441 protein-coding genes, 2 tRNA genes and 2 riboswitches (1 of these 445 cut by a window edge) are annotated in these 445,900 nt (G+C 63.9%); of the genes, 207 read left to right on the forward strand and 236 right to left on the reverse strand.

Annotated features, from left to right (window positions below; genetic code table 11):
• From ACE3OA_RS06680 to ACE3OA_RS06735, 12 genes are all read right to left on the reverse strand, one after another.
• Window positions 1-127: polysaccharide biosynthesis protein (locus tag ACE3OA_RS06680; protein ID WP_374310889.1), on the reverse strand; the 127-nt coding region annotated here is incomplete at its 3' end.
• Window positions 128-300: 173 nt separating this feature from the next.
• Complete coding sequence (locus tag ACE3OA_RS06685) at window positions 301-1,194, reverse strand: SMP-30/gluconolactonase/LRE family protein (protein ID WP_374309250.1); 894 nt, start codon at window positions 1,192-1,194, stop codon at window positions 301-303.
• Window positions 1,195-1,313: 119 nt separating this feature from the next.
• Window positions 1,314-1,904, reverse strand: coding sequence for a sigma-70 family RNA polymerase sigma factor (locus ACE3OA_RS06690; protein WP_374309252.1), 591 nt, complete (start codon window positions 1,902-1,904; stop codon window positions 1,314-1,316).
• Between the two features lie 628 nt (window positions 1,905-2,532).
• Complete coding sequence (locus tag ACE3OA_RS06695) at window positions 2,533-2,961, reverse strand: hypothetical protein (RefSeq protein WP_374309254.1); 429 nt, start codon at window positions 2,959-2,961, stop codon at window positions 2,533-2,535.
• A 28-nt stretch (window positions 2,962-2,989) separates the two neighbouring features.
• A complete protein-coding gene (locus ACE3OA_RS06700; protein WP_374309256.1) occupies window positions 2,990-3,247 on the reverse strand; it encodes a hypothetical protein in 258 nt (85 codons plus the stop codon).
• Window positions 3,248-3,307: 60 nt separating this feature from the next.
• Window positions 3,308-3,463 (reverse strand): DUF1328 domain-containing protein, encoded by a 156-nt coding sequence (locus ACE3OA_RS06705; protein ID WP_374309258.1) that lies wholly within the window; start codon window positions 3,461-3,463, stop codon window positions 3,308-3,310.
• A gap of 435 nt (window positions 3,464-3,898) precedes the next feature.
• Window positions 3,899-4,216, reverse strand: a complete 318-nt coding sequence (locus ACE3OA_RS06710; protein ID WP_374309260.1) for a hypothetical protein — start codon at window positions 4,214-4,216, stop codon at window positions 3,899-3,901.
• A gap of 120 nt (window positions 4,217-4,336) precedes the next feature.
• Complete coding sequence (locus ACE3OA_RS06715) at window positions 4,337-4,582, reverse strand: MoaD/ThiS family protein (protein ID WP_374309262.1); 246 nt, start codon at window positions 4,580-4,582, stop codon at window positions 4,337-4,339.
• Window positions 4,583-4,591: 9 nt separating this feature from the next.
• Window positions 4,592-6,880 carry a xanthine dehydrogenase family protein molybdopterin-binding subunit gene (locus tag ACE3OA_RS06720; protein WP_374309264.1) on the reverse strand — a complete coding sequence of 763 codons (2,289 nt, stop codon included), beginning with the start codon at window positions 6,878-6,880 and terminating at the stop codon, window positions 4,592-4,594.
• A 3-nt stretch (window positions 6,881-6,883) separates the two neighbouring features.
• Window positions 6,884-7,375: a (2Fe-2S)-binding protein gene (locus tag ACE3OA_RS06725; RefSeq protein WP_374309266.1), complete on the reverse strand. Its 492-nt coding sequence runs from the start codon at window positions 7,373-7,375 to the stop codon at window positions 6,884-6,886.
• Window positions 7,376-7,392: 17 nt separating this feature from the next.
• Entirely contained in the window at window positions 7,393-8,253 is an 861-nt protein-coding gene (locus ACE3OA_RS06730; RefSeq protein ID WP_374309268.1) for a xanthine dehydrogenase family protein subunit M, read from the reverse strand.
• Between the two features lie 126 nt (window positions 8,254-8,379).
• The gene (locus tag ACE3OA_RS06735) at window positions 8,380-8,850 is read right to left on the reverse strand and encodes a hypothetical protein (protein WP_374309270.1); all 471 of its coding nucleotides are present in this window, start codon (window positions 8,848-8,850) and stop codon (window positions 8,380-8,382) included.
• A 116-nt stretch (window positions 8,851-8,966) separates the two neighbouring features.
• Here ACE3OA_RS06735 and ACE3OA_RS06740 point away from each other — a divergent pair, with 116 nt between their 5' ends.
• Entirely contained in the window at window positions 8,967-9,455 is a 489-nt protein-coding gene (locus tag ACE3OA_RS06740) for a gluconokinase (RefSeq protein ID WP_374309272.1), read from the forward strand.
• 130 nt (window positions 9,456-9,585) lie between these two features.
• Here ACE3OA_RS06740 and ACE3OA_RS06745 read toward each other — a convergent pair whose 3' ends face one another.
• The 4 genes from ACE3OA_RS06745 to ACE3OA_RS06760 form a co-directional block, all read right to left on the reverse strand.
• Entirely contained in the window at window positions 9,586-10,548 is a 963-nt protein-coding gene (locus ACE3OA_RS06745) for an ABC transporter permease (RefSeq protein ID WP_374309274.1), read from the reverse strand.
• A 2-nt stretch (window positions 10,549-10,550) separates the two neighbouring features.
• Window positions 10,551-11,552, reverse strand: coding sequence for an ABC transporter permease (locus ACE3OA_RS06750; protein ID WP_374309276.1), 1,002 nt, complete (start codon window positions 11,550-11,552; stop codon window positions 10,551-10,553).
• Window positions 11,524-13,086, reverse strand: a complete 1,563-nt coding sequence (locus tag ACE3OA_RS06755) for a sugar ABC transporter ATP-binding protein (RefSeq protein WP_374309278.1) — start codon at window positions 13,084-13,086, stop codon at window positions 11,524-11,526. The genes ACE3OA_RS06750 and ACE3OA_RS06755 overlap by 29 nt, the downstream gene beginning before the upstream one ends.
• A gap of 77 nt (window positions 13,087-13,163) precedes the next feature.
• Window positions 13,164-14,312, reverse strand: coding sequence for a sugar ABC transporter substrate-binding protein (locus tag ACE3OA_RS06760; protein WP_374309280.1), 1,149 nt, complete (start codon window positions 14,310-14,312; stop codon window positions 13,164-13,166).
• Window positions 14,313-14,570: 258 nt separating this feature from the next.
• Here ACE3OA_RS06760 and ACE3OA_RS06765 point away from each other — a divergent pair, with 258 nt between their 5' ends.
• A complete protein-coding gene (locus ACE3OA_RS06765) occupies window positions 14,571-15,566 on the forward strand; it encodes a LacI family DNA-binding transcriptional regulator (RefSeq protein WP_374310890.1) in 996 nt (331 codons plus the stop codon).
• 6 nt (window positions 15,567-15,572) lie between these two features.
• On the opposite strand, the gene ACE3OA_RS06770 is transcribed toward ACE3OA_RS06765, so the two are convergent.
• The 5 genes from ACE3OA_RS06770 to ACE3OA_RS06790 form a co-directional block, all read right to left on the reverse strand.
• On the reverse strand, window positions 15,573-16,595 hold the full coding sequence (locus ACE3OA_RS06770; protein WP_374309282.1) for a lipid A deacylase LpxR family protein: 1,023 nt from the start codon (window positions 16,593-16,595) through the stop codon (window positions 15,573-15,575).
• 218 nt (window positions 16,596-16,813) lie between these two features.
• Window positions 16,814-19,990 (reverse strand): efflux RND transporter permease subunit, encoded by a 3,177-nt coding sequence (locus ACE3OA_RS06775; RefSeq protein WP_374309285.1) that lies wholly within the window; start codon window positions 19,988-19,990, stop codon window positions 16,814-16,816.
• Between the two features lie 15 nt (window positions 19,991-20,005).
• Window positions 20,006-21,265, reverse strand: coding sequence for an efflux RND transporter periplasmic adaptor subunit (locus ACE3OA_RS06780; protein ID WP_374309287.1), 1,260 nt, complete (start codon window positions 21,263-21,265; stop codon window positions 20,006-20,008).
• 127 nt (window positions 21,266-21,392) lie between these two features.
• The gene (locus tag ACE3OA_RS06785) at window positions 21,393-21,899 is read right to left on the reverse strand and encodes a DUF1993 family protein (protein ID WP_374309289.1); all 507 of its coding nucleotides are present in this window, start codon (window positions 21,897-21,899) and stop codon (window positions 21,393-21,395) included.
• 109 nt (window positions 21,900-22,008) lie between these two features.
• Window positions 22,009-23,028, reverse strand: a complete 1,020-nt coding sequence (locus ACE3OA_RS06790; protein WP_374309291.1) for a zinc-dependent alcohol dehydrogenase family protein — start codon at window positions 23,026-23,028, stop codon at window positions 22,009-22,011.
• A 194-nt stretch (window positions 23,029-23,222) separates the two neighbouring features.
• Between ACE3OA_RS06790 and ACE3OA_RS06795 the strand changes: the two genes are divergently transcribed.
• The 3 genes from ACE3OA_RS06795 (at window position 23,223) to ACE3OA_RS06805 (ending at window position 28,676) form a co-directional block, all read left to right on the forward strand.
• Window positions 23,223-24,140 carry a LysR substrate-binding domain-containing protein gene (locus tag ACE3OA_RS06795; RefSeq protein WP_374309293.1) on the forward strand — a complete coding sequence of 306 codons (918 nt, stop codon included), beginning with the start codon at window positions 23,223-23,225 and terminating at the stop codon, window positions 24,138-24,140.
• A 133-nt stretch (window positions 24,141-24,273) separates the two neighbouring features.
• A complete protein-coding gene (locus ACE3OA_RS06800; RefSeq protein WP_374309295.1) occupies window positions 24,274-25,494 on the forward strand; it encodes an efflux RND transporter periplasmic adaptor subunit in 1,221 nt (406 codons plus the stop codon).
• Window positions 25,495-25,505: 11 nt separating this feature from the next.
• Window positions 25,506-28,676, forward strand: coding sequence for an efflux RND transporter permease subunit (locus ACE3OA_RS06805; protein ID WP_374309297.1), 3,171 nt, complete (start codon window positions 25,506-25,508; stop codon window positions 28,674-28,676).
• Window positions 28,677-29,342: 666 nt separating this feature from the next.
• On the opposite strand, the gene iolB is transcribed toward ACE3OA_RS06805, so the two are convergent.
• The 6 genes from iolB to ACE3OA_RS06835 are packed head-to-tail and all read right to left on the reverse strand — an operon-like array spanning window position 29,343 to window position 36,876.
• Window positions 29,343-30,161 carry a 5-deoxy-glucuronate isomerase gene (gene iolB / locus ACE3OA_RS06810; RefSeq protein ID WP_374309299.1) on the reverse strand — a complete coding sequence of 273 codons (819 nt, stop codon included), beginning with the start codon at window positions 30,159-30,161 and terminating at the stop codon, window positions 29,343-29,345.
• 15 nt (window positions 30,162-30,176) lie between these two features.
• Entirely contained in the window at window positions 30,177-31,079 is a 903-nt protein-coding gene (iolE, locus tag ACE3OA_RS06815) for a myo-inosose-2 dehydratase (RefSeq protein WP_374309301.1), read from the reverse strand.
• A gap of 35 nt (window positions 31,080-31,114) precedes the next feature.
• Window positions 31,115-32,953, reverse strand: a complete 1,839-nt coding sequence (iolD, locus tag ACE3OA_RS06820) for a 3D-(3,5/4)-trihydroxycyclohexane-1,2-dione acylhydrolase (decyclizing) (protein WP_374309303.1) — start codon at window positions 32,951-32,953, stop codon at window positions 31,115-31,117.
• 21 nt (window positions 32,954-32,974) lie between these two features.
• Window positions 32,975-34,909: a 5-dehydro-2-deoxygluconokinase gene (gene iolC / locus ACE3OA_RS06825; protein WP_374309305.1), complete on the reverse strand. Its 1,935-nt coding sequence runs from the start codon at window positions 34,907-34,909 to the stop codon at window positions 32,975-32,977.
• Window positions 34,906-35,697: an ATP-binding cassette domain-containing protein gene (locus ACE3OA_RS06830; RefSeq protein WP_374309307.1), complete on the reverse strand. Its 792-nt coding sequence runs from the start codon at window positions 35,695-35,697 to the stop codon at window positions 34,906-34,908. The genes iolC and ACE3OA_RS06830 overlap by 4 nt, the downstream gene beginning before the upstream one ends.
• Before the next feature lie 9 nt (window positions 35,698-35,706).
• Complete coding sequence (locus tag ACE3OA_RS06835; RefSeq protein WP_374309309.1) at window positions 35,707-36,876, reverse strand: ABC transporter permease; 1,170 nt, start codon at window positions 36,874-36,876, stop codon at window positions 35,707-35,709.
• Between the two features lie 180 nt (window positions 36,877-37,056).
• Here ACE3OA_RS06835 and ACE3OA_RS06840 point away from each other — a divergent pair, with 180 nt between their 5' ends.
• Entirely contained in the window at window positions 37,057-38,148 is a 1,092-nt protein-coding gene (locus ACE3OA_RS06840; RefSeq protein ID WP_374309311.1) for a Gfo/Idh/MocA family protein, read from the forward strand.
• Here the strand turns inward: ACE3OA_RS06840 and ACE3OA_RS06845 are convergent.
• Window positions 38,114-38,965 carry a MurR/RpiR family transcriptional regulator gene (locus tag ACE3OA_RS06845; RefSeq protein ID WP_374309313.1) on the reverse strand — a complete coding sequence of 284 codons (852 nt, stop codon included), beginning with the start codon at window positions 38,963-38,965 and terminating at the stop codon, window positions 38,114-38,116. The genes ACE3OA_RS06840 and ACE3OA_RS06845 overlap by 35 nt on opposite strands.
• Window positions 38,966-39,193: 228 nt before the next feature.
• Here ACE3OA_RS06845 and ACE3OA_RS06850 point away from each other — a divergent pair, with 228 nt between their 5' ends.
• The 9 genes from ACE3OA_RS06850 to ACE3OA_RS06890 all read left to right on the forward strand — a co-directional run bounded on the left by ACE3OA_RS06850 (window position 39,194) and on the right by ACE3OA_RS06890 (window position 52,281).
• On the forward strand, window positions 39,194-40,090 hold the full coding sequence (locus ACE3OA_RS06850) for a polysaccharide deacetylase family protein (protein ID WP_374309315.1): 897 nt from the start codon (window positions 39,194-39,196) through the stop codon (window positions 40,088-40,090).
• Window positions 40,091-40,180: 90 nt separating this feature from the next.
• The gene (locus ACE3OA_RS06855) at window positions 40,181-41,152 is read left to right on the forward strand and encodes a sugar ABC transporter substrate-binding protein (protein WP_374309317.1); all 972 of its coding nucleotides are present in this window, start codon (window positions 40,181-40,183) and stop codon (window positions 41,150-41,152) included.
• Window positions 41,153-41,243: 91 nt separating this feature from the next.
• Window positions 41,244-42,416, forward strand: a complete 1,173-nt coding sequence (locus ACE3OA_RS06860) for a Gfo/Idh/MocA family protein (RefSeq protein WP_374309319.1) — start codon at window positions 41,244-41,246, stop codon at window positions 42,414-42,416.
• A 185-nt stretch (window positions 42,417-42,601) separates the two neighbouring features.
• On the forward strand, window positions 42,602-44,119 hold the full coding sequence (locus tag ACE3OA_RS06865; RefSeq protein WP_374309321.1) for an acetyl-CoA hydrolase/transferase family protein: 1,518 nt from the start codon (window positions 42,602-42,604) through the stop codon (window positions 44,117-44,119).
• A 377-nt stretch (window positions 44,120-44,496) separates the two neighbouring features.
• Window positions 44,497-46,224, forward strand: coding sequence for a potassium-transporting ATPase subunit KdpA (kdpA, locus tag ACE3OA_RS06870; RefSeq protein ID WP_374309323.1), 1,728 nt, complete (start codon window positions 44,497-44,499; stop codon window positions 46,222-46,224).
• Window positions 46,225-46,234: 10 nt separating this feature from the next.
• Window positions 46,235-48,298 carry a potassium-transporting ATPase subunit KdpB gene (gene kdpB, locus ACE3OA_RS06875; protein WP_374309325.1) on the forward strand — a complete coding sequence of 688 codons (2,064 nt, stop codon included), beginning with the start codon at window positions 46,235-46,237 and terminating at the stop codon, window positions 48,296-48,298.
• 11 nt (window positions 48,299-48,309) lie between these two features.
• Window positions 48,310-48,876, forward strand: a complete 567-nt coding sequence (gene kdpC, locus ACE3OA_RS06880; protein WP_374309327.1) for a potassium-transporting ATPase subunit KdpC — start codon at window positions 48,310-48,312, stop codon at window positions 48,874-48,876.
• Window positions 48,877-48,892: 16 nt separating this feature from the next.
• Window positions 48,893-51,580: a DUF4118 domain-containing protein gene (locus ACE3OA_RS06885; RefSeq protein WP_374309329.1), complete on the forward strand. Its 2,688-nt coding sequence runs from the start codon at window positions 48,893-48,895 to the stop codon at window positions 51,578-51,580.
• Window positions 51,577-52,281, forward strand: coding sequence for a response regulator (locus ACE3OA_RS06890; protein ID WP_374309331.1), 705 nt, complete (start codon window positions 51,577-51,579; stop codon window positions 52,279-52,281). The genes ACE3OA_RS06885 and ACE3OA_RS06890 overlap by 4 nt, the downstream gene beginning before the upstream one ends.
• Window positions 52,282-52,331: 50 nt before the next feature.
• Here the strand turns inward: ACE3OA_RS06890 and ACE3OA_RS06895 are convergent.
• A tRNA-Glu gene (locus tag ACE3OA_RS06895) sits at window positions 52,332-52,407 on the reverse strand.
• Between the two features lie 208 nt (window positions 52,408-52,615).
• Between ACE3OA_RS06895 and ACE3OA_RS06900 the strand changes: the two genes are divergently transcribed.
• On the forward strand, window positions 52,616-52,966 hold the full coding sequence (locus tag ACE3OA_RS06900; protein ID WP_374309333.1) for a RidA family protein: 351 nt from the start codon (window positions 52,616-52,618) through the stop codon (window positions 52,964-52,966).
• Window positions 52,967-53,000: 34 nt separating this feature from the next.
• Here ACE3OA_RS06900 and ACE3OA_RS06905 read toward each other — a convergent pair whose 3' ends face one another.
• Complete coding sequence (locus tag ACE3OA_RS06905) at window positions 53,001-54,308, reverse strand: anaerobic sulfatase maturase (RefSeq protein ID WP_374309335.1); 1,308 nt, start codon at window positions 54,306-54,308, stop codon at window positions 53,001-53,003.
• Between the two features lie 900 nt (window positions 54,309-55,208).
• Here ACE3OA_RS06905 and ACE3OA_RS06910 point away from each other — a divergent pair.
• On the forward strand, window positions 55,209-57,461 hold the full coding sequence (locus ACE3OA_RS06910; RefSeq protein ID WP_374309336.1) for a hypothetical protein: 2,253 nt from the start codon (window positions 55,209-55,211) through the stop codon (window positions 57,459-57,461).
• 40 nt (window positions 57,462-57,501) lie between these two features.
• Here the strand turns inward: ACE3OA_RS06910 and ACE3OA_RS06915 are convergent, their stop codons facing one another.
• The 5 genes from ACE3OA_RS06915 to ACE3OA_RS06935 all read right to left on the reverse strand — a co-directional run bounded on the left by ACE3OA_RS06915 (window position 57,502) and on the right by ACE3OA_RS06935 (window position 64,065).
• Window positions 57,502-58,791 carry an NAD(P)/FAD-dependent oxidoreductase gene (locus ACE3OA_RS06915; RefSeq protein ID WP_374309337.1) on the reverse strand — a complete coding sequence of 430 codons (1,290 nt, stop codon included), beginning with the start codon at window positions 58,789-58,791 and terminating at the stop codon, window positions 57,502-57,504.
• Window positions 58,792-58,793: 2 nt separating this feature from the next.
• Window positions 58,794-60,608, reverse strand: a complete 1,815-nt coding sequence (locus tag ACE3OA_RS06920) for an ABC-F family ATP-binding cassette domain-containing protein (protein ID WP_374309338.1) — start codon at window positions 60,606-60,608, stop codon at window positions 58,794-58,796.
• Between the two features lie 41 nt (window positions 60,609-60,649).
• On the reverse strand, window positions 60,650-61,396 hold the full coding sequence (locus tag ACE3OA_RS06925) for a TerB family tellurite resistance protein (RefSeq protein ID WP_374309340.1): 747 nt from the start codon (window positions 61,394-61,396) through the stop codon (window positions 60,650-60,652).
• 100 nt (window positions 61,397-61,496) lie between these two features.
• Window positions 61,497-63,131, reverse strand: coding sequence for a GMC family oxidoreductase (locus ACE3OA_RS06930; RefSeq protein ID WP_374309342.1), 1,635 nt, complete (start codon window positions 63,129-63,131; stop codon window positions 61,497-61,499).
• On the reverse strand, window positions 63,121-64,065 hold the full coding sequence (locus ACE3OA_RS06935; RefSeq protein ID WP_374309344.1) for a LysR substrate-binding domain-containing protein: 945 nt from the start codon (window positions 64,063-64,065) through the stop codon (window positions 63,121-63,123). Before ACE3OA_RS06935 ends, ACE3OA_RS06930 begins: the two co-directional genes overlap by 11 nt.
• Before the next feature lie 175 nt (window positions 64,066-64,240).
• On the opposite strand from ACE3OA_RS06935, the gene ACE3OA_RS06940 reads away from it, so the two are divergent.
• From ACE3OA_RS06940 to ACE3OA_RS06950, 3 genes are all read left to right on the forward strand, one after another.
• Window positions 64,241-65,824 carry an ABC transporter substrate-binding protein gene (locus ACE3OA_RS06940; RefSeq protein ID WP_374309346.1) on the forward strand — a complete coding sequence of 528 codons (1,584 nt, stop codon included), beginning with the start codon at window positions 64,241-64,243 and terminating at the stop codon, window positions 65,822-65,824.
• An 80-nt stretch (window positions 65,825-65,904) separates the two neighbouring features.
• A complete protein-coding gene (locus tag ACE3OA_RS06945) occupies window positions 65,905-67,098 on the forward strand; it encodes a mandelate racemase/muconate lactonizing enzyme family protein (protein WP_374309348.1) in 1,194 nt (397 codons plus the stop codon).
• A 20-nt stretch (window positions 67,099-67,118) separates the two neighbouring features.
• Window positions 67,119-68,027, forward strand: a complete 909-nt coding sequence (locus ACE3OA_RS06950; RefSeq protein ID WP_374309350.1) for an NAD(P)-dependent oxidoreductase — start codon at window positions 67,119-67,121, stop codon at window positions 68,025-68,027.
• A gap of 47 nt (window positions 68,028-68,074) precedes the next feature.
• Here the strand turns inward: ACE3OA_RS06950 and ACE3OA_RS06955 are convergent, their stop codons facing one another.
• Window positions 68,075-68,833: an IclR family transcriptional regulator gene (locus tag ACE3OA_RS06955; protein WP_374309352.1), complete on the reverse strand. Its 759-nt coding sequence runs from the start codon at window positions 68,831-68,833 to the stop codon at window positions 68,075-68,077.
• A gap of 106 nt (window positions 68,834-68,939) precedes the next feature.
• Here ACE3OA_RS06955 and ACE3OA_RS06960 point away from each other — a divergent pair, with 106 nt between their 5' ends.
• The 3 genes from ACE3OA_RS06960 to ACE3OA_RS06970 all read left to right on the forward strand — a co-directional run bounded on the left by ACE3OA_RS06960 (window position 68,940) and on the right by ACE3OA_RS06970 (window position 75,412).
• Window positions 68,940-70,091 (forward strand): M24 family metallopeptidase, encoded by a 1,152-nt coding sequence (locus tag ACE3OA_RS06960; protein WP_374309354.1) that lies wholly within the window; start codon window positions 68,940-68,942, stop codon window positions 70,089-70,091.
• Window positions 70,092-70,211: 120 nt separating this feature from the next.
• Window positions 70,212-73,823, forward strand: coding sequence for a hydantoinase B/oxoprolinase family protein (locus ACE3OA_RS06965; RefSeq protein ID WP_374309356.1), 3,612 nt, complete (start codon window positions 70,212-70,214; stop codon window positions 73,821-73,823).
• A 182-nt stretch (window positions 73,824-74,005) separates the two neighbouring features.
• Window positions 74,006-75,412, forward strand: a complete 1,407-nt coding sequence (locus tag ACE3OA_RS06970) for an FAD-binding oxidoreductase (RefSeq protein ID WP_374309358.1) — start codon at window positions 74,006-74,008, stop codon at window positions 75,410-75,412.
• 216 nt (window positions 75,413-75,628) lie between these two features.
• Here ACE3OA_RS06970 and ACE3OA_RS06975 read toward each other — a convergent pair whose 3' ends face one another.
• On the reverse strand, window positions 75,629-77,659 hold the full coding sequence (locus tag ACE3OA_RS06975) for an aminopeptidase P family protein (RefSeq protein ID WP_374309360.1): 2,031 nt from the start codon (window positions 77,657-77,659) through the stop codon (window positions 75,629-75,631).
• A 239-nt stretch (window positions 77,660-77,898) separates the two neighbouring features.
• On the opposite strand from ACE3OA_RS06975, the gene ACE3OA_RS06980 reads away from it, so the two are divergent.
• Window positions 77,899-78,564, forward strand: a complete 666-nt coding sequence (locus tag ACE3OA_RS06980; RefSeq protein WP_374309362.1) for a DUF1127 domain-containing protein — start codon at window positions 77,899-77,901, stop codon at window positions 78,562-78,564.
• 74 nt (window positions 78,565-78,638) lie between these two features.
• Here ACE3OA_RS06980 and ACE3OA_RS06985 read toward each other — a convergent pair whose 3' ends face one another.
• Entirely contained in the window at window positions 78,639-79,523 is an 885-nt protein-coding gene (locus ACE3OA_RS06985) for a 50S ribosomal protein L11 methyltransferase (protein ID WP_374309364.1), read from the reverse strand.
• A gap of 11 nt (window positions 79,524-79,534) precedes the next feature.
• Window positions 79,535-81,784, reverse strand: a complete 2,250-nt coding sequence (locus tag ACE3OA_RS06990) for an ATP-dependent helicase (RefSeq protein WP_374309366.1) — start codon at window positions 81,782-81,784, stop codon at window positions 79,535-79,537.
• 116 nt (window positions 81,785-81,900) lie between these two features.
• Here ACE3OA_RS06990 and ACE3OA_RS06995 point away from each other — a divergent pair, with 116 nt between their 5' ends.
• On the forward strand, window positions 81,901-83,046 hold the full coding sequence (locus tag ACE3OA_RS06995) for a succinylglutamate desuccinylase/aspartoacylase family protein (protein WP_374309368.1): 1,146 nt from the start codon (window positions 81,901-81,903) through the stop codon (window positions 83,044-83,046).
• Window positions 83,047-83,119: 73 nt separating this feature from the next.
• Here ACE3OA_RS06995 and ACE3OA_RS07000 read toward each other — a convergent pair whose 3' ends face one another.
• The 5 genes from ACE3OA_RS07000 to ACE3OA_RS07020 form a co-directional block, all read right to left on the reverse strand.
• Complete coding sequence (locus tag ACE3OA_RS07000; protein ID WP_374309370.1) at window positions 83,120-83,488, reverse strand: response regulator; 369 nt, start codon at window positions 83,486-83,488, stop codon at window positions 83,120-83,122.
• Window positions 83,485-86,715: a PAS domain S-box protein gene (locus ACE3OA_RS07005; RefSeq protein ID WP_374309372.1), complete on the reverse strand. Its 3,231-nt coding sequence runs from the start codon at window positions 86,713-86,715 to the stop codon at window positions 83,485-83,487. The genes ACE3OA_RS07000 and ACE3OA_RS07005 overlap by 4 nt, the downstream gene beginning before the upstream one ends.
• A 193-nt stretch (window positions 86,716-86,908) precedes the next feature.
• A complete protein-coding gene (locus ACE3OA_RS07010) occupies window positions 86,909-87,754 on the reverse strand; it encodes a 4-(cytidine 5'-diphospho)-2-C-methyl-D-erythritol kinase (protein ID WP_374309374.1) in 846 nt (281 codons plus the stop codon).
• A gap of 25 nt (window positions 87,755-87,779) precedes the next feature.
• Window positions 87,780-89,564 (reverse strand): tetratricopeptide repeat protein, encoded by a 1,785-nt coding sequence (locus tag ACE3OA_RS07015; RefSeq protein ID WP_374309376.1) that lies wholly within the window; start codon window positions 89,562-89,564, stop codon window positions 87,780-87,782.
• A 176-nt stretch (window positions 89,565-89,740) separates the two neighbouring features.
• On the reverse strand, window positions 89,741-91,393 hold the full coding sequence (locus tag ACE3OA_RS07020; protein WP_374309378.1) for an electron transfer flavoprotein-ubiquinone oxidoreductase: 1,653 nt from the start codon (window positions 91,391-91,393) through the stop codon (window positions 89,741-89,743).
• A gap of 210 nt (window positions 91,394-91,603) precedes the next feature.
• On the opposite strand from ACE3OA_RS07020, the gene ACE3OA_RS07025 reads away from it, so the two are divergent.
• The 6 genes from ACE3OA_RS07025 (at window position 91,604) to ACE3OA_RS07050 (ending at window position 98,667) form a co-directional block, all read left to right on the forward strand.
• Window positions 91,604-92,446 (forward strand): uracil-DNA glycosylase, encoded by an 843-nt coding sequence (locus tag ACE3OA_RS07025; protein WP_374309380.1) that lies wholly within the window; start codon window positions 91,604-91,606, stop codon window positions 92,444-92,446.
• A 286-nt stretch (window positions 92,447-92,732) separates the two neighbouring features.
• Entirely contained in the window at window positions 92,733-94,316 is a 1,584-nt protein-coding gene (locus ACE3OA_RS07030; RefSeq protein ID WP_374309382.1) for a lytic transglycosylase domain-containing protein, read from the forward strand.
• A gap of 19 nt (window positions 94,317-94,335) precedes the next feature.
• The gene (moaB, locus tag ACE3OA_RS07035) at window positions 94,336-94,881 is read left to right on the forward strand and encodes a molybdenum cofactor biosynthesis protein B (RefSeq protein WP_374309384.1); all 546 of its coding nucleotides are present in this window, start codon (window positions 94,336-94,338) and stop codon (window positions 94,879-94,881) included.
• Between the two features lie 366 nt (window positions 94,882-95,247).
• Window positions 95,248-96,927: a sulfatase-like hydrolase/transferase gene (locus ACE3OA_RS07040; protein ID WP_374309386.1), complete on the forward strand. Its 1,680-nt coding sequence runs from the start codon at window positions 95,248-95,250 to the stop codon at window positions 96,925-96,927.
• A 48-nt stretch (window positions 96,928-96,975) separates the two neighbouring features.
• On the forward strand, window positions 96,976-98,208 hold the full coding sequence (locus tag ACE3OA_RS07045; RefSeq protein WP_374309388.1) for a PA0069 family radical SAM protein: 1,233 nt from the start codon (window positions 96,976-96,978) through the stop codon (window positions 98,206-98,208).
• A gap of 111 nt (window positions 98,209-98,319) precedes the next feature.
• On the forward strand, window positions 98,320-98,667 hold the full coding sequence (locus ACE3OA_RS07050) for a hypothetical protein (protein ID WP_374309390.1): 348 nt from the start codon (window positions 98,320-98,322) through the stop codon (window positions 98,665-98,667).
• Window positions 98,668-98,676: 9 nt separating this feature from the next.
• Here the strand turns inward: ACE3OA_RS07050 and ACE3OA_RS07055 are convergent, their stop codons facing one another.
• Window positions 98,677-99,186: a hypothetical protein gene (locus ACE3OA_RS07055; RefSeq protein ID WP_374309392.1), complete on the reverse strand. Its 510-nt coding sequence runs from the start codon at window positions 99,184-99,186 to the stop codon at window positions 98,677-98,679.
• Window positions 99,187-99,342: 156 nt separating this feature from the next.
• Here ACE3OA_RS07055 and ACE3OA_RS07060 point away from each other — a divergent pair, with 156 nt between their 5' ends.
• Both ACE3OA_RS07060 and ACE3OA_RS07065 read left to right on the forward strand, forming a co-directional pair.
• Window positions 99,343-99,966, forward strand: coding sequence for a ribonuclease HII (locus tag ACE3OA_RS07060; protein WP_374309394.1), 624 nt, complete (start codon window positions 99,343-99,345; stop codon window positions 99,964-99,966).
• Between the two features lie 53 nt (window positions 99,967-100,019).
• Entirely contained in the window at window positions 100,020-101,123 is a 1,104-nt protein-coding gene (locus tag ACE3OA_RS07065) for a site-specific DNA-methyltransferase (protein WP_374309396.1), read from the forward strand.
• A 145-nt stretch (window positions 101,124-101,268) separates the two neighbouring features.
• Here ACE3OA_RS07065 and mutY read toward each other — a convergent pair whose 3' ends face one another.
• Window positions 101,269-102,327 (reverse strand): A/G-specific adenine glycosylase, encoded by a 1,059-nt coding sequence (mutY, locus tag ACE3OA_RS07070; RefSeq protein WP_374309398.1) that lies wholly within the window; start codon window positions 102,325-102,327, stop codon window positions 101,269-101,271.
• 25 nt (window positions 102,328-102,352) lie between these two features.
• Between mutY and ACE3OA_RS07075 the strand changes: the two genes are divergently transcribed.
• From ACE3OA_RS07075 to smc, 3 genes are all read left to right on the forward strand, one after another.
• Window positions 102,353-102,880 (forward strand): DUF721 domain-containing protein, encoded by a 528-nt coding sequence (locus ACE3OA_RS07075; RefSeq protein ID WP_374309400.1) that lies wholly within the window; start codon window positions 102,353-102,355, stop codon window positions 102,878-102,880.
• Window positions 102,881-103,081: 201 nt separating this feature from the next.
• Window positions 103,082-103,771, forward strand: coding sequence for a DsbA family protein (locus tag ACE3OA_RS07080; RefSeq protein ID WP_374309402.1), 690 nt, complete (start codon window positions 103,082-103,084; stop codon window positions 103,769-103,771).
• Between the two features lie 30 nt (window positions 103,772-103,801).
• Window positions 103,802-107,266, forward strand: a complete 3,465-nt coding sequence (gene smc / locus ACE3OA_RS07085) for a chromosome segregation protein SMC (RefSeq protein WP_374309404.1) — start codon at window positions 103,802-103,804, stop codon at window positions 107,264-107,266.
• Between the two features lie 88 nt (window positions 107,267-107,354).
• Here the strand turns inward: smc and ACE3OA_RS07090 are convergent, their stop codons facing one another.
• Window positions 107,355-107,669, reverse strand: coding sequence for a hypothetical protein (locus ACE3OA_RS07090; RefSeq protein WP_374309406.1), 315 nt, complete (start codon window positions 107,667-107,669; stop codon window positions 107,355-107,357).
• A gap of 421 nt (window positions 107,670-108,090) precedes the next feature.
• Between ACE3OA_RS07090 and ACE3OA_RS07095 the strand changes: the two genes are divergently transcribed.
• The 6 genes from ACE3OA_RS07095 to ACE3OA_RS07120 all read left to right on the forward strand — a co-directional run bounded on the left by ACE3OA_RS07095 (window position 108,091) and on the right by ACE3OA_RS07120 (window position 111,362).
• Window positions 108,091-108,411: an AtpZ/AtpI family protein gene (locus tag ACE3OA_RS07095; RefSeq protein ID WP_374309408.1), complete on the forward strand. Its 321-nt coding sequence runs from the start codon at window positions 108,091-108,093 to the stop codon at window positions 108,409-108,411.
• 75 nt (window positions 108,412-108,486) lie between these two features.
• Window positions 108,487-109,230, forward strand: coding sequence for a F0F1 ATP synthase subunit A (locus ACE3OA_RS07100; protein WP_374309410.1), 744 nt, complete (start codon window positions 108,487-108,489; stop codon window positions 109,228-109,230).
• 68 nt (window positions 109,231-109,298) lie between these two features.
• Window positions 109,299-109,523 carry an ATP synthase F0 subunit C gene (gene atpE, locus ACE3OA_RS07105; RefSeq protein WP_374309412.1) on the forward strand — a complete coding sequence of 75 codons (225 nt, stop codon included), beginning with the start codon at window positions 109,299-109,301 and terminating at the stop codon, window positions 109,521-109,523.
• 106 nt (window positions 109,524-109,629) lie between these two features.
• Window positions 109,630-110,121, forward strand: coding sequence for a F0F1 ATP synthase subunit B' (locus ACE3OA_RS07110; protein WP_374309414.1), 492 nt, complete (start codon window positions 109,630-109,632; stop codon window positions 110,119-110,121).
• Window positions 110,121-110,621 carry a F0F1 ATP synthase subunit B gene (locus ACE3OA_RS07115; protein WP_374309416.1) on the forward strand — a complete coding sequence of 167 codons (501 nt, stop codon included), beginning with the start codon at window positions 110,121-110,123 and terminating at the stop codon, window positions 110,619-110,621. The genes ACE3OA_RS07110 and ACE3OA_RS07115 overlap by 1 nt, the downstream gene beginning before the upstream one ends.
• Window positions 110,622-110,918: 297 nt before the next feature.
• Window positions 110,919-111,362: a hypothetical protein gene (locus ACE3OA_RS07120; RefSeq protein WP_374309418.1), complete on the forward strand. Its 444-nt coding sequence runs from the start codon at window positions 110,919-110,921 to the stop codon at window positions 111,360-111,362.
• Window positions 111,363-111,488: 126 nt separating this feature from the next.
• Here ACE3OA_RS07120 and ACE3OA_RS07125 read toward each other — a convergent pair whose 3' ends face one another.
• The 10 genes from ACE3OA_RS07125 to ACE3OA_RS07170 form a co-directional block, all read right to left on the reverse strand.
• The gene (locus ACE3OA_RS07125; RefSeq protein WP_374309420.1) at window positions 111,489-111,998 is read right to left on the reverse strand and encodes a phasin family protein; all 510 of its coding nucleotides are present in this window, start codon (window positions 111,996-111,998) and stop codon (window positions 111,489-111,491) included.
• A 246-nt stretch (window positions 111,999-112,244) separates the two neighbouring features.
• On the reverse strand, window positions 112,245-113,336 hold the full coding sequence (locus ACE3OA_RS07130) for an ABC transporter ATP-binding protein (RefSeq protein ID WP_374309422.1): 1,092 nt from the start codon (window positions 113,334-113,336) through the stop codon (window positions 112,245-112,247).
• 89 nt (window positions 113,337-113,425) lie between these two features.
• Window positions 113,426-114,877: an ABC transporter substrate-binding protein gene (locus ACE3OA_RS07135; protein WP_374309424.1), complete on the reverse strand. Its 1,452-nt coding sequence runs from the start codon at window positions 114,875-114,877 to the stop codon at window positions 113,426-113,428.
• An 81-nt stretch (window positions 114,878-114,958) separates the two neighbouring features.
• Entirely contained in the window at window positions 114,959-115,987 is a 1,029-nt protein-coding gene (locus ACE3OA_RS07140) for a carbohydrate ABC transporter permease (protein ID WP_374309426.1), read from the reverse strand.
• Window positions 115,984-116,856: a carbohydrate ABC transporter permease gene (locus tag ACE3OA_RS07145; RefSeq protein WP_374309428.1), complete on the reverse strand. Its 873-nt coding sequence runs from the start codon at window positions 116,854-116,856 to the stop codon at window positions 115,984-115,986. Before ACE3OA_RS07145 ends, ACE3OA_RS07140 begins: the two co-directional genes overlap by 4 nt.
• On the reverse strand, window positions 116,856-117,791 hold the full coding sequence (rbsK, locus tag ACE3OA_RS07150; RefSeq protein ID WP_374309430.1) for a ribokinase: 936 nt from the start codon (window positions 117,789-117,791) through the stop codon (window positions 116,856-116,858). Before rbsK ends, ACE3OA_RS07145 begins: the two co-directional genes overlap by 1 nt.
• Before the next feature lie 16 nt (window positions 117,792-117,807).
• Window positions 117,808-118,263, reverse strand: coding sequence for an RbsD/FucU family protein (locus ACE3OA_RS07155; protein ID WP_374309432.1), 456 nt, complete (start codon window positions 118,261-118,263; stop codon window positions 117,808-117,810).
• A gap of 62 nt (window positions 118,264-118,325) precedes the next feature.
• A complete protein-coding gene (locus tag ACE3OA_RS07160) occupies window positions 118,326-120,710 on the reverse strand; it encodes an aldehyde dehydrogenase family protein (RefSeq protein ID WP_374309434.1) in 2,385 nt (794 codons plus the stop codon).
• A gap of 4 nt (window positions 120,711-120,714) precedes the next feature.
• Window positions 120,715-121,716 (reverse strand): deoxyribose-phosphate aldolase, encoded by a 1,002-nt coding sequence (deoC, locus tag ACE3OA_RS07165; protein WP_374309436.1) that lies wholly within the window; start codon window positions 121,714-121,716, stop codon window positions 120,715-120,717.
• A 158-nt stretch (window positions 121,717-121,874) separates the two neighbouring features.
• Entirely contained in the window at window positions 121,875-122,591 is a 717-nt protein-coding gene (locus ACE3OA_RS07170) for a DeoR family transcriptional regulator (protein WP_374309438.1), read from the reverse strand.
• Between the two features lie 200 nt (window positions 122,592-122,791).
• Between ACE3OA_RS07170 and ACE3OA_RS07175 the strand changes: the two genes are divergently transcribed.
• From ACE3OA_RS07175 to ACE3OA_RS07185, 3 genes are all read left to right on the forward strand, one after another.
• Window positions 122,792-123,085, forward strand: a complete 294-nt coding sequence (locus tag ACE3OA_RS07175) for a hypothetical protein (RefSeq protein ID WP_374309440.1) — start codon at window positions 122,792-122,794, stop codon at window positions 123,083-123,085.
• A 3-nt stretch (window positions 123,086-123,088) separates the two neighbouring features.
• Window positions 123,089-123,391, forward strand: coding sequence for a plasmid stabilization protein (locus tag ACE3OA_RS07180; protein WP_374309442.1), 303 nt, complete (start codon window positions 123,089-123,091; stop codon window positions 123,389-123,391).
• 66 nt (window positions 123,392-123,457) lie between these two features.
• On the forward strand, window positions 123,458-124,693 hold the full coding sequence (locus ACE3OA_RS07185; protein WP_374309444.1) for an MFS transporter: 1,236 nt from the start codon (window positions 123,458-123,460) through the stop codon (window positions 124,691-124,693).
• A 6-nt stretch (window positions 124,694-124,699) separates the two neighbouring features.
• On the opposite strand, the gene ACE3OA_RS07190 is transcribed toward ACE3OA_RS07185, so the two are convergent.
• From ACE3OA_RS07190 to ACE3OA_RS07200, 3 genes are read right to left on the reverse strand one after another with little or no spacing between them, the layout of a single operon-like run.
• Complete coding sequence (locus ACE3OA_RS07190) at window positions 124,700-125,170, reverse strand: DUF3237 domain-containing protein (protein WP_374309446.1); 471 nt, start codon at window positions 125,168-125,170, stop codon at window positions 124,700-124,702.
• 14 nt (window positions 125,171-125,184) lie between these two features.
• Window positions 125,185-126,459 (reverse strand): serine hydrolase domain-containing protein, encoded by a 1,275-nt coding sequence (locus ACE3OA_RS07195; RefSeq protein WP_374309448.1) that lies wholly within the window; start codon window positions 126,457-126,459, stop codon window positions 125,185-125,187.
• Between the two features lie 32 nt (window positions 126,460-126,491).
• A complete protein-coding gene (locus ACE3OA_RS07200; RefSeq protein WP_374309450.1) occupies window positions 126,492-126,938 on the reverse strand; it encodes a MarR family winged helix-turn-helix transcriptional regulator in 447 nt (148 codons plus the stop codon).
• Between the two features lie 79 nt (window positions 126,939-127,017).
• Here ACE3OA_RS07200 and ACE3OA_RS07205 point away from each other — a divergent pair, with 79 nt between their 5' ends.
• Window positions 127,018-128,247 carry a flavin-dependent oxidoreductase gene (locus ACE3OA_RS07205; protein ID WP_374309452.1) on the forward strand — a complete coding sequence of 410 codons (1,230 nt, stop codon included), beginning with the start codon at window positions 127,018-127,020 and terminating at the stop codon, window positions 128,245-128,247.
• A gap of 11 nt (window positions 128,248-128,258) precedes the next feature.
• On the opposite strand, the gene ACE3OA_RS07210 is transcribed toward ACE3OA_RS07205, so the two are convergent.
• The 3 genes from ACE3OA_RS07210 to ACE3OA_RS07220 form a co-directional block, all read right to left on the reverse strand.
• A complete protein-coding gene (locus ACE3OA_RS07210) occupies window positions 128,259-128,936 on the reverse strand; it encodes a TetR family transcriptional regulator (protein ID WP_374309454.1) in 678 nt (225 codons plus the stop codon).
• A gap of 104 nt (window positions 128,937-129,040) precedes the next feature.
• Window positions 129,041-130,717: a flavin monoamine oxidase family protein gene (locus tag ACE3OA_RS07215; RefSeq protein WP_374309456.1), complete on the reverse strand. Its 1,677-nt coding sequence runs from the start codon at window positions 130,715-130,717 to the stop codon at window positions 129,041-129,043.
• A gap of 45 nt (window positions 130,718-130,762) precedes the next feature.
• Window positions 130,763-131,128 (reverse strand): DUF427 domain-containing protein, encoded by a 366-nt coding sequence (locus ACE3OA_RS07220; protein WP_374309458.1) that lies wholly within the window; start codon window positions 131,126-131,128, stop codon window positions 130,763-130,765.
• Between the two features lie 97 nt (window positions 131,129-131,225).
• On the opposite strand from ACE3OA_RS07220, the gene ACE3OA_RS07225 reads away from it, so the two are divergent.
• The 3 genes from ACE3OA_RS07225 (at window position 131,226) to ACE3OA_RS07235 (ending at window position 135,734) form a co-directional block, all read left to right on the forward strand.
• Window positions 131,226-131,843, forward strand: coding sequence for a glutathione S-transferase family protein (locus ACE3OA_RS07225; protein ID WP_374309461.1), 618 nt, complete (start codon window positions 131,226-131,228; stop codon window positions 131,841-131,843).
• Window positions 131,844-131,995: 152 nt separating this feature from the next.
• On the forward strand, window positions 131,996-133,411 hold the full coding sequence (locus ACE3OA_RS07230; RefSeq protein WP_374309464.1) for a PAS domain S-box protein: 1,416 nt from the start codon (window positions 131,996-131,998) through the stop codon (window positions 133,409-133,411).
• Window positions 133,412-133,424: 13 nt separating this feature from the next.
• Window positions 133,425-135,734 carry a PAS domain S-box protein gene (locus ACE3OA_RS07235; RefSeq protein WP_374309466.1) on the forward strand — a complete coding sequence of 770 codons (2,310 nt, stop codon included), beginning with the start codon at window positions 133,425-133,427 and terminating at the stop codon, window positions 135,732-135,734.
• Between the two features lie 45 nt (window positions 135,735-135,779).
• Here ACE3OA_RS07235 and ACE3OA_RS07240 read toward each other — a convergent pair whose 3' ends face one another.
• The 5 genes from ACE3OA_RS07240 to ACE3OA_RS07260 all read right to left on the reverse strand — a co-directional run bounded on the left by ACE3OA_RS07240 (window position 135,780) and on the right by ACE3OA_RS07260 (window position 139,449).
• Window positions 135,780-137,096 (reverse strand): NAD(P)/FAD-dependent oxidoreductase, encoded by a 1,317-nt coding sequence (locus ACE3OA_RS07240; protein ID WP_374309468.1) that lies wholly within the window; start codon window positions 137,094-137,096, stop codon window positions 135,780-135,782.
• Window positions 137,093-137,575, reverse strand: coding sequence for a YbaK/EbsC family protein (locus ACE3OA_RS07245; protein WP_374309470.1), 483 nt, complete (start codon window positions 137,573-137,575; stop codon window positions 137,093-137,095). The genes ACE3OA_RS07240 and ACE3OA_RS07245 overlap by 4 nt, the downstream gene beginning before the upstream one ends.
• Window positions 137,572-138,399, reverse strand: coding sequence for a pyrroline-5-carboxylate reductase (gene proC / locus ACE3OA_RS07250; protein ID WP_374309472.1), 828 nt, complete (start codon window positions 138,397-138,399; stop codon window positions 137,572-137,574). Before proC ends, ACE3OA_RS07245 begins: the two co-directional genes overlap by 4 nt.
• Before the next feature lie 39 nt (window positions 138,400-138,438).
• A complete protein-coding gene (locus ACE3OA_RS07255) occupies window positions 138,439-138,942 on the reverse strand; it encodes a YbjN domain-containing protein (protein WP_374309474.1) in 504 nt (167 codons plus the stop codon).
• 243 nt (window positions 138,943-139,185) lie between these two features.
• Window positions 139,186-139,449, reverse strand: coding sequence for an accessory factor UbiK family protein (locus ACE3OA_RS07260; RefSeq protein WP_374309476.1), 264 nt, complete (start codon window positions 139,447-139,449; stop codon window positions 139,186-139,188).
• A 74-nt stretch (window positions 139,450-139,523) separates the two neighbouring features.
• Between ACE3OA_RS07260 and lgt the strand changes: the two genes are divergently transcribed.
• From lgt to ACE3OA_RS07290, 6 genes are all read left to right on the forward strand, one after another.
• The gene (lgt, locus tag ACE3OA_RS07265) at window positions 139,524-140,330 is read left to right on the forward strand and encodes a prolipoprotein diacylglyceryl transferase (RefSeq protein WP_374309478.1); all 807 of its coding nucleotides are present in this window, start codon (window positions 139,524-139,526) and stop codon (window positions 140,328-140,330) included.
• A gap of 8 nt (window positions 140,331-140,338) precedes the next feature.
• Window positions 140,339-141,436 carry a class I SAM-dependent methyltransferase gene (locus ACE3OA_RS07270; RefSeq protein ID WP_374309480.1) on the forward strand — a complete coding sequence of 366 codons (1,098 nt, stop codon included), beginning with the start codon at window positions 140,339-140,341 and terminating at the stop codon, window positions 141,434-141,436.
• A complete protein-coding gene (gene pgeF, locus ACE3OA_RS07275) occupies window positions 141,433-142,197 on the forward strand; it encodes a peptidoglycan editing factor PgeF (protein ID WP_374309482.1) in 765 nt (254 codons plus the stop codon). The genes ACE3OA_RS07270 and pgeF overlap by 4 nt, the downstream gene beginning before the upstream one ends.
• 13 nt (window positions 142,198-142,210) lie before the next feature.
• Window positions 142,211-142,573 (forward strand): cupin domain-containing protein, encoded by a 363-nt coding sequence (locus ACE3OA_RS07280; RefSeq protein WP_374309484.1) that lies wholly within the window; start codon window positions 142,211-142,213, stop codon window positions 142,571-142,573.
• A gap of 267 nt (window positions 142,574-142,840) precedes the next feature.
• Window positions 142,841-143,278: a very short patch repair endonuclease gene (locus ACE3OA_RS07285; RefSeq protein WP_374309486.1), complete on the forward strand. Its 438-nt coding sequence runs from the start codon at window positions 142,841-142,843 to the stop codon at window positions 143,276-143,278.
• The gene (locus tag ACE3OA_RS07290) at window positions 143,275-144,771 is read left to right on the forward strand and encodes a DNA cytosine methyltransferase (protein WP_374309488.1); all 1,497 of its coding nucleotides are present in this window, start codon (window positions 143,275-143,277) and stop codon (window positions 144,769-144,771) included. The genes ACE3OA_RS07285 and ACE3OA_RS07290 overlap by 4 nt, the downstream gene beginning before the upstream one ends.
• Window position 144,772: 1 nt before the next feature.
• On the opposite strand, the gene ACE3OA_RS07295 is transcribed toward ACE3OA_RS07290, so the two are convergent.
• Both ACE3OA_RS07295 and ACE3OA_RS07300 read right to left on the reverse strand, forming a co-directional pair.
• Window positions 144,773-146,116, reverse strand: coding sequence for a protein NO VEIN domain-containing protein (locus tag ACE3OA_RS07295; protein WP_374309490.1), 1,344 nt, complete (start codon window positions 146,114-146,116; stop codon window positions 144,773-144,775).
• A gap of 82 nt (window positions 146,117-146,198) precedes the next feature.
• Window positions 146,199-146,813, reverse strand: coding sequence for a LysE family translocator (locus ACE3OA_RS07300; RefSeq protein ID WP_374309492.1), 615 nt, complete (start codon window positions 146,811-146,813; stop codon window positions 146,199-146,201).
• A 202-nt stretch (window positions 146,814-147,015) separates the two neighbouring features.
• On the opposite strand from ACE3OA_RS07300, the gene ACE3OA_RS07305 reads away from it, so the two are divergent.
• On the forward strand, window positions 147,016-147,708 hold the full coding sequence (locus ACE3OA_RS07305) for a MarC family NAAT transporter (RefSeq protein ID WP_374309494.1): 693 nt from the start codon (window positions 147,016-147,018) through the stop codon (window positions 147,706-147,708).
• A gap of 53 nt (window positions 147,709-147,761) precedes the next feature.
• On the opposite strand, the gene ACE3OA_RS07310 is transcribed toward ACE3OA_RS07305, so the two are convergent.
• Together ACE3OA_RS07310 and ACE3OA_RS07315 are read right to left on the reverse strand one after the other, a co-directional pair.
• Window positions 147,762-149,465 (reverse strand): methyl-accepting chemotaxis protein, encoded by a 1,704-nt coding sequence (locus ACE3OA_RS07310; protein WP_374309496.1) that lies wholly within the window; start codon window positions 149,463-149,465, stop codon window positions 147,762-147,764.
• 100 nt (window positions 149,466-149,565) lie between these two features.
• Entirely contained in the window at window positions 149,566-149,910 is a 345-nt protein-coding gene (locus tag ACE3OA_RS07315; protein ID WP_374309498.1) for a hypothetical protein, read from the reverse strand.
• Window positions 149,911-150,169: 259 nt separating this feature from the next.
• Between ACE3OA_RS07315 and ACE3OA_RS07320 the strand changes: the two genes are divergently transcribed.
• A complete protein-coding gene (locus ACE3OA_RS07320) occupies window positions 150,170-151,309 on the forward strand; it encodes a helix-turn-helix domain-containing protein (RefSeq protein ID WP_374309500.1) in 1,140 nt (379 codons plus the stop codon).
• 5 nt (window positions 151,310-151,314) lie between these two features.
• Here the strand turns inward: ACE3OA_RS07320 and ACE3OA_RS07325 are convergent, their stop codons facing one another.
• Complete coding sequence (locus ACE3OA_RS07325; protein WP_374309502.1) at window positions 151,315-152,079, reverse strand: SDR family oxidoreductase; 765 nt, start codon at window positions 152,077-152,079, stop codon at window positions 151,315-151,317.
• Window positions 152,080-152,215: 136 nt separating this feature from the next.
• On the opposite strand from ACE3OA_RS07325, the gene ACE3OA_RS07330 reads away from it, so the two are divergent.
• A complete protein-coding gene (locus tag ACE3OA_RS07330; protein WP_374309504.1) occupies window positions 152,216-153,124 on the forward strand; it encodes a LysR family transcriptional regulator in 909 nt (302 codons plus the stop codon).
• On the opposite strand, the gene ACE3OA_RS07335 is transcribed toward ACE3OA_RS07330, so the two are convergent.
• The 3 genes from ACE3OA_RS07335 to hrcA form a co-directional block, all read right to left on the reverse strand.
• Window positions 153,121-154,017, reverse strand: a complete 897-nt coding sequence (locus ACE3OA_RS07335) for a DMT family transporter (RefSeq protein ID WP_374309506.1) — start codon at window positions 154,015-154,017, stop codon at window positions 153,121-153,123. The two genes, ACE3OA_RS07330 and ACE3OA_RS07335, sit on opposite strands and share 4 nt — an antisense overlap.
• 166 nt (window positions 154,018-154,183) lie before the next feature.
• Complete coding sequence (gene grpE / locus ACE3OA_RS07340) at window positions 154,184-154,792, reverse strand: nucleotide exchange factor GrpE (RefSeq protein ID WP_374310891.1); 609 nt, start codon at window positions 154,790-154,792, stop codon at window positions 154,184-154,186.
• Window positions 154,793-154,834: 42 nt separating this feature from the next.
• The gene (gene hrcA, locus ACE3OA_RS07345; RefSeq protein ID WP_374309508.1) at window positions 154,835-155,929 is read right to left on the reverse strand and encodes a heat-inducible transcriptional repressor HrcA; all 1,095 of its coding nucleotides are present in this window, start codon (window positions 155,927-155,929) and stop codon (window positions 154,835-154,837) included.
• A 456-nt stretch (window positions 155,930-156,385) separates the two neighbouring features.
• On the opposite strand from hrcA, the gene coxB reads away from it, so the two are divergent.
• From coxB to ACE3OA_RS07410, 13 genes are all read left to right on the forward strand, one after another.
• A complete protein-coding gene (gene coxB / locus ACE3OA_RS07350) occupies window positions 156,386-157,303 on the forward strand; it encodes a cytochrome c oxidase subunit II (RefSeq protein ID WP_374309510.1) in 918 nt (305 codons plus the stop codon).
• 35 nt (window positions 157,304-157,338) lie between these two features.
• Entirely contained in the window at window positions 157,339-158,961 is a 1,623-nt protein-coding gene (ctaD, locus tag ACE3OA_RS07355) for a cytochrome c oxidase subunit I (protein ID WP_374309512.1), read from the forward strand.
• An 82-nt stretch (window positions 158,962-159,043) separates the two neighbouring features.
• Window positions 159,044-160,000 carry a heme o synthase gene (gene cyoE, locus ACE3OA_RS07360; protein WP_374309514.1) on the forward strand — a complete coding sequence of 319 codons (957 nt, stop codon included), beginning with the start codon at window positions 159,044-159,046 and terminating at the stop codon, window positions 159,998-160,000.
• A 2-nt stretch (window positions 160,001-160,002) separates the two neighbouring features.
• Window positions 160,003-160,137 (forward strand): hypothetical protein, encoded by a 135-nt coding sequence (locus tag ACE3OA_RS07365; RefSeq protein WP_374309516.1) that lies wholly within the window; start codon window positions 160,003-160,005, stop codon window positions 160,135-160,137.
• A complete protein-coding gene (locus tag ACE3OA_RS07370; protein ID WP_374309518.1) occupies window positions 160,137-160,787 on the forward strand; it encodes a cytochrome c oxidase assembly protein in 651 nt (216 codons plus the stop codon). Before ACE3OA_RS07365 ends, ACE3OA_RS07370 begins: the two co-directional genes overlap by 1 nt.
• Window positions 160,788-160,865: 78 nt before the next feature.
• Window positions 160,866-161,690 carry a cytochrome c oxidase subunit 3 gene (locus ACE3OA_RS07375; protein WP_374309520.1) on the forward strand — a complete coding sequence of 275 codons (825 nt, stop codon included), beginning with the start codon at window positions 160,866-160,868 and terminating at the stop codon, window positions 161,688-161,690.
• 29 nt (window positions 161,691-161,719) lie between these two features.
• Window positions 161,720-162,076 (forward strand): DUF983 domain-containing protein, encoded by a 357-nt coding sequence (locus ACE3OA_RS07380; RefSeq protein ID WP_374309522.1) that lies wholly within the window; start codon window positions 161,720-161,722, stop codon window positions 162,074-162,076.
• 18 nt (window positions 162,077-162,094) lie between these two features.
• Entirely contained in the window at window positions 162,095-162,844 is a 750-nt protein-coding gene (locus tag ACE3OA_RS07385; RefSeq protein ID WP_374309524.1) for an SURF1 family protein, read from the forward strand.
• Complete coding sequence (locus ACE3OA_RS07390; RefSeq protein ID WP_374309526.1) at window positions 162,841-164,337, forward strand: carboxypeptidase M32; 1,497 nt, start codon at window positions 162,841-162,843, stop codon at window positions 164,335-164,337. Before ACE3OA_RS07385 ends, ACE3OA_RS07390 begins: the two co-directional genes overlap by 4 nt.
• Before the next feature lie 136 nt (window positions 164,338-164,473).
• Entirely contained in the window at window positions 164,474-166,564 is a 2,091-nt protein-coding gene (locus ACE3OA_RS07395) for an ATP-binding protein (protein WP_374309528.1), read from the forward strand.
• A gap of 164 nt (window positions 166,565-166,728) precedes the next feature.
• The gene (thrC, locus tag ACE3OA_RS07400; RefSeq protein WP_374309530.1) at window positions 166,729-168,144 is read left to right on the forward strand and encodes a threonine synthase; all 1,416 of its coding nucleotides are present in this window, start codon (window positions 166,729-166,731) and stop codon (window positions 168,142-168,144) included.
• 20 nt (window positions 168,145-168,164) lie between these two features.
• Window positions 168,165-169,445, forward strand: coding sequence for a M16 family metallopeptidase (locus tag ACE3OA_RS07405; RefSeq protein ID WP_374309532.1), 1,281 nt, complete (start codon window positions 168,165-168,167; stop codon window positions 169,443-169,445).
• Between the two features lie 43 nt (window positions 169,446-169,488).
• Complete coding sequence (locus tag ACE3OA_RS07410) at window positions 169,489-170,133, forward strand: GNAT family N-acetyltransferase (protein WP_374309534.1); 645 nt, start codon at window positions 169,489-169,491, stop codon at window positions 170,131-170,133.
• Here ACE3OA_RS07410 and ACE3OA_RS07415 read toward each other — a convergent pair.
• Complete coding sequence (locus tag ACE3OA_RS07415; RefSeq protein ID WP_374309536.1) at window positions 170,110-170,655, reverse strand: YqgE/AlgH family protein; 546 nt, start codon at window positions 170,653-170,655, stop codon at window positions 170,110-170,112. The two genes, ACE3OA_RS07410 and ACE3OA_RS07415, sit on opposite strands and share 24 nt — an antisense overlap.
• Before the next feature lie 138 nt (window positions 170,656-170,793).
• On the opposite strand from ACE3OA_RS07415, the gene ACE3OA_RS07420 reads away from it, so the two are divergent.
• The 3 genes from ACE3OA_RS07420 (at window position 170,794) to recQ (ending at window position 175,346) form a co-directional block, all read left to right on the forward strand.
• A complete protein-coding gene (locus ACE3OA_RS07420) occupies window positions 170,794-172,755 on the forward strand; it encodes a protein-disulfide reductase DsbD family protein (RefSeq protein WP_374309538.1) in 1,962 nt (653 codons plus the stop codon).
• 160 nt (window positions 172,756-172,915) lie between these two features.
• On the forward strand, window positions 172,916-173,398 hold the full coding sequence (locus tag ACE3OA_RS07425) for a peroxiredoxin (RefSeq protein WP_374309540.1): 483 nt from the start codon (window positions 172,916-172,918) through the stop codon (window positions 173,396-173,398).
• 82 nt (window positions 173,399-173,480) lie between these two features.
• A complete protein-coding gene (gene recQ, locus ACE3OA_RS07430) occupies window positions 173,481-175,346 on the forward strand; it encodes a DNA helicase RecQ (protein WP_374309542.1) in 1,866 nt (621 codons plus the stop codon).
• A gap of 4 nt (window positions 175,347-175,350) precedes the next feature.
• On the opposite strand, the gene ACE3OA_RS07435 is transcribed toward recQ, so the two are convergent.
• From ACE3OA_RS07435 to ispH, 4 genes are read right to left on the reverse strand one after another with little or no spacing between them, the layout of a single operon-like run.
• Window positions 175,351-175,908 carry a cysteine hydrolase family protein gene (locus ACE3OA_RS07435; RefSeq protein ID WP_374309544.1) on the reverse strand — a complete coding sequence of 186 codons (558 nt, stop codon included), beginning with the start codon at window positions 175,906-175,908 and terminating at the stop codon, window positions 175,351-175,353.
• Between the two features lie 36 nt (window positions 175,909-175,944).
• Window positions 175,945-176,394 (reverse strand): ribonuclease HI, encoded by a 450-nt coding sequence (rnhA, locus tag ACE3OA_RS07440; RefSeq protein WP_374309546.1) that lies wholly within the window; start codon window positions 176,392-176,394, stop codon window positions 175,945-175,947.
• Window positions 176,391-177,350 (reverse strand): homoserine kinase, encoded by a 960-nt coding sequence (locus ACE3OA_RS07445; protein WP_374309548.1) that lies wholly within the window; start codon window positions 177,348-177,350, stop codon window positions 176,391-176,393. The genes rnhA and ACE3OA_RS07445 overlap by 4 nt, the downstream gene beginning before the upstream one ends.
• A gap of 33 nt (window positions 177,351-177,383) precedes the next feature.
• The gene (gene ispH / locus ACE3OA_RS07450) at window positions 177,384-178,328 is read right to left on the reverse strand and encodes a 4-hydroxy-3-methylbut-2-enyl diphosphate reductase (RefSeq protein ID WP_374309550.1); all 945 of its coding nucleotides are present in this window, start codon (window positions 178,326-178,328) and stop codon (window positions 177,384-177,386) included.
• Window positions 178,329-178,592: 264 nt separating this feature from the next.
• Between ispH and ACE3OA_RS07455 the strand changes: the two genes are divergently transcribed.
• The 10 genes from ACE3OA_RS07455 to ACE3OA_RS07500 all read left to right on the forward strand — a co-directional run bounded on the left by ACE3OA_RS07455 (window position 178,593) and on the right by ACE3OA_RS07500 (window position 188,418).
• Window positions 178,593-178,832, forward strand: a complete 240-nt coding sequence (locus tag ACE3OA_RS07455; RefSeq protein WP_374309552.1) for a CDGSH iron-sulfur domain-containing protein — start codon at window positions 178,593-178,595, stop codon at window positions 178,830-178,832.
• A 43-nt stretch (window positions 178,833-178,875) separates the two neighbouring features.
• The gene (locus ACE3OA_RS07460) at window positions 178,876-179,430 is read left to right on the forward strand and encodes a hypothetical protein (protein WP_374309554.1); all 555 of its coding nucleotides are present in this window, start codon (window positions 178,876-178,878) and stop codon (window positions 179,428-179,430) included.
• Window positions 179,431-179,531: 101 nt separating this feature from the next.
• Window positions 179,532-179,638: riboswitch (glycine riboswitch) on the forward strand.
• Between the two features lie 3 nt (window positions 179,639-179,641).
• Window positions 179,642-179,766, forward strand: a riboswitch (glycine riboswitch).
• Between the two features lie 68 nt (window positions 179,767-179,834).
• On the forward strand, window positions 179,835-180,977 hold the full coding sequence (gene gcvT / locus ACE3OA_RS07465) for a glycine cleavage system aminomethyltransferase GcvT (protein WP_374309556.1): 1,143 nt from the start codon (window positions 179,835-179,837) through the stop codon (window positions 180,975-180,977).
• A 78-nt stretch (window positions 180,978-181,055) separates the two neighbouring features.
• The gene (gene gcvH, locus ACE3OA_RS07470; RefSeq protein WP_374309558.1) at window positions 181,056-181,433 is read left to right on the forward strand and encodes a glycine cleavage system protein GcvH; all 378 of its coding nucleotides are present in this window, start codon (window positions 181,056-181,058) and stop codon (window positions 181,431-181,433) included.
• Between the two features lies 1 nt (window position 181,434).
• The gene (gcvPA, locus tag ACE3OA_RS07475; protein WP_374309560.1) at window positions 181,435-182,781 is read left to right on the forward strand and encodes an aminomethyl-transferring glycine dehydrogenase subunit GcvPA; all 1,347 of its coding nucleotides are present in this window, start codon (window positions 181,435-181,437) and stop codon (window positions 182,779-182,781) included.
• Window positions 182,778-184,307 carry an aminomethyl-transferring glycine dehydrogenase subunit GcvPB gene (gene gcvPB / locus ACE3OA_RS07480; RefSeq protein WP_374309561.1) on the forward strand — a complete coding sequence of 510 codons (1,530 nt, stop codon included), beginning with the start codon at window positions 182,778-182,780 and terminating at the stop codon, window positions 184,305-184,307. The genes gcvPA and gcvPB overlap by 4 nt, the downstream gene beginning before the upstream one ends.
• 108 nt (window positions 184,308-184,415) lie before the next feature.
• Window positions 184,416-184,778 carry a tRNA-binding protein gene (locus tag ACE3OA_RS07485; protein ID WP_374309563.1) on the forward strand — a complete coding sequence of 121 codons (363 nt, stop codon included), beginning with the start codon at window positions 184,416-184,418 and terminating at the stop codon, window positions 184,776-184,778.
• 64 nt (window positions 184,779-184,842) lie between these two features.
• Window positions 184,843-186,420 carry a Rieske (2Fe-2S) protein gene (locus ACE3OA_RS07490; RefSeq protein WP_374309565.1) on the forward strand — a complete coding sequence of 526 codons (1,578 nt, stop codon included), beginning with the start codon at window positions 184,843-184,845 and terminating at the stop codon, window positions 186,418-186,420.
• A gap of 124 nt (window positions 186,421-186,544) precedes the next feature.
• A complete protein-coding gene (locus tag ACE3OA_RS07495) occupies window positions 186,545-187,081 on the forward strand; it encodes a hypothetical protein (RefSeq protein ID WP_374309567.1) in 537 nt (178 codons plus the stop codon).
• On the forward strand, window positions 187,078-188,418 hold the full coding sequence (locus tag ACE3OA_RS07500; RefSeq protein WP_374309569.1) for a GAF domain-containing protein: 1,341 nt from the start codon (window positions 187,078-187,080) through the stop codon (window positions 188,416-188,418). Before ACE3OA_RS07495 ends, ACE3OA_RS07500 begins: the two co-directional genes overlap by 4 nt.
• Window positions 188,419-188,443: 25 nt before the next feature.
• On the opposite strand, the gene ACE3OA_RS07505 is transcribed toward ACE3OA_RS07500, so the two are convergent.
• From ACE3OA_RS07505 to ACE3OA_RS07520, 4 genes are all read right to left on the reverse strand, one after another.
• On the reverse strand, window positions 188,444-189,235 hold the full coding sequence (locus ACE3OA_RS07505) for a hypothetical protein (RefSeq protein ID WP_374309571.1): 792 nt from the start codon (window positions 189,233-189,235) through the stop codon (window positions 188,444-188,446).
• A gap of 136 nt (window positions 189,236-189,371) precedes the next feature.
• Entirely contained in the window at window positions 189,372-190,727 is a 1,356-nt protein-coding gene (locus ACE3OA_RS07510; RefSeq protein WP_374309573.1) for an ATP-binding protein, read from the reverse strand.
• A 6-nt stretch (window positions 190,728-190,733) separates the two neighbouring features.
• Window positions 190,734-191,480, reverse strand: coding sequence for a response regulator (locus ACE3OA_RS07515; protein ID WP_374309575.1), 747 nt, complete (start codon window positions 191,478-191,480; stop codon window positions 190,734-190,736).
• A gap of 3 nt (window positions 191,481-191,483) precedes the next feature.
• On the reverse strand, window positions 191,484-192,038 hold the full coding sequence (locus tag ACE3OA_RS07520) for a MarR family winged helix-turn-helix transcriptional regulator (protein ID WP_374309577.1): 555 nt from the start codon (window positions 192,036-192,038) through the stop codon (window positions 191,484-191,486).
• 99 nt (window positions 192,039-192,137) lie between these two features.
• Here ACE3OA_RS07520 and ACE3OA_RS07525 point away from each other — a divergent pair, with 99 nt between their 5' ends.
• A complete protein-coding gene (locus ACE3OA_RS07525; RefSeq protein WP_374309579.1) occupies window positions 192,138-193,010 on the forward strand; it encodes a branched-chain amino acid aminotransferase in 873 nt (290 codons plus the stop codon).
• Between the two features lie 348 nt (window positions 193,011-193,358).
• Here the strand turns inward: ACE3OA_RS07525 and ACE3OA_RS07530 are convergent, their stop codons facing one another.
• Window positions 193,359-194,903, reverse strand: a complete 1,545-nt coding sequence (locus ACE3OA_RS07530) for a DegQ family serine endoprotease (RefSeq protein ID WP_374309581.1) — start codon at window positions 194,901-194,903, stop codon at window positions 193,359-193,361.
• 208 nt (window positions 194,904-195,111) lie between these two features.
• Here ACE3OA_RS07530 and ACE3OA_RS07535 point away from each other — a divergent pair, with 208 nt between their 5' ends.
• The 3 genes from ACE3OA_RS07535 (at window position 195,112) to ACE3OA_RS07545 (ending at window position 198,791) form a co-directional block, all read left to right on the forward strand.
• On the forward strand, window positions 195,112-195,876 hold the full coding sequence (locus tag ACE3OA_RS07535; RefSeq protein ID WP_374309583.1) for a response regulator: 765 nt from the start codon (window positions 195,112-195,114) through the stop codon (window positions 195,874-195,876).
• Window positions 195,873-197,228, forward strand: a complete 1,356-nt coding sequence (locus ACE3OA_RS07540) for an ATP-binding protein (protein ID WP_374309585.1) — start codon at window positions 195,873-195,875, stop codon at window positions 197,226-197,228. The genes ACE3OA_RS07535 and ACE3OA_RS07540 overlap by 4 nt, the downstream gene beginning before the upstream one ends.
• Window positions 197,229-197,489: 261 nt before the next feature.
• The gene (locus ACE3OA_RS07545; RefSeq protein WP_374309587.1) at window positions 197,490-198,791 is read left to right on the forward strand and encodes an ATP-binding protein; all 1,302 of its coding nucleotides are present in this window, start codon (window positions 197,490-197,492) and stop codon (window positions 198,789-198,791) included.
• Window positions 198,792-198,797: 6 nt separating this feature from the next.
• Here ACE3OA_RS07545 and ACE3OA_RS07550 read toward each other — a convergent pair whose 3' ends face one another.
• From ACE3OA_RS07550 to queA, 6 genes are all read right to left on the reverse strand, one after another.
• Window positions 198,798-200,045, reverse strand: a complete 1,248-nt coding sequence (locus ACE3OA_RS07550) for a class I SAM-dependent methyltransferase (protein ID WP_374309589.1) — start codon at window positions 200,043-200,045, stop codon at window positions 198,798-198,800.
• A 198-nt stretch (window positions 200,046-200,243) separates the two neighbouring features.
• Window positions 200,244-201,380: a tRNA epoxyqueuosine(34) reductase QueG gene (gene queG / locus ACE3OA_RS07555; protein ID WP_374309591.1), complete on the reverse strand. Its 1,137-nt coding sequence runs from the start codon at window positions 201,378-201,380 to the stop codon at window positions 200,244-200,246.
• Window positions 201,381-201,527: 147 nt separating this feature from the next.
• Complete coding sequence (locus ACE3OA_RS07560; protein WP_374309593.1) at window positions 201,528-201,818, reverse strand: GIY-YIG nuclease family protein; 291 nt, start codon at window positions 201,816-201,818, stop codon at window positions 201,528-201,530.
• Between the two features lie 176 nt (window positions 201,819-201,994).
• Complete coding sequence (gene queF / locus ACE3OA_RS07565; protein WP_374309595.1) at window positions 201,995-202,462, reverse strand: preQ(1) synthase; 468 nt, start codon at window positions 202,460-202,462, stop codon at window positions 201,995-201,997.
• 11 nt (window positions 202,463-202,473) lie between these two features.
• Window positions 202,474-203,595, reverse strand: a complete 1,122-nt coding sequence (gene tgt, locus ACE3OA_RS07570) for a tRNA guanosine(34) transglycosylase Tgt (protein WP_374309597.1) — start codon at window positions 203,593-203,595, stop codon at window positions 202,474-202,476.
• Window positions 203,592-204,632 carry a tRNA preQ1(34) S-adenosylmethionine ribosyltransferase-isomerase QueA gene (queA, locus tag ACE3OA_RS07575; RefSeq protein WP_374309599.1) on the reverse strand — a complete coding sequence of 347 codons (1,041 nt, stop codon included), beginning with the start codon at window positions 204,630-204,632 and terminating at the stop codon, window positions 203,592-203,594. Before queA ends, tgt begins: the two co-directional genes overlap by 4 nt.
• 172 nt (window positions 204,633-204,804) lie before the next feature.
• On the opposite strand from queA, the gene ACE3OA_RS07580 reads away from it, so the two are divergent.
• Complete coding sequence (locus ACE3OA_RS07580) at window positions 204,805-205,506, forward strand: queuosine precursor transporter (protein WP_374309601.1); 702 nt, start codon at window positions 204,805-204,807, stop codon at window positions 205,504-205,506.
• On the opposite strand, the gene ACE3OA_RS07585 is transcribed toward ACE3OA_RS07580, so the two are convergent.
• The 17 genes from ACE3OA_RS07585 to ACE3OA_RS07665 all read right to left on the reverse strand — a co-directional run bounded on the left by ACE3OA_RS07585 (window position 205,496) and on the right by ACE3OA_RS07665 (window position 223,865).
• The gene (locus ACE3OA_RS07585; protein WP_374309603.1) at window positions 205,496-206,440 is read right to left on the reverse strand and encodes a tetratricopeptide repeat protein; all 945 of its coding nucleotides are present in this window, start codon (window positions 206,438-206,440) and stop codon (window positions 205,496-205,498) included. The two genes, ACE3OA_RS07580 and ACE3OA_RS07585, sit on opposite strands and share 11 nt — an antisense overlap.
• Window positions 206,437-207,423 (reverse strand): tetratricopeptide repeat protein, encoded by a 987-nt coding sequence (locus ACE3OA_RS07590; RefSeq protein WP_374309605.1) that lies wholly within the window; start codon window positions 207,421-207,423, stop codon window positions 206,437-206,439. The genes ACE3OA_RS07585 and ACE3OA_RS07590 overlap by 4 nt, the downstream gene beginning before the upstream one ends.
• Window positions 207,424-207,527: 104 nt before the next feature.
• Window positions 207,528-208,106 carry a hypothetical protein gene (locus tag ACE3OA_RS07595; protein ID WP_374309607.1) on the reverse strand — a complete coding sequence of 193 codons (579 nt, stop codon included), beginning with the start codon at window positions 208,104-208,106 and terminating at the stop codon, window positions 207,528-207,530.
• Between the two features lie 46 nt (window positions 208,107-208,152).
• A complete protein-coding gene (locus ACE3OA_RS07600) occupies window positions 208,153-209,082 on the reverse strand; it encodes a DMT family transporter (protein ID WP_374309609.1) in 930 nt (309 codons plus the stop codon).
• Window positions 209,083-209,229: 147 nt separating this feature from the next.
• Window positions 209,230-210,630, reverse strand: a complete 1,401-nt coding sequence (locus ACE3OA_RS07605; RefSeq protein WP_374309611.1) for an NAD(P)H-dependent flavin oxidoreductase — start codon at window positions 210,628-210,630, stop codon at window positions 209,230-209,232.
• 54 nt (window positions 210,631-210,684) lie between these two features.
• Window positions 210,685-211,434, reverse strand: a complete 750-nt coding sequence (ugpQ, locus tag ACE3OA_RS07610) for a glycerophosphodiester phosphodiesterase (protein WP_374309613.1) — start codon at window positions 211,432-211,434, stop codon at window positions 210,685-210,687.
• 61 nt (window positions 211,435-211,495) lie between these two features.
• On the reverse strand, window positions 211,496-213,661 hold the full coding sequence (gene pnp / locus ACE3OA_RS07615) for a polyribonucleotide nucleotidyltransferase (protein ID WP_374309615.1): 2,166 nt from the start codon (window positions 213,659-213,661) through the stop codon (window positions 211,496-211,498).
• Between the two features lie 258 nt (window positions 213,662-213,919).
• Window positions 213,920-214,189 carry a 30S ribosomal protein S15 gene (rpsO, locus tag ACE3OA_RS07620; RefSeq protein ID WP_374309617.1) on the reverse strand — a complete coding sequence of 90 codons (270 nt, stop codon included), beginning with the start codon at window positions 214,187-214,189 and terminating at the stop codon, window positions 213,920-213,922.
• A 20-nt stretch (window positions 214,190-214,209) separates the two neighbouring features.
• Window positions 214,210-215,187 carry a tRNA pseudouridine(55) synthase TruB gene (gene truB / locus ACE3OA_RS07625; protein WP_374309619.1) on the reverse strand — a complete coding sequence of 326 codons (978 nt, stop codon included), beginning with the start codon at window positions 215,185-215,187 and terminating at the stop codon, window positions 214,210-214,212.
• A gap of 10 nt (window positions 215,188-215,197) precedes the next feature.
• Window positions 215,198-215,626 (reverse strand): 30S ribosome-binding factor RbfA, encoded by a 429-nt coding sequence (rbfA, locus tag ACE3OA_RS07630; protein WP_374309621.1) that lies wholly within the window; start codon window positions 215,624-215,626, stop codon window positions 215,198-215,200.
• A gap of 122 nt (window positions 215,627-215,748) precedes the next feature.
• Window positions 215,749-218,355, reverse strand: a complete 2,607-nt coding sequence (infB, locus tag ACE3OA_RS07635; RefSeq protein WP_374309623.1) for a translation initiation factor IF-2 — start codon at window positions 218,353-218,355, stop codon at window positions 215,749-215,751.
• Between the two features lie 39 nt (window positions 218,356-218,394).
• The gene (locus ACE3OA_RS07640) at window positions 218,395-219,081 is read right to left on the reverse strand and encodes an RNA-binding protein (RefSeq protein ID WP_374309625.1); all 687 of its coding nucleotides are present in this window, start codon (window positions 219,079-219,081) and stop codon (window positions 218,395-218,397) included.
• A 52-nt stretch (window positions 219,082-219,133) separates the two neighbouring features.
• The gene (gene nusA, locus ACE3OA_RS07645; RefSeq protein ID WP_374310892.1) at window positions 219,134-220,657 is read right to left on the reverse strand and encodes a transcription termination factor NusA; all 1,524 of its coding nucleotides are present in this window, start codon (window positions 220,655-220,657) and stop codon (window positions 219,134-219,136) included.
• A gap of 17 nt (window positions 220,658-220,674) precedes the next feature.
• Entirely contained in the window at window positions 220,675-221,175 is a 501-nt protein-coding gene (gene rimP / locus ACE3OA_RS07650; RefSeq protein ID WP_374309627.1) for a ribosome maturation factor RimP, read from the reverse strand.
• Window positions 221,176-221,477: 302 nt separating this feature from the next.
• Window positions 221,478-222,845: a sensor histidine kinase gene (locus tag ACE3OA_RS07655; RefSeq protein ID WP_374309629.1), complete on the reverse strand. Its 1,368-nt coding sequence runs from the start codon at window positions 222,843-222,845 to the stop codon at window positions 221,478-221,480.
• 13 nt (window positions 222,846-222,858) lie between these two features.
• Entirely contained in the window at window positions 222,859-223,524 is a 666-nt protein-coding gene (locus tag ACE3OA_RS07660; RefSeq protein WP_374309631.1) for a response regulator transcription factor, read from the reverse strand.
• Window positions 223,521-223,865, reverse strand: coding sequence for a PepSY domain-containing protein (locus ACE3OA_RS07665; protein ID WP_374309633.1), 345 nt, complete (start codon window positions 223,863-223,865; stop codon window positions 223,521-223,523). The genes ACE3OA_RS07660 and ACE3OA_RS07665 overlap by 4 nt, the downstream gene beginning before the upstream one ends.
• A 169-nt stretch (window positions 223,866-224,034) precedes the next feature.
• Here ACE3OA_RS07665 and ACE3OA_RS07670 point away from each other — a divergent pair, with 169 nt between their 5' ends.
• Both ACE3OA_RS07670 and ACE3OA_RS07675 read left to right on the forward strand, forming a co-directional pair.
• Window positions 224,035-224,331, forward strand: a complete 297-nt coding sequence (locus tag ACE3OA_RS07670; RefSeq protein WP_374309635.1) for a PepSY domain-containing protein — start codon at window positions 224,035-224,037, stop codon at window positions 224,329-224,331.
• A complete protein-coding gene (locus ACE3OA_RS07675) occupies window positions 224,328-225,686 on the forward strand; it encodes a sugar-transfer associated ATP-grasp domain-containing protein (RefSeq protein ID WP_374309637.1) in 1,359 nt (452 codons plus the stop codon). The genes ACE3OA_RS07670 and ACE3OA_RS07675 overlap by 4 nt, the downstream gene beginning before the upstream one ends.
• On the opposite strand, the gene ACE3OA_RS07680 is transcribed toward ACE3OA_RS07675, so the two are convergent.
• Entirely contained in the window at window positions 225,649-226,653 is a 1,005-nt protein-coding gene (locus ACE3OA_RS07680) for a Gfo/Idh/MocA family protein (protein ID WP_374309639.1), read from the reverse strand. The two genes, ACE3OA_RS07675 and ACE3OA_RS07680, sit on opposite strands and share 38 nt — an antisense overlap.
• Window positions 226,650-227,357: an aspartate/glutamate racemase family protein gene (locus ACE3OA_RS07685; protein ID WP_374309641.1), complete on the reverse strand. Its 708-nt coding sequence runs from the start codon at window positions 227,355-227,357 to the stop codon at window positions 226,650-226,652. Before ACE3OA_RS07685 ends, ACE3OA_RS07680 begins: the two co-directional genes overlap by 4 nt.
• A 161-nt stretch (window positions 227,358-227,518) precedes the next feature.
• Between ACE3OA_RS07685 and ACE3OA_RS07690 the strand changes: the two genes are divergently transcribed.
• The gene (locus ACE3OA_RS07690) at window positions 227,519-228,610 is read left to right on the forward strand and encodes an aromatic ring-hydroxylating dioxygenase subunit alpha (protein ID WP_374309643.1); all 1,092 of its coding nucleotides are present in this window, start codon (window positions 227,519-227,521) and stop codon (window positions 228,608-228,610) included.
• Window positions 228,611-228,817: 207 nt separating this feature from the next.
• Complete coding sequence (locus tag ACE3OA_RS07695; protein WP_374309645.1) at window positions 228,818-229,318, forward strand: hypothetical protein; 501 nt, start codon at window positions 228,818-228,820, stop codon at window positions 229,316-229,318.
• 4 nt (window positions 229,319-229,322) lie between these two features.
• Here the strand turns inward: ACE3OA_RS07695 and ACE3OA_RS07700 are convergent, their stop codons facing one another.
• The 10 genes from ACE3OA_RS07700 to ACE3OA_RS07745 form a co-directional block, all read right to left on the reverse strand.
• Window positions 229,323-230,813: a tripartite tricarboxylate transporter permease gene (locus tag ACE3OA_RS07700; protein WP_374309647.1), complete on the reverse strand. Its 1,491-nt coding sequence runs from the start codon at window positions 230,811-230,813 to the stop codon at window positions 229,323-229,325.
• A 4-nt stretch (window positions 230,814-230,817) separates the two neighbouring features.
• Entirely contained in the window at window positions 230,818-231,402 is a 585-nt protein-coding gene (locus tag ACE3OA_RS07705; RefSeq protein WP_374309649.1) for a tripartite tricarboxylate transporter TctB family protein, read from the reverse strand.
• Complete coding sequence (locus tag ACE3OA_RS07710) at window positions 231,399-232,400, reverse strand: Bug family tripartite tricarboxylate transporter substrate binding protein (protein ID WP_374309651.1); 1,002 nt, start codon at window positions 232,398-232,400, stop codon at window positions 231,399-231,401. The genes ACE3OA_RS07705 and ACE3OA_RS07710 overlap by 4 nt, the downstream gene beginning before the upstream one ends.
• Before the next feature lie 219 nt (window positions 232,401-232,619).
• A complete protein-coding gene (locus tag ACE3OA_RS07715) occupies window positions 232,620-232,754 on the reverse strand; it encodes a hypothetical protein (protein ID WP_374309653.1) in 135 nt (44 codons plus the stop codon).
• A 657-nt stretch (window positions 232,755-233,411) separates the two neighbouring features.
• Complete coding sequence (mutS, locus tag ACE3OA_RS07720; protein ID WP_374309655.1) at window positions 233,412-236,084, reverse strand: DNA mismatch repair protein MutS; 2,673 nt, start codon at window positions 236,082-236,084, stop codon at window positions 233,412-233,414.
• A 164-nt stretch (window positions 236,085-236,248) separates the two neighbouring features.
• Window positions 236,249-237,079: an ABC transporter permease gene (locus tag ACE3OA_RS07725; protein WP_374309657.1), complete on the reverse strand. Its 831-nt coding sequence runs from the start codon at window positions 237,077-237,079 to the stop codon at window positions 236,249-236,251.
• Between the two features lie 3 nt (window positions 237,080-237,082).
• Entirely contained in the window at window positions 237,083-237,955 is an 873-nt protein-coding gene (locus ACE3OA_RS07730; RefSeq protein ID WP_374309659.1) for an ABC transporter permease, read from the reverse strand.
• Window positions 237,952-239,058, reverse strand: coding sequence for an ABC transporter ATP-binding protein (locus ACE3OA_RS07735; RefSeq protein ID WP_374309661.1), 1,107 nt, complete (start codon window positions 239,056-239,058; stop codon window positions 237,952-237,954). Before ACE3OA_RS07735 ends, ACE3OA_RS07730 begins: the two co-directional genes overlap by 4 nt.
• A gap of 201 nt (window positions 239,059-239,259) precedes the next feature.
• Window positions 239,260-240,441, reverse strand: coding sequence for a PotD/PotF family extracellular solute-binding protein (locus tag ACE3OA_RS07740; RefSeq protein WP_374309663.1), 1,182 nt, complete (start codon window positions 240,439-240,441; stop codon window positions 239,260-239,262).
• A gap of 224 nt (window positions 240,442-240,665) precedes the next feature.
• Complete coding sequence (locus ACE3OA_RS07745; RefSeq protein ID WP_374309665.1) at window positions 240,666-241,475, reverse strand: LuxR C-terminal-related transcriptional regulator; 810 nt, start codon at window positions 241,473-241,475, stop codon at window positions 240,666-240,668.
• 184 nt (window positions 241,476-241,659) lie between these two features.
• Here ACE3OA_RS07745 and ACE3OA_RS07750 point away from each other — a divergent pair, with 184 nt between their 5' ends.
• The 4 genes from ACE3OA_RS07750 (at window position 241,660) to ACE3OA_RS07765 (ending at window position 246,792) form a co-directional block, all read left to right on the forward strand.
• Window positions 241,660-242,694: a zinc-dependent alcohol dehydrogenase gene (locus ACE3OA_RS07750; protein WP_374309667.1), complete on the forward strand. Its 1,035-nt coding sequence runs from the start codon at window positions 241,660-241,662 to the stop codon at window positions 242,692-242,694.
• A 265-nt stretch (window positions 242,695-242,959) separates the two neighbouring features.
• Window positions 242,960-245,242 (forward strand): NADP-dependent malic enzyme, encoded by a 2,283-nt coding sequence (locus ACE3OA_RS07755; protein ID WP_374309669.1) that lies wholly within the window; start codon window positions 242,960-242,962, stop codon window positions 245,240-245,242.
• A gap of 2 nt (window positions 245,243-245,244) precedes the next feature.
• Entirely contained in the window at window positions 245,245-246,159 is a 915-nt protein-coding gene (locus ACE3OA_RS07760) for a hypothetical protein (RefSeq protein WP_374309671.1), read from the forward strand.
• Window positions 246,160-246,261: 102 nt separating this feature from the next.
• On the forward strand, window positions 246,262-246,792 hold the full coding sequence (locus tag ACE3OA_RS07765; RefSeq protein ID WP_374309673.1) for an N-acetyltransferase family protein: 531 nt from the start codon (window positions 246,262-246,264) through the stop codon (window positions 246,790-246,792).
• 4 nt (window positions 246,793-246,796) lie between these two features.
• Here ACE3OA_RS07765 and ACE3OA_RS07770 read toward each other — a convergent pair whose 3' ends face one another.
• The 3 genes from ACE3OA_RS07770 to ACE3OA_RS07780 all read right to left on the reverse strand — a co-directional run bounded on the left by ACE3OA_RS07770 (window position 246,797) and on the right by ACE3OA_RS07780 (window position 249,685).
• Window positions 246,797-247,417 carry a YitT family protein gene (locus ACE3OA_RS07770; RefSeq protein WP_374309675.1) on the reverse strand — a complete coding sequence of 207 codons (621 nt, stop codon included), beginning with the start codon at window positions 247,415-247,417 and terminating at the stop codon, window positions 246,797-246,799.
• Window positions 247,418-247,608: 191 nt separating this feature from the next.
• Window positions 247,609-247,977, reverse strand: a complete 369-nt coding sequence (locus tag ACE3OA_RS07775) for a hypothetical protein (RefSeq protein WP_374309677.1) — start codon at window positions 247,975-247,977, stop codon at window positions 247,609-247,611.
• Between the two features lie 4 nt (window positions 247,978-247,981).
• A complete protein-coding gene (locus tag ACE3OA_RS07780; protein ID WP_374309679.1) occupies window positions 247,982-249,685 on the reverse strand; it encodes a methyl-accepting chemotaxis protein in 1,704 nt (567 codons plus the stop codon).
• A gap of 560 nt (window positions 249,686-250,245) precedes the next feature.
• Here ACE3OA_RS07780 and ACE3OA_RS07785 point away from each other — a divergent pair.
• Window positions 250,246-250,749 carry a hypothetical protein gene (locus tag ACE3OA_RS07785; protein WP_374309681.1) on the forward strand — a complete coding sequence of 168 codons (504 nt, stop codon included), beginning with the start codon at window positions 250,246-250,248 and terminating at the stop codon, window positions 250,747-250,749.
• Window positions 250,750-250,771: 22 nt separating this feature from the next.
• Here the strand turns inward: ACE3OA_RS07785 and ACE3OA_RS07790 are convergent, their stop codons facing one another.
• The 5 genes from ACE3OA_RS07790 to ACE3OA_RS07810 all read right to left on the reverse strand — a co-directional run bounded on the left by ACE3OA_RS07790 (window position 250,772) and on the right by ACE3OA_RS07810 (window position 254,780).
• Window positions 250,772-251,335, reverse strand: a complete 564-nt coding sequence (locus ACE3OA_RS07790) for an HNH endonuclease (protein WP_320501006.1) — start codon at window positions 251,333-251,335, stop codon at window positions 250,772-250,774.
• Between the two features lie 289 nt (window positions 251,336-251,624).
• Complete coding sequence (locus ACE3OA_RS07795; RefSeq protein WP_374309683.1) at window positions 251,625-252,305, reverse strand: alpha/beta hydrolase; 681 nt, start codon at window positions 252,303-252,305, stop codon at window positions 251,625-251,627.
• 113 nt (window positions 252,306-252,418) lie between these two features.
• Window positions 252,419-252,952 carry a PAS domain-containing protein gene (locus ACE3OA_RS07800; protein WP_374309685.1) on the reverse strand — a complete coding sequence of 178 codons (534 nt, stop codon included), beginning with the start codon at window positions 252,950-252,952 and terminating at the stop codon, window positions 252,419-252,421.
• A 29-nt stretch (window positions 252,953-252,981) separates the two neighbouring features.
• Window positions 252,982-253,857 carry a pirin family protein gene (locus ACE3OA_RS07805; protein WP_374309687.1) on the reverse strand — a complete coding sequence of 292 codons (876 nt, stop codon included), beginning with the start codon at window positions 253,855-253,857 and terminating at the stop codon, window positions 252,982-252,984.
• A gap of 17 nt (window positions 253,858-253,874) precedes the next feature.
• A complete protein-coding gene (locus ACE3OA_RS07810) occupies window positions 253,875-254,780 on the reverse strand; it encodes a LysR substrate-binding domain-containing protein (RefSeq protein ID WP_374309689.1) in 906 nt (301 codons plus the stop codon).
• A gap of 145 nt (window positions 254,781-254,925) precedes the next feature.
• Between ACE3OA_RS07810 and ACE3OA_RS07815 the strand changes: the two genes are divergently transcribed.
• The gene (locus tag ACE3OA_RS07815) at window positions 254,926-255,228 is read left to right on the forward strand and encodes a hypothetical protein (RefSeq protein WP_374309691.1); all 303 of its coding nucleotides are present in this window, start codon (window positions 254,926-254,928) and stop codon (window positions 255,226-255,228) included.
• Here ACE3OA_RS07815 and ACE3OA_RS07820 read toward each other — a convergent pair.
• Window positions 255,194-255,574 carry a cupin domain-containing protein gene (locus ACE3OA_RS07820; protein WP_374309693.1) on the reverse strand — a complete coding sequence of 127 codons (381 nt, stop codon included), beginning with the start codon at window positions 255,572-255,574 and terminating at the stop codon, window positions 255,194-255,196. The two genes, ACE3OA_RS07815 and ACE3OA_RS07820, sit on opposite strands and share 35 nt — an antisense overlap.
• Complete coding sequence (locus ACE3OA_RS07825) at window positions 255,571-256,170, reverse strand: LysE family translocator (protein ID WP_374309698.1); 600 nt, start codon at window positions 256,168-256,170, stop codon at window positions 255,571-255,573. Before ACE3OA_RS07825 ends, ACE3OA_RS07820 begins: the two co-directional genes overlap by 4 nt.
• 99 nt (window positions 256,171-256,269) lie before the next feature.
• Between ACE3OA_RS07825 and ACE3OA_RS07830 the strand changes: the two genes are divergently transcribed.
• Entirely contained in the window at window positions 256,270-257,154 is an 885-nt protein-coding gene (locus tag ACE3OA_RS07830) for a LysR family transcriptional regulator (RefSeq protein ID WP_374309700.1), read from the forward strand.
• On the opposite strand, the gene ACE3OA_RS07835 is transcribed toward ACE3OA_RS07830, so the two are convergent.
• Window positions 257,151-258,119, reverse strand: a complete 969-nt coding sequence (locus tag ACE3OA_RS07835; RefSeq protein WP_374309702.1) for an ABC transporter transmembrane domain-containing protein — start codon at window positions 258,117-258,119, stop codon at window positions 257,151-257,153. The genes ACE3OA_RS07830 and ACE3OA_RS07835 overlap by 4 nt on opposite strands.
• Before the next feature lie 193 nt (window positions 258,120-258,312).
• Here ACE3OA_RS07835 and ACE3OA_RS07840 point away from each other — a divergent pair, with 193 nt between their 5' ends.
• Together ACE3OA_RS07840 and ACE3OA_RS07845 are read left to right on the forward strand one after the other, a co-directional pair.
• Entirely contained in the window at window positions 258,313-260,091 is a 1,779-nt protein-coding gene (locus ACE3OA_RS07840; protein WP_374309704.1) for an SLC13 family permease, read from the forward strand.
• Window positions 260,092-260,307: 216 nt separating this feature from the next.
• Entirely contained in the window at window positions 260,308-261,756 is a 1,449-nt protein-coding gene (locus tag ACE3OA_RS07845; RefSeq protein ID WP_374309706.1) for an aldehyde dehydrogenase family protein, read from the forward strand.
• Here ACE3OA_RS07845 and ACE3OA_RS07850 read toward each other — a convergent pair.
• Window positions 261,753-262,217 carry a response regulator transcription factor gene (locus ACE3OA_RS07850; RefSeq protein ID WP_374309708.1) on the reverse strand — a complete coding sequence of 155 codons (465 nt, stop codon included), beginning with the start codon at window positions 262,215-262,217 and terminating at the stop codon, window positions 261,753-261,755. The two genes, ACE3OA_RS07845 and ACE3OA_RS07850, sit on opposite strands and share 4 nt — an antisense overlap.
• A 317-nt stretch (window positions 262,218-262,534) precedes the next feature.
• On the opposite strand from ACE3OA_RS07850, the gene ACE3OA_RS07855 reads away from it, so the two are divergent.
• A complete protein-coding gene (locus tag ACE3OA_RS07855) occupies window positions 262,535-263,029 on the forward strand; it encodes a molybdopterin-dependent oxidoreductase (RefSeq protein WP_374309710.1) in 495 nt (164 codons plus the stop codon).
• A 13-nt stretch (window positions 263,030-263,042) separates the two neighbouring features.
• A complete protein-coding gene (locus ACE3OA_RS07860) occupies window positions 263,043-265,358 on the forward strand; it encodes a response regulator (RefSeq protein ID WP_374309712.1) in 2,316 nt (771 codons plus the stop codon).
• On the opposite strand, the gene ACE3OA_RS07865 is transcribed toward ACE3OA_RS07860, so the two are convergent.
• The 3 genes from ACE3OA_RS07865 to ACE3OA_RS07875 form a co-directional block, all read right to left on the reverse strand.
• Window positions 265,355-266,065, reverse strand: a complete 711-nt coding sequence (locus ACE3OA_RS07865; protein WP_374309714.1) for a response regulator transcription factor — start codon at window positions 266,063-266,065, stop codon at window positions 265,355-265,357. The genes ACE3OA_RS07860 and ACE3OA_RS07865 overlap by 4 nt on opposite strands.
• Before the next feature lie 217 nt (window positions 266,066-266,282).
• Window positions 266,283-267,284 (reverse strand): dipeptidase, encoded by a 1,002-nt coding sequence (locus tag ACE3OA_RS07870; protein WP_374309716.1) that lies wholly within the window; start codon window positions 267,282-267,284, stop codon window positions 266,283-266,285.
• A 58-nt stretch (window positions 267,285-267,342) separates the two neighbouring features.
• Window positions 267,343-268,254, reverse strand: coding sequence for a LysR family transcriptional regulator (locus ACE3OA_RS07875; protein WP_374309718.1), 912 nt, complete (start codon window positions 268,252-268,254; stop codon window positions 267,343-267,345).
• 133 nt (window positions 268,255-268,387) lie between these two features.
• On the opposite strand from ACE3OA_RS07875, the gene ACE3OA_RS07880 reads away from it, so the two are divergent.
• From ACE3OA_RS07880 to ACE3OA_RS07895, 4 genes are all read left to right on the forward strand, one after another.
• A complete protein-coding gene (locus ACE3OA_RS07880; protein WP_374309720.1) occupies window positions 268,388-269,071 on the forward strand; it encodes a hydrolase in 684 nt (227 codons plus the stop codon).
• Window positions 269,072-269,204: 133 nt separating this feature from the next.
• Window positions 269,205-269,411: a DUF1427 family protein gene (locus tag ACE3OA_RS07885; protein WP_374309722.1), complete on the forward strand. Its 207-nt coding sequence runs from the start codon at window positions 269,205-269,207 to the stop codon at window positions 269,409-269,411.
• Window positions 269,412-269,419: 8 nt separating this feature from the next.
• Complete coding sequence (locus ACE3OA_RS07890; RefSeq protein WP_374309724.1) at window positions 269,420-271,270, forward strand: amidohydrolase; 1,851 nt, start codon at window positions 269,420-269,422, stop codon at window positions 271,268-271,270.
• 173 nt (window positions 271,271-271,443) lie between these two features.
• Window positions 271,444-272,118, forward strand: coding sequence for a YoaK family protein (locus ACE3OA_RS07895; protein WP_374309726.1), 675 nt, complete (start codon window positions 271,444-271,446; stop codon window positions 272,116-272,118).
• Here the strand turns inward: ACE3OA_RS07895 and thrS are convergent.
• From thrS to ACE3OA_RS07915, 4 genes are all read right to left on the reverse strand, one after another.
• The gene (thrS, locus tag ACE3OA_RS07900; protein WP_374309728.1) at window positions 272,069-273,286 is read right to left on the reverse strand and encodes a threonine--tRNA ligase; all 1,218 of its coding nucleotides are present in this window, start codon (window positions 273,284-273,286) and stop codon (window positions 272,069-272,071) included. The two genes, ACE3OA_RS07895 and thrS, sit on opposite strands and share 50 nt — an antisense overlap.
• A gap of 224 nt (window positions 273,287-273,510) precedes the next feature.
• Window positions 273,511-273,987, reverse strand: a complete 477-nt coding sequence (locus tag ACE3OA_RS07905) for a VOC family protein (RefSeq protein ID WP_374309730.1) — start codon at window positions 273,985-273,987, stop codon at window positions 273,511-273,513.
• 12 nt (window positions 273,988-273,999) lie between these two features.
• Window positions 274,000-274,482, reverse strand: a complete 483-nt coding sequence (locus ACE3OA_RS07910) for an SRPBCC family protein (protein WP_374309732.1) — start codon at window positions 274,480-274,482, stop codon at window positions 274,000-274,002.
• Window positions 274,479-275,132, reverse strand: a complete 654-nt coding sequence (locus tag ACE3OA_RS07915) for a TetR/AcrR family transcriptional regulator (protein ID WP_374309734.1) — start codon at window positions 275,130-275,132, stop codon at window positions 274,479-274,481. Before ACE3OA_RS07915 ends, ACE3OA_RS07910 begins: the two co-directional genes overlap by 4 nt.
• Before the next feature lie 154 nt (window positions 275,133-275,286).
• On the opposite strand from ACE3OA_RS07915, the gene ACE3OA_RS07920 reads away from it, so the two are divergent.
• Window positions 275,287-275,898, forward strand: coding sequence for a LysE family translocator (locus ACE3OA_RS07920; protein WP_374309736.1), 612 nt, complete (start codon window positions 275,287-275,289; stop codon window positions 275,896-275,898).
• 25 nt (window positions 275,899-275,923) lie between these two features.
• Here ACE3OA_RS07920 and ACE3OA_RS07925 read toward each other — a convergent pair whose 3' ends face one another.
• From ACE3OA_RS07925 to pdxH, 7 genes are all read right to left on the reverse strand, one after another.
• On the reverse strand, window positions 275,924-276,574 hold the full coding sequence (locus tag ACE3OA_RS07925; RefSeq protein ID WP_374309738.1) for a glutathione S-transferase family protein: 651 nt from the start codon (window positions 276,572-276,574) through the stop codon (window positions 275,924-275,926).
• A gap of 10 nt (window positions 276,575-276,584) precedes the next feature.
• On the reverse strand, window positions 276,585-277,841 hold the full coding sequence (locus tag ACE3OA_RS07930; protein WP_374309740.1) for a three-Cys-motif partner protein TcmP: 1,257 nt from the start codon (window positions 277,839-277,841) through the stop codon (window positions 276,585-276,587).
• Window positions 277,842-277,886: 45 nt separating this feature from the next.
• The gene (locus ACE3OA_RS07935) at window positions 277,887-278,669 is read right to left on the reverse strand and encodes a DUF5131 family protein (protein ID WP_374309742.1); all 783 of its coding nucleotides are present in this window, start codon (window positions 278,667-278,669) and stop codon (window positions 277,887-277,889) included.
• A gap of 288 nt (window positions 278,670-278,957) precedes the next feature.
• Window positions 278,958-279,287, reverse strand: a complete 330-nt coding sequence (locus ACE3OA_RS07940; RefSeq protein WP_374309744.1) for a DHCW motif cupin fold protein — start codon at window positions 279,285-279,287, stop codon at window positions 278,958-278,960.
• A gap of 109 nt (window positions 279,288-279,396) precedes the next feature.
• Window positions 279,397-280,140: an SDR family NAD(P)-dependent oxidoreductase gene (locus ACE3OA_RS07945; RefSeq protein ID WP_374309746.1), complete on the reverse strand. Its 744-nt coding sequence runs from the start codon at window positions 280,138-280,140 to the stop codon at window positions 279,397-279,399.
• 163 nt (window positions 280,141-280,303) lie between these two features.
• Entirely contained in the window at window positions 280,304-281,281 is a 978-nt protein-coding gene (locus tag ACE3OA_RS07950; RefSeq protein WP_374309748.1) for a cation diffusion facilitator family transporter, read from the reverse strand.
• Window positions 281,282-281,438: 157 nt separating this feature from the next.
• Window positions 281,439-282,095, reverse strand: coding sequence for a pyridoxamine 5'-phosphate oxidase (pdxH, locus tag ACE3OA_RS07955; RefSeq protein ID WP_374309750.1), 657 nt, complete (start codon window positions 282,093-282,095; stop codon window positions 281,439-281,441).
• Window positions 282,096-282,217: 122 nt separating this feature from the next.
• Between pdxH and ACE3OA_RS07960 the strand changes: the two genes are divergently transcribed.
• Both ACE3OA_RS07960 and ACE3OA_RS07965 read left to right on the forward strand, forming a co-directional pair.
• Window positions 282,218-282,742, forward strand: a complete 525-nt coding sequence (locus ACE3OA_RS07960) for an RT0821/Lpp0805 family surface protein (protein ID WP_374309752.1) — start codon at window positions 282,218-282,220, stop codon at window positions 282,740-282,742.
• A gap of 47 nt (window positions 282,743-282,789) precedes the next feature.
• Entirely contained in the window at window positions 282,790-283,725 is a 936-nt protein-coding gene (locus tag ACE3OA_RS07965) for a DnaJ C-terminal domain-containing protein (RefSeq protein WP_374309754.1), read from the forward strand.
• Here ACE3OA_RS07965 and ACE3OA_RS07970 read toward each other — a convergent pair.
• Window positions 283,712-284,614 (reverse strand): DMT family transporter, encoded by a 903-nt coding sequence (locus tag ACE3OA_RS07970; RefSeq protein WP_374309756.1) that lies wholly within the window; start codon window positions 284,612-284,614, stop codon window positions 283,712-283,714. The two genes, ACE3OA_RS07965 and ACE3OA_RS07970, sit on opposite strands and share 14 nt — an antisense overlap.
• 88 nt (window positions 284,615-284,702) lie before the next feature.
• On the opposite strand from ACE3OA_RS07970, the gene ACE3OA_RS07975 reads away from it, so the two are divergent.
• Together ACE3OA_RS07975 and ACE3OA_RS07980 are read left to right on the forward strand one after the other, a co-directional pair.
• Window positions 284,703-285,626 (forward strand): LysR substrate-binding domain-containing protein, encoded by a 924-nt coding sequence (locus ACE3OA_RS07975; protein WP_374310893.1) that lies wholly within the window; start codon window positions 284,703-284,705, stop codon window positions 285,624-285,626.
• Window positions 285,627-286,124: 498 nt separating this feature from the next.
• Complete coding sequence (locus ACE3OA_RS07980; RefSeq protein ID WP_374309758.1) at window positions 286,125-286,778, forward strand: SOS response-associated peptidase; 654 nt, start codon at window positions 286,125-286,127, stop codon at window positions 286,776-286,778.
• 9 nt (window positions 286,779-286,787) lie between these two features.
• Here ACE3OA_RS07980 and ACE3OA_RS07985 read toward each other — a convergent pair whose 3' ends face one another.
• Window positions 286,788-287,660 carry a LysR family transcriptional regulator gene (locus ACE3OA_RS07985; protein ID WP_374309760.1) on the reverse strand — a complete coding sequence of 291 codons (873 nt, stop codon included), beginning with the start codon at window positions 287,658-287,660 and terminating at the stop codon, window positions 286,788-286,790.
• Window positions 287,661-287,800: 140 nt separating this feature from the next.
• Between ACE3OA_RS07985 and ACE3OA_RS07990 the strand changes: the two genes are divergently transcribed.
• The 6 genes from ACE3OA_RS07990 to ACE3OA_RS08015 all read left to right on the forward strand — a co-directional run bounded on the left by ACE3OA_RS07990 (window position 287,801) and on the right by ACE3OA_RS08015 (window position 290,340).
• Window positions 287,801-288,115 carry a putative quinol monooxygenase gene (locus ACE3OA_RS07990; protein ID WP_374309762.1) on the forward strand — a complete coding sequence of 105 codons (315 nt, stop codon included), beginning with the start codon at window positions 287,801-287,803 and terminating at the stop codon, window positions 288,113-288,115.
• Entirely contained in the window at window positions 288,112-288,393 is a 282-nt protein-coding gene (locus ACE3OA_RS07995; protein ID WP_374309764.1) for a DUF2798 domain-containing protein, read from the forward strand. The genes ACE3OA_RS07990 and ACE3OA_RS07995 overlap by 4 nt, the downstream gene beginning before the upstream one ends.
• 130 nt (window positions 288,394-288,523) lie before the next feature.
• Window positions 288,524-289,111 (forward strand): PAS domain-containing protein, encoded by a 588-nt coding sequence (locus tag ACE3OA_RS08000; protein ID WP_374309766.1) that lies wholly within the window; start codon window positions 288,524-288,526, stop codon window positions 289,109-289,111.
• Between the two features lie 115 nt (window positions 289,112-289,226).
• Window positions 289,227-289,583: a hypothetical protein gene (locus ACE3OA_RS08005; protein ID WP_374309768.1), complete on the forward strand. Its 357-nt coding sequence runs from the start codon at window positions 289,227-289,229 to the stop codon at window positions 289,581-289,583.
• Between the two features lie 102 nt (window positions 289,584-289,685).
• Window positions 289,686-290,006, forward strand: coding sequence for a hypothetical protein (locus ACE3OA_RS08010; RefSeq protein ID WP_374309770.1), 321 nt, complete (start codon window positions 289,686-289,688; stop codon window positions 290,004-290,006).
• A gap of 37 nt (window positions 290,007-290,043) precedes the next feature.
• Complete coding sequence (locus ACE3OA_RS08015) at window positions 290,044-290,340, forward strand: hypothetical protein (protein ID WP_374309772.1); 297 nt, start codon at window positions 290,044-290,046, stop codon at window positions 290,338-290,340.
• A gap of 88 nt (window positions 290,341-290,428) precedes the next feature.
• On the opposite strand, the gene ACE3OA_RS08020 is transcribed toward ACE3OA_RS08015, so the two are convergent.
• Entirely contained in the window at window positions 290,429-290,995 is a 567-nt protein-coding gene (locus ACE3OA_RS08020; RefSeq protein WP_374309773.1) for a fasciclin domain-containing protein, read from the reverse strand.
• A 211-nt stretch (window positions 290,996-291,206) separates the two neighbouring features.
• Here ACE3OA_RS08020 and ACE3OA_RS08025 point away from each other — a divergent pair, with 211 nt between their 5' ends.
• The 4 genes from ACE3OA_RS08025 to ACE3OA_RS08040 all read left to right on the forward strand — a co-directional run bounded on the left by ACE3OA_RS08025 (window position 291,207) and on the right by ACE3OA_RS08040 (window position 295,048).
• The gene (locus ACE3OA_RS08025) at window positions 291,207-292,373 is read left to right on the forward strand and encodes an FAD-dependent oxidoreductase (protein ID WP_374309775.1); all 1,167 of its coding nucleotides are present in this window, start codon (window positions 291,207-291,209) and stop codon (window positions 292,371-292,373) included.
• Window positions 292,374-292,499: 126 nt separating this feature from the next.
• Complete coding sequence (gene fabI, locus ACE3OA_RS08030) at window positions 292,500-293,342, forward strand: enoyl-ACP reductase FabI (protein WP_374309777.1); 843 nt, start codon at window positions 292,500-292,502, stop codon at window positions 293,340-293,342.
• 14 nt (window positions 293,343-293,356) lie between these two features.
• Window positions 293,357-294,445 carry a chorismate synthase gene (gene aroC, locus ACE3OA_RS08035; protein WP_374309779.1) on the forward strand — a complete coding sequence of 363 codons (1,089 nt, stop codon included), beginning with the start codon at window positions 293,357-293,359 and terminating at the stop codon, window positions 294,443-294,445.
• Between the two features lie 111 nt (window positions 294,446-294,556).
• Window positions 294,557-295,048: a PAS domain-containing protein gene (locus ACE3OA_RS08040; RefSeq protein ID WP_374309781.1), complete on the forward strand. Its 492-nt coding sequence runs from the start codon at window positions 294,557-294,559 to the stop codon at window positions 295,046-295,048.
• Here ACE3OA_RS08040 and ACE3OA_RS08045 read toward each other — a convergent pair.
• The 5 genes from ACE3OA_RS08045 to ACE3OA_RS08065 are packed head-to-tail and all read right to left on the reverse strand — an operon-like array spanning window position 295,045 to window position 299,719.
• Window positions 295,045-296,337 (reverse strand): class I SAM-dependent RNA methyltransferase, encoded by a 1,293-nt coding sequence (locus ACE3OA_RS08045; RefSeq protein WP_374309783.1) that lies wholly within the window; start codon window positions 296,335-296,337, stop codon window positions 295,045-295,047. The genes ACE3OA_RS08040 and ACE3OA_RS08045 overlap by 4 nt on opposite strands.
• The gene (locus ACE3OA_RS08050; RefSeq protein ID WP_374309785.1) at window positions 296,330-297,079 is read right to left on the reverse strand and encodes a TlyA family RNA methyltransferase; all 750 of its coding nucleotides are present in this window, start codon (window positions 297,077-297,079) and stop codon (window positions 296,330-296,332) included. The genes ACE3OA_RS08045 and ACE3OA_RS08050 overlap by 8 nt, the downstream gene beginning before the upstream one ends.
• 4 nt (window positions 297,080-297,083) lie before the next feature.
• Window positions 297,084-298,496, reverse strand: coding sequence for an MATE family efflux transporter (locus ACE3OA_RS08055; RefSeq protein ID WP_374309787.1), 1,413 nt, complete (start codon window positions 298,494-298,496; stop codon window positions 297,084-297,086).
• 18 nt (window positions 298,497-298,514) lie between these two features.
• A complete protein-coding gene (locus ACE3OA_RS08060) occupies window positions 298,515-299,420 on the reverse strand; it encodes a polyprenyl synthetase family protein (protein ID WP_374309789.1) in 906 nt (301 codons plus the stop codon).
• A gap of 35 nt (window positions 299,421-299,455) precedes the next feature.
• Complete coding sequence (locus ACE3OA_RS08065) at window positions 299,456-299,719, reverse strand: exodeoxyribonuclease VII small subunit (RefSeq protein WP_374309791.1); 264 nt, start codon at window positions 299,717-299,719, stop codon at window positions 299,456-299,458.
• A 348-nt stretch (window positions 299,720-300,067) separates the two neighbouring features.
• Here ACE3OA_RS08065 and ACE3OA_RS08070 point away from each other — a divergent pair, with 348 nt between their 5' ends.
• Window positions 300,068-300,697 (forward strand): DUF2062 domain-containing protein, encoded by a 630-nt coding sequence (locus tag ACE3OA_RS08070; protein ID WP_374309793.1) that lies wholly within the window; start codon window positions 300,068-300,070, stop codon window positions 300,695-300,697.
• A 51-nt stretch (window positions 300,698-300,748) separates the two neighbouring features.
• Here the strand turns inward: ACE3OA_RS08070 and ACE3OA_RS08075 are convergent, their stop codons facing one another.
• Genes ACE3OA_RS08075 through ACE3OA_RS08085 form a run of 3 tightly spaced genes read right to left on the reverse strand, consistent with a single transcriptional unit; the run spans window position 300,749 to window position 302,918 of the window.
• Window positions 300,749-301,675, reverse strand: coding sequence for a histone deacetylase family protein (locus tag ACE3OA_RS08075; protein WP_374309795.1), 927 nt, complete (start codon window positions 301,673-301,675; stop codon window positions 300,749-300,751).
• 44 nt (window positions 301,676-301,719) lie between these two features.
• The gene (locus ACE3OA_RS08080) at window positions 301,720-302,496 is read right to left on the reverse strand and encodes a lysozyme inhibitor LprI family protein (RefSeq protein WP_374309797.1); all 777 of its coding nucleotides are present in this window, start codon (window positions 302,494-302,496) and stop codon (window positions 301,720-301,722) included.
• Window positions 302,496-302,918 carry a DUF423 domain-containing protein gene (locus tag ACE3OA_RS08085; RefSeq protein ID WP_374309799.1) on the reverse strand — a complete coding sequence of 141 codons (423 nt, stop codon included), beginning with the start codon at window positions 302,916-302,918 and terminating at the stop codon, window positions 302,496-302,498. Before ACE3OA_RS08085 ends, ACE3OA_RS08080 begins: the two co-directional genes overlap by 1 nt.
• A gap of 110 nt (window positions 302,919-303,028) precedes the next feature.
• On the opposite strand from ACE3OA_RS08085, the gene ACE3OA_RS08090 reads away from it, so the two are divergent.
• Window positions 303,029-303,814, forward strand: a complete 786-nt coding sequence (locus ACE3OA_RS08090; RefSeq protein ID WP_374309801.1) for an enoyl-CoA hydratase-related protein — start codon at window positions 303,029-303,031, stop codon at window positions 303,812-303,814.
• A gap of 3 nt (window positions 303,815-303,817) precedes the next feature.
• Window positions 303,818-304,585, forward strand: coding sequence for an MBL fold metallo-hydrolase (locus tag ACE3OA_RS08095; protein WP_374309803.1), 768 nt, complete (start codon window positions 303,818-303,820; stop codon window positions 304,583-304,585).
• Here the strand turns inward: ACE3OA_RS08095 and ACE3OA_RS08100 are convergent.
• A complete protein-coding gene (locus tag ACE3OA_RS08100) occupies window positions 304,582-305,385 on the reverse strand; it encodes a DUF4344 domain-containing metallopeptidase (RefSeq protein ID WP_374309805.1) in 804 nt (267 codons plus the stop codon). The two genes, ACE3OA_RS08095 and ACE3OA_RS08100, sit on opposite strands and share 4 nt — an antisense overlap.
• 194 nt (window positions 305,386-305,579) lie before the next feature.
• Here ACE3OA_RS08100 and ACE3OA_RS08105 point away from each other — a divergent pair, with 194 nt between their 5' ends.
• Both ACE3OA_RS08105 and ACE3OA_RS08110 read left to right on the forward strand, forming a co-directional pair.
• Complete coding sequence (locus ACE3OA_RS08105; protein WP_374309807.1) at window positions 305,580-306,614, forward strand: endonuclease/exonuclease/phosphatase family protein; 1,035 nt, start codon at window positions 305,580-305,582, stop codon at window positions 306,612-306,614.
• Window positions 306,615-306,706: 92 nt separating this feature from the next.
• The gene (locus ACE3OA_RS08110) at window positions 306,707-308,299 is read left to right on the forward strand and encodes a lysine--tRNA ligase (protein WP_374309809.1); all 1,593 of its coding nucleotides are present in this window, start codon (window positions 306,707-306,709) and stop codon (window positions 308,297-308,299) included.
• Window positions 308,300-308,314: 15 nt separating this feature from the next.
• Here ACE3OA_RS08110 and ACE3OA_RS08115 read toward each other — a convergent pair whose 3' ends face one another.
• The 3 genes from ACE3OA_RS08115 to ACE3OA_RS08125 all read right to left on the reverse strand — a co-directional run bounded on the left by ACE3OA_RS08115 (window position 308,315) and on the right by ACE3OA_RS08125 (window position 312,591).
• Window positions 308,315-310,039: a monovalent cation:proton antiporter-2 (CPA2) family protein gene (locus tag ACE3OA_RS08115; protein ID WP_374309812.1), complete on the reverse strand. Its 1,725-nt coding sequence runs from the start codon at window positions 310,037-310,039 to the stop codon at window positions 308,315-308,317.
• Between the two features lie 147 nt (window positions 310,040-310,186).
• Window positions 310,187-311,107, reverse strand: coding sequence for a FecR domain-containing protein (locus tag ACE3OA_RS08120; protein WP_374309814.1), 921 nt, complete (start codon window positions 311,105-311,107; stop codon window positions 310,187-310,189).
• Between the two features lie 38 nt (window positions 311,108-311,145).
• Window positions 311,146-312,591: a diguanylate cyclase domain-containing protein gene (locus ACE3OA_RS08125; RefSeq protein WP_374309816.1), complete on the reverse strand. Its 1,446-nt coding sequence runs from the start codon at window positions 312,589-312,591 to the stop codon at window positions 311,146-311,148.
• 204 nt (window positions 312,592-312,795) lie between these two features.
• Here ACE3OA_RS08125 and ACE3OA_RS08130 point away from each other — a divergent pair, with 204 nt between their 5' ends.
• The 14 genes from ACE3OA_RS08130 to ACE3OA_RS08195 all read left to right on the forward strand — a co-directional run bounded on the left by ACE3OA_RS08130 (window position 312,796) and on the right by ACE3OA_RS08195 (window position 327,462).
• Window positions 312,796-314,136 carry a TldD/PmbA family protein gene (locus tag ACE3OA_RS08130; protein ID WP_374309818.1) on the forward strand — a complete coding sequence of 447 codons (1,341 nt, stop codon included), beginning with the start codon at window positions 312,796-312,798 and terminating at the stop codon, window positions 314,134-314,136.
• Window positions 314,137-314,184: 48 nt separating this feature from the next.
• The gene (gene ccmA, locus ACE3OA_RS08135; RefSeq protein ID WP_374309820.1) at window positions 314,185-314,829 is read left to right on the forward strand and encodes a heme ABC exporter ATP-binding protein CcmA; all 645 of its coding nucleotides are present in this window, start codon (window positions 314,185-314,187) and stop codon (window positions 314,827-314,829) included.
• Entirely contained in the window at window positions 314,826-315,491 is a 666-nt protein-coding gene (ccmB, locus tag ACE3OA_RS08140; protein WP_374309822.1) for a heme exporter protein CcmB, read from the forward strand. The genes ccmA and ccmB overlap by 4 nt, the downstream gene beginning before the upstream one ends.
• 275 nt (window positions 315,492-315,766) lie before the next feature.
• A complete protein-coding gene (locus tag ACE3OA_RS08145; RefSeq protein WP_374309824.1) occupies window positions 315,767-316,495 on the forward strand; it encodes an OmpA family protein in 729 nt (242 codons plus the stop codon).
• Window positions 316,496-316,696: 201 nt separating this feature from the next.
• A complete protein-coding gene (locus ACE3OA_RS08150) occupies window positions 316,697-317,452 on the forward strand; it encodes a heme ABC transporter permease (RefSeq protein ID WP_374309826.1) in 756 nt (251 codons plus the stop codon).
• The gene (gene ccmD / locus ACE3OA_RS08155) at window positions 317,452-317,619 is read left to right on the forward strand and encodes a heme exporter protein CcmD (RefSeq protein ID WP_374309828.1); all 168 of its coding nucleotides are present in this window, start codon (window positions 317,452-317,454) and stop codon (window positions 317,617-317,619) included. Before ACE3OA_RS08150 ends, ccmD begins: the two co-directional genes overlap by 1 nt.
• Window positions 317,620-317,622: 3 nt before the next feature.
• Window positions 317,623-318,102, forward strand: coding sequence for a cytochrome c maturation protein CcmE (gene ccmE / locus ACE3OA_RS08160; protein WP_374309831.1), 480 nt, complete (start codon window positions 317,623-317,625; stop codon window positions 318,100-318,102).
• Entirely contained in the window at window positions 318,099-320,078 is a 1,980-nt protein-coding gene (locus tag ACE3OA_RS08165; RefSeq protein ID WP_374309833.1) for a heme lyase CcmF/NrfE family subunit, read from the forward strand. The genes ccmE and ACE3OA_RS08165 overlap by 4 nt, the downstream gene beginning before the upstream one ends.
• A gap of 15 nt (window positions 320,079-320,093) precedes the next feature.
• Window positions 320,094-320,627: a DsbE family thiol:disulfide interchange protein gene (locus ACE3OA_RS08170; RefSeq protein WP_374309835.1), complete on the forward strand. Its 534-nt coding sequence runs from the start codon at window positions 320,094-320,096 to the stop codon at window positions 320,625-320,627.
• Entirely contained in the window at window positions 320,624-321,169 is a 546-nt protein-coding gene (locus ACE3OA_RS08175; protein ID WP_374309837.1) for a cytochrome c-type biogenesis protein, read from the forward strand. The genes ACE3OA_RS08170 and ACE3OA_RS08175 overlap by 4 nt, the downstream gene beginning before the upstream one ends.
• Complete coding sequence (ccmI, locus tag ACE3OA_RS08180) at window positions 321,166-322,527, forward strand: c-type cytochrome biogenesis protein CcmI (RefSeq protein ID WP_374309839.1); 1,362 nt, start codon at window positions 321,166-321,168, stop codon at window positions 322,525-322,527. Before ACE3OA_RS08175 ends, ccmI begins: the two co-directional genes overlap by 4 nt.
• 171 nt (window positions 322,528-322,698) lie before the next feature.
• The gene (locus ACE3OA_RS08185) at window positions 322,699-325,632 is read left to right on the forward strand and encodes a response regulator (protein WP_374309842.1); all 2,934 of its coding nucleotides are present in this window, start codon (window positions 322,699-322,701) and stop codon (window positions 325,630-325,632) included.
• A 91-nt stretch (window positions 325,633-325,723) separates the two neighbouring features.
• Window positions 325,724-326,494: a 3'(2'),5'-bisphosphate nucleotidase CysQ gene (gene cysQ / locus ACE3OA_RS08190; RefSeq protein ID WP_374309844.1), complete on the forward strand. Its 771-nt coding sequence runs from the start codon at window positions 325,724-325,726 to the stop codon at window positions 326,492-326,494.
• Complete coding sequence (locus tag ACE3OA_RS08195; protein WP_374309846.1) at window positions 326,491-327,462, forward strand: L-threonylcarbamoyladenylate synthase; 972 nt, start codon at window positions 326,491-326,493, stop codon at window positions 327,460-327,462. Before cysQ ends, ACE3OA_RS08195 begins: the two co-directional genes overlap by 4 nt.
• Here ACE3OA_RS08195 and ACE3OA_RS08200 read toward each other — a convergent pair.
• Entirely contained in the window at window positions 327,459-328,145 is a 687-nt protein-coding gene (locus tag ACE3OA_RS08200) for a M48 family metallopeptidase (protein ID WP_374309849.1), read from the reverse strand. The genes ACE3OA_RS08195 and ACE3OA_RS08200 overlap by 4 nt on opposite strands.
• 192 nt (window positions 328,146-328,337) lie before the next feature.
• The gene (locus tag ACE3OA_RS08205) at window positions 328,338-329,276 is read right to left on the reverse strand and encodes a methylated-DNA--[protein]-cysteine S-methyltransferase (protein ID WP_374309851.1); all 939 of its coding nucleotides are present in this window, start codon (window positions 329,274-329,276) and stop codon (window positions 328,338-328,340) included.
• An 88-nt stretch (window positions 329,277-329,364) separates the two neighbouring features.
• Here ACE3OA_RS08205 and ACE3OA_RS08210 point away from each other — a divergent pair, with 88 nt between their 5' ends.
• Together ACE3OA_RS08210 and ACE3OA_RS08215 are read left to right on the forward strand one after the other, a co-directional pair.
• Window positions 329,365-329,568 carry a DUF1810 family protein gene (locus tag ACE3OA_RS08210; protein ID WP_374309853.1) on the forward strand — a complete coding sequence of 68 codons (204 nt, stop codon included), beginning with the start codon at window positions 329,365-329,367 and terminating at the stop codon, window positions 329,566-329,568.
• Between the two features lie 69 nt (window positions 329,569-329,637).
• On the forward strand, window positions 329,638-330,060 hold the full coding sequence (locus ACE3OA_RS08215; protein ID WP_374309855.1) for a VOC family protein: 423 nt from the start codon (window positions 329,638-329,640) through the stop codon (window positions 330,058-330,060).
• On the opposite strand, the gene ACE3OA_RS08220 is transcribed toward ACE3OA_RS08215, so the two are convergent.
• Together ACE3OA_RS08220 and cobS are read right to left on the reverse strand one after the other, a co-directional pair.
• Window positions 330,057-330,680 (reverse strand): histidine phosphatase family protein, encoded by a 624-nt coding sequence (locus ACE3OA_RS08220; protein ID WP_374309858.1) that lies wholly within the window; start codon window positions 330,678-330,680, stop codon window positions 330,057-330,059. The two genes, ACE3OA_RS08215 and ACE3OA_RS08220, sit on opposite strands and share 4 nt — an antisense overlap.
• Window positions 330,681-330,692: 12 nt before the next feature.
• The gene (cobS, locus tag ACE3OA_RS08225) at window positions 330,693-331,538 is read right to left on the reverse strand and encodes an adenosylcobinamide-GDP ribazoletransferase (RefSeq protein WP_374309860.1); all 846 of its coding nucleotides are present in this window, start codon (window positions 331,536-331,538) and stop codon (window positions 330,693-330,695) included.
• Window positions 331,539-331,687: 149 nt separating this feature from the next.
• On the opposite strand from cobS, the gene cobT reads away from it, so the two are divergent.
• From cobT to ACE3OA_RS08245, 4 genes are all read left to right on the forward strand, one after another.
• Window positions 331,688-332,713: a nicotinate-nucleotide--dimethylbenzimidazole phosphoribosyltransferase gene (gene cobT, locus ACE3OA_RS08230; RefSeq protein ID WP_374309862.1), complete on the forward strand. Its 1,026-nt coding sequence runs from the start codon at window positions 331,688-331,690 to the stop codon at window positions 332,711-332,713.
• Window positions 332,714-332,830: 117 nt separating this feature from the next.
• Window positions 332,831-334,009, forward strand: a complete 1,179-nt coding sequence (locus ACE3OA_RS08235; RefSeq protein WP_374309865.1) for a DNA glycosylase AlkZ-like family protein — start codon at window positions 332,831-332,833, stop codon at window positions 334,007-334,009.
• On the forward strand, window positions 334,006-334,299 hold the full coding sequence (locus ACE3OA_RS08240; RefSeq protein ID WP_374309867.1) for a hypothetical protein: 294 nt from the start codon (window positions 334,006-334,008) through the stop codon (window positions 334,297-334,299). Before ACE3OA_RS08235 ends, ACE3OA_RS08240 begins: the two co-directional genes overlap by 4 nt.
• 87 nt (window positions 334,300-334,386) lie before the next feature.
• Complete coding sequence (locus ACE3OA_RS08245) at window positions 334,387-335,706, forward strand: sensor histidine kinase (protein ID WP_374309869.1); 1,320 nt, start codon at window positions 334,387-334,389, stop codon at window positions 335,704-335,706.
• On the opposite strand, the gene ACE3OA_RS08250 is transcribed toward ACE3OA_RS08245, so the two are convergent.
• Together ACE3OA_RS08250 and ACE3OA_RS08255 are read right to left on the reverse strand one after the other, a co-directional pair.
• A complete protein-coding gene (locus ACE3OA_RS08250; protein ID WP_374309871.1) occupies window positions 335,654-336,454 on the reverse strand; it encodes an ABC transporter permease in 801 nt (266 codons plus the stop codon). The two genes, ACE3OA_RS08245 and ACE3OA_RS08250, sit on opposite strands and share 53 nt — an antisense overlap.
• 136 nt (window positions 336,455-336,590) lie before the next feature.
• The gene (locus tag ACE3OA_RS08255; protein ID WP_374309873.1) at window positions 336,591-337,352 is read right to left on the reverse strand and encodes an ABC transporter ATP-binding protein; all 762 of its coding nucleotides are present in this window, start codon (window positions 337,350-337,352) and stop codon (window positions 336,591-336,593) included.
• A 135-nt stretch (window positions 337,353-337,487) separates the two neighbouring features.
• Here ACE3OA_RS08255 and ACE3OA_RS08260 point away from each other — a divergent pair, with 135 nt between their 5' ends.
• The 3 genes from ACE3OA_RS08260 to ACE3OA_RS08270 are packed head-to-tail and all read left to right on the forward strand — an operon-like array spanning window position 337,488 to window position 340,012.
• Window positions 337,488-338,906 (forward strand): ActS/PrrB/RegB family redox-sensitive histidine kinase, encoded by a 1,419-nt coding sequence (locus tag ACE3OA_RS08260; RefSeq protein WP_374309875.1) that lies wholly within the window; start codon window positions 337,488-337,490, stop codon window positions 338,904-338,906.
• A gap of 13 nt (window positions 338,907-338,919) precedes the next feature.
• Window positions 338,920-339,489, forward strand: a complete 570-nt coding sequence (locus ACE3OA_RS08265; RefSeq protein ID WP_374309878.1) for an ActR/PrrA/RegA family redox response regulator transcription factor — start codon at window positions 338,920-338,922, stop codon at window positions 339,487-339,489.
• A gap of 34 nt (window positions 339,490-339,523) precedes the next feature.
• A complete protein-coding gene (locus ACE3OA_RS08270) occupies window positions 339,524-340,012 on the forward strand; it encodes an NUDIX domain-containing protein (protein WP_374309880.1) in 489 nt (162 codons plus the stop codon).
• Here the strand turns inward: ACE3OA_RS08270 and ACE3OA_RS08275 are convergent, their stop codons facing one another.
• The 3 genes from ACE3OA_RS08275 to ACE3OA_RS08285 form a co-directional block, all read right to left on the reverse strand.
• Complete coding sequence (locus ACE3OA_RS08275; protein ID WP_374309882.1) at window positions 340,013-340,411, reverse strand: DoxX family protein; 399 nt, start codon at window positions 340,409-340,411, stop codon at window positions 340,013-340,015.
• A gap of 113 nt (window positions 340,412-340,524) precedes the next feature.
• Complete coding sequence (locus ACE3OA_RS08280) at window positions 340,525-341,184, reverse strand: HAD family hydrolase (protein WP_374309884.1); 660 nt, start codon at window positions 341,182-341,184, stop codon at window positions 340,525-340,527.
• A gap of 11 nt (window positions 341,185-341,195) precedes the next feature.
• Window positions 341,196-342,464, reverse strand: coding sequence for a UbiH/UbiF/VisC/COQ6 family ubiquinone biosynthesis hydroxylase (locus ACE3OA_RS08285; RefSeq protein ID WP_374309886.1), 1,269 nt, complete (start codon window positions 342,462-342,464; stop codon window positions 341,196-341,198).
• A 169-nt stretch (window positions 342,465-342,633) separates the two neighbouring features.
• On the opposite strand from ACE3OA_RS08285, the gene ACE3OA_RS08290 reads away from it, so the two are divergent.
• From ACE3OA_RS08290 to ACE3OA_RS08310, 5 genes are all read left to right on the forward strand, one after another.
• The gene (locus ACE3OA_RS08290; RefSeq protein ID WP_374309888.1) at window positions 342,634-343,404 is read left to right on the forward strand and encodes a class I SAM-dependent methyltransferase; all 771 of its coding nucleotides are present in this window, start codon (window positions 342,634-342,636) and stop codon (window positions 343,402-343,404) included.
• Window positions 343,401-343,991 (forward strand): N-acetyltransferase family protein, encoded by a 591-nt coding sequence (locus ACE3OA_RS08295; protein ID WP_374309890.1) that lies wholly within the window; start codon window positions 343,401-343,403, stop codon window positions 343,989-343,991. Before ACE3OA_RS08290 ends, ACE3OA_RS08295 begins: the two co-directional genes overlap by 4 nt.
• Window positions 343,992-344,077: 86 nt before the next feature.
• Window positions 344,078-345,625, forward strand: a complete 1,548-nt coding sequence (gene guaA / locus ACE3OA_RS08300) for a glutamine-hydrolyzing GMP synthase (protein WP_374309892.1) — start codon at window positions 344,078-344,080, stop codon at window positions 345,623-345,625.
• 70 nt (window positions 345,626-345,695) lie between these two features.
• Window positions 345,696-347,144: a permease gene (locus ACE3OA_RS08305; RefSeq protein ID WP_374309894.1), complete on the forward strand. Its 1,449-nt coding sequence runs from the start codon at window positions 345,696-345,698 to the stop codon at window positions 347,142-347,144.
• 22 nt (window positions 347,145-347,166) lie between these two features.
• The gene (locus ACE3OA_RS08310; RefSeq protein ID WP_374309896.1) at window positions 347,167-347,403 is read left to right on the forward strand and encodes a thioredoxin family protein; all 237 of its coding nucleotides are present in this window, start codon (window positions 347,167-347,169) and stop codon (window positions 347,401-347,403) included.
• 74 nt (window positions 347,404-347,477) lie between these two features.
• Here the strand turns inward: ACE3OA_RS08310 and ACE3OA_RS08315 are convergent, their stop codons facing one another.
• The 3 genes from ACE3OA_RS08315 to ACE3OA_RS08325 all read right to left on the reverse strand — a co-directional run bounded on the left by ACE3OA_RS08315 (window position 347,478) and on the right by ACE3OA_RS08325 (window position 349,969).
• The gene (locus tag ACE3OA_RS08315) at window positions 347,478-348,032 is read right to left on the reverse strand and encodes a hypothetical protein (protein WP_374309898.1); all 555 of its coding nucleotides are present in this window, start codon (window positions 348,030-348,032) and stop codon (window positions 347,478-347,480) included.
• 14 nt (window positions 348,033-348,046) lie between these two features.
• Window positions 348,047-349,048, reverse strand: a complete 1,002-nt coding sequence (locus ACE3OA_RS08320; RefSeq protein WP_374309900.1) for an NADP-dependent oxidoreductase — start codon at window positions 349,046-349,048, stop codon at window positions 348,047-348,049.
• Between the two features lie 132 nt (window positions 349,049-349,180).
• Complete coding sequence (locus ACE3OA_RS08325) at window positions 349,181-349,969, reverse strand: SDR family NAD(P)-dependent oxidoreductase (RefSeq protein WP_374309903.1); 789 nt, start codon at window positions 349,967-349,969, stop codon at window positions 349,181-349,183.
• Between the two features lie 60 nt (window positions 349,970-350,029).
• Here ACE3OA_RS08325 and ACE3OA_RS08330 point away from each other — a divergent pair, with 60 nt between their 5' ends.
• Window positions 350,030-350,641 carry a TetR/AcrR family transcriptional regulator gene (locus tag ACE3OA_RS08330; RefSeq protein WP_374309905.1) on the forward strand — a complete coding sequence of 204 codons (612 nt, stop codon included), beginning with the start codon at window positions 350,030-350,032 and terminating at the stop codon, window positions 350,639-350,641.
• 202 nt (window positions 350,642-350,843) lie between these two features.
• Here ACE3OA_RS08330 and ACE3OA_RS08335 read toward each other — a convergent pair whose 3' ends face one another.
• Window positions 350,844-352,295, reverse strand: coding sequence for an MFS transporter (locus ACE3OA_RS08335; protein WP_374309907.1), 1,452 nt, complete (start codon window positions 352,293-352,295; stop codon window positions 350,844-350,846).
• 144 nt (window positions 352,296-352,439) lie between these two features.
• Here ACE3OA_RS08335 and ACE3OA_RS08340 point away from each other — a divergent pair, with 144 nt between their 5' ends.
• A complete protein-coding gene (locus ACE3OA_RS08340) occupies window positions 352,440-353,330 on the forward strand; it encodes a LysR family transcriptional regulator (protein WP_374309909.1) in 891 nt (296 codons plus the stop codon).
• 13 nt (window positions 353,331-353,343) lie between these two features.
• Here ACE3OA_RS08340 and ACE3OA_RS08345 read toward each other — a convergent pair whose 3' ends face one another.
• Window positions 353,344-353,844, reverse strand: a complete 501-nt coding sequence (locus ACE3OA_RS08345) for a cupin domain-containing protein (protein WP_374309911.1) — start codon at window positions 353,842-353,844, stop codon at window positions 353,344-353,346.
• Window positions 353,845-353,980: 136 nt separating this feature from the next.
• Between ACE3OA_RS08345 and ACE3OA_RS08350 the strand changes: the two genes are divergently transcribed.
• Together ACE3OA_RS08350 and ACE3OA_RS08355 are read left to right on the forward strand one after the other, a co-directional pair.
• A complete protein-coding gene (locus tag ACE3OA_RS08350) occupies window positions 353,981-354,904 on the forward strand; it encodes a LysR family transcriptional regulator (RefSeq protein ID WP_374309913.1) in 924 nt (307 codons plus the stop codon).
• A gap of 87 nt (window positions 354,905-354,991) precedes the next feature.
• Window positions 354,992-356,227, forward strand: a complete 1,236-nt coding sequence (locus tag ACE3OA_RS08355; protein WP_374309915.1) for an MFS transporter — start codon at window positions 354,992-354,994, stop codon at window positions 356,225-356,227.
• 647 nt (window positions 356,228-356,874) lie between these two features.
• Here ACE3OA_RS08355 and ACE3OA_RS08360 read toward each other — a convergent pair.
• The 6 genes from ACE3OA_RS08360 to ACE3OA_RS08385 form a co-directional block, all read right to left on the reverse strand.
• Window positions 356,875-357,618: a toll/interleukin-1 receptor domain-containing protein gene (locus ACE3OA_RS08360; protein ID WP_374309917.1), complete on the reverse strand. Its 744-nt coding sequence runs from the start codon at window positions 357,616-357,618 to the stop codon at window positions 356,875-356,877.
• 88 nt (window positions 357,619-357,706) lie between these two features.
• Window positions 357,707-358,129 (reverse strand): type II toxin-antitoxin system VapC family toxin, encoded by a 423-nt coding sequence (locus ACE3OA_RS08365; RefSeq protein ID WP_374310894.1) that lies wholly within the window; start codon window positions 358,127-358,129, stop codon window positions 357,707-357,709.
• Window positions 358,129-358,428, reverse strand: a complete 300-nt coding sequence (locus ACE3OA_RS08370; RefSeq protein WP_374309919.1) for a hypothetical protein — start codon at window positions 358,426-358,428, stop codon at window positions 358,129-358,131. The genes ACE3OA_RS08365 and ACE3OA_RS08370 overlap by 1 nt, the downstream gene beginning before the upstream one ends.
• 279 nt (window positions 358,429-358,707) lie before the next feature.
• Window positions 358,708-359,622, reverse strand: coding sequence for a PLP-dependent cysteine synthase family protein (locus ACE3OA_RS08375; RefSeq protein ID WP_374309921.1), 915 nt, complete (start codon window positions 359,620-359,622; stop codon window positions 358,708-358,710).
• A gap of 76 nt (window positions 359,623-359,698) precedes the next feature.
• The gene (locus ACE3OA_RS08380) at window positions 359,699-360,085 is read right to left on the reverse strand and encodes a DUF488 domain-containing protein (protein ID WP_374309923.1); all 387 of its coding nucleotides are present in this window, start codon (window positions 360,083-360,085) and stop codon (window positions 359,699-359,701) included.
• A 7-nt stretch (window positions 360,086-360,092) separates the two neighbouring features.
• Window positions 360,093-360,764, reverse strand: a complete 672-nt coding sequence (locus ACE3OA_RS08385) for a winged helix-turn-helix transcriptional regulator (protein ID WP_374309925.1) — start codon at window positions 360,762-360,764, stop codon at window positions 360,093-360,095.
• Window positions 360,765-360,882: 118 nt separating this feature from the next.
• Here ACE3OA_RS08385 and ACE3OA_RS08390 point away from each other — a divergent pair, with 118 nt between their 5' ends.
• Window positions 360,883-361,230, forward strand: a complete 348-nt coding sequence (locus ACE3OA_RS08390) for an ArsC family reductase (RefSeq protein WP_374309927.1) — start codon at window positions 360,883-360,885, stop codon at window positions 361,228-361,230.
• 3 nt (window positions 361,231-361,233) lie between these two features.
• On the opposite strand, the gene ACE3OA_RS08395 is transcribed toward ACE3OA_RS08390, so the two are convergent.
• Both ACE3OA_RS08395 and ACE3OA_RS08400 read right to left on the reverse strand, forming a co-directional pair.
• Window positions 361,234-361,893, reverse strand: coding sequence for a glutathione S-transferase family protein (locus tag ACE3OA_RS08395; protein ID WP_374309929.1), 660 nt, complete (start codon window positions 361,891-361,893; stop codon window positions 361,234-361,236).
• Between the two features lie 90 nt (window positions 361,894-361,983).
• Window positions 361,984-362,871, reverse strand: coding sequence for a LysR substrate-binding domain-containing protein (locus ACE3OA_RS08400; RefSeq protein WP_374309931.1), 888 nt, complete (start codon window positions 362,869-362,871; stop codon window positions 361,984-361,986).
• Between the two features lie 106 nt (window positions 362,872-362,977).
• On the opposite strand from ACE3OA_RS08400, the gene ACE3OA_RS08405 reads away from it, so the two are divergent.
• Entirely contained in the window at window positions 362,978-363,661 is a 684-nt protein-coding gene (locus tag ACE3OA_RS08405) for a peroxiredoxin-like family protein (protein ID WP_374309933.1), read from the forward strand.
• Between the two features lie 149 nt (window positions 363,662-363,810).
• Window positions 363,811-365,259, forward strand: coding sequence for an aspartate aminotransferase family protein (locus tag ACE3OA_RS08410; RefSeq protein WP_374309935.1), 1,449 nt, complete (start codon window positions 363,811-363,813; stop codon window positions 365,257-365,259).
• A 142-nt stretch (window positions 365,260-365,401) separates the two neighbouring features.
• Here ACE3OA_RS08410 and ACE3OA_RS08415 read toward each other — a convergent pair whose 3' ends face one another.
• Window positions 365,402-366,277 (reverse strand): NAD(P)H-binding protein, encoded by an 876-nt coding sequence (locus ACE3OA_RS08415; RefSeq protein WP_374309937.1) that lies wholly within the window; start codon window positions 366,275-366,277, stop codon window positions 365,402-365,404.
• 121 nt (window positions 366,278-366,398) lie between these two features.
• Here ACE3OA_RS08415 and ACE3OA_RS08420 point away from each other — a divergent pair, with 121 nt between their 5' ends.
• From ACE3OA_RS08420 to ACE3OA_RS08430, 3 genes are all read left to right on the forward strand, one after another.
• Complete coding sequence (locus ACE3OA_RS08420; protein WP_374309939.1) at window positions 366,399-367,019, forward strand: TetR/AcrR family transcriptional regulator; 621 nt, start codon at window positions 366,399-366,401, stop codon at window positions 367,017-367,019.
• Window positions 367,020-367,081: 62 nt separating this feature from the next.
• A complete protein-coding gene (locus ACE3OA_RS08425; protein WP_374309941.1) occupies window positions 367,082-367,615 on the forward strand; it encodes an NADPH-dependent FMN reductase in 534 nt (177 codons plus the stop codon).
• A 94-nt stretch (window positions 367,616-367,709) separates the two neighbouring features.
• Window positions 367,710-368,783, forward strand: a complete 1,074-nt coding sequence (locus tag ACE3OA_RS08430) for a hypothetical protein (protein ID WP_374309943.1) — start codon at window positions 367,710-367,712, stop codon at window positions 368,781-368,783.
• A 59-nt stretch (window positions 368,784-368,842) separates the two neighbouring features.
• Here the strand turns inward: ACE3OA_RS08430 and ACE3OA_RS08435 are convergent, their stop codons facing one another.
• The 4 genes from ACE3OA_RS08435 to ACE3OA_RS08450 form a co-directional block, all read right to left on the reverse strand.
• On the reverse strand, window positions 368,843-370,660 hold the full coding sequence (locus ACE3OA_RS08435) for a hypothetical protein (RefSeq protein ID WP_374309945.1): 1,818 nt from the start codon (window positions 370,658-370,660) through the stop codon (window positions 368,843-368,845).
• A 422-nt stretch (window positions 370,661-371,082) separates the two neighbouring features.
• The gene (locus tag ACE3OA_RS08440; protein WP_374309947.1) at window positions 371,083-371,619 is read right to left on the reverse strand and encodes a GcrA family cell cycle regulator; all 537 of its coding nucleotides are present in this window, start codon (window positions 371,617-371,619) and stop codon (window positions 371,083-371,085) included.
• Between the two features lie 210 nt (window positions 371,620-371,829).
• Window positions 371,830-372,165, reverse strand: coding sequence for a DUF2794 domain-containing protein (locus tag ACE3OA_RS08445; RefSeq protein ID WP_374309949.1), 336 nt, complete (start codon window positions 372,163-372,165; stop codon window positions 371,830-371,832).
• Window positions 372,166-372,260: 95 nt separating this feature from the next.
• Window positions 372,261-372,674, reverse strand: coding sequence for a hypothetical protein (locus tag ACE3OA_RS08450; RefSeq protein WP_374309951.1), 414 nt, complete (start codon window positions 372,672-372,674; stop codon window positions 372,261-372,263).
• A 171-nt stretch (window positions 372,675-372,845) separates the two neighbouring features.
• On the opposite strand from ACE3OA_RS08450, the gene ACE3OA_RS08455 reads away from it, so the two are divergent.
• From ACE3OA_RS08455 to der, 3 genes are all read left to right on the forward strand, one after another.
• The gene (locus tag ACE3OA_RS08455; RefSeq protein ID WP_374309953.1) at window positions 372,846-373,511 is read left to right on the forward strand and encodes a tetratricopeptide repeat protein; all 666 of its coding nucleotides are present in this window, start codon (window positions 372,846-372,848) and stop codon (window positions 373,509-373,511) included.
• A gap of 89 nt (window positions 373,512-373,600) precedes the next feature.
• The gene (locus ACE3OA_RS08460; protein WP_374309955.1) at window positions 373,601-374,953 is read left to right on the forward strand and encodes a PQQ-binding-like beta-propeller repeat protein; all 1,353 of its coding nucleotides are present in this window, start codon (window positions 373,601-373,603) and stop codon (window positions 374,951-374,953) included.
• 53 nt (window positions 374,954-375,006) lie between these two features.
• On the forward strand, window positions 375,007-376,431 hold the full coding sequence (der, locus tag ACE3OA_RS08465; RefSeq protein WP_374309957.1) for a ribosome biogenesis GTPase Der: 1,425 nt from the start codon (window positions 375,007-375,009) through the stop codon (window positions 376,429-376,431).
• Here the strand turns inward: der and ACE3OA_RS08470 are convergent.
• The 3 genes from ACE3OA_RS08470 to ACE3OA_RS08480 form a co-directional block, all read right to left on the reverse strand.
• Complete coding sequence (locus ACE3OA_RS08470; protein ID WP_374309959.1) at window positions 376,428-376,784, reverse strand: hypothetical protein; 357 nt, start codon at window positions 376,782-376,784, stop codon at window positions 376,428-376,430. The two genes, der and ACE3OA_RS08470, sit on opposite strands and share 4 nt — an antisense overlap.
• A 10-nt stretch (window positions 376,785-376,794) precedes the next feature.
• Entirely contained in the window at window positions 376,795-377,559 is a 765-nt protein-coding gene (locus tag ACE3OA_RS08475) for an SDR family NAD(P)-dependent oxidoreductase (protein ID WP_374309961.1), read from the reverse strand.
• A gap of 63 nt (window positions 377,560-377,622) precedes the next feature.
• Window positions 377,623-377,994: a cytochrome-c oxidase gene (locus tag ACE3OA_RS08480; protein WP_374309963.1), complete on the reverse strand. Its 372-nt coding sequence runs from the start codon at window positions 377,992-377,994 to the stop codon at window positions 377,623-377,625.
• Window positions 377,995-378,159: 165 nt separating this feature from the next.
• On the opposite strand from ACE3OA_RS08480, the gene ACE3OA_RS08485 reads away from it, so the two are divergent.
• The 4 genes from ACE3OA_RS08485 (at window position 378,160) to ACE3OA_RS08500 (ending at window position 380,508) form a co-directional block, all read left to right on the forward strand.
• A complete protein-coding gene (locus ACE3OA_RS08485; protein ID WP_374309965.1) occupies window positions 378,160-378,501 on the forward strand; it encodes an NIPSNAP family protein in 342 nt (113 codons plus the stop codon).
• Window positions 378,498-378,842, forward strand: a complete 345-nt coding sequence (locus ACE3OA_RS08490) for an antibiotic biosynthesis monooxygenase (protein WP_374309967.1) — start codon at window positions 378,498-378,500, stop codon at window positions 378,840-378,842. The genes ACE3OA_RS08485 and ACE3OA_RS08490 overlap by 4 nt, the downstream gene beginning before the upstream one ends.
• A gap of 86 nt (window positions 378,843-378,928) precedes the next feature.
• A complete protein-coding gene (locus ACE3OA_RS08495; protein ID WP_374309969.1) occupies window positions 378,929-379,795 on the forward strand; it encodes an AraC family transcriptional regulator in 867 nt (288 codons plus the stop codon).
• A 161-nt stretch (window positions 379,796-379,956) separates the two neighbouring features.
• Complete coding sequence (locus tag ACE3OA_RS08500) at window positions 379,957-380,508, forward strand: YbhB/YbcL family Raf kinase inhibitor-like protein (protein ID WP_374309971.1); 552 nt, start codon at window positions 379,957-379,959, stop codon at window positions 380,506-380,508.
• 9 nt (window positions 380,509-380,517) lie between these two features.
• Here ACE3OA_RS08500 and ACE3OA_RS08505 read toward each other — a convergent pair whose 3' ends face one another.
• The 5 genes from ACE3OA_RS08505 to ACE3OA_RS08525 form a co-directional block, all read right to left on the reverse strand.
• Entirely contained in the window at window positions 380,518-380,973 is a 456-nt protein-coding gene (locus tag ACE3OA_RS08505) for a gamma-butyrobetaine hydroxylase-like domain-containing protein (protein WP_374309973.1), read from the reverse strand.
• Complete coding sequence (locus ACE3OA_RS08510) at window positions 380,970-381,164, reverse strand: Trm112 family protein (protein WP_374309975.1); 195 nt, start codon at window positions 381,162-381,164, stop codon at window positions 380,970-380,972. The genes ACE3OA_RS08505 and ACE3OA_RS08510 overlap by 4 nt, the downstream gene beginning before the upstream one ends.
• A 15-nt stretch (window positions 381,165-381,179) precedes the next feature.
• Window positions 381,180-381,878, reverse strand: a complete 699-nt coding sequence (locus ACE3OA_RS08515; RefSeq protein WP_374309977.1) for an LON peptidase substrate-binding domain-containing protein — start codon at window positions 381,876-381,878, stop codon at window positions 381,180-381,182.
• A gap of 22 nt (window positions 381,879-381,900) precedes the next feature.
• On the reverse strand, window positions 381,901-382,830 hold the full coding sequence (gene trxA, locus ACE3OA_RS08520) for a thioredoxin (RefSeq protein WP_374309979.1): 930 nt from the start codon (window positions 382,828-382,830) through the stop codon (window positions 381,901-381,903).
• 143 nt (window positions 382,831-382,973) lie between these two features.
• Window positions 382,974-383,534, reverse strand: coding sequence for a prolyl-tRNA synthetase associated domain-containing protein (locus tag ACE3OA_RS08525; RefSeq protein ID WP_374309981.1), 561 nt, complete (start codon window positions 383,532-383,534; stop codon window positions 382,974-382,976).
• A gap of 251 nt (window positions 383,535-383,785) precedes the next feature.
• On the opposite strand from ACE3OA_RS08525, the gene ACE3OA_RS08530 reads away from it, so the two are divergent.
• Window positions 383,786-383,860, forward strand: a tRNA-Gly gene (locus tag ACE3OA_RS08530).
• Window positions 383,861-383,929: 69 nt separating this feature from the next.
• Here the strand turns inward: ACE3OA_RS08530 and ACE3OA_RS08535 are convergent.
• Window positions 383,930-384,352 (reverse strand): cupin domain-containing protein, encoded by a 423-nt coding sequence (locus ACE3OA_RS08535; protein ID WP_374309983.1) that lies wholly within the window; start codon window positions 384,350-384,352, stop codon window positions 383,930-383,932.
• Between the two features lie 20 nt (window positions 384,353-384,372).
• Window positions 384,373-384,942, reverse strand: coding sequence for a hypothetical protein (locus tag ACE3OA_RS08540; RefSeq protein WP_374309985.1), 570 nt, complete (start codon window positions 384,940-384,942; stop codon window positions 384,373-384,375).
• A 201-nt stretch (window positions 384,943-385,143) separates the two neighbouring features.
• Between ACE3OA_RS08540 and ACE3OA_RS08545 the strand changes: the two genes are divergently transcribed.
• The 3 genes from ACE3OA_RS08545 to ACE3OA_RS08555 all read left to right on the forward strand — a co-directional run bounded on the left by ACE3OA_RS08545 (window position 385,144) and on the right by ACE3OA_RS08555 (window position 386,388).
• Window positions 385,144-385,674, forward strand: coding sequence for a macro domain-containing protein (locus ACE3OA_RS08545; RefSeq protein ID WP_374309987.1), 531 nt, complete (start codon window positions 385,144-385,146; stop codon window positions 385,672-385,674).
• Window positions 385,675-385,690: 16 nt separating this feature from the next.
• Window positions 385,691-386,053 (forward strand): hypothetical protein, encoded by a 363-nt coding sequence (locus tag ACE3OA_RS08550; RefSeq protein WP_374309989.1) that lies wholly within the window; start codon window positions 385,691-385,693, stop codon window positions 386,051-386,053.
• A gap of 62 nt (window positions 386,054-386,115) precedes the next feature.
• Window positions 386,116-386,388 carry a hypothetical protein gene (locus tag ACE3OA_RS08555; protein WP_374309991.1) on the forward strand — a complete coding sequence of 91 codons (273 nt, stop codon included), beginning with the start codon at window positions 386,116-386,118 and terminating at the stop codon, window positions 386,386-386,388.
• A gap of 15 nt (window positions 386,389-386,403) precedes the next feature.
• On the opposite strand, the gene ACE3OA_RS08560 is transcribed toward ACE3OA_RS08555, so the two are convergent.
• Window positions 386,404-386,703 carry an Atu4866 domain-containing protein gene (locus ACE3OA_RS08560; protein WP_374309993.1) on the reverse strand — a complete coding sequence of 100 codons (300 nt, stop codon included), beginning with the start codon at window positions 386,701-386,703 and terminating at the stop codon, window positions 386,404-386,406.
• 241 nt (window positions 386,704-386,944) lie between these two features.
• Between ACE3OA_RS08560 and ACE3OA_RS08565 the strand changes: the two genes are divergently transcribed.
• Window positions 386,945-387,850: an AraC family transcriptional regulator N-terminal domain-containing protein gene (locus ACE3OA_RS08565; RefSeq protein WP_374309995.1), complete on the forward strand. Its 906-nt coding sequence runs from the start codon at window positions 386,945-386,947 to the stop codon at window positions 387,848-387,850.
• Here ACE3OA_RS08565 and ACE3OA_RS08570 read toward each other — a convergent pair.
• Window positions 387,847-389,199: a methyl-accepting chemotaxis protein gene (locus tag ACE3OA_RS08570; RefSeq protein WP_374309997.1), complete on the reverse strand. Its 1,353-nt coding sequence runs from the start codon at window positions 389,197-389,199 to the stop codon at window positions 387,847-387,849. The two genes, ACE3OA_RS08565 and ACE3OA_RS08570, sit on opposite strands and share 4 nt — an antisense overlap.
• 165 nt (window positions 389,200-389,364) lie before the next feature.
• On the opposite strand from ACE3OA_RS08570, the gene ACE3OA_RS08575 reads away from it, so the two are divergent.
• Window positions 389,365-390,543 (forward strand): aminotransferase class V-fold PLP-dependent enzyme, encoded by a 1,179-nt coding sequence (locus tag ACE3OA_RS08575; RefSeq protein ID WP_374309999.1) that lies wholly within the window; start codon window positions 389,365-389,367, stop codon window positions 390,541-390,543.
• Here the strand turns inward: ACE3OA_RS08575 and ACE3OA_RS08580 are convergent.
• The 3 genes from ACE3OA_RS08580 to ACE3OA_RS08590 all read right to left on the reverse strand — a co-directional run bounded on the left by ACE3OA_RS08580 (window position 390,540) and on the right by ACE3OA_RS08590 (window position 392,131).
• On the reverse strand, window positions 390,540-391,064 hold the full coding sequence (locus ACE3OA_RS08580) for a hypothetical protein (RefSeq protein WP_374310001.1): 525 nt from the start codon (window positions 391,062-391,064) through the stop codon (window positions 390,540-390,542). The genes ACE3OA_RS08575 and ACE3OA_RS08580 overlap by 4 nt on opposite strands.
• A gap of 84 nt (window positions 391,065-391,148) precedes the next feature.
• Window positions 391,149-391,763 carry a transglutaminase-like cysteine peptidase gene (locus tag ACE3OA_RS08585; RefSeq protein WP_374310003.1) on the reverse strand — a complete coding sequence of 205 codons (615 nt, stop codon included), beginning with the start codon at window positions 391,761-391,763 and terminating at the stop codon, window positions 391,149-391,151.
• The gene (locus tag ACE3OA_RS08590; RefSeq protein ID WP_374310005.1) at window positions 391,760-392,131 is read right to left on the reverse strand and encodes a winged helix-turn-helix transcriptional regulator; all 372 of its coding nucleotides are present in this window, start codon (window positions 392,129-392,131) and stop codon (window positions 391,760-391,762) included. Before ACE3OA_RS08590 ends, ACE3OA_RS08585 begins: the two co-directional genes overlap by 4 nt.
• Before the next feature lie 124 nt (window positions 392,132-392,255).
• On the opposite strand from ACE3OA_RS08590, the gene ACE3OA_RS08595 reads away from it, so the two are divergent.
• From ACE3OA_RS08595 to ACE3OA_RS08615, 5 genes are read left to right on the forward strand one after another with little or no spacing between them, the layout of a single operon-like run.
• The gene (locus ACE3OA_RS08595; protein WP_374310007.1) at window positions 392,256-392,639 is read left to right on the forward strand and encodes a nuclear transport factor 2 family protein; all 384 of its coding nucleotides are present in this window, start codon (window positions 392,256-392,258) and stop codon (window positions 392,637-392,639) included.
• 13 nt (window positions 392,640-392,652) lie between these two features.
• Complete coding sequence (locus ACE3OA_RS08600) at window positions 392,653-393,747, forward strand: NAD(P)H-dependent flavin oxidoreductase (protein WP_374310009.1); 1,095 nt, start codon at window positions 392,653-392,655, stop codon at window positions 393,745-393,747.
• 8 nt (window positions 393,748-393,755) lie between these two features.
• Complete coding sequence (locus ACE3OA_RS08605) at window positions 393,756-394,253, forward strand: DUF3828 domain-containing protein (protein ID WP_374310011.1); 498 nt, start codon at window positions 393,756-393,758, stop codon at window positions 394,251-394,253.
• 5 nt (window positions 394,254-394,258) lie between these two features.
• Entirely contained in the window at window positions 394,259-394,588 is a 330-nt protein-coding gene (locus tag ACE3OA_RS08610) for a putative quinol monooxygenase (protein ID WP_374310013.1), read from the forward strand.
• Between the two features lie 47 nt (window positions 394,589-394,635).
• Window positions 394,636-395,148: a PAS domain-containing protein gene (locus tag ACE3OA_RS08615; RefSeq protein WP_374310015.1), complete on the forward strand. Its 513-nt coding sequence runs from the start codon at window positions 394,636-394,638 to the stop codon at window positions 395,146-395,148.
• Here the strand turns inward: ACE3OA_RS08615 and ACE3OA_RS08620 are convergent.
• The 5 genes from ACE3OA_RS08620 to ACE3OA_RS08640 all read right to left on the reverse strand — a co-directional run bounded on the left by ACE3OA_RS08620 (window position 395,134) and on the right by ACE3OA_RS08640 (window position 399,478).
• Window positions 395,134-395,634 carry a PAS domain-containing protein gene (locus tag ACE3OA_RS08620; protein ID WP_374310017.1) on the reverse strand — a complete coding sequence of 167 codons (501 nt, stop codon included), beginning with the start codon at window positions 395,632-395,634 and terminating at the stop codon, window positions 395,134-395,136. The two genes, ACE3OA_RS08615 and ACE3OA_RS08620, sit on opposite strands and share 15 nt — an antisense overlap.
• 169 nt (window positions 395,635-395,803) lie before the next feature.
• Complete coding sequence (locus ACE3OA_RS08625; RefSeq protein WP_374310019.1) at window positions 395,804-396,682, reverse strand: alpha/beta hydrolase; 879 nt, start codon at window positions 396,680-396,682, stop codon at window positions 395,804-395,806.
• A 74-nt stretch (window positions 396,683-396,756) separates the two neighbouring features.
• Window positions 396,757-397,527 (reverse strand): SDR family NAD(P)-dependent oxidoreductase, encoded by a 771-nt coding sequence (locus tag ACE3OA_RS08630; RefSeq protein WP_374310021.1) that lies wholly within the window; start codon window positions 397,525-397,527, stop codon window positions 396,757-396,759.
• Between the two features lie 61 nt (window positions 397,528-397,588).
• Window positions 397,589-398,593, reverse strand: a complete 1,005-nt coding sequence (locus ACE3OA_RS08635) for a LacI family DNA-binding transcriptional regulator (RefSeq protein ID WP_374310023.1) — start codon at window positions 398,591-398,593, stop codon at window positions 397,589-397,591.
• Between the two features lie 6 nt (window positions 398,594-398,599).
• Entirely contained in the window at window positions 398,600-399,478 is an 879-nt protein-coding gene (locus ACE3OA_RS08640; protein ID WP_374310025.1) for a phytanoyl-CoA dioxygenase family protein, read from the reverse strand.
• Window positions 399,479-399,708: 230 nt separating this feature from the next.
• Between ACE3OA_RS08640 and ACE3OA_RS08645 the strand changes: the two genes are divergently transcribed.
• The gene (locus ACE3OA_RS08645) at window positions 399,709-400,914 is read left to right on the forward strand and encodes an MFS transporter (RefSeq protein ID WP_374310027.1); all 1,206 of its coding nucleotides are present in this window, start codon (window positions 399,709-399,711) and stop codon (window positions 400,912-400,914) included.
• A 13-nt stretch (window positions 400,915-400,927) separates the two neighbouring features.
• Here the strand turns inward: ACE3OA_RS08645 and ACE3OA_RS08650 are convergent, their stop codons facing one another.
• The 4 genes from ACE3OA_RS08650 to ACE3OA_RS08665 all read right to left on the reverse strand — a co-directional run bounded on the left by ACE3OA_RS08650 (window position 400,928) and on the right by ACE3OA_RS08665 (window position 406,096).
• Window positions 400,928-401,941 carry a diguanylate cyclase domain-containing protein gene (locus tag ACE3OA_RS08650; RefSeq protein ID WP_374310029.1) on the reverse strand — a complete coding sequence of 338 codons (1,014 nt, stop codon included), beginning with the start codon at window positions 401,939-401,941 and terminating at the stop codon, window positions 400,928-400,930.
• Between the two features lie 246 nt (window positions 401,942-402,187).
• A complete protein-coding gene (locus tag ACE3OA_RS08655) occupies window positions 402,188-403,129 on the reverse strand; it encodes a DMT family transporter (RefSeq protein WP_374310031.1) in 942 nt (313 codons plus the stop codon).
• Window positions 403,130-403,266: 137 nt separating this feature from the next.
• Window positions 403,267-403,701: a hypothetical protein gene (locus tag ACE3OA_RS08660; protein ID WP_374310033.1), complete on the reverse strand. Its 435-nt coding sequence runs from the start codon at window positions 403,699-403,701 to the stop codon at window positions 403,267-403,269.
• 307 nt (window positions 403,702-404,008) lie between these two features.
• Entirely contained in the window at window positions 404,009-406,096 is a 2,088-nt protein-coding gene (locus ACE3OA_RS08665; protein ID WP_374310035.1) for a methyl-accepting chemotaxis protein, read from the reverse strand.
• Window positions 406,097-406,511: 415 nt separating this feature from the next.
• On the opposite strand from ACE3OA_RS08665, the gene ACE3OA_RS08670 reads away from it, so the two are divergent.
• A complete protein-coding gene (locus ACE3OA_RS08670; protein ID WP_374310037.1) occupies window positions 406,512-407,156 on the forward strand; it encodes an HD-GYP domain-containing protein in 645 nt (214 codons plus the stop codon).
• 21 nt (window positions 407,157-407,177) lie between these two features.
• Here ACE3OA_RS08670 and ACE3OA_RS08675 read toward each other — a convergent pair whose 3' ends face one another.
• Window positions 407,178-408,353, reverse strand: a complete 1,176-nt coding sequence (locus ACE3OA_RS08675; RefSeq protein ID WP_374310039.1) for an MFS transporter — start codon at window positions 408,351-408,353, stop codon at window positions 407,178-407,180.
• A gap of 154 nt (window positions 408,354-408,507) precedes the next feature.
• On the opposite strand from ACE3OA_RS08675, the gene ACE3OA_RS08680 reads away from it, so the two are divergent.
• From ACE3OA_RS08680 to ACE3OA_RS08690, 3 genes are all read left to right on the forward strand, one after another.
• Complete coding sequence (locus ACE3OA_RS08680; protein ID WP_374310041.1) at window positions 408,508-409,212, forward strand: DUF1223 domain-containing protein; 705 nt, start codon at window positions 408,508-408,510, stop codon at window positions 409,210-409,212.
• A 103-nt stretch (window positions 409,213-409,315) separates the two neighbouring features.
• Window positions 409,316-410,572 carry a sugar-transfer associated ATP-grasp domain-containing protein gene (locus ACE3OA_RS08685; RefSeq protein WP_374310043.1) on the forward strand — a complete coding sequence of 419 codons (1,257 nt, stop codon included), beginning with the start codon at window positions 409,316-409,318 and terminating at the stop codon, window positions 410,570-410,572.
• 106 nt (window positions 410,573-410,678) lie between these two features.
• On the forward strand, window positions 410,679-411,938 hold the full coding sequence (locus tag ACE3OA_RS08690) for a sugar-transfer associated ATP-grasp domain-containing protein (protein ID WP_374310045.1): 1,260 nt from the start codon (window positions 410,679-410,681) through the stop codon (window positions 411,936-411,938).
• 42 nt (window positions 411,939-411,980) lie between these two features.
• On the opposite strand, the gene ACE3OA_RS08695 is transcribed toward ACE3OA_RS08690, so the two are convergent.
• Window positions 411,981-412,394, reverse strand: coding sequence for a VOC family protein (locus tag ACE3OA_RS08695; protein ID WP_374310047.1), 414 nt, complete (start codon window positions 412,392-412,394; stop codon window positions 411,981-411,983).
• Between the two features lie 313 nt (window positions 412,395-412,707).
• Between ACE3OA_RS08695 and ACE3OA_RS08700 the strand changes: the two genes are divergently transcribed.
• Window positions 412,708-413,190 (forward strand): DUF1772 domain-containing protein, encoded by a 483-nt coding sequence (locus tag ACE3OA_RS08700; protein WP_374310049.1) that lies wholly within the window; start codon window positions 412,708-412,710, stop codon window positions 413,188-413,190.
• Between the two features lie 5 nt (window positions 413,191-413,195).
• Here the strand turns inward: ACE3OA_RS08700 and ACE3OA_RS08705 are convergent, their stop codons facing one another.
• From ACE3OA_RS08705 to ACE3OA_RS08735, 7 genes are all read right to left on the reverse strand, one after another.
• A complete protein-coding gene (locus ACE3OA_RS08705) occupies window positions 413,196-414,056 on the reverse strand; it encodes a sigma-70 family RNA polymerase sigma factor (protein WP_374310051.1) in 861 nt (286 codons plus the stop codon).
• A gap of 2 nt (window positions 414,057-414,058) precedes the next feature.
• Entirely contained in the window at window positions 414,059-414,505 is a 447-nt protein-coding gene (locus tag ACE3OA_RS08710) for a carboxymuconolactone decarboxylase family protein (protein ID WP_374310053.1), read from the reverse strand.
• 78 nt (window positions 414,506-414,583) lie between these two features.
• Complete coding sequence (gene alkB / locus ACE3OA_RS08715; RefSeq protein ID WP_374310895.1) at window positions 414,584-415,228, reverse strand: DNA oxidative demethylase AlkB; 645 nt, start codon at window positions 415,226-415,228, stop codon at window positions 414,584-414,586.
• A complete protein-coding gene (locus ACE3OA_RS08720) occupies window positions 415,228-415,917 on the reverse strand; it encodes a 2OG-Fe(II) oxygenase (RefSeq protein WP_374310055.1) in 690 nt (229 codons plus the stop codon). Before ACE3OA_RS08720 ends, alkB begins: the two co-directional genes overlap by 1 nt.
• A complete protein-coding gene (locus ACE3OA_RS08725) occupies window positions 415,914-416,624 on the reverse strand; it encodes a methylated-DNA--[protein]-cysteine S-methyltransferase (RefSeq protein WP_374310057.1) in 711 nt (236 codons plus the stop codon). Before ACE3OA_RS08725 ends, ACE3OA_RS08720 begins: the two co-directional genes overlap by 4 nt.
• Before the next feature lie 82 nt (window positions 416,625-416,706).
• Window positions 416,707-417,117 (reverse strand): DOPA 4,5-dioxygenase family protein, encoded by a 411-nt coding sequence (locus ACE3OA_RS08730; RefSeq protein ID WP_374310059.1) that lies wholly within the window; start codon window positions 417,115-417,117, stop codon window positions 416,707-416,709.
• 2 nt (window positions 417,118-417,119) lie between these two features.
• Entirely contained in the window at window positions 417,120-417,731 is a 612-nt protein-coding gene (locus ACE3OA_RS08735; RefSeq protein WP_374310061.1) for a LysE family translocator, read from the reverse strand.
• Window positions 417,732-417,886: 155 nt separating this feature from the next.
• On the opposite strand from ACE3OA_RS08735, the gene ACE3OA_RS08740 reads away from it, so the two are divergent.
• On the forward strand, window positions 417,887-418,489 hold the full coding sequence (locus tag ACE3OA_RS08740; protein WP_374310063.1) for an endonuclease/exonuclease/phosphatase family protein: 603 nt from the start codon (window positions 417,887-417,889) through the stop codon (window positions 418,487-418,489).
• Window positions 418,490-418,510: 21 nt separating this feature from the next.
• Here ACE3OA_RS08740 and cls read toward each other — a convergent pair whose 3' ends face one another.
• Window positions 418,511-419,929 (reverse strand): cardiolipin synthase, encoded by a 1,419-nt coding sequence (cls, locus tag ACE3OA_RS08745; protein WP_374310066.1) that lies wholly within the window; start codon window positions 419,927-419,929, stop codon window positions 418,511-418,513.
• Window positions 419,926-420,264, reverse strand: coding sequence for a hypothetical protein (locus ACE3OA_RS08750; RefSeq protein ID WP_374310068.1), 339 nt, complete (start codon window positions 420,262-420,264; stop codon window positions 419,926-419,928). Before ACE3OA_RS08750 ends, cls begins: the two co-directional genes overlap by 4 nt.
• A 126-nt stretch (window positions 420,265-420,390) precedes the next feature.
• Between ACE3OA_RS08750 and ACE3OA_RS08755 the strand changes: the two genes are divergently transcribed.
• From ACE3OA_RS08755 to ACE3OA_RS08765, 3 genes are read left to right on the forward strand one after another with little or no spacing between them, the layout of a single operon-like run.
• Window positions 420,391-420,678 carry a GIY-YIG nuclease family protein gene (locus ACE3OA_RS08755; protein ID WP_374310070.1) on the forward strand — a complete coding sequence of 96 codons (288 nt, stop codon included), beginning with the start codon at window positions 420,391-420,393 and terminating at the stop codon, window positions 420,676-420,678.
• A gap of 43 nt (window positions 420,679-420,721) precedes the next feature.
• Entirely contained in the window at window positions 420,722-420,910 is a 189-nt protein-coding gene (locus ACE3OA_RS08760) for a hypothetical protein (protein WP_374310072.1), read from the forward strand.
• 3 nt (window positions 420,911-420,913) lie between these two features.
• Window positions 420,914-421,471, forward strand: coding sequence for a GNAT family N-acetyltransferase (locus tag ACE3OA_RS08765; protein ID WP_374310074.1), 558 nt, complete (start codon window positions 420,914-420,916; stop codon window positions 421,469-421,471).
• Window positions 421,472-421,473: 2 nt separating this feature from the next.
• On the opposite strand, the gene ACE3OA_RS08770 is transcribed toward ACE3OA_RS08765, so the two are convergent.
• The 3 genes from ACE3OA_RS08770 to ACE3OA_RS08780 are packed head-to-tail and all read right to left on the reverse strand — an operon-like array spanning window position 421,474 to window position 424,519.
• Entirely contained in the window at window positions 421,474-422,076 is a 603-nt protein-coding gene (locus tag ACE3OA_RS08770) for a DUF938 domain-containing protein (protein WP_374310076.1), read from the reverse strand.
• On the reverse strand, window positions 422,076-423,272 hold the full coding sequence (locus tag ACE3OA_RS08775; protein ID WP_374310078.1) for an alpha/beta fold hydrolase: 1,197 nt from the start codon (window positions 423,270-423,272) through the stop codon (window positions 422,076-422,078). Before ACE3OA_RS08775 ends, ACE3OA_RS08770 begins: the two co-directional genes overlap by 1 nt.
• Window positions 423,273-423,283: 11 nt before the next feature.
• Complete coding sequence (locus tag ACE3OA_RS08780) at window positions 423,284-424,519, reverse strand: MFS transporter (protein WP_374310080.1); 1,236 nt, start codon at window positions 424,517-424,519, stop codon at window positions 423,284-423,286.
• A 189-nt stretch (window positions 424,520-424,708) separates the two neighbouring features.
• On the opposite strand from ACE3OA_RS08780, the gene ACE3OA_RS08785 reads away from it, so the two are divergent.
• Both ACE3OA_RS08785 and ACE3OA_RS08790 read left to right on the forward strand, forming a co-directional pair.
• A complete protein-coding gene (locus ACE3OA_RS08785; RefSeq protein WP_374310082.1) occupies window positions 424,709-425,968 on the forward strand; it encodes a D-amino acid dehydrogenase in 1,260 nt (419 codons plus the stop codon).
• Window positions 425,969-426,024: 56 nt separating this feature from the next.
• Window positions 426,025-426,759, forward strand: coding sequence for a hypothetical protein (locus ACE3OA_RS08790; protein ID WP_374310084.1), 735 nt, complete (start codon window positions 426,025-426,027; stop codon window positions 426,757-426,759).
• An 84-nt stretch (window positions 426,760-426,843) separates the two neighbouring features.
• Here ACE3OA_RS08790 and ACE3OA_RS08795 read toward each other — a convergent pair whose 3' ends face one another.
• Complete coding sequence (locus tag ACE3OA_RS08795) at window positions 426,844-428,718, reverse strand: putative bifunctional diguanylate cyclase/phosphodiesterase (protein WP_374310086.1); 1,875 nt, start codon at window positions 428,716-428,718, stop codon at window positions 426,844-426,846.
• Between the two features lie 294 nt (window positions 428,719-429,012).
• Between ACE3OA_RS08795 and ACE3OA_RS08800 the strand changes: the two genes are divergently transcribed.
• Window positions 429,013-429,210 carry a hypothetical protein gene (locus tag ACE3OA_RS08800; protein WP_374310088.1) on the forward strand — a complete coding sequence of 66 codons (198 nt, stop codon included), beginning with the start codon at window positions 429,013-429,015 and terminating at the stop codon, window positions 429,208-429,210.
• Window positions 429,211-429,213: 3 nt separating this feature from the next.
• Here ACE3OA_RS08800 and ACE3OA_RS08805 read toward each other — a convergent pair whose 3' ends face one another.
• Both ACE3OA_RS08805 and ACE3OA_RS08810 read right to left on the reverse strand, forming a co-directional pair.
• Complete coding sequence (locus tag ACE3OA_RS08805) at window positions 429,214-430,413, reverse strand: DUF2336 domain-containing protein (RefSeq protein ID WP_374310090.1); 1,200 nt, start codon at window positions 430,411-430,413, stop codon at window positions 429,214-429,216.
• A gap of 2 nt (window positions 430,414-430,415) precedes the next feature.
• A complete protein-coding gene (locus ACE3OA_RS08810) occupies window positions 430,416-432,083 on the reverse strand; it encodes a diguanylate cyclase (protein ID WP_374310092.1) in 1,668 nt (555 codons plus the stop codon).
• 154 nt (window positions 432,084-432,237) lie between these two features.
• Here ACE3OA_RS08810 and ACE3OA_RS08815 point away from each other — a divergent pair, with 154 nt between their 5' ends.
• Genes ACE3OA_RS08815 through ACE3OA_RS08830 form a run of 4 tightly spaced genes read left to right on the forward strand, consistent with a single transcriptional unit; the run spans window position 432,238 to window position 435,495 of the window.
• On the forward strand, window positions 432,238-432,927 hold the full coding sequence (locus ACE3OA_RS08815; protein ID WP_374310094.1) for a pyrimidine 5'-nucleotidase: 690 nt from the start codon (window positions 432,238-432,240) through the stop codon (window positions 432,925-432,927).
• Entirely contained in the window at window positions 432,924-433,772 is an 849-nt protein-coding gene (dapD, locus tag ACE3OA_RS08820; RefSeq protein WP_374310096.1) for a 2,3,4,5-tetrahydropyridine-2,6-dicarboxylate N-succinyltransferase, read from the forward strand. The genes ACE3OA_RS08815 and dapD overlap by 4 nt, the downstream gene beginning before the upstream one ends.
• A gap of 3 nt (window positions 433,773-433,775) precedes the next feature.
• The gene (gene dapE / locus ACE3OA_RS08825) at window positions 433,776-434,924 is read left to right on the forward strand and encodes a succinyl-diaminopimelate desuccinylase (protein ID WP_374310896.1); all 1,149 of its coding nucleotides are present in this window, start codon (window positions 433,776-433,778) and stop codon (window positions 434,922-434,924) included.
• Complete coding sequence (locus tag ACE3OA_RS08830; protein ID WP_374310098.1) at window positions 434,917-435,495, forward strand: hypothetical protein; 579 nt, start codon at window positions 434,917-434,919, stop codon at window positions 435,493-435,495. Before dapE ends, ACE3OA_RS08830 begins: the two co-directional genes overlap by 8 nt.
• Before the next feature lie 4 nt (window positions 435,496-435,499).
• Here ACE3OA_RS08830 and ACE3OA_RS08835 read toward each other — a convergent pair whose 3' ends face one another.
• From ACE3OA_RS08835 to fabD, 6 genes are all read right to left on the reverse strand, one after another.
• The gene (locus ACE3OA_RS08835) at window positions 435,500-435,961 is read right to left on the reverse strand and encodes a hypothetical protein (protein WP_374310100.1); all 462 of its coding nucleotides are present in this window, start codon (window positions 435,959-435,961) and stop codon (window positions 435,500-435,502) included.
• Complete coding sequence (gene mltG, locus ACE3OA_RS08840; RefSeq protein WP_374310102.1) at window positions 435,961-436,962, reverse strand: endolytic transglycosylase MltG; 1,002 nt, start codon at window positions 436,960-436,962, stop codon at window positions 435,961-435,963. Before mltG ends, ACE3OA_RS08835 begins: the two co-directional genes overlap by 1 nt.
• A gap of 96 nt (window positions 436,963-437,058) precedes the next feature.
• Window positions 437,059-438,321, reverse strand: a complete 1,263-nt coding sequence (gene fabF / locus ACE3OA_RS08845) for a beta-ketoacyl-ACP synthase II (protein ID WP_374310104.1) — start codon at window positions 438,319-438,321, stop codon at window positions 437,059-437,061.
• A gap of 201 nt (window positions 438,322-438,522) precedes the next feature.
• Window positions 438,523-438,759, reverse strand: coding sequence for an acyl carrier protein (locus ACE3OA_RS08850; RefSeq protein WP_133613758.1), 237 nt, complete (start codon window positions 438,757-438,759; stop codon window positions 438,523-438,525).
• Between the two features lie 201 nt (window positions 438,760-438,960).
• Window positions 438,961-439,698 carry a 3-oxoacyl-[acyl-carrier-protein] reductase gene (fabG, locus tag ACE3OA_RS08855; protein ID WP_374310897.1) on the reverse strand — a complete coding sequence of 246 codons (738 nt, stop codon included), beginning with the start codon at window positions 439,696-439,698 and terminating at the stop codon, window positions 438,961-438,963.
• 14 nt (window positions 439,699-439,712) lie between these two features.
• Window positions 439,713-440,660, reverse strand: a complete 948-nt coding sequence (gene fabD / locus ACE3OA_RS08860; protein WP_374310106.1) for an ACP S-malonyltransferase — start codon at window positions 440,658-440,660, stop codon at window positions 439,713-439,715.
• A gap of 141 nt (window positions 440,661-440,801) precedes the next feature.
• Between fabD and ACE3OA_RS08865 the strand changes: the two genes are divergently transcribed.
• The 6 genes from ACE3OA_RS08865 to rplI form a co-directional block, all read left to right on the forward strand.
• Entirely contained in the window at window positions 440,802-441,146 is a 345-nt protein-coding gene (locus ACE3OA_RS08865; RefSeq protein WP_374310108.1) for a GFA family protein, read from the forward strand.
• A 60-nt stretch (window positions 441,147-441,206) separates the two neighbouring features.
• A complete protein-coding gene (locus ACE3OA_RS08870; protein WP_374310110.1) occupies window positions 441,207-442,262 on the forward strand; it encodes a lysylphosphatidylglycerol synthase transmembrane domain-containing protein in 1,056 nt (351 codons plus the stop codon).
• Window positions 442,259-444,790: a magnesium-translocating P-type ATPase gene (gene mgtA, locus ACE3OA_RS08875; RefSeq protein ID WP_374310112.1), complete on the forward strand. Its 2,532-nt coding sequence runs from the start codon at window positions 442,259-442,261 to the stop codon at window positions 444,788-444,790. The genes ACE3OA_RS08870 and mgtA overlap by 4 nt, the downstream gene beginning before the upstream one ends.
• Before the next feature lie 212 nt (window positions 444,791-445,002).
• Window positions 445,003-445,494 (forward strand): 30S ribosomal protein S6, encoded by a 492-nt coding sequence (gene rpsF / locus ACE3OA_RS08880; protein WP_374310114.1) that lies wholly within the window; start codon window positions 445,003-445,005, stop codon window positions 445,492-445,494.
• Entirely contained in the window at window positions 445,491-445,817 is a 327-nt protein-coding gene (gene rpsR, locus ACE3OA_RS08885) for a 30S ribosomal protein S18 (protein WP_374310116.1), read from the forward strand. The genes rpsF and rpsR overlap by 4 nt, the downstream gene beginning before the upstream one ends.
• Before the next feature lie 12 nt (window positions 445,818-445,829).
• Window positions 445,830-445,900: the beginning of a 50S ribosomal protein L9 gene (rplI, locus tag ACE3OA_RS08890; protein WP_374310118.1), read on the forward strand. Its footprint extends 499 nt past the window's final position; 71 of the gene's 570 nt are visible here — the first part of the coding sequence; the start codon lies at window positions 445,830-445,832; its stop codon lies off the right edge, out of view.

A 445,900-nucleotide genomic window follows, 5' to 3' on the forward strand; every position in this document is an offset into this window, starting at 1 on the left:
AGATGATCAGCCGCTTCGGCTGCCAGTCCTTCAGCACCCGGCGGATGAACGCCTTGCCGAACGAACCCGTCCCGCCCGTCACCAGGATCGATTTCCCGTTCAGGTCGGGAAGTGCCGTTTCAAACATCTGCAATGCCCCAGGCAATTATGGCCGACGCCTGTGTCGACCAGAATAAGTTCACTAAATCAGCACGTTACCTTGGGACAAATCCTTCCCATGGCAAAATGGCCAGCGCAGGGGGTATCAGCAGCCCCGCCGGGCTGTCAACCGGCCCTTGTCTGGACAACCGCGTGGAATTCTCAGGCGGCCCCGAACACCGGCTCCAACAATCCCCGGTGGCCGGTCTTGACGGCAAAGAGACTGCCGGCGAGCGGCGCCTGGGCCAGCATCGCGGCGTCGAGCCCGACCGTCGCCGTGGTGATGTAGAGCGTATCGAGATCGTCCCCGGCGAAGGCGCAGGAAGTCACCAGCGGCACGGGCAAGCGGACCTCCAGGTCGATCTTGCCGTTGGGCAGGAAGCGCGTCACCCGCCAGCCTTCCCAATGGCAGATCCAGATGCCGCCGGCAGCGTCCACGGTCATGCCGTCCGGCATGCCCTGCTCTTCCGTGAACTCGGTGAAGAGCCGCTGGTTGGTCAGGGCGCCGGTCTGGGGGTCGAGGTCATAGGCGTAAACCTTGCGCACCATCGTATCCGAAAAATAGAAGACGCGCCCATTGGGGCTGAAACCGGGACCATTGCCGCAGGCAAAGCCGCGGTCGTGGATCTCGCTCTTGCCGTCCGCGGTCAGGCTGTAGATGCCGCCGATCGGCTCGGTCTCCTTGTTGTCCGAAGTGCACAGCCACAGCCGCCCCTGGCGGTCGACCTTGCCGTCGTTGAACATGGTGAGTTCTGGCCGGTCGTTGGGATTGACCCAGGGCGTGAGCTTGCGCGCCGCGACATCGACCTTGAAGGTGCCTTCGCGCCCGGTGAGGATGAAGCCTTCCTTTGCCCGGACCATCGTCCCCATCGGCACGTCGAGCTTCAAATGCCAGGCATCGGCCGCCTTGGTCGCCGGGTCATAGATGTGAATCGTCGGCCCCTTGAGGTCGAGCCAGTAGACCTTCTTGTCGACCGGATGCCACAGCACCGATTCGCCTAGGATGGCGGGGGTTTTCACGACACAAATGGGGTCGGCGGCGGGGACGGCAGGCATCGCGGCTCCTGATCGGATGGGGATGATCCGCCGATTGTGGCCATCCCGCGCGCAATAGCAATGCCGTTGGCGAAAAACAGCGGCGCCCCCGATCGCTCGGGGGCGCCGTCATCATCATTTCAGCTGGCGGCCCGCAGGCCCTCCGTCAGCGCCGGGCGGCAAGCCGGCCGGGCGCCGCGCTTCAGCGTGCGCGCGGCACCGTCATCGGGCACCGGCATCGCCACTTCGCCGGACAGCATGCGTTCAAGTTCGCGCCGCGCCCGTGCCAGGCGCGATCGCACCGTGCCGATGGGGCAGCCGCAGATCCGCGCTGTCTCCTCATAGGAAAGATCCTGGCCGACGACGAGCAGCAATACCTCGCGCTGGTCGGCATTGAGGCCATCAATGGCACGGAACAGCTCCTTCAGCACCAGCACATGCTCCTGCCCCGGAGCCACGCTGGCGAGATTGGGCAGCAGGTCGTCATCGACCTCGACCAGGCGGCTACGCTGCCCGGCCCGCAGATTGTTGACATGGATGTTGCGCATGATCGTGAACAGCCAGGCCTTGAGGTTCGTGCCCATGGCATAGAGGTCCTGCTTGCGCAACGCGCGCAGCACCGTGTCGTTCACCAGATCGTCTGCCGATTGGCGGTTGCGGGTCAGCATGACCGCAAAAGCCTTCATGGCCGGCAGCAATGCGACGAGTTGGTTTTGGAAAGTATCGGCCATCGGTTGTCCTTTCGGTCGATTCAGTCTTCGGTCCAAGCGTCGGAAAATCGTGACGTCAGGTCCCCGCCTTGTGCGGGAGGCCCCCGCCGGAATGGGCGGTGGGCATGGCCGAAAGATGGGCGGATCGGCGTGACAAGCCGAGCGACAAGACGGAGGAGAAGCTGTGACCTCCGACTTTTGGAATAGGAATAAAAGAATAGACTGGGATTATTTCGTGACTTTGCCCGGATCGCTTGGACCTGAATCGTTGGGGAAAGCCTCGCGAATGAGCTTGATGAGCTTCTCGTCGGCCGGTTCTTCGCAGGCAGCGAACAACGTTTTCATCTGCCGCTCCAGCCAGCGGTCAAAGGCTGGGGATGTCATGGGCAGGGAGGAAGCGGGGGCGCCGGGCATTGGCGCCGGGGCGGCAGGGCCGGCAGCAGCATCCAGGGACGTGTCATTGGCCGGCGAATCGCTGCCGTCCTCCCACCCCTTCCCGTTCCGACCGGCATTCATTGCGGCTGAAAACTCCCAGAAACAGCGTCAGGAAACCGCGCTTGTTAACGATCTCACTGCAGCGCTAACGGCGCCCGCCCGGCCAAGTTCCCGGAGGGTGGCCGAAAACCCCCATAATCGGAACTGATTACCGTCAGCGGGTGAATTGGCGCAACACCTGTTGCACCAGGGCGTGGTCGAGGTCCGGCCGGCTTTCCAAGATGAAGCCCATCGCACCGGCCCCCAGCATCGCCCCCAGGGGGTCCGCCTTGACCGCCTCGCCGGCCATGTCGCCTGCTGCCGCAACAAGGGCCGGCATGCTGTCCATGGTGGCACCCTGCACGGCCGCGACGCGCTTGGGGCTGGACTGGGCCTGGGCGATACGCGCGAGGACCAGGGCGATGATCGCCAGCGACAGCGCGACGATCCCCAGTGCCGCGGCCGGCCGCATCCAGTCGAGCAGGTAATGGTAGAGGGAAGCCGCGGCAACGCCGATGGCACCGAGGCCGAGACAGGCCGCCAGCCCCGCCAGCACCAGGCGGCGCAGGACCCGGTCGGTCAGGCGGTCGATCGATGCCAGCATGCCGCGGCTCCCTTTATCCGGATGAAAATCAACGATGCGTCAGCTTGCCGAGCAGGATGCCGACGCCGAACGCTACCAGCAGGCTGGTGAGCGGCCGCTCGGTGATCTGCTCTTCCAGCACGCCGACGCCGGCCTGCACCCGGGCCTTGCCGTTATCGACCGCCTCGTTGAACTGGGCCGAGCCCTTGCGCGCCAGCAACTTGGCGATGGTCGCCACATCTTCCTTGAGCGTGCCGAGATCGTTCTTCAACACGTCGAATTCCTTGTCCAGGCTGCGATCTGCCATAGCGACATTTCCTTCCTTCATGACGGTCTTTTCCTTCCTTGCTTCAGACATAGTTGGGCTTCAGACATAGTTGGCAACGAGCGACACCAGGAACAGCACGATGAAGATCAGGAACAGGATCTTCGCAATGCCGGTCGCCGCCTGCGAAATGCCGCCAAAGCCGAAAACGCCGGCAATGATGGCGACAACAAGAAAGACCACGGCCCAATAGAGCATGCTGTTTTTCCTTCTGCCGATGGATGAAAGCCAGCTTCGGTGCTGGATTCAAAAGACTGAGTTCTCGCCGGTTCCGAACCACGCCCCACACGAGAGTCGCCGGACCCTAATTACGCCTGGCCCTAAATTCGCCTGGCGCGAGGGGTGGCCCCGCGGATCGCACCGCCGATGCCATGCAACAGGGAGCAGCATGGCACCGGGGGCGACCGCGCGGGGCCGCGTGTCGCCATTTGGCCGGAAAGTCGATTGCCAGGGTCGTGCGTGCCCGGCCATCGGATCTCATGGCTGGGCAGACAGTGACCGTTTGGGGGAAGGGTCACTGCGGCAATCGTGGGGTCGCTCCGGTCACATGGCGGCCACGCAGAATGAAACGCGGCGCTTTGTGATTGGTTCCGCGGCCAGTTCAGCGCCCGGCCGGTTCAGCGCCTGGCCGGTTCATCGTCTGGCCGGTTTCTTGCCGGCCTCTTCCGCCCGCGCCAATTCCGTGCCTTCCGGTCCATCGACGGCGCGCTTGGCGGCTTCCGCCTGGCGTTCCGTCCGGCCCGGATGCTGGGCGGATTGCTGGGCGCCGGTATTGTAGTGACGGGCGGCTGTCCGGTTGCCTTCGCCTTCATTGGGCTGGCCGCCTTGCTGGCGCTGGCGATCCTTCGCACCGCCCTGCTGCTGCTGATCGCTGGTCAGGGAATGGCCCTGCTCATGCTTCTCGCCGGGCACTTCCATCGGCACCGTCTCGTTCGGAGTCTTCGTCGGCATCTCCGCTCTCCTTCTCGCTATGCGTCAACGAGACAAACGAAAGCGCGCGCCGAAGGTTCCGGCGCGCGCTTGTTCGTTCCGACTATGTCGTTGTTTATCGGTACCTATCCACCCGACGGCTTATCCACCGGTCATGCGCGGCAGCAGGAAGACCTCGCTGTCCGGCTTCAAGGGTTCCAGCCAGCCTTCGCGATAGATGAGCCCGTCGATGGAGACGGAGACACCTCGCTTGATCTGGCCTTGCAGGCCCGGATAGGTCTCGCCCAGCCGGGCCAGCAATTCAGCCACGTTCTTGGCCTCGATCTCGACCGTGGTCTTGCCGCCGGTATGCGGCTTCAGCGATCCCCAGACGACGACCTTGACCATGCTCTTGCCTCAGGCAGCCTTCTTGCCCTTGGCTGCCTTGGCGTCCTCGATACCCTTGAGGACGCGCGGCGGCGACATCGGCAGCTGGGTGAAGCGGACGCCCGTCGCCGCGGCAACCGCATTGGCGATGGCGGCAAGCGGCGGCACGATCGAGGTTTCGCCGACGCCACGGACACCGTAGGGGTGCCCCGGGTTCGGGATCTCGAGGATCTGCGTGTCGATCATGGGCAAATCCGAGCAGACCGGGATGCGGTAGTCGAGGAAGCCCGCATTCTGCAGGCGGCCATCCTTGCCATAGATGTATTCCTCGTTGAGCGCCCAGCCGATGCCCTGCACGGCGCCGCCCTGGAACTGCCCTTCGACATAGGACGGGTGCACCGCCTTGCCGGCATCCTGGATGACCGTGTAGCGCACGATCTTGGTCCCACCGGTTTCCGGATCGACTTCAACATCGCAGATATGCGTGGCGAAGCTGACGCCGGCACCGTCGGCCGAGAACTCGTGATGGCCGGCGATCGGGCCACCTGTTCCCGGCGAGGCCGCGGCGATTTCCTTCAGGGAGAGCGGCGCGAAATTGCCGGCATTGGCGCCGGCGGGCTTGGCATAGCCCTTCTCCCAGGTCACCGCGTCCTCGGGGATGCCCCAGGTCGCGGCGGCACGGGCGCACAGCTTCTTGATGGCATCGCGTGCAGCGAGGATGCAGGCCATGCCGGTCGCGAACGTCGTGCGGCTGCCGTCGGTCACGTCGTTATGGCCGAGCGAGCTGGTGTCGGCGATGATTGCCCGCACATGCTCGTAGCCGATGCCCATTTCCTCTGCGACCATCATGCACATCGAGGCGCGCGAGCCGCCGATATCGGGCGAGCCCACCGACACCGTGATGGTGCCGTCGATGGGAATGTTGAGGCTGACGCAGGACTGGCCGCCGAAATTGAACCAGAAGCCCGCCGCCATGCCACGGCCCTGGTTGGGGCCGAGCGGTGCCTTGAAATGCGGATGGTTCTTGGCGGCATCCAGTGTCGGCCCGAGGCCGATCGGACCATAGACGGGACCATAAGACGATTTGGTGCCTTCGCGCGCCGCATTCTTGATGCGGAAGTCGATGGGCGCCATGCCGAGCTTGTGGGCCAGTTCCTCGATCACGCTCTCGACCGCGAAGTTCGCCATCGGGGCACCCGGCGCACGATAGGAGATCGTCTTCGGGCGGTTGCAGACGACGTCGTAGCCGACGGCGCGGACGTTATCGAGATGGAACTGCGCGAAGGCGCTCATGGCGCCGAATTCCGCCGGCGAGCAGCCGGCGAACGGGCCACCCGTATAGCGGAAGGCGCCGTCGGCCGCCGTGATGAGGCCGTCCTTGGTCACGCCGATCTTGATGTCCATGGAGGTGGCCGAGGTGGGGCCGGTCGCCTTGAACACTTCGTCGCGGGTCATCACCACTTTCACCGGGCGGTTGGCCTTGCGCGAGAGCGCCAGGGCCACCGGCTCGATGAAGACGGTCGTCTTGCCGCCGAACCCGCCGCCGATTTCCGACTGCGTCACCCGGAGGCGGGAGATATCGATGCCGAGGATGCGGGCGCAGACGTCACGCACCATGTAATGGCCCTGGGTGCAGCACCACAGTTCGGCGCTGCCGTCGGGCGACATGCTGGCCAAGGCCGCATGCGGCTCGATATAGCCCTGGTGGGTGGATTCGGTCTTGAAGCTGCGCTCGACGATGATGTCGGCCTTGGCAAAGCCTGCTTCGACATCGCCATGGCCGAATTCGAAGCGGCGGGCGACGTTGGAGCTCTTCTTCGGCTTCGGATCGACGCCGTCGGTGAACATCTTGGCATGCAGCACCGGCGCCTTGGGGCTCATTGCCTCGTCGACATCGGTCACATGCGGCAGCACGTCGTAATCGACCTTGATCAGCTTCAGCGCAGCCCGCGCGATCGCGGCCGTGGTCGCAGCGACCGCCGCCACGGCATGGCCTTCATAGAAGGCCTTCTCGCGCGCCATGATGTTGCACATCGTGTCGTAAAGGCCGGAATCGCCGTCGGTCTTGTCGGGGAAATCGTCCCGCGTGATCACGGCTTTGACGCCGGCGAGCTTCTCGGCCTTCGAGGTGTCGATGCTCTTGATCTTCGCATGCGCATGCGGCGAACGCAGGATGCGGCCCACCAGCTGGCCCGGTGCCGAGGCGTCGGCGCCGAACTTGGCGCGCCCCGTCACCTTGTCGATGCCGTCCGGACGCAGCGGACGCGAACCGACGACATTGAATTTGCGCTTTGAATCGGGTGCGTTATCGAGCGGCATTTTTCAGGCCCTCTTAGCTTTGGTGTTGCGCATGTCTTTGGCGGCGTCCTGCACGGCACGGACGATCTTGTCGTAGCCGGTGCAGCGGCAGAGGTTGCCGGCGAGGCCAAAGCGGATCTCGGTTTCGGTGGGATCCGGGTTCTTGTCGAGGAGCGACTTCGCCGCCACCAGGAAGCCCGGCGTGCAGATGCCGCATTGCAGCGCTGCATGCTCGATGAACTTCTTCTGCAGCGGATGCAGCTCGTCACCCTTGGCCATGCCCTCGATGGTGCCGATGTCATGCCCTTCGACTTCAGCGCCGAGCACCAGGCAGGAGCAGGTCAGGCGGCCGTCGACGGTGACGGAGCAGGCGCCGCAATCGCCGGTGCTGCAGCCTTCCTTGGCGCCGGTGAGGCCAAGGCGGTTGCGGAGCACGTCGAGCAGCGTTTCGTCGGGTTCGCACATGAACTCGACCGGATCGCCGTTGATCTTGGTGTTGACTTTAATGCCGGACATCTAGATTTCCCCTGTCCTTAACGGCCGCCAGCGCGCTTGCGCGCGATGAGGGCGGCGCGGCGCGCGAGCACGCCAGCGACTTTGATGCGGAATTCGCGCGTACCGCGCTTGTCGTCGATCGGGCTGCAGGCGGCAGAGCAGGCTGCGGCCATGGCATCGAGGGCGGCCTTGTCCATCTTGGTGCCGATGAGAGCCTTGGCGGCAGCCGGCACCAGACGCACGGTCGGCGCCACGGCACCCAGCGCCACGCGCGCCTTGGTCACCACACCTTTGCCATCGAGCGTCACATTGACGCCGCAACCGACCACGGCGATGTCCATTTCCGTGCGCGGGATGAAGCGCAGATAGGCGTCGCCCGATTTCGGCTTCCTGGCCGGCAGGACGATGCTTTCGATGATCTCGCCCTTCTTGAGCGAGGTCTTGCCGGGGCCGACCGGAATTTCTTCGACGGCCACGGTGCGCTTGCCCTTGGGGCCGACGATCACGGCCTTGGCGCCGGCGGCGACCAGGGCCGGCACGCTGTCGGCGGCGGGCGAGGCATTGCACAGATTGCCGGAAATGGTGCAGCGGCCCTGCACCTGCTTCGAGCCGATGAGGTTGGCGGCTTCCACCACCCCGGGCCAGGCCTTCTTCAGCGCGGCATGTTCGCCGAGCTCGGCGCCGGAAACGGCCGCGCCGATCTTGAATCCGCTGGCCGATTTCTGGATCGTCTTGGCGCCCGCGACGCCTTTGATGTCGACGACCAGATCAGGCTCGATGAACCCGGTGCGGAGACGGACCAGCAGATCGGTACCGCCGGCGAGGACAAAGGCCTGGCCTTTTTCCTTGGCGAGCATCTGCGCCGCCGCCTTGAGGGTTGTAGGACGCTCGTATCTCATTCCTGGCTTCCTTTGGCTTGGAGGGCACACCCGATCTACTCCGGCAGGCCACCCTTGCACAATACCCCTGCCGGTGGTTTTTGGGGGAAACTAGCCATTTTGGTGCAATCTTTGACTAGTTACAGCCTATTGCCACGGCCATTTTACAGGCTGTTGCAGCTTCAAAAATGGTTTGAACTCGTCTACGAGGGCTGTGAGTTGATTGCCAAACCACTCCAAGTCGCTTGCCATATCATGACTAAGCTTCGTGCGATCGGCCCCCTGTGCTTGGCTCGATAGGTTTCGCATCGTAGCTCTTAGGTCTATAGATCGCTTCCATATCACATCAAAATGCTCGCAAAGCTGATCATCAAGAAGAAAAGGAGCATCAGCGATTCCAGCTCGATACTCCCAAAGAGCCTTATCCGGCACATCGCCTTCACGCATAATTTCACTCAAGAATTTTCTGACTGAGTCGAACACAGCGAATCTACGATCAAAAAGATCGCCCTTTAGCTTCACTCGGGAGATCAGCAACTGCTGCCAACCAATGTAAGCGCCTACGACTGCAATTACAGGCACGGACAGCGCCTGTAGCACTTGGATTACTCCCGTCATTTCAACTATCCTTTCACAGGCTCAATAGAGTACGCCTCACTATTATGGCGATGCAGTTCTCTTTTTTGCTATGTTAATGGTTGCACCGCCTTTCGGGCTCCACGGTTGGGTAGGCTATGATCGTCTTGGTGATGGGGGTGAGCGGCGCCGGCAAGAGCACCATCGGCCGGGCGCTGGCCGATGCGCTTCAGGCGGATTTCCTCGAAGCCGACACGTTTCATTCCCCGGCCAACGTCGCCAAGATGACAAAGGGCGTGCCGCTGGACGATTCGGACCGCTGGCCCTGGCTCGACGCCATCGGCCAAGCCCTTGATCAAGCGGTCAGAGATGGGAAACGCGTGGTCCTGGCCTGCTCGGCCCTCAAACAGGCCTATCGCGACCGGCTGCTGAAAGAGGGCGGCCGGACCGGCTTCACCGTCTTCCTGAAAGGCGAACCCGACCTCATCGCCGCCCGCATGTCGGGCCGCAGCGGCCATTACATGCCGCCCACCCTCCTCCCCAGCCAATTGGCCACCCTGGAACCGCCCAAGGACGCCATCGTCATCGACATCGCAAAGGCACGGGATGAGATTCTGCGGGAGATATTGTCGAGGTTGCCGAAGTAGCGCGCCAAGCGGCGACACCCCTCACCCCGACCCTCTCCCCGCAAGTGCGGGGCGAGGGAGTTTCGACCGAACTCGTTCTAAAGCCCCTCGCCCCACGGCGTGGGGAGAGGGGTTGGGGTGAGGGGCCTTTTCAAGACGCCTTCTTCTGCCGCCCATAGACCAGCAGCATGCCGATGATGACGCTGCCATAGATCAGCTGGCGCCCGGCTTCGTCGATCTGCATGACAGAGAGAATCGATTGCAGCAGGGTGATGAGGATGACGCCGGCGATGGTGCCGATATAGGAACCGCGCCCGCCCAGGATATTGGTGCCGCCCAGCACCACCGCCGCCACCGCCGGCAGCAGATAGGGATCGCCCATGCTTTGATAGGCCTTGGTCGAATAGCCGGCGAGCAGCACGCCGGCAAAGGCCGAGAGGCCGCCCGAGGCCATGAAGGCCAGCATCATCACGCGCTGGGTAGGCAGGCCCGACAGATAGGCGGCGCGTTCCCGGTTGCCGATGGCATAGACCGCGCGGCCATAGGTGGTCCGCGTCAGGATGAAGACCGCGCCTGCCGCCACTGCCGCCCAGACGAAGAGCGCGTTGGGAATCTGCAGGATGCTGGCCCCGGTGGCGAGGAAATGCATCATGTCGGTGGTGTGGTCCTGCGGCGCAAAACCGCCGGTCCGGATCACCATCAAGCCCTGCGCCACGGCATTCATGCCCAGCGTGAAGATCATCGAGGGCACGCGCAGGTAAGCGACGCCGAAGCCGCTGATCAATCCCATCGCCATGCCGCACAGGATTCCGAAGGGAATGGCGAGCGCCTCGCCCAGCGGCCCCCAGCCGGCGGCGGCGGTCGACATCATGCCGCCCACCGTCACCACCCAGGGAACCGACAGGTCGATCTGGCCAAGGAGGATGACCAGCATCATGCCGGTGGCGATCAGCCCCAGGAACGAGGCCACCTGCAGCTGCTTCAGCAGATATTCCGGCGACAGGAAGCTCGACGAATAGAGGCTGCCCACCAGCAGCAGCAGGACGATGCAGCCGAAGGCCGCGAGAACCGGCTTGTCGAGGCGGGCGATGAAGGGGGGCAAGGTGCGGGTCATGGTCAGCCGAACAGATCCAGGCGGTTCTTGATGCGCAGCAGCCGCAGCGACCCCAAGGTCACGGCGCCCAGCAGGATGACGCCCTGGAACAAGGGCTGCCACAAGGGATCGAGATCGAAGACGAAGAGCAGGTCGCCGATCGTCCGCAGGACGAAGGCGCCGAAGATGGCGCCGATGGCACTCCCCGACCCGCCGAACAGCGAGACGCCGCCGATGACCACGGCGGCGATCGCGTTCAAGGTGTAGGAGCCGCCGATGGTGGCCGAGGCTTCGCCCGAATAGGTGATGAAGGTCAGCATCAGCCCGCCGCAGGCCGAAAGAAGCCCCGCCACGACATAGGCGGCGAGGCGCGCGCGGTCGATGCTGACGCCGGACATGTAGGCCGCCGGTTCGGACGAGCCGATGGCATAGATGGCGCGGCCGACTTCCGAGCGCCGGAGCGGGACCCAGATCACCAGCACGATGCCCAGCAGCACGACAAGCGAGGTGGGAATGCCGCCCGGCAGCTGTTCGGTGAGCGCATCGGCAAGGTCCGAATTGACGTCGCCGCCGGGAATGGGCCGCAGCCACAAGGCGATGCCATAGAAGATGGCGCCGGTGGCGAGCGTGGTGACGATCGGCTGCAGGCGCCCATAGATGACGATGAGCCCGTTGAGCGCGCCGCAGAGAACACCCGCCAGCAGCACGGCAATGACGCCGAGGCCGGTTTCGAAGGCCGAGCCCACGACCAGCTGCGACGCGAGGCAATTGGCCAGCACGAAGATCATGCCGACGGACAGGTCGATGCCGGCGGTGAGCACGACCAGGGTCTGCGCCATGGCGACCAGCGCCAGCAGCACACCCTTATTGGCGGCCGTCGTCACCACCATGCCGCTGAAGCCGGCGCTGTGATTGCCGGTATAGATGCCGAACATGATGACGAAGACCAGGACAGCCAGCAGCGTGCCCCTGTTCTCGGCCAGCCAATAGCGGAAATCACCCAACGTGCCGCTCCTGTCCTGCATCCATGCTGCCGGAATTCATACTGCTGGAATCCATGCTGAAGGCGCTGCTGACCAGCGCATGTTCGGTAATGTCGGCGCCCGCCAGTTCGCGCACGATGGCACCATCATACATCACCAACACCCGGTCGCAGCAGCCGATCAGTTCGTCATAATCGGTCGAATAGAACAGGATCGTGGCCCCGTCATCGGCCAGTTTCCTGAGCAGCTGATAGATTTCCTGCTTGGTGCCGACGTCGATGCCGCGCGTTGGATCGTTGAGCAGGATGATGCGCGGTGCGATCATCAGCCATTTGGCGATCACCACCTTCTGCTGGTTGCCGCCCGACAGCGCCCCCACCGGGATATCGAGATTGGCGGCCTTGATGGCCAGCAGCTTCACCATCGTCTCGACCGCCTCCTGTTCGCGCGCACGGTCGATGATGCCGGCCCGCGCCAGCGAGTCGAGCGCCGGCAGGGTGAGGTTGTCCTTGACCGACATGGGCAGCATCAGCCCCTCGGTCTTGCGGTCCTCGGGGATGAGCGCCATGGCGCAATCCTTGGCCTTGGCGCCGCGCGGCCCATGCAGATGGCGCGCGCTCCCGTTGACGGTGACCTCGCCGCCCACACCGCGCAACACGCCGAACAGCGCCAGCAGCAATTCACGCTGGCCTTGCCCGTCGAGGCCACCGAGCCCCACGATTTCTCCCGGCCTTGCGACGAAGGAAATGCCGTGCAGCCGCTGGTTCCAGGTGAGCTTGGCCACCTCCAGCGCCGGCGCTGCGGTCTTGGGGGTGGTGGGTTTCGGCGGGAAGACATGGCTGTATTCGCGCCCGATCATCATCTCGACGACCTCGCCCCGCGACTTCGAGCCTTGGGCGTAGCTCGCCACATGGCGCCCGTTGCGAAAGACCGTGCAATCGTCGGCAAGCTCGTCGATCTCCTGCATGCGGTGCGAGATATAGAGCAGCGCCAGGCCTTCGCCGCGCAGGCGCTTCAGAACCGTGAACACCTTGGCGACGTCGCTGGCGGTCAGGGCCGAGGTCGCCTCGTCGAGAATGAGGATGCGCGGCTGCCGCCCCAGCGCCTTGGCGATTTCCACCATCTGCCGGCGCGACAGCGGCAGGTCCTTCACCAGCGCCAGCGGGTGGATGTCCTCGGCCCCGGCCCGGGCCAGCGCCTCCTCGGCGAAGCGGCGCTGCGCCTTCCTGTCAATGAGGCCGAAACGCTTGGGCGGGCTGGCGATGGCGATGTTGTCCGCGACCGACAAATCGGGGATCAGCGACAATTCCTGGAAGATGCAGACGATGCCGGCGGCGTTGGCGGATTTGGGTGTGGGGAACAGCACTTCCTGCCCGTCAAGGCGCATGATGCCGTGATCCGCCTGCACCACGCCGGACATGATCTTGATGAGGGTCGATTTGCCGGCCCCGTTCTCGCCCAGGACCGCATGGATACGGCCGGTTTCGACCCGCAACTGGGCATCCTCGAGCGCCCGCACACCGCCATAGCTCTTGGCGATGTTGCGCATCTCGAAGAGCGGGATCTGCTGATCCATCGACGCACTTCCCTTTAAATCAAATGGCCGCCCGCCAGCGCCCCTGCCGGGCGGCCACATGCATAGCCGTCAGAAGCCTATTGATCCGTTTCCGACTGGCCCATGATTTCCTGCGCCGTGAAATTGATGCCGCAGGTCGGGAAGGAGTTGCCGACGAAGAAATTGTCGGACTGGTCCTTGTAATAGTTCTCGCCGTCCTTGAAATCCGGGTCATTGACCTTGGCCAAGGGCAGGCGGATCGATTGCGGAACCACCTGGCCTTCAAGGGCTGCGATCGCGGTCTTGATCGCCACCGCCACCTGGGCCGGGCCGGTACCGCCCGAGGCGCATTTCAGCCCCTCGGCGGAATGCTCGCCGCACAATTTGCGGAAGCCGTTCTCGGTTTCGCCGCCCACCGGTACGAAGGGATGCCCCGCATCCATCAAGGCCCGCACGGTGCCGGTCGAACCGCCCTGCACGGTGACGCCGACGAAGCTCTTATGGACGGCCACCGCATCGGCCGTCACTTTCTGCGCGGTGCCGTCATCCCATTTGCCGACGACCTCGACGGTTTCCCAGTTCTTGCCGGAAGCCTTCAGCACTTCCTGGATGCCGTCATGGCGGTCGCGGTCGACCGAGGTGCCTTCGACACCGCGGACTTCCAGCACCTTGCCGCCGCCGGGAATGTTGTCGACCAGCCATTGCGCCCAATATTCGCCCAGGCCCTTCTGGTCGACATTGACGTTGATGGCTTCGTCGGTATCGAGCGTGTTGTCGAAGGCCACCAGCACGATGCCGGCCTTCTTGGCGCGCTTGATGACAGGGGTGAAGGCTGCCGGGTTCTGGGCATTGACGACGATGGCGTCATAGCCGGAGGCGATGAAGTTATCGACGGCGGCGAGCTGGGCCGCCAGGTCCTCGCCGGTCGAGACGACCTTGAATTCCTTCAGCTTCGCCTTGACGTCAGGCTGTTCCGCATAGGCCTTGGCGGTCTTGATCATCTGGATGCGCCAGGTATTGCCGATGAAGCCGTTGGCCAGCGCGATCCGATAGGGACCTTCCTTCTTGGGGAACTGGAAATATTTGGTGTCGGCCGTCCAGGGGGCGAAGCATTCCGGTTCGGCCCCGGGGCCGGACACCACTTCCTGCGCGATGGCAGCGGTGACGAAGGAAGTCGACAGAGCAGTTGCGGCCAGCAGCTTCAGCAAAGGCCGAAGGCCGGGCCGCCGAGATTTCAGCGCGAGCATTTTATCCTCCCAAAAGGTCATTCGTGATTGAATTCCCAATCCCGGTCGGATGGTGGCGATCGCGTCGCCCGATTTTCCTGGTCCGCGCCGGCGCATCATGGATAAGATGAAATGACAGCGCTGTCAATTGGCGCGATTGCCTGCTAAACAGGCAAAGAGGTAGCTTGCCGGCACAGAGGACGGGCTTGAGTCGGCGAAAATCCGGCTCCCAACCGTCCCATCGATGGGGAGGTTGCTATTCGCAGAAAGCGCAGCACGCTGGCCGATGTCGCCAGCCTGGCGGGTGTCAGCGCCGTGACGGTCTCGCGGGCGCTGCGGCGTCCCGACATGGTCTCGGCCAAGCTCCATGACCGCATCCAGGCGGCCGTGCGGGAACTGGCCTATGTGCCGGACGTGGCGGCAAGCCGGCTTGCTTCCAACCGCACGCATACGATCGGCGTCATCGTCTCCTCGCTCACCAACGGCGTCTTTGCCGACTACATCAATGCGCTCCACGACAATCTGCTGCCGGCGGGCTACCAGGTCCTCATTCTTTCGACGCGCTATTCGGAGGGCGAGGAGGAAAAGGCCATTGCCACCCTGCTCGGCCAGCATCCGGAAGCGATCATCATCGTCGGTGTCGACCAATCCGAACATGCGCGCCGGCTGCTGGAGCATTCCGGCGTGCCGGTCATCCAGACCTTCCAATTGGCCGACGATCCGATCGACATCAATCTCGGCCTCGACCAGCAGCAGGCGGCGTTCGAGGCGACGAAGACCCTGCTCGATCTCGGCCATCGCAAGGTCGGCGTCATCGCCTCGCGCCTCGATGCGCGCGCCCGGGCGCGTCTCGACGGCTACAGCCGCGCCATGCGCGAAGCCGGGCTCTATGACGAAAAATGGCTGGCGACGACGCCGCAGCAGACCTGCGTCAAGGCCGGTGGCGACTTGCTGGCCCGGCTGATCGACAGCGGCAACCGGCCGGAAGCGGTCTTCTGCTGCGACGATCTGCTGGCGCTGGGTGTGCTCTTTGAATGCCAGCGCCGGCATATCAAGGTGCCGGACGAGATGTCGATCATCGGCTTCAACAATCTGGAATTCGCCGCCTGCGCCGAACCGCCCCTCGCCACCGTGACGACGCCGCGTTACGAAATGGGCAAGATGGCGGCCGAGATCGTACGCAAGATCATCGAGTCCGGCGAGCGCCCGGCCGACAACCGCATCGACGTCGGCTACAAGCTGGAACTGCGCGGCAGCGTGAAGCGGCCGCAATAGGCCGCGTCAGAACCCCACCGTCAGATTGACGTTGGCGAATTTCGTGTCGCCGTCCTGGCCCTCGAATTCTTCCGTTCGATAGGTGAAGCCGGCATCGAGCTTGATCGCATTCGACCAGAACAAGGCCACGCCGCCGGTGAGATCGCCGACGAAATGCTCCTTGTCGACGCTGCGGCTCTCGCGCCAGCTGTTGCCGTCGAGAAAAATGTTCCGTGCCACGGCGCGGCCCTGCGCACCCACATAGACATAGAAGCCGAACGGGTCCTCGAGATAATCGGCATTGAAATAGCTGGTGCCGCTGAGTGAGGGGCGGATGCGGTTGGGGCCGTAGTCGGCTTCGAGATTGCGCCCGAAGCGCAGCATGCTGCCAAGCTCGCCATAGGTCATGACATTGCCCAGCGTCACCCCCGCTTCCGGAATGGCATCGACGGCGAAGCCGCCGACCAGCGGCTGGAAGAAGCGGTATTTGCGTTCATAGGTCAGCAGGATGCCGGGCTCGTTGTGCAGCTGCCGGTCCCAGCCATTGGCCGTGTCGACGCCGATGAACTGATGCCAGTCGTTCTGCGTCGGGCGCCCCTGCGCCGCGGGACCCACGATGCCGACCAGCAATTCGAGATTGTCGAGCCGGCGCTTGTCGGTGTCCTGCACGAAACTGAGGCCGCCATAGGTCCAGCCGGCATAGGGCCGGTCGTCCGGGTCCGGGTCCTCGGCGCCGGTATCGTCCGGCGTGAAGATGCTCTGCCCGAAGATGATTTGATAGCGCCGCGACACCTGCGCGCCCGACCCGAACAGCCCGATCGCGGCAAGGCCGTCGAACGGCCCCACCCAAATGCTCTCGGATTCCACGTCCGGTCCCAGATAGGCGAACTCGAAGCCTTGCGTGTAATAGCGGTCGGTCGGGAAGACGATCGAATCGTTTTCTTCCGTCAGGGTGATGCGGCCGGCATCGTCCGCCAGAACGGGGCAAGCGGCGACGATGGGGGCGAGCATGGCCAAGGAACGCAGCGAACGGCGAAGGATCTGGGGCATTGCTTCCGGGACTGATCGTGTGTGGATGGGTCGTGTGTGGATGGGTCGTGTGTGGATCGGGTCGTGTGTGGATCGGGTCGTGTGTGGATCGGGTCGTGTGTGGATCGGGTCGTGTGTGGATCGGGTCGAGGCCTTAACCGCAACGGCACCCGAAAGTTCCGCTGCGGCCGTCAGCGTCTTGTCAGCTCACCGCGAATGACCGGCAAAGGCAATTCACATCAATGTGTTGTCGCTGCCTCATGAGGCGATTGCACCAGGGGCGCCGCATGGCCCTTCCGTGCAAAACGCCGCACCACCACATAGAAGGCCGGCGTGAAGATAAGGCCGAAGAAGGTGACGCCGATCATGCCATAGAAGACGGCCGTGCCCAGCGATTGCCGCATTTCGGCGCCGGCCCCCTTGGCCAGCACCAGCGGCAGCACGCCCAGGATGAAGGCGAAGGAGGTCATGAGAATCGGGCGCAGGCGCGACTGCGCCGCATCGGTGGCGGCGGCGAAGCGATCCGATCCCTCCTCTTCCGCCTGCTTGGCGAATTCGACGATCAGGATGGCGTTCTTGGCGGCAAGGCCGATGAGCACGACGAAGCCGACCTGCGCCAGGATATTGACCTCGATATGCCGGAACAGGAGTCCGCTCACCGCCGCCAGCAGGCACATCGGCACGATGAGCACGACCGAGAGCGGCAGCGACCAGCTTTCATATTGCGCGGCCAGCACCAGGAAGACGAACACCACCGCCGCCCCGAACACCAGCAGGCCGGTATTGCCGGCCAGTTTCTGCTGATAGGCAAGCTCGGTCCACTCAAAGCCGAAACCGTCGGGCAGAGTCTCGGCGGCAATCTTCTCCATCATGTCGAGGCCGAAGCTGGCCGAATAGCCGGGCTGGGTGTTGCCCTGGACTTCCACCGCCGGATAGAGGTTGTAGCGCGGCACGCGATAGGGGCCGGTCACGTCGCTGAAGGATGCGACCGATCCCAACGGCACCATGTCGCCGGCCATGTTGCGCGTCTTCAGATTGGCGATGTCGTGAAGGCTCTGCCGGAACGCGCCGTCGGCCTGGGCGGTGACGCGGTAGGTGCGGCCCAGATAATTGAACTCGTTGACGAAGCTGGACCCGACATAGACTTCGAGCGTCTTGAACACCTGGTCGGCCGAAACACCCAGCATCTCGGCCTTCGCCCGGTCGATATCGGCATAGACCTTCGGCGTCTTGGTGTTGAACAGCGAGAACACACCCATCAGGCCCGGCGTCTGGTTGGCGGCGCCGATGATGCTGTGCATGGCTTCTTCCAGCGCATGCAGGCCGCGTCCGCGCCGGTCCTGCAGCATCATCTTGAAGCCGCCGGCATTGCCGATGCCGCGCACCGGCGGCGGGGCGATGACGATGATGAAGGCTCCCTGCACCGCGCCCAGATTCTTCTGCAGCTTCTGCGTCATCACATCTGCGCTGAGACCCAGCTTCGCCCGCTCCGGAAACGGCTTCATCGGCACGAAGATGGCGGCGGCATTGGGCGCGTTGGTGAAGGTGGCGCCGTCGAAGCCGGCAAACTGCACGGCATGGGCCACACCTTCCGTCCCTTGGATGATCTTGGCCGCCTGCCGCACCACCGCATCGGTCCGCTCCAGCGACGAGCCCGGCGGCAATTGCAGCACGGTGATGAGATAACCCTGGTCCTGCTGCGGAATGAAGCCGGTGGGTGCGCGGTTGAACTGCCAGCCGGTCAAGGCGATGAGGCCGGCATAGACCACCAGCATCAGGATGGAGAGCCGCACCAGCCGGCGCGTGACATTGCCATAGCCGCCCGACAACGCGTCGAAGACCTTGTTGAAGCCCGCGAAGAACCCGCGCACCCCGCGCGTGAGGATGTTGCCGCGCGGCGGATTATGGTCATGCGCCTTGAAGAGGACGGCGCACAAGGCCGGGCTCAAGGTCAGCGAGACGAAGCAGGAAATGACGGTGGCCGCCGTGATGGTGACCGCGAACTGGCGGAAGAACTGGCCGGAAATGCCGGTGATGAAGGCCGCCGGCACGAAGACGGCGGTCAGCACCAGCGCGATGGCGATGAGCGCGCCGCCGACCTCGTCCATCGTGCGCTTGGTGGCGTCCCGGGGGGACAGCCCGGCGCGCAGGTTGCGCTCGACATTCTCCACCACCACGATGGCATCGTCGACCACGATACCCACCGCCAGCACCAGCCCGAACAGCGACAGATTGTTGAGCGAATAGCCGAGGGCTGCCAGCACGCTGAAGGTGCCGATCAGCGAGACAGGAATGGCGAGGATGGGAATGAGCGAGGCGCGCCAGCTCTGCAGGAACAGGATCACCACGAAGACCACGAGAATGACGGCTTCGTAGATGGTCTTGATCACCTCATGAACCGATTCGGCGATGAATTCAGTGGGGTTGTAGACGATGCTGTGCTTCAGGCCCGTGGGGAAGCTCCTGGCGAGGTCTTCCATCGTCTTCAGCACGGTTTCCGCCGTCGCCAGCGCGTTCGAGCCGGGCCGCTGGAAGATGAGCAGCGCCACCGCCTGACGATCATCGAGATAGGAGTTGGTGCTGTAATCCTGAGCGCCGATCTCGACGCGGCCCAGGTCCCGCACGCGGGTGATGGCACCGTTGGGTTCCGACTTCACCACGATATTGCCGAACTGCCGCGCATCGACGAGGCGGCCCAGCGTTTCGATATTGAGTTGGAAGGCACCGGGTGTCGGCACCGGCGGCTGATTCAAGGCGCCGGCCGCCACCTGCACGTTCTGCGCCTGCAGCGCCGCCACCACTTCGCTGGCCGTGAGGTTGCGTGCCGCGATCTTTTCCGGGTCGAGCCAGACGCGCATCGAATAGTCGCGGGCGCCGAAGATGCGCACATCGCCCACACCGTCGAGGCGCGCCAGCACGTCCTTGATCTGCAGGGTGGCATAGTTCGACATATAGAGCTGGTCGCGCGACTCATCCGGCGAGGTGAGATGGATCACCATCATCAGGTCCGGCGAGTTCTTGCGCACGGTGACGCCGATGCGCCGCACTTCCTCGGGGAGACGCGGTTCCGCCGCCGAGACGCGGTTCTGCACCAGCACCTGCGCGATATCGAGATTGGTGCCGAGCTTGAAGGTCGCCGTCACCACCAGATTGCCGTCGCCGGTCGCCTGTGAGGTGAGATAGAGCATGTTCTCGACGCCGTTCACCTCCTGCTCCAGCGGCGTCGCCACCGTGTTGCTGACCACTTCGGCCGAGGCGCCGGGGTAACTCGCGCGGATCTCGATGGTGGGCGGCGCGATCTCTGGGTATTGCGCGACCGGCAGCGTGAAATAGGCTGCAGCCCCCACCAGGGTCACGAAAACCGAGAGCACCGTCGCGAAGATCGGCCGGTCGATGAAGAAATGCGAGAAGCGCATGGGTTCCGCGCTCCTCTAGTTTTCTGGCTTTGCTTCGATCTTGCCGGGACTCGGCGCCACCTTGGCCCCGGGGCGCGCCCGCAACAGCCCGTCGATGATGATCTGGTCATCGCCGGTGAGTCCTTCGCGGATGACGCGCAAGCCCTCGATCAGCGGACCGGGGCGCACCACGCGCGGCTCCACCACACCGTCATCCTTCACCACCATGACGATCTTCTGCGATTGGTCGGAAAGGATGGCGCTGTCGGGAATGAGCACCGCGTCATAAGGATCCGACCCCGGGATGCGCACGCGGCCGAACTGGCCCGGCGTGATCAGCAGCTTCGGGTTGGGGAAGACGGCGCGGGCGCGGATGGTGCCCGTGGTGCGGTCCACCTGGTTGTTGACGAAATCCATCCGCCCTTCCAGCGACCATTCCTTTTCATCCGAGAGATGGCCGAAGACCTTGAGCTTTTCGTCGCGGGCCGAGGTCAGCTTGCCCGACGCCGCCGCGCGCTGATAGGCGAGGAAGTCGGCCTCGCTCACATCGAAGCTGAAATGGATGGGATCGAGCGAGACGATCGAGGCAAGCGGCATCGCCCCGCCGCCATCGCCGCCGGTGATGAGGTTGCCGACACTCACCTGGTGGTTGCCGATGCGCCCGGACATCGGCGCCGTGACGCGCGTGAAGCTCAGATTGAGTTTCGCCGACGCGATCGCCGCCTGGGCAACCTCGGCATCGGCCGAGGCGGACAGCATCTCCTGCTGGCGCTCGTCGAAAGTGCTCTGCGAGACGAAATCGCTCTTCTTCAGCTTGTCGGCACGTGCCAATTGCTGCTTGGCAAGATCGACCCGCGCCTTGGCCGAATTGAGCGCCGCCTGCGCCGAGGTGAGCGTGATCTCGAAAGGACGCGGGTCGATGACGAACAGCAGATCGCCTTCCTTCACCATCTGCCCGTCGGTGAAATGGATCGATTCAAGATAGCCGCTGACGCGGGCGCGGATCTCGACCTCGTCCACCGCCTCGAACTGCCCGGTGAATTCGTCCCACTCGATGATTTCCTTGACCAGGGGCTTAGCCGTGGTCACCGGCGGTGGCGCGGCCGACGCCGCTGCGGCCGTCTGCACCGCAGCACCCTGATAGTGCTGGAAATACCAATAGCCACCGCCGAAGACGATGGCGCCGATGATCAATGTGCTGACGACCCAGCGCGGATTGCGCGGCTGATGATGCGGCAGCGGCGGTAATGTCTGCGGCGCCGCGTTCGGGCTTGGCGCGTTCGCTGGTTCCGACATGAGTCCCCCATATCGCCATCTATGAGGAACATCATCTCAGCCAAGCGGCGACACAGTCAATGCAATGCGGCGAACAGACCGTTATGGTCCGACCATCACCACAAATTAAATACGGCTTCTCTGATGCTCAGATGCCGCCGATGAAGTCCGGCTTGGTCAGGGCGACACCCTTGTGGCGCAGGATGTCATAGGCGGTGGTGAGGTGAAAATAGAAGTTCGGCAGCGCGAAGTTCAGCAGATAGTCATCACCCTTGAAGCTCACCTCGCGGCCGCGCAGCTTCAGCGTCACCTTGCGTGACTCAGCGCCCGCCAGCTGCGCCTCCGTGAGACCTTTGAGGAACGCCACCGTCTTGTCGATACGGGTGCAGAGTTCGGCGAAAGTCGTTTCCGTGTCGGGAAAGCTCGGCGGCTCGAGGCCGGCAAGGCGCGCGCCGCAGCCTTTGGCGCTATCGGAAGCGACCTGCACCTGGCGCGCCAGAGCGTACATGTCGGGTGCCAGCGACGCCTGAATGAGCTCGGCCGGATCGATGTTCTTCTCAGTGGCGAAGGCCTCGCCCTTGGCAAGGATCCCTGAGAGATTGGCAAGGCCCCGCAGCAGCACGGGGATGGAGGCGCGATGGATCGAGAACGTCATGATGAAACCTCGTCAGCAGCAAAATGGGAGAGGCAGGATTGGAGGATCGGGCCAGAATTTTGCAGGATCGTGAATGGGCAAACTGGCCCGGAACATTATACTTCGCGGACTACACTTCCAAGACCACGCGCCCGAGATGGGGGAAAGCCTCCATATGCCGGTGCGCCTCGATGAAATCGGCAAAGGCGAATTTGCGGTCGATGATCGGCCACAGCTGGCCCCGCGCCGTCATCTGATTGATCTCTGAAAGGGCCGCCGTCACGGCGGGCCAGTTCGGCTTGATGCCGAGTTCGGCATGGCCGGTGAAATCCAGCAGCGAGAAGCGATGGAACTGCAGATGCTTGCGAAACGCCGCCCAGGCGGGAAAGGCGGCCTCGTTGCCGCCGTCGAGTCCATAGAGAATGAGCTTGCCGCAAGGGGCGGCGACATCACCCAGCAGCGCCATCTTGTTGCCGCCGCAACCGTCGACCACGACCTCGACGCCCTTGGTATGGGTGTAAGCGCCAACCGCGAGGCTGAGGTCCTGCTCCTCGGTCAGCACCACCTTGTCGGCGCCGAGCTTCAGCAGCATGTCATGCGGCTCGGCGCTGCGCGTGGCGGCGACGACATGGGCGCCCAGCGCCTTGGCCATCTGCACCATCGCGCCACCGATGCAGCGCCCGGCTTCGGTCACCAGCACCGTCTGCCCGGATTTCAGGCCGGCAAGGTTGGCCAGCGCGAAATAGGCGCTGAGCTGGGGCGTGTAATGGACCGCGGCCTCGGCGGCCGTGAAATTGTTGCTGGCGGGATAGATCGTCACCGCCTCGCGCGGCATCAGCACATGATCGCCATAGGCCGGATAACGGTTGGGCGTGTGTGCCTTGAAGCTCGCGACCCTGGCACCTATCTCGAGATCCTGGACCCCCTCGCCCACCGCCTCGACCACGCCCGCCACTTCCGAACCGATGCCCGCCGGCAGCTTGGCCTGCTCGGCCGCCAGATTCTGACGCCACAGGACGTCTTCCCAGCTGACCCCGATCGCCTCAGACCGGATAAGGATTTCTCCCGCCGCCGGCCTGGGCGTCGGCACCTCTTCCAGTTTCAGCACATCGGCTTCCCCGAAACGGTGGAAGCGGATCATTCGGGACATGGTCGACCTCGGTAAGGGGCGCTTTCGGCGCCCAAGCTTTTCAGAACCAGACTATGACGCAGTTCATATCTAATGATGAGAGAGAGCCACAACTATTCACCCCGGTCGATAGTGCTCATGCCCGATTCTGATAAGAATATTGGCATATGCCTCCACACCGGTCATTATTTCGCATTGCAAACACTGGCTATTTCATGAACCGGAACGATCTCAGGCGCATCGATTTCAACCTGCTGGTGGTCTTTGAGACCCTGATGCATGAGCGCAGCGTCACCAAGACCGCGGAAAAGCTGTTCCTGGGTCAGCCCGCGATCAGCGCCGCGCTGGTGCGCCTGCGCACCCTGTTCAATGACGAGCTTTTCGTGCGCACCGGCCGCTCCATGGAGCCGACCGCCCGCGCCATCGAGATCTTCGCCATGCTGACCCCGGCGCTCGATTCCATTTCGACGGCGCTCAGCGCCTCGCAGGAGTTCGATCCGGCCACCGCCACCAACACCTTCCGCATCGGTCTTTCGGACGATGTGGAATTCAGCCTGCTGCCGCTGCTTCTGCGCCGCATCCGGACCGAGGCGCCGGGCATCGTGCTGGTGGTGCGGCGGGTCAATTACCTGCTGGCGCCCGGCATGCTCTCCTCCGGCGAGATTTCGGTGGCGGTCAGCTTCCTCGACGAATTGCCGGCCAATGCCAAGAAAAAGACCGTGCGCCGCATCCGCGCCAAAATGCTGCGCGCCGACGCCACGCCCGGCAAGCTCACCCTGGATGAATATTGCGCGCGGCCCCATGCCATCGTCTCTTTCGCCGGTGACCTCAATGGCTATGTGGACAATGAGCTCGCCAAGATCGGCCGCTCGCGCAAGGTCGTTCTCGCCGTCCCGCAATTCAACGGCTTGGGCAGCCTGCTCGCCGGCACCGATATCCTTACGACGGTTCCGGATTACACCGCCGATTATCTTGCCGCGACCGGCGGCCTGCGCATCGAGGAGCATCCGCTGAGCCTGCCGCCGGGCTCGCTCTCGATGGCCTGGCGCGGTGCCCAAGACAATGATCCGGCGGAGAAATGGCTGCGCTCGCGCATCAGCATGTTCGTGGGCGATGAGGAATCATCAAACTGACATGATGGTTTTCTTATCCCATCCCCGATCACATCACTCCCGTCGATAATCATCTTCACCCCGTTCTATTCGTACCGCGCGCCCGACCTGCGCACATTGCCCCGATATTGGAATCAATTCGTCGGAGCCGGGTATGAATTTCCCATCGAAGCTTGTGTACATTGCTGCTGGCCTCACCGTGCTTGTGATGCTGAACGCCTGCGAAAAGCCGCAGGCGGCCGTGCAGGAACGCCCGCTCACCAAGGTCAGCGTCGCCGAGGTCATCCAGCACCCGGTGAATGAATGGGACGAAGTGACCGGCCGCCTTGAGGCGCCGGAATCCGTCGTCATCCGCGCCCGCGTCTCCGGCTATATCGACAGGATCGCCTTTGAAGAAGGCGCCTTGGTGAAGAAGGGCGACCTCCTGGTGCAGATCGACCCGCGCCCCTTCGCGGCCGAGGTGAAGCGGCTTGAAGCGCAGGTGGTGCGCGCCCGCGCCAGCTATGAACGCGCGCAGAATGAAGCCAAGCGCGGCGAGGCCTTGCGTGCCGGCAAGGTGATCGGCAGCGAAGAAGCCGACGCCCGCAACAGCACCGCCGCCGAAGCCAAGGCCGCCGTCGCCGCCACGCAGGCGCAGCTCGACATCGCCAAGCTCAATCTGAGCTTCACCGAAGTGCGCTCGCCCATCGACGGCCGCGTCAGCCGCGCCGAACTGACCGTGGGCAACCTCGTGCAGGCCGATGAAAGCCGCCTCACCAGCGTCGTCTCGACCGACAAGGTCTATGCCTATTTCGACATCGACGAGAGCGTCTATCTCAAATACGAAGCGCTCACCCGCCAGGGCGATATCGCCGCGGCCGCACCGGTCTTCCTTGGCCTCTCCAACGAGGAAGGCCTGCCGCATGAAGGCCGCATGGACTTCCTCGACAATCAGGTCAATCCGAAGACGGGCACCATGCGCGGCCGCGCCGTGTTCGACAATGCGGACGGCACCTATACGCCGGGCCTCTATGTGCGCCTGAAGCTGGTGGGCAGCGCCAATTACATGGCGAGCCTCATCGACGATGCGGCCATCGGCACCGATCTCGGCAAGAAATTCGTGCTGGTGCTGGATAAGGACAACAAGGTCGCCTATCGCAGCATCGAATTGGGCCCGAAGCTCGAAGGCCTGCGCATCGTCCGCAGCGGTCTTGAGGCCGGCGAGAAGATCGTCGTCAACGGGCTGCAGCGCGTCCGTCCCGGCATGCCGGTCGACCCGCAACCGGTACCGATGGCTGACGACAAGACCCTGTCCAGCTTCGGCACCGCCGCAGGAACCGGCGCCGGCACCGAACAGCTTGCCGCCAAGCCCGCCGAAGCGCCTGCCGCGAACTGAGGATCGCTCCCATGAACTTCTCGCAATTCTTCATCCAGCGGCCGATCTTCGCGGCAGTGCTGTCGCTGATCATCCTCATCGGCGGCTTCATCTCGCTCTTTCAGCTGCCGATCAGCGAATATCCGGAAGTGGTGCCGCCCACGGTCGTGGTGCGCGCCAACTTCCCAGGCGCCAACCCGAAGGTGATCGGCGAAACCGTCGCCGCACCGCTCGAACAGGCGATCAACGGCGTCGAGAACATGCTCTATATGTCTTCGCAATCGACCGCCGATGGCAAGATGACGCTCACGGTCACGCTGGCACTCGGAACCGATCTCGACGTGGCCCAGGTCCAGGTGCAGAACCGCGTCACCCGCACGCTCCCCAAGCTGCCTGAGGAAGTGCAGCGCATCGGCATCACCGTCGACAAGGCTTCGCCCGACCTCACCATGGTCGTGCACCTGACCTCGCCGGACAAACGCTACGACATGCTCTATCTCTCCAACTACGCCCTTCTCAATGTGAAGGACGAGCTGGCGCGCCTCGACGGCGTCGGCGACGTGCAGCTGTTCGGCCTTGGTGACTATTCGCTCCGCGTCTGGCTCGACCCCAACAAGGTGGCAACGCGCGGCCTCACCGCCAGCGACGTGGTGCGCGCCATCCGCGAACAGAACCGCCAGGTGGCGGCCGGCGCTCTGGGTGCCCCGCCCTCGCCCGGCGAAAACGCCTTCCAGCTGTCCATCAACACCCAAGGCCGCCTCGTCACCGAGGAGGAGTTCGAGAACGTCATCATCCATGTCGGCGACAATGGCGAGATCACAAGGCTGCGCGACATCGCGCGCATCGAGCTGGGCTCCAGCCAATATGCGCTCCGCTCGCTGCTCAACAACCAGCCCGCCGTCGCCATTCCGATCTTCCAGCGACCGGGCTCCAACGCCATCGCCATTTCGGATCTGGTGCGCGAGAAGATGGCCGAGCTGAAGACGAAATTCCCCGAAGGCGTCGATTATTCGATCGTCTACGACCCCACCGTCTTCGTGCGCGGCTCGATCGAAGCCGTCGTCCACACGCTCCTCGAAGCCATCGCCCTCGTGGTGCTGGTGGTGGTCCTCTTCCTGCAGACCTGGCGCGCCTCGATCATTCCGCTGGTGGCCGTGCCGGTCTCGTTGATCGGCACCTTCGCGGTGATGCATTTCTTCGGCTTCTCATTGAACGCCCTGTCGCTTTTCGGCCTGGTGCTGGCGATCGGCATCGTGGTCGATGACGCCATCGTCGTCGTGGAGAATGTCGAGCGCAACATCGAGCTCGGCCTCAAGCCCGTCGACGCCACCAAGCGCGCCATGCGCGAGGTGACGGGGCCGATCGTCGCCACCGCCCTGGTGCTTTGTGCTGTCTTCGTGCCGACGGCCTTCATCTCCGGCTTGACCGGCCAGTTCTACCGGCAGTTCGCGCTCACCATCGCCATCTCGACGGTGATCTCGGCCTTCAATTCACTCACTCTTTCACCCGCCTTGGCTGCCTATCTCCTGAAGGGCCATGGCGAGAAGAAGGACGGCTTCTCGCGCCTCCTCGATTTCATCTTCGGGCGCTGGCTGTTCAAGCCCTTCAACCGCTTCTTCGAGAAGGCAAGCCACGGCTATGTCGGCACCGTGCGGCGCGTGCTGCGGGGGTCGGCCGTCGCCCTCTTCGTCTATGTGGGCCTGGTGGCCCTGGGCTGGACCGGCTTTGCCAACACCCCGACCGGCTTCGTGCCGCAGCAGGACAAGCAATATCTGGTGGCGTTTGCCCAGTTGCCCGATGCGGCAACACTCGACCGCACCGAAGCGGTGATCAAGAAGATGTCCGACATCGCCATGCAGAACCCGGCGGTGGAAAACACAGTCTCGTTCCCCGGCCTTTCCATCAACGGCTTCACCAACAGCCCCAACAGCGGCATCGTCTTCGTGCCCTTGAAGCCTTTCGAGGAGCGCCGGGATCCCAGCCAATCGGCGGGCGCGGTGGCCGGTGCCTTGAACGCACAATATGCCGGCATTCAAGACGCCTTCATCGCCATCTTCCCGCCGCCCCCGGTTCAGGGCCTGGGCACGATCGGCGGCTTCCGCCTGCAGATCGAGGACCGCGCGCAGCTGGGTTACGAGGAGCTTTACAAGGAAACGCAGAACATCCTCGCCAAGGCGCAACAGGTGCCGGAATTGGCCGGCGTCTTCTCCAGCTATCAGATCAACGTGCCGCAGGTCGATGCCGATATCGACCGCGAGAAGGCAAAGACGCATGGTGTCGCGATCAACGACATTTTCGATTCGCTGCAGGTCTATCTCGGCTCGCTCTATGTCAACGACTTCAACCGCTTCGGCCGTACCTTCCAGGTCAATGTCCAGGCCGACCAGCAATACCGGCTGGAATCCGGCCAGATCGGCCAGTTGAAGGTGCGCAACGATCAGGGTGAAATGGTGCCGCTCTCGACCTTCGTGAAGGTCAAGGACAGCGCCGGTCCCGACCGCGTCATGCATTATAACGGCTTCGCCACCGCCGAGATCAACGGCGCACCCGCCCCCGGCTATTCATCCGGCCAGGCGCAGGCAGCGATCGAGAAGCTGCTGGCACAGGAACTGCCCAACGGCATGACCTATGAATGGACGGAACTGACCTATCAGCAGATCCTCGCCGGCAATACCGCCCTCTTCGTCTTCCCGCTCTGCGTGCTCCTCGCCTTCCTGGTGCTGGCCGCGCAGTATGAAAGCTGGGGCCTGCCGCTGGCGGTCATCCTGATCGTGCCGATGACGCTGCTCTCGGCGATCACCGGCGTCATCCTGTCGGGCGGCGACAACAACATCTTCACCCAGATCGGCCTCATCGTGCTGGTGGGCCTGGCGTGCAAGAACGCCATCCTCATCGTCGAGTTCGCCAAGGACAAGCAGCAGGAAGGCATGGACCGGATCGCTGCCGTGCTCGAAGCCTGCCGCCTGCGCCTCCGGCCCATCCTGATGACGTCGATCGCGTTCATCATGGGTGTGGTACCGCTGGTGCTCTCGACCGGTGCCGGCGCCGAGATGCGCCATGCCATGGGTGTGGCGGTCTTCTCCGGCATGCTCGGCGTCACCTTCTTCGGCCTGCTGCTGACCCCGGTCTTCTATTCGCTGATCAAGAAGATCGGCGAGGGGCGGCATCGGCCGGCGGCCGTGACGCACCAGCCGGCGGAGTAAATAAGGCCCCTCACCTCAACCCCTCTCCCGCCCGAAGGCGAATGCCGACATCGTCGCCGGGCGGGGCGAGGGGGTAAGCGATGATTGCTTCCGTCTTCTCTCGTCTCTGAACTCTCTCCCATCCCCATCAGGAATCGCTCGGGCAGCAAGCGGCCGTTTCGTCTCGGCCGCGACGTGGGCGGCTGCCTGCCGTCCCAGGAGGGGAACCCGGTCACCGCATCGGGTCCAGCGGGGGCCGGCATATCCATCTGCGGCCCGAGGGGAGCGTCCTGTGACCCGGGACTCGCGGGGGATCGCTCATCCAGCCGATCCGGGAGGCCGGTTGCAGCCACCGGCCCAGGCTGCCCCCGGTGGAAGGGGGGCTAAATGGTCGGCCTGCGCCCCGACCGGGGCTTGCGCCGAAGACAACCGAGCGATTCCGGATGGGCACCGGAGGGAGTGTGCGCACCAGTGTATTAGTATCAAATTCCTAGACACTTGTCAAGAACAAAAAGGAAACGATGCCGTCGAGGCAGAAGCCCGACTAGCCCAGAAGTTGTTGAGTGGTCGCTTCGTCGGTGATGAGACCGAATTGAGAGATCAAGTGAGGGCCTATTCCTGGCAGCTCGCGCTGCGCACGGTAGCCTTGCCGATGGAAGGTTCAAACCAGCGGAAGGAACGCCCGGCCTAGCGCTTCAGCATCCATTCATGCTGGGGGTCGTTCTTGAAGCACCAGCGGCGCTCGGGCCCCGCCATGACATTGAGGTAATAGAGGTCGTAGCCGTGCGGGGCACCCACGGGGTGATAGCCTTCGGGCACCATCACCAGATCGCCATCCTCCACCGCCATGGTCTGGTCGATGCTGCGGTCATCGGTATAGACGCGCTGGAAGGCGAAGCCTTGGGCCGGATTGAGGCGGTGATAATAGGTCTCCTCCAGCTTGGTCTCATGCGGCGCCGCGGAGGTGTCGTGCTTGTGCGGCGGATAGGACGACCAATTGCCGCCGGGCGTCACCACTTCGACCACCAGCAGGCTGTCGGCCGGCGCGGTCTCGGGCAGGATGTTATAGACGTGGCGGACATTGCTGCCTTTGCCGCGTTCCTCATAGCCCACATCCTTGGGCGTGATGAGCCTGACCGGCGTGTCGCGATGCGTGCCGGGAGCCGAGCAGATGGCAAGCTCCACATCGCCGATCGCGGTGACGCGGCAAGCCGTGCCGGCCGGGGCATAGACCGCGTAGGGCGCCTTGCCCTCGAAGGGCGAGGCGCGGTCGCCGATATTGGGAAAGCTCTCCGCGCCAGCCGTCACATCGGCGCGGCCGGCGACGAGGACGAGGCAATGCTCGCGCCCGTCGGCCGGCACGTCGAGGACCTGCTTGTTCTTGAGGCGGTAGAGATCGAAGCCGACATGGCCCCAATGCGCGCTCTCCGGGGTCACGTGATGGACCCGGCCGTTTGCGTCCGGCGCCTTCGCCTTCACCAGCAGATCGCGCGCTTGGCTTGCCATGACTTTCCCTTTCGCCTATTCGCTGACGCGCAGCTTGGCAGCCTTGGCGGTGGCACGCAAATAGGCGTTGCCGAGCTCGGCATAGATCTTCGGATTGGCAACGCGCGGGTCCTGCTCCGCCTCCTGCACCAGCCAGCCCTTGTAGCCGGCCTTGGAGAGGATGCCGAACACCTTGGCGTAGTCGACAATACCGTCCCCGGGCGCGGTGAAGAGGCCGCACAGCACCGCTTCGGAGAAGCTGGTATCGCGCCTGCGGCAGGCTTCCAGCGCATAGCGACGCACATCCTTGCAATGGACGTGCTTGATGCGGGCGGCATGTTTCCTGGCAACCGCGACCGGATCGCCGCCGGCCACAGTCATGTGGCCGGTATCGAGCAGAAGGCCCACAGCGGAGCCGGTGTTTTCCATCAGCCGGTCGACATCCTGCTGGCTTTCGATCGGTGTGCCCATGTGATGATGCACGGCCATCTGCACGCCCTGGCCCAGCATATAATCAGCCACCTCGGTCATGCGTTGGCCGAGCAGCTTCCACTGTGCGGCACTGCTGACCTTGGGACGCTGGGAGAAACCGGCGCCGACATTGAGCACGATGTCGCCGGTCGTTTCGGCAAAGACCATGACCTTGGCGCCGCAGCCTTTCATCAGCGCCAGGTGATCGGCCATGGCGGCGATCTCGGCCCTTGCGTCGCGCTCCAGCAGGCGCGCCGAATACCAGCCGGACACCAAGGTGAGATCGTGGCGATCAAGCAGGCTTTTCAGTTTCTTGGGCTGCTTGGGATATTTGCGCCCCAGTTCCACGCCGCTGAAGCCAGCCGCGCGCGCTTCCGAAAGAAGCGTGTTCAAGGGGATGAGATCGCCCAGCCAAGCCATGCAATCGTTGGTCCAGCCGATGGGGTTGATGCCGAGTTTGACGCTCATGATCCGTTTTCCGTTTTGTGTTGATTGAGTAGATTCTAGTCGCGGCCGGCGAGGGCCTTGTCGTAGCCCGCGCGCGCCTTCGTTACCTCGGCGCGGGTGGAGACCTGCGGCACCGGCACATCCCACCACGCACCGCCATCGGCAGTGGAGTTCAGGGGATCGGTGTCGATGACGATGACGCTGGTGCGGTCCTGGGTCTTGGCGCGCGCAAGGGCCGCTTCGAGCTCGGCGATGCTGGTGACCTTTTCGGCGAGCGCGCCCATCGCGCGGGCATGGGCGGCGAAGTCGATCTTGACGTCGCGGACGCGCTTCACGTCCTCGAAGAGGTTGTTGAAGGGCTTGCCGCCGCAGGCCTGCTGCAGGCGATTGATGCAGCCGAAGCCGCTGTTGTCGGTAACGATGATGTCGAGCTTGGCGCCCATCATGACGGAGGAGACGATCTCCGAATTCATCATGAGATAGGAGCCGTCGCCGACAAACACGATCACGCGGCGGTCGGGATGCGCCAGCTTGATGCCGAGGCCGCCGGCGATCTCGTAGCCCATGCAGGAATAGCCGTATTCAAGATGGTAGCCTTCGGGCCGGTGCGCCCGCCACAGCTTGTGCAGCTCGCCCGGCATGCCGCCGGCGGCATTGATCATGATGTCTTGCGCGTCGGCGGAGCGGTTGACGGCGCCCAGCACCTGCGCATCCGAGGGGAGCGCGTTGCCGGGATTCGCCGCAGCAGACGTGCGCGCCTCGACGATCTTGTTCCAGGCGGCTGCCCCCGCCAGCGCGCGCTGGCCCCAGGCGGCGGGGCTGCGCCAGCCCTTGAGGGCGGCACCCAAGGCTTCGATACCGACCTTGGCATCGGCCACCAGCGGCTGCGCGTTCTGCTTTACCGCATCAAAAGCTGCCGTATTGAGCTGGATGAGCCTGGCGCCCCACAGCGCATGGGAGCCGGTCGTGAAATCCTGCAGCCTGGTGCCCACGGCGAGGATGCAATCGGCTTCGCGCGCCAGATCGTTGGCGGCCGTGGTGCCGGTGACGCCGATGCCGCCCATCTGCAGCTGGTGGTCCCAAGGGAGAACGCCCTTTCCCGCCTGCGTTTCGGCAATGGGAAGATCATGCGCTTCGGCAAAGGCGCGAAGGGCAGCGCCGGCCTCGCTGTATTTGACGCCGCCACCCGCAATGATGAGCGGCGCCTTGGCCGCGCGCAGCAGGTCGACGGCGCGCGCGAGCTCGGTGGCATCGGGTGCCGGCCGGCGCCAGTGATGGAGCTTCGGTGCGAAGAAATCGACCGGATAATCGGTGGCCTCGGTCTGCACGTCCTGGGGCAGGCACAGCACCACAGGGCCACAATCGACCGGGTCTGTCAGCACGCGCATCGCCTGGGGGAGCGAGCTCAGCAATTGTTCGGGGCGCGTGATGCGGTCCCAATAGCGCGAAACCGGCTTGAAGCAATCATTGGCCGAGAGGGTCGCATCGCCGAAGCTTTCGATCTGCTGCAGCACCGGGTCCGGCCGGCGGTTGGCGAAGATGTCGCCGGGCAGGAGGAGGAGCGGCAGGCGGTTGACATGGGCGACGGCGGCGGCCGTCAGCATGTTGGTAGCACCCGGTCCCACCGACGTCGTACAGCCTAGGATGCGGCGGCGGTTCTGCGCCTTGGCAAAGGCGATGGCGGCATGGGCCATGGATTGTTCGTTCTGGGCGCGGTAGGTCGGGAAATCGTCGGCTGCCGCCGCCAATGCCTCGCCGAGCCCCGCCACATTGCCATGGCCGAAGATGGCGAACATGCCGGCAAGGATGGGTTGACGCTTCCCATCGATCTCAACCTCCTGCGCGCGCAGGTAACGCAGCAGGGCCTGGGCCATGGTCAAACGGATGGTCTTCATGATCGCTTGCTTCCTGTTTCTTCACGCCACGGCGCTGTGGCGACCGCGCGCCTGGCGCCAGACATCGATGAGCCGACGATAGCGCGCCGCCACTTCCGCGACGAAGGCCGCATCGTCCGTCCGATTCTGCAGCCAGCTTTCCGCCGGCTGCGAGAAGACCGAGCGACCGATGGCAAAGCCCCGGCAGATCGGCTGCGCCGCTGCGGCCGTCAGCGTCCTCACCAGATCCGGTTCCGGCGCATCCAATCCCAGCAGCAGCACGCCGCGGCAATCCGGATCGCGCGACCGCACGACCTCGGTGATGGCCGTCCAGCCGGCCTGATCGTCGGGGGAGCTGAGCTTCCACCAATCGGGCTTCAACCCCAGATCATAATATCGCCGGATCATGGCGGCGACCATGGCGCCGTCGCCGGGCCGCGTCTTGTCGGGGATGATTTCCAGCAGCAGTTCATGGCCGGTCTGCCGGCAGGCCTCGAAGAGGGCCAGCAGCCGGTCTTCCTGCGGCGCGGCGATATCGGGACCATCGGCGGGCTTCTGGTAGACGAGGCATTTCACCGTGTGTTCGACCGGCCATTCGCGCAGCACATTGCCGATGTCGCGCCCACCTTCGAAGACCAGGGGGATCTGTTCAGGCAACTCTACCGGCCGCGCGATCCAATGGCCGCGTCCCGTGGCGGCGGCCAGTACGTCGCTGCCGAAGCGGTCGTCGAGAATGATGCCGAAGGCTGGATCGTCGCCGAAGGCCTTGGCCGCGGCTTCATAGATCAGGCGCTTCAGGACCGGGATGCGGGCCGGCGCGGCACCTGTCTGCGCGGCGAGGCGTTCCAGCTGCACGCGGTGATCGAAGGCCAAGGCGCAGATCTCCGGCCAGGCCCGGCGGCGCGTCGTCGACCAGTGCAGGTCATTGAGGACCACATCCTTGCGCAAGGCGTGCTGCGCGCTGCCATGGTCGAGGAAGTGCTTCAGTTCGCGCCAGGTGGGGCTCGCCGGCGCGCAGCCATGGCGCGAGACGACCAGGGCGCCGCAGGCATTGGCCATGCGCATCGATGCCGGCAGCGTTTCGCCACCCAGCAACCCGCGCAACAGGCCGCTCATGAAGCCGTCGCCCGCCCCCAGCACGTTATAGACTTCAACGGGAAAGCCGGTATCCACAAGCGCAGCGTCGATCGTTGTCGGGATCGCGTCCGGATAGGCGACGCAGCCCAGGGGCCCGCGCTTCATGACGATGAGAGCTTTGGTTCTGGCGCGGATATTGCGCAGGGCGGTCAGCGTATCGGTCGAGGCGCCGGCGATATGCACCTCTTCCTCGGTACCCACCACGATTTCGCAAGCCGGCAGGATCGCCAGCAGATGCTGGCTGACCGCCGCGTTGTCGACGAAGCGGATGTCGCCCGTGCCGTGGCCGCCGATGCCCCAGAGCACAGGGCGGTAATCGATGTCGAGGATGGTGACGGCGCCGTTCCGGCGCGCAAGATCCATGGCGCGCTTACTGGCGGCGGCGAGGTTGGGTTTGGAGAGATGCGTGCCGGTGACCAGGACGGCCCGCGCCTCATTGATGAAGGCAGGGTCGATATCGGCCGCCTCCAGCGCCATGTCGGCGCAGTTTTCACGGTAGAAGATGAGCGGGAAATGTTCCTTGTCGCGGATACCGAGGATGACGAGTGCCGTCAGGCGCGCCGGATCGGTCGCGACACCGCGCGTATCGACCCCTTCCGCCGCCAGCTGTTCGCGGATGAAGCGGCCCATATGTTCGTCGCCGACGCGCGTGATGACGGCGGCACGCAGCCCCAAACGCGAGGCGCCCACGGCGATGTTGGTGGGGCAGCCGCCGATATATTTGGCAAAGGACGCCATGTCCTCGAGCCGCCCGCCGGCCTGCTGGCCGTAGAGGTCGACCGAGGAGCGGCCGATGCTGATGACATCGAGCTTGCGGGCGTCTTTGGGGGGGAAATTCATGCGGCGCTCGCCGCCTTCAACTCGGCTTCGAGATCGACCAGTTCCTTGCCGCCCGCCATCATCTCAAGCACCGCGTCGCGCGTGACATCCGCCTTCCTGAACGTGCCGATGGAACGGCCGCGATTGAGAATGGTGAATTCGTCCGCCACCGGATAGGCGTGATGGACATTGTGAGTGATGAAGATGACGGCAAGCCCCCGCGCCCGGGCGCGCACGATGATGCGCAGCACGACCGAGGCCTGATGGACACCCAAGGCCGAGGTGGGCTCGTCGAGGATGAGGACACGGGCACCGAAATGGACAGCGCGGGCGATGGCGAGGCATTGCCGCTCGCCGCCCGAAAGGGTGCCCACCGCCTGCGTCGGATCACGCACATCGATGCCGAGATTTGCCATCTCGTCGCGCGTGGTGCGGCACATGAGGTCCCAATCCATGCGCCGGAAGGGGCCCCGCCCCAGGACCGGCTCGCGGCCCATGAAGAAATTGCGGGCGATGCTCATCAGCGGCACGGTCGCCAGATCCTGGAACACGGTGGCGATGCCGAGATCAAGGGCGGCGCGGGGCGAATCGAATTCGATCGGCTGCCCGTCGACGAGGATCTGGCCTTCGCTGGGCCTGTGGACACCGGACAAGGTCTTGATGAGGGTCGACTTGCCGGCGCCGTTGTCACCCAGCAGGCACAGCACCTCCCCCGCCTTGGCGGCGATGGAGACATCGCGGAGGGCAATCACGGTGCCGAAATATTTGCTGACATTTTGCAGGGCAAGAACGGGTGTTGCTTCACTCATGACGGCACCTCAGCGCGAGCCCGTCGCGCGTTTGCGGACGTAATTGTTGAAGAGGACGGCCACCAGCACCATGATGCCGAGGAAGACCTTGAACCAGTCGGTATCGACGCCGGTATAGAAGATGCCCATCTGCACGGTGCCGAAGATGAGGCCGCCGAAGGAGGCGCCAACCGCCGAACCATAGCCACCGGTGAGCAAGGTGCCGCCGATCACGACCGCGATGATCGCCTCGAATTCCTTCTGCGTGCCGCGGAGCGTATCGGCGGAACCTGAATCCAGCACCTGGATCGCGGCGAAAAGCGTCGCCGTCATCGCCATGGCCATGAAAAGCAGGATTTTGACGCGCGCCACCGGCACACCGACGTTGCGCGCCGCCACCGGATCGCCGCCGGTCGCGAAGATCCAATTGCCGAAACGCGTGCGCAGGAGAATCCAGGTCGCGAGCGCTGTCAGCAGCACCCACCAGACGACCGAGATCGGCAGGCCGGTCGCCAGTGGCTGCCCATCGGGCCGCGCGGCGATCCAGCCCATGCGCGCCATCCATTGGAAGAAACCTTGCAGCACGTCGCCCGAAAAGAACGGCCCCAGGGGATCGTGCGCCACCAGGTCGTTGAGGCCGGAAACCTGGGTGCGGTTGGTGATGGCGCGGGTGAGCGCCAAGGTGAGGCCGCGCAGGACGAAGAAACCGGCCAGGGTCACGATGAAGGATGGCAGCCCGGTGCGCACCACGATGTAGCCGTTGATGAAGCCGATGCCGGCGGCGACGACGAAGGCCAGGATGATGCAGGCCCAGAGTGGCCAGCCCCAGACCATCGAGGGGATGGCGATGGTCATGCTGGCAAAGGCGATCATGGAGCCGACGGAAAGGTCGAACTCGCCGCCGATCATCAGCAGCGCCGCCACGGCGGCGAGGATGCCGAGCTGGGCCGACACTTCGAGGAAGTTGACCATGCCCTTGGCGCTGAACATGCCGGAATCGCCGGCCACCGCGAGAAAGAACAGGAAGACCAGCACCGTGCCGGCGATGGAGCCGAGTTCCGGCCGCATCATGATCTGGCGCCAGAGCGGCACCTTGCGCAGCCGCTCATCCTTGGAAACGGGCTTGGCCGGCGGGGCCGAATCGGCTGTTCCCGAAGAAATCGGTATCGCCGGCGCGGCCGAGGCGTCCTGTTGATCCATCGTCACTTGCTCCCCTGCACGTCGCTTGGTTTCATCAAGCGCGTTACGTTCGGCACCACTTGATTTGCGGCGGCCATTTCTATTTACTGGCCATGATGGAACAAAATTTCTAAATTTCAACAAAAATCGTGCTTCGTGTTTTGCGGGGCATTGCGGGGCATTGCGGGAGGATCCATTTCCATGACTCGTTTGCGTATCGGTGTTTTCGGGGCCGGCATGGTGGCCCAGGTCGAGCATGTGCCGAATCTGCTGCATCTGCGCGAGCGCTTTGAACTGGTGGCGGTGGCCGATCCGTCGGCCAAGGCACGCGGCTTCATGGAGAGCCGATTCGGCTTGGCAAGCGACCCGTCGCTGGACGCATTGCTCGGCCGCGAGCTCGACGCGCTGCTCATCGCGGCACCCGATTTCTGCCATGTGGCCGCGGTCGAGAAAGCGCTCGGTGCCGGGCTCCATGTGCTGGCGGAAAAGCCGCTTTGCTACAACCCGGCCGATGCCGATCGCCTCGCCCAGGCCCAGATGAAGGCCGGCAAGATCGTGCAGGTCGCCTATATGAAGCGCTTCGATGCAAGCTATGTGGCAGCACTCGGCCTCATCGAGGGATTAGGACAGCGCCTGCGCTATATCGCGGTCGAAAAGACCGAGCCGGATGCCATCTACCAGATGGGACATCATCACTATCGCCCCAGCGACGACGTGACGCCGGAGATGATCGCGCAAGGCCGCGCCGAAACGCAGGCCCAGGTCAAGGCCGCCTTGGGCCGCGAGATCGGCGGCGCCGTCTTCCGCGGCTATACCGGCGCCTTCTGTTCAAGCCTGGTGCATGACGTCAATCTGGTGCATGGCTTCCTGGAGCATCTGGGCCTTGATGACGTCAAGGCGGTGGCAGCACAGGTTTTTGCCGAAGCGGAAGGCGCCAGCGCCACGATGCGCATTGGTGGTGACCAGGCGCTGTGGCAGATGACGCATCTCAACGTGCCGCATCTGGCCGAATACCGCGAGCGCGTGGCGCTGCATTTCGACGACCGCATCGTCGAACTCATCTTCCCGGCGCCCTATCTCAATCACCAGCCGACGCGCCTCATCGTGCAGCGCTCGAACGGGCAGCGTTATGAAAGCGCCGAGATCCGCGATGGCTTTGCCGAGCCATATCTTGCGGAACTGGAAGGGTTTCACGCCGCGATCGTCGACGGGGCGCCGGTCCGCACGGGCATCAACCATGCCCGCAAGGATATGGCGCTTATCGCTTCGATCGGGCGGCTGGCTGCCGCTTGAGGGCGGCCGCTTCGAGGCGGTGGCCCAGCGCCAGCACCAGCGCCACGGCCAGGCAGGTGGTGGCGGTGAGAGAGCGGATGCCCTTGATCTGCGCCTCCTCCACCTCGAAGCGGATGTCGGCCAGTGACACCAGCGGGCTCAATCCCTTGTCGGTGATGGCGATGATCTTGGCACCTTGCGCCTTGGCCTGCGCCACGACCGATAGCGTCTCCGGCGCGTAAGGGGTAAAGCTCACGGCAATCAGCGCATCGTCGCCCGAGAGCAGGCGCGCCTGTTCGCCGCTCATGCCGCCGATGCTGTCGAGCAGCACGGCGCGCTGGCCGAGATGGGAGAGCGCGTAGGAAAGATAGGCCGCCACCGGGAAGGACCGGCGCTGCGCCGTGACGCCGATGATGCGGGCACCGGCCAGCATCTCGGCCACGCGCTCGAGATCGGCTGCGGGCACGTCGCGGCTCATGCGATCGAGCGAGGCGGAATCGGCCGCGATCAGTTGTTCCAGGACGCCGTTGGGCGAGTTCGCCGTGGCGCCGTCGGATTCGGCAGCACGGATGCGCTCGCCATAGCTCACCACCCGGTCGATGAGGCGCGAGCGGAACACCTGCTGCATGTCGGAAAAGCCGTCGAAGCCGAAGAGCTTGGCAAAGCGGATGAGGCTGGAGGGCTGCACCTTCGCCTTGTCGGCGATGTTGGCGACCGTTTCCAGGGCGACGAAATCCGGCTGCTCCATGGTGAATTCGGCAATCTGCAGCAGGCGCTTTGGCAATTGGTCATGCCGCTCGGCGATTTCCTGCTTCAGCGATTCGTAAGAGCGTTCCACGCATGTCTCCTGGCATTGGCGCCCGCTAAGTGCCGCGTGTGGGTGTCGAAATCAAGTGGCTGGAACCCGCAACCGCCAACCACCGGAATGAATACTCAAAAGCCCTGTTGATAATGGAACAAAATTTCTGTATCGTCCAGCCAACAGAATAAGTTTTCGCAATGCGGCAGAAAGACCGGCGCGGAACTTAAGGCGGATTTGGCATTCTGGGAGGGAGCCGTATCGGTCATGCCAGCACAGCAGGCAGCGGTGAAACAAGTCGTCATCCATGAGGATGACCTTGGCATGTGCCACGGCGCCAATGCGGCGTTCCTGGACCTCGCGCAGCGCGGCGTGTGCACATCGGGTTCCGTCATGGTGCCCTGCCCCTGGTTCCTGGAAATCGCCGCGATGCAGGCCGAGCATCCGAGCCTCGATATCGGCGTGCATCTGACGCTCAACGCGGAAAAGTCCTTCTATCGCTGGCGGCCCCTGACGCGGCCCGGCCGTGCCGCCGGCCTTACCGACCAGGACGGCTATGCCTGGAGGACGGTGGGTGAACTGCGTCGTCATGCGCAGCTTGAGGCGGTCGAGGCGGAATTGCGGGCCCAGATCGACGCTGCCCTCAGCGCCGGCATCGACGTCACCCATGTCGACAGCCATATGGGCGCGCTGCTCTGCCCCGAATTCGTCGAGCTCTATGCCCGCGTGGCCCTCGATTACGCCCTGCCGGTGCTGCTGACGCGCACTTATGCCGATTACGATCCGCGCCACAATCTGGGCGATCTCAGCGATGCGGCACCGCTCGGCCGGGCGGCCGCCAAGGTCGAAGCTGCGGGCGTAACGCTCGCCGACCAAGTGCTGGAAACGCCGTGGACGCGGCAGGGTCCGCCCCAGGCCGCCTATCACGCCTTGATGGCGCGCATGAAACCCGGCCTCAATTTCCTGGCGCTGCATTTCAATGCACCGGGCGAGATCGAGGCGATCGAACCGAAGGCCGCGCATATCCGCACCGAGGAATTCGCCTTGTTCCAGGATACGGGTTTCACCGGCCCGCTGCTGGCGGATTGCCAGATCCTGGGTATGCGCGGCTTTCGCGACGCGCTCCGCGCCGCCCATGCCAAACAGACCGCGACACGACACTAGTTCCAAGAAGAAGAAGCCTACAGAAGCTCGGAATTTCGCAGGAGACCGATCAGCGTAACGACCGACATAACGCGCAATAGGGAGGATAGAATGAGAAAGTTTGGTTTGAAATCCGTGATCACCGCCGCCTCGATGGCGGCGTCGATGCTGTGGGCCGGCGACGCGCTGGCCCAGGCCAAGGAAGCCAAGGATGTCCGCATCGTCTTCGTCACCCACGGCCAGGCCAATGACGTCTATTGGTCGGTGGTGAAGAACGGCGTGCAGGCGGCCGCCAAGGCCATGGGCGCCCAGGTCGAATATCATGCACCCGAAGTCTGGGACGTCGTGCAGATGGCGCAGATGATCGACGCCGCCGTGGCCTCGAAGCCCGACGGTCTCGTCGTTTCGATTCCCGACGCCGCCGCCTTGAAGCAATCGATCACCAGCGCCAAGGATGCCGGCATCCCCGTCGTCGTCGTCGACAGTGGCGAAGAGCAGATCAAGGAATGGGGCCTCGACCTGTGGGTCGGCGGCGGTTCCGAATATGATAACGGCAAGCGGGCCGGCGAGATGATGGGCGCCGAAGGCGTCAAGGCCGGCATCTGCGTCAACCACGAAGTCGGCAATGTCAGCCTCGACAAGCGCTGCCAGGGCTATGCCGACGGTCTCGCGGAAAGCGGCGGCAAGGTCGAAGTCGTCGCCGCAACCATGGACCCGACCGAATCCGCCGGTCGCGTCGAGGCTTATCTGAGCGCGCATCCGGAGACCACGGGTCTCCTCACGCTCGGGCCAACCGTTGCCTCGCCGATCCTCAACCGCCTGCGTGAGCTGGGCGCGCTCGACAAGATGAAGATCGGCACCTTCGATCTGTCGCCGGACGTGCTCACCGCCGTCGACAAGGGCGAGATGATGTTCGGCATCGACAACCAGCAATACATGATGGGCTATCTGCCGGTCGTGTTCCTGACCACCAAGGCGATGTACGGCACCTTCCCGACCGATGCCGTGCGCACCGGCCCGGCCTTCGTCACCAAGGCGGATGCCGCCAAGGTGCTCGACCTCAGCAAGCAGGGTATCCGCTAAAATACCTGTTCGACTTGTCGTGACCGGCGGGTCGTTCAGCCCGCCGGTTTTTTCTTATCCATCATTCGTGAATTCTGAGGAAAGCTTCGCTATGTCTCGCTCGATCGGCATCGGTATCGTCGGCACCGGCTTCATGGGCCAGGCCCATGCCATGGCCTTTCAATCGGCACCGCTCATTTTCGGCACCGAGCTTAGCGTGCGCCTCGTTGCCATCGCCGACATCAACCACGCCGCCGCGCAAGCGACCGCCGCCCGCTTCGGCTTTGCCAAGGCGCTGGGGTCGTGGCAGGAACTGGTCGCCGACCCCGACGTCGATCTCGTCGCCATCACCACGCCAAATGCGCTGCATGCCGACATCGCCATAGCCGCTTTCCAGGCCGGCAAGCATGTCTATTGCGAAAAGCCCCTTTCGGCCGATCTCAAATCCGCTGAAGCCATGGTCGCCGCTGCCAAAGCCTCCAAAGGCAAGAGCCTGGTCGGCTACAACTACCTGCGCTCGCCCGCCATCGCCTATGCCAAGAAGCTGATCGCCGACGGGGCCATCGGCCACGTCACCTATTTCCACGGCATCTGCGACGAGGACTACATGGCGGATGCGACGACGCCCTTCTCCTGGCGCTGCCGCTTGGACACGGCCGGTTTCGGCGCCTTGGGCGATCTCGCCTCGCATCTGGTGAGCGTCGCCCGCGATCTCGTTGGCCCCATCGCCCGCGTGGTGGCCGACCAGAAGACCTTCATCGAGAAGCGACCTGTCCCGGCGGCCGGCGACGGCACCGAGAAACGCGACGGCTCAGCGGCGGCCGTGACCGGCGAGATGCGCAAGGTCGAGAATGAGGATACCGCCCATGCCCTAGTGCAGTTTGCCGGCGGCGCCATGGGCACGCTGATCACCAGCCGCGCGCATTGGGGCCGCAAAGCGCATCTGGCCTTCGAGATCTTCGGCAGCGAAGGTTCGATCCTGCTCGATCATGAGCGCATGAACGAGTTGCAGCTCTATACCAAAGTGAGCGGAGACCCGGCCGCCAACGGCTATCGCCGCATTCCGATCGGACCGGAACATCCGTTCTATGGCAAGTTCACACCTGCCAAGGGGCATGGCATCGGCTTCAACGACCTGAAGATCATCGAAGTGGCGCAGTTGCTGGAAGGTATCGCCGGCAAGCAGCCGCTTTATCCGAGCATTCCGGAAGCGATGGAGATCGAGCGCGTGCTTCATGCGATCGTCACCTCGGCCAAAAGCGGCAGCTGGGTCGCGGCTGGCTAGAGACGGCGGCGCAAGGGCAAGACTTCCTGCCTATTTCCCAGGCCGGATCACGGGATATCGGGCACGATTCCCAGCACGTCCCCGGTCAGTTTCGGCATGGAGTTGCCATCGGCCCCTCGATGGTTGCAAATGAGGACAATCGGTCTTGACGGGCCGCGCGTCCTTCTTTGCCATTTGAGGAAAATATGATCGATCACACCCGCATTGCCAACGCCGCTCTGCGCGAGAAGGTGATGTCAGCCGAAGACGCCGCGACCTTCATCACGCCGGACAGCGTTGTCGGCATGAGCGGCTTCACCGGTTCGGGTTATCCAAAGGCCGTGCCGCAGGCATTGGCCAAACGGATGGAAGCGGCGCACGCGGCCGGTGATCCATTCCGCATCCAGGTCTGGACCGGCGCCTCGACCGGCCCCGAACTCGACGGTGCGCTGGCGCGTGCCAACGGGATCGAATTGCGCTTGCCCTACAATTCCGATCCGCTCTGCCGCGAGAAGATCAATCGCGGCGAGATGGAATATATCGACATGCATTTGAGCCAGGTGGCACCGATGGCCTGGCAAGGCTTCCTCGGCACGCTCGATACGGCGGTGGTCGAGGTCTCCGGCATCCACGCCAACGGCTCGCTCATTCCCTCTTCCTCGGTCGGCAACAACAAAACCTGGCTTGACCGCGCCAGCAAGGTCATTCTGGAAGTGAATTCCTGGCAGAATGCCGCGCTCGACGGCATGCACGACATCTATTACGGCACGGCGCTACCGCCGGCGCGGGTGCCGATCCCCTTGATCCGCGCCGACGACCGCATCGGCAATTCGCATTTCCGCTGCGATCCGGAGAAGATCGTCGCCATCGTCGAGACGGATTCCCCCGACCGCAACGCCCCTTTTGACGCGCCGGACGACTCTGCCCGCGCCATCGCCGGACATCTGCTGCAATTCTTCACCCATGAGGTGAAGAAAGGCCGGTTGCCGGAAACGCTGCTGCCGCTGCAATCGGGTGTCGGCAATGTCGCCAATGCCGTGCTGGGCGGGCTGGTCGACGGCCCTTTCGGCAATATGACCGCCTTCACCGAAGTCCTGCAGGACGGCATGCTCGACTTGTTGGAATGTGGACGGCTGCGCGTCGCCTCGGCCACGGCGCTCTCGCTCAGCCCGGATGCCGCGGCCTCGCTCAATGCCCGCCTGGCGGCCTTCCGCGACAAGGTGATCCTGCGGCCGCAGGAGATCAGCAATCATCCCGAACTCATCCGGCGGCTTGGCTGCCTTGCCATGAACGGGCTGATCGAGGCCGACATCTACGGCAACGTCAATTCGACCCATCTGATGGGATCGCGCATCATGAACGGCATCGGCGGTTCGGGCGATTTCGCTCGCAACGCCTTCATCTCGATCTTCATGATGCCCTCGATCAAGAAGGGCGGTAAAATCTCGGCGATCGTGCCGCATGCCTCGCATGTCGATCACATCATGCAGGATGTGCAGGTGATCGTGACCGAGCAGGGGCTGGCCGACCTTCGCGGCCTGTCGCCCAAGCAGCGGGCCAAGGTCATCATCGAGAATTGCGCCCACCCGCTCTATCGCCCGGCCTTGCAGGATTACTACAAGCGCGCGCTCGCCGGTTCCTACGGCCTGCAGACCCCGACCCTCCTCGCCGAGGCCCTGTCCTGGCACCAGCGCTTCGTCGAGACGGGCTCGATGCTGCCCTGACGTCCCCCTTCCGCTTCAAGGCGCGAAGCGGCCACCGCCCTCATCGACCGGTGGGCAGGCGGGTTTTTCCGCGCATTTTTATGCTCCCTTTATATCTGCATCCATAAAGCCGTCTCGAAATTTTACGCCGAAAGGCCGTATTTCAAGAGCGTGCCAACGAGACGATGGGATGCGTCATGGTTGATGTTCTGTATACGGCGGTTGCGGCCGGCCTCTTCGTGGCCGCCTGCTTCTATGCCAGCGCTTGCGCGCATATCTGAGAGGATCCTCAAGCGATGATTCTCGATCTCCTGCTGGGCGGGGCCGCCGTCCTGCTGCTTCTCGGTTACATGACGTTCGCCGTCATCTGGCCTGAAAAACTCTGATCCGGTGATGAAATGACAGCCAACGGTCTGCTGCAGATCGCGTTCTTCTGCGTCGTTATCATTGCCCTCACCAAGCCCTTGGGCGCCTATATGACGCGCCTTTTTGCCGGTGAGGCAATCTTCCTTTCCCCCATCCTGCGCCCGGTCGAGCGCGCGATCTACCGCCTCTGCGGTATCAACGCGCGCGAAGACCAGCATTGGTCGGTTTATGCCATCGCCATGCTGCTTTTCAACGGCGCCGGCTTCGTCCTGCTCTATGCTCTGATGCGCATTCAGGATCTGCTGCCGCTCAACCCGCAGGGCTTCGGCGCGGTGCCGGCCGATCTCAGCCTCAACACCGCCATCTCCTTCGTCACCAATACGAACTGGCAGAATTACGCCGGCGAAGCGACGATGAGCTATCTCACCCAGATGCTGGGCCTGACCGTGCAGAATTTCCTGTCGGCAGCGACCGGCATCGCGCTGGCCGTGGCGCTTACCCGTGGCTTTGCGCGTCGCTCGGCAAGCGGCATCGGCAATTTCTGGGTCGATCTCACCCGCTGTACGCTCTACATCCTGCTGCCGCTCTCCTTCGTCATCGCCCTCTTCCTGGTAGCCCAGGGCATGCCGCAGACTCTGGGTGCCTATGTGGACGCGACCACTCTGGAAGGCGCGCATCAGACGATCGCGCAGGGTCCGGTGGCAAGCCAGGTCGCCATCAAGATGCTGGGCACCAATGGCGGCGGCTTCTTCAACGCCAATGCGGCGCACCCTTACGAGAACCCGAACGCCCTTTCCAACTTCGTGCAGATGGTGGCGATTTTCGCGCTCGGCGCCGGCCTCACCAATGTCTTCGGGCGCATGGTCGGTGACCAGCGCCAGGGCTGGGCAATCTTCTCGGCCATGGGCGTGCTGTTTCTGCTCGGCGCCGGCATCTGCTATTGGGCCGAATCCCAGGGCAATCCGGCGCTTACCGCCCTCAATATCGACCAATCGGCCGGCCTGCTGCAGAGCGGCGGCAATATGGAAGGCAAGGAGGTCCGCTTCGGCATCGCCAATTCGGCCCTCTTTGCCACCATCACGACGGCGGCCTCCTGCGGTGCGGTCAATGCGATGCATGACAGCTTCACGGCCCTTGGCGGCATGATCCCGATGATCAACATGCTGCTTGGCGAAGTCATCATCGGCGGTGTCGGCGCCGGTCTCTATGGCATGCTGCTCTTCTGCATTATGGCGGTGTTCATCGCCGGCCTAATGGTCGGTCGCACGCCGGAGTATGTCGGCAAGAAGATCGAGGCGCGCGAGGTCAAGATGACTGTGCTCGCCATCCTCTGCATCCCGTTCGTGGTGCTTGGCTTTACGGCGCTGGCCACGGTGCTGCCGGACGCGCTGAAGAGCGTGCAGGATAGCGGTCCGCACGGCTTCTCGGAGATCCTCTATCTCTATACCTCCAGCGCCGCCAATAACGGCAGCGCCTTCGCCGGCTTCACCGGCAACACGCCCTTCTACAACGTGACCGGCGCCATCGCCATGTTCATCGGCCGTTTCTTCGTCATCCTGCCGATGCTGGCCATCGCTGGATCGCTCGCGGCCAAGAAGATCGCGCCGGTCAGTGCGGGCACCTTCCCGACCCACGGCTTTCTGTTCATTGCCCTGCTGGTTGGCGTGGTGCTGATCGTCGGCGGCCTCACTTACTTTCCGGCCCTGGCACTTGGCCCGGTGGTCGAGCATCTAATGATGCAGGCCGGCCAGCTGTTCTAAGGAAAATGATATGACTATGTCACGCAAAGCGACTCTGCTCGACCGCCATATTCTGACCCAGGCGGCCTGGGCGTCCTTCCGCAAACTAGATCCGCGCCAGCTTTACACCAATCCGGTGATGCTGGCGGTGGAACTGGTCGCGGCCATCGCCACCATCCTCTTCGCCCGCGATCTCGCGACCGGCGCGGGTACGCCGTTTGCCGGCCAGATCGTGGTGTGGCTATGGATCACGGTGCTGTTCGCCAATTTCGCCGAGGCGGTGGCGGAGGGCCGCGGCAAGGCCCAGGCCGACGCCTTGCGCAAGTCGCGCATCAACGCCACGGCCAAGAAGCTGGGAGCAGCGGGCCGTCCCTTCGAGATCGTCTCGGCGCTTTCGCTGCTGCCGGGCGACATGGTGCTGGTGGAGACCGGCGACCTCATTCCAGGCGACGGCGAGGTGATCGAGGGCATCGCCTCGGTCGACGAATCCGCCATCACCGGCGAATCGGCGCCCGTCATCCGTGAAAGCGGTGGCGACCGGTCGGCCGTCACCGGTGGCACCCGCGTCCTTTCCGACGAGATCAAGGTGAAGATTACGGCGGCCCAGGGCTCGACCTTCCTCGACCGCATGATCGGCCTGGTCGAAGGCGCCAAGCGGCAGAAGACACCCAACGAGATCGCGCTCAACATCCTCCTGGCCGGCATGACACTGATCTTCATCTTCGCCGTCGCCAGCATTCCGAGCTTTGCCGCCTATGCCGGTGGCACGGTTTCGGTCATCGTCCTCATCGCCCTCTTCGTCACCCTCATCCCGACGACGATCGGCGCGCTGCTCTCGGCCATCGGCATTGCCGGCATGGACCGGCTGGTGAAGTTCAACGTGCTCTCCATGTCCGGCCGCGCGGTCGAAGCGGCCGGCGACGTCGACACGCTGCTGCTCGACAAGACCGGCACGATCACGCTGGGCAATCGCCTTGCCGCCGAATTCGTGCCGGTAAGCGGCGTCAGCGCGGAGGAACTGGCCAATGCGGCGCAGCTTGCCTCCTTCAGCGACGAAACGCCGGAAGGCCGCTCCATCGTCGTTCTCGCCAAGGAGAAATACGGGTTGCGCGGGCGCGACATGGCACCCCAAGGCGTGCTGACGGGGCATGCCACCTTCGTGCCCTTCACGGCACAGACACGGATGAGCGGTGTCGATGTCGACGGACGCAATATCCGCAAGGGTGCCGTCGATGCGGTGCTGGAATTCGTTCGCGCGCGCATGGGCGGCGTCGACAGCGCCTCGCCGGAACTGACCGGGATCACCGAACGCATCGCCAAGAGTGGCGGAACGCCGCTCGCCGTCGCCGACGGTGCGCGCATCCTCGGCGTCATCCACCTCAAGGATGTGGTCAAGGGCGGCATCCGCGAGCGGTTCCAGGAATTGCGGCGCATGGGCATCCGCACGGTGATGATCACGGGTGACAACCCGCTGACCGCCGCCGCCATCGCCGCCGAAGCCGGTGTCGACGATTTCCTTGCCCAGGCGACGCCGGAAACCAAGCTGAAGCTCATTCGCGAGGAGCAGGCCAAGGGCAAGCTGGTGGCCATGTGCGGTGATGGCACCAATGACGCCCCAGCACTGGCGCAGGCCGATGTCGGCGTCGCCATGCAGACCGGGACACAGGCCGCGCGCGAGGCCGGCAATATGGTCGATCTCGACAGCAATCCGACGAAGCTTATCGAGATCGTCATGATCGGCAAGCAGCTGCTGATGACGCGCGGCGCGCTTACCACCTTCTCGATCGCCAACGATGTCGCAAAATATTTCGCCATCATCCCGGCGATGTTCGCAGCCTTTTACCCGCAGCTGGGCCTGCTCAACGTGATGGGGTTGGAAACGCCGGAAAGCGCCATCCTGTCCGCAACGATCTTCAATGCGTTGATCATCGTGGCGCTGATCCCACTCTCGCTGAAGGGCGTGCGCTACCAGGCGAAATCCGCCGGTTCGCTGCTCGCCAGCAACCTGGTGATCTATGGCCTGGGCGGTCTGGTGGTGCCGTTCATCGGTATCAAGCTGATCGACCTCGTCATCAATACCCTCCATATCGTCTGACGGAGAGAAATATGTTAGCCCAATTGCGTCCGGCCCTCCTGCTGCTGGTCGTCCTCACCCTGATCACCGGCCTTGCTTATCCCTTGGCCGTGACAGGTGTCGCCAAGCTTGCCTTCCCCGACGCGGCCAGTGGCAGTTTGATCACGCGCGGCGACCAGGTGATCGGGTCGAGCCTCATCGGCCAGAAATTCACCAGCGCCACCTATTTTCACAGCCGGCCGTCGGCGGCCGGTGCCGATGGCTACGATGCCAGCGCCTCCTCCGGCTCGAACCTCGGCCCGACCTCCAAGGCGCTCATCAATCGTATCGCCCAATCGGCAGCGGCTGAGAGCGGCAGCCCGTCGGACCCGGTGCCGGTCGACCTGGTGACGGCGTCGGGCAGCGGACTCGACCCCGACATCACGCCTGCCGCCGCCTATTTCCAGGTCAAGCGCGTGGCAGCGGCGCGTGGGCTCGACCCCGCGTCGGTCGAGGCGCTGGTCGATGCGCATGTCGTGGGCCGCACTTTCGGCTTTCTTGGCGAACCGCATGTCAATGTGCTAACGCTCAATCTTGCCTTGGACGGCCTCGCCAAATGATGGATGTCAGGACTCGATGGCCACAGCGCCCGACCCCTTAAGCAGACCCTCCGCCGACGCCCTTCTGCAATCGGCGCAACGCGAACAACAGGGCCGCCTCAAGATCTTTCTTGGGGCGGCCCCCGGCGTTGGCAAGACCTATGAAATGCTGCTCTCGGGCAAGAAGCGTCGGCAGGAAGGGGTCGACGTCGTCATCGGCATCGTCGAGACACATGGCCGCGCCGAAACGGAGGCGCTGGTCGAGGGGCTGGAGCTCGTGCCTCGCAAGATGGTGGCCTATCGCGGCCGCGAATTGCCGGAAATGGATATCGACGCCATCCTGGCACGGCGCCCGCAACTGGTGCTAGTCGACGAGCTGGCGCATACGAATGCCGAAGGCAGCCGGCATACCAAGCGCTATCAGGATGTCGAGGAGCTGCTGAGCCGCGGCATCGACGTCTATTCGACCCTCAATATCCAGCATCTTGAAAGCCTCAACGACGTGGTGGCGCAGATCACCCATGTCCGCGTCCGCGAAACCCTGCCAGACCGCGTCGTCGACCGCGCCGACGAGGTTGAGCTCATCGACCTCACGCCCAAGGACCTCATCCAGCGCCTGAAAGAGGGCAAGGTCTATATGCGCGACGCTGCCGACCGCGCGCTGCAGCATTACTTCGCCGAAGGCAATCTGACCGCCTTGCGCGAACTCGCCTTGCGCCGCACCGCGCAACGCGTCGATGACCAGATGCTCAATTACATGCAGGCCCATGCCATCGCCGGCCCCTGGGCGGCGGGCGAGCGTGTGTTGGTCTGCGTCAACGAGCATCCGGCGTCGTTCGGTCTGGTACGCTATGCCAAGCGCGCCGCCGATCGCATGCAGGCGCGCTGGAGCGCCATTCATGTCGAGACCACGCGCTATCACCATCTTTCTGAAAAAGAGCGTGACCGGGTCGACGAGGCCCTGCGTCTGGCGGAACGGCTGGGCGGCGATGCGGTCACGCTACCCGGCAACAATATCGCCGCCGATCTCATAGATTATGCGCGGTCCAATAACATCACGCAGATCATCATCGGGAAGTCCAACCGGTCGCGCTGGTTCGAACTGCTGCACGGTTCAGTCGTGCGCGACTTGGTGCGCGCCTCCGGCAATATCGGCGTCCATGTCGTGGCCGGTGCCCAGGTGCAGGACGATGCAACGGAAAGCCATGTGGCCGAAGTGGCACCGGACTTCAGCGTGGCGCCTTTCGTCGGCAGCGCCATCACGGTGGGTCTCGCCTTGCTGGCCAGCCTTGCCATCGACCATTTCATCGACCTGCCCAACATCTCCATGATGTTCCTGGCAGCGGTCCTTTTTTCCGCTGTTCAATATGGGCTGTGGCCATCGCTCGCCGCATCCATCCTCAGCACTCTTGCCTATAACTATTTCTTCCTGGAGCCGATCCACACTTTCACGGTGGCAGATCCCTCGAATGTGATCGCGCTGTTTTTCTTTCTGATGGTGGCGATCCTGACCAGCAACCTCACCGCCAAGGTCAGGGCCGAGGCGCGGGCTTCGCGCCAGCGCGCGGCGTCGACTGCCGCCCTCTACAATTTTAGCCGCAAGGTGGCGGCGATCGGCGAAATGGACGATCTGCTCTGGGCCGTCGCCCACCAGATCGCGCTGATGCTGCGCGTTCATGTGATCCTGCTGCTGCCGGAGGAGAATGGCGAGATCACCGTGCGCATCGGCTATCCGCCGGATGACGAACTCAATGCCGCCGATCTGGCCGCCGCGCGCTGGGCCTGGGACCATGGCAAGCCAGCGGGTCGCGGCGCCGAGACTCTGCCGGGTGCAAGGCGCCTCTTCCTGCCGCTTGCTACCGAGCGCGGCAAGATCGGCGTCATGGGGCTGGACCGCGAAGAAGCCGGACCAATGTTCACCCCTGACCAGAAGCGCCTCCTCGACGCCCTGTGCGACCAGGCGGCGGTCGCCATCGAACGCATCAGCCTGATGCAGGATATCGACAAGGCGCGGGTGGTGAGCGAGACGGAGCAGTTGCGCACCGCCTTGCTTACCTCCATCTCGCATGACTTCCGAACACCCCTCTCCTCCATCATCGGCTCGATTTCCAGCCTGCGCTCGCTGTGGCAGAAGTTTCCGGACGAAACGCGCGAGGATCTGCTGCGGACGGCGCAAGAGGAAGCCGAGCGTCTCAACCGCTTCATCGGCAACATTCTCGACATGACCCGCCTCGAGGCCGGTGCGCTGGCGCCGACCGCGCAGCCGACCGATATTGGCGAGGTGGCGACGGAAGCCCTGATACGTTCTAAAGCCTTGCTTCAGCAGCATCGCGTGCTGGCCGACATTCCGGCGGGCCTGCCGCTGCTTGCCATCGACCCGACGCTGACCGGGCAGATCCTCCTCAATCTGCTCGACAATGCCGCCAAATATGCCGCACCCGGCAGCCAGATCACGCTCGCTATCGAGCCCGGCACCGAGGCAATATTGGTGAGCGTGAAGGATGAAGGACCGGGCATTCCAGCAGCCGAACTGGATAAGGTCTTCGACCGGTTCTTCCGCGTCGGCGGTAGTGACCGGCGGCGCGCCGGTACGGGCCTGGGCCTGGCCATCTGCCGCGGCTTTGCCGAGGCGATGGGGGCCGGCATTCGTGCCGGCAACCGGACCGATCGGCAGGGCGCCGTCTTCACGCTGAGCTTTCCAAATTCCCTGCAGGTGCGTTCGTGACGTCAACTCCCAAGATTCTGATCATCGACGACGAGCCCGCCATCCGCCGCTTCCTGAAAAGCAGCCTCATCGCCCATGGCTTCGAGATCGTCGAGGCCGAGACCGGCAGGGCCGGCCTGGCAGCGCTGGTGCGCGGCGGATTTGACCTGGTCGTGGTCGATCTGGGGCTGCCCGACATCGATGGGCATGAGCTTGTCCGCACGATCCGGCAGCAATCGCCCGTTCCCATCATCGTGCTCTCCGTGCGGGATGACGAGACCGGCAAGGTGGCGGCGCTGGACGGCGGTGCCGACGATTACGTCACGAAACCGTTCGGTATCGACGAATTCATGGCCCGCGTCCGCGCAGCCTTGCGCCATCGACTGCAGCAGCAGGGGCAGACGGCAAACTTGCGCGTCGGTGACCTGGTCATCGATGTGCTGGGTCGCGAGGTCAAGATGCGGGGCGAAAGCATCAAGCTGTCACGGCGCGAATTCGACCTTCTCGTCTATCTCGCCGAACATGCCGGCAAGGTCGTCACCCACCAGCAGGCACTCAATCATGTCTGGGGTCCCGGTCATGCGGAATACATCGAGTATCTGCGCGTCTATGTGCGCCAGCTGCGGCAGAAGATGGAAAGCGACCCGCAGCATCCGAAAGTAATCCTGACGATCCCGGGGGTCGGCTACCGGCTGAATGCGCCAGATGCGGACAACGGCTGAGCCAAACGGCCGGCCAAAACAGCGGCCAGAAATTCAGTAGGCCGGCTGCTTGGCGTCCCCAACGGGAGTCGAACCCGTGTCTTCACCGTGAAAGGGTGGTGTCCTAGGCCTCTAGACGATGGGGACGTCGTAGTAAGCGGTTGCGGGGGCCTTTTAGCCGCATGGGCGGCGGATTGCAACGGGGGAATGGGGCTGGCGGGCCGGATATTCGGATGCCCCTTTGCGCGATCCCCCGGCATCGGCATAATGCGCCGCCCGGCGGTTCCCGCCGACCTCGGCAGAATTCCGCGCCGGGCCAGAATTATTATTTTTTTCCAACACCTTAGAGGTCTACATGTCACTGAAGCGTCTGGGCGATCCGTCGGTCATCTCTGATGCCGTCATCCACAACAATATCGTCTACCTGGCCGGCCAGGTGGCGGAAGACCCGGTTTCCGCCTCGGTCTACGAGCAGACCAAGAACATTCTCGGCCAGATCGATGCCCTCCTGCGCCAAGCCGGCACCGACAAGACCAAGATCATCAAGACCAATATCTGGCTTTCCGACATCTCGACTTTCCAGGACATGAACAAGGCCTGGAAGGAATGGGTCGTGAAGGGCGAGGCTCCGGCCCGCGCCACCGTCGAAGCCAAGCTCGCCGATCCGAAGTGGAAGGTCGAGATCATGATGACGGCCGCGATCTAACGGCAATCCGGCTTGCAACGGGCCCGGGTCGGCATCAGCCGGCCCGGGCCCGTTCGCTTTGCGCCCCTTGGCGCTCCCCCCACTCTGTTCGCTTCGCCGTATTCTGTTTGGCTGCCGCATCCGCCAGGCGGGGAACGGCATAAGAAAAAAACTGCCGATAAGACGGACACAGATAGTTGTCCGGCGGACCAGCCTCGGCAGTGACGAACCGATGCTTCGGGCAGCCGCCATGGCAGGCGCGGCGAAAAGCGCAACTGCGACATGCCTGCGGCAACCCGCTCCATTTCCACCGGCCGAAGGCACGTTGCCGATCCTCGGCCACCATCTCGCCCAGCTTCTGCTGGCCAAGCTGCCCCAGGCGCAGCTGCGGATAGACATAGTGATCGCAGGGATAGAGACTGCCATCGGCCTCAAGCGCCAGGCAATCGCCGCAGCTTTCCGCGTGGACGCAAAGGCCTGACGGGGCTCCCAGCATGGCGCCCAGCAGCAGATCGAAATTCTGCACCGAGATGCGCGACCGGTCGCGCGGCATCCAGGCATCGAATACGTCGCGCAAGAACTGGCCAAAACCGTGCGCGGGCACCGACCAGGGCGTCGGCGCCAGATTCGCTTCACCCGCATCCGCTTCATCCGGGCCCGGCATGGAAGGCGGGCGTGCTGGTCGCGCATTGGCGCCCATCCGCTCAACGATCGGAATGAACTGCATAAAGCGGAAGCCCAGCGCCTTCAGAAACCGATAGATCCGCGCGCCATGCTCGACATTGTGCGCGCCCACGGTGGTCAGGCTGTTGACCTGGACCTTGCCTTCGATCAGCCGCTCGGCAGCGGCCAGCGTGGCGCCGAAGCGCGACCGGCCCATATGGTCGCGCCGGCAGCGGTCATGAAGGAATTTCGGACCGTCGATGGAAAGGCCGACCAGAAAACCATGCCGGCCGAAGAACCGCGTCCAGTCGGCATCTAGACCGATGCCGCTGGTCTGCAGGGCGTTGACGAAGCGCCGCCCCGGCGGACAAAGCTGCGCCTGCACCTCGATCACGCGCTGGTAGAAGGAGAGGCCCGCCAGCAGCGGCTCGCCACCATGCCAGCAGATGTGCATTTCCGGCGCATCGGAGGCGTCGATGAGATCGTGCATGAGCTGCGCCATGGTCGCATCGCTCATGATTCCGCTCTTGCGCCCACCGGTCTCGGCCAGTTTGTCGGCCTGCGCATAGTAGCAATAGCTGCACTCCAGTGCGCACAGCGCCCCAACCGGCTTGACCGTGACATGACAAGGGCGGCCACGATTCCCGCCGCGTGTCGCATCGGGTTCGCTTCCATGGGTGGCGGTTGCATCTTCCCGCATGCTCGATCCGTAATCGCCGCCTTCTTGCTGGACATGATGACGCCCGGCCAAATGACGCCCGGCCCAATAACGACTGCCCCAATAACGTACGGCCCAGCATCGCAATCATGCGTTCCGCACCCAGGTGACGGATTGACGCAGCATCGCGGTCTTTTGTCGCGTATGCCGTCCGGTCCGAAAGCCTTAGCCGATATCGATGGGATGCGCCTATCGCCCCACCTTCCTTCCCCGGCAAAATCTATCCGGCATATTTTGCCTGTTCAGGCATTTTCTGCCTAGTCAATTTCTGCACGCCTTGCGCATTGGGTGGATGCAGCGCGGCGGACTCCTCCTGCAAACACGCGCGCGTCAATCCGTCGCGATCGCCATGCGAAACGCCGCGATACTTCCGCGATTTTTTTGCCAATCACGTTGCTGCAGAAATGCATCTGCGCGACGGTCGTCAGTGACGCGCGCAGCAAGCATGCGGCTGCATCGCGCAGCATGCGTCGATGCGATACGCGCAATGGGCCAATCTCAACTTAGTCTGATTCTGTTCACCGCGGCTAAGTCAGAGACAGGATGGAGATCTCAATCGTCTTCCTGTCCGGCAGGCAGCCTTCCATGCCTCATGCGACACATGTCGCACCAGCAAGCGCGGCGCGCTGTCAAACGCGTCTCGATGCCGATCACCATTGAGAGACGGATTTCGACTTTCGATCTGTTCCAGAGAAGCGCGTAAGCGCATCCGCGCCGCACACCGTGCCAGGTCGCATTGACGCCGCGATATCGGCCACCTTCGCGACTGGTCCAAGGACAACTGGCGCGCCGGCTGCGTCGACCTCATCTCGTCGACGCGATTTCGCATCGACCCGCCGATAGAAGATCGGTCGGATTTTCTCAGTATGGGAGATTTCTCAAATGACGACGAATGAGGTTCAACTCGCTTCGGGCACTCGGTCGAATCTGCTGCTGCTGCAAAAGACGACCACGCAATTGCAGGCGACACAGCTGCGTCTTGCCACTGGCAATAAGGTCAACTCCGCGCTCGACGGCCCGGCGCAATTCTTTGCCGCCAAGGGACTTAGCCAGCGCGCGAGCGATCTTAGCGCACTCAAGGACAATATCGGCCAGGCCATCAGCACCATTACCGCGGCCGACAAGGGCATCACGCAGATCGAGAGCATGGTCGAGCAAGCGCGCGGCCTGACGACCCAGGCGCTCGGCAATCTCGGCAATGACGCCAATGCCGTGAAGTTGCGCAAATCGCTGGCGGATTCCTACAACACCATCCTGCGCCAAGTCGACAAGCTGTCGCAGGACAGCGGCTATCAGGGCAAGAACCTGCTGGTGGGTTCCGGTCTGCGCCTCGATGCGACCGACACCTCGAAGACGGCCGCGAACGCGCTTGAAGGCATTTCGGGCGCCCGCGTCAGCAATGTCGCCACGGCCGACAATTACAAGATCGAAGTCAGCGGCAACGGCGCCATCAGCGGCAACAGCCGCGATATCGCCGATGCCGAACTCCGCAGCGGCCTCAGCAACGTCAACATCTCGGGCTTTATCGACGGCAATGCCGGCAATTTCGACGCCGTGCAGATCAAAGTGAGCGGCGGCAAGGGCAAGGACAAGACCTTCACCATTTCCGAAGGTAGCGAAACCCACACCGTCACGCTGACCCAGAGCCAGTGGAAGGATGCCGATGCCGTCGCCAGTTCGCTTCATGTGGCGGCCTCGTTCAAGAGCGGCACCAATGTCTCGTTCGAAGTCAATTTCGATGACATCGAGGACGTGCCGGATACCGGCGGCGTCAGCACCTCGGTGATCCAGAAGAATGTCGATCTGCGCCTCGCCGTCACCAACGGCAATGGCGAGACGATCACGCGCGATGGCATGAACGATCTTGGCTTGGCCAAGCTTGCCAACGGCGAAAGCGCCTTCGCCTTCGATTCCGGGACGGCGCGCCTGTCGATCGACCAGCGCCAGCTGATTCGCGCATCGACCTTCGCCGACGTTGCCAGCGCGCCCTTCGGCGCGGGGGCTCTTGCCTTGAACAGCATCACGGCAGGAACGATCGCGGCAGACGAGACCTATACGCTGTCCGCGGCCGCCGTCGAGGCCGATTTCGACTACACGACCGGCCGTTTTGATACCTATACGGTGTCGGTGCTGGGCAGCAGCGGCGATCCCGTCACCATCAATGCCGCCGCCACCTATGCCGTGACTGCCGCCAACGCAGCGACGGCGGTTGCCGTCGCCAATGCGGCCAATACCAATACCAACAGCGTCAATTTCAACTACAGCTCGATGAATGTTGTCACCACGGCGGCGGCGGCCACCGCCGCCCAGGTCGCAGCGACGGCCACGGCAAGCGGCGGGTTGACGGCGGCCAATTTCGTGACCGACACGGTTACGGGGTTTGCTGACAACGGCGTCACCCGCGTCGCCATCGAAATCGACGCCACCGACAATGCCAATGTCACGTTGAAACTGTCGGACGGCTTCGGCGGCACGGCCGTGCTCAACAATGTCGATCTCTCGGCCGCGGCCACGGATCTCAAATTCACCATCTCGGGCGGGGCGAATGACGGCGCCGTGCTGCAGATGGACGTCTCGGCGGCGGTGACGGCGGGAACCAAGGGCACCGTGAACTTCGCCGTTCGCGGCGCCTTTACGGGCCAGTCCACGCCGGCGCAATTCGCCGTCCGGCAGGGGCAATCCCAGGCCTCGGCCACTATCTCGACCAAGCAGGTGGTCGATGGCAGCGACGCCAACGATCTCGCGGTCCAGTTCAACGAGACCAATACCAGCCAGGTCCAGGTCGTCAGCCAGAACGTGCAGACCGACGGCCAGGGCCTGCGTCTCGACTTCGCACAGAATAGTTGGAACGACCGGTCCGACATCGAGAACGCAGTCAAGCAGCTGGATGCCGCCAAGCTCAAGCTGCGCTCGGCCTCGACCGCGCTCAGCACCAATCTCAACATCATCCAGTCGCGTGAATCCTTCACCAAGGAATTCACCGATGTGCTGACGGAGGGAGCCAATAAGCTGGTGCAGGCGGATCAGAACGAGGAAGGCGCCAACATCCTCACCCTGCAGACGCGGCAGCAATTGGGCACGATCTCCCTGTCGCTTGCCAACCAGGCGCAGCAGGCAATCCTGCGGCTGTTCTAAGATGCACGCGCAATCGGGCGTGGGGTGCCGGACCGGCGCCTCACGCCTTGTTGTGGCGCTCGCGCCAGGCATCCATCGCCTGGTAGGTCCAATAGGTGAGCTGCACGGCGGCGCGGCCGAACGGCCCGCCATTCCAATCGAGGCCAAAGGGCGCAAAGAGCCGGTAGCGGTCACTTTCCCCGGCGATGGCCTGCGCGATCACCTTGCCGCCGATCGCGGTCGTATTCATGCCATGGCCGCCAAAGGCCGTCGCATACCAGAGGCCATCCCGCATCCGCCCGATCTGCGGCATCAGATGACGGGCATAGGACATGAGCCCCGACCAGGCCAACTCCACCTTCACGTCCTTCAGCTGCGGATAGGTGCCGACCATCTGCTTCCGCAATTGGGCAGCGAGATTGCGTGGATCGTGGGTCCTTGTGGTGATGCGCCCGCCCCACAGCAGCCGGTCACCGTCGACGATGCGATAGTAGTCGCCGGCGCGGCGATCGTCGCCGATCGCCGCCTTGGTGCGGATGGTTTGTTGCAGGAGATCGCCCAATGGCTCCGTCAGCAGCACATAGGTCGCAATCGGCAGATAGCTGCCCTTGAGCCGTTTGGCCACCCCATCAGTATAGCCGCCGCCGGTGAATACTACATGGCGCGCCGAGATCCTGCCGCCCGCGGTGGCAATTTCATGGCCGCCTTGGACGCGCTCGACCGAGAGTGCGGCGCTCTCCTCGAAGATGTCACCGCCCAAACGGATGATTTCCGCAGCCAGAGCGCGCGCGTAGTTCAACGGATGGAAATGAAAGCCATCCGGGTCGAGCAGCCCCTGATGATAGGATTTCGAGACCAGTTGGGCACGCACCTGGTCGCTGTCCAGGAATTCCAACCGCATGCCGAAGCGGGCGTTCTCACTGTCGCGACGGCGCTTGAGCGTGTCGCCACCATCATGGCGCAGCACTTTCAGGATGCCCGGCGTCGGTGCAGCATCCGCGATCCTGAGACCCGCGATGTTATTGCGGACAATCTCGACCCCTTCCATGGAGAGGCGGATCAGCGTTTCGGCATCATGGGCATTGCTGCGCCGCTCGATATTCTCCAGCCCCGTCGAATAGCCGGCACAGACGAAGCCGCCATTGCGGCCCGAAGCCCCCCAGGCGATACGGCGGCTTTCCAGCAAGGCGACCTTGCGGCCGCGCCGCGCCAGTTCCAGGGCCGTCGTGAGGCCGGCAAGCCCACCGCCGACGATGCAGACATCGGCCACAGCAGCTTCACCGAGTGCAGGATAGCGTCGATCGCCGGTGAGCGTCCGGCGATAGAAGGTATCGATATAGTCGTTGCCCACTCTCAGCCCTCCAATACGGTCCGTCGCTCCTCGAGCTCGAGCCATTTCAGCTCAGCTGTTTCCAGCTCACCTTTCTTGGCGACGAGGAGGGCACTTGCTTTCTCGAACTTCGCCGGGTCGCGGGCATAGAGGTTGGGGTCGGCGAGCGCGTTCTCGATCGTCTTCACCTCGGCCTCAAGAGTGGTCATGCGGTCGGCCACCTGGTCGAGGGCCCGCTGGTCCTTCGACGACCAGCGCTCCGTCTCCGTTTTCGGCGCGACCTTCGCGGCCGGTTTCGGTTTAACCTCTACGGCATGGCGTTCGGCGGCCTTGCGCTGGTCGAGATAATCGGAATAGCCGCCGGGATATTCTTCCACCACCCCGTCGCCCTCGACCGCGATGATCGAGGTAGCGAGGCGGTCGAGGAAATCACGGTCATGACTGACCACGATGACGGTGCCGTCGAAATCGCCCAGCACATCCTGCAGCAGATCCAGCGTATCCATGTCGAGATCGTTGGTCGGCTCGTCGAGGATGATGAGATTGGCCGGCTGCGCGAACAGCTTGGCCAGCAGCAGGCGCGCCCGCTCGCCGCCCGAGAGCGCCTTGACCGGCATGGTGGCCTGCTTCTCGTCGAACAGGAAGTCACGCAGATAGGCCACCACATGGCGCGAACGACCCTGGGCGATGATGGAATCGCCACCGCCCGATGCCAGGGTCTGCCACAAGGTCTTGTCGAGATCGAAGCTTTCGCGCCTTTGGTCGAGATAGAGCGGTGTCACATTGGTGCCGAGCTTCAGCTTGCCGGCATCGGCTGCGATTTCGCCGGTCAGGATCTTGATGAGCGTGGTCTTGCCGGCGCCGTTAGGCCCGATGATGCCGATGCGGTCGCCGCGCTGGATGCGGGTGGAGAAATCCTTGGCGATGAGACGTGGCGTGCCATCGGGCCTGGTGAAGGTCTTCGAGATCTTCTCCGCCTCGATCACCATCTGGCCGCCTTGCACCGCCTCGCCCAGTTCCAGCTTGGCGCGGCCGATGGCACGCAGGGCCTCGGCCCGTTCCTTGCGCAGCGCCATGAGTCCGCGGCGGCGTCCTTCGTTGCGAGAGCGCCGTGCCGTGACGCCACGCGCCATCCAATATTCTTCCTGCTCGATCTTCTTTTCCAGGCGCCGCGCCTCGGCCGCTTCCTGCGCCATGATGTTGGCCGACCATTCCTCGAAGCCGGCAAAGCCGCCATCCATCTCGAACATGCGACCACGATCCAGCCACAGCACGCGCCTTGAGAGGGCATTCAGGAAGGTGCGGTCGTGACTGATCATCAGGATGCCGCCGCTGAAGGCGGAAAGCTCCTGTTCCAGCCACTCGATTGTGGGGAGATCGAGATGGTTGGTGGGCTCATCGAGCAGCAGGATTTCAGGTTCCGCCACCAGGGCCCGCGCCATGGCCGCCCGGCGCCCCTCGCCGCCCGACAAGGTCGCCGTGTCGCGCCTGGCATCGAGATCGAGATGATCGAGCACCCGGGCAATGCGATAATCATCCTCGTCGGCGCCCGGCAGCGCCGCGGTCACGAATTTCGCCACCGACCCGCCGCCCGAGAGGTCCGGGCTTTGCGAGAGATAGCCGATGCGCGTGCCGGGCTGCAGGAACCGGGTCCCCCCATCGAGATCGATTGCGCCGGCCAAGGCCTTGAGAATGGTCGATTTTCCGGAACCGTTGGCGCCTACCAGCGCCACCCGCTCGCCCTTGCCCAGGGTCAGTGTGATGCCAGAAAAGAGCGGCTTGCCGCCGAAAGTGATGGCGGCGTCGCGAAGGGCTACGAGCGGTGGTGCGGGCGGCATGCGGTCAATCGATTTCGAGAAATGGGAAGCTGCCGGCTGACCTACTTGATGCCGCGCTCCTTGGCAATCCTGTCATAGGCGGCGTTGAGCGTCGCCACCTTCTCATTGGCTAGGTCCACGAACTCCGCTGGCAACCCTTGCGCCATCAGCTTGTCGGGATGATTTTCCCGCATCAGGCGCCGCCAGGTTGCCCGAATCTCCTCATCCGACTGCTCGCGCCTGACACCCAGCACGGTGTAGGGATCCGCGAGATCGGCACCGACATTGACCTCGCGCAGGCGCGCGAAATCGGCGTCGGAAAAACCAAAGATGCGCGCCACTTCGTGAATGAAGAGGATTTCCGATTCATGCACCTCGCCATCGGCGCGGGCGATGTGGAACAGGCCGTCGATCAGTTCCTCCAGCACCGGGTGGCGCTGGTCGAACATGTTGGCCAGTTGCCGCGCATAGGCATCGAAACCGGCGACGTCGCGCTTGGCCTGGTCGAAGACGCGGGCCACATTGTTGATCTCGTCCGGGGGAATCTTGAAAACCTGCTTGAAGGCCGCAACTTCCGACCGGCTCACCGTCCCGTCGGCCTTGGCCATTTTGGCCCCCAGCGCGATGACGGCGATGGTGAAAGCGATCTCACGCGTCGCCCGCCGGTCGTCGGCCGTCGCCAGCGCGGGCTCTTCCTCCAGCTGCTTATCGATGGCATGCCCGGCCAAGGCGCCAAGAAGCGCGCCCAAAGGCCCGCCCAACGCGAAGAAACCGGCCGCCCCGCCGATGATCTTGCCCCAAATGCTCATATCGCCTGGAAATGCTTGTTTGGCATGATTGGGGAAACCATAGCCAGCAGTGCCCCCGATTGCCAGTGCAGGCGACGCCGCAGGGGTATGCGCGGCAACTTTACCCCCGATTGTCTTCCCCCAGGATGAAAGCCGCCCCCTTCTCCGCCACCATCATGGTGGGCGCGTTGGTATTGGCGGAGGGGATGGCGGGGAAGATCGCGGCGTCAATGACGCGCAGGCCATCGAGACCATGCACCCGGAGGCGTGCGTCGACTACCGAATCCGCGGCATTCGGACCCATGCGGCAGGTGCCGGACGGGTGGAAGATCGAATAGGTCGATTCCTTGATATAGGCGGCGAACTCGGCATCCGATTGCGCGGCGCGGCCGGGTTTCGTTTCCGAGCGGATGATGGCGCCCAGCGCCTTGGTGCGCGCCAGGCGGCGCATCAAATTGGCACCTTCGATCAGTTCGGCCATGTCGTCGGGATGCTGCAGCAGATTGGGCTGGATCTCAGGGGCAACGCCCGCCTCCTTGCTGCGCAGGCGCAAGTAACCACGGCTTTTCGGGCGGCACGGCGAGACGCTCAGAGAGAAGGATGGCGTCGAGCGGACGATCATCAACTCGCGGCTCTCCGGCGTCACTTTTTCGTAAGAGAGCGGACAGAAATAGAGCTGCAGATTCGGCCGGTCATGGGCCGGCGACGAGCGTACGAAGCCGCCCGCCTGGTTGAGGCTCATGGAAAGGGGGCCACGCCGCAGCAGAGCATATTGCATGCCCGCCTTGATGCGCCCGGCCCAATTGCCCAGCACCGAATTGAGAGTCGGCACCGTCGCTTCGAAATAATGGTCATAGCAGACATGATCGAGGAGGTTCCGCCCCACCGCCGGCAAATCCAGCTTCACCTCGATCCCAAGCGCCCGCAATTCCTCGGCAGGACCGATGCCGGAGAGGAGCAGCAGTTGCGGCGAACCGATCGCCCCAGCGGACAGGATCACCTCGCGCTGGGCGCGGACCTCCGTGACGACCCCGTCGCGGCGATAGCTGAGGCCGGCGACGCGTTTTCCCTCGACGATCAGCTTCAGCACATGGGCGCCGGTGACGACCTGCAGATTGGGCCGCTTCAGCGCGGGCCTGAGATAGGCCTTGGCCGAGGAATGGCGCTGCCCCTTCCGCGTGTTGATCTGGTAATGGCCGACACCCTCCATCTCGGCGCCATTGAGATCCTGAAGATGCTTGAAACCCAGTTCCTCGGCGGCGCGAAAGAAGCTGTGGCAGATCGGATGCGCATCGCGGCCGATCTGCGACACATGCATCGGCCCATCGCCGCCATGGAGCTCGCTCTCCCCGAAATCGTGAGTCTCCATCTTTTTGTAGAAGGGCAGCACGTCGCGCCAGCCCCAGCCCTGATTGCCGGCGGCCTCCCAGCCGTCATAATCGGCGGCCTGGCCGCGTGCGAAGACCATGGCGTTGATCGAGCCCGACCCGCCCAGCACCTTGCCGCGCGGATAGTAGACGATCCGATTATCCAGCGACGGCACCGGCGCGCTGTTGAACATCCAATTGACCTTGGGGTCGAGATAGGTGTGCGCATAGCCGACCGGCACGTCGATGTCGAAACGGCGGTCGCTGGGGCCGGCCTCGATCAGCAGCACCTTGTGCCGCCCGTTCTCGGCAAGGCGCGCCGCCATCACGCAGCCGGCCGAGCCGCCGCCGACGATCACGAAATCAGCATTGTTCAAATCACTTGCCATGGGATCTCCGTCGGCGCCTGGCCGGCTTGTCTGAAAGGGGATGATTGTTCCGGGCCGCTTCCTGCGCCAATTCCTGGCGCAGCCAATCGCTGAACAACAGCGCTTCGGCGCGGGGTGCCTCGAAATTCTGCGGGGTCAGGAGATAGTGCGACTGGTCGTGCGGGAGCTCGATGCCAGGCACACGCCGGACGCGGCCGCTGGCCTCGAAGGCCGTCGCAAAGCGCGACAAAACCAGCGCCGCGCCATGGCCTGAGGCCACGATTTCGAGGGCGGCGAGGCTGGTATCAACCGTGATGCCGGCGCCACCTTTGGGCAGCACCATGCCGGCCGATTCAAACAGATGCAGCCAGTCGCTCTCGACCCCCATGATCTGGATCATCTGCGCGCTGTCGATGTCGCGCACCGATTTGATGGGCGAGTCCGGTGCAGTCACCAACACGATCGGATCGTTGACCAGCAATTGCGCGGCCGAGCCCGGCCAGTTGCCATAGCCGAAGCGGATGTCGACATCGGTCTTGTCGGTGGGCAGCGCGTCGGCCCAGATCGCCGAAAAGAGCCGCAGTCGGATGCCGGGATGGGCGCGGGCAAATCCGCTGAGGCGCGGCGTCAGCCACAAGACGGCGAAGGAGACCGGTACGCGGATATTTAGAACAGCCTCTCCTTCCGGGCCGAAGATGCTGAGCGTCGCAATCGAGAGTTCACTGAAGGATTGGCGTACCGGCACCAGATAGGCCTTGCCGAGATCGGTGAGGCGCAGGCCGCGCGGCAGGCGCTCGAACAGCGGATAGCCCAGCATCTGCTCCAACGCGCGCATCTGATAGCTGACCGCGGCCGAGGTGAGGCCCAGTTCGCTGGCGGCAGTCGCAAACGACCCCCGCCGCGCCGCCGCCTCGAAGGCGCGCAACCAGGGCAAGGGCGGCAGGTGGTAGGACATCGACGAATCCCAAGCGACAAATGAATTTAGGCCTTAGGCCAATAATACATCGTTTGATTTTATACGCTGTCAAGCGCGGAATAGCCCCAGCCGCCAGTCCCCGCCGTGCCTTTCATAAGGCCGCCGCGGCTGGTGCGCCAATGCAGAAACGGCAACCTCAGGGGAGAAAAGCTCCATGGATATCAAGTCGATGACCCGCCTCGCGGCGACGGGCAAGATGTCGCGCCGCGATTTCGTGCAACTGGCCATCGCGGCCGGCATCAGTGCCGCCGCCGCCCAGACCATGTTCACCAAGGCCGCCCGCGCCGAGCCCAAAAAAGGCGGACTGTTCCGTGTGGCGCTGGGCAGCGGCTCGACCACCGATACGCTCGACGCGGCGACCTTCCCGGACACGTTCAACGGCGTCTTCGGCTGGGGCTCGCTCCGCTCCAGCCTCACCGAGGTTTCCGCCACGGGCGAAATCGTCGGCGATGCGGCGGAAAGCTTTGAAGCCTCGAAAGATGCCAAGACCTGGGTCTTCACGCTGCGGAAGGGCGTCGAATTCCATTCCGGCAAGTCGCTGACTGCCGATGACGTCGTGGCCTCGATCAATCATCATCGTTCAGAAGACTCGAAATCAGCCGCCAAATCGCTGCTGGCAACAGTCAAGGACATCAAGGCCGACGGCCAGGACAAGATCGTCGTCACCTTGAGCGACGGCAATGCCGACTTCCCCTATGTCGTCTCCGACTATCACTTGCCGATGATGCCGGGCAAGGACGGCAAGGCCGATTGGCAATCGGGCGACGGCACCGGTCCCTATGCCATGACCGCCTTCGAGCCCGGCGTGAAGGCCACGGGCAAGCGCTTTGCCAATTACCATCGCGACACCTATTTCGACGAGATCGAGATCCGTTCGATCGGCGATGTGGCGGCCCGCTCCAACGCACTCACCACCGGCGAAGTCGACTATATCGACCGCGTCGATCTCAAAACCGTCGATCGTATGGCCAGTGGCGGCAATATCGGCATTTCCGAGGTCAGCGGCTTTGCCCATTATGTGGCGCCGATGATCTGCACCATGGCGCCCTTCGACAACAAGGACGTCCGCCTCGCCCTCAAATACGCGATCGACCGCGAGGAGATCGTGAAGAAGGTATTGCGCGGCCATGGTTCGGTCGGCAATGACAACCCGATCGCTGCCGGCGTCCCCTTTTCCCACGACCCCGCAACCAAGCACACCTTCGATCCCGAGAAGGCCAAGTTCCACCTGAAGAAGGCCGGCCTCACCTCGCTCAAGGTCGACCTCTCGGCCTCCGACGCCGCCTTCTCCGGTGCCATCGACGCCGCCCAGCTGATGAAGGAATCGGCGGCCAAATGCGGCATCGACATCAACGTTATCCGCGAGGCCGAAGACGCCTATTGGGATGCGGTCTGGATGAAGAAGGCCTGGTGCCTGTCCTATTGGTCGGGCCGACCGACGGCCGACCTGATGTTCACCACGGCTTATGCAGCCGACGCCGCCTGGAATGACAGCTTCTGGAAAAACGACCGCTTCAACGAGCTGCTGGTGGCGGCCCGGGCCGAGCTCGACCAGACGAAGCGCGCCGCCATGTATGCCGAAATGCAGGATATCGTCGCCGACGATGGCGGCGTGCTGGTCCTGATGTTCTATAATTACATGAACGCATTCGCTAAAACCGTTGCACATGGCGATGTCGTCGCTCCAAACTGGGATGTCGACGGCATGAAGATCACCCAGCGCTGGTGGTTCGCCTAAACGACCCGAATGACCGGTTGCGGGCCGATCGGTTGTGCGGCCCGCAACCGCCCTTTTTCGCGCGAGAAGACAGCCACTCCATGAAAATCGCCGGTCTCAAGACATTCGTTGTCGGCAATCCGCCGCCTTCTTTCGGTGGCCAGTACTTCATCTTCGTCAAGCTCGTGACCGATGACGGGATCGAGGGCGTGGGCGAGGTCTACGGCACCGCCTTCGGCCCGAAGACCATGGTCGCCGCCATCGAGGACATGTATCAGCGCTATGTCGAAGGGATGGACCCCTTCCATATCGAAAAATTGTGGCGCCTCGCCTACGGTTCCGGCTATACGCTGCGCCCCGATGTCACCGCGATGAGCGTGCTGTCGGCAATCGAGATCGCCCTCTGGGACATCAAGGGCAAGGCCACCGGCAAGCCTGTCTATGAATTGCTGGGCGGCCGGGTGCATGAGCGCCTGCGCTCCTACACCTATATCTATCCTGACATCGCCAACGGCCAGGACAGCTCCATCTACTGGAACCCCGAGGCTTCGGCCGAGCGCGCCGCGCATTATGTAAAGATGGGCTTTACCGGCATCAAATTCGACCCGGCGGCCCCCTATTCGCCCTTCGACCCCCGACAGCCCTCGCTGGAATCGATGGATCTATGTGAGAAGTTCTGCCGGCTGATCCGCGAAGCGGTGGGCGCGAAGGCCGATCTCCTCTTCGGGACCCATGGCCAGTTCACCACCTCGGGCGCCATCCGCTTCGCCCAGCGCCTGGAGAAGTATCAGCCGCTCTGGTTCGAGGAACCGACCCCGCCGGAAAAGCCGGAGGAGATGGCCCTGGTCGCCCGCGGCACCTCGATCCCCATCGCCACCGGCGAGCGGCTGGTGACGAAATACGAGTTCGCCCGCGTGCTGGAATGCCGTGCCGCCTCGATCCTGCAGATGCAGGTGGGCCGTGTCGGTGGCTTGCTGGAAGCCAAGAAGATCACCTCGATGGCCGAAGCCTATTACGCCCAGATCGCACCGCATCTTTATGCGGGGCCGGTCATCGGCATGGCCAATGTGCATCTGGCCGCCGCCAGCCCCAACTTCCTCATCCTCGAGAGCATCGAGACCTGGGGCGGCTTCCATGGCAAGATCATCAAGAAGCCGGTGCAATGGGAAGCCGGTTACGTCATCCCGCCCACCGAACCCGGGCTGGGCATCGAACTCGATGAAGACGTCGCCCGCGCCCATCCTTACACGGGCAAGAACCTGCATCTGGAGATGACCAACAAGGTCATCCAATAGAAACCAAACGGGGAGGCATCATGCGTTACGGATTCATCGGGCTCGGCCATATCGGCCGCTATCTGGCAATGAGCCTGCAGCGCAAGGGCTTCCCCCTCATCGTTCACGATCTCAGGAAGGAAGCAGCACAGCCGGTCCTCGATCTTGGCGCCGGATGGGCCGATTGCCCGCGCGCGCTGGCCGAGCAGGTCGATACCGTCATCACCTGCCTGCCCTCGCCCGGCGCCACGCAGGAAGTGCTTGCCGACAAGGACGGCATCCTCGCCGGCCTCGCGGAAGGCGGGCATTGGATCGAGATGGGAACCCTGGGCCGCGACGAAATCCTGCGTTTTGCCGAATTGGCCAGGCAGCATGGCGTGCGCACGATGGAATCGCCCATCACCGGCGGCATCCATCTGGCTGCGAGCGGCGATGTGACGGTGCTGGCCGGCGGCGACAAGGATATGTTCGATACCCATCTGCCGGCGTTGAAGGCCATGGGGTCGCAGATTTTCCATATGGGTCCATTGGGCTCGGCGGCGGTGATCAAGGTGATCACCAACATGCTGGCCTTCATTCATTTGAAGGCCGTGGGTGAGGCCTTGATGCTGGCCAAACGCGGTGGCCTCGATCTCGCCCAGGCCTATCACGCCATCGCCGCCAGTTCCGGCAACAGCTTCGTCCACGAGACGGAGGGCCAGCTCATCCTCAACGGCTCCTATGATATCGGCTTTTCGATGGACCTCGCCCTCAAGGATCTGGGCTTTGCCTTAGGATTCGGCCGGGAGTTCGGCGTGCCGCTGGAACTGGCCTCGATCACCAATCAGACCTATGTCGAAGCCAAGGCGGTCTATGGCGGCAAGGCCGAATCGCCGATGATCGTGAAGCTGCTCGAGGATGCGCTGAAGACCGATCTGCGCGCACCGGGTTTCCCGGCGAAATTGCTCTGAGAAGGCCCCTCACCCCAACCCCTCGCTCCAAAGGGGCGCGGGGCTTTTCACAACAACTCCCTTCCAATCCGCTGCGCCTCCTTCTGCAACAGCGCCAACAAGCGCGGCCGGCGTGCGGTACCGAACCTGGCACTTGGTCCATGCAGGCTCAAGGTCGCGCGAATCTTTCCGCCTTGGTCGATGATCGGCACCGCGAGTGCCACGGTGTCGGCGGTGTATTCGTCCTCTTCTGTCGCATAGCCGGCTTTCCGAATCTTGGCGAATTCCTTTTCTAGGCGCTTGGCGTCGCCAATCGTCTTCTGCGTCGTCTTCGTATAGGTGAGCGCCGCAAGCAACTGGCGCTGCGCCTCATCCGACGAAAAGGCGAGGAAGCACTTCCCCGACGCCGTGCCGTGCATGGGTAGATCGCGGCCTTTGAGCGGCGTCGCCTTCAGGAACACCTCGCCTTCAAGGCTTTCGACCACGACCATGGTGGTGGCAGAGGGGACCAGCAGATTGACCATCTCGCCCGATTGTTGGCAGAGGCGCACCAGCGCCGGCCGGGCGAGCGCGATGATGTCGAGCCGCGCCTCGACCTTGCGGCCCAATTGCAGCAAGCGCGGCCCCAGCCGGTAGCGCCCGCGCTTCCCCACCTGTTCGGCAAGCTTGAGTGCCACCAGACTCTGCAGCAAGGTCAGCGCGGTCACAGATTTCAAGCCCGTGCGGGCGACCACATCCTGCAGGCGCTGACCCTCCGCCGGGTCGCGGGCAAGCGCCTCCAGAATCTGGTCGGCGCGGGCGAGGGATTGGATTCGGACCTGTTTCATGGCTTCATATTCTACAATGTAGAATAATTGTCACTAACGCGTTTGAGCTTGGGCACCGCCCGTGATCTTCTCTGCCCCATCGCCAGCAAAGCCGGAGTTTCACATCATGTCGCTGCACTTCACCCGGGACGAATTCGCCGCCCGCCGCAAGGCCACCATCGCCGCCCTCGAAGCGCGCGGCCTTTCCGGCCTGCTCATGTTCCGGCAGGAGAGCATGTATTATCTTTCCGGCTACGACACGTTCGGCTACGTCTTTTTCCAATGCTATTTCCTCGGCGCCGACGGCCGCCAGTTCCTGCTGACCCGGGCGCCGGACCTCCGGCAGGCCCAACTCACCTCCGACATTGCCGACATCCGAATCTGGGTCGATGGGCCGGAGGCCAATCCGTCCGCCGAACTCAAGAACATGCTGAAGGACTGGGGCCTCTCGGGCAAAAAGCTCGGCGTCGAATGGGATTCCTATGGGCTCACCGCCAGGAACGGCATGCGGCTGCAAGCAGCCTTCGACGGTTTCGCGACCCTGATCGATGCCAGCGACATCGTCTCCCGGCAGCGGCTGGTGAAGTCTGCATCTGAAATCGCCTATGTCGAGAAGGCGGCACATCTTGCGGATCTCGCCCTGGATGAAGCACACAGGCTGACGGCGCCGGGCGTTTCGGAGGCGGAGATCCTGGCCGCCATGCAGAGCATCATCATCCGCAATGACGGCGACGATCCCGCCAATGAATTCATCATCGGCTCGGGGCCGGAAGCTCTTCTGTGCCGCTACCATTCCGGCCGCCGCGTACTTGAAAAAGACGACCAGCTCACCCTCGAATTCGCCGGCGTGTTCCGCCACTACCATTCGGCGCTCATGCGCACAATCCCCATCGGCAAGGTGCCCGCGCGGCAAGTGGAAATGCACAAGGTCGCCGTCGATGCGCTCGAGGCCTGCAAGGCAGCGCTCATTCCCGGCCGCCCGATCGGCGAAGTGTTCGACGCCCACGCCAAGGTGCTGGACGCGGCCGGCTACCAGGCCTACCGGATGAACGCCACCGGCTACAGCCTCGGCACCACCTTCGCGCCGAACTGGATGGACTACCCGATGTTCTATCACGGCAATGCGGAACTGGCGGCGCCGAACCAGGTCTTCTTCATCCATCTCATCATCTTCGACAGCGAGCGCAATCTTGCGATGACGTCGGGGCAGACGGTGGTGGTGACGGAGACCGGCTGCCGCGTACTATCAAAGCGGTCGACCGACCTCGTCACGCGATAGTTTTTTTGCGTCATAGTCCGCGCAGGCGGACCATCCACGAGTTTCAACGAGACTGACGAAAGAAACTCGTGGATCCCCCGCCTATGCGGGGGATGACAAAATGAGGGATGGGCAAAGAACGTGACTGACACCTGGCAGTTCTGGATCGATCGCGGCGGCACCTTTACCGATATCGTGGCGAAGGCGCCGGACGGGCGACTCATCACCCATAAGCTGCTGTCGGAAAACCCGGAGCGGTACCGGGACGCGGCGATGGCGGGCATTCGGGCCATCCTGGGTCTTGCTGCGGACGCGGCGCTGCCAGGCAGCGTGGGCGCCATCAAGATGGGCACCACCGTCGCCACCAATGCCCTGCTCGAGCGCAAGGGAGAGGCCGTGGTGCTGGCCGTGACGAAGGGTTTCAAGGACGCCCTGCGCATCGCCTATCAGAACCGGCCGAAGATTTTCGCGCGCAAGATCGAGCTGCCGGAACTTCTGCACCGGGACGTGATCGAGATCGACGAGCGTATCGACACGAACGGGCAGGTGTTGAAAGGCCTCGACCTGGCCAAGGCGCGGGCCGATTTCAAGGCAGCCTATGACAAAGGCTACCGCGTCATCGCCATCCTGCTGATGCACGGTTTCCGCTATCATGCCCACGAGGCGGCGCTGAAGATCATCGCCGAGGAGACCGGTTTCACGCAGATCTCGGTGAGCCATGAAGTTTCGCCGCTGATGAAGCTGGTGAGCCGCGGCGATACCACGGTGGTCGATGCCTATCTTTCGCCCATCCTGCGGCGCTATGTCGACCAGGTGGCCGGCGAGATCGGCAACAAGACCACGCGCCTCATGTTCATGCAGTCGAATGGCGGCTTGACGGACGCGGCGAAGTTCCAGGGCAAGGACAGCATCCTTTCCGGCCCCGCCGGCGGCATCGTCGGCGCGGTGGAAACGGCCCGCCAGGCTGGCTTCAAGGAGATCATCGGCTTCGATATGGGCGGCACGTCGACCGATGTCTCGCATTTCAACGGCGAATTCGAACGCACTTACGAGGCGCAGGTGGCCGGGGTGCGCATGCGGGCACCGATGATGCTGATCCACACCGTGGCGGCGGGCGGCGGGTCGATCCTGCATTTCGACGGCAGCCGTTTCCGCGTCGGGCCCGATTCCGCCGGCGCCAATCCCGGACCGGCCAGCTATCGCCGTGGCGGGCCGCTGGCGGTGACCGATTGCAATGTCATGATGGGGCGCCTTAATCCCGATTTCTTCCCGCAGGTCTTCGGTCCCCACGGCGACCAGCCGCTCGACCGCGATGTGGTGGTGAAGAAGTTCGCGAGCCTTGCCCAGGAAATTGCCAAGGCGACCGGCAAGGCGGCAAAGCCGGAGGATGTGGCGGAAGGTTTCCTCGATATCGCGGTCGCCAACATGGCCAATGCGATCAAGGAAATCTCCATCCAACGCGGCTATGACGTCAGCAAATATGCGCTGGCCTGTTTCGGCGGGGCCGGTGGCCAGCATGCTTGCCGTGTCGCCGATGCACTCGGCATGACCCGGATATTCCTGCATCCGCTGGCCGGCGTATTGTCGGCCTATGGCATGGGCTTGGCCGATATGCGCGCCATTCGTCACAAGACGGTCGAGGCAGCGCTCGACCAGCATCTGGTGTCAGGCCTTGCCATCGAGTTTGACAGGATGGCGGAAGCGGCGCGCGCCGAGATCGCGACACAGGGCATCGCTGCGGAACAGATCGATATCCGCCGCCAGGTCCATGTCAAATATGCCGGAACGGACGCTTCGCTCATCACCGATTTCGGCAGCGCCCATGAAATCCAGGCGGGCTTCGAGGAAGCGCACCGCCAGCGTTACGGCTTCATCGTCCCGGCAAAGACATTGATTGTCGATTCGATCTCGGTCGAGGCGATCGGCAAGACGGAACAGGTGGCCGACCCGCTGCTGCCGGTGCGCGCGCAGGATGCCGCCCCGCTGGCACAGGTGCCGTTCTGGGCACATGGTGAGCGGCTTTCGGCGCCCGTCTATGACCGCGCGGACCTGCGCCCCGGCCAGCGCATCGATGGGCCGGCCATCATCCTGGAGCCGATTTCGACCAATGTGGTGGAACCCGGCTGGCGCGCGATTCTGAACGATCGCGGCCATCTGGTGATGGACCGCTACATCGTGGCGCAGCGCCGCCATGCAATGGGGACGGATGTCGACCCGGTGATGCTGGAGATTTTCAACAACCTTTTCATGTCCATTGCCGAGCAGATGGGTTCTACATTGGAGAAGACCAGCCATTCGGTGAACATCAAGGAGCGGCTCGATTTTTCCTGCGCGCTTTTTGATGCGCAGGGGCATCTCATCGCCAACGCGCCACATATGCCGGTGCATCTGGGCTCGATGGGCGAAAGCGTGGAGAGCGTCATACGCGCGCATCGCACCAAGGGCGGCGGCACCGACATGCGCCCGGGCGATGTCTATGTGCTGAACGCGCCCTATAACGGCGGCACGCATCTCCCCGACATCACGGTGGTGACGCCGGTCTTCGACGCGGCGGCGAAGAAGATCCTGTTCTACGTGGCGAGCCGCGGGCACCATGCCGATATCGGCGGCCTCACTCCCGGTTCCATGCCGCCCTACAGCAAGACGGTCGAGGAGGAAGGAATCCTCATCGACAATGTAAAGCTGGTCGATCGCGGCATCATGCTGGAGGCGGAGATGCGCAAGCTCCTGGGTAGCGGCAAATTTCCCGCGCGCAACATCGACCAGAACATCGCCGATCTCGGCGCGCAGGTGGCCGCCAATGAAAAGGGCGTCCAGGAGCTGCATCGCATGGTGGGGCAGTTCTCGCTGCCCGTGGTCCAGGCCTATATGAACCATGTGAAGGCCAATGCCGCCGAACAGGTCCGGCGCGTGCTCGACCGCCTGAAGGATGGCAGCTTCGCCTATGAGATGGATGATGGTGCCATGATCAAGGTCAGCGTCACCGTCGATCATCAGGCGCGGCGCGCCCGGATCGATTTCACCGGCACCTCGGCACAGCTTGCCACCAATTTCAACGCGCCGGCGGCGGTTGCCAAAGCCGCCGTGCTCTATGTCTTCAGAACGCTCATCGACGACGACATCCCGATGAACCAGGGCTGCCTCGATCCGCTCGACATCGTCATTCCGGAAGGGTCCATGCTGCGACCCAGATATCCGGCGGCGGTGGTTGCCGGCAATGTCGAAACCTCGCAATGCATCACCGATGCGCTCTATGGCGCTATGGGTGTCATGGCGGCGGCGCAGGGCACGATGAACAATTTCACCTTCGGCAATGCGCGCCATCAATATTACGAGACCATCGCCGGCGGTTCGGGTGCCGGGCCTGATTTCGACGGCACCGATGCCGTGCAGACCCACATGACCAATTCGCGCCTCACCGACCCGGAAGTGCTGGAATTTCGCTTCCCCGTGCTGCTGGAGGATTTCCATATAAGGCGCGGGAGCGGCGGCAAGGGCAAACATAAAGGCGGCGACGGCGTGGTGCGGCGGGTCCGGTTTCTGGAACAGATGACCGCCGGCATCCTCTCCGGCCACCGCCGCGTGGCGCCCTATGGGTTGGAGGGCGGCGGCGAGGGCGCTTTGGGCCGGAACAGCGTCATCCGTCGCGACGGGCGCGTGGAAACCCTCAACGGCACAGATGGGGCGGAATTGCAGCCGGGCGACGTCTTTTTGGTCGAGACGCCGGGCGGCGGCGGGTATGGTAGGGGTTGATAGATAGGGTCAGTGGTCGGACTGAAGGACCCCTCACCCCAACCCCTCTCCCCGCAAGCGGGGCGAGGGGCTTTTTGCGAAGTTCGGCGGGACCTCCCTCGCCCCACGAAGTGGGGAGAGGGTCGGGGTGAGGGGCCGCCTGGACAAGCTTTGAACTGACTGAGCTATTGAGGAACAGATCCATGACCGCTTTACCCGGCCGCCCACAGCGCAATCTGAACGTTTCCGGCCTCATCGAAGCCTTGCAGAAGGTGCTGAAACCCGATCAGGTTTCGACTAATGCCGGCATTCGCGACCGGCACGGGCATGACGAATCCTATCATGAGAGTCATGCACCAGACGTCGTGGTCTTTCCGGAGACGACCGAAGAGGTCTCGGCCATCGCCAAGGTGGCGGCGGAGTTCGGGGCACCCGTCATTCCCTTTGGTGTTGGCACGTCGCTGGAAGGTCATGTGGCGGCACTTGATGGCGGCATCAGCATCGATATGGGCCGCATGAACAAGGTGCTGGAAGTGAACGCCGACGATCTCGACGTGAAGGTCGAGGCCGGCGTCACGCGGAAAGCGCTCAACGCCTATATCAAGGATCAGGGCCTGTTCTTCCCGATCGATCCGGGGGCGGATGCCACGATCGGCGGCATGACGGCGACGCGCGCCAGCGGCACCAATGCCGTGCGCTACGGCACCATGCGCGAGAATGTGCTGGGCCTCACTGTCGTGCTGGCGGACGGACGCATCATCAAGACCGGCGGGCGGTCACGGAAATCGGCGGCGGGCTATGATTTGACGCGGCTCTTCGTCGGCTCGGAAGGCACGCTCGGCATCATCACCGAGATCCGCCTGCGCCTCTACGGTGTGCCCGAAGCGTTGGCGGCGGCGGTCGCGAATTTCCCCGATATCGGATCGGCGGTGAACACGGTCATCCGCACCATCCAGGCGGGTGTCCCCGTGGCGCGCATCGAATTGCTGGATGAAGTGCAGATCGACGCCATCAACAAATATTCCAAGCTCGATTTCGCCGTGCGGCCGACCCTGTTCTTTGAATTCCACGGCACCGAGGCGGGTGTTGCCGAGCAATCGGCGCTGGTGAACGAGATCGGCGCCGAATTCGGCATGAGCGATTTCAAATGGACCTCGAAGCCGGAGGACCGCAGCAAGATGTGGCAGGCGCGGCATGACGCCTTCTATGCCGGCCTAGCACTCAGGCCCGGCGCCAAGGGCTGGCCCACGGATGTCTGCGTGCCGATCTCACGCCTGGCCGATTGTATCCTGGAGACCAAGGCGGATGTCGCAGCCTCGGGCCTGCTCACGCCGCTGGTCGGCCATGTCGGCGACGGCAATTTCCATCTCTGCATCATCCTCAACCCCGACGATGCGGAGGAAGCAGCCCGCGCCCAGGCCTTGACCGACCGCCTCGCCCATCGCGCCATCGCCATGGGCGGCACCTGCACAGGCGAACACGGCATCGGCTTCGGCAAGATCGGGTTCCTGGAAGCCGAACACGGCTCGGCCGTCGCGGTGATGCGCCAGTTGAAGAGCACACTCGATCCGGACAACCGGATGAATCCGGGGAAGATTTTTAGGGCGTGATGGTGTAGCCCGTTCGCTTGCGCGCACCCCCACCCTAACCCTCCCCCTGAAGGGAGAGGGAATCTCATCGCGTTTGCTGCGACGTTAGCGCGAACTCTCTCAAGTCCCCTCTCCCTTCAGGGGGAGGGTTAGGGTGGGGGCTGCAGTAATGGAAGAGTGAGACTGAAACCGCCCCCTCACCCCTCCCCCCTGAAGGGGGGAGGGGTGAGGAAGAGATCAGATCGCCCTAGTCGCCTGTTCCAGCCAGGAAAGATCGCTGCCGCTGAGCTGTGGCGCCAAGGCTTCGCGGACGCGGGCGTGATAGGCGTTGAGCCAGGCGGTCTCTTCCGGCGTCAGCAGCTTCTTTTCGATCGCATTCAAATCGATCGGCGCCAGGGTCAGCGTTTCGAATTCGAGCCAACCCGGATGGTCTTTGCTCTCCTGCACCACGACCAGATTTTCGATGCGGATGCCGAATTCGCCTTCCTTGTAATAGCCGGGCTCGTTCGAGACGATCATGCCGGGTTCGAGCGGGGTCCGGTTCGGCACCTTGGAGATGCGCTGCGGGCCTTCATGCACGGACAAGTACGAGCCGACACCGTGGCCGGTGCCGTGATCGTAATCGAGGCCGGCATCCCAAAGCGGGCGGCGCGCCAGCGCATCGAGCGCCGAGCCGGTGGTGCCGCGCGGGAAGCGCGCGGTGCCCAGCGCGATATGGCCCTTCAAGACCCGGGTGAAGCATTCCTTCATTTCCTGGCTCGGTGTTCCCACCGCCACCGTGCGCGTGATGTCGGTGGTGCCGTCGAGATATTGCCCGCCGGAATCGATGAGATAGAGCGAGTTCACGGGAATCTCGCGCTGGGTTTCCGGCATCGCGTGGTAATGGCAGATGGCGCCGTTGGGGCCAGCCGCGGAGATGCTGTCGAAGGAGAGGTTGCGGAAGTAGTCATTACCGTGGCGGAACGCGGCCAGCTGATCCGAAGCCTCGATCTCCTTCAGGCCGCCTTTGGGCGCGCGACCCGAGAGCCAGGCGAGATAGCGCGCCACCGAGGCACCGTCACGGATATGAGCGTTGCGCGAGCCTTGCACCTCGACCGCGTTCTTGGCGGCCTTGGGCAAAGCGCAGATGCATTCGCCGACATTCACCTTGGCACCCGAAATGGTGAGCTTGTCATAGACCCATTCGCTGGCCGTCGCGGCATCGATGGTGACATGGGCCTTGGCCGCCCCCAGGGTTGCGAGGCCACCTTCAAACGCGTCGGGACTGGCCACGGCAACCTCGTTGCCAAGATGCGTGAGCGCCGCGGGGGTGAGCTTGCGGCGGTCCATATAGAGATCGACCCGGGCATCGTCATGCAGCACGGCAAAGCCCAGCGCGAAGGGCGTCCTCGGCACGTCCGCACCGCGGATGTTGAGGAGCCAGCAGAGCGAATCCGGGCCGGAGATGATTGCCGCGGCCTTCCCTTCCGCCTTCAGCTTGGCGGCCAGGCGACGGCGCTTTTCGGCCGACCCTTCGCCGGCGAATTTGATGTCATGCGGCAGGACGGGCGAGATGGGATCGGCCGGGCGGCCGGCCCAGATCTCATCCACCGGATTGCGGGCAACGGCCACCAGCTCGGCCCCGGCCCGTTTGGCGGCGGCCCGGAAACGGCCGGCCTGGTCAGGGGTGAAGAGCCTGGGATCGAAGCCGATCTTCTGCCCCGGCTTCGCTTCGGTGGCGATATAGGAATCGGCCGGCTCGGTGACGAGGTGTCTATATATATAGAGAGATGGGTCGACCTGATCCTTCACCTGGATCGTGTAGCGTCCGTCGACGAAGATCGCGGCCTTTTCCAGCAGCACCACGGCCATGCCGGCCGAACCGGTGAAGCCGCTGACGTAAGCGAGGCGCTCGGCGTTCTTGGGAACATATTCACCCTGATGATCGTCGGCACGGCCGATGATGAAACCTTGGAGCCCCTGCCGCTTCAGCGCCTCCCGGAGCAGGGTCAAGCGGGCAGCGACGGGCGGTGTGCGGGTTTCGTTTTCGCGTGATTCCTTTTCGCGGCGAAAGGCCTGGAGCTGGGCAACCAAGGCTGGGCTGGGGTTTTCGGCCACCAGATCGACCCAGGCTTCGGGCCGTTCGCCAGCAGGTGCGGCGCCGATCCCCGGCAAAAGTTCAGTAAGTGCGTTAACACTTAAGTGCGCCTGGTGCTTTTTGAGCAGGCCAGCCAGCGCTTCATCCCCTTGATAGGTCTCGCGGCAGGCTGAATCCGGGGAAGTTACCATGTCGATCTCCAAATTAACCATAAACACTGTGACAGCTAAGTCACTCTAACATCTTAATTACTTCTTAGTGATATGCATCACACTGCCATCTTGACCGTTTTGCATGCGCTGGCTGCATTGCTGCGATGCGGCGAAACCACTACTAAATGGGTCGGGTTATAGCTACATTCCGGCTGTCCGCGAAACACAAGTGATGGCAACGGTGCCATCTGAACTTAGAGCCGGATTGGAAGGTTACTATGAATCGGATCGTGATCAATCAGAACGTGACGTCGAACGTGGCGGTTTCGCCTGCCGTCACCCACCGCGAAATTGGCCTCGCCGCGTTTGCGCGCTTTGGCAAGGCCCTCGCCAACACGGCGCGCCGCATCTATGCGCGCACCCAGTTGGAAAATGAACTTTACGCCCTCGACGACCGGTCGCTCAACGACATCGGTGTCGGTCGTGGCTCGATCCCGGCTTTGGCCCGCGAAGCCCTCCCGGCTGGCGAAGATGGCGACCTGTTTGCCGAATTCAGCCGCCTGGTCGTCAACGGCGTGCTGCGCCCGGTGATCGACTGGAACCGCCGCCGCAAGGCGCGCGCCACCCTCCAGGCCCTCGACGACCGGCTGCTCGCCGATATCGGCCTCGCCCGTTATGAGATCGACGCCCATGTGGCTCGCCTCTCCGGCGCCATCAACGGTCCGCTGCCGGCGGCCGTCCAGGCGATGGAAGAGGACGTGACCGCGCCGCTCAAGGCTTGGTCTGCGGCCCGCGCCACGGTGAAGGAATTGTCGCGTCTCACGGATCGTCAGTTGATGGATATCGGCGTCATCCGCGGCGACATCGACGAACTGGCCGGCGATCTCGCCGAGCGTGGTCTGGTTGCCAACAGCAACCATGTTTCGACTCCGAAGGCCGCTTAAGACATATACTACTGAGTTTCCCCTAAGTAGTGCGCCGAAACGGCGGTCCGGGTAACCGGGCCGCCGTTTTGATTCTAGCGCCGCGCTTTACGCTTCAGGACCAGCACCGACCAATCGTTCTGGCGGATGCGGAAGTCGAGTTCCAAACCCACCGCCTGATGCGCCGCCAGCACGTCCTTCTCCTGCGTCTTCAGCAAGCCGGAAAGAATGGCGCGGCCATTGCGGGCGAGGTTCCGCGCGAGATCGGGTGCCAGCGAGATCAGCGGATTGGCAAGGATATTGGCGGTCACGAGATCATAGGGGCCGCCGTCGCGGATCGCCTTGGCGCGGTAGCCGTCCGAGGTCACGATGCGGATCTGCTTCTTTAGGCCGTTGATGGCGGCGTTCTCGCGCGCCACACGGACGGCGTCCTTGTCATTGTCGCCGGCCAGAATGGGCACATGGAACAGATGATGTGCCGCGAAGGCCAGGATGCCGGTGCCGGTGCCGACATCCAACGCCTTCTTCACCTTCATCGTTTTCGAGAGTTTCAGCAGCGCCTTGACGCAGCCGCTGGTGGTTTCGTGGCGCCCGGTCCCGAAGGCCATGCCGGCGTCGATCTCGAGCGGAATGGTCTTGCCCGGCGCCTTGCCCCGGTCATGTTCACCGTGGATGAAGAAGGGGCCCATTTTCAAAGGAGCGAGCCCCTTGCGGCTTTCCGCCAGCCAATCCTTGTCCGGCACCGGACCGATGGTGGCGGCCAGTTTGCCGAAGGGCTTCAGCGCGGCTTTCACGGCTGCGGCATTCGGCTTCGCCTGTCCGATCACTTCCATATGCCAGCCCTTGCCGCCATCGGTCTCGAAGCTCACCAGCGCCTCGCCGAAGGGTTCCAGCGCCTCCTCCAGCGCCAGGCGCCAGGCGGGCTCCGGCTTGAAGTCGAAATCGACATTGACCGAATAGAGTTTGGTTCTGGTCGTCATTGTTTTCCCCTTTAGCCGGCTTTTTCCGCCGGAACCACGAAACCGGCCATGACCTTTTTGACGCCCGCTTTGTCAAAGGCGATTTCGAGCTTGTCGCCCTCGGCGGTCAAGACCTTGCCGTAGCCGAATTTCTGATGAAAGACACGCTTGCCGGCGGGATAGCTGCCAGATGAACTTGGCAGCACTTCCGCCTCGAGATCGATGGTGGGTGGCTTCGGGCGGGCCGCAAAGCTGCGGCCATTGCCGGACCAGCCACCCGAATTGCCGCCGAAAGTCATGGAGCCGAAGCTGCTCTGCTTGGGCGCCTGAAAACCGGCATGGTCCTGCCGGTCGATATGATCCTTCGGCAGTTCGGCGAGGAAGCGCGAGGGTAGCGAGTTCTGCCACTGATTATGGATGCGCCTGGAACCCGCATGGGCGATGACGGCAAGTTTCCGCGCCCGCGTGAGGCCCACATAGGCGAGGCGCCGCTCTTCCTCCAGCCCCTTGATGCCGTTCTCGTCGAGCGCGCGGGGGTGTGGGAACAGCCCCTCCTCCCAGCCCGGCAGAAAAACGACGTCGAATTCCAGGCCCTTGGCGCCGTGAAGAGTCATGATGGAAAGCTGGTCGCGGGGGGCGCCCTCCGTATTCTCCATCACCAGGGAGACGTGGTCGAGGAACCCTTCGAGGCTCTCGAAATCTTCCAGCGCCCGCACCAGTTCCTTCAAGTTTTCGAGGCGCCCCGGCGCTTCGATCGACTTGTCCTGTTGCCACATGGCGGTGTAGCCGCTCTCGTCCAGAACGATCTGCGCCAGTTCGGCATGCGGCGTCACATCGGCCATCTGACGCCAGCGGGCGAGATCGTTCATGAAGGCGGTGAGCGACCGGCGCGCCGCCGGCTTCAGCTCGTCCGTGCCGATGATCTGGCGGGCGACCTCTGGGACCGAGAGTGATTGCACGCGCGAGATCTCGTTGAGCTGCTTCAGCGTCGTGTCGCCCAGGCCCCGGCGCGGCGTGTTGACGATGCGCTCGAAGGCAAGTCCGTCATCCGGCTGGTGGATAAGGCGGAGATAGGCCAGCGCATCGCGGATCTCCTGGCGTTCGTAGAAGCGCGGGCCCCCGATGACGCGGTAGGGAATGCCCAGCGTGATGAAGCGTTCTTCGAATTCGCGGGTCTGGAAGCCAGCGCGCACCAGGATGGCGATGTCCTTGAGTTCCGTGCCGCGCCGCTGCAGCGTCTCTATCTCGTCGCCGATCTGGCGCGCTTCCTCGGTCCCGTCCCAGGCGCCGATGATGCGCACCTTCTCGCCCTCTGCGACATCCGTCCACAGCGTCTTGCCGAGGCGCCCCTCATTGTGCGCGATGAGGCCGGAGGCGGCAGCGAGAATGTGCGGCGTAGAGCGATAATTCTGCTCAAGGCGGATGACCTGGGCGCCGGGAAAGTCCTTTTCGAACTTCAGAATGTTCTCGACCTCGGCCCCGCGCCAGCCATAGACCGATTGATCGTCGTCGCCGACGCAGCAGATATTCTTGTGGCTCTGCGCCAAAGCGCGCAGCCAGAGATATTGCGCGACGTTCGTGTCCTGGTATTCGTCGACCAGAATGTAGCGGAATTGTTGCTGATAGCGTTCCAGCTGATCCGGCGCCGTGCGGAAGATGGTGAGATTATGGAGCAGCAGATCGCCGAAATCGCAGGCGTTGAGCGTCAGCAGGCGCTGCTGATAGGCGTGATAGAGGTCGAGGATACGCCCCGAGGCCACCTCAGCCAGTTCCGCACGGCTGACTTTGTCGGGAGTGAGGCCCCGATCCTTCCAGCGCTCGATCAGCCCGAGGACGACGCGCGAGGGCCAGCGCTGGGAATCGAGCCCTTCGGCCTCAATGAGCTGCTTGACCAGGCGCAATTGGTCGTCGGTCGAGACGATGGTGAAATTGGGCTTCAGTCCCACCAATTCGGCTTGGCTCCGCAAAATGCGTGCGGCCAGCGAATGGAACGTGCCAAGCCACCAGCCTTCGACCGGCCGGCCGATGAGGTGACCGATGCGCTCCTTCATCTCGTTGGCCGCCTTGTTGGTGAATGTGACCGCCAAAATTTGTGACGGCCAGGCAAGGCCTGAGGTGAGGATATGCGCCAGGCGCGTGGTGAGAACGCGGGTCTTGCCCGTGCCGGCGCCAGCCAGCACGAGCACCGGGCCGTCGATGGCCAGCACGGCTTCCCGCTGGCGGTCGTTGAGGCCGGCAAGGTAGGGGGCGTTGAGAGCGGTGATATCGGTCGATTCGGTCATGCGCCCTTATAGCATTCCGGCGGCATTGTAAGACCCCCCGCGATCCGGCCCCGGTCTTGACAGCAAGGGCCTGGATCGGCCCAATGCGCCCACAAAATTTGGGAGAAAAATCCATCATGACCAAGACGATCGACCGGATTTCACTGGGTGCCATGAGCCCGGGTACGGAGCGTTTCCTTGCCGTGCACCGCTATGGCACCAAGGGCGCCCGGCCCAAGGCCTATCTGCAGGCCTCGCTGCATGCCGATGAGATTCCCGGCATGCTGGCCGCACATCATCTCATCCGGATGCTCGACGCCGCCGACGCCAAGGGCGACATCAAGGGCGAGATTGTCGTGGTGCCCGTGGCCAACCCGATCGGCCTCGGCCAGATCATCAATGGCGCTCATAGCGGCCGCTATGAGCTGCGCGGCGGCGGCAATTTCAACCGCCAATGGCCAGATCTCTTTGAGGGGCTTCTCGACACGGTGCGCCCCAAGCTGGGGAGCGACGCCGCCGCCAACGTGGCCGCCGTGCGCGCCGCCATCGGCACCAAGATCAACCAGATGACGCCGGATACGGAATTGTCGCGTCTGAAGGTCGAACTGGCCCGCCTCGCCCATGATGCCGACATGGTGCTGGATCTCCATTGCGACGACGAAGCCTTGATGCATGTCTACATGCAGCCGGTGCATTGGGACGATTTCAGCGATCTGGCCGCCGAGCTTGGCGCCCGCGCCGGATTGTTGTGTATGGATTCAAAGGCGCAGAGCTTCGACGAGACCTTCTCGCTGCCCTGGAGCAAGCTCAAGGAAGCGGTGGGCGACAAGTTCCCCATTCCCAATGCCTGCTTTGCCACCACGGTCGAGTTCCGCGGCCAGGCCGACGTGTTCGACGAAATGGCGACGGAAGATGCCGCCGGTCTCTATCGCTTCCTGCAGCGTCACGGAGCGCTGGCCGGCAATCCCGGCGCCATGCCGGCGCTTAAATGCGACGGCACCGATCTGGAGGCGACCGATATCGTCCGCGCGCCGAAAGCCGGCGTCATCGCCTACAAGGCAGCACTCGGCGCTGAGGTGAAGAAGGGCGACGTCATCGCCGAACTGGTCGACCCGCTGGCCGACGACCAGAGCAAGGCGCGGCAGCCGATCCGCGCCCTCAATGACGGGCTGGTCCTGTCACGCTGCCTCCGCAAGCTGGTCTCGCCTGGCGATGGCATCGCCATGATCGTCGGCAAGACCAAGCTCGCCCACCGCAAGGCCGGAACACTGCTGAGCGATTGAGCCCACACCGCATCCCTCACCTCGTCTTTGCGGGGTGAGGGTCCTGCGCGTCATGCAAGGGAGAGGCCGACGCCTATTGCTCCATGGCGGTGATGAGGGCCGAGAGGCGCACAGGCTTGTTGAGCAAGGTCAGATGGGCCAACCCCTTAGCCTCTCCCAATTGTTCGGCCATCATGGCATAGCTGGGATTGAAGCCCGTGAGGACGATGATCCTGCAATCGGTCCTTTCCTTGGCCATCCAATTCAGAACTTCAAATCCGTCCATCTTGGGCATGACGATGTCGAGCACGACGATATCCGGCTTGAAGCGCAGGAAGGCCTGACATCCTTCGACGCCGTTTGCCGCCGTCTCGACGGTCCATCCCTTGGTCAGCACCGCGTCACGAGCAAAGTCGCGAAAACCCTGATCATCGTCGATGACAAGGACGCGCTTCGTGGTCACGGCACCGCCTCCGCCAGAATATCCGCCACCAGCTGGCCGAGGTCATTGATGCGATAGGGCTTGGCCAGGAAGAGATCGCCTACGGGCAGCTGTGCTTCGAGCGCGCGCTCCGCCTGGCTGAAACCGGATGTGTAGAGTGCCTTGAGGCCGGGGCGGGTGCGGCGCGCTTCCTGGACGAGATCCGGCCCTTTCGCCCCTTCGGTGAGAAGAATATCGCTGAAGACGAGGGCGATATCCGGCTGCTCCGCCAAAGCACGCAGGGCTTCCGGTGCCCCGGCCGCCGCCACGCAGCGATAACCGAGTTGTTGCAGGGCGGCCACGCAGAAGGCCAGTATCTCCCGGTCATTCTCGATCACCAGGATTTTCTCGCCATGGCCTGGACGGTGATTGACGGCAGCGGTACCACCCGCCTCGTCATCATCGGCACTGTCGGCGCAGGGCAGGAACAGGCCGACAGTGGTGCCACGGCCCAGCTGGCTGTCGATATGGACATGGCCACCCGACTGCTTCACGAAACCATGCACCATGCTGAGGCCAAGGCCTGAGCCCTTGCCGACCGGCTTGGTGGTGAAGAACGGCTCGAACACGCGGGCGAGAACGTCCGGTGCCATGCCGGTTCCCTCATCGGCGACGACGATCATGATATAGGGCCCAGGGACCGGGTCCTCGGCGGCGTCCATGGCCATGGTCACATTGGCCGTCTCGATGATGAGTTTGCCGCCGTTCGGCATGGCGTCGCGCGCATTGATGACCAGGTTCAGGAGCGCTGCCTCAAGCTGCCCCGGATCGACGCGGCTAAAGGGATGTTCCGCCGCGGTGCGGATGGTGATGCTCAACGCGCTGCCCAGGCTGTGCTCAAGCAGCGGCCGCATGCCCTGAATTTGCCGGTTGATGTCGATGAGGCGCGGTGACAAGGTCTGACGCCGCGAGAAAGCAAGCAGGCGCTGGATGAGCGAGGCGCCGCTTTCCGCAGCCGCAATCGCGCGCTGCAGCAATTCGGTGGCGCGTGGCCGCCCGTCGACGTCGAGCGCCAAGAGATCGAGATTGCCGATAATGGCGCCGAGGAGATTATTGAAATCATGGGCCAGCCCGCCGGTCAGCTGGCCGACAAGTTCCATCTTCTGCGCCTGATGGAGCGCTGCCTCGGCGGCGCGCTGTTCTGTCATGTCCAGTGAGATGGTGCCGACGGCGGTGAGGACACCGTCGTCCGTGATCGGAAAGTGCGTGAAAACGCAGTCACGCGCCCCGCCGCCCGTCGGTGTGCGGGCTTCATAGGTTACGGGCTGCAGCGAGCGCATGACTTGAGCCTTGCGCTCGCTCAAGACGCGCGCCGCTTCCGACCCGAAAACATCGCGGGCGGTGTGGCCGATGACCTCTGCCTCGCTCTTGCCTACCTTCTCCAGGAAGCGGCGGTTGACCATCGTATAGAAGCCGGCCGGATTGCTGAGCGAGAGGGTGACCGGGACATGGTCGAAGATCGCGCGCAGCCGCGCCTCGCTCTCATGCAACGCCAGTTCGGCTTTCTTCTGTTCGGTGATGTCGACGGCAAATCCGCCGATTGCCGTCACTTCACCCTCGGCGCCACGGATCGGAAATTCGATCTCGAGGCTCCAGTGATAATGCTGATTGCCGGGAATTTCGATTTCGCGTGTAACGGCGGCGCCGGTTGTCATCACTTCACGGCTCATGGCCGTTATGGCCTGCCCACTCGCACCGGGTATAAGCTCCTGGGTCAGGTGGCCGCGCAATTCTTCCGGGGATCGCCGGTAGCTGAGAGCGCCTTCACGATTGATCATCTGCATGCGGCCTTCGGTGTCCTTGATGGACATGATGAAGGGCGCGTTTTCCATGAAGGCCAGCAATCGGGCCTCGCTGGCGCGCAGGGCCATTTCGGCTTCCTTGCGCGTCGTGATGTCCTGGATCATGCCCAGGGCTTCGCTCACATTGCCTTCGTCGCCGACCATACGTTCGATGATCTCGACGACGTAGCGCACCCCGCCATCGGGGCGCATGATGCGATATTCGATCGGCTGCTGGTTCGAGATCCGCTCGCTGAACTGATTGAAATAGGCGTCGTTCACGGCCCTCCGGTCGCCCGGGTGCACGAAGCGCGAAACATATTCCTCGTCGGGAATAATAAGGTCTTCGGGCGTCACGCCGAAGATCGCGGTGATAGCCGGCGCGTAGGTGAGGCCGGTGTGCCAGCCGCCATCCGTGCGCTGTTCCCGGTCCTTGCGCCAGGTGTAGTGAGCGATCCCGGCCAAGGCCTGGGCACGGCTCAACTGCGATTCACGTTCCGCCAGCGTGGCGGTCCGCTCGGCCACCAGATGTTCCAGTTCGTAATTGAGCCGCCGCAGTCGGTCCGCATCCTGGCGTTGCAGCGTGATGTCCTGGATGGTGCCGAACTCGAAGGTGACACCATGCTCGACCGATACGCTTTCGCCAGCCTCCCGCAATGTTGCGGTCGTGCCGTCGGCGCGGATAATACGATACTCGACAACATAGCCATCCGTGCCTTGCTGCTCATAGGCGGCTAGAACCTTCGCCACATCGTCGGGATGAATGAGCCGCTGCATGTCTGCGAACGAATGCGTCGTTCTGCCGGGCGACAGGCCCAGGATGGCAGCGGCAACTTCCGAATATTCGATGTCGCCGTTTTCCCAATCTCCGTCACGATGCGTCAGGCGCCAATGTCCCAGCCTTGCTATCCGCTCTGCGTGGCGGTGCCTGGCTTCGCTCTCGACAACCAGTTCCAGGCTGCGCCGACGTTCGCTGACATCGTCCAGCGACAGCAGGAAATAGCGCCGCCCCAGATCCTCCAACGCCTTCAGCGAAACATCGAACCAGCTATTGGGGTAGGAAAGGCAGCGCACATCCTTGCGCACGAACTCAGGCGAGGCGCCGCTCATAACCTTGCGGATGCCGGCGGCGATTTCGCCAGCCATGGCGTCGCCGCCGGCGGCGGTCTGATCGAGGCTCGCCAGGCAATCGTCGCCCGTCAGAAAGGTGATGCGACCGCTGCCGGCATTGGCAAGAACCTCCCAGGCACGGTTGACGGCACGGACAATCCCCCGCTGGTCGATGACACTGACCGCCATGGGAAGCGCATTGAGGGCGCCCCATGCCAGCCGGCCATCGTCCGGCCCGGACGCCGGGACCGCCAGTGACGGGACCACCGGTGACGGGGCCGTCGGCGCTGGGGCGTCGGTGAGCTGCAGATCATCCATTTATATAAAGGCTCGCCATACCGGCCGCGGATTGCGGCCATCGTCCAAATGCTAGCCTAGGGCTTTTAAGGTTCCGTTTCCAACCCATGCAAAGGCATGGGTCCCTGCGGCACGCGGTCGCCATCCGCAATGGTGCCGGTTAGGACCATTTTCCAGGGCGACTGGCCCAACGCCATATCGACGGGACGCTTTATCAGCGGGCGAGCGGCGCGGAGGTAGCCCACCACTCCGGATATTGCGCAACGACCTGCCGCCGCGCATGTTCGGCTGACGCTGCGGTCTCATACAGGCCAAAGCAGGTGGCGCCGCTGCCGGAAAGGCGCGCCAGCAGGCATTCCTCGGTGCCGGCGATCGCCTTCAGGACGTCGGCCACGACCGGCGCCACGATGATGGCCGGGTCGGTGAGGTCGTTGCGGCGTGATGTCAGGTAGCTTGCCAGATCGCAGACCGTGGCCGGCGCCCGGCTCCAGCGCGCTGCCGCCGAAAAATCGCCACGCCGCGCCTTGAAGACTGCCGGTGTCGGCGTCTCTACCAGCGGATTGACCAGCAGGACATGGGTGTCGGGCAGGATGCCGGCCGGCTTTAGATCCTCGCCGATGCCGCCCACGAAACTGGGGCGGCCGTCGAGGCAGACCGGCACATCAGCGCCGAGCTTTTCGGCCAGCTTATAGAGGGCGATGCGCTCCGGCTTGACCTGCCACAATTCGACGAGCGCCAGCAGGGTTGCCGCCGCATCGGCCGAACCGCCGCCGATTCCGGAGGCCAGCGGCAGATTCTTGGTGAGATGGATGGCGGCACCCTGGCTCGTGCCGGTGAGCTCGCGCAAGGCCAGCGCCGCACGCATCACCAGATTGCCGGTGCCCGTTTCAAGCCCCGCACCGAACGGCCCATCGATGGTGAGCGAAAGATCAGCGGCCTTGGCAACGCGGATGTCGTCGCCCGTCTCGGCAAAGACGATGAGCGAGTCGAGGAGATGAAAGCCGTCGGCGCGCTTGCCGACGACATGGAGATAGAGATTGATTTTCGCGCGCGCGAGCATGGGACGATCCGGCTGAACGACGCGATCAACCGCCCGAGGGCGTCGTCGCTTCCGGCTTGGCATCTCCCAGCCCGGTCTTCAGCTTTTCCTGGATGAGGCCGATCTGGTCCTCCTCCGGCTTGAAGGAGAGCGAACGATGCCATTGGAAGCGCGCCTCGTTCTTACGCCCGACGCGCCAATAGGCGTCGCCCAGATGATCATTGAGGACCGGATCGGTCGGCTGCAATTCGACCGCACGCTCGAGATAGGTCACTGCCTTGTCGAACTCGCCCAGCTGGAAATAGGCCCAGCCCAGGCTGTCGACGATGAAGCCTTCCTCGGGGCGTTGCTCGACCGCATTGTTCAGCATCTTCAGCGCCTCGTCGAGATTCTCGCGCCGCTCGACCCAGGTATAAGCAAGGTAATTGAGCACGTAGGGTTGGTCGGGCGACAATTCGAGCGCCTTCTTGAAATCGGGCTCGGCCTTGTCCCACTGCTTGTTGCGCTCATGGGCGACACCACGTGAATAGAACAGCGCCCAATCCTCGGCCTTGGGCTCCTTGATCGTGGCGATGACCTGGTCATAGGCGTCAACCGCTTCGGCAAAGCGCTTTTCGCGGCGGAAAAGATCGCCCAGTTCCACCACGGCTTCAGTGCGGCCCGGCCGCGCTTTCACCAATCCGCGCAAGGTGGCGATGGCGCCATCGACGTCTTCGAGCTTCTGCTGGCAGTCGGCGATGGAAATTTCGCCCGACCAGCGATAGATCGAATCCGAAGGTATGGTGCGATACATCTCGATCGCATCGGCGCAGCGTTCGCGCTGTTGCATCAGGTTGCCGAGCAACATGCGCGCGATGTCGAGCTTCGGATCAAGCTCAAGCGCCAGGCGCCCGAAAACCTTGGCCTGGTCCTCGACATTCTCCGATTGCAGGATGGAGCCCAGGTCGAAGAAGGCTTCCGCCAGCCCCTGCGTCGGCGTGGTCACGATCGGCCCCTTCTCCGCCGGCTGTTTCAGGCGGTCGGCCAGCGGATCGGCAATGGCGCCGGCGATGCCGGCATTGGAACTGCGGAAGAGATCGAGAAAGGCCGTGGCGTCGCCCTGATCGCCCGTGCGGCGCAGGAATTCGACATAGAGCTCGATGAAGCGGGCACTGTTCGCCCCGGCATCAGCAGCACCCTTCATGCGATCGAGCGCTGCCTGTGTGCGGCCGAGATGATCTTCCATCAAAGCGGTGTGCTGAGTGACGACGGCGCCGAGGCCGTTGAATTCCGAGAGCGGAGCCAACGCATCGACGGCGGGTTCGAGCTTGCCGCCGATCCCGATTTCGATCCAGGCAGCAATGAAGGGTTTCGCAATGCGACCGATGCCGTCATCGCTGATCGAGGCCAGCGCCGTCTTGGCGCCGGCGAAGTCCTTCGCCTGCGCGCGGTCGACCACTTCGACCAGGCCGATCAGCGGTGTCTTGGCGCCCTGGGCCTTGATGTCGGCGGCAAGTTTCACCGCTGCCTTGAAATCACCGGCACTGACGAGGGCGGCGAGGGTGCGGGCTGCCAGCGCCTGGTCACCGGGCGCGGCTTCCCGCGCCAGCCCCAGGAGCTTCGCCGCCATCACATCATCGCCCTCGCTATAGGCGAGGCGGCCGGCCAGCAAGGCCCCCGACAGGGTCCAATGCGGCTCCACCGGCGTGGTGATTACGGCATTGGCAGTACTTGAATCCGCCCGGGCGGTGCCGTTGCCATCTTCCTTACCGGCACAGGCGATCATCGCCGGCAGCAGGGCCAGGGCAAACATGGCCGGACGAAGACGCGGCGCGGGGAATCGGGTTTTCATGGGCGGAAAGAGCCTCAGGGCAATGGATTGTCGAATTCCAACAACACTCTTAGCAGGAAGTGCCCAAAGCAGAAAGGGGCCGCCATCAAAGTGGATGGCGGCCCCTTTTCCTCAACCCCTTGTCCCTCCCCCCAACCCCTATCGCCAAAGGAGCGAGGGTCGGTGAGGGGTGCTTCTTACATATTCGGGTAATTCGGACCGCCGCCGCCTTCCGGGGTCACCCAGTTGATGTTCTGGGTCGGATCCTTGATGTCGCAGGTTTTGCAATGGACGCAATTCTGCGCGTTGATCTGCAGGCGGGGCTTGGAGCCGTCGGCCTCGCGCACGATCTCATAGACACCGGCCGGGCAATAGCGCTGTTCCGGCGCGTCATAGAGCGGGAGGTTGACCTCGATCGGGACCTTGGGGTCTTTGAGCGTGAGGTGGCAGGGCTGGTCTTCCTCGTGATTGGTCGAGGAGAGGAAGACGGAGGAAAGCCGGTCGAAGGACAGCTTGCCATCGGGCTTGGGGTAGGTGATCGGCTTGAAGCGGTCCTTCTTCTTGATCTTGGCATTGTCCGGCGTCTTGTTGTGCAAGGTCCAGGGCGCCTTGCCGCCGAAGAGCTTTTGGTCCATGCCGGCCATGATCGTGCCGAGGATGAGGCCCTTGCTCATCCAGGGCTTGAAATTGCGCGCGCGATAAAGCTCGTCATGGAGCCAGGACTGCTCGAACGCATCCGGATAGGCGGAAAGCTCGTCATGCGAACGATCGGCGCCCAGCGCTTCGAAGGCGGCTTCCGCCGCCAGCATGCCGGTCTTGATCGCTGCATGGCTGCCCTTGATGCGCGGCACGTTGAGGAAGCCGGCATTGTCACCGACCAGTGCGCCGCCGGGGAAGGTGAGCTTCGGCAGGGCCTGAAGGCCGCCGGTGACGATGGCGCGGGCGCCGTAAGCGACACGGCGGCCGCCTTCCAACTGCTCGGCAATGGCCGGATGATGCTTGTAGCGCTGGAATTCCTCGAACGGATAGAGATAGGGATTTTCGTAGCCGAGGCCGACCACGAAGCCCACCATCACCTGGTTGTTGTCACCGTGATAGAGGAACGAACCGCCATAGGTGCTGGTATCCATCGGCCAGCCGGCGGTGTGCATGACCAGGCCCGGCTTGTGCTTGGCGGGATCGATGTCCCACAATTCCTTAATGCCGATCGAATAGCTTTGCGCGTCGCGGCCTGCGTCGAGATTGAAGTGCTTGATGAGGCGCTTGCCGAGCGAGCCGCGGCAGCCTTCGGCAAAGAGCGTGTATTTGCCGGTCAGCGCCATGCCGGGCGTGAACTCCGCCTTCTCGCTGCCGTCCTTGGCGCGGCCCATGTCGCCCGTAATGATACCCAGCACCTTCTTCTTGTCGTCATCGAAGAGGATGTCGGCGGCAGCAAAGCCCGGGAAGATCTCGACGCCCAAGGCTTCGGCCTGTGTCGCCAGCCAGCGGCACACATTGCCAAGGCTGATGATGTAATTGCCGTCGTTGTGCAGCGTGTCCGGCAGCAGGGCATTGGGGAAGCGGATCGAATTCTGGTCGTTGGTGAGGAAGAGGAAGCGGTCCTCGGTCACCGGGCAGGTGAGCGGTGCTTCCTTCTCCTTCCAATCGGGGATGAGTTCGCTGAGGGCCTTGGGGTCCATGATGGCGCCGGAGAGGATGTGGGCGCCGATCTCGGAACCCTTCTCGATGACGACGACCGAGATTTCCTTGCCGGCCTCGTTTGCCATCTGCTTCAGGCGAATGGCGGCGCTCAAGCCGGCGGGGCCACCGCCGACGATCACCACATCATATTCCATTACTTCCCGGTCCATGGGCCCCTCCCCTTTATGCGGCATGCCGGACCGGTCCCGTCCGGCCCAAGCGGCGTGGTTGCTTACAACGGCCGGGTATCCCCGCGCAACCAGCCGCACCTCATATATATAGTGCAGCCGGTCAACTGGACCTGAAGCCAGGGGCGATGCTAGCCTTGGGCTATGACCCCGACCGGCCCCGTTTCCGACACTTCCACGTCATTTTCCGACGTGAACCATGCGATCGCGCTGCTGAAATTCTACCTCGATGCCGGGGTCGATGCGGCAATCGAGGATGCTCCTTTAAGCCGCTTCGGCATGGCCGGCGCGCGCATGGAAGCGCAATCAGCGCCGCCGCCGGCAATAGCACCGCGGGCCAGCGACACATCGGCGGAGCCTCGACCTGTCCCGGCACGCAGTGCGCCGCCTCAGCCAAGCGCCATCCTTGGCGCCAATGACCGGGCGCTGGCCGAATCAGCCCGTACCGCGGCGGCGGGTGCCCAGTCGCTCGACGAGCTCCGCGAAATCCTGCAGCGTTTCGAGGGAATCGAGAGTCTGCGCGGCCGGGCCACCAACATGGTATTCGCCGACGGCAATCCCGAAGCCTCGGTCATGCTGGTCGGCGAAGCGCCGGGGGCCGACGAAGACCGCCTCGGCAAGCCCTTTGTCGGCGTGTCCGGGCAGCTCCTGGACCGCATGCTGGGCTCGATCGGGCTCGATCGCACCCGCTTCTACATCACCAATGTCTGTTTCTGGCGACCACCCGGCAATCGCAAGCCGACCGAGGCGGAATTGGTGGCGCAGGCGCCCTTCGTCCAGCGGCATATCGAACTCGTGCGGCCGAAAATACTCGTGCTGGTGGGTGCGGCCTCGGCCCATGCACTATTAGGCACCAATGACGGCATCACGCGCCTGCGCGGTCGCTGGTTTGACTACAAATCAACTGGACTTGCCGCCCCGGTCCCGGCCCTGCCCATCTTCCATCCGGCTTTCCTGCTGCGCCAGCCGGCGCAGAAGCGCGAGACATGGGCCGACCTCCTCAAACTGAAAACCCGTCTCGCCGAACTTGGTTAAAGGGGCGCCCCAGGTCCCGGCGGATCGCCGGGTTGGGCTCGTTAACCTTTGCGGCGGTTTTGTGATAAAGCCGGGGCGAATGAGCTGTTCACCTAAAATTTTACCGACAAAATCAATATATAGTGGTTAATATTGCCTGCGACACCATATCTGTAGATCCGCTCGGGCGTTTTTGCTGGACGTCACAGCGTCGAATCGGTAACGCTGGGAACCAGAAAAGACGCAACTCGTTAATAACGCGCTCTCAGGAATGTCCTGTGAGGTTCGCTCTAAGGGGGGCGAAAGATTGCAGATTGAGTTTAAACAACACGGCTGGCGCCGGATACTGGCGTCGACCGCGGCGATGGTGTTGCTGTCTCCGGCGATCGTGCTGGGCGCAACGCTGGCCAAGGCCGACGAACTGAGCGCCGCTACGCTCAGCCCAACAGGCTCGAACGGGGGTGGCAGCACGACCGCGTCGCTGCAGACCGGCCCGGACGTTTTCGGGGCGACCTTGCCGCAGCCGCTCGATGCCGTGAACGCCGACCGCTACCGCCAGATCTTCCGCCTGCAGGCGATGGGCGACTTCGTCGGTTCCGACCGACTGATCAGCGACCTGACCGATCCCGTTCTGCTCGGCCATGTCCTCGCCGACCGTTATCTGGCGCCCGGTTACAAGACCAAGACCAAGGAATTGACCGACTGGCTGAAATCCTATTCGGCTTTGCCGGAGGCTGACGCCATCTACAAGCTTGCGTCCAAGAAGGGCGTCAAGAAGGCGGCGCTGGCCAAGCCGAAATTCGACATCACCCGCGTTGGCTCGCCGGATGAGAATTCGAGCGACAACGACCCGAACTGGCAGGCCGGCCTCAACGCCTGGCGCGCCAAACAGTATGGGCAGGCCGCCAAGCTGTTCGAGAAGGCCGCCATTCGCACCAATTCATCCGGCTGGGATCGCGCTGCCGCCGCGTATTGGGCGAGCCGCGCCCATGTCCGCGCCAAGAACCCGGACAAGGTCAGTCATTGGCTGAAGGTCGCCGCTGAATTCCCGCGCACCTTCTATGGCCAGCTCGCCACCCGCGCGCTGGGCCTGGAGCCCACTTTCGATTGGCGCGTGCCCACCTTGACGGGCAGCCATGGCGCCCAGCTCATGACCTCGCGCATCGGCAAGCGGGCCTTGGCCCTGCTGCAGGTCGGCGAGACGGATCTTGCTGAAAAAGAGCTTCTCATCCTGCAGAGCGAATCCGACACGGATGTGAGCGACGCGCTGGTCGCGATCAGCCAGGCCCATCGCCTGCCCTCGCTCGCCCTGAAGATCGGCGCCTGGCGCCAGCTCAAGGGTGGCGCACGCATGGATGCAGCGCTCTATCCGCTGCCGTCATGGAAGCCGGCCAACGGTTTCACCGTCGACCAGGCCCTGCTCTTCTCGGTGATGCGCCAGGAATCGGGCTTCAATCCGAACGCGGTGTCGGGTGCCGGTGCCGTCGGCCTGATGCAGTTGATGCCGGGCACGGCCAAGGCGATCGGTGCGCCGGCCGGCCTGCGCCTCAAGGATCCGCTGACGTCGCTCGCTTACGGCCAGAAATACATCCAACGCCTGCTCGAAGATCCGGCCGTGAAAGGTGATCTCTTCATGATGGCCGCCGCCTACAATGCGGGTCCGGGCAATCTGGCGAAGTGGAAGAAGAGCATTCGTGGCAGCGAGGATCCCTTGCTGTTCATCGAAAGTCTGCCCTCGCGCGAGACCCGGAATTTCGTCGAGCGCGTGATCGGTGGCTATTGGGTCTATCAGGCGCGCCTCGGCCAGCCGCAGCGCTCGCTCGAAGCGGTTGCCAACGGTGCCTGGCCGACCTATCAGCGCAGCGACAGTATCGCGGCTGCTTCCAACTGAGATCTCCTGAGGTCGCGGCATGTCGCGCATCGACGACCAGCGTCCGTTCGTGCCCGTCAGTATTGCGGTCCTGACCGTCTCGGATACGCGCACCACGGCCGATGACCGCTCCGGCGACACGCTGGTCGAATTGCTGACCCGCGATGGGCACAAACTGGCCGCGCGCATCATCGTCAAGGACGACATCCCCGCCATTGCCGCTCAGTTGCGTGCCTGGATGGCCGATCCGAGCGTCGACGTCGTCATCTCGACCGGCGGCACGGGCGTCACCGGCCGCGACGTGACGCCGGAGGCTTTCGAGAGCGTCTTTGAAAAGAAGATCGACGGTTTCGGCGAAATTTTCCGCTGGATCTCCTATCAGAAGATCAAGACCTCGACGATCCAGTCGCGGGCCGTGGGCGGAGTCGCCGGCGGGACCTATCTCTTCGCCCTGCCGGGCTCGCCCAGCGCCGTCCGCGATGGCTGGGAGGAGATCCTCAAATGGCAGCTCGACTACCGCCACCGGCCCTGCAACCTGGTCGAGCTGATGCCCCGCCTGACCGAGCATCTGAAAAGCTCGAACTGAGGCCCAACTTCCTAGCGATCTAGGACTGTTGACCGATTCAGATTATCCTGTCACACATCTTGGGTGCATTTTTCGGTGGCCATACGCGCTGGCGCTGTACAAATGATCAGTTTTGGGCTCTCGGAGCTCAGGCTTTCAGGTCTTTGCACCTAGCCATAGGACTGTTGACGGGATGAGGTGGGCATGCACTAATATTGCGTGCCTTATCCATATAATAATACATCCATACAGAGCTCCAGCGGCCGTGGGGCGATCATTCCAGGGCGCCTCCTTCCGCAAGCCGCCGCCACGCGCACGCGGGTGGCTTCCGCTGTTTCGGTTTCAATCGGTGCGTTGACGGCCGCCGGGACGGCGCTGTGGGTTTGGATGACGATCCGGCAGGTCGCCTGGACCGCCGGGATGATGGATTTCATCCTGGCGGCATATCTCTGCCGCACATTCCTGACCTTCCACAGAAATCTCTTCTGGGGTTCATTGCTGGCCGTGGTGCTTTTCGGCAGCGCCTTCGCGGCAGCCATCCTGCGCCAGGAAATTCTCGCAGCGCCTGTCCAGTTCAGCGACCTCTTCCTGCTCGACGACCTGTTTCTCTATTACGGCCTCGGCGGTGCCTGGTATTGGCAGGCGGCTTTATTGGCCGCGGGCTTGTTCATTCTGGTGTCGGCGCTGAACCTCAGACGGCCAACGCACATTGAAATGATCCTGCTCCTCCCGTTGCTGGGCCTGGGGCTCCTTTGCGGCATGAAGGTCACGGCACCGGCGCTGGCGGCGCGCCTGGTGCCGCCGATCGTGCAAGGCCATTCCTGGTTTCCGGAAGCGGCCTGGTTCGGGCAGTGGAACGCCTTCCTGCGCTCGGCACTGCATTACGCCGACCGCGAAGCGCGCATTGCGGCCCTCGCTGACGAGGTGAAGCCGGATTTCGGATTCATCGGCAGCAAGCTCGAGGCGCCGGCGCCGCGCAATGTTCACATAATCCTGCTGGAAAGCTTCTTCGATCCGCGCGAGATCGAAGGCGTGGAGCTCGGCGGGGAACCATTTTCGCCGATGTTTCAGACTTGGCGTTCCCGCGGCGGCACGCATGCGGTATCGCCTGTCTACGGCGACCGGTCGCCGGACGCGGAATTCGAATTGCTGTGCGGATTGCCGGCAACACTCGATTCCAGCCAGGTCATCTATGCGCAGCTCGCTGTCGACACCGTGGATTGCCTGCCGCGCAAACTGGCCCACCTTGGCTGGTGGAGTGAATCGTGGGTCCCGGTCACGGCATCGCTCTTCAACAGCCAGTCTGCCTATCGCCGCATCGGCATCGCGCGCAGCGTCTACCGCGATGAAATGGATATGAGCGATCTCGACGGTGAGGCGTTGTCGGCCCAGTCCTTGCTGCGGCAGAATCTGGCGCATGTCCGTTCGTTGCTGGCCGGCGGCAAGCCTTTCCTCAACTATCTCTTCACCACCGCAGGTCACTTTCCCTTTTCGCTCGATACAAGCAAGCGGCCGAAGGTGGTCCGGGTCGAGCCGGACAGCGATCTCCTGGCCGGTTTCGTCAACAACATCCATTACACCTCGGCAGCGGTCGAAGCGCATGTCTCGGCGCTGCAGGCACTTGATCCGGACGGCATCATCATCGTCCTGGGCGATCATCCGCCGCCCTTGCCGATCAACGATGCGCGCATCCGCTATCCGGCGCCGCCGCAGCATCAGTTCGAGGTTCCGTTGATTGTAATCGATGGGCGCAAGGGCCCCTTGTCGCTGCCGGCGCGCGTGCCGACCTATCACCTGCCATTCATCGTCGCCGATCTGCTGACCGAGGGGAGATTCTGCCAAACGCAGGATTGCCCGACCGAGCATGACGTGGCGATCCGCCCCGTCCTCGGCGGCGTTCTGCGCCTGCCTGCCGGAGCGGCGCCTGAGCTCTGTCCTGACGAATTGCAGAATGAACCCTGCCGCGCCGCACAGATCGCCGCGGATGCCTATCGGCTGGCGGCCTACAGCCTCACCGAGCGCGGCCCTGATCCGCACGTGGAATTGCCACCCTCACCCTCCAAGTAAAGCCGCTTTGTTCTTGAATTGTTCTTTCGCTCATGGCAGGATTTTGCCATGCGCTACGAACGTGATCCCGTCGACCCTTTTGAGGATTCAAGCCTTCCCGACATGGCCCGCAAAGGGCGCGGGGCGGTCAGCAACCACGCCGGCCGCTATGAGCCGGGTTTGCGACCACAGGAAGATGACGGATGGCTGGAAAGCAAGGTCCGCGACGGCGAGGCCTTCTCCGGCCTCACCTTCAAGGGCAATCCGATCCACCTGACACCCAAACCGGCCGTCTCAGGCGGCGATGCGGACGAATTGCCACCGCTCAAGACCCATGTGGCGCTCGACCATGCGCGTTCGATCATCAGCCACAACCGTTCGCCGGATATTCCCTTCGACCAGTCGATCAACCCCTATCGGGGCTGCGAGCATGGTTGCATCTATTGCTACGCGCGCCCGACCCACGCCTATCTCGGCCATTCGCCGGGGCTCGATTTCGAAACGAAGCTCTACATGAAGGCCGATGCAGCAAAGCTCCTTGAGAAGGAATTGCGCAAGCCCGGCTACAAGCCCAGCGTGATCGCGCTTGGCGCCAATACCGATCCCTATCAGCCGATCGAGAAGCGCTATGGCATCACGCGCGAAGTGCTGCATGTGCTCGCGGCCTACAACCATCCGCTCGGCATCACGACGAAATCAGCCAATGTCTGCCGCGACATCGACATCCTGGCACCGATGGCGGCGAAGAACCTGGCCAAGGTCTATCTCTCGGTGACGACGCTCGACCGCGATCTGGCGCGCGTCATGGAGCCGCGCGCCTCGACCCCGCAAAAGCGCATCGACGCGATCCGCCAACTCGCTGGGGCCGGCATTCCGGTGGGCGTCTCGGTGGCGCCGATCATTCCCGGCCTCACCGATCATGAAATCGAGGCGATCATCGAGACGGCGGCAGCGGCCGGCGCCACGTCGGTCAATTGGACGCTGCTGCGCCTGCCGCTCGAGATCAAGGACCTGTTCCAGGAATGGCTGGAGGCGCATCACCCCTTGAAGGCCAAGCGCGTCCTCGATCTCATACGCGACTGCCGCGACGGCGCCCTCTACAAGGCCGAATTCGGTGAACGCATGAAGGGCAGCGGCCCCTACGCCACCCTCATTCGCCAGCGTGTGCAGGCGATCGTCAAGAAGCTTGGCCTCAACGGCTATCGCTGGGAAGTGGATAGCAGCCAGTTCAAGGCGCCCGCCGGGCGCATGACCGGGCCGGAGACTGCGGGTGAAAAGGCGCAGCTCAGTCTGTTCGGGTGAGCATCGCGACGGCAGAGAGGGGTGGGTGGCACGACCGCGCCCAAATTCCCGGGAACAACCTCGTCTTTAGCCTGTTTATACGGCGGCTCCCATTTTCAGATGAGGCTCGACATGTACGCGACCACCCGCGTGACTTTTCGAACGATCGTCATTGCCGGCGGGCTTGGCATCCTGCTGAACCCGATAGCCATCGTGATGCCCGCGAATGCCGATAGCAGCGGCACAGCTCAGCCGACCGAATCGCAACCCGTCAGCGGCAACAACTGCACCAATGGCGAGAAGATCGACGCGACGACGGCCGAGCAGGCCCTGGTGACGTTTAAGGCCGCGGGCTACAGCGACGTGCAGATCCTGGAAAAGGGCTGCGACAACTTCTGGCACGCGACCGGGACCAAGGGCGGCCAGAGCGGCAATATCGTGCTGTCACCGGACGGCATGGTGAGGCCGGAAGGAAACTGAGGGGGCAGGTCAGCTCGAAAGGTCCTCGCAGCTGCCGCCATCCAGCTTCAGGATCTTAAAGGGATCGCCGCGCAGGCGTTGCGAAATGAAGACGACGAAACCCTCTTCCTCTTCGCCCACCAGGATCAGTTTGTAGCCATTGCCCTGGTCAGCATAGACATCGAAGCAATAGGTTTCGCCAGGGTTGGGCCGGTCGTAGTTGTAGCAGACATGGCCGTCCCGCAACCGCCACAGGCCCTTCATCAACGTGCCGTCGTGAATGTATCGGCTCTGCCCATTCGGGCAGTGATATTCAGTCCAATTGTCCTGCCCGCCATCAGGCGTCTCGAAATATCCGATGATCGTATAGCCGCCGAGGATCGCCTGGAGCGCCGCCGGATCCGATATGGCGGTTTCACCCGCCTGCGGATGACTGCCGGCCGCCGCCTGGCTACAGCTGATCATTGACCAGCCGATCGCCATTGTGAGCGCGGCCACGACACGGCGGAACCGCAGCCGCGATGTGAACAATCCAGACATCGGCAAACGGACCTCCCTGGTCATTGCCTTATTTTTAGTCGCAAGGCTCTGCCGCCGCCAACCAATAGTTAACCAGGGCCACGCCTCCATTGTGTTTGCGGCGACTCTGTCCGATCAGCAAGATGGCGCCGGAACGCTCTGCAGGAGTCTTGGGCCATGCCCGACTGGTCTTATGAAATCGCCGCCGGCATGGAGACCGGCACGCTCGTCTGCGGTGTGGACGAGGTCGGGCGCGGGCCGCTGGCGGGGCCGGTGATGGCCTGCGCCGTGATCCTCGATCCGGCGCGAGTCCCCAAGGCGCTGCAGAAGCGGCTCGATGATTCCAAAAAGTTGTCGGCAGCGTTGCGCGACGAGTTCGCCGCCGCCTTGCGCGAGATCGCGGTCTTTTCGATCGCCGAAGCGAGTGTCGCCGAGATCGACGCGATCAACATTCTGCAGGCAACGCATCTTGCCATGCGCCGCGCCGTGGAGGGCCTCGCCCAAAAACCGGCCCATGCCCTCATCGACGGCAACCGGGCGCCGAAACTTTCCTGCCCCACCACCTGCATCGTCGGGGGCGATGCCAAATCCCTCACGATCGCCGCCGCCTCGATTCTCGCGAAGGTGGAGCGGGACAAGATCATGAGTCTGCTGGCGCTCACCCATACCGTATATGGGTGGGAGCGCAATGCAGGGTATGGGACGGCCGAGCATCTCAAGGCCATCCGGACCCATGGCATCACCCCACATCACCGCCGGTCATTTAGACCGATCTCTGAGAACATTCAGATAACCTGCTGACTCATAACACTTTCTCATTGACAGTCCGAGTCGCGTGACTCAGGATCGGCGCCATGACAAAGAAAGCGCCGAAGCCAAACCTCACCACTCTCCCCCTCGATTCCATCATCGGCGGGGACAGTATCGAAGCCTTGAACTCGCTCCCTGAGCGGTCGATCGACATGATATTTGCCGATCCACCATACAATCTTCAGTTGAATGGCGATCTGCATCGGCCGAATAACAGCCGTGTCGACGGGGTCGACAACGACTGGGACAAGTTCGCCGATTTTGCGACCTATGACCGTTTCACGGTGGATTGGCTGTCGGCCGCCCGCCGGGTCCTCAAGGATGACGGCTCGCTCTGGGTCATCGGCTCCTATCACAACATCTTCCGCGTCGGCGCCAAGCTCCAGGATCTCGGGTTCTGGATGCTCAACGACGTCATCTGGCGCAAGACCAACCCGATGCCGAACTTCCGCGGCCGGCGTTTCACAAATGCCCATGAAACCATGATCTGGTGCGCGAAATCCGCCGAAAGCCGCTACCAGTTCAATTACGAAGCGATGAAGACGCTCAATGACGATCTGCAGATGCGCTCCGATTGGCTGATGCCGATCTGCAGCGGTTCGGAACGCCTCAAAGGCGAAGACGGCGCCAAGGCGCATCCGACCCAGAAGCCGGAAGCTCTGCTCTACCGGATCATGATGGCGGCGACCAAACCGGGCGATGTCGTGCTCGATCCCTTCTTCGGAAGTGGAACGACGGGCGCCGTCGCGAAGAAGCTGGGACGTCGCTGGATCGGCATCGAACGCGACCCCAATTACATCAAGGTGGCCCGCGCCCGCATCGCCAAGGTGCAGCAGGTGCCAGAGAAAGAAATGCTGCAGATCATCTCCAAGCGCGAGGAACCGCGCATTCCCTTCGGCTGGCTCATCGAACGCGGTCTCCTGGAGCCCGGCACGGTGCTGACCAGCACCAACGGCCGCTTCACGGCGAAGGTGCGCGCTGACGGCACGCTCATTTCATCCGATCACAGGGGCTCGATCCACCAGGTCGGTGCCGCCGTGCAGGGTGCGCCCGCCTGCAACGGCTGGCAATTCTGGTGCGTGCCGCGCGAAGGCCAGCTCATCCCGATCGACTATTACCGCCAGCAATTGCGGGCGGAACTGCACTAAGCCGCGGCACCTCGTTTGTCATCCCCCGCCGTCGGCAAATGCCGACATTCGTCGGCTGGGGCGGGGGACCCACGAGTTTCTTTCCTTAGTCGTTGACGAACTCGTGGATGCCCCGGCCAAGCCGGGGCATGGCCGTAGAGATTACTTAGGCGAGCTTCGCCAAGCCGTGCTCGACGACTTTGCGCATGACGGTGGGGAGGGCGACGGTGCCGAGTTCGTCGATGGCGACCCACTGATAACGCGGATCGGATTTCGCGCCGGTCACCGCGAAGACGGTGAGATGCAGGGCGAAATGAGTGAAGACGTGCGTCACGCCGCCGTCGAGCTGGCGCCATTTGCCCTTTAGCGGCGCCAGTTTCGCAGCATCACCGGCATCGAGCGGTGCACCCAGCCAGTCGCTGGTCGGCACCTGCACCATGCCACCCAGAAGGCCCTTTTCCGGGCGTTTTTCGAGCGCGATACGGCCCTGTTTGTCGAGCATGAAGAAGCAGATTCCATAGCGCTGCGGCCGTGCCGCTTTGGGCGACTTCTTCGGGTAGCTTTCCATGTCGCCGGCCGCGTGAGCTGCGCAACCTGCGCGCAAAGGGCATGAAGGACATTTGGGCTTGGTCGGCGTGCACATGGTGGCGCCGAGATCCATGATCGCCTGCGCGTAATCGCCGGGACGAACATCCGGCGTGTAGCGCGCGGCCAAGGCGCGGAGTTCTTCCTTCGCCTTCGGCAAAGGTGTTTCGACGCGGTGCAGGCGGGCCATGACGCGCTCGACATTGCCGTCGAGGATGGTGGCCGGCACATCGAACGCGATCGCCGCCACCGCTGCCGCGGTATAGGGACCGATGCCGGGAAGCTTCAGCAACCCTTCCACGGTGCGGGGGAAATGCCCGCCATGGTCAGCCACCACCGTTTCGGCGCATTTCTTCAAATTGCGCGCGCGGGCGTAATAGCCAAGGCCGGCCCAGGCAGTGAGCACATCATCCAGAGGCGCGGCAGCCAGATCTTCAATGTGCGGCCAACGCGTGAGAAAGTCGCGGTAATAGGGCCCGACCGTCACCACCGTGGTCTGCTGCAGCATGATCTCGGAGAGCCAGACGTGGTAGGGATCGGCGGACTCGCCCGGGCCTGAGCGCCAGGGCAGGTGCCGGCGATGGCGGTCATACCAAGCGAGGAGTTTGGTGGCAGATGAGTCTGGCTGTTTGCGTGACATGGCGCGCGACCTTAGACTGCGGCCCATGAGCGCCCAAGAGGAAAAACCGGGGAAGAAAATCGAGGCCGAGCGGAAGAACCGCCTCTCGGCGCTGGCGAGTTCCGTGCCCAACCTCACCAAGCTCGCCCTGGGGAAGAAGGGCTTCGCCGAAGCAAGCCTCATCGGTGAATGGCCGACCATCGTCGGCGAGGATATCGCCCGCCTCGCCATTCCGGTGAAGATGCGTCTGCCGCGCCCAAAAAAGGATGAAAAGCCGGCGGGCGCCATTGCCCCCAATGTCGCTGGCGGCACCCTCACCTTGCGCGCGAGCCCTGCCGCGAGCCTCGAGATCCAGCATCTCAAACCCCGCATCCTGGAGCGGATCCAGCGCTATTTCGGCTATCCCGCCATCACCGAGATCAAGATCGAGATCGGCGAGCGGAAAAGGGGGGCGCCAAAGACCCGCCAGCCGGCCAAGGGCCAGGTCGCCCAGCCCGACCTCTCTAACGTCGCGGACCCTGACATCCGCGAGGCCCTGCGGCGACTCGGGGCGGCCCGCGCCAAGCGGGTCTGACACCCCTAAAACATTGCGTTTCCGTGAAATTCCGGCTGGACAGCGGACGACTCGCCCGAATCCAAAGACTTATCCGGTGACTCTTCATGTAGCCCAGCCGGGCCACCCGCCCGTCACCGAGGCCTCGCTTGCATGACCTCCTGAATCCTGCCAAATAGCGGCGAAATCGGGTCTCATCTCCAGAGCCCGGAAATGGAGGCAATGTTGAACCCGCGCAATCTGGTAATCGGTGTTGTTGTGCTGGCCCTTCTGGGCGTCGGCGGCTTCTATGCCTGGACCCATTATGGGCCGGGTGCGACCCCCGCGATCAGCGACAATCCGGCCCTGGCCGGCCTGCCGGCTCCGGTGGACAGCCCCATGAACCAGGCCCAGGAAGGCGACATGGTGCTGGGCGATGCCAACGCCCCCATTACCTTCATTGAATATTCCTCGCTCTCCTGCCCGCATTGCGCCCGCCATCACATGACGGTGCTGCCGGAGATCAAGAAGCAGTTCATCGACACCGGCAAAGTGAAGCTGGTGCTGCGCGACTTCCCCCTGAACGGCCCCGCCGTGCAGGCTTCGCTCCTCGCCCATTGCGTCTCGCCGCTCGCCTATTGGGGCATGGTCGACCAGCTCTTTGCGACACAGGCCCAATGGGTCAATGAGAATTCCGGCCCCGTGCTGGCCGGCATCGCCGCCGCCGCCGGCATCAATGGCCAGGATTTCCAGACCTGCCTCAACGACAAGGCGGTGAAGGACAAGATCATCGCCTCGGCCGAACAAGCCGACAAGGCGTACAAGGTCGATTCAACGCCGACCTTTGTCGTCAACGGCATCGTCATCAAAGGCGAAAAGTCGTTCGAGGAATTCAAGAAGATCTTGGACGCCCTCGCCCCTGCTGCAAACTAAATCACGACCTGTTTTAGGGAACGCCCAGCCTTGGTCCAGTTCAACAAGCTTCGCCTGACCGGCTTCAAATCCTTCGTCGAATCCACTGAGCTTTCGATTCAGGCGGGCATGACCGGGATCGTCGGCCCCAATGGCTGCGGCAAGTCGAATCTGGTCGAAGCCCTGCGCTGGGTGATGGGCGAAACCTCGGCCAAGCGCATGCGCGGCGGGGAAATGGACGATGTCATCTTCGGCGGCAGCGGCAATCGCCCGGCCCGCAACGTCGCCGAAGTCATCCTGACGCTCGACAACGCCGACCGCCGTGCCTCGTCGCAGTTCAACGACAGCGACGATCTTGAAATCTCGCGCCGCATCGATCGCGGCGAAGGCTCGACCTACAAGGTCAACGGCAAGGAAGCGCGCGCCCGCGACGTGCAGCTGCTGTTCCAGGACATCTCGGCCGGCGCCCATTCGACCGCCTTGGTGAGCCAGGGCCGCGTCGGCGCGATCGTCAATGCAAAGCCGACCGACCGGCGCTCGCTGCTCGAAGAGGCCGCCGGCATTACCGGCCTCCACACCCGCCGGCATGAGGCGGAGCTGCGTCTGAAGGCGGCGGAAGCCAATCTTGCGCGCCTTGATGACGTCATCATCACGTTGGAAAGCCAGCTCGGCCAGTTGAAGAAGCAGGCGCGCCAGGCGTCGCGCTATCGCAATCTGCAGGACCATATCCGCCGCGCCGAGGCGATCCTCTTTCATCTGCAATGGCAGGATGCGCGTCAGCGTCTGGAGTATTCGGAACAGACCTTGATGGCGGCCGAAACCGCCGTCGTCTCGCTGACCTCGGCCGCCGCCATCGCCGCCACCCGCCAGACGGAAGCAGCGACGGTGCTCCCCAGCCTCCGCCAGGCGGAAGCGGAAGCGGCCGCTGAACTGCAGCGCCTCACCATCGCGCGCGGCGCTCTCGACAAGGAAGAAGAGCGCATCGCCCAGGCCCGTGCAGATGCCGACCGGCAGCTGCGCGAGAACGAAGCCGATCACGGTCGCGAACTGGCGCTCACCAACGATGCCGTGGCCGCTGCCGCGCGCCTGTCCGACGAGCGCGCCGCCATCGAGGAAACATCCGGCGAAGAAGCCGCGATCTCCGAAGAGACGCAGCGCCGCGTCGAGGCAGCACAGGCCGAGGTCGACGAGAGCGAAGCCGAGCTCGGCCGCCTGACCCAAGACCTCGCCGCCGCGGAAGCCCGCGCGCAGGCCCTCATCCGCCGTCTCGACGAATTGCAGCAGCGCCGCCAGCGCCTGGGCAACCGTGCCCAGGAAGTCGATGCCGAGCGCCAGCGCCTGTCGGCCGAAATCGAGAACGATGCCGAGACGAGTGCCGCCCGCGCGGCTGTTGCCGAAGCAGAAGCGGCGCTCGAAGAAGCCCAGGCCGTCCTGGCCGAGATCGAGGCACAACGGGGTCTCGCCGGCGAGGCAGAGACCCGGGCACGTGCCCAGTTGCAGCAGGCGCAGGACCAGCGTCAGCGCCTGAAGGCCGAGGTCGACGCGCTCTCCTCGATCTTCGCCAATTCCGACGCCGACATGTGGCCGCCGCTGATCGACAGCCTGACCGTGGCGCCGGGATATGAAACGGCTCTCGCCGCGGCCTTGGGCGACGATCTGCAGGCCTCGACCGATCTCGGGGCGCCGACGCATTGGCGCGAAGGCCAAGCCGATGCTGCGGCACCTTCCCTCCCTGGCAACGCCGAACCGCTTTCGCGCTTCGTCACCGGCTCGGTGGCGCTTGGCCGTCGTCTTGCCCAGATCGGCGTGATCGAAGATGAAGCGACCTGCCGCGCGCTTGGACCACAGCTCGCCCAAGGCCAGCGCCTCGTTTCCAAAGACGGCGCCATGTGGCGCTGGGACGGCTTCACCATCGCCGCCGGCACGGAAACCGCTGCCGCCACCCGCCTGAAGCAACGCAACCGCCTGCGCGAACTTGAAGGCACGCTGCAGATTGCGGAAGCGGCGCTGGCCGAGGTCGAAGCGCAGTTCGGCTCGGCCCGTGACGAAGCGCAGGGGCTGATCGACCGCGAGCGCAACCAGCGCCAGACTTTGCAGGCGGCCTACAATACCGCGCGTCAGGCGCGTGACGCCGCAGCTCGCGTCGAGCAGCGCGCCACACAGATGCAGTCACGCCTTGCCGCCATCGCCGAACAGGCGGAAGCGGTCGCCGGCGACATCGCGGAACTGGAAGGTCAGTTGGAAGCGGCGGCCGCCGAGCGCGCCGAGCTGCCGGATCTCGACCAGGCCCGCCACCGCATCAACGAACTCCGGCCGGAAGTGGCTGAGCGCCGCACGCGCCTGGTCGAGGCGCGCTCCGCGCTCGATCGCCTGCAGCGCGAGGCGCAGCAGCGCCAGCAGCGCCTGCTGGCGATCGCGGACGAACTCCGTTCCTGGGAAAACCGCAGCCAGCGAGCGAGAGCGCATCTCGATGAACTGGTCGAGCGCCGCGCGCATATCGAGGCGGAAATCGAACGCCTCGCCGCCCTGCCGGAAGAAATCGCCCAGCAGCGCCGCGACCTCATGGATCTTCTCGAAGTCTCCGAGGAAAAGCGCCGCAACGCCGCCGATGCGCTGGCCGCCGCCGAAACCGCCCTCAACGAGGCCGATCGCGGCTTGAAGGGCGAGGAACACAAGCTCATCGAAGCGCGCGAGCAGCGCGTCCGCGCCGAGGCGGCGATCGAGCAGGCCAAGGAAGCCGCCGACACGTTGACCGAGCGCATCCGCGAGAAGCTGGAATGCTCGCCCGAGGAAGTACTGGGCTTGGCCGAGCTCGATCCCGGCGAAGGCTTGCCGGCCCGCGACGAGACCGAGCAGCGCCTCTCCAAGCTGCTGCGCGAGCGGGAGAATATCGGCCCCGTGAACCTGCGTGCCGAAACGGAATCGAACGAGCTCGACCAGCAGCTTGCCGGCATGCAGACCGAGCGTTCCGACCTCATCAATGCCATTTCGCGCCTGCGCCAGGGCATCGCCTCACTGAACCGCGAAGGCCGCGAGCGGCTGCTGGCCGCTTTCGAGCTGGTGAACGGCCATTTCACGTCGCTGTTCACGCGTCTCTTCGGCGGCGGCAAGGCGCACCTCCAGTTGACCGAAGCAGAAGATCCGCTCGATGCGGGCTTGGAAATCTTCGCGAGCCCGCCGGGCAAGAAGCTGCAGATCCTGTCGCTGCTCTCGGGCGGCGAGCAGGCCCTCACCGCCTTGGCCCTGCTGTTCGCCGTCTTCCTCGTCAACCCGGCACCGATCTGCGTGCTGGACGAAGTCGACGCCCCGCTCGACGACGCCAATGTCGAGCGTTTCTGCAATCTCGTGCAGGAACTGGCCGAAGCCTCGGGCACGCGCTTCCTGGTCATCACCCACCACCGTCTGACCATGGCCCGCATGGACCGCCTCTACGGCGTCACCATGGCGGAACGCGGCGTCAGCCAGCTGGTCTCGGTCGACCTCCAGGAAATCGCGCACCTCAAAGCCGCGTCATAAGGCTCTATCCGGCCCGCCAGGTCCCGTCATGCCCGGGTATGACGGCTATCGATGTGATGTTGGTTCCGACATTGCCGGTGCGCGGCCGTCACTGCCAATGCATGGGTGAGCCGAGAACATCGGCGACGCCGTGGCCCCAAAGGCCGCTGATTGCCAGCGAGACGATCCAGGCGATGCGGGTCCAGAGTTTACGGTCCGGATGTGCGGAGTAGAGCCAGGCCGGGACCCGGCCGGCGATCCAGGCGGTGAACAGGGCCGCGGCGGCACCCAGCGGCGCGAAGGCGGCCCAGAAGGGATAAAATGGATCGGTGATGAGGGCCGCCAGGATGCCGGCCAGGATCATGACCACCATGCCGCCGCCACAAACGACGGCGACCAGCGCCAACGCAGCAATTTTTCGCAAGTTTAACTCCCCTACCGTACCGACCAGCCGATTCGCCCCATCGGCCCAGACTGTCGCAGAACCCCGCCTCAGCCAAGGTCAGGCATGCGAGACTTGTTCACGTCACTCGGCGTTTCCCCTGAACTGGCCAAGGACAATCGTCCTGTTTTACCCTTCGGCGGCGCTTTTCCTGCCGCTATGCGGGAAACCAGCGGCCGTCGCGTCGGTTGATTGGGCAAGATCGATTCCGAAACGTTCCCGGAAAGGCCGCCGCAGGGCCTCGCTGGTGCCAATTTTCCGATTTATATTCAACAACTTAGACCACCTGAAATCACCTTGACAGCCTATCACCCCTTGCCTATGTTGCGCGCGCTTCTGCCGATCCTCCGATTGGCGGAGGTAGCGGCTTGTTGCTCGGGGGATACCTTGAGGATCGGCGACAATGACCGAACAGCAGCCCGATAATCTCGACCAGTTCAACGCGAAGCTGAAGGCGGCGCGGGAGCGGATCGAAGGCTCGGGCACCCAGGAACTGGCCCGCGAGGGCACTTCCCTGGGCTATGGCTTCCGCCTCAGCGTCGAATTGCTGGCGGGCCTGCTGGTTGGTCTGGGGATGGGCTACCTGCTGGATGGTTGGCTGGGTACGCGCCCCTGGTTGATGCTGGTTCTCATGATCCTCGGTCTCGGCGGCGGCATCCTCAACGTGATGCGCGTGTCGAAACAGATGGAGCAGCTGGAAGCTTCCAAGAAGGATCAACGTTAAGCGTCGACCCTTCGGGCCGGGCCACGGACGGAAGTCCAGCCGGGTTCGCGGGCGGCATCAACCGGGGATGACATCGTGGCCGAAGCCCATTCACCGCTCGCCCAATTCGAGATCAAGACGCTTGCCGATTTCCATCTGGGCGGCATCGACGCATCCTTCACCAACGCGTCGCTGATCATGGTCGTGGTCGTCGGCCTCATCACCCTCTTCATCGTCGCCGGCATGCGCAACGCCGCCATCATCCCGGGCCGTTTCCAGGGCATGGTCGAATTCTTCTATGAATTCATCGCCAATCTCCTCAAGGAGAATACCGGTTCGGCCGGCAAGCAGTTCTTTCCGCTGATCTTCTCGTTGTTCATGTTCATTCTGGGCGCCAACCTCATCGGCCTCTTCGGCGCCATCACCGTCACCAGCCACATCGTTGTCACCTTCGCCCTCGCCTTCATGGTCATCACCATCGTGACGATCGTGGGCTTCGTGAAGCACGGCACCCACTACTTCAGCTATTTCGCCCCGGCCGGTGCGCCGATGTGGCTGATGCCGCTGATGATTCCGCTGGAAGTCATCTCCTATCTCATCCGCCCGATCAGCCTCTCGGTCCGTTTGTTCGCCAACATGGTGGCCGGTCACGTGATGCTGGGCGTGCTCGGCACCTTCGTCGTCGGCCTGGGCGGTCTGTTCTTTGCGCTGGGCGCCATTCCGCTGGTTGCGATCCCGATGATCTTCGCCCTCGAAGTCCTGGTCGCCCTGCTGCAGGCCTATGTGTTCGCCATTCTCACCTGCATCTACCTCAACGACGCCATTCACCTGGCGCACTAAGGGCAGACGCAGAGAAGAAGTTCTCCATCAACACCAAGCAACGTTAATCCCAAGAAAGGACATCCATCATGGAACTCGAAGCCGCGAAAATGATCGGCGCCGGTATCGCAGCCCTCGCCCTCGGCGGCGCTGGCGTCGGTCTCGGTAACCTGTTCGGCAGCTACATGGAGGGTGCGTTCCGCAACCCGGAAGCCCAGAGCAAGCTGAAGGTCAACCCGATGCTCGCCTTCGCGCTGATCGAAGCCACGGGTCTGTTCGGCTTCGTCATCGCCATGATCATCCTGTTCGGCTAAGCCCGAACGGACGACCAAAGTAACGTTGCGACATTGCGGCCGGCCGGCTTTCCAAAACGGGAAGCCGGCCAGTCCGTAAAACAAGTTTGAAGTTGGGAGGGGACCCATGCCCCAATTCGATCCCGCCATTTTCTCGCCGCTGCTGGTCTGGCTGGTTGTGACCTTCGTGGCGCTTTATGTGCTGATGTCGAAATTCGCGCTGCCGAAGGTGGCGACGATCATCGAGAGCCGCGCCGAGCGCATCGAGGGGAACCTCGCCAAGGCGGAACAGCTGCGCGCCGAAGCTGCGAACGTCCTCGCCGCCTATGAAAAGGCGATCGCTGACGCCAAGGCCCAGGCCCAGGCGGAACTGGCGAAGGCCGCGGCGGAAAGCGCCGCCGAGACCGCCCGCCGCGAAGCCGATTTCGGAAAACGCCTGGCCGAGCAGACCCGCACCGCAGAAGGCCGTATCAAAGCCGCCCAGGCGGACGCGATGGCCCAGGTGAAGGCGATTGCCACGGATCTGGCCGCCGGCATTTCCGCCAAGCTGACGGGTACGGGTGTCGATCAGTCCGCTGCCGGTGCCGCAGTCGACGCCGTGGTCAAGGAGCGTGCGTGATGGAACATGAAGTCGGTTTCTTCGCCAATCCGCATACCTGGGTCAATATCGGCGGCCTGATCTTCCTGGCCTTCGCCGGCCCGAAGATCTGGAAGGCGCTGACCCAGATGCTCGACCAGCGCGCGATCAAGATCAAAGCCGATCTCGACGAAGCGCAGAAGCTCAAGGACGAGGCCCAGGCCCTGCTCGCCGAATACCAGCGCAAGCAGAAGGATGCCCTGCGCGAAGCGGCCGAGATCATCGAGACCGCCAAGACCGTGGCCCTGCGCCAGGCCAAGGAAGCGGCGACCAATCTCGACCTCGCCTTTACCCGCCGCGAGAGGCTGGCCCTGGAGAAGATCACCCAGGCCGAAGCGGCAGCCATCGCCGAGGTTCGCCGCGAAGCAGTCGACGTGGCGACCGCCGCCGCGAAGAAGCTCATCGCCAGCAGCCTCAACGACGCTCGCGCCAGCGCGCTCGTCGATGCGGCCATCAAGGATGTCGATACGCGGCTGCACTGAGCCCTATCGACAGAACGACCCTTAAGCTCAAGGCCCGGATCCTCGCGATCCGGGCCTTTTGCTTTGTCAGGGCCTTTTGCTTTGTCAGGGAATGGGCATTCGAGCGCGCACACGGTCGGGGTATTTCCTATAAATGTGGCCGGGCCCCCGCGATTCGGGTAAATTGCCAGCTGACGCGCAGTTGCGTGGACCAATCCTTAACTGCTTGCGACGAAGATGCGGGACTGATCGGGCAGCTAGCCCGTCTGTTGAGCGCAGGCAGCATGGGCATCGCCCGCCGCCCATGCGGGGTCTGAAATGATGACGTTGCCACTGGATGGCCCAGAATCAGGGGAAGAGGCAGCAAGAAAAGCCGCCTTTGCCGCCACCGAACGCCAGGTGGAGCGGGCCGTCGAAACACGTGCCCGCGAACGTCGGCTGAAAGACGATCTGCGGCGGTCGCTCTACCGGCAGACCCTGGATGGCGAATTGGCGCGCCTGCGCGGCGGCGATATGCCCGGTCGCTGGCAAGCTGCGGCCCGTGTCGCCGTCGGCGGTTTCGTGGCTTTTCTCATCGTGATCTGGCTGCTGGGCCCGGCCGATTTTTCGCTGGGCACCTATCTGCTCATTGCCGGCGGTGGGGCGATTGGCTTGGGACTGGCCGCGCTGCTGATCGTTGCAGTCTTTGACCGTGCGGCCGGCCGGAAAAGGGGGCCGTCAGCCCCTGTCGCTGAAAAGCCGGCAGAACGCCCGCATTCCTGACGCCCGCATTCCTGATGCCTGCATGCCCTCCAAATAGAAAGCCGCCCGGCATCGGGTGATGCGGGCGGCTTGACGTCGGTCCGGGCAGCGCGGCGCTTTTGGCACCGCGCGCCGATCGAACGAGTCTTACTTCTTGGCAACCTTGGCGATCGCCGACTTCACTTCGTCGATCTGGGCGACGAAGCGGTCCTGGATCAGCTCGGCAACCTGGGCGTTTGACTTCTGCACGAGATCGGTGATCTCGCGGAGGTTCGAAACGGCCTGCTCGAAGCCAGCCTTGGTCAGCTCGGCCTGCTTCACAAGCTTCTCTTCGGCGCTGGCCGGCTCGGCCAGTTCCTTGGCGACCTTGCCGAACTCTTCAACCGCCTTGCGGGCGATCTCGGCCTGGCGCTGCGCCACGGCCTTGACGCCTTCGAAGGCGGCCTGGTTGGCGGCGGTCAGGACTTCGAAGTTCTTCTTCTGGGCGGCAACGACGCCGTCGAAGTCGAAGAAGTTCGCCTTACCGTTGGCGAAGGTCTTGCTGTAATCACCGAACCACTTGCCGAAATCGGCCTGGATCTTGGTGAAATCGAACTTGGTGAAGTCCGGGAAAGTCGGGGTCGGGGTGTTCTCGAACGTGGTCTGGGCTTTAGCCATGGTGGCGTCTCCTCAGTGAAACGGTTCTGGTGCAATTGGTTCATTGTGCGGTGCACAATCTGAGGTTCTATATGAGGCAGAGTTGGCGCTAAATCAAGGGATATTTTGTTGCAGCGCACAATATAGAACAAAACCATTACAATTCAATGTCTTAAATAAGAACATCCCATGCCGGAAAGCCGCCACCTGGGCGGGTGGCGGCTGCATTTCGCCTGCAAGGGGCAGGCCGCAAAAATGGCCGGCGGCTCAGACCGGGATGACTTCGCCGCTATCCTTCAAGAAGACATGCATCTTGTCGGCATCGATCGGGATAAGCGCGGTGTCGTCCGCCGCGGTCTTGGTATGGGCGGCGACCTGAGCGGTAAAGGGCGCATTGCCGACGGTGCCGATAAGGAGCGTATGCGGCCCCAGCGGTTCGACGTCGCGCACCTTGAGTTCGACAGTCGGCAGGGGCCTGCCGCCGGCCACCGTATGTTCAGGCCGGATCCCGGCCACGACCCTGGCGCCGACATGCGGGGCATAGGCCGCCTGGCGCGACGCCGGCACCGGGATGCTGACGCCGCCCTCGGTCTTGAAAGCGAGGCCGCCATCGCCGCCGGCCAACGCGCCCTCGACGAAGTTCATCGATGGCGCGCCGATAAAGGCGGCAACGAACAGATTGCGGGGGCGTTCATAAAGCGTGATCGGATCGGCCGCCTGTTCGATGCGCCCACCATTCATGACGACGACGCGGTCGGCCATGGTCATGGCCTCGACCTGATCATGGGTTACATAGACCACCGTGGTCTGCAGGCGCCGATGCAGCGATTTGATCTCGGTGCGCATTTCAATCCGCAGCTTGGCATCGAGATTGGAGAGCGGTTCGTCGAACAGGAACACGTCCGGATTGCGCACGATGGCACGGCCGATGGCGACGCGCTGCCGCTGGCCGCCGGACAGCTGCTTGGGGCGCCGCTCGAGATAGGGCTCGAGGTTGAGAATGCGGGCAGCATTCTTGACGGCGGTATCGATCTCAGTCGCCGAGGTGCCGCGCACTTTCATGCCATAGCCGATATTCTCGGCTACCGTCATATGCGGATAAAGCGCGTAATTCTGGAATACCATCGAACAATTGCGCAGGCCCGGACGCAGCTGCGTCACGTCCCGGTCGCCGATCTTGATGGAGCCGGAGCTTGCCGTCTCCAACCCCGCGATCATGCGCAGGGTCGTGGTCTTGCCGCAGCCCGACGGCCCCACCAGCACGACGAACTCGCGCGAGGCGATTTCGAGATCGAGCGGCGGGATGACCGTGACATCGCCGAAGGATTTGGTGATGCGATCGAGGCTTACGCGGGCCATGGGCAACTTCTTCTTTGTTGGGCAATCCCGCCCCGGCTTTGCGGCCGGGGCGGAACAGCGTTTTCGTCTAGCTCAAACTGCCGGCCGAATTACTTCGGCGGCAGGCCCATCGCGGCGCGATAGGCGGCAAGCTGCTTGTCGCGGCCGAATTCGTCGGTCAGACGATTCCATTCCTTGGCCACGTTGTCGAGAGCCTCCTGGGCGGTCTCTTCACCAGCCAGAGCCTTGGAGAGTTCGATCTCCACGACTTCGGTGTAGGAGAAGTAACCGGGGAGCCGCATGTCGAGCACGACGTTCTCGGCGGCAAGCGAATCCGCCTGGGCGCCCAGATATTCCTTCGCCTCACGCGGGCTGAACAGCTTCGACCACAGGTCGAGATTGGTCGTGTGCGAGATGCGATAGGGGTTCACACCGGTACCGCCGGTGATCGCCGCCTTGCCCGAGACTTCCGGGCTGGAGAGGAATTCGATGTAGTTCCAGGCAGCTTCCTGGTTCTTGGAGGAAGCCGGAACCGCCGCCTGCCAGCCGCCAAACGCCATGAACGGCGATTTGACGACATGATCGAACTTCTTCCATTCCTTGGTCTTGTAGTCATAGATCTCGTTCGAGCCCGGCAGCACGGCCGAACCGACCTTGCCGGAGATCTTCGACTGCTTCGGATCCGCCGCGATGACGCCGGTATCGCCCCAGCCGATCGACTGGGCGACCTGGCCGCCGGCCACGGCCGCGTTGACTTCACCGAACGAGAAGTTCAGCGCGTTGGGCGGCGCAAGTTTCGAGGACTTCACATATTCCTCAAGGCCCCGCACCCAGCCCGGATTGTTGATGTTGGCATCCATCGTGTCCGGATCGAAGAACATGGCGCCCTTCTGGCCCGGGATGTTGGTGTAGGAGGCCGCATGGCTGAAGAAGAACCAGAATTGCTGGCCGCCGCGACGATAGGCCTCCGCCGTGCCCCATAGGCCCTTATCCGGACGCGTGAAGAACTCGGCAATGTCGAGATACTGCTTCCAATCCTGCGGCACGGCGAGGTCGTAGCCGTATTTCGCCTTGAACGCCTCTTTCTCCTTCGGATCCTCGAAGAGATCGATGCGGTAGGTGTAGGTATGGACGTCGCCGTCGATGGTCTGCGACAGCGTCTTGCCGTTCCACACCATCAGCTGTTCACGATAGATCGGCGCGATGTCGTCCCAGGCGGCACCCGAGCGCATGGCTTCCGGCACTTCGGCGAGGTAGTCGGTGAAGTCCGGCGACCAGGCCGGGGCGAAGCTGATCACGTCGAAAGTCTCTTCGCCCGAGGAGAGCGAGGTAACGATCTTCGGATAGAGTTCCGACCAGGGGAATTCGACCACATTTACCTTGCCGCAGGTCTTCTTCGACCATTCCTCGCCGGCGCTCTGCAAGGCCGAGGCGATATAGGGGCCGGTCTGCGATGCGGCAGTCAGGGTGACGCCGGTATAGTCCGGATCGCAGGCAAATGCCGCGCCGGTGCTCAAGGACAGCGCTGCCATCGCCGTCGCTCCAAGTAGCAGTTTCCTCATGTTCTCACTCCCGTTCTCTCTTTGTTGATTAGGCTTGGCTTCAGTGAACTTCGGATGGTCGGTAGTTTCAGCAAGGGGCGGTCATTTGATGGCACCGAGCAGCAGACCGGACCGCATGAGTCTGCTCAGCAACGTCGCCATGATCATCATCGGAACGATGGCAACCAGCGCAGCGGCGGAAATCGACCACCATTCGTCGCCGCGCTGGCTGTTCTGTCCAGCGACGAGAATGGGGAGCGTTTGCCATTTGGCATTGGTGAGGAAGAGCGCGAACAGGAACTCGTTCCACACGAAGGCCAGGGTGATCATGAAGGTAGCGACCAGGCCGGGGACCGACATCGGCAGGACGATGCCGGTGAAGATGCGCCAGGAGGGCACGTTGTCGACCATCGCCGCCTCTTCCACCTCGAGCGGCAGGGCGGCGAAGAAATCGCGCATAAGCCACACGACGATCGGCAGGCTGAAGGCGATGTAGGCAAGCGTCATGCCGACATAGGTGTCGATCAGCTTGAAGCCCAGACGCCCGATCTCGCTATACATCAGGAAAAGCGCGAAAGCGGCAACGATGGGCGGAAACATGCGCTGGCTGACGAACCAGAAGATAATGTCCTCGTTACCCAGCACCGGTCCCGGCACGCGCATGCGGTTGGTGATCAGCGACAGGATGAGGGCGGTGACGAAAGCGATGATCATCGCCGTCGCCCGGCTGAAGCCGAAGACGTTGTAGCCGATGAGATAGCCGCCACAGGCGATGACGAAGAAGACGAGGCCCGAAGCCAGCTTCACCTTGAAGGGGAACCGCACCAGCGAATAGGCGGCCATGGCGCCGATGGCGGTCGCCAGCACCGATGAGGTCAGGCCGATGATGGTGGAAGCAATGACATTATTGAAGAACTCGCCGCGTTCGCCGGAGAGGAGCTCGCGCCAGGCCTGCAGCGAGGGATCGAAATCGACAAAGGGAATGAACGTCGCCTGCCCCACCACCGACAGCGAGGTCTTGAACGAGGTCACCACCACCCAATAGAGCGGGAACAGGGTGAACGCCGCCCAGAACAGGATGCCGAGCAGGGCGAAATAGCGCGGCGGGCCTTTGAGGATTCGGGTGCTCATCGATGCTTCGCCAGATAGGGTTTGAGGATCGCGAGATAGACCACGCCGATCACCGTGATGACGATCAGGAACAGGAACGAGAGGGCCGAGGTGTAGCCCAGGTTGAACTTCTTGAAGCCTTCCTGATAGGCAAAGAGAGTCAGCGTCTCGGTCGAGATGCCCGGCCCGCCCCCGGTGAGGACAAAGACGGTATCGATGATCTTGTAGCTCTCGATGAGGCGGATGAAGACCACCGCCGCCGAGATTGGCAGCATCATCGGGAAGGTGATGTCCCAGAACTGCCGCCAGGGACTGGCGTTTTCCAGCGACGCCGCTTCATAGACATCGTCCGGCAGGGTGGCGAGGCCGGCCAGCAGCATCAGGATGATGAAGGGCGTCCATTGCCAGACTTCGACGGTGATGAGGGCGGCGATCGACCAATGGGTCTCAGTGAGGAAGGGCAGGTTCGGGAAACCCAGGAAGGTCATGAACTGATTGAGCGGGCCCTGCGTCGGATTGAAGATCTGGCGCGCAATAAGGGCCACCGCGACGGGGGCGATCAGCATGGGCATCAGGAAGCCGACCCGGAACAGCTTTTCGCCCGGCACCTTGGCGTGCAGCGCCAGCGCCACGGCAAAGCCCATGACATATTCGATGGCCACCGAGATGAAGGCGATGATGCTGGTCGTCACGGTGACATGCCAGAAGCGCGGATTGGCGAGCAGACTGCCGTAGTTTTCGAGACCGATGAAACGCGGCGGTGTCGGCGGCACCAGGCGAAAACTCATGAAACTGGTGGTAAGCGAATAGATCAGCGGAAAGATCGAGATCGCCAGCACCACAAAGAGGGCCGGCCAAATAAAGAAATATTTGATCGGATCGTTGCGCATCACGCTACCTTGGCCAGGAGTGCATCGATCTCGGCCCGCATGGGCATGGCCGGCGCGGTACCACGGCGCGTCACCGATATGCCTGCGACCGTGCAGCCGAAGCGTACCGCCTCGGCCGGGGCCACACCACCGGCAATCGCGGCAGCAAAGCCGCCGACAAAGGCATCGCCCGCCCCGGCCGTGTCGATCACATTGCCCGCCGAAACCGCCGGCACATGGATCGAGCTGCCCTTGCCATGCAGCAGCGCGCCGCGCTCGCCCAGGGTGATGAGCGCATTTCCAGCACCCTTGGCGAGCAACAGGTCACCGGCCCGGCGCGCATCGTCCAGCGAATTCAAGGGGAAGCCGACCAAGGCCGCCGCCTCGCTCTCATTGGGCGCGATGTAGTCGCACAACGGATAGATCGCGTCGGGGAAACGTTCCGCCGGCGCCGGATTGAACACGGTCGTGACGCCGGCCGCCTTCGCGATCTCCAACGCGCGCTGTGCGGCCGCAACGGGCTGCTCCAGCTGCGTCACGAACACCTTGGCAGAACGGATGCTGGCGGCTGCGGCCTCGACATCGGCCGGCGACAACGTCCCGGCGGCGCCCGGATAGACGATGATCGCGTTCTCGCCGGTCTTGTCGTTCACATAGATGAAGGCAACGCCGGTGGGATCGACATCGGACAGACCAACCTGCGCCTTGATGCCTTCGGCCGCCCAGGTCTTCTGGGCGATCTCGCCGAATGTGTCGCGGCCGATCTTGGAGATGAAGGTGACCTTGGCGCCGGCGCGCGCCGCCGCCACCGATTGGTTCGAGCCCTTGCCACCCGGCCCCATCTTGAAGCCGGACCCGGCGATGGTTTCGCCGATCTTCGGCATGCGATCACCCATGAAGGCGAGATCGGCAACGAAGATCCCCAGAACGCAGACGCCTTCCTGTCCCCCGCTCATGATGTGCGTCGCTCCCCTATTTCGCTTCCGGTGGAATGACGCCTTTGGTGAACATGAAGCAGCCATAGAAGCGGCGCTCGCCCGTGGCGATGACGCAATAGGACTTCTTGGCCACCTCGTAGAAGGCCATGCGTTCGACCGGCACCAGCGGCCAGGACTTGCCTTCGGCGCGGTCGATCTCGGCCTGCACTTCCTGCTGCACCGGCGGCACTTCCCGCGGGCTGCCGACGATTTCCATGCGCATGGCCGCATCGGGAATGAAGGTATCGAGCGGCATGGCGGAAAGAATGGCGCGCGTCGCTTCCGCCGTGGTGACGCCGTCGATGCGCAACAGCTTCCCGAGCTTGGTTTCGCGAGCGACGGAATCGGCCGGGAAGTTGGTATCGCACAGCACCAGCCGGTCGCCATGGCCCATGGCACGCAGCGCGTAGAGCACGTCCGCATTCAGCAGCGGATTGATATTCTTCAGCACGTCTCGTCCCTCCCCGTTTTCGTCTTCAGCGGTTCATGGTGCCGCTTTGCGCTCAACCCTAGTCACTCGCCATAGGGAATCCAGATGTTCTTCACCTGCACCGCATGGCGCAGCAGGATAGGTCCTTCCGCCGCCTCCGGCGCAAACCAATCCGTGACCAATCCCTGATCCGTCAGCACGCGCTTGAGATTGCCAACCGACAGCTTCTCCGCCAGAGCCGCATTCTCCTTGGTGCCGAAGACCCAGACGGCATCGACATCGTCATGCTCGGCCAGCGTCTTGGTGAGATCTTTCGCGGCACCGGTCACGATGTTGACGACACCGGCCGGCACGTCCGAGGTTTCCAGGATCTGATAGAAATCAGTCGCCGCCAGCGGATGACGTTCGGAGGGCACCAGCACGACGCGATTGCCCATGGCGATCAAAGGTGCTGTCAGCGAAATGAGTGCCAGCAAGGGCGCCTCGTCCGGACAGACTACGCCGACGACGCCGATCGGCTCATTCATCGCCAGTGCCACGCCGCGCAAGGGAGGCTGATGCACGCTGCCTTCGAATTTGTCAGCCCAGGCCCCATAGGAGAAAAGTCGCGCGATGCCGGCTTCGACTTCAGCTGCGGCCTTCGCCTTGGTAACGCCCGTCATCGCAGCGATTCGGCCGGCAAATTCCTCGGCACGCGCCGACAGGTTCTCGGCAAGGTAATAGAGAATCTGGGCGCGGTTATGGGCGGTAGCCTTCGACCAGCCTTCGGCACCGCGCGCGGCAGCAACCGCATTGCGGATATCCTTGCGGTTGCCCTCGCCCACTTCACCGAGCCGCACGCCTTTGGGCGACAGCACGGGGCGTGAATAATTTCCGTCGGGGCGCGCCTGCTTGCCGCCGATGAAGAGCTTTGCCGTCCGGTCGAGCGCCGGCAGGTCGAAACCGGCGACGCTTTCGGCCTCCTTGGGCGTTTCCGCAGCGATGCGCGGCTTGCGGCCGCTCCAGGCCTTCGGCTTCAGATACTCATAAGCGCCTTCCTTGCCGCCCTCGCGCCCATAGCCGGATTCGCGATAGCCGCCGAAACCGACCGAGGCATCGAACAGATTGGTGGCGTTGATCCACACCACGCCGGCCTGCAGCTTGGGTGCGATATCGAGCGCCAGGCCGATCGTTTCGCTCCACACACTTGCCGAAAGGCCATAGCGCGAATTGTTGGCCAGCATCACCGCTTCGTCCGGCGTGCGGAAGGTCATCGAAACCAGCACAGGCCCGAAGATCTCTTCCCGCGCCACGGTCGCTGCCGTCTGCACATTGGTGAGCAAGGTCGGCGGATAGAAGCAGCCGCCCTTGGGCAGATCGATATCCGGCTGGAACAGCTCCGCCCCTTCGGCGACACCCGTCGCCACCAGCGACCTGATCCGCTCCAGCTGCACCGGCGCCACAATGGCGCCCATATCGATCGCCTTGTCGAGCGGCAGGCCCACGCGCAGATTCTGCATGCGGCGCTTGAGGCGGGAGAGGAACTTCTCAGCGATGCCTTCCTGCACCAGCAGGCGCGAGCCGGCACAGCAGACCTGGCCCTGGTTGAACCAGATCGCATCCACCACACCCTCGACGGCACCGTCGATATCGGCATCGTCGAAGACGATGAAGGGCGACTTGCCGCCCAGTTCCAAGGTCAGCGACTTGCCCGACCCGGCCGTCTTTTCCCGGATCAGCTTGCCCACTTCCGAGGAGCCCGTGAAGGCGATCTTGTCCACACCCTCATGGCCGACAAGGGCCGCGCCCGTGCTGCCGTCGCCGGTCACCACATTGAGGACACCGGCAGGAAGGCCAGCGGCGCAGGAAATCTCCGCAAAAAGCAGTGCCGTCAGCGAGGTGAATTCGGCCGGCTTCAGCACCACCGTGTTGCCGAGCGCCAGGGCCGGCGCCACTTTCCAGGCCAGCATCAGCAGCGGGAAATTCCACGGGATGATCTGTCCGACGACACCAACCGGCATATGGTCGGCAAATTCGCTGGCCTGCAATTGCGCCCAGCCGGCATGGTAATAGAAGTGGCGCGCCACCTGCGGCACGTCGATGTCGCGCGTCTCGCGGATCGGCTTCCCGTTGTCCAATGCCTCGATGACGGCAAAAAGACGGGCATGGCGCTGCACGGCGCGGGCCAGGGCATAGAGGTGCCGCGCGCGCGCATGGCCGGGCAGCTTTGCCCAGGCACCTTGCGCCTTGCGTGCCGCGGCAACCGCCTTGTCGACATCGCTTGCATCGCCCTGCGCCACGCGCCCCAGAATGGCGCCCGTGGCGGGATCCACGGCATTGAAATACTGGCCACCGGCCGGCTTCACGAAGCCGCCGCCGATGAAATGGCCGAAGCCCGCCTCATGGCGCTTCAGCCAGGCCCGCGCCTCGCCATCGGCTTCCGGCGCCGGCCCATAGGACATCTCGTCGAAATAGCGGGCGACACTCATCGTCTTATCCTGCGGCATGCCGGTTATAGGCCGAATAGCGGCCGGTCACGTGATGTTCGAGTTGGCGTTCGATGTCGGCAAGCAGGCTCGAGGCACCGATACGGAACAGGTTCGGCTCCAGCCATTCGCGCCCCAATTCCTCCTTCATCAGGAACTGGTAGTTGAGCACGTCCTTGGCCGCGGAAATGCCGCCGGCCGGCTTGTAGCCGACCTTGAAGCCGGTGCGTTCCTGGTAGTCGCGGATCATGCGCAGCATGATGAGCGTCACGAGGAGCGTCGCGTTGACGCCTTCCTTGCCGGTCGAGGTCTTGATGAAATCGGCGCCCGCCATCATGCAGACCAACGACGCGCGCGCGACATTGCGCATGGTTTTGAGGTCACCCGTGGCCAGGATGGCCTTCACATGCGCCTCGCCGCAGGCGGCACGGAAGTCGCGCATTTCGTCATAGAGCGCCTGCCAATTGCCGGTCAGAACATGCTCGCGCGTGATGACGATGTCGATTTCCTGCGCCCCGTCTTTGACCGAGGCTGAGATTTCCTTGAGCTTCACGTCATGGGGCACGAGGCCGGCCGGAAAGCCGGTCGAGACCGCCGCCACCGGCACGCCGGAACCGGCCAAAGCCTCGACCGCGGTCGCCACGAAGCGGTGATAGACGCAAACGGCGCCAGTGGTGAGGCCGCGATCCGCCATGCCGAGCGCTTCGAGGAGGTCGGCGCGCACCGGTGATTTCGCCTTGGCGCAAAGCCGCTTCACGCGCTCGGTCGTGTCGTCGCCATTGAGCGTGGTGAGGTCGATGCAGGTGATGGCCTTGAGAAGCCAGGCCGCCTGCGCATCCTTCTTGACCGTCCGGCGACCGGGCAACGTCGCCACGCGCCGTTCGGCGGCGGAGAGATTGACGCGCACATCCCGCACCCAGCCGAGATCAAGCGGCTGCGCCACGTTGCGAGCCAAGGCGTTATGACCCGCAACATGCGAAGCGATGGGGGCGATCTTGAGATCAGCCATGCCGGCACCGTCTCTTCATAAGGCACCCGCGCGGAACGGCCGAAAAAGGACGATCTGGGCCTGGATCGGCCCCGTTTCCTCCCACTCGGCGCTCTTTGCGGCGCTTGTTAATATTCTACCAAACTTTGATCACTTTATGACATCGGGTTGGAAAGCCGTCAAGCGGCCCGGGGGCCCTCTTCCGTGATGATCGAGCGGAAATCGGAGAGTCGCGCGAAATAAGCCGGCTTCACGGTCCCGAACTTGCTCTCGTCCACCACCAGATGACTTTCCAGCGCGCTGGCGATCGCCTTCTGCTTAATCGGCACCTCGTGGAAATGGGAACAACTGGCCCCGCGTTCCACATCGACCCCGCCAGCTGAAATAAAGGCCTTGTTGATGCCGAATCGGCCAAGCGGCTCAAGCCATTCGCCGCTCGAGAAGGTCGCCGAAGAGGCATGATAGAGCCCACCCAGCATGATCATGCGCAGGTTGGGCTTCTGTGCCAGCCGATCGGCCACGTTAAGCGAATAGCAGATCACCGTGATCGTCAGATCTGCCGGTATTTGCTGGGCTAAATGATCGAGTGTCGAACCGCAGTCGATGAAGATGGTGTCGTCCGGCACGATCAACTTCAGGGCGTGGGCGCAGGCGCGGAATTTGGCATTGGCGTGGCTGTCGGCCTCGCGCCCCAGCTCATAGCCGCCGGCAATATCCTCGGCGCTGACGATGTGACCGCCGAGATAGGCAAAACGCTCAGGATGCGCGCTGACGTCGCGGCGCACGGTCATTTCGGAAACGCCCAGCAATGCGGCCGCGTCTCGCAAGTGCAGCACGCCGCGCTGGGCTAGCGCTTCGGCCAGCAGATTGGTGCGCTCGGATTTGCGGCTGGACATTCGGATGACACTCCCCTGGCGGCGACGCACGACCGGACCGGTTGGGCGCGGCTCTCTGGATCGGACATCAGTGTCAGCATGCGATGGCTGTGACGGCTACGTCAATCCGAAAATGTTAAATTCCTAACATGGGGACGACTCTGGGAACTTCCGGCGGAGGACAGAATTGCATTGATAACAACCTGTTGAGGAGTAGCGCCATGAAGGAATCGAAGCGAGTGCGTGAGTATCGCAAGTCGCTGCAAGGTGACGATCCTGCCGCCAAAGCAAATGCCGAAGGCGAAGCCGCCAAGTTTGGCCTTGAGATCCAGGATGCCGAAAGCAAACGGCCAGGCGCCGGCAAATCATTGGCGCCGGGCGACCATTCAACGCCAGGCATAGTCGAGGCGGATATTGCCGACGATCCGCGGCAGAACCGGCCCGCGACCCACCAGCCTGCGCCTGGCGAGGGGCCCCGAACCAAACAGAAACTAGCGAGACGGAAAGAGGAGTGAATCATGCCCCGTGGTGACAAAGACAAATACACCTCGAAGCAAAAGCGCCAGGCCGCGCATATCGAGGACGGCTATGAAAAACGCGGCGTCGGCAAAGACGAGGCCGAGGCCCGCGCTTGGGCCACGGTCAACAAGATGAGCGGCGGCGGTAAGAAAAGCGGCTCAGGCGTCGGCAAGGCGACGAACAAGACGCCAGCCAGGAAGGGCGGCCGCAAGGGCGGCGCTGCCTCGGCTGCACGGCCCAAGGCGGCGCGCAAGGCCTCGGCCAAAAAGGCAGCCGTCACCCGCAGGAAGCGCACTGGTTAAGGCCTATCACCGATCCCGGCTTTGCGGCAGTATGCGGAACCGCCTTGCCGCAAGCTCGGATCTTTCATGACTGCCCAGCCCAACATGCTCTCTGTTCTCAGGAACAGGGATTTCTTCTTTCTCGAACTCAACGCCTTCTTCGCCACCCTCGCCGCCGAAATCCTCACCGTGGCACTCGGCTGGCGCATCTATGAAATGTCGGGCAATGCCCTTGCCATCGGCCTCGTCGGCCTTGCGCAATTCCTGCCCGTGCCGCTGCTGGTCATGCTGACGGGCGCCTTCGCCGATCGCTATTCACGACGACGCATTGTCACGGCCTGCATGGCGGTGGAGTTTGCGGCCATGCTGGGCATTGCCCTGGTGGCCCAGTTGCCGACCGGCGAGATCTGGCCGATCCTTGCCTTCCTGGTGTTGCTCGGTATCGGCCGCGCCTTTCTGGCCCCCGCCTCAAGGGCTTTGGCGCCGACCTTGGTGAAGCGCGAAGAAATCGGCGCCGCCGTCTCCTGCTCCACCGCGATCTGGCAATGCTGTTCGATCAGCGGCCCCGCCTTGGGCGGCCTGCTCTACGGTATCTCGCCGATGACGGCCTATGGCACGGCCCTCGTCATGGTGTTGCTGGCCGCTCTCGCCACCCTGTTCATCCACCCTGTCCCACAAAAACCGGTACAGGAAGAGAGCATGCTGGATGCCCTGATGGGCGGGTTGCGCTACATGAAGTCCGAGAAGATCGTGCTTGGCGCCATCACGCTCGATCTTTTCGCCGTGCTGCTCGGCACCACGGTGGCGTTGCTGCCGATCTTCGTGAAAGATATCCTGCTGGCCGATCCCCTTGAGCTCGGCATCCTGCGTTCGGCGACCGGTGTCGGTGCCCTCGGCATGGCCTTGCTGCTCGGCGTCTTCCCGGTCCGCCGCAAGGCCGGACCGATCATGTTCGCAACCGTTGCCGTCTTCGGCCTCGGTACGATCGTCTTCGGCCTGTCGCACTCCTTCATCCTGTCAGTAGCTGCCCTGGTCGTCATGGGGGCCAGCGACATGATCAGCGTCTATATCCGTGAAGTGCTGCTGCAGTTGTGGACGCCCGACCAGCTGCGCGGCCGAGTCACCGCCGTAAATTCCGTGGCGATCTCTGCCTCCAACGAGCTTGGCACCTTCCGCGCCGGTGCCTCGGCCGACTTCTTCGGACCGGTGATCGCCGCTGTGCTGGGCGGTGTCTGCACCCTTGCCGTCACCCTGCTATGGATGCGCTGGTTTCCCAAGCTCCGTGAGGCAGACCAACTCAGCGGCATCGAGGACGAGGTTTAAGCCGCCTCACATCAGCTTGAAGCAACTGACCGCGACGACGTCCGCTCGAGGATAGGTAACGACGCCCGCGCAGACGATCCGGTTGAGCCAGTCATGCGGTCCGGTGGGCGCGCGGAATTGCGGCGTGCAGCGGCAATAGAGTTCGTCCGCGGCCGGTTCGCCACCGGCCCGCAACCTCGCCAGCCCGGCATCGGTCGGGACCCACAGGCCGCGATTGTGGATATCGATCTCCGTCCCATCGGCCGCCCGCAACCGATAGCGGGCATCGAGCACCCCGACGCCGTCATGGCGCATCAGGAAATAATCGGCACCGCCCGGCAGCACTTCGCCGCTGAGATCGGCCCCGGCAAAACTTCCGCCCAGAATGGGATAGTCCGTCCGTTCACCGTCGGGCCCATGACCAGCCGGCTCTGCCGGGCCGATCCGCACGTCGATGTCGAACATCCAGGCCAGTGCCGGTGCTGATCTAGCTGGCATGTCGGTGCCCCCTCTTAACGCGCGCCGCGGAAGTGACGCGCAAGCGCACGCAGCAGGCGCACCGTATCGGCCCCGACCGGTGATTCCGCCGCCGGCAGGGATGATTGCTTCACCACCACCAGATCCGCCGCGAAATCGACGAAGATGTATTGCCCGTGAATACCGCAGGCCATCATCGACGCGCCGCCTTCGTTGCAGACATACCATTGGCTGCGATAGGAGAAGCCGGGTGCCCAGGCGGCAAATTCGGCATCCTGGGCGAAGATGGCGGGATCGTTGCCGGCGGCGATGCTGCGGATCGCCGCCGCGGGCACGATTTCGACGCCATCGATCCGCCCCTCCTGCAGCACCAGACGGCCGAAACTGGCCAGGTCGCGCAAGGTGGCGTTAAAACCGGCGCCGGTGATAGCCCTGCCCCAGGGATCGGCAGCAAAACAGGCGTCACGCTCGACGCCGAGTTTCGACCACAACATCTCCTCGACCAGTTGATCGCTGGATTTGCCGCTGGCCCGTTCCATCGCCCAGCCCAGCACCTCGGTCACCGCCGTGACATAGTGGAACAGGCCGCCATGCTGCCCGCGCATTTTAAGGCTGGGCAGGTATTCGTAGAGCGAGGCGTAGCGGCCCAGTCCGGCCGGCGCGGGCAGCAGCCCGCTGGCATAGCCGTAATGCGACGAACTGGAATCCGGGTCGTCATATTGTTCGACATAGTCGATGCCCACCGCCATATCGAGCAGCTGGCGCACCGTCGCATCGCCGAAAGCGCTCGCGGCCAGTTCCGGCACATAGTGCCGCGTTGTTCGCGTCTCATCGAAGATGCCGCGCTGGATCAAGGTTTCGGCGACGAGGCCGATGATCGATTTCGTGACCGAGAACATGATGTGGCGCGACGCCGGCGTCTGGCCATTCCAATAGCGCTCGAAGCGCAGCTTTCCGCCCTGCAGGATCAGGCAGGCATCGGTGTAGGTCGCCGCGAGATGTTCAGCGAGCGTCTGCCGTTCCCCGCTGAGGCTGTCGAACTGGAAACCGTCGAGATCCATTTCCGCCGCCGGCAAGGGAGTGACCGATGCTTGACCGGCTTGGACGGTCAGCGTCGGCACCAATTGCCCGACATGCTGAAAGCCCCAGCGATTATAGGGGGCGGCGATCCAATTCGACCATGTGACGCGTTGCGCTTCAGGCGCCGGAAATCCCTGCATCAGGCCGAGGTCGGCGGCGGTAGCAGGCGCCTTCTCGCGCGCTTCGCAATAGATTTTGGCGGCGGCTTCTGGAGTGGCGAAATAGGACATGATCTCTCCGATCGTCTCTGGAACGAAAAATATCAGAACTTGGTCAGCAAATGGCGCAAGGTCTTGAGTTCGGACGGGGTCAGGTTGCCGGCGACGCGTGCGTCATGGGCCCAAACTTCGGCGCTGGCAATCCCATGTCGTTTGCGGCCGAGATCCGTCAGTTGCAGGGCATTGGCGCGCCTGTCGGCGGCCGAGGGAGCGCGCCTGACCAGTTTCAGCGCTGCCAGCCGATCGATGAGAGCCATGATGGTGGCACGGTTGACACCCATCACCTGCCCAAGGCGCGTTTGATTGATACCTGGATTGGCGTCGATGAGAATGAGCGCTGCCAGCAAGGGTGGCGTGAGGCCGGTGACGCTCTTCTCGAAATCCTTGTAGATCGCGATCTGCGCCCGGCGGATGGCGTAGCCGACAAGTTCACCCAACAGGCCGAATTCGACATCCGCGGGCCACTGCTCGAAGCCACCCGTCTTGGCCATTTCTCTTGCATCCCTTGACAGCAGGCAACGGTGCGTCACAATTGTACGCTATACATACATAATTCTGCGGGAGCCACAAGTGCGTGTCGCGGTGATCGGTGGGGGTATCGGTGGCCTGACGGCAGCGCTCAGCCTGCACGCAGCCGGCATCGAGGTCGACGTCTATGAAGCCGTGGCGGAGATCAAGCCGCTGGGCGTCGGCATCAACCTGCTGCCGCATGCCGTGCGCGAATTGACCGAGCTTGGCCTTGCGGGCGACCTTGCTGCGATCGGCCTGGCGCCGACGGAACTTATCTATGCCAACAAGTTCGGGCAGGAGATCTGGCGTGAGGCGCGAGGCCTCGCCGCCGGGTACAAATGGCCGCAGATTTCGCTGCATCGCGGCAAATTGCAGATGCGGCTGCTTGCCGCCGCTGAGGCGCGGCTGGGCCGCGGCCGGATCCATCTTGGCCGGCGGACGGTTCGCTTTGAAACCGGCAGCGGCGGCGGCGCGGTCCATTTCGCGACAGGCAGCGCCACGGCCGATGTGATCGTGGCTGCCGACGGCATTCATTCCGCCGCCCGCGCCCAGTTCTATCCCGACGAGGGACTGCCCAAATGGAACCGGCGCATCCTGTGGCGGGGCGTCAGCATGGCGCCGCCCTTCCTGGGCGGTCGCGCCATGGTGATGGCCGGCCATCAGGATCAGAAATTCGTCTGCTACCCGATCGCTGAAAGTGGCGGCGGCAGCGAAATCAACTGGATCGCCGAACTGAGTTTTCCCGAAGGGCATCTCTGGCGCCGCGAAGATTGGAACCGGCCCGCCGATATCAGCGATTTCCTGCCGGCTTTTCAGTCCTGGCGCTTTCCCTGGCTTGATGTGCCCGGCATCATCCGTGCGGCAAACCATGTCTTCGAATACCCCATGGTCGACCGCGATCCGCTCCCTGGCTGGACCTTCGGCAGCCTGACCTTGCTGGGTGACGCCGCGCATCCCATGTTCCCGATCGGCTCCAACGGCGCCTCACAGGCGATCCTCGATGCGCGGACGCTGGCCTTTGAACTGGCGACCAGGCCGGATATCACGGCGGCCTTGGCCAGCTACGAAGCCGCCAGACGCCCGGCCACGGCAAAAATCGTGCTCGCCAATCGCGGCAACGGACCCGAGCAAGTGATGCAGATCGCCGAGACCCGCGCCCCGCAAGGCTTCGATGATATCGCGGAAGTCATCAGCCGGGCCGAATTGGAGGAGATCGCCGCGCGCTACAAGACGCTGGCCGGCTTCGACCGGGAGACCCTGAACAACCGACCCTCGCTATCCGTGGGCTAGCGCCCGGCCTCTCAGGCCGCGGCCCGGCGGGCCTGCAGCATCTCGGTGATCTTCACCGCCTGGCCAAGGCGCTTGTCGATCTCGGCCATGGTCTTTGCGAGATCCGCGCTGTCGTCGCGGCGCCAGGCATGGAGGCCCGCGCCATAGATCGCCATCAAGCCCTGCACCCGCACGAGCCCTTTGAGGCCCGAAGCGCTCACCCCCGCCGTCTCCAGCATCAGGGCCATGGAACGACGCACCTGCTTGGCGAGGCACGCGGCTTCGAGCGGTGTCCGCGGCAATTCGTGAAGCAAAGTGAGATAGGCATCGCGATGCTGCTGCAGATGATCGAAGCGGCGCATGAGGAGATCGAACAGCCGGTCCCGGCCTGACCCGTCGAGCGGATCGTCCTTGAGTGAGTTGAGAATATCCTCATCCGTGGCACGGGCGAGGCCCAGCAGGATCGCCGCCTTGGTGGGATAGGTCGCATGCGCCGCGGCCATGTCGAGGCCCGCTTCTTCGGCGATCGCTGCCAGCGAGAGGTCGCACCAGCCCTGGGTGGCCATGAGCTGCAGCAGCGCTGCGCGCATTGCCGCCGCCGCATCGGCCGGATGCGCCTTGCTGCCCGCTGTCTGGCCGCCCGCTGTCTTGCTCCTGGCCGCCTTCTTCCGTTCTGCCGGTTTCTTCGCTGCGCCTGCTGCCTTGGCCATGCCTGCCTCCGAATTTCCGGGCTTTATACACCGATGATACGGACCCCAATGATACAGGCTGGGATGCAACGCCGACAAGCGAGCTGCGGTTCCCGGCGCCGCTCTCAATCGGGCAGGGCCACAGGCCCGATCTGATGATAGACGTCGCCGGGGCCCGGATTGTCCTTGTGCGTCTGGCCGCCGAAATGGGTCATGACGCCCCAGACCGCGTTGAGCGCCGTCTGCACCGCCCCCTCGACCCAGGCCGGAATCCAGGCGACATCGTCGCCCGCCAGGAAGATGCCGCGCTCGGCCGGCGGCATATCCTTCTGCATGAAATGACCGTACATGCGGTGGTTATAGCGGTAGTGACCCGGGAGTGCGCCCTTGAAGGCCCCGAGGAAATGCGGGTCCGCCTCCCACGAGACGGTGATCGGGTCGCCGATGATGTGCTGGGCGATGTCGACCTTCGGATAGATTTTGGCAAGGGCCGAGAGCGCCAGCTCCACGCGCCGCTCGACGGGTAGCGGCAGCATCTTCAAGGCGTCGGACATCCAGCTATAGGTAAGACAGATGACGCCCGGCTTGTCCGGCCCGTTGTCGAAGAGATAGGTGCCGCGCGTCAGCCGGTCGGTCAGCGTCATGCTCATCACGTCGCGCCCCGTCTCCGGATCCTTGTCCTTCCAGAACGGCCGGTCGACCATGACGAAAGTCTTCGAGGATTGCATGTAGCGCGTGCGGTCCAGCGCCATCCAGATTTTCTGCGAGAAGACGGATTCATCCGTGTCGATGCTGGTGGTGAGCAGCCAGCTCTGGCAGGTGGCGACCACAGCGGCGAAGGTCTTGGTGCGGCCCCAGCGGTCGACCACGTCGAAATTCTGGTCCGCCCGCCGTCTGATATGGGCGACACCCGGCAGCGGCGCGCCGCCATGGAGGCTGGAGAGCGAGGTGCCCTTGGGCCAATGCTGCAGGCGCGTGGGCTGGCGGCGCCAGATACCCTGCGGCACCTGCTCGACGCCACCCACGATGAAGCGCTGGTTGTCGTCGCATTCGGTGACGTTGACGCGCAGGATCTCCAGCATCGAATTGGGAAAGTCGGAATCCCAGCCGCCGGTGCCGAAACCCACCTGCCCGAACACTTCGCGGTGATGGAAGGAGAGCTTCGAGAACGCAGCACTGCGCGTCACGAAATCATAGAAAGTGCGTTCGTCCCATTCCCTGACCAGCGGATTCCAGATCGCCTTGATCGCCTTCACGTCGCGATTGCGGATGGCCTGCTGCAATGCTGCATATTGCGCATGTTCCTCGAGGGCCGCGTGATAGGCGTCGGCCACTTCGCGAAAGAGCTGCGGCAGATCCTCGATGGTGCGGGCGTAATAGGTCTGGCCTTCCAGATTGATCACCGTGCTGCCGGCGGCCGATGTCAGCGGATTTGGAAAGGGGCGGGAGTCCAGGCCCAGCCGGTCGACATAATGATAGAAAGCGGTCGAGGAGACCGGAAAGCGCATGCCGCCCAGTTCGGCGACGATCCCCTCCGGCGCTCCCTCAAAGGGCTGCGAGCGCAGGCGCCCGCCCAGCTGCGAAGCTTCGTAGACGACGGGCTTCAAGCCCAGCTTCATCAGTTCATAAGCAGCAACCAGGCCGGAGATGCCGGCACCGATGATGGCCACTTCCTGGCCGTGGCTTTCCGCCGGAATCTGCCCAAGCCCGGCCGGGTGCTTGATCCAATCGTCAAACGGGAAAGGGAAGTCCGGACCGAAGATGGTAACCGGTTTCTGGTCAGACAAATTGGCTTGGGCCATGGCGGCAGTGTTCCCCGAGAATGATGCTGAATATTGCGCCTCCGCTTAAGGCGCAATCTCGATGGAATCAACCTTGTTCGGATAGAAGGCAAGGTGCCCTGCGATCATTGCCACCGCCGGAAACGGTTGTTCGTAAGACCAGACCGCGTTCGCAGCATCGGCGCCCAGGCTGAAATACGCGGCGTCCCCTTTATAGGGACAATGAGTCTGGTGCGCGCTGCGCGTCAGCAGATCCATGCGCACATCTTCGCGCGGGATGTATTGTACAGGCGGATAGTTCGCCTCCCGGAGCGTCAGCGCGCGGTGGCTCTCGGCAATGACGATGCCCTCGCGCCGTACCACGACACGGCCGCCGGTCGGCGCGATGCTGATCAGATGGTCCGGACCCGGCTGCTTTGCTGGCTCGTTCATGGCAAGGATCCTCCGAAAGTGATCGCTTGGCTCACTCTATGAATGACCGCCACACCTGTCGAGTGCTAGCCTCGATCATTCGCCAGGAGAGGATCAGATGCTGAAATTCTACTACGCGCCGCAATCCTGCGCCCTTGCCAGCCATATCGCTCTCGAGGAAGCGGGCGCGGACTATGAGCCGGTTAAGGTCGATTTCACGCGCAATGAACAGCGCCAGGCGGACTATCTCCAGATCAATCCGAAAGGCCGCGTGCCGGCGCTGGCCACAGCGAACGGCATTCTCACCGAGACGCCGGCCATTCTCTTCTATATCGCCCAGACGCATCCGGCGGCAGGGCTGGCACCGCTCGACGATCCCTTCGCGCTCGGCCGCATCCAGGCGTTCAACAGCTATCTCTGTTCGACCGTGCATGTGGCGCACGCGCATCGCATGCGCGGCTATCGTTGGGCCGACGATCCCGTCGCCCTGGCCGACATGAAGCGCAAGGTACCGCAGAATGTCGCCGATTGCTTCGCCCTCATCGAGACCGAGATGTTCGCCGGGCCCTTCGTCATGGGCGAACGCTACTCGATCTGCGATCCCTATCTCTATACCCTGGCGACCTGGCTGGAGGGCGACGGCGTCGATCCCGCCCGCTTTCCAAAAATCCTGGCGCATCGCGAGCGAATGGCAGCGCGGCCGGCGGTGAGAGCCGTCGCCGCCGTCCAGGATTAAGGCTGCAGCCGACTTTATTCCCGAGTGCGACGCGGGACATCAGACCTTTTTTTTGGTTGCAACGCAAAGACGAGCTGATATCGGGGCTTGCAGGCGTTGCAGAAGGCGCGGCACTATTCACCAGAGCTTCCACCGCAGTGGAGACAGGCCGATTGTCCGACGCGAGCAGTGCATCATCGGATTCCCCATCTGGGACGGCAACGGACGATTCCCGTTTCCGTCACATCGTCGAAGCCTCACCCAGCGCCATGGTCATGATCAATCAGGCCGGCCGGATCGAGATGGTCAATCTGCAGGCCGAACGCGTCTTCGGCTATGCACGCGCTGAACTCATCGGCCAGCCGGTCGAAATCCTGCTGCCGCAGCGTTTCAGGCCGCAGCATCCGGCCTTGCGCCAATCCTATTTCGCGGCACCGCAATCGCGCCCCATGGGCATCGGCCGCGATCTCTTTGCCCGGCGCAAGGATGGCAGCGAGTTTCCCGTGGAAATCGGCCTCAACCCGATCCAAACCGAAGAGGGCACCATGGTGCTCTCTGCCATCGTCGACATTTCCGAACGCAAGCGCTCGGAAGAGCGCTTCCGCCTGGTGGTCGAAGCAGCACCCAATGCGATGGTCATGATCAATGCGCGCGGCGAGATCGAGATGGTCAATGCCCAGGCCGAGCGCGTATTCGGTTATGAGCGGTCCGAGCTCATCGGCCGGCCGGTCGAAATCCTGCTGCCGCAACGCCTGAGCGCCCAGCATCCCAAACTGCGCCAGGCCTATTTCGACGCGCCGCAATCGCGCCCCATGGGCATCGGCCGCGACCTTTACGGCCGGCGCAAGGATGGCAGCGAGTTTCCGGTGGAAATCGGCCTCAACCCGATCGAAACGGAGGACGGCACCATGGTGCTGTCAGCCATCGTCGATATTTCGGACCGCAAGCAGAAGGAACGCAGCATCGAGCAATCGCTCAAGGAAAAGGACGTGCTGCTGGGCGAAATCCATCACCGTGTGAAGAACAATCTGCAGATCGTGCATTCGCTGCTCGATCTGCAATCCTCGCAGATCGGCGATCCTGCCGTGCTCAATATGCTGCGGGACAGCCAGAACCGCATCCGCTCGATGGCCCTCATCCACCAGACGCTCTACCAGTCGCACGATTTCGCCAAGGTGGATCTTGCGACCTTCCTCGACAGCTTCGTACCCGTCCTTGTGTCCTCCTACGCGACCAATCCCAACCGTGTCTCGCTCGATGTCAGCGCCGACGGCATCGCCTTGCCGATCAACACGGCCATTCCTTGCGGCCTCATCATCAACGAACTTGTCTCAAATGCCCTCAAGCACGCCTTCCCCGATGAACAAGGCGGGCAGATTTCCCTTGAAATCAAGGCCGAGGAGGACGGTAATCTGGTCATGAGCGTCAGCGACGATGGTGTCGGCGTTCCACGGGATTTCGATGTCGCCACCGCCCCGACGCTCGGGCTCCAGCTGGTAACGATGCTGACCGATCAATTGAGAGGATCATTTGATATCCGGCACGCCGACCCGACGCGGTTCATCATTCGCTTTCCTCAGCCAGCGTGACGCGGGAGCTCCCATGAACGCACCCAGGATCATGGTGGTCGAAGATGAACGGATCGTCGCACTCAATCTGTGCCGGACCCTGAACCGTCTCGGCTACAACGCTTCCACGATCGTTTCCACCGGCGCCGATGCCCTGCGCACGATCAGCCAGGAAAAGCCCGACGTCGTCTTGATGGACATCCATATCGAAGGTGAGATCGACGGCATCGAGACGGCGGCGCGCATTCCCGCGGACATGATGCTGCCGGTCATCTATCTCACCGCCTATTCCGAGGATACGACACTCGACCGCGCGCGGCAGACCAAGCCCTATGGTTATCTGGTCAAACCCTTCTCCGAACGCGAACTGCATGCCACCATCACCATGGCGCTGCAGCGCCGCAACAGCGATGTCGCGGTGCGTGAGAGCGAGGAACGCCTGCGCCTCGCCCTTGCCGCGGCGGAACTCGGCTCCTGGGAGATCGAGCCCGAGACCGGGCGCATCTACTGCAAGGACTATGCCGGCTGGCTGTCCGACACCGAGCCGCGCCTCATCGCCGAGAGCTTCCGCGACTTCCTGCCGATGGTGCATGAAGGGGACCGCGATCTTGTAAACGAAGCTTTCGGCGTCGTCACCACGCGCGCCGAATTGTGCGAGGTCGAATTCCGCCGCGCCGATGCCGCCGGCAATATGCGCTGGTACCGTGTCATCGGCCGGACCTTCACCGGCGAGACGGAGCGGCGACGACGCCTGCTCGGCGTCGTGCGCGACATCACGGCCCTGAAGCTGGCGGAGGAAGAGCGGCGCCAGTCTGAACAGAATTACCGCGAGCTCATTTCGACCATCAACGGCATCGTCTGGGAAGCCGACATTCATCGCGACGTGCTGACCTATGTCAGCGACAGTGCCGAACGGGTGCTCGGCTATTCCGCGGCGGAATGGATGTCGATACCGATGTTCTGGGAACAGCACCTGCATCCCGATGACCGCGCTCAGGCGATTGCGCTGTACCAGCTGTCGACAGCGGCGGGCCAATCCTACGAATCGACCTATCGCATGATCGACAGCCGGGGCGAGGTGGTCTGGCTGCACGAGGTGGTCTCCACCATCGCCAAACACGGTCAGGCGGCCCTGGTGCGCGGCGTCATGGTCGACATCACCAACCTGAAACGGGCGGAGATGGAGGTCGAAACATCCAGCAAGCGCCTGATCGAGAGCGAAAAGCGCCTGGCCACGATCCTCGACACGGCGGCGGTCGGCATCGTGACCGTCGACGATCACATGCGCATCGTCTCCTTCAACCGCCAGGCCGAGCACATCTTCGGCTACACCGCCGAGGCGATGGTCGGCACGACCCTGGACCGGCTGGTGCCGATTCCCTCGATCTATCGCCATCAGGCGCATATGCGGGCGTTCATGAAAAGCGGTCCGACCAGCCGCGAAATGGGTGACTGGCGCGAAATCCGGGGACTTACCGCCGACGGCCGCACCATCCCGCTATCGGCGATCATTTCCCGGGTCGAGGTCGCCGGCAAGATCACCATGACCGCCATCATCCGCGACATGACCGAGGCGCAGCAGGCCGAGGACGAACTCCGGCGCCTGCTGGCCGATCGCGAACTGGCAGTCGAACGCGCCGAGGAGGCGAACCGGGCCAAGTCGAGCTTCCTTGCCGTCATGAGCCATGAATTGCGCACGCCTTTGAACGCCATCATCGGCTTCTCGGAACTGATGACGCGCGAACTGATCGGCCCGATCGGCAACGATACCTACCGCGCATATGTCGAGGATATCCTCCAAAGCGGCCAGCTCCTGCTCGATCATGTGAACGGCATCCTCGACCTGTCACGGATTGAATCCGGCAAGCATGACCTGCATATCGACCGCCTCACCCTGGCTGATGCCTGGATGCCGATCGCCAGCACCTTGAGCGCGATGGCGCTGGCAAAAGGCGTCGAGATCCGCCTGTTGGAGCCGGTCGACGCGCCGGCCTTCGCCGCCGACCAGAAATCGCTGTCGCAGATTCTGGTCAACCTCGTTTCCAACAGTATAAAGTTCACGCCTGGCGGCGGGCACGTCGAAATCGGCAGCACGGTGAGCGACCGCGGTGCTGCCCTATTCGTGCGCGATACCGGGCGCGGCATTCCGGCCGACCGGTTGACCGATGTGCTGAAGCCCTTCGTGCAGGTATCCGACGCGCTGGTGCGCGACACCGGCGGCGTCGGCTTAGGGCTGGCCATCTGCAAGTCGCTGGCCGAGGCGATGTCGGGCCGGATCGAGATCACCAGCCAGATCGGCCAGGGAACGACGGTTACCGTCTTCCTGCCGCGCTGGCAGCACTAGCCGGTTCCGCGCGCTCCAAGCTTCCGCAGCTCGTTGCCCTGCCGTTCAATGTTCCGAACGGGCGCGGCGCAGTTCGTGGCCGAGGCGGATTTTGGCGATGAGCGTGAAGAGTGGGCCGGTCGGGATCCAGCTCGGCTTCTCCTGTGCAAGCGCGTTCTTGATGAGCGGCGACGTCTCGCCGCTGGCATGTTCGGCCATCAGCTTGCCAAGCAGGGTCCCGCGCGCAAGGCCCGCGCCATTGTAGCAGCCGGCGGCAAAAACGCCCGGCGACAGCGCCTCGAAAACGAAGCTCCAATTGCGGCTGGCGCACATATGGCCCGACCAGGTGAATTCGATCGCGTCCTTTGGCAGGAACGGAAAGCGGTGACGAAGGCCCATCTCGTGCCATTCCCGGCGCTTGGCCAGCATCTTCTCGCTGATGCCGGCCGGTTCATATTCGGCTGTGTTGCGCATCAGGATGCGCCGGTCCGCCGTCAGGCGCACCGTGGCACCACCTTCGATCGGGCAAAGCATGCCCCAGGGCGCTGCCCGGCCCATCTCCTCTTCCTCGGCCGGCGCCAGCGGCCGCGTCAGGCTGGCGGTGAGTGAAATCGGGAAGACCCGGTCCTGCTTGATGCCAAGACGCGGCATGAAGGCGTTGAGGCCGATGATGACCCGCGCCGCCTGGATGCTGCCCTGCGCAAGCGTCACGGTGGCACCGCCGGTGCCGTTCGGTGTGATCGTCACCGCCTCGGTATTCTCATAGCATTCGATCTGCGGCGGCAGATTGTCGATCAGCCCCTTGGCAAAGCGTGCCGGTTGCAGCAGCGCATTTCCGGCGCCGATCCACAGGCCATGATTGTAGAAGGAGATGCCGAGCCGGCTTTTGAGCGCCGCGGCGTCCAGCACCTTCGCTTCGCCACCCAGATCGTTGAGGGCGCGGGCGCGTTCCTCCAGCGCCTTGAACTTGGCCCGCTCGCGCACCGCAAAGATATAGCCGTTCGGATCGTAATCGCAGGCGATGCCCAGATCCGTGACCAGCCGCTTCACCTCGGCCCCGGCCGCCTTGTGAATGGCCGCGTGCTCCAGGTAGTCGGCGCGCCCCTTGGCCGAATTGAGATCGCCCGGTCCCGGCATTTCCATGGCGACCGCGAAACCTGAATTACGCCCGCTCGCCCCCTGCCCCAACCGCTTGCGGTCGATGAGCATGATGCGATCCTGGGGGTGCAGTTCGGCCAGCCGCCTTGCTGCCGCAAGGCCGGTGAAGCCGCCGCCGATCACCAGCCAATCGGTCTTGTTGACGCCGGCCAATTGCGGAAAGGCCCGGTAATTCCCAGCCAGCGCCACCCAGCCGCTGCGGTCCGTCACGTTTGCTGGCGTCATGCTTTCACCTCCGCAACCCGGCCTTCGGTTACGCTGACCAGATCGGCCGGCGTCAGGCGAAAGACGGCATTGGGCGCGCCGGCGGCTGCCCAGATTTCAGGATATTGCGTGAGATCGGCATCGATCAGCACGGTGACGGGGCCGGTATGGCCGACGGGCGCCACCCCACCGATGGCAAAGCCGGTCTCGGCGCGCACGAAATCGGCATCCGCCTTGCCGATCTTCTCGCCGACCAGGATGCCGAGCTTCTTCTCGTCGACCCGGTTGATGCCCGAGGCGATCACCAGAACCGCCTTGTTGGATGCCGTCGCCCGGAACACCAGCGATTTGGCGATCTGTGCCTGCGTGCAGCCGATGGCGGCCGCGGCATCGGCTGCCGTCCGCGTCGAGGCGTCGAATTCCTTGATCTCGGCCGGAAGTCCCGCCGCGACCAGGGCCGCGCGAACGCGCCCGACGCTGCCGGATTCCGCGGCGCTCAATTGGCCAGTTCCCGCGAGCGGCGGGTGGCCGCGGCAATGGCGCGGTTCATCAAGGGCTGGATGCCGTCCTCGGCCATCAGCACATTGACGGCTTCGAGCGTCGTGCCCTTGGGGCTCATCACCGCCTGGCGCAGCGCGGTGGCGGATTCTGGGGATTGAAAGGCAAGCTCGCCCGACCCGCACACGGTCGAACGCGCCAGCCGCATGGCGAGCTCCGCCGGCAGGCCGTTGACGCGGCCGGCTTCCGCCAGCGCCTCGATCAGCAAAAAGACATAGGCCGGACCGCCGCCGGAAACAGCCGTCACCTGGTTGAGGAGGTCCTCGTCATCGACCCAGGCCACCTCGCCCACCGCCGACAGCAGCTGTCCGCACAGATCCAGGATACCTGCCGGCACCCGGGCATCGCGGCAGATCACCGTCATGCCGCGGCTGACCGCCGCCGGCGTGTTCGGCATCGAGCGCACGATCAGCGCGTTGTCGCCCAGCATCCGCTTGAAATAGGCGACCGTCTTGCCGGCCGCGATGGAAAGGAAGGTCGTATCCGGCCCGGCCATCTTTTTGTAATGGCCCAGCGCCTCGTCCATGAATTGCGGCTTGACCGCGAGAAGCACGATCGCGGGCTTGAGATCCTTGGGCAACTGATCCGGGCTGGAGAGGATATGGACGCCGGCGGCGGCGACGTCATCAAGCTCCTTGGGGGCAAGGTCGACGACAAAGACCTGCTGCGGGTCGACGCCCTGTTTCAGCCAGCCCCTGAGCAGCGCGCCGCCCATCTTGCCGCAGCCGACGAGCAGCAGCGCACCCGGAAGAATCAACTTGCCCATGTCATCCCCGCCCCTAGATGTCCGGGCGGTCGATGATTGTCAGGCCGTGCCCACCGTATCGAGCAGCGCCGCTTCGACCGCCTCCTGCGGTTTCTTACCGCCCCAGAGCAGGAATTGGAAGGCGGGGTAGAAGCGCTCGCATTCGTGGATCGCCGCTTCCATCAGATCCTCGAGCTGCTCGGCCGAAACGCCGGCCGTCCCGCGCAGCAGGATGGTATGGCGGAACATCGGCGCCGATTCCTCCGAGCACAGGTCGAAATGGCCGAGCCACAGGCGCTCGTTGATATGCGCCAGCAGTTCCGCGACACCGGCGCGCTTCCCCGCCGGGACCTTGGTGTCGAACAGGCAGGAGAAATAAAGTGCCCCGAGATCCTCCTGCCAGACGAAGAACATGCGGTATTCGCACCACTGGCCGGTGAACTCGACGATCATCTCCTCGTCGGTCGAACGGTCGTAGCGCCATTCATTGGCGTTGACCAATTCTTCCATCATGTCGAGGGGATTAGCGGTCGGGGCCAGGGTCGATTCGTGGTTCAACTGCATCGGAAGCGCCCTCCATGCGGTGGCTGCCGGCGAACCGGCCGCCTATGATCGACCAGACGTTTGCCTCACCGGAGCCGCCACTCATGGGGCGCGCGACCCCTAAGGCTTGATGGGGAATGGTTAATTCGCCACCACATTTAGAGTCGCAAATTTGCGGGTGCAGCGCAAGAGACATTTACGAAGTTTAATGCGCCTGTCTTATTCAGGCCGCCGAAAACCGCCGCTAATCGATTAGCTAATCGATTAGCTGGACCCTTTTTCAGCCAATCTGGCCTCGATTTCCTGCAGCCGGCGCTCGAGCTTGATCTGCTCCTCGCGGGCGGCCTGGGCCACGGCCTTGATGGTCTCGAATTCCTCGCGGCTGACCAGATTCATCCGGCCGAGGAGCCGTTCGAGCTGCTGCTGGACCTTGGCCTCGATCTCGGCCCGAAGGCCGGTGAGCGATCCCAGGGCCCCGGTTGCCACCTTGGCCATGTCATCGAGAATGCGGTTGTCGCTCTGCATCATGAAAGTCCCTAAGCTTGTGGCCCATTCCTTATGGCCTATATAACCGAGCCACGCCCCGCTGACGAGAGTAGAGAATGACGCCGGAAACCAGCTATTTCATCTTCCCGGAATTCGATCCGGTGGCCCTCGCCCTCGGGCCCATCGTCATCCGCTGGTATGCCCTGGCCTATATCTTCGGCATCCTCATCGGCTGGCGCTACATGCTCTACCTCGCCAAGAAGCCACCGGCGCTGGTGAAGCCCAACCATTGCGAGGACATGATCACCTGGGCGACGCTCGGCACCATCATCGGCGGGCGGCTCGGCCATGTGCTGCTGTGGGACCCCGGCTATTATTTCAGCCATCCCCTGGAAATCCTGATGGTCTGGAAAGGCGGCATGGCCTTCCATGGCGGGCTCATCGGCGTGATCGTCGCCATGATCATCTACAGCCGCCGGGCCAAGATCCCCTTCTTCGCCCTCGCCGACCTCGCCGCGGCGGCGACGCCGATCGGCCTCGGCCTGGGGCGGCTTGCCAATTTCATCAACGGCGAATTGGTGGGGCGCCCGACCGATGTCCCTTGGGCGGTGATCTTTCCCCATATCGACAATCTGCCGCGCCATCCCAGCCAGCTCTATGAGGCGCTGACAGAGGGTGTGCTCCTGTTCGTCATCCTTGCTGTCCTGGCGCACCAGCAGAAGATCCGCGAGCGCTTCGGCACGCTGTCGGGCGTCTTCCTCATCGGCTATGCCTTTGCGCGCATGCTTTCGGAAATGTTCCGCGAGCCCGAGACACTGACCGGCACGCTGGTCGAGACCACCTGGGGCCAGTGGCTCTCCGTCCCCATGCTGGTATATGGCCTCTATCTCGTCTGGCGCGGCCGTCGTCCCGTGACCGCCTGAGCCCGTCGATGCATCCGGCCGAGCGCAGCATCCGCCAACGCATCGCGCTTGAAGGACCGCTCACGGTCGCCGCGGTGATGGAGGAGGCGCTTGCGGGGCGCAACGGCTATTACCGCGACAATGACCCGCTGGGACCGGAGGGCGATTTCATCACCGCGCCCGAAATCAGCCAGATGTTCGGCGAGCTTATCGGCCTGTGGTGCGTCGACACCTGGCAGCGCCTGGGCGCGCCGGCAGAATTCCACCTGGTCGAAATGGGACCCGGCCGCGGCACATTGATGGCCGATGCCTTGCGTGCGGCGCGCGTGGCCCCCGGATTCCTCGCCGCCAAGCAACTGCACCTCGTCGAGATCAACGGGGTGCTGCGGCAGAAGCAGGCGGAAAAGCTGCAGGAGCATCGGCCGCTCTGGCACCAGAGCCTGGGCGGCGTCCCGGCGGGACGCATGATCCTCATCGCCAACGAGCTCTTCGATGCGCTGCCGATCCACCAGCTTGAGATGACATCGCAGGGCTGGCGCGAACGCGTGGTGGCGCTGCAGGACGGGGCGCTGCAGGACGGGGCGCTGCAATTCGGCCTTGCCGCCCCCGGTCCGGCGCTGGGCTTGCTGCGCCCGGCGCATGCCGAGGCGGTGCCCGGCATGATCGCCGAGGTGAGCCCGGCATCGGTCGCCTTGATGGATGCGATCGCGCGGCGCGTGCGCGATGACAATGGCGCCGCCCTCATCATCGATTACGGACCGGCGGAAAGCGGCCTGGGCGATTCCTTCCAGGCCCTGAAGAATCATCGCTATCACGCACCGCTTGAGGAGTTGGGGGCAGCCGACCTCACCGCCCATGTCGATTTCGGCGCCCTCAAAGCTGCCGCCGACGAGGCCGGGGCGCAGACTTTCGGCCCCGTCACCCAGGGCGATTTCCTGCGGGCGCTGGGCATCGAGCTCAGGGCCGACATGCTGGCCAAGAAATCGGACCTCGCCACCGTCGAAACCTTGCGCCGGCAGGTGCACCGCTTGATTGCGCCGGAACAAATGGGCAGGCTGTTCAAGGTCATCGGCATCGCCGGACCCGCGCTCGATACCGAGAAATTTGGAGGATTGGCCGGATTATGATCGTCACCGTGGATGCGCTGGACAGGCTGAAAGGCATTCGGCACGGCTTTCTCACCCGCCGCGGCGGCGTCAGCGACGGCATTTATGATTCGCTGAATTGTGGGCTAGGGACGACCGACGAACGCGCCCGCGTGTTCGAGAACCGCGCTCGCGCCATGAAGGCTGCGGGCCTCCTCGACGGGCCGCTCAACACCGCCTATCAGGTCCATTCGGCCAAGGTGCTGGTGGTGGAGACACCGCTCGACCAGTCGAACCGGCCGGAAGTCGACGGGCTCGTCACCAGGACCAAGGGCATCAATCTCGGCGTGCTCACGGCCGATTGCGGCCCGGTGCTCTTTGCCGATGCAGAAGCGGGCGTGATCGGTGCCGCCCATGCCGGCTGGAAAGGGGCACTCAGCGGCGTGCTGCAGGAGACCGTGCGCGTGATGGAAATATTGGGCGCAAGGCGCGAGAACATCGTCGCCGCCATCGGCCCCTGCATCGGACAGGACTCATATGAAGTCGGCACTGAGTTCCCGACGCCCTTCATCGAGCAGGACCGGGACAACGCCCGCTTCTTTGCCGCCAATGCCTGCCGCAAGTTCCAGTTCGACCTTGCCGGCTATTGCGCGGCCCAGCTTCAATCCCTCGGCCTCGCCGAGGTGGTGGTGAGCGGCCACGACACCTGCGCGCTGGAGGATGATTTCTTCAGCTACCGGCGCAAGACCAAGCGCGATGAACCGGATTACGGCCGGCAGGTATCAGTGATCGGCATCGTCTGACGGAGGGATGGCTATGTCTGGGGCGCATGAAGAGTACAAGCCGGGTCGGCGCATCATCCACACGAAGAGCAAACCCTTTGCACCCTATGACATGGAAGGGCCGGTGCAGCACGACATGTCGGTGATCGAGCTGTCCTATGACCGGACCGCCAAACAGGGCGCCTATCTCATCCGCATGGAACCGGGCGCCGAGACCATCGCCCATGAACACCCCTTCCGCGAGGAATTCATCATCCTGGAAGGCGAACTGATCGAGAGCGACGGCACGGTGCTGCACGTCGGCGATTTTGTGATGTACGAGCAGGGCACGGTCCACAACAGCCGCACCGAAAAAGGCTGCCTGCTGCTGGGGATCGATTGGAAAAGGCAGGGGTGAGGCGAGCTTGCCCGCTCTCTGTTCCATGCCTGCACTTGGAGGAGGCATTCACGAACCTCTGGCGGAACCCTAAGCGTTTGCGAGTACGTTCGTCGATGCCCCCGATTGCGCGGGCTATGGCGTGTTCGGAGACGTGGCCACGCTCAGGTCCTGGTTGTAGAGCGACAGCTCCATCAAACACAAGATCTGCACATTTCCAAGCAAGTGGAACCCAATCTCTTGTGCGCCCCTTCCATTTGAGCGACAATAAATCGGTATGGATTTTCGATGATGGATCGGTTATCAATAAAGGAACGTAGCGAGAACATGGCGCGAATCCGGGGCAAGGATACCGGCCCTGAGCTTCGCGTCCGCAAGCTGCTGCATGGTTTGGGTTACAGATTTCGACTGCATCGACGAGACCTGCCTGGAAGGCCCGATATCGTATTCCCGAGCCGCAACAAGGTCATCATGGTGCATGGCTGCTTTTGGCATCGGCATCCAGGTTGCAAGTATGCATACCATCCGAAGTCTCGTGTTGAATTCTGGACTCAAAAATTCGAAGCAAATGTTAATCGGGATCGCGAACAAGTGTCTGAGCTGATCCGGCGGGGATGGGGAACAATGATCGTTTGGGAATGTGAACTCTCCGACCTAAAAGATCTGGGAATGCGCCTAAGGGCTTTCCTCGACATGCCCAAGAACACTAACGAAGTGGCACAATGATGGCTTCGTCGTATGATTCCGCGGTATCTAAAAAAATTGAACGCATGGCAGCAACGCCAAAATATCGGCCGCGAGTTCTGGATATGTTTTCGGGCTGTGGCGGCCTGAGCCTGGGCTTCTGTTCGGCAGGGTTCGACATAGCTGCAGCGATGGAAATTGACGACCTTGCTGCCCTTTCGCATGCCGTCAATTTCTTCAAGGGATCTGATGAGGCAACAATTCGTCATCATGCTGCGCCACGAGATATAACCAAAATAGATCCAGAGGACCTAGTGCTCGACTTGGGTCTTGGAAAACCGAAAATGGCCTTTGACGTCATTATCGGGGGGCCACCTTGTCAAGCCTATGCGCGTGTAGGACGGGCGAAACTGCGCGAAATTGCCGAGCATCCTGAGGCATTCAAGGTTGATCCGCGTGCCAATCTGTATCTGCGCTATCTGCACTATATTGACCGCCTGAAACCTCTTGCTCTGCTGATGGAGAATGTGCCTGATATTCTCAATCACGGCGGGCATAACATCGTTGAAGAAATGGTCGAAAGCCTCAGTGATCTTGGCTATGACGCCAAATACTCTCTGATTAACAGCGCTCACCATGGCGTGCCGCAGATGCGCGATCGTGTCTTTATGATTGCCTTCCGGAAGGAACTCGGTGTTTCGATCAGATTCCCGAAAGCTTCAAACTGGTGCAAGTTACCTTCAGGTTATGAAGGCACTCGCTCGGTCGCACTGAAGCACATCGACATGTTCTCACGCGGTGCATATGTCGAGCCGGACTTAGGAAAACCTGATCTACCTCCTGCGATTACTGCAAGCCAGGCACTGTCAGATCTGCCCCCAATTACTCTTCATCGGGAAGGTAAGTTGAAACGGGGGGCGCGACGCTTCACAGACCTATCCAAGTATCGCGCGATTGCATGGGAACGCCTTTCTACCTATGCCCAACAGATGCGTTCCTGGCCGCAATTTGAGTCTAAGCAGGGAGTCTATGATCACGTTCTGCGTTTTCTTCCGCGAGATACTTTGATTTTTGAGCGCATGCAGTCCGGGGACGAGTACCCTGCGGCACACAAGGTTGCTACTGCTATCTTTGAAGAAGAAGCTGTAAAACAGGGCCTCCGATCTGGTAGCGCCAATTGGCAGAAACTGCATCGAGCGATGGTTCCGCCATATCCGGTAGACACATTTCCAAACCGTTGGTGGAAGCTTCGTGCAGACGGGCCATCAAGAACTCTGATGGCTCATATCGGAAAGGACACGTACTCTCATATTCACTATGACAGTGCTCAGGCACGAGTCATCTCCGTTCGCGAAGCGGCTAGGCTGCAGAGCTTTCCTGACGGATTTGTCTTTTCAGGCACCATGAACCCAGCCTTTCGTCAGATCGGCAATGCGGTTCCCCCGGTGATGGCTCAGAAGCTGGCCGTGGAAATCCTGAAGTCACTACGCAAAGCAACCTCTCAGACAAACAGAATGAAGGTCGCTGCAGAGTAGTTCAGGAATCTCCATCAGTGACCGCTACTGTGATAGCTGCTGCCCATACCAAGGCATCAACGTCGACAGTGAAGGCATCGGGCGTAACACCTCTCGGTAAAGCAGATAGCGCATCGAGAATTGACTTTGCCTGCTGGCGAACGTCACTTGACACTCGAAGTTTTGCGCCGCTCGGCCCCATTTCATAGATGCGATAGACGTGATATGGCTCTCCACTCTGCGCGGCCTCGACAACCTCGGCAGCCGAAAGATGAATTGGGCGCCCGAAAGGCCCCTCCGTGCTCTTCACATCAATCTTCAGCACCTGCCCTGAGAGTTCGGTGACTCTGAAGTCTAGCGGCCCTGTTGCATCAGCCTGCGAACTCCATATGAAGTCTGCAATCAATCCAGATGCCTTGCATTCGGCAAGATAGGCATTGACCGCGCCTTCTCCGTCGGCGCCTACCTGTTCGGCCTTTTGCTTTGCCTTGCGTAGGTCCGCCAGCGTAATTCGCCGCCGCCCTCGCCTGCTTTCGACAAGTTGGACCCCCTTAGCGCTTCCGGTAACTGCTTCCTCCAGAGCCTCCTCAAACGCAGGATCAGCGAGCAGCAAGCGCACCGGATGTGCTGACGGGGTTGCCGCTGCCGCGACCGCGTCGTCAAGCGCTTCGAGAGATATCGTCGCCATCGTGACTCTCCCACCGGGGATATGGTGACTCAACGCTGCGTGCAGGGCTGGTTCATCTGATGCAGCGATGAAAATCATATCAATCGCGTGGGGCGCACTTACGCCATGGAACGACATAACGACTAGGTCATTCGGCTGAAGAATGTCAAACCGCCCTGGCTCGCCGTCAGGGTTTCCGACAAACTCACCGTTGAGTCGCCAGTTCTTGTATGCAGCACCCGTGATCACTTTTCTTGTAACACGATAGGCTCCCAGCCCAGCTGGGCCGAACATCGTCAGAACCACCGGGACGTGGCCGCCCTGGCTATCGGCGACCGTGCGGACATCGGGATACAAGATATCAACGAACACATCCGCATTCAGGTTGATCGCCTTCTGATTACCGGCATTCCGGTTCTCATAGTGCCATCGGAAAAATGTGAGATCCGACGCCGACAATTGTTTGATAGCAATTTTCGCCATGTCACCCCCCCAATAGTCGCATAGGTATGCCAGTTTTATTTCCAAGGCAATCACATCATCCTCGAAGGCGAACTCATCGAGAGCGACGGCACCGTGCTGCGCGTCGGCGATTTTGTCATGTCCGAGCCGGGCACGGTCCACAACAGCCGCACTGAAAAAGGCTGCCTGCTGCTGGGGATCGATTGGAAAAGGCAGGGGTGAGCTTCGTCCTGACATAGAACGAGAGTGTCAGCCCCCCACCCAACCCTCCCCCCTGAAGGGGGGAGGTCGGGAGGGGGCCGCGCGTGATGGGTGCCCCTTACCCCCGCGACAGCAACAGCCGCAGACCTGCATAGCCGAAGCAGAGCGCCAGGGTGCCTTCGATCCAGCGGCGGGCCTTGGCATAGGCGCGGGCCATGGGGGCGGTGGAGAAGAGGACGGCGTAACCACCGAAGATCAGCACGCCCAAAGTGGCGCAGCCAGCGAGGATCGCCGGCAGGACGAAGCCTGCCGAATCCGGCTGCAGGCCCAGCGACATGACGGCGAGCCAGGACATGATCGCCTTCGGGTTGCTGAGATGCATGAAGAGGCCGCGCCGATAGAGAGCGGCGTTCGGCGCGTCGATCGCCGCCTTGGCGCGTCCACGCAGCGCCGCGCGGCCCGATTTGAAGGCGAGATAGAGCAGATAAAGTCCGCCGCAGATCTTGATGACGAGCAGGGCTTCGGCATAGGTCGCGAGCACGGCCGAGAGGCCGGTGGCGGCCAAGGCCGCCCAGCTGAGCGACCCGGTCATGACGCCGGCGGCAAGGGTCAGCGCCGGGCGGCGGCCATATTGCATGGCAACCGCCATGATCGTCATGTTGCTGGGGCCGGGGCTGGCGGTGCCGACGACATAGACGGCATAGACCATGAGGAGGTGATGCAGGATGTCCATCGGGGGGCTCCGGTTCGTCGGGACGAACGATGCTAGCGGCACCTCCATGACCGCCAAAGTCGAATCATGTCTGGAGACAATATGTGTGGGGTTTGACGTGGGCGGCAATTCTGGGATGATCGACAGGGAACGAGGGTGTTAAGCCCCCCGGCTGACCTCCCGCCTGAAGGTGGGAGGAACTTAGAGAGGACGCACAACACGCATGACCTCCAATTTCCTCTCTTACGTCGGCTGGACCGTCGGCACGCTGTTGCCGATCATCAACCCGATTTCGGCCGCGGGCATGCTGATCGGGATTACCGGGCAGCTCAACAACGAAGAGCGCAACCGGCAGATCACCATGGCCTGCATCTATATGACGGGCATTCTGCTGAGCTTCCTGCTGGCCGGCGTGCTGATCATGGATCTGTTCGGCATTTCGATTCCGGGCCTGCGCATCGCCGGCGGCATGATCGTGGCGTTCCTGGGGTTCCGCATGCTGTTCCCGCAGGAGAACGCGCTCGACACCGATTCCGATATCGAGGCGCGGCAGAAGGTCGACATCTCCTTCACGCCCCTGGCGATGCCGGGCCTGTCCGGTCCAGGGTCGATCGCGCTCGTGATCACCATGTCGACCACGGTGCAGCAATCGGGCGCGCTCTCCACGCCCATGACCTATCTGGTCATTTCGATCGGCATCGTCATCACCGCCATCATCATCTGGTTCTGCCTGCGGGCGGCGGGGCTTTTGAACCGCCTGCTCGGCGCCAACGGCATCGCCGCCGTCTCGCGCATCATGGGCTTCCTGATGGTCTGTATCGGCGTGCAATTCGCCATCAACGGTGTCCGCGACCTGCTGCACGATCCGGAGTTCTGGCCGGCGAGCTTTCCACCAGCGGCGAGCAGCACGCCGTAGCGCCCACCCCCCAACCTCCCCCCTGACGGGGGGAGGCGTGGATGGCATGTAGGTCAGGCCGAGCGGACGCCGTCGAGGAACTGCGTGACGGAGCTGCGCAAGGTGTCGGCCTGGCGCGAGAGGGTCGAGGCGGTGCCCAGAACCTGGGTCGAGGCAGCGCCGGTTTCGCCGGCGGCCTGGGTGACGCCGCCGATATTGGTGGAGACATCCTGGGTCCCTTGCGCCGCCTGCTGAACATTGCGGGCGATTTCCTGGGTGGCTGCCCCCTGTTCCTGCACGGCGGAGGCGATGGTGGTGGTGATCTCGCTCATCTGGCCGATGATGTTGGAGATGCCTTTGATGGCGCTGACCGCTTCATCCGTGCTGCTTTGCATGCCGGTGATCTGGGCGCTGATGTCATCGGTGGCCTTGGCCGTTTGCGTTGCGAGGTTCTTCACCTCGGACGCCACCACGGCAAAGCCCTTGCCGGCCTCGCCCGCGCGCGCCGCCTCGATGGTGGCGTTGAGGGCGAGGAGATTGGTCTGGCTGGCGATCTCGTTGATGAGGCCGACGACGGCGCCGATCTTCTGCGCCGCTTCGGCCAGAATGCGCACGGCGGCATCGGTGCGTTCGGCATCGGCCACCGCCTGACCGGCGATATGGGTCGATTGTTCGACCTGGCGGCTGATTTCGGCCACCGAGGCAGACAATTCATCGGCCGCGGCCGCGACGGTCTGCACATTGGCCGAGGCCTGTTCGGAGGCAGCGGCCACGGCAGTGGCCTGGCGGCTGGTTTCTTCCGCCGTCGAGGACATGCTCTGCGCGGTGGCCTGCAATTCCGTCGAGGCCGAGGTGAGTTGGGTCAGTTCGCTCGACATCGTGTCGTCGAAATTCTTGATCAGTCCGTCGATAACCGCCTGGCGGCGTTCCTTGGCGCGCTGTTCCTCGGCCTGTTGGGCACGCATCTCCTCGGCAGCCAGTGCCGTGTCCTTGAAGACCTGGAGCGCGCGGGCGATATCGCCGATTTCGTCGCCGCGCGCGCCGCCGGTGATGTCGATGGTGAGACCGCCCTGCGACAGGCGGTTGAGATTCTCGATCGAGCCGCTAAGCGGCTTGCTGATGCCGATGGTGGCCAGCAGGTAGCCGAAGGCAAGGCCGCCGACGACACCGGCAACCGACACCACGATCATCAGCGTCTGGGCGAAGGCCGCGTCGGCCGCCGCCTGGGCGGAAACCTCGTCGCCCTGCTTGTTGACGAAGTCGGAATAGGCGCGGACGGTCTTTTGCAGCGCGTCCGCCTTGGGTCGGCTTTTCAACACGGCATCGAGTAATTGCTGCTGCGCGCCGCCCAGCTGAACGCTGGCGCCGACCTGCTTGGCCAGGGCAAAGGTATTTTCCAGTTCGGCATTGTAGTCGGCATAGCTCTGCGCGACCTCGTCCAGGAGCTTGTTGCGGATTTCGCCGGCGGTGCTGCGCAATTGCGCGAGGCGTTCCTCGAACAGCTTGCGGTCTTCGCCCAGGCGCTGCAGGCGCGCCTCCATGCCCTGCACGGAGGGGTCAAGCGCCAGGAAATATTCGGTACGGTTGAGGCCGATGACGTTCTGGTTGAGCCTGGCGCTGGTGACGCCTTCGATTCCGCTGACGGTGACCTTGCCGAGATCGGTGGCGGCACTCCTGAGATAGATGACGCCGACGCCGGCCACCGTGCCGATGATCACGGCCATGACGCCGACCAGCAGGATCAGTTTCGAGCGGATCTTCCAATTGCTGAGATTCATGGTGACGGCGCCTCCAGGATCGCCGATGGCCCGCATGCGTCGGGCCGACTGTGGATGGGTGTGGTTGTCAGCTGATTGCTTATTGGGGATTGCGGGGTCGCTAGGATTTGCCGGCAGCGATTGCCGCGGTCCCGCTATCGGGTGGATCTTCTTCTTTGGCCCGCGCCAGGACATCCGCCTGCAGGACATTGAGCGCCAGCGCGACGTCGCGCCCGATCGCTTCGAGCTGGAAGAGATAGGGCGGCAGGTAGGCGCCGGTGCGGGCCGCTTCCCTGACATCGATGATGGCCCGGCGATAGGCCGTGGTCAGATCCGAGAGCGCGGCCGATTGCTGCCGTTCGGCAAAGCCCAGCAGATCGCCGACCAGCCGGTCCGCGGCATCGGCCAAGGCCTCGCTGCGTCCGGCGAGGACCTCGTATCGCCGCAATTTGAATCGCGTGTGCATCTCACCCCCAGGGCATTCACCGCGGCGCTGATAACGCTTTGGGAACAAAGTCGGTGCATAAGAAAGTCGTCCTGTTCCGTTAACGATTTATTGATTGAGGCGGCCCCTTGCCAGCGCACGGATCGATTGTTCCCGCAGCGTCAAATTTTGCTTCGCGCCAAGACAAACAGTGGCGCGGCACCTGCCCGAGAATGACGGATGCAGGATTGCGGTCTCATGCGGGTGGGGAAGTTGGCTGCGCCATGCCGGGCAAATCAGGATGCAGGGAACAGCGGTGCGCCGGCTGCGCGCACGCGCGGCACCCAAATGCGTGCGTCGCGGGCGCGCGCCCGGCCGCGGCGGGGCCGGCCTGATGCCGCTGCCGCAGGAAAAAGGGCATCGCTCGCTGTCGCTTTCGACCGACGATGTGCCGGCCGAGGAAAGGCGCGCCTATTGGGAGGCCTGCGTCGCGCGCTTCCATCTGGCAACGCGCATCGATCCGATGGAGGGAATACCCTTCCGGGCTTCGGTCGAGGCCAATAGCCTCCATGACGTGACGTTGGCGCGTAGTTCGACAACCGCGCAGCGCGGCCGCCGCGCCGCGCTGGGTCCCGGCGCGGCCGAGGAGGAACGCTGCCTGCTGCTGATCAATCTGGCGGGCACCATCCACCTCCGGCATGCCGAACGCGAGGTGACGCTGGGGCGCCATGACATGATCGTCATCGATTCACGCCTGCCGTCGGAATACAGCATGCCCGAAGGGGCCACGACCTTGTCGCTCAACATGCCGCGCCAGGCCCTGGTCGAACGCCTGCCGGGCCACGCCGATTTCGCGGCCGCCAAATTGCCGGCGGACCGGCCGATGCAGCCGATGACCATCGGCTTCTTCAGCAATCTCTTCGAGACCTTCGGCAGGAAGGCGGCCGAGCTGCGCAGCGCCACCTCCCTGCGCCTCGCCGGCCATGCCATCGATCACCTCGGCATCGCGCTGGGCGACATGCTGGAAACACCGGCGCCGGCATCACCCTACCGGGCGGCACTGCTCGGCCGGATCAAGGATTTCGTCGAGGCGCAACTCCATGAACCGCTGCTCGGCGTGCAAATGGTCGCCGCCAAATACCGCATCAGCGCGCGCTATATCGCCATGCTGTTCCGTGAAGAGGGCACGACCTTCAGCGATTTCATGCGGCAGCGACGCCTGGAGCGGGCGCGGCGGCAATTGGAGGCACTGGACGCCACGGCGCGGCAGATCGGCGAGATCGCCCTTGCCGTGGGCTTTGTGAGCCAGGCGCATTTCAGCCGCCTGTTCCGCGAGGCCTACCAGACGACGCCGCGGCAATATCGCAGCGCCTTTGACCACCGGCTCGCCCTACCGCGCGACCAAAAGGGCTTGACCGGCGGCGAGAGCGAAGCCTGCTGAGGGCTTCAGGTCCTGGTGATCGACACGCCGCCATCGACCAGCGAGGCGGTGCCGGTGACGAAGCTCGAATCATCCGAAGCGAGATAGAGCACCGAGCGGGCGAGTTCCTCGGGCCGCGCCGCGCGCTTCAAGGCATGGAGCCCGGTGATGAAGCTCTGTGACTCAGCCGTGTTGTTCATGCCGCGATACATCGGCGTGTCGACGGCACCGGGGAGGATGGCGTTGACACGGATATTCTCCGGCCCATGCTCGGCGGCCAGTACCTGGGTGAGGCCGATGAGGCCCGACTTGCTGGCGGCATAGGCGGCGGTGCCGGGGAAGCCCACGGTGTGGCCGACAAAGGTCGAGGTGAAGATGATCGAGCCGCCGCCGCGCTTGCGCATCGCCGGAATCTGATGCTTGGCGCCGAGGAAGCCGGAGGTGAGATTGATGGCGAGCGTCTCGGCAAAGCCCTGTTCGGTCACATCCACGACCGAGCCCATGGCACCCAGGGTCCCGGCATTGTTGAAGGCGATGTCGAGGCCGCCATAGGTCGTCTCGGCCAGGGCCACCAGGGCCTTGGCGTAATCTTCGGAGACGACGTCGCCGGCCAGCGCCACCGCAGCACCGCCCGCCGCCTTGATCTCGGCGGCCAGGCTGTCGAGCTCGGCCTGGCGGCGCGCGCCGACAACGAGCTTGGCACCTTCGGCGGCAAACAATTTGGCGGTTTCCCGGCCGATGCCGGAGCTGGCACCCGTCACGATCGCCACTTTTCCATTCAAACGACCCATCACGCACCTGCCTGTTTGTTTTAAAGGGCCGAACCCGTCGTCCGGCCGATGAGAGGAAGGTAGGGCGTCACCGACCTTGAATAAAGGCAGTGAAAATGATCATATCATTCAGTTTTTATGAATAATGGACTCTGACATGGACCGGCTGCGGGCCTTTGAGGTGTTTGCGAGCGTGGTCGCCAAGGGCAGTTTCACCCGCGCCGCCGAGGCGCTGGAAACCTCGCCCGCCAACGTCACCCGCTATGTGAGCGAACTTGAGGCGCATCTCGGCACCAGGCTTTTGAACCGCACGTCGCGGAAAGTCTCGCTCACCGAAAGCGGCCGGGCGCTTCATGAGCGCTGCACCAATATCCTCGACGACGTGGCGGAAGCCGAAGCGCTGGCCAGCGCCACCGCCCTGCGGCCGCGGGGGCGCCTGCGCATCAACGCGCCGGTCAGCTTCGGCATCCGTTACCTCGCCAATCTGTGGCCCGACTTCATGCGCAGATATCCCGAGATCGAACTCGACGTCGACCTCATCGACCGCGTCGTCGACATGGTGGAGGAAGGCTACGATCTGGTGGTGCGCGTCTCCGGCCAGGGCTCGACCGCGCATGTGGCGCGGAAGCTCGCCGCCTCGCGCAACATCGTCTGCGCCGCGCCGGCTTATCTGAAGCGCCACGGCACGCCCAAGGTGCCGGCCGACCTCGCCCGCCATGCCGCCATCGGCTATTCCTATGCCGCCACCGGCGACGACTGGCATTTCGCCGGTCGGGACGGCAAGCCCGAAATCGTGCGGACGCGCGCCGTCATGCACACGAACAATGGCGATACGATGCGGGCCGCCGCCATCGACGGTCACGGCATCATCCGGCCGGCGATGTTCATGGTGGCCGACGACCTCAAGGCGGGGCGCCTGGTGCGCATCCTCAAAGATCACACGCTGCCCGATACCGACCTCATGGCGATCTATCCCAGCCGGCGGCATATCAGCGCCAAGGTGCGGGTGATGGTCGACTTCCTGGCGGCGGCGTTCAAGGGCACGCCGCCCTGGGAAAGAACCTAGGCCGTCTTAGGCGCCCGGTCGAAGGTCGTGGCGATGACGCCGGCGACGATCACCAGCGCGCCCGCCCAGGTGATCAGCCCATAGCGTTCGCCCAGCATGCTGACGCCGACGATGAGGCTGGTCGCCGCCGCCACATAGCCGATCTGGCTGAGATAGACCGGCCCGCCCGCGACCTGCAGGCGGAAGAACAGGGCGAACATCAGCGCTGCCAGCGCCATCTGCGCCACCACCAGGAAGGGATTGATCGCCAGCATCGGGAAGGGCAGCGCGCCGTCGAAGAAGAGCGCTGCCAGAATGAGGCAGAGGGCCGCCACCGCATTGCTGCCCATGGCGAGCACCAGCGGCACGCCGCCATCCGGCCAATCGACGGTGCGGTAGACATTGCCGGCGGCGAGGCTCAGCGGAATGACGAGCGCCAGGAGTGCCCAGGTGAGATCGGCGGGACGATCCACCTGCCCCTTCGAGAAGACGACGATGAGTGCCCCCAGGCAGCCCAGCACGATGCCGGCAATGCCCAGCACACCGGGCCGGCGCGTGCCGAGCAGGATCGAGAAGACCAGGGTCATGATCGGCGACAACGTGAAATAGATCGTCGTCATGCCGGCACCCAGATGCGGGATGGCGCTGTAGATGACGAGATTGGGGATGACATAGGCGAGGAGCGCGGTGATCAGATAATAGCGCAGATGCGGCCGGTCGAGCGGCACGCGCTGCCGGCGCAACATCAGGATGACGAGCAGCACCAGCGCCCCGCCCCCGGCGATGGCGAAGGCCCAGGCTGCTGCCGATATCCCGCTTTCACGCGCGATCTTCCCCATCGGCGCGAAAAGGCCGAGCAGGACTCCGGTGGAGAGCAGCAGGCGAAGGGCGAGGAGACGTTGGGCTGGGGGCATGGATTTTTGAGGTTTGTTGGAGAGAGCGGATTGGTTGCTCCCCCTCTCCCTAACCCTCCCCCACATTGGAGGGAGGGAATTCCAGCCAGTCTGAACGCGAATTGCGCAGCGACCTCGGTCAGGCTCCCTCCCCCAACGTGGGGGAGGGGGGGGAGAGGGGGATTAACTACGCAACCGTGTCGACATGGCCCTGCGCGTCGCCGGCGGGGGTGGGGTCGCCTTTGGCGACGCCGACCAGGGCCGGGCGCAGCAGGCGGTCATGCATGACGTAACCGGCCTGCAGGACCTGGACCACGGTGCCGGAGGGATGCGGCGTGCCGGGCACTTCGAACATGGCCTGGTGGAGGTTGCTGTCGAACTTCTCGCCTTCGGGCCAGATGCGCTTGATGTGCTGGCGGGTGAAAGCGGCGTCCAACTGGCGTTCGGTCGCGGAGACGCCGTCGAAGAGGGATTTCAGCACCTCGTCCTTGGCGATCGCCTCGGCCGGAATGGCGGCCAATGCCCGATGCAGATTGTCGGCGACGTCGAGCATTTCCTTGGCAAAGGTCGAAGCGGCGTATTTGGCCGTCTCGTCGCGTTCGCGCGTCAGGCGCCGGCGCGTGTTCTCCGTCTCGGCCACGGCGCGCAGCAGCTGGTCCTTCATGGCCAGGTAATCGGCCTGCAGGGCAGCGAGATCCACGCCTTCCGCCGCTCCGCCGGCCGCAGCCTCGTCGATCCCGCCGACGGGCCCGCCGACGGGATTGTCCACAACGTCTTTTTCCTCAGAACCCGTCATCACGACGTCGAACTCCTAAAACACAAAGCAGATGATGAAATATCAGCCGAGGATTCGGCTGATGACCTTGGCGGTATAATCCACCATGGGGATGATGCGCGCATAATTAATGCGGCTGGGGCCGATCACCCCGATGGCGCCGATCAGCCGACGCTGGCTGTCGCGATAGGGCGAGATGACCGCCGAACAGCCGGCGAGGCCGAAAAGGTCGTTTTCGGCGCCGATATAGATCTGCACGCCGTCCGCCACTTCCGCCGCTTCGACCAATTTAAGCAGCTGCTCCTTTGTTTCAAGAGCGGTGAAGAGCGAGCGGAGGCGCTCCAGATCGCCGATTCCTGTCACATCTTCAAGGAGATGCGCCTGGCCGCGCACGATGAGGGCGCCGCTATTGTCCTCGCGCGACCAGGAGGCAAGGCCCGCTTCGACGACACTCTTGGTGAGCTGGTCGAGGGCCGCGCGCTCGGTCTCCAGCTCGGCGAGGATCTGGTCGCGGCCCATGCCGAGGGTCCGGCCGGCGAGGCGAGTGGTGAGGTAATTGGTGGCCTCGACCAGGGCCGAGGACGGCAGCCCCAAGGGCACGTCGACGATGCGGTTTTCGACCATGCCGCCCTCGGTCACCATGACGACAAGGGCGCGGCCGGGGGCGAGGTGGACAAATTCGATATGTTTCAAGGGCCGGTCGGTCTTGGGTGCCACCACCATACCGGCACAGCGGGAGAGACCCGAGAGCATCAGCGTCGCCTGGTCGAGCACTTCCGGCAGGCTGCGGCCGGTGGCGGCGCATTGCCCGTCGATCGAAGCGCGGTCGTCTTCCGACAAACCGCCGGTCTCCATGAGCCCATCGACGAAGAGGCGCAGCCCCAGATCGGTCGGCAGGCGCCCGGCCGAGGTATGTGGCGCAAAGAGGAGGCCCAGCTCCTCCAGATCGGCCATGACGTTGCGAATCGTGGCCGGCGACAATTGCCCGCCGGTCAGCTGGCCGAGGCGACGCGACAAAGTGCGCGAGCCCACCGGCTCCCCGGTTTCGACATAGGCTTCGACGATGGTACGGAAAATGTCGCGCGAACGCGCCGAAAGCTCGCTCAGAACAGGCCGGTGCTGACTCGGGTTCAACGATGAATTTGGTTTATATTGCATGGCCTTACCCAGGATTACCGATACTATCTAGGCGCTCTCCGTGGCACGTTCAACAGCTGGCGACATTATGCAGGCTCTGCACCGGCACGGCAAACATCCTCAAGTGTTAACAAATATTAACCAAACAAATTGCGGCGTATTGCCGCATTCGGCCCGTGGTTTTGCGGCCACGAGGCGCCACGCGGCAATTTCAGGGCTCTTTTCAGACACTTCCTGCGACATTTGGCCCTTGGCAAAGCTTGAGCTAGATCAAGGTCCCGTGTAGTTTCAGCCTGCTTCCGGTGTATTTCCAGCCATCTGGAGTCCGGAGCACGAAATCTTCAGGGGATGCGCGACGGGTGGCTGCCGGCATAGGCGGCCAATTGTTGCGAGATTGATCATGCCAGGGCGGTCGGGGCCGGATCCGTGTTCAAGGATTTTTGTCCCAATCCCCTAGCCAGAACGGATGGGACCGATATGTTTCTCACTCTCAAGAATACCGGAACAAGGCTGGCCGGGGCTGTCGCTCTGCTGAGCGCCACCATATTGGGGAGCGCCGGTTCGGCCCTTGCCCAGGAAGCCGCCGTCATCGGCGCGCCCAAGCCCGAGCAGCTCGGCATGCAGGAAGCGGCGACCTCGATCGCCGTCGACAGCCACCATTTCCACAACATGGTCCTGATGCCGATCATCACGGTCATCACCGTCTTCGTGATGCTGCTGCTGCTTTACATCGTGTTCCGCTTCCGAGCCTCGAAGAACCCGGTGCCGTCGAAGACGACGCACCATACCGGTCTCGAGATCGCCTGGACGGTTATTCCCATCCTGATCCTGATCGTCATCTCGATCCCCAGCTTCAAGCTGCTCTACAAGCAGCTCGACCTGCCGAAGACCGATCTCACCATCCGCGCCATCGGCCACCAGTGGTACTGGTCCTATGAGTATCCGGACAACGGCAACTTTACCTTCGACGCCAACATGATCCAGACGGCGGATCTGAAGCCCGGCCAGTTGCGTCTCCTGGAGACGGACAACGAAGTGGTCGTGCCGGTCGGCAAGAACATCCGCATCCAGATCACCTCGACCGACGTGATCCATTCCTGGACCGTGCCCAGCTTCGGCATCAAGCACGACGCTGTCCCGGGCCGCGTCAACGAGAGCTGGTTCAACATCGATGCCGACAAGCCGGGCCTCTATTACGGCCAGTGCTCGGAATTGTGCGGGACCGCCCACGCCTTCATGCCGATCAAGATCCGCGCTGTGACCGAGGCCGAATACAATGCCTGGGTCGCCGAAGCGCAGAAGAAGTTTGCCAAGGTAGACGGGGTTACGGTCCCGGGCAGCAATCCGACCGACGTCGCGATTGCCACCCCGGCCGCAATTCAGCCGGCCAATTGATCGAACATAGCTAATCCGATTTAGGGACAAGAGCCATGAGCCCCGTCAGTACACATCATCACGACGCCCATCACGACCATCATCCGACTGGTCTATCCCGCTATCTCTTTTCGACGAACCATAAGGACATCGGCACGATGTACCTTATCTTCGCGATCTGCGCGGGCCTGATCGGCGGCGCCTTCTCCATCTACATGCGTGCCGAACTGATGCATCCCGGCATCCAGATTTTCGGCACCGACGCACAGGTCGACGGCCAGCGCTGGAACGTGTTCATCACGGCCCACGCGCTGATCATGATCTTCTTCACGGTCATGCCGGCGCTTATCGGCGGTTTCGGCAACTGGTTCGTGCCGCTCATGATCGGCGCGCCCGACATGGCCTTCCCGCGCATGAACAACATCAGCTTCTGGCTGCTCATTCCCTCGATCGCCCTCCTCGTCGGTTCGTCCTTCGTCGATGGCGGCGTCGGTGGTGGCTGGACGCTCTATCCACCGCTCTCCGACGAAGGCCAGCCGGGCATGGCGGTCGACATGGCGATCTTCTCGATGCACCTTGCCGGCGCCTCGTCGATCCTGGGTGCCATCAACTTCATCACCACCATCTTCAACATGCGCGCCCCGGGCATGACGCTGCACCGGATGCCGCTGTTCGTGTGGTCGGTGCTGGTCACGGCCTTCCTGCTGCTGCTGTCGCTGCCCGTCTTCGGCGGCGCCATCACCATGCTGCTGACCGACCGCAATTTCGGCACGGCCTTCTTCAAGCCGGACCAGGGCGGTGATCCGATCCTCTTCCAGCACCTGTTCTGGTTCTTCGGCCATCCGGAAGTGTACATCCTCATCCTCCCGGGCTTCGGCATCATCAGCCAGATCGTCTCGACCTTCTCGAAGAAGCCGGTGTTCGGTTACCTGGGCATGGCCTATGCGATGGTCGCCATCGGCTTCGTCGGCTTCGTCGTCTGGGCGCACCACATGTATACGGTGGGCCTCGACGTCGACACCCGCGCCTACTTCACCGCCGCCACCATGGTCATCGCCGTGCCGACGGGTGTGAAGATCTTCTCGTGGATCGCCACGATGTGGGGCGGGTCGATCGAGTTCAAGGTGCCCATGGTCTGGGCCTTCGGCTTCATCTTCCTGTTCACCGTCGGTGGCGTGACGGGCGTGGTGCTGGCCAATGGCGGCCTCGACCAGAGCCTCCATGACACCTATTACGTGGTGGCGCATTTCCACTACGTGCTCAGCCTCGGTGCCGTGTTCGCGATCTTTGCTGCCTATTACTACTGGATCAGCAAGATCACCGGCCGCGAGCATCCGGCCTGGGCGGGTCATCTGCACTTCTGGGCCACCTTCATCGGTGTCAACCTGACCTTCTTCCCGCAGCACTTCCTCGGGTTGGCAGGCATGCCGCGTCGCTATCCGGACTATCCCGACGCCTTCGCCTTCTGGAACTGGATCTCGTCTGTCGGCGCCTTCATCGCCTTCGGTGCGACCCTGTTCTTCGTGGTGATGGCGCTCTACTCCGCTTTTGCCGGCCGCAAGGCGGCCGCCAATCCGTGGGGTGTCGGTGCCACGACGCTGGAATGGACGCTGCCCTCGCCGCCGCCGTTCCATACCTTTGAAGAACTGCCGGTTATCGAGGCAGCCAAGCACCACTGACGTGACACGCGCGGGCGGCGGAGCAACCCTCCGCCGCCCAACTGTTTTTCTGGCGACTGGTTTTTGAACGGAATTTCCTTGAATGGCTAAAGTGCGTCACAACGCGCTCGATCTACCGCTTGAAGGCGAAACGGCATCCGAACTGGTGCTGGCCGGCGCGCGCGTCGGCGATTTCTGGGCGCTCCTGAAGCCGCGCGTGATGTCGCTCGTCGTCTTCTCCGGCTTTGCCGGCCTCTATGTCGCCCCCGGCCATATCCATCCACTGATCGGCACGGTCGCCGTTCTGTGCATCGCCGTTGCCGCCGGTGCGTCGGGCGCCATGAACATGTGGTATGACCGCGACATCGACAGCATCATGAGCCGCACCTGCGGCCGGCCGATCCCCAAAGGTTATGTGGCGCCGGAACAGGCGCTGGCCTTCGGCCTCACCCTGTCCATTTTCGCCGTCATGTTGATGGGCCTCGCCGTCAACCTGACCGCGGCAGCGCTCCTCGCCTTCACCATCTTCTTCTATGTCGTCATCTATACGATCTGGCTGAAGCGCCGCACGCCGCAGAACATCGTGATCGGCGGCGCCTCCGGCGCCTTCCCGCCGATGATCGGCTGGGCCGCCGTCACCGGCAGCGTCGACATCGCCTCGATCGCCCTGTTCCTGCTCATCTTCATGTGGACGCCGCCGCATTTCTGGGCGCTGGCCCTATGGCGCAACCCGGATTACACCAAGGCGGGCGTACCGATGATGCCGGTCGTCGCCGGCATGCAATCGACCAAGCGGCAGATGTTCGTCTATACGCTGCTGCTGGCGCCGATCGCTTTGGCGCCCGTTTATCTGGGTGTTGCCGGCTGGATTTACGGCGCCACCGCCATCGCCCTCAATATCGGCTTCATCTATCACGCCTGGCGCGTGCTGAATTCGGAAGACATGAAGTGGCCGAAGCGGATGTTCGGCTTCTCGCTGCTCTATCTGTTCCTGCACTTTGCCGTGCTGATGATCGACCGCGCGCCCGGCCTCGTCAGCCTCATCGGCGGGAGCATCTGAGCATGAGCGGGCAGGATCGGATCGAAATGGAACGATTGAAGCGATTGAAGCAGCGCAATTGGGCCCTTGCCGGCGCGCTCGTCCTCTTCGTCGTCCTGGTCTTCATCATCTCCATCGTCAAGATGGGCGGTGCGTGATGGCCAAGACCTCGCTCGCCCAACGCAACCGCAATCTGATGATGACGCTGGTCGGCGTCGTCGCCGGCATGATCGGCCTCGCTTACGCGTCGGTGCCGCTCTATGACCTCTTCTGCAAGGCGACGGGCTTCGGCGGCACGCCGCAGCGCGCGGCCGAGAATGACAGCATGGTCGGCACCCGCGACATGACGGTGACCTTCAATACCGATCTGGGGCAAGGCATGCCGTGGCATTTCCGCCCGGAAGTGCCGAAGATGGAAGTTCGCACGGGCGTCACCTACAAGGCGCTGTTCGTCGCCGAGAACCCGACCGACCATACCGTCACCGGTTCCGCCACCTTCAACGTCTCGCCGGATGTCTTTGGTCAGTATTTCGTCAAGGTGCAGTGCTTCTGCTTCGACAAGCAGGTGCTGAAGCCAGGCGAACGGGTCGAGATGCCGGTGGTTTTCTTCCTCGACCCCAAGCTCGAGGAAGATCCCTATCTGGCGAAACTGCGTGACGTGACCCTCGCCTATACCTTCTTCCAGGTGCCCAACGACCAGGCGGCACAGGTCGTGGGTGGCGTCGGGTCGGGAGCGAATGGGGCATCGGCAGTAGCCGGTCCCGTGGAAACGAGCCCGATTGAATCTAGTCTGGGTAACGGTAGTTAAGTAGATTGTGCAGAGATCCGGTCGATCGGGGGAGAATGCCCGGGGTGGTCGACCGTTTTGAGAGAAAGAGTGAGAGCCATGAGCGAAGCGGCACATAAGCCAAACCATCCCTATCATCTGGTCAATCCCAGCCCGTGGCCGCTGGTCGGCAGCATTGCCGGCGGCGTGTTCTTCATGGGCATGGTGCTGTTCATGCACGAAAAGCTGAGCTTTGCCCCGGCGGTGCTGCCGGGCCTGGCGCTCATTCTGCTGACCATGTTCGGCTGGTGGCGCGACGTCGTGAAGGAAGCCGAGGTCGACAAGGCGCATACGCCGGTCGTGCAGATCGGCCTGCGCTACGGCATGGCTCTCTTCATCGCCTCCGAAGTCATGTTCTTCGTGGCCTTCTTCTGGGCCTTCTTCGATTCGTCGCTGTTCCCCAAGGAAGCGATCGGCGGCGTATGGCCGCCCAAGGGCGTGTTGGTTCTCGACCCGCTGGCCATTCCGCTCCTCAACACGCTCATCCTGCTGCTGTCCGGCTGCACCGTGACCTGGGCGCACCATGCGCTGCGTGAAGGCGACCGCAAGGGCTTCCTCCTCGGTCTGTCGCTCACCATCCTGCTGGGCCTCGTCTTCACCGGCTTCCAGGCGTTCGAGTACATCCACGCGCCCTTCGCCTTCAAGGACGGCATATATTCGTCGACCTTCTACATGGCGACCGGCTTCCACGGTTTCCACGTCATCGTCGGCACGCTGTTCCTAATCGTCTGCTTGATCCGCGGCATCAAGGGCCACTTCACGCCGAACCATCATTTCGGCTTCGAAGCTGCCGCCTGGTACTGGCACTTCGTCGACGTAGTCTGGCTGTTCCTGTTCTTCTGGGTCTATATCTGGGGTTCGGGTCCCGGACCCTATCATGGCTGATGCCATGAAATTTTGGTGAGGGTACGACCGTGACCGTACCCTCACCCATTCTGACCGGAATAGCCTGCCGTTGCCCGCGCTGCGGGCGGGGCAGGCTTTTTCGTGGCATTCTCACTCTGAACGAGACCTGCCCGGCCTGCGGCGCCGACCTCAAGGCCGCCGACAGCGGCGACGGCCCGGCCGTCTTCATCATCATGATCCTGGGTGCCATCGTCGCACCGCTGGCGATCTGGCTTGAATTCGCCTTCGAGCCGCCCATCTGGGTGCATATCCTGATCTGGCCCGTGGTGGTCGGCGGCGGCGCCATCGGCCTGCTGCGGCCGATGAAAGGTATCCTCATCGCCCTGCAGTTCCATCACCAGGCTGCCGAACATCGTAACGAATAGCTCACCAGATCGGTTTCCATGACCCGCTCCTTCCGACCCGGCCTCTGGCCGACCCTGTTCACTGTTCCTGCCGTCCTCTTCATGCTGGCGCTGTGCGTATGGCAGGTGCAGCGCCTCTATTGGAAGGAAGGGCTGATCGCCGAGCGGGTTGAACGCACCACCGCGGCACCCATCGCTTTGCCGGATGTGGGCAGCGACCTCAAGGCATTCGAGTTCCACCGCGTGGCGCTCACCGGCCGCTTCGACCACGCCCATGAATTCTACATGCCGGCACGCTCGCAGAACGGCAATGTCGGCTATTGGATCGTCACGCCCTTGCAGCCGGCGGATGGCGGCCAGAGCCTGCTCATCAACCGCGGCTGGGTGCCGGAAGAACGCCGCGACCCGGCAACGCGCCCCGACGGGCAGTTTCCGGAAGTGGTGACCTTCGATGGCATCATCCGCCTGCCGCAGGTGCAGGCCTGGTTCCAGCCGCCCAACGAACCGCAAAAGAACCGCTGGTTCTATCTGGCGCCGGCCGAGATGGCACAAGCGAGCGGCTTGCCCTTCCGCACCGACCTCTATCTCGACGCGGTCAAGACCGACATTCCGGGAAACTATCCGCTGGGCGGGCAGACGCGCATCCAGATGCCCAACGATCATCTGCAATATGCCATCACCTGGGGATCACTGGCGCTGGCGCTGGCGGTCATCTATGCGATCCACGGCTTCAAGGTCGGTCGCACCGAGACGCCTTTGCGCCCGACATCTGAGGACAAGACCGTATGAGCAGCAACGCCTACACCCAGCTGGAGAAGCGTTTTGCGCGCATGGGCGCGCTCGGTGAAGCGGCCGGCATGCTGCATTGGGACATGGCGGCGGTGATGCCCGAAGGCGGCCACGAATCCCGCGCCGAGCAGCTGGCGACGATCAACGTCATCGCCCATGAGATGCTGACCTCGGCCGAGACCGGCGACCTGCTGGCGCTCGCCGGCGAGGCTGGTCTCGACGATTGGCAGCGCGCCAATCTGGCCGAGATGAAGCGCGTCCACGCGCATGCGACGGCGCTTTCGCCCGATCTTGTGGAAGCGGCGACGCGGGCCAAGGCCGCCTGCGAAAAGACCTGGCGCGAGGCGCGGCCCAAGGGCGATTTCAAGCTGGTGCTGCCCAAGCTGCAGGCCGTGCTCGACCTCGCCCGCGAGGGTGCTCTCGCCAAGGCGGAGAAGCTCGGCCTCACCCCCTATGATGCCTTGATGGACGAGTTCGAGCCCGGCGCCCGGGCGGCTGACATCACGCCGATCTTCGACGATTACGCGGCCTTCCTGCCCGAATTCCTGGGACGCGTGCTGGAACACCAGCGCGCCCAGGGCCCGGCCATCCAGCCGCAGGGTCCCTTCAGCATCGAATCGCAGAAGAAGCTCGGCGAGAAGCTGATGGCGGTGATCGGCTTCGACTTCAATCACGGCCGGCTCGACACCTCGCTGCATCCCTTCTGCGGCGGCACGCCGGACGATGTGCGCATCACGACGCGCTATAACGAGGATCAGTTCGCCGACGCGATGATGGGTGTCGTGCACGAGACCGGCCATGCCATGTATGAGCGCGGCCTGCCCATTGCCTGGCGCCGCCAGCCGGTCGGCCAGGCCCGCGGCATGGCGCTCCATGAAAGCCAATCGCTGATCATCGAAATGCAGGCTGGGCGCAGCCAAGCCTTCTGCCGCTTCCTCTCGCCGCTGCTGAACGAGACCTATCCCGGCAACGAGGCGGCGTTCGCACCCGATAACCTCGCTCGCTTCTATACGCAGGTGGCACCGGGCTTCATCCGCGTCTCGGCCGACGAGGTCACTTATCCCGCCCATGTCATCCTGCGCTATCGCCTCGAACAGGGACTCATCAGCGGCGATCTCCAGCTTGCCGACCTGCCCGGTGCCTGGAACGAGGGCATGAAGAAACTGCTCGGCCTCACCGTCACCAATGACCGCGAAGGCTGCCTGCAGGACATCCACTGGTTCGATGGGGCATTCGGCTATTTCCCCTGCTACAGCCTCGGCGCCATGACGGCAGCCCAGTTCTTTGCGGCCGCCGTGGCGGCAGAACCCGGCATTCCGGACGCCATCGAACGGGGCGACTTTGTCCCCCTGATGGGCTGGTTGCGGACGCATGTCCATGGCCGCGCCTCCAGCCTGCCCTCGCCGGAGATCATCCGGGCTGCCACCGGCCAGCCGCTCGATGCCGGCATCTTCCGTCGGCACCTGCAGCAGCGCTATCTCGGCACGGCCTGAAATTCCGGCATTTGACTGGATTTCCGGCCTATGTCGAGGTGGATGCACACACTTGTGCATGTGAGAAATTAGAGAAATCACTTAATCGCTTGAGTTGTACGGCCCCGATTGGCAGCATGCGACCCGGTGGGGATGGATGACGAAAAGCGGCGGCAGATCCTGGGCGACAATTGAACCGGCACGGCGGCCCTATGTGGCTTTGCTGGCGCTGCTGGGCACGGCCTATGCCTATCGCATCAATTCCGATATCGCGGCCTTTTGGCCGGAGCTGGCGGCGATCCAATGGGGGGCGCCTGCGCTCCTCCTTGCCCCGCTGTTGCTGTTGGGTTGGCGGTCGGCGCCGGCCCTGCTCGCCATCGGCATCGTCGCGCGTTACCTGATCCAGGGCGAATGGCCCACGGCGATCGCCGCCGGCACGGCCGACCTGGTCGGCGCCGGCATCGCCTATGTGGCGACACGGGTGGCCATTCCGATCGACCTGCGCCTGCGCCTGCAACGTGATCTCTGGAAATTGCTGCTGCTGGCGGCCCTTATCGTCCCGGCATTGGTGTTTCTCGTCACCACCACGATCGGTGCGATGCTGGGCATCATCCGGGATCCGCTCCCGGCCTTCGTCGTCATGCTCGCCACCAATGCAGTGATCCTGCTGGCGGTCGTTCCTTTCTTGCTGGTCTGGACGACCCAGGTCCAGTCGCGCCCGCCGTTCCGCGCCGAACTCGCCTGGGTCCTGGCCATGATCGGGCTGCTGCTGTGGCTGAGCCTGCACACGCCGCTCGCCATCATCCGGGAACTGGTCTTCGCCTGCATCCTGGCACTCCCGCTGGCATTCTATGCACTGACTCATTACGGCCGCCGCGGCGCCACGCTCGCGGCACTCGCCTTCGCCCTCATCATGGTGACCGGCTCGCACCACGGCGCCATTCTGTTCCACCATATCGCCGGAACGCATGAGCATGCCGCGCTGATGCTGTTCCTGCTCAGCTGCGAGCTGGGGCTGGTGGCGGTTGCGGTGGCGCGGTCGGAACATGACCGGCAGCAGGACCGCATCGCCGAGAATGAATCGCGCCTCAAGATCCTCATCGACAACAACAAGGTCTCGCCCTACGCCATGCCGGGGCCGGACTTCATCACCTACAGCTTCATCAGCGATCGCATCGAGGCGATGACGGGATATTCCGTCGGCGAATGGCAGAAACCGAAGGCCTGGTTCAGCTTCATGGCGCCCGAGGACCGGGAACGGATGGAGCGGATCACCGGCCGCGACCTGAAGCCGGGCCAGGACTACGAATGGGAGTATCGCCTCATTCACCGCGACGGGTCGACCGTCTGGATCCGCGACCTCTTCCGCATCGACCACAAGGTCGACGGATCGCTGGAGTTGCGCGGCATGATGACCGACGTCACCGTGCTCAAAAGCCGCGAACTGGCACTGGCCCAGCGCGAGCGCGAGTTGCAGGAAGCGCGCCTCCATGCCGAACAGGCGAACCGGGCCAAATCGAGCTTCCTCGCCTCGATGAGCCACGAACTGCGGACGCCGATGAACTCCATCATCGGCTTCGCCGAAGTGCTGAACGCGGAATCCTTCGGCAGCCTCACCACCAAGCAACGCGAATATATTGAGGACATTGCCGATTCCGGACAGCATCTGCTGGCCCTCATCAACGATATCCTCGACATGTCGAAGATCGAGGCCGGGCGTTTCGAGCTCAACGAGGAATTGGGTGATCTCGGCCCCATCATCAGCGGCTCCGCCCGCCTCAACGAACGCGAGGCCGCCAAGCGGGGCGTCACCATCGAGATCGATAATCCGGTCAGCAATCTCGGCTTGCATGCCGACCAGCGCAGCATCCGCCAGATCCTGATCAATCTTGTCTCCAACGCGGTCAAGTTCAGCCACGCCGGCGGTATCGTCAGAATTTCCGTCCGCCGCCCACCGGCAGCGGGTGCAGACGGCATTTCCATCTCGGTTTCCGACCAGGGCATCGGCATGGGCGCAGAGACCTTGGCGCGCATCTTCGAGCCCTTCTTCCAGGGCTCCGGCGCCGACTTCCGCCACAAGCGCGAAGGCACCGGATTGGGCCTCGCCATTTCGCAAAAGCTCGCGGAAATGCATGGCGGCAAGGTCACCATCGACAGCGAGCTTGGCCGGGGCACCGTCGTAACCCTGATCCTGCCCGAGACGCGGCTGCATGCGCTGGAGCCGGCAGCGCGCCAGATGACGCCCTGATCGGATAGCCCCCCATTTTGGCCCCCAATTTGCGCCCGGGGGCCGTTCACCATGACAATTTCGCAAGGCCGTTGCCCGCCCGAAGGCCCCGGCATTGCTTGTCAGGGGGCCCCGGCCCCCCTAATTTGAGCCCGATTTCGCCCCGAACCAGACGAGGTTTCCCCTTGCGTTACATCAGCACCCGCGGCCAGGCGCCGAAACTCAATTTCGAGGCGGCTCTGCTCACGGGCTTGGCCCGCGACGGCGGCCTTTACGTGCCGGAAGCCTGGCCGCAATGGAGCGATGCGCAGTTCCGCAAGCTTGCCGGCAAGCCCTATGTGGATGTGGCGGGGGCGGTGATGAAGCCCTTCATCGGCACCACCTTGAAGCCCACCCAGTTGGAGAAGGCGCTGAAGGCCGCTTATGGCAGCTTCCGCCACCAGGCCGTGGCGCCGCTGGTCCAGATCGACGAGAGCCTGTGGCTGATGGAACTGTTCCATGGACCCACGCTCGCCTTCAAGGACGTGGCGCTGCAGATGCTGGGGCAGTTCTACGACATCGTCCTCAAGGAGCGCGGCGAGCGCATCACCGTGGTCGGCGCCACCTCGGGCGACACCGGCTCGGCCGCGCTCGAGGCCTGCAAGAACCGGCAGTCGATCGACATCTTCATCCTGCATCCCAAGGGCCGCGTCTCGGAAGTGCAGCGCCGGCAGATGACGACGATCGAGGCCGACAACATCCACAACATCGCCATCGACGGATCGTTCGACGATTGCCAGGACATGGTCAAGGCCATGTTCAACGATCCCGCCTTCCGCGACCGGGTCAACATGTCGGCGGTGAATTCGATCAACTGGGCGCGCGTGATGGCGCAGATCGTCTATTACGTGACCGGCGCCCTGGCGCTCGGCGCCCCGGATCGCGCCGTCAATTTCGCTGTCCCGTCCGGCAATTTCGGCAACGTCTTTGCCGGTTATGCCGCCCGCGCCATGGGCCTGCCCATCCAGCAGCTCATCGTCGGCTCGAACCGCAACGACATCCTGACGCGCTTCTTCCATTCCGGCGCCATGAAGATGAGCAAGGTCGCGCCATCGCTGTCGCCCTCGATGGACATCCAGGTCTCCAGCAATCTCGAGCGCCTGCTGTTCGATCTCTTCGACCGCAAGGGCGACAGACTGGGCGCCGCGATGACGGCCTTCCGCGAAACCGGCAGCTTCACCGCGCCGAAAAGGGGCTGGGCGCAAACGGCCAAGCTGTTCAAGGCACATCGCCTCGATGATCGCGAGACCCTGGCCGCCATGCGCGATATCCATAAGCGCACCGGCATGCTGGTCGACCCGCATTCGGCCATCGGCATCGCGGCCGCGCTGGAGCAGCGCAAGGCCGGCAAGTCCGACGCCACGCCCACCATCGCGCTGGCAACCGCGCATCCGGCAAAGTTCCCGGACGCCGTTGAAAAGGCCACCGGCATCCGCCCGGGTCTGCCGGCGCATCTCTCGGACCTGCTCAGCCGCAAGGAGCGCCTTTCGGAGCTACCCAACGACCTCAAGAAGGTGCAAGACTATGTCCTCGCCCACACCCGGCTTGGGCATAACAGGTAACGGATCCCATCGTATTGGACATGATCACCAGCAAAGCGGATACGAGCGTCGAGGTTACGACGCTCGATAACGGCTTCCGCATCGCCAGCGACCGCATGGCATCGGTCGAAACCGTCTCGCTCGGCGTCTGGGTCGGCATCGGCACACGGCATGAGGAAGCGGCGGAGAACGGCGTCTCGCACCTCCTCGAACATATGGCCTTCAAGGGCACCAGGCGCCGGTCGGCACGCGACATCGCCGTCGAGATCGAGAATGTGGGCGGTGTGCTCAACGCCTATACGGGGCGCGAACAGACGGCCTATTACGCCAAGGTCCTGGCCGCCGATCTGCCGCTCGCCGTCGATATCATTGCCGACATCCTGCAGCATTCGACCTATGACGCGACGGAACTGGAACGCGAGCGCGGCGTCATCCTGCAGGAGATCGGGCAGGCCGAGGACACGCCGGACGACATCGTCTTCGACTATTTTCAGGAAGCGGCCTTTCCCGATCAGAGCATGGGACGCCCGGTGCTGGGGCGCGCCGACATTATCGCCGCGCTGAAGGCGGAGGAGATCGCCGCCTATCAGAACAGTCGCTATCGGCCCGGCAACATGGTGCTGGCAGCTGCCGGCAATCTGGAGCACACGCGCCTTGTCGATCTTGCGCTCAAGGCCTTCGACCACCTGCCGCAGGGCCATACCGGCGCACCGGAAGCGGCGCGCTATCGGGGTGGCGAGACGCGCTATGGCCGCGAGCTAGAGCAGGCGCATATCCTGCTGGGTTTTGAAGGCATCGGCGTCCACGATCCCGACTACTATGCCAGCGCCGTGCTGTCGCAGCTCTTCGGCGGCGGCATGTCCTCGCGCCTCTTCCAGGAAGTACGTGAGAAGCGCGGACTGGTTTATGGCATCCACAGCTTCGCCAGCGCCTGGAACGATGCCGGCCTCTTCGGTATCTATGCCGGCACGGGCGAGGATGAGGCCAAGGAATTGCTCCCCATCGTCTGCGACGAACTGCTCAAGCTGCCGCACGATATCTCGGAAGAAGAGACGCGCCGGGCGGCGGCCCAGCTCAAGGCCGGCATTCTGATGTCGCGCGAAAAGACCTCGGCCCGCTGCGAACATCTGGCCGCGCAATTGCTGATCCACAACCGGGTGCTGACCCCGGCCGAGATCGTCGCCAAGGTCGATGCCGTCGGCATTCCCGATCTGGTCCGCGTGGCCCGGCGCCTCATCGCCAGCAATCCCACGCTCACGGCCATGGGACCGGTCGGACAGGTCATGGACCTTGCATCTTTGCGCGGCCGCCTGCAGGCTTGAGCCCATGCCGACCGGCCTGAGGAAGCAGCTCTGAGGAAGCCGCATGTTCCTGTTCGAACCGACCTATCGGCCGGCACCGCCGGTGCTGAGGGGGGAATTCGTCTATCTGCGCCCGCCCTTGATGGCGGATTATCGAGCCTGGGCGGATTTGCGCGCGCATAGCCGCGCCTTCCTCGAACCCTGGGAACCGCTCTGGGGCGAAAATGCTCTCTCCCGCGGCACCTACCGCAATCGCATCAACCGCGTGTTGCGCGAGTGGAATAGCGACCTCGGCTATGCCTTCCATATTTTCGCAACCGGCCGCAACGGTCTTGCCAAGGATGCGCTGCTGGGCGGTGTCAATCTCAACAATGTGCGACGCCTGTCGGCGCAATGCTGCAACCTGGGTTATTGGATGGGCGAGCCCTTTGCCGGGCGCGGGCTGATGCACGCGGCCTTACAGGTTTTGCTGCCCTTTGCCTTCGCTAGCCAAGGTGAAGATCAGCCGGGCCTCGGCCTCCACCGCATCGATGCCGCCTGCATTCCAGACAACACCCCCAGCCGCGAATTGCTGCGCCGCTGCGGCTTTCACCAAGTCGGGCTGGCGCCGGCCTATCTCAAGATCGCCGGCACATGGCGCGATCACCTCTGCCACCAATTGCTGGCGGAGGATTATGCGGCAGAGTCACGCGTGACCGATATCGCCTGATAGTGCGGTGAGGTTGACGCCGAGCTTGCCGATGCAGCGTTCCCATTTGTCGTTGAGGTCGTCGTCGAAGATGAGTTCCTCGTCGGCGGGCACGTTGAGCCAGGCATTGGCCTGCATTTCGGCGTCCAGCTGCCCCGGGCCCCAGCCGGCATAACCCAGGGCCAGCACCGAGCGGCGCGGGCCCTGGCCGGCGGCGATGTCGCGCAGGATGTCGAGCGTGGCGGTGAGGCCGATTTCGGAACCGACCTTCAGCGTGGCATCCTCGACATAATCGACCGAATGCAGGACGAAGCCACGGCCCGTTTCGACCGGGCCGCCGGAGCGGATGCGGATATGTTCGGCGTTCTGCACCGAGTCGATGCCGAGCTGGCTCAGCAAATCGGGGAAACTGAGGGCGCCCACCAATCGGTTGAGGATGAGCCCCATGGCGCCGTCGCTGGTATGGGCGCACAGATAGATGACCGTACGGGTGAAACGGGCATCGCGCATCTGCGGCATCGCGACGAGCAGTTGCCCCGTCATAAAGCCCTGATGTAAAAGCCCTTTGTGCATGGCGACCAATCCGTAGGTGGCGGCAAAATGACGCGCCGCCGCTGAAACAAGCCGGCAGCGCCATCCGTAGAAGCTGAGGGTATAATTGCGCCGGAAAGTTGGCAAATAGTGAATCAAGCAATTTGCATCAAGTCTTTGCGATGGCCGGTCGGCGCGCGCCTTAAGGGGCTCGCGCTGGGGCTTCTGCTTGTTTTTTCGCAGAACCCCGCCCTGGCGCAGGACAGTGCCAAAACCGATCAGACTGAAGTTCGCCTCATTTCGGCCGTGACCGCCGCCGGCGATCTCGCAAAAGTGCCGCTGGGCGTCGCCATGACCCTGAAGCCCGGCTGGAAGACCTATTGGCGCAGCCCCGGCGATGCGGGCTTCGCCCCCACGTTCGATATCACAGGATCAAGCAATGTGGCGGCCGCGGAATTCTCCTATCCGGTGCCGCATCGCTTCGAACTCTTCGGCCTGCAGACTTTCGGCTATGGCGGGGAAATCGTCTTTCCCCTCACCCTGACGCCGCAGCAGCCGGGCCAGCCGGTCGCCTTGCGCGCGAAGCTGCGCTATCTCGTCTGCGAGCAGGTCTGCATTCCTTACGAGCATCAACTGTCGCTCGATTTGCCGGCAGGCCTTGCCGCGGTCAGCGAGGATGCGGCCCTCATCAGCCGTTACCAGGCGCTGGTGCCCGATGCCGGTGCCAAGGCGCGCTTCTCCGTCCAGGACTTGCGTATCGCGAACGGCACCCTCAGCGTCACTTTGCGCTCGGACGGCGCCCCGCTGGTGCATCCAGATGCCATCGTGGAAGCGCCGAGCGGTCTCTATTTCGACAAGCCGAAGGTGGAGCTTCTGGAAGGCGGCCAAAGTGCGCGGCTCGATTTGCCCTTCGAGCGCGAAGAGGCAGGACCGGATCCCGCAACGACGGCGCTGACCTTCACCCTGTTCGATGGCGAGCGTGCACTTGAACAGACTTTGGTGCCGGGTATTTTCGTCGCGTCGATCGGCGCGCCCGCGATCGCGCCGGATGCGCCTGCCTTGTGGCCGATGCTGCTGGTGGCCCTCGCCGGCGGACTCATCCTCAACGTCATGCCCTGCGTGCTGCCGGTGCTGCTGCTGAAACTCAGCCATGTACTGGAACATGCGGGCACGGCGCGGCGCCATATGCGCGCCGGATTTCTTGCCAGTGCCGCCGGCATCGTCAGCGCCTTCGGCGTTCTCGCCGGCATTCTTATCGCCGTCAAGGCGAGCGGCGAGACGATCGGCTGGGGCATCCAGTTCCAGCAGCCGCTCTTCCTCGGCTTCCTCGCTCTGCTCTGCTTTGGCCTGGCCGCAAACGTATGGGGCTGGTTCCAGATTCCGGTGCCGGCGATTGCGGGGGCACTCGGCAATCTCGCCGACAGGTCCGAACCGCGCCGGCCGTTGCTCGCCAGTTTTCTCAGTGGCGTGCTGGCAACCATCCTTGCCACACCCTGTTCGGCGCCGCTGGTCGGCACCGCCGTGGGCTTTGCCTTGGCGCGGGGACCCGGCGAAATCCTTGTCATCTTTCTCGCCCTCGGTCTTGGCCTGGCGCTGCCCTATCTCACCATCGCCGCTGTGCCGCGCCTTGTCGCCTGGCTGCCGCGACCGGGCCGCTGGATGCTGTGGCTGAAACGCGCGCTGGGCCTGTCGCTGGCCGCCACCGGCTTGTGGCTCGGCTTCATTCTGGTGCAGCAGACGGGATTGGTGGCCGCGGCGCCGCGCGATGACGGCATCGCCTGGCAGAAGTTCGATGCGGCGGCCATACCGGATCTCGTCAAGCAGGGCCGGGTCGTTTTCGTCGACGTCACCGCCGAATGGTGCCTCACCTGCAAGGCCAACAAGGAATTCGTCCTGACGCAGGCACCGGTCGCGGATGCCCTTGGTGCCACCCAAGCCATGCTGGCCGATTGGACCAGGCCGGATCCCGCCATCAGCGCCTATCTGGCGAGCTTCGGCCGATTCGGGATTCCGATGAATGTCGTCTATGGCCCCGGGGCGCCGGACGGCATCCTGCTGCCGGAGCTTCTGTCCAGTGACGTTGTCATGACGGCGCTGCAGCAAGCCAAATAACCGCATTTTTGCGAATGACTTTGCCCGCTTGGCAATGGGGCCGGGCCGGGCCTATATCTACTCCCGTATTGATTTGCCGCTCCGCCAATTGTTGCGGGCACTGCACTGGCAATGACGCTGGCTCGGCCGGATGTCGGAACTCTAGGAAAGGATCTCATTCATGACGATTAAGGTTGGCGACAAGATTCCGTCGGTCTCGTTGAAGACGATGGACAAGGACGGCATGCAGACCCTCTCCACCGACGATATCTTCAAGGGCAAGAAAGTGGTGCTGTTCGCCTTGCCCGGCGCCTTCACGCCGACCTGCTCGGCCAAGCATCTGCCGGGCTTCGTCAACAACGCGGCGGCCCTCAAGGCCAAGGGCGTCGACACCATCGCCTGCCTCTCGGTCAACGATGCCTTCGTGATGGATGCCTGGGGCAAGGCGCAGAATGCCGGCGACAAGGTGCTGATGCTGGCCGATGGCAATGCCGATTTCTCCAAGGCCGTGGGCCTCACCATGGACGGTTCCGGCTACGGCATGGGCTTGCGCGCGAGCCGCTATGCGATGGTGGTCGAGGACGGCAAGGTGAAGGCGCTTAATGTCGAAGCGCCGGGCGCCTTCGAGGTTTCCAGCGCCGAAGCCGTGCTGAAGGTCCTCTAAGCCTTAAGAACTTGCCCAAAGCGGGGTGGCGGTCCAGAATCGATCCTCTGGACCGCCACCCCGCTTTTCTATTGGAAAATTCATGCCGGCCGATTCGCCGCCCCTCGATTCACTGCCCTTCGATACACTGGCAGCGGCCCTCGACATCCTGCACCGCGTCTATGGCCACGAAGCGTTTCGCGGCCGGCAGGCGGAAATCATCGACCATGTGGTAAAGGGCGGCGATGCGCTGGTCCTCATGCCGACGGGCGGGGGCAAATCGGTCTGCTATCAGATTCCCGCCATGCTGCGTGACGGGGTCGGCATCGTCGTCTCGCCGCTCATCGCCCTGATGCAGGACCAAGTGGCCGCGTTGCAGCAGATGGGTGTTGCCGCGGCCGTCCTCAATTCCAGCCAATCGCTCGATGAAATGCGCGCTGTCGAGGCGCAGTTGCGCCAGGGCACCCTGCAACTCCTCTATGTGGCCCCGGAGCGGCTGCTGACACCCCGCTTCCTGGACCTGCTGCACACGCTGAAGATCGCCCTTTTCGCCATCGACGAGGCGCATTGCGTGTCGCAATGGGGGCATGATTTCCGCCCCGAATATATTCAGCTATCCGTGCTGCATCAGCAATTTCCCGATGTGCCGCGGATAGCACTCACCGCCACAGCCGACCGCGAGACACGGGCCGAGATCCGTACCCGCCTGGCGCTCGAGGAGGCCGAGGTTTATCTCACCTCCTTCGACCGGCCGAACATCCGCTACCGGGTGGTGGAGCGGACCGATGCCAAGCGCCAGCTGCTGGCGCTGATCGAGGGCGATTATGTGGGTGCCGCCGGCATCGTCTATTGCCAGTCCCGGAAGAAAGTCGACGAAACCGCAGCCTGGCTCGCCACACATAAGATCAAGGCCCTGCCCTATCACGCCGGCATGGATGCGGAGACGCGGCGCCGCAACCAGGAGCGGTTCCTGCGCGAAGACGGCATTGTCATGGTGGCGACCATCGCCTTCGGCATGGGGATCGACAAGCCGGACGTGCGCTTCGTCGCCCATCTCGACCTCCCCAGTTCCATTGAGGCCTATTACCAGGAAACCGGGCGCGCCGGCCGCGATGGCGCCGCCGCCGATGCCTGGCTGGCCTTCGGCCTCGCCGATGTCGTGCTGTTGCGCCGGCGCATCGAGGAATCGGAGCTTTCCGACCAGCGCAAGGTGGTGAGCCGGCGCAAGCTCGATGCGCTGCTGGCCTTCTGCGAGGCGACGACCTGCCGCCGCGTGGCGCTGCTGTCCTATCTCGGCGAGGAATCGCAACCCTGCGGCAATTGCGATATCTGCCTGGAGCCCGGTGAAAGCTGGGATGCGAGCGTGCCGGCGCAGAAACTGCTCTCGGCCTGCTGGCGCACGGGCCAGCGCTTCGGCGTCGGTCATCTCGTCGACGTGCTGCGCGGCGAGGCGACGGACAAGGTGACGCGCTTTGGCCACGAGCAACTGCCGGTCTTCGGCATCGGCCGTGACGTAGACGCGCAGATCTGGAAATCGCTGGCGCGCCAGCTGGTGTCGCTAGGCTATCTCATCGTGCAGAGCGACCAGTTCAACACCCTGGCGGTGAGCGAAACGGCGCGGCCGCTGCTCAAGGGCGAAGCCACGCTGATGATGCGCCGCCCGACGGTGAAGATGGGCCGCGGCAATCGCCCGCGCCGCAACGGCACGGCGGAAGCGACGACCGCCGCTGCCCTCACCCGCGCCGATGTGGCGCCGGATCTGTGGGATGCCTTGCGCAACCGCCGCCGCGACCTTGCCACGGCACAGAATCTGCCACCCTATGTCATTTTTCATGACGCGACTTTGCTGGCGATTGCGCAGGCCAAGCCGCAGCGCCTGGAAGACTTCCTGCACATCCCCGGCATCGGCGAACGCAAGATGAAGCGCTACGGCGCCGATTTCCTGGAAGTGCTGGCGGCGTTCCGGTGAGCGCCTAGAACGCCACTTCGGCAGTCTTCTGCACGGTCACCGCATGCTTGCCCGCATCAAAGCCATCGAGCAGCAGGTTGTGATGCGCGATGATCTGATCGTAAGTGAGGGCACCGCGGTCGCCGGTCATATGGCCGTCGCCGAGCAGCGTCACGTCATAGCCCATGGTGACGGCACGGCGCGTGGTGGTGTCGACGCAATATTGCGTCATGCAGCCACCGATGACGAGATGCGTGATGCCGCGCTTCTGGAGCTGTTCCTGAAGGTCAGTCTCATAAAATGAATCGCAAGCTGTCTTGTGCACCAGCGCTTCGCCCGGCAACGGCGCGATCTCCGGCCGCAACTCCCAGCCCGGCTGGCCTTTCGCCAAGCGATGGTCGCCCTGGTCATTGTGCTGCACGACGATGACCGGCACGCCCGCCGCGCGCGCCCGCTGCTGCACGGCCTGCAGACGCCCCACCATTTCATCGAGCGCCCGGTCGAGCACCGGCTGTCTTTCGGTCGTTCCCGCACCGGCAAGGATCGCCTTCTGTACGTCGATGATCAGCAAGGCTTTCGTCATGGCAAGGCGTCCTTTCCTTAAAGCGTTCGGGGATTATCACCTTCCGGGGATGGCAGCCCGCGCCAGCGCATCGGCGCGTTCATTCTCGGCATGACCGTCATGGCCGCGGACCCAGATCCATTCGACCTTATGGCTTTTCACCGCCGCGTCCAGACGCTGCCACAGATCGACATTCTTCACCGGCTTCTTGTCCGCTGTCTTCCAGCCGTTTTTCTTCCAGCCATGAATCCAGGTGGTGATGCCGTTCTTCACATATTGGCTGTCGGTATGGAGGCGCACATGGGTGGTAGCCTTCATCGCCTCGATGGCGGCAATGGCCGCCATCAGTTCCATGCGGTTGTTGGTCGTCGCCGCCTCGCCGCCGGAAAGTTCCTTTTCGATCGCGCCATAGCGCAGGATAGCACCCCAGCCGCCCGGGCCGGGATTGCCGCTGCAGGCGCCGTCGGTGAAGACGTCGACGGTCTTGAGATCGGGTGCGGTCGTCATAGGCCGTAGGCGGCGACACTGCCTGCCTGCTGGTGGAAACGCAGCTTCTTCAGATATTCCAGCGGATCCTTCGGCTGTACGAAGGCGCCCGGCGGATGGTTGAGCCAGTCATAGAGGCGCGTCAGCAGGAAGCGGAGCGCTCCACCGCGCGCGAGGATCGGCATCGCCGCCAATTCCTGCGCCGGCAAGGGACGCAGTTTCGCATAGCTTTCGATCATCAGCTTCGTCTTGGTGACATTGAATTCGCCCATCACCTCGAAGCACCAGGCGTTGAGGCAAATGGCGATGTCGTAGGCAAGGTAATCCGTGCAGGCGAAATAGAAATCGATGAGACCGGAAAGGCGGTCGCCCAGAAAGAAGACATTGTCGGGGAAAAGATCGGCGTGGATGACGCCGATCTCCAGATCCTGCGGCCAGTTCTTCTCGAGGAAGGCCAACTCGTCCTGGATGATCTTGGCCAGTCCCGGCGAAACCTCGTCCGCCCGGTCTTTGGTATTGGCGACCAAATTGCGCCAGCCGGAAAGGGAAAGATTGTTCGGCCGCTTCAAGGCGAAATCACGCCCTTTCAAATGGAATTCGGCCATCGCCGTCCCCAGCAGCTGGCAGTGCCGCTCATTGGGACGGCGCGGCCACATGCCTTCGAGGAAGCTGATGATTGCCGCCGGCCGGCCACACAATTCGCGCAAGGAACCACCATCCCGCGCCTTGATCGGCGTCGGGCAGCTGAGGCCCTTGGCTGCCAGGTGCTCCATCAGGCCCAGGAAGAACGGCAGATCGTCCCGGTTCACGCGCTTTTCATAGAGGGTCAGGATATAGCTGCCCCTGGTCGTGCGTATGAGGAAGTTCGAATTCTCGACCCCTTCGGCAATGCCCTTGCAGGAGACGACCTCGCCAATGTCATAGGCCTTGACGAAGGCAGCGAGATCGCCATCCGGCACTTCGGTGTAAACAGCCATGTCGATGTTCCGGATTGGTTATGCAGCCGAGCCCTATGCCGTCAGGGCGCGGGGCAGTTTGAAATGCGTGGTCTCGGTGGTGACCGAAACCTCGTCGGTGTCGATGTCGAAACGGTCGCGCAAGGAACCGATCACTTCCTGCACCAGGATTTCCGGCGCCGAGGCCCCGGCCGTGATGCCGACGGTCTTGACGCCGTCGAACCAGGACCAGTCGATCTCCGCCGCCTTCTGCACCAGATAGGCTTGCGTACAGCCGGCGACGCGCGCGACCTCGACCAGGCGGCGCGAATTCGACGAGTTCGGCGCGCCGATCACCAGCATCAGATCGCATTTTTCCGCGATCGCCTTCACCGCCTGCTGGCGGTTGGTGGTGGCGTAGCAGATATCTTCCTTGCGCGGCCCATGGATGGCCGGGAAGCGGCGCTTCAGGACCGAAATGATGCCGATCGTGTCGTCGATGGAGAGCGTCGTCTGCGTGATATAGGCCAGCGCCAGCGGGTCCTTGACGGCGATCTTCTCGGCATCCTCGGCCGTCTCCACCAGCGAGACGGCGCCTTCCGGCAATTGACCGATGGTGCCGATGACTTCCGGATGCCCGGCATGGCCGATGAGAATGATGTGCTGGCCGGCGGCAAAATGGCCCTCGGCCTCGCGATGGACCTTGGAGACCAGCGGGCAGGTGGCATCGAGATACATCAATTCGCGCCGCTCGGCTTCCGCCGGGATGGCCTTGGGCACACCATGGGCCGAAAAGACCACCGGAAACTGGCCTGGAATTTCGTCCAGTTCCTCGACGAAGATGGCGCCCTTCTTCTCCAGCGCCTCGACCACATGCCGATTGTGGACGATCTCGTGGCGCACATAGACCGGCGCGCCATACCGTTCCAAAGCCCGCTCGACGATCTGGATCGCACGGTCGACACCGGCGCAAAAACCGCGCGGGGCGGCCAGGTAGACGGTCAGCTTGCTCTTGCTCATCGGACGCTTTCCCGAAAGGCCGTGTTGGTCGGGTTATTTCGGCTGGAATATAGGGTTTTCGACCCTATAGGCAATGCCAAATGGCGCAATACCACAGGCTCATGCGTGCATCGAATCCGGTCAAGCCGGCGCCCGGGTTTGCCGGCCCCGCTTGTGGAAGCCTGACCGCTCAACTAAAGTCCGCGAGTAGGGTTAATTCGGTCAGGATTCGGTGCTGCCAGCAAGGCGTGTGCCGGCCGGGCCGCTCCGGGGGTAGAGGCCGCGATGACGGATCCGCAGATCGCTCAGAAAGCGCCTTTCAAGGTCGATGTCGAAGCCGGCAAATCCTATTTCTGGTGCGCCTGCGGGCGCAGCCAGAAGCAGCCCTTTTGCGACGGATCGCATAAGGGAACCGGCTTCAATCCCGTGAAATTCGACGCAACCGAGGCCAAGGCCGTGTTCTTCTGCGGCTGCAAACATTCCCATAAAGCACCGCTTTGCGACGGTACGCATTCCAAACTCTAGTCCAACCCCTGGAATCGACACCGGACGCGCGGAAAGGATGACAATGACCACGATGTACAAATTTGGGCGAAATCTCCTGTGCGCGCTGGGTGGAGTGCTGTTGCTCAGCGGCTGCTACGACCCGGTCCCGCAGCAATCGCGCCCATGCCCGCTGGTCAAGGTGGTCCAGGACGCTGCCTATCTCACACGCTTCGTCGGTGAAAGCGAAGATCTGGCCGACACGTCGTTCGAGGCGCGCATTGCCCGCTCCAAATCGTTCTGCACTTACGTGATGGACACGAGTACCGGTGCAACAACGATTCGCAGTGAAGTGAGCGTCGAATTCGCCGCCTCGCGCGGCCCGAAGAATCCGGACAGCACCGCCAAGTTCAATTACTGGATCCGCGTCACGGGCCCGGGCAGCAGCCAGCTTTCCAGCCAGACCCTCGATGTCGAGATTCCCTTCACCGCCTCCAAGGTCCAGGGTCTCGCCCAGGATGAAGTGAACATTCTCGTTCCGCTCAAGCAGGGCGAAAACGGCGATTTCTACCGCATCTATGTCGGCCTTGCGGTGAATGAGAAGGAATTGGCCTATAACCGGCGCAACCCGCAGTTCTGAGGCTGCGCTTCTCCAAATATCGCCCACCGGGCGATGCCGCATCTGCACATAAAAATGCCGCTTGACGGATAGTCGCGCGGCGGCCCATGTTGCGCGCGGCAAAACCCGTCGTCGGGAGAGACCTTGCCCCAGCCAGAGTGACTGGGGTCAGGCGCCGAAGGAGCAACCGCCCCCGGAAACTCTCAGGCAAAAGGACCGATACGGGGAAAAACTCTGGAAAGCGGATGGCCCCACACCTGGGCTTCATCCCACCGAAGGAGTAAACCGCCAGTTTGTTTTGCGCCATTCATGGCGCAGGACAGCCGACGGCCAATCTCTCAGGTTCCGAAGACAGAGGGGGGTCGCGCGGGAAATCCGAATGAGGAATTCCCGGTCGCGGTCGCCATTCGTCGGAGGGTTACCAAGTGAGTGCCGCAACCGGGGCCGATGCGCCCCTTCTTTCCACCGCTCTGCATGATTTGCATGTCGAACTGGGCGCCAAGATGGTGCCGTTCGCCGGCTATGACATGCCCGTGCAATACCCGGCCGGCATCCTGACCGAGCATCTTCACACCCGCGAGGCTGCGGGTCTGTTTGATGTCTCGCATATGGGCCAGATCCGCATCCGCGCCGAATCTTTCACGGCCGCCGCTGCCGCGCTGGAGCGCCTATGTCCGGCGGATTTCATGGGGCTGAAGCCCGGCCAGCAGCGCTACAGCTTCTTCACCGACAATGCCGCCGGTATCCTCGACGATCTCATGGTGACCCGCATGGGTCCGGGCGATGAGAGCGACCACATCTTCATGGTCGTCAATGCCGGCTGCAAGGATGCCGACATCGCCCATCTCAAAGCCAATCTCAATGGCCGCTGCGAGATCGAGGTGCTGGGCGACCGCTCGCTTGTCGCCCTGCAAGGGCCGAAGGCCGCCGCCGTCTTCGCGCGGCTGGCCCCAGAAAGCGCCAAGCTCAAATTCATGAGCGGTGCAAAATTGAAAGCGGCCGGCTGCGACGTCATCGCCACCCGCTCCGGCTATACGGGCGAGGATGGATTCGAAATCTCGGTCGCCAATTCGGATATCGTCGCCTTTACCCGGAAGTTGCTGACGGAACCGGAAGTGAAGCCGATCGGCCTGGGTGCCCGCGACTCGCTGCGCCTGGAGGCCGGGCTTTGCCTTTATGGCAATGACATCACCGAAAAGACCAACCCGGTCGAAGCCAATCTGGTCTGGGCCATGCAGAAGCGTCGCCGCGACGAGGGCGGCTTTCCCGGCGCCGGCATCGTGCAGCGCCAATTGGCGGAAGGTCCGGCAAGGAAGCGCGTCGGCATTTTGCCTGAGGGCAAGGCGCCGGCCCGGGCGCATACCGAAATCACCGACCAGCAGGGCCGAATCATCGGCGAGATCACCTCGGGTGGATTTGGCCCCAGCCTCGGCGCACCCGTTGCCATGGGCTATGTCGAGACCGCGCATGCCGCCACCGGCACGGCGGTCAACCTCATGGTGCGCGGCAAGGCCCTGCCGGCCAAGGTCGCCGCTATGCCCTTCGTGCCACATCGTTATCAACGCTGACAGGAAATGGTCAGCTTCACCGGGGAACGGCGCGACGATCCGTCGAAGCGCCACAACAAAACTGAGGAGACAGGTTCCATGAGCGGCATTCGCTTTGCAAAGGATCATGAATGGGTGAAGGTCGAGGGCGATGTCGCCACCATCGGCATCAGCCCCTATGCGCAGGAACAGCTGGGCGACGTCGTCTTCGTCGACCTGCCGGCCATCGGCAAGAAGATCGAAAAGGGCAAGGAGCTTGCCGTCGTCGAATCCGTGAAGGCCGCGAGCGAAGTCTATGCGCCGGTCTCCGGCGAAGTGGTCGAAGTGAACGCGGCACTGGGCGATACGCCCGGCACCGTCAATGAAGATGCGCTGGGCAAGGGTTGGTTCGCCAAGGTGAAGATGTCGAACAAAGCCGAGCTTGACGCCCTCATGGATGAGGCCGCCTACAAGACCTATTGCGAGGGGTTGCACTGACATGCGCTTCCTGCCGCTGACCGAGCCCGACCGCCAGACAATGCTGGCCAAGGTCGGGGTACCCTCGGTCGATAGCCTTTATGCGGACGTGCCGAACGGCGCGCTGTTGAAGGCACCTATCGCCGGCCTTTCCAACCACATGTCGGAGATGGAGGTCGAGCGCTTCATCGGCGCCATGGCGCAGAAGAATCTCGGTACCAACCAGGCGCCGAGCTTCCTCGGTGCCGGCGCCTATCGCCACCATGTGCCGGCGGCGGTCGACCATCTGATCCAGCGCGGCGAGTTCCTCACTTCCTATACTCCCTACCAGCCGGAAGTGGCGCAGGGGACGCTGCAATATCTCTTTGAATTCCAGACCCAGGTGGCGCTCCTCACCGGCATGGATGTAGCGAACGCCTCGATGTATGACGGCGCCACGGCGACCACCGAAGCCGTCGCCATGGCCAACCGCGTGACAAGGCGCAAGAAGGCCATCATCTCCGGCGGCCTGCATCCGCATTACCGCGAAGTCGTGGAAACCCATGGCCACCACACCGGCTTCGAGACTGTGGCGGCCCCGCTCGATGCCAGCGGCAAGGAAGACCTCGCCAAGCATCTCGGCCCCGACGTCTCCTGCGTCGTCGTGCAGAACCCCAGCTTCTTCGGCCATATCCGCGACTTCACCAAGCTGGCCGAGGCCGTTCATGCCGCCGGCGCGCTGCTGATCGTCGCCGTGACCGAGGTGGTATCCTTGGGCCTGCTGACCCCGCCGGGTGAAATGGGTGCCGATATCGTCGTGGCCGAGGGCCAGTCGATCGGCAACCCGCTGGGCTTCGGCGGTCCCTATGTAGGCCTCTTTGCCGTGCGCGAGAAATTCGTGCGGCAGATGCCGGGTCGCGTCACCGGGCAGACCGTCGATGTCGACGGTCGGCGCGGCTGGGTGCTGACCCTGTCCACCCGCGAGCAGCATATCCGCCGCGAAAAGGCCACCAGCAACATCTGCACCAATTCCGGCCTCTGCGCCTTGGCCTTCACCATCCACATGACGTTGCTGGGCGAAGCCGGCCTCAACAAGTTGGCGGCCCTCAACCACGCCAATGCCAGCAATCTGGCCGATCGCCTAGGCGCGTTGCCCGGTGTGAAGCTGCTCAATGACAGTTTCTTCAACGAGTTCACGCTGCAGCTGCCTAAGCCCGCCGTTGCGGTCGTCGAAGCCCTCGCCAAGCAGCGCATTCTGGCCGGCGTGCCGGTGGCGCGCATGGTCAAGGACAAGGCGGCCGAGAACCTGCTGCTCGTCGCCGCCACCGAACTCACCACCGAGGCCGAGATGAGCGCTCTCGAAGCCGGCCTCAAAGAGGTGCTGAAATGACCAAACCCAATCCCCTCACCAACACCATCTCGGGCAATCGCGGCCTGCAGCTCGAAGAGCCGTTGATCTTCGAGATGGACGTGCCCGGCCGTTCCGGCGTCGATCTGCCGGACGTGCCCAAGCACAAGGAGCGCCTCGGCGGCGTGAAGCGGAAAGGCGCGGTCGGCCTGCCGGGCCTGGCCGAATCCCAAGTGGTGCGGCACTACACCAAGCTCAGCCAGAAGAACTATGCGATCGACATGTCGGTCTATCCGCTGGGCTCCTGCACCATGAAGCACAACCCGCGCATCAACGAAAAGATCGCGCGCCTGCCGGGTATTGCCGATCTTCATCCCATGCAGCCGGTTTCGACGGTGCAAGGTGCGCTTGAGGTCATCGACACGCTGGCGCATTGGCTGAAGACCCTGACCGGAATGCCGGCCGTGGCCATGTCGCCGGCCGCCGGTGCCCATGGTGAACTTTGCGGCATGCTCACGATTCGTGCCGCCCAACTCGCCAAGGGTGATGCCAGGAAGCGCATCCTGGTTCCGGAATCGGCCCATGGCACCAACCCTGCCACGGCCGCTTCGATCGGCTATGAAGTCGATCCCGTCCCCGCCGATGAGCGTGGCCGGGTCGATCTTGCGGCCTTCAAGGCCAAGCTCGGGCCCGACGTCGCCGGCACGATGATCACCAACCCGAACACCTGCGGCCTGTTCGAGAACGACATCATCGACATCGCCGATGCGATCCACGGCGTCGGTGGCTATTTCTATTGCGACGGCGCCAATTTCAACGCCATCGTCGGCCGCGTGCGGCCGGGCGATCTCGGCGTCGATGCCATGCACATCAACCTGCACAAGACCTTCTCGACGCCCCATGGCGGCGGTGGCCCGGGTTCCGGCCCGGTCGTGCTCTCCGCCGCCCTCGCCCCCTATGCACCGCTCCCATATGTGACGCATGGGCCGAACGGCTTCGACCTGGTGGAGCACGATGACGGCCCGGATGGATCAAAGGGGGCTTTCGGGCGTCTCAAGGGCTTCCATGGCCAGATGGGCATGTTCACCCGCGCCCTCTCCTATATCCTCAGCCATGGTGCCGACGGCCTGCGCCAGGTCTCGGGGGATGCGGTCCTCAACGCCAACTACCTGCAGGCGAGCCTCAAGGGCGATCTCACAGCCGCCTTCCCCGGCACCTGCATGCATGAGGCGCTGTTCAACGACGACTTCCTGGAAGGGACCGGCGTCACCACGCTCGATTTCGCCAAGGCGATGATCGACGAGGGCTATCATCCGATGACGATGTACTTCCCGCTGGTCGTCCATGGTGCGCTGCTGATGGAACCGACCGAGACCGAGAGCAAGATCGGCCTCGATCGCTACATCGAAGTGGTGCAAGGGCTCGCGCGCCGCGCCAAGGCCGGCGAAGCCGACTATTTCCACGGCGCGCCCTATCACACGCCGCGCCGGCGCCTCGATGAAACGCTGGCCGCGCGCCAGCCGATCCTGCGCTGGAAACCGGAAGAAGCGAAGAAGGCGGCGGAGTAATTCCTCTCGCCCCAACCCCTCGCCCCATTCCAAGGGGTGAGGGGTTGCTTGCCTCGTACATCCAAGCCCGCTTACATGCAGCAGCCCATCACAAAATGAGTCGCTGACATGACCGCTGAGCCCGAACCGATCGCCGCCGAAATCACCTATGACGACTTCCGCAAGGTCGATATCCGTGTCGGCACCATCGTCAGCGCCGAGCCCTATCCGGAAGCGCGCCGGCCGGCCTACAAGCTGACGGTCGATTTCGGGCCCGGGATCGGCCTCAAACGTTCCTCGGCGCAGATCACCCGGCGCTATGCGCTGGATGAACTGGCGGGCCGCCAGGTGGCCGCCGTCGTCAATTTTCCCAGGAAGCAGATCGGCAAGTTCATGTCCGAAGTCCTGGTCCTGGGCTTCCCGGACGAGCAGGGAGAGGTGGTGTTGATTTCCCCTACCCTCGGCATCCCCAATGGCGGCCGGCTCTACTAACTTTAGAAAGTATTTACTTTTCTAATATCCGGCACGAGCATCCACCTTCTTTATGGAGGGTGGCATGGCATGGATCGATGTGGCGGCGGCCGGCGATTTGGCGGCGGCGGGCAGGTTGGTGGTGCGGCACGAAGGTCGCCAGATCCTGCTGCTGGATACCCCGGCGGGATTGTTCGCCTGTGTCAACCGATGCCCCCATGAAGGCTATCCCTTGCGCGAAGGCAGCCTCGGCAGCGGCACGGCCGCCTGCATCCTCACCTGCAACTGGCATAATTGGAAATTCGACCTCAGCACTGGCGAGACGCTGGTCGGCGGCGACAGGCTGCGCCGGTTTCCCATCCGCCGGCAAGATGCGCGCATCGAGATCGAGATCGTCCCCGAAGATACCGACCAGCGCCGGACCGCCATCCTTGCCGGCCTGGAGCGCGCCCTCCATGAGGATGATGCGGACCGCCAGGTCCGCGAGGTGGCCCGGCTGATGCAGCTGGGGCTCGATCCCCACGACGCCCTGCGGCATGCCATCCATTGGGCTCATGACCGTCTGGAATTCGGCACCACCCATGCCATCGGGGCAGCCCCCGATTGGCTGCAGCTCGGCTGGCAGGGAGGCACCGAAGAGCGCCTGATCGCCTGCGGCGAAATCCTCGGCCATCTCTCGGACGACGCCCGCGATCGCACGCGCTATCCGATTCCGGCCGGAATTTCGCCCTGGGATGACGTGGCTTTCGCCGCCGCCATCGAAGCGCAGGACGAGGCAACCGCCATCCGGTTGATGCGGGGCGGCCTCGCTGTCCCGCTATCGGCCGACAGCTGGCAGCGCGTCTTTATGCAGGCTGCGCTGACGCATTACGCCGATTTCGGCCATGCGCTGATTTACAGCGTGAAGACCATGGATCTCCTTGACCTGCTGGGTCCAGGGCTTGCCGAACCCTTGCTGACCATGCTGGTGCGCAGCCTGTGCTTTGCCCGCCGCGACGACCTGCTGCCGGAATTCCGCAGCTATGCCGACCAGCTGAGCCTATGGGGTAAGGCCGATGCCAGCATCGGTGCCCCCGCGCCCGACGCCTTCCGGCGTGCGTCACCGAAATCGGCCATGGCCATCCAGCGCAACTGGTCGGCCCAAGCAGACATGCGGGCCATCTGGCCGGTCCTGGTGGAAGCCGCCGCCTGGCAATTGCTGCACGCTGATGAAAGCCATTTCCGCCGTCCCGACCTGAAGATTGCAGACAATGCCAATTGGCTCGACCTCACCCACGCCCTTACCTTTGCCGATGCCGGCGAAACAGCCGCCGCCCGCGCGCCCGAGCTGTGGCCTGCAATCATGCTGCAACTGGCCTGCTTCATCGGCCGCAACAGCGGCTTCGTCGATGCAGGACTCGACACCGCGTCCTTCAATGTTAATGACCCCGACGCCTTCTGGCAGGAAGCCCGCGCGGGATTGCTCGATCATGGCCGCGGGCGCTTCATCATTTCCGCCCATCTCATCAAGACCTTGCTGGCCGCGGAGCGCCTGGCGCGGGCGCATCCGCAGCTGGCGCCGCTCCTTGCCAGCGCGCTGGGCAGGTTTCTGCAAGCCCCGCTCAAGGAGCGCCATCTGCGGCGGACAGCCCGGCAAATGCTGGATCTGGTCGCACAGGAGTGATCGCCGTCGCACCAGCCGGGAATAGGTTCAAGGCTCAATCGTCCTAGCGTGACGGCGCGCACTGGACGGTTTTCGGGGGCACGCCTATCTTTTTGGGCAAGAACAACATCCCGGTCACCCATTCATGCCTGCCGACCACACCTATCTCGCTTTGCTGGCGAGGCCCATCGCCATCTCCGTTGCGGGGCGCGATGCGGAACTGCGCCCGAGCGTCGCGCACGCCTATGGCTGTCGGGTGGTCGGCGCGGCTGGCCCGGGCCAGCCCATGAAAATTCGCGTCTTCGTGCTGCGTGACGAAGCGCGGCGCGTTCTTGCCGACATCGCTGCCAATGGCGAGGTCGCGACCGTCTATAGCGACGTGCGCAGCTTCCGCTCGCTGCAGATCAAGGGCCATGACGCCGTCATCGACGCCTTCGACGCGGAAGACGCCGTGGCTCGGACCGCGCATCACCGCCTGACCGCTGATGAACTGGTAGCCCTGGGCTATGCAGCGCCGCTCGCCCATGGCTATTTCAGCACGCCAAAACATGGCGACTTCGTGACGGTGAGCTTCTCGCCGCAGGACGTCTTTCAGCAGACGCCAGGCCCGGGTGCCGGCGACAAGCTTGGCGTTGCGACCGACGCCAAGGCCACCGGCCGGAAGAAGGCGGACCGCCCATGAGCCGGATCGACCTTGCCAATCTGCGCGCGAGTCTCGAGGGGGCCATTCCATCGGAGATCGCGACCTGCGATGCGAATGGCGTGCCCAATGTCAGCGTCATTTCCGACGTGCATTACGTCGATGCCGCCCATGTCGCCATTTCGTATCAGTTCTTCAGCAAGACCCGCGCCAACATCCTTGCCAATCCGCGCGCCACGGTTCTGCTGAAACATCCTTCGACCTGTGCGCAGTACCGCCTGCATCTCCGCTATCTGCGCACGGAGCTCGAAGGGCCGCTGTTTGAAACCATGCGCGCCAAGCTTGCCGGGATCGCGTCGCATGAAGGCATGTCCGGTATTTTCCGTCTTTTGGGGGCTGACATTTATCACGTCGAAGAGGCTGAAATCGTGCGCGGCGACCTGCTGCCCTTGCCACCACCGCATGCGCCGCTGCTGGCGGCACTACGCCAGACCCTGCCGCGCCTGCGTGCGGCCCGCGACCTCGACAGCCTGGTCGCCACCCTGCTCTCCGCCCTGCGCAGCGAGTTCCGCCTCGCGCATGTCATGCTGCTGATGGCCGATGCCGCGGCCGACCGACTCTATACGGTGGCTAGCCAGGGCTATGACGAATCCGGCGTCGGCGCCGAGATCCTGCCCGGCCAGGGCGTCATCGGCGTCGCCGCGCGCGAACGCACGCCGATCCGCATCGCCCATGCGACCCGCGAATATCTCTATGGCCGCGCCATCCGCGACGCCTTGCGCAGCAGTCCCATGGCAGCGCGGCTGGAGACGGAAATCCCGCTACCCGGCCTGCCCGACAGCGGCAGCCAGATCGCCGTGCCGATCCTGCATGGTGAAGAGCTTCTCGGCGTCATCTACGCCGAAAGCCCAGAGGCCGGCCGCTTCGGCTATGACGAGGAAGACGCGCTGATGATCCTGGCTGCCGAAGTCGCACCGGCGATGCAGGCCCTGCAGGGCGATGCCGAGGAAAGCGCCCCGGCGATCCGCGCCGAAACGGCGACCGGTTCCGGCGCGCCGCTGATCGTGCGCCACTATCCGGCCGATGACAGTGTCTTCGTCGACGATGAATATGTCATCAAGGGTGTTGCCGGTGCGATCCTCTGGTTCCTCCTCAGCGAGCATGCGCGGAGCGGCCGGGTCGAGTTCAGCAACAAGGAACTGCGCCTGGCGCCGCAGATCCGCCTGCCGGAGTTTTCGGAAAACCTCGAAGCCCGCCTCATCCTGCTGCGCCGACGCCTCGCCGAGCGCAACCAGCATCTGGCGCTCGACAAGGCGGGACGCGGCCGCTTCCGCCTCAATCTCGGCCGTCCCGTGCAGCTGATCGAGGCGGAAGGCTAGGTCGGCCGACTTCACTCGACGAGCGTCAGGCGAGATCCGCCGCCAGCGCCACGCGCTCGAATTCACTCAAATAGGGTTTCACCATCTCGAGCACACCGCCGAACAGTTCCGGCGGCATGCCGGCCTGCATGCCCTTCATCATGATGGCGCGCTGCTGGCGCGTGACGTTGGGCAGGATCCAGCGCAGCCAGGTCATCATGTTCTCCGGCTTGATATGGGCGTGGATCTGGAGTTCGATCGCCAGCAGATCGGCATCCGAGCAATGCTGCCAGAGAAGCTCGGTGTTGGCGCTCTCTTCGACTTCCATATGCTCGAAATTCTCGGCGACGAAGCTGGCGAGCAGGCGGTAGAGTACCTTGAAGGCGCGCTCGCGGATCTGCGCATCCGCTTTTGCCGCTTCATCGATACGCGTCCTCAGGGCGGCGATCGCCGCCACATGATGCTGGTGATCGTCGGCGCAGCGCTTCGACGAGCCGGGCGCCGCCTTTTCCATCGCCGCATGCACGAAGGCGTTTTCGTGTTCCAGATGTTCGCTGCACAAGGCCATCAGATTGGTGACGGTGGCAAGCGACGCCTTCCTGCTCTCGGCACTGGCCAGATCCACCCGGCCAAGCTGCACCAGCGCGTCACTCATCGCGGCGCGCAAGCCCTTATGCACCAGATGATAGAGTTCGCGCCGCTGCGGCGCTGCGGCCTTGTCGTTGGCAGCCATGCCGGCGATGAAATCGGGCGCCTGGACGGAAGTTACGGTCTGGCGCGGCTGATAGTCGGGAACGGTCGGGAAGGCCTTCGCCTCGACAGTCGATCTGTTGCTCATGTTAGCGATCCTCGGCTTGGGGGGTGCCGGGTCGTCCATGACCGCGGCGGTGGCGCGAAGATGCCGCCGCCGCCGCTGGGGTGCATGCTAATTTCCCCCTCACGGAATCCTAACTTTTCGCTAAAGCAACCGTTCGTTAAAGCGGCAGGCGCAGGACCGCGCGGAGGCCCCCGCCGGGCGCATCCGACAACACCAGATCCCCGCCATGGCCACGGACGATATCGCGGGCGATGGTGAGGCCGAGGCCGGTGCCGCCGGTCTCCTGATTGCGCGATTGCTCCAGGCGGAAAAAAGGTTTGAAGACGTCCTCGCGCGCCTCGGCCGGAATGCCCGGACCGTCATCATCGACCATCACTTCGACATGGCGCGGGCGCAGGACCATGGTGACACCGATGGCACCGGCATAGCGATGGGCATTGCCGATGACATTGTCGAGGGCGCGGCGAAAGGCATCGCGCCGCAGCGGCACCACGATGTCGCGCGCCGGCAGCTTCAGCTCAATCGTAGCACCCTGGCGGCGCGCATCGCCCACGACATCGGCGACCAGTTCTGCAAGGTCGGTCGGCGCCGGCTGCTCCATGCCCTCGCCGCGGGCGAAGGCCAGATAGGCACCGATCATGCGCTCCATGTCGGCGACGTCCTTCTTGAGGTCGGTGATCTCGGAATTCTCGCCCATCATCGCCAGCTGCAGCTTCATGCGCGTGAGCGGCGTGCGCAGATCGTGGCTGACACCGGCCAGCATCTCGGTGCGCTGCGCGATCTGGCGGCGGATACGATTGCGCATCTGGTTGAAGGCCTGACCGGCGAGGGTCACCTCGGTCGCTCCTTCGATGCGGAAGTCGGCCACCTCGCGCCCTTTCCCGAAATCGTCGGCGGCTTGCGCCAGGCGCTTGATCGGCTTTACCTGGTTGCGCATGAAGAGGGTGGCCACGGCAAGCAGCGCCAGGGAGGTGCCGACCATCCACAGCAAGAAGACATAGGTCGTCGAACTGAACAGGCGCCGGCGCAGCACCACGACATGCAGCACGCCGTCGGCCAGCTGAACGTGAATCTCGATGTATTTTTCGAGACTGCGGCTGTCGATGATGAAGGGCCGCTCGACCAGATCCTCCAGCGCCCTGGCCAGCTGCCGGTCGACCAGGTTCTGCCGCATGATGGTCGGATCATTGGGCAGGATCTCGCCCGGCTTGAATTCGAGGTTGAGGCCCATATCCTGGCGCGCGGTCTCGAACAGGGCGTGGATTGCGACTTCGTTGCCCGACGGCGCGCTGCCGGCGCGCGGCATCAGCCGCGTCACCGCGCCGATCTCGCCCGCCACCGACTGCGCCAAGCGCTTGGTGACCGTGTTCCAATGGCTGTCATAAAAGACCCAGGCGGAAATCACCTGCAGCAGCACGATCGGCGTCACGATGATGAGGATCGAGCGGCCGAGCAGCGAACGCGGCAACACGCGCTCGATCCCGATCAGCCATTCCTGCAGCAGCGTGTTCATCAGGCGTCAGTCCGGCCGCAGCACATAGCCGATGCCGCGCACGGTCTGCAGATAGCGCGGGAAGCGCGGATCGTCCTCGATCTTGCGCCTGAGGCGGGTCATCTGCACATCGATGAGGCGCGAGGCGCCCACTTCCGCCACATTGCCCTCGGCATGTTCACCGGCGAGTTCGTCGCCGTCGCTGCCGCCGCCGGTGCGGGCTGCCAGTTCGTCGCGGCTGACCGGCTGGCCGGCGCGGCGGGCAAGCACCGCCAGCAGATCGCTTTCCCCTTCGGTCAGATGCACGATGTCGGTGCCCTTATGGAGGCGCCGCCCCTCCACCTCGAAGGCGAAATCGCCGAAGCGCACGGTGCTGGCAGCTTGCGCCGCTGCCGGTGTCCGCGGCCGCGCGCGCTTGAGGATGGCGTTGATGCGCAGGACCAGTTCCTTGGGCTCGAAGGGCTTGGGCAGATAATCGTCGGCGCCGCTTTCCAGTCCGGCGATGCGGTCCTGCACTTCCCCCATCGCGGTCAGCAGCAGGATCGGCACGGCATTGTCGCTGCGCAAGGCGCGCGTCAGATCGAGGCCGTTTTCCCCCGGCATCATGATGTCGAGCACCAACAGATCAAACGAGATGCTCTTCAGCTTCGCCCGCGCCTCCGCGGCATCGGTCGCCACGGTGACGCGGAACCCCTGTTCGCCCAAATAGCGCGCGATGAGATCGCGCAGCCTTTTGTCGTCGTCGACGACCAGGATATGTGCGGCATGCGCCATGGTTCAGCGCGATCCGCTGTGACCCGTGCCACCCGGCGTCGTCCCCGGCAAGGGTGCCGAACCCGGTGCCGCCGGATTCTGCATGCGGAAGCGGCTGCGATCCTCCTCATTGATGAGGCCAAGGAGGACCTTCTTGAAGCCTTCCACCGCCTCGGCCCCGGCCGCCTTATAGGCGCGGGCGACCAGCGCGCGCTGGTCTTCGGTGAGGCGCCGTTCGAGCTCGGCGCCCTTCTCGGTGAGGCTGAGCAGGCGCTGGCGCCGGTCGGTGGTGCCGGGACGCTGCACGATGAAGCCCTCGCGCACCAATTGCGACAGGACGCGGCTGAGGCTCTGCTTGGTGATCTTCAGGATGTCGAGCAGGTCGGAAACCGTCATGCCCGGGTTGCGGCCGACGAAATAGATGACCCGATGATGGGCCCGGCCGAAATCATAGGCCGCCAGGGTCTGGTCGGCCCGCGCCGTAAAATCGCGATAGCCGAAAAACAACAGCTCGATTCCCTGCCGCAACTCATCGTCCCGCAGGAACAAGGGGTTAGGCGTCGATTTCAAATCAGCCATTTTTTATGTCAGCCATGTTGACTTATCTAACCGAATATTTTAAAACAAGGTCATTCCGGGTTCCTTTATAACCCGACGGAAAGCCAAGTGGAGGAATTCATGAGTTTAGTGCCTTTCGACGACCGTGATGGCGAAATCTGGATGGACGGCAAATTCATTCCCTGGCGGGAAGCGAAGCTGCACGTGCTGACCCACGCCCTCCATTATGCCTCAGCCGTGTTCGAAGGCGAACGCTCCTATAACGGCAAGGTCTTCAAATCCCGGGCCCATACCGAGCGCCTGCATAAATCGGCCGAAATCGTCGGCTATGCGATCCCCTTTACGGTCGACGAAATCGAAGCGGGCAAGACCGAACTGGTGCGCCGGACCGGGTTCAAGAACTGCTATGTCCGGGCCATTGCCTGGCGCGGCAGCGAAATGATGGGCGTCTCGGCCCAGCACAACAAGATCCACGTCGCCATTGCCGCCTGGGAATGGCCCTCCTATTTCTCGCCCGAACTGCTCGCCAACGGCATCCGCCTGAAATGGGCCAAGTACAAGCGCCCGGCCCCCGATACGGCGCCGACCGCCGCCAAGGCATCCGGCCTCTATCAGATCTGCACGATCTCGAAGCATGAGGCCGAGCGCGACGGCTTCCAGGATGCGATGATGCTGGACTACCGCGGGCTCTTGGCTGAAGCCACCGGCGCCAACGTGTTCCTGGTCCAGAACGGCGAACTGCACACGCCCAAGCCCGATTGCTTCCTCAACGGCCTCACGCGCCAGACGGTGATCGAGCTTGCCCAACGCCGGCAGATCAAGGTCGTCGAACGCGCCATCCAGCCGGAAGAACTGGCCAAGACCGACGAGGTCTTCCTGGTCGGCTCGGCCGCCGAGGTGACGCCGGTGGGCCAGATCGGCGACTACAAATTCACGCCCGGCCCCGTCACCCGTCAGATGCGCGAAGACTATCTGAAGGAAGTCGGCGCCTGAAGCCGGCACCGATCCGAACGATAAAAGCGCGGGAGCCAACCTCCCGCGCTTTTTTCATTTGGGCCAAGAAAAACGGGGTGCCGCGAACGGCACCCCGGGACAGTTGGAGGAAACGAGAGGCTAACAAGTTACAGGCGGGCAAAAACTCAGGCGGGCAAAACTCAGGCAGGTAAAACTCAGGCAGGTCGCGGTGGAAGGGGGCGGCCGACGTCGGTGGGGGATGGGGTACCAACGTCGGCCTGACCGGGCGCCGCTGCAGGAGGCAGTTCCTGCCTTGGACAGGGGCGGTGACGGCGCCCGGTCTTGAACTCAAAGGGTCTTTAACTGGAGGGGCCTTTAACTACATGATCAAGCTTGCTTCAGGTTGACAGCGATGAAGTGATCGCGGCCGTCGCGGTTGACCAGCATGACGAGCACCGGCTTGCTGCTCTTCTGCGCGGCCTCGGCGAGGCGGGTGATTTCGGCCGGGTCGGTCACATCGCTGTTGCCGATGCGCTCGATGACGTCGCCAGGTTTCAGGCCCTGATCGACCAGCGGCGAATCGTCCTTGAGGTCGACGATGACGACACCCTTGGCCTTGTCGTCGAGGTTGAAGGCCTGGCGCGCTTCTGGCGTCAGGGCCGAGAGGCGTGCGCCGAGCACGGCACTTTCCGAACCATCGGCGGCATCGCCGGAGCCTGCATTGTTGTCATTGCTGGCAAGCTGTTCCGGCTTCAGCTTGCCGATCTCGACGCTGATCTCCTTCTCATGGCCCTGGCGCAGGATGTCGAGCGTCGCCTTCGAGCCAGGATCGGCATTGGCCACCAGGCGCGGCAGGTCGCGCATCTCCATCACCTTGGCGCCGTTGAAGGCCAGCACCACGTCACCCGGCTGCAGATCGGCCTTGGCCGCCGGCGAGCTGGGATCGATATTGGCGATGAGCGCGCCCTTGGGTTCGTCGAGACCGATGCCCTGCGCCAGATCCGGCGTCACCTGCTGAATCTCGACGCCGAGCCAGCCGCGTTCGATCGAACCTTTATCGCGCAATTCGGCCACCACGGTCTTGGCAAGGTTGCTGGGAATGGCAAAGCCGATGCCGACCGACCCGCCCGAGGGCGAGACGATGGCCGTGTTGATGCCGACCACATGGCCGCTCATGTCGAAGGTCGGGCCGCCGGAATTGCCCTGGTTGATGGCAGCGTCGATCTGCAGGAAATCGTCGAACGGGCCTTCATGAATATCGCGGCTGCGCGCCGAGACGATGCCGGTGGTGACCGACCCGCCAAGGCCGAAGGGATTGCCGACCGCCATCACCCAATCGCCCACCCGCGCCTTGTCGGAATCGCCCCAGGGCACCGAGGGCAACGGCTTCTTCGGTTCGACCTTGAGCAAGGCGAGGTCGGTCTTGGGATCGGTACCGATCAACTTGGCCGGATATTCGGTCCCGTCGGCCAGGGTTACCGTGATGTCGGTCGATTCCTCGATCACATGGTTGTTGGTGACGATATAGCCCGCGGGATCGATGACGAAGCCGGAGCCCAGCGACATGGCCTTGTGCATCTGCTTATGGCCGCCGCCCTGCTGCTCCTGGAACTGGCGGAAGAAATCCTCGAAGGGTGAGCCCTTGGGGAAATTGAAGGGCATTTCGGGACTGTCAGCCTCGGCGACCTTGCGCGAGGACGAAATATTGACCACGGCCGGCGTCACCTTGGCGGCAAGGTCGGCAAAGCTTGCGGGACGGGTCTCGCCCGACAGCTGGTCGGCTTTCGCTTCGGCGACATGCGCCAAGCTGATGGCCGGGGGGATGAAGGCCAGCGCCCCCATGAGGAGGGCAGCGCGGCCGACGGTGACGAACAGCCGGCTGCGGCTGATTTCGGGCGCCTTGGGTGGCTGGGCGGAAATGATCTCGGTCATCTGTCTCTCCATTTGCGGCCAGTATGCGCGCCGGGGCTTTGGCCGGCAGGTCTCGGGCCGCGTTGAAGGGGATATTGTTCTTGCCCTGTCACAGCGCCATGTCGGCCGGCATGCTATTTGGCAACGGCATGCGACAGGGGCTTTACTTGTTACAAAACGTTACCAAATTGGCTGGCGCCGGCCCGAAACGGCGGATAACACTGGCGCCATGAGCGAGAAAACGCCCCATATCCTGATCGTCGACGACGACCGCGAAATTCGCGACCTGCTTTCCAGGTTCCTCGAAAAGCACGGCTTCCGCTGTAGCCAGGCGGCCGATGGGCGCGACATGCGCCGGCAATTGGCGGACGCCCGGATCGACCTGCTCGTCCTTGACGTGATGATGCCGGGCGAGACCGGGCTGCAGCTTTGCGCCCAGCTCCGCGCCGACCGCAACGCAGCGCTATCCCGCCTGCCGATCATCATGCTGACCGCCGCCGGCGAGGAGACCGACCGCATCATCGGCCTGGAGATGGGCGCCGACGATTACCTGCCCAAGCCCTTCAGCCCGCGCGAGCTCCTCGCCCGTATCCGAGCCGTCCTGCGCCGCGGCGGGCAGGACGCGCCGGCGGGTGTCGGCGAACCGGTCCAGATGCTGGTCTTCGAGGATTGGCGCATCGACCTTTCCGGCCGCCGGGTCCAGGGACCTGAGGGCGAGGTTGAACTCTCGACCGGCGAATTCGACCTCCTGGTGGCGCTGGCCGAACGCCCGCAGCGGGTGCTCTCGCGCGACCAGCTGCTCGATCTCACCAAGGGCCGCGCGGCGCAGCCCTTCGATCGCAGCATCGACGTGCAGATCGGCCGCCTGCGGCGCAAGATCGAGCGCGATCCAGCGCAGCCCCGCTTCATCACCACCGTCCGCGGCGGGGGCTATATGTTCGCCGCCAAGGTCGTGCGCGAAAACGGGCCTGGAACGGAATCGGGATCGGCATGAGCCGCCGTTTTTTCCCCGACAGCATCCTTGCCTGGCTGTTGCTGATCCTGATCACCGGCGTGCTGGCCAGCCAGGCCGTGACCATGCTGCTCCACAATCTCAATCGCAACGAGGTGCTCTTGCATCTTGAGGACCAACGGGCGGCGGAACGCATTGCCGCCCTTACCGTCTTCCTCGACCACACCGCGCCGGCCCTGCGCCGCGGCGTTGCTGATGCCATGAGCGGGCCGTCGCTCGATGCCCGCATCTCGGACCGGCCGCTGGTGGCGACCGCCTCGGCCCCGCGCGAACTGGCGCCGCTCGCCGGTGCCATTGCCGACCGCTTGAAAGGCGTCAACTGGCGAGAAATCCGTGTCGGCAGCGGCCAGCCCAGCGAAAAAGAAGCTGCTGCCGAACTGGTGCCGATCCGTGTGGCGATCGGCCTTTTCGACGGCTCCTGGCTGAATTTCGAATTCCCGATGGTGGCAAGTCTTCCCTGGGCGTCGCCGCAGCTCCTCGGCCTCACCGTCGGTTCTGTGGTGGCTGTCCTCGGGCTTTGCCTCTATGCGCTGCTGCGCCTGATGCGCCCATTGGAGCGGCTGACGCGCGCCGCCGAAACCCTCGGCCGTTCCGGTACCGCCCAGCAGCTGCCCGAAACCGGTGTGGGCGAAGTGCGCCGCGCCGCCATCGCCTTCAACAAGATGCAGGCGCGCATCGGCCGCCTCATCGAGGACCGGCTGCAGATGATCGCCGCCATCTCCCATGATCTGAAAACACCCATCACCCGCCTGCGCCTGCGCGCCGAGCTGATGGACGACGAGGAGACCCGCCGCAAGTTGGTCAAGGATCTCGACGAGATGGAGGCGATGATCGGCTCCACCCTCGCCTTCGCGCGTGAGGAGGGCAATCCGGAACCCGCCGCCAGGATCGACCTGCGCGCATTGGTGAAGGAAGCGGGCGAACACCAGCCGGCCATGCGCCTCGGCATCGCCGGCACCGGCCCGTGGGAACTGGCGGCGCAGCCTTTGGCCCTGAAGCGCGCCATCGCCAATCTCATCGACAATGCGGTCAAGTATGGCGGCGAAGCGGTGGTAAATCTCAGCCGCGGCCAGGATAGCGACGGCAATGCCCGCTTCGAGATCCGCATCGACGATCGCGGCCCCGGCATTCCACCCGCCGAGATGGAGCGCGTGTTCCGCCCCTTCTATCGCCTCGAGGCTTCGCGCAACCGCGAATCGGGCGGCACGGGGCTGGGCCTCGCCATCGCGCGCAGCGCCATTCTGGCACAGGGCGGCGACGTCGAATTACACAATCGTGCAGGCGCGGACGGCGCCATTCAGGGTTTGACGGCCCGCGTGTTGCTGCCAGTGTGAGGCGTCCGATTCATTAACGCCACCCACACCTTGTTTACGATTTTTTCACCAATCACCACGCTTGTTGATTGCGGCGACTTGCTTTAGTGAGTTCTGCAACCAGAGAATGGCGAGACAAGGTCGGGTTCGAGCGCTTCACCGGAACCCGCGACGTCGAAGCTGTCGCAACATCAGAACCGTCAAAAATTAAGAATCGTGCGGCCGGTATAAATCTCCGATGAAGGGGATACCGGACCAGATGCGCAATGGGGCGGCACAGGAATGGCGTCGAGCACCGAGCTGATTGAGCTGATGGCGGAGCGCAGGCAGGAAGAAGCGCTCAAAGACGCTGAGCAGCGAATTCTGCGTGCGATCGTCGAGGACGTCCCCTTACGGGATATCCTCGATCTGGCCTGCCGTGCGCTTGAAAGCGTGCTGCGCGAAGCCCTCTGCTCCGTGCTGCTGCTTTCGCCCGATGGCAAGCATCTGGCGCATGGGGCGGCCCCCAATTTGCCCAAGGACTATTCCGCCGCCATCGACGGCGCCCCGATCGGACCAGCGGCCGGTTCCTGCGGCACCGCCGCCTATACCGGCGAGATGGTTGTGGTCGAGGACATTGCCACCGACCCGCTCTGGGCCGACTATAAAGGCCTCGCCGCCGCGCACGGGCTTTGCGCCTGCTGGTCGATCCCGTTGAAGTCGAAGGGCGGCGCGGTGCTTGGCACCTTTGCTACCTATCACCGCACCTCCTACCGGCCGAGCGAACGCGAACTCAAGGTGGCCTGGCGCCTCGCCTCTTCCGCAGCCATCGCCATTCAGCGCAAATTGCTCGACGAGGCGCTGATCGCGGAAAAGGAAAAGGCCGAGGCTGCGAGCCGTGCCAAATCCGAATTCCTCGCCAATATGAGCCACGAGCTGCGCACGCCCTTGAACGCCATCCTCGGTTTTTCGGAGGCCATCGACCGCATCCTGCTCGATCCCGAGAAGACACGCGAATATGCCCGCGACATTCATCGCAGCGGCCGGCAATTGCTAGACCTGATCAACGACCTGCTCGATGTGGGCCGCATCGAATCCGGGACGGCCAAGCTCAACCGCCAGCGCTTCAACCTTGCCGCCAATCTCACCGAGCAAGTCGATCTGGTGCGCCATGCCTTCCCCGACGCGGCACCGATCCGCATCGCCGTTTCGCCGGAATGCCCGGATATCCTGGTCGACAGCCGCAGCTTCCGCCAGGTCATCCTCAACATCGTCGGCAATGCCGCGAAATTCACGCCGGCCGCCGGCAGCATCGAGCTTGCCGCCGATTGCACGGCCCCGGGCCTTCGTGTCGTGGTCAGCGATACCGGGCCGGGCATACCGCCGGAAATCATGCGCGATCTCGGCCAGCCGTTCCGTTCGGGCGAGGCCGCCTATAGCCGCAAATATGGCGGCAGCGGCCTTGGCCTCTATATCAGTCGTAAGCTCATTCAGGAGCATGGCGGCTCGCTGGAAGTCACCAGCGAGCTCGGTGTCGGCACGTCTATCACCATCAGCCTGCCCGAATCCGCAATGCTCCGCGCCGACCAGCACGGGCCCGGCTGAGCAGCCTTATTCCGCCGCCTGGCCGTTGTTCCAGATGATCTGCGCCCTGGGTCGCGCAGCTTCCGCCCGCTCCCAATCGAACATGTAGTCGCGTGTGATCGGCACGGAATTGATGCCGCGACCGAGCTGCATCTGGAAGACCATGTTGTAGTCGTAGCGGAACGACAATTCGCTGCCGACCAGATAGAACTCCCACATGCGGCAGAAGCGCTCGTCATAGAGCGCCTGGATGGCCGCCCGGTTGCGCTGGAAATTCGCGCGCCAGGCCTTCAGCGTCTCGGCGTAATGGAGCCGCAGGATTTCGATATCGGTGACCCACAATTTCGTCTGCTCGACCACCGGCAGCACCTCGGACAAGGCCGGCGAGTAGCCGCCTGGGAAGATATACTTCCTCAACCAGGGATTAGTGTGCCCCGGCCCGTCGCGCCGGCCAATGGCATGCACCAGGGCGACGCCGCCCGGCACCAGCAGATCCTCGACCTTGGCGAAGAATTCCGGGAAATGCTTCAGGCCGACATGTTCAAACATGCCCACCGAGACGATGCGGTCGAAGCGGCCCGGCTCCAGGCGATAATCCTGCAGCTTGAACTCGACCTCGCCTTCCAGCCCAGCGGCCCTCACCCGCGCGCAGGCGATCTCGTGCTGTTCCTTGGAAAGGGTGACACCGGTGACCTTGACCCCCGCCGTCTTGGCCAGATAGATGCCGAGCCCACCCCAGCCGCAGCCGATGTCGAGCACGCGCTGGCCGGGCTCCAGCAGCAGCTTCGACGCGATATGGCGCATCTTGGCTTGCTGCGCCTCTGCCAGCGTTGCATCCGGCCGCGTGAAATAGGCACAGGAATACTGCATGCTCTCATCGAGGAAGAGCTCGAACAGCTTGCGGCTGAGATCGTAGTGATGGGCGACATGGCGCTGCGCCGCGCCGATCGGGTTGTGCTGATGCCACCAGCGCAGGACGCGGTTGATGACGGTGAACGCCTTCTGCGATTTGAGGCCGAGCAGCGACTGCGTGTTGCGCATCGCGATGTCGATGAAGTCGTAGAGCGTGCCGTCCTCGATGGTGAGGGTCCCGTCCATATAGGCTTCGCCGACCTTGAGCCACGGGCTGAGACCGAGTTGAAAGGCCAGCGCCGGATCATGCAGTCGAAGTGTGACGGATGGTGTGCCGCTGCCGAAATCCTCGCGGCGGCCCTGATGATCAATGAGCGCGATATGGCCGGTCTTGATCCCGGCGCGCAAGAGTCTGGCAAACATCGCCCACCCCCTTTTCCATGCCGGTACCCCGTCCCGAGAACCGGCCCAACGCTAGATCGACACTGTCATCTTGGTTAAGGATAGGTAAGGAATCTTTCCCGCGTCAATTGCCGAGACCGCGTGCAGCCTTGCGGTGGGGGCAAGGCTGCTATCGAATTACCGCGCCACCACAATGAGATGGCCATCAAGCTGGAAACCCTACAATCTTTCGGGCAACTGCCACTCGGCCCGTACGTCAGGATCTTTCTCTCCCTGCATCGCTGCCCGACGGTGCTGCTGCCACGTTTCCATATCGAGCCGCGACAGAGCCCAAGCGGCGGCCCCCCGCACGACCGGCGCCGGATCGTTCAATAGACTCGCGACCGCAGGCAACAGTTCCCGCTGCCCGCTATTGCCGATGGCGATGAGGACGTTGCGGGTGAAGCGATCGCGCCCGATACGCTTGACCGGTGAGCCTGAGAAGAAGGCGCGAAAGGCCGCGTCATCGAACCGGGCGAGATCGGCGAGGTGCGGCGCCAGGAGATCAGGCCGCGCCATCAGCGGCGCGTGGGCGGTCGCTTGCGCGAATTTGTTCCACGGGCAGACGCTGAGGCAATCGTCGCAGCCATAAATGCGGTTGCCCATAAGCGGGCGCAGATCGCGCGGGATGGGACCTGCATGTTCGATGGTGAGATAGGAAATGCAGCGCCTGGCATCGAGTTGATAGGGCGCCGGAAAGGCTGCGGTCGGGCAGATGTCGAGGCAGCGCCGGCAGGCCCCGCAATGATCCACTTCCCCTCTGTCCGGCGGCAGGTCCAGCGCCAGATAAATTTCGCCGAGGAACAGCCAGGACCCGAAGCTGCGCGAGACGAGATTTGTATGCTTTCCCTGCCAGCCGATGCCACCTTGCATCGCCAGGGGCTTTTCCATCACCGGCGCCGTATCGACGAAGACCTTGATCTCGATTTTGCAAGTCTCGGCGATCCAGCGGCCGACTTCCTTCAGGCGCTTCTTCACCAGATCATGATAGTCGCGGTGGCGCGCATAGACGGAGATGGCGCCACGTTCCTTTTTCTCGATGAGCGCCAGCGGATCGAGATCGGGACCGTAATTCATGCCAAGGACGACGACACTGCGCGCCGCCGGCCACAATGTTTGCGGATCGCCCCGGCGGTCGGCTTTCTCGACCATCCAGCCCATGTCGCCATGGCGGCCATCGGCAAGGAACTCGGCAAGATGCCGCCGCGTCTCCTCGGTGAGGTTGGCCGGCGCAAAACCGACGGCATCGAAGCCGGCAGCAAGCGCTTTCGCGCGAATGGCGTCTCTGATCGCTGCCGGGTCGTGGATAACGGTCATAGGCCTGCTTGCATTTTTTCGCCCATCTTGGCCTCCTGCGTTCCGATTTACAGACCACCTGATTTCGCACTGCATGACAAGAAGCAAGAGGGTTGTCATCCCCGCGCAAGCGGGGATCCATTTGTCAGGCGCCCCGCCCAACGACTTTCATTTGACCAGTGAATCGTAAAGATCGCTCCAATGCGGATTACTCCGCTCAATCAGTTCAATCTTCCAGTCCCGCTGCCATTTCTTGAGTCGTTTCTCTCTGAGAATCGCAGCGCTGATATCATCATGTCCCTCGAAGTAAACTAGGCTTTTGACGCCATATCGCCTGGTAAATCCGGGCAGTACATCGTTGCGATGCTCCCAGGCGCGGCGGACAAGGTCATTCGTTACGCCGATGTAAAGCGTGCCGTAAGGAGCGCTGGCCATGATATAGACCCAAGCATAGGACATCTACGCGCCCAAATTGCCTATCAATCAGCATCACGATCCATGGATGGCCCGCTTGCGCGGGCCATGACAAGAAATAAAACGGACAAGAAGTAAGAAACTTGTCATCCCCGCGCAAGCGGGGATCCATTCATCAGGCCGACTACTTTCGCTCGGCGTGACAAGACAGAAAGACGGCCTCAGCCGCGGCCACGATAGGGGGCGACGGCCTGGTCGGGCAGGAACAGATCCTTCGGTCGTTTGCCCTGTTCGAAGAAGACGTCAATCGGAATACCGCCGCGCGGATACCAATAGCCGCCGATCCGCAGCCATCTGGGCTTCGCCACCGCGATGAAGCGCTTGGCGATGTCGATCGTGGTGCCTTCGTGGAAGCCGCCATGATTGCGAAACGCGGTCAGATAGAGCTTCAGCGATTTCGATTCGATGAGCCACTTGTCCGGCACATAGTCGATGACGAGATGCGCAAAATCCGGCTGGCCCGTCACCGGGCAGAGGCAGGTGAATTCCGGTGCCGTATAGCGCGCCACATAGACCGTTCCCGGATGCGGATTGGGTACGCGCTCCAGCACGGCTGCGTCCGGTGTCGCTGCCGTTTCGACCTTGGCGCCGAGTTGCGTGAGGCCGCTATAGGCTGGTTTCTTCGGCATGGAAGCCTCCTTCAGGCGGGAATGTCGCCCAGTTCCTGCTGGCGATGGAAATCGGCGATGAAGTCGGTGAGCTTGCCTTGTTCGATCGCCGCGCGCATGCCCTGCATCAGTTCCTGGTAGTAGTGAAGATTGTGCCAGGTGAGCAGCATGGCACCGAGGATTTCCTTGGTCTTCATCAGATGGTGGATATAGCCGCGCACATAGGACGAACAGGCCGGGCAGCTGCATTTGGGATCGATCGGCCGGTCGTCGGTGGCATGGCGCGCATTGCGCATGTTGATGTCGCCATAGCGCGTATGCGCAAGGCCCGTGCGACCGGAGCGCGTCGGCATCACGCAATCGAACATGTCGATGCCGCGCGCAACGGCCCCCACCAGATCGCTCGGACGCCCGACACCCATCAGATAGCGGGGCTTGTCGGCGGGCAGGAAATCCGGCGTGTAATCGAGTACCGAGAACATCTGCTGCTGGCCTTCGCCGATGGCAAGCCCGCCGATGGCATAGCCATCGAAGCCGATGGCGGTGAGCGCCTTCGCGGATTCCTCACGTAAGTGCGGATAGATGCCACCCTGCACGATGCCGAAGAGCAGATAGCCATCGCGGTCGCGGAAGGCCTTGCGGCAGCGTTCCGCCCAGCGCATCGAGCGCCGCATCGAGGCTGCCGCCTCCTCGGGCGTTGCCGGAAAGGCGGTGCATTCGTCCAAGACCATGGTGATGTTGGAATCGAGCAGATCCTGGATCTCGATCGAGCGCTCAGGTGTGAGCATGTGCTTCGAGCCGTCGATATGCGAACGGAACTCCACGCCCTGCTCGTTGATCTTGCGCAAGTCCGACAGGCTCATCGCCTGGAAGCCGCCGCTGTCGGTGAGGATCGGCCCCGGCCAGTTCATGAATTTATGGAGACCGCCGAACGACGCCACCCGCTCGGCACCGGGACGCAGCATCAGGTGATAGGTGTTGCCGAGCACGATCTCGGCCCCCGTCGCCTTCACCGATTCCGGCAGCATGGCTTTGACCGTGCCGGCGGTGCCCACAGGCATGAAGGCCGGCGTGTTGACGATGCCGTGGGCCGTGTGGATGCGCCCGCGCCGCGCCTTGTCGTCGGTGGCGAGAAGATCGAACTTGCCGCTCATGCGCCACGCTCCAGGAGGCTCGCATCGCCATAGGAGAAGAAGCGATAGCCGCTGGCGATGGCGTGGGCGTAGGCGGCTTTCATCCGCTCCGTGCCGGCGAAGGCCGAGACGAGCATGAAGAGAGTCGATTTCGGCAGATGGAAATTGGTCATGAGCAAATCGGCGATCTGGAATTTGAAACCGGGCGTGATGAAGATATCGGTTGAATCGGCAAAGGGCAAAAGGCGACCATCCTTCGCTGCACTCTCAAGAAGACGCAGGCTGGTCGTGCCGACGGCCACGATGCGGCGGCCCTCCGCCTTGGCACGATTGATGGTGGCCGCCGTCTCAGGCCCGACCTCGCCATATTCGGCATGCATCTTGTGCTGCGACACATCGTCGGCCTTCACCGGCAGGAAGGTGCCGGCGCCGACATGGAGCGTCACCCGCTGCTGCTCGATACCCTTGGCCGCCAGCCGCTCGAGCAGCGCCGACGTGAAATGAAGACCCGCTGTCGGCGCCGCCACCGCGCCTTCGCGCGCGGCAAAGACGGTCTGGTAATCGGCATCGTCGCGCCGCTCGACCGCGCGGGATTTGCGGATATAGGGTGGCAGCGGCATCCAGCCATGGCACGCAAGGCGCGCCTGGAAGCTGGCTTCGTCGCCCTCGAAACCCAGCCGGACCTGACCGTCTTCGGCCTTGGCCAGGACGGTCGCCGCAAAATCGGCCGCAAAATCGATCCGGTCGCCGAGCTTCAATTTCTTGCCCGGCCGGGCAAAAGCCCACCATTCGATCGACTTTGCCCCCGCTTCCCGGGTCAGCAAGGTGACTTCGATCCGCGCCTCCTTGCGGCGACCTTCGAGCTGGGCAGGGATGACCTTGGTGTCGTTCGAGACCAGGACGTCGCCTGGGTGCAGGATCTCGGGCAGATCGCGCACGATCCTGTCCGAAAACCCCTCGGCGCGGACATGAAGCAACCGCGCCGCGTCGCGCGGCTCCACAGGGTGAAGGGCGATCCGGTCAGGGGGCAGGTCGAAATCGAAATCCGAGAGGCGCATGGCGCCGGTTTTAGCCAGCGAGCCCCCATCCCGCCAGCCTTTTCACAGCATGGCGCGGGCCCTTCCACCGCATGGGACCGGCGCAAAATCGCTGCTTGGCGGGGGATAAGTGGGAGTCTATAACCGCCCGAAATCCCCCGTTTTTCGCCAGAGTTCTGCTCAGAGTTACGCCATGACCGGATCCGCTCATACCGCCCATCCCGGCCGCCACTCGACCCTGTTCGTGGTCGTGGTCGCCCTGTTCGTCACCGATCTGATCATCTCCAATGTGATCGCGGTGAAGGCGATCAATATCTTCGGCCATCCGCTGCAGGCGGCGGATCTCATCTTCCCGATCACCTATATCCTCGGCGACGTGCTGACCGAGGTCTATGGCTATGCCCGCGCCCGCCGCGCGATCTGGATTGGCTTCGGCTGCAATCTTTTTGCCGTCGGCGCCATCACGCTGGGCCAAGTCTTGCCCTCCGATGCAGGTTGGACCGATCAGGCGGCCTACGAAGCGATCCTGGGTTCCCAGTCGCGCATCCTCGCCGCTTCCTTCGCCGCCTATCTGGTGGGCGAGTTCGTCAATTCCTACATCCTCGCCAAGATGAAGGTCTGGACCAAGGGTCGCTTCCTCTGGGCGCGCACCATCGGCTCCACCATCTTCGGCCAGGGCTGCGATACCGCGATCTTCCTCACCATCGCCTTCTACGGCGATTGGCCGACCGAGATGCTCACCGCCATCATCCTCAATCAGTGGCTGTTCAAGGTCGGCTACGAGACGCTGGCAACGCCCGTCACCTATCTCGTCGTCAACAAGCTGAAGCGCGCCGAGGGGGTCGATTTCTACGACACCAACACCCATTTCAGCCCGTTCGCGGTCAAGGAATAGGCGGCGCGCTATCCGAGATTCCAGCTGCCATATGATAGTGAATAAGCCACTGCATTCGTGCGTCAATGCGCGCCCGGCTGTATAGGTTCTGCGCCGCCGCCATGTTACCGGCCGTCTCGGCGCAGAGCCCCGAGAGGCGATAGCCCGTCATCGCAAACTCGGCCCGGATCATTGGATCCCAGCTGGAGATATCGCTCAGGGTTGCTTCGATCAGTTCAGGCCGATCCAGGATATCATGCAGTTTAGAGCAGATATCATCTTTGTCTGAGAGAGCATCCGCGATGATGCCTCGCGTTTCCGAGTTGCCCATTGCCTTATCCAGGGCCGACAGCCAGAGAGCGATGTCGGTTGGCATGTCTTCAGCGATGGCCGCCGCATCATCCAGCGATCTGCGTGCCGCGGCCAACTGTCCATTTCGTCGCTGAATCTCGGCGCGCACCAGACATACCCTCATGCGCGGATCAGCCTCGCATCCAGTGTAGTCATGATCTTCCTGGACAAAGAACATGGCCTGATCGCGGTGCCCGATCGCGAAGCGGTAGGTCGAGATGGCCTGGGCCGCAAAGGCCGCATCCTCACCCTTCTCGGCCGCCAGGAGCATGCATCCGGAGGCATCGTTGAAACTACCTTCGGCAGCATAGGCAAAGGCCAAACGACGATAGGATTCATACGGAAACATGCATTCGTCCGTGATCGCTGCGGTGAATGCTTCCCTGGCCCGCGTGACGTCGCCCATGTCGAAAAGCAAGGCACCGTAGAGGGTACGCAGATTGCCGCGATAGGAGATAGGCGGGCATAGCTGAATCGCCTCCTCGTAGAGGATGAGAGCCTCGGCATTCCTGCCTTTCTCCGCCAACGCCTGCGCCTCACTGGATTTGAGAACCGCAGCGATCTTACCGCCATTGTACTTTGCGTCTCCCTCGGTGCCGCTCATAGGGATTCCTCGACGCGACGCACATCCAGTGCCGCAATATGATAATCTGCGCACCAGCGCGTATGCGGTTCGGTCTGTGCGCGTCGGTAGCAGGTCCGCGCCGTGTCGAGATCGCCGGCCTTTTCGGCGAGCAATCCCTGCAAGCGATCGAAGATGGCGAGGTTCTCGGCGCGCTGGGTCCAGGGCAGAGTCTGAAGCACCGCCTCGAGATCGGCGCGCGCGCCGTCGCCTTGCAGGATCTTCCAGGCAAGGGCCGGCCAAGACTCCGGCTCGGCCGCGAAGGCCGCACCGACATCGGGGCGCATAAGCGCGCGGCCGAAAGACTGGTCGAGCACGGCCAGCCACAAGGCCAGTTCCACGCTGAGCCCATCGTCGCGCGCCATTGTGGCCGCAAGATCGAGGCTGGCCTGCGCCGCCGCCCGGTTGCCATCCAGCCGGTGCAACTCGGCCCGCAGCAAGGCATGGCGGCAAAGATATTCCGGCTTCGACCCCGCGAGATCGAATTCGGCCCGATGCAAGGCGGCCCCCACCCCGTCCTGGGCCAGATCAAAGATCATCAGCGCCTGGGCCGCGAAGGCTGCGTCTTCTCCGGCAGCAAGCGCTTCGGTCATGGCCGCGATGGCGGATGCATACTCGCCCTTGGCGGCGTGGACGAAGCCCAGATAGCGCAACGCCTCGTGGGGATAGATGCAGCCATGCAAGCTGGCAGCGCGGAGGGCCTCGGCGGCCGCATCCACCTCGCCATTCTCGAAGTGGATGATGGCCAGAAGAATCTGGAAGCTGCCCCGCTCGTTGCAGGGCGGGCAGATTTCAATCGCTTTCCGATAGGCGGTGATGGCGCCGGCCCGGTCGCCCTGCTCCAGCATGTCGTCGGCGGCCGAGACGGTCATAATGGCGGCGATGAAGCGTCTTTGGTCGGGGCTCGCGCGACCAAGCCCGCAGCTTTCCGCCGCCTCGCCATTGCTGTTCGCCGCCCGCGCCATTCCTTGCTCCCGCCAAAGTTCACTTTATGTTCCAACTATTGCGATAAATCTCATTAGTTGTAAAGCGGAAAATGACTAAACCATGAGGGATAGCAGGAAGGGCGTCAGGGCTGGGCGGCTAGGCTGCCCAGCTCGGCGGCGGTAAGGGCCTGCAGGCGCCCGTCGCTGCCGCAGGTGGCGGCGGCCTTTTCCAGCAACAGCTTGGCAAAGCGCTTCTCGCCATCGCTGGCGGCAAAGGCGCCGGCATAAAAGGACAACTCGCAGACCTGCTGGCGCTTGATGTCGAAGGCATTGCCGGAGCGGCGCACCTCGTCGGCCACCTGCTGCAATGGCCGCTCGCCCAGCAGATAGGCGATGACGGGGCGCGGCCAGGCATTGCTTTCATGCGCCGCGATGGCGGCCCCCATCAGGCTGCGCCCGTCGCTGCCCATGCGCGCGGCAATGAGGCCCTGCAGCAGCGCCAGGCGGTTGAAGCTGTCATTATCCGCCAGCGCGATGGCGGCGCGGATCTTCTCATCCGCCGGACCGTATTGGCCGGCGGCGAAATCGGTCATCGCCTCGTTTTCCAGGGCGGCGATCTCGGCGCCATCCTCGGCACGCGGCGATGCCAAAGGAAGCGCCAGCAGGCAGGCGAAGACCGCCGCCACGCCGGCACGCCGGAAGCTCGATACCCTGATCCCCACCTGGGCTCCCCTTTCAGACGGTCCCCCGCGACAGGCTGGGAGACGATCAGGCCGCGCGGCTCCTGCGCGCCTGGCGCCCGCTGACCCAGCCTAATCCGGCAATGGCCACCAGGATAAGCCCCATCCCCACCCCTTCGACAAGCCCCGGCCGCTCACCCAATTGTAGGGTTGAGAGGAGAAGCCCCAGGAGCGGCGTCAACAGGATGCCGAGCGAGGCGAGACCGGCATCGAGCCGGTTGAGCAAGGTGAACCAGATGACATAGGCCAGCGGCGTCGCCGGCCCGATATTGTAGAGCAGCGCCGTGATGAAGGCCGGCGACCAGTCGATCGGCGTTTCCGGCACGAGCAGGGCGACAACGCAGAGCATGATGGCGCCGGCCAGCATCTGCCAGGCAGGCAGCGCCAGCGGGTCCATCGGCGCCGTCCGCGTCGCGCGCTTGGTCACGACGACACCGAGCCCCCAGGTGAGCCCGGCGCCCAGCGCCAGCATGACAGCAAGCAAGGAGCCCGACCGGCCGCCATCGACGGAGATGAGAACGATGCCGACAAGCGCCAGGGCGGCCGCCGCCCATTGCGCGCCGGGAACGCGCTCCTTGAGCATCAGCACCGAGAAGACCAGGACCCAGAGCGGCATCGTGTAGTTGAGGACAGCGCTGCGCCCGGCGGCACCCGTGGACAGCGCCCAGGTGACGAGGCCGAAACAGAGGGCCGTCTGCAGCAAGCCGATGAGGACGATCACGCGCCAGCGGCTCTTCATTTCGCGGAAGCGCAGGGAGCGGCCCATCAATTTCAGTGTCAGCATGAGGACGACGGCACCGCCGAGGAAGCGGATGGCGGCAAAGGCGAAAGGCGGCGCATAGGTCACCGCGACCTTCATCATCACCCAATTATAACCCCAGATGAGGGACAGGGCTGCGATGAGCGCCAGCGCCTGCCAGCGGGGGAGCGGTATGTGTGTCGGTGCGGTGTTCGTCATGGGGCGAGACTAGCCTGCCGGCCGCGCGGCGCGCTCCGCAAATTCAGCCGCAGGCCTTGCGGGAAATGCATCGCTGCGATGGTTGCGAAGCCAGGTCTCTATCCCCTCTCCCTTCAGGGAGAGGGAGAAGGTGCAAGCTCGGAAAACTCAATCCCCCGTTACAAGCCGCTCGACCAGCTGCTTCACGGTGGGGACGAAGCCGTTCGCATAGAAGGGATCGTCGCGGAAGCGGTAGGCGTTGTGGCCGGCGAACATCAGCTGGTCTTCGATCTTGTCCGAATGGCTGATCTCCTGCAGCGTCTTTTGGATGCAGAAGCTCCTGGGGTCGGCCTTGTGGCCGGTGGTGCCTTCCTCGTTCTGGGCCCAGTTCGAGAAGTTGCAGGCCGACAGGCAGCCCATGCAATCGATCTGGTCCTTGAGAATCTCGTTGGCCTTGTCGCGGGTGACGAAGATCAGCGTCGATTCCGGCGTGCGCAGGGATTCGGTGAAGCCCTGGCGCACCCATTCCTCGGCGCGCAGCTTGTCGGCCGCCGTCACGAAGACCTGGCGGCCGCGGGCGCCCACGGCCAGCGGCCATTCATGCTCGCCGATCTTGTGCTGCGAAAAGGCGATCTGCCGGTCCGAGCGGTCGCGCAGTTCCTGGATGAAGGCATTGTTGACCGCCGACGAATAGAAGCCGGTCGGGCTGAAGCGATTGAGGAAGACGTCGCCCTTTTTCAGATTCACCAGGCGCTTCTTCCAGGCGTCCGAGATCGGGCTTTCCTGGGTCAAGAGCGGCCGCGTGCCGAACTGGAAGGCGACGGGGCCAAGCTCCGGATTGCCGATCCAGTCTTCCCACTCGCGCAGGTTCCACACGCCGCCCGCCATGATGATGGGCGTCTCAGCGAGGCCGCATTCGTCACGCATGGTGTTGCGCAGATCGCGCACACGCTCATAAGGCGCCTGCGGCTTGTTCGGATCCTCGACATTGGAAAGGCCGTTATGGCCGCCGGCCAACCACGGATCCTCATAGACGACACCGCCCAGCAGATGGCTGAACTTGTGATAAGCGCGCTTCCACAGGGCCCGGAAGGCGCGCGCCGAGGAAACGATCGGATAATAGTGGATGTTGTACTGCGCGCAGATCTCGGCGATGCGATAGGGCATGCCGGCGCCGCAGGTGACGCCGTGGATGAGGCCCTTGGCACCTTCGAGCACGCCGTGCAGCACCCGCTCGGCGCCGCCCATCTCCCACAGCACGTTGATGTGGAGGCGGCCGTTATTACCCATGCAGTCATGGGCGATCTTGGCTTGGGCGATGCCGCCCTTGATGGCGTAGTCGAGCAATTCCTCGTGCCGCTCGCGGCGGGTCTTGCCGTGATAAAGCTGCGGGATCGGCTTGCCGTTCTCGTCATAGGAATCGGCATTGACGCCGGAGAAGGTGCCGACACCGCCAGCCAGCGCCCAGGCGCCGGAAGACTGCCCGTTCGAGACGGAGATGCCCTTGCCGCCTTCGATGAGCGGCAGGACTTCGCGTCCCGAAATGATCAACGGCTTTAGTGCTTTCACCCGTGCCTCCCACTGGCCGCCGCATCACCGGCGGCGACATCCCAATTTATATAATTATTGACCGACGGCCGCCAAGATGCGTGCCGGCGCATCGGTGAATATGCCGTCGACGCCCCAATCGATCAGCTGCCTGGCGCGCGCGGCATCGTTAACAGTATAGACCAGAAGGCCATAGCCTTCCGCCTTGATCTCGGCCACCCATTCCGGCGTTGCCGCCTGGTCCCAGATATTGACCGTGTCGGCCTTGAGGTTTTGCGCCAGATCCAGCCAGTTGACGGGATGATCTTCCAGCAGCAGACCGCGCGGGAGTTCCGGCGCCTGGTCGCGGGCGATCTCGAGGCATTCGAGGACGAAGCTGGAAATGAGCGGTTTCGGCTTCGCCGCCGGCCACAGATGGGCAAGCTCGTCGAGCACGATCTTCGCCGTATCGCGGGCGCGGCCCGGACAGGGCTTCAATTCCAGATTGAACTGCAGGTCTTCCTGCGCAAAGAGCGCCAGCGCCTCGGCCAGCAGCGGCATCTTTTCGCCGGCGAATTGCGGACCCCTCCAGCTGCCGGCATCAAGCACGCGTAGCTCGTCATAGGTGAGCGCGCGGGCGGCACCCGCGGCGTTGCTGGTGCGATCGATATTGTCGTCATGGAGGAGGAAGGCACGATTGTCGGCTGAAAGCTTGGCGTCGAACTCGACCCAGGCAGCCCCCTGGCGCTTGGCTTCGCGGAAGCTTGCCAGCGTGTTCTCAGGGGCCGCTTCGGCAGCGCCCCGATGACCGATCACCCGCGGCAGGGAAAGTGTGCGTTTTGGCATCGGGCCAGCCTATCAGAAGCGAAGGCGGAGATGGCGGCCAAAGACCGCCATCTCCATTTCTTCACGAATCGGCACGCTCGGTGTTCCGCTGAGCGCGGCGTTCGGCATCGGCCTTGGCGATCTCTTCCGACATGTCAGCGCCGGTCTTCTGGTCGACGACGCGCATCGAGAGCTTCACCTTGCCGCGATCGTCCATGCCCAGCACCTTCACCTTCACGGCCTGGCCGACTTCGACCACGTCCGAGGTCTGCTTGACGCGCTGCGGTGCCAGCTCGCTGATATGGACGAGGCCGTCCTTGCTCCCTAAGAAGTTCACGAAGGCGCCGAAATCCATCAGCTTGACGACCTTGCCGTCATAGATGACGCCGACTTCCGGCTCGGCGACGATGCCGCGGATCCAGTTGATGGCCGCTTCGCCGGCCTTGGAATCGACCGCCGCCACCTTGATGGTGCCATCGTCTTCGATGTCGATCTTGGCGCCGGTGACTTCGCAGATCTCGCGGATGACCTTGCCGCCCTGGCCGATCACTTCGCGGATCTTTTCCTTCGGGATGTTGATCACGGTGATGCGCGGGGCGTTCTGGTTGACGCCTTCGCGCGCACCCGTGAGGCCCTTGGCCATCTCGCCGAGGATGTGCAGGCGACCGTCCTTGGCCTGGCCGAGGGCGATCTTCATGATCTCGGAGGTGATCGACGTGATCTTGATGTCCATCTGCAGGGCGGTGATGCCCTTGTCGGTGCCGGCCACCTTAAAGTCCATGTCGCCGAGGTGATCTTCATCGCCCAGGATGTCGGAGAGAACGGCATAGCCGTCCTTTTCCTTGATCAGGCCCATGGCGATGCCGGCGATGGGACGCGCCAGCGGCACGCCGGCATCCATCATGGCAAGCGACGAACCGCACACGGTCGCCATCGACGAGGAGCCGTTCGATTCCGTGATCTCGGAGACGATGCGGATCGTGTAGGGGAAGGCTTCCTTGCCCGGGAGCAGCGGGTGCACCGCGCGCCAGGCGAGCTTGCCGTGGCCGATTTCGCGGCGGCCCGGCGAACCCATGCGGCCGGCTTCGCCGGTCGAATAGGGCGGGAAGTTGTAATGCAGCATGAAGGTCTCGCGGAATTCACCTTCCAGCGCGTCGATGATCTGTTCGTCATCGCCGGTGCCCAGCGTGGTCACGACCAGCGCCTGGGTTTCGCCGCGGGTGAACAGCGCCGAACCATGGGCGCGCGGCAGCACGCCCACTTCCGCCGTGATCGGGCGGACCGTCTTGGTGTCGCGGCCGTCGATGCGCAGGCCCGTCTTCAGGATGTTGCCGCGGACGATGTCCTTTTCCAGTTCCTTGAACTGCTTGCCGACGAGTTCGATCTTCTTGTCGTCGGTGCCCAGGGTCTTCTTGGCTTCGTCCTTCACGGCGGCGACCTTGTCGGTGCGCGCCTGCTTGGCGGTCTCACGGTAAGCTTCGGCGAGCTTCTCCGAGAACTGGGCCTTCAAGGCACCGTAGATCTCGACGGCGGCTGCATCCGGCGGGGTCAGTTCGCGCGGATCCTTGGCGCACTGCTCGGCCAGTTCGATGATCGCGTTGATGACCTGCTGGAATTCCTTGTGGCCGTAATTGACGGCGCCCAGCATGATTTCTTCGGAGAGCTCCTGCGCTTCCGATTCAACCATCAGCACGCCCTCGGCGGTGCCGGCGACCACGAGGTCGAGCTTGGAATTGGGAAGGTCCGAACGCTTCGGGTTGATGACGTATTCGCCATCGATGTAACCGACGCGCGCCGCACCGATGGGCCCCAGGAACGGGATGCCGGAAATGGTGAGGGCGGCCGAGGCGCCGATGAGCGCCACGATGTCGGGATCGTTCTCGAGATCGTGGGAGAGGGTCGTGCAGACGACCTGCGTCTCGTTACGATAGGTCTCGTGGAACAGCGGGCGGATCGGACGGTCGATCAGGCGGCTGGTCAGCACTTCCTTCTCGGTCGGGCGGCCTTCGCGCTTGAAGAAGCCACCCGGAATCTTGCCGGCGGCGAACGCCTTTTCCTGGTAGTTGACGGTGAGCGGGAAGAAATCGACACCGGGCTTCGGGGACTTGGCACCGACGGCGGTGCAGAGCACGACGGTCTCGCCATAGGTCGCGAGCACGGCGCCGTCAGCCTGGCGCGCGATGCGGCCGGTTTCGAGCGTGAGCTTACGCCCGCCCCACATCAATTCCTTACGATAGATCTTGAACATATCTGGTCCTTTCAGGGCCCCGCCGCGGTTATTCGGGCGGAGCCGGTCATCTCGACCGATGGGATGCCGGACCCGCGAAAGCAACGCGCGAAAGAGATGGCGTTGCTTGCGTCGGCCCGGCTCGTTGCGGCTGATGGCGCGATGGTCGAAGAACCGCGCCGGCCGGTGGATGAGGATGTCGCGTTGGGATTATCGTGGGCAACCCCAATACGACAATCCCGCCCATGACTTCAGCCCTGGGCGGGATCCCCGTTGGGTTTAGCGGCGCAGGCCCAGCTTGCCCAGGATTTCCTGGTAGCGCTGGTTGCTGGACTTCTTCAAGTAATCGAGCAGGCGGCGGCGTTGCCCCACCATGACCAGCAGACCGCGACGCGAATGGAAATCCTTGTCATGGGTCTGCAGATGCTCGGTCAGATTCTTGATCCGCTCGGTGAGGAGCGCGATCTGCACTTCAGGCGAGCCGGTATCGTTGGCGGCCTTGGCGAATTCCTTCAGAACTTCTTGCTTACGTTCGGCAGTGATCGACATCGACCTTCTCCTTTGTGGTCCTAATGGTTGATGACGCGCACCGGGACGAGTTCGCCTGCCTCATAACGGGTGAGGGCTACGAGCTTGCCTTCGGACATGGCGCAAACCATGCCGCCGGGAGTGAACTCCCGAAATCGATCGCGGTCTTGGCGGTGGAGTAATCCAACCGGTTGCCCGGACCGAAGGCGTATCGCCTCGGTGGCCGATAAGGCCAGAGCCGGGATGTCGTCCAGCGCGGTCTCTATCGGCAACAAATGCTTAAAAGCGGCCGGAATATGCCCCAATGCCCCCTGAGCGTCCAGCGAAATCAGATTCTCGGCGTCCAGCGAAATTACATCCTTGAGGGCGTCGAGCGAAATCGCCTTTTCCTCGGTGAACCCCCCAACAGATAGTCGCCGCAGGGCCGAAATATGGCCTCGGGACCCCAAATGTAGAGCCAGATCGCGCCCCAGGCTCCGCATATAGGCGCCCTTGCCGGATTTGACCTCGAAAACGGCCTCGTCCGGGTTGATGAACCCCGCCAGGCGGAAGTCGAAAATGCGGATCTGCCGGGGGGCGAGGTCGACCGTTTCGCCATCGCGCGCCAGGTCATAGGCGCGTTCGCCGCCCACCTTGATGGCCGAGAACTGCGGCGGCACCTGGTCGATAAGGCCGATGAAATGGGGGAGCGCTGCCTCGATCGCGGCCTGGCTCGGCCGCACGTCGGATCGGGCAATGACCTCGCCCTCGGCGTCGTCGGTCGTGCGCTGCTCGCCGAATTTCAGGGTGAAGCGATAGGTCTTGGTGCCGTCCATGACGTAAGGCACCGTCTTGGTGGCTTCGCCCAAGGCAATCGGCAGGATGCCCGTCGCCAACGGGTCGAGCGTGCCGCCATGCCCGGCCTTCTGCGCATCGAACAGGCGCCGCACCACATTGACCGCCTGGGTCGAGGTCATCCCCAGCGGCTTGTCGAGAATGACCCAGCCGTCGACCTTCCGGCCTTTCTTACGCCGACTCATCTGCGGGGGCTCATTGCTCGGATTCGGGCTCCGGCTTCTTGGCGATATCCGCCCGCACCACCGGATCGTGCAGCAGGGCCTCGATGCGGCTGGCTTCCTCGAAACTGTCGTCGATCTTGAAACGCAGCTGCGGGCTGACGCGCATGTCGACCTGCCGCGCGATTTCGCCGCGGAAATAGCCGGCCGCCCGGTTGAGGGCACGCACGATGATCTCGGCCGCGCCGGCCTCTTTCGGTCCGCCAAAGGGGGCGATGAAAATGGTGGCGTTGCGGAGGTCCGGGCTGATCTTCACCACCGTCACCGTGATCATGCGCCCGGTGAGGTCGGGGTCGGAGAGGCTGTTATCGGCGATGATGCCCGAAAGCGCATGCCGGATTTCCTCGGCAATGCGCAACTGCCGCTGACCGGCCTTGGGGGTGATGGTTTTCTTGCGTGGCATGCTTAGCGTTTCATCAGCAGAATTTGTCATGCCCGCGAAAGCGGGCATCCATGGACGGAGCAACCGGAAAGATGGATCCCCGCTTGCGCGGGGATGACATCAATATGCGGAGTGGGCTGTTCTTACGCCAGCTCGCGGGCGACTTCTTCCATCTCGAAGCACTCGATGATGTCGCCCTTTTCGATGTTGTCGTAATTCTCGAAGGCCATGCCGCATTCGAAGCCTTCCTTGACTTCGCGGACTTCGTCCTTGAAGCGGCGGAGGGTCTTCAACGTACCTTCGTGGACGACGACGTTGTCGCGCAGCAGGCGCACCTTGCCACCGCGCTTGACGAGGCCTTCGGTGACCATGCAGCCGGCGACCTTGCCGGTCTTGGTGACGTTGAACACTTCGCGGATTTCGGCATTGCCGAGGAACTTTTCGCGCAAAGTGGGCGCCAGCATGCCGGACATGGCCGCCTTGATGTCATCCACGACGTTGTAGATGATCGAGTAGTAGCGGATGTCGACATGGTCGCGCCGCGCCATTTCACGGGCCTGCGGATTGGCACGCACGTTGAAGCCGATGATCATGCCGCCCGAGGCGCGGGCCAGCGTCACATCGCTTTCGTTCACGCCGCCGACGGCCGCATGCAGGATGCGCACCTTGACCTCGTCGGTACCGAGCTGCTTGAGGCTGCCGGAGATTGCTTCGACCGAGCCCTGCACGTCGGCCTTGATGACCACGGGCACTTCCTTGGCTTCGCCGGCCTGGATCTTGGAGAACATCTGCTCCAGCGTCGAGCGGCCGGCGGTGAGCGCAATCTGCTCGCGCTGGCGGTTCAGGCGGAACTCAGTGATCTCGCGGGCACGGGCCTCGGAATCGACGACGACGAAGACGTCGCCGGCAAGCGGCGTTCCCTGGAGACCCAGCACCTCGACCGGCGAGGCCGGGCCGGCGCTGTCGATGTTGCGGCCGCGGTCGTCGAGGAGGGCGCGGACACGGCCCCATTCGGCGCCGGCGACGAAGATGTCGCCCACTTTGAGCGTGCCCTTCTGCACCAGCAGGGTAGCGACCGTGCCGCGGCCGCGTTCGACCTTGGCTTCGACCACGGCACCCATGGCCTGGCGTTCCGGGTTGGCCTTGAGATCGAGGATTTCGGCCTGCAGCAGCAGCGTTTCCTCGAGCTTGTCGAGATTGGTCTTGGCCTTCGCGGAGACCTCGACCGACAGCACGTCGCCGCCCATGTCCTCGGTGACGAGTTCATGGTTGAGGAGTTCGCGGCGCACGCGCGTGGCGTCGGCGCCGGGCTTGTCCATCTTGTTGATGGCGACGATGATCGGCACCTTCGCCGCCTTGGCGTGATGAATGGCTTCGACCGTCTGCGGCATGATGCCGTCATCGGCCGCCACGACCAGGACAACGATATCCGTGACGTTGGCACCGCGCGCGCGCATCTCGGTGAAGGCGGCGTGGCCCGGCGTATCGATGAAGGTGATCTTCTTGCCCGTGGGCAGCTTCACCTGATAGGCGCCGATATGCTGCGTGATGCCGCCGGCTTCGTGCGCGGCGACGTCGGTCTGGCGCAGCGCGTCGAGGAGCGAGGTCTTGCCGTGGTCGACGTGACCCATGATGGTGACGACCGGCGGACGCGACACCAGCGTTTCCGAGGTGTCGGTATCGCCCTCGAGGCCGAGTTCGACATCCGCCGCGGAGACGCGGCGCACGGTGTGTCCGAACTCACCGATGATGAGTTCGGCCGTATCGGCATCGATTGTCTGATTAATTGTGGCCATGACACCCATTTTCATTAAAGCTTTGATCACGTCGGCACCGCGCTCCGCCATGCGGCTCGCCAGTTCCTGCACCGTGATTGCTTCGGGCAGCACGACTTCGCGCAGGACTTTCTGCTGCGACTGTGCGTTGCCCATCATGGCACGACGTTCTTTTTCGGTCCGGCGGCGGAAGGCCGCCAGAGAGCGCTGACGCTCGCCACCATCGGCGTCGAGCGCCTGGGTGACCGAGAGTTTGCCGCTGCGGCGACGCTGGTCGTCGCCACGGCCACGGCCGGCTGCGGGCTTGGCCGCCGGCGCGCGATGGCCGGTCGTCCGCCGGCGCATCATTTCTTCGTTTTCTTCCTCGGCCTGCTTGGCCACGGTCTTCGCGAGATGCATGCGCCCGACATGGGGCGCTGCTGCCGCACCGGCCGCTGCTTCCGGCTCCGCCGCAGCGGCTGCAGCCGCCGCTGGCTTCGCCTTGGGCGCCTCGGCCACCACGTCGCGCGCCTTGCGGGCAGCGTCTTCAGCGGCCTTGCGTTCCTCTTCCTCGCGGCGACGGCGGTCGAGCTCGGCGCGCTCGCGCTCGGAGCGTTCGGCGGCGCGCTTGGCTTCCTCGGCCTCGGTGAGCTTGCGGACGTCCTCGTCCTTCTTGGCCTGCTCAAGGACCTTGAGGCGGTTCTGACGCTCCTGCTCGGTCAGCGTATGGTGCCGCTCGTCGACCTCGGGGGCCGGGGCGACCGGCGCCGGAACATGCGGCTTTACCTCGACCTCGGGCGCCACTTCCGCCAGTTTGCCGCCGGCACCGGTGGTATAGGTGCGCTTCTTCTTCACCTCGACCGCAACCGTCTTCGTACGGCCATGCGGGAAGCTCTGGCGCACCTGGCCGCCATCCACTGTCTTCTTCAGCTCGAGCTTGCCGGGCGAAGAAAGCTTCAGCGGTTTGCGGGTCGGCGTATCGGTATCACTGGACATGCTGCGCGTGTTTCCGTTCGTAAAGTACGTCGTTTAGCTCTAAATCTCGTTGTCGCCCTGCTGGCCCGAACCAGATTGATTTGGACCAATTTGGGCAAAACCGGCGTGCCGGCGCAGGGTCAGCGCCAAGCGCTCGGCCATGCCGCCCGGTTTCACCGCCACATGAACCGCATGCAGCCGGCCCAAGGCCGGCGCCAGCGCTTCGGATGGCAAAGGCGCCCATATCTCTACCCCAGGACCGGCCAGTCGCGCCAGCTTGCCCCGCCCGTCGGCCGAACCGTCGCTGGCTTCGAGCAGGAATTTCACCTGCCCCGCCCGGAGCGCCGCCTCGACCTTGTCAAAGCCGGCCACCAACTGCCCCGACTTCTTGGCAAGGCCCAGCTGGTCGAGGAGCTGTCGCTCCAGCAGCTGCACCACCCGGTCGGGAAGACCGGCGTCGGCCTTGGCCTGGCCCTTGGTAACCTTGGTAAAAACGTGCCTGCGCACGGCCTCAGCCAGAATCTGGCGGTCGGCTGTCACCCAAAATCCACGTCCCGGCAGGTCGCCCTTGAGGTCCGGCACGATATCACCGGCGGGTCCGGCCACGAAGCGGATCATCCGCCCCTTGTCCATGACCTGCCGCGTCACGATGCAGGTCCGCTCGGGCCCGCTCGAACCCGCCAAGGCATCCTGGATCAGGGAATCGTCATGGACCGCCGCCGGATCGGTTTCATCCGCGGAAGTCATGATGATCGGGTCCTGGTGCGGGCTCAAATCCATGGCGCCTCTGGCTGGGTCCTTACTTCTTCTCGTCTTCGAACCAATGCGCGCGCGCCGCCATGATGATGGCGTTGGCGTCATCGGACGTGAGGTCGAATTCCTTCAGGATACCGTCCTTCGGGTCGACCAGTTCGTCGGCGGCGAGATCGGCGAGGTCGTCGAGGGTTTTGACCCCCTTCTCGCCCAGCGCCACCAGCATCGGCGGGGTCAGCTTGTCGATGGCCGCCACCTCGTCGGTGACGCCCATTTCCTTGCGCTTGGCGGTCGAGCGCTCCGATTCAGCCTCGATCCAGGCCTGGGCGCGGGCTTTCAGCTCTTCGGCGACGTCGGCGTCGAAGCCTTCGATGCCAGCCAGATCCTCGGTCGGCACAAAGGCCACTTCCTCGACCGACGCAAAACCTTCGGTCACCAGCAGATGGGCGATGACGTCGTCGACGTCGAGCGCGTCCATGAAGGTCTGCGAGCGCGACTTGAATTCTTCCTGGCGGCGCTCGGATTCCTGGGCGTCGGTGAGGATATCGATGTCGAAGCCGGTGAGCTGGGAGGCCAAGCGCACGTTCTGGCCACGACGGCCGATGGCCAGGCTTAACTGGTCATCCGGCACCACGACTTCAATGCGGCCGGTATCCTCGTCGATGACGACCTTGGAGACTTCGGCCGGGGCCAAAGCATTCACGACGAACGTGGCCTGGTCCTGGCTCCAGGGGATGATGTCGATCTTCTCGCCCTGCAATTCCTGGACGACCGCCTGGACGCGGCTGCCGCGCATACCGACGCAGGCGCCGACCGGATCGATGCCGCTGTCATTCGACATGACGGCGATCTTGGCGCGGCTGCCGGGGTCGCGGGCCACCGACTTGATTTCAATGATGCCGTCATAGACTTCCGGCACTTCCTGGGCGAACAGCTTGGCCATGAAGTCGGGATGGGTGCGGCTGAGGAAGATCTGCGGCCCACGCTGCTCTTCGCGCACGTCGAAGATGATGGCGCGGACGCGGTCGCCGGTGCGGAAGGTTTCGCGCGGCAGCAGCTCGTCACGGCGCAGCATCGCTTCGCCACGGCCGAGATCGACCGTGATGTTGCCGAATTCGACGCGCTTCACCAAGCCGTTGATGACCTCGCCCTTACGGTCCTTGAACTCGTCGAACTGGCGCTTGCGCTCGGATTCGCGCACTTTCTGCACGATCACCTGCTTGGCGGTCTGGGCGGCGATGCGGCCGAAATCGATGGGCGGCAATTCGTCGATGAGGAGGTCGCCCACCTTGGCGTCGGGCTTGCGGCGGGCCGCCGCCTTCACCGGGATCTGGGTCACCTCGTTCTCGACCACGTCAACCACTTCCTGCACGCGGATCAGCTTGATCTCGCCGGTCTTGCGGTCGATCTGGGCGCGGATGTCGTGCTCGTGACCGTATTTCGAGCGGCCGGCCTTCTGGATGGCCTGCTCCATGGCGGTCAGCACGTCGTCGCGGTCGATCCCCTTCTCGCGGGCGACCGCGTCGGCGACCTGCAGCAGCTCCATACGGGGAATGGCAATCGTTTCCATGTTGTCCTCGGTTGGCGTCAATTCAGTTCGGCTTCTGCTGCTGCCTCATGCGCTGCAATCAGCGCATCGGTCAGCACCAGCTTGGCCTTGGCGATTTGGTTGAGCGGGAGGGCCAGTTCCGCCCCCTCGCTGTCGATCTTCACACTTTCACCCGCGACACCCTTGAGGATGCCCTTGAAACGCTTGCGGCCGTCGACCGGCTCATGCGTCTCGATCTTGGCCTCGTGGCCGGCAAAACGGTCGAAATCCTTGGGCCGGGTCAGCGGCCGGTCGATACCGGGCGACGAAACCTCCAGCGAATAGGCGCCCGAAATCGGGTCCTCGACGTCGAGGATCGCGGAAACGGCGCGGGAGACGCGCGCGCAATCCTCGACCGACATCACCCGCCCGTCCTGGGGCTCTGCCATGATCTGCAGGACCTTGCGCTGCGACCCGGCCAGGGTCACGCGCACCACTTCGTAGCCAAGGGCTTCGATGCTGGGGGCAATCAAATCGGCGATGTGGTCGGTCAGACTCATACGAGGTCAGGCAATCATCGGGGTTTGGCGTCGTCCCAGGAGCGGTCGAACCCGGGAGTGGTCGAATCTGGGATTTGGTCAATCCCAGCAGCGCCGCGCCAAAAGCTGCCCAACAAAAAAGGCGGGCCGTTTTGGGCCCACCCTCTCAACTGGATCTCATCGGACCCTGGGATTTGCCCGGGAATATAGGGATTTCAAGGCAGGATGCAAGGAGATTGTGGCTGCGGGCCTCTACCGGCACCAAACTGCCACATCCGCGTCATATTATTGAAAAATATAAATTTTCCCCAACCCCGCCAGGGTCATCGGCCGGCGGCGGCCGGCAGCCGCATCTCGGCCACCAGGCCGCCTTCGGGCGCATTGGCCAAAGTGAGGGATCCGCCATAGGCATCAAGGAGTTCACGCACGATGGCCAGGCCCAGGCCCGTGCCGGCGACAGCTTCGTCGAGCCGCAGGCCTCGCCGCCCCAGCGCCTCGGTGGCCGCCGCCGGGACACCCGGCCCATCATCGCGGATCGTCGCTACCGCCATGCCGCCCTCCCGGCCGATCCGGATGGCGACGTGGCCGGACGCCCATTTGGCGGCATTGTCGACCAGATTGCCCAGCATTTCCGCGAGGTCATGGGCGTCCACGGCGACTATCGCGCTGGTTTCCGCGCCGCTGACCTCCCAGCTCAGCTTCTCGCCTTGCGGCGTGCGGCGGATGGTCTCGACGATGCCGCGCAGCACTTTGCCGAGATCCGCCGCGGCGGCCTGGCGCCGGCTATGGGCTGCTACCCGCACCCGGGCCAGTTCATGATCGACATGGCGCTGCATGGCGCGCACCAGTTCCTCGATCTCGCGCGCCATGTCGCCCTCGCCCTTGCGGCGCAGCTTCTCGGCATCGTTGGCGAGCACGGTAAGCGGGGTCTTGAGGCCGTGGGCAAGATCGGCCGCGCGCATGCGCGCCCGCTCGACCGTGCGGTCCTGCGCGTCGAGCAGCTCGTTCACTTCATTGACCAGCGGCATGATCTCGTCGGGGAAATCCGGTTCCAGCCGGCGGGCGCGCTGCGTGCGGATGGCGGCCACACCCTGGCGGACGGCCTCGAGCGGCTTCAAGCCCACATTCACCTGCACCCAGGCAGCCGCCACCAGGACGAGCGCCAGAATGATGAGGGCCGGGGCGATATCTTCGACGAATTCGTCACGCGCGTTGTCGAGCTCGTGCTGGTCGACCGCGACGACGATGCGCAGGGTGCGCTCCCCGCTCGCCGCCGGAAAGACGATGCGCCGCTCATAGACATGCAGCATTTTTCCCTGTGGGCCCGCGATCTCATAACGCTGCGGGCGGCCGCTCTCCTCCGCCGGCGCCGGCAGCTGCAGCACATAGTCCCACAGCGAGCGCGAGCGCTGCGCGTCCCCCGCTTCATCGACGATCTGCCAATAGAGCCCGCCATAGGGCCGCTCGAAGCGTGGATCGGCAAGCGGCCGGTTGAGCTGCGGCAAGCCGCCCACCGCGAAATCGACGCCCGCCGCGATCTGGTTGACAAAGGTATGGAGCTCGGCATTGACCCGGCGCTCGACATGGCGGTCGAACAATGCCACCAGGCCGAAACCCGCCAGCACCAGCGCCAGGCTGACGGAAATCGCCGCGGCCAGCAGCAGCCGCAGGCGCAGCGACCGGCCGCTCATGTCGCCGGCCCCCTCATGCCGCCGGCCCATTGACGATGTAGCCGAAGCCCCGGCGCGTCTCGATGAGCTCATGCCGCAGCTTCCTGCGCACGCGCCCCACCAGCACCTCGATCGCATTGCTGTCGCGCTCGAAATCCTGGGCGTAGAGATGCTCGGTCAATTCGATCTGCGTCACCACCCGGCCGGCATGGTGCAGCAGGTAGGACAGCAGCCGGTATTCGAGCGGCGAAAGATTGACCGGCTGGCCCGCCTCGGTGACGCGCATCTGCCTCGGATCGAGCGTCACCGGCCCGACGCTCAAGGTCGTCGTCGCATTGCCGGCGGAGCGGCGGATAATGGCGCGCAGCCGCGCCAGCAATTCCGCCATGTGAAAAGGCTTGGGCAGGTATTCGTCGGCCCCGCTGTCGATGCCCTCGACGCGTTCGCTCCAGCTGCCACGCGCCGACAGGATGAGGATCGGAAAGCGCCGCTCGTTGGCGCGCCATTTCTTCAGGATGGAGAGTCCGTCCATCTGCGGCAGGCCCAGATCCAGCACCACCGCGTCATATTCTTCCGTATCGCCCTTGAACCAGGCGTCCTCGCCATCGCGCACCGCATCGACGATGTAGCCGGCACCCGTGAGGGCCAGCGCCACTTCCTCGGCAATGCGGGGATCGTCTTCGACCAGCAGGACTTTCATTCGTCGAGCGCCACATTGATGACCTCGCCGGTCTTCGCGTCGACATCGATATCGCGCACGCGCCCATCTTCGCCGATCACCTCGATCTCATAGACCCACTGGCCCAGCTTGCGCTCCAGCTCGATCTCGACGACATCGCCGGTGACCTTGCCCTCGACCTCGGCGAGAACCGTGCTCAAGGGCAGGATTTCCTTGTTCTCCAGCGCCTTGCGCGCGACCTCCTGGTCGACGTCTTCTTCCGCCGCCTGGGCGAAGGCACGCGGCGCCGGCGCGGTCAGCAGCGGCAACGCGAGGACGCCGGCAACCGCCAGCAGGCGCAGGGTCATGGTCAAAAGGGGCATCGTCTCGGCACTCATGAAAACATCGGTAACATCTCATTCCCTTGATGGCAAAACCAAGCTGACAGATCGCTGACAGCTCCCGTTACCCGACCGTCAGGCCCATCCCGCTAGCCTCCCCGCATCGCACCGCCCGACTCCGTTCCGGCGGCCAAATTTGAGGGAGAGCATCATGTGGAAGACCATCACCTCCGCCGCCATTTTCTTCGGCCTCAGCTCGCTACCCGTTGCGGTCGGCCTTGCCGTGGCCAGCGACGATCACGTCTGCCACGCGCCGCAGGGAATGGCCGCGATGTCACATGAGGCCGCGGCGAAGTTCGGCGAGACGCTTGGCTATCGCATCACCAGAATCGAGACCGAGCATGGCTGCTACGAGCTCTCCGGAACCGACAAGCACGGCGCCGAGGTCGAGCTGACGCTCAACCCCTATGACGGCAATATCGTGAAGAATGCGGAGACGCGGCGATGAACGCGCCTCTCACCCGCCGTTTGGTCATTGACGACGAGGGGCGCATCGGCGCGCCGACGCAAGCCTGGCGCGATTTCATTGCCAGCGAACGCGCCCGCCCCATCGACTGGGGACTGCGCCCAGCCGAAGGCCTCGGCAGTCTGGCCCGCCGCCTGTTCCGCGACTTGGCGCTTTACGACCAGCCGCGCCATCCGGCCGTGCCTTTGCTGCATTGGCCAATGCTGCGCCAGATCGCCCTTGCCGCCCATGCAGGCTATTGCTGGGCCCGTCTGGCGTCGGCGGTGGCGCGCCGTAATGGGCGCAGCCGGACCGAGCAGGCCCGGGACATGGTCCGGCTCGCCTGGCGCGAACGGCTCGATGCACAGACCTATTACATGCAGGAGCTGTACCGGTCGGGTGGCGCGCGGCGTGCCGCCGACACGCTCACCCGATACGAGACCAAGAACGGCCTCTTCAGCGCATTGCGGCGCCTTGCCCCGCGCCAACCGGCCGAACGCTCGCCGCTCGGTGACAAGCTTGCCTTCCATGCGCGTTGCCGCCAGCACCACGTGCCGGCGGTGCCGGTTCTCATGAGCGCAATCCGCGGTCGGCTTGAGACTCTGGACGGTGGCGTCGCGGAGGGATGCGATCTCTTCGTCAAGCTGCGGCGCGGCAAAGGTGCGCGCGGCACCACGCTGCTGCGCTATGCCGGGGCCGGCGCATACCTGTTGCCCGATGGGCGCCTCTGCGCGCTCGATGCCTATCTCCGGGAATTGGCGCGCGCATCGACCCGCGCCGATTATCTGGTGCAGCCGCGCCTCGTGAACCACGCCGATATCGCCGATCTGGCGAGCGAATCGCTTATCGTCATCCGCGTCATCACCTGTCTCGACGCCGTGGGCACGCCGCAGGTGACGCACGGCATGCTGCGCGTGATCGCCAAGCTGGAGCCTTCCTGGAACGACGCCACCGAATATGCAGCGCCAATCGATCTCAGGACCGGCCGCATGGGGGCCATGACCGGCGACAAGCTGCCGGGAATTCTCGACTGGCATGAGCGTCATCCGCTGACCGGTGCCCCGGTCGCTGGCCGCTTGCTCACCGCCTGGCCCGATGTCCAGGCCGCTGCGATCAAGGCGCACCGGGCCTTCACCGACCGCATCCTGCTGGGCTGGGACATCGCCGTGACGCCGGACGGTGTCATCATCGTCGAAGGCAACGCCATGCCCGACGTCGCCTTCCTGCAGCGCGTCCACCGCCAACCCATCGGGCAGAGCCCGCTGGCGCCGTTATTGCGGCATCATCTGCAACGGTTGGAGCTGCAGCACAGTTATCCTCTCACACGTTCTCCCACTTCCCGCTCTTGGCCGCTTTGAACATGGCGTCGATGACGCGCATGTTGAGGATCGCGTCGTCGATGCCGAAGTCGAGCGGCGCCTCGCCGCGGATGGCTTGTGAAAAGACCTCGCCCTGCAGGGCGTATTGATCGCAGGCCGGCAGCACCTCGGTCACGATATTGGCGCCGGTGAGGTCCGATCCGTCGTCGATGCGCAAGGTCGTGGCCTGGCCCGGCGGGGCGTTGAACGGGATCATCACCTCGGCCCGCGCCTTGGTGCCGAGGATCTGCACATGCTGGCGCGGCACCAATTGCGTGGCGGTAGCGAAAACGAGGTGCCGGCCGCCGGGAAATTCCGCCAGGGCCGACGTGAGGCGATCGGTCTTGAATGTCGGGTCCCAATCGATCGCGGCCGAAACGCGCACCGGTTCCGCCCCGAAGACGAAGCGGGCGGTCACGATCGGATAGCAGCCGATGTCGTAGAGGGCGCCCCCGCCGATATCGCCCATGTTGCGCACATTGGCGGGATCGACATTGTAATAGGTGAAGACGGAGCTGATCAGGCTCACATCGCCGAGCCTCCCCGATTGCGCAAGCTCCCGCGCCCGGCGCCATTGCGGGTGATAGCGCACCATGAAGGCCTCGGTGACGAGCTTTCCGGCCTTCTTGGCGGCGTCGGTCAGCTGCCCGGCCTCCGCCGCCGTCAGCGCAATCGGCTTCTCGCACAGCACATGCTTGCCGGCGGCCAGGGCCTGCAGGGTCACCGGCACATGGAGATGGTTGGGCAGCGGGTTGTAGACCGCCTCGATTTCCGGATCGGCCAGCAGCGCCTCATAGGTGCCGTAGGATTTCGGAATGCCGAGCTTCTGCGCAACCTCCCTGGCGCGCGCGGCATCACGCGAGGCGATCGCCGCGATCTCCACGCCCTTGGCGCGCAGCATGGCCGGGATGACTTTCTTGACCCCGATATCGGCGGTGCTGACGATGCCCCATTTGACCGGCTTCATGATGGCTCCTTCTCCTGCAAGGCTCGCTCCAGCGCCGCTTCGGCGTGGAGGGTGGTGGTGTCGAAGAGCGGCACGGCGGAATCCGAAGGCCCCACCAGCAGCATGATCTCGGTGCAGCCGAGGATGACGGCTTGCGCCCCCTCGGCAATGAGCTGGTCGATGACGCCGCGATAGGCGGCGCGCGACTCATCGCGCACGATGCCTTTCACCAATTCGCTGTAGATGATGTCGTGGACGATCTTGCGGCCGGCAGCATCCGGCACGATCACCTCGAGACCGAAGCGATCCACCAGCCGCGCCCGATAGAAGGGCTGCTCCATGGTGAAGCCCGTCCCCAGCAGGCCGATGCGCTTCAACCCCGCGGCCCGGATCGCGGCACCCGTCGGATCGGCAATATGCAGCAGCGGAATGCCCACGCCACCCTCGATCGCCGGCGCCATGCGGTGCATGGTGTTGGAACAGATCACCAGGAAATCCGCCCCGCCACGCTCAAGCCGCCCTGCCGCCTCGACCATGGCGGCACTGGCCGCGTCCCAATCGCCCCTGTGCTGCAGCGCCTCGATCTCGCCGAAATCGAAGGAATAGATGAGCGCGCGCGCCGAATGCACGCCGCCCAGCTTCGCCTGCGCGCCGCGGTTGAGGATGCGGTAATATTCCGCCGTGGACTCCCAGGAGAGGCCACCGATGAGGCCGATCAGTTGCATGCGTTTAGTCGGGGATTTTGTTGCACGACAAAGTGTGGGGCGGCAGTGGATCACAGCCTTTGGCTGGCCGCAATCCTCTCGCCCTCTACCGCGCCGGAGGTACTGGCAAGCAGCGCCGCCGCTGCTATGATACAGCTGAATTTTAGCGGGATGGACGCGACATGGCACCGGATACGGGCACCCAGGCTTCGGCAATGACCGGCACGATGATCGATGGCAAGACGACGCCGCTCTATACCCTGCCGGCCCGCTGGTACCACGCCGATGATGTCTATGAGGCCGAACGCTGGTCGGTCTTCGCCGCCACCTGGCAATTCGCCTGCCGCGAGGCGGACCTGCCGCAGCCCGGCGACTACACCGCCATCATGGTCGCGGGCTTCAACATCTTCGTGCTGCGCGACCGCAATGGCGCCTTGAAGGCCTTCCACAATCTCTGCCCGCATCGCGCAGCACCGCTCTTTGCCGAAGGGACCGGCCATTGCGATGTGCTGCGCTGCCGCTATCACGGCTGGGCCTTCGACCATGACGGCAAGCTCAAGGCGGCACCCCATTTCGGCGAATGCGACTGGTTCAGGAAGGAGGAGCACGGCCTCAAGCCGGTGCGCCTCGATGCCTGGCGCGGCCTCGTCTTCGTCAATATCGACGGCAAGGCCGAACCGCTCGGCGATTACTTGAGCGACGTCGCCAGGCTGGTCGAACCCTATCCGATCGAAAGCTTCAATAAGCGCAGCGACGCCGACTTCGCCATCAAATGCAACTGGAAGACCTATACCGACAATTTCGTCGAAGGCTACCATATCCCCGGCATCCATCCGGGCCTCATCCAAGCCATCGATTTCAACGCCTTCGAAACCACCTATGCCAAGCATGTCGTCATCATGAAGGCGCCGCAGAAATCCGGCTCGATCTATGGCGGGCTGTGGCTGTGGATCTGGCCCAACATGACGCTCTCGGTCTATCCCGACGGCATGAACGCCTCGCGCATCGTGCCGCATGGGCCGCGCGCCACGACGCTCCATTACAGCTTCTATTTCCAGGATCTGTCGCCCTCACTCCTGCCGGCGCAGCAGAAGACCATCGACACCAATTGTGAGATCGTGCGCGAGGATTTCGGCATCTGCGAGCAATCCCAGGCCAATCTCGAAGCCGGCATCTACCAGCGCGGCCCCTTGAGCCCGCGCCACGAGATGGGCGTCAAATATTACCACGACGAAGTCCGCGCCGCCTTGAACTCGCAGGGAATCCGGGAGTAGCCGCCCCTCACCCCAACCCTCTCCCCGCTTTCGCGGGGCGAGGGAGTCTCGATCGAGCTGGCTACGAAGCCCCTCGCCCCTCCGCCGACGAAGGTCGGCATTCGCCTCCGGGGGGAGAGGGGTTGGGGTGAGGGGCCCTTCACACGCTTTCATCACATTTTCGTGTCTGCACTAGGCCGGCGGATTTTTCTGCGCCACATTCGGCGCATGCGCATACCGATCCTCGCTTTCGCTCTGCTGACACTCGCCGGCTGCGGCTACAATTCCGCAAGGCCCGGCGGCATCGATGAATCGGTGACCGCTGCCATCAGCGCCGAAGATGAGACCATCATCGTCGTCACCATCGACGATCCCCTGCCCGTCAAGGCGGCGCGCCTCATCGATCCCGACGGCCGGGTGACCGAGGCCTTCGCCATCGACCGCGACCGCCAGACCTATAGCGGCGGCAGCAGCGTGCGGCCCAATGTCGGTGTCGGCGTGGTGGGTGGCTCCAGCAGCGGTGTTTCCACCGGCATCGGCATCGGCTTCCCGATCTTTTCCTCGGATGGCGGCGGCGCCGTCCGCCGCATGACGCAAAGCCGCGTGCAACTGCGCATCGCCGACATCGCCGCCTATCGGCTGAACTGGCAGCGCTACGCCATCGCCGTCGATCTCGATGACGGCGTCAACCGCCGCTCCTTCCAGATGGTACCGCCCGCCCCGCGCTGAATCCCTACCCCCGGCTGGAGCTGCGCCGGCGCAGCAGGAACGGGCCGATGACGCAGGCGGCGGCGATGGCCAGCAGGGCGGCCGAGATCGGGTGCGTCACGAAGACGCTCATATCCCCTTGCGCGATGGCATAGGCGCGGCGGAACTGTTCTTCCGCCATCGGCCCCAGGATCAGGCCCACCACCAGCGGTGCCACCGGATATTCGAATTGCCGCATGGCAAAGCCGAGGAGGCCGATGCCCAGCAGCAGCCACAGATCGAACACCGAATTGTTGAGCGAATAAACGCCCAGCATCGACAAGACCAGGATGCCGCCATAGAGCAGCGGCCGCGGGATGAGCAGCAGCTTCGCCCACAATCCCACCAGCGGCAGGTTGAGCACCAGCAGCATGAGATTACCGAGATAGAGGCTGGCGATGAGCGCCCAGACCAGCGTGCTGTTGCTGGAAAAGAGCAGCGGCCCCGGCTGGATGCCATATTGCTGGAACGCCGCCAGCAGAATGGCGGCCGTGGCGGAGGTCGGCAGGCCGAAGGAGAGGAGCGGCACCAGCACACCCGCGACCGCCGCATTGTTGGCGGCTTCCGGCCCGGCCACGGCTTCGATGGCGCCCTGGCCGAATTCCTGCGGCCGTTTGGAAAGCCGCTTCTCGATGAGATAGGAGAGGAATGTCGGGATCTCCGTGCCCCCCGCCGGCAATGAGCCCAAGGGGAACCCCAGCGCCGTGCCGCGCAGCCACGGCTTCCACGACCTTGCCCAATCGCTTTTCGACATCCACAGGCTGCCGGTGACGCTGCTCAATTCCTCCGGCCGCCTTGCTTCGCGGAAAGCCACATGGAACGCCTCACCCAGCGCAAAGAGGCCGACCGCCACCACCACCACGTCGAGACCGTCGAGGAGCGGTAGCAGGCCGAAGGTGAAACGCGCCTGGCCGGTCTGCGCATCGATGCCGATGAGGCCGATGGCGAGGCCGATGAAGAGGGCGGTGAGGCCGCGCAGGATCGAACTCCCCAGCAAGGCCGAGACCGTGACGAAGGCCAGCACCATCAGGCTGAAATATTCCGCCGGCCCGAACAGCAGCGCGATCTTGACCATGATGGGGGAGAGAAAGCTCAACCCCACCGTGGCGATGGTGCCGGCAACGAAGGAGCCGATCGCCGCCGTGGCGAGGGCCGCCGCCGCCCGGCCCTTCTTAGCCATCATATGCCCGTCGATGGCGGTGACGATGGAGCCGGTCTCGCCCGGCACGTTGAGCAGGATCGAGGTGGTCGAGCTTCCATACATCGCCCCGTAATAAATGCCGCCGAAGATGATGAAGGCGGCGGTGGGGTCGAGGTGATAGGTCACCGGCAGCAGCAAGGCGATGGTGAGCGCCGGACCGATGCCGGGCAGCACGCCGATGGCTGTGCCCAAGGTGACGCCCAGCAGCGACCACAGGAGGTTGATGGGCGTGAAGGCCACCACGAAGCCTTGCATCAACCCGTTCAAGGTATCCATTGCGTCAATGTCCCCCGAGGATGAAGGCCAGTACGCCACTCGGCAAGGGCAGGCCGAGGCCCTTGGTAAAGCCGAAGAAAGCGATCAGCACGACGACAAGGCCGACCAGCGCGTCGCGGAGACTCCAGCGCCCGGCAAAGCCCCGGGCCGTCAGGATGAAGACGACCCAGGCCGCGGGAATGAAGCCGACGCTCTTATAGCCCAGCGCCCCGATGGCGAGGCTGGCGATGACCCACAACACCGTCGGCCAGTCGCCGGGCTCGGCAACGGCCTCCTCATCGCTCACCGGAATGAGGGCCCCTTCATGCGGCAGGCCCTGCCGCATCGCGCGCCAGCCTGACCAGGCATTGGCAACGCCCAGGATCACGAGCCCGCCGCCGATGAGAACAGGGAAAAGGCGCGGCCCCAGGCTGTCCTGGCCTGGCAATGCCGTGACGCCGAAGGTGACGATGCAGATACCGGCGCCCAGCGCCAGCAGGACAGCGCCGATGACGATGCCCTGCCAGCGTTGAAAGCTGCTCCCTATATCTGCCGGGGCTGAATCTCCCTGAGGATGGACCCCGCCCGGCTGATATTTGGGTGCTGTCACGAGACCAGACCGATTTCCTTCAGGACCGCCGTGACCCGCGTTTCCTCTTCCCCGAGATAGGCGGCAAAGGCATCGCCGGCCAGATACGTATCCATCCAGCCCTTGGTCTCCAGCGTCTTCTTCCAGCCGTCTGACTTCACCATCTGGTCGACGGCGTCGAGCAAGGCTGCCTTGTCGGCATCGGCCAGTTCACCGGCACCGAAGACGGCCCGCCAATTGGCGAGTTCGACGTCGAGGCCGGATTCCTTCAAGGTCGGCGCATCGAGCCCGGGCAGACGCTCGCCCGAGGAGATGGCGAGTGCGCGCAGCTCGCCGGCCTTGATCTGCGCTTCGAATTCGCCGAGGCCGCTGACGCCGCAGGTGACATGGCCGCCGACGATCGCCGCCAGCGCTTCGCCGCCGCCCGAGAAGGCGACGTAATTGAGCTTGGTGACATCGGCACCCGCCGCCTTGGCGATGAGGCCGGCAAGGATATGGTCGGTGCCGCCGGCCGAACCGCCGCCCCAGGAGACGGAACCGGTATCGGCCTTGAGCTTGGCCGCGAGATCGCCCATCGATTTGAGTTCCGAAGCGGCCGGCACGACGATCACTTCATATTCGCCGGTGAGGCGCGCCAGCGGCGTCACGTCCTTCAACGTGACCGGCGATTTGTTGGTGAGGATGGCGCCCAGCATGACGAGGCCGCCGACCAGCACCGCGCTGGCATCGCCCTTCCGATTGGCAAATTGCGCGAGACCCACCGTGCCGCCGGCACCGGCGACATTCTCAACCTGGACGGCGCTGACGATGCCAGCACCCTGCAGGACTTCCTGCATCGCGCGCGCCGTCTGGTCCCAGCCGCCGCCGGGCTTGGCCGGGGCGACGACAGTGAGGGATTCGAGGGCGGCATAGGCAGCGCTCGGCAGCAGCATGCCGCCCGTGAGCGTGCCGCCCCCGGCGGCGATGGCAACCAGGGCAGCACCGCCCTTGAGCATCTGGCGGCGTGAAAGATCGTTCATGACTTCCTCCCATCTGGATTGGCCTTTGGACAGCCTTTCCCCCCAACGGTCAGCCAAAGCGGCCATTGATTGGCGCATTTTTGCGGGCACTGCGCGACTCTCCCCAGCCGCACAACGCTTGCCCGAAAGCTGACAGGCTGGAGCGGGTGGGTCAATGCGCCGCAGCCCCTCCTTTGGTCTACCAGCGTCGCGTCGGAGCTTTTGCCGCCGCACCGCGCCTCAGAGCCGCATTGCCAGACTCGTCATTGCCAGACTCGTCTGGGTGGATGCCGCCTTGGCATGCACGCCGCCGGCAACGAGGCCGGTCAGCAGCAGGATGGCAAGGCCCAGTCGGGCCAGATTACGCAGCGTCATGGTGTGAATACTCCGGAAGATATCTACACAACCAATATTCATGCGCTCTCCGATATTCAACTATTATACATGCGTAATTGAGCGACAATATCTATCAGATCTGTGAATTCAGCTAACGCTCAGACGCCAATGCCCGCATAACTATTTATATTAATTCAGATATTTTACCTGCCTGAATGCATTTGCCATCCGGCGCATTCAACATTGAAAATATGCTAAACTTGGCCAGCCATTATTGTTCCGCAATTGTTCTTGACAATTGCCTAGGAATTTGATACTAGCTTACTGGTGCACACAGTCCCTCCGGTGCCCATCCGGAATCGCTCGGTTGTCTTCGGCGCAAGCCCCGGTCGGGGCGCAGGCCGACCATATCGCCTCCCTTCCACCGGGGGCAGCCTGGGCCGGTGGCTGCAACCGGCCTCCCGGATCGGCTGGATGAGCGATCCCCCGCGAGTCCCGGGTCACAGGACGCTCCCCTCGGGCCGCAGATGGATATGTCGGCCCCCGCTGGACCCGACGCGGTGACCGGGTTCCCCTCCTGGGACGGCAGGCAGCCGCCCACGTCGCGGCCGACACGAAACGGCCGCTTGCTGCCCGAGCGATTCCCGATGGGGATGGGAGAGGTGAGGTTGGTGTGAGGGGCCGCAAGTGACGGTTCTAACCGCCCAGCAACCCCCGCAGCCGATAAAGCTCCTCCAGCGCCGCGCGTGGGGTGAGTTCGTCGGGGTTGACCGCTTTCAGCCGTTCCTCGACCGCGCTCGATTTCGAGAGCGACGGCGCTGCCGGCGCTTGCACGGAGAAGAGCGGCAGATCGTCGACCAGCCGCGTGAGCGCCCCGGCCTGGTCGCCTTTTTCCAGCGTGGCCAGCACTTCCTCGGCGCGGTGGAGAGCGGCTGCCGGGAGACCGGCGAGCTTGGCCACATGAATGCCATAGGAGCGGTCGGCGGCGCCGGGGCCGATCTCATGCAGGAACTTCACTTCGCCCTGCCATTCCATCACCCGCATCGTATGCGGCTTCAGCGCGGAAAGGGTGCCGGCAAGATGCGTCAGCTCGTGGTAATGCGTCGCGAACAAGGCGCGGCAGCCATTCACTTCATGGATATGCTCCAGGCACGCCCAGGCGATGGAGAGGCCGTCGAAGGTCGCTGTCCCGCGCCCGATCTCGTCGAGGATCACCAGCGAGCGCGGTGTCGCGCGGTTGAGGATCGCCGCCGTCTCCACCATCTCGACCATGAAGGTCGAGCGGCCGCGCGCCAGATCGTCGGCGGCCCCCACACGGCTGAACAGCCGGTCGACGATGCCGATCCGGGCGGCCCTCGCCGGCACGAAACTCCCCATCTGCGCCAGGATGGCGATGAGCGCGTTCTGCCGCAGGAATGTCGACTTACCGGCCATGTTGGGACCGGTCACCAGCCACAGCCGCTTCTCCGGCGAGAGGTCGCAATCATTGGCGACGAAGCTGCCGCCTTGCGCGCGCAGCAGAGCCGCTTCCACCACCGGATGCCGCCCGGCTTGAATCACGAACTCGGCGCCGTCGTCGATCTCAGGGCGGACCCAATCGCCTTCGCGCGCCAGTTCGGCAAGCGCCGCACCGACATCGATGAGCGCCAGGGCACCGGCGGCCTTCGCGATCATCTCCTGCCGGCCGATCGTCTCGGCGACCAGATCCTCGAACAGGCGCTGCTCGAGGGCAATGGCGCGGTCGCCGGCATGGACGATCTTGCTTTCCAGTTCAGCCAGTTCCCCGGTCGAGAAGCGCATGGCATTGGCCATGCTCTGCCGGTGGATGTAGCGCGCGTCACCTTTGAGCTTGTCGGCATGGACGGGCGTCACCTCGATGTAATAGCCGATGACGTTGTTGTGCCGGATTTTAAGCGCCGGAATGCCGGTCTCGCTTTTGAGCCGCGCTTCCAGTTCCAGAATGAGGGTCCGCGAATCCTCGCGCAAGCTACGGTACTCATCGAGCTCGGCGTGATAGCCCCTGGCGATGAAACCGCCATCGCGCGTCAGCAGCGGCAGCTCTTCAGCGAGTGCGCGCCCGAGGCGGTCGACCAGCTCCGCGTGATGGCCAAGATCGGCATTGGCGCCCTGCAGCATTGCCGGCACCGGTGCCTGCTTTTCCGCAATCAGCGCCCGGAAATCCGCCGTCGCCTTGAGCCCGTCGCGGATGGCGGCAAGATCGCGCGGGCCACCGCGCCCCGCGGTCAGGCGCGACAGCGCCCGCTCCAGATCCGGCACGCGGCGCAGGGCCTCGCGCAACTGCCCGCGCAAATTATCTTCGCCAAACAGGTACTGGACCAGGTCGAGCCGCGCATTGACGGCCGCGACATCGGTGAGCGGCGCCGACAGCCAATCGGAGAGCAGACGCCCGCCCGCCCCCGTCAGGCTGCGGTCGATGGCCGCCAGCAGCGACCCCTGCCGCTCGCCGGTCAGGGACCGGATGAGCTCCAGATTCCTCCGCGTCGCCGCGTCGATCTCCATGAGCGCACCGTCGACCACTTGGCGGGGGGCCGACAGGCGCGGGATCTTGCCCTGCTGCGTGAGTTCGACATAGTCGAGGACAGCACCCGCCGCCGCCACTTCGGCGCGGGTGAAGCTGCCGAAGGCATCGAGCGTCGCCGTGCCGAGGAACCCGGTCAGGCGCTTCCTGGCGTTGTCGCTGTCGAAGCGCGCGGAGGGGAGCGGCGACAGGCGCTTCTTGTAATCGGCCAGGAACTCGAAGAGCTCGGCCCGCGCCAGCAGCCGGTCGGCGATGAGGATTTCCGTGGGATCGAGCCGCGCCATGGCGGCGGCCAGATCCCGCTCCGCGACCTTCTGCACGAAGAAGCTCCCCGTGGAGATATCGACCCAGGCAAGGCCCAACTCACCCCCCGCCTCGGTGACGGCGACGAGGAAATTGTGGCGCCTGGCATCGAGCAGCGAATCCTCGGTCAGCGTGCCAGGCGTCACGATGCGTGTGACGGCCCGCTTCACCACCGATTTCGAGCCGCGCTTCTTGGCTTCCGCCGGGTCCTCGACCTGCTCGCAAACCGCGACCTTGAAACCCTGGCGCACGAGCTTCGAGAGATAGGCCTCATGCGCATGCACCGGGACCCCGCACATGGGGATCTCCTCGCCGGCATGGCGCCCGCGCTTCGTGAGCGCGATGTCGAGGGCGGCCGCGGCCTTGACCGCATCCTCGAAGAACATCTCGTAGAAATCGCCCATCCGGTAGAACAGCAGCGCGTCGCTATGCTCGCGCTTGGCGGCGAGGTATTGCGCCATCATCGGCGTCGCATCCGCCGATTCGCGCGCCCAATGCGGGGTTTCAGGGGAAGGCTGATTATCCATGGGCCGCAGGCTTAGCACCGGGGGGCGGGATTCGCAAAGCCCCCTCACCCCAACCCCTCTCCCCCAAGGGGCGAGGGGCTTTGTGTCCAAGCTCGGTAAAAACTGCCTCTCCCCTTGCGGGAGAGGGTCGAGGTGAGGGGGAGCGCCTGATGGCTTCCTGAGAGCTAAGCAGCCTTCCGCCGCACGCGGTCGGCGAGGATCACGAGGAGGATGCCGGGAATGAAAACCACCGTGGCGATCGCCGGATAAAGCGGCGAGGACCCGGTGGCGATGCCGGAGAAGACGAAGGTGGGCAGGGTCCGCGTCGAGCCGGCCAGGCTGTAGGTGAGGTAGAAATTGCCCCAGCTCAGCAGGAAGGCGAAGATGCCGGCGGAGAAGATGCCCGGCCACAGCAGCGGCAGCGTCACATAGCGATAGACCTCGAAGGTGCCGGCGCCGCAATCCCGCGCCGCGTCTTCGAGGGTGCTGTCGAAATTGAACACCTGCACCGCCACGATCACCATGGCAAAGGGCGTGATGTAGACGATATGGCCGATGATCGCGGTGACGACGCCGGTATTGAAATTGAACGTCCGCCCCAGCACCGAGAACCACAGCAGCAGCACGATGCCCAGCAGCAATTGCGGGAAGGCAAGCGGTGCCGCACTCAATCCCGTGAAGGGAATGCGCCAGCGGAAGCGGTAGCGCACGGCGACGATGGCCGCGGCCGAACCGATCACGGTGGCAAAGAGGGTCGCCACCACGGCGATGACGGTCGAGTTCCACAGCGCATCGCGCGCCCCTGAATTCTCGAAGAGCGCCACATACCATTTCAGCGACACGCCCTCGAACGGCAAGGTCGGATAGCGTCCTTCCTGGAACGAGAAGGCAATGAGCGTGAAGATGGGCAAATAGAAGAAGATGAGCACGGCGGCCACGGAACCGTAGAGCAGCACATTGGCAAGCTGCGCCTCGCTCTTCGCGTTCATCCAGGGTGTCGGTGTGGGATAAGCCATGATTCAGACAGGCCCCATATGGCGCTTCAGCGAATAGACCCGGCTGAACAGCAGCACCACGAAGACCGCGACCGTCATCAGCACCAGCGTGAGTGCAGCACCCAGCGGCCAGTTGACGCGCGTCTCAAAGGTCTGGCGGATGAGTTCCGCCGACATCGGCGACTTGCCGCCGCCAAGGACCTTGGGCTCGAGGAACACGCCGACGGCCAAAAGGAAGATGAGGACCGAGGCGGCCCAGATGCCGGGCCGGGCCAGCGGCAGCGTCACTTCCCAGAAGGCGCGGAACTTGCTGGCGCCGGAATCATAGGCCGCGAGGATCAACGACCTGTCGATGGCGTCGATCGAGAGGTAGATGGTGAAGATGGCGAAGGAGAGCAGGTTATAGACCATGCCCAGCATGGTGGCCCAATCGGTGAAGAGGATGTTGACCGCGTCGCCCTCGAAGCCGAGGCCCCGCACCAGAAAATTGGCGGCCCCGTTCTTGTCGAGGAAGAGGACCCAGCCGAAGGTCTTCAAGGTGGCGTCGGTGAGGAAGGCGAAGGTGATCAGCACCTTCACATGATTCTGGAAGGCCCGGAGCCGCGTCGCCAGCGCATAGGCCACGGGAAAGGCGATGAGCAGGCAGAGGACAACGCAAGCGATCGCCATGAAGAGCGTGTGCGCTAGGATCGTCCAGTAATGCGGCTTGGTGAAGATGTCGGTCCAGGTTTCCAGCGACCAGGTCCAGGTCAGCTGGAAATTCTTGGTGCGCTGGAAGGTAAGCGCCACCGTCATGAGGAGCGGCGCCAGGAAGAAGCCGGTCTGCAGCAACACGCTGGGCAGCGCCTTCGCCACCAGCTCCGGATCGCGCCAGCTGCGTTCGATCTCGCCGCTCATGCTGCCGCCTTCTCGCGGAAGAGATAGATGTCGCGCTTTGGGAAGCCGAGGCGCAAGTTGTCGCCGATCTCCGCCGGCTGTTGCGAGGCGCCGGGCAGTTCGAAAATCAGCGGCGATCCGTCGGCCATGCTGGAGCGGAACTGCACCGTGCCGCCCTTGCAGAAGATTTCGGTGATCGTGACATCGACTGAGAACTCGGCCGCTTCGCGCGCGACCAGAGGGGTGAGCAATTCGGGCCGCACCATCAGCAACGCCGGGCCAGTGCCCAGGCCCGGCGCCACATAATTCGCCGGCACGCGCGGATCGGCCGCCTGGAGCCCCGGCGCTTCAATGACGGCGCCGCCGGCATCGTTCGACCGGATGTTGACGGGAATGAGATTGGTGTCGCCGATGAAGCCCGCCACGAAACTGTCGGCCGGTCGGTAATAGATGTCGTTGGGTCCACCCACCTGCAGGATCTCGCCCGCACGCATGACGCAGATGCGGTCGGCCAGCATGATGGCTTCTTCGAGATCATGCGTCACATGGACGAAGGTGACGCCGACGCTGCGGTGGAGGCGCTTCAGTTCCGCCTGGAGCACCTTCTTCAATTTCACATCGAGCGCCGAGAGCGGTTCATCCAGCAACAGCAATTTCGGTTCCGAGATCATCGAACGCGCCAGCGCCACGCGCTGCTGCTCGCCGCCCGAAAGCTGGCGCGGGAAGCGCGTGAGATATTCGCGCTTCAACTGCATAAGATCGATCATCTCATCGACGCGTTTGGCGATGATGGCGGGATCGACCTTCCGGAGCTTCAGCGGAAAGCCGATATTGTCGGCGACCGTCATGTGCGGGAACAGCGCCAGCTTCTGGAACACCATCGAGGTGGGCCGGGCCGCCGCCGGCACGCCCAGCATGGCTTGCCCGTCGATGACAAGGCTGCCGCTGTCCGGCTCCTCGAAACCGGCGATGTGTTTGAGGAGCGTGGTCTTGCCGCAACCCGATGGGCCGACGAGGGCGATGAACTCGCCTTGCGCCACGCTGAGCGACACACCCTTCAGCGCCTGATAGGCGCCGAAATTCTTCCGAAGGTCGCGGATTTCGAGGATCGTTTCGCCAGCCATTGTCGCCCGTTTCACAACGTTTCGTCATGGTCCGCGAAGGCGGACCACCCATGAGTTACTTTTTTAGTTGCCCGCAAATTCGTGGGTGGTCCGCCTTCGCGGACCATGACGAATAGGGACCGTTGAACAATAAACACCCCCGGACCGGCCGCAAAGGACCGAGATCCGGGGGCGCAAGGTTAACGCGTCGCCGCAGCAGCTTTACTGCGCCGCCGCCAGCTCTTCCTGCCAGATCGCCAGCATCTCGTCGATCTGCGGAGCGATGCGGTGCATCTGGGAATTGTCCCAGGCGTGCCACATGTAATCGGTCTGCAGGATGCTCTTTTCCTCATCCGTGTAGAGCTCTTCGACCGCCTTGTTGGTCACCACGTTGCAGGTGGTGTCGAGCAGCGAGAGCACATGGCCCGCATCCTTGGAGACGACGTGCTTCAGGAGCTTCTGTGCCAGCTCCGGCTGGTCGGTTTCCTTGACGATCGCGGTCGCCTCGACCCAGATGATGCCCTGCTTCAAGCCGTTCTTGGGGTCCGGCACCGTGGCGATGATGTTCTTGTGGCCCTGCTTCCGGACCGCCGAGGTGAGGTAGGAACCGGCGCCGATGCACCCTAAGAGCGAGCCGTCGAGCAGGCCCTTCTGTGCTTGCGTCAGATCGGCCACCAGCGTGCGCGTGTTCTTGAACATGGCGCGCAGCACCTTGCGCACTTCCTCGAGCGCCGCGGCATCGAGTTCCTGATAGGGATCGATGCCGGCATGGAGCGCCATGGGCAGGATCGGCCAATCGCCCCAATCCATGACGCAGATCTTGTCCTTGTTCTTGGCATCGAACACCGGATCGTAGCTACGCCATTCGTCCGGATTGGTGATGTCGGTGTTGATGCAGCCGCCGACCCAACCCCAGCGCGTGGCCACGCCGATGGTCTTGCCTTCGTTCATCAAGGGCTCGAAGGGCGGCTTGAACTGGTCGTAGAAGGTCGCATAGACGTCGGCGTAATCGTCCGGGTTGAGCTCCATGGCAAGGCCCGCCGGACCCATGCGCGTGACCCAGGGCATGTCGCTGGAGACGAGGTCGATCTCGCGCGAGGCGCCGGCCTGGAGCTTGGCGAAACCGCCCGGTGAATCGACGATGAGGTCGAAGGCGATGTCGACATCATTGGCCGCCTTAAAGGGATCGATGATGCGCGGGTCGTTGTAACCTTCCCAGCACATATAGCTCATCTGGCTGGCGGCGCGCGCGGAACGGCCGAAGGTGAGGCCGCTCATCGCGGCGGCACCCGCCGCGGCACCGGCCGTCTTCAGCAGGCGGCGGCGCGACATGCCTTCATCGTCAAGGCCCATCGCCTTGATCTGGTTCTGGTAGAATTTCGGTAGATCACTGTACCACGACATCCCAACCTCCCTTTAAGTGACGTGCGGGCCGGCCGGATCGTGCGCGAATGCGTCTTCTGGGCCGCCGCGAAGCCGCCAGCATCTTGGCCCCTTTCCGCGAAGCTGGCGATATCCCCGGGGAGATAGCGGGCGTCACATTTGCGTGCGGATCGGACCCTGCCCAAGCGGGCTCGTCCCCTCTCCCCTTGCGGGAGAGGGCTCAACAATCGGCGTTGAGATCTGGGCTACCCCACGAAGCTCAGAAACGCCGCGAACAGCTCGGCTTGGGTCGAGAGTCCCAATTTCCGGTAGATGTTCTTCCGGTGCACCTTCACGGTGCCGGCGGAGATGTCGAGGAGGTGGGCCACTGAGCCGGTGGAATGGCCCTGGAGGATCAGCGAGACGATCTGGCGTTCGCGCTCGGAAAGCTGCCGGGCGCCGAATTCGGTATAGGCGGCGGTGACTTGCGCGGCATCGCGGGCGCGCGGGCGCGTCAGGCTCGCCGGCGCCGCGACACTCGCCCAATGTCTTGCGCAGAGGCCGGAGATGGCCGGCGCCAGCGCTTCGAGGAGATCCATGTCGGAGCGGCCGAGGCTGGAACTGACGGCGGCCTGCCCCTCGTCCCAGCGCGCCAGCGACAGCACGCCGGTCGCTTCGCCGAGCGGGAAATAGAAGCCGACCTCTTCGCGGATTCCGGTCAGGGAATAATGGGTGCGGAAATACTCGCTCTGGCGGAAGCGGTCGGGGGCGATATCCCGGAGGCGATAGCACCCCGCCTGCACCCCCGCCGCCACCTTCTGGAAGAAGGGGTCGAGCACATAGGGGGCGGCACAATAGGCATTGATGACCACTTCGCGCTGCGGGGCCGGCAAGGTGTCGCCCAAGGCCAGCGGTCGCCCGGCACCGCGATAGGCGAAGACCATCAGGAAATCGAAATGGATGAGGCGCGCCACCGAGCGCAGCAAAGTCGGCCCGAAGCTTTCCTGGTCGAGTTCGGCCAGCATGTCGGCAACACCGCGGTTCCATTGTTCCAGCAGCTGGCTGGAACGGGTCATCGGCAGGCGGCGTGGCGATGCCGGCGGCGTCGCCAGGGCATCGGGCGCTATCGCTTTGGAGATATGGGGGCGTGTGTTGTTCAGGGTCTATACTCCGCAAAGCAGCAAGATAACCTGCCGCGGGGCTGAGAATGCCCAGCGCGGCGGAAGTCTGTCAATTGTTCCAAATTTCCGGAGAGAAGAGATGCAAGGCACCATGAAGGCGGCGATCCAGCGCAAGGCCGGAACCCCGCTGAAGATCGAGACGCTGCCGATCCCGCAGGCCGGCCCCGGCGAAATCCTGATCAAGGTCACGGCCTGCGGCGTGTGCCATTCCGATCTTCATGCCATCGACGGCGACTGGAATCCCGGTCCCACCTTGCCGCTTATTCCCGGCCATGAAGTGGCCGGCCATGTGGCGGCGGTCGGCGCCGGTGTCAAAGGCTTCCGCCTCGGCGACGCGGTCGGCGTGCCGTGGATGTACAGCGCCTGCGGCCAATGCGAATTCTGCCAGGCCGGCATGGAAACGATCTGCAAATCCGGCGAGGCCAGCGGCTATACCAAGCCCGGCGGCTATGCCGAGTTCATGGTGGCCGACGCGAAGTTCGTGGCCAAGCTGCCCAAGACCGCCAACCTCTATGAGATCGCGCCCATCCTCTGCGCCGGCGTCACCACCTATCGCGGCCTGAAGCGCACGAAGACGCGGCCCGGCCAATGGATGACCGTGTTCGGCATTGGCGGCCTCGGGCATATTGCCGTCCAATATGCGGTGGCGATGGGCATGCGCGTGGTCGCGGTCGATGTCGACGATGTGAAACTGAAGCTCGCCAGACGCCTCGGCGCCGAGATGATTGTGAATGCCAAGAAGGTCGATCCGGTGGCTGAGATCCAGGCCAAGATCGGCGGCAGCCACGGCGCCGTCGTCACCGCCGTGGCCCCCAGCGCCTTCGAGCAGGCGATCGGCGTGCTGCGCCCGGCCGGCACGGTCGCCTATATCGGCCTGCCCGGCGGCAAGTCCGACCAGATCCGCGCCTCGATCGCGCAGATCACCAATTGGGAACTGACCGTCACCGGCTCCAATGTCGGCACGCGCCTCGACCTCAACGAAGCGGTGGCGTTCGCCTTGAATGGCCTGGTGAAAGCCAAGATCCAGAAGGCCAAACTCACCCAGATCAACAAGATCTTCAACGACATGCGCAAAGGCAAGATCGTCGGCCGCATGGTGCTGGATATCGCTTAAAGATAGACACCTCCCTCCCCCTTCAGGGGGAGGGTCGGGGTGGGGGCGAAGCTGCCGGGATCGAGTTTGAACCGCCCCCCACCTAACCTCCCCCCTGAAGGTGGGAGGAACCGGCCGCTCGCTGTTCCACGAATTCGTCTGCACAAACGTTTCCGCGCCGGCGTTCTCATCCCATGTTCTCCCCGCTGTTCCTCTTTAACTTGCGCGCATTTCATGCAAGCCTGTCGGAAACATGCGGGAAATTGCTGGGAGAGACCGCCTTATCATGAGCACGAAGAAGCCGTCGATCACCGAGGAAGATGCGCTGCAATTCCATGTCAATGGCCGACCGGGCAAGATCGAGATCATTGCCTCGAAGCCGCTGACCACCCAGCGCGACCTCAGCCTCGCCTATTCCCCCGGCGTCGCCTATCCTTGCCTCCACATCGCCAAGGACCCCAACACGGCCTATGACTACACCGCCAAGGGCAATCTGGTGGCGGTCATCTCGAACGGCACGGCGGTGCTGGGCCTGGGCGATCTGGGTGCCTTGGCTTCGAAGCCGGTGATGGAGGGGAAGGCGGTCCTCTTCAAGCGCTTTGCCGATATCGATTCCATCGACCTCGAGGTCGACACCAAGGACGTGACCGAGTTCGTCAATTCGGTGCGCTATCTCGGCCCCTCCTTCGGCGGCATCAATCTGGAGGACATCAAGGCGCCGGAATGCTTCATCATCGAGCAGCAGCTGCGCGAGCTGATGGACATCCCCGTCTTCCATGACGACCAGCACGGCACCGCGATCATCGCCGCCGCCGGCCTCTTGAACGCGCTGCATCTCACCGGGCGCGACCTCAAGAACACGAAGATCGTCGTCAACGGCGCGGGGGCGGCCTCGATCGCCTGCGTCGAGCTGGTGAAGGCGATGGGCCTGCCGCATGACAATGCGATCCTGTGCGACACCAAGGGTGTCATCTATCAGGGCCGCACCGAGGGCATGAACCAGTGGAAATCGGCGCATGCGGTGAAGACCGACCGGCGCACGCTGGAAGAAGCGATGAAGGGCGCCGATGTCTTCCTCGGCCTTTCCGTGAAGGGCGCCGTGACGCCCGCCATGGTGAAGTCCATGGCCGACAAGCCGATCATCTTCGCCATGGCCAATCCGGACCCCGAGGTGACGCCGGAGGAGGTGCAGGCCGTCCGCGCCGACGCCATCGTCGCCACCGGGCGCAGCGATTATGTGAACCAGGTCAACAATGTGCTGGGGTTCCCCTATATCTTCCGCGGGGCGCTCGACGTGCGCGCCTCGACCATCAACGAGCATATGAAGATCGCAGCGGCCCGCGCCATCGCGGAACTGGCGCGCCAGGACGTGCCGGACGAGGTCGATGCCGCCTATTCGGGCCGCCGCCTGCGCTTCGGTCCCGAATACATCATCCCTGTCCCGTTCGACCCACGCCTCATCACCCATGTGCCGCCGGCGGTGGCGAAGGCGGCGATGGAAAGCGGCGTTGCCAGAAAGCCCATCATCGACATGGATGCCTATGTGGCGTCATTGGCCGGCAGGCTCGACCCGGCCGCAGGTTCGCTGCAGCTCATCTTCGAGCGCGTGCGGCATAACCCGAAGCGCATCGTCTTTGCCGAAGGCGAGGAGGAGAAGGTCATCCGCGCCGCCATCGCCTTCCGCTCGGCGGGCTATGGCACACCGGTGCTGGTGGGAAGGCCCGAACGCATCGCCGAGGTGATCCGCACCCAGAGCCTGCACGACGCCGAGGCCTTGGAGATCGTCACCGCCGCGAACACGCCGCACCGCCAGCATTATCACGACATGCTCTATGAACGCCTGCAGCGGAAGGGCATCCTGAGCCGCGACGTGCAGCGCATGGTCAACCAGGACCGCAACGTCTTTGCCGCCTGCATGGTGGCGGCGGGCCATGCCGATGCGATGGTGACGGGCGTCACCCGCAGCTTCAATGTCTGCCTCGACGATACGCTCCGCGTCATCGACCCGCGCCCCGGCCAGACCCTGATGGGCCTCACTATCCTGGTGGCGGGCGGTCGCACGGTGCTGCTCGCGGACACCAACGTCCATGAACTGCCCTCGGCCGAGCAGCTCGCCGATTTCGCGGTGCAGACGGCGGCGATCGCCAGACAGCTCGGCCACGAGCCGCGCATCGCCCTCCTCTCCTTCTCCAATTTCGGCAACCCGCCGCGCGAAAAGGCGGTGCGCATCCGCGAGGCCGTGCTGGTCTTGGACCAGCGCCGGGTCGATTTCGAATATGAAGGCGAGATGCAGGCCAACGTCGCCCTGAATTACGGCCTGATGAAGGAGCTCTATCCCTTCACGCGCCTCTCCGGCCCCGCCAACATCCTCATCATGCCGGCGCTGCATTCGGCCAATATCGCGGCCAAGCTGATGCAGGAACTGGGCGGCACGTCCTTCGGGCCGGTGCTGGTCGGTCTCTCCAAGCCGGTGCAGATCGTGCAGACAGGTGCCACGGTCAACGAACTGGTGACAGCGGCCGCCTTCGCCTCGCTGGCGACCAGCCCCTTGAGCACGCTGCATCGGTGAGCATGGTTCGGCGCCGATGGATCGAAGTCGGCTTCGTTTTCCTCTGCCTCGCACCGATTGCTGCAATGGCGGAGGATACCAAGGCATTGCGAGCACGTTTCATCGACGCCATACGGGCAAAGAATTACCCGCTGGCAGTCGAAAATTATCTGCCGGTCATGCTCGCAGATCGTCAACCACAGACGCAAATGGGTCACGATTGCCTCGCCGCGCTGAAAGCAAGCGACACGGTAGCGGCCAATAAGACTTGCACGGCCTTTGCCAAGGAATCACCGACGGACGTGCTGGCACCGCTTTCGCTGGGGCTTGCCAAATTGCTGGCGAAGGATTCTGACGCGGCCGAGCGGCAATTCTTCAAGGCAGCCAACATCGCACCGCCTTTCGAACCGGCTTTGTTCATCATGCTCTTCGGTCGGCCCGATCTGAACCCCGGCCTGACGGAGCTCGATCACGCGTCTATTCCTGCAGCGCAGCAAGGGGCTGTCGATCAAGCGATTCTTGATTTCAAACAGGGCGATTTCGCGGCTGCATCGCGCGGTCTGCAGCGCGTCTATGATGCAGGCGCCACCAGTGGCACCGTGCCGCTGCTGCTCTTTGTCGCGCAGAAGCGGGCCGGCAAAGCACCGAGCATCAAATTGACCAGTGATCCAGCGGACGATGCCGGCTATCACATGCTGGCGCAAGCACTGCGCGGCGACAAGGCGCCGAAGGACTCGTATCGCGAATATCGCGCTACATGGGGCGAACTGGAATCCGACTATCCCAAGAACCGCTTCTTTCTGGGTGAAGCGGCTCTCGCTCAGGGAGACAAGGAAGAAGCCATCCGCTATTTCAAGAAAGCGGTGGCGGCCAAGAAGCTCGACCAAATCGAATCCGAACTCGCGGCGGCTGAACTGGTACGTTTGGAGGCTGAATAGCCCCACTCGTTGCCGAGACCCATGACGCTGGGTCGCATTGAAATCCGCCTTCCGGTTCGCCAAGTTCGGAGTGAATCAACGCCATTTGCGGGGAAGCGCGCCATGCACCAGCCATCCATGGATCAGATCAGCAGCCTTACGGCACCCGTTTCCGCCAAGGACCGTTTCGCCCTCATCGAATTGCTGATGGATGTGGTGGATGGCGGGGCCGCGGTCGGCTTCGTGCCGCCCTTGACCGAGGGCGAGGCTGGGGCGTTCTGGGACAAGTCCATCGCCGATCTCAACCATCGCACGATCCTGGTGGCGCGCGATCAGGTCAACCGCATTCTCGGCTGCGTGCAGCTGATTCCCGCCTTGTGGCCGAGCCAGCAACACCGGGCCGAGATTGCCAAGCTGCTGGTGCATCGGGCGAGCCGCCGCAAAGGCATCGGCCGCGCGCTGATGCTGGCGGCGGAAGCGGAGGCACTGGCGCAAGGCCACACCCTGCTGACGCTGGATGCACGGCGCGGCGATGCCGCCATCGATCTCTATGGTGCCCTCGGCTACCAGGAAGTCGGCATCATCCCGCGCTATGGCCGGAACGGTGCGGGTGTGCTGGAGGATTGCGCGCTGTTCTACAAGGAACTTGCCTAGGTCGCTACAGCACACTCTGCGGCACGCCGGTCAGGCGTTCGACCAGCCAGCGGCGGGCGTGGAGGCAGGTCTGCACGGTGGGGCCGAGGCCCAGTGCGATGACGAGGGTGCCGAGGCCCACCGTGCCGCCCAGCAGATAGCCGGTGATGAGCGCCAGCACTTCGACGATGGTGCGCGAGAGGCGGATCGAGAATTCGAACTTCTTGTTGAGGCCCACCATGACGCCGTCACGCGGGCCGGTGCCGAGGCGTGCGGGCAGATAGAGGGCGCTGCCGATGCTCATCAGCAGGATGCCGCCCAGCATATAGGCCCAGCGTACGACGATATTCTCCGGCGCATCGAGGATGGTGAGGAAGAATTCGGCCGAGGGGCCGATCACCAGCGCGTTGAGAACCGTGCCGATGCCGGGCTTCATGCGCAGCGGAATCCACAGCAGCAGGACACCGACACTGGTGACGACGCCGGCCCAGCCGATGCCGATCCCTAAATGATTCCCGAGGCCCTGGTGAAAGACGTCCCAGGGCGAGAGGCCGAGATCGGCGCGCACCTGCAGCGCCACGGCGAGGCCCCAGATGACGAAGCCGATGAGAAGCGGCGTGAGCCGCTTGAGCAGCAGATCGGACATGGATGGTTGGCGCCCCTGAGACCGGTTCGATCCTGCTTTAGGGGAGGCCGGGGCCGCTGGCAACAGCATTGCCGTGCATGTCGGCTATGCGCCGGCCTGCTCCGGCATGCCGCAATGTCTGGAGACAATCCGGGTCTGCAGACAATCCGGAGAGGTCAGCTGGTTCGGCGAAGTCAGCTGGTTCGGCGAAGTCAGCTGGTCTGGGGGAGATGCGCGTTGGCGCCGGGCTGCTGCAGGTCGTCGATGCGGCGGATCATTTCATCGAGGCGTTCGACCACGCGCTCTGTGGCATCGATGAGGCGCCGGGCCGCCGGATCGGCACTGATGCCGGCCAGCGGCCCCGTATCGGCCAGGACCGGCTGCAGATCGTGAAGCAATTGCCGGCGCAGTTGGCGTGCGCTTTCCGCCATGGCGGCGAATTCGAGCAGCTGCGGCGCATCGAGCGACAAGGTGCGCCCCATGGCCAGCAGCCGCGCCAGGGCGGCATTGCTGGCCTCGATGAAGCTGGCCGTTTGCGCAAGCTTCGCCTCGGTAAAGAAATGGAGCGATTCCGTCGACATGGCTTCAGGCCGATTGGCGCACGGTCGCGATGAATTCCGTGACCTGAGTGCGCAGGATCTCCGATTGCTTGCCGAGATCGGCGGCGGCACTCAGCACTTGGGCAGCGGCATGACCCGTTTCGCCGGCCGCCGTGGTGACGCCGGCGATGTTGGTCGAAACCTCGCTGGTGCCCTGGCTAGCCTGCAACACGTTCCGGGAAATCTCCTGCGTCGCCGCCCCCTGTTCCTCGACCGCCGCGGCGATGGTGCCGGAGATCTGGCTCATCTCGTCGATGATGCGGGCGATCGATTGGATGGCGCTGACCGATTGTTCGGTCGCCTGCTGGATGGAGCCGATCTTGGCGCTGATATCGTCGGTGGCCTTGGCGGTTTGCGTGGCGAGGTTCTTGACCTCCGACGCCACCACGGCAAAGCCCTTGCCGGCATCGCCGGCGCGGGCTGCCTCGATCGTCGCGTTCAAGGCCAGCAGATTGGTCTGGCTGGCGATTTCGCTGATCAGCTTCACCACATCGCCGATCGCCTCGGCTTCGGTCGAGAGGCTGTTGACGACCTCGTTGGTGCGCGTGGTTTCGTCGACCGCCTTCCTGGCGACGGCGGCGGATTGGGCGACCTGGCGGCCGATCTCGGTGATCGAGGAAGTAAGTTCCTCGGTCGCTGCCGCCACGGTCTGCACATTGGTCGTCGCCTGTTCAGCGGCGGCCGCCACCGCCGTCGATTGCCGGTTGGTCTGTTCGGCCGTCGCCGACATGCCCTGCGCCGATTTCTCGAGTTCGGTCGCCGAGGAGGAGACGGTGTCGACGATGCCGGCCACGGAGCTTTCAAACTCGTCGGCCATCTTGTTCATGGCGCGCTGCTGGTCCTCGGCAGCCTTGCGCTTCAGCGCTTCCTGCTCGGCGGCAAGGTCGCGGGCCCGCACCATGTTTTCCTTGAAGACCTGCGTGGTCGCGGCGATCTCGCCGATTTCGTCGCGGCGCTCCGTGCCGAAGACCTCGGTTTCGAGCTTGCCGTCGGCCAGGCCCCGGAGGCAATCGACCATGCGCCGGATCGGGCGGACGATGCCCATCTGCGATATCAGCAGCCCGAGGCCGAGGCCGATCAGGGAGCCCAACACGGCACCGACGATCATGGCCTGGCTCGCCGTTTCATAGAGAGCGCCCGCCTCGCCGGTCACGCGATCGGCTTTCTCGGTGACCGCCTTGGTGAAGTTGGTGGCGGCCTCTTCCGCCGCACTGGCCTTCTGCCGGCTTTGCATCACCTGGGAGAGCATCTGCCGCTGGCTGTCGGTCATCTGGGCGCCGCGATTGCGGCCGGCAAGGGCGATGGTCGCATCGAGCATCGCCAGATATTCGGTGGTGCTGGACCGGAAGCCCGCCAATGCCGCCGCGATCTGCGGCTCGATGACGCTGGCCTCGGCGGCACCCAGCCGCTCCAGCAGCTCCTTGCGCTGCACCTCGATGAAGGCGACGGCCTCGTCATAGCCCTCGGTATCGACGGCGAGGCGGAATTCGCCGCGGTTGAGCGCCAGGATGTTCTGGCGCATGCGGGCGCTCATCAGCGTCTGCTGGCCGGTATGCTCGATCGCCTCGGTCGCCTGGTTGAGGAGGCGCATCGACACGATGCCGCCCCCGGCGATCCCGCCGGCGACCAGTCCCAGAAACAGAATGACGGCCAGTACCTTGGTCCCGATCCGGAAGTTGCCCAAATTCATCTTGTTCATCCCTTATGAGAAAAGCGGGCCGCGGCGTCGGCCGGCGCGGCGTGGGCACACCTAACCCCGTGAAGCGATTCAGGTTTTGCCAATGGCAGGCGGTTGCACCCGTGATAGGATGGGCGCGGTGCCGGACCGGCCCACGACCGCCGGTAGATGGAATCCGCCGGAGCTGGAGCCGAAGCTGGAACGTCCAGACACCGAAACGGCGACCGCGACGACCAGAGGGAGGCACAAACGCGTCGGCTCTTGTTCCAGAAATGGATAGCCACGATCCATTATCTGGTGCAGCGCCGACATGGTCACGCCGCGCGCCAGCCTGGGAGATTCACGGAATTGCGTAACACAAATACACTTATTCGCCCCTTTGCCCAGCGTCGCATGATACCCCCATCCCCTGGTCGCCCCGCAGTCGATATTCCTACTGTTCCAGAAATGGATGTCTATTTCAAGACAAGATTCTTACGATTGCAGGTCGCTTGGGAATCTTGTCGGATGTTTGGGCCCGGGCACCGGTTGCGGCCCGCCGGGGCCAGCCACCTGTGACCCGGCCCCGGAACATGGAGAGTTTCGCGGAAAGGCTGCGCCTGGCGGTGGGCCAGTCCGGCGGCGCCACCCATGTGGCGCAGGTGAGCGGCATCCCGCTCACCACGCTCAACAATTACCTCGCCGGGCGTTCCGAACCGAAGCGGCCGGCCCTGGCGGTGCTGGCGCAAGTGCTGCGGCGGGATCTCGGCTGGCTGGTGAGCGGTGCCGGCCGCGCCGATGCCGATGGCCCTGCCGGAATGGCGACGCCGGAGGCCGATGCCGACCTCCTCGATTTGGTGACGGAAGGGATGCTGCTGCTTTATGCGGAACTGGGGCGCCGGCCGGCGCGCTCAGGCCTGGGGCGCCGCTGTGCCCAGATCCACAACGCCATCACCGCGACCGCGCGCGACCGGGCCGAGCGTCAGCGCATGCTGGACATGGCGCTGGCGCTGCAACGCCAGGAGCTGGCGGCCGCCTCGGAAATATCTCAGGAAAAATCTCGGGAAATATCGCGCGACAAAAGAGTCGAGGATTGACGCCGCAACCGAACCGGATGCGTCAGCCGGTTTCGAGTTCGCTGTCCCAGTAAAGAAAATCCCGCCAACTCTGGTGGAGATAGTTTGGCGGGAAGGCGCGGCCGTTTTCCTGAAGCTCGAAGGTCGTCGGTTGGATGGGACGCCTCTTGGGGAACATGCCGACCTGATGCGGCAGCTTGCTTCCCTTCCTGAGGTTGCAGCCCTGGCAGGCAGCGACGACATTCTGCCAGGAGGTGCGGCCGCCACGCGCCCGCGGCACCACATGGTCGAAGGTAAGATCGTGCGCCGCCGAGTGCCGGCCGCAATACTGGCAGCGGAAGCGGTCACGCAGGAAGACGTTGAACCGCGTGAAGGCGGGGCGCCGTTCCTGCGGCACATATTCCTTCAGCGAAATGACGGAAGGCAGGCGCATGGCGAGGCTGGGGCTGTGCACCATCTCGTCATATTCGGAAAGGATGTTGACGCGGTCCAGGAACACGGCCTTGACCGCTTCCTGCCAGGGCCAAAGAGACAGCGGGAAGTAGCTCAACGGCCGGAAATCGGCGTTGAGGACCAGGGCCGGACATGCCTCAGGTGAGGCCATCATCATGCCATCTCCCGCATTCCCAAATGGGACCGCGGCGGTCCGCTGGTGTGCGGAAATCCGCGATCCAACGTTTAAGGAATAGCCGGGCCGGAAAAAAAACTCAAGATGTAGCGGTCACCCCGGTGTGATCTTTCACGATGTTGTCATGGCGTGAGGATTTCCAGCCTGAATTTCCGTCGTCATGCCCGGGCTTGACCCGGGCATCCACGGCTTCCTTATCGCCCCTTCCAAACTCGTGGATCCCCGGGTCAAGCCCGGGGATGACGAAAGAGGAGATGGCAGCGCGGTTTCAGTGTTGATGGCCATGATCGTGATGCCGGCACATCAGCTGATGCAGCATCGAGGCGCCGAGTTCGAGGCCGCGCTGGTCGATCGAATGCGGCAGGCCCGGCCGGCCTTCGGCATGGACGCGGATACCCTGCGCTTTCAACGCGGCCTCGGCCTCGCCCATCGCATCGAAGGGCAGCACCTGGTCGGCCATGCCGTGGACGAGAAGGACCGGCGGCTTCGATTTCAGCTCCGTGGCGAGCAGTTCGGGCGCCACCAGCATGCCGGAATAGCCGACGATGCCGGCAACCGGATTGGCGCGGCGCAAGCCAACATGCAGCGCCATCATCGTGCCCTGGCTGAAGCCGATGAGGGCGAGGTCGGCCTCGGTGAGACCGCGCGCGCCGAGCACCGCGTCGAGATAGGCATCGAGGATGGGAGCTGCCTGGCGCGCGCCCTCTAGCCGCGTCTCGGCATTGCGCTCCTCGAGGCCGAACCATTGATAGCCGCCGAACGGGTTGACCTCGCACGGGAAGGGCGCGTTGGGCGAGAGGAATTCCGCCTCAGGGAGAGCCGGCGCGAGGTAAGGGGCGAGGCTGATCAGGTCTTCGCCGTTCGAGCCATAGCCATGCAGGAACACCACCAGTTGTTCGGGCTTGCCGCCGGCCATGGGCGGATGCGAGGGACCGTCGAGCTTGATCATGTGGCGGATGCTTTCCTAACCTGTTGCGTATGAGCGGTTGCGCGATGCCCCTCCATATCAGGCGAGGGCGGTCCTGCAAAGCCCGCCAGCAGGGCTCAGCCGAGGTGGGGGGCTCAGCCAGGGATCCGTTCGGCCAGCGTCACCTGGCTGCGGCGGATGAAGTCGATGAACATCATCTGCATGCCCCAGCCCGCCTGCGGGGCGCCAAGCGGCAGCAGGATGTTTTCGACGGCGACGAAATCCTTGTGCGGGCCGACATAGGTCGGCCGTTGCAGCATCGGCTTCTGCAATTCGTCGACCAGTTGGTGGCGCGGCCAGATCGTGCTGCCCGGGGCATAATTGGGAATGGCGGAAAACCATTCCCCCACATAGTCGCGCGACAGGTTCTGCCGCACATGGCTGCCGACGAGGCGGAAGCGGAAGTCGAGCGGATCGCGGCGCACATCGAAGAGGATGATATGCGGCAGTAGCTTGGGGATCTCCATGACCGGATCGAAATCGGCGCGGTCCGGCACGGTGCGGCCGCGGCGCCGGTCGTTCCAATAGGCAAAGCCGGCGACGATGAGAGGCGATGCCATTCCCAGCTTCGCCATGCCGTCGCGCAACCCGCCTGGATCGTCCGGGTCGAACTGCACTGCCTGCTGCACTGTTCCCCCGATCTTTCCACTGCACCCGTTCAATCGGGGAGTGGGATGAATTCGTGCTCGCCTGGAATCCGTAGCCCGAACTGATCGCGCCGCCAATCCTCTTTCGCCTGTTCGATGCGGTCTTTTGAAGATGAGACAAAATTCCAGAAGATATGCCGCGGCCCATCGAGCGGCGCGCCGCCCAGCACAACGAGCCGGGCGGCGGTCACGGCCCTCAGCAAGATTTCGCCTGGACCGAAAGCGAGCAAGCGCCCTTGCTCGTAATCGGTGCCGTCGATCGACACCACACCTTCGATGAGATAGGCGGCACGCTCGTCGTAATCGGCGCTGAGCCGATAGCTGGCGCCGGGTGCGAGTGTCACGTCGGCATAGAAGAGATCGGAATGGGTCCTGACCGGCGAGGTCAGCCCATCGACGCTTCCGGCGATCACTTTCAGTGCAACGCCCGCGGCCTTTTCCTCGGGCAGTTTGTCGCTGCCGTAATGGGTGAAGGCGGGCGCCGTTTCCTCATCGGCGCGGGGCAGCGCCACCCAGGATTGGAGGCCGTAGAGTTCCTGCGGCCGCTTGCGCAGTTCCGCGTCCGAGCGTTCCGAATGCACGATGCCGCGCCCGGCCGTCATCCAATTGACATCGCCGGGTTCGATCGATTGCAGCGAACCCAGTGAATCGCGATGAACGATCGAGCCCTTGAGGAGATAGGTGACGGTCTCAAGGCCGATATGGGGATGCGGGCGCACATCCATGCCCTTGCCCGCGGCTAAGGTCACCGGGCCGAACTGGTCGAGGAAGACGAAGGGCCCGACCATGCGCCGCGCCGCCGCGGGTAGGACGCGCATGACGGAGAAATCGCCGATGTCGCGCAGGCGCGGCACGATGATGTGTTCGATGGGTGCCATGTCGCTCATGCCTTGCCCCTTCTCTTTCAATCGGCCGCCGCTTCGCGCAACAGCCAGTCGCGCAGGATGACGATCTCGCCCCGGCGCGCGGTCTGTTGCGGACAGACGAAGTAGTAGCCCAGATCGCTCTTCACCCGAACGGAAAAGGGCGCCACCAGTTTCCGAGCGGCAAGGAGATCCTTCACCGCCGTGGTGTTGGCAAGGAAGACACCCTGCCCGTTCAGCGCCGCTTCGATCACGACGAGGCCGTCATTGAAATGCAGGCCGCTTCTGGCATCGACACCGCGGGCCCCGGCCTCGTCCAGCCAGTTCTGCCAGTTCGGCCAATTGCCCTGGCGCGAGGACCAGTCGTTGTGCAGCAAGGTGTGGCGTTTGAGATCATCGGGTTTTTTGAGGGGATGGGGCCCGCGCAGCAATTTGGGGCTGCAGACGGGGAACAATTCCTCGGCCATCAGGAAATGCGCATCGAGGCCCGGAAATTTACCGATGCCGAAGCGGATCGCGGCATCGACCTGGTCGCGGCCGAAATCGGCATAGCGGCGATTGGCATCGAGCAGCAGGTCGACGCAGCCCGGCAGCGCGCGGTAACGCGGCAGCCTGGCGATCAGCCAGTTCGCGGCCAGGGTCGGGTCGACGCTGAGGCGGATCTGCGGGCGCGCCTGGTGATCGCGGATCTGGCGCACGGCCTCGGCCATCAGGCGGAAGCCGGCGCTCAGGGTTTCGCTGCCGGCCAGGGCCGCCGCGGTCAGCTCCAGCGCATTGCCGCGCCGGCGGATGAGTTGCAGGCCGAGATCGGCTTCGAGCGCCTTCACCTGCTGGCTGATCGCAGCCGGCGTCACATGGAGTTCGGAAGCGGCCATGCGCACGCTGCCCAGCCGCGCCACGGCTTCGAAGGCGCGCAAGGCGGGCAGCATCGGCATTCTTTCGGCCATTCCCGCTCCTGTTAAGTAAAGCTTAATCCGCTTGGTACGGCTTCTAAGCTGACTCCAGCCGCAACCGCGCCAATATAGCCAGTATCCGCAGGAGCTGGAAATCCCTTCCAGCCGACGCGATTAAGAAACTCTATGAGGTGCCGACATGAAAAACGACTTCAACTCGCTGTTTTTCACCTATGCCCCGCATGCCGACCAGCGCGGCCATGACGATCGGTTGCTGCGCGATATCGGCCTCACCCGCACGCAATCCGGCGAACTCGCTCTGGCAGAGGACCCGACGCATCTGGTGACAGCACCACCGCGCCCGGCCGGGCATTGGTTGCGGGCCGTCCTGCGATGGGTGATGAATGCAAGAGAGGCCGGGCGGGAACAGGTTGGCCGGGAACAGGTTGGCCGGGAACGGGCGGCGTCTAGCGCCCCAATTGCTCGGCGACCGTCTTGCTGAGGGGCGAGGACGTATCGCCGGTATGCCTTGTGCCGACAGGTTCGACCAGCACGATCCAGCATTCCTCGGTCGCCACGGGATTGTGCTGGACCCCGCGCGGCACGACATGGATCGCGCCGGCCGGCAATTCGACCGCCGGCCGGTCGCGATATTCGATGCGCAACGTCCCACGCAGCACATGGAAGAGTTCGTCTTCGTCTTCATGGGCGTGCCAGACGAAGCTGCCCTTGAGCTTCGCCACCTTGACATACTGATCGTTCACGCGCGCGACGATCCGGGGCGACCAATAGGCGGTGAGGTCGCCCGCTGCCGCCAGCAGATCGACGATGGCAGGAAAGCCGTTCATGCCCGCCACATCGGCACGATGGAGCCGGCCAGCATGAGGCCGAGGGCGATATTGAGCGCGCGCCATTGCCGCTCGCTGCTGAGCAGCTTTCCGAGCATCAGGCCGGCCGTGCACCACAATGCCATCGAGAGGATGCCGGTCACGCCGAACGCCACGCCGAGGAGCAGCGCCAATTGACCCGGGCCGCTGGCGAGGGTGGCGAAGGATGCCGCCGCCCCCAGGGTCATCGCCCAGGCCTTGGGGTTCAGCCATTGCAGGCAGGCGCCGCCCACCAGGCTGGTCGGGGCGGCAAGATCCGTCGTTCCTTGCGGGCGGCCCTTGAGGCCGATCTGGCAGGCCAGCCACAGCAGATAGGCCGAACCTAAGATCTTGAGGAGGAGGTGCAAGGAGGGTGCCGCCAGCAGCAATCCGGCAAGGCCGCTCGCCGCAGCGGCCGCCAATGTGGCGAGGCCGAGGCCGACACCCGCCAGCAGCGGCACCGAGCGGCGAAAGCCGAAGCTCGCCCCCGATGCGGTGGCAAGGGCTGTCGCCGCACCCGGCGTGCAGGTCGCCACCACCGCGAAGAAGATGATGGGCAGAATTGCTTCCAATGCCATGACGCGGCCTTTCCAAATTTGGCCGCAGGCTAGGTCCTGGTTTTTCATCAGTAAATGCAATATTATTAAGCATATCTATTAGATAACGTAATACTGAGCATGACCCAGAACCTCGACACCAGCCTGCTGCGCACCTTCGTCGCCGTCGCCGAGAGCGGCAGCATGACCGCGGCCGCCGGCGCGCTCAATCTGACCCAGGGCGCCGTCAGCCAGCAGGTGAAGCGGCTGGAGGAAATGTTGGGCTGCCAGCTTTTTGCCCGCGAGCGGCGCAGCCTGCGCCTCAGCGCCGATGGCGAGCGCCTGTTCGGCAAGGCGCGGCGCCTGCTCGGCCTCAATGACGCGATCTGGGCGGAGATGACCGGTACCACCGTCACCGGCCGCGTGCGGCTGGGTGTGCCTTACGATCTGGTGGGGACCATCCTTGCCCCCGTGCTGAAGGCCTATACGGAGGCCTGGCCGCAGGTCGACGTCTCGCTGGTCTGCGCCTCCTCGCCCGACCTTGCCAAGGCGCTCGGGAAAGGCGAGGTCGAGCTTGCCGTCATCGAAGCGCCGCAGGGCACGGGCAGCGGCGAATGCCTGGCCATCGAAAAGCTGGTCTGGGTCGGCGCCCGCGCCGGTATCGCCCATCTGAAGCGGCCATTGCCGGTCTCGCTGGTGACCGATACCTGCGCCTTCCGCCCCCTGGTGCTGGGGGCGCTGGAGGCAAGGGGCATTCCCTGGCGGACGCTGTTCGAGAACGGCAATATCGAGGCGACGCGCGCCACCGTGCGTGCCGATCTTGCGGTCACCGCCTGGCTTGCCTCCACCGTGCCGGCCGATCTCGACATCCTGGGGCCGGATTCCGCCCATCCCGATGCAGCCCTGCCGGAACTGCCGAGCTTTGCCATCAGCCTGCATCTGCCGCCGCGCGGCAACAGCCCGGCCACCTTGGAATTCGCCCGCTTCATCCGCGACGGCCTGCTGCGCCAGCGCAACGCCGCCTAGCGTCGCTCTATGGTCGCGCGAAGCCAGGGTTGCTTGGGGATTTTCATGCCCGGCAGGGCGTCGGCGATGAGGTGGTATTTGACGCTGGCATTGGAAGCCGTGCGATAGAAGGTGAGCAGCTGGTCCCAGGGATCGGCCACTTTCTGGAAGCCGGTGATGAAGACGACCAGGGTCGAGACCTCGACCTCGCCCTTGATCACCAGCCAGCCGCCGACGGAGAGGACGATGAGCGGCGCCAGCGCGTCGAGGAAATTGCCGAAGAAGGTGAGGAAGAACTTCACCCGGTAGATGCCGAGGCGCGTGCGGAAGGCGCCTTGCACCAGGCGGCGGAAGCGGCGCTGGAATTTCGGCCGTCCCTTGCGGTCAAGATCGGAGCCGACGATGGTGTCGCCCATCTTGCGCAGCAGGCGCGCATGGATATTGCCCCAGCGGTTGATGCGCCGCTGCCCCAGCGGCACGACCAGAAGCTGGGGCATATAGAGGATAGCGGCGAAGATGGCGATGCGCGGTTCGACCCAGACCAGATAGCCCAGCGCCGAGAAAGCCGTGCCCGCCTGCAGCAGCGGAAAGGAGATGCTGTCGCCGACAAAGCCCGCGAGATCCTCCGTCTCGGCCGCCACCATCGAGACGACGGCGCCCTTGTGATTGGTATGGGCACTTTCCGGCTTTTGCGTGCCGTCGAAAATGAGCTGGCGCAGCAGCTTTGCCACGTCCTCGACCATGCGGCCGCGAAAGACGTTGAGCATGTATTTGAGGCCGCCCTGCAGCAGCAGGACCAGGAGATAGATGGCCGAGAGCAGCAGCAGGTAATTGATCGTGCCGTTATGGATCGCGTCGTCGACGATGCGCCGCTGCAGTTCGAGCGGCACCGTGGTCAGCATGGAAACGACGATGGTAAGCAGGCAAAGGAAGATCTGCTTGCGGCCGCTGACGCGCCAGATGAAGACGAAGAGCGATTTCGGCATGGTACCGGCTGTCAGCCTGCGCAGTGAATCGGTGGGCGGGCCCCGACTCGCCCGCCGGGAGGGAGTTTAGCGCCGCCATTGCCGCCTTGCGTAGGATTTTGCGCCAAATGCGGCAATCGGCTTCGGTGCGGCGGGAACCATCCCCCTTTCGGGCGGTTGGGGCGGCGGGGTTGTGATCGGGAGCAGCAGGATTGTGACAATCGACCAGGCATTGGCTTTTGCGGTCGTCGCCGGGATGGTGGGACTCTTCATCTGGGGACGGCCGCGCTATGACGTGACGGCGTGCCTTGCCTTGCTGGCAGCCCTCATCCTCGGCATCGTCAAGCCGGAGGAGGCCTTCAAGGGCTTTTCCAACGACATCGTGCTTATCGTGGCGAGCGCGCTGGTGGTGTCCAGCGCCATAGCCCAGACCGGCATCCTGGAAGCCGGGCTGAAGCGGGTGCTGCCGAGGAGCCATTCCTTTCAGCTGCAATTGTTCGTGCTGGTGGTGACCGTCACCCTGCTGTCCGCCTTCGTCAAGAATATCGGGGCGCTTGCCATCATGATTCCTGTGGCCTTCCAGGTGGCGCGCCTCTCCGGCGTTTCACCGTCGCGTTTCCTGATGCCGATGTCCTTCGGCGCGCTGCTGGGCGGCCTGATGACGCAGATCGGCACCTCGCCCAACATCATCGTGTCCGAAGTGCGCGGCACGCTTACCGGCGCGCCTTTTTCGATGTTCGACTTCACGCCGGTCGGCATCATCCTGGCCGTGGCCGGCGTCCTGTTCCTGATGGTCGGCCATCGCCTGCTGCCCGAACGCCAGCGCGCCACCGCCTCGCTCGACGAAGCGGTGCGCATCAAGAACTACATGACCGAGGCCGAAATCACCGGCACCTCGCCCATGGTCGGCAAGACCATCGCCGAGCTGCAGAACCTGGCCGATGGCGAAGCGAAGGTGGTGGCGCTGCTCGAAGCCGATGACAGCCGCATCGTGCCGCTGCCCGATGCCATCCTGAAGATCGGGCAGACGGTGATCCTGGAAGGTGACCAGGAGGCGCTGGAGCGCATCGTCTCGCGCGGTAAGCTGCGCCTCGAATCCGGCCACCGCAAGCCGGAAGCGGTCGAGCCACAGGCCGAAATTCGCAGCATTGAGGCGGTCATCGGCCTCAATTCGCCCCTTATCGGTCTCTCCGCGCAAGGCTCGGACCTTTTCGAGACCTACCGCGTCAATCTGCTGGCGGTCAGCCGCACAGGGCAGCGCCTCACCGACCGGCTCGGCACGATCGAACTGCAGATGGGCGACGTGGTCGTGCTGCAGGGAAATTTCGCGCAATTGCCGGAGCGCTTGCGGGCACTCGATTGCCTGCCGCTGGCCGAACGGGAGTTGTTTCTGGGGCGGCCGCGTGCGGCGCTGCTGCCGATCGCCATCCTGGCCGGCACCATGGGCCTCACCGCCTTCGGGGTGGTGCCCGTCGCCATCGCCTTCTTCGGCGCCGCCGTGCTGATGGTGCTCACACGCGCCATCGCGCTCCGCCAAGTCTATCAGATCGTCGAATGGCCGATCGTGCTGATGCTGGCAGCGCTCATCCCGGTGAGCGAGGCCCTCCATACGACCGGTGCCACGGATCTCATCGCCGACTGGCTGTCGCAGGCGGCGACCGGCCTGCCGCCCTTCGGCGCGCTGGGCCTGATCCTGGCCGTCGCCATGCTGGTAACGCCCTTCCTCAACAACGCCGCCACGGTGCTGATCATGGCGCCGATCGCCGCCAGCTTCTCGACCTCGCTCGGCTACAAGCCGGACGCCTTCCTGATGGCGGTGGCGATCGGTGCCGGCTGTGATTTCCTCACCCCCATCGGTCACCAATGCAACACGCTGGTGATGGGCCCCGGCGGCTATCGCTTCGGCGATTATGCGCGGCTTGGCGGACCGCTCTCGCTCATCGTCATTCTGGTGGCCGTGCCGGCGCTGCTCTACTTCTGGCCGGTGAAATGACGCTGCGGCCGGCTTCCCAGGGCATTGACATATAACAACAAAATATTATGTCATACAATTCCTGGCGTGCTATTCTGCGCCCCTTCGCGACAGGCTGGAGCTTGCTCCCGCAGCGAAAACCAAATAATCCCACGGGACCAAATAAACCGACGGGCCAGCACCGTCATTTCCCGACCCACCCAATTCCCAACCCGAAATTTCCAGGAGACGCCTACCATGATCCAAGCCCAGAACTTCATTGCCGGCGCCTGGAGCAAAGCAGCCAATCAGTCGAAGGACATCAACCCATCGAACACCGGCGACGTGATCGGCGAGTTCAGCCAGGGGTCGGCCGCCGATGCCGAAACGGCGATCGCCGCCGCCAAGGCCGCCTTCCCCGCCTGGTCGCGTTCCACTGTCCAGCAGCGCCACGACGCGCTGAAGAAGATCGGCGACGAGATCATCGCACGGAAGGACGAGATCGGCCGCCTGCTGTCGCGCGAAGAGGGCAAGACCCTGGCCGAGGGCATCGGCGAGACCATGCGCGCGGGCCAGATCTTCCTGTTCTTCGCCGGTGAGACCTTGCGCCTGGCCGGCGAGAAGCTGGGATCGGTGCGCCCGGGCGTCGATGTCGAGATCACCCGCGAGCCGCTGGGTGTCATCGGCCTCATCACGCCGTGGAACTTCCCCATTGCCATTCCGGCCTGGAAGATCGCGCCCGCTTTGGCCTATGGCAATTGCGTCGTCTTCAAGCCGGCTGATCTGGTGCCGGCCAGCGCCCATGCGCTCGCCGACATCATCGCGCGCGCCGGATTGCCGGCCGGCGTCTTCAACCTGGTGATGGGCCGCGGCTCGGTCGTCGGCGAGGCGATGCTGCAGCACAAGGATGTCAGCGCCATTTCCTTCACCGGCTCAGTGGGCACGGGCCGGAAGATCGCCGCAACTTGCGTCTCCAGCGACCCGATGAAGAAGATCCAGCTGGAGATGGGCGGCAAGAACCCGATGGTGGTGCTCGACGATGCCGATCTCAAGATCGCGGTCGAATGCGCGGTCAACGGCGCCTTCTTCTCGACCGGCCAGCGCTGCACGGCCTCGTCGCGCTTCATCGTGACGGAAGGCATCCACGACAAGTTCGTCGCCGCCATGACCGAGCGCATGAAGGGGCTGGTGATCGACGATGCCTTGAAGGACGGCACGCATATCGGCCCCGTCGTGGACCAGTCGCAGCTCGACCAGGATCTCGATTACATCAATATCGGCAAGAAGGAAGGCGCCAAGCTGGTGGCGGGCGGCGAACTGCTCAACCGTTCGACCCCCGGCTTCTATCTGGCACCGGCCCTCTTCACCGAGGTCGACGCCAAGATGCGCATCGCGCGCGAAGAGATCTTCGGCCCGGTGGCGACCGTGACGCGGGTCAAGGATTACGATGCGGCGCTGGCGGTCGCCAACGACACGCAGTTCGGCCTCTCGGCCGGCATCTGCACCGCGTCGCTGAAGCACGCCAATCATTTCAAGCGCAATGCCGAGGCCGGCATGGTGATGGTCAACCTGCCGACGGCGGGCGTCGACTATCATGTGCCGTTCGGCGGGCGGAAGGGGTCGAGCTATGGCGCCCGCGAGCAGGGCCGTTATGCGGCCGAGTTCTATACCACGGTGAAGACCGCCTATACCTTCGACGGCAACTAAGCCGACCGGTCCCAGATCGTCATGGCCGGTTCTTTCCGGCTGTGACGATCGAGCGGACGCACCTTTCCGTCCGGATCCCAATCACTCGATGTTGCCGCCGCCAGCAGCTGCGCCGGCGTGAAGGGCTTTGCCAGCACCGCATCGGCGCCGAGCTTGTCGGCGGTCACTAGGAAATCCATGCGCGGCAGCAGCGGCGAGCCGCCGGAGATCGCCACGACACGGGTTTCGGGTCTCGACTTCTTCACTTCGCGCAGCACCTCGATACCATCGCGTTCCGGCATGAAGATGTCGGTGACGACGAGGTCCGGCTGGATGGCGCGGCATTTGGCCAGACCGTCCTCGCCATTGATCGCTTCATGCACGACATAGCCGGCACGCCGCAGGATCTCGGCGGTGAGGCTGAGGACCAGCACATCGTCTTCGATCACGACGGCCCTGTTGCGCATGGTGCTGCTCGACATCTTCTTCGCTCCCAAATACTGGCGTTGCTGCCGGTTTCCTTCCGGCGATAGCCATCGCTCTCACAAGGCTTCTTGTGCCCGTTCCTGCTCGGCAATTCGATTGTGCATAAGGTTGAGCGCAAACCGCCGCATTAGCGCGAAAGCATGATCCCTATACGAAGGTATGGCGCGTCCACGCCGATGCAGATTGGTTTGGCGGCACCGTCCGCGTTAACCATGAGAATGTTTTTCTGCGGGTGCATTTCCGCGAACGGGGTCATGCGATGATATTCCTGCCCGGCCGGGGCCTGAAACTCCCACGCGTGAAGCTCCCACGCATGAAGCTATGGGCGCTTGTCCTGGGCGGTTGGCTGCTGGCGGCCTTGCCGGCGGCAGCCCTTGAAGCGCCCCAGGGTCCGGTCGTGTTGACCGTGACCGGCGGCATAGCCGTCACCAACAGCGCCGAGGGCCTGGCCTTCGACCAGGCGGCGCTCGATGCCTTGCCGCAGACCATTGTGCGCACCGAAACGCCCTGGACCGAGGGCATGGTCGAATTCTCCGGCGTCTCGCTGAAGGACTTGCTGAATGTCGCCGGCGCCAAGGGCCGAACCCTGATTGCGACCGCCCTCAACGACTATGCCGTCGAAATTCCGGTGAGCGATGCCGACAATCCCCACGTGATCATCGCCGCGCGCAGGAACGGTGCCCTGATGCCGGTGCGCGACAAGGGCCCGCTGTGGATCATCTACCCGCTCAGCGACGAACCCGCCTTGCAGAACGAGACCACCAACTCGCGGATGATCTGGCAATTGAACCGCCTGGAGATCAAGTAGAGGCGCATGAGCGATGTTCGGCCGTTGGAAAAGCGTCGGCGACATCTGGCTGGTGATCGCCATCATCGTCTTCGTGCCGGCGGCGCTTTTCGGCGGCATCCGCACGTTCTCGGACATGAACACCTTGCTGCACAACTATCGGACCGGCACCTGGACCGTGGTCGAGGCCCAGGAAGAGTTCCACATGGTGCAGCTTGCGCTCGCCGATTTTCAGCTGCAGCCCGATGCGGCAACCCTGGATAAGCTGAAGCTGCGCTTCGACGTGTTCTGGAGCCGTATTCCCATCATCCTGGAATCCAGCGAAAGCGCCGGCGTGCGCCGCATTCCGAAAATTGAGGCCAATACCCGACAGATATTCGATACGCTGCCGGTATTGGAACAGGAGCTTTCCGCGGCGAGGCCGAGCGACGCGCAATCGATCGAACCGTTCCGCAAGACGATGAACCTGCTGGAACGACCGCTTGAGGAGATGGTGCAACTCCTGCTCGTGCAAGATGAGATGCGTTATCGCGCCCGTGAATTGTCACATGGAATATGGATGACCGTCGGCGCCTTCGCGCTCGCCATCCTGGCCGGCATCGCGCTCATCATCGGCAATCTGCTCAAGACCCAGCGCGTGCGGCAGCTTTACGAGCAGCATCGTGCCACCGAACAGGAGCGGGCGACACAGCTCGCCGCCATCGAAAGCAGCGGCGAAGGCATCGCCATCTTCGACCAGCGCGGGCGGCTTCATTATTCCAACGAGGCCTTCCATGTCCTGATCGGCGACGATTACGCCCGCGATCTCACGCATATGGCGTGGGATCGTTTCCTCAACCGGCGATCGGTCGCAGCCATCGCCCGCCACTTCCGCGGCCATACCACGCCTTGGCGCGGCGAGGTGACCGGTCGGACGCTGGCGGGAGAAGACCGCGCCTGGGAGGTCCATGTCATGGCGCGCCAGGAGGGCGGCCATATCGCCCTGCTGCGCGACCTCAGCGACCGTCGCAAGGCCGAGCAGCAGCGCGCGGTCCTTCTCGAATCGCTGCACCAAGCCGACAAGATGAGCTCGATCGGCCGCATCGCCGGCGGCGTCGCCCATGATTTCAACAATATCCTCGCCGCCATCTCCGGCTTCACGGCGCTGCTCGAGATCGACCTTGGCGACAGTCCCAAGCAGCGGCATATGCTGCAGCAGATCGCCGCCGCCGCCACGCGCGGCAAGGATCTGGTACAGAGCATCATGACCTTCAGCCGCGCCGAGCAGGCCGAGCGGCATCCGATCGATGCCGGCGACATCTGCCGCGAGGCTGCGACCATGGTCGGCGTGTCCATTTCCGGACCGGCGAAGTTCGACATTGATATCGAAGAAGGCCCGCTGCCCATCCTCGGCAATCTCACGCAGATCGACAGCGCTGTGGTGAATCTGTGCATCAACGCGCTCGACGCCCTCGACGCCGGTCGCGGCAAGGTGCGCCTCGAGGTGCGCCGCGTGCATATCGATGGCGGTCGCCTCTCCGGCATGAAGGGCAATGCGATCCTCTCACCGGCGGAGGCCCCGGTGGTGGTCGAGCAGGCCGGCGCCAACCGCACGCGCATGCTGGTGGGCCTGTTGGGCGATGCGCCATCCGATCATCTGCGCATCCGTGTGGTCGACGATGGAAGCGGCATGAGCGAAGACGTCATGCGGCATATGTTCGAACCCTTCTTCACCACCAAGAATGTGGGCCAGGGCACCGGCCTCGGCCTTTCCTCGGTGCTCGGCATCGTCTCGGCTCATGGTGGTGCCATCGCCGTCGAAAGCACGCTGGGGAAGGGCACGGTCTTCGATCTGCTGCTGCCGCTCCTGCCGGCGCAGGAAGGGACCCGGACGGCCGCACCCGCGGGCAGCAGCCAGCAATGGCCCTATGGCGGCCTCCAGATCCTGCTGGTCGATGATGATCCGCAGGCACGCGAGGCGCTGGACCTGACGTTGCAATCGCTGGGTTGCGAAACGGCTGCCTGCGACAGCGGCGAAGAAGCCCTGGCGCTGGTGCATGACGAGCCGGGATTGTTCGATCTGGTGATCAGCGACTATCTGATGCCCAATATGAACGGGATCGAGCTGGCAGCGCGCTTGCGCGACCTGGGCTTCCACAAGCCCATCGTCATCACCAGCGGCCGCGTGCAGGACATTTCGATGACCGATCGCGCGCGCCTCAATATCGAGGGTTTGCTGCCCAAGCCCTATTCGTTGCGCGAGGTGGGCGAACTTGTGGGACGCGTCGTCAAGCTGAAGCGCGGGCCGCTCGGCGACCCGACGCCGCTGCAGGTGACACCGCTGCCGCCGCGCAAGGCGCTAGGGGCTTAAGGCGCGTTGGCACCATCGCCGCCGATGCCGGCCCGCAGCGCCGCCATGGCGAGCTGCGTGCGGTTGGCGACGCCGAATTTGCGGCAGAGGGCGGCGACATGGACCTTGATGGTCACTTCCGAGAGGCCCAGCTGATAGGCGATCTCCTTGTTGGCGGCACCCGTCACCAGAAATTTAAGGACGTCGACCTGCCTTGCGCTGAGATCGGGCGGCGGCGCTTCCGGCGTCGTGGCGCCGCGCTGAGCCGCGCCGGCATGGCCAAGATCGCCGCTCCACGGCACATAGGTCTGGCCGGAAAGGGATAGCTTCAGCGCCATCATCAAAGCGGGGCCGGTCATCGTCTTGGGGAAGACGCCGATGGCGCCGGATTCGATCAAAGGCTCGACCTCGGTACTGGCGAGATAGCCGGAGATGATGCCGACGGGAAGGTCCGGGTAACGCTGCCCGAGATCGCGCACCGATTGCGCGCCGGCCATGCCCGGCATGTTGTAGTCGAGCAGCAGGAGCGCGAAGTCACGGTCCCGCTCCAACATGGCGAGGGCCGCCGGCAGATCCGGCGCCTGGGCGACACTGAGATGCTCGTCCAGCCGTTCCAGCATCAGGGCCAGGGCCTCGCGCACCATGGCGTGATCGTCCGCCAGCAGAATGCGCCAGGGTGAACCGGCAGGCGGTACTTTGGCGCGTGTCTTGGGCTCGGCCTGCTTCATTCTGGCGGCTTCATTCTGGCGGCCTCATTCTATCGCTGGCTCGTGCTTGTTCATTTCCGAAGACATTCCTAGGGCGCCGAGTAATGCAGGCATTTAGCCCGGTAAAGCCCGAAAAATGCAAGGGGCAGCAAGCTCAAGGGCCGGATGTCGCGGAGCCGGAACCTTCGCCTGGCGGGCGCGGTGATGCAGCCGATCGTTGATGCGGCCCTTCGACCGATTAGATGATGGCGACCGGCTTCCACACCTCGGCGGCGATGCGGGCGAAATTGCCACCCAGGATGCCGGCGATATCGGCGGCACCGTAGCCGCGCTTTTCCAGGCCCACGGTGATGTCGGCCAGCACTTCGACGGGTGCAAATGCCATCGGCGCGTTGGGGTATTGCCGCGGCGGCCAATACTCCTTGGCGCGTGGGCCGAGGGCATCCTCCGAGAGCGCGTCGTCTGGCTGGCAGTCGAGAATGCTGTCGAGGCCAATGCCGACATGGGCGGCGCCGGCACGCTCGCACATATAGTCGATATGGGCGAGGATGCGGTCCGTCGCGTCACCCGGCCCCAAGAAGAGGCTGACGCCATTGATGCCGATGACACCGCCCTGCTCGGCGCAGGCCTTGATCTGGTCATCGGCGATGTTGCGTTCGTGATCGTGGAGGGCGCGCGCGTTGGAATGGGAGAACACGACCGGGGCGGTCGAGCGTTCCATCAGTTCCATGCTGGTCCGGTGGCTGCAATGGCTGGCATCGACGACCATGCCGACGCGGTTCATTTCCTTCACCACCCCGCGGCCGAAATCCGTGAGCCCGACATCCTTGTCGTGGCAGCCGCCACCCACCAGGTTGTTGCGGTTGTAGACGAACAGCATCTGCCGCACGCCCAGGCGATAATAGAAATCGACCATGCCGAGATCGCCGTTCAAGGCATCGGCGCCCTCGAGATCGAAAGAGACGGCGAGGCGGCCGCTTTGCTTGGCTGCGTGCACATCGTCGATCGTCTCGACCTGGACGAAACGGTCGGCATGTTGGCGCAGCCAATGCCGGTAGCCCGAGAGGGCCGCGATGGCCCTGGTCCAGGGCTCGACATCATAGCCGATATTGACCGAGACGAAGTCGATGCCGGTCTTGCGCCAGCGCGACAGCTCGTCAAGGTCTTCCGCCCGCATGAAGGCAAAGCCTGCATGACTGTCCCATACCAGATCGGCGACCAGACCAGCATCTATCGTCATCTCGTTTCCCCCGCGACATTCCATCTTCTTCTAGCAGAGGACGGCTGGGCACCGGAAGCTAGCTCTGCAGATCCCAGCGCGGGCGCGGCCCGAAGAGTTCGAGCATGAAATCGATGAAGGCGCGCACCTTGGGCGACAGGTGGCGTGAATTGGGATAGACCGCATAGATCGCGGCATCCTGCGGCACGAAATCCGGCATCAGCGAGACCAAGGTCGCCGCCTGCAGATCGGCGCCGACGATGAAGCTCGGCAGATAGGCGATGCCCGCCCCTTCGATCGCCGCCACGCGCAGCACGTCGCCATTATTGGCATGGAGATGGCCGGCGATCTGTACCGGCCAGGGCGAACCGTCGGGCTTCTGCAGGCGCCATTCCGGCGTCAGGCTGTTGGTGCTGTAGCAGAGGCATTGATGCTGCTTCAGTTCCTCCGGCACCTTGGGCGTGCCGTGCCGGCTGAGATAATCGGGACTGGCGCAAAGGATCATGCGGAACGGCGCCAGGCGCCGCGCCACCAGGCTCGATTCCGCCAGCCGCCCGACGCGGATCGAGAGATCGAAGCCTTCGTCGATGAGATCGACGTAGCGGTCGTTGAGGCTGAGATCGAGCTCGACCTCGGGAAAGCGCGCCAGAAAGCGCGGCAGGATGGGTGCCAAATGCAGGATGCCGAAGCTCATCGGCGCGCTCACCCGCAGGCGCCCGCGCGGCGCCACCTTGCTCTGAGTCACGGCAGCATTGGCGAGCTCGATATCGGCAAGGATGCGCGTCACCTCGGCATGGTAGGTTCGCCCCTCTTCGGTGAGCGTGAGCGAGCGCGTCGTCCGCTGCAGCAGCCGCACGCCCAGTTCCGCCTCCAGCGCCGAGATCTGCCGGCTCACCAGCGATTTGGAACTCCTGAGCCGCCGCGCCGCTTCGGAAAAGGATTTGGTCTCCGCCACCTTGACGAAGGCCTCCATAGTCGCCAGCCGATCCATTGTCGCGTCTCCTGCAACAGTCTTATGAAACTATACACAATTGTTGCCGGGATTGGTCAAGCGTAGGTTTGCTTCCAGAGCCGCCGAGGTTCTCGAAAACATCTCAACCCGCTGAAGACATGGAGAATTTACGATGACGACGCAGAATGTTCCGACCGCCCGCCCCGTTCCGGCCAAGACCCTGCTGAACGGCGCCGACCACACCCTCATCATGATCGACCACCAGTCGCAGATGACCTTCGCCACCAAGTCGATCGACACCACCATTCTGCGCAACAACGCCGCTCTGGTGGCCCATGCCGCGGCCGAGTTCAAGGTGCCGACCATCCTCACCACGGTTGCCGAAAAGACCTTCTCCGGTCCGATCTTCGCGGAAATCCAGGAAGCCTTCCCGGACGTCGTCGCCATCGACCGCACCAGCATGAACACCTGGGAAGACCCGCGCATCGCCGAGCGCGTCAATGCGATCGGCAAGGGCCGCATCGTACTGGCAGGGCTGTGGACGAGTGTCTGCATCGTCGGCCCGGCGCTCTCGGCACTCGACCAGGGATTCGAGGTTTATGTCATCACCGACGCCAGCGGCGACATCACCGAGGAAGCGCACAACCAGGCCGTGACCCGCATGGTCCAGGCCGGCGCTCGCCCGATGACCTCGCTGCAATATCTCCTCGAACTGCAGCGCGATTGGGCGCGGTCGGAAACCTACGAACACACCAACCGCACCGCGATGCGCTTCGGCGGCGCCTATGGCATCGGTATCACCTACGCCCGCGCCGTGCTCGGCGCACATGCGAGTGAAGCGGGGGCGGGGCACTAACAGGGTCCCATCAAACTGAACGCGTCATCCCCGGGCTTGGCCCGGGGATCCACCAGTGCCGCTTGTGAGAGTGGATGCCCGGGTCAAGCCCGAGCATGACGGAAGGAAGTAAGCCAACACGAAGAGAATCCCCATGAAGCCCTATCTCGTCTCGCTCGGCATCGGTCTTCTTGTCGGCGTGCTCTATGCTCTCTTCAAGGTTCGCTCGCCGGCGCCGCCGGCCATCGCCCTCATCGGCCTGCTCGGCATGCTGATCGGCGAGCAGCTTTTTCCACTGGCCGTGCGCTATATTCTGCCCGCAGCGGCCGCCAGTGAAGTCCCCACGGAAAATCAGGAATAGGCACGACCATGCAGCCCGATCTCATCCTCATCAATGGCAAGTTCACTACACTCGACCGTGCCAATCCGAATCCGGAAGCCGTCGCCATCACGGACGGCAAATTTTCCGCCGTGGGCGATGCGGATGGCATCATGGCGCGCAAGGGGCCGAGCACCAAGGTCATCGACCTCGGCGGCCGGCGCGCCATTCCGGGCCTCATCGACAGTCATCTCCACATCATCCGCGGCGGCCTCAACTACAATATGGAATTGCGCTGGGACGGCGTGCCGAGCCTCGCCGACGCCATGGCGATGCTGAAGCGCCAGGCAGAGATCACGCCGCCGCCGCATTGGGTGCGCGTCGTCGGTGGCTTCACCGAGCATCAATTCGCCGAGAAGCGCCTGCCGACCATCGCCGAGATCAATGCAGCGGCACCCGACACGCCGGTCTTCATCCTGCATCTTTACGACCGCGCGCTGCTCAACGCCGCCGCCTTGCGTGCCGTCGGCTACACCAAGGACACGCCCAACCCGCCGGGCGGCGAGATACAGCGCGACGCGGGAGGCAATCCCACCGGCCTGCTGCTGGCCAAACCGAATGCCATGATCCTTTATGCGACCCTCGCCAAGGGCCCGAAGCTGGCGCCGGAACAGCAGATCAATTCGACGCGGCATTTCATGCGCGAGCTCAACCGGCTGGGTGTCACCAGCGTCATCGATGCCGGCGGTGGCTTCCAGAACTATCCGGACGATTACAACGTCGTCGAGACGCTGCATAAAAACGGCGAAATGACCTTGCGCATCGCCTACAACCTCTTCACCCAGAAGAAGGGCGAGGAACTGGACGACTTCGCCCGCTGGACCAATATGGTGAAAGCCGACCAGGGCGACGATCTCTACCGCGTCAATGGGGCGGGCGAGATGCTGGTCTTCTCAGCCGCCGATTTCGAGGATTTCCGCGAAGCACGCCCCGATCTCGATCCCGGCATGGAAAGCGAGTTGGAGCGCGTGGTGCGCCTGCTGGCCGAGCGCAAATTCCCCTGGCGCCTTCATGCCACCTATGACGAGACGATCAGCCGCGCGCTCGACGTGTTCGAAAAGGTGCATCGCGACACGCCGATCGACGATCTCCACTGGTTCTTCGATCATGCCGAGACGATCAGCGACCGCAACATCGACCGCATCGCGAAACTGGGCGGCGGCATCGCCGTGCAGCACCGCATGGCGTTCCAGGGCGAATACTTCGTCGAACGTTATGGCGTCGAGGCGGCGCAAGCGACACCGCCCATCAAGCGCATGCTCAGCTCGGGCGTGCCGGTCGGCGCCGGCACGGATGCGACACGGGTCGCCTCCTACAATCCCTGGGTCTCGCTGTCCTGGCTGGTGACGGGGAAGACCGTGGGCGGCATGCGCCTCTATCCATCTGCCAATCGCCTGGACCGGCTGGAAGCCTTGCGCCTGTGGACCGAGGCCAATACCTGGTTCTCGCGCGAGCAGGGCAAGAAAGGACGCATCGAAGTGGGGGCACTCGCCGATCTTGCCGTGCTCTCGGCCGACTATCTCAGCGTCGCCGAAGATGAGATCGCGCATCTCTCATCGGTGTTGACCTTGCTCGGTGGCAAGATCGTGCATGGGGCCGGCGATTTCTCGACACTTGCCCCAGCACTCCCCGCACCGACGCCGGATTGGTCGCCGGTGAAGCTCTTCGGCGGCTATCAGGATCGCATGGCGCCCAGGTTCGAGAAAATATCCGTCAGCTGCGGCTGCGCCAATAGCTGCAACGTCCACGGCCACGCGCATGCAAAGGCCTGGGCCTCGGACGTGCCCGTTTCGGGGAACGAGTTCTGGGGCGCGCTCGGCTGTGGGTGTTGGGCTGTTTGAAGTACCCTCCTCACCCCAACCCCTCTCCCCTCGCGGGAGAGGGGCTTGTTGCCTAACCCGCAATGACTTTCAGTATCGGCGACTATTGCCGAGGGCACCTCATTCCCTCTCCCCTCGCGGGAGAGGGTCAGGGTGAGGGGGCGCTGGATGACGAAAGAGAAGGAATTTGATTGATGTCACCCTATCTCGGCCCCTTGCGCGCCTTCACGGCGGGCTTCGTCGACACGGTCGGCTTCGTCGCCCTGTTCGGCCTGTTCACGGCGCATGTCACCGGCAATTTCGTGCTGATCGGCGCGTCGATCGCCGAATTTCATGGCGGGATCGTCGCCAAGCTGATCGCCTTGCCGGTCTTCATTGCCGCCGTCGCTTTGACACATCTGTTCGTGACGCAGCGCCAGCGTCGCGGCGTCAGTCCGGTTGCGGCGCTGACCTTGTTCGAGGCCCTCTTCCTCGCGGCCTTCATGGCGTCGGGGCTTGCCGCCAATCCCTTCACCGCTGCCGACAGCCCCGCCGCCATCGCCACCGGCATGCTGGCCGTGACGGCCATGGCGATCCAGAATGCCGGCGCGCGCTCGGTCTTTGCAGCTCTTTCGCCCACCACGGTGATGACCGGCAACGTAACGCAGATCGTGATCGACGCGGTCGATCTGGTGGCGGCACCGGACAAGGCGGCGGCGGCAAAGGCGCGCCTGACGAAGATGCTGCCACCGGTCCTGGCCTTTGCCTCAGGGGCGCTGGCCGGCGGCTTGGGCTATGTGCATGTCGGCTTCTGGTCGCTCCTCCTGCCGCTCAGTGCTGTCATGTCGGCGTGGTGGCTGCTACGCCGTTCCGCCGTGCCATCCGCTTGATCCAATCCGCGGCTTCGCGGAGCGGCAGTTCGGCGCGCACATCGTCAAGCAAGATGCGCAGGTTGACACGCGCCTTCTCCGCCTCCCGCGCGCCGACCACGGCCAGGATCGGAATGCCGCGATCGCGCCAGCCGACGATCTTCTTCGGCAGGGTCTCGTTGCTGGCATCGATGGCGGCGCGGAAGCCATCGGCCTCCAGCTGGATGGCCACTTCCTCGGCATAGCCGAAATACTGCGCGCTCACCGCCGCCACCAGCACCTGCTCCGGCGCCAGCCATAGCGGCAGACGGCCCTGCCAGTGTTCGAGCAGCATGCCGATGAAGCGTTCCATGCTGCCAAGGACCGCGTGGTGGATCATGATCGGCACCTGCTTGGCACCATCCTCATCGACATATTGCGCACCGAGCCGTTGCGGGAGCACGAGGTCGAGCTGGATCGTGCCGCACTGCCAGCGCCGGCCGAGCCGGTCCTGCAGGCTGAATTCGAGCTTCGGTCCATAGAAGGCGCCCTCGCCCGGCTGCAGCGCGTAATCGAGGCCGGCACCGCGCGCGGCATTCTGCAACACGCGTTCGGCCGTGTCCCAAAGCTCCTCGCTGCCCTCGCGAACCGCCGGCCGCGTCGAGAAGGCGACGGCGAAATCGGCAAAGCCGAAATCGCGATAGACCGCGCGCAGGAGCTGCGAAAAGCGCTTCACCTCCTCCGCCACCTGCTCCATGCGGCACAGCACATGGGCGTCGTCCTGCACGAAGGCCCGCGTGCGCATCAGCCCCATCAGCGCGCCGGACGGTTCGTTGCGATGACAGGCGCCGAACTCGGCATAGCGCAAGGGCAGATCGCGATAGGAGCGAAGCTTCGCGTTGAAGACCTGCAGATGGCCCGGACAGCTCATCGGCTTCACCGCGAATTGCCGTTCGCCGTCTTCCAGCGCGAACATGTGGGGGCCGAATTTCTGCCAATGGCCGCTCTTCTCCCAGAAGGCACGCGCCAGGATCTGCGGTGTCTTGATCTCGTTGAAGCCGGCCGCTTTCATGCGGCGGCGGATATAATCCTCGATCAGGCGATAAAGCGCCCAACCCTTGGGATGCCAGAAGACCATGCCCGGCCCTTCTTCCTGGAAATGGAAGAGGTCCAGCCTGTGGCCGATACTTCGATGATCGAACGCGTCCATGTCAGTCTCCGTGCGTCTTGAGGCGTGGAAAAGACGGACGGAGGCATCAAAGAAAAAGCCCCGTCCGGAACCGGCGGGGCCTTGGGTAATGGTCAGATCGCGCGTTACATCAGCACAAGCCAACACCCCTCGGCCGCCGGTCGGCGGTCCAGGTAGTGGTTACTTGTTGATGTTTGCGCATCTGGCTCATGGCGCGGGAGAGTAAGGGCCGGGGCGGCAGCGTGTCAAGCTGCCGCACCCCGATAGGCCGCCTCGAGTGCGGGCAGATCGATCTTGATCATGCCCCAGACCGCCTGCAGCACGCGGTTGCGCTTGGCTTCGTCGGGGTCGCTGATCATCGCGTCGAGGGCTGCCGGGTGCACCTGCCAGGAGAGGCCCCATTTGTCCTCGATCCAACCACAGGCCTGTTCCTTGCCGCCATTCTTCAGGATCGCCTCCCAGATGCGGTCGAGTTCCTTCTGGTCATCGCATTTCACCCAGATCGACACGGCGGGACTGAGCTTGTAGGTGGGGCCGGCGTTGAGCGCACGGTATTCCTGACCCGCCAGCGTGAAGACGACGCCGGAGAGATTCCGTGACCGATCAAACTCGGTGACCGAGAGGATCTCGGAATTCGGCAGGAGCGAGGTATAGAATTTCGCGGCTTCTTCTGCGTCTTTATCGAACCACAGATGCGTCACGACTTTCTGCGTGGTGGCCATGGGAGTCCTCCGTCACATCTTCTTCGCCAAGGCTTCGAGCTGGGTGGCGACGATGCCCCAGCCTTCATGGAAGCCCATCTTCTCATGCTCGGCGCAGGCTTCCGCCGACCAGTGGCGTGCCACGGCGCGGTAGCGGGTCTTGCCGCCCTCGTCGGCGAATGTGACGGTCGCCACCATGAAGGCACGCTCCGAGGGCGTCCAGGCATCGGTGAAGGCGTCGGTGAAGACAATCTTCTCGTTGGGCACCACTTCAAGGAAGATGCCGCGATTGGGAAATTCCTGACCCTCCGGGCCCTTCATGACGATGAGCGACTTGCCGCCGGGGCGCACATCGAGCTCGGCCTTGGTGACGGTCCAGGGCTTGGGGCAGAACCATTCGGCATAAGTGCTGCCGTCGGTCCAGATCCTGAACAGCTTCTCGCGGGGTGCATCGAGCAGGCGATCGAGCACGAGCTCGCGGGTTTCGGCTGCTTTTTCTTTGGGCTGTGCACTCATGGTCTTCCTCCTGTCGGTTTCGGTTTTGTGAGAATGATCTCGAGATAGGCGATGAGGTGATCGAGATTGCCGCGGGCGATGTCGGCACCGTGCTTGGCCTTGGCGAAGATGAACGAGCCCTGCATCACCGCCTGGGTGTGATAGGCGAGACTCTCGGCACTCCAGGTGGGCGCAAGTTGCTCTTCGACGATCGCCGCCTCGATATCCCGCTGCACCATCCGCGCATGATCGCTCATATGCCGGTCGCAGGCGCTCCGAATAGCGGGGTGGCTGTCATAGGCCTCCTGCACCATGGTGCCGAGCAGGCAGGTGTAGTCGGAGAGAGCGCCGCTCATGATCGCCTGGCGGAAGCGGACATAGCCGATGACCCGGTCCCTGGCGCGCGGCAGGCTGCGATAGGGCGCCGTCGCGAAGAAGCCGTCGGCCATCGCCGCGAAATGATCGGCCGCCGCCACGGCAAGCTCCTCCTTGGCCGCGAAATGATGGAAGAAGGCACCCTTGGTGACGCCGGCAGCGGCGCAGATGTCGTCGACGCTGGATGCCGCGTAGCCCTGTTCGCGGATCACCCGCATGGCGGCGTCGAGCAGCCGGGTCCGCGCCTCCCCGCGCGGCAACCTTTTGTTTTCACTGAGTGTTCTTGGCTGGCCCATGGCGCTCATCTCATCTGTCGACCGGGTAAGACGCAACATACCAACTGGTTGGTTTCTATGTCAACCGGCGAAATCTCCGAAAAACGCCGGCCCTTGCCCGGACCATCCGGGCCTGGGATGCTCCGCCGGCAATTGCGCTTCAGCGGAGACGACGATGTCGCCTGAATTCCTCCTCACCTCGCTCATCATCGTGGCGTCGCCCGGCACGGGTGTGCTCTACACCTTGGCGGCCGGGCTTTCGCGCGGGCGGCGCGCCAGCATCGTGGCGGCCTTCGGCTGCACCATCGGCATCGTGCCGCATCTGGCGGCGGCGATCCTGGGCCTCGCGGCGCTGCTGCACACCAGCGCGCTCGCCTTTCACGCCTTCAAATATCTCGGCGTCGCCTATCTCCTCTACATGGCCTGGATGACCTGGCGCGAACGCGGGGCCTTGCGCGTCGAGACCGAGGTCGATGCCCGTTCCGCATGCCAAGTGACGGTGAATGCGGTGCTCATCAACATCCTCAACCCCAAGCTCTCGATCTTCTTCCTGGCCTTCCTGCCGCAATTCATCGCGGCAAACGAGCCGCACCCGCTGGCCAGCATGCTGGAGCTTTCCGCTGTCTTCATGGCGATGACCTTCGCCATCTTCGCGCTCTATGGACTGCTCGCCGCGGCAATGCGGGATCATGTGCTCTCCCGCCCGCGCATCCTCCTCTGGCTGCGCCGCTCGTTTGCGGCGGCCTTTGTGGCCTTGAGCGCCAAGCTCGCCCTGGCTGATCGCTGAAGGGGCTGATCGCTGAGAGGGTCGATTACGCCGTCGGATAGGCGATGTTCGGCGGATAGGTGGCGATGAAAGCGGGCCGCGCCTCGCACCGCTCGGCGAGCGCGTCGAGCGACGGATAGCGCCCGACCGGTGCCAGATCCGCATCCGTCATGCGCACATAACGCAGCATGGAGACACAGCTGATCTCCGCCTGCGTGATCTGGCCCGCTTGCCCGGCGCCCCCGGCCATCGCACCAGTGCGGGTCCAATCCACCTCGGAGAGCGAAGCGATGGCACCCGCCGCCTGCGTGCGGCAACGCGCGATCCATTCGGGCCAGCGATAGGAAGCGGGCCGGATGAGGCGCTCGTAACCCGAAGCCCCCGCCTTGTCGATCGCCCCGCAAGCCAACGCCACCAGCTGCAGCATCCGCCGCCGGGGGAGACCCGAAGCCGGAACCAGCGCCCGCTCCGGTCCCACGCTCTCATCCAGCCAATCGAGGATCGCCCCGGAATCGATCAGCACATCGCCATCGTCCAAAACCAGCGACGGAATCCGCCCCAGCGGATTGGTCTTGCGCATGTCATCAAAATCCCCAAACACCGAACGCGTGTCATGGGTGTAGTCGAAGCCCAGCTCGCGCAGCGAAATGGCGACGCGGCGGACATAGGGGGAATCGTATTGGCCGACAAGGATCATGGTGTGAAGTCTATTCGATTGTTGATTCGCGTTTTATGAAAAGCGGAAAGAAGCTCCGCTGGCTCTTCAGCTTGAGTATGTCTTCCGTGTCTATCGTATTGGCTTTCCGACGCTCACCTCCTGCCGGAGTCAGAACCTCTAGCTCGGGATTCTCGATGATCGCCTTATGTATATCATCTGCATGAGCTGGCGTTTCGTTGTACGTCGCTTGATAGAATTCGAGAACTTTCATGGCGTCGCCAGAATCGGCCACGATTCTTGGTATATCGACCATGAGCTGTTGTAGCGCTTGTGCGCGACCAGAATCATCAAAGAGATAGAGCGATCCAGTCTCATGAGAGGGATCAAATGAGAGCATTTGGAGACCCGAACGGCCGAAGTGAGCCTGAGCGCTGCTATTGCCATGTAGGACATTGTTGTAGACTTGGCGTGCGCGATAGTTGTTTGCAAAGTGGATGAACCAGTATCGCCAGCCCTTCGGATTGTGAATGGAGAAGGGCGTAACGTATGATGCGCAGCCCTTAAATGTCTCAAATACTAGGCGTTCAGCGGAACTCAGCCACTGAGCCTTGCTCATTAGTGGGTCTAGATCACCCAGATCATCATTCTTGAGACCAAACGGACTCAACTGCCTTAGCAATTTCTCGCGATCAAATTGATGCAAGAACGAGATCAGCGATTGAATTGAGAATGTGTAGAATATCTCGGGCGAACGAAACGAATTCATAATATCGCGAAGCGTGGCGAGTTCAACCCGACTATGCCCGTACTGATCAAGGTTGAAAATGGTATTCGGAAAGCGTCCAATCTGGAGGAGTTCCTTAATTCGATAAAATGCCCCCTCGAAAGTATCACTCAGGCATTCAACTCGGAGGTGCAGCTTAGGGACATTTTGGGCAATTTCACCGAGCAACGAAGCAATATTATCCTTCAAAAGCTCAATAGCGTCGCGCTCTGCGTCATTGAAAATCAGAAGGCACTCTATCTCGAGCGCACCCAAGCCTTGCGACGCTCGATTTAGGTTTATTCGCTCAATCCCATACCGAAGTTCTTCGATGAAGATTACTGGAGAGCCTTTGCTCCCACATTTGTAGATTCCTCCGCCGCAGAAGCCGTCTACGATCGCTAGGCGAAATTGACTTTGGCGAGGGATACTACAGCGGACCGTCAGATACTGTGCAAAGTACTCTCTAAGTATCTTGTGTTTTCTCTTCGAGTGTTCATCAAGTGCCGCTCCGCCCTTCCAGTCATAAGCTTTGCGAACCATTGCTCATCCCTCGCCACACACTCGTACGGGAAGGGGCTAGCGACTCTAAACGTTAGCAGCGTGGGTATCCGGCATTTCATTCCAGATCTTTCCTCGATACTCACGGCCATTTTCCTTTTTTGACCGCCGCTTATTATCTTTGCCCCAAGTCCCCCATTGCTTGAAGAAGAAAGCTGTGCGGTGTTGGACGCATTGCTCATGTACTTCGTCTATCCATTCTTCAAGTACTGGCCGTGCTGATCGCCCGCTCTCGCCGCCAACTATCGCCCAATGAATATCTGTCAGATCGACGTTGCCAACTGGCCCAATTAGGGGCTCAAATGAAATGAATCGAATTGCAGCTGGCGCAACACGAAGAGCATCGACCCGATCCACTACCTCGCCGCTTTCTACGCTAGTGCCTAACCAGATATTAGGCAGCACTTCTGCTACCTGTTTTGACACAAACTGCGCCATACGATCTGGGCGCTTGGTTAGTATTTGATAGTTGTGATGAGGAGTATTCCGCATGACCTGCCAAACGCTTCGAATGAACGCATCACTCACTCCTTCGTGAAAGAGATCGCTCATTGAATTGACGAATATCTTTCGAGGCTTCTTCCACTTGTAGGGAATGACTAGTGCTTCGCGGTCCTCTCTTACCCTTCCATTCCAGATTGTCCGATTGCCGCTGCGACGCGTTAGCTTCGAGTACTTGGCGACCCCCATGGCTTCCAATCGCCTTGCCATCTCCATCGCGTAGCAATTCTTGCAACCGGCCGACACAATTGTGCATCCGGCAACCGGATTCCAGGTCGCATCAGTCCATTCAATCTGAGTCTCGGCCATCACTGTCTCCGTCGGCTAAAACGACCTCAATTAGATTCAGTCGAAACCAACCCAGCAAGTCGACCGCGGATTAGGGACGATCATACTGCAGGATGGTTATAAATTTCAATCTAAAGTTGATTTACGCCCACGACATCTTCTTACAGCAAATGCTGCCCGCCGGTGAGGGAGATTTCGGTTACCGTCACATAGGCAAAATCGGGCCCGCAGAGCTAGAAGATGACTCCGGCGAATTTTGCGGGTTTGCCCATGCGGCCCATGGGCATGACGGATGAGAGAGGCGCCCCTTCAATCCACCACGAACAGCCGCGCGCCGATCGGTGTCGAGGAGCGATGTGCCTCGGCTTTGTCGGCGACCTGGTAGCTCATGCCGGGTTTCAGGGTGTAGGTGCGGCCGTCTGCCAGTTCGGTGTGGAGTTCGCCCGAGAGGCAAAAGAGGATGTGGCCTTTTTCGCACCAATGATCGGCGAGGTAGCCGGCCGAGTATTCGACGAGGCGCACGCGGATGTCGCCGAAATGACGCGTGCGCCAGAGGGCAATGCCGGTTTCGCCCTTATGTTCAGTGGGCGGTACCTCGGCCCAGTCAGTGGTGCCGAACGGGATATCGGTCATCTTCATCTTGCGCACACTCCCTTTGTTGCGCCGATGAAAGCGTACCGGAGGTAGCGAAGGCAAGTACGGAGTCTGGCGTGCCGGCGAGAAGATGACGATTTGGAAGGACGCAGCGCTACAGCAAATGCTGCCCGCCAGTGAGAAAGATCTCCGTCCCCGTGACATAGGCGAAGTCCGGGCCGCAGAGTTGGAAGATGACGCCGGCCACTTCCGCGGGTGTCCCCATGCGGCCCATGGGGATGCGCGGGATGAGGGCTTCGTATTCGGGGCCGATCATGGCGGTCTCAATCTCGCCCGGGGCCACGGCATTCACGCGGACACCCAGCGGCGCGAATTCGCCGGCCATTTCGCGGGTGAGGCCGGAGAGGGCGGCCTTGGAGGTTGAATAGGCGGCACCGGCAAAGGGGTGGATCGCATGGCCGGCGATCGAGGTGATGTTGACGATGGAACCCTTGCCGCGTGCCAGCGGTGTCGCGAACCCCTTGGCAAGCTGCAGCGGAGCAAAGAGGTTGAGTTCGTAGACCTCGCGCCAGGCGGCGACGTCGCCGTTCAATGTGCCGAGGCGTTCCTTGAACGAGGTCTTAGGTGAAATCGCCGCGTTGTTGATGAGGGCGTGGACCGGGGCGCCGTCCAGGACCTTCAACGCTTCCGCGACGAAGCGCGGCGCGTCGCCGGGCTCACCCAGATCGACCGTGATGTGATGCGTCCAGTTGGGATCGCGCTGGCATTCCTCCGGCACCGCTTCGCGCGAGCAGGTGATGATGCGCCAGCCCTCATGGCTGAAGCGCTGCACCGTCGCATGGCCGATGCCGCGGCTGGCCCCGGTGAGGATCACGGTCTTTCTGGTCTCGGTCGTCATGTCGTCTCGGTTCCTGTTCGGTCTTTCATCACGCGCTCCCCCCTCACCCCAACCCCTCTCCCCAAAGGGGCGAGGGGCTTAAGATCGCACCATTAGCTCCCTCGCCCCGCGCCAGCGGGGAGAGGGTGGGGGTGAGGGGCACGCCATTCTCATCCGCGCCCCTTCACCCCCGCTTTTCATCCGCTTCCAGCAGTGCCGCACGCCCCGGTCTTGTCTGGTCCATGCGGGCGCGGAGGTCCTGCCTTCGTTCGACCACGGAATGCGGGTCCTGGTGGATGATGATCTCGGCGCTTGGGAAGGCTTCATGAAGGCTCGCTTCCACGGCGTCGGAGATGCGATGCGCCTCGATGAGCGAGATGTTGTCGGGGAGTTCCAGATGGAACTGGATGAAGGTGTCTTGGCCCGCGCGGCGGGTGCGGAGGTCGTGGAGGCTCACCGCCTGCGGGTGTTGTTCAACGATTTGGGTGATGCGCGCGCGTTCCGCCTCGTCCATTTCGCGGTCCATCAGCATGTCATAGCTCTGCCGCCCGATCTGCACGGCGGTATAGGCGATGTAGAGCGCCACGATGAGGCCGAAGAGCGGATCGGTCCACCAGAGGCCGAATTTCCACGAGACGAGCAGCGCCGCGATGACGCTGAAATTGACCAGGAAGTCGCTGCCGTAATGCGCGGAATCGGCCTTGATGGCGACCGAGCCCGTGCGCTTCACCACATGGCGCTGCAGCAGGATGAGCGCACCCGTGATGGCGATGGAGAGCACCATGATGCCGATGCCGATGCCGGGCTTGGTCACGGGCTTGGGGTGGATGAAATGGTCGTAGACCTCCATGAGGAGGAGCAGCGAGGAGCCGAGGATGAAGGCCACCTGCATCAGCCCCGCCAAGGGTTCCGCCTTGCCATGGCCGAAGCGATGCTCGGCATCGGCCGGCTGCAGCGCATGGCGCACGGCCAGCAGATTGACCAGCGAGGCCGCGATATCGAGCGCCGAGTCAAAGAGGGTCGACAGCAGGCTGACCGAACCGGTCGCGAGATAGGCATAGAATTTCATGCCGATCATGACGAGCGCCGCCGCCACCGCGGCGTTGGACGCGAGCTTCATCAGCCGCGCGGCTTCCTCGCGGGTGATGGCGGTGGTTGTCATGCGGAAATCCTTTCGCGACATCCTGCGGCGGCGCCCCCCACCCGACCTCCCCCCTGAAGGTGGGAGGAGCAGTGGTTGCGTGCGTCTCGATCCAAAGCCCTCCCACCTTCAGGGGGGAGGGTTGGGTGGGGGGCCGCGTTCAGTCTCGCTTTCGCTCTCACGGATAAAGCTTCTCCGTCACCCAGGCCGTACCTTGCGCCACACCCGGCGCGGGCCGGTAGATCAGGCGGTCATGGAGCCGGAACGGGCGGTCTTCCCAGAATTCGATATAGGTTGGCCTGATGCGGAAGCCCGACCAATGCGGCGGGCGCGGGATGGTGCCGATGGGATGCTTCGCGGTGAACAGCGCCACGCGCTTTTCGAGATCGAAACGGTTCTGCATCGGGCGCGACTGGATCGAGGCCCAGGCACCGAGCTGGCTGCTGCGCGGGCGCGAATGGTAATAGGTATCGGCTTCCTCATCCGACACCTTCTCCACCTCGCCCTCGACGCGGATCTGGCGGCGCAGGGATTTCCAATGCAGCACGATGGCGGCCTTCATGGTGGCCAGGATCTGCGTGCCCTTCTTGCTTTCGTAATTGGTATAGAAGACGAAGCCGCGCTCGTCGTAATCCTTGAGGAGCACCATGCGCACCGATGGCATGCCGTCGGCACCCACCGTCGCCAGCGCCATGCCATTGGGGTCGTTGGGTTCCGATTGTTCGGCTTCCTTGAACCAGACGCCGAATTTGGCGAAGGGCTCGGCCCAGGGATGGTGCCGGCGGGAATCGAGGGCGCCTTCGTCGGGCGATGTCTCAGCCGCGGTATCGCTCATGATCGCTTCATCCATCACGTTCCTTTGAAGCCCTTCTATAGCATTGAATTTGGAACCGGTTGACGCCATTTTCATTAGCGTTCTGCATCTCTGCCGCGCTTTTTTGACACAGGATTCCGCCGATGTTCCAGACTCGTGACCAGACCCGTGAACTGTCTCGATACACTGCGAAGGCCATGAGTCTCGCCTTGGTGGCCAGCCTTGCGCTGCCGCTTGGTGCCTGTTCGGCCAATTCCTATGGCGGCTCCTCGCAGAATACCGGCACGGTTCTGGGCGCCCTGGGCGGGGCGGCGGCGGGTGCGGCCATCGGCGGCAAGGATAATTGGTGGTGGGCGGCGGGCCTCGGCGCCCTCGCCGGCGGTGTCGTCGGCAACCAGGTCGGCGCCTATCTCGACCGGCAGGATCAGCAGCGTTCCTATCAGAACGCCAATTATGCGCTGAACAATGTGCCGGACGGCCAGGCCGCCAAATGGTCAAATCCGCAGAACCAGACCAGCGGCTATACCAAGCCCATCGAGACCACCAAGACCGCGAGCGGCCAGACCTGCCGCGAGTTCCAGACCGGCGTCACCGCACAGGGCCAGAGTTCGTCCGGCACCGGCACCGCCTGCCGCCAGCCCGATGGCACTTGGAAAATCATCCGCTAACCCCTACCTTTCCGCCATGATGAAATTTTCTCGTGGCGGAAACCTCCATGCCGGATCCCTATAAGACGCTCGGCGTCGGTCGCCTCGCCACGGCGGACGAGATCAAGAAGGCTTATCGCAAGCTGGCGAAGAAGCTGCACCCCGATCTCAATCCCGGCGACAAGAAGATCGAGGCGCAGTTCAAGGAGATCAGCGCCGCCTATGACATGCTGTCGGATGCCGAGAAGCGCCGGAAATATGATCGCGGCGAGCTCGACGACAACGGCAACCCGCGCCATCCCGGCGGCTTCACCGCCGGCGGTCCCTGGGGCGGGGCGCGCGCGGGCAATGGCGGGCGCGCCAAGACGGCCAAGGATTTCGGCCTCGACGAAGACGACAATGACGAGATCTTCAAGGATTTCTTCGGCTTCGGCCGCGGCCGCACCGGGCTCAAGATGCGCGGCGCCGACGTCACCTACCGGCTCGAGGTCGATTTCCTCGACGCGGTGCTGGGCGGCAAGAAGCGCTTAGGCCTGGCCGACGGCAAGACGCTCGACGTCACCGTTCCCGCCGGCACCGAGGACGGCGCGCAGCTGCGCTTGAAAGGCCAGGGCATGCCCGGCCAGGGCGGCGCCCCCAATGGCGACGCCTTCGTCGAGATCGGCGTCAAGGCGCATCCCTTTTTCGAGCGCGACGGGTTCGACATCCTGCTCGAATGCCCGATCAGCCTCAACGAAGCGGTGCTCGGCGGCACCATCGAGGTGCCGACCATCGACGGCCGCGTGGCGCTCAAGGTTCCGGTCGGCAGCAATTCCGGCACGCAGTTGCGCTTGAAGGGCAAGGGCATCCTCAACCCCAAATCGAAGCAGCGCGGCGATCAGTATGTGCGCTTCGTCGTCACCCTGCCCCGCGACGGCGATGCCGATCTCGAACGCATCATCCGCGACTGGGCCAAGGCCCACGCCTACGATGTGCGCGGGAAGTTCGGCCTCAAGACTTCTTGACGTTCACCAGCGCCACACCACCCAACGCCAGCGCACCGCCGAGGATCCCCAGCAGGCCGGGCGTTTCACCCAGCCACAGGAAGCCGATCAACGTCGCCACCGGCGGCACGCAATACATGAAGTTGGAGGCGCGGCTGGCCGGCATCCTGGAAAGCACGATGGCCCAGGTGCCATAGGCGATGAGGCTGGGCACGATCCCCAGATAAATGGCGGACAAGAGCGCCTGGGTGGAGGCCGCCGGAATCTGCGCCACCACATCCGGCAAGGCCGGCGCCAGCAGCACGGCGCCGATGACCATGTTCCAGGCCGAGACGGTGAGCGGCTTGTGGCGCTGGAACAGCGGCTTCTGCACGATGGTGGTGATCGAATTGCAGAGCGCCGCCCCCAGGATCAGCAGGGCGCCCAGATCGATCTTCATTTCCGACCCCTCGCCCAGCGCGATGAGGCCGATGCCGGCGAAGGAGAGGAAAGTGCCGGCCCAGGCCCATTTCCCGAACCGCTCGCCGAGGAGGGCGATGGCCATCAGCGCGGTGATGATCGGGTTGACGTTGATGATGAAGCTGGCCGGACCCGCCGACACCGATTGCTCGCCGATATTGAGGAGGATCGTGTAGAGGCAGACGAAGAACAGGCCCCCGGTCGCAAAGCGCCAGAGCTCGCCCAGCTTCGGCAAACCGGGCCGCGTGATCAGCAGAAAGAGGGCGGCCGGCAGGGCCGCGATGGCAAAGCGGGCGGCGCCCAATTCGACCGGTCCGAATCCCTGGAGGCCGGCGCGGATCGCCGGGAAGGCGCTGGCCCAGGCCAGAACGGTCACGAGCAGGTACCCAAACGTGCCTTTGAGGACGCCGAAATCAGCCGGTCGCGGGTGGGAAATCGTGTCTGTGCTCATGATCTGGCTTTCTGCTGGCAGGATTTGCGGCACCATCCCAGGCACCGAGCTCCTTGACAAACGAACATTTGAACCCTCAGCTGTGAGCATGGATCACAGCTCGCTCCCGCCCTTGGACACCCTGCGCGCCTTCGAGGCGGCCGCGCGCGGCGGCTCCTTCTCGGCCGCCGCCCAGACGCTCAACCTCACCCATGGCGCGGTCAGCCGGCAAGTCGCGAAACTGGAGCACTGGCTGGGCGTCAAGGTATTCGACCGCCAGGCGCGCGGCGTCGCCCTGACGCCGGAGGGGCAACGGCTCTATTTGCGCACCAACGAGGCCTTCGCCCTCATCGCCGACACCTCGGAACGGTGGTCGGAGCAGCGCGGCTCGGCGGTGGTGCGCGTGGCGTCGATCCCCTCGGTCTGCGGCCTGTGGCTGATGCCGCGCCTGAAGAGGTTCGAGGCAGGGCGGCCGAGCCTGCGCATCACGCTGTCGGTCGAGCATCGTTACGTCGATCTCGCCGATGAGGGCATGGACCTTGCCATCCGCTGCGGGCGGGGCGCCATTCCCGACCGGGTCTCGCTGCAGCTCTTCGAGGAATACTGTTTCCCCATCGCATCGCCCGAGCTTGCGCGCGAGATCGGCACCGAAGGCGATGCGGCGCGGCTCCTCGAGCAGACGCTGATCCACGATTCCGATGCTGCCGGCTGGCGCGCCTGGTTTACGGCACAAGGTCTCGATTTCCGCCCGCGCGCCCATGACCGGCGCTTTGAGGATTACAACCTCGTGCTCGATGCGGCGATGAGCGGCCTCGGCATCGCGCTGGCACGCCCGCCCTTGGCAGAAGCATTGCTGAAACAAGGCAAGCTGGTGTCGCTCGACAAGCGCACCGCGCTCAATCCTTCCTCCTATTGGCTCGACCGGCCACCGGGGCCGATGCGCGAGGCAGCGCAGAGTCTTGCTCGGCGCATCGGCAAGGAAGCCGGCGTGAGTGCCGGTGCCATTGCCCAATTCATCGGCACGTCCTCCTGATTCCTTTGCAATTTGCTGTGCGGCTGTATCGCAGCAACGCGCGCGCAGTAACGCCTTTGCGCGTGCCTTCACATATCGATGTGCAATGTGCAAAGGCTGAAAGAAACCCACTAGCCGCGTGAGATGGCCGCGTGAGATGTTTGTGAGGTATCGGGGAATGGGCTGGGAACAAAGCACCTGCGATACGCTTACTGAAACAGAAAAGTGGCAGGCTCATCCGACAACCGTCCACGAGAGACGAAGCAAGAGCAGGCAGGGGACGGATGCAGAGAATGCGCCGCAAGGGTTGGGCAATCAGTCAGGGGCGATAGGGAGAATCCATGACCAGCATGACAATGGTGGGGATATGGGTCGCTTCGGCATTGTTCGTCGGTGGCGGCCTGTTGGCACTCAGCGTCTTTGCGCTCTGAGAGAAGGAACGGCCAGCAATCGAGATATTGCCGCCCCGCGCAGATACGGAGAAAATGACCGCCGGATCCGAAAGAACGCGGGGCGCAGATGTGCGGACGGTTTGTGCAGAAGAGTCCGGCCAACCAGATGCAGAGTTTCTTTGACATCAAGGGGCCGGTGCCGAATTTCGGCCCACGCTACAACGTGGCGCCGACGCAGGATGCCGCCGTGGTGGTGGCCGAGACGGACGGGCGGCGGATCGAACTCAAGAAATGGGGCCTGATCCCCGCCTGGTCGAAGGAAGGCAAGGCCGAATTCGCCACCTTCAACGCCCGCGCGGAATCGGTGCGCGAAAAGCCCACCTACCGCGAGGCGTTCCGCAAACGCCGCTGCATCGTTCCCGCCGACGGCTTCTATGAATGGACCGGCCCCAAGGGCTGCAAGGTCCCGCATCTCTTCGAGCGGCGCGACGGCGCCCTGCTGGCGCTGGCGGGCCTCCATGAAAGCTGGCGCGCCAAGGACGGCAGCGAGACCGTCAATTCCTTCACCATCATCGTCACCGCCGCCAATGCCTGGATGCAGTCCTTCCACGACCGCATGCCGGTGATCCTTGAGGAAGCCGATGTCGACGCCTGGCTGAGCGGCACCCCGGACACCGCCGCCCAGCTACTCAAGAGCGCCGCCCCCGACGCGCTGCAAGAGCGCATCGTCTCGAAGCTGGTCAACAGCGTGAAGAATGAGGGGCCGGAACTGGTGGCGTGAGGGAATGCCTCAGGCCGGGCCCTTTTCCATCGGCATGCAGCCGGCGAGGAAGGTGGCGGCGGCCTTGACCGACGGGTTCTTCTGCAGGTCGCGGTGATAGGTGAGCCAGATGTCGCGCTGGAAGCTGAGTTGGCGAGGGCCGGCGGCCTTGAGGCCGAGGGCGGCGGCGATGAAATGCGGCAGGACCGCGAGGCCGATGCCGGCGGCCGCCGCCTCGGCCTGGGTCCCCAGATCGTTGCTGCGCAGCGCGACCTGCCGGTCGCCGTTCTGAAATCCGGCCATCTGTTCCTTCAGCCAGACCTGCTGCGGCAGGTCGTCGAGGCTTTCGTCGAAGGCGATGAAGGCGTAGTCGGGCGCGCGGGTCGCGGCCAGATAGGCGGCACTGCCATAGAGGCGATAGCAGAGCGCACCCACCTTGCGGATGACGAGACTCTGGTCCGTCGGGCGGGCGAGGCGCAAGGCGAGATCGGCTTCGCGCCGGAGCAATGAGACGTTGCGCGTTTCGCCAAGCAAGGTGAGGCGGATATCCGGATGGCTGGCGCGCAATCTGCCGAGATGCCGGGCGGCCAGGCGGGCCAGAAGTGGCGGGGCGCTCACCGCCAGATCAACCACACGGCTGTCCGCTCCACCCAGCAGATCGCGTTCGATGGCGAAGGCCTCGGTTTCCATGGCGCGGGCGTGTGCCACGACACGTCGCCCGGCCTCGGTCAGTTCATAGCGGCGCGGTCGACGGTCGACCAGTTGCGCGCCGAGTTTCTCCTCGAGTGCCGCGATGCGCCGGGCAACGGTCGCGTGCTCGACCTTGAGCTTGCGTGAAGCGGCGGCAAGGCCGCCGCCATCGGCCAGCGCCATGAAATAGCGCAGATCGTCCCAATCAAGCATGGGCCGGCCCGAAGTCGGACGCCGTCGTCAATTCGCTATCCCCTATTCCTGCACATGCGATGGGAAAGGATGGGGAATTTAGCATGAGGCCGGGCACTGGCAAGTTGCGTGCATCGCAACCAGGCCGGATAGCCCCCATCATGAACGAGATCACCAAACCCGCAACGACCGATGCCGCCCAGCGCAAGATCGTCCATATCACCGCAAAACCCGGCAGCGGCGACGCCATGCGCGCAGCGCTGCTGGCGCTTGAAGCACCGACGCGATTGGAGGAAGGCTGCAGCGGCTTCACCTTCTTCCAGAGCCTCAGCGCGCCGGAGCATTTCCTGCTGATCGAGGAATTCGCCAGCGCCGCAGCGCTCGCTTTGCATATGCAACTGCCGCACACGCAGGCCTTCTTCGCCCGCGATCTGGTGGCGGGAATCGCACCGGTGGCGAAGGATTGGCTGTCATGAACTGGGAATTGCGCAAACTGCCGGCGCGGGCGCAGGTCGTCGTCATGCCGATGATCCTGTCGCTGCTGATGTCCGGCGTGGTCTCGAGCATTTCGACGCTGAAGGCCATCGGCTGGGCCGAGGTGACGTTGCCGCGGCTGCTGCAGGCCTGGGGTGTGTCCTATCTCATCGCTTTTCCGGCCGCCTTGCTGGTGATGCCGGTGGTGCGGCGCATCGTGGCGCTGCTGGTGGAAATCCCCGAAACGCCTGCATCCCAGCGCCGTCAGGGGCAGGCATAGGCCGGATTTACCACCCGTTAAGACTTTACTCCCCACACTCTGAAGTATTGTTAGCCAGTCCCAGCAACCCATACCGGTTGTAGGGTCAAGCGGGGCGAGGCCGGTTGGCGCATTCGCCATGGAGGCTGAAGTGACAGAGGTGGGGATCAAGCAGCCGGTGACGGAAACGGATGCCAAGGAAACGAGAGCCGATTTCGTCAGGCCGGATCGGGCCTGTTTCGATCTGGTTGCCGATACGGGGCCGGTCTTCCGCTCGCTGCGTGCCGAGAAGCTCTATCAGTATTGGCAGACGCGCCGCGCCGGTGCCCTGCCGCAGCGCGCGGATATCGACCCCGCAGAAATCAAATCGTTGCTGCCCTATGTGCTGATCGTCGACATCCACCGCGATCCGTTCCGCGTCTATTACCGCCTGGTCGGCACGGCGGTGGCGCATTTTTCGGGCCTCGATTTCACCGGCACGTTCCTCGACGAGCTGGCCTTCGACATCTGCGCCACGGATGATCTGCACCGCGCCTATAAATCGGTCTGCGATTCAGGGCGGGCCGGCATCGGCATGGCCTTTGCGCAGATCACGCACCAGACGGCGCTTGATGTCGAATACCTCATCTGTCCGCTGGTCGATGCACAGGGCATGGTGACACAATGCCTGGTGCTGGAAGATTATGTCGCCAAGGCCGGGATGGAGATCGGACGCCTGCGCCTGGCACGCCAAGCGTAAAAGCGGCCGCGCTGACCCAGCGAAAGAATCGACCGATCACGTTTTCGTGAAGTTGCCGGCGCTGCAAGTCGGGCCGCGCCGTAACCATCTCTATAAGAGATGGAAAGGCAGCGATATGCGATTGAAAATCAAACACGCAGTTCTTTCGAGCGCACTGGTCCTGGGCATTGCCCTGATGCCGATCGATCTGGCATCGGCCGATAGCGGGCAGTTGCGCGATCCGACGCGTTGCGGCCAGGGGAATGCCAATTGCCGCAACCTGCCGCCCTCCGCCAGCGACCGCATCCGCGACAAGCATCGCGCGCCATCGCGGCAGAATGAGCGCAAATCGGGCAACAAGCCGGGGCTAATGCAAACCTCGCCACTGCCGAGCGAAAGGCTGCGTTCGCCCAATGCACCAAGCTCAACCGGTCTCGACAAGGGCTCGACCGGCATCACGCCAGCGCCGAAAACCCGGCATATCGGGCATTAACCATCCTGGCGCGTGCCGGTTCTCCAATTTCAGCGCGGGGAACCAGCTTGGGGCGCGGGCCGTTTCTTCATCATGCTGCATTGGCTTCTTTCGGGAAGGTGCATGATGAAGATCAAGACCCTGACCATCGTGATGTTGCTAACATTTTCGAGCATGGCCGGCGCTGATTCCGCCCTGGCGCTGGGCGGCCCGCTGGCTTCGGCACCCGGCGGCGTCATGCTGGCAAATGTGCCGACGGGCGAGGATTTCGATACCGTATCGGAGCAGGAAGCAAAATTATGGGTGCTGAATGCCGGCTATGATCAGGTGTCCGGATTGTCGCGGGAAGGAAGCGGCGTCTTTCGCGGCACCGCGCTTCTGGGCGGTAACCTCTATGCCGTGGCGGTCGATGCTGCCGGCAATGTGCTGGGCATCAAGCAGTAGCAGCACTGTTGCCCTTGTCGCCGCCCAGGCCGTTGTGGTGACTATTGTGGTGACGGTTGTGGTGGGGATGATGCTGGCGGGCACGGCGCTGGCGCAGAACAACACCGGCTATCCCAGCGGTACCCATTGCAAGGATCTGGTCGAGCCGCGTAGGTCGGCCTGCATCGACGCCTTCGATCCGCGGCCCAATCCGCGTGAGATCATCAACCAGCCGAAGTCAAACGCGCTGCAACCGCCCAAGCCGCGTGCCCTGGGGCAGAAGGCGACACCCACCAATCCCAAAGTGCCGCATACGGTGCCTCCGCCGATCCTGCGCGGTCAGCACAAATGGTGACGTCGCCATCCGCCAAAAAGACCCCTCCCGCACGAGGCGGGAGGGGTGACCGGATACTGCTGATGGGGCGTAAGGACGATGGGCTCGCTTACGGCAGCAGCACCGTGTCGACCACGTGGATGATGCCGTTCGACTGACGGACATCGGCGATGGTGACCATCGAAGTCTCGCCCTTGGCATCGGTGATGCCGATGCCGCCGCCCATCTGCTGCAGCGTCAGCCGCTCGCCATTCACCGTGGTGAGCATGGCCTTGCCGCCGCCGGCGGCAATGTCGGTCAGCAGGGTCTTGGCATCAAGCGCGCCCGGCACGACGTGATAGGTGAGGATCGAGCTGAGCGTCGCCTTGTTCTCCGGCTTCACCAGGCTTTCCACCGTGCCGGCCGGCAATTTGGCAAAAGCGGCGTCGGTCGGCGCAAAGACGGTGAAGGGGCCGGGGCTTTCCAGCGTCGCCACCAGATCCGCCGCCTTCACGGCCGCGACCAGCGTGGTGTGGTCCTTGGAATTCACCGCGTTCTCGACAATGTTCTTCGACTGATACATCGGCGCGCCGCCGACCATCGGGTTCTCGGGGCTCATCGCATGCGACGAACAGCCGGCCGCAATCGTGCACGCCAGCAGCGTGCCCAGAATCTTCAGGTTCATCTTCAGGTTCATGGAGGTTTCCTCTGTCGCTGTTTGTCGTGAGGCTTGTTCCTGCCTCACTGACCATGCTTACGGGCGGCTTTCGCCGTCGGATGCGTCGGCGAAGATAAATTTGCGGCCGGTGATCCGCGACCCGGCTCAGTCGCGTAACAGCGGCCTTGCTTTCCGCGTGGCCCGAGGTTGTGATGAATGCCTTGGGGAATTCGCAGGGGCGGACCGGCGCATGAGTGGAGCACAGACCTTCGACACCATCGTCATCGGCGGCGGCGTGTTCGGCATGTCGAGCGCCTTTGAGTTGGCGCGGCGCGGGCAGCGCGTGGCGGTGATCGATCGCTTCGGGAGCGGGCATGAGGTGACGTCGTCAACCGGCGCCTCGCGTTCGATCCGCGTCGCCTATGACCATCCTTTCTATGTGAACCTCGCCTTGGAGGCGATTGCCGGCTGGCACGATCTCGAAGCGCGGAGCGGGCACAAGATCCTGCACCTCACCGGGCAGATCGATCTGGGACCGGCAGCAAAGCTTGCCGCCCTGGCCGATCATGTGCGCGCTGCCGGGGTCGAGATCGCGGCGCTCGACGCGGATGGCGTGCGGGCGCTTTTCCCGGAGATGCATCTGCTGCCCCATGAAGGCGCGCTCTATCACGCCCATGCCGGCACGGTGCTGGCGGAAGTGGGGCTGATGGTGCTGGCGCAGGCGGCGGCCGAAGCCGGGGCCACGATCCTTGCCCCCGAGCGGGTGACGGCACTGGCGCCGGACGGTGCCGGTGTCCGTGTCGATACCGGGAAGCGGGAACTTCGCGCCGACCGCATCGTCATGGCGGCGGGACCGTGGAGCGGCGCGCTGCTGTCGCGCGCCGGGCTCGATCTGCCGCTGGCGCCGGCGGTGGCGCAGGTGACTTTTCTCGATGCGCCCGACCTCACCGAACGGCCGGGCCTGGCCGAATGGCAGGCCGTGGGCAAGGACGGCGCCGATGGCGGGCTCTATGGCCATCCGGTGCCGGGCATCGGCTACAAGATCGCCTTCGATGCGGGGCAGGCCGGCTGGGACAGCGAGGTCACGTCCTGGTCGCCGGATTTCGTCGAGGAACGACGCCTGCTCGACTGGTTTCATGCGCGCTTTCCCGACGTGCCGGCCAAGGTCGCGCGCACGCAGCGCCACCCCTGGACCATGACGCCGGATGCCGATTTCATTGTCGATGAAGCCGGCGGCGATTGGGGCCGGCGCCTCATCCTCGCCTGCGGCTGTTCGGGTCATGCCTTCAAATTCGGCCCCGCCTTGGGCCGTTTGGTTGCCGACGTGGCAGAGGGCGGAGCCGCGCCCGAATTGCTGCGCCGCGACCGGCCGGGATTGCTGGTCCAGGCAACGGCAACGGCACCGATCACGCGCTGAGCACCCTCATTTTTGCAGCCCCCTTATGCTGCAACCGCTATGTTGCCCCAGCGAATTGACCCATGCGCGTGATGGTGTAGGATGCGGGCCATAACCTTTGTTAAATCAAGGAATTGGGGTTGTTAAATGAGTGAGTCGAAAGGGCTGATGGCGGGCAAGCGCGGCCTGGTGATGGGCGTGGCCAATGACCGATCCATCGCCTGGGGGATTGCCAAGGCCGTGGCCGCACAGGGTGGCGAACTGGCCTTCACCTATCAGGGCGAAGCGCTGGAGCGCCGCGTGAAGCCGCTGGCGACGTCGATCGGCGCCGATATCGTGGTTCCCTGCGACGTCACCGACGATGCCAGCATCGATGCGACCTTCGCCACGCTGAAGGAACGCTGGGGCACGATCGATTTCGTGGTCCATGCCATCGCCTTCTCCGACAAGGAAGAACTGAAGGGCAAATACGTCGCCACGACGCGCGGGAATTTCGCGCGCACGCTGGATATCTCCTGCTTCAGCTTCACGGCGGTGGCCGATCGCGCCAAGGATTTGATGCCGAATGGCGGCTCGCTGGTGACGCTGACCTATCTCGGCGCCGAGCGCGTCATGCCGCATTACAACGTCATGGGTGTCGCCAAGGCGGCACTCGAATGCTCGGTGCGCTATCTCGCCGCCGATCTCGGCGACCAGGGCATCCGCGTCAACGCGATTTCGGCCGGTCCGATCAAGACGCTGGCCGCATCCGGCATCGGCGACTTCCGCCAGATCCTCCGCTGGAACGAACTCAACGCTCCCCTGGTGCGCAACGTCACCATCGAGGATGTGGGCGGGGCCGGCCTCTATTTCGTTTCCGACCTGTCGCGCGGTGTGACCGGCGAACTGCATCATGTCGACAGCGGCTACAATGTCGTCGGCATGCTGCGGCCGGAATCGGCGGTGGAACTCACCGAGATGCTGCGCAATTTCTCGAAGACCGATTCATAAGAAGCGGCAGCTAGATGTCGCATAACAGCTTCGGTCATCTGTTCCGCTTCACCACCTGGGGCGAAAGCCATGGCCCGGCCATCGGCTGCGTCGTCGACGGGACACCGCCCGGCATCGCCATCACGCCGGCCGATATCCAGCATTGGCTGGACCGCCGGAAGCCCGGCCAGTCGCGCTTCGTCACGCAGCGGCGGGAGCCGGACACGGTCGAGATCCTTTCCGGCATGTTCGAGGGCAGGAGCACCGGCACGCCGATTTCGCTGATGATCCGCAACGAGGATCAGCGCAGCAAGGATTACGGCAAGATCGCCAGCCAGTTCCGCCCGGGTCATGCCGACTATACCTATTGGGCCAAGTATCAGGGCATCCGCGACTATCGCGGCGGCGGCCGCTCGTCGGCGCGCGAGACGGCGTCGCGCGTGGCGGCGGGCGCCATTGCGCGCAAGGTGCTCGATCACATCCTGCCGCAGGCGGTCGAAATCAGGGGTGCCCTGGTGCAGATCGGCCCACACAAGATCGATCGCCGGGCCTGGGATTGGGGTGAGGTCGAGAAGAATCCCTTCTGGTCGCCCGATGCCGTGACGGCCGCGGTGTGGGAGGAATATCTCGACAGCGTGCGCAAATCCGGTTCATCGATCGGCGCCGTCGTCGAGGTGGTAGCAAAGAATGTGCCGGTCGGATTGGGTGCGCCACTCTATGGCAAGCTCGATGCGGACCTCGCCGCCGCCATGATGAGCATCAACGCGGTGAAGGGTGTCGAGATCGGCGCCGGCTTCGATGCCGCAACGTTGAGCGGCGAAGAGAATGCCGACGAGATGCGCATGCAGGACGGCAAGGTCGCCTTCCTCAGCAACAAGGCGGGCGGCATCCTGGGTGGCATCTCGACCGGCCAGGACGTCGTGGTGCGCTTTGCGGTCAAACCCACCTCCTCCATCAACACGCCGCGCAAGGGTGTCACCACCGAGGGCGGCGAAGTGGATGTCGTCACCACCGGCCGCCATGATCCTTGCGTCGGTATCCGTGCGGTGCCGGTGGGCGAAGCGATGATGGCGATCGTGCTGGCGGATCATCTGTTGCGGCACCGGGGCCAGATCGGCCTGTGACTTCAGTACTTCAAGCCAGAAACCAGGTTTGACTTTCTGACCACTCTGTTACGTTCATCGCCTTGCCAGTGCGCGGCCTTGTCATCGCGCCGCGCCTAATCACGGGATCCAATGCAAGCAGACAAATTGCGGTGGAAGAAGAAGACGGCAATCGATGCACCGGCGCTCAAGGCGCTCGAGACAGCGTGGCGGGGCTGGGCGCTGGAAGACAGCTTGCCGCGGCGGGACCGTTTCGACCCCATGGATTTTCCGGCATTGCTGCCCTGGATGATCCTGGGCGAGATCGCCGACAAGCCCAATGCCATCCGGCCCTATGACGTGCTCTATCGCTATATCGGCACCGAATTCGCCCATTATTTCCAGGCGCAATCCGTCACGCGCATGCTGCTCAGCGATGTCGGCCAGCCTTATGCCGAACGCTGGTTCGCCGTGACCGATGCCGCCACGAAGGCGAAGGCGCCCTGCTATTTCAAGGGCGCCCCCTTCGGCACCGATTACGAATACATCGCGCTGGAAATGCTGGCCCTGCCTTTTGCCCGGGATGGCGGCGAGGTCGGCTTCGTGCTCAGCGCCTTTGCCCGCACCGAGGAATTGCTGCTTTAGCCGCGCTTCAGCACCGCCACCAATTCACTGTGCTGCGACCAGAGGAACTGGTCGAGGATGGTGAGGGCGGTCATCTTGAAACCGGCATCGACCAGCAGGCGCGCATCGCGGGCGAAGCTTGCCGGATTGCAGGAGACGGCGACGACCAGCTTCACTTGCGACTTCGCCAGCATGCGGACCTGCATCTCGGCACCGGCTCGCGGCGGATCGAAGATGACGGCGTCGAAGGGCTTGAGGTCACCCGGCGGCAGCGGCGACTGATCGAGATCGCGCGCCAGGCCCTCGACCCGGCCCGACAGCTGCGCGCGGTTGACGGCGGCGATGAGGGACGCCACCGCGGGCTTCGCGCTGTCGACGCTGAGGACACGCGCGCGCTTGGCCAGCGGAAAACTGAAGGTGCCGCAGCCGCCATAAAGATCGGCGACGCGCTTCGATTTGCCGATTCCGGCCAGCACCGCCGCGACCAGGGCCGCCTCGCCTTCAACGCTCGGCTGCAGGAAGGCGCCGATCGGCAGGTCGACCGTGATATCGGCAAAGCGCACCTGCGGCACGCGCGCCATGACGATCGGCTCCGGCTGCGCCTTGCCATGTGCCCAGGAGACGCGCGCGAAATCAGCCTCGCGCGCCACGCTAATGAGCGATTGGCGCCGCGCCTCGGCCAGATTGTCGGCCGATAGCACCAGCACGTCGAGACCCGTCAGCGTCTCGGTCACCTGGATGTCGGCCTTCTGCTTGTTGTGAAGGGCCATGGCGGCAAGGCTGCGCAGATGCGGAAGGCTCGCGCGCAAAGCCGGGGTCAGCAGCAGGCAATCCTCGAGCGGCACGATCTCGTGGCTCATGGCGGCATGGAAGCCGAGGACCACCCGGTCCTTGTCCTTATGGGCTGCAAAGACAGCGCGGCGGCGACCGCCCGGTATCGTGCCGACGAAATGCGTCTCAGGAGGCAGGCTGAGGCCACGCGTGGCGAGGGTCGCTGCGACCTGCGCCTGCTTCCAGGCGCTGTAATCGGCAAGCGCCATATGCTGCATGGCGCAGCCGCCGCATTGCGTGAAGACCGGGCATGGCGGCACGACGCGATTGGCAGCGGGTGCCAGCACGTCGATCAGCCGGCCGGTGAAGGCATTGTTGCCCTTCACCTGTAGGCGCACGCGGACCCGGTCGCCCGGCAGCGTATAGGGCACGAAGACCTGGGCGCCTTCATAGCGGCCGATGCCATCACCTTGCGCGCCGAGGGTTTCGATCGCGAGGTCGACGGTCTCGGAGGTGCCCGATTGCGGCGCGTTAGTCATGCCCATCTCCCTTGCGCGCCGCGATGAGGAATTCCTTGTTGCCTTCCGGGCCCAGGATCGGGCTTTCGACGATGCCGAGCACCCGCCAGCCCGGCTGGTTGCCGAACCAGGCCTCGATACGGGCGCAGACTTCGTCGTGGAGGACGGCATCGCGCACCACGCCGCCCTTGCCCACACGGTCCGGGCCGACCTCGAATTGCGGCTTGATGAGAGCGACACACCAGGCGCTGGACTTGGTGAGCGCCAGCGCCGCCGGCAGCACGGTTTCGAGGCCGATGAAGCTGGCGTCGCACACCACGATATCGAGCGGGTCGGGAATCTGCGCCGGGGTGATGTGGCGCGCATTGGTCTTTTCCAGCACCACCACGCGGCTGTCTTGGCGCAGTTTCCAGGCGAGTTGGCCATGGCCGACATCGACCGCATAAACCTTGGCAGCACCATTGGCGAGCAGCACGTCGGTGAAGCCGCCGGTCGAAGCACCGATATCGGCGGCGATGCGCCCCGAAACCGGGAGGCCGAAGGCCTCGATACCTTTAGCAAGTTTCAGACCGCCGCGGCTGACCCAGGGATGATCCTGCCCCTTCACATTGAGCGGCGCATCGAGCGGGATCTGGTCGCCGGCCTTGGCAATGCGCTTGGTGTCGCTGTAGACGAGGCCCGCCAGAATCAGCGCCTGCGCCTTCGCTCGCGTTTCCACGAGCCCGCGATCCACGAGCAGCTTGTCGACACGTTCCTTGGCCATCGACTTAATCTAGCACAAGATGGCGGCGGGAAAGATGGAGGAAGCGGAGCAGCAGCATGGTGCCGGACGCCGCGAGGCCGATGGCGAGACCCCACCACACGCCCGGGCCCTTCACGTCAAGCACATAGGCCAAGGTGATGCCGCCGCCGATACCGAGGACCCAATAGCCGATGAAGGCGATCAGCATCGGCACCTTGGTATCCTTGTAACCGCGCAGGGCGCCCAGGGCCGAGACCTGCAGCCCGTCGAAGAACTGGAAGATGGCGGCGATGGGGAAAAGCGTCATGGCGACGGAGAAGGCGGCGGCATTCCCGGCATCGGCGATGTCGAGATAGAAACCGCTGATCCAGACCGGTGCCAGCCACATGATGAGCGCGCCGAACAGCATCCACAGCAAGGCAAGTGCGATGGCGACGAGGCCTGCCTGACGCGCATCGGTAGGCCGTCCGGCACCCAGCGCATAGCCCACGCGCACCGTACCGGCCTGGCCCATCGCATAGGGGATCATGAAAGTGATGCTGGTGACGTTGAGGACGATATTGTGAGCTGCCAGCGGATCGGTGCCGAAACCGGCCATGGCCGCGGTCGAGCCAAAGAACATGCCGGATTCGAAGAGATAGGCACCGGCGATGGGCGCCCCCACCACCAGCATCTCCTTGAGCAGCTTGCCGTCGGCCTGAGCGAGATGCCGGAAGACCGGATAGGCCGAGAAGGGCCGGAAGCGATGCACATAGAGGGCGCCGAGGATAAATTGGATCCAGCAGATGATCGTGGTGGCAAGGCCGATCGCCGGAACGCCCATGCCGCCCCAGCCGAAGGCGCCGAACATCAGCAGATAGAGGATGCCGATGAAGATCGGCAGGATGATGAGGCCGATGATGGTGATGGCGACCGGCCGCCCCAGAACGGTGACGAAGTTGCGCAGCGTATGGAACCAGAGAAAGGCCGGCACGGAGGGCAGCGCCCACCAGAGCAGCTGCTCGATGGCCGGGATGTCGAGGGCGAATTCGGGGTCATGCGCCGCAACCATGCGCAGCACCGGCCCGACACCCAGCATGAACAGCATCACCGGGACCGAGAGAATGGTGGCAAGACGCAGGCCCTGACGCATGATGCGCAGCAGCTCGTCGGGCTTGTCGGCCCCATGTGCGTGCGAGCCCAGAGCGGCGACGGAATAGAGCGCGCCCATGGCGAGGATCTTCGGCACGAAGAGGATCTGCGCGCCGAAGCCACCGGCGGCGAAGGCCGCGGCACCCAGGCGCCCGGCCATGGCGTATTCCGCCACACCCATGGCCATTTCAACCAACAGCGCAACGGCGATGGGCGCCGCCAAACTGATGGTGGCGAAAATGGACTGGAGAAGGGGCAACCGGCTTTCCGCCGCGCCCTTCCGGGAGCCGGCGGAAAGGGTTGTCATGAAGCTATTTCCGTTCCGTCAGCTCTTCCGGTTGATGACGAATTCCGTCATCCAGCGCAAGGGATCGGCCTTCTTGCCGAAGATGTCGAGATGGGCGTTGGCCTGATCGCCCAGGAGCCGCGCCTGCTGGCGCGCGCGCTCCAGCCCCAGGATGGAGACGAAGGTCGCCTTCCCCGCCGCGGCATCGGCGCCGGTCGGCTTGCCGGTCTCAGCCGCGTCGCCCTCGGCATCGAGGAGATCGTCGACGATCTGAAAGGCAAGGCCCAGATCGTGGGCATAGCCGATGAGGGCGTGGCGCTGTTCCTTCGAGGCATGGCCCAGGATGGCGCCCGCTTCGCAGGAGAAGGCGATGATGGCGCCGGTCTTCAGGCGCTGCAGATGGGTGATGGCGCCGATATCGAGGGTCTCGTTTTCGGAAGCGAGGTCGATCATCTGCCCGCCGACCATGCCGGCGGCACCGCCGGAAACGGCCAGGGCATGGCAGAGCTCGGCGCGCACGCCGCCATCGGGATGGGTGTCGGGATGCGCCAGCACTTCGAACGCCATGGTGAGGAGCCCGTCGCCGGCGAGGATCGCGGTGGCTTCGTCGAACGCCTTGTGGGCGGTCGGCCGGCCGCGGCGCAGATCGCTGTCGTCCATGGCGGGCAGATCGTCATGCACCAGGCTGTAGCAATGCAGCATCTCGATGGCTGCCGCCGCGCGCAGGGCATAATCCTGATGCACGTTGAAAATGGCGGCGCTGTTGATGAGCAGATAGGGGCGGATGCGCTTGCCACCGCCCATGGTCGCATAGCGCATGGCCTCGTAGACGCGGGCTTCCGCACCGCTCACCGGCTGGATGAGCTCGTCGAGCTTGCGGTTGACGGACAGGGCAGCGTCGTTCAGGGCGTTCTCGATAGACACGGGGACCTCAGATTGAATCATGTGTGCAAATAGGAAGGACGTCAGTCGATATCGGCCTAATCGATATCAGCGGGCACGGCCTGCGGCTTGCCGTCGGCGCCCAGCACGATCTTTTCGACCTTGAGCTGTGCTTCCTTCAACTTCATCTCGCAATGCTGCTTCAAGGCGGCGCCGCGCTCATAGGCGCTGATCGCCTCGTCGAGCTTGTTGTCGCCGCGCTCAAGGCGCTTCACCAGATCCTGGAGCTCGGCCAGCGCCTCCTCGAAGCTCATGCCGGCGATGGCGGCGAGCTTGGCGTTCTCGGATTTTGACTCAGCCATGCAGCGCTTCCCCTGAATTCCTGATGCAGGCATTCGCCCGCCCGGTAAGAGATTCGTCATAGACCCCGTGGCATAAAACACGAATGTCCGGACGCTCACCTGTTCCAATCAAAATGGCGCCGGCGCGGCCTTCTGTCGCAAGGCGGCCGCGCGAAGCGCCGATGGCGCGCATTCTACTGACGGGCCTCGTCCCCGACAATAGGCGGGAAACGTGATGATTCAGATAGTTGGCAAAAGCGGCCCGGCGAATCGCCACCCCAGACCTTGGTCGGATGAGACGTCGCCAGCGTTGCATTTTGGGGCTCGATCTTGCCAAATGTGGCCAACAGGGATGCCAGAAAAGTACCGATGAACACCGCCCAGACCAATCGCGACACACCCTCCCAGCCGGGCCGCGCCAAGCCCGCCGGACTCCTGCGCCGGACCAGCCGCTATATCCGCTATCGCCTGGTCACCCCCATGCTGCGGGCGCGGCACCCGGCCGAATACAGCGCCCGCGCCGTGCTGGTCGGCGTGGTGTGCGGCCTGATGCCGGTCATCGGCCAGTCGACCGTGGTGCTGGCCGTCTGGCTGGTGGCGCGGCGCTTCAACTGGGGCTTCAACGTGGTGGTGGCGGCGCTGTGGACCTTCATCAGCAACCCGCTCACCACGGCGCCGATGTTCTATGGCTTCTATGTCACCGGGCAGGTGATGATGGGCCATTGGGACGACCTCTCGGGCTTCGAGCGCTTCGTCAACCTGTCGCGCGATCTGGTCGCGGACCAGCAGGGCCTGTGGGATCAGATCAAGATGATCTCGCGCCTGCTCTTCCTCGACTGGGCCGTCGCCATGTGGGTGGGCTTCATCCCCTGGGCGCTGCTATGCGGCTGGCTCGGCTATCGCTGGAGCCTCAAGGTCGTCAACGCCTACCGCCACATGCGCGAAAAGCGCATGGAACGCCGCCGCCACCAGCTCGCCGCGGATGCGCTGAAGGCTTAAGAACTCCCCTCACCCCAACCCCTCTCCCCGCAAGCGGGGCGAGGGGCTCAGCTACGCCCGCTGCAGCGCATAGACATGCGCGGTGGTGGATTCCGCCAGTGCGTTGAGGTCGTAGCCGCCTTCGAGGGTGGAGACGATGCGCCCCTGGCAAAGGCCCGCGGCGAGTGCCACCAACTGATCGGTGACCCAGGCGAAATCCTCGGTTTCGAATTCGAGACTGGCCAGCGGGTCGGCGCGGTGCGCGTCGAAGCCGGCGGAGATCATCAGCAGCTCCGGGCGGAATTTTTCGATGGCGGGCAGGATGATGGTCTCGACCGCGTCGCGAAACTCTTCCGACCCGGCATAGGGCGGCAGCGGTGCGTTGACGATGTTGCCGACACCCTTTTCATGTTTCGCGCCCGTGCCGGGATAAAGCGGCATCTGGTGGGTCGAGGCATAGAGCACGCGCGGATCGGCCGCGAAAATATGCTGCGTGCCGTTACCGTGATGGACGTCGAAATCGAAGATGGCGACGCGCTCCAGGCCATGCACCTCCAACGCTTCCGCCGCCCCCACGGCGACATTGTTGAAGATGCAGAAGCCCATGGCGATGTCGCGTTCGGCATGGTGCCCCGGCGGGCGGACCGCACAGAAGGCATTCTTCAACTCGCCGCCGATCACGGCGCCCACGGCGGCCGTCGCCGCGCCGGCAGCGCGCAAGGCGGCCTCGCCGGAACCGGGCGAGAGCACGGTATCGCCGTCAAGCTCGCCGAAGCCGACACTGGGAATCGCCGCAAAAACCTCGTCGATATAATGTTCGGTATGGATGCGGGCGAGTTGGGCGCGCGTCGCCGCCGGCGCCTCGCGCCGGTCGAGGGCCGCATAGATCGGGTCGTCGAGCAGGCGCAGGATGGCGGCAAGGCGCTGAATACGCTCAGGGTGCCCGTGGCCGGTATCGTGGCCGAGGCAGGCCGGATGCGTATATAGCCCCGTCCTCATCGTATTCCCGTCCTCATCGTATCCCCGTCTTCATAGTGCCCCCGTTATGGGTTTGGAGCCGTAAGGCGCTGCAGGCGATAGACGGCCCCCGCATCGGCCACCAGGAGCGAGCCGTCCGCAGCCGGCAGATAGAGTGCAAAGAGGCGGCCGAGGCAGAAGCCGGCGATGCCGTCTTGCGCATCGACCGCTGCAGCATCGGCCTTGTCGATGATGGCCTGTTCCTCGGCATCGAGCGGCCGGCCACGCGCCTCGGCCAGAGGCTGCAACGTGGGACCTGCACAGCCGGCACCACCGAGCGCGCTCAAGCCGTGGCGGTCGAGGCGGATGAGCCGGCCCTTCTGGTCCTCGGTCTTGAGTGCGGCATCCTCTGCCGCGACGATCTCGGCCACCTGCCACATGCCGCCCAGCAGGCGCGCGGGGTCAGGGGCATTCGCCTGCACCGGGGCACCGGCGCCAAGTTCCGCCACGCGCGCGGTGTAAAGTTCGGTCAGGCAGTCGAGCTGAGGCTTGGTGAAATCAGGCGCATCGTCATCGGCGCCGGGAAGAATGCCGCAGGCCGCCGCGCGCTCGTTCGACCAATCGCGCTGGCTTTTCCGCAACGCATCGGCGTCAGCGGCCTGTGCCAGCGCCTCGGTATAGATGACGGCGAGATCGGCATCGAGCTTGGCCAAGGTCCCATCGGCGCAGATCGCATGTTCGACCGGCTGGCTGGCCTTGGTGCAATCGAAGCTGGGGCTGATCTCCTCTGCGGCGGCCGGTGCTACCAGGGCGGCCATCAGCGCGACCAGAAACATGGCCGAGGCAAGCGGAAGTCGAAACATCAAGCGGACCCTTTTCTGATACCTGCCACCAGCAGCAGCACCCAGCCCAGGATGAGCAGGCTGCCGCCCAGCGGCGTAAGATAGACCAGCCAATGCAGCCCAGCCCCTTCGGGCGAAGACGACAGAGCCAGCAGATAAAGACTCCCTGAAAATAGCAGCGCACCGAGGAAGAAGGCGAGGCCCGAGATTGTGACAAGGCGCACAGCCAAGCCCTGGGGCACCGGGTGATCGAGCAATTGCCGCCCCAGCAAAGCCGCCACGCCGAGCAGGGCCAAGGCGTGCCAAAGCTGGTAGGAGGCGCCGGTCTTGACCCATTCCACAGCCTCCGGCGTCAAGACCGCTTCGGCGCCATGGGCACTCCAGGCGCCGAAAGCCACACCCAAAGTGCCGTGAAAGCCGGCTGCCGCCAGATATCTGTTCATCGTTCCGTCACCAGATCAAAGCCGTTTCGCGGAACTATCGCATGGGCCGCGCGATATGGCATCATTCTCCCGATGCGACCTAATGCCCAGCAAAGAGTGATCCTTTCATCATGAGCGAAGCCGAAATCCTTGTCGCCAAAGAAGGCGCCGTCCGCCGTCTTACCCTCAACCGACCGCAACGCCTCAATGCCCTGACGCGCAGCCTGCTCGGCGCCCTCTCCGACTCGCTGGCCGATATCGCCGCCGACGATGAAGCGCGCGTGCTGGTCATCAGTGGATCGGGCCGGGGCTTCTGCGCCGGGCAGGATCTGGGCGACAAGGGCGCCGTCGAGGACGGCCGCGCCTGCCGCGACACGGTGGAGCGATATTACAATCCGGTCGTGCGGCAGATCCGCAGCCTCGATTTGCCGGTCATCGCCGCGGTCAACGGCATTGCCGCGGGTGCCGGCATGAGCCTGGCGCTGGCGGCCGATATCACGGTCGCTGCCGAGAGCGCCGCCTTCGACCTCGCCTTCGCGCGCATCGGCCTGATCCCCGATGCCGGCGGCACCTATACGTTGCAGCGCCTGCTGGGACCGGCGCGCGCCATGGCGCTCGCCATGCTCGGTGAAAAGCTCAGCGCCAGGGAGGCGGCCGATCTCGGCCTCATCTGGCGCGCGGTGCCGGACGCGGATTTCAACAAGACAGTGGAGACATTATCGGCGCGCCTCGCCGCTGCACCCACCAAGGCGCTGGCGCTGATGAAGAAGGCCATTCATGCTGGTGGGCATCACAGCCTGGAACAGCAGCTGGCGCTGGAGGCGGAACTGCAGTCGCAGGCGGCGGACACCGAGGACTTCCAGGAGGGACTTGCCGCCTTCTTCGGCAAGCGCGCCCCGCTCTTCAAAGGACTGTGACGCATGATCCCCATTGCCGACCGCTGGTTCGAGAGCAAACGCGTCGATGACAGCATCACGCTTCTGTGGGAGCCGCATGTCATCCCGCTCATGCGCTGCAATATCTGGCATGTGCGGGGCCGAGACCGCGATTTGATGATCGATACCGGTATGGGGATCGCGAGCCTGACCGAAGCGGCGAAGCATCTCCTCACCAAGCCGGTGACGGCGGTCGCCACCCATACCCATGCCGATCATATCGGCAGCCATTGCGAGTTCGAGCATTGCCTGGTGCACAAGGCGGAAGCGGCCAATCTCGCCACGCCGACCGAGCGCGGTACGCTGCTCTATTCCGATTTTTCACAGGAAGACGTCATCAAGATCCGCGTCGCCGGCTATGAGATCGACGGCGATCTCATCACGGCGCTGCCGCATGCCGGCTATGACTTGCGCAGCTACAAGATCAACCCGGCGCGTGTCACCGAGATCGTCGAGGATGGCGATACGGTCGATATCGGCGACCGGCGTTTTGAGGTCATGCACCTGCCCGGCCATTCGCCGGGCTCGATGGGATTGTGGGAGGCGGATAGCGGCACGCTGTTTTCCGGCGATGCCCTCTATGACGGGCCGCTGCTCGACGAACTCGACGATTCGGACATACCCGCCTATGTGCGCACCATGAAACGGCTGCGCGAGTTGCCGGTGCGCGTCGTCCATGCCGGCCATGATCCGAGCTTCGGCCGGGAGCGGCTGGTGGAACTGTGCGACGCCTATCTGGCGAAACGGGCCTAACGCTTCCCCTGAACGGCGATCCAGGCGGCGATGCGTTCGTCGCAGAGCACGATTTCGCGGCGGTCGGGGTTGAAGAAGGCATTGGGGCCGCCGCATTCGGTGACCAGCAGCATGCGCCCATAGGGCAGCGCCAACTCGGCATTCAGCCGTTCGGCGAGGCTGTCATAAAGGCCGTTGCCGCGGAGAGCCGCGGCAATCGCCTCATTTGCTTCGTCGATGACCGGAGCGATTTCGACATAAAGCGGCCCCGCCCCTTCCGGCGGGGTGAGGCCCGGACCGCGGCGATAGGGAGCGAGGCGTTCGTTCCAGCGTGCCGCCGCTGCCGCCGCTTCTTCCGTGCAGGTCTTGGCGGTCGCCGCGTCGATCTTCAACGTGGCGCCGAGGGCGGCATGGGCCACCGGATCGGCGCCGATGAGCTGGCAGGCGAGCTTGCGCGCCAGCCGCGGGGTCAAGGGCGCTTCCTTGGTCCGGTCAAGCGTCGCCGCAAAGGTCAGGAAAGCGTCGAGCGCCTTGCCGAGATCGGCCTCGGCCGGATCGTCGGGCTGGGCCGAGACACCGGTGAGCTGCATGAGCTGGGCCGCTCCAATGACAGCCTCCTCCGAATTGGCGACGTCGGGACCGGTTTCCGCCTCCGGCAACAGGGAACCGGCGACGCTGATATGGAATTCGGCCACCAGCGCGCCCAGGATGACGTCGTCGTCAATCTCGGCGGCGGCGGCGGATTTGCTCCATAAAACCAATGGCAGGGCCAGAAGCAGCGCACCTGCCCTTGCGCCCCGCTGAGATTTCCACGCCCGCATGAATCCGCCTAGCCTCTCGTGTCGCGACGGTTGCAGCATGGCATGAATTGCGGGTGGAATGAATCACCTACGGGCCTGTCTGCCGCCGCTTTGCACCGGTCTTGCCATATTCTCGCCATGCCTGACGGGCATAAACCGGTCCTGGATCGGCTGTCCGCGAGAGAGAGCCGGAGTTGCTGATATCGAGGGACGGATTGAGCGACATTCCTGCATCCGATGACGAGATCGACGCTGGTCCCCGCACCTGGCGTGGGGCGTTGCTGCGCGGGCTGCATGCGGGCCTCCGGCTCGGCGGCGTTGCACTTCTCTTCGTCACCTTCCTGCCATTGCTGCATCCCTATTGGGCGCTGGCGGGGGTAGCCGAACATTTCGCCCTTCAGGTGCTGATGGCGGCCATCGCCCTGGGCCTGCTGGCCCTCGCCCTACGTCGCTGGCGCTGGCTGGGGCTGGTTGCCGGCATCGCCTGCATCGAATTGTGGACCATCCACCCTTATTGGCCGGCCTTTCTCGCCGGGCCGAAATCAGCGCTTGCCGGACAACCGGCAGACCTGAAAGTGATATCGCTCAACGTCTGGCACAAGAGCGATTCCTATGGGGCAGTGCGCGACTACATCGCGGCGAGCAATGCCGATATCGTCGGACTGGTCGAGGTGACGCCCCGCTGGAAGGCGGAACTGGCGCCCTTGCGCAGCCTCTATCCCTACAGCATCGATTGCCAGGACCGGAACCCGCGCTGCGAGGAGATGCTGCTTTCCAAGCATCCTTTCGTGAAAAGCTTTTCCGGCCACATCAATAAGGCGCTGCCGGTGATCGCCTGGGCCCAGATCGCCGCCCCCAGCGACGGCACGCCGCTCACTTTCGCGGTCACCCATCTCAGTTGGCCGGTCGTCCGCGCCGATCTCGGCGAGAACCGGGAAACCGTCCAGGCCGAGCAGGCACGGAACCTCATCCACGCTCTGCAGAAACTCGGTCCCAACCTGCTCTTGATGGGCGATTTCAACGCCGCCCCCTGGAGCCGCGTGCAACAGGATCTGCGGCAGGTGACCGGCCTCGACAATGCCGGCTTCCTCGTCCCCTCCTGGCCGGCCTGGGGTCCAGCACCTTTGCGTCTGCCCATCGACCACATCATGACCCGGGGCCGCTTTCACCTCGCCGCCCTCAATCCCGGCCCCAATGTCGGTTCCGACCATCTGCCGGTTGAAGCGATTATCGGCTACGCGCAACCCTGATCCGCAGAAATCGGCCCGTTTCGCGCTTGCGAGGGGGCGGCTTAGTCCCTAGTCTCCGGCGGCTTTTTGCCCATTTTTGCCTGAGAGACGAGATGACCGACGACCGTACCTATGCCCAAGCCGCGCGTGCCTGGCCGTTCGAGGAAGCCAAGAAGCTGGTCGAACGCTATAAATCCGCGCCGCCGAAAAAGGGCTATGTGCTGTTCGAGACCGGTTACGGCCCCTCGGGCCTGCCGCATATCGGCACCTTCGGCGAGGTGGTCAGGACGACCATGGTGCGCCAGGCGTTCCAGCGCCTTTCCGACATTCCCACCCGCCTCTTCGCCTTTTCCGACGACATGGATGGCCTCCGGAAGGTGCCGACCAATGTGCCGAACCAGGAGATGCTGGCGCAGCATCTGGGCAAGCGCCTTACGCTGGTGCCGGATCCCTTCGGGACCCATGAGAGCTTCGGCCACCATAACAACGCGATGCTGCGGGGCTTCCTCGACGGTTTTGGGTTCGAGTACGAATTCCAATCCTCGACCGATTGGTACATGTCGGGCCGCTTCGACCAGGGCCTTCTCGACGTGCTGAAGCATTACGAGCAGGTGCAGGAGATCATGCTGCCCAGTTTGCGCGAAGAGCGAGCGGCCAGCTATTCGCCCTTCCTGCCGGTGTGCCAGAAGACCGGGCGCGTGTTGCAGGTGCCGATCCTTGAGACCAATGCCGCGGCCGGCACCATCGTCTATCAGGACGAGGACGGCTCGAAGGTCGAAACGCCGGTCACCGGCGGGCGCTGCAAGCTGCAATGGAAGCCCGATTGGGCGATGCGCTGGCATGTGATGAATGTCGATTACGAGATGTCGGGCAAGGACCTCATCCCGTCCGTGCAGCTCGCCAACAAGATCTGCCGCGAATTGGGCTCGCCGCCGCCGGAGGGCTTCAACTACGAACTCTTCCTCGACGACAAGGGCCAGAAGATCTCGAAGTCGAAGGGCAATGGCCTCTCGGTCGAAGAGTGGCTGGAATATGCCCCGCCCGAGAGCCTCGCCTTGTTCATGTACCAGAAGCCGCGGGCAGCCAAGCGCCTCTATTTCGACGTCATCCCGCGCGCGGTCGATGACTATCTGACCTTTGTCGAGAAGTTCGAAGGCGAAGCGCCGGCGCAGAAGCTGGAGAACCCGGCCTGGCACATTCATAACGGCAAGCCCCCGGTCACCGGCAACGGCATTCCCAGGAACGCCCTGTCCTTCGGCATCCTCCTCAACCTCGCCTCGGTCGCCAATGCCGAGACCAAGGATACGCTGTGGGGTTTCGTCAGCCGCTATCTGCCGCAAGCCAACCCGGCGAGCGCGCCCTTCCTCGACAAGATGGTCGGATACGCGATCAACTATTACCGCGACCATGTGAAGCCGCATAAGAAGTACCGCACGCCGGATGCGATGGAACGCCAGGCCCTCACCGAACTGCTGGCGGCCCTCGAAGCGGCACCCGAAGCGGCCAGCGCCGAGGATCTCCAGAACATCGTCTTCGAGATCGGCAAGAAGCATCCGTTCCCGGAACTCCGTGCCTGGTTCAAGGCGCTCTATGAAACGCTGCTGGGCCAGGAAACGGGGCCGCGCATGGGCTCCTTTTTCGCTCTCTATGGCCGCAAGGAATCGGCCGAGCTTATCAGGAAGGCGCTTGAAGGCCGGATCGGGTAAGACACCCCTTTCTCCTCAATCCTTCGTCATGCGCTGGCCGGTCTTGTCCGGTTCGGCGCTGCCATAGGTCTGCTGCTCGGCGCGGAAGGCCGCGATGAAAGCGTCGACGCGGTCTTGCGTCTGGCCCAGGCGGCGCAGCATGGCGCCACCGAGGCCCAGGCCGATCTCGATATCCTCCGGAATGGCTTCGTTGACGCCGAGCCTGGCCAAACGGAAGGCATGTCCGCCGTCCCAGGCGCGCGCCACGATGGGAAGATCGGGTGCGGTCTCATGCAAGGCAGCCGCCATGCGTTCGGCCCTGGCCGGGTTGTCGATGGCGATGACCGCCAGCGACGCACGGTCGGCACCGGCGGCGCGCAGCACGTCGATGCGCCCGGCATCGCCGAAATAGACCGGCAAGCCGCTGGCGCGCGCCCGGATGACGCGCTGCACGTCGAGATCCAGCGCCACATAGCCGATCTCGGCATTGTCGAGCAGGCGGCAGATGGCCTGGCCGACCCGGCCGAAGCCGGCCACCAGCACATGCTGACCCAACCGTTCCGATTCCTCGACCAGGGAACTGGCCTTGCTGCCGCGACGGTCGCGGATACGCAGGGCGATGCGCTGGCCGAGCAGCGCCATCACGGGTGTCATGGCGATGCTGAGCACGATGGCAGTATTGAGCTGCAGCGTCAGCTGGCCGTCCAGGATGCCGCCGCTGCCGGCAAGGCCAGTGAGCACGAAGCCGAATTCGCTGCCCTGCGCCAGCAGAAGCGCCGCACGCCAGGCGGTTTCGGATTTCAGCCTGAACGCACGCGCGACGGCGGCGGTGAGCAGGACCTTGGCCAGCACGAAAGCGGCAGTCAGCGCCAGGATGGTGACGATCTGCGGCATCAGGGCGGCAAGGTCGAAGGTCATGCCGACGGTGACGAAGAAAAGCCCCAGGAGCAGGCCCCGGAAGGGCTGGATATCGGCTTCGATCTGGTGACGATAAGGTGTGCCCGCAAGCAGCATGCCGGCAAGAAAGGCGCCGAGGCTCATCGACATGCCGGCCTCACGCGTTACCCAGCCGAGCCCCAGCAGGATGAAGAGGCTGGCCGCCGTGAAAAGCTCGGCATTGCCGGTGGCGGCGATCTGGCGGAAAAGCGGCCGAATGAAATAGCGTCCGGCAAGGACAATAAAACCGAGCGCCAGAACAGCCTTCAGCATGGCTGTTCCCAGCGCCATCCACAGGCTGCCCCCGTCCGTATTGCCAAGGAGCGGAATGAGCGCCAGCATCGGCACCACCGCCAGATCCTGCAGCAGCAGGACCGCAACGGCGATGCGGCCGAAGCGCGCCGCCGCTTCGCCGCGATCGACCAGCAGCTTCAGCACCGTGGCTGTCGAGGAAAGCGCCAGGGTACCGCCGATGACGATGGCGGCCGCCGGCGTGGCCCCCAGAATGTTGGCCACGAGACCGATCGCCAGCATCGTGACCAGCATCTGCGCCGTGCCCAAGCCGAAGACGTAATAGCGCATGGTCTTCAACCGCTCGAGCGGCAGTTCAAGGCCGATGGCGAACAGCATGAAGACGACGCCCAGTTCGGCAAGCCAGGCGGCCTCTTCAGGATCGTCGATGGCGCCGAAGCCCGATGGACCGATGACGATGCCGACCGCCAGATAGCCCAGCACGGACGAAATCGCGAACCGATGCAGCAGCGGCACCAGCACCAGCGTCGCCGTGAGCACGATCAGGATGTCGGTGATGGCATCGCTGTGCAAACCTGCCTTTATCCTCTCGCCGGGAAATGAATTAGGCCAAGTCCGGCAACCGGCCGGCGCGCGAATCCCACCTCAGATTAACCCGCGCGCGACCCCTTTAGGCAAGCAGACATTGCCGTTGCCGCCGCATTGTCGCAGGAAACGGCGTCAGTCGCCCCCGCCGTCACCCCCGCCGCCGTCACCCCCGCCGCCGTCACCCCCTCCATCGCCGCCACCGTCACTGTCGCCACCATCGCTGTCGCCGGAATCCGCATCGGAATCGGCATCGGCGTCGCCATCCTCACCCGCATCTTCGCCGGCATCTTCACCGGCATCCTCGGCCTCGGCATCATCGATCGCCGCTTCGATTTCAGCGATGTCCTCGTCCGAGAAGCCGAGATCGGCCAGATCCGCGTCAGGAAGATCGGGTTCGCCATCGAGCGCCGGATCGTCGATTTCGGCTTCGTCCACATCGACCTCGCCATCGGCGACATCGCTGACGCCGTCACGATCGACGCTGGCATTCTGCCCGGCTTTCAGCCTGACGCTGGAGCCGCCGCTGCGGGCGGTCAGCTCAACTTCGCCCGTATTGACCGAGACCACGGTCCTTCCACCGGCATCGACCTTGAGCTTCACGTTGGTGCCGCGCACGACCAGCGTCGCGGTTGGTGTGTTGATGCGCAGCGAATCCCCCTTGATGGCGCCCGAAATCAGGCGTGCCGCACCCTGGGTCAGCGTATAGGCCGCTTCTTCCATACCGGTCTTCGGGTTGAAGACGAGCGAGTCGATGGTGATGGTCGCGCGCTGGCTGAGCAGCAGATGCGAATGATCGACGAAGCCGATCGTGGCCGAACTGGCCTCGCCGGTCGAGACGATCTCGCCGTAGAGCGCCGGCGATTTCTCTTTCTTACCGGCTGGTGTCTGATCCGGCAGCGCGCCCGTCACCGCACCCTTCACATGGACGAAGCCGCCCACGGTCGATCCGACGCCGATATCCGCCCGGGCCGGCAAAGCGCAGGTCGTCGAAATTGCCAGCAGGGCCGCAAATATCGTGGCGCCGAATGAATTGGCCTGTCGTCGGAAATGCATGAGTCACTGTCCCAAGGTTGAAATTACGTCGTGTCGGATCAATTTTCCGCGGCCTGGCGCAGCAGCCTGTCGCCGGTAAAGACCAGGCGGCCGCGCCCGGTCTCCTTGGCTTCGTAGAGCGCTTCGTCGGCGGCGCGCATGATCGAGGCGGCGTTGTCGCCGCATTGCGGGGCCTGGGCGATGCCGAGGCTGGCGCCGACATCGGTCACCGCGCCGTCATCAAGGACGATCGGCGCCGATATGGCGGCAATCAGCCGGCGCCCCAGTTCCGCCAGGTCACGCGCATCGCTCGTCCCGCGCATCAGAATGATGAATTCGTCACCGCCGGTGCGGCTGACCAGGCCCGCCTGGTCGACCGTCTCGCTCATGCGTACCGCCACATCGCGGATCACCTTGTCGCCGGCGGCATGGCCGAATGTATCGTTGACGGCTTTGAAGCGGTCGAGGTCGCAGGCGATGATGGCGAAGGGCGTACCGGGCAGCAGATCGACCGCCGCCTTCAATTCCTCGCCGAAATGCAGCCGGTTGGCGAGGCCGGTGAGGGAATCGTGCCGCGCCATGTGCCGCGTCCGCCGTTCGCTGCGCTCGACCACATTGGTCATGCCGCCGAGCTTGCGTGCGATCAGCAGGCCCGCCATCGCCATGACGAGACCGATGAGCACGATAAGGGGCCAGATGACCGACCAGATCGCAGCGCCCGGATAATTGTCGGCCCAGAGAAAGGCACCGAGCTTCTGGCCGCTGAGGCTGGTGAGCAGCCGATGCGTCGGCGGCAAGTCATCCGGCGGGTTCGCGTTGAAGCTGAGCGCCGTGAAGGAAAGCTGCGCGTTGAGATATTCGAGCAGATCGCCATCGATGAACTTGACCGAGATGAGGACGCCCGGCGCCTTCTCCGGCTGTGCCGGGTCGGTCAAGACCATGGCGCTGAGCAGGGCCGGCTGGTCTTCGATGCGCTGGAAGGCGGCTTCGAACAAGCTGCCGGGCGGGGCGCCCGGTTCGGCCCGGTAGCGTGCCAGGGCCTTGTCGATGAGCATCTTGAGATCGGCGTCGAGCGGGATGGCGTCCGGCGCCTCCACGACCATGCCTTCGCGGGCATAGGCAAGGAGACGGCCGTCCGGCCCGATCAGCAAGGTGCGGTCATGACCGAATTCGTACCAGAGAGCGTTCACCATGGCGTCGGCGCCGGACATGGCCCCTGCTTTGGCGGCGCCATGGGCGAAATAGGCGTTCCAGGCAGCGAGCGCATGCTGGTCGCGGGCCAGCAGCATGAACCGGCTGTTGAGGGTGTTCTCGAACAGGGTGAGATCGTTCTCCCGGGCGCGGCGATCGGCCTCCTGCGAGGAGCGCAAGCCGACAAAGACCATGCCGAAAGCGAAAAGGACGATAAGGGCGGCGGCAAAGACCAGAATGAGCGACGAAATGCTGACCGGATAGAGCTGGCCTGTGCCCGCCGGCTCCGCCTCGGTACTGGAATGCCTGTTCATGCCTCTAAGCCTGTGGCTTCCCGGTCCCCCCGACCGGGTGCGGCTTGGATCATAGAGGGTTTCGCTTTGCATTGGGAGGGTCGGAAAACGGCGCCGGGGTGCAAAGACTTGTCTTTTGCGCCGCTTTGTCCCAGCTTGCGGAACCTTGCGCGGGGAACCATCTATCCGGCTCCCTCTTCTGCCATACAGCCTGCGAAAGTCAGCATGACCAGCACCGATCAGCTTGCCCTCCTCGACACCGTTCTAGCCAAGGCCAAAGCCGCCGGCGCCGATGCCGCCGACGCCGTCATCGGCAGCAGCATTTCACTGTCACTGGGTGAACGTCTGGGCGCCAAGGAGAAATTGGAGCGCGCGGAAAGCCAGGATATGGGCCTGCGCGTTTTCGTGGGGCACCGCCAGGCGATCGTCTCGACCAGCGATTTCACCAAATCATCCTTGGAAGAACTGACCGCGCGCGCCGTTGCCATGGCCAAGGCCGTACCGGAAGATCCCTTCTGCGGCCTCGCGGAACCTGCGCAACTGGCCAGGAACTGGCCCAAGCTCGACCTTTGCGACACGACCGAGCCCAGCGAAGCGATGCTGACCGATCTGGTGCGCGCGGCCGAGGATGCGGCGCGCAGCGTCAAGGGCGTCACCAATTCCGAGGGCGCCGAGGCCGGCTATGGCCGCTCCGACGTCGCCATCGCCGCCAGCAACGGCTTCCAGGGCGCCTATGCCAGCAGCCATTTCGGGCTTTCGGTCTCGGTCCTCGCCGGCGAGGGCACGGGGATGGAGCGCGACTATGATTACAGTTCGACCGTCTACCTGGCCGATCTCGACGATCCGGTGAAACTCGGCAGATCGGCCGGCGAACGCGCCGTGCGGCGGCTGAACCCGCGGAAGGCCAAGACCGCGGTGGTGCCGGTGGTGTTCGACCCCAGGATCAGCAATTCCTTCGTCGGCCATCTCGTGGGCGCCATCAACGGCGCCAGCATCGCGCGCGGCACCTCGTTCCTGAAGGATTTCCTGGACAAGGATGTCTTTGCGGCCGGGATCGACATCGTCGACGACCCGCACCGCCAGCGCGGCCTGCGCTCGCGCCCCTTCGACGGCGAAGGCCTGCCGACCACCCCGGCAAAGCTCATCGACAATGGCCGCCTCACCATGTGGCTGCTCGATTGCCGCTCGGCCCGGCAATTGGGTCTCGTCTCCAACGGCCACGCCTCGCGCGGCACGTCGAGCCCGCCCTCGCCCGCCCCCAGCAACCTCCATATGGCCGCCGGCAAGATCAGCCGCGACAAGCTGATCGGCGAGATCAAGCAGGGCCTCTATGTCACCGAGATGATCGGCTCCGGCGTCAATGGCGTTACCGGCGATTACAGCCGTGGCGCCGCGGGTTTCTGGATCGAGAATGGCGAGCTTGCCTATCCGGTCTCGGAAGTGACGCTGGCCGGCAATCTCAAGGACATCTTCAAGGCGATCACGCCAGCCGACGATCTGGTCTTTAAATATGGCACCAATGCGCCGACCCTGCGCATCGACGGCATGACCCTGGCCGGCGCGTGAGCGAAATCGCTTTGGCCGGAACACGCAGCTAGGGGCAGGCAGCTAGGGATGGAGAGCAAGGGGGCCGCACCAGCACTCGTCGCCACCGGCATCGCCTGCCGGCGGGCAGAGCGGCTGCTGTTCCGCGAACTCAATTTCACCCTGGCGCCGGGACAGGTGCTGATGCTGCGCGGCCCCAATGGCAGCGGCAAGTCGAGCCTGTTGCGGCTGCTGGCGGGCCTGCTGCCGATGGCGGAGGGCGAGCTTTCCTGGCGCGGGCGCAAGGTCGGCGCCGAGCGCGCCGCCTACCGCGCGGACCTTGCCTATCTCGGCCATCTCGATGCGCTGAAGCCACAATTGCTGGTGCGCGAGAATCTGCAGTTCTGGGCCGAGCTGATCGGCGCCACCATGCCGGTCGACAATGCCCTGGCGAAGGTGGGGTTGGCACCCTGCGCCGATTTTCCGGCGCAGCATCTCTCCGCCGGGCAGCGGCGGCGGTTCGGCCTGGCGCGGCTGCTGCTGAAACCGGTGCCGATCTGGCTCCTCGATGAACCCTCGACGGCGCTCGACGCCAACGGGCAGAAGCTGGTGGTGGACCTCATCACCCGGCATCGCGCTGCCGGCGGGATCGCCGTCATTTCCAGCCATGATGACCTGGCCCTGGCGCAGGCCACCACTCTCGTGTTGGGCGCATCGGCAGGGGGCGCGGCATGACCGCATTTTTCGCCCTTTTGCGCCGCGATTTGCGTCTGGGTTTCCGTCAAGGCATCGACGCTTTGGTGGTTGTCCTGTTCTTTTTGGCGGCTGGCGCCCTCTTCCCCTTTGCCCTCGGCCCGGAGCCGGAACTGCTCGCCAGAATCGCCGCCGGCATCGTCATGACCATGGCCGCCCTGGCCTCCCTCCTCTCCCTCGACCGGTTGTTCAGCGGCGATTATGAGGATGGCAGCCTGGACGGGCTGGCGCTCTCCCCTCTTTCCCTGGAACTGGTGGCCCTGGCCAAGGTGGCGACCCATTGGCTGATGACCGGCCTGCCCCTGCTGGCGGCCGCACCGATTCTGGCCCTGCTGCTCAATCTGCCGGTAGCACTTTACCCGATTCTGCTGCTGGCCCTGGTCGCGGTAACGCCCGCTTTGTCGCTGTTGGGCGGCCTTGGCGCCGCCCTGACGCTGGGGGCGCGGCGTGGTGGACTGCTGCTGGCCTTTCTGATTCTGCCGCTATTTATTCCTATTCTGATCCTCGGCATGGGGTCGGTGAGCGCCGTCGCCCAGGGGCAGAGTGCGATGGGGGCATTCGAGCTTCTGCTCGCGCTGGACCTGGGTTTGCTGGCGCTGGTGCCCTGGGCCATGGGTATGGCCCTGCGCCAGGTCCTGCGCTGAGGGCCGGACCTCAACTGTGACGCCTGGCACAGGATTGCTGTCTTGCTTGAACCGAAGGGGCGGGAAAGCGACAAATTGAGCGAATGCAGCATGCTGTGGCATCCATGCAACAGACTGCGGGCATTTTGACACAGGTCGCGTAAAGTGCCCGAATCAACATGGATTCCCTAAGTTGAATCGGCATATGCTTAATCATCCGGCATCTGAAATGTCGGGCGGTCGCGATCCGCTGTCATCGCACCTCTTCACGTGAACGTCCCAGGGGGTTTCAAACCATGAACCGTTATTTCAAACTCGCGCTGCTGGGCTCGGCTCTGTTGGCCGTGACTGCTTGCGCCGCTCCGAACCGTGAGCCGGACCTGTCGAACATTCAGGCGAATGTCGACAAGACCTACGAAGGTGATTTCGGCGAACTGCTCTATAACCTCAACCAGGCTGGTGATAAGGCCCGCACGGCCGAGGAAATCAAGGCGAGCATCGATGCCGATGCCCCCTACCTCTACACCAACCTGCCGCTGCGCCAGGAAGGCGTGAAGCTCGCGGAAGAAGCCGCCGAGCATCGCGCCAAGGCCGAAGCCGCGCTCAATCGCTTCCTCGATCCGATCCGCGCGCGTCTCGCCTACCTCGAATCGCTCCACGTCCCGCAGGATGTCGGCCCGCAGAAGACCTCGGTCTACTTCGACACCGGCAGCGCGAAGATCCGTGAGAGCGAAGCCGCCGCGATGACCGATGCCGGCAACTTCCTCAGCCAGTATCCGATCGCCCACGTCCAGATCGACGCCTACACCGACACCGTCGGTTCGGCCAACGCCAACAAGGCGCTGGCGCAGCGTCGTGCGAAGGCCGTCATGGCCGCCATGTCCGAAGCCGGCGTGCCGCTCGCGGCCGACGTCTCGGTCAAGGCCGTTGGCGAAGCTGATGGCGCCGACAACACCGAGAGCCAAGAGAACCGTCGCGTCGACATCATCGTCCAGCCGCATGGTACCTATAACAAGGGCATGTAAGCTGACGAGGATCCGACCGACCGATCTCCGGTCTTTCGGCTGAACCGTTAAACCAAGGGCGCCAGTCACAAGCTGGCGCCCTTGGCGTTTTAGGGGGACAGCATTTACCCCTAAAGGTGGGACTTATAAGGGGATTCCCTCATTCCCCTGCTTCACAGTGGCACTGGCACCTTCCGGCCTTGCCTTGTATAACCCACAGCCATGCATAGATTTGCCAATCCCGGCCGGTTCCTGCGCCTGGCCAATCGGATCCAGCCTTGGCTTAAAGCCTTGACCTTGCTGGGTTTTGCGCTTGGCTTTTACCTCGCCTTGATCGGTTCGCCGCCGGATTACCAGCAGGGCGATACCGTCCGCATCATGTACATCCATGTGCCGGCCGCCTGGATGGCGCTATTCACCTATCTTCTGTTGGGTCTTTCCAGCGCCTCGTCGCTCATCTGGCGGCATCCGCTGGCCGATGTGGCGGCCGAGGCGATGTCGCCGATCGGCGCTGCCTTCACGCTGCTTGCCCTCATCACCGGCTCGCTCTGGGGCAAGCCGATGTGGGGGACCTATTGGGTGTGGGATGCGCGCCTGACCTCGTTCCTGCTGCTGTTCTTCCTTTATCTCGGCCATATGGCGCTCCTTGGCGCGTTTGATGATCGCAGCCGCGGCCAGCGTTCGGCCGCCGTGCTTGCCCTGGTCGGCCTCATCAACCTGCCGGTGATCAAATTCTCGGTCGATTGGTGGAACACGCTGCACCAGCCGGCCTCGATCGTGCGGGCGGGCGGCATCAGCATCGATCCTTCCATGCAATGGCCGCTCTTCACCATGGCGGCGGCGTTCCATTGCTTCCTGCTGGCCGCGGTGATCGAGCGCATGCGCACGCTGCTGCTGGAGGCCAGGCTGCGCAACCAGCGCCTTGCCGCTTTCGACCGGCTGCAACCCGGCGTTCGCGAAGTGGGAGCGGGCGAATAATGGATTTCGGCAATTTCCTTGCGATGGGCGGCTACGCTGCCTATGTCTGGCCGGCCTATGGCGCCGGCATCGTCATCCTGGCTGCCATCTGGCTGGACGGCCAGCGTCGCCGCCGCGCTGTCGAACGCGCGCTGGCGGCGCTCGAATCGCGCAGGAACGAACAATAAATCATGAAGCGCAAGACGCTGCGGCTCTATCTGGTCCTCATCAGCCTCGCCTTGCTCGGCATCGCGACCGCGCTCGTGTTGAACGCCTTCGACCGTGAACTGGTCTTCTTCTTCAGCCCCAGCGAGATCGCGGCGGAAAAGCCCGTTGCCGGCCGCATCATCCGCTTAGGGGGATTGGTCGAGACGGGGAGCGTCACCAAGCTCGGCGATGGCGCCACGGTGAGCTTCCGCGTCACCGACCTCAAGGCGGCAACCGAGGTTGCCTATCGCGGCGTCCTCCCCGACCTCTTTCGCGAGGGCCAGGGTGTGGTGGTCGAGGGCGCCTTCAACGACAGCGGCAATTTCGTCGCCACGCAGGTCTTGGCCAAGCATGACGAGAATTACCTGCCGCCGGAAGTCGCCAAGGCCCTGAAGGAATCCGGGCGCTGGCAGGAGGGGGCTGGAACCGAAGGCACGCCAGCCACGACAGGAGCGACGCAGTGATCACCGAGATCGGGCATTTCGCGCTGGTGCTGGCCCTGGTGCTGGCAGTGGCGCAGGCGACCCTGCCGCTCATCGGCGCGCAGCTGGGTGTCCGCGCCTGGATGGCGCTGGCCAAGCCCGCGGCCCTCGGCCAGTTCGTCTTTCTGCTGATATCCTTTGCCGCCCTGGTATATGCCTTCGTGGTCAGCGATTTTTCGGTCGGCGTCGTCTATCTGCATTCGCATTCGCAGACGCCGCTCATCTACAAGGTGGCCGCCGCCTGGGGCCAGCATGAAGGCTCGCTGCTGCTCTGGGTCGTGATCCTCGCCTTTTTCGGGGCATTGGTGGCGCTTTTCGGCGACAACCTGCCACCGCGCCTAAAGGCGCGCGCCCTTGCCGTGCAGGCGATGATCGGCGTCACCTTCATTCTCTTCACGCTGCTGACCTCCAACCCCTTCGCTCGCCTCAATCCGGCGCCGCTCGAGGGCCAGGAACTCAACCCGCTGCTGCAGGATCCCGGCCTCGCCTTCCATCCGCCGATGCTCTATGTCGGCTATGTCGGCTTCTCGATGGCCTTCTCGTTTGCGGTGGCCGCCCTCATCGAAGGCAAGATCGACGCCGCCTGGGCGCGCTGGGTCCGGCCCTGGACGCTGCTGTCCTGGACCTGCCTGACCGCCGGCATCGCCCTTGGCGCGCGCTGGGCCTATTACGAACTCGGCTGGGGCGGCTGGTGGTTCTGGGACCCGGTCGAAAACGCCAGCTTCATGCCCTGGCTGATGGGCACCGCCCTCCTGCATTCCGCCATCGTCGTCGAGAAGCGCGACGCACTGAAGGCCTGGACGCTGCTCCTTGCCATCCTCACCTTCGGCTTCTCGCTGCTCGGCACCTTCCTGGTCCGCTCCGGCGTCATCACCTCGGTCCATGCCTTCGCGCAGGATCCGGCGCGCGGCCTCTTCATCCTCGGCATCCTCGGCCTGGCGCTGGGTGGCTCGCTCACCCTTTTTGCCTGGCGGGCGCCGACCTTGAAGGCCGGTGGCCTGTTCGCGCCGGTGAGCCGCGAAGGTGCCTTGATGCTCAACAACCTGCTGCTGGCGACCGCCACCGCGACCGTCTTGCTGGGGACGCTCTATCCGCTGGCGCTCGACATTCTGGGCGGCGGTTCGGTTTCGGTGGGCACGCCCTATTACACGGCGACCTTCATCCCGCTGGTGATGCCGCTCATCGCGCTCACCGCCATCGGCCCGATGCTGGGCTGGAAGCGCGGCGATCTCATGGGCGCGCTGCAGCGCCTGTGGGGAGCCGGCATCCTTGCCGTCGCTGCCCTCGGCACGTCGCTATGGATCGATTTCGGCAGGCAGGCGCTCGCGGCGGCCGGCATCGGGCTCGGCGTCTGGCTGCTCGCCGCGACCTTCCTTGAATGGGCCGAGCGCATCAAACTCTTCCGCACCGGACCGATCGATTCCTGGCGCCGCGCCTGCCGCCTGCCGCGCGCCGCTTACGGCATGAGCCTTGCGCATGCGGGTCTGGCCGTCGCCATCATGGGCGTCACCGCAGCCAGCGCCTGGAAGAGCGAAGAAGTTCGCCAGATGAAACCCAGCGACAGCATCACGGTGGGCGACTTCACCTATGTGCTGGAAAGCGTGGGCCCCGAGCGCGGCGAGAATTACATGGCCGAGCGCGCGCATTTCAGCGTGCTGAAGGACGGCCAGTTCTATACCGATCTCTACCCTGAGCGGCGCCAGTACATGGTGCAGCCGATGCCCACCACCGAAGCCGCCATCCAGTCGCATGTCTTTGGCGATCTCTATGCCGTGATCGGCGAGAGTGACGGCAAAGGCGCCTGGACCGTGCGCATTTATCAGGAGCCGCTGGTGCCATGGATCTGGACCGGCGCCCTGCTGATGGTGCTGGGCGGCATCGTGTCGATCAGCGACCGGCGCTACCGCGTCGGCGCCCCCAGCCGGGCGCCATTGGCGCAGCCGGCGGCGGCCGAGTAACGGAGCGCTATATCCATGCGTCGCCTGCTGTTCATTCTGCCCGTCCTCGTCCTGGGCGCCATGTTGCTGCTGTTCTGGCGCGGCCTTGACCCCGCGCGGGATCCTTCGGTCATCCCCTCTGCCCTCATCGGCAAGAAGGCGGCCGAAATCGACCTCCCCGGCCTCGGCGCCCGTGGCGGCGTTGCGAGCAAGGATTTCAGCGGCCAGATCACCGTGCTGAATTTCTTCGCCTCCTGGTGCGCGCCCTGCCGGGCCGAACATCCCTTGATCAAGGACCTCGCCACCCTGCCCGGCGTGCGCGTCATCGGCGTCACCTTCAAGGACGCGCCGGCGGATTCGGAAAAGTATCTTGCCGAACTGGGCGATCCCTATCAGGCCATCGGTGTCGACAATGAAGGTCGCGCCGGCATGGAATTCGGCCTTACCGGCGTGCCGGAAACCTATGTCATCGACCGCGAGGGCATCATCCGCTACCGCCTGGCGCAGCCGCTCGACCCCAGCCGGCTCGAAGGCGAGTTGAAGCCTTTGCTGAAGGAACTGACGCAGTGATCCTGCGTCCCCTCCTCGCCTTGCTGCTGATTGCCTTCGGCAGTGCCGGCATCCTGCCGCTCGGAGCAAAGCCGGCCGCGGCCCAGACCCAGGCGGCGGACGTGCCGCTTGCCGATGCGGCGCTCGAGATGCGCGCGCGCAAGCTGATGAAGGATGTGCGCTGCGTTGTCTGCCAGGCGCAGTCGATCGACGAATCCGATGCCGGCATCGCCAGCGACATGCGCCGGCTCATCCGCCAGGAGATCGCGGCCGGCAAGAGCGATGAAGATATCCGCCAGTATCTGGTCGCACGCTACGGCGATTTCGTCCTGTTCAAGCCGCCTTTCAAGGCAGCGACGGCGCTGCTGTGGGCGGGGCCCTTCCTGCTGCTGGGCTTCGGCGCCATCGTGATCGTGCTGTTCTTCCGCCGCCGGTCGGCGGTACCTGATCGGGGCCTCAGTGCCGAGGAAATGCGCCGGGTCAACGCGGCGCTGGATGCTGCCCCCCCCTTGCCAGGAACGGCGCAAACCGCCACAAGACCCGATCACGGGAGTGGCGCATGATTTTGGTTTGGCTGGTTTTTGCCGCGATGACCCTGGCGACGGCGGTGCTGCTGGCGCTGCCGCTGTTTTATACGCGCAAGGTGAAGAACGAATCCGTCTTCGCGCTGGCCGTCTATCGCGACCAGATGCTGGAACTGGGACGCGATGCCGAAGCGGGCCTGATCGCCCCCGACCAGGCGAAATCGGCCCAGGTCGAAATCGAGCGCCGGGTCCTCGCCTTGACCGAAAGCCCGCAATGGCAGCCGGGCCGCGCGCCGTCGCATGGATTGCTGATCACCGCCGCCGTGGCCCTGCCGCTGCTGGGCTTCGGGCTCTATCTGATGCTGGGCGAACCGGCCCTGCCCGGCCAGCCCTTCGTCGCCCAGCACATGCAGCCCGCTTCCGTCAGTGCCGAGCTTGCGGCGCTGGAAGCCGATGTTGCGGCCAAGCCCACCGACGCCAAGGCCTGGGTGGCACTTGCCGCCGGCTATGACGCCGTCGGCCGTGCGCAGGATGCGGCGACCGCCTATGGCAAGGCCGTGGCGCTGGGCGCCGAGGACGCCGCGACATTGGCGGCGTTCGGCCAGGCCCAGCTCATCGCCAATCGCGGCGAGATGAACGACAACGCGGCCGCCACCTTCCGCCGGGCGCTGGCGGTCGATCCCAGCAATCCGACGGCGCGCTTCTTCCTGGCGTTGGGCAAGGCGCAGGCCGGCGATGTCGAAGGTGCCTTGACCGATTGGATGGCGCTGGAGAAGGACACGCCCAAGGACGCTCCCTGGCGCGCGACGCTGGAGGAACATATCGCCAAGGCCGCCGAGCGCCTCGGCAAGCCCGGCCTGCCCGGCAGCGGCGCGGCAGCTGTCTCCGGGGGCGCCGCCACGCCGGGTCCCAGCGCCGTCGATATCGCGGCAGCGGAATCGATGACACCCGAACAGCGCCAGGCCTTCGTCAACGACATGGTCGGGCGCCTGGCGGAGAAGCTGAAGGCCAATCCGGACGATCTCGACGGCTGGGTGCGCCTGGCGCGGGCCTATCAGGTCCTGCAGCGCAGCGACGACTCCCGCGCCGCCTGGGCCAAGGCCGCTGCCCTTGCCCCGGCCCGGCTCGACATCCAGCTCGACTATGCCGACGCGATCGTCGCCGGCCGCTCGGACCTCGACCGCTATCTTCCGCCCGAATTCGTCGAGGCGGTAGGCCGGGTGCGCACGCTCGACCCGAAGAATCCGCTGGGCCTCTATTACGGCGGCCTGGTCGCCCGGGTGGCCGGCAACACCGAGGAAGCACGCCGGCTGTGGACCGAAGTTCTGGAACAGCTGCCCCCGGATGCGCCCCAGCGCGCCGAGCTGCGCAAGGAACTCGACTCCCTGCAGCCCTGAAATGCGGCGCGCCCGCAGCGGCAGGGCCGCCGCCCAATCACACCGGCGCGGGTATTCGTCAATCAATTCTTAAGTTGTTTCAGCGCGTTAACAGCTCTTCAGCCAGCTGCAACTTAACTATTGTTTCACCATCTTTGAAGACAATAGGGCCACTCCCAGACCGAGGCCTCATTGAAGCGGAAGAACACAGCGCGCGCGGCGAGATCGACCGTCCATGGACTTGCCGGCCAAGGCATTGCCTTTGCGCGCGGTCGGGCCTGGGCGTGGAGTGTCGTCGTCAGCCTGGTCGGCATCCTCTTCTGCGTCTATGTGGCGCTGCTCCTTTATCAGCAGTCGCAGGAAGCGGCCCTGCAGCGTTTCAACTATCTCATCGAGCGTTTTGAAAAGCGCCTCAGCGACCGCTTCTCCTCCTTCGACCTGGTCGTCAACATGGGTATGGGGATGGCGACGCTGACCGATTACATCACGCGTCGCGACTGGCAGCGCTTCGTTTCCGGCCTCAATTGGCGCGAGATGTCCGGCGGCATCGGACTGAACTATGTCGAACGGGTCAAGCGGGCCGATCTCGACCGCTATCTGAAGCGCGCCACCGTTCTCAACGGCGAGACGTTCAAAATCCGCTCGCTCACCAACGACGTTTCGGACGATCTCTATGTCGTCCGCCTGTCGGAATCGATGATGCAGGACCGCACGGCCGTCGGCCTTGATCTCGCCAGCGAAAAATCCCGCCGCCGCGTGCTCGATTGGGCCATGCTCAATGGTGAAACCACCATGAGCGGCATCATCCCGATCATCATCAACAAGCAGAGCCGGCCCGGCCTGCTCTTGGTGGCGCCCGTCTTTGCGCGCGATTCCGCGCCGGCGAGCTACCTGGAGCGGCGTGAGAATCTGAAAGGCTGGGTGGTCATGCCGATCGCCGTTGGCACCGCCATCGAAGGCGCCCTGCTCGATATCGGCAACGAACTCGACGTCATTCTCTATCTCGGCGCCAACGTCGATTCCGACCGGCTGGTGTTCGACAGCCGTCGGCGCGATCATGCCGAGACGGCCCTGCCGCGGCAGCCGCGCGAAGGCAGCATCTTCCGCCGCGCCCACACCATGATCTTCTCCGGCCAGAGCTTCAGCCTCGAATACCGCTCCCATTCGTCACTGAAGCCGCCCGGCGCCACCACGGTCCCACTCCTTGTCATGCTGGGCGGGTCCGTGATTTCGATCCTGCTTGGCGCCAGCCTCTGGTTCATGGTCGCGGCGCGCTACCGCGCCGAGGCTCTGGCGCGTTCGATGACCAGCGATCTCAGGTCAGCCAAGGAAGTGGCCGAGCAGGCCTCCATCGCCAAGACCCAGTTCCTTGCCATGATGAGCCATGAAATCCGCACGCCGATGAACGGTGTCCTCGGCATGGCGGGATTGCTGGCCGACACGTCGCTCGACCAGCGCCAACGGCACTATGTCGAAGTCCTGCATCAATCCGGTGAGGCCCTGCTCGCCATCATCAACGACATCCTCGATTTCGCCAAGGCCGAGACCGGCAAGCTGGAGATCGAGCATATCGATTTCGACATCGTCACCGAGGTGGATTCGGTCCTGGAACTGGTCGTCAGCCGTGCCCATGCCAAGGGCATCGAGCTTGCCTGCTTCATAGCCCCCGACGTGCCGTCACGGCTCAACGGCGATCCCGGCCGCCTGCGCCAGATCCTGCTCAACCTGCTCAGCAATGCGGTGAAGTTCACCGAAGAGGGCGGTGTCAGCCTGGTTGTCGAACTGGCCGACAGCAATGCCGACGGCACCAAATTGCGCTTTGCCGTGCGCGATACCGGGATCGGCATTCCACAGGAAGCGCAGAGCCGCCTGTTCCACCATTTCAGCCAGGTCGATGCCTCGACCACGCGGCGCTTCGGCGGCACTGGCCTGGGCCTTGCCATCTGCAAGCAGCTGGTCGATCTCATGCACGGGTCGATCGGCGTCGATTCACATACGGGTGCCCGCAGCGGATCGACCTTCTGGTTCACCGCCTGGTTCGGCCCGTTGCAAGGCAACGCCGCAGGTTCGGCCGAGCCCGACCAGGCCGCCATTACGGCGGCATTCCGCGGCCGCCTGGTCCTGATCGTCGACGACAACCCGATCAACCGCGAGATTTTCGAGCGCTATGTCGCCAGCATCGGCGCCCATGCCATCACCGCCAGTGAGCCCGAGATCGTGCTCGACGAATTGCGCGACCAGCCGCCGGGGGAAGCGATCGCGCTTGCCATCGTCGACCAGGTCATGCCGACCATGTCGGGCGTCGATTTCGCCCGGCGCCTGCGCAACCTTCCCGGCGTCAAGGTCGAGAACGTGGTGCTTTCCTCCTCCGCCCTCTTCATCGACCAGCACGAGGTGCATGAAGGGATCGACGCGCAATTGCCCAAGCCCGTGCGCCGCTCGAGTTTTCTCGCCTGCATGATGGCGCTGATCGAAGGCTCGCGCCATGCCACGGCGCGGCGCGGGCAAAGTGCCAACGGTCCCGCAGTCTTCGCCGACGGCGCCGCCTTGCGCATCCTTCTGGCCGAGGACAACCAGGTCAACCAGATGCTGGTCAATGCCATTCTCGCCCGCGCTGGTGCTCGCGCCGACATCGCCGGCAACGGCTTCGAGGCGATCGAGGCCATGCGCAGCCGCGCCTATGACGTCGTGCTGATGGATATGCGCATGCCCGATCTCGACGGGCTGGAGGCAACGCGGCGCATCCGCGAACTGGGCGGGACACCATCGCGCGTGCCGATCATCGCCCTTACTGCCAATGCGACCCAGGAAGACCGCCGGCGCTGCCTCGAAGCCGGCATGAACGATTTCATGGCCAAGCCCATCGATGCCAACGACCTCATCCAGAAGATCGCCCTCCATGCCAAGGTGGCGCTGATCGAAGGGGAGGCAGCACGCCTCTCCGCCGCCGAGCATGAAGCCGCGCCGGCCATCGCCCCCTTGTCGATGGAACAGCAGGACGCGCTGGCGAGCCTGCTGTCATCGCTGGAATCGGCCACGGCCAACGATCCGGCGCCGCCGGCCCCGGGCAATACGCCAAAGGGGCCCGAGACCGGCGAGGCCCTGCGGCCCTCCGGGACACCCTGATTACCTCTTCGGGGCGTCCCCGCATGGTGTTTTCGGGGCAAACAGGCTAGGAAAGCCCGCCGAACACCCCTGGAAGCCCCGCAACGAGACCATGTCCACAGACCTCATCACCTTGCGCGAGAAACTGATCGCCGCCGCCTATGAAGCGGGAGCCGCGATCATGGCGGTCTATGCGGGGGATTTCGCGACCGACCGCAAGGCCGACAAATCGCCGGTGACCGCAGCCGATGTGGCGGCCGAGAAGCTCATCCTGGCCGCTTTGGCCGATTGTGCGCCCGCGATCCCGGTGGTGGCCGAGGAACAGGCGGCGGCGGAAGGGTTGCCGCAGCAGGTGGGCCGACGCTTCTTCCTGGTCGATCCCCTGGACGGCACCAAGGAATTCATCGCCCGCAACGGCGAGTTCACCGTCAACATCGCGCTCATCGAGGACGGCAAGCCCGTGCTGGGCGTGGTCTATGTGCCGGCGCTCGATGAGATGTATGCCGGTTGCGGCAACGCGGCGACAAGGCGGTGCGGCGGCAATGAGAGCGTCATCGCGGCGCGCAGCCTGCCGGCCGCCGGCGCGATCATGGCCATCAGCCGGTCCCATGCCGCCCGCGAGCTGGTGAAGGTCGAGGAGCTTGGCGAGCATGTGGCGGGTACCATCGTCGCCGGCTCGTCGCTGAAATTCTGCCGCATCGCCGAAGGGTTGGCCGATCTCTATCCGCGCTTCGGCCCGACCATGGAATGGGACACGGCGGCGGGTCATGCCGTTCTGCTGGCCGCCGGCGGCTCGGTCGCCAATCTCGACGGCTCGCCCCTCGCCTATGGGAAGCCGGGCTTGCGCAACCCGCATTTCATTGCCCGCGGGCGGCGGCCATGACGGGCAGGGTCGTCCCGGCGGATATGCAGCACATCACCCTGGCGGCCAAGGCCATCCAGCGCGGTGAATTGGTGAGCTTTCCGACCGAGACGGTTTATGGGTTGGGCGGCGACGCCACCAATGACCGTGCGGTCGCCGCGATCTATGCGGCCAAGGGTCGGCCAAGCTTCAATCCGCTCATCGTCCATGTCGCCAGCCTGTCGGCGGCGACCGAATATGCCGAATTTTCCCCCGACGCGGTGAAACTCGCCCGGAAGTTCTGGCCCGGCCCCCTGACCCTGGTACTGCCGCGGCGCGCCGGTTGCCCACTCTCGCTGCTGGTCAGTGCCGGCATGGACAGTGTCGCCTTGCGCGTTCCGGCCCACCCCACGGCGCGTGCCTTGCTATTGATTGCCGAGCGACCGCTGGCCGGCCCCAGTGCCAACCCTTCAGGCCGCATCAGCCCGACCACCGCGCGCCATGTCGAGGAGGGATTGGGCGACAAGCTCGCTTTCATCCTCGACGGTGGGCCCTGCGAGATCGGCGTCGAATCCACCGTCATCAGCCTGCTCGGCGACAAGCCCGCCCTGCTGCGGCCGGGCGGCATCACCGCCGAACAGATCATTGCCGAGCTTGGTCGCGAGATCGAGATCGCCCCGCCGGTCGGCGATGTGGAGGCTGGCCTCCATGGCCCGGGACGCCTCCTCAGCCACTATGCACCGGAGCGGCCGGTTCGCCTCAACGCGCAGGATGTGCGGGAGGGCGAGGCGCTGCTGGCCTTCGGGCCGCAGGTGCCGCCGGCCAAGATCAGCCTCAACCTCAGCCCCGGCGGTGACCTCAATGAGGCCGCAGCCAATCTCTTTGCCATGCTGCGGGCGCTGGACCGTGCCGATGTGAAGGGCATCGCCGTGATGCCGATCCCCGCCGAAGGGCTGGGCTTGGCCATCAATGACCGCCTGACGCGGGCGGCGGCACCGCGGCAGGACTAGAACCGGCCGTAGCGATAGAGATCGGTGCCATGGTTTTCCAGCCACAGACGGGCTGAATCGACCGAGCGGCAGATTTCGCTGCACAGTTTCCAGAATTTCGGGCCGTGGTTCATTTCGCGCAGATGCGCCACTTCATGGGCGATCACGTAATCCATCACATGGCGCGGCGCGAAGATGAGGCGCCAGGAGAAGGCAAGCTCGCCCTCGCTGGTGCAGGACCCCCAGCGGCTCTTGGTATCGCGGATGGTGATCTTCTTGATCTTCTTGCCGACGATTTCCGCCTTCTGATAGGCGCGGGCCTCGATCTCACGCTTGGCTTCGATCTTCAGCCAGTCCTGGACGCGGCGTGGCACATGCTCCTCATGCCCCGCGACATGGATCTCTTCCGATTCACACCAGACAACGCCGCGCGCATGGGGCTTGTGGCGAATGCGATGCGGCGTCCCGAGAATGGGGATGACATTGTCGTGGAGGAACGGCACCGGCTCGTGCAGCTGGTCGAGATGCTGTTCGATCCAATCCTTGTTGCTTAACGCAAATCGCTTGCCTTCATCGCGCGAAGTGCGTTTCGGCAGCACCACGATGATCGACGAATTGCCATGGTCGAGCCGGAGGATGATGCGTTGCGCGCGCTTGTTCTGCTTGAACACGAGCGGCACTTTCCGGGTCTCGAAAGAGAGCATGTGAATATCGCTCGCCTCAGCGATGCGGCGACGGGGAGGACGCGCTTTATCAACCGCTGACTTGCGCGCGGTCGATAACGACTTTGCCAGATTTTTCGCGACTTTCCGCATGGTGGTCAAAAACAATCCACATATCCCCAGGGTTACCGAATTTCCCCTGGCGACCACTTTACGGCCCCGTCTATGACGCTTTCAACCGGTTACTCTTTTTTTGCGAGCCACCCTGCCATGCGTCATTAAGGATGCCGATTCCGCCCGGATAAGGGCCTGTTTTCGCTCGGAACCCCAAGCGTAACCGCCAATTGCCCCATCGTTACGCAAGACACGGTGACACGGAATGGCAATGGCCACCGGATTGCGGCCGCAGGTATTGCCGACCGCCCGCGCGGCCTTCGGTTGGCCGATCGCCGCCGCCACCGCCCCATAGGTGCTGGTTTCCCCCACCGGGATCCGCGTCAGCGCGGCCCAGACCTGGCGCTGGAAAGCCGTCATCCGGATGTCGAGCGGCAGATCGGCCTGCGGCGCCTTGCCGGCCATGCGACGGAGGATTTCGGTGACATAGGGGCCAAGCGCCCGGTCGTCGCGGCGGACGCTGTCGGCGCGAGGGAATTCTTCCGCCAGATCCGCGATGAGCGCCGCATCGTCCTCGCCCATCTCGACCCGGCAGAGGCCCTTTTCGGTCGCCGCCACCAGCACCCGCCCGAGCGGCGAAGGGGCCAGGGCATAGCGGATCGCGGCACCCTTGCCGCCGCTGGCATAGGAGGCCGGCGTCATGCCGAGTGCGGCACCTGCCCGCTCATAGACGCGGCTGGAGGAGCCGAAGCCGGCGTCGAAAGTGGCGGCCGCCACCCCGGCCCCGCTGCGCAAGCCCTTCTTGAAGCGCGCAAGACGCAGGCTTTCCTCATAGTCGCGGGGCGAGACGCCCATGACGCGCTTGAACTGGCGCTGGAGATGCCAGGGCGACAAGCCGCAATGGCGCCCCAGTTCCTCCAGCGTGATGGGGCCGTCGGCCTCGGATTCCTGGCGGGCTTCGATATAGGCGGCCGCACGCTTCACCAAAGCGGTGGCGCCGGCCTTGCCGTGAGTTTCCAGAACGCTAGCATCGGGCATGTCGGACCGCTTGGCTGTCATGTCATCCTGCCCTGACGAGATATGCTAGGCTGTCGCCCTGCGCTATCCGGGTCTTGCGGCCTGATGATAACCCGAAACAGGTGGTCGCATGGAAGATCCCTTTCATCTGCAACGCTTTGTCGAGGCGCAGGACGCCGTTTACCCAGCCGTGCTCAATGAATTGCGGGCCGGGCGCAAAACCAGCCATTGGATGTGGTTCATCTTCCCGCAGCTGGCCGGGTCGCCCTTCGAAGCGGCCCTGCAGAAATATTTCGGCGGGGCGCCGGACCCGGCAACCCTGAAATTGCTTTAGCGAGAGGCTGGCCTCGGCCCGCCGGGTCGCGCTAAGCTCGGTGCAGTCGCGTTACCGGAGCCATGAAGCATGACCATTCCCCCGTTCCATCTCGCCTTTCCGGTCCATGATCTCGCTGCCACGGAAGCCTTCTATGCCGGCCTGCTCGGCTGCAAAATCGGTCGGCGCGATGTCAAATGGATCGATTTCGATTTCTTCGGCCATCAGATCTCGGCCCATCTGAAGCCGGAGGAAACGGCCATCGCCAGCACCAACCAGGTCGATGGCGACAATGTCCCTGTCCGGCATTTCGGCGCCATCCTGCCCTGGGGTGACTGGCACCGCCTGGCCGACAAGCTGAAGGCCGCCGGCACCCAGTTCATCATCGAGCCGCATGTGCGCTTCAAGGGCCAGGTCGGCGAACAGGCCACCATGTTCTTCCGCGACCCCAGCGGCAATGCACTGGAATTCAAATCCTTCGAAGACCCGGCGCAGGTCTTCGCGGTGGCCTAAAGCCGTCGATTGACGAACGCCACCCGCCAGGCGGCGCCGAAGCTTTTGCCTTCGATGTGATCGAGGCGCGTGACGGAAAGATTGTCGACCGAGAAACCCAGCGCCCGCTCCGGTTCGATGTCGAGGGCGGCGGCAAGGGCTGCGCGGATCGAGCCGCCATGGGCCACCACCACGATATCTTGGCCCGCATGGGCGAGCGTCAGGCGCAGCAGCGCCTTTTCCACCCGCGCCACGACGTCGGCAAAGCTTTCGCCGTTCGGTGGCCGCTCGGTCGCTGGCGCGTGCCAGAAGCGGTGATAGGCGCCGTCGCGGCTGGCATCCAACTCAGCATAAGTGAGGCCCTGCCAATCGCCGAAATGCTGTTCGACCAGGTCATGTTCGATCTGCGGCGGGACCGGTTCGATCCCGCGCCCCAGGTGAACCGCGGCCAAGGTCTGATGCGTGCGTTTCAACTGCGTCGCCACCCAGACGGGCGACACGGGGAGGAAACCGGCTAACGCCTGAAAGGCGGTTACATCGGAACAATCGGCTTCAAGATCGTCCTGGCCATAGATGCGGCCGAGCGAGCCGATAACGGGGGCGTGGCGCACCAGCCAGAGGCGGGTTTCGGTATGGTCCATTTGAACTTGCTTTTAGGTCAGGGTCACCAGATTGACGAGGATCGCCATCTCCGCCACCTGCTCGACGGCGCCGAGCACGTCGCCGGTATAGCCGCCGAACTTCTTCTGCGCCAGCTTGGCCACCGCCCAAGTGGCAGCCAGGGCTGCGAGCAGCGCCACGAGGGCAGCGATCGGCGCCACGGCGATGACGCTGATGACCAGCGCAATGGTCAGTGACCAATTGGCGGCCGTGATACTGGGCCGGCCGGCATCGACGGCGAGGCCATTGGCCCTGGCCAGCGGCATGCGCGCCATGACCAGCGGCAAAACGCCGCGACCCAGCGTATGCGCGGCAATGAGAGCGCCGGCCACCAGTTCGGGGGCACCCAGATTGGCGATGGCCGCCACCTTGATCGAGGTCGAGAAGATGAGCGCCAGCCCCCCATAAGAGCCCAAACGGCTGTCGCGCAGGATTTCCAGGCGCTTTTCGACCCCGCCGCGGGCACCCAGGGCGTCGCAGACATCGGCCCAGCCATCCTCGTGGAGGGCGCCGGTCACGATCCCGGTCGCGGCCACGGCAAGCAATGCCGCGAGCAGGCCAGAGAGGCCGATCTCCATGGCCACAAAATAGACCAGGGCGCCAATTAGCCCGACAATCAGGCCCGCGAACGGAAAGGCACGGGCCGCTTCCCCCAGGCTGCCCTCGGCTGCCGGCATCGGCAGGCGGGTGAAGAAGCCCAGCGCCAGGAACACATCGCGCCGCCAGGCCGCCAGGAGCGACGTAACCGGCGGTTTCCCGGGCCCTTGCGCGCTATCGGCAGCAGCTTCCGGTGAAGCGGCGGTTTCATCTTGCGGGGGCGGTTGATTGGCTTCGCTCATGGGTGCTTCGGTTCCGCTGCCGGTTGGGGAGGGTGGGACCGCTGTCGTTGTATCAGGAACCGTGCCTGGGATATAGGACGGGCCATTGTAGGACATGCTGGCGGCCCGCAGGCTATATCCCCGGGCGGCCGATTTTGGAGCAAGGCGTTATGTTGGACAACAAGTCGATTGCCAGTTTTGCGGAAATGCGGCGCATTGTGGCGGAGTTTCCGGGGCCGGATCTTGCGGCAGCGGGGGAAGCGCGGGCGCGAGAAGGGCAATTGACCAAGCCCGCCGGCGCCCTTGGCCGCCTGGAGGAACTGGCCGAATGGCTGGCGACCTGGCAAGGAAAGGCGCCGCCCGTCATCAATCATCCGCGCGTTGCGGTCTTTGCCGGCAATCACGGCGTGGCAGCACTCGGCGTGTCGGCCTTTCCCGCGGAAGTCACGCGTCAGATGGTGCTCAATTTCACCCATGGCGGCGCGGCGGTGAACCAACTGTGCAAGAATGCCGATGCCGATCTGCGCGTCTATGAAATGTCGCTCGACCAGCCGACGCAGGATTTCACGCAAGGTCCGGCACTCGGCGAAGTCGATGCCGCCCGCGCCATGGCCTACGGCATGATGGCGGTCGAACCCGGCGTCGATCTGCTTTGCGTGGGCGAGATGGGCATCGCCAACACCACGGCGGCCTCGGCGATGGCTGCAGCGCTCTTTGGCGGCACCGGCACGGATTGGGCCGGTCCCGGCACCGGCGTTCATGGCGCACAGCTTTCGCGCAAGGCCGAGGTGATCGATCTGGGCCTCGCCAGGCACCGGTCGAGCTTCAACGATCCGCTGGCGATCCTGGCCTGCCTCGGCGGCCATGAACTGGCGGCGATCACGGGCGCCGTCATCGCCGCGCGCATCGCCCGCGTGCCGGTGATCCTTGACGGATTTGCCACCACGGTTGCGGCTTCAGTGCTGCTCAAGCTCGACAGCCACGCGCTCGATCATTGCGTCGTGGCGCATTGCTCGGCCGAGCCCGGGCATAAACGGCTTTTGGAGAAAATTGCGAAAAAGCCGCTGCTTGATTTCGGCATGCGTCTGGGCGAGGCTTCAGGCGCTGCCCTGTGCATTCCGATTCTGCGCGCGGCGGCCCTCTGCCACAGCGGCATGGCGACCTTCGCCGAAGCCGGGGTCAGCGACAAGGATTAAGGTGCCACCCCACTCGTCATGGTCCGCGAAGGCGGACCACCCATGAGTTTGTTGGCAGCTGATCGATAACTCGTGGGTGGTCCGCCTTCGCGGACCATGACGCATTAAGTTGGTGCCATGTCCCAGGAACTCGCCCGCGCCTTTCTGCTCGACCGCCTCGGCCTGCGTGGCCCCTTCTGGACGCGTGATGACGCCGGCAAGCGCGCGGTCGGCCTTGGCATGATGCAGATCGACAGCATCCGCTCCACGGGCCTGCGCAATCACGAGATCGCCTGGGTTGCGCGCACCGATGCGCCGATCAGCGACCTTTACGACGTCTATTATCGCGACCGGCATATGCTGGAGACGCACTATCCGCTCTTTGCCACCAGGCGCGATTGGGTGCCCTTCTTCCTCAAGGATTTTTCCAAGGCGGTCAATCAGGAGCGCCTGAAGGAAATGCGCCCGCTGATGCGCAAGGTGAAGAAGCATATCGAGACGAACGGCCCTGTCTCGCCGGCCGATCTCGACTCCGAGCGCGTCATCGGCGGCTTCAACACCATCAAGGCGACAACGCGGGCACTCGAATACCTTTATCACACCGGCCAGGTGCAGATCAGCGGCCGCAGCAAGAACTTTCATCGCCTGTTCGATTTGACCGAGCGCGTGGCGCCCGAATTGTTGTTGCCGCTGCCCGACTATCGCAATTCGCACAAATCCTTCTTCGTCCATTCGGCACTCTCCGTGCTGAAGCTCGCGACCCCGCGGCAATTGGCCGAGCGCGTCTCGCATCATGTCGGCACATGGCGCGGCGGCATGGCCGTGGCGAAGCGGCTGATCGAGGAGGCGCTCGATCATCAGCTCATCGACTGGATCGAATCCCTCGAAGGCGATACGCATCACCGCTATCTGGCGCTTAAATCCGACCTCGACCGCTTCATGGCAGGCATACCGCCGCAGGACGACACCGTGCGCCTGGTACCGCCGCTGGACAATCTGATGTTCAGCCGCCGGCGCTTCACCGAATTGTTCGGCTTCACCTACAAGTTCGAGGCCTATACGCCGGAGGACCAGCGCCGCTTCTATTTCGCCATGCCGCTGCTCTATCGCGACCGCGCGGTTGGGTTGATCGACGGCCGGCGGGAGGATGGCGACTGGCGCATCACCGGGCTGGAACTCTATCACGACGTGCCGCTGCCGCATTTGCGCGCCGCCGTGCACCGCTTTGCCCGCATCGCGGGATGCGAAAAGGTCGTTGCCTCACCGGGTTTGACGAAGGCACAGCGCATGACGTTGGTGGGGAAGGTCGACGGATGACCGATGACTTCGCCGCCCTTATTTCCGCCGGCCACGGATTGCGCACGCGCGATCGGCGCGAGGTCACGGTGACGGCGATCGATGCAGCCACCGGCCGCATCAGCGGCATGGTGCCGATGGTGGGCCTTTGTCATTGGCGACAGGATGGGCGGTATGAGGATGCGCCCGGTGGCGGGGCCGGACCGCTCGATCTGATGCCGCCCCAGGCGCGTGCGCCAGAAGGCCCGCAACATGCCTCGCTAAAGGACAATCCCTGCGATCCCGCGACCCGGAATGCCTGCTGCGATTGACTGAATCTGCTCAAGCGCACGCCATAATGTGATTCAGCCATCGGGCTGTCATCCGCCTGTCACAGAGCATATGGCACATAGCCCGCCATGTTGCAGACGAAGGTGGACATGAAGCCGGAGCCGCAGGAACGGAGCGAAGCTGAGCTGCGCCCGGCGGAAATTGCGGCGGCGGAAGCGGCGCCGAAGGTGCGCGCCTTTACCCTGATGGCGCGCGAACTGGCCTCGGATGCGCCGGTCATCCGGCCGGAGACGACCGGCGCCAAGGTACTCGATCTCTTTCGCAGCAATACCGCCCTGCCCCTGCTGCCCGTCGCCGATGAAACCGGCGTGGTCTATGGCGCAGTCGAGCGCGACAGGTTGCTGTCGGTCTTTGCCCAGCCCTTGTGGTTCGACGTCTATTTCAAGCGGCCGATTCTTGCCCTCATGAACCGCCAGCCCTTGGTGGTGGACGAAGAGACGCCGCTCGACGAGATCAAGCGCCTGATCACGGCGAGCTATCCGGAAGCGATCCAATCCGGCTTCCTGGTGACCAAGGACGGCCGCTTCAGCGGCATCGGCACCATGGCAAAACTGCTGGAGCTTACCGTCGAGCAGGCGCATCGGCGCCTGGAGCAGCTGGACGAGGCGCGCCATGCGGCGGAATTCGCGGCAAGCTCGCGCGCCCGCTTCCTTGCCACCATGAGCCATGAGTTGCGCACGCCCTTGAACGCCATTATCGGCTTTTCGGAACTGCTGCTGGGCCTGCCCGGTGCCGGCCGGGACGCGCCGCAGCTGCCAGATTATATCGGCGACATCCGCCAAAGCGGGCAGCACCTCCTCGGCCTCATCAACGATATTCTCGACTATTCGAAGCTGGAAGCCGGCGCTCTCACCCTGAACGCCCATGAATTCCAGCTCGGCGAGATGCTGCATTCGGCACTGGGCGTCACCCGCGGCCAGGCCGCCGCGCGCAATGTGCGCCTGGAACTGGAACCGACGCCGTCGCTGGCGGTCGTCGCCGATGAACGGCGGTTGCGGCAGGTCGTCATCAACCTGCTTTCCAACGCGATCAAGTTCTCGAATGGCGGCGACGTGGTTTCCCTGCGCGCCCATTGCGATCTTGCCGGCTCGCCGGTGATCGAGGTGGTGGATAACGGCCTGGGTATCGCGCCCGCTGATCTCGAGCGCGTCTTCGAACCGTTCGTGCAGGTCGAAAACCATCTCAACCGCAAGAATGAGGGGACCGGCCTCGGCCTGCCGCTGTCGCGCCAGATCATGGCGCTCCACGGCGGCACCTTGCATTTGACCTCGGAACTCGGCGCCGGAACGACGGCCATCATGACGCTGCCCCCGCTGGCGCTCGGCACCGAGCTGCCTATTCACCCACCTGCAGCAACAATCCCAGCTTTCGCGCCCGCCCGAAGCTGAAGAGATAGGCGGCGATGCCGACGAGGCAGAGCAGGACGTTGAGCCCCACCGCCGCGAAGAAGTGATCCCACAGGAACGTGCCGTGGAAAAGCATGGCGCGCATGCCCTCGAAGACATGGGTCGAAGGCAGTCCCAGCGCCAGTATCTGCGCCCAGCCCGGCAGGACCGAGATCGGGTAATAGGCGCAGGAGAAGGGGGCCAGGAAGAAGACCAGGAACCAGGCCATGTTCTCGGCCGCCAGGCCATAGCGCAGGATCATGGCGGTGACGAGCAGGCCCAGCGCGCAGCCCATGAACAGCAGGTTGAAGAAGAAAGCCAGCAAGGGCACGCCGAGAGTAAAGATCGAGAAATCGTAGAAGGGAATGGCCAGCAGCATGGCCGGCACGACACCGATGACGGCACGCACGAAGGACATGGCGACCAGCGACAGAATGTGTTCGAGCGGCGTCAGCGGCGAGCAATAGAGATTGGCGAGGTTGCGCGACCAGAGTTCTTCGATGAAGGAGAGCGAGAAGCCGAGCTGGCCGCGGAACAGCACGTCCCACAGCATGACACCGGAAATGAGCACCCCGAAGGCACCGGCGACATAAGAACTGTTGGTGGCGAGGAATTGCGACAGAAAGCCCCAGATCACCATCTGCATGGTCGGCCAATAGGCCATCTCGATGAGGCGCGGCCAGGAGCGGCGCATGACATAGAAATGGCGCTGGCACATGGCCCCGACGCGGGTGAGGGAGATGGCGGTCATTCCGGACGACCCCTCACCCCGACCCTCTCCCCGCTATCGCGGGGCGAGGGAGTTCCGAACGAGTCCGACTGAAAGCCCCTCGCCCCTCCGGGGAGAGGGGTTGGGGTGAGGGGGTGCAAGCGCTCTAACATCGCCATTACGCCTCCACCTTCGCGGGATCGCCGACACGTCGGTCTCTTGCGATGTCGAGGAAGACTTCCTCGAGATTCTGCCGGCCGAAACGGTAGATGAGATCGTCCGGCGTGCCGCGATCGACGATCCTGCCCTTCCTCAGCATCAGCACTTCATGCGCCAGGCGCTCGACCTCGCCCATATTGTGCGAGGCAAGCAGGATCGCCGCGCCCTGTTCGCGCTGATAGGTTTCGAGATAGTGCCGGACCCAATCGGCCGTATCAGGATCCAACGAGGCGGTCGGTTCGTCGAGCAGCAGCAGTTCGGGTCGGTTGAGCAGTGCCTTGGCAAGCGCCACCCGCGTCTTCTGCCCGGCCGAGAGCGAGCCGGTGCGCCGGTCGAGAAGGGCATCGAGATCGAGTGCCTTGGCGATCTCCCGGATGCGCCCCGCCACGTCCCGGATGCCATAGAGCTTGGCGAAGATGGTGAGATTTTCCCGGGCCGAGAGGCGATGCGGCAGGTCGACATAGGGCGACGAGAAGTTCATGCGCCCCAGCACGCGGTGGCGATTGAGCGCGATATCTTGGCCAAACAGGCTGATTCGCCCGGCGGTCGGGACCAGCAGGCCCAGCAGCATGGATATCGTGGTCGTCTTGCCCGCCCCATTACCGCCCAGCAAGGCGACGGTCCGCCCGGCGGCGACGGTGAAATTGAGCCCATCCACGGCCCGCAAGGAACCGAAATCCTTGGCAAGCTGATCCACGTCAATGATGCAATTGGAATCCATGATACGGGTCGGTTTGAATGATTCTTAAGATCGAAGAAAAAGGTATGACTTTCCGCCCATTGATAGCCGATTCAACACCTTGGTGTAAAATCGGCAGGTTGCAAATCCCGACCACCATGGCATTGATGCCCTGATATGAGTGAGACTATTTCACCCCCCGAGGCGTCGGCTCCCGACCCAAGCTGGCCGCGTGCCCTGCGGCGCCCGGCGCGCGGTCGCGTGCGCCTGCGCACCCTTCTCGCCATCCGCTGGGTAGCCGTGGCGGGACAGGCCTCATCGCTTCTGTTCGTCAATCTGGCGCTGGGCTATCCGATCCCGCTCGTGCCGGCGGCTGTCGCGGTGGCGGCTCTGGCAATTGCCACCCTGGTCCCGCAGCTGCGCCGCAAGTCGAACGCGCGCCTCAATGACCGGGAATCGGCGCTCTATTTCGCCTTCGACATGGTGCAATTAACGGTCCTGCTGGGATTGACCGGCGGCCTCCACAATCCCTTTTCGCTCCTGCTCCTGGCGCCCGTCACGGTCTCGGCTGCGGCCTTGAGCTTCCGCTCGACCTTGGGGTTGACGGCACTCTCCATCACCTGCATCAACATCCTGGCCCTCTTCCATCTGCCGCTGCCCTGGCCCGCATCGGCCTTTGACCTGCCGCCGATCTTCGTCTTCGGCCTCGCCATCGCCCTCGCCCTCGCAGCAGTCTTCATCTCGGTCTACGTGTTCAAGGTGGCCGAGGAATCGCGCCGCGTGGCCGACGCGCTGATGGCGGTGCAATCGGCCCTGGACCGGGAACAGCGCATTTCGTCGGTCGGAGCACTGGCCGCGGCGGCGGCGCATGAATTGGGCTCGCCCCTCGGCACCATCTCGCTCATCGCCAAGGAATTGACCAAGGACCTGCCGGCCGACTCGCCCTATCGGCCCGATGCCGAGCTGCTGCTGAGCCAGGCCGAGCGTTGCCGGCATATTTTGGCCGAAATCGCGGCGCGGCCGGAGCAATCCACGAAGGACCATTTTCATGTCCTCGCCGCCCCCCTGCTGGTGGAACTGGCGGCAGAACCCTTCCTGCGCCCGTCGGTGGCACTCCGCATCGAGTCCAAAAGCGAGGGCGGCGAGCAGGACCCGCCGGTCATGCCGCGCCGGCCCGAAATCATGCATGGCCTTGGCAATCTGCTGCAGAATGCCATCGAATTCGCCAAGGAAGAGGTCCAGGTGGTGATCGCCTGGTCGAGGGAAGAACTCAGCATCACCATCACGGATGACGGCGTGGGCTTTCCGCCCGACCTGCTCGACCGGCTCGGCGACCCCTATATTTCCGCCGCCCTGGGGCGTTATGGTGGCAAACTGATGCGGCGCGGCCTGGTCGCTCGAGCCACCGGCACCGCCGGGGTCCCGAAACCCGACCGCCGCCAGGGGGATCATATGGGTCTGGGCATCTTCATCGCCCAGAACCTGCTGGAACGTTCGGGCGGGAGCGTCCAGTTCGACAATAACGATTTCGGCGGTGCCGAGGTTAAAGTGGTATGGCCACGCAGCGCGCTCAACAGCGAGGCGCATAAGGAGTGAAGGGCAAGACGAGATGAACGAGAAGACGGAACAAGCGACGCCGACGAACACCGCCGTCGAGAAGACGCTGCTGATCATCGATGACGACGCGCCCTATCGCCAGCGCCTCGCCCTCGCGCTCGAGAAGCGCGGCTTCCAGGTGACCCAGGCGGAAAGCGTCGATGCGGGCATCGCTGCGGCCAAGGCGCATCCGCCGCGCTATGCCGTGGTCGATCTGCGTCTAGCTGACGGCAGCGGCCTCGACGTGGTTCCGGAAATCAAGAAGAGCCGGCCGGATTGCCGTGTCGTCATCCTGACCGGATACGGCAATATCGCGACCGCCGTCGCCGCCATCAAATCGGGCGCCATCGACTATCTCCCCAAGCCCGCCGATGCTGACCAGGTCGAAGCGGCGCTGCTCGAGCATCGTGACGCGCTGCCGCCGCCGCCGGAACAGCCGATGACGGCCGACCGCGTGCGCTGGGAGCATATCCAGCGCGTCTATGAGCAATGCGACCGCAACGTCTCGGAAACCGCCCGGCGCCTGCGTATGCATCGCCGCACCCTGCAGCGCATCCTCGCCAAATACGCCCCGCGCGCGTGAGCGCGCTTGCGAATGGGCGCGTGAGCGCTGCTGGATGAGCTTTCGCGACAGCTATCTCTTCCCGCTGCGGCAGAAGGTCGGCAACGACCTGCTGCTGTTGCCGGGCGCCTCGTGCCTGTTCGTCGATACGGCGGGACTGATTCTCCTCGAACGGCGCGCCGATTTCGGCATCTGGGGCATCCCTGCGGGCAGTCCGGAGCCGGGCGAGGACATCGCCACCGCCATCCGCCGCGAAATGGCGGAGGAAACGGGTGTCGAGATTGAGGCCGTGACCCCCTATGGCTTTGCCTCGGACCCCAAGACGAAGACCATCACCTTTCCCAATGGCCACCAGTGTCAATTCTTCGTCATGCTGTTCTGCGCCGACTGGCCGGACGGCATCCTGCCAGTGACATCGGAGGAATCGCTCGAATTCGGCTGGTTCCGCCCGGACGCGCTGCCCGACCCGCTGATGCCCTCGACCCCGCTCAGCATCGCCGCCTATCTGCGCTTCCGCGAGACGGGACAGTTCCAGCTGATCTGATCAGCTGTCCTTGCCGATCTTGGCATCGACGCTCCAGGGGCCCGGACCCGCGAAGACCAGATAGAGGAAGACGAAGCAATAGAGGATCGCGGCGTCACCCATGTTAACGGCTGGAAAGAAGCTGGCCGGCGCGTGCATCATGAAATAGGCCACCGCCATGGTGCCGGAAGCGAGGAAGGCGGCCGGCCGCGTGAAGAGGCCGATGGCGATGAGCGCGCCGCAGACGAGTTCGATCCACCCGGCATACCACACGGCGGAACCCGCCGGGATTTCCATGCCGAGATCGGGAAAGCCCAGATGCTTGCCGGTGCCGTGTACCAGGAAGACAAGGCCCGACATGATGCGCAGGATGCTCAAGAATCGCGGTGCATGCGGATTGAGCGCGTCGCGGATTGCCATGACATTCTCCTTCAGTGAGGCGTGAGTCGATCGGCGACCGCCACCGGGCGGGCTGGGGGCGAGGATAGGTGAGCGACTCCGGAACTGCCAAGACAGGCAATGGCGGGTGGCGTCTAAACCCCTAATATCTTTGCGACTTCTGCCATGTCGGCAACGACCGCGTCGGCACCGGTCGCCTTGAGCCTGGCCCCAAGGCCGGGCAGCACATGGCTGCCGCCGGTAAAGCCGATGACCGTCATGCCGGCGGCCTTGCCGGCGGTGACACCGGCGACGCTGTCCTCGATCACCACGCATTGCCCGGGCGGATGGCCCATCCGGCGCGCGGCATGGAGGAAAAGATCGGGGGCGGGCTTGCCGTTCTCGACCATGGTGGCGCTGAAGATATGCGGGGCAAGGCGCTCATAGAGCCCGACGAGGCCGAGGCTATGCTTCAGCCGTTCCGGCGAACTGGAGGAGGCGACGCAGCGCGGTAAAGCAATGCGGTCGAGCAGATCGGCGATACCGGCCGTCGCTTTGAGCTCCGCTTCAAAGACCCGCTGCGTCTCCGCTTTGACTGCCGCAGCGCAATCGGCCGGGGCCACCCAATTGAAATGCCGCTCCACCAATGCCAGCGCGCTCGCCCAGCTCAATCCGACGCAATGGCTGACGATGAAATCATCAGCCATGTCGAGCCCGTAGCGGCGGAAGACGCGCGTCTCGGCGATGCAGGCCAGATGCTCGCTGTCGATGAGAACGCCGTCGCAATCGAAAATCACCAGGGATGGCCGGAACATGGCGTAGGCGCTCAGAGCTTTTCGCCGCGCACCAGACGCGGTAGATCGCCGACGATGCCCATGGCATGACGCATGGCGAAGCGCTTCAGAGGCTTGGCCTTGTTGAAGAAGAAGAAGCCAAGATCGCGCAACAGCCGGACCGGCGGCAGATCATTGGAGAAGAGCCGCGTGAGGCCATCGGTCACCACCAGCATCATCAGATTGTCGAAGCGGCGCCAGCGCGCATAGCCTTCGAGGACCTGCAGGCTGCCGAGATCGAGGCCGCCCCGCCAGGCATCGACCAGCACCTGTCCCAAAGCTGCCACGTCCCGCACACCCATGTTGAAGCCCTGGCCGGCAATGGGGTGCATGCCGTGGGCGGCGTCGCCGGTGATGGCCAGGCCTTCCTTGATGTAGGTGTCGGCGAGAATCATCTTCAGCGGATAGGTGAAGCGCGGACCGATAGGAAGAATGCGGCCCAATGTCGTGCCGAAGCGCCGTTCGATCTCGAGGCCGAGTTCGGCATCGGTGAGTTTCAGCAGCATCGGGATGATGCGCGCATCCTCGGTCCAGACGATAGAGGAACGGTGGCGCCCCTCCGCGTCGTCCGTCATCGGCAGCATGGCGAAGGGACCGATGGGCAGGAAATGCTCGTGTGCGACGCCGTCATGCGGCCGTTCGTGCGTCACGGTGCAAACGATGGCGTCGTGCTTGTAGCCCAGTTCCTTGACGCCGATCCCGGCCATGCGGCGCACGGCCGAGGCGCGGCCATCGGCGCCAATGACGAGGCGCGCGCGGATGCGCCTGCCATCGCTCAAGGTCGCCAGATTGCTCTTGCCCGCAAAATCGATCTCGTCCACCCGCATGCCGGGGATATGCGTCACCGCCGGAATTTCCTGCAGGCGCTTCACCAGGCCGATGCGGACGGCGCGGTTCTCGATGATCCAGCCGAAGGGCGGATGACCGCCCCCACCCTCGTGTGACCGGGCGCCTGGAATCGTCTCGGGATTGAGGTCGGCAAAATGGTAATGGACGAAAAAGGGGCTCGCCCCCTCGAACTGCCAACCGCCGTCGGAAACGCGGATGTCGCGGATCGGCTCGGCAAAAGGGGCGATATGGTCCCAGGCGCCGATGCCGGCCAGCACCTGCTGCGAGCCATAGGCGATGGCCGAGGAACGGCCGTCGAACGCCTCGCCGGTGAGGTCCGGCAGCTTTTCCGATTCGACCAAGGTCACCGGGATTCCGGCCCCGCCCAGGGCCGCCGCCATGGCCATGCCGACGAGGCCGCCGCCAACAATCAATATTTCGGTTTCGTGGGGCGCCTCGTCCGAAAGCGGAACGCGCCTCGGCTCACCTGCATTTAGCGGGTAAGTGCCTGCGTTTGCTGGCGCATTCGGTGTGGTATGTGAGTCTGTCATGGCTGGCACAATCCCGGTTTACGCAGGCGATGTCCAGCGGCTATAAGGCCGCATGAAATTGGCCCCCGATTGGAACAGGACCGCCGCCGATTACGCCCGCCACCGGGCCGGCTTTCCGGACTGGTTCTACGACCGGATGGCGGAACGCGGATTGTTCCGGCCCGGCTCGCGGATTCTCGACATCGGTACCGGTACGGGGTTCCTGGGACGCGGCTTCGCGCTTCGCGGCGCGCACGTCACCGGCCTCGATGTCGCCACGGGTATGATGGAAGCGGCCCGCGATCTCGACCGGGCCGCCGGCCTCACGACCGAATACGTTACCGCCCCGGCGGAGGCGACCGGCCTGCCCGCGGACCAATTTGACCTCATCAGCGCCGGTACCTGCTGGCACTGGTTCGACGCACCGAAGGTGATGGCCGAGGCCATGCGCCTCCTGAAACCCGGCGGCCATTTGCTCATCGCCAATCTGGTCTGGCTGCCGCTTCCCGGCAATGTCGTTGCGGCGACGGAAGCGCTGATCGAGGCGCGTAATCCCAACTGGCATCTCGGCGGCTGGCAGGGCCACAGCGCCGACCAGCAGCGCGACCTCATCAATGGCGGCTTCGCCCGGCGCGAGAGCGCGTCGGTCGATTACGACATTCCCTACAGCCCGGAAGCCTGGCGCGGCCGCATCCGCGGCTCCGCCGGCATCGCGGCCAGCCTGGGTGCGGCCGAGGTCGAGAAATTCGACGCCGCGCTCGGTGCACTCCTCGCCCGCGACTTTCCCGGCGATCCCATTCCCGTGCCGCACCGGCTGGTCGCGTTGTGGGGGCAGAAGCCATGACGAAGATCCGCGGTGCCACGGAAGCCGACCTCCCCGCCATCGCCGAGATCCACCTCAAAGGCTGGCTGCTGGCCTATGGCGCCTTCATGCCGGCAGACCAGCTCGCCGCCATGCAGCCGGAAAAGCGCCTGCCCCTGTGGCAAGACTGGCTGGCCGACCCAAAGAAACTCATCCTGGTGGGAAGTGTCGGCGAGCGGCTCGACGGCTTCCTGCTCGGCGGGTCCGTCAAGGAACACGATATCCGCAAGGGTAGCCTTACCGGTTTCGATTGCGAGATCTATTCGCTCCACTGCCGGCAGGAAGTGCAAGGCAAGGGATTGGGTCGCGCCCTCATCGCCGCCTCGGCCGCGCACTGGACAGTAACCGGCAAAAGCGCGCTGATGCTCTGGGCCTATAGCGACAATGCCTATCGCAAGTTCTACGAAAAGATCGGCGGCGCGCTCATCGCCGAGGGCATCGATGAAGGTGTGCCAGATGTGGCGTATGGCTGGCGGGATTTGCTTGCATTGGCCAGTCTGAATGAGACACCCCTCACCCCACCCTCTCCCCGCAAGCGGGGCGAGGAAGTTGTTGGTGCGGAGCATTGAAGAATCTCCCTCGCCCCCTGCAAGGGGGAGAGGATCGGGGTGAGGGTGTTACCCTCGCTCTACGAAGACAAAACTAAGGAGACCGAATGACCGACCGTATCCTCATTCTCGATTTCGGCTCGCAGGTGACGCAGCTGATTGCGCGGCGACTGCGCGAGGCCGGGGTTTATTGCGAGATATTCCCGTTCAGCGCCGATGCAGCGCGGATCAAGGCGTTCGATCCCAAGGGCATCATCCTGTCCGGCTCGCCGCATTCGGTGACGACTGAGGATGGCCCCCGCGCCCCGCAATATGTGTGGGAATCGAAGTTGCCGGTCCTTGGCATCTGCTATGGCGAGCAGGCCATGTGCGCGCAATTGGGCGGCAAGGTCGAAGGCTCCGACCACCGCGAATTCGGCCGCGCCGAACTCCTGGTGCAGAAGGAGGTGCCGCTTTTCGACGGTGTCTGGGTCAAGGGCGGATCGTATCAGGTGTGGATGAGCCATGGCGACCGCGTCGTCTCCATCCCGGCAGGCTTTGAAGTGGTGGCGACCTCCGGCGGCGCGCCTTTCGCGGCCATCGCCAATGTGGCCGAGAAGCGCTACGCCGTGCAGTTCCACCCCGAGGTGGCGCATACGCCGGATGGGGCGAAGCTGCTTTCCAACTTCGTCCACAAGATCTGCGGCTGCAAGGGCGACTGGACCATGGCGGCCTTCCGCGACGCCGAGATCGCCAAGATCCGCGCCCAGGTCGGCAAGGGGCGCGTCATCTGCGGGCTTTCCGGCGGCGTCGACTCAGCCGTGGCGGCGGTCCTCATCCATCAGGCGATCGGTGACCAACTCACCTGCATCTTCGTCGATCACGGCCTGTTGCGGGCGGCCGAGGCGGATCAGGTCGTGGCGCTCTTCCGCGATCATTACAACATCCCGCTGGTGCATCGCGACGCCTCCGATTTGTTTCTCGGCCAACTCGACGGCGTCTCCGACCCCGAGACGAAGCGCAAGACCATCGGCCGCCTCTTCATTGAGGTGTTCGAGGAGGAGGCGAAGAAGCTGGGTGGTGCCGACTTCCTGGCGCAAGGCACGCTCTATCCGGACGTGATCGAGAGCGTCTCCTTCACCGGCGGCCCCAGCGTCACCATCAAGAGCCACCACAATGTCGGCGGCCTGCCCGAACGCATGCGCATGAAGCTGGTCGAACCCTTGCGCGAGCTCTTCAAGGATGAGGTGCGCGTGCTGGGCCGAGAACTCGGCCTGCCGGAGAAAATGATCCGCCGCCATCCCTTCCCCGGCCCCGGCCTTGCCATCCGCATCCCCGGCGCCGTCTCGAAGGAAAAATGTGACATCCTGCGGAAGGCCGACACGATCTATCTGGAAGAGATCGACAAGGCCGGTCTCTATGAAAAGATCTGGCAGGCCTTTGCCGTGCTGCTGCCCGTGCGCACGGTCGGCGTCATGGGCGACGGCCGCACCTACGACTTCGTCTGCGCGCTTCGCGCCGTCACCTCGACCGACGGCATGACGGCCGATTTCTATCCCTTCGAACCGGCCTTCCTGGGCCGGGTCGCCACCCGCATCGTCAACGAAGTGAAGGGCATCAACCGTGTGGTCTACGACTACACGTCGAAGCCACCGGGAACGATCGAGTGGGAGTGAGGGGACAAGCGCGGAATCCATTACGTCGAATCCGGGTCGATTGCCCCATCGCTTGTGGTAGCATTCACCTATGAGCCTTGTTCTGCAACTGTTGAACGGTGGCGCCGGCAACCTCGCCGCCTATCTCGCCGCCCATGTTCTTTTGTGCCTGCTGCCGGCGTTTTTCATCGCGGGAGCCATGGCGGCACTCATCCCGAAGGCCAGTATCACACGCTGGCTCGGACGCACGACGCCGCGTCATGTGTCCTATCCGGCGGCGGCTGTTGCTGGCTCGCTGCTGGCGGTTTGCTCATGCACGATCGTGCCGCTGTTCGCCGGCATCTATCGCAAGGGTGCCGGCATCGGACCGGCCATGACCTTCCTGTTCTTCGCGCCGGCGGGAAATATCATGGCGCTGGCCTATACCGGCAGCATCCTGGGGGTGGAGTTTGCCATCGCGCGCGTTCTGCTGTGTCTCCTGTTCGGCATCGGCGTCGGCATGCTGATGGCCCTGCTGTTCCGGCGCGACGATGCCAGCCACGATGCGCAGACCGATGCCTTGTTTGCCGACAAGGCCAGCATCAACCCCAACGCCATCGGGGTCCTCCTGTCGCTGGTCGCCCTGCTGATCGCCGGTACGCTCAAGCTCTGGCCGCTCACCGCCACCGTGACGGTAGTCAGCCTGAATCTGCCCTGGGCCGAGGCATGGCAGGCGACGCTGTTCCAGTGGGTGCCGTTCGACGCCACCAAGGGTGAGGAGGGTGTGAGTGTGCAAGGCTCCCTGCTCATTGCGCTGCTGATCCTGATCGGCGCCACGGCCTACAGGGGTATGGAAAATATTGTCGAAGGCGCCAACCGCTGGACCTGGGTCACCCTGGGCCTCGCAGCCACCACATTGCTGGTGGCTGCCCTTCGCTTTGCCGTGCTTGACGGGAATCTTGAGGTTGTCGTCACCGGCCGCTTGCTCGCGGTCGGCTGTGCACTGCTGGCCGTCAGCCACTATGCGAGACGCCTCGACCCCGGGGACTGGCAGGCCTGGCTGTGGGAATCGTGGCGGTTTGTGAAGCAGATATTCCTGCTGCTGGTTGTCGGCGTTTTTGCCGTCGGCGTCATCCGCCAGTTGATCCAGCCCGAATGGATCGAGGCCTTGGCCGGCCGCAACGACCTGCTGGCCAATGCGACGGCTGTGGTCTTTGGCGTGTTCATGTACTTTCCCACACTGGTGGAAGTGCCGGTGGCCCGGATGTTCCTGGATCTGGGCATGCATCCCGGCCCGCTATTGGCCTATCTGATGGCCGACCCGGAGTTGAGCCTGCAGAGCATCCTGATGATTTCGGCGGTCATCGGCCGACCCAAGACTTTTGCCTATGTGGGCCTGGTGGCGATCTTCAGCATCACTGCGGGCCTGATATTCGGCGCCTGGGTGGATGGCGTCGCCATCGGGTGGCTGGCATTGGGGATGGCCGCCTTCGTCATCCTGCTCGCGGTTGCACTGACCTGGCTGCAGCGCCGCCGGCGCCAAGCGGTGCAGCCCTCGTGACCATGCAAAGGAGACACGCGCCATGTTAACCGTCAAGATTCTGGGGTCCGGCTGCGCCAACTGCAAAAAGCTCGAGGCCGTGGCGCGGGACGCAGCCGCCAGCGCCGGTCTCACGGCCGAGTTCGTCAAGGTCACCGACATGAAGGACATCATGGCATTCGACCTGCTTGCGACACCGGGGTTGGTCATCAACGAGAAACTGGTCAGCAGCGGCCGCATCCCGACCCAGGCTGAAGTCAGACAATGGTTGACCGCCTGACCCCAGCTGGCAGTGATTCTCCCGTCATGTCGCGCGCTTGCGCCCGGCGAGCACCAAGGCCAGCGCCACGCCGATCATGATACCGGCACCAGGAAGGTGATTCGGAGACCCATGGCGACCGCCTCGGGTGCTGCCGTGGCAATGTCGCTGGCACCTGAGGCGACGGCGAACACGGCACCCATCAGGGACGCCCCGCTGACGAGGCCGAGATTGCGCGAGAGGTTGAGCATGCCGGAGGTGACGCCACGCTGCTCGGCCGCCTCTTCCGCCATGACCGCGGTGTTGTTGGCGGCCTGGAACAGCTGATAGCCGGAGGTGAGGATCGCGACGGCGGCGATGTAGCCGACAAGGCCGACCATTCTCGGTAGCAAAGCGATGCCCGTGGCGCCGGCCACCATGGCGACCAATCCGCCAACGACCATGATGGCTGCCCCGAAGCGGTCGATCAGGCGGCCGGCGACGATTCCGGAGAGTGCCGAGATAACCGAGCTGATCGACGTGACGAGACCCACCAGGGTCGCCATCATCACAGTGGCGACCAGCAGGTTCACGGCGAGGCTGGCACTCAGGGTCCGGTCGCGGAACGATGCGAGCTGGATGAGCGGAGACGCCTGGAACAACTGCAACAAGGTGCCCTCGCGCCTCACAGCAGTCGAACGACGACCTTGCCCTTGGCGCGCCCTGCTTCCAGATAGGCGAGCGCTTGTGTTGCCTGATCGAAGGGAAACACCTTGTCGATCACAGGGCGGATGCCGCCGGCTTCGATGATGCTGCCGATTTCCGCGAGCTGGCCGCCGTCCGGGCGAACGAACAAGAAGGAATAGCCAACATCGCGCCTCTTCGCGAGGCGCCGGATCTTCATGCTCATGAGGCTGAAGACAAACCTCAGCGCCGCATTCAGGTGCCGTGCGCGGGCAAACGCCGCATCAAGAGGGCCGACGAGCGATACGATTACGCTGTTCGCCTTCAGGATCAGGAGCGACTTCTCGATGACATCGCCGCGGACGGTCCCGAGCACCAAGTCGTAGCCGCGCAGAACGCTCTCGAACTGCTGTCGTTTATAATCGACGACCTCATCCGCACCCAGGCCTTTCACGAGATCGATGTTGCCTGTGCTGGTCGTCGTGCCCACCTTGGCGCCAAGATGTTTGGCGAGTTGGATGGCAAACGTGCCGATGCCGCCGGAGCCCGCTGGGATGAAGACTTTCTGCCCGGGTTTCAGGTCTGCACGTTCCTTCAGCGCCTGCCAGGACGTCAGACCGACCATCGGGATTGAGGCCGCCTCAACAAAGTCGAGGCTCACCGGCTTGACCGCCGCGATGCTCTCCGGCACGGCAACGAAGTCGGCAAGTGTGCCACGGCCGAGGTCGAACACGCTGGCGAAGACAGCGTCGCCGACCTTGAAGCGCTTTACGCTGCTGCCGACCTCCGCGACGACACCGGCGACATCGCTGCCAATCGTTGCCGGGAGATCAAATCCGAGCACCGGCTTGAGGGTACCTTTGGGAATCATGTTGTCGATTGGGTTCAATCCCACGGCATGCACCTGGACGAGAATGTCGTCCGGGCCGATCGCAGGACGTGGGACGTCAGCGAATTCGGGTTGGGTGGATTTGCCGTAGCGCTTGAAAACGAGGGCTTTCATTTTTTGCCTGATATGTGGGGCCGTGGGATGCCTTGCCGGCGATTTGCAATGGGCGGCCGATCAGGCGGCAGGAAGAAGCCGCCATGATCTATTTCCGCCAGGAGGACAGGTCTGTCTGGTGCCGGCGCGCGCTCAGGCCGCCGTCCTGTAGCGCGCGGCGGCATGGTCCTGGCTCATATTCGGGAGCATGGCCTGACGCGCTGCCTGATAGGCATTCCACTGTTCCGCATCGGGCAGCGGAGGAATGGTAACCGCCTCGCGGCGGTCGAAGCCAACCAGCGCCGCATCGACGAGTTCGCCGACGTCCATCACGCCGCTCATGGTGTTGACGTCGACGCCGGCGCGCTCCCAGATTTCCGTGCGCGTGGCAGCGGGGAGAACGGCCTGGACGTAGACACCCTTGGGGCCGAGTTCGAGGCTGAGCCCCTGGGACAGGAACAGTGCGAAGGCTTTGGTCGCACCATAGACGGCCGTGCCGAATTCAGGTGCGAATCCCACCACGGAGCCGATGTTGATGATCGCTCCTTCGCCGGCCTGCGCGAAGCGGGGTGCAACGGCGCTGGTGAGCCGCAGCAGGGCCGTCGTGTTGAGCGCGAGGAGCCGCGCCACATCGTCCGTGGATTGCTCGGTGAAGCTGCCGCCAATGGCCGTTCCGGCATTGTTGACGAGGACACCAATGCGCGCATCCTCGCGCAGCCGCGCTTCCACCACGGCCAGCGCGGCGGCCTCGGTCAGATCGGCCTGCATGATGTCGATCGCCACACCGGTCTCTGATCTCAAGCGCGTCGCCAGCGCCTCCATGCGCTTGTGGTCGCGTGCGACCAGCACGAGGTCATGGCCGCGACGTGCGAAGCGGTCGGCATAGGTGGCGCCGATGCCGGTGGAAGCGCCGGTGATAAGGACCGAGGGGATGACGGACATGAGGTTGCTCTCTGCTCAGTTAGGATATATATTTATGATCATCATCATGATTACGCAAATATGATGATCATCATGAATATGTCAATAGGGTCGGTGGAAGAATTCGACATGAAGGTCAGCAGAGAGCAGATGGCGGAGAATCGCCGCCGGATTCTGGATGTCGCCAGCAAACTGTTCCGGGACAAGGGGTTCGACGCCGTCAGCGTGTCGGAGGTGATGAAGGCCGCAGGGCTCACGCACGGTGGCTTTTACGGCCATTTCGGTTCGAAGGAGGACCTCGTCGCCGAGACGATCGGCTATGCCCTTGCCGGCGACGGAACCGGTGGCAATGATCTGCGCGCCTTTCTTCGCAGCTACCTTTCGCCGCGACACCGAAAGAATGCTGCTACCGGCTGTCCCACGGCGGCGCTTGCAGCGGATATCCGCCATCAGACCCCGGCTGCCCGGGCCGCCATGACGGCCGGGCTTCGGTCGCAAATCGAGCATGTGGCGAAAGCCCTTCCGGATATCGACGCGGCGGACAGGCGTCGCGCGGCGATCGGAACCTGGGCTGCGATGGTGGGAGCGGTGATCCTTGCCCGCGCCATCGACGACACGGCCCTTTCCGATGAGGTCCTGGAAGAGACGCGTGCCTGGATCGAATCCACGCTCGGCCCAGACTCTGCCCGATAAGCGCCGACGCCCCACACCGAGCGATTCTGCCTTTGCACGCGCCTCATGCGCGCAAAGAGCCGAATCTGGGCGAGACAATTTCCGCCGCAATCAATGCAATTGGTTGATGTGGACGCCAACTATGGGATGGGAGTGAAAGGTCTATAAGCCGGGCCCAATGCCGGTTTCTGTCGTGCCGGGCTTATTCACATCGCCCGGCTTTTCACGTCGCCAGGCGCGAGCCGATGGCGAGCATGAGGGCTGCGACGATGCAGGCGGCAGCCACGGCGAAAGTGATGGCCATGCCGCTCGCGATAGCAGCGGGTGCGGCATTTGCCATGTCGGCCGTGCCCGCCGCGAAGGCGAAAACGGCGCCCATCAGCGATGCACCGGTGATGAGACCCAGATTGCGCGAGAGATTGAGCGTGCCGGAAATGACGCCGCGCTGGTCCGGCTTCACGTCCTTCATGACCGCCGTGTTGTTGGACGCCTGGAACAGCTGATAGCCCGGGGTGAGGATGGCGATGGCGCCGACATAGCCGGCGATGCCGAAGAGACCTGGCAACAGGCTGAGCGACGCAGCACCGGCCGCCATGGCGATGAGGGATGCAATCACCATGGCAGGTGCGCCGAACCGGTCGACGATGCGCCCGGCGGGCACGCCGCTGAAGGCGGAGATGACCGGCCCCACCGACATGACGAGGCCGACCATGGCCGCCCCCAGCCCCAGTCCTTGCGAGAGATAGAAGGGTCCCACCACGAGCGTTGCCATCATCACCGTCGCCACCAGCAGATTCATGACGAGACTGGAACTGAAGGCGGCGTTGCGGAACGAGGCCAGCCGGATCAGGGGCGAGGCCACGCGCGCCTCGATTGCCACGAACAAACCGGCACCGATCAGGGCCGCCGCCAGCAAAACGAGGTTGAGCCGATCGACATGGCCGCGCCCGACCGTCATGGCCAGCGCGTAGGTCGCCAGCGTCAGGCCGAGAACCAGGGTCCCCGGAATGTCGAACCCCTTTCGCGCGGCGTTGGCCGGCAGGGCGTGGTGCGGCAGATGCCGCCGCGCCAGAAAGATGTTGAGTATGCCCAGCGGCACCATGACGAGGAAGATCGCCGGCCAACCTGGACCGGCAAGGAGCGCGCCGCCCAGCGATGGCCCGAGCGCCGTGCCGATTGCCGACATGGTGCCGAGCAGCCCCATGGCGCTGCCGGTCCGATCCTTGGGCACCGTTTCTCCGACCATCGCCATGGTGAGGGCCATCATGACGGCGGCACCCAGGCCCTGCACGGCGCGCGCCGCGATCAGCAGCTTCAGGCTGAGGGCGATGCCGCAGAGGCCGGACGCTGCCGTGAAGACACAGAGTCCGATCAGCAGCAGGCGCCGCCGGCCGATGAGATCGCCGAGCCGTCCGGCGCTGACGATGAGCGTGGTGATGGCGAGGAGATAAGCCAGGACGACCCATTGCACGTCCTGGAAACGCGCGGCGAAAGCCTGGGTCAGTGTCGGCAAGGCGACATTGGCGATGCTGGTGCCGAGCGATGAGAGCAGCATGGAGAGCGCCAGACTCGCCAGCGCCCAGCGCATTGATGAGGCTTCGTTGCTCGATGTTTCGTTTCTGGGGGTTTCATTTCTGGGGGTCGCATCGCGCGGCAGGGTGATGGGTGTCGACATGGATTTCCTCTTGGTATCGCCTGGTATTCTAGCGTTGCCGGAAATCTAGACCTCCTTCCTCATATGGCGACAGGCGCAGCATTTGCACTCATTCATTGCGTTTAACGCTATGCCAAATGGCGTCGGTGGTGTTACGCTCCACCCATGACGCAGCCCGATCTCAATCTGTTGATTACCCTCGATGTCCTGCTCCGCGAAGGCAGCGTGGCGGGTGCGGCCAAGCGGCTGCAGCTCAGCCCCTCGGCCATGAGCCGGCAATTGGCGCGGCTGCGGGAGACTGTGGGCGATCCGCTCCTGGTGCGCGCGGGGCGCGGGCTGGTGCCGACCCCCCGCGCGCTGGAACTCAAATCCGAGGTGGGGCCGCTGCTGGCCGCCGCCGGCCACATGCTGCGCCCGGTTGACCGGCTGGATCTGAAGCGCCTCGACCGCCGCTTCACCATCCGCAGCCGCGACGGCTTTGTGGAGAATTTCGGTCCTGCCCTCCTCGCCCGCATCGGCCGCGAGGCGCCGGGGGTGACGCTCAGTTTTGTCCCCAAGACCGACCGCGACAGTGCACCGTTACGCGATGGCAGCATCGATCTCGAAACCGGCGTGCTGGCGGAATCCTTGAGCCCGGAACTCATGAGCGTGCATCTCTTCCGCGACCGCTTCGTCGGCGTGGTGCGCAAATCCCATGCCCTTGCCCGTGGCCGTATGACGCCGCAGCTCTTCGCCGCCGCCCGGCACATCCTCATCACCCGGCGCGACGAAACACGCGGCCGGGTCGACGAGGACTTGGATGAACACGGCCTCACCCGCAATATCGCCACCGTGGTGGGAAGCTTCACGGCAGCCCTGGCGCTTACCCGCCACACCGACCTCGTCGCCACCGTCCCCGAACGCCACACCGGCAACCTGCGACAGGGATTGGTGAGCTTCGATCTGCCCGTGAAGCTCCCGCCCTTCACGGTCTCGCTCCTCTGGCATCCGCGACAGGATGCCGACCCCGCGCATCGTTGGCTGCGGGGCTGTGTACGGGAGGTATGCGCCGCCTAGTGTCGCCGGAAATTTACGCCGCGCGCGGCATCATCGGCGGGCCTAGCAGTTCGATGCGGTGGTTGAGGGCAAGGGCCTGGAGACGCTGACCCTCCGCTGGCGTGGGCGGCGGCAGGGGTGCCGGCAGGGCCGCTTCGGGGGCGGGCCGGCTCACGGCGCATAAGAAACCCTCGAAATCCGGGCCCGGCGCCAGCACCAGGAAGTGGGCACCGGCTGCGGATTCGACGATGAAGCTGTGCGGCACGCCGGCGGGTGCCGCGAGGCTTTGGCCGGCGCCGGCCAGGATCTCGTCGGTGCCGAGCTGGAAGCGCACGACGCCGGCCAGAATGTGGAAGATCTCGGTCTCGGCGAGATGCCGGTGCAGTGGGGGCGAATAGCCGAAGGGCAGCCAATGCTCCTGCACCGAGAGGCCCACCGGCGATTGCGCTGCCGCCTGGTGGATGACGACGCGGGTGTCGAAGAAATGGAGCCCGTGGGGCGCCTCGCCTTGCCGGATTTGTGCCGATCCATCCATGATGCTATCCCTTCTTTTGCCAATGTCGCCGGACGGTGACGCCGGACGGTGACACCTGCCATGTTGTGTGGCGGGCTTCATAGAGAAGGGAACGGCGCAGGCCCAATCGACTCTCGTTATCAGGACCATCGATCCGGTGAATTTTCGCACCTTCGACTTGAATCTGCTGCGCATTTTCGACGCGCTGATGCGCGAGCGGAGCGTCACGCGCGCGGGCGACCGGGTGGGGTTGAGCCAGCCGGCAATGAGTGCGGCACTGGCGCGCCTGCGCGCGGCCCTCGACGACCAACTCTTCATCCGGCGCGGACCCGACATGGTGCCGACCCCGCGCGCCGCGAGCCTTGCCGGACCGGTGCGCGAGGCGCTCGCGGCGATGGAACTCAGCCTTTTCGGCCAGCAGCGTTTCGACCCCGCGACGGCGCAGGCCACCCTTACCTTGCTCGGCGCCGATTTCTTCTCCGCTTTGGTGATCCCGAAGGTTGCGGCGCGGCTGCGCCGCGAGGCACCCGAGGTGAAACTCCGCTTCCTCGACAGCGCGCGGGGCGACGTGGAGCGACTGCTGCTCGAAGACGCGATCGACCTTGCCCTGGAGCGGCCGCTCACCTTGCCCGATTGGGCCTCGAGCGAGCTTCTCTTCGTCTCGCCCTTCGTCATCGTCGCGGCGAAGGGGCACCCACGCCTTGGAGCGGTGAGGCCGGGCGACGCCATCCCCCTTGACCTCTTCTGCGCGCTCCCGCAGGCGCTGCGCTCGATCAGCGGCGACATGTCCGGAAATATCGACGAGGCGCTGGCCGCCCAGGGGGCGAGGCGCGAGGTGATGCTGGCCCTGCCGCATTTCCAGGCGGTGGCGGAATCGGTCGCTCAAAGCGACCTCATCGCCGCCTTGCCGAGCCAATTCGCCAGCGCGGTCGCCGCCGATCTCGGCCTCGACCTCTACCAGCCACCGATGCCGAGCCCCGCCCCGGAAATCCGCATGTACTGGCACAGCCGCCACGACCAGAGCCCGCTCCATCGCTGGCTGCGGCAATTGGTTCTGGATGCGGTTGCGGTGTTTGTTTGAGGAGGAACCCGTAACCATCTTGCCACGCGCTTGACTATTGAGTTGATATCAACATACTTGATTCCAAATGCGGTGAGGAGAGCAGGAATGGCGCGCGTTCACTATCGCTGGGTCATCGTTGCGGCGGGCGGGGTGCTGGGCTGTGTGGCCGCAGGCGCCATGTTTTCATTGCCGGTGCTGCTGCGGCCGATTGCCGAGGAGACGGGCTGGTCGGTTACGGGGGTTTCCAGCGCCATGACCATCGGCTTCCTGGCCATGGCTTTTGCCAGCATGGGCTGGGGCGTGCTCACTGACCGGGTGGGGCCGATGCCGGTGCTGCTGGCGGGGTCGGTGATCCTCGCGGGTTCGCTGGTACTGGCGGCGAATGCCAGCTCGCTCTATCAGTTTCAGCTGGTCTTCGGGTTGCTGGTGGGTGTCGCCACCGCCGCCGTCTTCGCGCCGACGATGGCCTGCGTCACCGGCTGGTTCGACACGCATCGCAGCCTTGCCGTCTCGCTCGTTTCGGCCGGCATGGGCATGGCGCCGATGACCATGGCGCCGCTGGCGGCCTGGCTGGTGACGCTCCATGATTGGCGCACGACCTTAGAGATCATCGCCGCGATCGTCGCCGTCATCATGATCCCGATGTCGCTGCTGGTGCGCCGCGCGCCTGCTTTGGCAGCGGCTCAAATGGCGGGAGAGGCAGCCGACGCGTCACAGAGCGAGCCGAGCGCACTAGCGCCTGAGATGTCCGTCGCCGAGGCGATGCGGTCGCCGCAATTCATCATCCTGCTGCTCACCAACTTCTTCTGCTGCGCCACGCATTCGGGACCGATCTTCCATACGGTGAGCTATGCCGTCACCTGCGGCATACCGCTCATCGCCGCCGTCTCGATCTACAGCGTCGAAGGCTTGGCCGGCATGGGCGGGCGCCTTGCCTTCGGCCTGCTCGGCGACCGCTTCGGGGCCAAGCAGGTGCTGGCCTGGGGCCTGCTGGTCCAGGCCCTGGGCGCGTTTGCCTATGTGCTGGTCAGCCAGCTCGCGGCCTTCTATGTGGTGGCGGCCATGTTCGGCTTCATCTATGCCGGCGTCATGCCGCTCTATGCCGTGCTGGCGCGCGAGAATTTTCCGCTGAAGATGATGGGCACCGTCATCGGCGCCACAGCGATGACCGGCAGCCTCGGCATGGCAACGGGGCCGGTGGCCGGCGGCTGGATCTACGACACCTTCGCCAGTTATGCGGGGCTCTATATCCTTGCCGGCGGCCTCGGCATCGGCGCCTTCCTGATCGCCCTCACCTTCAAGCCGTTCGCGCCAGCCAAGCCGGTGCCCGTGGTGGCCTGAGATAGATCAACCGGCAATAAACTGGTCGACGCCGCCCTCATCGGCTTCGACCGACGCGAGACGGTGAACACTCCGCCGCTGCCGGACGATGCGCAATGGATGGCGCTCGACCAGGCGCGCCAGGCGATGCTGCCCAACTTCATGCAAGCCCATGCGGCCCCGCGCTAACGGGCGGCGGAATAAGCGCAAGGGCTAGGTGGCCCTCAGCCGCCCACGCCCGCATGGCCGCGCGGGCGTGGGCGGTACGGCCATGCGCGCACCAAGGACGAGATGACGGCGGCAGGTTACGCCGCCGTCTGCCGGAGCGTGGCCCCATCGACGGCATCCTGGAAAAGATCGGGATTACACGCGACATCGCTACCCGCGTCGGCGGCTGCAGCGCGGCGAATGCACTGGCCCGCGCCACTAACCTCGTCGCCACCGTACTGGAACGCTACACGCGAGCCTATCCAAAGGCCTCATCCGCTTCCCGCTCTCGTCAAGGCGCCGGAGATCACGATCTCGATGCTCTGGCATTCGCGGCAGGACGCCGACCCGGCGCTTCGGTGGTTGCGGAGCCGCATCGAGGATGTAAGTGCGACAGGCCAATGAAAGAGGCAAAATCGGACAAGAACTAGCACTCGCAAACGAATATGACGAATTGGCGGCTAGACCAAAGCCGCATGCAGTTCTTTGAGGCCGTCATGATAAGATTCGCTAAAGTTTGCATACTTTAGATCGGCCAAAATTTCTGGAATCTCGCACGTTTCGATAAGAACTGGCAGGATCGTGATCATGTTGCCGCTCAATTGCCGAGACAGATAAGATTGCCACTCGCGCCGAGTCCATAGCGACTTCACGGAACTCTCTGACAAGAATAGCACGAGAAACTGAGACTCCTTTAGACCTGAGGAGATTTTCCCGACTATCGATTCACCAACTTTGATATTGTTCTCGTCTAGCCAAGTGCTTGCGCCAAGCCGACGAAGGTCATCGTTGACCATCCGAACGAAGCCTTTATCGGCAGAGCTATGGCAGAGAAAAATAGATTTCTCAGTACTCAACTGCCGCATTTCCCCGACCATTCTTCGCTCGTACAGCTCATTCGAAATTAGGTCCTTCTCGGACCATAACTCATGGACCTCATCAGCACCCATATGCCAGGCGTTGTGAATAGCTTGATCGGTAAGAGTTCTCCAAATTTCTTCTCGCCGTTTGAGAAGATCATCAATTGTAGGCTCCCTTAAGTATCGAAGCTGAATATCATAGGTTCCTACAAAATCGGTAGGTTGACCCGCATAGCAAATAGCAGTTCGCCTTTCATCGTCATCATAATAGAGAATTCGCCCCTTGAGTTGGCCCGCAGTTACGTAAACGGGTCCATAGACAAGTTCTTTCGGCGTCCTTGACATTGTACTCACTATCTCAGTTGTGCCGAACAAGTTCACCCAGATCCACCAAATACTGGCGTCAAAAATCCGGCAAGGGCATACTAAAAGCCTAATTCCGCACCGGATTCAGAATCTTAATCCCCGCGAAGTCCTTCTCGTTATCCGTCACGAGCGTGCAGGCATTGGCCTCGGCGATGGCGGCGATCATCATGTCGAGGGCGCTGCGGGGTTTGCCTTTGGTTTGGCCGGCGGCCATAAGGCGGCCCCAGATGAGGGCAGCAGCTTCGTCGAAGGGAAGGACGCGGCCAGCGAAAAGAGGTTGCGGGCCCTGCCGGCCACTGAACCATCTTTCCAATTCGTCGCGCCGCTTACCGGCGGGCTTTTCTAACACGCCGCGGCGGATTTCGGCGATGGTAAGGGCAGAGATATAGAGTTCCTGGTCCTCGCGTTCCGACATCCAGGCAACGAGGGTTGGCGACGGCGCGGGCTTGACCAGATTGCTGATGATGTTGGTATCGAGCAGGTAGCGCATCAAAGCGAGACTTTACGTCCTGGCTGGCGCGGGCGCTTGAGATTGAGATCGGCGCCGACCAAGGACGAGTTGCACAGAGCCTCCAGAATGGCGCCACGCGTGGGCGATGTGCCTGTCATTGAGCTTTGCACAGCCTTGCGCAGATGCGCTGCTTCCTTCCCGCCCTCCGCCAGGCGTTTTGCCAGGGCGCGAATGAGATCGCGGTCGGCATCGCGCCCCACCACCTCGAAACGGGCGAGGCCCTTTTCGCTGAGGCGGTTGCGATAGGTCTCGACGGCTTTCTTTTGCGAGGCGGTCATCGGTCCATGCTCCTTATGCCCGGCAATATAGCCGGGCATGACGTGTTTGGAAAGAGCGTCTACTGTTGCGAGAGCCGTCGCTTAGCACCCCCACCCCGACCCTCCCCCTGAAGGGAGAGGGAGATGAGGGTATGGCGGGATAGACCAGTCACTTGGCGCCCCCCTCCCGGCCTCCCCCCTGAAGGTGGGAGGAGATGGGAGCGAGGTTGTGCGTTCGGGTTCGGTGCAGGGCCCTCCCACCCTTAGGGGGGGAGGGTTGGGTGGGGGGCGAAGCTGGGCTCAGTACTTCCCCAAATACTTAACCCCGCTATCGCACATCACGGTGACGATCTCGGCCCCCTCCCCCATCCGCGCGGCGACGCGCAGCGCCGCCACGACATTGGCGCCGGTGGAGGGGCCGGGGAGGATGCCTTCTTCCCTTGCGAGGCGCGCCGCCATCGCCTTGGCGTCGGCCGTTGAGACGGGCTCGATGGCGTGGGCCAAACCTTCCTGCCAGAGCGGCGCGATGTAGCCGGCGCCGATGCCGTCGATCTTGTGGGCGCCGGTGGCACCACCGGAGAGGACGGCGCTTTCGGCCGGTTCGACGGCGATGATCCGGATATCGGGTTTGAGGGCGCGCAGACGCGCGCTGAGGCCCCTTATGCTGGCGGCGGTGCCCACCGCCTGGACGAGGGCGTCGATGCGGCCCTCTGTCTGCGCCCAGATCTCGTCGGCCATCTTCGTGTAGGCTGCGAGCTGGTCGGTGTTCCGCATCTGGTGGGTGAGCAGGCCACCAGCGACGTGAGCGATCTCTTCCGCGCGGGCGATCATGTCCTTCACCAGTTTTTCGGTCTGGCGGCCGTTATCGGATTTCAGCACCGTTAGCTCGGCCCCAAATGCGCGCATATGGGCGAGCTTGTCGGGGGCGAAGGCGTCGGCGGTGACGATGTGGCAATGATAGCCCTTCACCGCACAGATGAGGGCCAGCGAGATGCCAGTGGAGCCGCCGGTATATTCGATGACCGTGCCGCCCGGCTTCAGGCGTCCATCTTTTTCGGCGGCCTCGATCATGGCCAGCGCCATGCGGTCCTTCATGCTGCCGGTGGGGTTCTCGCTCTCCAATTTGAGGGAGATGCGGGCGCCTTGCGGCGCGATGCGGCGCAGGGGCAAGAGCCGCGTGTTGCCGATACAATCGAGAATGTTGGCCGGGTTCATCTGCGCCTCCTTGCACGTGGTGGCGTCTCCATAGCACCGGATCGAACGGGCTGGCGGTCCGAAATCCGGACCGACCTCAGGCGATTTTAGCGCCGCGCTCTGCGAGCAGCTTGCGCAGCACCGAGCGATGGCAGCGGGATTCGTCCTCGCAATAGCAGCCGATGGAGAAATTGGATTCTTGCGACAAGGCCGCGAGCAGGTCGAGCGTGCGGCGGGGTCCTGGCTCGTTCATCTCGGCGCGGAAGGCGCGCTCGAAGGCGTTCCATTCCTTTGGCGTCGCTGCGGCGAGAGCCAGCGTCACAAGTTCGGCGCTCGGCGAGAGGTCGGGATACCAGACGTCGTACCAATTGTCGGCGGCAAAGCGATCCTTGGCGACACCGCGCGGCGGGCGGCGCACCGTGCCGATGCGTGTGCCTTCGTGTTTGAGGCGCGGTGTCCCGAGCCGGACGATATGGAGCGTCATGGCAACCTCATGCGGATTTCCGTGCCGGGGAAACATCGGCCAGCAGATAAAGCTGGAACCAGTTGGGGAAGGCGCGCACCAGCGCCTTGGGTCCTTCGATGCCGAGGCCGGAACGCCGGGCGGCTGCGAATGGCAGATCGCCGCGCCACCAGGCGACCAGGGCCGCGAGCCTGGCGCGCACGCGCAAGGGTTCGGGAAAGCCCGGATTTTCCGTGCAGAGCGAGGCTTCGCCCGGTTTCAGCAGCATGAAGCGGGGCGGCGCGCGGTCGATCTCGAAGCGGATGACGAGGGGGTCCCTGGGAAGCTTGGCAAAATTCACCCGCCGCTGCATGTCGATGAGCAACGGCTCGACATCAAGATCCTCGGCCAAGGCCCGGCGCGGCAGCCAACGCTGGCCCCATTGGCCCAGCGCCATCACCAGCGCCGCCAGCTCGCGGCCGGATTCGGTCAGATCGTATTCCGGGCCATGAGCGCCGTCCTGGCGGAATAGGGCCTTGATTTCGACCAGTTCCTGCAGCCGTTCGGACAGCATGGTGCGCGATATACGCGGGATGCCGCGGCGGATGTCGTTGAAGCGCCGGCTGCCCATCAGCAATTCGCGCACGATGAGCAGGGTCCAGCGACCGCCCAGCACCTCATGCGCCCGCGCCACCGCGCAGAATTGTCCATACCCGCTCATACCGATACCCTAGCAGAATGCCGCATCGCGCTACGGTACGGAATCCGGACCGCTGATGACAAGCCCGCTTGCTTTCGGCTATGCGGAAGGCGCGGCCGGAACAGCGGGAGCAAGGGGCATGAGTGTGACGATCTACGGCATCAAGAATTGCGACACGATGAAGAAAGCGCGCGCCTGGCTGGAGGCCAAGGGAATCGCCTATCGCTTCCACGACTACAAGGCTGAAGGGATCGACAAGCCGCATCTTGCCGCCTGGTGCCAGGAACTGGGCTGGGAGAAAGTGCTCAACCGCGCCGGCACCACTTTCCGCGCGCTGCCCGAGACCGACAAGGCCAACCTTACCGAGGCCAAGGCCATCGCCCTCATGCTGGCACAGCCCTCCATGATCAAGCGCCCGATCCTCGAGACACCCGGGAAGCGCCTGGCCGGTTTCAAGCCGGAGGAATACGCGGCAGCCTTCAAATAGCGCTCAATCCCGGTTGGGTGCGCCCAAGGGAAAGAGGTGCCGGAACGGGCGCCCCTCGTCGACGGCGCGGGCAAAGCTCGGGCGGGCGAGGAGCTTCCTGCGATAGGCCTTGAGTGTCGGATAGCGGTCGCCGATTTCCTGCACCCAATCGGCATAGAAGAGCGCGGGAGCCGCGGCGCAATCGGCCAGGGTGAACTCCGCCCCCGCCGCCCAGGCGCGGCCTTTGAGCTTTTCCTCGAGCCAAGCATAGCTCTTTTCCATGAGCGCCCGCGCGTCCTCGACGCCTTGCGGATCGCGCTTGTCCTCTGAGCGGATGGCGTTGAAGACGATCTTTTGCATCGGCGTCATGACATAGCAGTCGAAGACGCGGTCGAGAAAGCGCGCCTCCAGCGCCGCCGCGGGCTCGCGCGGCACCAGCCGTGTCTTCCCGCCATGATGGAGGTCGAGATATTCGATGATGATGGTGGATTCCATGACGCTGGTGTCGCCGTCACGCAGCAACGGCATGCGCTGGATCGGCCAGAGCGCCGCGAATTCGGCACCGGTCTGGCTGTCCTCGAACGAGAGCTGGCGATAGGTGAAGGGGGTACCGTGTTCGTAAAGGGCGGTCAGCACCTTCTGGCAATAGGAGGACAGCGGGTGGGCAAAGAGCGAGAGGGCCATCGTCATCTCCCATAATCTGCTTTTATTTTGCAACTGGTTGTAATTTGAACCTTCTCGCGGGCGATTGCAAGCGGAAAGCGCTGCGTGATGTCAGGGCGATGACGCGAGCGCCTGCGCGAGATGCTCGGCGATGGCGCGAGCAGCCGGCTTCGCGGCGCGGCCGGCAGGAAAAACCGCATGAATGTCGACCCGACCCATGTCCCAATCGGGCAGCACGCGCCTGAGTTTGCCGCCCGCCACCTCCGCCTGGCAGCCCCAGGCGGAGGTGGAGACGATCCCCAAACCCGCCACAGCCGCGGCCACGGCGCCCTCATTCGCGGAGACCGAGAGCCTGGCATCGATGCGCAAGGATACCGAGCGGCCGTCGCGCTGGAATGACCAAGCCGTCAGGGGGCCAGTCGGCCCGATGATGAGCGCATGCTGAGCGAGATCGGCCGGCACCTGCAGTTCGGGCGCGTTTTCGAGATAAGCAGGTGCGGCGACGGCGATGCGCGGCGACACGCCGATCAGTTGCGCCGTGGCGCTGCTGTCCTGCAATTGCCCCAGCCGCAGCGCCACATCGACCCCTTCGCCGACGAGATCCTGGCGCTGATCGCTCATGATGAGATCGAGACGCAAAGCCGGATGCCGCGCGACGAAGGCAGGCAGGCAGGGAATCACCACGCGGGCGCCGAAGCTCGACGAGAGCGCGATGCGCAGGAACCCGCGCAACTCGCCGGTCCCGCGCGCGGCGTGATCGGCCTCTTCAAGCGCCAGCAGAATGGGCTCGATGCGGGCAAGATAGTCGGTGCCTGCTTCGGTCAGCGTCACCGCCCGCGTGGTGCGGGTAAGGAGTGCGGCACCGACCTCGCGTTCGAGGTCGGCCATGATGCGCGACGCCGAGGGCTGCGACAGGCCGAATTCGCGGCCCGCTTTGGAAAAACTCGCCAGACGCGCGACGCGTGAGAAGAGTTGCAGGGCGAAGATCCGATCACTCATTTGGCCACCAAATATATTTTAGTCGAAATGACCCGCTACTGCTGCAGACTCGAATAGATGATGTTGCCCAAGCGCCCCGAAGCGCAAGCCCCCTTCACGGAGACCGATGATGGCCCTGCAAGACAAACTGGACGCCTTTCGCACCAATCTCGAGGCCGGCGGCCCGCCCCATAACGTACCTGCGTGGATCCACGAAACGATGCACCGCGCGACCGATGAATTGATCGCTTCCGGCGCGGCAGGGCGTGCGCTCAAGGCCGGCGACCGGGCACCGGCCTTCGTTCTGCCCGATCCTGATGGCAACCCGGTTTCATCGGCGCAATTGCTGGAGGCCGGTCCGCTGGTCGTCACCTTCTATCGGGGCGTTTGGTGCCCTTACTGCAATTTCGACCTGCAGGCCTTGCAGGAAGTCTTGCCGCAGCTGGTTGGCGAGGACGCCCGGTTGGTTGCGGTCTCGCCGCAATTGCCGGTGAACTGCCGCCGCGCGCAACGCGAAAACAAGCTGGGCTTTCCCATCCTTTCGGATGCCGGCAACGAGGTTGCGGCAGCATTCGGCCTGCGCTTCAGGCTGCCGGACTATCTCATCGAGCTATATCGCGATGTGTTCAAAAACGACCTCACCCAGGTCAATGGCGATCAGAGCTGGACGCTGCCGATGCCGGCGCGCTTTGTGATCGGCATGGATGGCATCATCGCCTACGCCGAGGTCAATCCCGACTATACTCGCCGCCCCGATCCCAGCGACTTGCTGCCGACGTTGGAGAAGCTGAAGCGCCTGCGCGCGGCCTGATCTGGCACCAGCGCCACAGGCCCTGGCGATCCCGCAAGGCGCGCCAGGGCCTGTGGCGCTGGACGCAGTACAGATCCGGGACTTTATTGCCCTCCGCGCGTGGATTACCGAAGATGACATCAAAGGTGTGCCATCCGAGGGAGAGCAGAATGGATTCCGGCAACTCGGCCCAGAGCGACATGGATGAAGCGGCGCTCGGGCAGTTGTTCGAGACGGCCGCGCAGCACGCGATCCGCTACCGCGCCCATGTCGGCGACGGGCCGCAGCGGCCCAAACGCGACTTCATGGAGATGCTGAAGGTCTTCCAGGCGCCATTGCCCGAGACGGGGGCGGAGGGCCCGGCGATCATCGACCAGCTGGCGGCGGATGCGGAACCCGGCCTCCATGCCATGACGGGGCCGCGCTTTTTCGGCTGGGTCATTGGCGCCTCGCATCCCGTGGGCGTCGCCGCCGATTGGCTGACCAGCGCCTGGGGCCAGAACACCGGCAATCATGTGGCGACACCGGCGGCATCGGCGGTCGAGGCGGTGGCGGCAGGCTGGCTGCTCGATCTCCTCGACCTGCCGCGCGAAAGCTCGGTCGGCTTCGTGACCGGCGCCACCATCGCCAATTTCGTGGGCCTTGCCGCCGCGCGCGGCGAGGTGTTGCGGCGGGTGGGATGGGATGTCGAAATGCAGGGCTTGTTCGGCGCGCCGCCCATCACCGTGATGATCGGCGACGATGCACATACCACGGTGTTTTCGGCCTTGAAGTTCCTTGGGCTGGGGCAGAACCGCGTGAAGCGGGTGGCGACCGACGCCGCCGGCCGTATCGATGCCGCCGCCTTTCGCGCCGACCTCGCGGCGGTGGACGGCCCGCTCATCGTCATTTGCCAAGCCGGGCAGATCAATACCGGCGGCTTCGATCCCTTCGCCGAGATCGTGCCGCTCGCTCAGGCCAAAGGCGCCTGGGTCCATGTCGACGGCGCCTTCGGCCTGTGGGCACGCGCGGAACCGACACGCAAGGCATTCACCGCCGGTATCGAGCTTGCCGATTCCTGGGCGACCGATGGGCATAAATGGCTGCAGACGCCCTATGATTGCGGCTATGCCATCGTCCGGCACCCGGAAGCACATCGCCGCGCCATGACGATCGCTGCAAGCTACCTGCCGACGACGGAAGCGGGTGAACGCGACCCCAGCCATTATGTGCCGGAACTGTCCCGCCGCGCCCGCGGCTTTGCCACCTATGCCATCATCCGGCATCTGGGCCGGGCAGGTGTCGCGGCGATGGTGGCGCGCCATTGCCGGGCGGCACAGATCATCGCCGCACGCGTTGCCGCCGAACCCGGCATCGCAGTGCTCAACGAGGTGATGCTCAACCAGATGCTGCTGCGCTTCGGCGGCGATGGTGACGGGGCGGCCGCCGACGATCTCACCCGCCGCACCATCGCCCGCCTGCAGGCCGACGGAATCTGCTTTGCCGGCGGTGCCGCCTGGCGCGGGTCGCAAGTGATGCGGCTCTCCGTCACCTCCTGGTACACGACCGAGAGGGAAGCCGAGATCGCCGCCGACGCCATCATCGCCGCCTGGCGGGCGGTCAAGGCCGGAGCGAATTAAGAACCTAAGGTGCTTCTGAATTGGCGAGGGCCCCTCACCCCGACCCTCTCCCCACTACGTGGGGCGAGGGAGTTTCAAGCGAGTCCTTGCTTCAAACCCCTCGCCCCGCTTGCGGGGAGAGGGCTGGGGTGAGGGGACGCGCTTAATGCGCCGCCGCCAGGTGCTTCGTGGCGGTGAGGTATTCGGTGAGCGTCAGGGCCTTTTTGCCGGTGAGGTGTACGATGTCATGGGTGACGACATCGAGCAGACCCTTGGCGCGGGCGGCTTCGATACCGCCGATGGCGTCGACCACGAAATCGGGGAGACCCGCCGCCGCGAGGCCACCATTATATTGATCCTGGGTCACGGTGACGGCATCGACCTTTTTGCCAAAGACATCGCCGATCGCCTTGGCGACATCGGCCGGCGTGAGCGAGGCCGGGCCAGTCGCGTGATAAAGATGGCTGTCATGCCCCTTGGCGGCCAGCAGGGCCGCGGCGGCCGCGGCCACGTCGCTGCGCGCGACCTTGCCCTCGCCGGCAGGGCCCGTGGCGGGATAGACGCCATGGCTGAGCGCATAAGCGATGCCGCCCATCCAGAGATTGTCGTAATACATGCCCATGCGCAGAATGGTCCACGCCAGACCCGAGGCGTAGATCGCCTGTTCGGTCGCAAAATGCGAGGTGAAGAGATCCTGCCCGCGATGGGCGCCGGTGGTGGAGATATAGATGACGTGCTTGACGCCCGCGGCCTTGGCGGCGTTGACCGCATTCTTCTGCTGCGGCGTGCGAATGCCTGGGCGCAGGTCCGACGCCGGGATGATGAGAAGTCGCTCGACGCCCTGCAAGGAGGCTTGGAGTTCTGCCGGCTTATCGAAATCGCCGGGGCGCACAGTGATGCCCTTGGCGGCATAGGCTGAAAGCTTGGCAGGATCGCGGGTCAGCGCCACGATGTCCTTGGGCGAAACGCCCCGCCCCAGCAGGCTGTCCAATACCAGGCCACCCAATTGCCCGCTCGCACCCGTGACGCCGATAGTCATGACAAATCTCCTGAAAGAGCGTGTGTGAAAGGTCTTCGCCCGGCCGCTCGGATGATGTATGTTACCGGTCGGTAACGTGAATAATGTTACCGACCGGTAACATTGCGTCAAGTGACATTTCATGAGCACGAGAAAAACGCGCGCCGCCGCCAGGAAAACCACCGCAATCGCCGATACGGCGGATTTGCCGCCCCGCGCCCGCATCCTCAAGGCGGCGCATGAACTGTTCTATGGCCAGGGCATTCGCGGCGTCGGCGTCGAGGCGGTGGCCGCAGCAGCCGATACCAACAAGATGACGCTCTATCGCCACTTCACCTCGAAAGATGAACTGGTCGCGGCATATCTGCGCGACGTGGCGGCTGAATTGGAATCGAGCTGGGACCGCATCGGCATGCAGCATGCCGACGACCCGCGCGGCCACATCCTCGCCTGGCTGAAGGATATGGGCCGACAGATGGAGCGGCCTGAGAGTCGCGGCTGCCCGATCACCAATGCCGCTATCGAACTGCCCGATGCAACACATCCCGGGCGTCAGGTGATCGAGGAACACAAGCGCGGCATGCGCCGCCGCTTTGCCGAGAATGCAAAGCGTGCCGGGTTGAAGCGTGCCGAGATGATCGGCGAACAGCTGCTGCTGCTGCTCGACGGCGCTGGCGTCTCGCTGCAGACCATCGGCCATGAAAGCCGCCCCATCGCTACATTGATCCGCCATGCCGAATGGCTGCTGGAGAGGGAGTCCTAACGGCGACTTGCCAGTACGGCACGAATCGGGTCCCCTGCGCTGCCCATAGCTGCGGTGCTTTCATGCTCGACATCCTCGCTCTCTCAGGCAGCCTGCGTGCCGCATCGCTCAATACGGCACTGCTGCGCGCGGCTGCCTTGCTGGCGCCGTCCGGCATGGAGATCTCGATCTATGACCAGCTCGCGGCCCTGCCCGCTTTCAATCCGGATATCGACCCATCCGCGGCACCCGCCGTCATGGCGCTGCTTTCGCGCGCCGCGCAAGCCGACGCCTTGCTGATCGCCTGCCCCGAATATGCACGCGGCATTCCCGGTGCCTTCAAGAACGCGCTCGATTGGCTGGTCGGCAGCCCGACCTTTTCGGGGAAGCCCATCGCCCTCTTCAACGCGTCGCAGCGTGCGACCGAAGCGCAGGCGGCCCTGCGACTGGTCCTGCAAACCATGGCGCTGGTGATCGTCGAACCGGCCTCGATCACCGTGCCGCTCCCTGGCCCCGATACCACGCCGACCGCGATCGCCGCCGACGGTATCGCTGCACCAGCCATCGCGCGGGCGCTCGCTGCCTTTGCCGATGCGATTGGGTCCCGCCAAGACTGAGGACGCCGCTCGGGGACTGCGTTCCTTTTGCCAGATCGCATGCCGCCGTCTAGATTGTCGGCGTTCACGGATTCAGTCGGATAGCGCGCGGATCATGAAAATCGCCGTCTACACCATCGCCCTCAATGAAGAGAAATTCGCGGCACGCTGGGCCGAAGCAGCGGCACCGGCCGACTATCGGCTGGTGGCCGATACCGGCTCGACCGATGGCACGGTCGAGAAGCTGCGCGCGGCCGGCGTCGAGGTACACAGCATCAGCATCAAGCCCTGGCGTTTCGACCATGCGCGCAATGCGGCCCTGGCCCTGCTGCCGGCAGACGTCGATATCTGCATTTCGCTCGACATGGACGAGGTCCTGCAGCCCGGCTGGCGCGAGGCGTTGCTCGCCGCCTGGAAGCCGGGGACGACGCGCCTGCGCAACCCGCTCGAGATCGACATCGGCCCTGATGGTGTTGCCAAGCGGCATTTCAACAGCAGCCGCATCCACCAGCGCTTCGGCTATCTGTGGAAATATACGATTCATGAACTGATCACACCCGCGGCGAGTACGGTCGAGCAGACCGTGGTCACCGACCAGCTGCGCATCCGGCACCTGCCCGACGACAGCAAGTCGCGCGGCCAATATCTGCCGATGCTGGCATCGGCCGCGGCGGAGGCCCCGGATGACGACCGCCTGGCGCATTATTATGGGCGCGAGCTGATGTTTCACGGAAAGTATGAGGAGGCGATCGCCGAATTGCGGCGTCATCTCAGCCTGCCGCGCGCCACCTGGAAGGCGGAAAGATCGGCCTCGATGCGCTTCATCGGGCGCTGCCAGAAATCGCTGGGCCGCATGAGCGAGGCGCGCAGCGCTTATCTGCAGGCCTGCGCCGAAGCGCCGGACGCGCGCGAGCCCTGGCACGATCTTGCAAAATTCTGCATGGATGACAAGGATTGGCAGGGCGGCATCTGGGCGGTGCATCGCATGCTCGCCATCACGGTCATGCCCGGCGATCACACCCGCGACGCCAAGGCCTGGGGTGTCGGTCCCTACGACATCGGCAGCATCTGCGCCTATTACGCCGGCCAGCGCGAGCTGGCGCGAACCTGGCTGACCAAGGCGCTGGAACTGGCGCCCAACGATCCGCGCCTGATCAAGAACGGCACCTGGATCCTGGCAGAGAAATGAAAACGGGCGCCCCCGTCAAGGGGCGCCCGCTCAAAGTCACGTGTTACCAGGCGTAAACCTTACGGCGCGATGACGATGTCGGTATCGACATAGACATTGACCGTCTCGCCGCCATAGGTGGCGGTGTAGAGCTGATAAGTACGCCCGTCATCGCCCGAGTGCAGCGTCGCATCCTGGTTCCAGTCGCCCAGCATGCTGATCGAATCATTGGCGTCGCCCTGGACGAACAGGGTGTTCCGGTCATCGGTCATGTCGAGCACACTCGCTGCGTCGAGCGTGATCGTGGTGCCGGCGCCGTCATCGGTATTGTCCGCCTGCTTGCCATCGAAGTTCAGCACCTCGATTTCACGGACATACTGATCGTCGTTATTGGCCGTGTCGCCGCGGAAGTTCTGCAGGCCGGCCATCATGGCAATGTCGTCGCCCTGGGCCGACCCATCGCCATTGTCGCCGATGATCACCGGCTGGTTGCCATGCAGGTCGTTGTTGTCGATGCCGTGGAAGATGTCGTTGCCGGCACCGCCCAGATAAGTATCGGCACCGTCGCCGCCGAACAGGCAGTCATTGCCGGCACCGCCGCTGAGATCATCGGCGCCATTCTGGCCGAACAGCATGTCATTGCCTTCGCCACCGCTGATCGTGTCTTTGCCGACATCGCCTTCGATCCAATCATTGCCGGCTTCGCCATAGAGGTGATCGTCACCCTGGTCGCCGTAAACGGCGTCATGGCCACCACCGGCATAGATCGTATCGTCCTGCTGATAGCCATGGATGCTCTCATTGCCGGCACCGCCCTGCAGCGTGTCGGACTGGTTGCCGCCGCCGGTCAAGACGAACAGGTCGGTCGGCATGCCGCCTTCGCAGACACCGGCCGGCAGATGCAGGTCCGGCCCCGTGCCGCCGGTTTCACCCGTCTGGCCCGTCTCACCGGTTTCACCACTCGGGCCCGTCGGACCGGAGGGACCCGTCTCACCGCTCGGACCCGTCGGGCCGGAGGGACCCGTTTCACCGCTCGGGCCGGTCGGACCGGAGGGACCCGTTTCGCCGCTCGGACCGGTCGGACCGGACGGACCCGTTTCGCCGCTCGGACCCGTGGGACCGGAGGGACCCGTTTCACCGCTTGGACCCGTCGGGCCGGAGGGACCCGTTTCACCGCTGGGGCCGGTCGGGCCGGAGGGACCCGTTTCGCCGCTCGGGCCGGTCGGGCCGGAGGGACCCGTTTCGCCGCTCGGGCCGGTCGGGCCAGAGGGACCCGTTTCGCCGCTCGGGCCAGTGGGGCCGGTATTACCGGTTTCTCCCGTGGTCCCTGTCTCGCCGGTTTCACCGGTTTCGCCGGTGGGGCCGGTTTCGCCGGTGGGGCCGGTTTCGCCGGTGGGCAGGATCAGCGGCGCGTCGGCTTCCTCGATAAGCACCGGGGCTTCGCGCTGGATCGTGTTGTAGTTGAGGATCGTCGCCTGCAACCCGCCGACGGCATTGAGGCCGCCGATGCCCACAACCGGGGCAAAGGGTGAGAACAGGCCACCATTATTGTCCACGCCAGCGGCGCCGGGAGCACCGGCGGCCGGACCAGCGGCGGTCTGGATATCGAGATTGGGATCGGTCGACGCCAGGATATCCGCGATATCGAGCGCGCGGCCCTCGCCGGTGATCGTAATCGGCGACACCTGGTTGGCATCGGCATAGCCCAGGAAAATAATCGTCTGGTTGCCGGCGCGGATGGCCAGATTGCCATTTTCACCCAGTTTCGCCGCCAGGTCTTCCGGCGCGAAGGGCAGGTTGATGGTGGCACCAGGCACCATTTGCACACGGATGGTTTCGTTGCCCTGCGGCAGGACGATGGTGTTGCTGCCCGGGATGGTGGTTTCGACATTCGCCATGATGTTCGTGTCCCTCAGATGCTGGAACGCGAACCCGGCTGGAGATCAGCCTATTCCCGGCTCGCGTGTCGCAAGGAAAACGGACACATGGCGGGGCTTAGTCCCTCCTACCATTCTGCAAACGGAAAAATACGCACACTATTATGATACGGCGATCGTTTTCGGCAATTATTCTTAAAATCTATAGTAAACAACGACTTAATTTTTAGCCCCGAGCCCATTCGGCCTGATACCCGGGACAAAACTGCCCCACAACTAATGTGGTGCGCAAAATTGTCGCACTATAGTGTGGGTTGTATGAATTGTGGTTTATACCGGCTGCGACGCAAAAGAGGCGGCTCGCCTGGCGAACCGCCTCAGTCTGGCCCCCACCGGATCGGTGCCGATTGCCGGCTGCCGCCCCTGAAATGGGATGGTCTGGTTTACGCCGCTTCCGACTTGCGGTGATAGGCGATGCCGCAATGATGCGCGCAATATGGCCGGCCGGCCTCTGCCACGTCCCCGCAGAAATGGAAGCCCGGCTGCTTGGGATCCCCCACGGGCCAGGAGCATGATTTCGAGCCGGCCTGGGCCGTCACACGGGGTGCGCTGGGCGCCTTGGGCGCTGCGACCTGCGGTTCGGCCCGGGTTTCGGTCATTTCGGGCGCCGGCGCCGCATAGCGTTCGGCCGGCACGGTCACCGCGGCCTGCGCGCTTGGGGCGACGGCATGGCGCGGGGCCGGCATCGGCGCAATGGCCGGTTGCTGGCGGCGCTGGGCGGCGGGTTTGCGGCGGGGTGCTGCGGCTTCGGTGCCTTCGCGCTTGATCGGCGACGGGCGACCGGTCAATCCCAAGCGATGCGCCTTGCCGATCACCGCGTTACGGGTGACGCCTCCCAAAAGGGTCGCGATCTGGCTTGCCGTCTGGCCCTGGCCCCAGAGCTTGCGCAGCATATCAATCCGCTGTTCGGTCCATTCCATGATGTCTTCTCCCCACCGGTTCTTTAGCTGGCGATTGGCTGGCGCCATAAGCCACAAAGGCCGCGCCAGCTCAAGATGTAGAGTGATGATTATTTCACCCTACAAGATGCGGGGAGGCAAGCGGAGAAAATCAAAATGTTGTGGATAACAATAGAATCTATCGGAACATATAGTGTTCAGGGCACATAATCGGATGCTGCCCCGATCGGATCAGTCTACCAGATTGAGCTGGCGGTCGAGGAATTCGATCAACTCCGGCAGACGCCGCGAGGATTTGACCTGCCGCTTGCCGGCCAGAAGGATGTAGTTGGGGTCCTTCTCGCCCCGCAGCAGCACCTTGGTGATGGCAAAGGTCGGCTGTTCCTGCGCCCGGCGATAGACCGAGAACACCGCCATGTTGCTGCGATGGTCGATGGCATAGTCGCGCCAGACGGCGTGGGCCACCTTGCGGCTGTAGATTCCAAGCAGAAGATTAAGTTCGTCGCGGTTGAAATAGACCCGGCGGCCTTGGCGGCGGTAATCATTAAGAAGAACGAGCTGCGCCATTCGATCCTATGATCACGAGGGCGACTCGGAAATGCTCCAAGCCCTGCCAAAAGTGTCGCGCAAACAGGCGAATCCGTAAAGCGCGGATCGTCCTGCTACCAGCCATGCGGTTCCGGATAGACCTCAAGCGCGTTGGTGGCGGTCCGATCAGGGGTGTCGTAACAGACCACGGTTGCCCGCTGCCGGTAGCAATAGCCCGGATAAGGGCGGTTCTTTTCGGCCTGTTCCTGGGCGATTTCGGCCGCGGTTCGGCAGTATTTGCCGGTCTTGGTGTAGTCGAGGAGCGAACAATCGTCGCCGGTGGCGATCGAGGCCAGATGGTCGGATGCGGTCTTGCCGGTCTGGTTCAGGGAAACGCCCTCGACCACGGCATAGGCTGTGGTGCCTGAGATCCAGCTGGGAATCGTCGTGGTATTGCAGCCGGCCATCAAGAGGGCCGCCGCCATCAAAATCACCCTGTCGCCACGCATCCTTGCCATCTCGGCCACCCCGGTCGATCGGATTGTCATCAGTTCTGCCGCCTGAGGTAAGCAATTCCCGTTCCAACCGGCGGGAAGCTGCGGCAAAGCCTCGGTTGGCAAGGCGGCGGGCTTGCCTGTATGTTAGCGCGCAATCAACCGCCCAGGCTTGCCAAGCCCGGGAGAGAACAGGTATGCCCGAACGGGCTCCAGAGGTCATAAGTGGCTGACATTTTTGAAGAAGTCGACGAGGATCTGCGCCGAGACACAGCGGCTGCGCTGTGGGCGAAATACCAGAATCTGGTTTATGGCGCGGTCGCCCTCATCATCCTCGGCACCGCCGGTGTGACCGGCTGGCAGATTTATGACCGCAATGCGCGGGAAGCCGCCGGCACTGAATATCTGGGCGCGCTGCAACGCGTCTCCCAGGACCCCAAGGCGGCGCCGGAACTGCTCGGCCAGCTGATCCATGCCGATGGTCCCTTTGCCAATCTCGCCCGCTTTGACCTGGTGCATGCCTCGTTGCAGGCCGGTGACAAGGCCAAGGCGCTGGAACTGCTGACGGGCATGGCAAGCGATCCGAGCTTTGCGGCACCGCTCAAGGGTATGGCGGCGCTGATGGGCGGCTATGTGGCGCTCGACCTCGGCAAGGCCGACGCAGCGCTTGCTTTGGCGCAACCCCTTGTCGCGGAAGGCCAGCCCTACCGGCTGTCGGCCATCGAGATCACGGGGCTTGCCGCCTTTGCCAGCGGCGACAAGGCGAAGGCCAAGGAAATCTTCCAGGGCCTCGATGCCGCCTTGAAGAAGGAAGAGGAGGCCGGGCTCGATAAGGCGCCGGCCAATCTGCGCAACCGCGTTTCCATCATGCTCGACCGGCTCGCCGCGTGATCGGCGGGGAATATTTCGGCAGGGACGCCCGACAGAAGACCCGACAGAAGAAGTGTCGAGAGAAGAAAAGCGAAAGAAGATCTGGGGGAATGATGGCAACCAGGCGCAATCGAATTGACCTCGCTTCGGTAACGCGTGCGGGGACCCTGCTCGGCACCGGCTTTGCGCTGGCGTTGTTGCTCGCTGCTTGCGGCCCGACCAAGGTGCCGCTGCCCGGCGAGCGTGTTTCGGTGCTGCAGCAGAGCAGCGAGAACGCGGCCGACCCGACGCTGGCCGAGATCGCCGTGCGCCTGCCCAAGCCCTATGTGAACACCGATTGGGCGCAGGTTGGCGGCAACCAGGCCCATGCCATGTATCATCTGCAGGCAACGTCCGACGTGCTCACCGAAGTGTGGTCGGCCGATATCGGCTCCTCGGCCGATTCCGCCAACCGTCTGCTCGCCGAACCGGTCGTGGCAGATGGCATTATCTACACGCTCGATGCTGAATCGCTGGTCCGTGCCTTCGATGCCAATACCGGTGCCCGCCTCTGGCAGGCCGATTTCACCCCTGAAGACGAGGATGATGACCTGTTCGGTGGCGGCATGGCCGTCGCCGAAGGCAAGATCTTCGTCACCACGCCCTATGCCAAGGTCTATGCGCTCGATGCCAAGACCGGTGCCTTCATCTGGGAAGGCAAGGCCCCGGCCCCCATGCGCGCCGCCCCCGCGGTCAGCGATGGCCGCGTCTTCGTCACCACGATCGACAACCAGCTGGTGGCCTTCGCCGTCGATGACGGGCGCCGCCTGTGGTCGAATGCCGGTGTCGAGGAAGCGGCTGGCCTCCTGGGCGGCTCGACCCCGGCCGTCCTCGGCAATGTCGTCGTCGCGGCCTATACGTCCGGCGAATTGCTGGCCTTCGACGTAGTCAACGGCCGTTCGCTGTGGACCGACAGTCTCGCCGGCAAGGCACGCACCTCCTCGATCGCGGCCCTGTCCGACATTCGCGGCCGGCCGGTGATCGACCGCGACCGCGTCATCGCCATCGGCAATGGCGGCGTCATGGCGTCGATCGACCTGCGCCGCGGCGAACGCTATTGGGACAAGGATCTCGGCGGCACGCAGATGCCCTGGGCCGCCGGCGATTTCATCTACCTCCTTACCTCGCAGAGCGAAGTGGTCTGCGTCACGCGCGACGATGGCAAGATCAAATGGCTGACGCCGCTGCCGCCCTTCGAGGACATGCAATATCGCGAGGACCCGATCTATTGGTCCGGTCCGGTACTGGTCGGCGACCGGTTGCTGGTAACCGGCTCCAACGGCCTCGCTTTGTCGCTTTCACCCTATACCGGCGCATTGCTCGGCAAGCAGGAACTGCCGGACCGCTCGCATCTGCCCCCGGTGGTGGCCAACGAGATGGTCTATATGCTGTCCGATGACGCCGACCTGATCGCGCTCAAATAACGCCGCAGGGCGCCCTCGGGCGTCCTGCCTTTTACTGATCGGCACTCGTTCTGATGTCTTTGACCGTCGCCATCGTCGGCCGTCCCAATGTGGGCAAGTCGACGCTATTCAACCGTTTGATCCGCAAGCGTCTCGCCATCGTCGACGACACGCCTGGCGTCACGCGCGACCGGCGCTATGGCGAAGCGCATCTGGGCGATCTCAGCTTCACCGTGATCGACACGGCGGGTCTCGAGGACGCGGTCGATGACAGTCTCGAAGGCCGCATGCGCCAGCAGACCGAGGCGGCCATTGCCGAGGCCGACGTCACCTTGCTGGTCTTCGATGCCCGCGCCGGCATCACGCCGCTCGACGAGCATTTCGGCCGTATCATCCGCAAATCCAGGAAGCCCGTCATCCTCATCGCCAACAAGGCGGAAGGTCGCGCCGGCGGTGAGTCCGCGCAGGAAGGCTTTCGCTTAGGGTTGGGCACGCCGCTGCCGATCTCGGCTGAGCATGGCGAGGGCCTGGGCGAGCTTTACGACGCGCTTGAGCCCTTCGCCCTCAAGAAAGCCGGCGAGAAATCGGGGGCGCATCTCGACGCCGATCTCGAGGAAGTGGCCCCGCTCGACCTCGAAGAGGATAGCGGCGAGGATGATCTGGTCGAAGCGCCGCCGGCGCCAAAGCACCTGCAGATGGCCATCGTCGGCCGCCCCAATGTGGGGAAGTCGACCCTGGTCAACGCCCTCCTCGGCGAAGACCGCCTGCTGACCGGGCCTGAAGCCGGCATCACCCGCGATTCCATCGCCATCGACTGGTCGTGGAAAGGCCAGGCGATCCGCCTCATCGACACCGCGGGTCTCCGCCGCCACTCGCGCGTCACCGAAAAGCTCGAGCGCCTGTCCGGCGCCGATACCCGGCGCGCCATCCAATACGCCCATGTCGTCGTGCTCGTCCTCGATGGCAACGACATGCTGGAGAAACAGGACCTCACCATCGCCCGCCAGGTGGTGGAAGAAGGCCGCGCCCTCATCATCGCCGCCAACAAATGGGATGCGGTCGAGGACAAGAACGCCGCGATCAAGAAGCTGCATGAGCGCATCGACTGGTCCCTGCCCCAGGCCAAGGGCATTCCCGTCATCACCATGAGCGCCATGACCGAACGCGGCCTCGACAAGCTGATGCAGGCGGTGCTCGATATCTACGAAACCTGGAACAAGCGCGTCTCGACCGCCAAGCTCAACCGTTGGCTGGCGGAAGTGACGGCGCAGCATCCGCCGCCCTTGGTCAGCGGCCGCCGCATCAAGATCCGCTACATGACGCAGATCAAGACCCGGCCGCCCACCTTCGCCATCTTCGCCTCGAAAGCGGACGATCTGCCGGAAAGCTACCACCGCTATCTGGTAAAGAGCTTGCGCGACGTCTTCGGCCTGCCGGGAACGCCCATCCGCATCGTCATGCGGCGCACGGACAATCCGTATGATAGCGAGCGGGATTAAGCCGGCTTGTCCGCCCGCAACCGTCTATTCTTGCGCCAAAGATAAGCTGCAATGCCAACAAACGCGGTTGCGATCCAGACGACCGAGAACACGGCGATGCTTCCAAGTTGGCCCGTCCAGGCCGAGGCTCCGACGAGTCCCAGACTGAAATAGGCTTGCGGGAAGGCAATCGCGCCTGAACAGAAATATGCCCTGGTGTCCAAGCGTCGCGCGAGGACCATTCCGCCGACAAAATTTGTCAGCAGGCATATCGCCGTATATGCGAAAAATGACTGCGTGACTTTCAAAGCCGCGTAGCCCAACAGCGGCCCTGAGAGACAGAGCAATACCCCCAGGATAACGCCAAAGGCCATACGCATTAGCTCACCGCGCCCCGCCGCCATCCATGACGATGGTCTGGCCGGTGATATAGGGGGCGCCGGCCAGCAGATAGAAGATCGTCTCGGCATAATCCGCGGGGGTTCCCGGGCGCTTCAAGGGCAGCTTGGCGACATAGTCCTTGAGCTGCGCCGGATCGAATTTGCAATCCCAGCCGGAACCGTCGACCACATTGGGGGCGATGGCGTTGACGCGCACCTCCGGCCCCATGGCGTAGGACCATTCGGTGGTGAGCAGGATGATGGCGGCCTTGGTCGAGGCATAGACGCTCGACGAACCGCCATAGCCGAGGCCGGCGGTGGAAGCGACGTTGACGACGGCGCCGCGCGTCTTCTTCAGATGCGGTGCCGCGGCCTTCAAACAGCGATAGGGGCCGATCTGGTTGATGTTGACCAGCTTGCTCCAGAAGGCCTCATCCATGCGCGCGAAATCATTGACCGGAATGGGTGCCGCCGTGCCGGGCGTGCCGGCATTGTTGACCAGGTAATCCAGCCGCCCGAAATGCGCCACGGCCGCCGTGACCGCCGCGTCCATATCCGCCTGGCTGGAAACATCGCCAGGAAAGGCCGCGACGTCGTGGCCAGCAGCGCGCAGCCGCTCCACTTCGGCAGCAAGGCGCGGATTGCCGGCGAGGTCGTTGATCGCGACCCGGGCCTTGTTGGCGACAAGGCGCTCGACGGTCGCAAGACCGATGCCCGAGGCACCGCCCGTGACGAAGGCCACCTTGCCGGAAAGATCGGCGCTGATCATGAAAATCCCCCGCGAAAAACAGAATGGCCCCAGTGGTAGCCGGGACGGTTTTCGCCTGTCAAATCAGGCGCGGTCCAGCCCCTGCCACAGATTGACGGCGAAGCAGATGATGCCGATGACCGTGACGATCGAGAAGATCCCCGCGATCGGCCCGCCGACGGCTTCATTGCCGCCATGGATCAGCGCCACGCCGACCAGCATCAATGGGGCGCCGATATTGTGCAGCCAGAAATGCGCCATGGCGAGGCGCGTGGTCGCCAGCGCCGGCTTCAGCAGATAGAGGCAGCCGATGATTGCCAGGCTCACCCAGCCCAGCAGATTGAGATGGGTGTGCACGGCAACCTGTTCGAAATTCTCGGTGGCACCCATATAGGCGCCGAGGCAGACGGCCAGAACGAAATAGCAGGCGGCGATCTTCAGCAGGCGGTGAGCCATTCTTTCCCCCTTGGATTGAAGCATGAAAAGAAGATGCGGCGTCGCGCTCCTGCCCTCCCCGGCAGCAAGCGCGCTCGCATCGACAATGACACAGTTCGTTGCCGGACGAAGCATTGATCGCCGGTTTCGTCCTAGAAATGCCGGACATCCAGCAAGGAGCCTGACATGGCCGTCACCGTCTTCATCCGTTACCAGATCGATCCCTTCCAGCGCGATGCCTTCCGCGCCTATGCGGAAAATTGGGGCCGCATCATTCCGGCCTGCGGCGGGCATCTCATCGGCTATTTCCTGCCCCATGAAGGGACCAACGACATTGCCTGGGGCCTCATATCGTTTCCCGACCTTACATCTTATGAGGCCTATCGGGCGCGGCTGCGCAGCGATGCCGATGGCCGCGCCAATTTCGCGCTAGCCCAGGAAAAGCGTTTCATCCTGCGCGAGGAGCGGACATTCTTGGAACCGATTGCCGGCACAAGCGAACAGGCCCCAAGGAGCACTGCCCCATGATCGCCGTCATCTTTGAAGTTGAACCCGTGGCCGCCCACCGCGATGCCTATCTCGACATTGCCGCCAAGCTGAAGCCGGAGCTGGAAAAAATCGACGGCTTCATCTCGGTCGAACGATTCCAGAGCATCACCAATCCGGGCAAAATGCTGTCACTCTCCTTCTTCCGCGACGAGGAAGCGGTCAAGCAATGGCGCAATCTTGAGGTTCACCGCCGTGCCCAGGAAGCCGGCCGCGGCGGGCTCTTTGCCGGCTACCGGCTGCGCGTGGCCTCAGTCCTGCGCGACTATGGCCTCGATGAGCGCGCGCAGGCGCCCGGCGACAGCGTGGTGGTGCACGGCTAGAGGCGCCTGCCGCCCGATTGTGGGGCCGGTCGATTGTGGGGCCGGTCGATTGTGGGACGGGTGCCGCCGGCCCTATACTGAAGCCCATGCGGCCCCAGTCCAAGATCCTGCCCCTCATCCGCCACGAGCGCGCCATGCACCGGCCGGCTTCGGGTGCGGTCACGCGCTCGATCGCGCAGCGAGCGGGGATCGGTGCCACCGGCCATGTCATCCAGCGCCGCGACGTGCTTCTGGCCCATCTCGTCATCGACCAGCCGGTTTTGATCGTCATCCAGCGCGGGCAGAAGGTGCTCGCCAAGGATGGGGGCGAGACCAGGCTCAACCCCGGCGACGCGGTGGCGATCGCCGGCGGCACCGTCTATGACGTCATCAACCGGCCGGATCCAGATGGCATCTATGAAGCGCATTGGCTGGCCATGGCGCCGGACCTCATCGACCGCTTCGCCGCCGCCAGCACGAGTTCCGTGATAACCGGTCATCTCGCCTTGCGGAATCTGCCGGCCGACTTCCGCGATGCTTTCGACCGGGCGGCCGCGGGCATTGCCGCCACGAATCTTCCCGACCTCGTCGCCGCCCAGCGCGTCCAGGAGATGCTGGCCTGGATCGACCATGGCGGCGCGCATCTGGCCAATCTCAATGCGCCGAATACGACCCATCGCCTGCGCGCCTTGCTGGCCGGCGCCCCGGCGAAGGACTGGACAGCCCCGGAGATCGCCAGGGCGCTCGGCATGAGCGAGGCCACCTTGCGCCGGCGCCTTGCCGACGAGAAGACATCGCTCACCGCCGAACTCACCGATCTCAGGATGTCCTTGGCCCTCACCTTGCTGCAGGTGACCGACAAGGCCGTGGGCGAGATCGCCCATGACGTGGGCTATGAGAGCCCGTCGCGCTTTGCCTCGCGCTTTCGGGCTCGTTTCGGCTTCAGCCCCAGCGATATCCGCACAGCGGATTGAGCGTTTCGGCCCCAGCGATATCCGCACGGCGGATTGAGCGTTTCGGCCCCAGCGATATCCGCACGGCGGATTGAGCGTTTCGGCACAGTCTTTGAGCGCTGCCGCAGCGCAGGCTCGGCACTGACCTGGAAAACTCTCCTTGCTCAACAAGGAGAGAGATCATGCGCACCTTATTTTCCCTCACCGCCTTCCTCGCTTTGGCGACACCTGCCTTGGCCGACGGCTTCACCCTCGACAGCCCCGATCTCGTCGACGGCCGGCTGCCGGCGAAATTCGCCTTGAGCGAGAAATTCGGTTTCGGCTGCAAAGGCGGCAATCTCTCGCCGGCTCTTACCTGGCAGGGGGCGCCGGAAGGCACCATGAGCTTCGTGCTCACGATCCACGACAAGGATGCCCCCACGGGTATCGGCTGGATGCATTGGGTTGTCGTCAACATCCCGGTCGATGCCGCCGAATTGGCAACCGGCGCCAGCGGCGATGCCGCGAAGCTGCCGGCGGGTGCGCTCGAAACACGCAGCGATCTGGGATCACCCGGCTATATGGGGCCCTGCCCGCCGGAAGGAGAGAGCCACGCCTATGTCTTCACGCTGACGGCGCTCAAGGTGGCGAAGCTGCCGCTCGACGCCAATGCGACACCGGCCCTGGTCGGTTTCTTTGCCAAGGCCAATGCACTGGGTGAAGCCAGCCTCACGGTCACGCAAGGGCGGGAGTGACTTGCTGGACTAGTGCTTGTGCCCGCACCCGCCGCTGCCGCAGCTATGGCCGCTGGCTGCGGGTGACTGGGCAGCGGGTGCCTTCACCGCGCGCGGGTCGCGGCTCAAGCCATGTTGGGCGAGGGCGTCGAGATAGCCCTGCCAGATCCGGTCCTTGTCGCGGCCCATGTCATAGAGATAGCGCCACGAGTAAATGCCGGTATCGTGCATGTCGTCGAATTCGATGCGGATGGCGTAATGGCCGACCGGCTCGACCTTCATGATGCCGACATGGCGCCGGCCCGGCACGATGGTCTTCTGTCCCGGCCCATGGCCCTGAACTTCCGCTGAGGGGCTTTCAACGCGCAGTAATTCGGCCGGATACTGGAAGGTCTTGCCGTCGTCGAATTCGATCTCGAGCAGCTTCTCGGCCTGACGGTGGCGGATTTCGACCGGCCAATGCTCGGTGCCGAGGGTATCGCTCATTCGTCCATCTCCAACGGCCGCGCCTCGTCGACCAGCATGATCGGAATGCCGTCGCGGATCGGATAGGCAAGGCCCGCGGCCTTGCTGATCAATTCCTGCTTCTGCCGATCATAGACGAGCGGCGTCTTGCTGATCGGGCAGACCAGGATTTCCAAGAGCTTGGGGTCGATGAGGATGTCGTTGTCGCCCATGTCCGGCCGTCCTTCTCAATGCAGCCGGTGTTCGCCGCCGGAAGCGGTGGCGCCGTGCACCTCGAACATCGCCGTCATCATCTCGACCACGGCATCGAGGTCCGCACATTCCAGCAGCGATTGCTTTTCTTCCGGCTCCAGCGGCGACATCTGCGCCATGGCGACGACCAGTTCGTCATCGGCCACTTCTTCGATGCCCTTCCAGTCGAGCCGCGCTTGGCGCGTCTTCAGGTATTCCTGCAGCACCGCCAGGAAGCGCGGCCGATCGGCCAATTGGAATTCATGCTCGGCCATGTCATGGGCGAACTTCTGGAAGTCCGGCACCACGCGGCGATAGCCGCCCTTGGCCAGCGGCAGTTCTTCCTTGATGCGGAAGCGGATGAGGCCGGAGAGGATAAGCTGATAGCGCCCGTCCGGCGTCTCCTCGAAGGAGACGATGCGGCCGGCGCAACCCACCTGATGTACCGCCGGCACGAAATCCGATTGCAGGTTCCGGTCGGCATTGGCGTCGATCGGCTGCACCATGCCGATGAGACGCTGCGGCGTCATCAATGCCGCGCGCACCATGGCAAGATAGCGCGGCTCGAAAATGTTGAGCGGCAGGCGCCCGCCCGGCAGCAGCAGCGCATTGGTCAGCGGAAAGATCGGCATCTCCGCCGGCAAATCCGCGTAACCCGGGTCGAAGGGGCCAAGATGGCTGGGGCCGGAACGCATGGAACCTTGCCTCTTCAAATGATCACGAGAACAGCAGCGACGACAGCCGCCGGCGCGCGCTGAGCGTCAGCGGGTCCGTCGGGCCCAGCGCCTCGAAGAAGGTGACGAGCTGCTTCCTGGCCGCTTCCTCATTATGGGCGCGGTTGATGCGGATGCTGTCCAGCAGCTGGTCGACCGCTCCTTCCTTGTCGCCGGTGGCGAACAAGGCCTGGGCAAGCTCGATACGCGCTTCGTGATCCTTCGGATTGGCGTCGATGCGGGCACGCAAGGCATCGGTCTGTCCGGCGGCCTTCTGCCCGGCCTGCACGACGTCGAGCTGCGCCTTGGCGGCGGCGATCGCCGGGTCACCCAGCTTGTCCTTGGGGGTCCGGCCCAGGAATTCCGCCGCCTGCTCCAGTTCGCCCAGAGCGATGAGGCAGCGCACGATGCCGCCGATCGCCTTCACATTCTCCGGCTCATGTTCGAGGATCTGGCCGAAAATCTCGGCGGCGGTCGCATGATCGCCCGCTTCATGGGCGGCTTCGGCATGTTCCAGCGCCTCGTCGATGGGCGAGGCGCCCGCTTCGCCGCCGCCGAGCTTGGCAAGGCGCGCCACGAAAGCCTTCAACTGCCCTTCCGGCTGCGCGCCCTGGAAGGCGTCGACCGGACGGCCCTGGAAGAAGGCGAAGACCGCCGGGATCGACTGGATGCGCAGCTGCCCGGCCAAGGCCTGGTTCTCGTCGACATTGACCTTGACCATGCGCACGGCACCGCGCGCTTCCTTGACGACCTTTTCCAGCACCGGCCCCAGCTGCTTGCAGGGGCCGCACCAGGGTGCCCAGAAATCGACAATGACCGGCACCTCCATCGAGGCGTCGATGACGTCCGCCTTGAAAGTCTGCTGGCTGCTGTCCTTGACCAAATCGGCCGCGGCCGGCCCGCCGGCCAGGTTGGCCCCGATCAGATTGTCCATTCCGCGCTACTCCTGATAAATCCGGATTTGGCCCTATAGATGGGCTTTTCCGGCGTCTGAATCAACCTTTGCCGCAAGTCCCCGTTCCCTGTCGGGACAAGGGGTTATGTGCATGCGGGGGGCTTATGCGCAAGCGAGGGGGGTTATGCGAAATCCACCAGCTGCGGCTTGTGCTCCTCCGCCTCGAGGAATTTGAGGAGGTCCTGAGGTGCGATCGCCGTGGTCTTGAAATTGACCAGCGGGTGGGCGTTGATCGGGTTGCAGTCCAGCAGATGCCGGTCCAGCACCATTTTTACCTTCCGGCCCTTGTCATTGATGACCGCAAACGGCGTCACCGCCCCCGGAATGACCCCCAGATAGGTCATCAGCCGGTCGGCCGAACCGAAGGAAAGCTTGGCATTGCCGCCGGTTTCGCCGGTCAGCTTCTCACCCAGCGCCTTCAAATCGACGCGGCGGTTTTCCTCGACCGTCACCAGCCACATCTCTTCCCGTTTGTTGCGCAGGAACAGGTTCTTGATATGCCCGCCGCTCATGTCGCGGCTCACCTGCTGGCTTTCCTCGACCGTGAAGACTGGCACATGGTCCGTGGTCTTCGTGGTAATGCCAAGTTCCGAGAGCCGCGCCAGCAGCTGGTCGGGGCTGGTCGGCAGCTTGGCCTGGGCTTCCAGGGCTGCGGTGTGATCGGTGGCGGTATCGGCGGACATGGGCGAAGTACCTTCGTTAACAAAACTGCCGCCGGATATAGCCGGGGAAGGCCGCCGGAGACAATCGAAAGCCCGGGGGACACCCGGAAAATCGCCCCGAGGCACCCGATTCCCGTGCCGCCGGCCGGAAGCGAAATCGGCCTAACCCCTTGCCAAAAAAACAGAATAAGCCCACTTGCAAATGCGGCGCCGATGCGTATGATGCGCCGCGCTCGTGAGGCCAAGGCCATACGGGCGCTGCCAAACGGAGTGCGGGCGTAGCTCAGGGGTAGAGCACAACCTTGCCAAGGTTGGGGTCGAGGGTTCGAATCCCTTCGCCCGCTCCAGTTTGGCCTTTCACGAGAAGACGCGATGCGAAAAACGGCCCCAGCGGGCCGTTTTTGCGTTTTGGTCCCCTACTTCTTCACCACGTTGTTCTGCCCCTTCTCGATCATGTCCATGACGAAGAGCTTCACCGGGTCGGGGCCGATATTGGCGCCTTTGTGCCATTGGCCCACGGCTTCGGCGATGACGTCGCCGGGGTGGAAGATGACGGCCTTGCCGGTTTCCGTGTTCGTGACCTGCAGCGTGCCCGCGAGCACATAGGCGTAGCGCGGATATGGGTGCTTGTGTTCGGGCAGGCTGGCGCCGGGGGCGATTTCATAAGTTGCGGTGACGATCTCGGCATTCTGCTGCGGCCATTGGATGGGCTGGCCGCTCACCGTGCTGTCGGTGGTGAGAAGCGGCGTCACCACCACCGGGGGCTTCGCGTCCTCGGCCAAGGCCGGCGCCGCCGCCAGCAACACGACCAGATACAGCCAGAATTTCCGCATGCTCATTCTCCTCATCTCACGCATCATTATTTGATTTTGTAGCAGCGGTCCGGTTCCGGTCCGTCATTGCCGGCGAAGTAGAAGGCGAGTTCTTCGCGCGTCACCGACATGCGCCCCATTTCCATGAAGAAGGGAATGCCGAGCACACGCTCGCCCACTTCGACCGTGTGTTCGGGATCGTAGGCGAGTGTCGCACCCTGGCCATTGAGCCGGTAGCGGCCGAGGATCAGTTTGGGCAGGCGGAAAAGTGTTTCCCGTTCGGCGAAGATGCCTTCGACGGTGATGCGTTCAGGACCGCGATTGGTGTAGTCGCCGCCATCGGCCGTGCGCCGTTTCAGTTCGACCTTGGCCCTGGCATCCAGTTCCTGCCGGTCCTCGACGCCGATATCGGTGACGCCGAAGAGCACGGCATCGATCGGCATGGTGCCTTGGCCAGCACCTTGCGCCGCCACGGCCTGGTCGAGGAAGCTGTCGATCTCGCCCTCAATACCGGGAACGTCTACGCAATCGGCGTCGGCGTATGCACCCGCGGTGAGCCCGCACTGCAACGCCAGGGTCATTGCCGCGGCGGATATCAAAGCCTTCACCCCAATCATGACAGCCTCCTTTCCGCAAGCAGCCGATTTTTCCACGATGCCGCGGAACATTGTTCGGCACGGTGAAGCAGATCACAAAACGAAACCGAAGCGAAGAAAGACCGAGATTATAGCTTCTTGACCTAAATCAAGGACCTCGCGCCCGGTCGGTCTAACCTTAGCTCAGATTTTAGTCATCATCATGAGTGAAGGACGCGTAGCATGATTCGTGAAGTCGAAGGCGACATCCTGTTGAGCAAAGCCCAGGTCGTGGCGCATGGCGTGGCGCCGGGCGATCATTTCGACAGCGGCTTGGCCCTCGCCTTGCGCGAGCGTTGGCCCGCCATGGTCAAGGACTTTCGCCATTATTGCCAGAGCAGCCATCCGAAGGCAGGCGAGGTCTGGTATTGGGGCGGCGCCGAAGGCCCGGCCATCGTCAACATGATGGTGCAGGAAGCGGCCTATGGCCATGGCGAAAAGCCGGGCAAGGCGACGCTGGAAAATGTGCATCACGCCCTCAAGGAGCTGGCCAAGCTGATCGCCAAGGAAGGCATCAAGAGCATCGCCTTGCCGCGCCTGGCGACCGGTGTCGGCGGCCTGGATTGGAGCGACGTGAAGCTGCTGGTGGAAAAGCATCTGGGCAGCCTGGACATCCCCGTCTTTGTCTACACCGTCTATCACAAGAACGTGGCGGCGATGGAAGCGGGCCTGGCCGAGAAGGGCCGCGCCGGCGCCAGTGCTGTTCAGGCCTGAGACGGGATCCGACCCGATGAGCCAACTCAAGACCATCCGGCTGGAACTCGGCCGCACCAAGGATCACCCCGAGGGTGATCCGGGTTGCGGTTATGAATTCACGGCACCGCTGACCGCCGAGGGCCATCTCGACGCCGAGGCGTTCAAGCAGCACAAGACCGATTGCAAGGTGCGGCGTTTCTGGACCGGCGAGAAATACGAACAGGGCGCGCTCAAGCACCTTGGCAAGGACCGCTGGGTCTTCTCCTATGCGCCCGGCACCGAGGATGACGAGCCGGCTTTCAAATTCGACAAGCACCGCTTCGCGCTTGGCGAATATGTCTCGATCACGGAACATGACGGTGTCACGCGGCCGTTCAAGGTGGTGTCGCTGCGCTGATGCGAAAATGCCGGCCGGCCCGGGATGATCCCGGGCCGCTGAGCCGGCCGGGAGGAACGGCCATGCTGACCTTCGACGATTGCCAGGCCCTATGCGGCGTCAGCAAGGGCGTCGTCGCGGCGATCGCCGAGCATGAGCACATTCCCCAGATGGCCGCCGCCGAGATGGCCAATTACCTCTGCGAGAACGAAGCCGGCGAGCGCTGTATCCGCCGCTATATCCTCGACGACATCGCCAAGGCCGAAGGGCGCGGCGACACGAAGCACGCCGCTGTCCTGCGCGCGGTGTTCTGCCATTTCGTTGAAACGCATCCGCGCGCCGCGCGCGACCAATAGCCCCCACCTAGAGAGTTAAGCCCGGCGATAGACGTAATCGCCGATGCGCAGGGTGTTGCCGGTGATCTCGCCGGTCAGCACGAAATCGAAATCATCGATGAAGCGGATGCGGGTGCCTTGGCAGGAATAGCGGCCGCTATAGATGCCCTGGCGCTGGCCCTGTGTCTTGCTGTAGCGGCCGTCGTTGCTGAGCGACAGGCGCGTCTGCCCGTTGGTCTCGTTGATCCAGTCGCCGCGCGGTTCGACCGGCAGACGGCTGGCGGCTTCGGCGTCGAAGATCGGGCGGGCTTCTTGGGGAATGGGCAGGAAATCCATGATCGTTGCCTCCATTTGAACGGCAATTGGTGGCCGCGGCCGAGCGCCGCTGTCTGGACGTGAAGATGCGGGATAAAGGCCCGCGGGTGGTAGACCAGAACTGTCTTCTTCTTGCCTAATCCTCCAGACTCCTCAAATGTCACTTTCCCGGAGGACGTCGACGCCTATATGCTTTTCCTGACCGCACCCCGCTTACCCACTGATTATCTGCGGATTTCCTGAGTTTGAGAGGATTTGGACAATGGATCGGCAAGCCGAATTCGCTGCACTGATTGATCAATACACCAAGGGCGAAGGGGTGCAGGAGACCGCCCTGCCGCGCGTCGCCCTGTTCAAGCTCAGCCAGCCTTCCGAGCCGATGCACGGTGTGCACGAGCCCGCCTTGTGCATCCTCGCCCAGGGACGCAAGCAGGTGATCGTCGGCGGCAACATCTATTTCTATGACGCCAGCCAGTATCTGGTGGTCTCGGTCGACGTGCCGGTGGTGGGCCAGGTGGTGGATGCGACGCCGGAAAATCCCTATCTCAGCTTCCGCCTCAACCTCGACCCCGCGCTCATCAGCGAACTGATCCTCGAGGCCGGCCTCGCGGAGAATACAGGCCGCGACACGCCGGGCGCCGGCCTCTCGGTCAGCCGGGTAACACCCGAACTGCTCGATGCAGTGATGCGCCTGCTGCGCCTCCTCGACAATCCACGCGACCTCGCTGTCCTCGGGCCCTTGGCCGAGCGCGAGATCCTCTACCGGCTGCTGCAGGGGCCGGATGCCGCGCGCCTCCGCCAGATCGCCCAGGCCGACAGCAACCTGCGGCGCGTCACCCGCGCCATCAGCTGGATCAAGCAGCATTTCTCCGAACCCTTCAGCATCGAGACGCTGGCAGCGGAAGCACGCATGAGCGCCTCGGCGCTGCATCATCATTTCAAGCAGGTGACGGCGATGAGCCCGCTCCAGTACCAGAAGCAGCTGCGCCTGCAGGAAGCGCGGCGCCTGATCCTCATCCAAGGCTCCGATGCCGCCAGCGCCGGCCATCAGGTGGGCTACGAATCGCCCTCGCAATTCAGCCGCGAATACAGCCGCCTGTTCGGCGCCCCGCCCTTGCGCGACGCCAACCGGCTGAAGGCGTCGCCGGAAATGCTGCTGTCGGCCTAGCGGCTGAGATCGTCGAGGCGCTGCAGCACTTCTTCCGACGCCTTCTCGACGGCCTCGATCTCGCGCAGCGCCTTGTCGAGTTCACCGGCGGCAAAGAGTGTCGCCGCGTTTTTGCCGTGCTGATGAACGGCCGCATGCGGGGCCTCCAGGGCACGGAAATCGGCGCGGTCCCGGAAATCGGCAGATGCGTCGCTATAGTACCACTTGCCCAGCCGGCAGGATCTGTGGTCGCTTAATTCCTCGGCGCGCAATTTCGTGCGGCCGACCGACATGTCGACCAGCCGCTTCTTCCAGATGACATGGTCCGCCTTGGCGAGGCGCGTGATCTTGTGCGGGAAGGAACATTGCGCCAGATGCTGCAATTGCCCGCCGAGCTGCATCTGATTGCTGTCGATGACTTCGGATAGATGCGTGACCTCGCTGACATTGACGCCGGCCAGTTCGGCGATGCCGGTGATACCGCGTGATACCTCGTCGATGGCGGCATTCTGTTCCGCCAGGATGCCGGCGATCTCTTCCATCTTGCCACTCACCGTCACCGTGCGCGCGCCGGCCTCATCGATCTTCGCCGCCAGGTCGCTCATTTCGCTGGTGCCGGTCGTAACCGCCGCGGCACCGCTCGACATCGCCTCGACGATCCGCGCCATCTCGCTGCGCAGCCGACCGATGCGCGCCTTGATGTCTTCGGTGGCCTGGCTGGTCTGCTTCGATAGATTCTTCACTTCGGTCGCCACCACGGCAAAGCCCTTGCCGTATTCCCCGGCCCGCGCCGCTTCGATGGTGGCGTTGAGCGCCAATAGGTTGGTCTGGCTGGCAATGGCCTCGATGGTACCGACGATCGATCCGATCTCCTCGGATGCCGCACTGAGATCGGTCACTTTGCTGGTCGCGTCCTGCACCGAGGCGGCGATGCCCTCCATCGTCCCGGTGACCCGGCGCACGGCGCTGACGCCGGCCTCGACGATGCTGCGCATGGCGGCGGCTTCATCGGCAGCGGCGTGGCTGGTTTCGCTGATGGCCTTGACCGAGGCCACCATTTCGGTCGAGGCGCTGGCGAGGACCTGGGTACGATCCGATGTGTTTCGAGCGGCGGCGATCATGCGCGCGCTGCGGATCGCTGCCTCATTGCTGTTGATGGTGAGGGCCACATTGGCGTCGAGATCGCGCGAGGCCTGCGCCTGTAGCGCGGCGGCCAGTGCGCGCACGGCCTCGGCCAGGTCGCGGGCGGCAGGATTGCTGGTGAGAGCGCCGCGGCAGGTGAGATCCTTCTCAAAATCGCCGGCCGCGAGATCGCGCAGGCATTGGGCGAGCGCCCGGTGAAAACCTTCTATCTCGGCCATGGCTGGCATCGGCGCCTCCGCCGATCGCAAGGCACCGCTATTCTTTCCCCGACCGAAACCGAACATTGCAATCCCACAATTTGATTAATGTTTTACGTTTTATCGACGATGCCGATTAAGCAATGGTAAAGAGGTACAGGGGATTGGCATCATTGACGAATTTGGACCCTACCCATGCTTGACCTCACCCGCATCCGCGCCGAGACGCCGGCCACTGCCCGCCGCGCCTATCTTCACAATGCCGGCGCCGCGCTGACGCCGGCGCCCATCGTCAAGGCCATGAAGGATTATCTCGACCTCGAGGCCGAGATCGGCGGCTATGCGGCGGCGGCCCAGGAGGCCCAGCAGCTGGACGGCGTTTATGCGTCCGTGGCCCGCCTTCTCAACGCGGCGCCCGACGAGATCGCGCTGGTCGAGAATGCGACGGTCGCCTGGCAGATGGCCTTCTACGGCCTGGCCCTCACCTTCAAGCCCGGCGACCGCATCCTCACCGCGGAAGCGGAATATGGCGCCAATTACGTGGCCTTCCTGCAGATCATGCGCCGCAGCGGCATCATCATCGACGTGGTGCCCTCCGGCCCCAACGGCCTGCTCGATGTCGGTGCGCTCGAAGGCATGATCGACGGGCGCGTCAAGCTCATCGCCATCACCTGGGTCCCGACCAATGGCGGCCTCACCAATCCCGCCGCCGCCATCGGTCGGGTGGCGCGCGCGCACGGCATCCCTTATCTCCTCGACGGCTGCCAGGCGGTGGGACAGATGGCGGTCGATGTCGAAGCGCTCGGCTGCGACATGTTCTCGGCCACGGGGCGCAAGTTCCTGCGCGGACCGCGCGGCAGCGGCTTCCTTTATATGCGCCGGGCGCTGATGCAAAAGCTGGAGCCGCCCATGATCGACCATTTCGCCGCCGAATGGGTGGCGCGCGACCGCTATGAGCTGCGCCCCGATGCGCGGCGCTTCGAGAATTGGGAGAACAATTACGCAGCGCGCCTCGGCCTCGGCCTCGCAGTCGATTATGCGCTGGCGATCGGCCTGGACGTCATCGAGGCGCGCTGCCGCCAATTGGCCGCGCGCCTGCGCGACGGCCTTAGCGCCTTGCAGCATGTCACCTTGCGCGATCTGGGTCCCAACCCCTCCGCCATCGTCAGCTTCACTCATGAGAGGGTGGCAGCGGCGGACATTGTCAAACAGGCCGCCGCCAGGAATATCAACATCGGCGCCTCTGATCCCGCCAGCACGCGGATCGATGCCGAACGGCGCAAACTGCCCATGCTGGTCCGCGCCAGCCCGCATTACTACAACAGCGAGGATGATGTGGACCGGCTGCTGGCGCTCTGCGCGGAGCTTGCTTAACTCTGATAGCCGGCGCCACCGAAGGCTGCTTCGGCGCGCCGTACCCGCGTGCCCAATTCCTGATAGAGTTCCATGAACGTGTCATGGTCCGGCAGCGCACCCTTGCGCACCATGATGTTTTCCTTGTCGGTGCGGATGCGGAAATATTGATGGCGGCCGGCACCGCCCATTTTCAGCCACAGGATATCGCGATAGGGGATGGTCACTTCCGTCGCCGTCAGGATATGGCGCGGCAAGGTCATCGCGCGCGGCCGCAGCACGACGGCCCGTTCGGTGGTCATGCCGAGATAAAGCGAGATGATGGCGGATACGACCAGACCGATGGAGAGGATGCCAAGGGCTGCCCAGAAGACCCGCGCCTGCAGCACGTCGAGATGGATGAAACCGAAGAGCCTCAAACCTTTTTCGCCGAAGAGCGCCTGATGAAAGCCGCCATAGCCGGCCACGCTGAAGAGCAGCAGGCCGAGCACCAGGCGATACGTCTTCAGTCCATAGGGATAGCGCCAGTTCTCGAGATCCATGGGAAAGCGCGCTCCTCGGCTTGTGGTTGGTCTACGCGCAAGAAGAGCAATGAATTCTCAACAAATGGTTAAACGCGCATCGGCTCAGGGTGCCTTCCGATGCAGCCACCAGCCGGTCTCGCTGAGGGAGAAGATCGGCAGGTAGTGCCGCACCGAATTGGCCGGAACCACCGTCTTTATCTGGTTGTCCAGCAGCAAGGGTGTATCGCCTTCATAGACGATAAGGACCGCATGGCCGACATCGAGGTTGAGATCGCGCAAGGCCAGCACGCGCATGTCCTCGGGCGGAATGCCCAGCGCCTTCAGGGCCATGAACTTGGCGATGGCGTAATCCTCGCAATCGCCGTCCATCTTGAGAAACTGATAGGGTGTCGCCCAATAATCCTCGACGCCCCAATTCTTCATGTCGACGATATAGCGCTCCGAATTGAAGAAGCGGTTGACCTCCTTGATCTGGGTCATGCGATCCTTGCCCTGCAGTTCCGCGAGCAGGTCTGGCCAGCCATCGGTCGTGCATTGGTCGGAATCGCAGGGCGCCGCGTTGTGCCAGCGCGCCAGCATGTCGCCCCATTTGGGGAATTTCTTGATGCCCTTATTGGCGAATTCCTTGGAATTGAAGATCGGCGGATAGACGCGTGCCTCGGCCGCTGCCGGCAGCAGCAGGACTGCGATCAGGATGAGGGCCAGCAGGCGCTTCATTCCGCGGCCGCTCGCTTGGCATTGCCGGCCAGCGCCTTAAGTTTATGCCCGACCGCGACGATGGCCTCGATCGCCGGCACCAGTTCGCGCCCCAGCGGCGTCAGTTCGTAATCGACCGAAGGCGGCGCGGTCGGGCGCGCCACCCGCATCACCACGCCCTTGGCTTCGAGATCGCGCAGCCGGGCGCTCAGCATCTTGGGCGAAATCGGCGGCATGTCGCGCCTGAGCTCGCCGAAGCGGCGCGGGCCGCCGCTGAGATGCCAGACCACATTGGCCGTCCATGCCCCACCCAGCAGCGCCATGCATTCGCCCACCGCGCAACGCGGTGGCAGCGGTGCGGCGTCGCTCCTGCGCTGTTTCAAGGCCATGCCGTCTCTCCGGTTACCGCGCGGTTACCGGAAAATGAGATCCGGACCGGTGCCGCAGTATACATCGGTTACCATATCCCCCTAAGCTCGGCCCCAGCAAGCCCAACCCTGTCGGAGACGTCGCATGGACCCGCGCTACCAGGAAATCGTTGCCGCTTTGGAAATCTATTTCGACGGCCTCTATCATTCCGACACCAAGCGCCTCGCTCGCGTGTTCCACCCCCAGGCGATCTATGCCTGCGCCACCGAAGGGACACTGACCTACCACACGATGGCGAGCTACTTTCCCGTCGTCGATGCGCGCCCCGCACCTGCCGGCCGCAACGAAATACGCGCCGACCGCATCGTCTCGATTCAATTCGCCGGACCGGTCACCGCCATCGCCACGGTCAATTGCGCCATCGGCCCGAAGGCCTTCACCGATCTCCTCACCTTCGTCAAGCTCGACGGGCGCTGGCAGATCATGGCGAAGGTTTTTCATTTCGATCTGACACCCGAAGCCGCCTAAGGAGTAGCCCGCCATGTGGCCCGACCGCCGCCTTCTCGACCTCTTCCATATCGAGCATCCGATCCTGCAGGCACCGATGGCAGGACCGTGTTACGCCGACATGGCCGTCGCCGTCGCCGAAGCAGGCGGCCTCGGGTCGCTCCCCACGGCGACCTTCACGCCCGACCAGATGCGCGCACAGCTGCAGATCATCCGCCAGCAGACGGCAAAGCCCATCAACGTCAATTTCTTCTGCCATCATGAGCCGGTCGTTGACGAGACGCGTGAGACGGCATGGCGCCGGCGCCTCAAACCTTTCTACGAGGAGTTCGGGGTCGATCCCGCCGCCCCCATTCCCGCCAGCAACCGCGCCCCGTTCAACGACGAACTCTGCCGCCTGGTCGAGGCGTTCAAGCCGGAAGTGGTGAGCTTCCATTTCGGCCTGCCGGAACAGGCCTTGCTGATGCGCGTGCGGGCGACGGGGGCGAAGATCATTTCCTCCGCCACCTCGGTCGACGAGGCGGTGTGGCTGGAGCGAAACGGCGCCGACGCGATCATCGCGCAAGGGGCCGAGGCCGGTGGCCATCGCGGCATCTTCCTGGAGAACGCCCTGGGTCACGATCCGCTCGACATTGCCGGCACCCAGGCCGGCACCATGGCCCTGGTGCCGCAGGTGGTCGATGCGGTGAAGGTGCCGGTCATCGCTGCCGGCGGCATCGCCGATGCGCGCGGCATTGCCGCCTCTTTCGCCTTGGGGGCCGCCGGTGTCCAGCTGGGCACCGCCTATCTCTTCACGCCCGAAGCCCGCATCACGCCGATGCACCGCGCCGCCTTGCATCAGGCCAAGGACAACCTGACGGCCCTCACCAACATCTTCACCGGCCGGCCCGCCCGTGGCCTCGTCAACCGCGTGATGCGCGAACTTGGCCCCATCACCCGCGACGCCCCTGCCTTCCCGCTGGCCGGCGGCGCGCTCGCTCCCGTGAAAGCCAAGGCAGAGGCGCAAAGTTCCGGCGATTTCAGCTCGCTCTGGGCAGGCCAGGCGGCTAGTCTCGGTCAAGCCCTGCCGGCCGGCGACCTCACCCGGAAACTCGCCGCCGGAGCCCTGGAACTGCTCTCGCGAAAATGAGGATATTCATGCTGAACGGATTGCTGCGCTCGCTCTTCCTGGCCGCCGGCCTGATCATTGCCGGCTGCGCCGCGCCTGGACCCCAGGCCTTGGCAGAGGGGGGCTTTGCCAGCCCCCAGGATCTCTTGAACGAGCTCTATGGTCACTATGCCGACAAGCCCGCCGGCAGCGGCGTGGATCTCGGCGATCCGGCCATGGTGACGAAATATTTCGCTCCCGATCTGGCGGCAAAGATCGACGCGGATTTCAAGCAGGCCGCAGCCGCCAACGAGATTCCGGCGCTCGACGGCGATCCCTTCGTCGGCGCGCAGGATTGGCAGGTGACGGACCTCGCCATCGCGGTGGCGAAATCGGCCGAGCCGGACAAGACGATGGCCGTGGTCAAGTTCAAGAATTACGACGAGCTAAAAGAACTGAAACTGTCCCTGGCTAGGACCGACGCCGGCTGGCAGATCGTCGATATCGATTGGGGCTATGATAAATTGTCGAAGATTTACGGGGAATGAGCCCAATGCCCAGCTCAAACCCGCCCAGCTCAAACTCGCCCAGTTCAAAACCGCTCACCATCATCGCCCAGGTCCAGGCACATCCCGGCAAGGAAGCGGAATTGCTGGCGGCCCAGCGCGAGCTGGTGGCCGGCGTCGTCAAGGAACCCGGCTGCATCCGCTATGAATTGCATGTCTCCAACGAGAAGCAGGGCCGCGTCATTTTCGTGGAGAGCTGGGCGAGCTACGATCTCTGGCAGGATCACATGAAAGCCCCGGCCTTGGCCGCCTTCCGCGCCAAGGCCGGCCATCTCGTCGCCGAAACGATTCTCGACCAGATGACCCCGGATCTCTAAGGGAAGCGGACTCGACAGATGCCCCGGCTTCGGGTCATGCTCAGGACATGAGCCTGCAGCAGGAACCGACCGGCAGCATCGGGCAGTTATTCAGTTACTGGCGCGGCCTGAACAACGGCATGGCGCCGCAGCGCGCCGATATCGATCCGGCTGCCATCAAGAAGCTGCTGCCCTTTCTCTACATCGTGCGCTACGAGACCGAGCCTTTCCGGGTGCGCTACATCCTCACCGGCACCGAGGTTGACCGCTGGAATGATTTCAGCCTGACCGGCCGCTATGTCGATGAATTTCTGGCCGCCGACAAATATGGCGCCAACCGCATTCTGCTCGATTGCTACCATCAGGCCTGGGAGACAGGGCAGCCGGTGTTCGGCAGCTACACTTGGCCCACGCGCGCTGGCTACAAGCTCGAGGTGAAGTTCGGCATGTTCCCGCTGCGGGTCGGCGCGATGATCAGCCAATGCCTCGCCATCGAAGACTATTCCAGCTTCCCGCCCGACATCGCCACCGACGGCATCCCCTTTCCGGACCCGGCGAAGGCTGCTTCAAATTCGCCCTGAATCGGTGGGCGTGCTTCTTTCCTGAGGAAGGAGCAGGACGACCAGCATGGCGATTTCGGCCGGATTGTCCGAATCGGCAAGGGGCAAGGTGAGCGCGTCGTAGGACAGTCTTTGATTGTTCATCACCAGATCGCGCCGTGCATAACGCGGGATACGCGCTTCCACCGCGGTCCGATAGAGCTCGACCACATAGGGCGCATAGTCGGGCGGCAGCAATTCGTCGGCATATTTGCCGGTGTAATCCCCATCGCGGAAGAAATTGATCAGCGCGGTGCCATAGAGCCGAAAGCGGAAGCGCATCGGGTTACGCTCGACATCGACCAGGATCAGGTGCCCCAGCGCATAGGCAAAATCGAGCGGATCGAGATCGGCTCGCGTCGGCATTTCACGGCTGCCCTTCTTGGCTCGCCAATAATCGAAGAAGCGCCGCAGAATCGATTGGGGAAGGCCCTTGGCGAAAGCATCGGCATCGAAATCTGTCTGCATGCCTGCCGACCTTTCTCGACCCCGCCGCTTGCATGCGCGCGGCGCATGACGCCGTCCTGCCGTTCCTTGACCGGGTCGAAGGGAATCATAGGCGCCCCACCGGCGAGCGGCAAGATTTGCGCGAAGGCCCGCAGGATCAGGAAGAAAAGCTTAGTCGCGCAGCGGGCCTCTAGACGTTCCAACCGAGGCTGCGCATGAAATTCTCGACGCGGTCGGTATAGGCGCCGGGCAGGCCGAGCTCGCTGTTGATCTCGCCATGGCTCATCCGCTCCGGCTCGACCTGCATCTTGCCGCCCAGGCTGTTGACCTTCTTGGCAAGCGCCTTGTTCTGCGGGCAGGCGTCGGGCGAGCGCTGGCGGCAGATGCCGAGGAGCGGTTGCGTCACACCCTTGACGCGATGATAGGGCGATGCCGCTTCCCATTTTGCCGAATCGGTGCCGAAGGCTTCGTCATAGAGCTTGAAATGCTTCGCGTTCATGATCTCGGGCACGTTCATCGCGCCGCTGTCGAGCGAGATGGTGCCCTTCCACAAATGCGCACCTTTCCCGGTGGCAATCTCCGGCGCGCTGTTGATGAGCGTCACCAGATGGGCACCCGCCGAATGGCCCATCAGGATGACGTTGTCGGCATCGCCGCCCCAGCCGGGCGCCATTTCCTGCACCTTCACCAGGGCCGCCGCGACGTCGTCGGCCTGAAAGACAGGTTCCAGTTCGGGCATCATGCGATAGTTGACGGTGACGAAGATGATGCCCTTGGGCAGCCAGCGCGCGATCTTGTTGTCGACGACGCGGCTCATATCCTTGTCGCCGCGCTTCCACCCGCCGCCATGCACCATGAACAGGATCGGCGCGTGCCTAGGATGGGCCGGCAGATAGACATCGAATCGCTGATCGCGATCCGGGCCATAGGCAATGTTCTTCTCGACCTTGGCGCCGGCCGGGAGATCCTGCGCAGCGGCCGGTGCGACGAGCAGCAGGGGTGCGACGAGCAGCAGGGGTGCGACGAGCAGCAGGCAGGCGGCGCAAAGGCCGGCAAGAAGCGACTTCACGGCAGGTACCCCCACAGGAAATGACGACGACTCCATTGTCTCCACGGCCGGCTCGGCAAAACCCTGCACAGAATCTATTGTGCAGTGTTGCCGCCATCGACCAGCATCGCATGGCCGGTCATGAAGCTGGCTTCGTCCGAAGCCACAAAGGCTACCGCCTGGGCGATTTCCTGTGGCTGGCCGACGCGGCCCATGGGAATGGACTCGCCGTTCTTCTTCAAGCCCTCCGCCGCCTGGTCGCCGCGATGCAGGATGCCGCCCACCAGCATCGGCGTTTCCACATCGCCGGGGCAGACGGCGTTGACGCGGATGCCTTGCCGCGCATGGTCGAGCGCCATGGCCTTGGTCAGCATCACCACCGCCCCCTTCGAGGCGCAATAGGCCAGTTCCCGCTTGCCCGCCACCACCGCCCAGTCGGAGGCGATGTTGACGATGGCTCCGCCCTTCCCACCCTTCTCGAACTGCGCCACCATCTGCCGGATGGCGGCACGGCTGAAGCGGAAGACGGCATCGACATTGACGCCCATGACGCGGGCGAAATCCTCGTCCGAGGTCTCCAGGATGTTGCCGCGATGGATGATTCCGGCATTGTTGACCAGGATGTCGAGGCGGCCATGATTCGAGACGGCCACCGCCACCAGACGATCGGCGAGACCCTTATCCATCACGTCGCCGGCGATGAAGGTGGCGCCGGTCTTGCTGGCGAGGGCCTGACCTGATTCCGCATTGCGTCCGGTGAGAATGAGCGTCGCCCCCTCTGCCGCGAAACGCTCGGCGATCGCCAGGCCGATACCCGACGTGGCGCCCGTCACCAGCGCCACCTTGCCGTCCAATCTTCTGCTCATGATACTTCCTTGCATATCGCCTGATTTTCCGTGGCGATCTTAGGCAAAAGCAGCGTTCCCGTCAGCGCTTCTTTGCAACGGAGTCGCGGATCACCAGTTCGGCCGACAGCATGATCTGCTCTTGCGGGCTTTCCTCTTCCTCGAAGAAGCGCTTGCGGATGAGGCGCATCGCCTGCTGGGCGAATTCCTTGACCGGCTGGCGCGCGGTGGTGAGGCCCGGGCGGAAGGCGCCGGCCCAGGGGAAGTCGTCGATGCTGGCGACCGAGATATCGTCCGGTACCTTGAGCTTGCGGTCGTGCAGCGCGCGCATGACGCCGATGAGCATGTTGTTGTTGGCGACGAAGATGGCACTCGGCCGGCGCGGCAGGTCGATCAGCGCCTGGGCTTGCGTATAGCCGCCGGCCTCGCGGAAATCGCCATGGCGGATGAAATCCGGCTGCAGGCGGATCTGTTCCATCGCCAGCGCACGTTCATATCCGGCCAGGCGTTCGTCGCTGGTGTGGTTGCCCTTCGGCCCGGCGATGATGGCGATCTGGCTATGGCCCTGGCCCAGGATATGCTGCGTGATGTCCATCCCCGCCATGACATTGTCGAGCGTGATGGTGTCGAAGGGCGTGTCGTCCCAGGCATTGTCGACCAGCACCAGCGGAATGTCGTCGGGCCAGTCCTTGAAGGTGTAATCCTGCCTGGCACCCGCCGGACACAGGATGACGCCGTCGACGCGCTGCTGGCGCATCAAATTGAGCATCCTGGTTTCGGTGGCAAGATCATAGGCGCTGTCGGCGAGGATGGTGGAATAGTCATAGGCCTTGGCCATCATCTCCACCTCGCGCACGAATTCGGTGAAGAAGGGGTTGCCGATATCGGGGATGACCAGGCCGATGAGGCCGGTGGCACCCGTGCGCAAGGACCGGGCGATGCCGTCGGGCTGGTAGCCGAGTTCCGTCACCGCCTGGTTGACGCGGGTCTTGAGTTCCGGGCTGACGAACCGGCGGCCGCTCAAACAGGCCGAAACGGTCGCCACTGAAACGCCGGCCGCCTCGGCCACATCGCGCATCGTCGCCATGACCGGTTACGCCCACCAATCCTTCGCAGCACCCGGCGCTCGTGCCGATTGCAGCATGGCGCCGGCCGCCATCGGCTCGATGTCGAGAAGATAGCGCTGCACATCGCTCATCCGCTCATAGGTCGAGGAGATAAGATGCTCGCGCTGCACCAGCTGCTGCGGCAGGTCGCGCCGGGTATAGGTGAGGTGCAGCACGCGGCGCCGCGCGCCATTGTTGTTGCGGGTGCCCGAATGCCAGATCGCGGAATTACAGATGATCACCGACCCAGCCGGCGCCGTCACCAGCACCTCGCCGGGATAGGGGGCGCCCGCATCCTTGGGCACCCGCACCTTGTCTTCCTCGGAAAGCGGCCGTGGCTGCCAGTCGAAGCGGTTGACGATCGAACAATTGAAGGGCGCCCAATGATGCGAGCCCGGCACGACGCGGGTGGGGCCGTTCTCCAGCGTCATGTCGTCAAAGCAGATGATGGCATTGAGGACCCACCAATCGCCGTCGAAATGCTTGGGCACATCGACATGGAGGTCCTGCTGCCCCTTGCCGTGCAAGGGCTCGCGCAGGTTGGCGCCGTGCACCTTGATCTCGCCCAGCAGATAGGCAGCGGCGGCGAGCACCGGCTTGATTTCGAGGCAGCGATCGAAGGCCTTGGATTTGTTGAAGATGTTGGAGACCCGGGGGGCGCCGGGTTCGATATGGACCTCATGCCCGCCCTCTGCGCCCTCGATGGCCGAGAGGGCGTCGAACGCCGCCGCCATCTCGCGGCAGGCACCAGCATCGAACACGTTCCGGCGCAGATAGAAGCCGGCCTCGTCCAGCTGGCGGCGCTCGGATTCGGTGAAATCGGCGCCCGTCACCCCTAAGTCGTGGAGGGCTCTCTTGGTATACATGGCATCTCTCCCGGAACGGCGCTTTTCGGGCCAGCTAATCGATTAGCTAATCGATTAGCTAATCGATTAGCTGGACCCTCTCACACCCCGCCCGGGGCTGGCAAGCGGCAAGTGCCCCATGCACCCGGCACAAGGTCGCCCGCGTCATTGGTATGACGAATTAACTTTCCTATTTTGCTGCATGTGCGAAGAATGCCGGCCACACCCTCTCGCCCTGAAACGGTCCCAAGATGGCCCTGCCGCGTTCGATCCTCGCTTTGTCCGCCGGATGTTTCGGCATCGGCACCACCGAATTCGTGGTGATGGGCCTGCTCCCCGACGTGGCGCGGGACCTCCATGTCGACATCCCGCAGGCGGGCCTGCTGGTCACCGGCTATGCCGTGGGCGTCGTCATCGGCGCCCCCATCCTCGCCATCCTCACCGGGCGGTTGCCGCGGAAGGGTGCGCTCCTCGGCCTGATGGGCGTCTTCATGCTGGGCAATCTGTTCTGCGCCCTCGCCCCCACCTATGACCTGATGCTGGCGGCGCGGGTCTTCACCGCTTTCGCCCATGCCGCCTTCATGGGGATCGGCGCGGTGGTGGCGGCGGACCTGGCGCCCAGGCATCAGCGCGCCCAGGCGATGGCGCTCACCATGGCCGGCCTCACGGTCGCCAATGTGCTGGGTGTCCCCGGCGGCACCGCTTTCGGCCAGGCCTTCGGCTGGCGCTTCACCTTCGTTGCCGTGGCGATCATCGGCGCCGTTGCCGCTCTCGCCGTGGCGCTGATGGTGCCGAAAATGCCGGCGCGCAGATCCGCCTCTCTGATCGGCGAGTTCCGCGTGCTGAAGCGCCCGCAGGTCGTGATCGGCATGGCGATGAGCGCGCTCTCCGCCGCGGCTATGTTCTCGGTCTACACCTATATCCGCCCGATCCTCACCGACGTCACCGGCATCGCCGCGACGTCGGTCACCTATGTGCTGGTGGTGTTCGGCCTCGGCCTCACTTTCGGCAATCTGGTCGGCGGGCGGCTGGCCGATTGGAAGCTGATGCCCTCGCTCATCGCCCTCTTCCTCGGCATCGCCTTGCTGCTCGCCCTCTTCACCGTGACCGCCGCCAACCCGGTGACGGCGATCGCCACGCTGATCGTCTGGGGTATCGCCGGTTTTGCCGTGGTGGCGCCGCTGCAGATGCATGTGGTGATCGAAGCCAAAGGCGCACCGAACCTCGTCTCGGTCCTCAACCATGCCGGCTTCAATATCGGCTGCGCCTCGGGCGCCTTCCTCGGCGGCCTGCCGATCGCCCATGGCCTTGGCTATCACAACGTGCCCTGGGTCGGCGCCGCCGTGGCTTTCGCCGCCTGCCTGGTCGGCCTCTTCTCGCTCTATCTGGCGAGGCGCCAGGGCAAGGTGGCTGAGTCTTATGAACCCGACGCCGTCGAAGCAGCGCCGGCGGAATGATCCGCCTGAAACGCTAGGGCGCCTGCCGCGCACGCTTGGCCTGATACATGGCCTGGTCGGCCCGATCGATAAGCGCTTCGATTTCGGTGCCATCTTCGGGGTAGAGTGCGATGCCGACGCTGGCGGAAAGCGGCATCACGAGATCCTCGAACGTGAAGGGCAGCCGGATCTCGTGTTCGAGCCGGTCGGAAAGATGCGCCACGTCCTGGCGGCTTTCCACCTCGGCCAGCACGACGCCGAATTCGTCGCCGCCAAGCCGGGCGGCCGTGTCGGACCGACGCGAGATGCGGGCAATGCGCGCCGCTATCTCGCACAGCGCCGCATCACCGGCGCGATGGCCGTGGCGATCATTGATCGCCTTCAAGTGATTCATGTCGATGCTGACAACGCCAACCGGCTTGCCGCGCCGCATTGCCAGAGAAACGCATTGCCGCAGCCGGTCATAAAAGAGCGCGCGATTGGCAAGGCCCGTCAGCGGATCATGCGTCGCCCGGTGATAGAGATCGTCGGGGTCATGCCGCGCGGCATGATACATGGAAGCGGCGATCAGCCCCGACATCAGTTCGAGCACGCGCCGGTGGCCACCACCGAAGGCCGCCACATCTGCGGAGGCAATCTTGAGCACGCCGACAACAATGCCTTGATGGCTGAGGGGGGCGACCATCATGGAGCGCACGCCGACGCGGCGGCAGGCATCGAGATCGACGCGAGGATCCACCTCACTGTCGTCGCATTGCAGGATCTGCCCGCTCTCGACACAGAGGCCGGAGAGGCTGCCGGCCCGCTTCAGACGCAGGCCAAGCTGCGATTGCGCGAGACCGCTGACGGCGCGATAGACCATATCGTCACCTTCGGCGAGTTCGACCACAGCGGCGGTGGCACCGGTCAATTTCTGGACGCGCTCGGCAACAAGATTCATGACGGCGCCGAGATCGAGACCCAATTTGGCAATCTCGGTCTGCGCATGGATGATCTCGACCAGTATCTCCGGTCGAGGTTCCTTGGCGTCCAGGTCAGTGATCATCATCCCCTCAATGCACGGGCAGCGTGCCGGTTCGGCACCACAGCCAGCAAAGTCGCTTGCACAGCGTAGCAAGATCGTCGGCGTTTAAAAGCGCTCGTTGCGGCGACACCTGCAAAAAGCTGCGCCAATGGGAATAAAAGGGAATAGCGCGAGCCCTTTTGCAGCGCGCCCGCGGCCCTGGATTGTCATCAGCAGCTCTTGTTGCGAGTAGGCAATCTCTCGCTGCGACTATTGGAGAAAGGTCACGCTTCAGCGCGTCGGTCTTGCGCGTTGCGCCAGCACGAAGGCGACGCCGCCCAAGGTTGCGAGGGAAGCGAGCAGCAGGCGCGGAGTCAGTTCCTCGGACAGCAGCAGCACGCCGCCAAGGGCCGCGATGGCCGGCACGGAGAGCTGCAGGGTGGCGGCGCGCATGGCGGGCAGCGACGGCAGGACCGCATACCAGACGACATAACCGCAACCCGAGGCGAGTGCGCCGGAGGCGATGGCCAGCATCACGCCGCGCGCATTGGCATGCACGGCATCGGGCGTCATGAGCCAGCTGCCCAGGCTCACCAGCAGCACCAGCGGCACCGCAGAGACAAAATTGCGCGCCGTCGCCGCCAGGGGATCGGTGGCGCGCCGGCCGAGCAGCGAATAGAAGCCCCAGGCGAGCCCGGCGACGGTCATCAGCAAGGCACCTAAGGGATCGGGCGCATGGAGGCCTGGCGAAACCAGATAGATGAGGCCCAGGACAGCCACGGCCAGGCCGATCCAGGAGAGCTGGGAGAATCGCTCACCCCCGCGCCGGGCCACGGCGAACATGGTGAGCTGCACCGCGCCGAAGAGAATCAAGGCCCCCGTCCCCGCCCCCAGCGACAGATAGGCGAAGGAGAAACAGGCCATGTAGAGAAAGAGCATCGCCGCCGAGCGCCAATTGCCCCAGAACCAATTGCCGGGGCCGCCACCCGCTTTCCGGCCGCGCAAAGCCACGATGGCAACGAGCATCACGGCGCCCGAGACCATGCGCAGGCTGGCAAAGCTCGCCGCATCGATCGCCCCAACCCCGATCGTCCCAGCCCCGATCGTCCCAGCCCCGATCGTCCCTGGCCCCAGCGCCAACCGGCACAACAGCGAGTTCGCCGCAAAGGCCAGCATGGCGACGGCGGCGAGAAGAGCGATGCGGAAATTTGACTTGTTCAAGACGGCGGTCACGGCGGCGAACCCTCAAAGCGAGCCAGCCGTCACCCTAAGCGCCCGTGCAAGCGGCGTAAACGGCGGCGCGAATAAATGGGGGATTCTCCCTATGTGGGCGGCAGGCGGATCGCTTGCCGACCGCCAGGAGAGCAACTTCACAAGGGGGCGTTCAGAGCCGACATGGTTTCCGGGCATTGAGTTGCGAAGCGCGATGTGTCGCCGGCACCGATCTCGTCGATGCCTTGCACCAGCAATTCAAACATTTTGCGCTCTCTCTCGTCCGGATCCTGCGATGGTGCGTAGAGCGGGTCCAACCTTGCCACGGTCTCGACACATCGCAGAACTTCATTGCGCAGGTCCCCGGACAATTCCAGGAGCCACGGATTCCGACGCACGCTCTCCTCGACCTCGGCTCGGACGACTCTCCCGCTATCCAAAAGCATTGGCGCTCCATCGGATATGGCGAGCGGGACGTTAGCGGCTTCCGGCGGGCCGTAGGCTTCCGATTGATAGCCACGATAGGGGTCGGATTGGCATCCGGCGACCACGAGAAGCGTGACGACCGCAACGACTGGGAGAATGAGCTTCATTGCTGGCTTTCGTGATTCTTGCGGAGCTCAACACCAGGCCTTGTAGCACGGAGATCTCCTCAGAAAAATGTCTGATGGATCGATACCGGAACTTGAACGAATGCGTGGATGCCCGCTTCCAGTGCGAGCCTGACAGCCGGGATGCGGCGTGTGCTTCTGAGGCCGTGGCAATGTCGCCCCCTCACCCCGACCCTCTCCCGCGAGGGGAGAGGGGATGAGGTGCCGGGGGACAGGGCGATGCAAAGGGGGATGCGGACTGAGTGCGGCCCCCCTCCCCCCTGAAGGGGGGAGGGGGAATGGTGATGGACTAGAGTGCCCGCACGGTTTTCAGGAAGGTGTCGACTTCGTGTTTCAGCCTTGCGCCGTTGCGGGCGAGTTCGGTAGCAGCGCCCAGGACCTGGGTCGAACCGGCGCTGGTTTGCTGCGAGGCTTGCGTGACACCGACGATGTTGCTGGAAACCTCGCCGGTGCCGGCAGCGGCCTGCTGGACGTTGCGGGAGATTTCCTGGGTCGCTGCCCCTTGTTCCTCGACGGCCGAGGCGATGGAGGTGGCGATTTCACTGACCCGGTTGATGGTCTCGGTGATCGAGCCGATTGCCTGTGCCGAGCTTTCGGTCGATTCCTGGATGGCACGCACCTGGCCGCCGATTTCGTCGGTCGCCTTAGCGGTCTGCATGGCGAGGTTCTTCACCTCGGACGCCACCACGGCGAAGCCCTTGCCGGCTTCGCCGGCCCGGGCCGCTTCGATGGTGGCATTCAAGGCCAGGAGATTGGTCTGGCTGGCGATGTCGTTGATGAGGGTGACGACGTCGCCGATCTTCTGCGCGGCACCGGCCAGCGCCGCCACCTTGGCATTGGTGTCGTCCGCCTGATTGACGGCACCACCGATGATGCGGGTGGATTCGGTGACCTGGCTGCTGATCTCGTTGATCGAGGCGGTAAGTTCCTCGGTCGCCGAGGCCACTGTCTGCACATTCTGCGTCATCTCTTCGGAAGCCGCGGCAACGGCGCCCGATTGCTGCGATGTTTCTTCCGCCGTCGCCGCCAAGGACTGCGCGGTCGACTGCAGCTGCGAGGCCGCCGAGCTCACTGAGCTCACCACCTCGCTGATGACATTGTCGAAGGCGCCGATCGCCTGGTCCATCTGGCGACCGCGCTCCAGCTGGCGTTCCTGTTCGGCCGCCTGGATCGCGTTCAACCGGTCGGTTTCGATCATGCTTTCCTTGAACACCTGCACGGTCTTGGCCATGTCGCCGATTTCGTCCTTGCGGTCCTGGCCTTCGACGGTGGCGGCGAGGTCGCGCGCCGCCAGACGCTGCATGATGCGGTTGAGCAGGCCCAGCGGCTTGACGATGGAGCGCGCGGTCAGAAGTGCTATGGCGATGCCGAGGGCGACGCCGCCGGCCAGCATCACCCAGGCCAGCGCCTTCATGAAGCCGGAAAGCTGCATCAGCTTGGCGGTGTCGCTGGCCATCAGGGCTTTCTGGTGGGTGGCGATGCCGTCCTTGCCGGCGCCTTCGCCGGCAAGCGGGCCGTCGATGAGTTCGAGCAGCTTTGCCACACGCGGCAATGCCTCGATCTTCAAGGTGGCGAGCGGCACGTTCCAGCCGGGACCACCGCGCAGTTCGACGATCTGTTTCGCAACGCCCTGGAATTCGGCGGCCACCTTGTTGAAGGTCTCGAAAGCCTGGGCCTGGCCGGAGGTGAGCAGCAGGGCGTTGGTCTTCACCGTGCCGGCCGCATCCAAGGCGCCCTGCCATTTATCGGCAAAGCCGGTCTTGAACTTTTCATCGCCGGTGGCGAGGAAGCCGCGCAGATCCGCGACCGAAGCGGTGAGACGACCGCGCGCATTGGCGATAGAGATGAGGAGCGCCTTGCGCTCCGGCGTGGCAGCGAGGCCCTGCTCCTCCTCGATCATGGCGGTGAGGGATTTCAGCAATTGCTCGACGCGGGGCGCCCCTTCATCGACCAGCAAGGTCGTGGCGGGCATGGCATCCGGCGTGCCGACGATGCCTTCCACCTTGTCCTGGACGCCCTTCAGCTCGGCGAGGATCGTCTTGAACTCGACCCATTTGGCCTGGTCGGCGGCGTCGGCGGTCGCCGGCAGGAGACCGTCGATGGCACCGGCGGCCGCAGAAATCTGGCCCCAGGCATGGGCGCGCAGCTGCTTCTGTTCCGGCTGGCCGGTCAGCATGTAGCCGCGCAAGGCGGCGAGCGCGCCATTGAGCGCGGTCTTGATTTCGTTGGCACTGTTGACGACAGGCGCGCGCTGGCCGATCACCAGCCCCGCATTGTTGACGACCGAGGTAAGGCTCCACACCATGCAGCCGCCCAGAATGGCAACGACGGCACAGATGACCCCAAAACCGGCCAGCATCTTGCTGGTAATCCGCATGACCCACTCTCCTTGTTGCTCCATTAGCCATTTCCCGGCCGACACACCCCGCACCGGGAAAGTCACCGCAGTAATAATTACTGCGTACAACAAGCAATCGTGGGATCGCCTTCCTTAAATTTGTATTTAAAGTGCTTCTTTTCTTGCATACCTAAGTTTCCCACGCGATTCCTTAGGTATTTCGTCATAGTATTATTGGCGGGACCGAACAAGTTAAGGCGGCGGGACGGGGCTCGGCGCGCCATCACGGCAGCCGAGGGATGGGCCGCCTGCATCCCAGCCGCCGGACAGTTGTGACATCTTGCTCGGCCGGCAGGAACGCACCGCACGTTTAAGGCGTTGGCAATACCAGCCGGAGCACCCTTGACGGGCGTAACGAAAGGCGCACCCACTGCGAGGCTTACAACTTTTGTCGATGCTGAACGACAGCCGCCTGCCCCTTGCCATTGCCTGCCTCACCCGCGCCGAGGCGTGCCGCGATTTCGTGACCAATTCCCATGAGCGGCGCGTGGCCCATGTCGTCTATACGCTGGCGCGGGAAATCGGCCTCGATGCCGGGACAGCCTATGACATCGCCCGCGCCGGCATCCTGCACGATATAGGGAAGCTCGCCGTGCCGCTCGATCTGCTGCGCAAGGCCGGCCCCTTGTCGAGCGCCGAGGTCGATTGCTTCAAGACCCATTCGGCGCGCGGGTACGATATTCTGGCGACACCCGACGACAAGCTGGTGCAGCTGGCCGCCGACATTGCGCTTCATCACCATGAACGCCATGACGGTACCGGCTATCCGCACGGGACGAGCGGTGACGATATACCGCTGCCGGCGCGGATCGTCGCCATCTGCGACATCTATGACGCCCTGCGCGAGGACCGGCCTTATCGCGCCGGCATGTCGCACAAGGCGGCGATGGATATCATCGTCAATGGCGATCATCGCACCCGCCCATCGCATTTCGAACCGCGCATCTGGCAGGCCTTCCAGGCGATCAGCGAGGATGCACGTCATCTGTTCGACAGCGTGCCGCCAGCCTCGGGAGTGGGCCCAGCGCCGCTATCCTAGGGCTGGCACAACCCTTGGGCATCAACCTTGGGCGCGCGGGCCGGTAACGCGGCGGGCGCTCACGGCGATGCTGAGCATCAGGAGACCGATGAGGCCGAAGGCGAGGCTGAGGCTGCTGGCCCTGGCGACGAAACCGATCACGGCGGGACCCAGCAGGATGCCGGCATAGCCGATCGTCGTGATGGCGGCGACGGCATGGCTGGGCGACATCACCTTCTGCGCGCCGGTGGCGGTGTAGAGCACCGGCACGATGTTGGAGGCGCCGAGGCCGATGAGCGCAAAGCCGATGAGCGACGCCGCATCGAACGGCACCAGGACAGCGACGGCAAAACCCAAGGCCACGACCAGGCCGCCCAGCAGCATGACACGGTAGGGCCCGAGGCCGGCGACGATGCGGTCGCCCCCGAAGCGGCCGAGCGTCATGGCGATGGCGAAGGCGGTATAGCCGGTGCCCGACAGCGCCCGGTCGAAGCCGCGCTGCGATTCCAGAAACAGCGCGCTCCAATCGAGCATGGCGCCTTCGGCAAGGAAGATGATGAAACAGAGCAGACCGATGAAGAGCACCATGCCGCGCGGCATGACAAACATGGGCGAGCGTTCGCCACCCTCATTGCCATAGGTGAGACTGTTGCGGCTGGAGAGCAGCAAGGTCACCAGCAGGCCAAGGCCGATGAGGAGTGTCGCACCGAGCGGCGTCACCCCCAGCCACAGCAAGGTGCTGACGCAGCCGGCGCCCGCGAAGCCGCCGACGCTGAAGCAGCCGTGGAAACCGGACATCAGCGGGCGCGTTGCTCCCTTCTCCACGATCACGGCCTGGATGTTCATGGCCACCTCCGAGGCACCGACGGCGGCACCGAAGACAAAGAGCGTGGCACCCAGCAGCAGCGCATCGTCAAGGAAGGCCAGGAGCGGCAACAATGCCGTCAGCACCAGGCCGGAGAGAAGAATGACGGACCGGCAGCCGAAACGCGTGGCGAGCGCGCCGGAAAGCGGCATGGCCAGGATCGAGCCGGCACCGAGGCACAGCAACAGCAGGCCCAGCCCGCCATCGTCGAGGCCGGAGCGGTGCTTGGCGAAGGGAACGAGCGGCGCCCAGGTGGCCAGCGCCACGCCGATGAAGAAAAACGCGAGCCGCGTCGCCCATTGTTCGGGCCGCCCGGGCAGGGCATGGCCTTGGCTGATTGTCGGCTGATTCACGGGAGTCACGCTGGCGGGTCAAAAGGGTCGCGCATAGTAAGGGCAGCCCACGCGCCGGATCAACCCGCCGCCTGCCAGGGACATGAGCAGGGCTGGTGTAACGCCCGGCGGGTCGGCGCCGTATTCCGCAACAGACAGCCAGCGGAAGGAATCGATGATGAGGCGCAATCTGATGCAGGTCATGGCCGCGGCGGCGCTGACGCTTGCCGGCGGCACAAGCCAGGCGGCGGCGGGTCCGGTGGTGGTCGAGCTCTTCACCAGCCAGGGCTGCTCCTCCTGCCCGCCGGCCGATGCCAATCTCATCGAACTGAGCAAGCGGCCCGATGTGCTGGCCCTGAGTTTCGGTGTCACCTATTGGGACTATCTCGGCTGGGAAGACACATTCGCCCGGCCCGAATTCACCGAACGGCAGATGGTCTATGAGCATCCGCTCGGCCATGCCGGCGCCTTCACCCCGCAGATGGTCGTCGATGGCCGCGCCGACGCGGTTGGGCAGGATCTCGACGAAATCGAGGACCTGATCGCGCAGGCTGCCGCGCGGCAGGCCGCCGAACCGGGCCCCAGCATCAGCCACAAGGACGGCGCCGTCGCGATCGGCAGCAGCGCGGCACCCGCCAATACCGCCGATATCTGGCTGGTGCGCTATGATCCGCGCCTGAGCGAGGTGCCGGTGGCGCGCGGCGAGAACCGGCGCCGGGTCCTGCCCATCACGCATGTGGTGCGGGAACTGACGCGCCTTGGCAGCTGGAGCGGGGAGAGCCTCGCCCTGGCCCTGCCGCCGGCACAAGCGGGCCTGGAGAGTGCCATCATCGTGCAATTGCCCCAAGGCGGCCCGATCCTCGCCGCAGCCAAGCTCTGAACGGCGCGGCAGGTTATCAGGTGACGGGACTTTCAGATGACGGGATGGGCCATTTCTGCTAGAGCCGAGCGGCGGAAAACTCTCGGCATGAGGCTGGCGACGCGTGAATACTCATCTGCTGGACGGCATCAAGGTCAGCGTTCAGAAATTTCCACCGCCTTTGCCTTTGGCCTGGGCCTTTCTGCCACCCGGTGAGGGTTTTGCCGCCCGGCTTCACAAGCTGCACTACCGACTGGTCTGGCGGAGCCTCACGCCGCTGCGCAAGCTGCAGATGGCCGGATTGCTGTTGCTGTGGCCGTTTCTGCTGGCCGTGCGCATCGCCCAGGTGACGCGGCGCAATGGTGCCATGGTGAAGGCGCGGACCGGCAAAGGCATCCTGCGCCAGGTGATGGAGCAGGTGGCGCTGGCAGCGCGCTTCGGATTCCGCCCGCAGGCCTATTACGTGATGGAGTTCTTCCTGCCCGAGCGCTATCGCGACGCCGGCGACTACATTCATCGATACGTGGTGAAGGATAGCCTCTATCGCCAACTCAAGGCAGACAGATTCTTCTCTCCCCTCACCGGCAAGGAGGGCTTTGCCGCCTATTGTCTTGAGCACGGCCTGCCCGTCGCCGCGACGGAAATGTCGCTGAGCGGCGGGCGCATCGACGGCGGCGCCACTTCACTGCCGCCGGCGGATCTTTTCATCAAGCGCACGCGTGGCCGTGGCGGCGCGCGCGCCGAACTCTGGGAATACCGCAACGGCCACTACGAGACTCGAGACGGCGAGCGCCTCGACCAGGACGCGCTGTTGGCACGCCTCATTCACCTCTCCTCCAAGGAACCCTATCTGGCACAGCGCCGGCTCATCAATCATCCGGACATCGCCGACCTGTCCCCGGGCGCGCTGGCGACCGTGCGCCTCATCACCGTCATGAACGAAAACGGGGCGTTCGAGGCCGTGCGCGCCGTCTTCCGGATGGGGCAGCGTGCCGACAGCATCGTCGATAATTTTCATGCCGGCGGCATTGCGGCCGCGGTCGATCTCGTCACCGGCACGCTGGGCCGGGCGACCGATTTCGGCCTCGCCCCCAGCATCGGCTGGCTCGACAACCATCCGACCACCGGCGCGCGCATCAGCGGCCGCACCTTGCCGCACTGGGCCGAGGTGGTAGCACTCGGCCAGCGCGCGCACGCGGCATTCGCCGATCGCATCATCGTCGGCTGGGATATCGCGCTGACCGACCGGGGCCTGCTGCTGGTCGAAGGAAATGCCGCGCCGGATGTCGACAACATCCAGCGCCCGCATGCGGGCCCGCTCGGCCCGACGCGCTATGGCGCGCTGCTCGCCTGGCACCTGCTCGAAAAGGCCGACCGCTAGGGCGCCAGGTGGTCCCCAGATGGTCACTGTCATCAAGCTTTCTCATGACCGGATTTCAGGCATCTGCTAGAGGGCGGCTGGATCAACGACGAAGAGATTCCAGTCCATGGGTGCCGGGTCGCTGAAAGGGATCAAGGTGACGGTGCAGAAATTGCCACCGCCGCTGCCTTTGGCCTGGGCCTTCGCATCGGGCGGCACCGACAGGGTCAAGCGGTTGCACAGAACGCATTACCGTGCCGTGTGGCGCAGCCGCGGTATGATCGGCCGTTTGGAACTTTTTGGCCTGCTGCTCTGCTGGCCGCTCATTGTCCTGGCACGCATTTGCTACACGACGCGGCGCAATGGCGCGATGGTTCGCGCGCGGACAGGCAAGAGCCTGTGGCGCCAGGCTTGGGAGCAATTGCTGCTGGCGGCGCGCTTCGGCATCGTTCCCGACTATTATTACAAGCTCGACTTCTATCTGCCCGAACATTTCGGCCAGGCCGCCCACTATGTTCAGCGCGGCGCCACCAAGGACTCGCTCTATCGACTGCTCAAGCCGGATGACACGGCATGGTCGCCGCTGACGGACAAGGTTGTCTTCGCGCAATATTGCCTGGCGCGCGACATTCCGGTAGCACCCATCGTCGCCTCGCTGCGCGAGGGTCGCATTGATGGGACTTTTGATGCCTTGCCGGCCGCAGACCTCTTCGTCAAGCGCACGCGCGGCCGGGGCGGCAGCCGCGCCGAATTGTGGCGCCATGCGGCGGGTATCTACCGCAACGATGGCGGGCTGGAACTTGATGCCGCCGCTTTCATGGCGCGTCTCGTCGCGCGCTCTACGCGCGAGCCCTATCTGGTGCAGCGCCGGCTGGTGAACCACCCGGCCCTGCGAGATCTGGCGCAAGGGGCATTGGCCACCTTGCGGGTGGTGAGCGCAATCGATGAAGGTGGCCGGCCCGAGGCGATCCGCGCCGTGTTCCGCATGCCGGCCAGGGCGGACAGCATCGTCGACAATTTCCACGCCGGCGGTATCGCCGCGGCGGTGGATTTGGCGACCGGGCGGCTTGGACCAGCGACCGATATGGGCCTCGCGCCGAGTACCGGATGGATCAACCGGCATCCGCTGTCGGGCGCGCAGATCAACGGCCGCATCCTGCCGCAATGCACGGAAATGGTGGCTACGGTGCTTGCGGCCCATAAGGCTTTTGCCGACCGCGCCATTGTCGGCTGGGATGTCGCCCTGACGGATCAGGGAATCGTCATCGTCGAAGGCAATGCCGCGACCGATACCGACATCATCCAGCGCTGTCACCGGGCGCCATTGAGCCAGTCGCGCTATCCGGACCTGATGCTCTGGCACCTCGACCGTTTGGGACGGCTTTAGGCGCCGGCGGCAGGCCGGTACACCCATCGATGCCGGCAGGCATTACATCTGCTTTTCGCAATTGACCATCCAGGGAATGCCGAATTTATCGGTGAACATGCCGAAACGGTGCGCCCAGAACGTTTCCGTCATCGGCATCGTGACGGTACCGCCGGCGCCAAGATCCTTGTAGATTCGTTCGGCCTCGGCCGGCGTATCGACGACGAGCGAGACCATCATGCCGCGTGTGTCGACATGGCAATCGGCCGGCGCGTCGGAGGCCATCAGCACCTGGTCGCCGATATGGATGCGGGTATGAATGATGAGGTCCGGATTACCGCCCGGCATCTGCGATTCGGCCGGCGCCTCGCCATTGCGCATCATCATGACGATTTTGCCGCCGAGGACTTTGGCGTAGAACTCAAAGGCGGCGCGCGCCTGGCCGTTGAAGGTCAGATACGGGTTGAGCTTGAGCATCGATGTCTCCCATTTCATTGGTTGCGATTTTGCCCTTGGACGGAGGCCCGCGGAGAGGATGAAGTTCATCGCCGGCGCTTTTATCCGGCAGCTGATCAGCGGGCGACCAGCAACGCAAAGCCGCCCATGGCCATGCGCGTCATGTCGAACGGCTGGTTCTTCTTTGCAACGGGCAGGACAAAACCATCGACATAACGCATCGCTTCCTCCGATTTCTTTTGCCAATTGGCATCAGCGATAAAGGTTGATATCAACATATTGACCGATTGTCAAATCTCGGGCTTTGCTTGGTGCCAATTTGAGGAAATGACCGATGCTGGGCACCCTTATCTTCCCGCTGACGCTGATCCTCGCCCTCGGCAGTGGCCTCATCGCCGGCGCGTTTTTCGCGTTTTCGAGCTTCGTCATGCAAGCCTTGGCGAAATTGCCGGCGCCGCAGGGCGTCGCCGCTATGCAATCGATCAATATCGCGGTGATCAATCCGCTGTTCCTTGGCGTTTTCATCGGCACAGCCCTGGGGGCCGTCTTGCTGGCAGCCCTGGCCATTATCCATGGCACGCCCGCCATGGGCCCTCTCCTGGCCGGCAGCGCGCTTTATGTCATCGGCTGTTTCGGCGTGACGATCTTCCGCAACGTACCGCTCAACAACGCACTGGCGCCGCTGGAGGCCCGCAGTGACGAGGCGGCAAGCCTCTGGACCCGTTACCTCAAGGATTGGGTGATGTGGAACCATGTCCGCACCATGGCGGCATTGGCGGCAAGCGGTGCGTTCATTCTGGCGCTGTGGGGAAACTGAACAGCCTAGAACGGCAGATGGCGCATCTTGTCCGGGTTGCGCATCACATAGATGGCCTTGATGCGGCCGTTTTCGATCTCGAAGGCCATGCTCTGCAGCGTGTCGTCACCTTCGCGGGTGATATAGCCGGGCAACCCGTCGATCATGCCCTGATAGAGAATGCGGGGTGCCGCGAAGCTCGGCAGGCGAGCGAGGCCGCCGAAGAAATGCAGCACCCGCTCCATGCCCTCGACCGGCCTGCCGGCGGCATTCTTCTTGCCGCCGCCATCGGAGAAGACCACCACATCGGCGGCAAGGACCTGGCGCAGGCCGGTGAGATCGCCCTGGCGGGAAGCGGTGAAGAAGGCTGCGGCAATATCGCGGCCCTGTTCGGGCGAGACCGGAAAGCGGGGCTTGGCGGCCTGTACGTGGCCTCGCGCCCGCGAGGCCAGCTGGCGGCAGGCCGCCGGGTCACGGTCGACCGCCAGCGCCACCTCGTCAAAGCTCATGCCGAAAACATCGTGAAGCAGGAAGGCGGCGCGTTCCAGCGGCGACAGGCGTTCCAGCGCCATCATCAGGGCAAGGGTCAGATCCTCCGCCTCCTCGCTGAGGTCGATATCCGGCTCGACCACCGGTTCCGGTAGCCAGGGGCCGATATAGGTTTCGCGCTGCACCCGCGCGGATTTCAGGTGATCGAGACAGAGCCGCGTCACCATGCGCGCCAGAAAGGCGCCGGCATTCTCGACTGCGGCGCGGTCGAGTTGATGCCAGCGCAAGTAAGCGTCCTGCACGACGTCCTCCGCCTCCGCCACCGAGCCCAGCATGCGATAGGCGATGCGGGTGAGACGCGCACGGTGCGGTGCGAAGCTGTCGGCAGAATCAGTCATCGTCATTTGACCGGATGGATGGTGTGGAAGCCAACATTGATGCGGTTCCAGCTGTTGATGACGGTGATGGCAAGGGTGAGCTGCACCTGCTCCTCCGGCGTGAATTGGGCGGCCATGGCCCGGTATTCGCTCTCTGACACGGACTTGCCGTCGAGCGTGGTCAGGGCTTCGGTCCAGGCCAGCGCCGCGCGTTCGCGTTCATTATAAAGCGGCGATTCGCGCCAGGCACTCAGCAAATAGAGACGCATCTCCGTTTCGCCCATGGCGCGGGCATCCTTTGTATGCATGTGCAGGCAATAGGCGCAGCCATTGATCTGCGAGGCGCGAGTCTTCACCAGTTCCAGAATCGTGTGGTCGAGGCCGCAGGTCTGCACATGATCGCTTAATGCCAGCATCGCCTGCATGGCTTTGGGGGCGGCCTGGAACGGGTTGAGGTGGGCTTTCATCATCGTCTTCCTGTCTGTTGCATGGGTTACGCAGACAAGACGAGCGGGCGGGCGCCGGTGTGACATCGGCGAGAGATTTTTTCAGCGCGCCCGGCGGAACGTGAGATTGAGGCGCCGGGCGCCCAACAACGGATGAGACCCTTCCTTCAGTGGGGCGATGCCGTGATAGCGCAACCGCGACTTCCCGCCCCAGACCACGACATCGCCATGGTAGAGGGGGATCCGCCGCGCCTTGTCGGTCCGCGCGAGGCCGCCCCACAGGAAGACCGCCGGGAGACCCAGAGAAATGGAAACGATCGGCTGGGTGAAATCGCCCTCGTCCTTGTCCTGGTGCAAGGTCAGCCTGGTTCCCGGCGTGTAGCAGTTGATGAGGCAGACATCGGCATGGAAACCGGGAAAGCCGGCCATGGCCGCCGCACGCGTGGCAAGATCGAGGAAGAGCGGCGGCATGGGCGGCCAGGGCCGCCCGCTCTCCGGATCCTGCGGGTCATAGCGATAGCCGCGCCGGTCCGACACCCAGCCGAAATCCCCGCAATTGGTCATGGCGACCGACATGCGGAAGCCGCCTGGCGTCACCAGGTGGCGAAATGGCGCCGCCGCCGCGATCCGGTCGATTTCGGCAAGGAGATCCGCCGCCATTCCTTCGGCAAAGCCACGCAGCAGCAGCGCGCCCTCGTCCAGCTTTTCGTCCTTGCGCTCAGGCCCATCGGCGAAGAAATCTTGCATCATGTGGCGTCGTGAAAAATGATACCCAGAGTATGGCGCCGACCGCCGGCCACCCGGCTGACCCCGTGGCGCAGATTGACGCGGTAGGTGCCGCGCGTTCCCTGCACCGGCCGATGATGCACGGCAAAGAGGACCGCGTCACCCTTTTGCAGCGGCACCACCATGGGGCGCGATTGCTGGCGCGGTCGCTGCTCGGTGAGGACGAATTCGCCGCCGGTGAAATCCTCCCCCGGGCTGGAGAGCAGGATGGCAAGTTGCAGAGGGAAGGCCAGCGCCCCGTAGAGATCCTGGTGCAGGCAATTATAGTCGCCCCGCCCATAGCGCAGGATGAGCGGCGTGGGGCGCGACTGGCCGGCGGCGTGGCATTGGGCGATGAAATCGGCATGGGTCGGCGGGTATCGCAGATCGAGCCCCATCGCCGCGTTCCATCGGTTGGCGATGGGCGCCAGATGCGGATAGAGCGCTTGCCTGATATCCGCCACCGGCTGCGGCAAGGGATAGGCGAAGTACTTATATTCGCCCTTGCCGAAGCCGTGGCGTTCCATCACCACGCGGCTGCGATAGGGCCCGTCATCGTCATAGGCGGCGACGCAGTCATCGCAATCCGCATGGTCGAGAAATCCTGGGAGGACAGCATGCCCCTCGGCATCCAGCGAGGCGCCGATGGAATTCCAGTCGCAAGCCGTCATGCCCGTGCCTCGGCGGCGAGCAGCTGCTGCTTGCGCGCAACGCCCCAGCGATAGCCGGAGAGGGCGCCGTCACCGCGCAGGACCCGGTGACAGGGGATAGCGACGGCAATCGGGTTGGCCCCGCAGGCCGAGGCCACGGCGCGCACCGCGTCCGGCTTGCCGATGCGCCCCGCCAGTTCGGCATAACTCACCGTCTGCCCCGCCGGAATACCGCACAAGGCATTCCAGACCGAGCGCTGGAATTCCGTCCCGCGCGGATCGAGCGGCAGATCGACTTTGGCCGACGGATCGGCCATCAACGCCGCTGCCTTGGGAAAGGCAGCGAGCGCCCCATCCTCGACAAGGCCCGCTTTCGGAAAGCGGTGCGCGAGATCGGCCTTGAGAACGGCCGCATCGTCGCCCAGCAACAGGGCGCAGATTCCATCCAGAGATTGAGCAACAAGCAGCTGGCCGAGCGCCGTCGGCCCCAGGCAATAGCGGATCACTTCGCGCGGCTGGTCGGGCCTGCAGCGCTTGCAGGGGCGGAAACCGGCTTTTTCCGCATCGGCGGCTGTCGGATGGAAGGCGACATTTTCCGGCCGCGCCGGGCGCGCCGCGCAGGAGGGCCGGCAATAGACGCCGCTGGTCCTGACTGAATAATAGAAGCTGCCATCGGCGCCGGCATCGCGCGCCAGGACCTGAGCCCAGCGGGGATCGTTTGCGATCATCTCTCATCCTTTCCATGTTGAATGGCGTTGGATGATATCTAGGCGCTGCCCATCGGCCTGCGCACTCCGCTTCTTGCGGTGATCAGGGCGACAGGGTCGGGACCGTGTTGGGCGCCCGCGCCTCTTCCGCCACCGTTTCGTCTTTCAGCATCTCGAGATTGACGAGCGGCAGGATCTCGCCCAGCCATAATCCTTGCGCGATATGATCGCTGAGCTCGCGACCCGTATTGGGGTGAATGAGCACGGCAAGGCCCTGGCGGTTGAGCATCAGCCAAGGCACGAAACCGGCGAAGGTCGGCACGTCGAAGCTGACCTGATACATCGGCCGGACATGGGGACCGACCAGCCGGTCATGGACGCGGCCGAGCGATACGGAGAAACGCTCAGAGATGAGGTCGCGCAGATCCATGGCGATGGCGCGTTGCTCCGGCCCGTCGAAATAGATATGGGCATGGTAGCTGGCAATCTCGGCGATCTTGCGCGGCCCGGTCATGATCAGCGCGTGGCCACCGCAACGGCGACGCCCGCCATGACGCCGCCCGTGGTGCGGTTGACCAGCTTCATCTGCTGCGGCGAGGCGATGAAGGCACGCGCCTTGGCCGCCAGCACGGCATAGATCATCATGATGGCGGAGAGGATGACCGCCATCAGCAGGCAGAGTTCAAGGATGGTGAGCCGGTTCATCTTCTCGAGCGCCACGACCTGCGGCAGGATGGCGAGGAAGAAGATCATCGTCTTCGGGTTTCCGACCGTCATGGAGAAGCCGGCCAAGCCTAAGCGCAACCCTTCGCCCTTGGCATAATGCTGCTCCTCGGGTGCGGCAGCCGGCGCGCGCCACAGCTTCCAGGCGAGATAGAGCAGGTAGGCGGCACCCACATATTTGATGATGGCGAAGACTAGATAGAAATTCTGCGCCAGCACGGTGAGTCCGCTGACGACCAGGCCGAACCAGAAGAGATCGCCGAGTACGATGCCGAGGATGAAGGGGATCGTGCGGCGATGCCCGGTGGCGAGCGCCCGGGCCACGACGGCCGCGACACCGGGCCCGGGCGACAGCACGGCCAGGGCATAGACACCGGCAAATATCAGCAGGGCCATGGGGGTCATGGGATGGGGCTCCGGTCGGGGTGGAGTTCGTTTCTAGACCAGAACCGGCCTGAAATCGACTCTCGGGAATCCGCGCCGTCCGGTTGCCGCGGAACCGGGTCGCGCGGTCACCCGTTCTTGCGCTAGGATAAACAAAAAGGGGATTTCGCGACCGAATGTCCAAGCCAATCAAGGTCATCAGCTGGAATTTGTGGCATCGGGGTGGGGCGCTGGTGGGGGATCTCGCCAGCCTGATCGACGCTGAACAGCCCGACCTCCTCCTCATGCAGGAAGCCAAGCGACCGCTCGAAGCCCTGCCGCAATTGGTTGGCGGGCATTTCCACTGGCAGGAGATGCAGCGGCGCGTCTATGGCCTTGCTTTCTGGTCGCCGCACGAGTTGGGCGAAGGGCATTCCGTGCCGCTGCCGATTTCACCCTTTCCGTTGCGGGTGCCGCCGCGCCTTTCACAGATCTTGAAGCTCGACGGCATCTCGATCGCCAATGTGCATCTGTCGCACGGGCAGGTGCTCAACCGCCGGCAATTGCGCACCATCGCCGAGGCGACGCACGGCCCCACCGTGATCATCGGCGATTGCAATGCCGTCGGACCGATTCTTCTGCCCGATTTCAGCGAGGTTGGCCCGCGTGACCCGACACACAAGCTGAAGACCCGGCTGGATCGCTGCCTGGTGCGCGGCTTGCATTGCAGCAGCGCCCGCGTGCTGCCGCGTGGGCCCTCGGACCATCATCCGATCGAAGTGCTGATCAGCCGCGCCTGACTTATCAGAGATCCTGACTTTTCAGAGATAGGGCAGCAGCAGCCGCGCCGCGCGGTCGCGCAGGCGGATGAAGAAGGGGCGGCGCTTCAATTGCTTCAGAGTGAAGGCCTTGCCGCGCTTGCGCTCGAACTCCTCGTCGATCTGGCGCGCAAAGCCGCGGTCGTAGATCTCCAGATTGATCTCGAAATTGAGGCGCATCGAACGCACATCCCAATTGGCGCTGCCGACCAAGGACCAGCGGCCATCGATGGTGAGCAGCTTGGAATGCTCGAACGGCTTGGGCGCCCGCCACAAGCGCCCGCCGGCAGCAAGCAAGGGTTCGATATGGGCCCGCGTTGCCCAATCAATGAAGGCGTGATCGGATTCGGCCGGTATCACCACGTCGACCGCGACACCGCGCATCGCCGCGAGAGAAAGGGCGGTAATAAGCCGGTCTTCGGGCAGAAAATAGGGCGTCACGATCTTGATCGATGCGCGCGCCACACCGATCGCCTGCTGGAACATGAATTCGATCTTGTCCATGTCCTGGTCCGGGCCGGAGGTAATGATGCGGGCCTGCGCCTGGCCATGAGCTTCGAGCGGCGGAAACCACAACTCGCCCTTCAACTCCTCGCCGGTGGTGAACATCCAGTCGGCGGCGAAGGCTTCCATGATCTGGGCGACAACCGGACCTTCGACCGAGAAATGCTCGTCGCGCACCGGATGTGCTGGCCGTTCCTTCAACACATTGTCGATGCTGATATTGATGCCGCCGAGGAAGGCCAGCCTACCGTCGATGACCAGAATCTTTTTGTGGCTGCGCAGATTGAGGAAGGTCATCCGCCAGGGCACGAAGGAGTGAAGGAAGCGCGCGACGTTGATGCCCTGCGCCCGCATGCGCCGATAGGCCGGCGAAAGCAGATAGCCGCTGCCGACACCATCGACGATGACGCGGATCTCGACCTGTCGTGCCTTGGCCGCAGCGAGGGCGGCGATGAAAGTCTGCCCGGCGGCATCGTCGTCGAAGATGTAGCTGGAAAGTGCAATGCTGGCGGTAGCACCTTCGATGGCGGCCAGCATCGCCGGATAGGCCTCGTCGCCATTTCTCAACAATTTTATGGTGTTACCGCCCTGCGTGGGCCGGTCGGTGATGCGTTCCACGGCCTGCTGCAGGGGTGCCAGATAGTCCCGCCGCGGGGGTGCTTCGGCATAGGCGTGGCGATGCAGGGCGCGCCGCCGGCGGCGGCTGATGCGCGATGCCTTGCGATGCACGCGGTTGACGCCAAAGAGAATGTAAAGAAGACACCCGACGAAAGGCGAGAGCCAGGCGAGGCCCATCCAGCCGACCGCCGAGCGAACGTCACGCTTGTAGAGAAGGACATGAAAGGTCACGACGCTGGCAAGCGGGATGTGAATGACGGAGAGCCACTCGCCCACCGAGCGGAAGATGTCGTCGTTCATCGGAACCATGCCGGGCGCCGCCGCGCCAACCAGTTGATGAAGCGATGCACGCAATGCTGCAGCAGCGGCACGTCGACAGCGAGCAGCAGCAAACCCAGCGGCAACATCCACAGGCCCAACACCGGAAGGAAGCCGAAGAAGCCGGCGGGGATGAGACAGAGGGCGACAGGCAAGCGCACCCAGCGCGCCCGCGGCCTGCGCATGCGGCGGATGAAGCGCGCCGCCCAATGCGGCAGGTGCCGGAGCAGCTTCTCGATATTCTCCTCCGCGACGGCAGCCGTTTCCGCCTGCGAGAGGTACCGCGCGTGCCTGGTGTCGCCGGTCAAAGGAATCATCCCTGCTGTGCCACTCTCCTTAACGGAGGTGGGAATTGGCGGTTCCCCTGAGCCATGCAGCAGGCTGGTGCGGGTCATGCAAAACACGCTAGATAAATTGGCACGAAAAGATCCGCGGATTGCAGCATGGTTGACCCGAAAGAGCCATCGCCTTGTTTCGTCTACATTCTAGGCTGCGAAAGCCCACATGGCTACCGAACCTATGTCGGCTGGACCCTGGATCTGGAGCGTCGCCTCGCGCAACATAATAACGGCAGCGGGGCCAAGTCGACTCGGGGCGGCGTTTGGACATTGCTCTATCATGAGCAATATGCGACACGACGCGAAGCCATGAGCCGGGAGTGGCACCTGAAGCGCGACCGCGCGTTTCGCAAAAAGGTCCGGCCTAGCGGCAGCGACGGCAAAGATCGGTAGGGGATGACCGATCGTCGTCCGCAAGAAGATAAGAGGTAGGGACATGACGATGGATACCGTTGAGACTTACGACAAGGCAGCGGCCGAACTCATCGCCCGCTATCGCGACAGCGCGTTGCAGATCGCCAAGAGCCGCGTGGCCCAGTTCGAAGGCGAAGGCGATTGGAAGATGCATCGCCGGTCGCTGATGGTGCTGACCTCGGTCGAAAAACTGATGAGCGAAGCGCGCTGATCCATGATGACTCAGCCGATTGAAACGGACCGGCTGATCATCCGCAATTGGGAGGAGCGCGACCGCGCACCTTACGCCGCGTTCCTTGCCGATCCTGTCTTGCGCAAATTCTTCCGCAGCGTCGTGGATGCCGCGACGGCTTCCAGCTGGATCGATGGCTATATCGATGAGCTCGCACAGAGCGCATTCGGCTGGCGCGCGATCGAACGGAAATCAGATGGCGCGCTCATTGGCGATGCCGGTGTCGGCCTGATCGATGAAGCGAGCCGCGCGGTGATGCGCGGACAGCCCCTGGTCGAAGCCGGCTGGACGATCGGGCGGGAGTTCTGGGGCCAGGGCTATGCCACGGAAGCTGCCGGCGCCTGCCTCAAGACAGCCTGGTCCGACCCCAGCCTCACCGAAATCGTCGCCGCGGCCCATGTCGAGAATACCGCCTCGCACCGGGTCATGGAAAAGCTGGGCATGCGCCGCGACGCCCGCGGCGATTTTGCCGATCCGCGCTTCGAGCCCGGCCACTGGCTGCAGCCGCACGTCCTCTATCGCCTTGATCGGCCTGAATAATCCTAAAGACGGCGAAAAACGACGCTGAGATTGTTGGCCGGCATTTCGGTGATTTCCGGCGCCCCGAAACCCGCCGCCGCCGCCAGAGCCGCCACATCGCCCAGGTCGCGCACGCCCCAGGCCGGATTCTGGCTCTTGAGTTGGTTGTCAAAAGCCAGATTGCTCTCCGCCGTATGCCGGCCGTCCCGCCGATAGGGACCGTAGAGATAAAGCACGCCGCCTTGCGGCAGGATCCTTGCCGCACCCTGCATCAGGCCCTCGGCCGCTGCCCAGGGCGCGATGTGGATCATGTTGATGCAGATGACGGCATCAGCCGATTTCACTTTCCAATCCGCCTCGCGCGCATCGAGCTGCAGCGGCGGCAAAATATTGGGGACACCGCTTGACGCGACCCAGGCCGCGACGCTGCGCAGACTGCCAAGCGTGGGATCGCTCGGCTGGAAAGTGAGTTCCGGCAGATGCCGCGCGAAATGAATGACGTGCTCGCCGCTGCCGCTGGCAATCTCCAATACCGTGCCGCTATTCGGCAGCACCCGACGCAGCACATTGAGGATGGGATCGCGGTTGCGCTGTGCGGCCGGCGCTGAAAGCCGTTCGTCCGACATCAGATGCCACCTGCTTCCTGCGTCGCGATCCTGGCACCGCTTGCGAGTGTTTTGTGGACCGGGCATTTTTCGGCAATCTCGATCATCCGCGCCCGCATCTCTGCATCGAGATCGCCGGTCAAGGTGATAGACCGGGTGAAGAGATCGGGCTGCGCCAGGTCGCTCTTCTCCTTCACATGTTCGACCACCGTGCGGATATGCGCCACCGGCCAGCCCTTGCGCTCGGCATACATGCGCAAGGTCATGGTCGTGCAGGCGCCAAGTCCCGCCGCCACCAATTGATGCGGGGTGGGGCCGGAGCCGAGGCCACCCACATCGACCGGTTCGTCGGCCAGGAATCGGGCGCGGCCCGTCTTGATCTCGACCTGGTATTTGCCGCCGCCGGTTTCTTCGACGACGACGCGCTTTTCCGGCAGTTCCTCGGCCCATTCCACTTCCGCCCCCAGATAGCGTGAGGCCCAGGCGGCAATGACATCGGCGGCATAGGCCGCATCCGAGGGTTTGGTGAGCAGATGGTCGGCATCGTCGAGGGAGACGAAGCTCTTGGGGTGCTTGGCGGCCTGGAAGATGGCGCCGGCATTTTCGGCACCGACCGTCTGGTCGATCGGCGAATGCAGTACCAGGAGGGCCCGCTTGAGGTCGGCGATGCGGGCAGCCTGATCATGACGGTGGAGATCGTCGATGAAGGAACGGCGCATGGTGAAGGGCCGCCCCCCGAGATCGACCTCCGCCTCGCCCTTCGCCATCAGGTCGGGCAAGCGGTCACCGAATTGCAGCGTCACATGCTTGACGTCGAAGGGGGCGCCGATGACGGCCACCGCCGTCACACTGGCGATATCGCCCGCCGCCGCCAGCACCGCGGCACCGCCGAGGCTGTGGCCGATGAGAAGCTTGGGCACCATGCCCTTCCCCGCCATCTCGGCAGACGCTGCGACGAGGTCGCGGACATTGCCGCTGAAGGTGCTGTCGGCGAAATCGCCCTCGCTCTCGCCCAGCCCGGTGAAATCGAAGCGCAGCACGCCGATGCCGCGCTGGGTCAGGGCCCGCGCGATGCGCACGGCGGCGATGGATTGCTTGGTGCAGGTGAAGCAATGCGCAAAAAGAGCGAAAGCGCGCGGCGCTCCATCCGGCAGATCGAGCCGGCCGGACAATTGATGCCCGTCGGCACTGCGGAAATCGAATGGCTCGGTTGCCATGCCTTGCTCCTTCAGGTCGATTTGAGCCCGCCTGGCCTCACCATGGCCGCCCGCGGCAAGCGGCGCAACAGCAGCCACAGGGCGATGCCCATATTGATCACATTCCAGGCGATCCCGTTCAAGAATGCCATCTCATACGAGCCGGTAAGATCGAAGATGACGCCGGACATCCAGCCACCCAGCGCCATGCCCATGACCGTGGCGGTCAGCACCAGGCTGATGCGGAGGCCCGCCTGATGCGCCGGGAAATTGTCGCGCACGATGAGCGCATAGCTCGGCACGATGCCGCCTTGCGAGAGCCCGAACAAGGCGGAGACGACGTAGAGCGACATCAGCCCGTCGAAGGGCAGGTAGAAGATGAGCGCCAGGCATTGCAGCGTGGAACCCAGGATGAGCGTACCGACGCCGCCGATGCGGTCGGCGATGGCACCGGAAATGAGACGGCTGACCACGCCGGTGAATAGCATGATGCGCAGCATCTCGGCCCCCGCCGCGGCGCCGTAACCGAGATCGCCGCAATAGGCGATCATATGCACCTGGGGCATCGACATGGCCACACAGCAGGCGATGCCGGCGAACATCAGCAGGCCCTGCAGATAGAAGGGTGCCGTGCTCGTTGGGCCGGACGGCGCCGCCTTCACTGTTTCACGTGAAACGTCGACGGCGAAAGATGGGCGACGGCGCAGCAGATATGAGAGCGGCAGCATGGTGACGAGGCAGATGATGCCGATCGCGGCATAGGAAGCGCGCCAGCCGAAGGCGTCGATGGCCTTGAGCAGCAAGGGCGGCCAGATGGCGCCGGCCAGGTAATTGCCGCTGGCGACAATGGCGACGGCAATGCCGCGCCGGCGCAGGAACCAGAGCGAGATGTCCGCCACCATCGGGCCGAAAGTGGCCGATGAACCGAGCAGGCCGATGAGCACGGCCTGCGCCAGGATGAACTGCCAGTAGTTCTGCGACAGGGCCGCGGCGATAAACCCGAGGGCCAGCATGCAGGCACCGAGAATGAGCGGCACCATGATCCCGCGCCGGTCGGCAAGGCGCCCCATCAATACGCCGCCCACGGCAAAGCCGATCATGGTCGCGGTATAGGGCAGCGAGGCGCCGCCGCGCCCCAGGCCGAATTCGGCCTCGATGGTGGGCAGCACCACGACAGGCGTCCACAGGCCGATGCCGCCGATGATGGCGATCGCGAGGCCCGCAGCGAGCCGCCCCCAGGCATAGCGGCTGTCATAGCCGTGATTCATGGTCTTTTCCCCTGACTTTATCTTTTTTCTTATTTCTGGCTTCTTGGTAGCGGATGCGGCTCTCTGTCACAATTCACGCTGCGGCATGCCTGTCATGTCGGCGGCGATGGTGGCGGTATCTGGGCGAAGCGCGCGCGATCGGTTAAAAGAGCGCGCAGATTTCATGGGTATGTGCTGGAGAGTTGCATCGTGAAGATCGTGGTCCTGGGTAGCGGCGTCATCGGGGTGGCAAGCGCCTATTTCCTCGCCCGTGCCGGTCATGAGGTGGTTGTGCTGGACCGCCAGGAAGGGCCGGCGCTGGAAACAAGCTTTGCCAATGCCGGCGAGGTCTCGCCGGGCTATTCGGCACCGTGGGCAGCACCCGGCATTCCACTGAAAGCCCTCAAATGGCTGTTCATGCGCCATCGGCCCCTGGTGATCTGGCCCAAGCCGGATCCGGCCATGTGGCTGTGGGGCCTCCGGATGCTGCGGAACTGCACGGCCGAGCGTTACGCCCATAACAAGGGGCTGATGCTGCCCATCGCGCATTACAGCCGCGACATCCTCCAGGAACTGCGGCGCGACACCAATATCGCCTATGACCAGCGCATGCAGGGCACGCTGCAGCTCTTCCGCCTGCAAAAGCAGATGGACGGGATCGGGGCCGACACGGCCGTGCTGGCCCAGACCGGCATTCCCTTTGAAGTGCTCGATATCGAAGGTTGTCTCAAGGTCGAACCGGGCCTCAAGCATGTGCGCGAGAAATTCGTCGGCGGCCTGCGCCTGCCGCAGGACGAGACCGGCGATTGTTTCAAATTCACGCAAAGCCTGCGGCACCTCGCCGAACAGGCCGGCGCCAGCTTCCTCTATCAGGTGACGATCAACGGCCTTATCCGCGACGGCGACCGCATCGCCGCCGTCGACACCAATGGCGGACGCGTCACGGCCGATGCCTATGTGGTGGCGATGGGCAGCTATTCGCCGCAGCTGCTGCGCCCGCTGGGCCTCAAGCTGCCGATCTATCCGGTGAAGGGCTATTCGCTGACCTTGCCGGTGACGACGGAGGATGGCGCGCCGCAATCGACCGTGATGGACGAAACACACAAGGTTGCCATCACGCGGCTCGGCGACCGGATCCGTGTCGGCGGTACGGCGGAACTGGCCGGCTTCAATCTCGATCTGCGCGAAGGCCGCCGATCGACGCTCACTCATGTGGTCAGCGATCTCTTCCCCAAAGGTGGCGATGCCGCCAGGGCCGCCTTCTGGTGCGGCCTCCGGCCCATGACGCCGGACGGTCCCCCGATCATCGGCGGCACGCGCTATTCCAACCTCTATCTCAACACCGGCCACGGCACGCTCGGCTGGACGATGGCCTGCGGCTCGGGACGCATCATGGCCGATCTCCTTTCCGGCCGGCGGCCCGAAATCGATATCAGCGGGCTGGGGTTGGAGCGCTATCACGGGCTTTGAGTGCAAGTGGGGCGATCCGTGGTAAGATAAACGCAAATGGTCCAAGGGAGATCGTGATGCGCACCTTGCCCCGGATTGCCATTTCCGCCCTCATCGGCTTGTCGGCCTGCAGTCAGGTACCGCCTGGACAACCCGGCATCGACAATGCCGCCCAATCCGGGGAGACCATCTATCATATCGGCGATAGCGCCTTTGCCTTCCGCTCGGGCGAGGTCCTGCAAACCTGGCCCGTCATCGCCTATCAGTCGCCGATGCAATTCGCGCGGGTCGCCTTGCAGATACCGGCCGAAGCTCTCGACCCGGACTTGCAAGAGGGCAGGATCCAGATCGACGTGCTGCCGCCACAGCGGCGCTCGGTCGACGATATCATCGCCGCCGCCTTCCCTGATTGGCGTGGGCGCGAAACCGCACCCGATGGCAGCCGCTATCAGTATGACCCGAAATCAACACTTCAGCCCGATGGCGGGCGGCGAACCTATCTGCGGCGAGGAGAAGCGCAGCTTGTGGCCCTGGCCCCGGAAGTCGCCGATGACCATGCCCCGACCTTCTTCCTGTCCGAGAAAAACGGTCGCGTAGAGCAGGTGATCGAATGCCGGCGAGACGTGCCACCCTCGCATGATGTCGGAGAGTATTGCGCGTTTTACCGCATGATCACCAAGGCAGACGGTATCGACGCTTACGACTATCGCATCTTCTTTCCTCGCAGCTATCTGGATGACTGGCGGAAAATCGATAGGGCGACCCGCCTTCTGTTGGCGCGCGCCTTTATTGCCGGCAGCTTGAGCCTGTAAGGATCATTCGACGCTAGCGCTTCCTTCAGCGCATGGAGCGACGCCGGATCACTGAATTTTCCGTGCAGGATGGTGGCTGTCGGCCTATTCCGCGGCCTTGGCGGGGATCAGCGGCAGTTCGGCTTGGGCGCGGAGTTGCGGGTTTGCCCACAATCTGGCGATGTCGGCACGCGACATCGGCTTGCCCAGCAGATAACCCTGGGCCTGGTCGCAATCCTCGTGCTGCAGCCAGGCGAGTTGGGTCGGCGTTTCGACGCCCTCGGCGGTCACGGTGATGCGCAAGGAACGGCCGAGCGCGATGACGGCGCGCACGATCGCCATCGAATCCGGATTCTGCTCCATCGCCCAGATGAAGGACCGGTCGATCTTTATCTTGTCGAAGGGGAAACGCTGCAGATAGCTCAAGGACGAGAAGCCGGTACCGAAATCGTCGAGCGAGATGTGGATTCCGGCGGTCTTCAATTCCTTGAGGATAGCGAGCGTCCGCTCGGTATCCTCAATGAGGACGCCTTCGGTGATTTCGATCTCGAGCCGGTTGGGGGCGAGGCCTGTCTCGGCGAGGATCGCGAGAATCTGTTCGGCAAGATCCGTCTGGCGGAACTGGATGGGCGAGAGGTTGACGGCGACGATCTTGTCGCCGGGCCAGCCGGCCGCTTCGCGACAGGCGGTGCGCAGGACCCAATCACCCAATTGCATGATGAGGCCGCATTCCTCGGCCAACGGAATGAACTCGGCCGGCGAAATGGGACCGCGTTCGGGATGGCGCCAGCGCAGCAGCGCCTCGCAGCCCAGAACAGTCAGATGTTCGCAATCGACCAGCGGCTGGTAGTGAAGCTCCAGCTGGTTGGCGTTCAGGGCCTGGCGGAGGTCGCGCTCAAGGCGGCGGCGCTCCTGCAGCCGAAGGTCCATTTCCGATTCGAAGAAACGGTAAGTGGCACCGCCTGCGGCCTTGGCACGGTCAAGAGCTGTATCGGCGGCGCGCAGCAACTCATCGCCGCTGATTCCGTCGCTTGGATAGAGGGCGATGCCGATGCTGGTACCGATGACGATATGGTGGCCGCAGATGAGGAACGGCTCGCCCAGCGTCTTCACCAGGCGGTCAGCCATGACGGCCGGCCCGTCGGGATGCGACAAGCCCACCTGGATGAGAGCGAATTCGTCGGCTCCAAGCCGCGCCACGGTATCGTCGGCGCGGATCGAATTCGTGAGGCGCAGGGCCACCTGGCGCAGCAATTCATCGGCGATTTCCGGCCCGAGCAGATCATTGACCGGCTTGAACCGGTCGAGATCGAGTGAAAGGACGGCAACCGTATTGCCACCGCGCTTGGCGCGCGCCATCGCCTGGCCCAGGCGATCGCGGAAGAGATTGCGGTTGGGCAGCGCCGTCAGCGAATCGTGATGCGCCATGTGGAAGATGCGCTGCTCGGCGGCCTTGCGCTCGCGGATGTCGCGGACGGCAACCACGCGGGCGTCGCCATTTTCGAACGGCATGATGCGGGCATGCACTTCGACCGGAATCTTGCTGCCATCGGCGTGGCGCAATTCCATTTCGATCGCGTCACTGCTTTCCTGCGTGGCGAGCGGTCTGTCGATCTGCTGCAATTGTGTGCGTAGGATGCCGTGGCTCGACGGCGCACAGAAGTCATAGAGGCTGCGGCCGATCAGCAATTCCTGCGGCCAGCCGAGAATGGCGGCCATGGCGATGTTGGCGTCGAGCACAATGCCGTCGCGGTGAATCACCAGGCCCTCGAACGTCGCATCAGCCAGTTGGCGGAAACGCGCCTCGCTGGCGCGCAAGCGGGCTTCGCTTTCGCGCAGTGCCGTTGCTTCTGCCTTGGCACGGGCGGAACGGGGCAGGAAGTGGAATAAAGCGAATCCAAGGCCCACCAGGGCCAGCAGGGTGGCAAAGCCCAGGGCGAGAGCCAGCTGTTCGGCAGATGTCTCGAAGATGAGCGGCATCGCTGGGCCTGTCGCGGCTTTCCAATTGTGGTCGGGCCCGCCGAATGCACTGGGGCCCGTTAAGCTTTATAGCCAGGAGAATCTGAATCAGAGATTAACGTGCTCATATCATGGTGTGCGCGAGTAGGAATCATTTTATGCGCACACTATTTGATAGAGAGGCTAGCCAATCGAACCGGATGCAGCATGGATCCGGGCCGGATTGTGCGGGACGTCACTGAACCTTTTCCGACAGTGCCCCCAGATCCCTTGGACTGGCCGCCGCAAAGGCGGTCGTCATGAAACAGGGGAAACATGATTTCTGGTCGTATCGGCTTCGTCGCCGGCCTTGTCGGCCTTGGCCTCACCGGTCATCGCGCACAAATGAATCATCGCCCGCTGCCGCAAGGCGCTTCCGTCATCGACGAGATTGAAATCGCGGCACAGGCGGCACCGCATCGGCCCGCCCGCCGCTATCGGCTGCTCGCCTTGCTGAAAGGCACCACCTTCTGAGCGTCAGCCGGTGAAGAGTTCCAGCTGCCACTCCATCTCTCGCTCGGTCAGCGGATAGTCGGTACCGCCCCTCGGGTTCAGCACCTGGTGCGGCGGTATGCCGGCAATCTTCAACTGCAGCTGCAGGGCCTGGCGCATACTGAGCTTGGCCTTCCAGGCGAGGGCCGTCACGGCCTTGGCGCTCATCGAGGTCATGATCTTCTTGATGATGACAGCGTCCAACGCGGCGTCGCGGCCGAGGGCGGCCATCACCTGCTCACGCTTGCCGCCGGCGATGGCGCCGTTCATCGCCTCCTCGTCGCCCGGCGGCGGCGGGGTGGTGCTGTCGGCCGATTCACGCTGCTTGGCTTCGGCGGCAAGACGCTTCTTGACCGCCTTTGCCACAGCTTTCGCGGTCGTTTTATCGAGATCGGGCCGCGCTGTCAGCAGGTCGAACAGGGAGGAAGAGACGAATTCGGCCAGCCGCTTCACCGCATTCATCGGCAAGAGCGGGCGTTTCACCAGCGGTTCCTGCCATTCCTCGATCGCCGGCGCCTTGTCGAGGATGAGGTCCAGCGTCTCCTCGCGGATCTGGGCGCTGCCATTGTTGAGGAGGCCGGTGATGGTCTCGGTTTCTTCCGGCACCTCGACCGCCGCGGCAACGATCGCATCCGCCAGCCGGTCGCCGATGCGGCGGCGCTTGGCGATGGCGGTCAGCGCCCCGCGAATGGGGCCGCTGCTGATGATCTCCATGAGATCATCATCGGTGAGAATGGGTGAGTATTGGAGGACCGGCCCGGCGACCTTGATCTCCAGATCGCGGGCCAGTTCCTGAATGATGTGTGGCGGTGCGTCGGTGAGGTCTTTCAGGGCCTCGGCCACGATGCGCCGGACTTTCACCGCCTGGTCGCGCGCCAGGGTTTCCAGCACCTCGATGGTCATATCGCGAATCTGCGTGCGGGCTTCCTGCGACAGCTGCGGGGCCAGACGCGCGATCTTCTGCGCCAGCAATTCGCGCACACTCTGGTCGGTGTCGCGCGCCAGCAGCAGGTCGGCCTGGCGCGGCGTTGCCTCATTGCCGGCGATGGCACGGCGAACATCGGCCGATTTATCCTCGGCCAGGAAATAAAGAATTTCCGGCCGGATATCGTTGCGCGCGGCAAGGGCGCGGCGCTGAGCATCGCTTCCGGCGGCGGCGAGCCGCTTGGCCTCTTCGTATTCCATGCCTAATCCACCACCACGTAACTGCCTTTGCCGCCGTGCTTTATGCGATACATCGCCTCGTCCGCGCGCGCCATCAGCGCGTCGAGAGAATCCGCGTCGCTTGGGCGCAGCATGGCGATGCCGATGGAGAAGCCGAGCGGCTTCTCGGTACCGGGAGCGAAGCTTGCCAGCGATTTTGCCGCTTCCTGCAGCGCCACCGCCTTGGCAATCGCTTCCGCCCGGTCGACCTCGTCGATCCAGGCCACGAATTCGTCCCCGCCCAGCCGGCCGATGGGATCGCGCGCGCGCATCTGGTTGCGCAGGATATTGGCGGTGGCGATGAGTGCCGCATCCCCCTGGGCATGGCCGAAGCGGTCATTGATCTGCTTGAAATTGTCGAGATCGACATAGACCAGCGCGCCGCCGTGATGGGCGTGGCGGGCCCGCTCGACCACACGCGCCAGGGTCGTCTCGAAGCCGCGCCGGTTGAGGAGACCGGTCAGTGCATCAGTGGTGGAGAGATGCTTCAGCTGCTCATGACCCTTAAGTTGTTCGATGAGGACAGCGAGTTGCTCGGCGAGTTCGCCCAGCAGGAAGAGATCGTCCGCCAGCCAGTCGCCCCGCGTCGCATCGCGCCACAGGATCAGCAGGCCGACCCGGCGTCCGTCATGGCGGCACAGAAAGGCGAGCCCCAGGCGATGGCCATCCTGAATCATGGCGACGCCTTCTGGTGCCTGGCTGGCCGCCTGGATCAGGATGGAATCCGCCGGGGTGGTATCGCCACCCAGCGCCTCGACGGCGCCCTCGGTGCCGAAGCGGGCCACGCGGCCGAAATCGGCCCCCACGGCCTGGATGGCCGTGTTGAGGGCGGTGGCAATCGCTTCCGCCGGGTCGATGGTCCGGCGCAACGAGCGCAGCAGATGCACGACGAGCCGTTCGCGATGCCGCGCCTCGGCCAATTCCGTCTCGCGCGCCTTCTGGGCGGTGATGTCACGGGCCAACCCGCGCGCACCGCGGAATGTGCCGGTCGCCGACAAGGGTTGGGCCTGCACCAGCAGGCAGATCGGCCGGCCGCCGGCGGCGCGCATCCAGATCTCGCTGCCGCCATGGGGTCCGTCGCCGTGGAAGGCCATCTCGGCACCCTCGGCTATGGCGAAATCCCGCGGCTTGCGGCCGATGAGATCCGCCGGCGGATAACCCATGGCGAGCGGGCCGGAAACGAAAGCGAAGGCACCCTCGGCATCCACTTCCCAGGTGAAATCGGCGGCGGCGTCGATCAGTTCCTTGAAGCGCTGCCGCGAATCGATGAGGGCGCCGCGCAGGGCCCGCTCCAGGCTGATATCGCGCCCCAGCAGCAGGACACCCGTGCCACCGTCGCCCGCACAAGGCAGCAGGGTCAGATCGAGCGAGAGCGGCTTGCCGTCGGCACCGGTCAGCTCGATGGCGGCCAGGCGCCCGGCCGAGCCATTCCTGGCAGAGGCGACAGCCGCAGCGAGATCCGGCGCGGGGTCCGCCACACCTTTGACGAGAGGGGCAGCGGCACCATTGGCGGCAAGGATTTCGCCCGCCGGTCCGAGAAGCAGGACCGGGTTGCGGTCGAGGGCGAAAGGACCACCCGCGGCGAATAGCGATTTGGCCGCGGCGAGGGCGGTCTGGGCGGGTGCGGGATGTGCTGCGGGCGTTGCGGGCATGATGTCGGAGAGATTGCCGCCCACACGATTAATAGGGTGTTAAACCGGCCGACAACTCCCCTCTTTTGCCCCGCTCACGGCTTGCGAGCTTTGGCCGCAGGCCATAAGGTCCGGGCCGGATCAGTGCAGTCGATGCGGGAAGTCAGTGGCAGTCATGTCGTTAGGGAAGGCAAAACCGGTCGGTACCTGGATTTTCGACCTCGACAACACGCTCTATCCTGCATCCTGCCGGCTGTTCGACCAGGTGCAGGTGCGCATCCGCCAGTATATCCGGGAAAATCTGGGGCTTAGCGAGAGTGAAGCCCTGGCGCTGCAGAAACGCTATTTCCAAGAGCATATGACGACGCTGCGCGGCCTCATCGTCAATGACGGGATCGACCCCCATCACTTCCTCGATTTCGTGCATGCGATCGACCTGTCCGGACTGGCGCCCAATCCGGCGCTGGATGCCGCCATCGCCGCCTTGCCCGGCCGCAAGGTGATCTTCACCAACGGCTCGGTCCCGCATGCCGAAAGGGTCATGGAAAAGGTCGGCATCGGCCGTCATTTCGAGGCGATCTTCGACATCGTCGCCTCGGATTTCGTGCCCAAGCCCGATCTTGGCGTCTATCGCCGCCTGTGTGCGGAACACCGGATCGACCCGGCAGGGGCCGTCATGATCGACGACATGCCGCGCAATCTCGCCCCGGCCCACGAACTCGGCATGACCACCGTGCTGGTCAAGACCGAGGACGATTGGGCGGGTCCCGACGTCGATCCATCCTTCATCCATCACGTGACCGAAGACCTGGCTGCCTTCTTGTGGCCCTTCGGCTTACCAGCGAAAACGGGGAGCATTCTATGAGCGATTTGGCCAAGGTTATCGACGCCGCCTGGGAAAAGCGGGCCGAGATCAGCGCCGCCACCAAAGGCGAGGTGCGCGATGCGGTCATCCATGCGCTGGCCAAGCTCGATGACGGCACGTACCGCGTCGCCGAGAAGGTGGGCGGCAAATGGCAGACCAACCAGTGGCTGAAGAAAGCCGTGCTGCTCTCCTTCCGCCTCAACGATTCCTATCGCGTCGCTGGCGGCGGCGATTTCCCGGGCGGCGAGGCGGCCTGGTTCGACAAGGTGCCCTCGAAATTCGCCGGCTGGGACGAGGCGCGCTTCAAGGCCGCAGGCTTCCGCGCCGTCCCCGGTGCGGTGGTGCGCCAGAGCGCCTATGTGGCGCCCAGCGTCGTCGTGATGCCGAGCTTCATCAATGTCGGCGCCTATGTGGATTCCGGCACCATGGTCGACACCTGGGTGACGATCGGCTCATGCGCCCAAGTGGGCAAGAACTGTCATATCTCCGGCGGCGTCGGCCTCGGCGGTGTCCTCGAGCCCCTGCAGGCCGGCCCGGTCATCATCGAGGACGGTTGTTTCGTCGGCGCCCGTTCGGAAGTGGTCGAGGGCGTCGTCGTTGAAACCGGCTCGGTCATCTCGATGGGTGTCTTCATCGGCGCCTCGACCAAGATCGTCGACCGTGTGACCGGCGAAGTGCATTACGGCCGCGTGCCGGCCTATTCGGTGGTCGTCCCCGGCGCCCTGCCCGGCAAGCCGCTGCCCGATGGCACGCCCGGCCCCAGCCTTTATTGCGCAGTCATCATCAAGCGCGTCGACGAAAAGACGCGGTCGAAGACCTCGATCAACGATCTGCTCCGGGACTAAGACATCGTGGACCCCGTCAAGCTCGCCCAGGACCTCATCCGGCGCCCGTCGGTCACACCGAAGGACGAAGGCGCCATCGGCGTGCTGGAGGCGGCCCTGGCGCAAGCGGGGTTCCAGAACCAGCGCCTGCCCTTCGCCGCTGCCGGCACCACGGAGATCCAGAATCTCTATGCCAGCCGCAAGGGCGACCGCCCCGGCAAGAACATCTGCTTTGCCGGCCATACCGACGTCGTGCCGGTGGGCCGGGCTGAAAGCTGGAGCAGCGACCCCTTCGCCGCCGAGATCCAGGACGGCAAGCTCTATGGCCGGGGTGCCGCCGACATGAAGAGCGCCATCGCGGCCTTCGCCGCGGCGGCGGCGCGTTTCGTGGCAAAGCGCCAAGGCAAGTTCGCCGGGACAATCTCGCTGCTCATCACCGGCGACGAGGAAGGCCCGGCCGTCAATGGCACCAAGCCGGTGCTGGATTGGCTGGTCGCCAAGGGCGAGAAGCTCGATGCCTGCATCGTCGGCGAACCGACCAACCCCACCAAGCTCGGCGAGATGGCCAAGATCGGCCGGCGTGGCAGCTTCACCGGGCGCCTCACCGTGCACGGCGTCCAGGGTCACACGGCCTATCCGCATCTCGCCGACAACCCGATCCATCGCCTCTCGAAAATGATCGCGGTCCTGACCGAACCGCTCGATCAGGGCTCTGCCCATTTTCCGGCGACGACCCTGCAATTCGCCACCGTCGACGTCGGCAACCCGGCCAACAATGTCATTCCCGCCGAAGCGAAAGCGGTTTTCAATTCGCGCTTCAACGATCTTTATACGGCCAAGAGCCTAGAGGCCGAGATCCGCCGGCGGCTTGATACCGTGGGCGGGCGCTATGATCTGGTCTGCGAATGCTCGGGCGAATCCTTCCTGACACCGCCGGGCGCCCTCTCGGCGCTGCTGGTCGAGGCGGTGAAGGCGGAAACCGGCCTGACACCCGAGCTTTCCACCACCGGCGGCACATCGGATGCACGCTTCATCAAGAATGTCTGCCCGGTGATCGAATTCGGCCTGGCCGGCGCCACGATGCACAAGGTCGATGAGCATGTGCCGGTGGCGGATATCGAAGCCCTGAGCCGGATCTATGAGCGCGTGCTAGACGCCTATCTCGATGCGTAGCTGGGCGGAAGCACGCGCCGCCTTCACCGGCCTCATGCTGCTGCTGCGCTTCGACGCGGGCTTCGTCAACTGGTTCGACCGCAGCCCGGAGGGCGCCAGGCGCTCCTTCCGGCTGATGGTGCCGATGCTGCCCGTCTTCCTCTTCCGCCTCTTCACCGAAGTCGATCTGGCCAGTGCGGCGACGCCGCTCCTTGCCATCGTCACCATCGGCACCTGCTATGTGCTGGGTTGGGTGATGTTCCCGCTCATCCTCATTCTCGTCGGCCGCGCGATCGAGCGGGAAACGCAGGCGATCGGCGCGCTCAGCAGCTACAATTGGTTCGGCGCCGGTCTTTCCGTCATCGCCTGCGCGCTTTCCTTGGTGGAGAGCAGCGGCGCGCTCGGCGGCATACCGAGCCTGCTGTTCAGCGCGTTGATCATCGCTTCACTGGTCTACGAGACCTATCAGCTGCATGTGTTGATGGGCATCGGCTATATTGGCGCCGGCATCCTCGCCATCGTCGACTACACCCTGGCGCAGAGCCTGTTCGTGCTGCTGCTGTCGCCCGTCGTGGTGGTACCGACCAGCTGACGCGTCAGCAATCGTGCGGCAGGGTCAGCGTCTGGTTCTTCATGTCGATACCGAAGCTGCATTCATAGGGTTCTTCGGTCGGCGAGCCGTCGCCATTGGCGCCGTAGCAAACGATGCCGTTGCCGTATTTGGAGAAGCGGCCGACGCATTCATCCTGGACCGGTTCCATCGGGAAGGCGGCCCACATCTTCTCGGCGGCCTTGCCCGTCACATAGAAGACCGCGATATCCTTTGGCGCACCCTCGGCGGCATCGAGGGGGGCCGCCATGTCGAATTCGCCTTCGAGCGGCAGGCTTGTCTGTTCCTGCGCCACCGCCGGCACATGGTCGAAGGGGCCGAAGAAAGCGACACCACCGGCCAGCGCCGCCACCACGCCCAGATAGAGCGCACATTGCTTGCCGACATTCATGACCGGTTCCATACGATTGCTCACTGGAGTCTGGCTGTCATTCGGATCGAGCGACATCAATTGGCCTGCTTGTTCTGTTTCTGGAGCTTGCGCCATTTGGCGACATTCTTGAGATGGCCGTCCATGGTTTCGGCAAAGGCATGCCCGCCGGACCCGTCGGCCACGAAATAGAGTTCCTTGGTCTTCTTGGGGTGCAACACGGCCTGCAAGGACGCCTCGCCCGGATTGGCGATCGGCGACGGCGGCAGGCCGGTGATGACATAGGTGTTGTAGGGACTGTCGAGCTTCAGATCGGCATAGGTAAGGTCGCGCCCGAGCGGCGCCTTGCCCAGGGTCACCGCATAGATTACGGTCGGATCCGATTGCAGCGACATGCCTTGTCTGAGGCGGTTATGAAAGACGGCGGCAACGCGCGCGCGTTCGTCCTTGATGCCGGTTTCCTTTTCGACGATGGAGGCGAGGATGACGGCCTGCAGCGGCGATTCCAGGGCGATCTCGGTGTCGCGCTTCTCCCAGAGGCGCGCCAGGGTCTCGCTCATATTCGTCTTCATCCGCTCGACCAGGGCGCCGCGATCGTCGCCGCGCACGAAGAAATAGGTCTCCGGCAGCAGCGTCCCTTCCGCCGGCGGCGGCGGCAACGGTCCATCGAGCAGGGGCGAGGCCGCGAGCACGTCGAAAATCTCGCGCACCGTCCAACCTTCGGCCATGGTGATGCGGTGGAGCACCGATCTGCCTTCGATCAGCACCTGCATGGCGCCGCGCGGGGACGCGGCGGTCGGAAAGCGGAATTCGCCGGCATGGAGCGGCTGGTCCTTGGCGAACAGCTTCACGCCCAGCTTGAAGACCAGGGGATTGTCGATGACGCCTTCCTTGGCGAGAAGTTCGGCGATGGCGTTGACGCCGCTGCCCTTGGGGATCACCAGCACGGTCTCGTCACGCAAAGGTCCGCCGGCATTAAAGGCGTTCCAGAACCAGGCGCCGGCCCCGCCGCCCACCAGCAGAATGAGGAACAGCACGCCGCCGATGATTTCGGCGAGCGTCTTGCCGTTCAGCCTCATGACAGCACCGAGAGCATCATCATGACGAGGACGATGACCGGTGCCAGCATGGGCAGATGGCTTGGCATAGCGAAAGCGCCGGCTGCGGCCCGAACCTCAGTTCACGCCGGTGAAGATGACGCTGGCGTTGGTGCCGCCGAAACCGAAGGAGTTCGACAGCGCCGCGCGAATCTTGCGCTGTTTTGCTTGCTTCGGCGCCAAGTCGATGTCGCACCCCTCGGACGGGTTGGTGAGATTGAGGGTCGGCGGCGCCACCTGGTCGCGGAGAGCCAGGATCGAGAAGATGCCCTCGACCGCACCCGCAGCCCCCAGCAGATGGCCGGTGGCCGATTTGGTCGACGACATGGTGAGCTTGTAGGCGGAATCGCCGAAGAGACGCTTCACCGCGCCGAGCTCGATCTCGTCACCGAGCGGCGTCGAGGTACCGTGGGCGTTGATGTAATCGATGTCCTCGGGATTCATCTTGGCGCGCTTCAGAGCCGCCTGCATGGCGCGGAAACCGCCGTTGCCGTCATCCGACGGTGCCGTGATGTGATAGGCATCGCCCGACAGGCCGTAACCCACCACCTCGGCATAAATCTTGGCACCGCGCTTCTTGGCGTGTTCGTATTCCTCGAGCACCAGCATGCCCGCACCTTCGCCCATGACGAAGCCGTCGCGATCCTTGTCCCAGGGACGCGACGCCGCGGTCGGGTCATCATTGAACGAGGTCGACATGGCACGCGCGGCGCAGAAGCCGGCATAGCCGATGCGGCCGATGGTGGCTTCGGCACCGCCGGCCACCATCACATCGGCATCGTCGAGGGCGATCATGCGCGCGGCATCACCGATGGCATGGGTGCCGGTGGCGCAGGCCGTGACCACGGAATGGTTGGGACCGCGGAAGCCGTATTTGATCGAGACGTGGCCGGAAACCAGATTGATGAGGCAGGACGGCACGAAGAACGGGCTGACGCGGCGCGGGCCCTTTTCCTTGAGGATGAGCGCGGTGTCGTAGATGCCATTGAGGCCACCAATGCCCGACCCGATGAGCACGCCGGTGCGGTCGAGGTCTTCCTGCTCGGTCGGCGCCCAGCCGCTGTCGGCCACGGCTTCGGTGGCTGCCGCCACACCCATGACGATGAACGGCTCCATCTTCTTCTGGTCTTTGGTGGAGACGTATTCGTCGGGGTTGTAGTTGCCCGAAGCCTTGTCGCCCAGCGGCACTTGGCCGCCGATCTTGCAGGGAAGATCCGAGACATCGAAGCTCTGGATGCCGCTGATGCCGGATTCGGCCTTCAGCAGGCGCTTCCATACATGTTCCACACCCACACCCAGGGGCGACACGATGCCCATACCGGTGACGACCACGCGACGCATGATGTCCTCGCTCACTCTTTGCCGTTTAAGTTTACGCCTCGGTCCATGAATACGCCGCGAGATGCGACGCAAATGTCCCGAAAATGCTTATCACTAGAAATCGTTTGGGCCCCGAAACCGGGGCCCGCACGTGATTTCTCAATCGTTCCGGCCATTGCCACAGATCAAATACTTGATCAACAGCTTCGACCGGAAAATGCCTTAGGCAGACTTCGACTTGATGTAGTCGATGGCGTCCTTCACGGTGAGAATCTTCTCAGCCGCGTCGTCGGGGATTTCGCAACCGAATTCCTCTTCGAAGGCCATCACCAACTCGACCGTATCGAGGCTGTCCGCGCCCAGATCGTCGATGAAATTCGCACCTTCCGTGACCTTGGCTTCTTCCACGCCGAGGTGCTCGATCACGATCTTCTTCACGCGCTCAGCAACGTCGCTCATCTCTGTCTTCCCTTGTTTGAGCCGGCCTTTTCTTCTGGCCGACGGTCCTTGCAATTGTTACCCGAATTCCACACCCGAATATCGGTTCCGTCCCGCTATTCCGGATGAATCAGAGCTAATAGTCAGCGGTCACTTAACACAACTCAGCCGGACTTGACCAGTAGCCCCGGCGCCACCTCGCCCGATCACATAAAAATGTAATCAGATCATGGCCATACCGCCATTCACGTGAAGTGTCTGGCCAGTCACATAGGCGGCCTCGTCGCTGGCGAGATAAACCACGGCGCTGGCGATCTCCTGGGCCTGGCCCAGCCGGCCGGCCGGCACCTTGGGCAGGATCTGGTTGCGCTGTTCATCGGTCAAGGCATCGGTCATGGCCGTTTCGATGAAACCGGGGGCCACGCAATTCACTGTAATGCTGCGGCTGGCCAGTTCCTGCGCCAGGGCCTTGCTCATGCCGATCATGCCGGCCTTGGCGGCGGCATAATTGGCCTGGCCCGGATTGCCGGTGACGCCGACCACCGAGGTGATGCCGATGATGCGCCCGAAACGGCGCTTCATCATGCCGCGCATGGCGGCGCGGGCAAGGCGGAAGCCGGCGGTGAGGTTGACGTCGATGACCTTCTGCCACTCCTCGTCCTTCATGCGCATGGCGATGTTGTCGCGCGTGAGCCCGGCATTGTTGACGAGGATGTCGAGCTTGCCCAGGGCCGCTTCGGCGTCCTTCACCAGGGCATCCGTCGACGCCGGATCGCCGAGATCGGCAACGAAGACATGGACCCGGTCCTTGAGCTCGGCTGCCAGCGCATCAAGCGCTTCGCGGCGCGTGCCGGAAATGCCGACGGTGGCACCCTGCGCGTGCAGCGCCTTGGCGATGGCGCCGCCGATACCGCCCGAAGCACCCGTGACGAGCGCGGTCTTGCCGGAAAGATCGAACATCATGGAGAACTCCTTCAGACCAGAATCTTGAGGGCGGCTTCGATATCGGCCGGCTGGCCGACCGACAGGCTGTCGATTTCCTTGTCGATGCGCTTCACCAAGCCGCTCAGCACCTTGCCGGCGCCCAGCTCGAAAACATGCGAAACGTTGAGGCTTTTCAGGGTCTGCACGCTTTCGCGCCAGCGCACGGTGCCGGTCACCTGATCGACCAGAAGCTTGCGAATGGCGGCGGGGTCGGAGACCGGCTGGGCCGTCACATTGGCGATGACCGGCACGACCGGCATTCTGATATCGGTCTTGGCCAGCGCTTCCGCCATCGCATCGGCGGCGGGCTGCATCAGCGGGCAATGGAAGGGGGCGGAAACGGGCAGCATGACCGAACGCTTGGCCCCGGCTTCAAGCGCCAGCGCGCCGCCGCGCTCGACCGCCGCCTTGGCGCCGGAGATGACGACCTGGGAGGGGTCATTGTCATTGGCGACCGCGCAGACCAGATTGGTTTCAGCAGCCGCCTGAGCAGCCACCTTCTGCGCGCGCTCAAGGTCGAAATTGAGAAGGGCAGCCATCGCCCCCTCGCCCACCGGCACAGCCTTCTGCATCGCCTGGCCGCGCAGCTTCAAGAGGCGCGCGGTATCGGCGAGGGTAAAGGCGCCGGCGGCAGCCAGGGCCGAATATTCGCCCAAGGAATGCCCGGCCACATAGGATGCCTTGTCGGCGAGGCGGAATTTGCCCTCGGTCTCCAGCACCCGCAGCACGGCCAATGAGACGGCCATCAGCGCGGGCTGGGCATTCTCGGTCAGCGTGAGGTCGCCTTCCGGCCCCTCGAACATCAGCTTGGAGAGCTTCTGCCCCAGCGCGTCATCGATTTCTTCGAAAACCAGGCGGGCCGGCCCGAACGCCTCGGCCAAAGCCTTGCCCATGCCGACGGCCTGCGACCCCTGGCCGGGGAAAACGAAAGCACGCATCGAGATTGCCTCCATAAGAAAGAGTGCCGGGCTTAGACCCCAGGACTGGCCCCGCCGTCAAGCGCGGAACCGGATTTGGCCGAATGGCTTGCCCCCGCAGCCCGGGAGTTGTATGGCATGGAAAACAGGAGGGAACAAACCATGCACACGGGCAGCTGCCATTGCGGCCAGATCAGATTCCAGGTGGAGGGTGACTTCGAGCAGGTCGTCGAATGCAATTGTTCGCATTGCAGCCGTAAAGGCTATCTGCTGTGGTTCGTGCCCCAGGACAAGTTGCGGATCGGCTCGCCCGAGTTGCGGACGACGATCTATCAGTTCAACAAACATGTCATCGACCATCATTTCTGCCCGACCTGCGGCTGCGCACCCTTCGGTTTCGGCACGGCGCCCGACGGCAGCAAGACGGCGGCCATCAACGTGCGCTGCCTGGAGGGGGTCGACCTCGCATCCTTGAAGCGCATTCCCTATGACGGGCGCAGCGCCTGAGCCGCCGTTGCGGCGATAAGGGGGCTGGAAAAATCAGGCCGGCTCCCCGATCCTGCCGCCATGAGCACGGGTGACTCGCCGCTGAGACTCGCTGCGCCGTCCGGTACGGGCTGGCGCCTCGCCCTTTCATGGCTGTCCGGTCTGCTCATCCTGGCCGCCGTCGTGCTGGTGGCGACGCGTTTCACCGAACTTGAACATTTTGCTGTCTTGCTGCGGCAGGCACAGCCGTTATGGCTGCTGCTTGCCTTCGGTCTGCAATGTCTCACCTATATCGTTGCAGCAGCCGTCTGGCACGGGGCGCTCCGCCATATGGGATCGCATCGGCGTTTCTGGTCGATCGTGCCGCTGGGCCTTGCCAAGCTTTTCACCGACCAGGCACTCCCCACGGGCGGCATCGGCGGCACGCTGCTGGTGGTGATGGCGCTGGAACGGCGCGGAATCGCCTCCGGGCTTGCCATGGCGGCACTCCTCATCGGCATGATCTCGTTCTATGTCGCCTATCTCAGCGCCGTGCTGGCGGCCCTGGCCGTGCTCTATTTCCAGGACATCCTCGATCTCTACATGATCGGCGCCGCCGTCATCTTCGTTTTCGTCGCCACCGGCATTCCGCTCATTGTGTTGGCCTTGCGCCGCTGGTCGGTTCACAGCAACGGCCCCGGCAAGGCTTCGCCCATGGCCCGCTGGCTCAACCATGTGCCGGGCGTGGCGACCCTGCTTGAGGCCCTTGCCGCGGCGCCGGCCAGATTGCTGCGCAACCCCAAGCCGTTCCTGCAGGCGAGCTTGCTGCAGATGATGGTGTTCCTGCTGGATGCGGCGACACTTTGGGTGATGCTGCAGGCAATCGGCGCCCCCGCCGCGCCGAGCGCTGCTTTCGCCGCCTTCATGATGGCCTCTCTCGCCGCCACCATCGGCCCCATGCCTCTGGGTCTCGGCACGTTCGAAGCGGTCTCGGTGGCCATCCTGCACCTCCAGGGGCAATCGGTCGAAGCGGCGCTCACCGCCACCTTGCTGCTGCGCGGCTTTACCTTCTGGCTGCCGATGCTACCCGGCCTGCTGATCGCACGGCGCGAGCTGCGCCGGCACGGTCACACGACACGCAAGCACACGGCATCATGACGGACGGCACGCCCTTCTGGAGTCTCGATCCGCCGGCAGCGGCGGCATCGCTGCTGGCGGATCTGCAGGGGCTGAGTGAGCGGGAGGCCGCGCAGCGGCTGAAGCGCTTTGGCCCCAACAGCGTCGAAAATGTCGTCCGCCTCGGCCCCTTGCGCCTGTTCCTGCGCCAATTGGCGAGCCCGCTCGTCATCATCCTGCTGTTCGGCGCCGGCATTTCGATCCTGCTGCAGGATCTGGTCGATGCCGGCATCATCCTTGCCATCGTGCTGATCAGCACGCTGCTCGGCTTCTATCAGGAATATCGGGCCTCGGCCGCGGTCGAGGAGCTGAAGCGGCATCTGGCGCTGACCAGCAAGGTGTGGCGCGGCGGCAAGCTGGTCACGGCGCCGGCCAGCAGCATCGTGCCGGGCGACATCATTGAGCTTTCCGCCGGCAACCTCATTCCCGCCGACGGGCTGTTGCTGTCCGCCAACGACTTCATGGTGAGCGAGGCGAGCCTTACCGGCGAATCCTTCCCGGTCGAGAAGCAGCCGGGCCGGGTGGCGGCGGAGGCGCCGCTTTCCGGGCGCAGCAATGCCGTCTTCCTCGGCGCCTCGGTGCGCAGCGGGACGGCAAGAGTGCTGGTGGCCGCCACCGGCCCGCGCACGGCCTTCGGCGCCATCGCGGCCCGCCTCCAGGCACGGGCTCCGGAGACCGAGTTCCAACGCGGAATCCGCCAGTTCGGCTACCTGCTCGTCCGCGTGATGATCGTCATCGTGCTGTTCGTGCTCACGGTCAACCTGCTGCTCGACCGGCCGGTGGTGGAATCGCTGCTCTTTGCCGTGGCCCTCGCTGTCGGACTGTCGCCGGAATTGCTGCCGGCCATCGTCAGCGTCACCCTGTCCGCCGGCGCCCGCACCATGGCGCGCCAGGGCGTTATCGTGCGCCGCCTCGAGGCCATCGAAAACCTGGGCAGCATGGATGTGCTCTGTACCGACAAGACCGGGACGCTTACCGCCGGTATCGTGACATTGGACGCCGCCCTCGATGCCAAAGGGGCAAAATCGGAGGCCGTCTTCCGCGATGCGTTCACCAACGCCGCGCTGGAGACCGGCATCGACAATGCCCTCGACGCCGCCATCGTCGCCGCGGGCGAAGCTTCGGGACTCAAGATCGATGCCCGGAAGATCGACGAAATTCCCTATGACTTCATCCGCAAGCGACTGACCATCGTCGTGGCGGATGCCGACCCGGCGCAGCACCGCATCATCACCAAAGGCGCCTTCGCCCAAGTGCTGGACGTGTGCACTACCTTGCGCCAGGAGGGCGCGGAGACAGCGCTCGATGCCGCAAAGCGGGCCGGATTGGAGCATTTCTATGCCGAAAAGGGCGCGGAAGGGTTCCGCGTTCTGGCCTTGGCCACCCGCAAGCTCACCGCCCAGGCCAATTATGATCATGGCGACGAAGCTGGCATGTGTTTCGAGGGTTTCCTGCTGTTCTTCGACCCGCCCAAGGCGGATGCGCGCCAGACTTTGACCGAGCTCGCCCGTCTCGGCATCCGTACCAAGATCATCAGCGGCGACAACCGCCATGTGACGGCGCATCTCGCCGCCGCCGTGGGATTGCAGCCCAAGGCGATCCTGACCGGACCTGAGATCGCGGTGATGAAGGACGAGGCACTGTGGCATCTGGCGCCGCGGACCGATCTTTTCGTCGAGGTCGACCCGCAGCAGAAGGAACGCATCGTGCGCGCTTTGCAGCGCAATGGGCATGCGGTGGGGTATCTCGGTGACGGCATCAACGACGCCCCGGCGCTCCATGCCGCCGATGTCGGCATTTCGGTCCGCGAGGCGGTCGACGTGGCCCGGGAAAGTGCCGATATCATCCTGCTGGAGCGGGATCTGGGCGTGCTCAAGCGCGGGGTCGAGGATGGCCGGCGCGCCTTTGCCAACACCCTCAAATACATCTCGATCACCACCAGCGCTAATTTCGGCAATATGATCAGCATGGCGATCGCCACGCCCTTGCTGCCGTTTCTGCCTTTGGCCGCCAAGCAGATCCTGCTCAACAACCTTCTTTCCGACCTCCCTTCCCTCACCATCTCGACCGACAATGTCGATGCCGAACATCTTCTGAAGGCGCAGCATTGGCGGATCGGCGACGTGCAGCGCTTCATGATCGTCTTCGGGCTGATCAGTTCTGTCTTCGACCTCGTAACCTTCGGCGCCCTGGTCTGGGTGCTCCATGCCGGCGAACCGCTCTTTCAGACGGTCTGGTTCGCGATCTCCCTCCTGACCGAACTCGCCGTGGTCCTGGTTTTGCGCACGCGGGGGCCGGCCTGGCGCAGTCGGCCCGGCCGCCTTCTCCTCTGGACGACCGTGGCGGCCGCGGCCTTTGCCCTTCTGGTACCCTTCCTGGGCCCCCTGGCGACCCTGTTCGGTTTCGTCCCGGTGAGCGGGGCCGAAATCGCCTTTATCTTGCTGGTCGTCGGCGCTTATATCGCCGCCACCGAGGCCGCCAAACGCTGGGTTTTCCGGCCCAAGCCCTGACCCTTTGCTTGCAATTTCGGGGGGCCTGTGTATAACCCGCCCGTCCATAGCCCTGCCGACCCTCCGTCACTCCTTGGAGTGCCACCCGCTGACGGTGCGAGGGGATCGGCTAGGTCCGTGAAATCATTGGATTTTCCAGTTATTTCCGCTGATGCGTTGCCGATTCCCGGCAAACCAGCAACGGGCCAGCAAGAGCCAGAGGGAGTGTCTTAATGCCGTTCTACGAGAACGTCTTTATTGCGCGCCAGGACGTCACTGCCCAGCAGGTTGACGCCTTGGCCGATCTCTTCACGGGCATCGTGACCGCGCAAGGCGGTTCGGTGACCAAGAAGGAATATTGGGGTCTTAAGGGCCTCACCTACCGCATCAACAAGAACCGCAAGGGCCATTACGTGCTCTTGAACATCGACGCCCCGGCCGGCGCCATCGCTGAAGTCGAGCGCAACATGCGCTTGAACGAAGACGTGCTGCGCTATCTGACCGTCCGCGTCGATGAGCTCGAAGCCGGTCCCAGCGCCATGCTGCAGTCCAAGGGTCGTGACCGCGAAGGCGGTCGTGAAGGCCGTGAAGGCGGCCGCGAAGGTGGCCGTGGTTTCGGCGGCCGCGATCGTGACGACCGTCTGCGTCCGGGTCGTGACGGGGGCCGCGAAGGCGGCCGTGATCGTGCCGAGCGTAGCAGCGAAGGCGAAGGAGACCGCGCATGAGCGAGTTTGATCGTGGCGCCCGTGAAGGTGGGCGCGAAGGTGGTCGTGAGGGTGGCCGCGAAGGCGGTCGCGAGGGTGGCCGTGGCGGCGCCGGCGGTGGCCGTCGTCCGTTCTTCCGTCGCAGGAAATCGTGCCCGTTCTCGGGTCCGAATGCCCCGAAGATCGACTACAAGGATGTGAAGCTCCTCGGCCGTTTCGTGTCCGAGCGCGGCAAGATCGTCCCCAGCCGCATCACCGCGGTCAGCACCAAGAAGCAGCGCGTTCTCGCCCAGGCGATCAAGCGCGCCCGTTTCCTGGGCCTGCTGCCCTACGTGTTGAAGTAAGGAGATAGGATCATGGAAATCATCCTGCTCCAGCGCGTCGAAAAGCTGGGTCACATCGGCGATATCGTCAATGTGAAGCCGGG

This window comes from Dongia sp., from assembly GCF_041906375.1.
Taxonomy (GTDB): Bacteria; Pseudomonadota; Alphaproteobacteria; order Dongiales; family Dongiaceae; genus Dongia.

Coding starts and splice junctions, on each gene's coding strand:
- ACE3OA_RS06685 (WP_374309250.1), bottom strand. CDS start 1,194: ATGCCTGCCGTCCCCGCCGCCGACCCCATTTGTGTCGTGAAAACCCCC.
- ACE3OA_RS06690 (WP_374309252.1), bottom strand. CDS start 1,904: ATGGCCGATACTTTCCAAAACCAACTCGTCGCATTGCTGCCGGCCATG.
- ACE3OA_RS06695 (WP_374309254.1), bottom strand. CDS start 2,961: ATGCTGGCATCGATCGACCGCCTGACCGACCGGGTCCTGCGCCGCCTG.
- ACE3OA_RS06700 (WP_374309256.1), bottom strand. CDS start 3,247: ATGGCAGATCGCAGCCTGGACAAGGAATTCGACGTGTTGAAGAACGAT.
- ACE3OA_RS06705 (WP_374309258.1), bottom strand. CDS start 3,463: ATGCTCTATTGGGCCGTGGTCTTTCTTGTTGTCGCCATCATTGCCGGC.
- ACE3OA_RS06710 (WP_374309260.1), bottom strand. CDS start 4,216: ATGCCGACGAAGACTCCGAACGAGACGGTGCCGATGGAAGTGCCCGGC.
- ACE3OA_RS06715 (WP_374309262.1), bottom strand. CDS start 4,582: ATGGTCAAGGTCGTCGTCTGGGGATCGCTGAAGCCGCATACCGGCGGC.
- ACE3OA_RS06720 (WP_374309264.1), bottom strand. CDS start 6,880: ATGCCGCTCGATAACGCACCCGATTCAAAGCGCAAATTCAATGTCGTC.
- ACE3OA_RS06725 (WP_374309266.1), bottom strand. CDS start 7,375: ATGTCCGGCATTAAAGTCAACACCAAGATCAACGGCGATCCGGTCGAG.
- ACE3OA_RS06730 (WP_374309268.1), bottom strand. CDS start 8,253: ATGAGATACGAGCGTCCTACAACCCTCAAGGCGGCGGCGCAGATGCTC.
- ACE3OA_RS06735 (WP_374309270.1), bottom strand. CDS start 8,850: ATGACGGGAGTAATCCAAGTGCTACAGGCGCTGTCCGTGCCTGTAATT.
- ACE3OA_RS06740 (WP_374309272.1), top strand. CDS start 8,967: ATGATCGTCTTGGTGATGGGGGTGAGCGGCGCCGGCAAGAGCACCATC.
- ACE3OA_RS06745 (WP_374309274.1), bottom strand. CDS start 10,548: ATGACCCGCACCTTGCCCCCCTTCATCGCCCGCCTCGACAAGCCGGTT.
- ACE3OA_RS06750 (WP_374309276.1), bottom strand. CDS start 11,552: ATGCAGGACAGGAGCGGCACGTTGGGTGATTTCCGCTATTGGCTGGCC.
- ACE3OA_RS06755 (WP_374309278.1), bottom strand. CDS start 13,086: ATGGATCAGCAGATCCCGCTCTTCGAGATGCGCAACATCGCCAAGAGC.
- ACE3OA_RS06760 (WP_374309280.1), bottom strand. CDS start 14,312: ATGCTCGCGCTGAAATCTCGGCGGCCCGGCCTTCGGCCTTTGCTGAAG.
- ACE3OA_RS06770 (WP_374309282.1), bottom strand. CDS start 16,595: ATGCCCCAGATCCTTCGCCGTTCGCTGCGTTCCTTGGCCATGCTCGCC.
- ACE3OA_RS06775 (WP_374309285.1), bottom strand. CDS start 19,990: ATGCGCTTCTCGCATTTCTTCATCGACCGGCCGATCTTCGCGACGGTG.
- ACE3OA_RS06780 (WP_374309287.1), bottom strand. CDS start 21,265: ATGTCGGAACCAGCGAACGCGCCAAGCCCGAACGCGGCGCCGCAGACA.
- ACE3OA_RS06785 (WP_374309289.1), bottom strand. CDS start 21,899: ATGACGTTCTCGATCCATCGCGCCTCCATCCCCGTGCTGCTGCGGGGC.
- ACE3OA_RS06790 (WP_374309291.1), bottom strand. CDS start 23,028: ATGTCCCGAATGATCCGCTTCCACCGTTTCGGGGAAGCCGATGTGCTG.
- ACE3OA_RS06795 (WP_374309293.1), top strand. CDS start 23,223: ATGAACCGGAACGATCTCAGGCGCATCGATTTCAACCTGCTGGTGGTC.
- ACE3OA_RS06800 (WP_374309295.1), top strand. CDS start 24,274: ATGAATTTCCCATCGAAGCTTGTGTACATTGCTGCTGGCCTCACCGTG.
- ACE3OA_RS06805 (WP_374309297.1), top strand. CDS start 25,506: ATGAACTTCTCGCAATTCTTCATCCAGCGGCCGATCTTCGCGGCAGTG.
- iolB (WP_374309299.1), bottom strand. CDS start 30,161: ATGGCAAGCCAAGCGCGCGATCTGCTGGTGAAGGCGAAGGCGCCGGAC.
- iolE (WP_374309301.1), bottom strand. CDS start 31,079: ATGAGCGTCAAACTCGGCATCAACCCCATCGGCTGGACCAACGATTGC.
- iolD (WP_374309303.1), bottom strand. CDS start 32,953: ATGAAGACCATCCGTTTGACCATGGCCCAGGCCCTGCTGCGTTACCTG.
- iolC (WP_374309305.1), bottom strand. CDS start 34,909: ATGAATTTCCCCCCCAAAGACGCCCGCAAGCTCGATGTCATCAGCATC.
- ACE3OA_RS06830 (WP_374309307.1), bottom strand. CDS start 35,697: ATGAGTGAAGCAACACCCGTTCTTGCCCTGCAAAATGTCAGCAAATAT.
- ACE3OA_RS06835 (WP_374309309.1), bottom strand. CDS start 36,876: ATGGATCAACAGGACGCCTCGGCCGCGCCGGCGATACCGATTTCTTCG.
- ACE3OA_RS06840 (WP_374309311.1), top strand. CDS start 37,057: ATGACTCGTTTGCGTATCGGTGTTTTCGGGGCCGGCATGGTGGCCCAG.
- ACE3OA_RS06850 (WP_374309315.1), top strand. CDS start 39,194: ATGCCAGCACAGCAGGCAGCGGTGAAACAAGTCGTCATCCATGAGGAT.
- ACE3OA_RS06855 (WP_374309317.1), top strand. CDS start 40,181: ATGAGAAAGTTTGGTTTGAAATCCGTGATCACCGCCGCCTCGATGGCG.
- ACE3OA_RS06860 (WP_374309319.1), top strand. CDS start 41,244: ATGTCTCGCTCGATCGGCATCGGTATCGTCGGCACCGGCTTCATGGGC.
- ACE3OA_RS06865 (WP_374309321.1), top strand. CDS start 42,602: ATGATCGATCACACCCGCATTGCCAACGCCGCTCTGCGCGAGAAGGTG.
- kdpA (WP_374309323.1), top strand. CDS start 44,497: ATGACAGCCAACGGTCTGCTGCAGATCGCGTTCTTCTGCGTCGTTATC.
- kdpB (WP_374309325.1), top strand. CDS start 46,235: ATGACTATGTCACGCAAAGCGACTCTGCTCGACCGCCATATTCTGACC.
- kdpC (WP_374309327.1), top strand. CDS start 48,310: ATGTTAGCCCAATTGCGTCCGGCCCTCCTGCTGCTGGTCGTCCTCACC.
- ACE3OA_RS06885 (WP_374309329.1), top strand. CDS start 48,893: ATGGCCACAGCGCCCGACCCCTTAAGCAGACCCTCCGCCGACGCCCTT.
- ACE3OA_RS06900 (WP_374309333.1), top strand. CDS start 52,616: ATGTCACTGAAGCGTCTGGGCGATCCGTCGGTCATCTCTGATGCCGTC.
- ACE3OA_RS06905 (WP_374309335.1), bottom strand. CDS start 54,308: ATGCGGGAAGATGCAACCGCCACCCATGGAAGCGAACCCGATGCGACA.
- ACE3OA_RS06910 (WP_374309336.1), top strand. CDS start 55,209: ATGACGACGAATGAGGTTCAACTCGCTTCGGGCACTCGGTCGAATCTG.
- ACE3OA_RS06920 (WP_374309338.1), bottom strand. CDS start 60,608: ATGCCGCCCGCACCACCGCTCGTAGCCCTTCGCGACGCCGCCATCACT.
- ACE3OA_RS06925 (WP_374309340.1), bottom strand. CDS start 61,396: ATGAGCATTTGGGGCAAGATCATCGGCGGGGCGGCCGGTTTCTTCGCG.
- ACE3OA_RS06930 (WP_374309342.1), bottom strand. CDS start 63,131: ATGGCAAGTGATTTGAACAATGCTGATTTCGTGATCGTCGGCGGCGGC.
- ACE3OA_RS06935 (WP_374309344.1), bottom strand. CDS start 64,065: ATGTCCTACCACCTGCCGCCCTTGCCCTGGTTGCGCGCCTTCGAGGCG.
- ACE3OA_RS06940 (WP_374309346.1), top strand. CDS start 64,241: ATGGATATCAAGTCGATGACCCGCCTCGCGGCGACGGGCAAGATGTCG.
- ACE3OA_RS06945 (WP_374309348.1), top strand. CDS start 65,905: ATGAAAATCGCCGGTCTCAAGACATTCGTTGTCGGCAATCCGCCGCCT.
- ACE3OA_RS06950 (WP_374309350.1), top strand. CDS start 67,119: ATGCGTTACGGATTCATCGGGCTCGGCCATATCGGCCGCTATCTGGCA.
- ACE3OA_RS06955 (WP_374309352.1), bottom strand. CDS start 68,833: ATGAAACAGGTCCGAATCCAATCCCTCGCCCGCGCCGACCAGATTCTG.
- ACE3OA_RS06960 (WP_374309354.1), top strand. CDS start 68,940: ATGTCGCTGCACTTCACCCGGGACGAATTCGCCGCCCGCCGCAAGGCC.
- ACE3OA_RS06970 (WP_374309358.1), top strand. CDS start 74,006: ATGACCGCTTTACCCGGCCGCCCACAGCGCAATCTGAACGTTTCCGGC.
- ACE3OA_RS06975 (WP_374309360.1), bottom strand. CDS start 77,659: ATGGTAACTTCCCCGGATTCAGCCTGCCGCGAGACCTATCAAGGGGAT.
- ACE3OA_RS06980 (WP_374309362.1), top strand. CDS start 77,899: ATGAATCGGATCGTGATCAATCAGAACGTGACGTCGAACGTGGCGGTT.
- ACE3OA_RS06985 (WP_374309364.1), bottom strand. CDS start 79,523: ATGACGACCAGAACCAAACTCTATTCGGTCAATGTCGATTTCGACTTC.
- ACE3OA_RS06990 (WP_374309366.1), bottom strand. CDS start 81,784: ATGACCGAATCGACCGATATCACCGCTCTCAACGCCCCCTACCTTGCC.
- ACE3OA_RS06995 (WP_374309368.1), top strand. CDS start 81,901: ATGACCAAGACGATCGACCGGATTTCACTGGGTGCCATGAGCCCGGGT.
- ACE3OA_RS07005 (WP_374309372.1), bottom strand. CDS start 86,715: ATGGATGATCTGCAGCTCACCGACGCCCCAGCGCCGACGGCCCCGTCA.
- ACE3OA_RS07010 (WP_374309374.1), bottom strand. CDS start 87,754: ATGCTCGCGCGCGCGAAAATCAATCTCTATCTCCATGTCGTCGGCAAG.
- ACE3OA_RS07015 (WP_374309376.1), bottom strand. CDS start 89,564: ATGAAAACCCGATTCCCCGCGCCGCGTCTTCGTCCGGCCATGTTTGCC.
- ACE3OA_RS07020 (WP_374309378.1), bottom strand. CDS start 91,393: ATGGACCGGGAAGTAATGGAATATGATGTGGTGATCGTCGGCGGTGGC.
- moaB (WP_374309384.1), top strand. CDS start 94,336: ATGTCGCGCATCGACGACCAGCGTCCGTTCGTGCCCGTCAGTATTGCG.
- ACE3OA_RS07040 (WP_374309386.1), top strand. CDS start 95,248: ATGACGATCCGGCAGGTCGCCTGGACCGCCGGGATGATGGATTTCATC.
- ACE3OA_RS07045 (WP_374309388.1), top strand. CDS start 96,976: ATGCGCTACGAACGTGATCCCGTCGACCCTTTTGAGGATTCAAGCCTT.
- ACE3OA_RS07050 (WP_374309390.1), top strand. CDS start 98,320: ATGTACGCGACCACCCGCGTGACTTTTCGAACGATCGTCATTGCCGGC.
- ACE3OA_RS07055 (WP_374309392.1), bottom strand. CDS start 99,186: ATGTCTGGATTGTTCACATCGCGGCTGCGGTTCCGCCGTGTCGTGGCC.
- ACE3OA_RS07060 (WP_374309394.1), top strand. CDS start 99,343: ATGCCCGACTGGTCTTATGAAATCGCCGCCGGCATGGAGACCGGCACG.
- ACE3OA_RS07065 (WP_374309396.1), top strand. CDS start 100,020: ATGACAAAGAAAGCGCCGAAGCCAAACCTCACCACTCTCCCCCTCGAT.
- mutY (WP_374309398.1), bottom strand. CDS start 102,327: ATGTCACGCAAACAGCCAGACTCATCTGCCACCAAACTCCTCGCTTGG.
- ACE3OA_RS07075 (WP_374309400.1), top strand. CDS start 102,353: ATGAGCGCCCAAGAGGAAAAACCGGGGAAGAAAATCGAGGCCGAGCGG.
- ACE3OA_RS07080 (WP_374309402.1), top strand. CDS start 103,082: ATGTTGAACCCGCGCAATCTGGTAATCGGTGTTGTTGTGCTGGCCCTT.
- ACE3OA_RS07095 (WP_374309408.1), top strand. CDS start 108,091: ATGACCGAACAGCAGCCCGATAATCTCGACCAGTTCAACGCGAAGCTG.
- atpE (WP_374309412.1), top strand. CDS start 109,299: ATGGAACTCGAAGCCGCGAAAATGATCGGCGCCGGTATCGCAGCCCTC.
- ACE3OA_RS07110 (WP_374309414.1), top strand. CDS start 109,630: ATGCCCCAATTCGATCCCGCCATTTTCTCGCCGCTGCTGGTCTGGCTG.
- ACE3OA_RS07115 (WP_374309416.1), top strand. CDS start 110,121: ATGGAACATGAAGTCGGTTTCTTCGCCAATCCGCATACCTGGGTCAAT.
- ACE3OA_RS07120 (WP_374309418.1), top strand. CDS start 110,919: ATGATGACGTTGCCACTGGATGGCCCAGAATCAGGGGAAGAGGCAGCA.
- ACE3OA_RS07125 (WP_374309420.1), bottom strand. CDS start 111,998: ATGGCTAAAGCCCAGACCACGTTCGAGAACACCCCGACCCCGACTTTC.
- ACE3OA_RS07130 (WP_374309422.1), bottom strand. CDS start 113,336: ATGGCCCGCGTAAGCCTCGATCGCATCACCAAATCCTTCGGCGATGTC.
- ACE3OA_RS07135 (WP_374309424.1), bottom strand. CDS start 114,877: ATGAGGAAACTGCTACTTGGAGCGACGGCGATGGCAGCGCTGTCCTTG.
- ACE3OA_RS07140 (WP_374309426.1), bottom strand. CDS start 115,987: ATGAGCACCCGAATCCTCAAAGGCCCGCCGCGCTATTTCGCCCTGCTC.
- ACE3OA_RS07145 (WP_374309428.1), bottom strand. CDS start 116,856: ATGCGCAACGATCCGATCAAATATTTCTTTATTTGGCCGGCCCTCTTT.
- rbsK (WP_374309430.1), bottom strand. CDS start 117,791: ATGAGCGGGGGACAGGAAGGCGTCTGCGTTCTGGGGATCTTCGTTGCC.
- ACE3OA_RS07160 (WP_374309434.1), bottom strand. CDS start 120,710: ATGAGTGTCGCCCGCTATTTCGACGAGATGTCCTATGGGCCGGCGCCG.
- deoC (WP_374309436.1), bottom strand. CDS start 121,716: ATGGCTGATCTCAAGATCGCCCCCATCGCTTCGCATGTTGCGGGTCAT.
- ACE3OA_RS07170 (WP_374309438.1), bottom strand. CDS start 122,591: ATGTCCAGCCGCAAATCCGAGCGCACCAATCTGCTGGCCGAAGCGCTA.
- ACE3OA_RS07175 (WP_374309440.1), top strand. CDS start 122,792: ATGAAGGAATCGAAGCGAGTGCGTGAGTATCGCAAGTCGCTGCAAGGT.
- ACE3OA_RS07180 (WP_374309442.1), top strand. CDS start 123,089: ATGCCCCGTGGTGACAAAGACAAATACACCTCGAAGCAAAAGCGCCAG.
- ACE3OA_RS07185 (WP_374309444.1), top strand. CDS start 123,458: ATGACTGCCCAGCCCAACATGCTCTCTGTTCTCAGGAACAGGGATTTC.
- ACE3OA_RS07190 (WP_374309446.1), bottom strand. CDS start 125,170: ATGCCAGCTAGATCAGCACCGGCACTGGCCTGGATGTTCGACATCGAC.
- ACE3OA_RS07195 (WP_374309448.1), bottom strand. CDS start 126,459: ATGTCCTATTTCGCCACTCCAGAAGCCGCCGCCAAAATCTATTGCGAA.
- ACE3OA_RS07200 (WP_374309450.1), bottom strand. CDS start 126,938: ATGGCCAAGACGGGTGGCTTCGAGCAGTGGCCCGCGGATGTCGAATTC.
- ACE3OA_RS07210 (WP_374309454.1), bottom strand. CDS start 128,936: ATGGCCAAGGCAGCAGGCGCAGCGAAGAAACCGGCAGAACGGAAGAAG.
- ACE3OA_RS07215 (WP_374309456.1), bottom strand. CDS start 130,717: ATGGCCCAAGCCAATTTGTCTGACCAGAAACCGGTTACCATCTTCGGT.
- ACE3OA_RS07220 (WP_374309458.1), bottom strand. CDS start 131,128: ATGAACGAGCCAGCAAAGCAGCCGGGTCCGGACCATCTGATCAGCATC.
- ACE3OA_RS07225 (WP_374309461.1), top strand. CDS start 131,226: ATGCTGAAATTCTACTACGCGCCGCAATCCTGCGCCCTTGCCAGCCAT.
- ACE3OA_RS07235 (WP_374309466.1), top strand. CDS start 133,425: ATGAACGCACCCAGGATCATGGTGGTCGAAGATGAACGGATCGTCGCA.
- ACE3OA_RS07240 (WP_374309468.1), bottom strand. CDS start 137,096: ATGACGCCAGCAAACGTGACGGACCGCAGCGGCTGGGTGGCGCTGGCT.
- proC (WP_374309472.1), bottom strand. CDS start 138,399: ATGGGCAAGTTGATTCTTCCGGGTGCGCTGCTGCTCGTCGGCTGCGGC.
- ACE3OA_RS07255 (WP_374309474.1), bottom strand. CDS start 138,942: ATGCAGTTGAACCACGAATCGACCCTGGCCCCGACCGCTAATCCCCTC.
- ACE3OA_RS07260 (WP_374309476.1), bottom strand. CDS start 139,449: ATGATGCAGAGCGACAACCGCATTCTCGATGACATGGCCAAGGTGGCA.
- lgt (WP_374309478.1), top strand. CDS start 139,524: ATGACGCCGGAAACCAGCTATTTCATCTTCCCGGAATTCGATCCGGTG.
- ACE3OA_RS07270 (WP_374309480.1), top strand. CDS start 140,339: ATGCATCCGGCCGAGCGCAGCATCCGCCAACGCATCGCGCTTGAAGGA.
- pgeF (WP_374309482.1), top strand. CDS start 141,433: ATGATCGTCACCGTGGATGCGCTGGACAGGCTGAAAGGCATTCGGCAC.
- ACE3OA_RS07280 (WP_374309484.1), top strand. CDS start 142,211: ATGTCTGGGGCGCATGAAGAGTACAAGCCGGGTCGGCGCATCATCCAC.
- ACE3OA_RS07285 (WP_374309486.1), top strand. CDS start 142,841: ATGATGGATCGGTTATCAATAAAGGAACGTAGCGAGAACATGGCGCGA.
- ACE3OA_RS07290 (WP_374309488.1), top strand. CDS start 143,275: ATGATGGCTTCGTCGTATGATTCCGCGGTATCTAAAAAAATTGAACGC.
- ACE3OA_RS07295 (WP_374309490.1), bottom strand. CDS start 146,116: ATGTCAGGACGAAGCTCACCCCTGCCTTTTCCAATCGATCCCCAGCAG.
- ACE3OA_RS07300 (WP_374309492.1), bottom strand. CDS start 146,813: ATGGACATCCTGCATCACCTCCTCATGGTCTATGCCGTCTATGTCGTC.
- ACE3OA_RS07305 (WP_374309494.1), top strand. CDS start 147,016: ATGACCTCCAATTTCCTCTCTTACGTCGGCTGGACCGTCGGCACGCTG.
- ACE3OA_RS07310 (WP_374309496.1), bottom strand. CDS start 149,465: ATGAATCTCAGCAATTGGAAGATCCGCTCGAAACTGATCCTGCTGGTC.
- ACE3OA_RS07315 (WP_374309498.1), bottom strand. CDS start 149,910: ATGCACACGCGATTCAAATTGCGGCGATACGAGGTCCTCGCCGGACGC.
- ACE3OA_RS07320 (WP_374309500.1), top strand. CDS start 150,170: ATGCAGGGAACAGCGGTGCGCCGGCTGCGCGCACGCGCGGCACCCAAA.
- ACE3OA_RS07325 (WP_374309502.1), bottom strand. CDS start 152,079: ATGGGTCGTTTGAATGGAAAAGTGGCGATCGTGACGGGTGCCAGCTCC.
- ACE3OA_RS07330 (WP_374309504.1), top strand. CDS start 152,216: ATGGACCGGCTGCGGGCCTTTGAGGTGTTTGCGAGCGTGGTCGCCAAG.
- ACE3OA_RS07335 (WP_374309506.1), bottom strand. CDS start 154,017: ATGCCCCCAGCCCAACGTCTCCTCGCCCTTCGCCTGCTGCTCTCCACC.
- grpE (WP_374310891.1), bottom strand. CDS start 154,792: ATGACGGGTTCTGAGGAAAAAGACGTTGTGGACAATCCCGTCGGCGGG.
- hrcA (WP_374309508.1), bottom strand. CDS start 155,929: ATGCAATATAAACCAAATTCATCGTTGAACCCGAGTCAGCACCGGCCT.
- coxB (WP_374309510.1), top strand. CDS start 156,386: ATGTTTCTCACTCTCAAGAATACCGGAACAAGGCTGGCCGGGGCTGTC.
- ctaD (WP_374309512.1), top strand. CDS start 157,339: ATGAGCCCCGTCAGTACACATCATCACGACGCCCATCACGACCATCAT.
- cyoE (WP_374309514.1), top strand. CDS start 159,044: ATGGCTAAAGTGCGTCACAACGCGCTCGATCTACCGCTTGAAGGCGAA.
- ACE3OA_RS07365 (WP_374309516.1), top strand. CDS start 160,003: ATGAGCGGGCAGGATCGGATCGAAATGGAACGATTGAAGCGATTGAAG.
- ACE3OA_RS07370 (WP_374309518.1), top strand. CDS start 160,137: ATGGCCAAGACCTCGCTCGCCCAACGCAACCGCAATCTGATGATGACG.
- ACE3OA_RS07375 (WP_374309520.1), top strand. CDS start 160,866: ATGAGCGAAGCGGCACATAAGCCAAACCATCCCTATCATCTGGTCAAT.
- ACE3OA_RS07385 (WP_374309524.1), top strand. CDS start 162,095: ATGACCCGCTCCTTCCGACCCGGCCTCTGGCCGACCCTGTTCACTGTT.
- ACE3OA_RS07390 (WP_374309526.1), top strand. CDS start 162,841: ATGAGCAGCAACGCCTACACCCAGCTGGAGAAGCGTTTTGCGCGCATG.
- ACE3OA_RS07395 (WP_374309528.1), top strand. CDS start 164,474: ATGACGAAAAGCGGCGGCAGATCCTGGGCGACAATTGAACCGGCACGG.
- ACE3OA_RS07405 (WP_374309532.1), top strand. CDS start 168,165: ATGATCACCAGCAAAGCGGATACGAGCGTCGAGGTTACGACGCTCGAT.
- ACE3OA_RS07410 (WP_374309534.1), top strand. CDS start 169,489: ATGTTCCTGTTCGAACCGACCTATCGGCCGGCACCGCCGGTGCTGAGG.
- ACE3OA_RS07415 (WP_374309536.1), bottom strand. CDS start 170,655: ATGACGGGGCAACTGCTCGTCGCGATGCCGCAGATGCGCGATGCCCGT.
- ACE3OA_RS07425 (WP_374309540.1), top strand. CDS start 172,916: ATGACGATTAAGGTTGGCGACAAGATTCCGTCGGTCTCGTTGAAGACG.
- recQ (WP_374309542.1), top strand. CDS start 173,481: ATGCCGGCCGATTCGCCGCCCCTCGATTCACTGCCCTTCGATACACTG.
- ACE3OA_RS07435 (WP_374309544.1), bottom strand. CDS start 175,908: ATGACGAAAGCCTTGCTGATCATCGACGTACAGAAGGCGATCCTTGCC.
- rnhA (WP_374309546.1), bottom strand. CDS start 176,394: ATGACGACCGCACCCGATCTCAAGACCGTCGACGTCTTCACCGACGGC.
- ACE3OA_RS07445 (WP_374309548.1), bottom strand. CDS start 177,350: ATGGCTGTTTACACCGAAGTGCCGGATGGCGATCTCGCTGCCTTCGTC.
- ispH (WP_374309550.1), bottom strand. CDS start 178,328: ATGAGCAAGAGCAAGCTGACCGTCTACCTGGCCGCCCCGCGCGGTTTT.
- ACE3OA_RS07455 (WP_374309552.1), top strand. CDS start 178,593: ATGACGGATCCGCAGATCGCTCAGAAAGCGCCTTTCAAGGTCGATGTC.
- ACE3OA_RS07460 (WP_374309554.1), top strand. CDS start 178,876: ATGACCACGATGTACAAATTTGGGCGAAATCTCCTGTGCGCGCTGGGT.
- gcvH (WP_374309558.1), top strand. CDS start 181,056: ATGAGCGGCATTCGCTTTGCAAAGGATCATGAATGGGTGAAGGTCGAG.
- gcvPA (WP_374309560.1), top strand. CDS start 181,435: ATGCGCTTCCTGCCGCTGACCGAGCCCGACCGCCAGACAATGCTGGCC.
- gcvPB (WP_374309561.1), top strand. CDS start 182,778: ATGACCAAACCCAATCCCCTCACCAACACCATCTCGGGCAATCGCGGC.
- ACE3OA_RS07485 (WP_374309563.1), top strand. CDS start 184,416: ATGACCGCTGAGCCCGAACCGATCGCCGCCGAAATCACCTATGACGAC.
- ACE3OA_RS07490 (WP_374309565.1), top strand. CDS start 184,843: ATGGCATGGATCGATGTGGCGGCGGCCGGCGATTTGGCGGCGGCGGGC.
- ACE3OA_RS07495 (WP_374309567.1), top strand. CDS start 186,545: ATGCCTGCCGACCACACCTATCTCGCTTTGCTGGCGAGGCCCATCGCC.
- ACE3OA_RS07500 (WP_374309569.1), top strand. CDS start 187,078: ATGAGCCGGATCGACCTTGCCAATCTGCGCGCGAGTCTCGAGGGGGCC.
- ACE3OA_RS07505 (WP_374309571.1), bottom strand. CDS start 189,235: ATGAGCAACAGATCGACTGTCGAGGCGAAGGCCTTCCCGACCGTTCCC.
- ACE3OA_RS07510 (WP_374309573.1), bottom strand. CDS start 190,727: ATGAACACGCTGCTGCAGGAATGGCTGATCGGGATCGAGCGCGTGTTG.
- ACE3OA_RS07515 (WP_374309575.1), bottom strand. CDS start 191,480: ATGGCGCATGCCGCACATATCCTGGTCGTCGACGACGACAAAAGGCTG.
- ACE3OA_RS07520 (WP_374309577.1), bottom strand. CDS start 192,038: ATGGCTGATTTGAAATCGACGCCTAACCCCTTGTTCCTGCGGGACGAT.
- ACE3OA_RS07525 (WP_374309579.1), top strand. CDS start 192,138: ATGAGTTTAGTGCCTTTCGACGACCGTGATGGCGAAATCTGGATGGAC.
- ACE3OA_RS07530 (WP_374309581.1), bottom strand. CDS start 194,903: ATGACCGAGATCATTTCCGCCCAGCCACCCAAGGCGCCCGAAATCAGC.
- ACE3OA_RS07535 (WP_374309583.1), top strand. CDS start 195,112: ATGAGCGAGAAAACGCCCCATATCCTGATCGTCGACGACGACCGCGAA.
- ACE3OA_RS07540 (WP_374309585.1), top strand. CDS start 195,873: ATGAGCCGCCGTTTTTTCCCCGACAGCATCCTTGCCTGGCTGTTGCTG.
- ACE3OA_RS07545 (WP_374309587.1), top strand. CDS start 197,490: ATGGCGTCGAGCACCGAGCTGATTGAGCTGATGGCGGAGCGCAGGCAG.
- ACE3OA_RS07550 (WP_374309589.1), bottom strand. CDS start 200,045: ATGTTTGCCAGACTCTTGCGCGCCGGGATCAAGACCGGCCATATCGCG.
- queG (WP_374309591.1), bottom strand. CDS start 201,380: ATGACCGTTATCCACGACCCGGCAGCGATCAGAGACGCCATTCGCGCG.
- ACE3OA_RS07560 (WP_374309593.1), bottom strand. CDS start 201,818: ATGTCCTATGCTTGGGTCTATATCATGGCCAGCGCTCCTTACGGCACG.
- queF (WP_374309595.1), bottom strand. CDS start 202,462: ATGCCGAAGAAACCAGCCTATAGCGGCCTCACGCAACTCGGCGCCAAG.
- tgt (WP_374309597.1), bottom strand. CDS start 203,595: ATGAGCGGCAAGTTCGATCTTCTCGCCACCGACGACAAGGCGCGGCGC.
- queA (WP_374309599.1), bottom strand. CDS start 204,632: ATGCGCCTCTCGGATTTCGATTTCGACCTGCCCCCTGACCGGATCGCC.
- ACE3OA_RS07580 (WP_374309601.1), top strand. CDS start 204,805: ATGACCGGATCCGCTCATACCGCCCATCCCGGCCGCCACTCGACCCTG.
- ACE3OA_RS07585 (WP_374309603.1), bottom strand. CDS start 206,440: ATGAGCGGCACCGAGGGAGACGCAAAGTACAATGGCGGTAAGATCGCT.
- ACE3OA_RS07590 (WP_374309605.1), bottom strand. CDS start 207,423: ATGGCGCGGGCGGCGAACAGCAATGGCGAGGCGGCGGAAAGCTGCGGG.
- ACE3OA_RS07600 (WP_374309609.1), bottom strand. CDS start 209,082: ATGACGAACACCGCACCGACACACATACCGCTCCCCCGCTGGCAGGCG.
- ugpQ (WP_374309613.1), bottom strand. CDS start 211,434: ATGCCAAAACGCACACTTTCCCTGCCGCGGGTGATCGGTCATCGGGGC.
- pnp (WP_374309615.1), bottom strand. CDS start 213,661: ATGTTCAAGATCTATCGTAAGGAATTGATGTGGGGCGGGCGTAAGCTC.
- rpsO (WP_374309617.1), bottom strand. CDS start 214,189: ATGTCGATCACTGCCGAACGTAAGCAAGAAGTTCTGAAGGAATTCGCC.
- truB (WP_374309619.1), bottom strand. CDS start 215,187: ATGAGTCGGCGTAAGAAAGGCCGGAAGGTCGACGGCTGGGTCATTCTC.
- rbfA (WP_374309621.1), bottom strand. CDS start 215,626: ATGCCACGCAAGAAAACCATCACCCCCAAGGCCGGTCAGCGGCAGTTG.
- infB (WP_374309623.1), bottom strand. CDS start 218,355: ATGTCCAGTGATACCGATACGCCGACCCGCAAACCGCTGAAGCTTTCT.
- ACE3OA_RS07640 (WP_374309625.1), bottom strand. CDS start 219,081: ATGACTTCCGCGGATGAAACCGATCCGGCGGCGGTCCATGACGATTCC.
- nusA (WP_374310892.1), bottom strand. CDS start 220,657: ATGGAAACGATTGCCATTCCCCGTATGGAGCTGCTGCAGGTCGCCGAC.
- rimP (WP_374309627.1), bottom strand. CDS start 221,175: ATGAGTCTGACCGACCACATCGCCGATTTGATTGCCCCCAGCATCGAA.
- ACE3OA_RS07655 (WP_374309629.1), bottom strand. CDS start 222,845: ATGAGCGGCCGGTCGCTGCGCCTGCGGCTGCTGCTGGCCGCGGCGATT.
- ACE3OA_RS07660 (WP_374309631.1), bottom strand. CDS start 223,524: ATGAAAGTCCTGCTGGTCGAAGACGATCCCCGCATTGCCGAGGAAGTG.
- ACE3OA_RS07665 (WP_374309633.1), bottom strand. CDS start 223,865: ATGCCCCTTTTGACCATGACCCTGCGCCTGCTGGCGGTTGCCGGCGTC.
- ACE3OA_RS07670 (WP_374309635.1), top strand. CDS start 224,035: ATGTGGAAGACCATCACCTCCGCCGCCATTTTCTTCGGCCTCAGCTCG.
- ACE3OA_RS07675 (WP_374309637.1), top strand. CDS start 224,328: ATGAACGCGCCTCTCACCCGCCGTTTGGTCATTGACGACGAGGGGCGC.
- ACE3OA_RS07680 (WP_374309639.1), bottom strand. CDS start 226,653: ATGAAGCCGGTCAAATGGGGCATCGTCAGCACCGCCGATATCGGGGTC.
- ACE3OA_RS07685 (WP_374309641.1), bottom strand. CDS start 227,357: ATGCAACTGATCGGCCTCATCGGTGGCCTCTCCTGGGAGTCCACGGCG.
- ACE3OA_RS07690 (WP_374309643.1), top strand. CDS start 227,519: ATGGCACCGGATACGGGCACCCAGGCTTCGGCAATGACCGGCACGATG.
- ACE3OA_RS07695 (WP_374309645.1), top strand. CDS start 228,818: ATGCGCATACCGATCCTCGCTTTCGCTCTGCTGACACTCGCCGGCTGC.
- ACE3OA_RS07700 (WP_374309647.1), bottom strand. CDS start 230,813: ATGGATACCTTGAACGGGTTGATGCAAGGCTTCGTGGTGGCCTTCACG.
- ACE3OA_RS07710 (WP_374309651.1), bottom strand. CDS start 232,400: ATGAACGATCTTTCACGCCGCCAGATGCTCAAGGGCGGTGCTGCCCTG.
- ACE3OA_RS07715 (WP_374309653.1), bottom strand. CDS start 232,754: ATGACGCTGCGTAATCTGGCCCGACTGGGCCTTGCCATCCTGCTGCTG.
- mutS (WP_374309655.1), bottom strand. CDS start 236,084: ATGGATAATCAGCCTTCCCCTGAAACCCCGCATTGGGCGCGCGAATCG.
- ACE3OA_RS07725 (WP_374309657.1), bottom strand. CDS start 237,079: ATGGCTTATCCCACACCGACACCCTGGATGAACGCGAAGAGCGAGGCG.
- ACE3OA_RS07730 (WP_374309659.1), bottom strand. CDS start 237,955: ATGAGCGGCGAGATCGAACGCAGCTGGCGCGATCCGGAGCTGGTGGCG.
- ACE3OA_RS07735 (WP_374309661.1), bottom strand. CDS start 239,058: ATGGCTGGCGAAACGATCCTCGAAATCCGCGACCTTCGGAAGAATTTC.
- ACE3OA_RS07740 (WP_374309663.1), bottom strand. CDS start 240,441: ATGTCGTGGTACAGTGATCTACCGAAATTCTACCAGAACCAGATCAAG.
- ACE3OA_RS07745 (WP_374309665.1), bottom strand. CDS start 241,475: ATGACCCGTTCCAGCCAGCTGCTGGAACAATGGAACCGCGGTGTTGCC.
- ACE3OA_RS07750 (WP_374309667.1), top strand. CDS start 241,660: ATGCAAGGCACCATGAAGGCGGCGATCCAGCGCAAGGCCGGAACCCCG.
- ACE3OA_RS07755 (WP_374309669.1), top strand. CDS start 242,960: ATGAGCACGAAGAAGCCGTCGATCACCGAGGAAGATGCGCTGCAATTC.
- ACE3OA_RS07760 (WP_374309671.1), top strand. CDS start 245,245: ATGGTTCGGCGCCGATGGATCGAAGTCGGCTTCGTTTTCCTCTGCCTC.
- ACE3OA_RS07765 (WP_374309673.1), top strand. CDS start 246,262: ATGCACCAGCCATCCATGGATCAGATCAGCAGCCTTACGGCACCCGTT.
- ACE3OA_RS07770 (WP_374309675.1), bottom strand. CDS start 247,417: ATGTCCGATCTGCTGCTCAAGCGGCTCACGCCGCTTCTCATCGGCTTC.
- ACE3OA_RS07775 (WP_374309677.1), bottom strand. CDS start 247,977: ATGTCGACGGAATCGCTCCATTTCTTTACCGAGGCGAAGCTTGCGCAA.
- ACE3OA_RS07780 (WP_374309679.1), bottom strand. CDS start 249,685: ATGAATTTGGGCAACTTCCGGATCGGGACCAAGGTACTGGCCGTCATT.
- ACE3OA_RS07785 (WP_374309681.1), top strand. CDS start 250,246: ATGGAGAGTTTCGCGGAAAGGCTGCGCCTGGCGGTGGGCCAGTCCGGC.
- ACE3OA_RS07790 (WP_320501006.1), bottom strand. CDS start 251,335: ATGATGGCCTCACCTGAGGCATGTCCGGCCCTGGTCCTCAACGCCGAT.
- ACE3OA_RS07795 (WP_374309683.1), bottom strand. CDS start 252,305: ATGATCAAGCTCGACGGTCCCTCGCATCCGCCCATGGCCGGCGGCAAG.
- ACE3OA_RS07805 (WP_374309687.1), bottom strand. CDS start 253,857: ATGAGCGACATGGCACCCATCGAACACATCATCGTGCCGCGCCTGCGC.
- ACE3OA_RS07810 (WP_374309689.1), bottom strand. CDS start 254,780: ATGGCCGAAAGAATGCCGATGCTGCCCGCCTTGCGCGCCTTCGAAGCC.
- ACE3OA_RS07815 (WP_374309691.1), top strand. CDS start 254,926: ATGAAAAACGACTTCAACTCGCTGTTTTTCACCTATGCCCCGCATGCC.
- ACE3OA_RS07820 (WP_374309693.1), bottom strand. CDS start 255,574: ATGAACGGCTTTCCTGCCATCGTCGATCTGCTGGCGGCAGCGGGCGAC.
- ACE3OA_RS07825 (WP_374309698.1), bottom strand. CDS start 256,170: ATGGCATTGGAAGCAATTCTGCCCATCATCTTCTTCGCGGTGGTGGCG.
- ACE3OA_RS07830 (WP_374309700.1), top strand. CDS start 256,270: ATGACCCAGAACCTCGACACCAGCCTGCTGCGCACCTTCGTCGCCGTC.
- ACE3OA_RS07835 (WP_374309702.1), bottom strand. CDS start 258,119: ATGCCGAAATCGCTCTTCGTCTTCATCTGGCGCGTCAGCGGCCGCAAG.
- ACE3OA_RS07845 (WP_374309706.1), top strand. CDS start 260,308: ATGATCCAAGCCCAGAACTTCATTGCCGGCGCCTGGAGCAAAGCAGCC.
- ACE3OA_RS07850 (WP_374309708.1), bottom strand. CDS start 262,217: ATGTCGAGCAGCACCATGCGCAACAGGGCCGTCGTGATCGAAGACGAT.
- ACE3OA_RS07855 (WP_374309710.1), top strand. CDS start 262,535: ATGAAGCTATGGGCGCTTGTCCTGGGCGGTTGGCTGCTGGCGGCCTTG.
- ACE3OA_RS07860 (WP_374309712.1), top strand. CDS start 263,043: ATGTTCGGCCGTTGGAAAAGCGTCGGCGACATCTGGCTGGTGATCGCC.
- ACE3OA_RS07865 (WP_374309714.1), bottom strand. CDS start 266,065: ATGAAGCAGGCCGAGCCCAAGACACGCGCCAAAGTACCGCCTGCCGGT.
- ACE3OA_RS07870 (WP_374309716.1), bottom strand. CDS start 267,284: ATGACGATAGATGCTGGTCTGGTCGCCGATCTGGTATGGGACAGTCAT.
- ACE3OA_RS07875 (WP_374309718.1), bottom strand. CDS start 268,254: ATGGATCGGCTGGCGACTATGGAGGCCTTCGTCAAGGTGGCGGAGACC.
- ACE3OA_RS07880 (WP_374309720.1), top strand. CDS start 268,388: ATGACGACGCAGAATGTTCCGACCGCCCGCCCCGTTCCGGCCAAGACC.
- ACE3OA_RS07885 (WP_374309722.1), top strand. CDS start 269,205: ATGAAGCCCTATCTCGTCTCGCTCGGCATCGGTCTTCTTGTCGGCGTG.
- ACE3OA_RS07890 (WP_374309724.1), top strand. CDS start 269,420: ATGCAGCCCGATCTCATCCTCATCAATGGCAAGTTCACTACACTCGAC.
- ACE3OA_RS07895 (WP_374309726.1), top strand. CDS start 271,444: ATGTCACCCTATCTCGGCCCCTTGCGCGCCTTCACGGCGGGCTTCGTC.
- thrS (WP_374309728.1), bottom strand. CDS start 273,286: ATGGACGCGTTCGATCATCGAAGTATCGGCCACAGGCTGGACCTCTTC.
- ACE3OA_RS07905 (WP_374309730.1), bottom strand. CDS start 273,987: ATGGCCACCACGCAGAAAGTCGTGACGCATCTGTGGTTCGATAAAGAC.
- ACE3OA_RS07910 (WP_374309732.1), bottom strand. CDS start 274,482: ATGAGTGCACAGCCCAAAGAAAAAGCAGCCGAAACCCGCGAGCTCGTG.
- ACE3OA_RS07915 (WP_374309734.1), bottom strand. CDS start 275,132: ATGGGCCAGCCAAGAACACTCAGTGAAAACAAAAGGTTGCCGCGCGGG.
- ACE3OA_RS07920 (WP_374309736.1), top strand. CDS start 275,287: ATGTCGCCTGAATTCCTCCTCACCTCGCTCATCATCGTGGCGTCGCCC.
- ACE3OA_RS07925 (WP_374309738.1), bottom strand. CDS start 276,574: ATGATCCTTGTCGGCCAATACGATTCCCCCTATGTCCGCCGCGTCGCC.
- ACE3OA_RS07930 (WP_374309740.1), bottom strand. CDS start 277,841: ATGGTTCGCAAAGCTTATGACTGGAAGGGCGGAGCGGCACTTGATGAA.
- ACE3OA_RS07935 (WP_374309742.1), bottom strand. CDS start 278,669: ATGGCCGAGACTCAGATTGAATGGACTGATGCGACCTGGAATCCGGTT.
- ACE3OA_RS07940 (WP_374309744.1), bottom strand. CDS start 279,287: ATGAAGATGACCGATATCCCGTTCGGCACCACTGACTGGGCCGAGGTA.
- ACE3OA_RS07945 (WP_374309746.1), bottom strand. CDS start 280,140: ATGACGACCGAGACCAGAAAGACCGTGATCCTCACCGGGGCCAGCCGC.
- ACE3OA_RS07950 (WP_374309748.1), bottom strand. CDS start 281,281: ATGACAACCACCGCCATCACCCGCGAGGAAGCCGCGCGGCTGATGAAG.
- pdxH (WP_374309750.1), bottom strand. CDS start 282,095: ATGAGCGATACCGCGGCTGAGACATCGCCCGACGAAGGCGCCCTCGAT.
- ACE3OA_RS07960 (WP_374309752.1), top strand. CDS start 282,218: ATGTTCCAGACTCGTGACCAGACCCGTGAACTGTCTCGATACACTGCG.
- ACE3OA_RS07965 (WP_374309754.1), top strand. CDS start 282,790: ATGCCGGATCCCTATAAGACGCTCGGCGTCGGTCGCCTCGCCACGGCG.
- ACE3OA_RS07970 (WP_374309756.1), bottom strand. CDS start 284,614: ATGAGCACAGACACGATTTCCCACCCGCGACCGGCTGATTTCGGCGTC.
- ACE3OA_RS07975 (WP_374310893.1), top strand. CDS start 284,703: ATGGATCACAGCTCGCTCCCGCCCTTGGACACCCTGCGCGCCTTCGAG.
- ACE3OA_RS07980 (WP_374309758.1), top strand. CDS start 286,125: ATGTGCGGACGGTTTGTGCAGAAGAGTCCGGCCAACCAGATGCAGAGT.
- ACE3OA_RS07985 (WP_374309760.1), bottom strand. CDS start 287,660: ATGCTTGATTGGGACGATCTGCGCTATTTCATGGCGCTGGCCGATGGC.
- ACE3OA_RS07990 (WP_374309762.1), top strand. CDS start 287,801: ATGAACGAGATCACCAAACCCGCAACGACCGATGCCGCCCAGCGCAAG.
- ACE3OA_RS07995 (WP_374309764.1), top strand. CDS start 288,112: ATGAACTGGGAATTGCGCAAACTGCCGGCGCGGGCGCAGGTCGTCGTC.
- ACE3OA_RS08005 (WP_374309768.1), top strand. CDS start 289,227: ATGCGATTGAAAATCAAACACGCAGTTCTTTCGAGCGCACTGGTCCTG.
- ACE3OA_RS08010 (WP_374309770.1), top strand. CDS start 289,686: ATGATGAAGATCAAGACCCTGACCATCGTGATGTTGCTAACATTTTCG.
- ACE3OA_RS08020 (WP_374309773.1), bottom strand. CDS start 290,995: ATGAACCTGAAGATGAACCTGAAGATTCTGGGCACGCTGCTGGCGTGC.
- ACE3OA_RS08025 (WP_374309775.1), top strand. CDS start 291,207: ATGAGTGGAGCACAGACCTTCGACACCATCGTCATCGGCGGCGGCGTG.
- fabI (WP_374309777.1), top strand. CDS start 292,500: ATGAGTGAGTCGAAAGGGCTGATGGCGGGCAAGCGCGGCCTGGTGATG.
- aroC (WP_374309779.1), top strand. CDS start 293,357: ATGTCGCATAACAGCTTCGGTCATCTGTTCCGCTTCACCACCTGGGGC.
- ACE3OA_RS08040 (WP_374309781.1), top strand. CDS start 294,557: ATGCAAGCAGACAAATTGCGGTGGAAGAAGAAGACGGCAATCGATGCA.
- ACE3OA_RS08045 (WP_374309783.1), bottom strand. CDS start 296,337: ATGACTAACGCGCCGCAATCGGGCACCTCCGAGACCGTCGACCTCGCG.
- ACE3OA_RS08050 (WP_374309785.1), bottom strand. CDS start 297,079: ATGGCCAAGGAACGTGTCGACAAGCTGCTCGTGGATCGCGGGCTCGTG.
- ACE3OA_RS08055 (WP_374309787.1), bottom strand. CDS start 298,496: ATGACAACCCTTTCCGCCGGCTCCCGGAAGGGCGCGGCGGAAAGCCGG.
- ACE3OA_RS08060 (WP_374309789.1), bottom strand. CDS start 299,420: ATGATTCAATCTGAGGTCCCCGTGTCTATCGAGAACGCCCTGAACGAC.
- ACE3OA_RS08065 (WP_374309791.1), bottom strand. CDS start 299,719: ATGGCTGAGTCAAAATCCGAGAACGCCAAGCTCGCCGCCATCGCCGGC.
- ACE3OA_RS08070 (WP_374309793.1), top strand. CDS start 300,068: ATGAACACCGCCCAGACCAATCGCGACACACCCTCCCAGCCGGGCCGC.
- ACE3OA_RS08075 (WP_374309795.1), bottom strand. CDS start 301,675: ATGAGGACGGGGCTATATACGCATCCGGCCTGCCTCGGCCACGATACC.
- ACE3OA_RS08080 (WP_374309797.1), bottom strand. CDS start 302,496: ATGTTTCGACTTCCGCTTGCCTCGGCCATGTTTCTGGTCGCGCTGATG.
- ACE3OA_RS08085 (WP_374309799.1), bottom strand. CDS start 302,918: ATGAACAGATATCTGGCGGCAGCCGGCTTTCACGGCACTTTGGGTGTG.
- ACE3OA_RS08090 (WP_374309801.1), top strand. CDS start 303,029: ATGAGCGAAGCCGAAATCCTTGTCGCCAAAGAAGGCGCCGTCCGCCGT.
- ACE3OA_RS08095 (WP_374309803.1), top strand. CDS start 303,818: ATGATCCCCATTGCCGACCGCTGGTTCGAGAGCAAACGCGTCGATGAC.
- ACE3OA_RS08100 (WP_374309805.1), bottom strand. CDS start 305,385: ATGCGGGCGTGGAAATCTCAGCGGGGCGCAAGGGCAGGTGCGCTGCTT.
- ACE3OA_RS08110 (WP_374309809.1), top strand. CDS start 306,707: ATGACCGACGACCGTACCTATGCCCAAGCCGCGCGTGCCTGGCCGTTC.
- ACE3OA_RS08120 (WP_374309814.1), bottom strand. CDS start 311,107: ATGCATTTCCGACGACAGGCCAATTCATTCGGCGCCACGATATTTGCG.
- ACE3OA_RS08125 (WP_374309816.1), bottom strand. CDS start 312,591: ATGAACAGGCATTCCAGTACCGAGGCGGAGCCGGCGGGCACAGGCCAG.
- ACE3OA_RS08130 (WP_374309818.1), top strand. CDS start 312,796: ATGACCAGCACCGATCAGCTTGCCCTCCTCGACACCGTTCTAGCCAAG.
- ccmA (WP_374309820.1), top strand. CDS start 314,185: ATGGAGAGCAAGGGGGCCGCACCAGCACTCGTCGCCACCGGCATCGCC.
- ccmB (WP_374309822.1), top strand. CDS start 314,826: ATGACCGCATTTTTCGCCCTTTTGCGCCGCGATTTGCGTCTGGGTTTC.
- ACE3OA_RS08145 (WP_374309824.1), top strand. CDS start 315,767: ATGAACCGTTATTTCAAACTCGCGCTGCTGGGCTCGGCTCTGTTGGCC.
- ACE3OA_RS08150 (WP_374309826.1), top strand. CDS start 316,697: ATGCATAGATTTGCCAATCCCGGCCGGTTCCTGCGCCTGGCCAATCGG.
- ccmD (WP_374309828.1), top strand. CDS start 317,452: ATGGATTTCGGCAATTTCCTTGCGATGGGCGGCTACGCTGCCTATGTC.
- ccmE (WP_374309831.1), top strand. CDS start 317,623: ATGAAGCGCAAGACGCTGCGGCTCTATCTGGTCCTCATCAGCCTCGCC.
- ACE3OA_RS08170 (WP_374309835.1), top strand. CDS start 320,094: ATGCGTCGCCTGCTGTTCATTCTGCCCGTCCTCGTCCTGGGCGCCATG.
- ccmI (WP_374309839.1), top strand. CDS start 321,166: ATGATTTTGGTTTGGCTGGTTTTTGCCGCGATGACCCTGGCGACGGCG.
- cysQ (WP_374309844.1), top strand. CDS start 325,724: ATGTCCACAGACCTCATCACCTTGCGCGAGAAACTGATCGCCGCCGCC.
- ACE3OA_RS08195 (WP_374309846.1), top strand. CDS start 326,491: ATGACGGGCAGGGTCGTCCCGGCGGATATGCAGCACATCACCCTGGCG.
- ACE3OA_RS08200 (WP_374309849.1), bottom strand. CDS start 328,145: ATGCTCTCTTTCGAGACCCGGAAAGTGCCGCTCGTGTTCAAGCAGAAC.
- ACE3OA_RS08205 (WP_374309851.1), bottom strand. CDS start 329,276: ATGACAGCCAAGCGGTCCGACATGCCCGATGCTAGCGTTCTGGAAACT.
- ACE3OA_RS08210 (WP_374309853.1), top strand. CDS start 329,365: ATGGAAGATCCCTTTCATCTGCAACGCTTTGTCGAGGCGCAGGACGCC.
- ACE3OA_RS08215 (WP_374309855.1), top strand. CDS start 329,638: ATGACCATTCCCCCGTTCCATCTCGCCTTTCCGGTCCATGATCTCGCT.
- ACE3OA_RS08220 (WP_374309858.1), bottom strand. CDS start 330,680: ATGGACCATACCGAAACCCGCCTCTGGCTGGTGCGCCACGCCCCCGTT.
- cobS (WP_374309860.1), bottom strand. CDS start 331,538: ATGAGCGAAGCCAATCAACCGCCCCCGCAAGATGAAACCGCCGCTTCA.
- cobT (WP_374309862.1), top strand. CDS start 331,688: ATGTTGGACAACAAGTCGATTGCCAGTTTTGCGGAAATGCGGCGCATT.
- ACE3OA_RS08235 (WP_374309865.1), top strand. CDS start 332,831: ATGTCCCAGGAACTCGCCCGCGCCTTTCTGCTCGACCGCCTCGGCCTG.
- ACE3OA_RS08240 (WP_374309867.1), top strand. CDS start 334,006: ATGACCGATGACTTCGCCGCCCTTATTTCCGCCGGCCACGGATTGCGC.
- ACE3OA_RS08245 (WP_374309869.1), top strand. CDS start 334,387: ATGTTGCAGACGAAGGTGGACATGAAGCCGGAGCCGCAGGAACGGAGC.
- ACE3OA_RS08250 (WP_374309871.1), bottom strand. CDS start 336,454: ATGACCGCCATCTCCCTCACCCGCGTCGGGGCCATGTGCCAGCGCCAT.
- ACE3OA_RS08255 (WP_374309873.1), bottom strand. CDS start 337,352: ATGGATTCCAATTGCATCATTGACGTGGATCAGCTTGCCAAGGATTTC.
- ACE3OA_RS08260 (WP_374309875.1), top strand. CDS start 337,488: ATGAGTGAGACTATTTCACCCCCCGAGGCGTCGGCTCCCGACCCAAGC.
- ACE3OA_RS08265 (WP_374309878.1), top strand. CDS start 338,920: ATGAACGAGAAGACGGAACAAGCGACGCCGACGAACACCGCCGTCGAG.
- ACE3OA_RS08270 (WP_374309880.1), top strand. CDS start 339,524: ATGAGCTTTCGCGACAGCTATCTCTTCCCGCTGCGGCAGAAGGTCGGC.
- ACE3OA_RS08275 (WP_374309882.1), bottom strand. CDS start 340,411: ATGGCAATCCGCGACGCGCTCAATCCGCATGCACCGCGATTCTTGAGC.
- ACE3OA_RS08280 (WP_374309884.1), bottom strand. CDS start 341,184: ATGTTCCGGCCATCCCTGGTGATTTTCGATTGCGACGGCGTTCTCATC.
- ACE3OA_RS08290 (WP_374309888.1), top strand. CDS start 342,634: ATGAAATTGGCCCCCGATTGGAACAGGACCGCCGCCGATTACGCCCGC.
- ACE3OA_RS08295 (WP_374309890.1), top strand. CDS start 343,401: ATGACGAAGATCCGCGGTGCCACGGAAGCCGACCTCCCCGCCATCGCC.
- guaA (WP_374309892.1), top strand. CDS start 344,078: ATGACCGACCGTATCCTCATTCTCGATTTCGGCTCGCAGGTGACGCAG.
- ACE3OA_RS08305 (WP_374309894.1), top strand. CDS start 345,696: ATGAGCCTTGTTCTGCAACTGTTGAACGGTGGCGCCGGCAACCTCGCC.
- ACE3OA_RS08310 (WP_374309896.1), top strand. CDS start 347,167: ATGTTAACCGTCAAGATTCTGGGGTCCGGCTGCGCCAACTGCAAAAAG.
- ACE3OA_RS08320 (WP_374309900.1), bottom strand. CDS start 349,048: ATGAAAGCCCTCGTTTTCAAGCGCTACGGCAAATCCACCCAACCCGAA.
- ACE3OA_RS08325 (WP_374309903.1), bottom strand. CDS start 349,969: ATGTCCGTCATCCCCTCGGTCCTTATCACCGGCGCTTCCACCGGCATC.
- ACE3OA_RS08330 (WP_374309905.1), top strand. CDS start 350,030: ATGATGATCATCATGAATATGTCAATAGGGTCGGTGGAAGAATTCGAC.
- ACE3OA_RS08335 (WP_374309907.1), bottom strand. CDS start 352,295: ATGTCGACACCCATCACCCTGCCGCGCGATGCGACCCCCAGAAATGAA.
- ACE3OA_RS08340 (WP_374309909.1), top strand. CDS start 352,440: ATGACGCAGCCCGATCTCAATCTGTTGATTACCCTCGATGTCCTGCTC.
- ACE3OA_RS08345 (WP_374309911.1), bottom strand. CDS start 353,844: ATGGATGGATCGGCACAAATCCGGCAAGGCGAGGCGCCCCACGGGCTC.
- ACE3OA_RS08355 (WP_374309915.1), top strand. CDS start 354,992: ATGGCGCGCGTTCACTATCGCTGGGTCATCGTTGCGGCGGGCGGGGTG.
- ACE3OA_RS08360 (WP_374309917.1), bottom strand. CDS start 357,618: ATGTCAAGGACGCCGAAAGAACTTGTCTATGGACCCGTTTACGTAACT.
- ACE3OA_RS08365 (WP_374310894.1), bottom strand. CDS start 358,129: ATGCGCTACCTGCTCGATACCAACATCATCAGCAATCTGGTCAAGCCC.
- ACE3OA_RS08370 (WP_374309919.1), bottom strand. CDS start 358,428: ATGACCGCCTCGCAAAAGAAAGCCGTCGAGACCTATCGCAACCGCCTC.
- ACE3OA_RS08375 (WP_374309921.1), bottom strand. CDS start 359,622: ATGAACCCGGCCAACATTCTCGATTGTATCGGCAACACGCGGCTCTTG.
- ACE3OA_RS08380 (WP_374309923.1), bottom strand. CDS start 360,085: ATGACGCTCCATATCGTCCGGCTCGGGACACCGCGCCTCAAACACGAA.
- ACE3OA_RS08385 (WP_374309925.1), bottom strand. CDS start 360,764: ATGAGCGGGTATGGACAATTCTGCGCGGTGGCGCGGGCGCATGAGGTG.
- ACE3OA_RS08390 (WP_374309927.1), top strand. CDS start 360,883: ATGAGTGTGACGATCTACGGCATCAAGAATTGCGACACGATGAAGAAA.
- ACE3OA_RS08395 (WP_374309929.1), bottom strand. CDS start 361,893: ATGGCCCTCTCGCTCTTTGCCCACCCGCTGTCCTCCTATTGCCAGAAG.
- ACE3OA_RS08400 (WP_374309931.1), bottom strand. CDS start 362,871: ATGAGTGATCGGATCTTCGCCCTGCAACTCTTCTCACGCGTCGCGCGT.
- ACE3OA_RS08405 (WP_374309933.1), top strand. CDS start 362,978: ATGATGGCCCTGCAAGACAAACTGGACGCCTTTCGCACCAATCTCGAG.
- ACE3OA_RS08410 (WP_374309935.1), top strand. CDS start 363,811: ATGGATTCCGGCAACTCGGCCCAGAGCGACATGGATGAAGCGGCGCTC.
- ACE3OA_RS08415 (WP_374309937.1), bottom strand. CDS start 366,277: ATGACTATCGGCGTCACGGGTGCGAGCGGGCAATTGGGTGGCCTGGTA.
- ACE3OA_RS08420 (WP_374309939.1), top strand. CDS start 366,399: ATGAGCACGAGAAAAACGCGCGCCGCCGCCAGGAAAACCACCGCAATC.
- ACE3OA_RS08425 (WP_374309941.1), top strand. CDS start 367,082: ATGCTCGACATCCTCGCTCTCTCAGGCAGCCTGCGTGCCGCATCGCTC.
- ACE3OA_RS08430 (WP_374309943.1), top strand. CDS start 367,710: ATGAAAATCGCCGTCTACACCATCGCCCTCAATGAAGAGAAATTCGCG.
- ACE3OA_RS08435 (WP_374309945.1), bottom strand. CDS start 370,660: ATGGCGAATGTCGAAACCACCATCCCGGGCAGCAACACCATCGTCCTG.
- ACE3OA_RS08440 (WP_374309947.1), bottom strand. CDS start 371,619: ATGGAATGGACCGAACAGCGGATTGATATGCTGCGCAAGCTCTGGGGC.
- ACE3OA_RS08445 (WP_374309949.1), bottom strand. CDS start 372,165: ATGGCGCAGCTCGTTCTTCTTAATGATTACCGCCGCCAAGGCCGCCGG.
- ACE3OA_RS08450 (WP_374309951.1), bottom strand. CDS start 372,674: ATGACAATCCGATCGACCGGGGTGGCCGAGATGGCAAGGATGCGTGGC.
- ACE3OA_RS08460 (WP_374309955.1), top strand. CDS start 373,601: ATGATGGCAACCAGGCGCAATCGAATTGACCTCGCTTCGGTAACGCGT.
- der (WP_374309957.1), top strand. CDS start 375,007: ATGTCTTTGACCGTCGCCATCGTCGGCCGTCCCAATGTGGGCAAGTCG.
- ACE3OA_RS08470 (WP_374309959.1), bottom strand. CDS start 376,784: ATGGCCTTTGGCGTTATCCTGGGGGTATTGCTCTGTCTCTCAGGGCCG.
- ACE3OA_RS08475 (WP_374309961.1), bottom strand. CDS start 377,559: ATGATCAGCGCCGATCTTTCCGGCAAGGTGGCCTTCGTCACGGGCGGT.
- ACE3OA_RS08480 (WP_374309963.1), bottom strand. CDS start 377,994: ATGGCTCACCGCCTGCTGAAGATCGCCGCCTGCTATTTCGTTCTGGCC.
- ACE3OA_RS08485 (WP_374309965.1), top strand. CDS start 378,160: ATGGCCGTCACCGTCTTCATCCGTTACCAGATCGATCCCTTCCAGCGC.
- ACE3OA_RS08490 (WP_374309967.1), top strand. CDS start 378,498: ATGATCGCCGTCATCTTTGAAGTTGAACCCGTGGCCGCCCACCGCGAT.
- ACE3OA_RS08495 (WP_374309969.1), top strand. CDS start 378,929: ATGCGGCCCCAGTCCAAGATCCTGCCCCTCATCCGCCACGAGCGCGCC.
- ACE3OA_RS08500 (WP_374309971.1), top strand. CDS start 379,957: ATGCGCACCTTATTTTCCCTCACCGCCTTCCTCGCTTTGGCGACACCT.
- ACE3OA_RS08505 (WP_374309973.1), bottom strand. CDS start 380,973: ATGAGCGATACCCTCGGCACCGAGCATTGGCCGGTCGAAATCCGCCAC.
- ACE3OA_RS08510 (WP_374309975.1), bottom strand. CDS start 381,164: ATGGGCGACAACGACATCCTCATCGACCCCAAGCTCTTGGAAATCCTG.
- ACE3OA_RS08515 (WP_374309977.1), bottom strand. CDS start 381,878: ATGCGTTCCGGCCCCAGCCATCTTGGCCCCTTCGACCCGGGTTACGCG.
- trxA (WP_374309979.1), bottom strand. CDS start 382,830: ATGGACAATCTGATCGGGGCCAACCTGGCCGGCGGGCCGGCCGCGGCC.
- ACE3OA_RS08525 (WP_374309981.1), bottom strand. CDS start 383,534: ATGTCCGCCGATACCGCCACCGATCACACCGCAGCCCTGGAAGCCCAG.
- ACE3OA_RS08535 (WP_374309983.1), bottom strand. CDS start 384,352: ATGAGCATGCGGAAATTCTGGCTGTATCTGGTCGTGTTGCTGGCGGCG.
- ACE3OA_RS08540 (WP_374309985.1), bottom strand. CDS start 384,942: ATGATTGGGGTGAAGGCTTTGATATCCGCCGCGGCAATGACCCTGGCG.
- ACE3OA_RS08545 (WP_374309987.1), top strand. CDS start 385,144: ATGATTCGTGAAGTCGAAGGCGACATCCTGTTGAGCAAAGCCCAGGTC.
- ACE3OA_RS08550 (WP_374309989.1), top strand. CDS start 385,691: ATGAGCCAACTCAAGACCATCCGGCTGGAACTCGGCCGCACCAAGGAT.
- ACE3OA_RS08555 (WP_374309991.1), top strand. CDS start 386,116: ATGCTGACCTTCGACGATTGCCAGGCCCTATGCGGCGTCAGCAAGGGC.
- ACE3OA_RS08560 (WP_374309993.1), bottom strand. CDS start 386,703: ATGGATTTCCTGCCCATTCCCCAAGAAGCCCGCCCGATCTTCGACGCC.
- ACE3OA_RS08565 (WP_374309995.1), top strand. CDS start 386,945: ATGGATCGGCAAGCCGAATTCGCTGCACTGATTGATCAATACACCAAG.
- ACE3OA_RS08570 (WP_374309997.1), bottom strand. CDS start 389,199: ATGCCAGCCATGGCCGAGATAGAAGGTTTTCACCGGGCGCTCGCCCAA.
- ACE3OA_RS08575 (WP_374309999.1), top strand. CDS start 389,365: ATGCTTGACCTCACCCGCATCCGCGCCGAGACGCCGGCCACTGCCCGC.
- ACE3OA_RS08580 (WP_374310001.1), bottom strand. CDS start 391,064: ATGGATCTCGAGAACTGGCGCTATCCCTATGGACTGAAGACGTATCGC.
- ACE3OA_RS08585 (WP_374310003.1), bottom strand. CDS start 391,763: ATGAAGCGCCTGCTGGCCCTCATCCTGATCGCAGTCCTGCTGCTGCCG.
- ACE3OA_RS08590 (WP_374310005.1), bottom strand. CDS start 392,131: ATGGCCTTGAAACAGCGCAGGAGCGACGCCGCACCGCTGCCACCGCGT.
- ACE3OA_RS08595 (WP_374310007.1), top strand. CDS start 392,256: ATGGACCCGCGCTACCAGGAAATCGTTGCCGCTTTGGAAATCTATTTC.
- ACE3OA_RS08600 (WP_374310009.1), top strand. CDS start 392,653: ATGTGGCCCGACCGCCGCCTTCTCGACCTCTTCCATATCGAGCATCCG.
- ACE3OA_RS08605 (WP_374310011.1), top strand. CDS start 393,756: ATGCTGAACGGATTGCTGCGCTCGCTCTTCCTGGCCGCCGGCCTGATC.
- ACE3OA_RS08610 (WP_374310013.1), top strand. CDS start 394,259: ATGCCCAGCTCAAACCCGCCCAGCTCAAACTCGCCCAGTTCAAAACCG.
- ACE3OA_RS08615 (WP_374310015.1), top strand. CDS start 394,636: ATGAGCCTGCAGCAGGAACCGACCGGCAGCATCGGGCAGTTATTCAGT.
- ACE3OA_RS08620 (WP_374310017.1), bottom strand. CDS start 395,634: ATGCAGACAGATTTCGATGCCGATGCTTTCGCCAAGGGCCTTCCCCAA.
- ACE3OA_RS08630 (WP_374310021.1), bottom strand. CDS start 397,527: ATGAGCAGAAGATTGGACGGCAAGGTGGCGCTGGTGACGGGCGCCACG.
- ACE3OA_RS08635 (WP_374310023.1), bottom strand. CDS start 398,593: ATGGCGACGATGCGCGATGTGGCCGAGGCGGCCGGCGTTTCAGTGGCG.
- ACE3OA_RS08640 (WP_374310025.1), bottom strand. CDS start 399,478: ATGTATACCAAGAGAGCCCTCCACGACTTAGGGGTGACGGGCGCCGAT.
- ACE3OA_RS08645 (WP_374310027.1), top strand. CDS start 399,709: ATGGCCCTGCCGCGTTCGATCCTCGCTTTGTCCGCCGGATGTTTCGGC.
- ACE3OA_RS08650 (WP_374310029.1), bottom strand. CDS start 401,941: ATGATGATCACTGACCTGGACGCCAAGGAACCTCGACCGGAGATACTG.
- ACE3OA_RS08660 (WP_374310033.1), bottom strand. CDS start 403,701: ATGAAGCTCATTCTCCCAGTCGTTGCGGTCGTCACGCTTCTCGTGGTC.
- ACE3OA_RS08665 (WP_374310035.1), bottom strand. CDS start 406,096: ATGCGGATTACCAGCAAGATGCTGGCCGGTTTTGGGGTCATCTGTGCC.
- ACE3OA_RS08670 (WP_374310037.1), top strand. CDS start 406,512: ATGCTGAACGACAGCCGCCTGCCCCTTGCCATTGCCTGCCTCACCCGC.
- ACE3OA_RS08680 (WP_374310041.1), top strand. CDS start 408,508: ATGATGAGGCGCAATCTGATGCAGGTCATGGCCGCGGCGGCGCTGACG.
- ACE3OA_RS08690 (WP_374310045.1), top strand. CDS start 410,679: ATGGGTGCCGGGTCGCTGAAAGGGATCAAGGTGACGGTGCAGAAATTG.
- ACE3OA_RS08695 (WP_374310047.1), bottom strand. CDS start 412,394: ATGCTCAAGCTCAACCCGTATCTGACCTTCAACGGCCAGGCGCGCGCC.
- ACE3OA_RS08700 (WP_374310049.1), top strand. CDS start 412,708: ATGCTGGGCACCCTTATCTTCCCGCTGACGCTGATCCTCGCCCTCGGC.
- ACE3OA_RS08705 (WP_374310051.1), bottom strand. CDS start 414,056: ATGACTGATTCTGCCGACAGCTTCGCACCGCACCGTGCGCGTCTCACC.
- ACE3OA_RS08710 (WP_374310053.1), bottom strand. CDS start 414,505: ATGATGAAAGCCCACCTCAACCCGTTCCAGGCCGCCCCCAAAGCCATG.
- alkB (WP_374310895.1), bottom strand. CDS start 415,228: ATGCAAGATTTCTTCGCCGATGGGCCTGAGCGCAAGGACGAAAAGCTG.
- ACE3OA_RS08720 (WP_374310055.1), bottom strand. CDS start 415,917: ATGACGGCTTGCGACTGGAATTCCATCGGCGCCTCGCTGGATGCCGAG.
- ACE3OA_RS08725 (WP_374310057.1), bottom strand. CDS start 416,624: ATGATCGCAAACGATCCCCGCTGGGCTCAGGTCCTGGCGCGCGATGCC.
- ACE3OA_RS08730 (WP_374310059.1), bottom strand. CDS start 417,117: ATGACCGGGCCGCGCAAGATCGCCGAGATTGCCAGCTACCATGCCCAT.
- ACE3OA_RS08735 (WP_374310061.1), bottom strand. CDS start 417,731: ATGACCCCCATGGCCCTGCTGATATTTGCCGGTGTCTATGCCCTGGCC.
- ACE3OA_RS08740 (WP_374310063.1), top strand. CDS start 417,887: ATGTCCAAGCCAATCAAGGTCATCAGCTGGAATTTGTGGCATCGGGGT.
- cls (WP_374310066.1), bottom strand. CDS start 419,929: ATGAACGACGACATCTTCCGCTCGGTGGGCGAGTGGCTCTCCGTCATT.
- ACE3OA_RS08750 (WP_374310068.1), bottom strand. CDS start 420,264: ATGATTCCTTTGACCGGCGACACCAGGCACGCGCGGTACCTCTCGCAG.
- ACE3OA_RS08755 (WP_374310070.1), top strand. CDS start 420,391: ATGGTTGACCCGAAAGAGCCATCGCCTTGTTTCGTCTACATTCTAGGC.
- ACE3OA_RS08760 (WP_374310072.1), top strand. CDS start 420,722: ATGACGATGGATACCGTTGAGACTTACGACAAGGCAGCGGCCGAACTC.
- ACE3OA_RS08765 (WP_374310074.1), top strand. CDS start 420,914: ATGATGACTCAGCCGATTGAAACGGACCGGCTGATCATCCGCAATTGG.
- ACE3OA_RS08770 (WP_374310076.1), bottom strand. CDS start 422,076: ATGTCGGACGAACGGCTTTCAGCGCCGGCCGCACAGCGCAACCGCGAT.
- ACE3OA_RS08775 (WP_374310078.1), bottom strand. CDS start 423,272: ATGGCAACCGAGCCATTCGATTTCCGCAGTGCCGACGGGCATCAATTG.
- ACE3OA_RS08780 (WP_374310080.1), bottom strand. CDS start 424,519: ATGAATCACGGCTATGACAGCCGCTATGCCTGGGGGCGGCTCGCTGCG.
- ACE3OA_RS08790 (WP_374310084.1), top strand. CDS start 426,025: ATGCGCACCTTGCCCCGGATTGCCATTTCCGCCCTCATCGGCTTGTCG.
- ACE3OA_RS08795 (WP_374310086.1), bottom strand. CDS start 428,718: ATGCCGCTCATCTTCGAGACATCTGCCGAACAGCTGGCTCTCGCCCTG.
- ACE3OA_RS08800 (WP_374310088.1), top strand. CDS start 429,013: ATGATTTCTGGTCGTATCGGCTTCGTCGCCGGCCTTGTCGGCCTTGGC.
- ACE3OA_RS08805 (WP_374310090.1), bottom strand. CDS start 430,413: ATGGAATACGAAGAGGCCAAGCGGCTCGCCGCCGCCGGAAGCGATGCT.
- ACE3OA_RS08810 (WP_374310092.1), bottom strand. CDS start 432,083: ATGCCCGCAACGCCCGCAGCACATCCCGCACCCGCCCAGACCGCCCTC.
- ACE3OA_RS08815 (WP_374310094.1), top strand. CDS start 432,238: ATGTCGTTAGGGAAGGCAAAACCGGTCGGTACCTGGATTTTCGACCTC.
- dapD (WP_374310096.1), top strand. CDS start 432,924: ATGAGCGATTTGGCCAAGGTTATCGACGCCGCCTGGGAAAAGCGGGCC.
- ACE3OA_RS08830 (WP_374310098.1), top strand. CDS start 434,917: ATGCGTAGCTGGGCGGAAGCACGCGCCGCCTTCACCGGCCTCATGCTG.
- ACE3OA_RS08835 (WP_374310100.1), bottom strand. CDS start 435,961: ATGTCGCTCGATCCGAATGACAGCCAGACTCCAGTGAGCAATCGTATG.
- mltG (WP_374310102.1), bottom strand. CDS start 436,962: ATGAGGCTGAACGGCAAGACGCTCGCCGAAATCATCGGCGGCGTGCTG.
- fabF (WP_374310104.1), bottom strand. CDS start 438,321: ATGCGTCGCGTGGTCGTCACCGGTATGGGCATCGTGTCGCCCCTGGGT.
- ACE3OA_RS08850 (WP_133613758.1), bottom strand. CDS start 438,759: ATGAGCGACGTTGCTGAGCGCGTGAAGAAGATCGTGATCGAGCACCTC.
- fabG (WP_374310897.1), bottom strand. CDS start 439,698: ATGTTCGATCTTTCCGGCAAGACCGCGCTCGTCACGGGTGCTTCGGGC.
- fabD (WP_374310106.1), bottom strand. CDS start 440,660: ATGCGTGCTTTCGTTTTCCCCGGCCAGGGGTCGCAGGCCGTCGGCATG.
- ACE3OA_RS08865 (WP_374310108.1), top strand. CDS start 440,802: ATGCACACGGGCAGCTGCCATTGCGGCCAGATCAGATTCCAGGTGGAG.
- ACE3OA_RS08870 (WP_374310110.1), top strand. CDS start 441,207: ATGAGCACGGGTGACTCGCCGCTGAGACTCGCTGCGCCGTCCGGTACG.
- mgtA (WP_374310112.1), top strand. CDS start 442,259: ATGACGGACGGCACGCCCTTCTGGAGTCTCGATCCGCCGGCAGCGGCG.
- rpsF (WP_374310114.1), top strand. CDS start 445,003: ATGCCGTTCTACGAGAACGTCTTTATTGCGCGCCAGGACGTCACTGCC.
- rpsR (WP_374310116.1), top strand. CDS start 445,491: ATGAGCGAGTTTGATCGTGGCGCCCGTGAAGGTGGGCGCGAAGGTGGT.